368 protein-coding genes, 3 tRNA genes, 1 other RNA gene and 3 pseudogenes (1 of these 375 only partly in view) are annotated in these 439,178 nt (G+C 71.6%); 142 read left to right on the forward strand and 233 right to left on the reverse strand.

The features are described from left to right. The 9 genes from C8K30_RS14415 to glnA all read right to left on the reverse strand — a co-directional run. On the reverse strand, positions 1 to 196 hold the beginning of the coding sequence (locus C8K30_RS14415) for a cation-translocating P-type ATPase (protein ID WP_108493614.1). The gene continues 2,576 nt to the left of window position 1, outside the view; the window shows 196 of its 2,772 coding nt (coding positions 1–196); its start codon is at positions 194 to 196; its stop codon lies off the left edge, out of view. A 154-nt stretch (positions 197 to 350) separates the two neighbouring features. Beyond that, positions 351 to 2,198, reverse strand: coding sequence for a translation factor GTPase family protein (locus C8K30_RS14420; RefSeq protein WP_108493615.1), 1,848 nt, complete (start codon positions 2,196 to 2,198; stop codon positions 351 to 353). Positions 2,199 to 2,316: 118 nt separating this feature from the next. Continuing rightward, positions 2,317 to 3,237 (reverse strand): OmpA family protein, encoded by a 921-nt coding sequence (locus C8K30_RS14425; protein ID WP_132236678.1) that lies wholly within the window; start codon positions 3,235 to 3,237, stop codon positions 2,317 to 2,319. 5 nt (positions 3,238 to 3,242) lie between these two features. Continuing rightward, entirely contained in the window at positions 3,243 to 5,771 is a 2,529-nt protein-coding gene (locus tag C8K30_RS14430; RefSeq protein WP_108493617.1) for an Hsp70 family protein, read from the reverse strand. Then, positions 5,764 to 6,390, reverse strand: a complete 627-nt coding sequence (locus tag C8K30_RS14435; protein WP_108493618.1) for a hypothetical protein — start codon at positions 6,388 to 6,390, stop codon at positions 5,764 to 5,766. The genes C8K30_RS14430 and C8K30_RS14435 overlap by 8 nt, the downstream gene beginning before the upstream one ends. A 61-nt stretch (positions 6,391 to 6,451) precedes the next feature. Next, positions 6,452 to 7,732, reverse strand: a complete 1,281-nt coding sequence (locus tag C8K30_RS14440; protein ID WP_108493619.1) for a hypothetical protein — start codon at positions 7,730 to 7,732, stop codon at positions 6,452 to 6,454. Continuing rightward, on the reverse strand, positions 7,729 to 8,622 hold the full coding sequence (locus C8K30_RS14445) for a serine/threonine-protein kinase (RefSeq protein ID WP_108493620.1): 894 nt from the start codon (positions 8,620 to 8,622) through the stop codon (positions 7,729 to 7,731). Before C8K30_RS14445 ends, C8K30_RS14440 begins: the two co-directional genes overlap by 4 nt. Before the next feature lie 93 nt (positions 8,623 to 8,715). After that, the gene (locus C8K30_RS14450; protein WP_108493621.1) at positions 8,716 to 12,246 is read right to left on the reverse strand and encodes a bifunctional [glutamine synthetase] adenylyltransferase/[glutamine synthetase]-adenylyl-L-tyrosine phosphorylase; all 3,531 of its coding nucleotides are present in this window, start codon (positions 12,244 to 12,246) and stop codon (positions 8,716 to 8,718) included. Positions 12,247 to 12,328: 82 nt separating this feature from the next. Continuing rightward, positions 12,329 to 13,663, reverse strand: coding sequence for a type I glutamate--ammonia ligase (glnA, locus tag C8K30_RS14455; RefSeq protein WP_108493622.1), 1,335 nt, complete (start codon positions 13,661 to 13,663; stop codon positions 12,329 to 12,331). A 104-nt stretch (positions 13,664 to 13,767) separates the two neighbouring features. Here glnA and panB point away from each other — a divergent pair, with 104 nt between their 5' ends. After that, positions 13,768 to 14,598, forward strand: a complete 831-nt coding sequence (gene panB, locus C8K30_RS14460; RefSeq protein WP_108493623.1) for a 3-methyl-2-oxobutanoate hydroxymethyltransferase — start codon at positions 13,768 to 13,770, stop codon at positions 14,596 to 14,598. A gap of 55 nt (positions 14,599 to 14,653) precedes the next feature. Here the strand turns inward: panB and C8K30_RS14465 are convergent, their stop codons facing one another. Continuing rightward, positions 14,654 to 14,839 carry a hypothetical protein gene (locus C8K30_RS14465; RefSeq protein WP_108493624.1) on the reverse strand — a complete coding sequence of 62 codons (186 nt, stop codon included), beginning with the start codon at positions 14,837 to 14,839 and terminating at the stop codon, positions 14,654 to 14,656. Positions 14,840 to 14,853: 14 nt separating this feature from the next. On the opposite strand from C8K30_RS14465, the gene ppgK reads away from it, so the two are divergent. After that, positions 14,854 to 15,600 carry a polyphosphate--glucose phosphotransferase gene (gene ppgK, locus C8K30_RS14470; RefSeq protein WP_108493625.1) on the forward strand — a complete coding sequence of 249 codons (747 nt, stop codon included), beginning with the start codon at positions 14,854 to 14,856 and terminating at the stop codon, positions 15,598 to 15,600. A gap of 48 nt (positions 15,601 to 15,648) precedes the next feature. Here the strand turns inward: ppgK and C8K30_RS14475 are convergent, their stop codons facing one another. After that, the gene (locus tag C8K30_RS14475; RefSeq protein ID WP_108493626.1) at positions 15,649 to 16,017 is read right to left on the reverse strand and encodes an STAS domain-containing protein; all 369 of its coding nucleotides are present in this window, start codon (positions 16,015 to 16,017) and stop codon (positions 15,649 to 15,651) included. Positions 16,018 to 16,285: 268 nt separating this feature from the next. Beyond that, on the reverse strand, positions 16,286 to 16,642 hold the full coding sequence (locus C8K30_RS14480; protein WP_108493627.1) for a DUF3467 domain-containing protein: 357 nt from the start codon (positions 16,640 to 16,642) through the stop codon (positions 16,286 to 16,288). A gap of 203 nt (positions 16,643 to 16,845) precedes the next feature. Here C8K30_RS14480 and C8K30_RS14485 point away from each other — a divergent pair, with 203 nt between their 5' ends. After that, on the forward strand, positions 16,846 to 19,131 hold the full coding sequence (locus C8K30_RS14485) for an AAA family ATPase (protein ID WP_108493628.1): 2,286 nt from the start codon (positions 16,846 to 16,848) through the stop codon (positions 19,129 to 19,131). Here the strand turns inward: C8K30_RS14485 and C8K30_RS14490 are convergent. The 3 genes from C8K30_RS14490 to C8K30_RS14500 form a co-directional block, all read right to left on the reverse strand. Then, positions 19,061 to 19,465, reverse strand: a complete 405-nt coding sequence (locus C8K30_RS14490) for a PPOX class F420-dependent oxidoreductase (RefSeq protein WP_108493629.1) — start codon at positions 19,463 to 19,465, stop codon at positions 19,061 to 19,063. The genes C8K30_RS14485 and C8K30_RS14490 overlap by 71 nt on opposite strands. A 75-nt stretch (positions 19,466 to 19,540) precedes the next feature. Further along, positions 19,541 to 20,284, reverse strand: coding sequence for a class I SAM-dependent methyltransferase (locus C8K30_RS14495; RefSeq protein ID WP_108493630.1), 744 nt, complete (start codon positions 20,282 to 20,284; stop codon positions 19,541 to 19,543). A 50-nt stretch (positions 20,285 to 20,334) separates the two neighbouring features. Continuing rightward, positions 20,335 to 20,997, reverse strand: coding sequence for a histidine phosphatase family protein (locus C8K30_RS14500; RefSeq protein ID WP_108493631.1), 663 nt, complete (start codon positions 20,995 to 20,997; stop codon positions 20,335 to 20,337). Between the two features lie 133 nt (positions 20,998 to 21,130). Here C8K30_RS14500 and C8K30_RS14505 point away from each other — a divergent pair, with 133 nt between their 5' ends. The 4 genes from C8K30_RS14505 (at position 21,131) to C8K30_RS14520 (ending at position 25,236) form a co-directional block, all read left to right on the forward strand. Beyond that, positions 21,131 to 22,165 (forward strand): metalloregulator ArsR/SmtB family transcription factor, encoded by a 1,035-nt coding sequence (locus C8K30_RS14505; protein WP_108493934.1) that lies wholly within the window; start codon positions 21,131 to 21,133, stop codon positions 22,163 to 22,165. 74 nt (positions 22,166 to 22,239) lie between these two features. Continuing rightward, positions 22,240 to 22,665 carry an arsenate reductase ArsC gene (locus C8K30_RS14510; RefSeq protein WP_108493632.1) on the forward strand — a complete coding sequence of 142 codons (426 nt, stop codon included), beginning with the start codon at positions 22,240 to 22,242 and terminating at the stop codon, positions 22,663 to 22,665. Further along, on the forward strand, positions 22,662 to 23,438 hold the full coding sequence (locus tag C8K30_RS14515; RefSeq protein WP_108493633.1) for an MIP/aquaporin family protein: 777 nt from the start codon (positions 22,662 to 22,664) through the stop codon (positions 23,436 to 23,438). The genes C8K30_RS14510 and C8K30_RS14515 overlap by 4 nt, the downstream gene beginning before the upstream one ends. Positions 23,439 to 23,553: 115 nt before the next feature. Then, a complete protein-coding gene (locus tag C8K30_RS14520; RefSeq protein WP_108493935.1) occupies positions 23,554 to 25,236 on the forward strand; it encodes an FAD-dependent oxidoreductase in 1,683 nt (560 codons plus the stop codon). 66 nt (positions 25,237 to 25,302) lie between these two features. On the opposite strand, the gene C8K30_RS14525 is transcribed toward C8K30_RS14520, so the two are convergent. Further along, complete coding sequence (locus tag C8K30_RS14525; RefSeq protein ID WP_108493634.1) at positions 25,303 to 26,775, reverse strand: NAD(P)-binding domain-containing protein; 1,473 nt, start codon at positions 26,773 to 26,775, stop codon at positions 25,303 to 25,305. Between the two features lie 258 nt (positions 26,776 to 27,033). On the opposite strand from C8K30_RS14525, the gene C8K30_RS14530 reads away from it, so the two are divergent. Next, a complete protein-coding gene (locus tag C8K30_RS14530) occupies positions 27,034 to 28,293 on the forward strand; it encodes an ATP-binding protein (protein WP_158281014.1) in 1,260 nt (419 codons plus the stop codon). A gap of 79 nt (positions 28,294 to 28,372) precedes the next feature. On the opposite strand, the gene C8K30_RS14535 is transcribed toward C8K30_RS14530, so the two are convergent. Together C8K30_RS14535 and C8K30_RS14540 are read right to left on the reverse strand one after the other, a co-directional pair. After that, entirely contained in the window at positions 28,373 to 28,777 is a 405-nt protein-coding gene (locus C8K30_RS14535; protein WP_108493636.1) for a PPOX class F420-dependent oxidoreductase, read from the reverse strand. Then, complete coding sequence (locus C8K30_RS14540; RefSeq protein ID WP_108493637.1) at positions 28,777 to 29,634, reverse strand: LLM class flavin-dependent oxidoreductase; 858 nt, start codon at positions 29,632 to 29,634, stop codon at positions 28,777 to 28,779. The genes C8K30_RS14535 and C8K30_RS14540 overlap by 1 nt, the downstream gene beginning before the upstream one ends. Before the next feature lie 74 nt (positions 29,635 to 29,708). On the opposite strand from C8K30_RS14540, the gene C8K30_RS14545 reads away from it, so the two are divergent. The 5 genes from C8K30_RS14545 (at position 29,709) to C8K30_RS14570 (ending at position 36,772) form a co-directional block, all read left to right on the forward strand. After that, positions 29,709 to 30,167 carry a MarR family winged helix-turn-helix transcriptional regulator gene (locus tag C8K30_RS14545; protein WP_158281015.1) on the forward strand — a complete coding sequence of 153 codons (459 nt, stop codon included), beginning with the start codon at positions 29,709 to 29,711 and terminating at the stop codon, positions 30,165 to 30,167. A gap of 223 nt (positions 30,168 to 30,390) precedes the next feature. Next, positions 30,391 to 31,224 (forward strand): IclR family transcriptional regulator, encoded by an 834-nt coding sequence (locus C8K30_RS14550; protein ID WP_108493639.1) that lies wholly within the window; start codon positions 30,391 to 30,393, stop codon positions 31,222 to 31,224. A 57-nt stretch (positions 31,225 to 31,281) separates the two neighbouring features. Next, positions 31,282 to 32,580, forward strand: a complete 1,299-nt coding sequence (locus C8K30_RS14555) for a glucarate dehydratase family protein (protein WP_199230495.1) — start codon at positions 31,282 to 31,284, stop codon at positions 32,578 to 32,580. A gap of 100 nt (positions 32,581 to 32,680) precedes the next feature. Continuing rightward, the gene (locus C8K30_RS14560; RefSeq protein WP_108493640.1) at positions 32,681 to 34,057 is read left to right on the forward strand and encodes a glutamate decarboxylase; all 1,377 of its coding nucleotides are present in this window, start codon (positions 32,681 to 32,683) and stop codon (positions 34,055 to 34,057) included. Between the two features lie 363 nt (positions 34,058 to 34,420). Further along, entirely contained in the window at positions 34,421 to 36,772 is a 2,352-nt protein-coding gene (locus C8K30_RS14570) for a pectinesterase family protein (protein ID WP_108493641.1), read from the forward strand. Positions 36,773 to 36,860: 88 nt separating this feature from the next. Here C8K30_RS14570 and C8K30_RS14575 read toward each other — a convergent pair whose 3' ends face one another. After that, positions 36,861 to 38,255, reverse strand: coding sequence for an MDR family MFS transporter (locus tag C8K30_RS14575; RefSeq protein WP_108493642.1), 1,395 nt, complete (start codon positions 38,253 to 38,255; stop codon positions 36,861 to 36,863). A 142-nt stretch (positions 38,256 to 38,397) separates the two neighbouring features. Between C8K30_RS14575 and C8K30_RS14580 the strand changes: the two genes are divergently transcribed. Beyond that, positions 38,398 to 38,964: a TetR/AcrR family transcriptional regulator gene (locus tag C8K30_RS14580; RefSeq protein WP_146197480.1), complete on the forward strand. Its 567-nt coding sequence runs from the start codon at positions 38,398 to 38,400 to the stop codon at positions 38,962 to 38,964. Here C8K30_RS14580 and C8K30_RS14585 read toward each other — a convergent pair. After that, complete coding sequence (locus C8K30_RS14585; protein WP_108493644.1) at positions 38,955 to 39,539, reverse strand: HD family hydrolase; 585 nt, start codon at positions 39,537 to 39,539, stop codon at positions 38,955 to 38,957. The genes C8K30_RS14580 and C8K30_RS14585 overlap by 10 nt on opposite strands. A 489-nt stretch (positions 39,540 to 40,028) precedes the next feature. Here C8K30_RS14585 and C8K30_RS14595 point away from each other — a divergent pair, with 489 nt between their 5' ends. Next, complete coding sequence (locus C8K30_RS14595; protein WP_108493645.1) at positions 40,029 to 40,370, forward strand: YciI family protein; 342 nt, start codon at positions 40,029 to 40,031, stop codon at positions 40,368 to 40,370. Positions 40,371 to 40,459: 89 nt separating this feature from the next. Here the strand turns inward: C8K30_RS14595 and C8K30_RS14600 are convergent, their stop codons facing one another. After that, positions 40,460 to 41,470 carry a winged helix-turn-helix domain-containing protein gene (locus tag C8K30_RS14600; RefSeq protein WP_108493646.1) on the reverse strand — a complete coding sequence of 337 codons (1,011 nt, stop codon included), beginning with the start codon at positions 41,468 to 41,470 and terminating at the stop codon, positions 40,460 to 40,462. A gap of 372 nt (positions 41,471 to 41,842) precedes the next feature. Between C8K30_RS14600 and C8K30_RS14605 the strand changes: the two genes are divergently transcribed. Then, the gene (locus C8K30_RS14605; protein WP_233257181.1) at positions 41,843 to 42,271 is read left to right on the forward strand and encodes a ribonuclease domain-containing protein; all 429 of its coding nucleotides are present in this window, start codon (positions 41,843 to 41,845) and stop codon (positions 42,269 to 42,271) included. Between the two features lie 86 nt (positions 42,272 to 42,357). Then, positions 42,358 to 42,768 carry a barstar family protein gene (locus C8K30_RS14610; RefSeq protein WP_108493647.1) on the forward strand — a complete coding sequence of 137 codons (411 nt, stop codon included), beginning with the start codon at positions 42,358 to 42,360 and terminating at the stop codon, positions 42,766 to 42,768. 18 nt (positions 42,769 to 42,786) lie between these two features. Here C8K30_RS14610 and C8K30_RS14615 read toward each other — a convergent pair whose 3' ends face one another. Then, positions 42,787 to 43,368, reverse strand: a complete 582-nt coding sequence (locus C8K30_RS14615; protein ID WP_199230496.1) for a hypothetical protein — start codon at positions 43,366 to 43,368, stop codon at positions 42,787 to 42,789. A gap of 27 nt (positions 43,369 to 43,395) precedes the next feature. Here C8K30_RS14615 and C8K30_RS14620 point away from each other — a divergent pair, with 27 nt between their 5' ends. Continuing rightward, positions 43,396 to 43,797, forward strand: a complete 402-nt coding sequence (locus C8K30_RS14620) for a helix-turn-helix domain-containing protein (protein WP_233257182.1) — start codon at positions 43,396 to 43,398, stop codon at positions 43,795 to 43,797. A 35-nt stretch (positions 43,798 to 43,832) separates the two neighbouring features. Here C8K30_RS14620 and C8K30_RS14625 read toward each other — a convergent pair whose 3' ends face one another. The 4 genes from C8K30_RS14625 to C8K30_RS14640 form a co-directional block, all read right to left on the reverse strand. Beyond that, the gene (locus C8K30_RS14625) at positions 43,833 to 44,516 is read right to left on the reverse strand and encodes a hypothetical protein (RefSeq protein ID WP_146197481.1); all 684 of its coding nucleotides are present in this window, start codon (positions 44,514 to 44,516) and stop codon (positions 43,833 to 43,835) included. A 78-nt stretch (positions 44,517 to 44,594) separates the two neighbouring features. Then, positions 44,595 to 45,539, reverse strand: a complete 945-nt coding sequence (locus C8K30_RS14630; RefSeq protein ID WP_108493650.1) for an SDR family oxidoreductase — start codon at positions 45,537 to 45,539, stop codon at positions 44,595 to 44,597. A 52-nt stretch (positions 45,540 to 45,591) separates the two neighbouring features. Beyond that, positions 45,592 to 46,215: an NADPH-dependent F420 reductase gene (locus C8K30_RS14635; protein WP_108493651.1), complete on the reverse strand. Its 624-nt coding sequence runs from the start codon at positions 46,213 to 46,215 to the stop codon at positions 45,592 to 45,594. Positions 46,216 to 46,379: 164 nt separating this feature from the next. Beyond that, positions 46,380 to 46,802 (reverse strand): SDR family NAD(P)-dependent oxidoreductase, encoded by a 423-nt coding sequence (locus C8K30_RS14640; RefSeq protein ID WP_108493939.1) that lies wholly within the window; start codon positions 46,800 to 46,802, stop codon positions 46,380 to 46,382. A 206-nt stretch (positions 46,803 to 47,008) separates the two neighbouring features. On the opposite strand from C8K30_RS14640, the gene C8K30_RS14645 reads away from it, so the two are divergent. Then, on the forward strand, positions 47,009 to 47,920 hold the full coding sequence (locus C8K30_RS14645; protein ID WP_108493652.1) for a LysR family transcriptional regulator: 912 nt from the start codon (positions 47,009 to 47,011) through the stop codon (positions 47,918 to 47,920). A 72-nt stretch (positions 47,921 to 47,992) separates the two neighbouring features. On the opposite strand, the gene C8K30_RS14650 is transcribed toward C8K30_RS14645, so the two are convergent. The 4 genes from C8K30_RS14650 to C8K30_RS14665 all read right to left on the reverse strand — a co-directional run bounded on the left by C8K30_RS14650 (position 47,993) and on the right by C8K30_RS14665 (position 53,268). Continuing rightward, positions 47,993 to 48,781 (reverse strand): MBL fold metallo-hydrolase, encoded by a 789-nt coding sequence (locus C8K30_RS14650; protein WP_108493653.1) that lies wholly within the window; start codon positions 48,779 to 48,781, stop codon positions 47,993 to 47,995. 2 nt (positions 48,782 to 48,783) lie between these two features. Beyond that, on the reverse strand, positions 48,784 to 49,605 hold the full coding sequence (locus tag C8K30_RS14655) for an alpha/beta hydrolase (protein ID WP_108493654.1): 822 nt from the start codon (positions 49,603 to 49,605) through the stop codon (positions 48,784 to 48,786). A 20-nt stretch (positions 49,606 to 49,625) separates the two neighbouring features. Then, on the reverse strand, positions 49,626 to 50,450 hold the full coding sequence (locus C8K30_RS14660) for an alpha/beta fold hydrolase (RefSeq protein WP_108493655.1): 825 nt from the start codon (positions 50,448 to 50,450) through the stop codon (positions 49,626 to 49,628). A 79-nt stretch (positions 50,451 to 50,529) separates the two neighbouring features. After that, positions 50,530 to 53,268 (reverse strand): LuxR family transcriptional regulator, encoded by a 2,739-nt coding sequence (locus tag C8K30_RS14665; protein ID WP_108493656.1) that lies wholly within the window; start codon positions 53,266 to 53,268, stop codon positions 50,530 to 50,532. Between the two features lie 189 nt (positions 53,269 to 53,457). Between C8K30_RS14665 and C8K30_RS14670 the strand changes: the two genes are divergently transcribed. Next, on the forward strand, positions 53,458 to 54,297 hold the full coding sequence (locus tag C8K30_RS14670; RefSeq protein WP_108493940.1) for an alpha/beta fold hydrolase: 840 nt from the start codon (positions 53,458 to 53,460) through the stop codon (positions 54,295 to 54,297). A gap of 263 nt (positions 54,298 to 54,560) precedes the next feature. Continuing rightward, positions 54,561 to 55,505 (forward strand): helix-turn-helix domain-containing protein, encoded by a 945-nt coding sequence (locus C8K30_RS14675; RefSeq protein WP_146197482.1) that lies wholly within the window; start codon positions 54,561 to 54,563, stop codon positions 55,503 to 55,505. Positions 55,506 to 55,582: 77 nt separating this feature from the next. On the opposite strand, the gene C8K30_RS14680 is transcribed toward C8K30_RS14675, so the two are convergent. From C8K30_RS14680 to C8K30_RS14700, 4 genes and pseudogenes are all read right to left on the reverse strand, one after another. Continuing rightward, complete coding sequence (locus C8K30_RS14680; protein WP_108493658.1) at positions 55,583 to 56,188, reverse strand: NADPH-dependent F420 reductase; 606 nt, start codon at positions 56,186 to 56,188, stop codon at positions 55,583 to 55,585. A 137-nt stretch (positions 56,189 to 56,325) separates the two neighbouring features. Next, positions 56,326 to 57,114 (reverse strand): alpha/beta hydrolase, encoded by a 789-nt coding sequence (locus C8K30_RS14685; protein ID WP_108493659.1) that lies wholly within the window; start codon positions 57,112 to 57,114, stop codon positions 56,326 to 56,328. Between the two features lie 90 nt (positions 57,115 to 57,204). Continuing rightward, a complete protein-coding gene (locus tag C8K30_RS14690; protein WP_146197483.1) occupies positions 57,205 to 59,364 on the reverse strand; it encodes a LuxR family transcriptional regulator in 2,160 nt (719 codons plus the stop codon). A gap of 164 nt (positions 59,365 to 59,528) precedes the next feature. Further along, positions 59,529 to 60,068, reverse strand: a pseudogene (locus C8K30_RS14700) (aldo/keto reductase); the annotation flags it as partial. 26 nt (positions 60,069 to 60,094) lie between these two features. Between C8K30_RS14700 and C8K30_RS14705 the strand changes: the two are divergent. Continuing rightward, positions 60,095 to 60,493 carry a hypothetical protein gene (locus C8K30_RS14705; protein ID WP_233257210.1) on the forward strand — a complete coding sequence of 133 codons (399 nt, stop codon included), beginning with the start codon at positions 60,095 to 60,097 and terminating at the stop codon, positions 60,491 to 60,493. Positions 60,494 to 60,619: 126 nt separating this feature from the next. On the opposite strand, the gene C8K30_RS14710 is transcribed toward C8K30_RS14705, so the two are convergent. Next, on the reverse strand, positions 60,620 to 61,192 hold the full coding sequence (locus C8K30_RS14710; protein WP_199230497.1) for a GNAT family N-acetyltransferase: 573 nt from the start codon (positions 61,190 to 61,192) through the stop codon (positions 60,620 to 60,622). 239 nt (positions 61,193 to 61,431) lie between these two features. Between C8K30_RS14710 and C8K30_RS14715 the strand changes: the two genes are divergently transcribed. Next, complete coding sequence (locus tag C8K30_RS14715) at positions 61,432 to 61,995, forward strand: dihydrofolate reductase family protein (RefSeq protein WP_108493664.1); 564 nt, start codon at positions 61,432 to 61,434, stop codon at positions 61,993 to 61,995. A 209-nt stretch (positions 61,996 to 62,204) separates the two neighbouring features. On the opposite strand, the gene C8K30_RS14720 is transcribed toward C8K30_RS14715, so the two are convergent. Next, a complete protein-coding gene (locus tag C8K30_RS14720) occupies positions 62,205 to 63,026 on the reverse strand; it encodes a BTAD domain-containing putative transcriptional regulator (RefSeq protein ID WP_108493665.1) in 822 nt (273 codons plus the stop codon). Between the two features lie 588 nt (positions 63,027 to 63,614). Between C8K30_RS14720 and C8K30_RS14725 the strand changes: the two genes are divergently transcribed. The 7 genes from C8K30_RS14725 (at position 63,615) to C8K30_RS14755 (ending at position 77,320) form a co-directional block, all read left to right on the forward strand. After that, positions 63,615 to 65,258, forward strand: a complete 1,644-nt coding sequence (locus C8K30_RS14725; protein WP_146197484.1) for a hypothetical protein — start codon at positions 63,615 to 63,617, stop codon at positions 65,256 to 65,258. Positions 65,259 to 65,793: 535 nt separating this feature from the next. Continuing rightward, entirely contained in the window at positions 65,794 to 66,882 is a 1,089-nt protein-coding gene (locus C8K30_RS14730) for a S1 family peptidase (protein WP_158281017.1), read from the forward strand. Positions 66,883 to 66,951: 69 nt separating this feature from the next. Next, positions 66,952 to 69,174: a trypsin-like serine protease gene (locus C8K30_RS14735; RefSeq protein ID WP_108493668.1), complete on the forward strand. Its 2,223-nt coding sequence runs from the start codon at positions 66,952 to 66,954 to the stop codon at positions 69,172 to 69,174. A gap of 77 nt (positions 69,175 to 69,251) precedes the next feature. Next, positions 69,252 to 69,794, forward strand: a complete 543-nt coding sequence (locus C8K30_RS14740) for a hypothetical protein (protein WP_108493669.1) — start codon at positions 69,252 to 69,254, stop codon at positions 69,792 to 69,794. Positions 69,795 to 69,817: 23 nt separating this feature from the next. Further along, on the forward strand, positions 69,818 to 73,243 hold the full coding sequence (locus tag C8K30_RS14745) for an ALF repeat-containing protein (RefSeq protein WP_108493670.1): 3,426 nt from the start codon (positions 69,818 to 69,820) through the stop codon (positions 73,241 to 73,243). A gap of 365 nt (positions 73,244 to 73,608) precedes the next feature. Further along, positions 73,609 to 74,313 carry a sigma factor-like helix-turn-helix DNA-binding protein gene (locus C8K30_RS14750; RefSeq protein ID WP_108493671.1) on the forward strand — a complete coding sequence of 235 codons (705 nt, stop codon included), beginning with the start codon at positions 73,609 to 73,611 and terminating at the stop codon, positions 74,311 to 74,313. A 136-nt stretch (positions 74,314 to 74,449) separates the two neighbouring features. Continuing rightward, the gene (locus tag C8K30_RS14755; RefSeq protein WP_108493672.1) at positions 74,450 to 77,320 is read left to right on the forward strand and encodes a BTAD domain-containing putative transcriptional regulator; all 2,871 of its coding nucleotides are present in this window, start codon (positions 74,450 to 74,452) and stop codon (positions 77,318 to 77,320) included. Between the two features lie 16 nt (positions 77,321 to 77,336). Here C8K30_RS14755 and C8K30_RS14760 read toward each other — a convergent pair whose 3' ends face one another. From C8K30_RS14760 to C8K30_RS14775, 4 genes are read right to left on the reverse strand one after another with little or no spacing between them, the layout of a single operon-like run. Next, the gene (locus C8K30_RS14760) at positions 77,337 to 77,819 is read right to left on the reverse strand and encodes a S26 family signal peptidase (protein ID WP_199230498.1); all 483 of its coding nucleotides are present in this window, start codon (positions 77,817 to 77,819) and stop codon (positions 77,337 to 77,339) included. Continuing rightward, a complete protein-coding gene (locus C8K30_RS14765) occupies positions 77,816 to 79,735 on the reverse strand; it encodes an ABC transporter ATP-binding protein (RefSeq protein ID WP_108493673.1) in 1,920 nt (639 codons plus the stop codon). Before C8K30_RS14765 ends, C8K30_RS14760 begins: the two co-directional genes overlap by 4 nt. After that, a complete protein-coding gene (locus C8K30_RS14770) occupies positions 79,732 to 80,292 on the reverse strand; it encodes a hypothetical protein (RefSeq protein WP_108493674.1) in 561 nt (186 codons plus the stop codon). Before C8K30_RS14770 ends, C8K30_RS14765 begins: the two co-directional genes overlap by 4 nt. Positions 80,293 to 80,334: 42 nt before the next feature. Next, positions 80,335 to 80,919: a MauE/DoxX family redox-associated membrane protein gene (locus tag C8K30_RS14775; RefSeq protein ID WP_108493675.1), complete on the reverse strand. Its 585-nt coding sequence runs from the start codon at positions 80,917 to 80,919 to the stop codon at positions 80,335 to 80,337. Positions 80,920 to 81,392: 473 nt separating this feature from the next. On the opposite strand from C8K30_RS14775, the pseudogene C8K30_RS14785 reads away from it, so the two are divergent. Further along, positions 81,393 to 81,515 (forward strand): annotated as a pseudogene (locus C8K30_RS14785) (NAD(P)-binding protein); the annotation flags it as partial. A gap of 598 nt (positions 81,516 to 82,113) precedes the next feature. Here C8K30_RS14785 and C8K30_RS14795 read toward each other — a convergent pair. Next, positions 82,114 to 82,515: a squamosa promoter-binding protein 15 gene (locus C8K30_RS14795; RefSeq protein WP_108493677.1), complete on the reverse strand. Its 402-nt coding sequence runs from the start codon at positions 82,513 to 82,515 to the stop codon at positions 82,114 to 82,116. A 240-nt stretch (positions 82,516 to 82,755) separates the two neighbouring features. On the opposite strand from C8K30_RS14795, the gene C8K30_RS14800 reads away from it, so the two are divergent. Both C8K30_RS14800 and C8K30_RS14805 read left to right on the forward strand, forming a co-directional pair. Next, on the forward strand, positions 82,756 to 83,247 hold the full coding sequence (locus tag C8K30_RS14800; RefSeq protein WP_108493678.1) for a hypothetical protein: 492 nt from the start codon (positions 82,756 to 82,758) through the stop codon (positions 83,245 to 83,247). An 8-nt stretch (positions 83,248 to 83,255) separates the two neighbouring features. Next, a complete protein-coding gene (locus C8K30_RS14805) occupies positions 83,256 to 83,534 on the forward strand; it encodes a hypothetical protein (RefSeq protein WP_108493679.1) in 279 nt (92 codons plus the stop codon). Positions 83,535 to 83,744: 210 nt separating this feature from the next. On the opposite strand, the gene C8K30_RS14810 is transcribed toward C8K30_RS14805, so the two are convergent. From C8K30_RS14810 to C8K30_RS14825, 4 genes are all read right to left on the reverse strand, one after another. Then, complete coding sequence (locus tag C8K30_RS14810; RefSeq protein WP_108493680.1) at positions 83,745 to 85,343, reverse strand: helix-turn-helix domain-containing protein; 1,599 nt, start codon at positions 85,341 to 85,343, stop codon at positions 83,745 to 83,747. A 114-nt stretch (positions 85,344 to 85,457) separates the two neighbouring features. Next, positions 85,458 to 85,958 carry a DUF4160 domain-containing protein gene (locus C8K30_RS14815; RefSeq protein WP_108493681.1) on the reverse strand — a complete coding sequence of 167 codons (501 nt, stop codon included), beginning with the start codon at positions 85,956 to 85,958 and terminating at the stop codon, positions 85,458 to 85,460. A gap of 334 nt (positions 85,959 to 86,292) precedes the next feature. Continuing rightward, positions 86,293 to 86,847, reverse strand: a complete 555-nt coding sequence (locus C8K30_RS14820; protein ID WP_108493682.1) for a GNAT family N-acetyltransferase — start codon at positions 86,845 to 86,847, stop codon at positions 86,293 to 86,295. Further along, positions 86,837 to 88,105 carry a helix-turn-helix transcriptional regulator gene (locus tag C8K30_RS14825; RefSeq protein WP_199230499.1) on the reverse strand — a complete coding sequence of 423 codons (1,269 nt, stop codon included), beginning with the start codon at positions 88,103 to 88,105 and terminating at the stop codon, positions 86,837 to 86,839. The genes C8K30_RS14820 and C8K30_RS14825 overlap by 11 nt, the downstream gene beginning before the upstream one ends. Before the next feature lie 178 nt (positions 88,106 to 88,283). Between C8K30_RS14825 and C8K30_RS14830 the strand changes: the two genes are divergently transcribed. Both C8K30_RS14830 and C8K30_RS14835 read left to right on the forward strand, forming a co-directional pair. Further along, positions 88,284 to 88,571 carry a hypothetical protein gene (locus C8K30_RS14830; protein WP_108493684.1) on the forward strand — a complete coding sequence of 96 codons (288 nt, stop codon included), beginning with the start codon at positions 88,284 to 88,286 and terminating at the stop codon, positions 88,569 to 88,571. After that, positions 88,568 to 89,689 carry an HAD family hydrolase gene (locus C8K30_RS14835; protein ID WP_108493685.1) on the forward strand — a complete coding sequence of 374 codons (1,122 nt, stop codon included), beginning with the start codon at positions 88,568 to 88,570 and terminating at the stop codon, positions 89,687 to 89,689. The genes C8K30_RS14830 and C8K30_RS14835 overlap by 4 nt, the downstream gene beginning before the upstream one ends. A 160-nt stretch (positions 89,690 to 89,849) precedes the next feature. Here the strand turns inward: C8K30_RS14835 and C8K30_RS30340 are convergent, their stop codons facing one another. The 3 genes from C8K30_RS30340 to C8K30_RS14845 form a co-directional block, all read right to left on the reverse strand. Next, positions 89,850 to 92,072 carry a hypothetical protein gene (locus C8K30_RS30340; protein ID WP_146197485.1) on the reverse strand — a complete coding sequence of 741 codons (2,223 nt, stop codon included), beginning with the start codon at positions 92,070 to 92,072 and terminating at the stop codon, positions 89,850 to 89,852. 229 nt (positions 92,073 to 92,301) lie between these two features. Further along, entirely contained in the window at positions 92,302 to 95,913 is a 3,612-nt protein-coding gene (gene mobF, locus C8K30_RS14840) for a MobF family relaxase (RefSeq protein WP_199230500.1), read from the reverse strand. Between the two features lie 468 nt (positions 95,914 to 96,381). Continuing rightward, positions 96,382 to 96,570: an AlpA family transcriptional regulator gene (locus C8K30_RS14845; RefSeq protein ID WP_108493942.1), complete on the reverse strand. Its 189-nt coding sequence runs from the start codon at positions 96,568 to 96,570 to the stop codon at positions 96,382 to 96,384. A gap of 197 nt (positions 96,571 to 96,767) precedes the next feature. On the opposite strand from C8K30_RS14845, the gene C8K30_RS14850 reads away from it, so the two are divergent. The 3 genes from C8K30_RS14850 (at position 96,768) to C8K30_RS14860 (ending at position 99,615) form a co-directional block, all read left to right on the forward strand. Beyond that, the gene (locus tag C8K30_RS14850; protein WP_108493687.1) at positions 96,768 to 97,259 is read left to right on the forward strand and encodes a helix-turn-helix domain-containing protein; all 492 of its coding nucleotides are present in this window, start codon (positions 96,768 to 96,770) and stop codon (positions 97,257 to 97,259) included. Position 97,260: 1 nt separating this feature from the next. Beyond that, positions 97,261 to 98,436 (forward strand): site-specific integrase, encoded by a 1,176-nt coding sequence (locus C8K30_RS14855; RefSeq protein WP_108493688.1) that lies wholly within the window; start codon positions 97,261 to 97,263, stop codon positions 98,434 to 98,436. A 105-nt stretch (positions 98,437 to 98,541) separates the two neighbouring features. Continuing rightward, a complete protein-coding gene (locus tag C8K30_RS14860) occupies positions 98,542 to 99,615 on the forward strand; it encodes a DUF3644 domain-containing protein (RefSeq protein WP_146197486.1) in 1,074 nt (357 codons plus the stop codon). Positions 99,616 to 100,068: 453 nt separating this feature from the next. Here C8K30_RS14860 and C8K30_RS14865 read toward each other — a convergent pair whose 3' ends face one another. Both C8K30_RS14865 and rnpB read right to left on the reverse strand, forming a co-directional pair. After that, positions 100,069 to 100,893, reverse strand: coding sequence for a hypothetical protein (locus C8K30_RS14865; protein WP_108493690.1), 825 nt, complete (start codon positions 100,891 to 100,893; stop codon positions 100,069 to 100,071). Positions 100,894 to 101,174: 281 nt separating this feature from the next. Continuing rightward, an RNA gene (rnpB, locus tag C8K30_RS14870) (RNase P RNA component class A) lies at positions 101,175 to 101,573 on the reverse strand. Between the two features lie 77 nt (positions 101,574 to 101,650). Between rnpB and C8K30_RS14875 the strand changes: the two genes are divergently transcribed. Further along, complete coding sequence (locus C8K30_RS14875; RefSeq protein WP_108493691.1) at positions 101,651 to 102,493, forward strand: YaaA family protein; 843 nt, start codon at positions 101,651 to 101,653, stop codon at positions 102,491 to 102,493. A 186-nt stretch (positions 102,494 to 102,679) separates the two neighbouring features. Next, complete coding sequence (locus tag C8K30_RS14880; protein WP_233257183.1) at positions 102,680 to 103,984, forward strand: sugar MFS transporter; 1,305 nt, start codon at positions 102,680 to 102,682, stop codon at positions 103,982 to 103,984. A gap of 139 nt (positions 103,985 to 104,123) precedes the next feature. Here C8K30_RS14880 and C8K30_RS14885 read toward each other — a convergent pair whose 3' ends face one another. The 3 genes from C8K30_RS14885 to C8K30_RS14895 form a co-directional block, all read right to left on the reverse strand. After that, the gene (locus C8K30_RS14885) at positions 104,124 to 104,876 is read right to left on the reverse strand and encodes a histidine phosphatase family protein (protein WP_108493693.1); all 753 of its coding nucleotides are present in this window, start codon (positions 104,874 to 104,876) and stop codon (positions 104,124 to 104,126) included. Further along, complete coding sequence (locus C8K30_RS14890; protein WP_108493694.1) at positions 104,873 to 105,634, reverse strand: zinc ribbon domain-containing protein; 762 nt, start codon at positions 105,632 to 105,634, stop codon at positions 104,873 to 104,875. The genes C8K30_RS14885 and C8K30_RS14890 overlap by 4 nt, the downstream gene beginning before the upstream one ends. A gap of 161 nt (positions 105,635 to 105,795) precedes the next feature. After that, a complete protein-coding gene (locus tag C8K30_RS14895) occupies positions 105,796 to 106,728 on the reverse strand; it encodes a Nif3-like dinuclear metal center hexameric protein (protein WP_233257184.1) in 933 nt (310 codons plus the stop codon). Between the two features lie 403 nt (positions 106,729 to 107,131). On the opposite strand from C8K30_RS14895, the pseudogene C8K30_RS14900 reads away from it, so the two are divergent. Next, positions 107,132 to 107,596 (forward strand): annotated as a pseudogene (locus C8K30_RS14900) (S-ribosylhomocysteine lyase); the annotation flags it as partial. A gap of 119 nt (positions 107,597 to 107,715) precedes the next feature. Further along, entirely contained in the window at positions 107,716 to 108,483 is a 768-nt protein-coding gene (locus C8K30_RS14905; protein WP_233257185.1) for a 5'-methylthioadenosine/S-adenosylhomocysteine nucleosidase, read from the forward strand. 55 nt (positions 108,484 to 108,538) lie between these two features. On the opposite strand, the gene C8K30_RS14910 is transcribed toward C8K30_RS14905, so the two are convergent. After that, positions 108,539 to 109,444 carry a LysR family transcriptional regulator gene (locus C8K30_RS14910; RefSeq protein ID WP_108493696.1) on the reverse strand — a complete coding sequence of 302 codons (906 nt, stop codon included), beginning with the start codon at positions 109,442 to 109,444 and terminating at the stop codon, positions 108,539 to 108,541. Positions 109,445 to 109,646: 202 nt separating this feature from the next. Here C8K30_RS14910 and C8K30_RS14915 point away from each other — a divergent pair, with 202 nt between their 5' ends. Beyond that, positions 109,647 to 110,951: an aspartate aminotransferase family protein gene (locus C8K30_RS14915; RefSeq protein ID WP_108493697.1), complete on the forward strand. Its 1,305-nt coding sequence runs from the start codon at positions 109,647 to 109,649 to the stop codon at positions 110,949 to 110,951. Between the two features lie 106 nt (positions 110,952 to 111,057). On the opposite strand, the gene C8K30_RS14920 is transcribed toward C8K30_RS14915, so the two are convergent. After that, positions 111,058 to 113,190 carry a bifunctional 3'-5' exonuclease/DNA polymerase gene (locus C8K30_RS14920; protein ID WP_108493698.1) on the reverse strand — a complete coding sequence of 711 codons (2,133 nt, stop codon included), beginning with the start codon at positions 113,188 to 113,190 and terminating at the stop codon, positions 111,058 to 111,060. A gap of 219 nt (positions 113,191 to 113,409) precedes the next feature. Between C8K30_RS14920 and C8K30_RS14925 the strand changes: the two genes are divergently transcribed. Beyond that, positions 113,410 to 115,158, forward strand: a complete 1,749-nt coding sequence (locus C8K30_RS14925; RefSeq protein WP_108493699.1) for an HNH endonuclease signature motif containing protein — start codon at positions 113,410 to 113,412, stop codon at positions 115,156 to 115,158. A gap of 148 nt (positions 115,159 to 115,306) precedes the next feature. Here the strand turns inward: C8K30_RS14925 and C8K30_RS30345 are convergent, their stop codons facing one another. The 12 genes from C8K30_RS30345 to C8K30_RS14990 all read right to left on the reverse strand — a co-directional run bounded on the left by C8K30_RS30345 (position 115,307) and on the right by C8K30_RS14990 (position 144,663). Further along, positions 115,307 to 117,433, reverse strand: coding sequence for a hypothetical protein (locus tag C8K30_RS30345; RefSeq protein WP_146197487.1), 2,127 nt, complete (start codon positions 117,431 to 117,433; stop codon positions 115,307 to 115,309). After that, a complete protein-coding gene (locus C8K30_RS14940) occupies positions 117,430 to 118,698 on the reverse strand; it encodes a VWA domain-containing protein (RefSeq protein ID WP_233257186.1) in 1,269 nt (422 codons plus the stop codon). The genes C8K30_RS30345 and C8K30_RS14940 overlap by 4 nt, the downstream gene beginning before the upstream one ends. Beyond that, entirely contained in the window at positions 118,695 to 121,946 is a 3,252-nt protein-coding gene (locus C8K30_RS14945) for a DUF5682 family protein (protein ID WP_146197488.1), read from the reverse strand. Before C8K30_RS14945 ends, C8K30_RS14940 begins: the two co-directional genes overlap by 4 nt. Before the next feature lie 14 nt (positions 121,947 to 121,960). Continuing rightward, positions 121,961 to 123,148: an AAA family ATPase gene (locus C8K30_RS14950; RefSeq protein ID WP_233257187.1), complete on the reverse strand. Its 1,188-nt coding sequence runs from the start codon at positions 123,146 to 123,148 to the stop codon at positions 121,961 to 121,963. Positions 123,149 to 123,210: 62 nt separating this feature from the next. After that, positions 123,211 to 125,160, reverse strand: coding sequence for a hypothetical protein (locus tag C8K30_RS14955; protein ID WP_108493703.1), 1,950 nt, complete (start codon positions 125,158 to 125,160; stop codon positions 123,211 to 123,213). Between the two features lies 1 nt (position 125,161). Beyond that, entirely contained in the window at positions 125,162 to 129,010 is a 3,849-nt protein-coding gene (locus C8K30_RS14960) for a DUF4132 domain-containing protein (RefSeq protein ID WP_146197489.1), read from the reverse strand. A 167-nt stretch (positions 129,011 to 129,177) separates the two neighbouring features. Beyond that, positions 129,178 to 132,054 (reverse strand): DUF4132 domain-containing protein, encoded by a 2,877-nt coding sequence (locus C8K30_RS14965; RefSeq protein WP_108493705.1) that lies wholly within the window; start codon positions 132,052 to 132,054, stop codon positions 129,178 to 129,180. Positions 132,055 to 132,185: 131 nt separating this feature from the next. Further along, entirely contained in the window at positions 132,186 to 136,061 is a 3,876-nt protein-coding gene (locus C8K30_RS14970) for a DUF4132 domain-containing protein (RefSeq protein ID WP_146197490.1), read from the reverse strand. A gap of 216 nt (positions 136,062 to 136,277) precedes the next feature. After that, positions 136,278 to 140,168: a DUF4132 domain-containing protein gene (locus tag C8K30_RS14975; protein WP_146197491.1), complete on the reverse strand. Its 3,891-nt coding sequence runs from the start codon at positions 140,166 to 140,168 to the stop codon at positions 136,278 to 136,280. 154 nt (positions 140,169 to 140,322) lie between these two features. Then, on the reverse strand, positions 140,323 to 141,951 hold the full coding sequence (locus C8K30_RS14980; protein WP_146197492.1) for a serine/threonine-protein kinase: 1,629 nt from the start codon (positions 141,949 to 141,951) through the stop codon (positions 140,323 to 140,325). 57 nt (positions 141,952 to 142,008) lie between these two features. Continuing rightward, positions 142,009 to 143,412 (reverse strand): aspartate--tRNA(Asn) ligase, encoded by a 1,404-nt coding sequence (gene aspS, locus C8K30_RS14985; protein WP_108493709.1) that lies wholly within the window; start codon positions 143,410 to 143,412, stop codon positions 142,009 to 142,011. A gap of 363 nt (positions 143,413 to 143,775) precedes the next feature. Continuing rightward, positions 143,776 to 144,663 carry an alpha/beta fold hydrolase gene (locus C8K30_RS14990; RefSeq protein ID WP_108493710.1) on the reverse strand — a complete coding sequence of 296 codons (888 nt, stop codon included), beginning with the start codon at positions 144,661 to 144,663 and terminating at the stop codon, positions 143,776 to 143,778. A gap of 80 nt (positions 144,664 to 144,743) precedes the next feature. Between C8K30_RS14990 and C8K30_RS14995 the strand changes: the two genes are divergently transcribed. Beyond that, complete coding sequence (locus C8K30_RS14995) at positions 144,744 to 145,013, forward strand: type II toxin-antitoxin system Phd/YefM family antitoxin (protein WP_108493711.1); 270 nt, start codon at positions 144,744 to 144,746, stop codon at positions 145,011 to 145,013. After that, complete coding sequence (locus C8K30_RS15000; protein WP_108493712.1) at positions 145,010 to 145,402, forward strand: PIN domain-containing protein; 393 nt, start codon at positions 145,010 to 145,012, stop codon at positions 145,400 to 145,402. Before C8K30_RS14995 ends, C8K30_RS15000 begins: the two co-directional genes overlap by 4 nt. Positions 145,403 to 145,527: 125 nt before the next feature. Here the strand turns inward: C8K30_RS15000 and C8K30_RS15005 are convergent, their stop codons facing one another. From C8K30_RS15005 to C8K30_RS15030, 6 genes are all read right to left on the reverse strand, one after another. Beyond that, positions 145,528 to 147,222: an ABC transporter substrate-binding protein gene (locus C8K30_RS15005; protein ID WP_199230502.1), complete on the reverse strand. Its 1,695-nt coding sequence runs from the start codon at positions 147,220 to 147,222 to the stop codon at positions 145,528 to 145,530. 55 nt (positions 147,223 to 147,277) lie between these two features. Then, the gene (locus C8K30_RS15010) at positions 147,278 to 148,498 is read right to left on the reverse strand and encodes a M20 family metallopeptidase (RefSeq protein WP_108493713.1); all 1,221 of its coding nucleotides are present in this window, start codon (positions 148,496 to 148,498) and stop codon (positions 147,278 to 147,280) included. 93 nt (positions 148,499 to 148,591) lie between these two features. Further along, positions 148,592 to 149,524: an oligopeptide ABC transporter permease gene (gene opp4C, locus C8K30_RS15015; RefSeq protein WP_108493714.1), complete on the reverse strand. Its 933-nt coding sequence runs from the start codon at positions 149,522 to 149,524 to the stop codon at positions 148,592 to 148,594. After that, positions 149,521 to 150,474, reverse strand: a complete 954-nt coding sequence (locus C8K30_RS15020) for an ABC transporter permease (protein ID WP_108493715.1) — start codon at positions 150,472 to 150,474, stop codon at positions 149,521 to 149,523. The genes opp4C and C8K30_RS15020 overlap by 4 nt, the downstream gene beginning before the upstream one ends. Beyond that, positions 150,471 to 151,556 (reverse strand): ABC transporter ATP-binding protein, encoded by a 1,086-nt coding sequence (locus C8K30_RS15025; RefSeq protein ID WP_233257188.1) that lies wholly within the window; start codon positions 151,554 to 151,556, stop codon positions 150,471 to 150,473. Before C8K30_RS15025 ends, C8K30_RS15020 begins: the two co-directional genes overlap by 4 nt. Further along, positions 151,553 to 152,569: an ABC transporter ATP-binding protein gene (locus C8K30_RS15030; RefSeq protein ID WP_108493949.1), complete on the reverse strand. Its 1,017-nt coding sequence runs from the start codon at positions 152,567 to 152,569 to the stop codon at positions 151,553 to 151,555. Before C8K30_RS15030 ends, C8K30_RS15025 begins: the two co-directional genes overlap by 4 nt. Positions 152,570 to 152,825: 256 nt before the next feature. Between C8K30_RS15030 and C8K30_RS15035 the strand changes: the two genes are divergently transcribed. After that, positions 152,826 to 153,482 carry a heme oxygenase (biliverdin-producing) gene (locus C8K30_RS15035; protein WP_108493716.1) on the forward strand — a complete coding sequence of 219 codons (657 nt, stop codon included), beginning with the start codon at positions 152,826 to 152,828 and terminating at the stop codon, positions 153,480 to 153,482. 84 nt (positions 153,483 to 153,566) lie between these two features. Here C8K30_RS15035 and C8K30_RS15040 read toward each other — a convergent pair whose 3' ends face one another. The 3 genes from C8K30_RS15040 to C8K30_RS15050 form a co-directional block, all read right to left on the reverse strand. Beyond that, positions 153,567 to 156,683 carry a glycoside hydrolase family 38 C-terminal domain-containing protein gene (locus C8K30_RS15040; protein WP_108493717.1) on the reverse strand — a complete coding sequence of 1,039 codons (3,117 nt, stop codon included), beginning with the start codon at positions 156,681 to 156,683 and terminating at the stop codon, positions 153,567 to 153,569. Between the two features lie 62 nt (positions 156,684 to 156,745). Continuing rightward, on the reverse strand, positions 156,746 to 158,086 hold the full coding sequence (locus C8K30_RS15045) for a 6-phospho-beta-glucosidase (RefSeq protein WP_108493718.1): 1,341 nt from the start codon (positions 158,084 to 158,086) through the stop codon (positions 156,746 to 156,748). Then, positions 158,083 to 158,829 carry a DeoR/GlpR family DNA-binding transcription regulator gene (locus tag C8K30_RS15050; protein WP_108493719.1) on the reverse strand — a complete coding sequence of 249 codons (747 nt, stop codon included), beginning with the start codon at positions 158,827 to 158,829 and terminating at the stop codon, positions 158,083 to 158,085. Before C8K30_RS15050 ends, C8K30_RS15045 begins: the two co-directional genes overlap by 4 nt. Before the next feature lie 214 nt (positions 158,830 to 159,043). On the opposite strand from C8K30_RS15050, the gene C8K30_RS15055 reads away from it, so the two are divergent. From C8K30_RS15055 to C8K30_RS15080, 6 genes are all read left to right on the forward strand, one after another. After that, positions 159,044 to 159,988, forward strand: a complete 945-nt coding sequence (locus tag C8K30_RS15055) for a carbohydrate kinase family protein (protein WP_233257189.1) — start codon at positions 159,044 to 159,046, stop codon at positions 159,986 to 159,988. A gap of 105 nt (positions 159,989 to 160,093) precedes the next feature. Beyond that, complete coding sequence (locus C8K30_RS15060; protein WP_108493721.1) at positions 160,094 to 161,365, forward strand: ABC transporter substrate-binding protein; 1,272 nt, start codon at positions 160,094 to 160,096, stop codon at positions 161,363 to 161,365. Further along, positions 161,362 to 162,321, forward strand: a complete 960-nt coding sequence (locus C8K30_RS15065; RefSeq protein WP_108493722.1) for a carbohydrate ABC transporter permease — start codon at positions 161,362 to 161,364, stop codon at positions 162,319 to 162,321. The genes C8K30_RS15060 and C8K30_RS15065 overlap by 4 nt, the downstream gene beginning before the upstream one ends. After that, positions 162,321 to 163,208, forward strand: coding sequence for a carbohydrate ABC transporter permease (locus C8K30_RS15070; protein WP_108493723.1), 888 nt, complete (start codon positions 162,321 to 162,323; stop codon positions 163,206 to 163,208). Before C8K30_RS15065 ends, C8K30_RS15070 begins: the two co-directional genes overlap by 1 nt. Continuing rightward, positions 163,205 to 164,587: an alpha-L-fucosidase gene (locus C8K30_RS15075; protein WP_158281018.1), complete on the forward strand. Its 1,383-nt coding sequence runs from the start codon at positions 163,205 to 163,207 to the stop codon at positions 164,585 to 164,587. Before C8K30_RS15070 ends, C8K30_RS15075 begins: the two co-directional genes overlap by 4 nt. Before the next feature lie 149 nt (positions 164,588 to 164,736). Next, positions 164,737 to 165,126, forward strand: coding sequence for a DUF6223 family protein (locus C8K30_RS15080; RefSeq protein WP_108493724.1), 390 nt, complete (start codon positions 164,737 to 164,739; stop codon positions 165,124 to 165,126). A 70-nt stretch (positions 165,127 to 165,196) separates the two neighbouring features. On the opposite strand, the gene C8K30_RS15085 is transcribed toward C8K30_RS15080, so the two are convergent. The 3 genes from C8K30_RS15085 to C8K30_RS15095 are packed head-to-tail and all read right to left on the reverse strand — an operon-like array spanning position 165,197 to position 168,259. Beyond that, positions 165,197 to 165,859 (reverse strand): response regulator transcription factor, encoded by a 663-nt coding sequence (locus tag C8K30_RS15085; RefSeq protein WP_108493725.1) that lies wholly within the window; start codon positions 165,857 to 165,859, stop codon positions 165,197 to 165,199. Then, positions 165,856 to 167,091 carry a sensor histidine kinase gene (locus C8K30_RS15090; RefSeq protein ID WP_108493726.1) on the reverse strand — a complete coding sequence of 412 codons (1,236 nt, stop codon included), beginning with the start codon at positions 167,089 to 167,091 and terminating at the stop codon, positions 165,856 to 165,858. Before C8K30_RS15090 ends, C8K30_RS15085 begins: the two co-directional genes overlap by 4 nt. Before the next feature lie 55 nt (positions 167,092 to 167,146). Beyond that, complete coding sequence (locus tag C8K30_RS15095; RefSeq protein ID WP_146197493.1) at positions 167,147 to 168,259, reverse strand: WD40 repeat domain-containing protein; 1,113 nt, start codon at positions 168,257 to 168,259, stop codon at positions 167,147 to 167,149. 115 nt (positions 168,260 to 168,374) lie between these two features. Here C8K30_RS15095 and C8K30_RS15100 point away from each other — a divergent pair, with 115 nt between their 5' ends. After that, positions 168,375 to 170,111: an L-aspartate oxidase gene (locus C8K30_RS15100; RefSeq protein WP_108493728.1), complete on the forward strand. Its 1,737-nt coding sequence runs from the start codon at positions 168,375 to 168,377 to the stop codon at positions 170,109 to 170,111. A 91-nt stretch (positions 170,112 to 170,202) separates the two neighbouring features. Here the strand turns inward: C8K30_RS15100 and C8K30_RS15105 are convergent, their stop codons facing one another. Next, complete coding sequence (locus tag C8K30_RS15105; protein ID WP_108493729.1) at positions 170,203 to 170,907, reverse strand: cytochrome b/b6 domain-containing protein; 705 nt, start codon at positions 170,905 to 170,907, stop codon at positions 170,203 to 170,205. Further along, positions 170,907 to 171,389: a hypothetical protein gene (locus C8K30_RS30980; RefSeq protein WP_199230503.1), complete on the reverse strand. Its 483-nt coding sequence runs from the start codon at positions 171,387 to 171,389 to the stop codon at positions 170,907 to 170,909. Before C8K30_RS30980 ends, C8K30_RS15105 begins: the two co-directional genes overlap by 1 nt. Before the next feature lie 188 nt (positions 171,390 to 171,577). Between C8K30_RS30980 and C8K30_RS15115 the strand changes: the two genes are divergently transcribed. The 3 genes from C8K30_RS15115 (at position 171,578) to C8K30_RS15125 (ending at position 173,793) form a co-directional block, all read left to right on the forward strand. Next, positions 171,578 to 172,141 (forward strand): RNA polymerase sigma factor, encoded by a 564-nt coding sequence (locus tag C8K30_RS15115; RefSeq protein WP_199230504.1) that lies wholly within the window; start codon positions 171,578 to 171,580, stop codon positions 172,139 to 172,141. After that, positions 172,138 to 173,058, forward strand: coding sequence for a zf-HC2 domain-containing protein (locus C8K30_RS15120; RefSeq protein WP_108493730.1), 921 nt, complete (start codon positions 172,138 to 172,140; stop codon positions 173,056 to 173,058). Before C8K30_RS15115 ends, C8K30_RS15120 begins: the two co-directional genes overlap by 4 nt. 222 nt (positions 173,059 to 173,280) lie before the next feature. After that, the gene (locus C8K30_RS15125; RefSeq protein WP_108493731.1) at positions 173,281 to 173,793 is read left to right on the forward strand and encodes a hypothetical protein; all 513 of its coding nucleotides are present in this window, start codon (positions 173,281 to 173,283) and stop codon (positions 173,791 to 173,793) included. A 59-nt stretch (positions 173,794 to 173,852) separates the two neighbouring features. Here C8K30_RS15125 and C8K30_RS15130 read toward each other — a convergent pair whose 3' ends face one another. The 9 genes from C8K30_RS15130 to C8K30_RS15170 form a co-directional block, all read right to left on the reverse strand. After that, the gene (locus C8K30_RS15130; RefSeq protein ID WP_108493732.1) at positions 173,853 to 174,500 is read right to left on the reverse strand and encodes a GntR family transcriptional regulator; all 648 of its coding nucleotides are present in this window, start codon (positions 174,498 to 174,500) and stop codon (positions 173,853 to 173,855) included. A gap of 148 nt (positions 174,501 to 174,648) precedes the next feature. Next, on the reverse strand, positions 174,649 to 175,746 hold the full coding sequence (locus C8K30_RS15135) for an ABC transporter substrate-binding protein (RefSeq protein ID WP_233257190.1): 1,098 nt from the start codon (positions 175,744 to 175,746) through the stop codon (positions 174,649 to 174,651). Between the two features lie 49 nt (positions 175,747 to 175,795). Next, positions 175,796 to 176,659, reverse strand: a complete 864-nt coding sequence (locus tag C8K30_RS15140) for an ABC transporter permease (RefSeq protein WP_108493733.1) — start codon at positions 176,657 to 176,659, stop codon at positions 175,796 to 175,798. Further along, positions 176,656 to 177,477, reverse strand: coding sequence for an ABC transporter ATP-binding protein (locus C8K30_RS15145; RefSeq protein ID WP_108493734.1), 822 nt, complete (start codon positions 177,475 to 177,477; stop codon positions 176,656 to 176,658). The genes C8K30_RS15140 and C8K30_RS15145 overlap by 4 nt, the downstream gene beginning before the upstream one ends. After that, the gene (locus C8K30_RS15150) at positions 177,474 to 178,103 is read right to left on the reverse strand and encodes a 4-carboxy-4-hydroxy-2-oxoadipate aldolase/oxaloacetate decarboxylase (RefSeq protein ID WP_108493735.1); all 630 of its coding nucleotides are present in this window, start codon (positions 178,101 to 178,103) and stop codon (positions 177,474 to 177,476) included. Before C8K30_RS15150 ends, C8K30_RS15145 begins: the two co-directional genes overlap by 4 nt. Then, entirely contained in the window at positions 178,100 to 178,816 is a 717-nt protein-coding gene (locus C8K30_RS15155) for a PIG-L deacetylase family protein (protein WP_108493736.1), read from the reverse strand. Before C8K30_RS15155 ends, C8K30_RS15150 begins: the two co-directional genes overlap by 4 nt. Beyond that, complete coding sequence (locus C8K30_RS15160) at positions 178,813 to 179,826, reverse strand: DUF6282 family protein (protein WP_233257191.1); 1,014 nt, start codon at positions 179,824 to 179,826, stop codon at positions 178,813 to 178,815. Before C8K30_RS15160 ends, C8K30_RS15155 begins: the two co-directional genes overlap by 4 nt. After that, the gene (locus tag C8K30_RS15165) at positions 179,823 to 180,752 is read right to left on the reverse strand and encodes an NAD(P)-dependent oxidoreductase (RefSeq protein ID WP_108493737.1); all 930 of its coding nucleotides are present in this window, start codon (positions 180,750 to 180,752) and stop codon (positions 179,823 to 179,825) included. The genes C8K30_RS15160 and C8K30_RS15165 overlap by 4 nt, the downstream gene beginning before the upstream one ends. A gap of 236 nt (positions 180,753 to 180,988) precedes the next feature. Beyond that, complete coding sequence (locus tag C8K30_RS15170; protein WP_108493738.1) at positions 180,989 to 181,999, reverse strand: LacI family DNA-binding transcriptional regulator; 1,011 nt, start codon at positions 181,997 to 181,999, stop codon at positions 180,989 to 180,991. 200 nt (positions 182,000 to 182,199) lie between these two features. Between C8K30_RS15170 and C8K30_RS15175 the strand changes: the two genes are divergently transcribed. Genes C8K30_RS15175 through C8K30_RS15195 form a run of 5 tightly spaced genes read left to right on the forward strand, consistent with a single transcriptional unit; the run spans position 182,200 to position 188,004 of the window. Next, positions 182,200 to 183,450: an extracellular solute-binding protein gene (locus C8K30_RS15175; protein WP_108493739.1), complete on the forward strand. Its 1,251-nt coding sequence runs from the start codon at positions 182,200 to 182,202 to the stop codon at positions 183,448 to 183,450. A gap of 7 nt (positions 183,451 to 183,457) precedes the next feature. After that, positions 183,458 to 184,651 (forward strand): carbohydrate ABC transporter permease, encoded by a 1,194-nt coding sequence (locus C8K30_RS15180; RefSeq protein WP_233257192.1) that lies wholly within the window; start codon positions 183,458 to 183,460, stop codon positions 184,649 to 184,651. Further along, complete coding sequence (locus tag C8K30_RS15185) at positions 184,648 to 185,502, forward strand: carbohydrate ABC transporter permease (RefSeq protein ID WP_108493740.1); 855 nt, start codon at positions 184,648 to 184,650, stop codon at positions 185,500 to 185,502. Before C8K30_RS15180 ends, C8K30_RS15185 begins: the two co-directional genes overlap by 4 nt. Further along, complete coding sequence (locus tag C8K30_RS15190; protein ID WP_108493741.1) at positions 185,499 to 187,658, forward strand: glycogen debranching N-terminal domain-containing protein; 2,160 nt, start codon at positions 185,499 to 185,501, stop codon at positions 187,656 to 187,658. Before C8K30_RS15185 ends, C8K30_RS15190 begins: the two co-directional genes overlap by 4 nt. 43 nt (positions 187,659 to 187,701) lie before the next feature. Then, the gene (locus C8K30_RS15195; protein ID WP_108493742.1) at positions 187,702 to 188,004 is read left to right on the forward strand and encodes a UBP-type zinc finger domain-containing protein; all 303 of its coding nucleotides are present in this window, start codon (positions 187,702 to 187,704) and stop codon (positions 188,002 to 188,004) included. Between the two features lie 194 nt (positions 188,005 to 188,198). Here the strand turns inward: C8K30_RS15195 and C8K30_RS15200 are convergent, their stop codons facing one another. After that, positions 188,199 to 190,844: a glycoside hydrolase family 31 protein gene (locus tag C8K30_RS15200; protein ID WP_108493743.1), complete on the reverse strand. Its 2,646-nt coding sequence runs from the start codon at positions 190,842 to 190,844 to the stop codon at positions 188,199 to 188,201. A 143-nt stretch (positions 190,845 to 190,987) separates the two neighbouring features. Beyond that, positions 190,988 to 191,482, reverse strand: a complete 495-nt coding sequence (locus C8K30_RS15205) for a MarR family winged helix-turn-helix transcriptional regulator (RefSeq protein ID WP_108493744.1) — start codon at positions 191,480 to 191,482, stop codon at positions 190,988 to 190,990. 112 nt (positions 191,483 to 191,594) lie between these two features. On the opposite strand from C8K30_RS15205, the gene C8K30_RS15210 reads away from it, so the two are divergent. From C8K30_RS15210 to C8K30_RS15225, 4 genes are all read left to right on the forward strand, one after another. Then, on the forward strand, positions 191,595 to 192,032 hold the full coding sequence (locus C8K30_RS15210) for a DUF6069 family protein (protein ID WP_108493745.1): 438 nt from the start codon (positions 191,595 to 191,597) through the stop codon (positions 192,030 to 192,032). A gap of 103 nt (positions 192,033 to 192,135) precedes the next feature. Next, positions 192,136 to 192,759 carry a VOC family protein gene (locus C8K30_RS15215; RefSeq protein ID WP_108493954.1) on the forward strand — a complete coding sequence of 208 codons (624 nt, stop codon included), beginning with the start codon at positions 192,136 to 192,138 and terminating at the stop codon, positions 192,757 to 192,759. A gap of 217 nt (positions 192,760 to 192,976) precedes the next feature. Continuing rightward, complete coding sequence (gene ilvD, locus C8K30_RS15220; RefSeq protein WP_108493746.1) at positions 192,977 to 194,683, forward strand: dihydroxy-acid dehydratase; 1,707 nt, start codon at positions 192,977 to 192,979, stop codon at positions 194,681 to 194,683. 152 nt (positions 194,684 to 194,835) lie between these two features. Continuing rightward, positions 194,836 to 195,702 carry a cation-transporting ATPase gene (locus tag C8K30_RS15225; RefSeq protein WP_108493747.1) on the forward strand — a complete coding sequence of 289 codons (867 nt, stop codon included), beginning with the start codon at positions 194,836 to 194,838 and terminating at the stop codon, positions 195,700 to 195,702. A gap of 321 nt (positions 195,703 to 196,023) precedes the next feature. Here C8K30_RS15225 and C8K30_RS15230 read toward each other — a convergent pair. From C8K30_RS15230 to C8K30_RS15240, 3 genes are all read right to left on the reverse strand, one after another. After that, positions 196,024 to 196,097: transfer RNA gene (locus tag C8K30_RS15230), tRNA-Val, on the reverse strand. 101 nt (positions 196,098 to 196,198) lie between these two features. Then, positions 196,199 to 196,693, reverse strand: a complete 495-nt coding sequence (locus C8K30_RS15235) for a peroxiredoxin (protein WP_165919629.1) — start codon at positions 196,691 to 196,693, stop codon at positions 196,199 to 196,201. 22 nt (positions 196,694 to 196,715) lie between these two features. Then, a complete protein-coding gene (locus tag C8K30_RS15240; RefSeq protein ID WP_108493748.1) occupies positions 196,716 to 197,123 on the reverse strand; it encodes a DUF3052 domain-containing protein in 408 nt (135 codons plus the stop codon). A 439-nt stretch (positions 197,124 to 197,562) separates the two neighbouring features. Here C8K30_RS15240 and aceE point away from each other — a divergent pair, with 439 nt between their 5' ends. Then, a complete protein-coding gene (gene aceE / locus C8K30_RS15245) occupies positions 197,563 to 200,328 on the forward strand; it encodes a pyruvate dehydrogenase (acetyl-transferring), homodimeric type (protein WP_108493749.1) in 2,766 nt (921 codons plus the stop codon). A 93-nt stretch (positions 200,329 to 200,421) separates the two neighbouring features. Here the strand turns inward: aceE and C8K30_RS15250 are convergent, their stop codons facing one another. Beyond that, entirely contained in the window at positions 200,422 to 201,102 is a 681-nt protein-coding gene (locus C8K30_RS15250; protein ID WP_108493750.1) for a hypothetical protein, read from the reverse strand. A 348-nt stretch (positions 201,103 to 201,450) separates the two neighbouring features. Between C8K30_RS15250 and C8K30_RS15255 the strand changes: the two genes are divergently transcribed. The 7 genes from C8K30_RS15255 (at position 201,451) to C8K30_RS15285 (ending at position 207,917) form a co-directional block, all read left to right on the forward strand. Further along, entirely contained in the window at positions 201,451 to 202,584 is a 1,134-nt protein-coding gene (locus tag C8K30_RS15255; protein ID WP_233257212.1) for a CdaR family transcriptional regulator, read from the forward strand. A gap of 130 nt (positions 202,585 to 202,714) precedes the next feature. Further along, positions 202,715 to 203,701, forward strand: a complete 987-nt coding sequence (locus C8K30_RS15260) for an ACP S-malonyltransferase (protein ID WP_108493752.1) — start codon at positions 202,715 to 202,717, stop codon at positions 203,699 to 203,701. Continuing rightward, positions 203,698 to 204,699 carry a beta-ketoacyl-ACP synthase III gene (locus C8K30_RS15265; protein WP_108493753.1) on the forward strand — a complete coding sequence of 334 codons (1,002 nt, stop codon included), beginning with the start codon at positions 203,698 to 203,700 and terminating at the stop codon, positions 204,697 to 204,699. Before C8K30_RS15260 ends, C8K30_RS15265 begins: the two co-directional genes overlap by 4 nt. Before the next feature lie 145 nt (positions 204,700 to 204,844). Further along, on the forward strand, positions 204,845 to 205,093 hold the full coding sequence (locus C8K30_RS15270) for an acyl carrier protein (protein WP_108493754.1): 249 nt from the start codon (positions 204,845 to 204,847) through the stop codon (positions 205,091 to 205,093). 129 nt (positions 205,094 to 205,222) lie between these two features. Next, on the forward strand, positions 205,223 to 206,467 hold the full coding sequence (gene fabF, locus C8K30_RS15275) for a beta-ketoacyl-ACP synthase II (protein ID WP_108493755.1): 1,245 nt from the start codon (positions 205,223 to 205,225) through the stop codon (positions 206,465 to 206,467). A 189-nt stretch (positions 206,468 to 206,656) separates the two neighbouring features. Next, positions 206,657 to 207,142: a peptide deformylase gene (gene def, locus C8K30_RS15280; RefSeq protein WP_108493756.1), complete on the forward strand. Its 486-nt coding sequence runs from the start codon at positions 206,657 to 206,659 to the stop codon at positions 207,140 to 207,142. Positions 207,143 to 207,419: 277 nt separating this feature from the next. Then, on the forward strand, positions 207,420 to 207,917 hold the full coding sequence (locus C8K30_RS15285) for a DUF3145 domain-containing protein (protein ID WP_108493757.1): 498 nt from the start codon (positions 207,420 to 207,422) through the stop codon (positions 207,915 to 207,917). 74 nt (positions 207,918 to 207,991) lie between these two features. Here the strand turns inward: C8K30_RS15285 and C8K30_RS15290 are convergent, their stop codons facing one another. The 4 genes from C8K30_RS15290 to C8K30_RS15305 form a co-directional block, all read right to left on the reverse strand. Further along, the gene (locus C8K30_RS15290; protein WP_108493758.1) at positions 207,992 to 208,912 is read right to left on the reverse strand and encodes an HTTM domain-containing protein; all 921 of its coding nucleotides are present in this window, start codon (positions 208,910 to 208,912) and stop codon (positions 207,992 to 207,994) included. Beyond that, positions 208,909 to 209,883: a DUF5819 family protein gene (locus C8K30_RS15295; protein ID WP_146197494.1), complete on the reverse strand. Its 975-nt coding sequence runs from the start codon at positions 209,881 to 209,883 to the stop codon at positions 208,909 to 208,911. The genes C8K30_RS15290 and C8K30_RS15295 overlap by 4 nt, the downstream gene beginning before the upstream one ends. An 88-nt stretch (positions 209,884 to 209,971) precedes the next feature. Continuing rightward, positions 209,972 to 210,565 carry a potassium channel family protein gene (locus C8K30_RS15300; protein WP_108493760.1) on the reverse strand — a complete coding sequence of 198 codons (594 nt, stop codon included), beginning with the start codon at positions 210,563 to 210,565 and terminating at the stop codon, positions 209,972 to 209,974. A gap of 195 nt (positions 210,566 to 210,760) precedes the next feature. Then, a complete protein-coding gene (locus C8K30_RS15305; RefSeq protein ID WP_108493761.1) occupies positions 210,761 to 212,359 on the reverse strand; it encodes an MFS transporter in 1,599 nt (532 codons plus the stop codon). 252 nt (positions 212,360 to 212,611) lie between these two features. Between C8K30_RS15305 and C8K30_RS15310 the strand changes: the two genes are divergently transcribed. Then, positions 212,612 to 212,688 (forward strand) — tRNA-Ile (locus C8K30_RS15310). Positions 212,689 to 212,926: 238 nt separating this feature from the next. Here the strand turns inward: C8K30_RS15310 and C8K30_RS15315 are convergent. Next, the gene (locus tag C8K30_RS15315; protein ID WP_108493956.1) at positions 212,927 to 215,602 is read right to left on the reverse strand and encodes a polysaccharide lyase family 1 protein; all 2,676 of its coding nucleotides are present in this window, start codon (positions 215,600 to 215,602) and stop codon (positions 212,927 to 212,929) included. Positions 215,603 to 215,810: 208 nt separating this feature from the next. Next, on the reverse strand, positions 215,811 to 216,968 hold the full coding sequence (locus tag C8K30_RS15320) for a M15 family metallopeptidase (protein ID WP_146197495.1): 1,158 nt from the start codon (positions 216,966 to 216,968) through the stop codon (positions 215,811 to 215,813). A 149-nt stretch (positions 216,969 to 217,117) separates the two neighbouring features. On the opposite strand from C8K30_RS15320, the gene C8K30_RS15325 reads away from it, so the two are divergent. Then, complete coding sequence (locus C8K30_RS15325; protein ID WP_108493763.1) at positions 217,118 to 217,687, forward strand: hypothetical protein; 570 nt, start codon at positions 217,118 to 217,120, stop codon at positions 217,685 to 217,687. Positions 217,688 to 217,709: 22 nt separating this feature from the next. On the opposite strand, the gene C8K30_RS15330 is transcribed toward C8K30_RS15325, so the two are convergent. Continuing rightward, positions 217,710 to 218,693, reverse strand: a complete 984-nt coding sequence (locus C8K30_RS15330) for a BadF/BadG/BcrA/BcrD ATPase family protein (protein ID WP_158281019.1) — start codon at positions 218,691 to 218,693, stop codon at positions 217,710 to 217,712. A gap of 390 nt (positions 218,694 to 219,083) precedes the next feature. On the opposite strand from C8K30_RS15330, the gene C8K30_RS15335 reads away from it, so the two are divergent. Next, positions 219,084 to 220,070: an aldo/keto reductase gene (locus C8K30_RS15335; protein WP_108493765.1), complete on the forward strand. Its 987-nt coding sequence runs from the start codon at positions 219,084 to 219,086 to the stop codon at positions 220,068 to 220,070. 54 nt (positions 220,071 to 220,124) lie between these two features. Here C8K30_RS15335 and C8K30_RS15340 read toward each other — a convergent pair whose 3' ends face one another. After that, complete coding sequence (locus C8K30_RS15340; RefSeq protein WP_158281020.1) at positions 220,125 to 220,790, reverse strand: GAP family protein; 666 nt, start codon at positions 220,788 to 220,790, stop codon at positions 220,125 to 220,127. A gap of 196 nt (positions 220,791 to 220,986) precedes the next feature. On the opposite strand from C8K30_RS15340, the gene C8K30_RS15345 reads away from it, so the two are divergent. Then, a tRNA-Asn gene (locus C8K30_RS15345) sits at positions 220,987 to 221,059 on the forward strand. A gap of 115 nt (positions 221,060 to 221,174) precedes the next feature. Here C8K30_RS15345 and C8K30_RS15350 read toward each other — a convergent pair. Together C8K30_RS15350 and C8K30_RS30350 are read right to left on the reverse strand one after the other, a co-directional pair. Further along, positions 221,175 to 222,122 carry an ATP-grasp domain-containing protein gene (locus C8K30_RS15350; RefSeq protein WP_108493767.1) on the reverse strand — a complete coding sequence of 316 codons (948 nt, stop codon included), beginning with the start codon at positions 222,120 to 222,122 and terminating at the stop codon, positions 221,175 to 221,177. An 82-nt stretch (positions 222,123 to 222,204) separates the two neighbouring features. Next, entirely contained in the window at positions 222,205 to 222,876 is a 672-nt protein-coding gene (locus C8K30_RS30350; protein ID WP_146197496.1) for a TetR/AcrR family transcriptional regulator, read from the reverse strand. Here C8K30_RS30350 and C8K30_RS15355 point away from each other — a divergent pair. Continuing rightward, positions 222,850 to 224,061: a serine hydrolase domain-containing protein gene (locus C8K30_RS15355; protein WP_158281022.1), complete on the forward strand. Its 1,212-nt coding sequence runs from the start codon at positions 222,850 to 222,852 to the stop codon at positions 224,059 to 224,061. The two genes, C8K30_RS30350 and C8K30_RS15355, sit on opposite strands and share 27 nt — an antisense overlap. 160 nt (positions 224,062 to 224,221) lie before the next feature. On the opposite strand, the gene C8K30_RS15360 is transcribed toward C8K30_RS15355, so the two are convergent. The 4 genes from C8K30_RS15360 to C8K30_RS15375 all read right to left on the reverse strand — a co-directional run bounded on the left by C8K30_RS15360 (position 224,222) and on the right by C8K30_RS15375 (position 228,130). Then, positions 224,222 to 224,764 carry a DapH/DapD/GlmU-related protein gene (locus C8K30_RS15360; protein WP_108493769.1) on the reverse strand — a complete coding sequence of 181 codons (543 nt, stop codon included), beginning with the start codon at positions 224,762 to 224,764 and terminating at the stop codon, positions 224,222 to 224,224. After that, positions 224,754 to 225,740, reverse strand: coding sequence for a LysR family transcriptional regulator (locus C8K30_RS15365; protein WP_108493770.1), 987 nt, complete (start codon positions 225,738 to 225,740; stop codon positions 224,754 to 224,756). The genes C8K30_RS15360 and C8K30_RS15365 overlap by 11 nt, the downstream gene beginning before the upstream one ends. 141 nt (positions 225,741 to 225,881) lie before the next feature. After that, the gene (locus C8K30_RS15370) at positions 225,882 to 227,018 is read right to left on the reverse strand and encodes a hypothetical protein (RefSeq protein ID WP_108493771.1); all 1,137 of its coding nucleotides are present in this window, start codon (positions 227,016 to 227,018) and stop codon (positions 225,882 to 225,884) included. Positions 227,019 to 227,233: 215 nt separating this feature from the next. Further along, a complete protein-coding gene (locus tag C8K30_RS15375; RefSeq protein ID WP_369940130.1) occupies positions 227,234 to 228,130 on the reverse strand; it encodes an alpha/beta fold hydrolase in 897 nt (298 codons plus the stop codon). Between the two features lie 83 nt (positions 228,131 to 228,213). Between C8K30_RS15375 and C8K30_RS15380 the strand changes: the two genes are divergently transcribed. From C8K30_RS15380 to C8K30_RS15390, 3 genes are all read left to right on the forward strand, one after another. After that, positions 228,214 to 228,669 (forward strand): DUF6153 family protein, encoded by a 456-nt coding sequence (locus C8K30_RS15380; protein WP_108493773.1) that lies wholly within the window; start codon positions 228,214 to 228,216, stop codon positions 228,667 to 228,669. Positions 228,670 to 228,769: 100 nt separating this feature from the next. Next, positions 228,770 to 229,339, forward strand: coding sequence for a DUF305 domain-containing protein (locus C8K30_RS15385; RefSeq protein ID WP_108493774.1), 570 nt, complete (start codon positions 228,770 to 228,772; stop codon positions 229,337 to 229,339). A gap of 60 nt (positions 229,340 to 229,399) precedes the next feature. Next, on the forward strand, positions 229,400 to 230,878 hold the full coding sequence (locus C8K30_RS15390) for a CopD family protein (RefSeq protein ID WP_108493775.1): 1,479 nt from the start codon (positions 229,400 to 229,402) through the stop codon (positions 230,876 to 230,878). Positions 230,879 to 230,890: 12 nt separating this feature from the next. On the opposite strand, the gene C8K30_RS15395 is transcribed toward C8K30_RS15390, so the two are convergent. The 3 genes from C8K30_RS15395 to C8K30_RS15405 form a co-directional block, all read right to left on the reverse strand. Then, entirely contained in the window at positions 230,891 to 231,847 is a 957-nt protein-coding gene (locus C8K30_RS15395) for a DUF1177 domain-containing protein (RefSeq protein ID WP_108493776.1), read from the reverse strand. 74 nt (positions 231,848 to 231,921) lie between these two features. After that, positions 231,922 to 232,635, reverse strand: a complete 714-nt coding sequence (locus C8K30_RS15400; RefSeq protein WP_108493777.1) for an AroM family protein — start codon at positions 232,633 to 232,635, stop codon at positions 231,922 to 231,924. Further along, entirely contained in the window at positions 232,632 to 234,275 is a 1,644-nt protein-coding gene (locus C8K30_RS15405; protein ID WP_108493778.1) for an OPT/YSL family transporter, read from the reverse strand. The genes C8K30_RS15400 and C8K30_RS15405 overlap by 4 nt, the downstream gene beginning before the upstream one ends. 174 nt (positions 234,276 to 234,449) lie before the next feature. Between C8K30_RS15405 and C8K30_RS15410 the strand changes: the two genes are divergently transcribed. The 8 genes from C8K30_RS15410 (at position 234,450) to C8K30_RS15440 (ending at position 240,068) form a co-directional block, all read left to right on the forward strand. Beyond that, complete coding sequence (locus C8K30_RS15410; RefSeq protein ID WP_108493779.1) at positions 234,450 to 235,313, forward strand: IclR family transcriptional regulator; 864 nt, start codon at positions 234,450 to 234,452, stop codon at positions 235,311 to 235,313. A 61-nt stretch (positions 235,314 to 235,374) separates the two neighbouring features. Continuing rightward, positions 235,375 to 236,205 carry a dipeptidase PepE gene (pepE, locus tag C8K30_RS15415; RefSeq protein WP_108493780.1) on the forward strand — a complete coding sequence of 277 codons (831 nt, stop codon included), beginning with the start codon at positions 235,375 to 235,377 and terminating at the stop codon, positions 236,203 to 236,205. A 51-nt stretch (positions 236,206 to 236,256) separates the two neighbouring features. Next, complete coding sequence (locus tag C8K30_RS30715) at positions 236,257 to 236,529, forward strand: hypothetical protein (protein ID WP_158281023.1); 273 nt, start codon at positions 236,257 to 236,259, stop codon at positions 236,527 to 236,529. Continuing rightward, entirely contained in the window at positions 236,526 to 236,912 is a 387-nt protein-coding gene (locus C8K30_RS30720) for a PIN domain-containing protein (protein WP_158281024.1), read from the forward strand. Before C8K30_RS30715 ends, C8K30_RS30720 begins: the two co-directional genes overlap by 4 nt. A gap of 29 nt (positions 236,913 to 236,941) precedes the next feature. Then, complete coding sequence (locus C8K30_RS15425) at positions 236,942 to 237,592, forward strand: DUF1345 domain-containing protein (protein ID WP_233257194.1); 651 nt, start codon at positions 236,942 to 236,944, stop codon at positions 237,590 to 237,592. A 220-nt stretch (positions 237,593 to 237,812) separates the two neighbouring features. Then, positions 237,813 to 238,190 (forward strand): SHOCT domain-containing protein, encoded by a 378-nt coding sequence (locus C8K30_RS15430; protein ID WP_108493783.1) that lies wholly within the window; start codon positions 237,813 to 237,815, stop codon positions 238,188 to 238,190. A 44-nt stretch (positions 238,191 to 238,234) separates the two neighbouring features. After that, positions 238,235 to 239,608, forward strand: a complete 1,374-nt coding sequence (locus tag C8K30_RS15435) for a hypothetical protein (protein ID WP_108493784.1) — start codon at positions 238,235 to 238,237, stop codon at positions 239,606 to 239,608. A gap of 61 nt (positions 239,609 to 239,669) precedes the next feature. Then, positions 239,670 to 240,068: a hypothetical protein gene (locus C8K30_RS15440; RefSeq protein WP_108493785.1), complete on the forward strand. Its 399-nt coding sequence runs from the start codon at positions 239,670 to 239,672 to the stop codon at positions 240,066 to 240,068. 45 nt (positions 240,069 to 240,113) lie between these two features. Here C8K30_RS15440 and C8K30_RS15445 read toward each other — a convergent pair whose 3' ends face one another. The 5 genes from C8K30_RS15445 to C8K30_RS15465 form a co-directional block, all read right to left on the reverse strand. Further along, positions 240,114 to 241,259 (reverse strand): NAD(P)-binding domain-containing protein, encoded by a 1,146-nt coding sequence (locus C8K30_RS15445; RefSeq protein WP_199230505.1) that lies wholly within the window; start codon positions 241,257 to 241,259, stop codon positions 240,114 to 240,116. A gap of 158 nt (positions 241,260 to 241,417) precedes the next feature. After that, complete coding sequence (locus C8K30_RS15450; protein WP_108493786.1) at positions 241,418 to 242,752, reverse strand: sugar ABC transporter substrate-binding protein; 1,335 nt, start codon at positions 242,750 to 242,752, stop codon at positions 241,418 to 241,420. A gap of 37 nt (positions 242,753 to 242,789) precedes the next feature. Further along, the gene (locus tag C8K30_RS15455) at positions 242,790 to 243,695 is read right to left on the reverse strand and encodes a carbohydrate ABC transporter permease (protein ID WP_233257195.1); all 906 of its coding nucleotides are present in this window, start codon (positions 243,693 to 243,695) and stop codon (positions 242,790 to 242,792) included. A gap of 11 nt (positions 243,696 to 243,706) precedes the next feature. Continuing rightward, positions 243,707 to 244,660: a carbohydrate ABC transporter permease gene (locus C8K30_RS15460; RefSeq protein ID WP_369940141.1), complete on the reverse strand. Its 954-nt coding sequence runs from the start codon at positions 244,658 to 244,660 to the stop codon at positions 243,707 to 243,709. Next, the gene (locus tag C8K30_RS15465) at positions 244,660 to 247,380 is read right to left on the reverse strand and encodes a hypothetical protein (protein ID WP_108493787.1); all 2,721 of its coding nucleotides are present in this window, start codon (positions 247,378 to 247,380) and stop codon (positions 244,660 to 244,662) included. Before C8K30_RS15465 ends, C8K30_RS15460 begins: the two co-directional genes overlap by 1 nt. A 100-nt stretch (positions 247,381 to 247,480) precedes the next feature. On the opposite strand from C8K30_RS15465, the gene C8K30_RS15470 reads away from it, so the two are divergent. After that, entirely contained in the window at positions 247,481 to 248,692 is a 1,212-nt protein-coding gene (locus C8K30_RS15470; protein ID WP_108493788.1) for an ROK family protein, read from the forward strand. A gap of 49 nt (positions 248,693 to 248,741) precedes the next feature. Here C8K30_RS15470 and C8K30_RS15475 read toward each other — a convergent pair whose 3' ends face one another. Next, a complete protein-coding gene (locus tag C8K30_RS15475) occupies positions 248,742 to 249,620 on the reverse strand; it encodes a helix-turn-helix domain-containing GNAT family N-acetyltransferase (protein ID WP_108493789.1) in 879 nt (292 codons plus the stop codon). Between the two features lie 126 nt (positions 249,621 to 249,746). Between C8K30_RS15475 and C8K30_RS15480 the strand changes: the two genes are divergently transcribed. Then, the gene (locus C8K30_RS15480; protein ID WP_108493790.1) at positions 249,747 to 250,313 is read left to right on the forward strand and encodes a GNAT family N-acetyltransferase; all 567 of its coding nucleotides are present in this window, start codon (positions 249,747 to 249,749) and stop codon (positions 250,311 to 250,313) included. A gap of 35 nt (positions 250,314 to 250,348) precedes the next feature. Here the strand turns inward: C8K30_RS15480 and C8K30_RS15485 are convergent, their stop codons facing one another. From C8K30_RS15485 to C8K30_RS15540, 12 genes are all read right to left on the reverse strand, one after another. Next, complete coding sequence (locus C8K30_RS15485; protein ID WP_108493791.1) at positions 250,349 to 251,128, reverse strand: DUF899 family protein; 780 nt, start codon at positions 251,126 to 251,128, stop codon at positions 250,349 to 250,351. An 89-nt stretch (positions 251,129 to 251,217) separates the two neighbouring features. After that, on the reverse strand, positions 251,218 to 252,396 hold the full coding sequence (locus C8K30_RS15490; RefSeq protein ID WP_108493792.1) for a hypothetical protein: 1,179 nt from the start codon (positions 252,394 to 252,396) through the stop codon (positions 251,218 to 251,220). A 237-nt stretch (positions 252,397 to 252,633) separates the two neighbouring features. After that, positions 252,634 to 253,509, reverse strand: a complete 876-nt coding sequence (locus tag C8K30_RS15495) for a CoA ester lyase (protein WP_108493793.1) — start codon at positions 253,507 to 253,509, stop codon at positions 252,634 to 252,636. Further along, on the reverse strand, positions 253,506 to 254,714 hold the full coding sequence (locus tag C8K30_RS15500; RefSeq protein ID WP_108493794.1) for a CaiB/BaiF CoA-transferase family protein: 1,209 nt from the start codon (positions 254,712 to 254,714) through the stop codon (positions 253,506 to 253,508). Before C8K30_RS15500 ends, C8K30_RS15495 begins: the two co-directional genes overlap by 4 nt. Beyond that, positions 254,711 to 256,849: an SUMF1/EgtB/PvdO family nonheme iron enzyme gene (locus C8K30_RS15505; protein ID WP_108493795.1), complete on the reverse strand. Its 2,139-nt coding sequence runs from the start codon at positions 256,847 to 256,849 to the stop codon at positions 254,711 to 254,713. The genes C8K30_RS15500 and C8K30_RS15505 overlap by 4 nt, the downstream gene beginning before the upstream one ends. 9 nt (positions 256,850 to 256,858) lie before the next feature. Continuing rightward, entirely contained in the window at positions 256,859 to 257,911 is a 1,053-nt protein-coding gene (locus C8K30_RS15510) for a ribokinase (protein ID WP_108493796.1), read from the reverse strand. Next, positions 257,908 to 259,308, reverse strand: coding sequence for an ADP-ribosylglycohydrolase family protein (locus C8K30_RS15515; RefSeq protein ID WP_108493797.1), 1,401 nt, complete (start codon positions 259,306 to 259,308; stop codon positions 257,908 to 257,910). Before C8K30_RS15515 ends, C8K30_RS15510 begins: the two co-directional genes overlap by 4 nt. Continuing rightward, positions 259,305 to 260,507 carry an ADP-ribosylglycohydrolase family protein gene (locus tag C8K30_RS15520; RefSeq protein ID WP_108493798.1) on the reverse strand — a complete coding sequence of 401 codons (1,203 nt, stop codon included), beginning with the start codon at positions 260,505 to 260,507 and terminating at the stop codon, positions 259,305 to 259,307. Before C8K30_RS15520 ends, C8K30_RS15515 begins: the two co-directional genes overlap by 4 nt. Before the next feature lie 70 nt (positions 260,508 to 260,577). Continuing rightward, on the reverse strand, positions 260,578 to 261,852 hold the full coding sequence (locus C8K30_RS15525; protein ID WP_233257196.1) for an ABC transporter substrate-binding protein: 1,275 nt from the start codon (positions 261,850 to 261,852) through the stop codon (positions 260,578 to 260,580). 47 nt (positions 261,853 to 261,899) lie between these two features. Further along, positions 261,900 to 262,739, reverse strand: coding sequence for a carbohydrate ABC transporter permease (locus tag C8K30_RS15530; protein WP_108493800.1), 840 nt, complete (start codon positions 262,737 to 262,739; stop codon positions 261,900 to 261,902). 4 nt (positions 262,740 to 262,743) lie between these two features. Then, positions 262,744 to 263,724: a carbohydrate ABC transporter permease gene (locus tag C8K30_RS15535; protein ID WP_108493801.1), complete on the reverse strand. Its 981-nt coding sequence runs from the start codon at positions 263,722 to 263,724 to the stop codon at positions 262,744 to 262,746. Further along, positions 263,721 to 264,824, reverse strand: coding sequence for a LacI family DNA-binding transcriptional regulator (locus C8K30_RS15540; protein WP_233257197.1), 1,104 nt, complete (start codon positions 264,822 to 264,824; stop codon positions 263,721 to 263,723). Before C8K30_RS15540 ends, C8K30_RS15535 begins: the two co-directional genes overlap by 4 nt. A 737-nt stretch (positions 264,825 to 265,561) precedes the next feature. On the opposite strand from C8K30_RS15540, the gene C8K30_RS15545 reads away from it, so the two are divergent. Both C8K30_RS15545 and C8K30_RS15550 read left to right on the forward strand, forming a co-directional pair. Continuing rightward, entirely contained in the window at positions 265,562 to 266,533 is a 972-nt protein-coding gene (locus tag C8K30_RS15545) for an NAD(P)-dependent alcohol dehydrogenase (protein ID WP_108493802.1), read from the forward strand. A gap of 3 nt (positions 266,534 to 266,536) precedes the next feature. Continuing rightward, positions 266,537 to 267,298 carry a glycoside hydrolase family 16 protein gene (locus C8K30_RS15550; RefSeq protein ID WP_108493803.1) on the forward strand — a complete coding sequence of 254 codons (762 nt, stop codon included), beginning with the start codon at positions 266,537 to 266,539 and terminating at the stop codon, positions 267,296 to 267,298. Between the two features lie 26 nt (positions 267,299 to 267,324). Here C8K30_RS15550 and C8K30_RS15555 read toward each other — a convergent pair whose 3' ends face one another. The 3 genes from C8K30_RS15555 to C8K30_RS15565 all read right to left on the reverse strand — a co-directional run bounded on the left by C8K30_RS15555 (position 267,325) and on the right by C8K30_RS15565 (position 269,337). Then, positions 267,325 to 268,086, reverse strand: a complete 762-nt coding sequence (locus tag C8K30_RS15555; protein WP_108493804.1) for a class I SAM-dependent methyltransferase — start codon at positions 268,084 to 268,086, stop codon at positions 267,325 to 267,327. Between the two features lie 23 nt (positions 268,087 to 268,109). Next, positions 268,110 to 268,457 (reverse strand): LysR substrate-binding domain-containing protein, encoded by a 348-nt coding sequence (locus C8K30_RS31265; RefSeq protein ID WP_233257198.1) that lies wholly within the window; start codon positions 268,455 to 268,457, stop codon positions 268,110 to 268,112. Positions 268,458 to 268,584: 127 nt separating this feature from the next. Then, positions 268,585 to 269,337, reverse strand: a complete 753-nt coding sequence (locus C8K30_RS15565) for an NADPH-dependent F420 reductase (RefSeq protein ID WP_255415722.1) — start codon at positions 269,335 to 269,337, stop codon at positions 268,585 to 268,587. On the opposite strand from C8K30_RS15565, the gene C8K30_RS15570 reads away from it, so the two are divergent. After that, positions 269,311 to 269,964 (forward strand): TetR/AcrR family transcriptional regulator, encoded by a 654-nt coding sequence (locus C8K30_RS15570; protein WP_108493806.1) that lies wholly within the window; start codon positions 269,311 to 269,313, stop codon positions 269,962 to 269,964. The two genes, C8K30_RS15565 and C8K30_RS15570, sit on opposite strands and share 27 nt — an antisense overlap. On the opposite strand, the gene C8K30_RS15575 is transcribed toward C8K30_RS15570, so the two are convergent. From C8K30_RS15575 to C8K30_RS15605, 7 genes are all read right to left on the reverse strand, one after another. Further along, entirely contained in the window at positions 269,965 to 271,086 is a 1,122-nt protein-coding gene (locus C8K30_RS15575; RefSeq protein WP_108493807.1) for a Gfo/Idh/MocA family protein, read from the reverse strand. It abuts the gene before it with no gap. After that, the gene (locus C8K30_RS15580; RefSeq protein ID WP_199230506.1) at positions 271,083 to 271,820 is read right to left on the reverse strand and encodes a sugar phosphate isomerase/epimerase; all 738 of its coding nucleotides are present in this window, start codon (positions 271,818 to 271,820) and stop codon (positions 271,083 to 271,085) included. The genes C8K30_RS15575 and C8K30_RS15580 overlap by 4 nt, the downstream gene beginning before the upstream one ends. A 74-nt stretch (positions 271,821 to 271,894) precedes the next feature. After that, entirely contained in the window at positions 271,895 to 273,115 is a 1,221-nt protein-coding gene (locus C8K30_RS15585) for an ADP-dependent glucokinase/phosphofructokinase (RefSeq protein ID WP_108493809.1), read from the reverse strand. Positions 273,116 to 273,142: 27 nt separating this feature from the next. Next, the gene (locus tag C8K30_RS15590) at positions 273,143 to 274,006 is read right to left on the reverse strand and encodes a ketose-bisphosphate aldolase (protein WP_108493810.1); all 864 of its coding nucleotides are present in this window, start codon (positions 274,004 to 274,006) and stop codon (positions 273,143 to 273,145) included. 42 nt (positions 274,007 to 274,048) lie between these two features. Next, positions 274,049 to 274,951 (reverse strand): carbohydrate ABC transporter permease, encoded by a 903-nt coding sequence (locus C8K30_RS15595; RefSeq protein WP_108493811.1) that lies wholly within the window; start codon positions 274,949 to 274,951, stop codon positions 274,049 to 274,051. 1 nt (position 274,952) lies between these two features. Further along, the gene (locus tag C8K30_RS15600; RefSeq protein ID WP_108493812.1) at positions 274,953 to 275,873 is read right to left on the reverse strand and encodes a carbohydrate ABC transporter permease; all 921 of its coding nucleotides are present in this window, start codon (positions 275,871 to 275,873) and stop codon (positions 274,953 to 274,955) included. A gap of 71 nt (positions 275,874 to 275,944) precedes the next feature. Further along, positions 275,945 to 277,234, reverse strand: coding sequence for a sugar ABC transporter substrate-binding protein (locus C8K30_RS15605; RefSeq protein WP_108493813.1), 1,290 nt, complete (start codon positions 277,232 to 277,234; stop codon positions 275,945 to 275,947). A 221-nt stretch (positions 277,235 to 277,455) separates the two neighbouring features. Between C8K30_RS15605 and C8K30_RS15610 the strand changes: the two genes are divergently transcribed. From C8K30_RS15610 to C8K30_RS15620, 3 genes are all read left to right on the forward strand, one after another. Beyond that, positions 277,456 to 278,268 carry a DeoR/GlpR family DNA-binding transcription regulator gene (locus C8K30_RS15610; protein ID WP_108493814.1) on the forward strand — a complete coding sequence of 271 codons (813 nt, stop codon included), beginning with the start codon at positions 277,456 to 277,458 and terminating at the stop codon, positions 278,266 to 278,268. 21 nt (positions 278,269 to 278,289) lie between these two features. Further along, positions 278,290 to 279,129, forward strand: a complete 840-nt coding sequence (locus C8K30_RS15615) for an EamA family transporter (protein WP_146197498.1) — start codon at positions 278,290 to 278,292, stop codon at positions 279,127 to 279,129. A gap of 187 nt (positions 279,130 to 279,316) precedes the next feature. Then, complete coding sequence (locus tag C8K30_RS15620; protein WP_233257199.1) at positions 279,317 to 281,170, forward strand: HNH endonuclease signature motif containing protein; 1,854 nt, start codon at positions 279,317 to 279,319, stop codon at positions 281,168 to 281,170. A gap of 6 nt (positions 281,171 to 281,176) precedes the next feature. On the opposite strand, the gene C8K30_RS15625 is transcribed toward C8K30_RS15620, so the two are convergent. The 6 genes from C8K30_RS15625 to C8K30_RS15650 all read right to left on the reverse strand — a co-directional run bounded on the left by C8K30_RS15625 (position 281,177) and on the right by C8K30_RS15650 (position 290,997). Then, positions 281,177 to 282,016: a hypothetical protein gene (locus C8K30_RS15625; RefSeq protein ID WP_108493816.1), complete on the reverse strand. Its 840-nt coding sequence runs from the start codon at positions 282,014 to 282,016 to the stop codon at positions 281,177 to 281,179. A gap of 10 nt (positions 282,017 to 282,026) precedes the next feature. Next, positions 282,027 to 284,309 carry an alpha-galactosidase gene (locus C8K30_RS15630; protein ID WP_158281025.1) on the reverse strand — a complete coding sequence of 761 codons (2,283 nt, stop codon included), beginning with the start codon at positions 284,307 to 284,309 and terminating at the stop codon, positions 282,027 to 282,029. Next, positions 284,306 to 285,184 (reverse strand): carbohydrate ABC transporter permease, encoded by an 879-nt coding sequence (locus C8K30_RS15635; RefSeq protein ID WP_108493818.1) that lies wholly within the window; start codon positions 285,182 to 285,184, stop codon positions 284,306 to 284,308. The genes C8K30_RS15630 and C8K30_RS15635 overlap by 4 nt, the downstream gene beginning before the upstream one ends. A gap of 1 nt (position 285,185) precedes the next feature. Next, complete coding sequence (locus C8K30_RS15640) at positions 285,186 to 286,088, reverse strand: carbohydrate ABC transporter permease (protein WP_108493819.1); 903 nt, start codon at positions 286,086 to 286,088, stop codon at positions 285,186 to 285,188. After that, positions 286,085 to 287,392 (reverse strand): ABC transporter substrate-binding protein, encoded by a 1,308-nt coding sequence (locus tag C8K30_RS15645; protein ID WP_233257200.1) that lies wholly within the window; start codon positions 287,390 to 287,392, stop codon positions 286,085 to 286,087. The genes C8K30_RS15640 and C8K30_RS15645 overlap by 4 nt, the downstream gene beginning before the upstream one ends. A 128-nt stretch (positions 287,393 to 287,520) precedes the next feature. Then, a complete protein-coding gene (locus C8K30_RS15650) occupies positions 287,521 to 290,997 on the reverse strand; it encodes a DUF5107 domain-containing protein (protein ID WP_108493820.1) in 3,477 nt (1,158 codons plus the stop codon). A 132-nt stretch (positions 290,998 to 291,129) separates the two neighbouring features. Here C8K30_RS15650 and C8K30_RS15655 point away from each other — a divergent pair, with 132 nt between their 5' ends. Together C8K30_RS15655 and C8K30_RS15660 are read left to right on the forward strand one after the other, a co-directional pair. Further along, the gene (locus tag C8K30_RS15655; protein ID WP_233257201.1) at positions 291,130 to 292,017 is read left to right on the forward strand and encodes an AraC family transcriptional regulator; all 888 of its coding nucleotides are present in this window, start codon (positions 291,130 to 291,132) and stop codon (positions 292,015 to 292,017) included. A 127-nt stretch (positions 292,018 to 292,144) separates the two neighbouring features. Next, entirely contained in the window at positions 292,145 to 294,250 is a 2,106-nt protein-coding gene (locus C8K30_RS15660) for an NPCBM/NEW2 domain-containing protein (protein WP_108493821.1), read from the forward strand. 337 nt (positions 294,251 to 294,587) lie between these two features. On the opposite strand, the gene C8K30_RS15665 is transcribed toward C8K30_RS15660, so the two are convergent. Then, positions 294,588 to 295,493, reverse strand: coding sequence for a LysR family transcriptional regulator (locus C8K30_RS15665; protein ID WP_233257202.1), 906 nt, complete (start codon positions 295,491 to 295,493; stop codon positions 294,588 to 294,590). A 102-nt stretch (positions 295,494 to 295,595) separates the two neighbouring features. Here C8K30_RS15665 and C8K30_RS15670 point away from each other — a divergent pair, with 102 nt between their 5' ends. Beyond that, complete coding sequence (locus C8K30_RS15670; protein WP_108493823.1) at positions 295,596 to 296,462, forward strand: aldo/keto reductase; 867 nt, start codon at positions 295,596 to 295,598, stop codon at positions 296,460 to 296,462. Between the two features lie 39 nt (positions 296,463 to 296,501). Continuing rightward, positions 296,502 to 297,434, forward strand: a complete 933-nt coding sequence (locus C8K30_RS15675; protein ID WP_108493824.1) for an aldo/keto reductase family oxidoreductase — start codon at positions 296,502 to 296,504, stop codon at positions 297,432 to 297,434. 58 nt (positions 297,435 to 297,492) lie between these two features. Here C8K30_RS15675 and C8K30_RS15680 read toward each other — a convergent pair whose 3' ends face one another. The 3 genes from C8K30_RS15680 to C8K30_RS15690 form a co-directional block, all read right to left on the reverse strand. Further along, on the reverse strand, positions 297,493 to 297,840 hold the full coding sequence (locus tag C8K30_RS15680; RefSeq protein WP_108493825.1) for an MmcQ/YjbR family DNA-binding protein: 348 nt from the start codon (positions 297,838 to 297,840) through the stop codon (positions 297,493 to 297,495). 207 nt (positions 297,841 to 298,047) lie between these two features. Then, positions 298,048 to 298,743, reverse strand: coding sequence for a lytic polysaccharide monooxygenase (locus C8K30_RS15685; RefSeq protein ID WP_199230507.1), 696 nt, complete (start codon positions 298,741 to 298,743; stop codon positions 298,048 to 298,050). Positions 298,744 to 298,839: 96 nt separating this feature from the next. Next, positions 298,840 to 300,261 (reverse strand): FAD-binding oxidoreductase, encoded by a 1,422-nt coding sequence (locus C8K30_RS15690; RefSeq protein ID WP_108493826.1) that lies wholly within the window; start codon positions 300,259 to 300,261, stop codon positions 298,840 to 298,842. A 102-nt stretch (positions 300,262 to 300,363) separates the two neighbouring features. Between C8K30_RS15690 and C8K30_RS15695 the strand changes: the two genes are divergently transcribed. Both C8K30_RS15695 and C8K30_RS15700 read left to right on the forward strand, forming a co-directional pair. Continuing rightward, positions 300,364 to 300,915, forward strand: a complete 552-nt coding sequence (locus C8K30_RS15695; RefSeq protein WP_108493827.1) for a MarR family winged helix-turn-helix transcriptional regulator — start codon at positions 300,364 to 300,366, stop codon at positions 300,913 to 300,915. An 89-nt stretch (positions 300,916 to 301,004) separates the two neighbouring features. Further along, positions 301,005 to 302,441: an MDR family MFS transporter gene (locus tag C8K30_RS15700; RefSeq protein ID WP_108493828.1), complete on the forward strand. Its 1,437-nt coding sequence runs from the start codon at positions 301,005 to 301,007 to the stop codon at positions 302,439 to 302,441. Here the strand turns inward: C8K30_RS15700 and C8K30_RS15705 are convergent. Next, positions 302,422 to 302,850 (reverse strand): MerR family transcriptional regulator, encoded by a 429-nt coding sequence (locus tag C8K30_RS15705; protein WP_108493829.1) that lies wholly within the window; start codon positions 302,848 to 302,850, stop codon positions 302,422 to 302,424. The genes C8K30_RS15700 and C8K30_RS15705 overlap by 20 nt on opposite strands. A gap of 62 nt (positions 302,851 to 302,912) precedes the next feature. Here C8K30_RS15705 and C8K30_RS15710 point away from each other — a divergent pair, with 62 nt between their 5' ends. After that, positions 302,913 to 303,860 carry an NAD(P)/FAD-dependent oxidoreductase gene (locus tag C8K30_RS15710; RefSeq protein WP_108493830.1) on the forward strand — a complete coding sequence of 316 codons (948 nt, stop codon included), beginning with the start codon at positions 302,913 to 302,915 and terminating at the stop codon, positions 303,858 to 303,860. A gap of 7 nt (positions 303,861 to 303,867) precedes the next feature. On the opposite strand, the gene C8K30_RS15715 is transcribed toward C8K30_RS15710, so the two are convergent. Continuing rightward, positions 303,868 to 304,359 (reverse strand): DUF4188 domain-containing protein, encoded by a 492-nt coding sequence (locus C8K30_RS15715; RefSeq protein WP_108493831.1) that lies wholly within the window; start codon positions 304,357 to 304,359, stop codon positions 303,868 to 303,870. Between the two features lie 79 nt (positions 304,360 to 304,438). On the opposite strand from C8K30_RS15715, the gene C8K30_RS15720 reads away from it, so the two are divergent. Next, positions 304,439 to 305,080, forward strand: a complete 642-nt coding sequence (locus C8K30_RS15720; RefSeq protein ID WP_108493832.1) for a MerR family transcriptional regulator — start codon at positions 304,439 to 304,441, stop codon at positions 305,078 to 305,080. Between the two features lie 4 nt (positions 305,081 to 305,084). Here the strand turns inward: C8K30_RS15720 and dnaG are convergent, their stop codons facing one another. Next, complete coding sequence (dnaG, locus tag C8K30_RS15725; RefSeq protein ID WP_108493833.1) at positions 305,085 to 307,046, reverse strand: DNA primase; 1,962 nt, start codon at positions 307,044 to 307,046, stop codon at positions 305,085 to 305,087. 148 nt (positions 307,047 to 307,194) lie between these two features. Beyond that, the gene (locus C8K30_RS15730) at positions 307,195 to 308,079 is read right to left on the reverse strand and encodes a helix-turn-helix domain-containing protein (protein ID WP_158281026.1); all 885 of its coding nucleotides are present in this window, start codon (positions 308,077 to 308,079) and stop codon (positions 307,195 to 307,197) included. 43 nt (positions 308,080 to 308,122) lie between these two features. Between C8K30_RS15730 and C8K30_RS15735 the strand changes: the two genes are divergently transcribed. The 3 genes from C8K30_RS15735 (at position 308,123) to C8K30_RS15745 (ending at position 310,337) form a co-directional block, all read left to right on the forward strand. Next, complete coding sequence (locus C8K30_RS15735; protein WP_158281027.1) at positions 308,123 to 308,575, forward strand: VOC family protein; 453 nt, start codon at positions 308,123 to 308,125, stop codon at positions 308,573 to 308,575. Between the two features lie 152 nt (positions 308,576 to 308,727). Next, entirely contained in the window at positions 308,728 to 308,895 is a 168-nt protein-coding gene (locus C8K30_RS15740; protein ID WP_108493835.1) for a DUF4236 domain-containing protein, read from the forward strand. Between the two features lie 146 nt (positions 308,896 to 309,041). Continuing rightward, entirely contained in the window at positions 309,042 to 310,337 is a 1,296-nt protein-coding gene (locus C8K30_RS15745) for a deoxyguanosinetriphosphate triphosphohydrolase (RefSeq protein ID WP_108493836.1), read from the forward strand. Here the strand turns inward: C8K30_RS15745 and C8K30_RS15750 are convergent. From C8K30_RS15750 to C8K30_RS15760, 3 genes are read right to left on the reverse strand one after another with little or no spacing between them, the layout of a single operon-like run. Then, the gene (locus C8K30_RS15750) at positions 310,327 to 311,241 is read right to left on the reverse strand and encodes a sugar ABC transporter permease (RefSeq protein ID WP_108493837.1); all 915 of its coding nucleotides are present in this window, start codon (positions 311,239 to 311,241) and stop codon (positions 310,327 to 310,329) included. The two genes, C8K30_RS15745 and C8K30_RS15750, sit on opposite strands and share 11 nt — an antisense overlap. Next, positions 311,241 to 312,809 carry an ABC transporter permease subunit gene (locus C8K30_RS15755; protein WP_108493838.1) on the reverse strand — a complete coding sequence of 523 codons (1,569 nt, stop codon included), beginning with the start codon at positions 312,807 to 312,809 and terminating at the stop codon, positions 311,241 to 311,243. The genes C8K30_RS15750 and C8K30_RS15755 overlap by 1 nt, the downstream gene beginning before the upstream one ends. Further along, entirely contained in the window at positions 312,809 to 314,029 is a 1,221-nt protein-coding gene (locus C8K30_RS15760) for a maltose ABC transporter substrate-binding protein (protein ID WP_108493966.1), read from the reverse strand. Before C8K30_RS15760 ends, C8K30_RS15755 begins: the two co-directional genes overlap by 1 nt. Positions 314,030 to 314,232: 203 nt before the next feature. Between C8K30_RS15760 and C8K30_RS15765 the strand changes: the two genes are divergently transcribed. After that, entirely contained in the window at positions 314,233 to 315,261 is a 1,029-nt protein-coding gene (locus tag C8K30_RS15765; protein WP_233257203.1) for a LacI family DNA-binding transcriptional regulator, read from the forward strand. Positions 315,262 to 315,352: 91 nt separating this feature from the next. Beyond that, a complete protein-coding gene (locus C8K30_RS15770) occupies positions 315,353 to 317,137 on the forward strand; it encodes a glycoside hydrolase family 13 protein (protein WP_108493840.1) in 1,785 nt (594 codons plus the stop codon). A 109-nt stretch (positions 317,138 to 317,246) separates the two neighbouring features. On the opposite strand, the gene C8K30_RS15775 is transcribed toward C8K30_RS15770, so the two are convergent. The 6 genes from C8K30_RS15775 to C8K30_RS15800 all read right to left on the reverse strand — a co-directional run bounded on the left by C8K30_RS15775 (position 317,247) and on the right by C8K30_RS15800 (position 323,266). Further along, positions 317,247 to 317,657, reverse strand: a complete 411-nt coding sequence (locus tag C8K30_RS15775; protein ID WP_108493841.1) for a hypothetical protein — start codon at positions 317,655 to 317,657, stop codon at positions 317,247 to 317,249. Further along, a complete protein-coding gene (locus C8K30_RS15780; RefSeq protein WP_199230508.1) occupies positions 317,657 to 318,097 on the reverse strand; it encodes a hypothetical protein in 441 nt (146 codons plus the stop codon). Before C8K30_RS15780 ends, C8K30_RS15775 begins: the two co-directional genes overlap by 1 nt. Next, a complete protein-coding gene (locus C8K30_RS15785) occupies positions 318,097 to 319,683 on the reverse strand; it encodes a hypothetical protein (protein ID WP_108493842.1) in 1,587 nt (528 codons plus the stop codon). The genes C8K30_RS15780 and C8K30_RS15785 overlap by 1 nt, the downstream gene beginning before the upstream one ends. Then, complete coding sequence (locus tag C8K30_RS15790) at positions 319,680 to 320,360, reverse strand: hypothetical protein (RefSeq protein ID WP_108493843.1); 681 nt, start codon at positions 320,358 to 320,360, stop codon at positions 319,680 to 319,682. The genes C8K30_RS15785 and C8K30_RS15790 overlap by 4 nt, the downstream gene beginning before the upstream one ends. Positions 320,361 to 320,554: 194 nt before the next feature. Continuing rightward, a complete protein-coding gene (locus C8K30_RS15795) occupies positions 320,555 to 321,817 on the reverse strand; it encodes an arginine deiminase (RefSeq protein WP_108493844.1) in 1,263 nt (420 codons plus the stop codon). Positions 321,818 to 321,829: 12 nt separating this feature from the next. Further along, positions 321,830 to 323,266: a basic amino acid/polyamine antiporter gene (locus C8K30_RS15800; RefSeq protein ID WP_108493845.1), complete on the reverse strand. Its 1,437-nt coding sequence runs from the start codon at positions 323,264 to 323,266 to the stop codon at positions 321,830 to 321,832. A gap of 185 nt (positions 323,267 to 323,451) precedes the next feature. Here C8K30_RS15800 and dusB point away from each other — a divergent pair, with 185 nt between their 5' ends. After that, positions 323,452 to 324,681, forward strand: coding sequence for a tRNA dihydrouridine synthase DusB (dusB, locus tag C8K30_RS15805; RefSeq protein ID WP_369940172.1), 1,230 nt, complete (start codon positions 323,452 to 323,454; stop codon positions 324,679 to 324,681). 13 nt (positions 324,682 to 324,694) lie between these two features. On the opposite strand, the gene C8K30_RS15810 is transcribed toward dusB, so the two are convergent. After that, positions 324,695 to 325,897, reverse strand: coding sequence for a hypothetical protein (locus tag C8K30_RS15810; RefSeq protein WP_108493846.1), 1,203 nt, complete (start codon positions 325,895 to 325,897; stop codon positions 324,695 to 324,697). A gap of 349 nt (positions 325,898 to 326,246) precedes the next feature. Here C8K30_RS15810 and C8K30_RS15815 point away from each other — a divergent pair, with 349 nt between their 5' ends. Continuing rightward, positions 326,247 to 328,073 (forward strand): serine/threonine-protein kinase, encoded by a 1,827-nt coding sequence (locus C8K30_RS15815; protein WP_108493847.1) that lies wholly within the window; start codon positions 326,247 to 326,249, stop codon positions 328,071 to 328,073. 295 nt (positions 328,074 to 328,368) lie between these two features. Further along, positions 328,369 to 329,457 carry a helix-turn-helix domain-containing protein gene (locus C8K30_RS15820; protein ID WP_146197499.1) on the forward strand — a complete coding sequence of 363 codons (1,089 nt, stop codon included), beginning with the start codon at positions 328,369 to 328,371 and terminating at the stop codon, positions 329,455 to 329,457. 142 nt (positions 329,458 to 329,599) lie between these two features. Here the strand turns inward: C8K30_RS15820 and C8K30_RS15825 are convergent, their stop codons facing one another. The 7 genes from C8K30_RS15825 to C8K30_RS15855 form a co-directional block, all read right to left on the reverse strand. Further along, positions 329,600 to 331,135: an aldehyde dehydrogenase family protein gene (locus tag C8K30_RS15825; protein WP_108493849.1), complete on the reverse strand. Its 1,536-nt coding sequence runs from the start codon at positions 331,133 to 331,135 to the stop codon at positions 329,600 to 329,602. Further along, complete coding sequence (locus C8K30_RS15830) at positions 331,132 to 332,550, reverse strand: VOC family protein (RefSeq protein WP_108493850.1); 1,419 nt, start codon at positions 332,548 to 332,550, stop codon at positions 331,132 to 331,134. Before C8K30_RS15830 ends, C8K30_RS15825 begins: the two co-directional genes overlap by 4 nt. 15 nt (positions 332,551 to 332,565) lie before the next feature. Then, on the reverse strand, positions 332,566 to 333,798 hold the full coding sequence (locus tag C8K30_RS15835) for an FAD-binding oxidoreductase (protein WP_108493851.1): 1,233 nt from the start codon (positions 333,796 to 333,798) through the stop codon (positions 332,566 to 332,568). 208 nt (positions 333,799 to 334,006) lie between these two features. Then, a complete protein-coding gene (locus C8K30_RS15840; RefSeq protein WP_108493852.1) occupies positions 334,007 to 334,405 on the reverse strand; it encodes a Fur family transcriptional regulator in 399 nt (132 codons plus the stop codon). Beyond that, positions 334,405 to 335,340 carry a metal ABC transporter permease gene (locus C8K30_RS15845; protein ID WP_108493969.1) on the reverse strand — a complete coding sequence of 312 codons (936 nt, stop codon included), beginning with the start codon at positions 335,338 to 335,340 and terminating at the stop codon, positions 334,405 to 334,407. Before C8K30_RS15845 ends, C8K30_RS15840 begins: the two co-directional genes overlap by 1 nt. A gap of 2 nt (positions 335,341 to 335,342) precedes the next feature. Next, a complete protein-coding gene (locus C8K30_RS15850; RefSeq protein WP_199230510.1) occupies positions 335,343 to 336,179 on the reverse strand; it encodes a metal ABC transporter ATP-binding protein in 837 nt (278 codons plus the stop codon). Between the two features lie 11 nt (positions 336,180 to 336,190). Further along, complete coding sequence (locus C8K30_RS15855) at positions 336,191 to 337,144, reverse strand: metal ABC transporter solute-binding protein, Zn/Mn family (RefSeq protein ID WP_108493853.1); 954 nt, start codon at positions 337,142 to 337,144, stop codon at positions 336,191 to 336,193. Between the two features lie 146 nt (positions 337,145 to 337,290). On the opposite strand from C8K30_RS15855, the gene C8K30_RS15860 reads away from it, so the two are divergent. Next, positions 337,291 to 338,703, forward strand: a complete 1,413-nt coding sequence (locus C8K30_RS15860) for a glycine--tRNA ligase (RefSeq protein WP_199230511.1) — start codon at positions 337,291 to 337,293, stop codon at positions 338,701 to 338,703. Positions 338,704 to 338,745: 42 nt separating this feature from the next. On the opposite strand, the gene C8K30_RS15865 is transcribed toward C8K30_RS15860, so the two are convergent. Then, on the reverse strand, positions 338,746 to 339,468 hold the full coding sequence (locus tag C8K30_RS15865) for a helix-turn-helix transcriptional regulator (RefSeq protein WP_158281028.1): 723 nt from the start codon (positions 339,466 to 339,468) through the stop codon (positions 338,746 to 338,748). Between the two features lie 383 nt (positions 339,469 to 339,851). Between C8K30_RS15865 and C8K30_RS15870 the strand changes: the two genes are divergently transcribed. The 5 genes from C8K30_RS15870 (at position 339,852) to C8K30_RS15890 (ending at position 344,529) form a co-directional block, all read left to right on the forward strand. After that, on the forward strand, positions 339,852 to 340,391 hold the full coding sequence (locus C8K30_RS15870) for a hypothetical protein (RefSeq protein ID WP_108493855.1): 540 nt from the start codon (positions 339,852 to 339,854) through the stop codon (positions 340,389 to 340,391). Positions 340,392 to 340,476: 85 nt separating this feature from the next. Further along, positions 340,477 to 341,523 carry an iron ABC transporter permease gene (locus C8K30_RS15875; protein WP_233257204.1) on the forward strand — a complete coding sequence of 349 codons (1,047 nt, stop codon included), beginning with the start codon at positions 340,477 to 340,479 and terminating at the stop codon, positions 341,521 to 341,523. Further along, complete coding sequence (locus tag C8K30_RS15880; RefSeq protein ID WP_108493857.1) at positions 341,523 to 342,563, forward strand: iron chelate uptake ABC transporter family permease subunit; 1,041 nt, start codon at positions 341,523 to 341,525, stop codon at positions 342,561 to 342,563. The genes C8K30_RS15875 and C8K30_RS15880 overlap by 1 nt, the downstream gene beginning before the upstream one ends. Then, positions 342,560 to 343,354, forward strand: coding sequence for an ABC transporter ATP-binding protein (locus tag C8K30_RS15885; protein WP_108493858.1), 795 nt, complete (start codon positions 342,560 to 342,562; stop codon positions 343,352 to 343,354). The genes C8K30_RS15880 and C8K30_RS15885 overlap by 4 nt, the downstream gene beginning before the upstream one ends. A 125-nt stretch (positions 343,355 to 343,479) precedes the next feature. Further along, complete coding sequence (locus C8K30_RS15890) at positions 343,480 to 344,529, forward strand: iron-siderophore ABC transporter substrate-binding protein (protein WP_108493859.1); 1,050 nt, start codon at positions 343,480 to 343,482, stop codon at positions 344,527 to 344,529. Positions 344,530 to 344,652: 123 nt separating this feature from the next. Here C8K30_RS15890 and C8K30_RS15895 read toward each other — a convergent pair whose 3' ends face one another. The 14 genes from C8K30_RS15895 to C8K30_RS15960 all read right to left on the reverse strand — a co-directional run bounded on the left by C8K30_RS15895 (position 344,653) and on the right by C8K30_RS15960 (position 357,373). Beyond that, positions 344,653 to 345,453, reverse strand: coding sequence for an isoprenyl transferase (locus C8K30_RS15895; protein WP_108493860.1), 801 nt, complete (start codon positions 345,451 to 345,453; stop codon positions 344,653 to 344,655). Next, positions 345,453 to 346,199 carry a DNA repair protein RecO gene (gene recO, locus C8K30_RS15900; RefSeq protein WP_108493861.1) on the reverse strand — a complete coding sequence of 249 codons (747 nt, stop codon included), beginning with the start codon at positions 346,197 to 346,199 and terminating at the stop codon, positions 345,453 to 345,455. The genes C8K30_RS15895 and recO overlap by 1 nt, the downstream gene beginning before the upstream one ends. Before the next feature lie 63 nt (positions 346,200 to 346,262). Then, positions 346,263 to 346,892 (reverse strand): hypothetical protein, encoded by a 630-nt coding sequence (locus tag C8K30_RS15905; RefSeq protein WP_108493862.1) that lies wholly within the window; start codon positions 346,890 to 346,892, stop codon positions 346,263 to 346,265. A 73-nt stretch (positions 346,893 to 346,965) separates the two neighbouring features. Beyond that, positions 346,966 to 347,721, reverse strand: coding sequence for a cytochrome d ubiquinol oxidase subunit II (locus C8K30_RS15910; RefSeq protein ID WP_108493863.1), 756 nt, complete (start codon positions 347,719 to 347,721; stop codon positions 346,966 to 346,968). Further along, a complete protein-coding gene (locus tag C8K30_RS15915; protein ID WP_158281029.1) occupies positions 347,718 to 349,100 on the reverse strand; it encodes a cytochrome ubiquinol oxidase subunit I in 1,383 nt (460 codons plus the stop codon). Before C8K30_RS15915 ends, C8K30_RS15910 begins: the two co-directional genes overlap by 4 nt. Positions 349,101 to 349,243: 143 nt before the next feature. Then, positions 349,244 to 349,858, reverse strand: coding sequence for an NTP transferase domain-containing protein (locus tag C8K30_RS15920; RefSeq protein WP_255415723.1), 615 nt, complete (start codon positions 349,856 to 349,858; stop codon positions 349,244 to 349,246). A gap of 84 nt (positions 349,859 to 349,942) precedes the next feature. Continuing rightward, the gene (locus C8K30_RS15925) at positions 349,943 to 350,788 is read right to left on the reverse strand and encodes an ABC transporter permease (protein WP_108493865.1); all 846 of its coding nucleotides are present in this window, start codon (positions 350,786 to 350,788) and stop codon (positions 349,943 to 349,945) included. Continuing rightward, positions 350,785 to 351,567, reverse strand: a complete 783-nt coding sequence (locus C8K30_RS15930) for an ABC transporter permease (protein ID WP_108493866.1) — start codon at positions 351,565 to 351,567, stop codon at positions 350,785 to 350,787. The genes C8K30_RS15925 and C8K30_RS15930 overlap by 4 nt, the downstream gene beginning before the upstream one ends. Next, positions 351,560 to 352,360: an ABC transporter ATP-binding protein gene (locus C8K30_RS15935; RefSeq protein ID WP_233257215.1), complete on the reverse strand. Its 801-nt coding sequence runs from the start codon at positions 352,358 to 352,360 to the stop codon at positions 351,560 to 351,562. Before C8K30_RS15935 ends, C8K30_RS15930 begins: the two co-directional genes overlap by 8 nt. Before the next feature lie 74 nt (positions 352,361 to 352,434). Then, positions 352,435 to 353,481 (reverse strand): ABC transporter substrate-binding protein, encoded by a 1,047-nt coding sequence (locus C8K30_RS15940; RefSeq protein WP_108493868.1) that lies wholly within the window; start codon positions 353,479 to 353,481, stop codon positions 352,435 to 352,437. A 194-nt stretch (positions 353,482 to 353,675) separates the two neighbouring features. Then, a complete protein-coding gene (locus tag C8K30_RS15945; protein WP_108493869.1) occupies positions 353,676 to 354,194 on the reverse strand; it encodes a nucleoside deaminase in 519 nt (172 codons plus the stop codon). Positions 354,195 to 354,388: 194 nt separating this feature from the next. Then, positions 354,389 to 355,360 (reverse strand): DUF2332 domain-containing protein, encoded by a 972-nt coding sequence (locus tag C8K30_RS15950; RefSeq protein WP_108493973.1) that lies wholly within the window; start codon positions 355,358 to 355,360, stop codon positions 354,389 to 354,391. 100 nt (positions 355,361 to 355,460) lie between these two features. Further along, the gene (locus tag C8K30_RS15955; RefSeq protein ID WP_108493870.1) at positions 355,461 to 356,123 is read right to left on the reverse strand and encodes a response regulator transcription factor; all 663 of its coding nucleotides are present in this window, start codon (positions 356,121 to 356,123) and stop codon (positions 355,461 to 355,463) included. Continuing rightward, positions 356,120 to 357,373 carry a histidine kinase gene (locus tag C8K30_RS15960; RefSeq protein ID WP_233257205.1) on the reverse strand — a complete coding sequence of 418 codons (1,254 nt, stop codon included), beginning with the start codon at positions 357,371 to 357,373 and terminating at the stop codon, positions 356,120 to 356,122. Before C8K30_RS15960 ends, C8K30_RS15955 begins: the two co-directional genes overlap by 4 nt. Positions 357,374 to 357,520: 147 nt before the next feature. On the opposite strand from C8K30_RS15960, the gene C8K30_RS15965 reads away from it, so the two are divergent. Then, entirely contained in the window at positions 357,521 to 358,633 is a 1,113-nt protein-coding gene (locus C8K30_RS15965; protein ID WP_199230512.1) for a pectin acetylesterase-family hydrolase, read from the forward strand. A 43-nt stretch (positions 358,634 to 358,676) separates the two neighbouring features. Here the strand turns inward: C8K30_RS15965 and C8K30_RS15970 are convergent, their stop codons facing one another. The 13 genes from C8K30_RS15970 to C8K30_RS16030 all read right to left on the reverse strand — a co-directional run bounded on the left by C8K30_RS15970 (position 358,677) and on the right by C8K30_RS16030 (position 373,518). Then, on the reverse strand, positions 358,677 to 361,568 hold the full coding sequence (locus C8K30_RS15970; RefSeq protein ID WP_108493872.1) for a molybdopterin-dependent oxidoreductase: 2,892 nt from the start codon (positions 361,566 to 361,568) through the stop codon (positions 358,677 to 358,679). A 181-nt stretch (positions 361,569 to 361,749) separates the two neighbouring features. Then, the gene (locus C8K30_RS15975) at positions 361,750 to 362,634 is read right to left on the reverse strand and encodes an FAD binding domain-containing protein (protein ID WP_108493873.1); all 885 of its coding nucleotides are present in this window, start codon (positions 362,632 to 362,634) and stop codon (positions 361,750 to 361,752) included. Positions 362,635 to 362,644: 10 nt separating this feature from the next. Then, on the reverse strand, positions 362,645 to 363,481 hold the full coding sequence (locus C8K30_RS15980) for a MurR/RpiR family transcriptional regulator (RefSeq protein ID WP_108493874.1): 837 nt from the start codon (positions 363,479 to 363,481) through the stop codon (positions 362,645 to 362,647). Beyond that, on the reverse strand, positions 363,478 to 364,821 hold the full coding sequence (locus C8K30_RS15985) for a Zn-dependent hydrolase (protein WP_108493875.1): 1,344 nt from the start codon (positions 364,819 to 364,821) through the stop codon (positions 363,478 to 363,480). Before C8K30_RS15985 ends, C8K30_RS15980 begins: the two co-directional genes overlap by 4 nt. Further along, entirely contained in the window at positions 364,818 to 366,110 is a 1,293-nt protein-coding gene (locus tag C8K30_RS15990; RefSeq protein ID WP_233257206.1) for an alanine--glyoxylate aminotransferase family protein, read from the reverse strand. Before C8K30_RS15990 ends, C8K30_RS15985 begins: the two co-directional genes overlap by 4 nt. Then, entirely contained in the window at positions 366,107 to 367,540 is a 1,434-nt protein-coding gene (gene allB / locus C8K30_RS15995; protein ID WP_199230513.1) for an allantoinase AllB, read from the reverse strand. Before allB ends, C8K30_RS15990 begins: the two co-directional genes overlap by 4 nt. Next, positions 367,537 to 368,475 carry a factor-independent urate hydroxylase gene (gene pucL, locus C8K30_RS16000; protein WP_108493876.1) on the reverse strand — a complete coding sequence of 313 codons (939 nt, stop codon included), beginning with the start codon at positions 368,473 to 368,475 and terminating at the stop codon, positions 367,537 to 367,539. The genes allB and pucL overlap by 4 nt, the downstream gene beginning before the upstream one ends. Further along, positions 368,476 to 368,769, reverse strand: coding sequence for a hydroxyisourate hydrolase (locus tag C8K30_RS16005; protein WP_108493877.1), 294 nt, complete (start codon positions 368,767 to 368,769; stop codon positions 368,476 to 368,478). After that, positions 368,766 to 369,308, reverse strand: a complete 543-nt coding sequence (gene uraD, locus C8K30_RS16010; RefSeq protein ID WP_108493878.1) for a 2-oxo-4-hydroxy-4-carboxy-5-ureidoimidazoline decarboxylase — start codon at positions 369,306 to 369,308, stop codon at positions 368,766 to 368,768. Before uraD ends, C8K30_RS16005 begins: the two co-directional genes overlap by 4 nt. A 139-nt stretch (positions 369,309 to 369,447) precedes the next feature. Continuing rightward, complete coding sequence (locus C8K30_RS16015; RefSeq protein WP_108493879.1) at positions 369,448 to 370,722, reverse strand: type II toxin-antitoxin system HipA family toxin; 1,275 nt, start codon at positions 370,720 to 370,722, stop codon at positions 369,448 to 369,450. Between the two features lies 1 nt (position 370,723). After that, entirely contained in the window at positions 370,724 to 370,966 is a 243-nt protein-coding gene (locus C8K30_RS16020) for a helix-turn-helix transcriptional regulator (RefSeq protein WP_108493880.1), read from the reverse strand. Positions 370,967 to 371,041: 75 nt separating this feature from the next. Further along, positions 371,042 to 372,187, reverse strand: a complete 1,146-nt coding sequence (locus C8K30_RS16025) for an amidase (protein WP_199230514.1) — start codon at positions 372,185 to 372,187, stop codon at positions 371,042 to 371,044. Positions 372,188 to 372,396: 209 nt separating this feature from the next. Beyond that, positions 372,397 to 373,518 (reverse strand): acetamidase/formamidase family protein, encoded by a 1,122-nt coding sequence (locus C8K30_RS16030; protein WP_108493976.1) that lies wholly within the window; start codon positions 373,516 to 373,518, stop codon positions 372,397 to 372,399. Positions 373,519 to 373,716: 198 nt separating this feature from the next. On the opposite strand from C8K30_RS16030, the gene C8K30_RS16035 reads away from it, so the two are divergent. After that, positions 373,717 to 374,904, forward strand: a complete 1,188-nt coding sequence (locus C8K30_RS16035; protein WP_108493882.1) for a Fic family protein — start codon at positions 373,717 to 373,719, stop codon at positions 374,902 to 374,904. Here the strand turns inward: C8K30_RS16035 and C8K30_RS16040 are convergent. After that, complete coding sequence (locus C8K30_RS16040; RefSeq protein WP_108493883.1) at positions 374,901 to 375,485, reverse strand: TetR/AcrR family transcriptional regulator; 585 nt, start codon at positions 375,483 to 375,485, stop codon at positions 374,901 to 374,903. The two genes, C8K30_RS16035 and C8K30_RS16040, sit on opposite strands and share 4 nt — an antisense overlap. Positions 375,486 to 375,584: 99 nt before the next feature. Between C8K30_RS16040 and C8K30_RS16045 the strand changes: the two genes are divergently transcribed. Genes C8K30_RS16045 through C8K30_RS16055 form a run of 3 tightly spaced genes read left to right on the forward strand, consistent with a single transcriptional unit; the run spans position 375,585 to position 377,802 of the window. Then, complete coding sequence (locus C8K30_RS16045) at positions 375,585 to 376,526, forward strand: DMT family transporter (RefSeq protein WP_108493884.1); 942 nt, start codon at positions 375,585 to 375,587, stop codon at positions 376,524 to 376,526. A gap of 29 nt (positions 376,527 to 376,555) precedes the next feature. Then, the gene (locus C8K30_RS16050; protein WP_108493885.1) at positions 376,556 to 377,077 is read left to right on the forward strand and encodes an SRPBCC family protein; all 522 of its coding nucleotides are present in this window, start codon (positions 376,556 to 376,558) and stop codon (positions 377,075 to 377,077) included. 53 nt (positions 377,078 to 377,130) lie between these two features. Continuing rightward, the gene (locus C8K30_RS16055) at positions 377,131 to 377,802 is read left to right on the forward strand and encodes an N-acetyltransferase (protein ID WP_108493886.1); all 672 of its coding nucleotides are present in this window, start codon (positions 377,131 to 377,133) and stop codon (positions 377,800 to 377,802) included. Here C8K30_RS16055 and C8K30_RS16060 read toward each other — a convergent pair. Both C8K30_RS16060 and C8K30_RS16065 read right to left on the reverse strand, forming a co-directional pair. Continuing rightward, complete coding sequence (locus C8K30_RS16060) at positions 377,759 to 378,544, reverse strand: DUF3626 domain-containing protein (RefSeq protein WP_108493887.1); 786 nt, start codon at positions 378,542 to 378,544, stop codon at positions 377,759 to 377,761. The genes C8K30_RS16055 and C8K30_RS16060 overlap by 44 nt on opposite strands. Positions 378,545 to 378,653: 109 nt before the next feature. Beyond that, positions 378,654 to 379,595 carry a hypothetical protein gene (locus C8K30_RS16065; protein ID WP_146197501.1) on the reverse strand — a complete coding sequence of 314 codons (942 nt, stop codon included), beginning with the start codon at positions 379,593 to 379,595 and terminating at the stop codon, positions 378,654 to 378,656. Between the two features lie 80 nt (positions 379,596 to 379,675). On the opposite strand from C8K30_RS16065, the gene C8K30_RS16070 reads away from it, so the two are divergent. After that, complete coding sequence (locus C8K30_RS16070; RefSeq protein ID WP_108493889.1) at positions 379,676 to 381,292, forward strand: serine/threonine-protein kinase; 1,617 nt, start codon at positions 379,676 to 379,678, stop codon at positions 381,290 to 381,292. Between the two features lie 170 nt (positions 381,293 to 381,462). On the opposite strand, the gene leuA is transcribed toward C8K30_RS16070, so the two are convergent. The 9 genes from leuA to C8K30_RS16115 form a co-directional block, all read right to left on the reverse strand. Then, entirely contained in the window at positions 381,463 to 383,184 is a 1,722-nt protein-coding gene (gene leuA / locus C8K30_RS16075; RefSeq protein WP_108493977.1) for a 2-isopropylmalate synthase, read from the reverse strand. A 353-nt stretch (positions 383,185 to 383,537) separates the two neighbouring features. Further along, positions 383,538 to 385,640 (reverse strand): hypothetical protein, encoded by a 2,103-nt coding sequence (locus C8K30_RS16080; protein WP_108493890.1) that lies wholly within the window; start codon positions 385,638 to 385,640, stop codon positions 383,538 to 383,540. 620 nt (positions 385,641 to 386,260) lie between these two features. After that, the gene (locus C8K30_RS16085; protein ID WP_108493891.1) at positions 386,261 to 387,901 is read right to left on the reverse strand and encodes a S9 family peptidase; all 1,641 of its coding nucleotides are present in this window, start codon (positions 387,899 to 387,901) and stop codon (positions 386,261 to 386,263) included. A 164-nt stretch (positions 387,902 to 388,065) separates the two neighbouring features. Continuing rightward, positions 388,066 to 389,331, reverse strand: a complete 1,266-nt coding sequence (locus tag C8K30_RS16090; protein ID WP_158281031.1) for a cytochrome P450 — start codon at positions 389,329 to 389,331, stop codon at positions 388,066 to 388,068. An 80-nt stretch (positions 389,332 to 389,411) separates the two neighbouring features. Beyond that, complete coding sequence (gene era, locus C8K30_RS16095; RefSeq protein ID WP_108493893.1) at positions 389,412 to 390,380, reverse strand: GTPase Era; 969 nt, start codon at positions 390,378 to 390,380, stop codon at positions 389,412 to 389,414. Beyond that, positions 390,377 to 391,771, reverse strand: a complete 1,395-nt coding sequence (locus C8K30_RS16100) for a hemolysin family protein (protein ID WP_108493894.1) — start codon at positions 391,769 to 391,771, stop codon at positions 390,377 to 390,379. The genes era and C8K30_RS16100 overlap by 4 nt, the downstream gene beginning before the upstream one ends. Further along, positions 391,768 to 392,220, reverse strand: coding sequence for an rRNA maturation RNase YbeY (gene ybeY / locus C8K30_RS16105; protein WP_108493895.1), 453 nt, complete (start codon positions 392,218 to 392,220; stop codon positions 391,768 to 391,770). The genes C8K30_RS16100 and ybeY overlap by 4 nt, the downstream gene beginning before the upstream one ends. After that, positions 392,217 to 393,272, reverse strand: coding sequence for a PhoH family protein (locus C8K30_RS16110; protein WP_108493896.1), 1,056 nt, complete (start codon positions 393,270 to 393,272; stop codon positions 392,217 to 392,219). Before C8K30_RS16110 ends, ybeY begins: the two co-directional genes overlap by 4 nt. A gap of 117 nt (positions 393,273 to 393,389) precedes the next feature. After that, on the reverse strand, positions 393,390 to 393,740 hold the full coding sequence (locus C8K30_RS16115) for a histidine triad nucleotide-binding protein (protein ID WP_108493897.1): 351 nt from the start codon (positions 393,738 to 393,740) through the stop codon (positions 393,390 to 393,392). 244 nt (positions 393,741 to 393,984) lie between these two features. Here C8K30_RS16115 and C8K30_RS16120 point away from each other — a divergent pair, with 244 nt between their 5' ends. Continuing rightward, the gene (locus C8K30_RS16120; protein ID WP_146197503.1) at positions 393,985 to 395,721 is read left to right on the forward strand and encodes a helix-hairpin-helix domain-containing protein; all 1,737 of its coding nucleotides are present in this window, start codon (positions 393,985 to 393,987) and stop codon (positions 395,719 to 395,721) included. Continuing rightward, the gene (locus C8K30_RS16125) at positions 395,718 to 396,557 is read left to right on the forward strand and encodes an OmpA family protein (protein WP_108493899.1); all 840 of its coding nucleotides are present in this window, start codon (positions 395,718 to 395,720) and stop codon (positions 396,555 to 396,557) included. Before C8K30_RS16120 ends, C8K30_RS16125 begins: the two co-directional genes overlap by 4 nt. A 74-nt stretch (positions 396,558 to 396,631) precedes the next feature. On the opposite strand, the gene C8K30_RS16130 is transcribed toward C8K30_RS16125, so the two are convergent. The 3 genes from C8K30_RS16130 to hrcA are packed head-to-tail and all read right to left on the reverse strand — an operon-like array spanning position 396,632 to position 399,601. Further along, positions 396,632 to 397,396, reverse strand: coding sequence for a 16S rRNA (uracil(1498)-N(3))-methyltransferase (locus tag C8K30_RS16130; protein WP_108493900.1), 765 nt, complete (start codon positions 397,394 to 397,396; stop codon positions 396,632 to 396,634). Positions 397,397 to 397,405: 9 nt separating this feature from the next. Beyond that, positions 397,406 to 398,527, reverse strand: a complete 1,122-nt coding sequence (gene dnaJ / locus C8K30_RS16135) for a molecular chaperone DnaJ (protein WP_108493901.1) — start codon at positions 398,525 to 398,527, stop codon at positions 397,406 to 397,408. Between the two features lie 54 nt (positions 398,528 to 398,581). Then, positions 398,582 to 399,601, reverse strand: a complete 1,020-nt coding sequence (hrcA, locus tag C8K30_RS16140) for a heat-inducible transcriptional repressor HrcA (RefSeq protein WP_108493902.1) — start codon at positions 399,599 to 399,601, stop codon at positions 398,582 to 398,584. Between the two features lie 390 nt (positions 399,602 to 399,991). Here hrcA and C8K30_RS16145 point away from each other — a divergent pair, with 390 nt between their 5' ends. The 4 genes from C8K30_RS16145 (at position 399,992) to C8K30_RS16160 (ending at position 404,743) form a co-directional block, all read left to right on the forward strand. Continuing rightward, positions 399,992 to 400,174: a hypothetical protein gene (locus C8K30_RS16145; RefSeq protein ID WP_108493903.1), complete on the forward strand. Its 183-nt coding sequence runs from the start codon at positions 399,992 to 399,994 to the stop codon at positions 400,172 to 400,174. Positions 400,175 to 400,253: 79 nt separating this feature from the next. Then, positions 400,254 to 403,223 carry an AAA family ATPase gene (locus C8K30_RS16150; protein WP_158281032.1) on the forward strand — a complete coding sequence of 990 codons (2,970 nt, stop codon included), beginning with the start codon at positions 400,254 to 400,256 and terminating at the stop codon, positions 403,221 to 403,223. A gap of 92 nt (positions 403,224 to 403,315) precedes the next feature. Next, a complete protein-coding gene (locus C8K30_RS16155; protein WP_108493905.1) occupies positions 403,316 to 404,179 on the forward strand; it encodes a DUF3097 domain-containing protein in 864 nt (287 codons plus the stop codon). Positions 404,180 to 404,203: 24 nt separating this feature from the next. Continuing rightward, a complete protein-coding gene (locus C8K30_RS16160; protein WP_108493906.1) occupies positions 404,204 to 404,743 on the forward strand; it encodes a DUF4870 domain-containing protein in 540 nt (179 codons plus the stop codon). 126 nt (positions 404,744 to 404,869) lie between these two features. Here C8K30_RS16160 and C8K30_RS16165 read toward each other — a convergent pair whose 3' ends face one another. The 6 genes from C8K30_RS16165 to C8K30_RS16190 form a co-directional block, all read right to left on the reverse strand. After that, complete coding sequence (locus C8K30_RS16165; protein ID WP_108493907.1) at positions 404,870 to 405,805, reverse strand: hypothetical protein; 936 nt, start codon at positions 405,803 to 405,805, stop codon at positions 404,870 to 404,872. 92 nt (positions 405,806 to 405,897) lie between these two features. Beyond that, positions 405,898 to 406,959, reverse strand: coding sequence for a hypothetical protein (locus tag C8K30_RS16170; RefSeq protein WP_108493908.1), 1,062 nt, complete (start codon positions 406,957 to 406,959; stop codon positions 405,898 to 405,900). Positions 406,960 to 407,088: 129 nt separating this feature from the next. Beyond that, positions 407,089 to 408,477, reverse strand: a complete 1,389-nt coding sequence (hemW, locus tag C8K30_RS16175) for a radical SAM family heme chaperone HemW (RefSeq protein WP_108493909.1) — start codon at positions 408,475 to 408,477, stop codon at positions 407,089 to 407,091. After that, on the reverse strand, positions 408,477 to 410,357 hold the full coding sequence (lepA, locus tag C8K30_RS16180) for a translation elongation factor 4 (RefSeq protein ID WP_108493910.1): 1,881 nt from the start codon (positions 410,355 to 410,357) through the stop codon (positions 408,477 to 408,479). Before lepA ends, hemW begins: the two co-directional genes overlap by 1 nt. Positions 410,358 to 410,503: 146 nt before the next feature. After that, complete coding sequence (locus tag C8K30_RS16185) at positions 410,504 to 411,535, reverse strand: CNNM domain-containing protein (RefSeq protein ID WP_108493911.1); 1,032 nt, start codon at positions 411,533 to 411,535, stop codon at positions 410,504 to 410,506. After that, positions 411,532 to 412,920 carry a hemolysin family protein gene (locus C8K30_RS16190; protein ID WP_108493978.1) on the reverse strand — a complete coding sequence of 463 codons (1,389 nt, stop codon included), beginning with the start codon at positions 412,918 to 412,920 and terminating at the stop codon, positions 411,532 to 411,534. Before C8K30_RS16190 ends, C8K30_RS16185 begins: the two co-directional genes overlap by 4 nt. 240 nt (positions 412,921 to 413,160) lie before the next feature. On the opposite strand from C8K30_RS16190, the gene C8K30_RS16195 reads away from it, so the two are divergent. Next, positions 413,161 to 413,901: a maleylpyruvate isomerase N-terminal domain-containing protein gene (locus tag C8K30_RS16195; protein ID WP_108493912.1), complete on the forward strand. Its 741-nt coding sequence runs from the start codon at positions 413,161 to 413,163 to the stop codon at positions 413,899 to 413,901. A 3-nt stretch (positions 413,902 to 413,904) separates the two neighbouring features. Here C8K30_RS16195 and C8K30_RS16200 read toward each other — a convergent pair whose 3' ends face one another. The 3 genes from C8K30_RS16200 to C8K30_RS16210 are packed head-to-tail and all read right to left on the reverse strand — an operon-like array spanning position 413,905 to position 417,325. After that, the gene (locus C8K30_RS16200; RefSeq protein WP_199230515.1) at positions 413,905 to 414,756 is read right to left on the reverse strand and encodes a transglutaminase family protein; all 852 of its coding nucleotides are present in this window, start codon (positions 414,754 to 414,756) and stop codon (positions 413,905 to 413,907) included. After that, the gene (locus C8K30_RS16205; protein ID WP_108493913.1) at positions 414,753 to 415,682 is read right to left on the reverse strand and encodes an alpha-E domain-containing protein; all 930 of its coding nucleotides are present in this window, start codon (positions 415,680 to 415,682) and stop codon (positions 414,753 to 414,755) included. Before C8K30_RS16205 ends, C8K30_RS16200 begins: the two co-directional genes overlap by 4 nt. Continuing rightward, positions 415,676 to 417,325, reverse strand: coding sequence for a circularly permuted type 2 ATP-grasp protein (locus C8K30_RS16210; RefSeq protein ID WP_108493914.1), 1,650 nt, complete (start codon positions 417,323 to 417,325; stop codon positions 415,676 to 415,678). Before C8K30_RS16210 ends, C8K30_RS16205 begins: the two co-directional genes overlap by 7 nt. Positions 417,326 to 417,516: 191 nt before the next feature. Between C8K30_RS16210 and C8K30_RS16215 the strand changes: the two genes are divergently transcribed. The 4 genes from C8K30_RS16215 (at position 417,517) to C8K30_RS16230 (ending at position 420,609) form a co-directional block, all read left to right on the forward strand. After that, entirely contained in the window at positions 417,517 to 418,404 is an 888-nt protein-coding gene (locus C8K30_RS16215; RefSeq protein WP_108493915.1) for a phosphotransferase, read from the forward strand. 283 nt (positions 418,405 to 418,687) lie between these two features. After that, positions 418,688 to 419,479: an alpha/beta fold hydrolase gene (locus C8K30_RS16220; RefSeq protein WP_108493916.1), complete on the forward strand. Its 792-nt coding sequence runs from the start codon at positions 418,688 to 418,690 to the stop codon at positions 419,477 to 419,479. Between the two features lie 42 nt (positions 419,480 to 419,521). After that, positions 419,522 to 419,953: a type II toxin-antitoxin system PemK/MazF family toxin gene (locus C8K30_RS16225; RefSeq protein ID WP_108493917.1), complete on the forward strand. Its 432-nt coding sequence runs from the start codon at positions 419,522 to 419,524 to the stop codon at positions 419,951 to 419,953. Positions 419,954 to 420,057: 104 nt separating this feature from the next. Further along, entirely contained in the window at positions 420,058 to 420,609 is a 552-nt protein-coding gene (locus C8K30_RS16230; protein WP_108493918.1) for a type II toxin-antitoxin system PemK/MazF family toxin, read from the forward strand. Between the two features lie 68 nt (positions 420,610 to 420,677). Here C8K30_RS16230 and C8K30_RS16235 read toward each other — a convergent pair whose 3' ends face one another. Further along, positions 420,678 to 421,799: a calcium:proton antiporter gene (locus tag C8K30_RS16235; RefSeq protein WP_108493919.1), complete on the reverse strand. Its 1,122-nt coding sequence runs from the start codon at positions 421,797 to 421,799 to the stop codon at positions 420,678 to 420,680. Positions 421,800 to 422,043: 244 nt separating this feature from the next. Between C8K30_RS16235 and rpsT the strand changes: the two genes are divergently transcribed. After that, positions 422,044 to 422,304: a 30S ribosomal protein S20 gene (rpsT, locus tag C8K30_RS16240; protein WP_108493920.1), complete on the forward strand. Its 261-nt coding sequence runs from the start codon at positions 422,044 to 422,046 to the stop codon at positions 422,302 to 422,304. Positions 422,305 to 422,377: 73 nt separating this feature from the next. Here rpsT and holA read toward each other — a convergent pair whose 3' ends face one another. The 6 genes from holA to C8K30_RS31270 form a co-directional block, all read right to left on the reverse strand. After that, a complete protein-coding gene (gene holA / locus C8K30_RS16245; protein ID WP_108493980.1) occupies positions 422,378 to 423,385 on the reverse strand; it encodes a DNA polymerase III subunit delta in 1,008 nt (335 codons plus the stop codon). 72 nt (positions 423,386 to 423,457) lie between these two features. Then, positions 423,458 to 424,282: a neocarzinostatin apoprotein domain-containing protein gene (locus C8K30_RS16250; protein ID WP_108493921.1), complete on the reverse strand. Its 825-nt coding sequence runs from the start codon at positions 424,280 to 424,282 to the stop codon at positions 423,458 to 423,460. Continuing rightward, complete coding sequence (locus tag C8K30_RS16255; protein ID WP_146197504.1) at positions 424,282 to 424,962, reverse strand: N-acetylmuramoyl-L-alanine amidase; 681 nt, start codon at positions 424,960 to 424,962, stop codon at positions 424,282 to 424,284. Before C8K30_RS16255 ends, C8K30_RS16250 begins: the two co-directional genes overlap by 1 nt. Before the next feature lie 14 nt (positions 424,963 to 424,976). Continuing rightward, positions 424,977 to 425,768 (reverse strand): hypothetical protein, encoded by a 792-nt coding sequence (locus C8K30_RS16260; RefSeq protein WP_108493923.1) that lies wholly within the window; start codon positions 425,766 to 425,768, stop codon positions 424,977 to 424,979. A 241-nt stretch (positions 425,769 to 426,009) separates the two neighbouring features. After that, positions 426,010 to 428,529 carry a ComEC/Rec2 family competence protein gene (locus tag C8K30_RS16265; protein WP_108493924.1) on the reverse strand — a complete coding sequence of 840 codons (2,520 nt, stop codon included), beginning with the start codon at positions 428,527 to 428,529 and terminating at the stop codon, positions 426,010 to 426,012. Then, complete coding sequence (locus C8K30_RS31270; protein WP_233257208.1) at positions 428,526 to 429,455, reverse strand: ComEA family DNA-binding protein; 930 nt, start codon at positions 429,453 to 429,455, stop codon at positions 428,526 to 428,528. The genes C8K30_RS16265 and C8K30_RS31270 overlap by 4 nt, the downstream gene beginning before the upstream one ends. Before the next feature lie 440 nt (positions 429,456 to 429,895). Between C8K30_RS31270 and C8K30_RS16275 the strand changes: the two genes are divergently transcribed. Then, positions 429,896 to 430,768, forward strand: coding sequence for an alpha/beta fold hydrolase (locus C8K30_RS16275; protein WP_108493925.1), 873 nt, complete (start codon positions 429,896 to 429,898; stop codon positions 430,766 to 430,768). A 143-nt stretch (positions 430,769 to 430,911) separates the two neighbouring features. On the opposite strand, the gene C8K30_RS16280 is transcribed toward C8K30_RS16275, so the two are convergent. Further along, the gene (locus C8K30_RS16280; RefSeq protein ID WP_233257209.1) at positions 430,912 to 431,793 is read right to left on the reverse strand and encodes a DegV family protein; all 882 of its coding nucleotides are present in this window, start codon (positions 431,791 to 431,793) and stop codon (positions 430,912 to 430,914) included. Positions 431,794 to 431,887: 94 nt separating this feature from the next. On the opposite strand from C8K30_RS16280, the gene C8K30_RS16285 reads away from it, so the two are divergent. Together C8K30_RS16285 and C8K30_RS16290 are read left to right on the forward strand one after the other, a co-directional pair. Continuing rightward, on the forward strand, positions 431,888 to 433,720 hold the full coding sequence (locus C8K30_RS16285) for a helicase HerA-like domain-containing protein (RefSeq protein ID WP_108493927.1): 1,833 nt from the start codon (positions 431,888 to 431,890) through the stop codon (positions 433,718 to 433,720). 53 nt (positions 433,721 to 433,773) lie between these two features. Beyond that, positions 433,774 to 434,475 (forward strand): DUF3800 domain-containing protein, encoded by a 702-nt coding sequence (locus C8K30_RS16290; protein WP_108493928.1) that lies wholly within the window; start codon positions 433,774 to 433,776, stop codon positions 434,473 to 434,475. A 126-nt stretch (positions 434,476 to 434,601) separates the two neighbouring features. Here the strand turns inward: C8K30_RS16290 and leuS are convergent, their stop codons facing one another. Beyond that, a complete protein-coding gene (leuS, locus tag C8K30_RS16295) occupies positions 434,602 to 437,559 on the reverse strand; it encodes a leucine--tRNA ligase (protein ID WP_108493982.1) in 2,958 nt (985 codons plus the stop codon). A gap of 126 nt (positions 437,560 to 437,685) precedes the next feature. On the opposite strand from leuS, the gene C8K30_RS16300 reads away from it, so the two are divergent. Then, the gene (locus C8K30_RS16300; RefSeq protein ID WP_108493929.1) at positions 437,686 to 439,017 is read left to right on the forward strand and encodes an alkaline phosphatase family protein; all 1,332 of its coding nucleotides are present in this window, start codon (positions 437,686 to 437,688) and stop codon (positions 439,015 to 439,017) included. Positions 439,018 to 439,178 lie beyond the last annotated feature (161 nt).

Genomic DNA, 439,178 nt, shown 5'->3' on the forward strand with positions numbered 1-439,178 from the left:
GGTACTGCCGCAGGAACGCCTGCAGCCCTGACTCCTTCTTCGCCGCGGTCAGGCGGTTCGGCCCGTACGCCTCCAGCCTGCGGGCCGCCTCGGCGACCGCGAGCCCCTGCGTCGCGTCGACGTGGAGCCGGTCGGCGACCTCGTACGCAGGCGTGGACGCCGGGTCCACCGCGATCCGCCCCACGGTCCGCGACATCGACGCCTCCAACGCTCCGCCGGGCGCGCCCGAAGCCGGGCGACGCCTCCTCCGCAAGGCACACGATGGTTGACCGGCGGCCCGGAGGCCTCCCCCGAAACGGGCGATCGTCGCGGCGAGCCGCTCGACGCCTCGCGTCCACAGGGCGCCAAAGTCACGACCGCGTCACCTCCCGCACCGGCTCGAACCGGTCGTGCTCCGTGCGGCACATGCCCTCACCGCGCGTCAGGCCAGGCAGGTCCCGCTGCAACGCGGCAACGGCTCCGGCCGGCATCTCGCCGCGCACGACGGCAATCCCCGCGGCCGTGGCGCGCGACTCGAACGGCACCCCGCCCAGCCGTCCCACCAGCGAGGCCACCGGTCCGACGGCGTCGTCCGGCACCTCGATCACGAACCGGTGCACCGGTTCGCACACCACCGTCCCCGCCCGCCGGAGAGCCGTCGCCAGCACGCGCGGTGTCAGCCCGCGGAAGTCGGCCCCGGTGCTGGACATCGCCTTGTTGAACTTCTGGTGCATGTGGCTCTGCCGCGGCGCGTAGCCCGAGTGGGTCATTGTCACGCGGGCGTCCGGGACCGGGAACCGCAACGGCCCGCGGGCCAGCTCCCGGCGGACGGTGTCCTCGGTGGCGTCGAAGAAGGCCGGCGGTATGGACCCGCGCTCGCATTCCAGGTCGAACGTCACGCCCGCCCCGACCGGGACGGGCTCCAGCCGCAGCCCGATCGTCGCCAGGAGCTCGTTGCCGTCCTGCTTCATCACCTCCAGCGCGTGCCCCGTGCCCGTGAGCCGCTCGGTGCGCGCCGTCCGGACCTCGCCGAACCGCGCGTCCACCCCGTACTCCCGCTGCAGGACGGCGGCCAGCACCTCGCGCTGGACCTCGCCGTACAGCGACACGGTGATCTCCTGCTCCCGCCGCCGCACCCGGATCAGCGGGTCCTGCTCGGCCAGCTCGGTGAGCGCTGCATACAGCCGCCCGCGGTCGCCGGGGGCGGCGCCCACCACGGTCTCGTACGACGGCGGCGGGAACTGGCTCACCCGCTCGTCCCCTGCCCGCGCCCGCCCGACGACGTCGCCGACGCGCGCCGTCGACAGCCCGTGCACGACGGCGATCTGGCCGGCCCGGGCGGTCGAGCGCGGCTCGAGCGTCCCACGGGAGGCGACGCCCAGACCGGTGATCCGCTCGGCCCGCCCGTGCCCCAGGTCGAGCCGGTCGCGCAGCCGCAGCGCGCCCGCCCGCATCCGGACGAACGCCCGCTTGCGGCCGGCCTCCCGGTCGATGGCGAAGACGACGCCGGACGCTTCGCCGCCGTCGGCGCTCCGGTCCGCGCCGCCGTCGGCGCTCCCGCCGGCGTCCACCACAGGCAGGTACGTCCCGAGTGCGGCCGCCAGCTCGGGCACGCCCACGCCCGTCACCGCCGACCCGAACAGCACGGCGTGGGCGCTCCCCCGCCGCGACTCGCCCGCAAGCCAGTCGCGCAGGCCGTCGTCCGGCAGTGGCTCCACCCGGGCGGCCGGGGTCCCCACGGCAAGCACCCGCTGGACGGGCAGCACGTCGGGGCTGAGGCGGCGCGCGACGGCGTCGACCACCGCCTCCGGGCGTGCCCCGCGCCGATCGATCTTGTTCACGAACACGATCACCGGCAGCCGCAGCCGCTGCAGGGCCCGCATGAGGACGAGGGTCTGCGCCTGCACGCCCTCGACGGCGGACAGCACGAGCACAGCGCCGTCGAGCACGGTGAGGCTGCGGTCCACCTCGGCGATGAAGTCCGGGTGGCCGGGCGTGTCCAGCACGTTGATCGTGACGTCCCCGGCGGGGAACGACGCCACCGACGCGCGGATGGTGATACCGCGCTCGCGCTCCAGCGCGAGCGTGTCGGTGGTGGTGTCGCCGCGGTCCACGCTGCCCGGGCGGTCGATCACGCCCGAGTGGTGCAGCAGGCGTTCGGTCAGGCTGGTCTTACCGGCATCGACATGGGCGACGATCCCGAGGTTGAGGTACGACAAGGGTTGTCACGTCCGTGGTTCGGTGGGTCAGGGCACGGGGCGTGACAGCTGTCATCGGAGTTCCAATCTCTCGGGTCGTCCCCACCATGCGCCGGGGGCCGCGATCAGATCAACGGATTTACGGCACCACCTCGAGCGTCACCGTCACGGTCTGGTTCCTGGTGCGGTTCGCCTCGTCCGTGTTGGGGTACGGCGGGTCGACGTCGCCCGCGCTGGCCACGTCCACCGCGCTCAGCGGGATCCCGCTGCCGGAGGAGACCACCTGCGCCGCCGCGAGCGCGCGCGCCAGGCCCACCTCGGCGTTGTTCGCATAGGGGCTGCCGGGCACGGGCGCGGTGTCGCTGGTGTGGCCCACCACCGTCACCGAGACGTCGGCGAGGCCGCCGAGCCGGCCGGCGAGGCCGGTCAGCGCGTCGTCGCCGCGTGCCGACGTCTCGGCGCCACCCGCCTGGAACACCGGGTCCCGGAACGTGAGCACCAGCGATCGCGCGCCGAGCGTGGTGGTCCACCGCGGGTCGGCGAGCGCCTCCCGGATCTGCCGGAGGCGGTCCTGCGCCGCCTGCTCCGGCGCCGCACTCGGCGTCGTGCTGCCTGGTTCGGCGGCGACCGCCGCGCGCAGCTCGCCCATCTCGTCGCGCAGCCGGGCGAGCTCCTGGGCCACCGCGGGGTCGGTGGTGTGCTCGTCCGCGGGTCGTGGGGCCAGGCTCCAGCCGGCCGCGGCCCCGCCTGCGGCGAGCAGGAGGCCGACGACGGCGGCGCCCGCGGCCGCACCTGCGCGCGGGCGCCGGCCGGCCCAGGTCGTCTGTATCCGGCGTCGTCCTTCGCGCGCCCCGCCGTGTTCGGGGTCGAGCTGCTCGACGCGGGCCCAGCACGCGTCGGCCCGGGCGAGGTCGCCGCGCTGGGCGTGGATGCGCGCGAGCAGGTCGAGGACCTCGACGTCGTCGCTGTCCTGGCCGCCGACCGTGTCGAGCAGCCGCCGCGCCGAGTCGTAGCGTCCGGCGCGGGCGTGCTGCGTGGCTTCGGCCACGGTGCTGTCCACGGCGCTCATCGTCGGCCGTCCCCGCGCTCCAGGCGCCCCAGGTTCCCCGAGCCGTACAGCTGCTCCGGATCCCCTTGGCCGACGAACCGGTACAGCTTGGCGTTGATCCTGTCGAGGCGGCTCAGGTCGCCGGCGGCGACCGCCATGCGCCCGTCGGCCAGGAGGCTCTGCACCTCGCGGCGCGGGTCGCCGTCGAGCTCGCTCTCCAGTCCGCTGAACCGGACCAGCGGGAGCTCCCCGCTGTCCTGGAGCACCCGGATCGCGATGGCCCTGACCTCGTCGGTCCGTCGTTCGATCACTGTCCGGTTGCCGTCCGCTATGGCATCTTCGAGGTCGGCCTGCGCCCTGCGGAGGTCGGCCGCGTGCGAGCCCCCGCCCGCGTGCTCGACGACCTCCTGCGCGATGCTCTGCGCGGCGCGGCCCTCCTCGACGACCTTGGGCAGCGCCAGCAGCTCGTCGACCTCGTCCAGCGCGGTGTCGGCGCCGAGCAGCCGCGCCTGGCAGGTCGCCACGGCGTCCTGGTCGGCCTCGGCCTGTCGCAGCTGCCGGTCGATCTCGTCGAACACACCGTCCGAGTCCAGCCGGTCGAGCCGGGCCGACGCCTCCGTGGCCCCCATCTGGTCGGCCTGGCCGCGCAGGTCGTGATAGCGGGCGTCGAGCGCCGCGCGGGTCGCCTTGAGCTCCTCGATGTCGGGCAGCACGGGGCGGGCGAGGTCGACGTCGATCGGGAACTCCGCGTCGAGGAAGGGGACGAACGCGTCGGCCCGGATCCGGAAGCTCGCGTCGACATGGAGCGTCACCTCCACCTCGCTGCCCGCGGGGAGGTCGCGCTCGACGTCGTGCGCGCGCAGGTCGAGCTGGCCCACCACCGTGTTGCGGTCGGCCCGCGGGTGTTCTCCGGACAGGATCGGGATGCGGATCAGTCCGTCGCCGGACAGCCTGTCCACGGCCTGCGTGGTCCGCAGGCCGTGGATCCGTCCGGTGCTCGGCAGCTCGGTGTTGCGCCGGACCAGGGGCTCCACCGTGTTGTCCACGAGGCCGATGCCGAGCGAGTGGCTCGCGGTCGGGGCGCCGCCCATCCCGCCGCTCTTGCGCTGGTACGTGAGGCCCGTCGTGGCCGTCTCGACCTCCGACCCGGCCGGGTCGCGCAGCGTCACGGTGATCGAGTGGGTGGTGAACGCGTCGGCGAGCAGCCGGACCGAGAACGACCCGTCCGCGCGGAGCGCGACGGCTCCGGTGCTCCAGACGGGGGCTGTGGTCGTGTTGCGGAGCTCGACCGTCCAGCCGGACCAGTCCCCGACGCCGTCGGCCTGGGCCCGGCCGCCGACCAGCGGGTCGGGGTCCAGGCCCGCCGGCGTGTACTCGAGGTTCAGCCGGATCCCGCCCAGGGCCTCCGGTGTTCCGTCCCCGACCCCTGGGGGAGTCCGCTGGGTCGCCGCGTAGACGGCCGCGCCGCGGGCCACGACGGTCATCGGGTCCAGGCTGTGGTCGAGCGGGATGCCGAGACCCTCGACCGGGTCGGTCAGCATCTCGCGCACCAGGGTGAGCTGGGACGAGCCGCCGACGAGCAGGACCCGCTCGAACGCCTCGGGCCCGATCCCGCTCTCGGACAGCGACTGCCGGCACAGCCGGATCGAGCTGGCCACCAGCGGCCGCGCGACGCTGTCGAGGTCGGCACGCGTCAGCTCGCAGAAGAACTCGACCGAGCGGCCGGTGTCGATCGTGACCTCCGCCTCGATGTCGACGGTCTCCTGCTGGGACAGCTCGACCTTCGCCTCCTCCGCCAGGTGCTTGAGCTGGGCGAGGGCGCCGCGGTACCGGGGGTCGTCCAGGGTGGCGTCGCCGAGGCCGGGCTCCTGGCGCAGGCGCGGGAAGAGGTGGTCCTCGACGAGCGCCCAGTCGATCCGCTTGCCACCCAGCGAGTTGTCGCCGGCGTGGTTGACGACGAGGAACTCACCGTCCTCGATCTTCACGACGGCGGCGTCGAACGTGCCGCCACCGAAGTCGTAGACCAGCCAGAACCCCCTGTCGGGCACGTCCGTGGCGTCTGCGGTGTACGCCCACACGGCCGCGGTGGGCTCCTGCAGGAGCGGTGCCTCGCGCAGCCCGGCGAGCTCGGCGGCCCTGCTGGTGGCCGCCGTCTGGTCCGCCGTGAACGCGGCCGGGACCGTGATGACCGCGGTCTCGATCTGCTCGCCCGTCCGGCGCTGCACGTCGCCGCGCAGCGACTTGAGCACCTCCGCCGACATCTCCTCCGGCGACATCGTCCGGCCCGAGTCCTCGAACAGCTTGTCCTGGTCGTGCCGGCCCATGCGCAGCTTGAACTCCGCGCACGAGTTGCCCGGGTCGGACACCACGCGGTCGTGCGCCACCTGACCCACGCGCACGTTCCCCGAGCGGTTCACGTACACGGCCGACGGCGTGAACTCCAGGTTGCGGTTGTTGCGGATCACCTCGGCACTCGCGCCCTTCGCCACGGCGACCGCGCTGTTGGTGGTGCCCAGGTCGATCCCGATGTCGATGGTGTCACGCATCGTCCTGTCCCCTCTGCTCGCTTGCTGCCTGCTCGCGTACTGCCTGCTCCGGCACCGCCACGATCACTTCCCCCTCCTGGATGACGCGCCCCGCGCGACGCACCGAGGGCCGAACCGTCTCGATGACCGTCTCCTCGGTCACGTCCGGGGCGTCCTGGTAGGCCAGGACACGCAGCTCCATCCCCACGTCGAACCGGATCCCGTCGTGGCCGTGCGCCTCGATCCCGGCGGTGGTGAGCCGGTCCGCGGCGGCGCTCAGGTAGCGGCTCGCCCAGCGCACCGCGCGCGGCGCGTCCCGTTCCGCGTCCGGACCGTCCACCTTGCGGCGGGCGCGCCAGATCTCCGTCACGAGGTCGGCGAGCACGGGATCCGGCAGATCGGCCGGTTCGGGCGGCCCGCCGTGCCCGGCCGTGCCGGGCCCGGCGGACCCGCCGGCCTCCTGGCTCGACGTCGACGGGTCCGGATCCGGGGCCGGTTCCAGCAGCGGTTCCGGATCGAGACGGCGCCCGACGCCGTCGGTCACGAGCGGCGCGATCCGGAACTCGGCCGGGAACCGGCGCTGCCGGGACCGGGCCCACAGGCTCGAGGCGCTCTCCCGGCGCCGTGCTGCGGCGTTCACTCATCCACTCCTTCACGTTCGTGTGTGTGCCGGCGCGCGGGGCCCCGGTCTGGCGCGGACCTCACAGGTCCTGGAAGAACTCGATGACCTGCGTGACGAGGCCCACCGCCATGAACCCCCCGAAGACGGCGCCGGCGAGGGCCCAGATCGGCCCGACACCGAGCACGCTGCCGAGAAGCCAGAAAGCGCCCACCGCGCCGGCCAGGAACACGACGAGGAGCACCACGCAGCCGGGCTCACCGCGCTGCGCGCCACGGCCGTCGAACCGGCCGCGGCCCCCGGCGGCGACGTACGCCGCGAGCTGCTCGAGATCGGCGATGTTCTTGTCCAGGAGCGTGGTGACCGACTCGGACACCGCCTTGGCGCGGGCCCGGCGGAGCAGCTCGAGGGCCGGTCGCGCGCGTACCGAACCCGGCCCCGACGCCGTCTCCATTGCCTCGTTGACGTACGCGATCACGCGGTTGTTGGCGGCGTGCGCCACCTCGTCCCGGCAGGCACCGGCCAGGTCGTCGTCGGCGCCCAGCACCGCCGTGATCGTCGTCAGCGCAGCCGCCGTCCCGTCGAGCAGCTCCTGGGCCGCCGAGAGCCCGGCGGCGGGGTCCGAGCCCTGCGCCGTCTCGCACGCCGCCCGGACCCGGCCGGTGAAGGGCTCGACGGCCGCACGGGCGACCTCACGCACCTGCCTCGCCTCGAACCCCGCTTCCTCGACCGCGTCCATGTGCAGCTCCGTGTCCGACGGAGCGACGGCGGCGGCCCGCACCGCCAGCCCGACGGACGCGCCGATGACGTGCTCCGGCAGCCGCTCCCGCAGTGCGCGCAGCACGGCGACGGAGAGGCGCGGGTCGTCGATCTCCGCCGCGCGCCGTCGTACCCACTCCCACGTGTCCTCGGCCGCGAACGCAAGCGACCAGAGGTTCGTGCTCACCTCCCAGTCCGTCCATGCCGTCTCGTCGGCCACACTCCCGTCGGAGGCAGTCGCCTCCAACGCGCGGCAGTGGGCGAAGACCGCTTGGTCGCGCAGGTACCCGCTGTCCGGGTTCGCCGCTTCCGGCCGCAGCCAGAACAGCTCGTGCACGAGCCGCGCGAGCGGGTCGCGCAGCGCCTCGAAGGCGGCACGCTGCGCGTCGGCGTCGTCCGACGGCGGCAGCGGCACGTCGCGGTCGGACGCCGGCGGCACGTGGTACGGGTTTCGCAGCTCCTCCTGGTGCCGGCGGATCTGCCGGGCCGACGCGTCGGCGGACAGGCCGGTGACCCGGAACGCGTTGTTCCGGTACAGGCCGTGCCCGTCGAGCTGGCGCAGCACGCGATCGATCTCGCGTGCGACGTCGGACGCAGTGCTCATCGTGGCGGCCTCACATTCGGGGCGTCGGTCGGTCCGGGGCGGTGCCGGGTCTGCCATGCGGTCAGCTCCTCGCCGAGCTCGGCCGCGTCGGCCGGCCGGCGCGGGAGGTCCGGTTCGAGGGCGCGCAGCACTATCCGCGCCAGCTCGTGGTCCACGTCATGGTTGAGGTCGTGCGGCGAGATCGGCGGCGCGCGGTGCAGGGCACCGAAGACCGTGACCGGCACGTCCGGGTAGGGCAGGACGTCGGTCAGCAGGAGGTAGCCAACGGTCCCGACGGCGTACACGTCGCCCGCCGGGGAAGCACCCTGTCCGTATCGCAGCGCCTCGGGCGCCATGAACGCGAGGGTGCCCTCGGAGCTGGTCAGGCCGGTCCGCGCGTCGACCCGCCGGGCGAGCCCGAAGTCGCCGACCCGGACCCGGAGCCGGCCCTGGTCGTACCCGACCAGGACGTTCCACGGCGTGATGTCGCGGTGCACGATCGGCGGGTCCTCCCGGTGGGCCACGGCGAGACCGGCGCAGAGCTGCACCAGGATCTCGACGACGTCGTCCACCCGCACGGAGCGGTCCGGGCGCGACCGCCGGTAGTCGTCCAGGTTCCCGGCCGCGACGTATTCCATGGTGAAAAACCCGCGGTCGCCGGCGGGCGTCTCGACGGTGCCCGCCTCGAAGACCCGCACGATGTTCGGGTGGCCCAGCTTCGAGAGCAGCACGGCCTCGCCGAGCATCCGCCGCGTCTGCGCGAGGGTGCCGACGCGCTTGAAGACCTTCATGGCCTGGCGGCCCAGGAACCGGTGGCGGACCCGGTACACCTCGGAGTAGGCGCCCTCGCCGAGGTAGCGCTCGACCTCGTACGTGTCGCCGATCCGACGACCGTCGGTGAGTAGGCGCACTAGCTCTCCCTCCCCCGAGCCGTGGTCACGATATCGTGCCCGACGTGCTTGGGGACCCCTCCCGAAGGGGCTGATCAAGGGCTATTTCTGGGCCTATTCCGCGCCGTAGAACACCCGCACCGTCACGGCTCGCGCGCGGCGCGCGACACGCAGGTACAGCTCCTCGAGCTCGGGGCCCGTGCCCACGTCCCCGAGCAGCCGCGCTATCCCGGTCAGGGCGTGGCTGTCGTGCGGCAGCATGTCCACGCCGGCGCCTGTCGTCCGCCCCGACCAGAGCACGATCGCCGACCGCAACCGCGACGCGAGCACCCACGCCTCCAGGAGCACCTCGGCGTCGTCGTCGGTCAGCAGCCCCGCCTCCCGAGCGGCCTTCAGCGCGGAGACCGTGCCGGTGGTCCGCAGGCCGGGCACCTCGAACGCGTGCTGCAGCTGCAGCAGCTGGACGGTCCACTCGACGTCGGACACGCCGCCGCGCCCGAGCTTCAGGTGCCGCGCCGGGTCCGCGCCGCGCGGCAGCCGTTCCGACTCCACGCGCGCCTTGATGCGCCGCACCTCGCGTAGGACGGCGGCGTCGGGCCCGCCCTCCGGGTAGCGAAGCGGATCGATGAGCGCCGTGAACCGCGCGCCCAGCGACCGGCCGCCCTCGGCGCCCGGCCCCAGGTCGAGCTCGCCGACGACGTCGGGCACGGCACCGGCACCGGCAACGGCACCGGCACCGGCACCGGCACCGGCACCGGCACCGGCACCAGCAACGCCTGCCCCGGCGCCGTCGGACAGCGAGGCCGCCACCGCGCCCTCGTCCGGGCCGCCCGCCGCGACCACGCTCAGCGTGCCCGACAGGGCCCGCGCCCGCAGGAGCGCCTGCGCCTCCCAGGGCGAGGACCAGCGGCCGTAGTACTTCACGTAGGACTCGAAGGACCGCACCAGGGGCCCGTTGCGGCCCTCGGGCCGCAGGTCGGCGTCCAGGGGCAGGCCCGGCTCGGGCCCGACGGCGGAGAGGATGCGCCGCATGTCCTTCGCCACGGTCAGCGCGTAGTCGTTGGCCTCCTTGTCCGGCGCGCCGCCCACCGCCTCGTACACGAACATTACGTCCGCGTCCGAGCCGTACCCCATCTCCTGGCCGCCGAGCCGGCCCATCGCGACGATGAGCAACCGCGCGGGCTCGTCCCCGCGCGCCACGTTCCGCTCGGCGCGCGCCTCGTGCTCCGCGATGCGCAGCCCGCCGGCCAGCACTACGTCGGCGGCGTCCGAGATCGCCTTCGCGGCGCCGACCGGCCCGAGAGCGCCCAGGACCTCGGCGACGCCGGTGCGGGCCAGCTCGCGCCGCCGCAGCGCGCGCAGCGCGACGGTGGCGCTGTCCACCTCCTGGGCCCGCCCGAGCAGCGCGTCCGCCTCCGAGGCCAGCCGCCGCACCCCGCGCGGCGCGAGCGACTCGGACTGGGCCAGCCAGCGCACGGACTCGGGCGACCGCCCGATCGCGTCCGCGAGGTAGCGCGACGACGACAGCACCTGGGCCAGGCGCGACGCCGCCTCGGCGGAGTCGCGCAGCAGCCGCAGGTACCAGTGGGTGGAGCCCAGCGTGTCCGACAGCTTCCGGAACGCGAGCAGCCCCTCGTCCGGGTCGGCGCCCTCGGCGAACCAGCCCAGCAGCACCGGGAGCAGCTGCCGCTGGATCGCCGCGCGCCGCGAGACGCCGTCGGTCAGGGCCTGGACGTGGCGCATCGCGCCGGCCGGGTCGCGGTAGCCGATCGCCGCGAACCGGGCCATGGCGGCCCGCGGCGCGAGCGAGGCCTCGCCCCTGGACAGCAGCGCCGTCGCCGGCAGGAGCGGCCGGTAGTAGACGGCCTCGTGCAGGTCGCGCACCTCGCGCCGCACGGACCGCCAGGTCTTGACGAGGTCGTCGGCGCTGCCGTAGCCCAGGCCGCGGGCCAGCCGCCGCAGCTCGGCCTCGGCGGTGGGCATGAGGTGGGTGCGGCGCAGCCGGAAGAGCTGGACCCGGTGCTCCAGGGCCCGCAGGAACCGGTAGCACTCCCCCATCCGGTCGGCATGATCGCGCCCGACGTAGCCGCCGCGCGACAGGGCCGCCAGCGCGTCGAGCGTGGTCCGCGACCTGATGTCCTCGTCCGCGCGCCCGTGCACGAGCTGCAGCAGCTGCACCGTGAACTCGACGTCGCGCAGGCCGCCCTTGCCGAGCTTGATCTGCCGGTCGGCCTCCGCCACGGGCACGTTGTCCTCGACGCGCTTGCGCATCACGCGCGCGTCCTCGACGAAGTTGGGCCGCTCGACGGCCCGCCACACCAGCGGCCCGACGGCGGCGGTGTACGCCTCCCCCAGCGCCAGGTCGCCCGCCACGGGACGCGCCTTGAGCAGCGCCTGGAACTCCCACGTCACGGCCCACCGCTCGTAGTACGCGACGTGGCTGGCCAGCGTCCGCACGAGCGGCCCCTGCTTGCCCTCCGGCCGCAGCGCCGCGTCGACCTGCCACAGCGCCGGCTCCGCCGACGCGCCCGAGCACACCTGGGCCAGCCGGCCCGCGAGCCGCGTGGCGACCCGCAGGGCGTGGTCCTCGTCGCACGCCGGGGCGCCGTCGGGCAGCAGACCCGGCTCGGCGACGTAGATCACGTCCACGTCCGAGATGTAGTTCAGCTCCCGGCCGCCGGTCTTGCCCATGCCGACCACGGCCAGCCGGACGCCGACGGCGTGGTCCTCCTCGTCGGCGCGCGCGACGGCCAGCGCACCCTCCAGCGCGGCGGCCGCCAGGTCCGCGAGCGCCGCCGCCACGGCGGGGAGCACGGCCGTCGGGTCGGGTGCGGTGACGTCGGTGGCGGCGATCCGCAGCAGCCGCGCCCGGTAGGCGCGCCGTAGCCGGTCGGTGTACGACGGCGGGGCGGCCCCGGTCTGCGCCGTCCCCTCACCTGCCCCGTGCCCTGCTCCGTGCCCTGCCCCGTGTGCCGGCCGGTCGCCCCCGTGCGGCCGGCCGGCCGGGTCGGCCTGCGGGTGGGTCCCCGCGACGGGCTCGGCGGCCTCCGGGTCGGCGTCGACCGCCCGCAGCAGCTCGGCGCGGACCGTCCCGGCCGGGACGCCCGTGCCCGGGGCGCTGTCCCGGATCAGGTCGAGCAGCGCGGGGTGCCGGACGAGCTCGTCGCCGAGCGCCGAGGACGCGCCCAGCACGCGCAGCAGCCGGTCGCACGCGGTCGGGCGGGGGGCGTCGGCGCCGCCGGGCACCGACTTGTCGGACGCCGCGGCGTCGGCCGACATGTCCCTGGCGCGCACGACCGGAGCGTCGACGTCGCCTCGGGACTCCGGGGTGCCCCGGTCGGGGACCACGAGGACCGGGCGCAGCCGGTCCGGGGCGGCCGCCGCGAGGCGGACGAGCTGGAGCAGCGCGAGGTCCGGATCGGCGACGGCGGCGAGCGAGCGCAGGAGCGCGACGTCGGAGGGGTCGAGCTCCACCGACCCGCCGTCGGGGCCGGCCGAGCGGCCCGCTCCCCCGCCGCCCTTCGGCCGGCTGTCCAGCACCGCCACCAGGTCGGGATCCCGCCACAGGGAGGCCGACCGGGTGAGGTCGGCGAACCCAGCCCGGATGAGATGGGTGGTCAGGGTCTCGGGTCGGCGGCTCTGCACCCCCCGACCCTACGACGCGGGCCCACTCCTGCCGAAGTAGAACTGTGGCGAGATGGAACTACTTCGGCGGGGTGGGTACTGGTCAGAGCTGCAGGAATCGCTTGAGCTCGAACGGCGTGACCTGGGCGCTGTACGCCTCCCACTCCTCGCGCTTGTTGCGCAGGAAGTAGTCGAAGACGTGCTCGCCGAGGGTCTCGGCCACGAGCTCGGACTTCTCCATGAACTGGATGGCCTCGTCGAGGTCGCGCGGCAGCGGCGCGATGCCCAGCGCGCGACGCTCGGCGGAGGTGAGCTCCCAGACGTCGTCCTCGGTGTGGTCCAGGAGGTCGTAGCCCTCCTCGATGCCCTTGAGGCCGGCCGCCAGGATCACGGCGAACGCCAGGTACGGGTTGGCGGCCGAGTCCAGCGCGCGGTACTCGATGCGCGCCGAGTTGCCCTTGCCGGGCTTGTACATCGGCACGCGGACCAGCGCGGACCGGTTGTTGTGGCCCCAGCTCACGTAGCTCGGGGCCTCCTGCCCGCCCCAGAGCCGCTTGTAGCTGTTGACGTACTGGTTGGTGACGGCGGTGATCTCGCCCGCGTGCACCATGAGGCCGGCGATGAACTGGCGCGCCGTCTTGGACAGCTCGAACTGGGCGCCGGGCTCGTAGAACGCGTTGCGGTCGTCCTCGAAGAGCGACACGTGCGTGTGCATGCCGGAGCCGGGCTGGTCGGCCAGCGGCTTGGGCATGAAGGACGCGAACACGCCCTGCTCGAGCGCCACCTCCTTGACGACCGTGCGGAACGTCATGAGGTTGTCGGCGGTGGTCAGCGCGTCGGCGTACCGCAGGTCGATCTCGTTCTGCCCCGGGCCGGCCTCGTGGTGGGAGAACTCCACCGAGATGCCCATCGACTCGAGCATCGTGATCGCGGCACGGCGGAAGTCGTGCGTCGACCCGCGGGCCAGGTGGTCGAAGTACCCGCCCTGGTCCACCGGCTCGAGCTTCGAGTCGGTCTTGGTCAGCTGGTTGAAGAGGTAGAACTCGACCTCGGGGTGCGTGTAGAACGTGAACCCGCGGTCGCTCGCCTTGGCGAGGGTGCGCTTGAGGACGTTGCGGGAGTCCGCCAGCGACGGCTGCCCGTCCGGCGTCAGGATGTCGCAGAACATGCGGCCCGTCCCGTGCCGCTCACCGCGCCACGGGAGCACCTGGAAGGTGGTCGGGTCGGGCTTGGCGACCATGTCGGCCTCGAAGACCCGGGTGAGCCCTTCGATGGCGCTGCCGTCGAAGCCGATGCCCTCGCTGAACGCCGACTCGAGCTCCGCGGGCGCCACAGCGACCGACTTCAGCACACCGAGCACGTCGGTGAACCAAAGCCGGATGAAGCGGATGTCGCGCTCCTCGACCGTGCGGAGCACGAACTCCTGCTGCCTGTCCATGGGGCCATCTTGCACTAAACCTGTTACAGGTGCGTGTACCGGGTGTGGACGACGGGTCTTAGGCTTACTTGCGGCACTGACGCCGCTCGAACCACAGGAGGATCATGTCCGCCCACACCTCGCCCACTCAGGGCCCCAAGAGGGTTCGCGTGCACCACCTGGCCGAGGCCAAGGCCCGGGGGGAGAAGCTCGCGATGCTCACGGCGTACGACGCCGTTACCGCCGCGATCTTCGACGCGGCCGGGATGGACATCCTGCTCGTGGGCGACTCCATCGGAAACGTCATGCACGGGCACACCAGCACCATTCCCGTGACGGTCGACGACATGATCCCCGCCGCGCGCGCCGTCGCCCGGGCCACGAAGCGCGCCTTCGTGGTGATCGACCTGCCGTTCGGCTCCTACGAGGCCGGGCCGCAGCAGGCGCTGGAGACCTCGGTGCGGATCTTCAAAGAGACGGGCGCCGACGCCGTCAAGCTCGAGGGCGGCATCCGTTCCGCACCGCAGATCCGGGCGCTGACCGACGCGGGCATCCCCGTCGTCGCGCACCTCGGGTACACGCCGCAGTCGGAGAACCTGCTGGGCGGGCCGCGGGTGCAGGGCCGCGGCGACGCCGCCGTCGAACGGCTCGCCGCGGACGCGAAGGCCATCGAGGAGGCGGGTGCGGTCGCCGTCGTCCTGGAGATGGTGCCCACGGACGTCGCCGCGCGGATCACCGAGATCCTGCGTATCCCGACCATCGGCATCGGCGCCGGGCCGCACTGCGACGGCCAGGTCCTGGTGTGGACGGACATGGCCGGGATGACCGACTGGTCGCCCCGCTTCGCCCGCCGCTACGCCGAGCTCGGCGCGGTGCTGCAGCAGGCCGCGGAGGACTACGTCGCCGAGGTCAAGGACGCGTCCTTCCCGGACGAGGCGCACTCGTTCGAGAAGTAGCCGGCGGGCGGTCGGACGTGCGGGTCACGCGAGCGGCCCGTGCGTCCGACCCGGCCTACTTGTTGCGCCAGTCGTCGTCGTCCTTCTCCCACGACTCGTTGCGCGACTTCGCGCTCGCCAGCGCCCGCTCGGCCTCGGCGCGCGTGCGGTACGGGCCCATCAGGTGCGTCCAGGACGAGCGGTGCCCCTCCTCGACCGCGCCGGTCTCCGTGTTGTACCAGTACTGCTCCTCAGTGGTCATGAGACGATCCTGACATGAGCGACCTGGCGTTCGGCATAGACATCGGAGGTTCGGGGATCAAGGGTGCACCCGTCGATCTCACGGCGGGCGAGTACGCCGAGAAGCGGACCCGCATCCCGACCCCCCAACCGTCCACCCCGCAGGCCGTGGCGGACGTGCTCGCGGAGCTCGTCGACGGTTATCACCTGCCCGACGACGTGCCGATCGGTGTCGCGTTCCCCGCCCCGATGCAGCGCGGCGTGGTGCGCTCCATGGCGAACCTGGACCAGTCCTGGACCGGCGTGGACCTGCCTGCGCTCGTGCACCGCGCGACCGGCAGGCACGTCGTCGCGGTGAACGACGCCGACGCGGCGGGCGTGGGCGAGGTCCGCTACGGCGCCGCGCGCGACGCCGACGGCGTGGTGCTCGTGGCGACGCTCGGCACGGGGATCGGGTCGGCGCTCGTGGTCGACGGCGTCCTGGTGCCGAACACGGAGCTGGGGCACCTCGAGATCGACGGGCACGACGCCGAGTCCCGCGCCGCCGACTCCGCGCGCGAGCGTGAGGACCTGTCCTGGGACGAATGGTCCGAGCGCCTGCAGCGCTACTTCGGCGTGGTCGAGGACCTGCTGTCCCCCGACCTCATCGTCGTGGGTGGTGGGGTGAGCAAGCACCACGAGAGGTACCTGCCGAACCTGCACCTGCGCGCACCGATCGTCCCGGCGCAGCTGCGGAACGCGGCCGGCATCATCGGCGCCGCGGCGCTGGCCGCCGGGCGCTGAACCACGCGCCCGGCCTGCGGGCCGGGCGTGGTCGCCGGCGGGGGCGGCTCAGGCCTCCCGCGCGACGGCGGGGTGGGCCGGGTGCGCGAACAGCGCGTCGACCCCGAGCATCTCGATGACGGTCCGGACCACCGCGGGCGGCTCCGGGAGGCTGACGGTCAGCCCGTCCTGCGTTCCGTATGTATACATCTGCATGAGAAAAGCAACGCCGGTCGAGTCCATGAACGTCACCTTGGACGTGTCGATCACTACCGCCTTAGCCCTCTCGAGGGCGTTGGCTATCGCAGCACTCGACTCACCGCGCAAAGAGACATCGATCTCTCCCCACATGCTCACGACACTCGTGCGGGACTGTTCTTCGAACATGATCCCGCCCGTGCGCCCCCTGTTGTCGAATTCCGTGTTGCTCACTTGCATCGCCCCTGTTCATTGCTCCCCGACACGGCCGCCGGAACGGGTCGCCCGACCCCCCGGGCAACTCTGGGAGATTGCAACGCCATCGTCGCGATCACGGGCAGCCTACATCCGTGAAGATCGCAAGTGGAACAGCCTCCGGGACTTACATTTCCCGGACCATCCTGGTATACACCATCATTTCTCCGGGCAAACCGGAGGATTATTACCGGTCAGATCGGACAAATAGACACCGAGTTGGACAATCGTCCAAGAAAAAGATTCACAAGATTCAATTCTCCGAGGACCGATTCGGGCCATCCGGCCCCTCTGCGGCCCTCGGATTGCGAACGGACGGCGCGCTTTCCTTCTCCCATGCATCGAGCTGCATAGTTAACGCCTTGGCGAGCTCGAAGACCTGCTGCGGAGGAATACGCACGCGGGACACTACCCGGCCCGGCACGGTAATGGAGGTAACTTCACCCGACTCCGGGTCGGAGACCGGGCTCGGCGGCTGCTTCACAGCGATGAAGTCCAGGATGAACGATGTCGGCGTGTGCCATACGGAGGCGAAGTCGGCCGGTACGCCGGTCTCCATCTCGTCGGGTACGTCGATCTGGAACTCCTGGGGCAGCTCGTCGGACGACACTGGGGCTCCTCGATTGGCCGGGCGGTTCACCGACCGTACCGTGGGGCAGGTTGACGCGACAGTGGAAACGGACTCGGAGGACAAATGGTCTTTTGAGTAGCGATGGTGTCGACAAAAACGTGCAGTCCGGTTCGTGCCCGCAGCACTAGACTCGCGCGTCTGGTCACCCGCACCTCCCCACGCAGACTCCTGGAGGGTCCCCCATGCCTGCCGACGTGTCCGAGCTCGCCCGCGAGCGGGAGTTCCTCGCCGAGGCCAGGTCGCAGCTCGGCCGGATGCGGGACCGGGTCGCCGCGCTCGACGGCAGCTACGCCGGCAACTGGGTGAGCGCGGAGGTCCTGGCGGCAACGCTCGCGCGCCGGATGGAACAGCTCACCGACGACCCGGAGATCCCGCTCTTCTTCGGCCGCATCGACCTCGCGGCCGAGCCAGGCGCCGAAATCGGCGCCGCGGCCCCCGGCGAGACCTTTCATATCGGGCGACGCCACGTCTCGGACCCCGACGGCGAGCCGATGGTGGTGGACTGGCGCGCCCCGGTGAGCACCCCGTTCTACCGCGCGACGCCGAAGGAGCCGATGGGCATCACGGCCCGGCGCCGGTACGGGTTCGCCCGCGGCCACCTGACCGCGTTCGAGGACGAGTCCCTGAACCGCGACGACCGGGCCGCCGCCGGCGCCGGCCTGGCCGGTGCCGGCCCGTCCGCGGACGCCGCCGACGGCACCGCCGCGCACTCGGAGATCCTCGAGGCCGAGATCGAACGTCCGCGCACCGGCCCGATGCGCGACATCGTCGCGACCATCCAGCCCGAGCAGGACGTCATCGTCCGGATGCCGCTCGAGCGGACGCTCGTCGTGCAGGGCGCACCCGGTACGGGGAAGACGGCGGTCGGGCTGCACCGCGCGGCGTACCTCCTGTACGCACACCGCGACCAGCTCACCCGCCGCGGCGTGCTCGTCGTCGGACCCAACAAGAGCTTCCTGCGCTACATCCGCGACGTGCTGCCCGCCCTCGGCGAGATCCACGCCACCCAGGCGACCATCGAGGAGATAGTCAGCAGCCACGCCCCGGTCCGCGCCACCGAGCCCGCCGACGTCGCGACCCTCAAGGGCGACGGCCGGATGGCCGCCGTGCTGCTGCGCGCCGTCTGGTCGCACATCGTCACGCCGCAGGACACGCTGGTCCTGCCGCGCGGCTCGTTCCGCTGGCGGGTGCCCGCGTACGAGGCGCGCGAGGCGATAGAGCAGATCAGGGCGCGCGACGTGCGGTACGCCCTGGGCGGAGCCCAGCTGCGGCACGCCCTCGCGCACCGGGTGCTCGTCCAGATCGAGGAGACCGGCGACGCGCTCGACGACAAGGCATGGGACGTCCTGGCCCGGACCAAGCCCGTCCGGGACTACGCGGCCGCGGTCTGGCCGGCGGTCGAACCGCGCAGGCTGCTCTTCCGCCTGTTCTCCGACCAGCGGTTCCTGGCCGAGTGCGCCGAGGGAATCCTGTCCGACGCCGAGCAGCTCCTCCTCGGCTGGGACCGCCCCCCGCGGACGCCGGGCTCGGCCCGCTGGACGACGGCGGACCTCGTGCTGCTCGACGAGATCGCAGACCTGCTGGACCGGACCGAGTCGGTGGCCCACATCGTCGTCGACGAGGCGCAGGACCTGTCGGCGATGATGCTGCGCTCCCTCGGCCGGCGCGCCGCCACCGGCTCGCTCACCGTGCTCGGTGACCTCGCGCAGGCCACCACGCCCTGGGCGTCGAGCGACTGGGCGGACGTCCTGGGCCATCTGGCCAAGCCCGAGGGGCACGTGGAGCAGCTGACGGCAGGATTCCGCGTGCCCGCCGACGTGATCGATCTCGCCGCCCGGCTCCTGCCCGCCATCGCGCCCGGCCTGCAGCCGCCGACGGCGGTGCGGCGCGCCCGCGGCCGGCTTCGGATCACCACCACACCCCTCGACGACGTCCTCGTGGCTGTCCCGGACCTCGAGGGATCGGTCGGCCTGATCGTGCCCGACGCCGCAGTGCCCCACGTTCGCACGACGCTCGCCGCCGTCGGCCTCATGTTCGCGGTGGTGGGCGAGCAGGACGACGACCGCCCGGGCCCGGGCGGCGCGACGGGCCCGGACGACGGCACGGGCACTGACGACGGCATGGACCTGGAAGACGCCTCAGAGTTCGACGCCCACCTGGACCTGGTGCCCGCGTCGCTCGCGAAGGGCCTCGAGTTCGACCACGTAGTACTGCACGACCCGGCCGCGATCGTCGCGGCCGAGCCGAACCGCGCCACGGGCCTGCGCCGCCTCTACGTCTGCCTCACCCGTGCGGTCACGTCCCTCGTCGTCCGGCACGACGACGACCTGCCGCCGGAGCTGGGCATCGATCGCCTGGCCGATAAGCCGGCCGAGGCCCGGAGCGTGCGAGGCCCAGTCAGGAGCGGCGACTCTGCCGACCCGGAGCCTCTGGGTCGACACCCCAGCTCGCGACCCAGGCGGGCGTGATGCGGATGACCTCCCGGCTCATGTACGACACCGGCGGGTCGACGTCCTCCAGCGCGACCGCGGTGCCACGGATCTCGAGGCCGCGCACGGTCCACGGATCCCGTGCGGCCAGGTCATCGACGACGAGGGCCACCTGGTCGTTGGCCTGGACGTTGCGGAACTTGCGGCTGGCCCCCATGGCGTGGCCGCCGATGATGATGTCGCCGGTCTCCTCGTCGAGGTAGACGCCGACGGGGTTGTTCTGGGGCGCGCCGTTCGGGTCCACGGTGGCGAGGCGCGCCAGGGGCTGGCTCTTGAGGTAGGCGCGCTCGAAGTCGGTCAGGGTGACGGTCATCCTCGCAGCGTAGGACGCCGCACCCGCTCCGGGTTAATCGAGCGGCCGTGCTTGGGCTGCTCGACGTCCGGCCCGTCAGGTTCGGCGCGCGAGCAGGCTGAACGCGTTGGGAACTCGTCCGTCCCAGACGGCGGCGGTGACACCGCCCGGGTACCAGAACGGCTCGGGATGCTCGTCGAGATGCTCGATCTCGAACCCCGCACGCCGACAGGCCATGACGATGGTCGAGAGCATGTGTTGGCGCTCCACCGCGCCGTTGGCGGGGAACGAGTCGTTGACGTGCGAGGACGCGAAGTAGCCGCGATCGGGGCGGACCCGGATCTCGTCTGCGTCCCAGGCCCACAGCGGCACGAGCGGGTGCGCCTCGTAGACGTAGAACCAACCGCCCGGCCGAAGGAGACGGTGCACCTCCGTGAAGAAGTCCCGCAGATCAGGGAGCCAGATGAGCGCGCCCTTCCCGGTGTAGACCAGATCGGCGCAGGCACCCTCCAGCCCGCTCTCGGGCATGGCCGCCCGCGTGTACCGGCACGGCATGCCGAGCTCGTCGGCCCGGCGCTGGGCACTGGAGACGGCCGCCTCGCTGTAGTCCAGCCCGTGCACTGAACGCGCCCCCAGGCGCACCAGCGCGATGTCGTCCAGGCCGTGGCCGCTCATCGGATGCACGACGTCGGCGCCGCCGACGAGCTCGGCGAGAACGTCCACCTCGGCCGGCAGGAGCTCGACGGTCCGTGCCTGCTCAAGATGCTCGGCGTACTCGTCCTCGTACTTACGCGATGCGATGGCCCAAGCGGCCCGTGTCTCGTCCCCTGCGACGTCCATCCCGCCAGCCTTTCAGCGGAACCGTCATCAGAACAGGCATTTTCGGTGTCTCAGCCCTCGACAGGTTCTCCGGTCGGGTCGTCGGCGGCGGGTGCGTCCAACCCGTGCCCGCCGACGGGGTCGGCAGTCCACGCGACCAGTCGCCAACCGCCGACCGGATCCCCTTCTATCTCCACCAGACCGGTGTTGGCCAGCGCGGTCCGCTCGACGTCGTTGACGTCCGCTCCCGCCACCCGTGCCGACACCCACGTGCGGATCGCAGCGCCATGAGAGACCGCTACGACGTTCTCCCGGCCTCGTGCGGCGATCTGCGCCACTGCCTCGTCGTACCGCCCGAGGAACGCGTGGCCGTCCGGCCCGCCGGGCATGGCGCGGCCGACGTCGCCACGCGCCCAGGCGAACACGGTGCCGAGGTAGCGCCGATGTGCCGCGTGGTCGCCGGCCATCTCGAGCTCACCCGCCTCGATCTCGCGCAGGCCGTCCACCGTCAGCGGTTCGATGCCGCGCTCCTGGGCCAGCGGCGCGGCCGTGAGCGACGTCCTCAGCAGGGGCGAGACCACTATCGCGTCGACCCGACGGCCGCTCAGCGCTCGGGGTACCGCAGCGGCCTGGCGTTCACCGAGCCGTGTCAGCCCGGGACCGGGGTTCGCAGTGTCGAGCAGCCCACGCACGTTCGAGGGTGTCTGTCCGTGGCGCAGGAGCAGAAGTCGCATGCACCGCATTCTCCCCGAAACGGCCCGCAACTATCCCGGGGACCGGCGGCGGCGCGGCTGGGCGGTGAGCTTGCGGTCTATATCGATAAGTGTCAACATAGAAACATATCGATACACCGATGGGAGGTCGATGATGACTGCTCTCACCCCGCAGAGCGCACCGAGCCCGGAGTCGCACGCCATCGGCGTGGACGTCGCGGTCACGGTGGCCGTGACGCTCAAGGCCCTGGCGGACCCGCTGCGGCTGCGCATGCTCTCCGCCATCGCCACGAGCTCCAGCGGCGAGGCCACGGCGGGCGAGCTCGCCACCCTCACCGACGTGTCCCAGCCCACGGTGTCCCACCACCTCAAGGTGCTCCGGGACGTCGGTCTGCTCATCGCGGACCGACGAGGCACCTGGGTCTGGTACCGCATCGAGCCCGCGTACCGCGGTGCCGTGGCGACCCTGCTGGACCGGTTCGCACCGGCCGCCGTCGACGTGTCTCGAAAGGCCGGGCTGACCGGTCTGTCCGACGTCGACTCGGCGCTCGACGAGTTGGCCGCCTCGCTCGCGGAACGCTTCCCCGGCACCCCCGGGCAGGAGTGCCTGCGCGTCGTGCGCGAGTCCTACGCCGCCCTGGCCCGGCGCGGCGGGTCCGCGATCTATCTGGTGGCGCTCACCGAGCACTTCGCCCGCCAGCGCATCATCGACGCCGAGAGGACCCACGCGGCCGAGACCGCGCAGGACACCCACAGCCCGCACGTACCGCAGGTGCTGTTCGTGTGCGTGGCCAACGCCGGACGGTCGCAGCTCGCCGCCGCCCTGATGCAGCATTACGCCGGTGACCGCGTGGTGGTGCGCTCTGCGGGCTCCGCGCCGGCCACGGAGATCCACGCGGGCGTGCGCGCGATCCTGGAGCAGATCGGCGATCCGGCCTCCGCGGACGCCGTCGACGACGTCACCCGTTTCTATCCCAAGCCGCTGACCGACGACGCGATCCGGGCAGCGGACGTCGTGGTCACCATGGGCTGCGGCGACACGTGCCCCGTGCTGCCCGGCAAGCGGTACGAGGACTGGGCGGTGGGCGATCCGGCTCTGGCCTCCCCCGCCGGCGTAGCCGCGATCCGCGACGAGCTGGACCAGCGGGTGCGCGCCCTGCTCGCCGACCTCGTCCCCCAGGCTGCCTGACCGGCGGACCTCCTGATCCACCGGCCGGCCGCTCTCTGCCCGACCGACACACCCGCACAGAACCGGAGAACCCTATGAGCACCGCTGAGTCCGCCAAGCCGTCCGCACTGTTCGTCTGCGTGCACAACGCGGGCCGTTCCCAGATGGCCGCCGGATTCCTCCGGGCACTGTCCGACGGCGCCGTCGAGGTGCGGTCCGCCGGGTCCATGCCCGCCGAGATGATCAACCCCACCGCGGTGGAGGCCATGCTGGAGAAGGGCATCGACATCCGCGCCGAGCGGCCCAAGGTGCTGACCAACGAGGCCGTGCAGGCCTCCGACGTCGTGATCACCATGGGCTGCGGCGACGCCTGCCCGATCTTCCCCGGCAAGCGGTACGAGGACTGGGAGCTGGACGACCCCGCCGGCCAGGGCATCGAGGCGGTGCGCCCCATCCGGGACGACATCGAGAAGCGCGTACGCGTCCTGCTGACCGAGCTCGGTGTGGGGTCCGTCGCGTGACGTCCCCCGATCCGTCCGCACTCGCCGCGCGGTCCGTCCCGGACGGCCCCGGCGCGACGGCCCGGCCGGCGCTGTGGCGTCGCGCGCTCGCCGAGGCGCTCGGCACGGGGCTGCTGGTCGCGATAGTGGTCGGGTCGGGTATCGCCGCGCAGAGCCTCTCCCCGGACGACACCGGCCTGCAGCTTCTTCAGAACAGCCTCGCCACGGCCCTGGGGCTCGCCGTGCTGATCGCCGTGCTCGGCCCGGTCAGCGGGGCGCACTTCAATCCGGTGGTGACGGTCGTCGACTGGTTCACCGGCCGATGGGACGGTTCCGGTGTGCGTGCCGCCGAAGGTGGCGTCTACGTCGTCGCGCAGATCGCGGGTGGCATCGGCGGCGCGCTGCTGGCGAACGCCATGTTCGGCGTCCCGGCGGGCCTGTCCGCGAACGAACGTGCGACCAGCCCGCACCTGTTGGCCGAGGTCGTCGCGACCGCCGGGCTCGTTCTCGTGATCCTCGGGCTGCTGCGGTCCGGACGGGCCGCCTGGATCCCCGCATCCGTCGGCGCCTACATCGGCGCGGCCTACTGGTTCACCTCGTCGACGTCGTTCGCCAACCCGGCAGTGACCGTCGGCCGGATGTTCAGCGACACGTTCGCCGGGATCACGCCCCAGTCCGTGCTGCCGTTCGTCGCGGCACAGGTCGTGGGCGGGGCACTGGGCGTGCTGATCGCCGCAACCCTGTATCCCCGGCTGCACCCGCGTGCGCTGGCCAGAGCGACGGATCGACCATGACAACGCGGACGCCGAGACCCCTTCGGCAACCACCCCTCAAGTGACAGTGCGGAGACTGGACTACATGACGAGCACCACCGGAACGGCGCAGCACGAGCCGCCGCGACCCGAACCCCTGAAGATCGTCGTTGTCGGGTCGGTAGCGGCGGGCACGTCGGCCGCCGCGAAGGCCCGGCGCAACACCGAGACCGCCCGCATCACCGTGTACGAACGCGACCACGACATCTCCTACTCGGGCTGCGGCCTGCCGTACTTCGCGGGCGGCGAGGTCAAGAGCATCGACGAGCTGACCCCGCGCAACGCCGCGTGGTTCAAGGATCGCTACGACGTCGACGTGCGCACCGGTCACGAGGTCACCGCCGTGGACGCCGCGACCCGGACCGTCACGGTACGCGACCTGGCCACCGAGACCACGTTCGAGGACACCTACGACGAGCTGATCCTGGCCACCGGAGTGCGCAGCGTGGTCCCGCCCCTGCCCGGCGTCGACCTGCCCGGGGTGTTCACGGTCCGCAGCCCGTCCGACGCGCGCGCGATCCGCGACTGGGTGGAGACGCGTCAGGTGCGCCGCGCCGTCGTGGTGGGCGCCGGGTACATCGGGCTGGAGATGACCGAGCAGCTCGCCGAGCGCGGCATCGAGGTGACCCTGGTCGAGGCTCTCGAGCACGCCATGCCCCGCATGGACGCGGACATGTCCGCGCGGGTGGACGCGGAGCTGCGCCGCAACGACGTCGACCTGCGCCTGGCCGCGCGCGTCGCCGCGGTCGAGGGGGACGACACCCGGGTGACCGGCGTGCGCGTCGGTTCGGCGGACGACGGCGACCCTGCTGCTGCTTACCTTGTCCCCGCCGACCTGGTGATCGTCGCGGTGGGCGTGCGCCCCAACCTGGAGCTCGCGCAGCGGGCCGGGGTCAGCATCGGTCCAACGGGTGCGATCGCCGTCGACCGGCAGGGACGCACCGACGTGCCGCACGTGTGGGCGGTGGGCGACGTCGCGCAGTCGTTCAACCTCATCACCGGCGAGCCCGCCTGGGTACCGCTCGGCTCCACCGCGAACAAGATGGGTCGCATCGCCGGGGACGCGATCACCGGCGGCACCCTGGAGCACCGCGGCATCCTGGGCACCTCGATCGTGCGGGTCTTCGGCCTGGCCGTGGCCCAGACCGGGCTCACCGAGGACCAGGCCCGGGCGGCCGGGTACGACGTCGAGGTGCTGCACAACATCAAGCCCGACCGGCCCGAGTACCTCGGCGGCAAGCCGCTGCTGATCAAGGCGGTCGCGGACCGCGCCTCGGGCAGGCTGCTGGGCGCGCAGGCGATCGGCGCTTCCGGCGCGGACAAGCGGATCGACGTGCTGGCCACGGCGATCACCTATGGGGCCGACGTCGCCGACCTCTTCCACCTGGACCTGGCCTACTCCCCCACCTACGCCACGACCAAGGACCCGGTGCACTACACGGGCATGGCGCTGGACAACGCGATCCGCGGGCGTGCGCCGCTGATCACGCCCGCGGAGCTGGAGCGAGAGCGGAGCGCCGGCGAGAAGGTCCAGGTGGTCGACGTGCGCTCGGCCGCGGACCGCGCCAAGGGCTTCGTGGACGGCTCCGTCCACATCCCCCTGGCGGAGCTGCGCAGCCGGTCCGGCGAGCTGGACCCGGCGGCGCTGACCGTGACGTACTGCAACAAGGGCGTCACCGGGAACGCCGGCCAGAACGTGCTGCGCAACCTCGGCTTCGAGCACGTGCACAACCTGTCCGGCGGCAACAAGAACTACCAGGCCTGGGCCGCGGCCCAGTAGCCGACCTGCCGGGACGGGGCTGCGTGAGCCGGCGCCGGCTCACGCAGCCCTACCATCGTCACGCGGTCATTCGTCGCCGGAGCGGCCGTGCTCGACGCCGGTCGCGAAGCCGACCTTCAGCGGCTCGGACGTCACAGGTCCGGCGGGTGCGCCGAGGCCGAGCGTCACCGCCTGCGGGCCCGACGGCGCCGCGCAGCAACCGCCGCCGGTCGCGCCGGCCAGGGCCAGGGCTTCCGGGGAGACCACGCCTTCGGAGTCGGCGGCGAATGCCAGGTCCGAGGAGCAGACGCCGGTCTGCGGCAGGTTCAGCTCGACGGCGTCGGCCGCGGCCCGGTCCCCGGCCAGCGCGGCGACCACCGACCGCACCTGCTCGTAGCCGGTGGCCAGCAGGAACGTCGGTGCCCGGCCGTAGGACTTCATGCCGACCAGGTAGAACCCGTCGTCGGGGTGCGCGAGGTCGGCCTCGCCGTGCGCGGGGACGGTGCCACAGGAGTGCTGGTTCGGGTCGATGAGCGGGGCGATGGCGCGCGGCGCTTCGACCACGGGGTCCAGGTCGAGGCGGACCTCGCGCAGCATGCTCAGGTCGGGCCGGAAGCCGGTCGCGTTGACTATCGTGTCCACTGCCAGCTCGAGCCCGCCGTCGATGCCGTCCTTGCGGGCCGTGCCCAGCACGCGCACCGTGCCCGACGCCCCAGGCTCCAGGCGCTCGATCGCCACCCGGGTGAGCAGCTCGAGGTGCCCGGCCTCGACGGCGTCGCGCAGGCGCGTGCCGAGCAGGCCGCGGGCGGGCAGCTCGTCGTCGACACCGCCGCCGTACAGGCGGCGCGCCGAACCCCCGCGGATGGCCCAGACGATCCGCGTGGCGGGCTCGTCCTTGGCCAGCTCGACCAGGCTGAGCAGGGTGTTCGCCGCGGAGTGGCCCATGCCCACCACAAGGGTGGCGCGTCCGGCGAAACGCCAACGGTCGGCGCCCAGCACGTCGGGCAGGGCGCCGGTCAGGTGCCCGGCCGCGCGCTCCTCGCCGATCGCGGGCAGGCCCGACAGGCCGAGCGGGTTGGGCGTGCCGAACGTCCCCGACGCGTCGATCACCGCGCGCGCCCGGGTCTCCCGGACCTCGCCGCCGATGGTGTACCGCACCAGGTACGGGCGCCGCTCGCGACCGATCGACCGTGACCGGTCGGCCCCGTCCCGGGCGACGTCGGTGACGCGCGCGCCGTACCGGACGTGGGCGCCCAGGGCGTCGGCCAGTGGCGCCAGGTAGCTCTCGACCAGGTCGCTGCCGGTCGGCAGGACCTCCGGGTCGGGCTCGGCCCACCCCGTCCCGGTGAGCAGGCGGCGGGCGGCGGCGTCGACGTCGTACTGCCACGGGGAGAACAGGCGCACGTGGCCCCAGGCGGCGACGGCCGCGGCGGGGCCGCGGCCGGCCTCCAGCACGAGCGGCTCCAGACCGCGCTCCAGCAGGTGCGCCGTGGCGGCAAGGCCGACCGGTCCGGCGCCGATGACGACGACGGGCAGGCTCTCGCGGGACGTCTCGGACATGGCCCACTCCTCAGATCGAAGTTTCTCGATGGATCAACAGGAGCAACGTATCCATAATCTTCGATGTGTGCAATCGGCGTGGGCGGGCTCGTGACCGCCCGTACCGCCGTCTGGACCCGGCACGTATCGTCGGCGTATCAAGAACCACATACGTGCTCGCAACACCACGCGGCCTTGACTGGATGCATGCACCACCCCGTGCCGGCCCGAACCGACCCCCCTGGCCCCTGCGGTGATCTCCCGGACCAGGGCTCTCGGGTGAGTCACCGGCTGGAGCTGGCCCGCCGGCGAGCCTTCGTCGGCCGGGACGAGCAGATCGCGGCCTTCCGCAAGGCGCTGAGCGACGACGTCGCCGCTCCGCTGCTGTTCCTGCACGGCGCGGGCGGCACCGGAAAGACCGCGCTGCTGCATCGCTTCGCCGACGAGGCGGCGCGGACCGGGCGCCACGTCGTCCGGCCGGGTCGCTTCGAGCCGGGGATCACGGCCGCCGAGCTGGTGGCAGCGCTCGCGCCGACGGTCGATGGTCGACACGAATCGGTAGTGATGATCGACGACTTCGACGACTGGCAGCCGCTGGAGCCCTGGCTGCGCGAGCGGCTGCTGCCCACGCTACCGCTGGGGGCGGCGGTGGTCCTGGCCGGCCGCACACCGCCTGGGCTGGACTGGACCGCCGACCCCGGCTGGCGGGAGCTGCTGCGCGTGCACGAGCTGCGCGGCCTGCCCGCAACCGACGCCGAGCTGCTGCTCGACCGCTGCTCGGTCCCCCGGGATAGTCACGCGCACCTGCTCGCACTGACCGCCTGCAATCCCCTCGCCCTGCGCGTCGCGATCGACGCGCTGTCCGACGGCGGGTCGGTGCAGGAGATCCCGCTCGCCGTGGCCCGCGCCGTCCTGCAGCGGGTCGTCGGGCCGCTACCCACACCCGCGCACCGGCGGGCACTCGAGCTGTGCGCCAGCACGGAGACGGTGACCGAGAGCAGCCTGGACGCCGTCGGGGACGCTGCCGAGCAGCTCCGATGGCTGCATTCGCTGCCCTATGTCGACTCGGGACCGAGCGGACTGCGGCTGCACCCGTTCGTGCGCGAGGCGGTCCTGGCCGAACGGCGCTGGCGCGACCCGACGTCGATCACCGCGCCGGCCGTGCTCCCCCGCGAGGGCTTCGACGATGCGGTGCGGGCCGCGCTGCGCTCGTGGCGACGTCCTGACCTGCTCGCCACCAACCCGCTCACCGCGAGCCGGCTGGTCACCCAGGGCACGGAGGCCGATCCCGTGGAAGGGCTGCGCGCCGCCCTGAAGACCGCGCTGGACCAGCTCGGTCAGGACGCGCGGCAGGGCAAGGGACATCGCGCGGTCCTGGCGACCTACCTCAGCGGCGCCCCGACCCAGGAGGCGGCCGCCGAGCGGCTCGGCCTCCCGTTCAGCACGTACCGGCGACACCTGGCCCAGGGCCTTACCGCGCTGCACAGCCTCCTGTGGTGGCAGGAGACTCGCAGCGGTAACCGTCCGCGCCGATCGTGACTCGTCCTTCGTGGATCATGCCGGCCAGGTGCGAGCGACCCGGGCAACGCCCGGGGGCTCTGGTGCACTGCGCCTGCGCTCAGCGCACGTCGCGCGCGTCGACCTTCAGGTCGTGCGCCTCGGTGTCCCGCTCGGTGATGCCGTAGCTGATGATCCGCTCGGGGTGGATCCGGATGAGGGGCGGACGCGAGCCCTCGGCGGGCAGCGCCTCCGCGCGCCCGCGGATCTCGATGCACCGCACGCGCCACGGCTGCACCGAGACGATGTCGTCGACGACGAATGCCGCGCGAGCGTTGTCTCCGACGTTGCGGAACTTGCGGCTCTGGTCCAAGCGGAAGCCGCCGATGTCGATGGTGCCGGTCTCGGCGTTGTAGCGGAACCCGACGGGGCTGTTCTGCAGGGTGCCGTCGGGCTTCTGGGTCGCGAGCCGGCCCAGCGGCTGGCTGCGCAGGTACTCCAGCTCTACCTCGGTGAATATCGGCATCAGGCGCGCTCCTTGGCGACGGCCTCGCGCACGGCGGGGGCGATCTCCTCGCCGACGACCGCCAGCCCGGCCTCGTCGTCGCCCGAGAAGATGAAGGTCGAGAAGCCGAGCTCGAGCGCGAGAGCGGTCACCTGCTCGACCCACTGCCCAGCGGCCTGCGGGGAGAGCGGCCCCGCGACGTTCGCGATGCGGATCACGGCGCGCGGATCGCGCCCCGCCGCCTGGGCGGCGTCGTCGATCCGGGCGTTGGCGTCGGCCACCTCCTGGGCGCTCAGGCGCCCGATCGAAGGCAGCCAGCCGTCCCCGAGCGCGCCGGTGAGCTCCAGCATGCGCGGCTTGTACGCCCCGAGCCAGATGCCGATGTCGTGGGCGGGAGACGGGCCCGGCTTGGCGCCCTTGGCCCGGTAGAACTCGCCCTCGACCCGCGCGGGTCCACGGCCCCATGCCGAGTGGATCACCTGGATCGCCTCCCGCAGCGCCTGGACCGCCTCGCCCGGTGACCGCCGTGGGCCGCCCAAGGCCTCGATGGCGTCCCAGAACGCGCCGGCCCCGAGCCCGAGCTCGAGCCGCCCGCCCGACAGCAGGTCCAGCGACGCCGCCGACCGAGCGAGGACGCCCGGCGGACGCAGCGGCAGGTTCGCCACGTTCGGCGCGATCGCCACGCGCTCGGTGCGCGCCGCGACGTAGGAGAGCAGCGTCCAGGTGTCCAGGAACGCCGGCTGGTACGGATGGTCCTGGAACGTCACGAGGTCAAGACCGACGCGCTCGGAGGCGACGGCCAGCTCGACGACGGCCTGCGGGTCGGCGTTCGTGGGTGTGATGAAAGAGCCGAACTTCAGCTCATGACGGTAGTCCATGGTCTCCTCCGGAAGTTCGTGACACGTACTACACTAGTACGTGTCACGAACCAATGTGCTCGAGGAGGTATTCCATGGCTGAGCCCTGGCTCGACATCACCGCGGCGCTCGTCCGCGCATCAGGCCTTGTCTCCGACATCTGCGCGAAGTCCGCGGCGGAGCACGGGGTGACGGCGCAGCAGGCCCAGCTCCTGTGCGTCCTGGAGCAGCACCCGGTCGCGATGGCCGAGCTCGGGGTGCTGATGCGGATCACCAAGTCCAGCACGACCGGTCTCGTCGACCGGGCGCAGGACGCGGGGCTCGTCGTGCGGGACACCGACGCCGACGACCGCCGTTCCCACCTGGTCAGTCTCACCGAGCGCGGTCGACAGCTCGGCGGCACGTACCGCGCCATGGTGACCGGGCGGATCGCCACCCTCATCGCCGACGTGCCGGACGCCGAGCGAGAGCTGCTGCGCGCCGTGCTCTCCCAGGTCGTGATCTCGAACCAGGCACGCGCGACGTGGCCCGCCGAACCGGAACGGGCGGCCTGACGCTCCACCGCACCGCTCAGACCCCGCACCGCCCGGACCTACGACCGCCGCTGGCTGAACAGCCAGTCGAGCTGGACGCCGTTCTGGTACAGCGGCACCCAGGCGAAGTGCGACCCACCCGGCGTCGGCCGGCGCACCCTCGGACGTCCGCATATGTGGATGAGTGTCTACGATCGTGTCCCACGGGCCTGACCACTCAGTTCCACGACACCGGGAGACAGCGATGCCCACCAGCGAGTCCGGCACCACGCCGCCGAACAGCGACCAGCCCAAGGGTGGCGTGCGGGAGGTGAAGTCCGCCGCCAGGACCGTGGAGATCCTCGAGTTTCTCGCGGCGCGGCAGAACCGGCCCGTGCGGCTGCGTGAGCTGAGCGAGGCGCTCGGAGTCCCGCGGAGCAGCCTCCACGCGCTCCTGCGGACCCTCGCTCAGCACGGCTGGGTGCGGTCCGACGCGACCGGGACGCTGCACGGCATCGGGATCCGGGCGCTGCTCGCGGGGACGAGCTATCTCGACACCGATCCCTACCTCCCGCTCGTCACCCCGATGCTCGACGGGCTGCGCGAGCAGCTGGACGAGACGTTTCACTTCGGCCGGGTCGACGGGAAGGACGTGGTCTACCTCGCGACGCGGGAGTCGAGCCAGTACCTCCGTCCGTACAGCCGCGTCGGACGCCGTCTACCCGCCTACTCGACGTCGCTCGGGAAGGCGATCCTCGCGGGCCTGCCCGCCGACGAACGGGACAGCCACCTCCCGCCGACGCTCGAGCCGCTGACGCCGCACACCCTCACCGAGCGGGCTGCCCTCGACGCCGATCTCGAAGCGACGAGGCAGCGCGGCTACGCCGTCGACAACGAGGAGAACACTGTCGGCCTGCGGTGCTTCGCGGTCGCGCTGCAGTACGACGACGAGCCCGCGACCGACGCGATCAGCGCCTCGATCCCCCTGGCCCGGCTCAGCCCCGAACGCGACGCCGAGATCGTGGCGGCCTTGCGCCAGGCCGGGGACCGGATCACGCGGCTGGCCGGTCCCGTCCGCAACTCGCTGACGTGGGGCTGATCGGCCAACCGACAGGCAGGTTGTCTACAAACGTAGACACATGACAGACTCGTAGACGTGATCAACGCACACGAGCGCCCGCGTCTCGAGGGCGGCAGCATCACCGCCGTTCACGTCACGCCCGTCGCCTTCAAGGACCCGCCCCTCCTCAACACCGTCGGTGTCCACGAGCCGTTCGCGCTGCGCACCGTCGTCGAGCTGGTCACGGAGAGCGGCACGTACGGCCTCGGCGAGTCGTACGGCGACCTGCCGCACCTCCGGCGGCTCGAACAGGCCGCGCGGGCACTGGTCGGCTGCGACGTGCTCGACCTGAACGGCATCTATCGCGCGGTGGTGGCGTCGCTCTCGACCGACGACGGCCGGGGCGGGCACGGCATGAGCGGGATGGTCACCGGGTCGGCCACGCCGGACCGGGTCTTCTCCCCGTTCGAGGTCGCCGCCCTCGATGCGCAGGGCAAGCTCATCGGCGTGCCGGTCTCGGACCTGCTCGGCGGAGCCGTGCGCGACCGGGTCAGCTACTCGACCTACCTCTTCTACAAGTGGGCCGGACACCCCGGGGCCGGCGAGGACACGTGGGGCGCGGCGCTCGATCCCGACGGCCTGGTCCGCCAGGCGCACCGCATAGTGGACGAGTACGGCTTCACCGCGATCAAGGTCAAGGGTGGCGTGTTCCACCCGGACGAGGAGATCGCGGCGATCAAGGCGCTGCGCGCGGAGTTTCCGGACCATCCCCTGCGGCTGGACCCGAACGGCGCCTGGACGCCCGCGACGTCCGTCCGCGTGGCGGAGGCGCTCGACGGCGACATCGAGTACCTGGAGGACCCGACCCCGGGCATCGAGGGGATGGCCGCCGTGGCACGGCAGGTCAGCATGCCCCTGGCGACCAACATGGCGGTCGTCGCGTTCGACCACCTTCCGCCCGCCGTCGCGCAGGACGCCGTGCAGGTGGTCCTCTCCGACCATCACTTCTGGGGCGGGCTGCGCCGGACCCAGACCCTCGGGTCGATCTGCGACGTCTGGGGACTCGGCCTGTCCATGCACTCCAACTCCCACCTCGGCATCAGCCTCGCCGCGATGACGCACCTTGCCGCGACCACCCCGAACCTCGACTACGCGTGCGACACCCACTGGCCGTGGAAGTCCCCGGACGAGGACGTCGTCGTCGACGGAGCCATCGGGTTCGCCGACGGTGGGGTCACGGTGCCGACCGCTCCGGGCCTCGGCGTCGAGCTCGACCGCGACCGCCTGGCCCGGCTCCACGAGCAGTACCTGGGCTGCGGGCTGCGCAACCGGGACGACACCGGCTACATGCGCCGGTCCGAGCCCGGCTTCGACCCGTCACCCGCCCGCTGGTGACCCCGATGCGCGCGCTTGTGACCGAGCCGGTCATGAGCCGGTTCGCCGAAAGGCGTCGCTCAGGTCGACGGCGCAAGCCGGTCGTGCTTGACTCGAAACCATGGCGACCACGCGCGAAGAGCGCAGCACGGCGCTGTTCGGGAACCGTTTCCTCACCGAGGAAGCGCCCTCCAAGACGTTCCCGGCCACAGGCATGAGCCCCACTGACACCATGCGGATGCTGGGTGAGGACCTGGCGCTCGAGGGCGACCCGATGCGCAACCTGGCAACCTTCGTCACCACCTGGATGGAGCCGGAGGCGCAGCGGATCATCGCCGAGAACCTGCACCGCAACTTCATCGACCACGCCGAGTACCCGATCTCCGCGGAGATCGAGCAGCGCTGCGTACGGATGCTCGCCGACCTGTTCCACGCCCCAGGCGAGACCACCGGGTGCCGTACCCAGGGGTCGTCCGAAGCGATCATGCTCGGTGCGCTCTCGCTGAAGTGGAAGTGGAAGGAGCGCCGGAAAGCCGCCGGGTTGTCGGTCGAGAAGCCCAACCTCGTCTTCGGCGGCGACGTGCACGTGGTCTGGGAGAAGTTCTGCCGCTACTTCGACGTCGAGCCCCGGATCATCCCGCTCGCGGAGGACAAGTACACGATCGGTCCCGACGACGTCGCCCCGCACGTCGACGAGAACACGATCGGCGTCGCCGTCGTCCTCGGCACCACGTTCACCGGGCACATGGACGACATCGTCGGGATCAACCGGCTGCTCCTGGGCGTGAAGAGCGACCGCGGGCTCGACATCCCGATCCACGTCGACGGCGCCAGCGGAGGCTTCGTCTGGCCTTTCCTGTACCCCGACTCGAAGTGGGACTTCCAGCTCGAGCAGGTCCGGTCCATCAACGTCTCGGGTCACAAGTACGGGCTGGTCTACCCCGGGATCGGCTGGCTCGTCTTCCGCCAGGAGTCCGACCTCGCGCAGGACCTCGTCTTCTACGAGAACTACCTCGGCAAGACCGACGCGACGTTCACGCTCAACTTCTCCACCGGCGCGGCAATGGTGCTCGCCCAGTACTACAACTTCGTCCGGCTCGGCCGCGAGGGCTACACCTACGTGATGACCCAGATGCAGCAGAACACCCGGGTGCTGGCGGCCAACCTGCGCGACACCGGCAGGTTCGAGGTGATCGGCGACGACGCCGAGCAGCTGCCGCTGGTCGCCTTCCGGCTCTCCGGTGATCACGCCGGCTACGACGAGTCCGACATCGCCTGGCAGCTCTCGGCCGAGCGCGGCTGGATGGTGCCGGCGTACACGCTCCCGCCCGACGCGCAGAACGTGAAGATCCTCCGCGCCCTGGTCAAGGAGACGATGAGCCGGGCCCAGGTCGACCGGCTGACCCAGGACATCGTGGACGCCTGCAAGACCCTCGACCTCAAGGGCGGGGTGCACCCCGCGGAGCGCAAGCAGGCCAAGACCGGTACCGGCTACTGACGGACGCGGGCTGTCAGCCGGTGGCGAAGAGGTCCTCCTCCGGTACTTCACCCACGGTAGAAGTCCTCGTCCTTCTCGCTCGGCACCAGTGGCGCGAGCTGTCGCAATTCCTCGCCGCGGATCGTCCACAGCAGGAAGAAGCCCTCTTCCTGGTCCAGCACGGACGGCGCTTGACCAACGGTTTCGTGAACGGGTCCTTGACCCTTGCCGCCAGCCCTCGCTAACTTGTCCGAAGTGTCCGATGTTAGCGCTCACTCACAGGGTCGTGCGTCGCGCCATCGCCTACGCATCTGAGGCGCGGCCTCGCAGAGGCAGCCTGCCGAGCGGGACACCCTGTTCGTTCGCCCGACGAAGGGACCGATCATGAAGAGCGCCCGCACAGCCGTCCGCGAGGGGGTCGCGGCCATCGCGATTCTCGCCACCCTCCTGCTCACCGCCTCGGCAGCGGTGATCGGCACCGCGTCGGTGGCGTCCGCGAGCGTCCCGACCGCCGGCGGCACGTACCAGCTCGTCGCCGGGCACAGCGGCCTGTGCCTCGACCTGCCGGGCGCTTCCGGGGACAACGGCGTCGGGCTGCAGCAGTGGGGCTGTACCGACGGTGCCGCGTGGCAGCAGCTCCGCCTCACGTCCGTGGGCCAGGACCGGTACCAGCTCGTGAGCGTCAGCAGCGGCAAGTGCCTCGACGTCGACGGCGGTTCCACCGCGACCGGGGCCCGGGTGCTGCAGTGGGACTGCGGGTCCGACAAGCCCTGGCAGCAGTGGACTCTCACCGCCGGGACAGACGGTGCCTACCGCGTCGCGAACGTGCGGAGCGGCCTGTGCCTCACGGTCCAGAACGCGTCTACCGCATCGGGTGCGGCGATCGTCCAGGGTGCGTGCACCACCGCGACCGACAAGCAGTGGACGTTCGACGACGGCGCCACCACGCCGGGCTCGTACACCGTGGCGGCCGACGGCACCGGGCAGTACCGCACAGTCCAGGCGGCCGTCGACGCCGTCGGGACGGGGAACGCGAGCCGGGTGACGATCACGATCAAGCCCGGCACGTACCGCGAGCGCGTCGTCGTCCCGACCGACAAGCCGTACGTCAGCCTGGTGGGCGGCGGTGACAGCTCCGACGACGTCGTGATCGTCAACAACATCAGCGCCGGGATGGCCGGCAGCCACCGCGGCAGCGCGACGCTCGTCGCCGAGGGCCATGACTTCTTCGCGGACAACCTGACCGTCTCGAACGACTTCGACGAGGCGAGCCAGCCGTCCGGGGGCCAGGCGCTCGCCGTCTACCTCAATGCGGACCGGGCCGTGCTCGACGACCTGCGCCTCCTCGGCGACCAGGACACCTTCCTGGTCAACAACGACGCCCGCGCGTACGTCACCGACTCGTACATCGAGGGCACCGTCGACTTCATCTACGGCGGCGGCATCGCCGTCTTCGAGCGCTGCAAGATCTACGAGAAGCGCTCGACCGGCGGCCCGATCACGGCGGCGAGCACCCCGGCGGAGCGGACGTACGGCTTCCTGTTCTACCGGTCGACCATCACCGGGGCCACCAACGGGACCACCCAGCTCGGCCGACCCTGGCGCCAGGGGGCGCAGGTCGTGTACCGGGAGTCGTCGCTGTCCGCGACCATCGCGACGGGCCAGCCCTGGATCGACATGTCCGACGCTCAGTGGGAGAACGCGCGCTACTTCGAGTACCGCAACACCGGCGCGGGCGCGACGGTGAACGGCAACCGTCCGCAGCTGACCGACGCCCAGGCCTTGGACTACACGCCGCGGCGCTACCTGGCCGGCTCGGACGGCTGGAACCCGGTCGGCTCGTCGTGGTCGGCCACGCCCGACGGCTTCGCCGCCACCGGGGGCGGCACCAACGGCGGCGCCGGAGGCCAGACGGTCACCGTCACGACCTACGCCGACCTGGAGCGTTACGCCACGGCGTCCGGACCGTACGTCATCCGGGTCGCGGCACCGATCACGGTGACCCCGTACGGCCGCGAGCTCCCCGTCGCGTCCGACAAGACGATCATCGGCGTCGGTACCCAGGGCCACATCGTCAACGGAGGCTTCTTCCTCGGCGAGGGCGTGCACGACGTGATCATCCGCAACCTCACGATCCGGGACACGCGCATGGCCGACGACGACCCCGATGACAAGACCTACGACTACGACGGCATCCAGATGGACACGGCCGACCACGTCTGGATCGACCACAACCGGATCTCCCGGATGAACGACGGCCTTGTCGACAGCCGAAAGGACACCTCCTACCTGACGGTCTCGTGGAACGTCCTGGAGGAGGGGAACAAGTCGTTCGGCATCGGCTGGACGACGAACGTCACCTCGCGCATGACGATCCACCACAACTGGATCCGCGCCACCAACCAGCGCAACCCCAGCATCGACAACGTCGCGTACGCGCACCTCTACAACAACTACCTGCAGGACATCACCAGCTACGGCAACCTCTCGCGCGGGGCGGCGAGGACCGTGATCGAGAACAGCTACTACGAGCGCGTGAACAACCCCTTCTACCGGGACACGACGGCGGCGGCGCTCACCCAGACCGGCAGCGTCCTCGTCGACACGACCGGCCGCGCCGAGACGGGCGGCACGACGTTCCGCCCCGCTGACCACTACGCCTACCAGCTCGACCCGGCGGCCGACGTGCCGGCGATCGTCCGGGCGGGCGCAGGGCCGCAGCCGACGATCGGCTGAGCCACACGGAGTGGTCACCTCGGCGTGCGGCGACCACTCCGTCGGCCTGCCGGCCTCGCGACTGGGACGGAGGCGCACCGGACAGCGGCTACAAGGCAGGTCCCTGGTGCTTCCTCCGGGGGATCAGCGCGCACGGCACGAGGGCTGCGATGGTCAGTACGACGCTCCAGGCGAATGCCGTGTGAAAGCCGACGAGGGCCGCGGTGGTCGCGGTGCCGGTGAGGATGGTGGCCAGGAGCGCTGTGCCCGCGGAGCCACCGAGCTGTTGGACGAGGCGAACTGTCGCGGAGCCGGCGGGAACCTGGTCGCGGGAGAGCCCGACGAAGGCGTGCGCGGTGATCGCGATGTTGACGGCGCTGAGGGCTCCGCCGCGGACGACGAGGGCGATGCCGAGCAGCACGTAGCTGGTGTGTGTGGTCGCGATCGCGAACGGGATCGTCGCCGCCGCGCAGAGGACGATTCCCACCATCGCGATGAGCCGGGCCCCGATCCGGTCCACGACGCTTCCCACCCACCTGGTCAGGAGCGATCCGAGGCCCTGGAGTGCGAGGATCGCACCCGCCGTCAGGGCGGTGAGGCCGCGCTCCTGCTGGAAGTAGAGCGGGATGAGGAACAGCGCACCGTACAGCGCGAGCCCGGTGAGGAAGAGCACGGCGTTGACGGCGCTGAACCCGCGATCGCCGAACAGGGATACGGGGATGGCGGCCGCAGCGCCCCGGACCAGGCTCCAGCCGACGAAAGCGCCGGTGAGGACGACGCCCACGACAAGCGGCATCCAGATACGGGCAGTGCTGTCCGTGCTGTGGGATGCCGCGTTGCTGAGGGCGTACAGGAGGGCGGTAGTGCCGCCGCTGAGCAGCAGCACGCCGGGTACGTCGAGGCGTTTGCGTGGTTGAGCCGGGTCGCCGGTGACGTAGCGCAGTGCGAGGAGGACCGCAGCGAGGCAGATGGGAACGTTGATCACGAATACCCATCGCCAGTCGCCTGCGTTCACGATGGCGCCGCCGACCAGCGGACCTGCGATCGGGGCGATCGTGCTGACCAGCATCACGATCGTGAGGACGCGTCCGGTCCTGTCCGGGCCCGCGGCGCGCACGAGGATCGTCTGCAGCAGCGGCAGCATAATGCCCGCCCCGACGCCCTGGACGACACGAAACGTCAGCAGGGCGCCGAAGCCCCAGGCGAGTGCGCACATGCCGGAGCCGATGAGGAACAGCGCCAGCCCAGTGATCCACGTCCGTCTGGTGCCGAACCGGTCCGACGCCCAGGTGGTCACCGGCACGGTCGCCGCCAGGGCCAGCAGGTAGCCCGTGGATACCCACTGGATGGCATCGGCGCCGACGCCGAACTCCGCGCCGATCGTGTGCAGCGCCACGTTGACCACTGTCGTGTCGACCAGCGGAGCGACCCCGCCGACGATCACGACCAGGGCGAGCCGGATCAGGGGCCGGCCCAGCGGCTCCAGCTTCGTACGGTCGGTCACGACAGCCTCCTAGATACGCGTGTATCTTATATCACTAAGATACACACGTATCCTTGGCCGGGTGGGCAAAGCCAAGAGGACGAATGAAGACCGGGATGCGGCTCCGCGTCGACGTCGACGCGGGGCCGAGCTCGACGATGTGTTGCTCGACGAGGCTTGGCGGCAACTACGCGCGCAGGGGTACGGGTCGTTCACGATCGACGCAGTCGCCCGGGCTGCCGAGACGAGTCGCGCGGTGCTCTACCGCCGCTGGCCGAACAAGGCCTCGCTCGTCCACGCGGCGATCCGCGCGCACACCGGAAGCGTCGTCGACGAGGCCCCCGACACCGGCGCGCTCGCCGATGACGTCCGCACCGTTCTCCGGACCCTCTCCGGGCGGATCGAGTCGCTTGGCGTCGACGTCATGATCGGCCTGCTCGGCGAGCTCGACGAGCTACCAGCTGATGTGACCGGAAGCGTGCCCCGGATCATCGACCAGACCGTCCAACGCGCCCGAGCCCGCGGGGAGATCGGAGCCGCGCCCATCCCCGGCGCCGTCCTCGACATGCCGACCAACCTGCTGCGCTACACCATGATCACCGAACATGCGGCTCCGTCCGACGAGGCCGTCGACAACATCGTCGATCAGCTCTTCATCCCGCTGGTCAGGCACTACGCTCCCAGCGGTCAGGCCGAACCCCCGGCGGGTTCCGCGGAGGGTCAGGGCTGAGCCTGGTCGTGCCAGGTCATGGTGCTGCCCGCCAGAGCGGCGTCGGCCACGCGCGCCGCGAACGACGTCGAGATGCCCGCGCGCGAGCTGTCGATCCACTTCTGGACGTGCTGGTAGCCGGCCGCCCGGTACTCCAGCGCCTGGAGGAGACATTCCAGCTTGTCGGCGTCCTTGGCGCACCGCGCCTCCAGCGTCTCGCGAGCCTCGTACTCGACCACGGCCGCACTGACCGTCCTGGCCGCCGCGGTCGGCAGGTGGGCGATCTGGTCCCGGGTGATCGTCTCGTTGTCCGCCTTGCCGAGGTAGGGGCGAGCCGAGTGCGGGATGTCGGTGATCCGGGTCTCCTGGGAGTCGTGCCACAGGCCCAGGTACGCCGCACGAGCCGGATCGCCACCCTCCTCGGCCGCGATGAGCGCGGCGAGCTGCGCCACCCGCAGGCTGTGCTCGGCGACGGACTCCGGGTCCCGGACGCCGGCCTGCCACCACCCGGCGCGACGGAGGCGCTTGAGCACACCCATTTCGTGAGCGAAGTTCGCGACGCTCGCCGCGTCCGGGTCGGTAGCGGGGTCGGTCATCCGGATGCCTCCAAGGTCATCGCCAGGTCCAGCGGCCAGTACACCTCGGACGACGCGCTGTGGCGAACCCGGGACCTGCAGGTCCCAGCCGGGGCGACGAGGTGGCTGATAACTTCGACGCCATGGAACGACCCACCGCTCGCGGGCGGGAGATCGTGCTCGAGACTGATCGACTTGCTCCGGCCCTGGCGGGTGTCCGAGGCTGGTGTCCAGCACGAGATGTGGACCGAGCGCGACCCTCGTGTCCCTCCGCATCGCCGGATCGATCCCGATGGTCGCCCCACCGTCGAAGATGTCGAGGGCTGGATCCGCAGCTGGTCGCGATCCGACTCCCTGGGATTGCCGGCGGCCCACGGGGACTCGCTGTTCATGACGAGGCAGCTGTGATCCACAGGTCACCGATGAGTTCGACCGGCACGCCGAGTCGGTCAGAGCACAGCGAACGTATCGCCCAGGTCGCCGGCTGATCGGCAGCAGAGGAGTCTTCCCATGACGAAGTACCTGATCTCGTTCCCCAGTGAGGCAATGGTGCTCCCCGAGGAGGACTTCGAGGCGGTGGTCGAGACCTCGCATGCCGTCATCGAGGAGGCCAAGGCTGCGGGCGTGTACGTCTTCGGCGGCGGGATCGACGAGGACGTGGACCCGGTGCTCGTGGCCGGTGACGGCACAGTCACCGAGGGCACGTACCCGGGTCACAAGGTGCCCAACGGCGGCTACACCGTTCTCGAGCTGCCCTCGCGGGAGGCGGCGCTCGAGTGGGCCGCGAAGATCGCCGTCGCCTGCCGCTGCTCGCAGGAGGTCCGGCAGTTCCAGTTCGACCCGGCCAGCTGACGAGGGCGGCAGTCGTCCTCATCCGTGACCTCGCATCGCGGTAGCCCGGTCGCCGCAGTCCGCGCGACCGGTTGGCTGACCGTCGAACGTCAGGCCGTCATCTTCCGACCGAGGTGCGTCGCGTGGTGCAGCATGACGCTGCCGTGCCGGGTGCTGGTCACGAGCCCGGCCGCGCGCAAGGCGGTGGCGTGGCGACTCGCGGTGCCCGCCGACACCCCGACCCGGCGGGCGAGCTCGGTGGTCGAGCACGGGTGGCGCAGGGCGAGCAGGGCGAGCGCGCGGCTGTGCCCCAGCAGCGCCGCGAGCCCTTCGGGCACGACGGGCCCCAGAGCGGCCACGTCCACCGCGTCGAGGCTCCTGCCGACGTGGCCTGGGCTTCCGGTCAGCGGGTAGACGAGGACGGGCGGCAGGTCGGGGTCGATCAGCGAGACCGGGTTGCGCTGGCAGAAGGACGACGGCACCAGCGTGATGCCCCGTCCGTTCAGGTACAGGTCGCGTTCGAGGGGATAGTCGGCGGTGAGCACCGGAGCGTCCCACCGGACGGCCGGCGACAACGTGCTGAGCAACCGGTCGACCCCGCCGTCCAGCAACGCGTGGCCCCGCTGGGCACGGTCGGCCAGGAACGACTCCCCCAGCTCCGCCCAGACCGGCCGCACCACCTCGCTGTGGTAGACGCGCATCGCGGCGTGCAGGTCACGGCGATGCTCGCGGTCGCCGTCGGCCAGCCGCCGGACCCACGACGGCGTCCGGCGGCCCCGGTACATCGCGTGCAGCTCCGACCGGACCCGGTGCTGCGGCGTCGCGCTGATCTGCTCGAGCGCGCCGCCGAACCCCTCGTGGCCGGACGCGCTCGGCGGCGTGAGGAAGTCCGGGAACGCACCGCGTTCCGGCACCAGCGTCGTCAGCAGCCGCAGTGCGCCGTGCAGCCGAGGCGTTGCGCGCATCCGGGTGCGGACGTGCCCCAGCCACGGCCGGTACCGCAGGCCGGACGGCACCTGGATCCGGTGCAGGCTGGTGACCAGCTCCCACATCGGGTCGGGCGCCTTCGCCACACGAGTACGGGCCAGGTCGTCAGCGGTGAAATGGACGCGAAGCGGCAAGAGAGTCTCCTGAGGCTCGTGACTGGTACGGAACGCCATGAGCGTCGATACCCAAGGTAGGTAGGCCCGGTTGCAGAAACCTTGTACGTCGCTTGCAGGAGACACCCCGGCGGCCGTCAGCATCACGAGCGAGGACGACCGGACGTTCCGCTGCGCAGTTCCTCATGCCAAGTCCGACGGGCGGCGCACGAGGAAGGTTGAGTCACGGAGTGAGTGAACTGGAACCCGCCGTGGCCGGATCACCCGGCGCGCATGCATTTCAGGGACAAAACGGACAGGTTAAATTCACCCGCACGTGGGCGCGTTTTCGGGTCCGCGTCGACCAGGCGGGCGAGAATCCCCCGGTAATCCCCAACCGAGAGGGAGATCATCGTGTCCGAGAAGGTGTCCGAGAAGAACCGCATCGTGTCCGGCCTGGTCAGTCTGCTCGTCGCACTGTCCGCCATGGTCGGCTTCGTCGCCGTCGACGTCTCCGTCGCACCCGCGTCCGAGGCGACCGTCTACAGCTCCTGCACGCACAGCGGCTGTGCGGAGGCGTACTCCTCCAGGTCGATCTGGAGCTCCAAGGGCTACCCGAGCTCGCGCGGCTGGTACAGCTGGCCGAACGGCCAGTGCAACTTCGCGGGCGGCACGCACTACAACAACGAGGGTCAGCTCCCGGCCGGTCACTCCTACCTCGAGTTCGACGTCACGCCGCGTGCCTGCGGCGCCGCACGGCAGTCCTACCGGCTCATCCTGGACCGGACCACCGGCGTGACCTACTTCTCGCCCAACCACTACGACGACTTCTACCGGATGTGACCCGGTCCCGTGCGCTGCGTCCGGCCCGGTCAGGGGCTGGACGCAGCGCACGGCCCGGCCCTGAGCGGGACGGAAAGCCTCGGACCATGACTCGTGACCTCCCCGTGCTCGTCGTCGACGGAACGCGGTTCAGCGACCTCGACGGCTTCGCCCGCGAGTTCTCCGGGCTGCTGAGCGGGTACACCTGGCGAGGAAACCTCGATGCTCTCAACGACGTGCTCCGCGGGGGGTACGGGACCCCCACGGACGGCTGGGTGCTGAGGTGGGTCGGCTCCGAGACGTCGCGGGCGGCACTCGGTTACCCGGAGACCGCCCGACGGCTGGAGCGGCTCCTGCCCGGCGTCGATCGGTCGAACCGCGCGGCCTTCGAGACCAGGCTCGACGATGCGCGCCGCGGTGAGGGCCCCACGTTGTTCGACGAGATCGTCGCCATCATCCGCGAGCACGGACCTGGTGGCCCGGAGTCGGCGGACGGGATCCTGCTGGAGCTGAGCTGAGGCTCGGGGCGGCGCCCGTCAGTCTCGGACCCGGTGGTCGACGGCAATCCAGTTCGTCTCCCACGTCGTCCCGCCGTCGGCCGAGAACGCCTGCTCGAACCTCGCCTCGTCCTGGCCGACGCGGGTGATGAGGAACCGCACCTTGATCGGACGGCCGCCGAGCTGGTCGTCGCCGTGGAACTCGCCGACGCCGTTGCGGAACCCGCCGTAGACCGCCGGTGTGAGCAGACCGTCGCGCATGTTGACGAAGGTCAGGCTCCACCGCTGCGCCTGCGGCTCGTACAGTCGCAGATTGAGCGCGTCGATACGGCCGTTCGGCCCCGACACCTCGAACTCGACGACGTTGGCCCGCCGATCCACCAGCGGACGCACGGTGCTGGTCCCGGTGAACTGGAGCCACTCGTCCGGGGAGTCCGAGAGCGGGTCGGCGAGGACCTGCACGGTGGAGCGCCAGGTGCCGATCTCCCAGTTGAAGTCCCGTTGGCCATCGGCGATCGTCGATGACGCGGGAGACGGTGCGGCGCCGCCCGATGCCGCCGTCACGAGGAGCAGCACGGCGGAAAGGCCTGCGGTCAGGATTCGTCGGTATGGAATGGTCATGGTCCGACTATCGAGCGGAGCACAACCATGAACAAGAAGGCACCTGCGGGTAACCCCTCTCGCCCCAATCCGCTGCCGGGCTGCCCGATGGCCGCGGCGTTCACGGCGATCGGCGGGAAATGGAAGCTCACGCTGCTCTACTGGCTCGCCCACGGCGAGTCCCACTTCGCCGGCCTCCGCCGCAGAGGTGCGCCCATCACGCCCAAGGTGCTGGCCGAACAGCTACGCGAGCTCGAGGCCGACGGACTCGTGGAACGTGTGGTGACCGGACCGGTTCCGGCGCGCGTCATCTACCGGCTCACTCCGTACGGGGCCACCGTCCTGCCCGTCGTCGAAGGAGTCAGGGTATGGGGTGAGGCCCACCTGCGGCGTACCGGCGGCGAGGCCGCACCGGACACTGCGATGGGCTGCGCCAGCACGATCGCGTAGGCCGTGCGCGCGGGTGACCGGTCCGCTGGGAGCCGTCACATGTAGGTCCAGTTCGGCAGCGTCGAGCCCTTCGGTAGCGGTGGTGCTCCCGGGCCGTAGACCCAGTTGACGTCGGCAGGTCCGGAGAGACTGCGCATCCGCCACGGCATCTCGTCCCCGTCGCGAAGGACAGGTTCCAGCCTGGCGAGCAGCGCCCTCATGAAGTCGTCCACGCCAAGGACAAAGGCCTCGACGGGTGCGACGACCGGATCCGCGCTCTGGCCGCCGACGAACGTCCCCGGCGGGGGCGACACCGGCACGAACCACCCGTTTGCCAGGCCGAGCACCATCACCCTGAAGTGCCGTCGTGTCGCCGGTCTGGTCGCGGAGGCGCCGAAGGTCCGATCGCTGAACCAGACGTCGGTCACCTCGCTGAGGTTGATCGTGACCTTGTCCCCTCGGCCGAGGTGCAGGTGGTCATCGGTCAGGCGAAAGTGTGCCCGGTCGATGAAGCGCGTGATCTTCGGATGCGCCCATCGGATCGCCAGACCCATGGCTGCGACCCAGACGACAACGCCGACCGCCGCGAACGCGGGTTGCGCGGAGGAGCCTCGGACCACAACCAGCAGCGGTGCCGACAGGAGAGCGCCGGCCATGCCACCAAGGATCCCGGCCGTGACATACATGAACCAGAACGAGGGCCAGCCGAACACGCCTGGCCGTACCCGTGCGACCGTCATGCGGACGAGCATGGCAGACAGAGGCTCATGAGCGTACGAGCCGGTCTGTACGACGGGCCCGGCAGGATTGCCCTGCCGTCAGCCGGCGGGGAAGTAGTGGCCGTTGTCCAGATCGGCGAGCAGGCTGGGCTGAGCAGGTTCCCAGCCGAGGGTCCGGCGGGTGATGAGGTTGGACGCCGGGTAGCTCCGCGTTACTACGTTCGCGAGGAACCCGAAGTGTCCCGGCAGCATCAGTTCGTCCAGCGGGACGCTCGCGGCGGGCAGGCCCAGCCGGCTGCCGATGGCCTCGGCGATCTCGCGGACCGGGATCCCCCCGTCCCCCACCGCATGCCAGTACTTGCCGGCCGGGCCCTTCTCCAGCGCCAGGCGGAACAAGGAGGCGACGTCGCGGGCGTGCGCGGCGTTCCACAGGTTCGCGCCGTCTCCGGGGTAGCCGGCGAAACCCTTCTCCTTCGCGAGCGCGATCAGCGTGGGAAGGAAACCGGCACGATCGGTCGTGCTGTGCGCGATATTGGCGATCCGCACGACCGAAGACCGCACTCCCCGCTCGGCGAGGCCGATCACGGCGCTCTCCACGACGTTCCGAGCCCGCAGGGTGCCCCTGTGCTCATCGCCGACGGGAAGGGCCGGGTCCTCCTCGGTGGCCGGCCGGCCCAGGCTCCCCCCGTTCCCGGGCGAGCCTATGCTCCCCGCCGCGACCAGCGGCTTTCCGGTTCCCGCGAGTGCCTCGCCGTACGCGAGCATGACCGGGAGCTCCGCGGCGGCCACGGCGTCGATCCCGCCGGACGGAAGCAGGTCCTGCCTGTGCGCGACGTGGATGACGCCGTCGGCGTCCGCCGCCGCCTCCTTGAGCCCGTCGAGGTCCTGGAGGTCGCCGCGGCGCACCTTCGCGCCGAGCGCGGACAGCGCCGCCGCGGCCGTGTCCGACCGGGCCAGGCCGGTGACCTCGTGCCCGGCGGTGACGAGCTCGGGGATGATGTACGAACCGGAATGGCCGGTCCCGCCAGTGACGAAGACGCGCAAGCTGCTGCTCCTTGTGAGTGATGTGGCGCTAGAAGTGGTGGTGCGGATGAGCTCAGCCGGGGAGGTCGACGCCGAGGGCGATGTCGAAGGTCCCCGCGCCGTGGCGGGCCAGACCCATCAGCAGCGGCCCGACCCCTTCCAGCCAGCGGGCCATCTCCAGGCCGCCGACATCGAGCGGACGCAGTCCGAGGCTCTCGACGAACGCCGACACGCCGGCCTTGGCCCGCGCGTCATCCCCGGCAAGGAACACGTCCAACGGACGCCCCTGGGCCAGGACGTGGCCGAAGACGGTGTTGAACGCCTTCACGACGTGCGCGCTCGCCGGGACCGCCTTGGCGATCTCCTGTGCACCGGAAGTGCCGTCAGGAGTGACCAGCCCGGTGGCGTCGGCGTCGAAGGTGTTGGAGATGTCGATGATGACCTTGCCGGCCAGCGCATCCCCGTACCGGGCGACGACCTGCACGGCGCTGGTGTACGGCACGGCGAGGACGACGATGTCGCCGGCGGGGACGGTGCCGAACGTCGCAGCCGCGGCCCCGCCGCCGAGCGCGGCGGCCAGGCCCTTGGCCTTGGCCGCGTCGCGGCCGATGACCTCGACGGAGTTGTCGCCCGCGACCGCGCGTTCGGCGATGGCGCGGGCCATGCCCCCCAGGCCGATGAAACTGATGCTGCTCATGGTGAATGCTCTCTTTCTCTGGTCTGAATTCTCTGGTGTGAATCGAACGGAATTCCGGGGCCCAGCCGGCAAATTCGCTGACACCGAGGGCAAATTCCCCGTGACCAATCCCGTTGCCGGCGAGGCCTAGCAGGGGTCTGCCGGCGGCATTCCCGGTGTGTGGTTCAGATGGCGGTGGTGCCGCCGTCGGCGACCAGCTCCAGGCCGTTGACATAGCTGGAGTCGGCGGAGGCGAGGAACAGGGCGACCGCGGCGATCTCTTCGGGGCGGCCCATCTCTCCGCGGGGAATGAGGGACTCGAATGCGGCCTTGGTCGCCTCGTCGAACAGTTCTTCCTGCTTGGCGGTGGCGACCTGGCCGGGGGTCAGGACGTTGACCCGGATCCTGCGGTCGCGCAGCTCGGCCGCGTCGCCCTGTACGGCGGTGACGTTGCGGCCGATCAGCTTGACGGCGTCGTCCAATGCTTCCTGCCGCCGGGCCTGGATGAAGACGTGCGCGCCTTCCTCGACGAACAGCTTGGCGCCGGCCAGCGCCATGCCGGTGGATCCACCGGTGATCACCGCTACCTTGCCATCGAGCTTTCCCACGATCACTCCGTTGAATTGATGGGTATTGCGATTGATAGATACCGCAATCAAACCCCGACGCCGAATTCTTGTACCGAACTCTTATACCGAGCTCTTGTGCCGAATTCGCTCGGGCCCCATGAACGATGCCATTGGCGTGAACTGGTGTCCAAGACCCTTTTCAGCCGTGGTGATACCTTGGGGGCATTGCCGGACCGGGAGGCTCCATGGATCTGGACCTGCGCAAGCTGCGCTACTTCGTCGCCGTCGCAGACAGGCTGCACTTCGGCCGCGCCGCCGATGATCTGCACATCGCGCAGCCGGTGCTCAGTCGGCAGATCCGCGCGCTCGAACAGGATCTCGGCGCCTCGCTGTTCACCAGGGACAGCCACGGCGTAGCGCTGACCGACGCGGGTCGACAGCTGCTGGACGACACCGGTCCACTGCTCGCCTCCGCGCACGCGGTCCGTCGCCGGGTGTCGGTGGCAGCCCGCGGCGGCCAGCGGCTGGTGGTCGGTTTTCGGGCCGGTATCCCGGTCATCCCGGCGGCGCGGGAATTCGAGACGAAGCATCCGGACGTGGTCGTGGACGTGCAGCGAATGGAATGGGACGACCAGGCCCAGATGCTGCTCGACGGCCGCGTCGACGTCGGCTATGTGCGGCTGCCCATCGACGAGACGGGCCTGCGCCTGACCCCGCTCTACACCGAGCCGCTCATGGTGGTGCTGCCCGCCGGTCACCGGTTGGCCGGCAAGGAGGAGGTCACCGAGGCCGACCTGGCCGGGGAGCCGCTGGTCTGGCACGCCGACGCGAGCACGCAACCCACCAGGCGCCCGCACCCCGACTCCGGGCTCCGGGTGCGCGGGGTGGAGGAGAAGCTTGAGCACGTCGCGGCCGGCCGTGGCATCTCGTTCGCGGGGCGGTCGGAGACCGTGTTCTACTCACGTCCGGACATCAGCTACGTGCCTGTCCCGGATCTGGCGCCCGAGCAGGTATATCTCGCGATGGCGGCGTCGCGCACCTCGCCGATGGCCGACGACTTCTTCGCCGCGGCGCTCGCGACGGCTGAGATCACCGCGGAATGCGGGAACTATGAGATGTGGCAGCTCGCGAACGACGCCGTCTCGAAGCGCGGTTGAGCAGTTCGACTGACAGCTTCGGGCGCCGTACCGCAGGTTTCGTTCGAGCTCGAAGTCGAATCTGGCGCGACACTAGACGATGAGGCCGAGCGGCTCGCCGAGCGTTGCCCACCGGAGCCTCTCGGCGACGTCCGGCGCACCCGTGAGCGCCGCGGCCAGGTCGTCGCGACCTTGGCGGAAGTGGGACCATCCTTCGTAGTGCACTGGCACTACCGAGGCGGGCCGGATCAGCCGGACGAGCTCGATGGCGTCCCCGGCGCCCATCGTGTAGGCGAGTGGTCCGGTGAGCGGGAACCCGACTCGTCCGAGGTGCAGAATCGCGCTGCCGACCTTCAGGCGTGCCGTGATGTTCCGGAGCCCGTCGTACAGGACTGTGTCACCCGAGATCCACAGCGAACCGTGCTCCTGCCCCTCCCAAGCCAGGTCGAAGCCGACGACGTCGCCCACGACCGGCCGGCTGCCGGGTGGGCCGTGCCTGGCGGGCGTCGCGGTGATCGTGATCGGCGGCCTGTCCGGCGCGTGCAGGAGGGTCGTATCCCACGGCCTGAGTCCACGGGCGTGGTGTCCCAGCCGTACCGCACCCGAGGCAGTGGTGATCACCGTGCCGGCGGTGGGCAGGAGGCTGCGGCCCGTGTCGTCGAGGTTGTCGGCGTGATGGTCGTGGGTGAGCAGCACGACGTCGACCGGCCCGATCTCAGCGGCCGGGATCGCCGGTCCGGTGGTCTTGCGGGACGACGTCCCCCAGCCGAACCGGTAGGTCCGGCCGGGGGCGTCGAAGGTCGGGTCGGTGAGGATGCGCCAGCCCTCCACCTCGAGGAGTGTGGTTGGCCCACCGATGTGGGTGAGGGTGAGGGCCGACATTCTCAGTAGCCCGTCGTCGCGGTCCAGGATGCGCGGGCCAGCGCCCAGTCGAGCGCGCGGTCGGCGACCTCCTCCCAGCCCGGGCCGGCGACCATGAGGTGCGGTCGCCCGTCGTACGTCTCGTGCTCGGTGATCGTTCCCGCGCCCTTGTAGTGCTTCGCGTTGGACGCCTGGACGGCCTCGGGCATGATGTGGTCCTTCGACCCGGACAGGAACAGCAGCGGTGGGCGGTCGGGGTTGGCGAAGTCGACCCAGGCTCCCTGGTGGCCGGGCTGGTAGTTCGCCAGCACGGAGTCGAACAGCACGCGGCCCGACGCCGGGATGTGGTACCGCTCGTAGAACGCGAGCGACTCCTCGTCCGTGTAGGTGTTGGTGAACGCGTACTTCCACTGCTGCGGGGTGAGGCCGACGGCGCGGTGGTGGTTCAGCGGGTTCTTGAGCGCGGGGAAGACCGAGTGGAGCTGGGTCCATGGCGTGATGCGGATCCCCTCGGTGGGTGCCGAGTTGAGCGCGACGCCGGCGCAGCCGTACCCGTGGTCCAGGAGCACCTGCATGAACGATCCGCCCGCCGAGTGGCCCATGAGGATCGGCTTGGTGTCCAGGGTGTCGAGGAAGGCTTCGAGGTGGCCGACGATCGACTCGATGGTGAGGTCTGCGATCGGCGTCGGGTCGGCCCGCAGGGCTTCTACCTCGACGTCGAAGCCCGGGTAGGCCGGGGTGTGGACCGTGTAGCCCTTGGCCTCGTAGCGGGTCTTCCAGTGTTCCCATGATCGGGGTGTGACCCAGAAGCCGTGGATCAGGACGATGGTGTCCGGGGTGCTCATCGTGGTTCCTCTCGGAGTGCTCAGGAGTTGATGAAGGTGAGGAGGTCGGCGTGGAGCCGGCCGCGGTCGGTATCGGGGAGCGCGTGGCCCGAGCCCTCGTAGACGGTCAGGCGGGCGCCGTCGATGAGGGCGGCCGAGCGCCTGCCGCCGACGTCGATCGGGACGATCTGGTCGTCGTCACCGTGGATGACCAGGGTCGGTACGTCGATCTTCGCCAGGTCGGGACGGAAGTCCGTGGCGGAGAACGCGGCGATGCACTCGTAGGCTCCTCGGTGACCGGAGGCCATGCCCTGCGCCCAGAACGCGTCGCGGAAGCCCTGCGGGACGTCGTGGGCGCGGTTGTGGCCGAAGAACGGCCCGTCGGCGAGGTCGCGGTAGAGCTGCGCACGGTTCGCGGTCTCGCCGGCCCGGATGGCGTCGAACACCTCGACGGGCAGGCCCTGCGGGTTGTCGTCCTGGCGAAGCATCAGCGGCGGTACGGCACCGACCAGCACCACGCGCGAGACCCGGGCGGTACCGTGCCGACCGACGTAGCGCACGATCTCCCCGCCCCCGGTCGAGTGGCCGACGAGGGTGGCTTCCCGCAGGTCCAGCGCTTCGATGAGGCATGCGAGGTCGTCGGCGTAGGTATCCATCTCGTTGCCGTTCCACGTCTGGCTCGAACGGCCGTGTCCCCGGCGGTCGTGGGCGACCGCTCGGTGCCCGTTCTCGGCAAGGAACAGTGCGGTGGCCTGCCAGGCGTCCGAGTTCAGCGGCCAGCCGTGGCTCAGCACGACGGGGCTGCCCTCGGTGCCCCAGTCCCGGTAGAAGATCTCGGCGCCGTCATCGGCGGTGACGAATGGCATGTGTGCCTCCTAGGCTCGTCGTCATCACCAGCGTCGTCCCGTACCCCTGGGGGACGGACCACGTGGACCACGTAGTCGTTCAGGAACCGCCGGCACCCAGCCGGTCCGCGAGCTGCCGGCGCGAGGAGATACCGAGCTTCTGGAACACCTTGCGCAGGTGGTAGTCCACGGTGTTGGCGCTGATGAACAGATTCGAGGCGATCTCGGCGTTGGTGTGCCCGGCGGCCGCCTTCTCCGCGATCGTCAGCTCCTGCACCGTGAGCAGCTGGCGTGGTGACGTCGGCGCCGTCTCCGCGCGCGATCCGGCCGCCTCGAGCTCGGCGGTGGCGCGCGGTACGAACATCTGGGCGTCGGCCTCCTCGAACAGCCGGATCGCCGCCCGGAGCTGCACGCCGGCATCCGCACGACGCCGCGAACGGCGCAGCCACTCGCCGTAGACGAGGTGGGCGCGGGCGCGGTCGGTCAGGGCGGCGGTCGGTTCGAGCGCGTCGAGAGCCGAGCAGAAGTGTTTCTCCGCCTCCGGACCCGATGTCGCCAGGCCGATCGCCCGATCAGCGACGCCTCGGCACCACGGTGAACCGTTCGCGGCCGCGCGTTCGCCGAGTGCAGCCGCGTACGACGACGCCTCGTCCGGATGTCCAGACCTGGCGGCAGCCTCGACGTAGTCGGCCCACTGAGTCGGTGTCACCTGCAGGAACGGCGAAGCGACCAGGGGCCGCAGCCGGTCGTAGGCCTCGTGGTAGCTCCCGCCGGCCAGGTCGCGCACGGCGACGGCCGCCTCGGTCAGCGCGCTGATGCCGCCCCGGCCGGCGGCCTCGGCGGCGACGGCGAGCGCGAGCACGTGGCCGCGGGGCGATCCGGTCCATGCCAGGACAACCGGATTGAGTGCGGGCGTGGTGTCGTAGCCCATGGCGAGGCGCACCTCGCGAAGCAGCTCCGCATAACGAGTCGCGAGCCGGACGGTGCCGCAGCTCAGCTCGTTCAGCGACATGATCTTGAGCAGCAGGTCCACGACCTGCAGTGCGCCCGCGTCCCGGGCTGCCCTCATCGCGCGCAGGAGAAGCTCGCGGCCGGAGTCGTCCCAGAGGAACGTGCTGAGCGCGGCGACCGAGATGCCGGAGTGCATCAGCTCGGCATCGGGCAGGGCCCGGATCGTGTCGAGCGCTGTCCGCGCGTGCGGGACGGCCTTGTCGTACGGGAGCCGGATCATCGCGCTCAGCCCCGCCAGCACGACGGACGCCGGGCCGTCGGCGACCGTGGTGCCCTGGTGGAGCCGGTGCCCGAGCTCGGTCGTGGTGATGCCCTCCATGAGCCGGTCGGCGTTCATGCACAGCTCGACCGCGCTGACCAGGGCGCGCTGCTCCAGGACCGCGTCGCGGCCGTGGAACAGGTCGGCAGCCTGCACGAGGTCCGCGCTCGCCCGCACGTAGTCCGGACCGCTGCCGGTGAAGGCGGCCAGGGAGGCACGCGCCATGGTCACGCGGCCCCGCGTCACCGGTTCCGCTGCGGCGAGGTCAACCGCGTCGAGGGCGTTCGCCGCGGCGTTTCCGGCGCCGACGGCGAGCGCGGCCTCCGCCGCGCTGACCTGCCGCGCGTCGCGGAGGGGACCCGGGCTCGTGAGCTCGGCGGCCCGGGCGAGCATCCGTGCTCGCGAGGCCAGACCACCGCGGCGAGCAGCCATGTCGGCAACACCCTCGAGCTGCGCGGCGACGGCATCGTCCGTGCCGATGGTCGAGCGGGACGCGTGCCACGCCTCCAGCTCGGTGATCTGGAGCGCGCCCGCCGCCTGGGCAAGCGTCCGGTGGGCCCGGCGCCGGGTGGCGCCGTCGACGGAGCCATAGATCGCCGAACCGACCAGGGGATGGCGGAACCGGACCACGTCTCCTATCTCGACCAGACCGGCCGCTTCGGCACGGTCGGGTGCGCCCGGGTCCAGGCCCCATGCGTCCGCGGCTGCCAGGACCAGACTGGTCTTCCGGGTCGAGTCCGCCGCCGCGAGGAGCAACCACGTGCGTGCGTGGTCATCGAGCTCGTCGACGCGGCCGGCGTAGTGACGCTCCAGGCGCTGGCCGACGGGGACGGGCGTGGCACTGAGGCCGAGGTCCGTCAGCTGCGCCGGGGACAGGCCGCGGGCGAGCTCGATCAGCGCCAGAGGGTTGCCCCCGGTCGCGTGCGCGACCTGGATCGCGACCACCGGGTCGATCGTCCCCCGTGCGGCGCGGGTGAACAGGTTCACCGCCGAGTCCGTGGCAAGGCCGGCCAGGGTGACGACGTCGACACCTCGCAGGCGGGTGACGAGGTCGCCCTCGTCCCTGCCGGCACACAGCAGGGTGAGCCGTTCCACCATGAGCCGCCGGGCGACGAACGCCAGCACGTCGAGGCTCTCGGCGTCCACGAGGTGCGCGTCGTCGACCAGGCACAGCGTAGGCCGGTCCGTCGCGGCCGCACCGAGCAGCTCGAGCGTCCCGAGGCCGACGAGGAAGCGGTCGGGCGGCGAGCCCACGGCCCGTCCGACCGCGATGTCCAGCGCGTCCCGGTGGTGCGGGGGCAGCTCCGCCATGAACTCGCGCAGCGACAACGTCAGCCGGTGCAGGCCGGCGTAGGGGATGGTGGCTTCCGACTCGTAGCCGTCGATCCGCAGCACCCTGGCATGTCCTGCCCGCGTCGCTGCTTCACCGAGCAGCGAGGTCTTGCCCATGCCCGGTTCACCGAGGATGACGAGCGCCCCGGAGCGGCCGTTGCGTGCGCCGCCGATGAGCGCTGCGAGACGGTTCAGCTCGTCGGCCCGTCCGAGCAGGCCCGACGACGTGGTGGTCATGCTTCAGCCTCCCTGTCGCGCCCCCCGCCTGAAGCATGCTCGCACGAACCGGCGCGCCCATGTTCTCGCTACCTGCACACCCGTTGCGTGTGTGTGCACGGCCCTGCGCGACTACGCGTCGCACGTGGTCCGCGCCCCGAGGGCCGCGACACACGATTGCGGTATCCGTCCGTCGAAGGAGCGATGCACATGTACTCGAAACCGATGTCCCGCCCTGTCCGCCTGTTGTTCACGATCCTCATGGTCCTGCTCGTCGGAGCGAGCCTGACCACCCCCGCGCTGTCGAGCGCCGCCCGCCCGGGGCCAGCGCCCACGAGCGGCGAGAAACCGACCATCGTCCTGGTCCATGGCGCGTTCGCCGACTCGTCCGGCTGGTCCGACGTCGCCGGGCAGCTGACTCGGCAGGGGTTCCCGGTCGTGGCGTTCTCCAACCCGCTGCGCGGCCCTTCGTCCGACGCCGAGTCCCTCCGGCTGTTCCTGTCGACCATCGAGGGTCCCGTCGTGCTCGTCGGCCATTCCTACGGTGGCGTCGTCATCACCAACGCGGCGACCGGTGACCCCGACGTCAAGGCGCTCGTCTACATCGCCGCCTACGCACCGGACGAGGGTGAGAGCGTCGCCGCGGCCAACGCCCTCGGCGGAGGCCACGCCGAGGTGACCGATCACCTCGTGGTCCGGCCCTATCCGGGCGCGCCCGAGGGTGATGGTGACGCCTACATCGACAACGCGTGGTTCCACCGGCTCTTCGCCCAGGACCTCCCGGCGTCGACCGCACGCTTCATGGCGCTGTCCCAACGTCCTGGTGCACTTTCGGCGCTCGTCCTGCCGTCCGCCGCGCCGGCCTGGCGGGAGATACCGAGCTGGTACATGGTGGCCAAGCGGGACCGGATCATCCCGCCCGAGGCCGAGCGGGCCATGGCAGCACGCGCAGGTGCCACAACCGTCGAGGTGGACAGCTCGCACGTGCCGATGATGAGCCGGCCCACCGCCGTGACCTCCCTGATCCTGCAGGCCGTCCGAGCCTCGTAGGACCAGCCGCACGAGGCGGCGCCCGATCAGCGCACGGAACACACCGCAGTGCTGCATCACACGGGCGCCGCCTCTATCACGACGCCGGCCTTGCGCTTCGGCGGCGAGCGCGCCATTGTCGTTCGTGGAGAAACCACAGCGCCGAACGGCAGGATTCTCCGCGTTCCAGGTCTTACTCTCCTGTGGTCCAGCATCGGTCACAGCACCAGGGCCCCAGCGGCGCTGAGCACTTCGCCACTTCAGCCAGATCCGTGAGGTGTTCCGTGCAAGTCGTCGACAGCGCAGTGGTGCCGCCCGAGGACCGGCTCGACATGGTCGTGGAGTCCATGGCCAGTGCGGCGCGAGCCACCGCCTTCACCCCCGAGGGCCCCGACAACCGCGTCCGACTCACGATGACCGCCTGGCAGCTCGGCGCCGTCGACGTCTTCGACGCCGAGTGCTCGGCGCACACGTTGCGTCGGGGTGCACGCGCGACGTCCGACGACGAGCCGCCGTCCCTGATCCTGACCCACGGACTACGTGGGGCCGGCGTGCACAGCCACCTGGGGCGCGACCTGCCCGTCGGACCGTCCCAGCTCTGGGCGACAGACCTCACCGCGCCCTACGTCCACCACATCGAGGACACCCACACCATCACGGCCAAGGTCGCGATCGCGACGCTCGGCATCCCGCACGACCTCGTGCGCGAGACTCTCGTGCACATCGGCGAGAGCCCGCTGGCGCCCCTGTTCGTCAGCCATCTGACGGAGACTCGACGAGTCGCCCACCTCCTCGACGGACCTGCCTCGGTCGCGCTGGGTACCTCAACCCTGTCACTCGCGCGCGCCCTGGTCGCCAGCATCACCGACGACAACCGCATCAGGCGTGAGGCATTCGAGGACTCCCTGCTGCTCCGGGTCCAGGCCTTCGTCCGACGCAATCTCGGCGACCCGGCTCTGGACGCCGCGTCGATCGCCGTCGCACACCATGTCTCCGTCAGGCACCTCTACAAGGTGTGCGCGCGGCCAGAGCTCCGGCTCGAACAGTGGATCATCCACGAACGCCTCGCCCGCGCGGCGGACGAGCTCGCCCGCACCTCCCCCGCGCGCGGCACCATCACGGCCGTCGCCCGCCGCTGGGGCTTCACCAGCTCCTCCCACTTCACCACACGATTCCGAGCGGCATACGGGGTCACGCCTCGGGAGTGGCAGGCGCTGCACCACCGATGACCGGCCGAGGCCTCCGTGCGACGAACGCGTCACGTTGCCCGTTGATCGCGCCGCCCCAGATCGACCCGATTGTGGACTCAGCCTTCGCGCAGGAGGTTGAGCGTGGGCAGCGGTCCGCCAGGGAACTGCTGGAGGCGTCCGCCGTCGGTCAGGGGCCCGAGGTCGATGGGTGCCCAGCCGGCCCGCTGAGCCAGGCGCGCGACCTCCGCGTTGGCGCTGTGGTGGTCGCCGGACAGGAAGATGACGCGGCGCTTGCCGTCGGGGCGTGGGTCGGCGCCCAGGACGGGCGGAGTGAGGGTGTTGAACGCCTTGACCAGTCGCCCACCCGGCACCAGGTCGGCCACGACCTCGCTGGAAGTCCGCCCGCCGAGGTCGGCGACCTTGAAGTCGGGCGGGCCCAGCGGGTTGGTCGTGTCGATGACGATGCGTCCGGCCCAGTCGGTGATGCCGGTCGACGCGACGGCTTCCTTGAGGCGGTGCCACGGTACGGCCAGGATCACGACGTCGGCCGCGGCCGACTCCTGAACCGTGGCGGGGACGAGTCCCTGGCCGAACCTGGTGGCGGTCGCGTGGAGGGTCTCCGGGCCGCGGCTGTTGCTGAGCAGCACGGTCTGGCCGCTCGCGGTGAAGCGGCGGGCGAGCGCGGTGCCGATGGCACCGGCGCCGATGATTCCGATGGTCATGGCCTACTCCTTGGTGCGTGCTGATCGTTCTGATCGTGCTGCGGTTCGGGGTGTGGTGCGGCCGACGCCAGGACCTCCACCTGATCGCGGAGCAGGCCCTGACAGGCTGGCCGTCCTGAGCCCCCGGCGCGCCGGGCTCAGACGCCCCTCTCCTTGATCCAAGCCAGGGTCGCGTCGGCGACCTCGGCCCAGCCGTGGTCGACGGTCAGCGAGTGCCCTCGGTCAGGGAACTCGATCAGGTCGGTCACGGCATCCTCGTTACGCGAGTACAGCTTGTGCGCGGTACGCGTCAGCGACGCCGGCGCGGTGTGGTCCATCCCGCCTGCGATCAGCAGCAGCGGCCCGCGGTCGGCGTGGAAGTCGATCGCTGCGGGCGAGCCGGGCAGCAGGTTCGCCGCGGCGTCCTCGAACAGCGGCCGCCCGGGCGAGGGGATGGTCCATCGCTCGTACAGGTCGGCGCACTCCTGTTCGGACAGCTCGTTGCCGAACCCGTAGCCGAACTCCTCCGGCGTCAGCGTCACCGAGCTGCGGAAGTTGGCCGGGTTGCGCAGCGCCACCGACGCCACCTTGAGGGTCGACGGCGGTAGCAGGATGTTGCCGCGGATCGGCGCGGAGTCGATCGCGACCGCCGCCGCGACCTGGCCACCGGCCAGCAGCCGCTGCACCACCAGGCCGCCGAACGAGTGGCCCACCGCGACGACCGGACCGTCGAGGCCGGCGATCAGGTCCGTGTAGTGACGCACCACGTCGTTGATGCCGAACCCACCCGCCCGGTCGGGGTTCGCGCGGGCCTCGGCCACCGTGGGTGAGTCACCAGGCCAGCCCGGCGCCTGGGCGGCGTAACCCGCGAAGGTGAAGTGCTCCACCCAGGGGTCCCAGGACGTGGCGTGCAACCACAGCCCGTGAACGAAGACGACAGTGCTCATGCGATCCTCCGAAGTCGATGTGCTCGTGCACAACAGCCTGAGCCCGGAGGTGACAGGAGGGCTTCTGTCAGATGACTACACCTCGGCTCGTCAGAGGTCGCGACGGGCCGGTGGGTCGACGATGTCCCGCAACTGCGTGCGACTGGTCACCCCGAGCTGCGGAAACACCCGGTACAGATGCATGCCAACCGTCCGCGGCGACAGGAACAGCCGCTCAGCGATCTCCCGGTTGGTCAGCCCCTGCGCGGCCAGCAGCACGATCTCCCGCTGCTGCGGGGTGAGCGAGGCAAGCGCCGGCGCCTCCTCGCGGGATCGGTGCGTTGGAGGCGGCGTGTCGGGGCGCACTCCAGCTGCCCTCAGCTCTGCGGAGGCGCGCAGCGCGAAGGGGGCGGCGCCGAGGCGCTCGAACGCGCTCTGGGCGTCCACCAGGTGCGGACGCGCCTCGATCACGCGGCGCTGCCGCCGCAGCCAGGCGCCGAAGTCAAGCTGGATACGCGCGTGCTCGTACGGCCACACGGGACCCTCGGGGTCGGACAACGCGAGCGCGAAGTGGATGTCGGCCTGCGCCTGGTCGCCGGGCGCGTCACCCGCGGCGGCCACCAGCGCCGCCGCGTGCTCCACCAGCGCGCGAAGGCGCACGGAGCCGTGCCCGGCCACCTGGCGGAAGGTGGCTGCGGCCTCCTGCCCTTCGGCGTAACGGCCGGTACGCACACAGGCGGTCACGAGATCGACCATCCCGTACAACGACAGATGGGGATGGACCGGGCGCCCGGAGTCGTCCAGGATCAGCCGCAGCACATCATGCGCGCGCTCATGGTCGCCGTCGGCCAGAGCAGTCAGACCCAGCGCCCGGCGCGTAGCCACCGCTACCGCGCGGCTCACGTCCGGGTCGAGCCCGGCCAGGGCCTGGGCCGCCAACGAACGAGCCTGGTCCGGATCGCCGCGCATCGCCGCGAGCATCGCCAGATCCGCCTCGGCCGTGCGCCGGATCATCTCCGCGCCGGTCTCGGCCCCGATCCGCAACGCGTCGCCGTACGCCGCGCCCGCCGCGTCCCACGCACCGCAGTCCCGCAGCGCGGTGCCCAGCGTGTTCGAGACCAACGCGTTCACGCCACCGAGCGAGGTATGTTCCTGACGGTCCAGGAAGGTCCGCAAGGCGGTCACGGCGTATCGCGTCTGGTCGACCGTCCACGCAGCCCCACCGAGCTGGTTCAGCGTCACCTGATCCAACCCGGCTGGGTGCCCTCGCGCGGCGAGCACCGCCTCGACCTGCTTCACCGAACCCACCGGGTCCAGAGCCGCGATCAGCCACGTTGCATGCGGCGGGCCGAACTCCTCGTCCAGGAGGGTCAAGCCGTGGTCGGGTGCGAACGCACTCGGCGCGGCCATCGCGGGCGCCAGGACCGGTGAGTCGGCTTCGTCCGCGCCGGGCTGCGGCCGGCTGCCGTTGAGCTGCCGGTCCATCACCTCAAGGGCCACGACCATCTGCTCGAAGTGTTCCGGGCGGCCCGAGTAGTAGGCCGCCACGGCCGCCGGGGCGAGCGCAGACCAGGCCAGATCACTGTTGCCGCCGTCAGCCGCACGCACCGCCACCGTGGTCAGCATGGTGATCGCCTCGGCGTGACGGTCGGTACGGGCCAGTGCCCAGCCCGAGGCCAGCGCCGCTTCCAGGGCATGCGCGGGGTCGTCGGTCAGGTCACCCGCCCGGGCACCGAGGCGGCCCACCCAGGTGCTGTCGCCCGCATAGATCGCGGCCCGCATCGCCAGCAGGTACCGCCGTGCGGCAACACCCGGGTCAGCCGTCAGCTCCGCGGAACGCTCCAACATCCGTGCAGCAGCCGCCCACCCGGTATGCACCCGCGCGGCATCAGCCCCGTCCTCCAACGCAGCGGCAACCTCTTCATCCGGCCCCAGCGTGGCGGCCGCGAGATGCCACGCACGTCGATCAGGGCGGGCCGCGAGCGCGTCCGCGAGGCTCAGGTGGGCACGCTGGCGATCCACGAACCGCGCAGCGTCGTACAGAGCCCGCGGCGTGCCCGGGTCGAGCCACAGCAATGGCTGAGGCCCTGCGCCGTCCAACCGGACCAGCCCTGAGTCCTCGGCCGGACCCCATTCGGTCAGGGCGTCGTGCGGTAGTGAGCCGAGAAACAGAGGCACATCCTCAGGCGCCGCGGCAGCGGCAGCAAGGAGCAAGTGCTGCGTCGCCTCGGACAGACCAGCAACGACAGCACACGGATCGAACGACGCCACGAGGCCATCTCACCGCCCGTGGGGCGGGACTGTCATCCCGCAGGTCGTAGTTCACCCTGGCCGGGCGTACCAGCCGGAGCCACAGAGCCGGGCGACACCCCGGCCGTCGCCCGAGGTGACCGGTCCCCTCCTGTATCTCCTGTCGGTGGATCGGGTTGAGTGCGTCAGGCTTCGGGGATCGGGAACGCGTGGTCCTCGAGGGTGATGAAGCCGGGCTGGGGGCCGCCGCGGACACCGGTGTCGAGGGCGTCGATGGCGGCAAGCTGGTCGGCGGTGAGCTCGAAGTCGAAGACGTCGAAGTTCTCCGCGATCCGGGTGGCCTTGATCGACTTCGGGATCGCCGAACGGCCCTCCTGGACGTGCCAGCGGAGCATCACCTGAGCCGGGGACTTGCCGTGCTCGCGGGCGATCTCCTGCAGGGTCTCGTTCTCGAGCACGCTCTTCTGTCCCGGCGTGTAGGTAGTGACCCCGCCGATCGGGGACCACGCCTGGGTCAGGATCCCGTGCTTCGCGTTCAGGGCCTGGACGTCCTTCTGCTGGAAGTAGGGGTGCAGCTCGATCTGGTTGACGGCAGGCACGACCGACGTCGCGGCGAGCAGCTGCTCGAGGTCCTCAGGCGTGAAGTTGCTGACCCCGATCGCGCGGACCTTGCCGTCGGCGAGGAGCCGCTCCAGCGCGCGGTAGGCGTCGATCGTGAGGTTGAACGCGTAACAGCGCCCGCTACCTGTTCCTGGACGAACGCTCCCAGAGGTTCTACCCGGACTGGGAGGCGACCGCCCGCGAGGCCGTGTCAGTTCTTCGCCTCCTGGCCGGTCAGGACCCCACGGACCGCGCGCTGACGGCCCTGGTCGGGGAGCTCGCCACCCGCAGCCCGGACTTCCGCACCTGGTGGGGCGGGCACACCGTCCGCACCCACAACACGGGGACCAAGCGGATCAACCATCCCGTCGTCGGTGAGATGACGCTTGCCTTCGAGACGCTCACGATCCCGTCCAACAGCGGGATCGTCGTCGCGACGTATCTGGCGGAACCGGGAACGCCCTCGGCGGACGCCCTGGACCTGCTCCGCAGCTGGACCGCCTCAGCCCCCGGCTCCACGAGGGACATGGCGACGCGGGAAGCTCCGTGACGTTCGCCGGCATACCTCGTGGGATGGACCGCCGGCCATGGCTCGCGGTCCACCCGCAGGACGGTTGGGCTGGAGGTCGCCGCGGACAAGCATGTCCGGCCGGAGGCGGCCCACCCGCATACAGCTCTAACCGGCTCGAGCGGGCATGGTCGACGGCCGCCACTCTCGCCTGATCAGTCCGAACACCCACGAGTCTGACACCTCGCCGTTCACGACGCAGTCCTCACGCAACGTCCCCTCCCGCACGAATCCGATCTTCTCCAGGACCCGAGCAGACGCCACGTTGCGCGTATCGGTCTCGGCCTGAACCCGATTCAGGTCGAGAGTGTCGAATGCCCACTGCAGCAAGGCGTGCGCGGCCTCCGTCGCGTAGCCGTTGCCCCACATCGCATCGCCGAGGACGTAGCCCAACGACGCGCTGCGGTAGTCCGGGTTCCATCCGGTCAGACCGCACCAGCCGACGAAGGCCCCGTCAGAAGCACGGTCGACAGCCACCCGCGCCCCGGTGCCTTCGTCCGCCATCTTCTGGCACATCGCGATGAAGCGCTCTGCGCGGGCCCGGTCGGTCCACGGCGAGGAGTCCCAGTAGCGCAGCACGTGGGCGCTGCTGTGCAGCGCGAAGAGGGGGTCCGCGTCCGCGTCGGTGAACGGGCGCAGCCGCAGGCGAGCGGTGTGCAGCACGGGGGTGGCCAGAGTCATGCGCACCATCTTGCGTCGTCGTGGAGCCTGCAGGACACCGAATACCCGAGCCCGGTCAGGGCGGCGTCTCTGGCACAAGTCCGCAACCGGGACGCCGGACATCGAGCTGGGCGCGGACTGCGCGGAGTCAACACCGAGCCTGGGCAGAAGGCCTACCTGTGCGCCCAGATCGCACCGATGAGTTTCCCGCACCGTGCCGGTCTCAGCACTGGAGACCGGCTGACGGAAGGCATGAAGCCATGCGGAAACTGCTCTACGGCATGAACCTGACCCTGGACGGCTACATCGCCGCGCCCGGCGACGACATCGGCTGGGGCGAGCCGAACGACGAGCTGTTCCAGTGGTGGCTCGAGGAGGAGCAGGCAATCGGGCTGTTCTTGTACGGGCGCAAGCTGTGGGAGACCATGAGTTCCCACTGGCCGACCGGCGACCAGCAGCCGGACGCCACCCTTGCGCAGATCGAGTTCGCGCGGAACTGGCGGGACACGCCGAAGGTGGTGTTCTCGTCGACGATCGACAAGGTCGACTGGAACGCTCGCCTGGTCGCCGGCGACGCGGTCCCGGAGATCACCCGGCTCAAGGCCGAGGACGGCGGGCCGATGAGGGTCGGTGGCGCGACGCTCGCAGCGGCGGCCATGCGGGCCGGGCTGATCGACGAGTACGCGATCGTCACCCATCCGGTCCTGGTGGGTGGCGGCACACCGTTCTTCACCGCGCTGGACAGCTGGGTGAACCTGAACCTGGTGGAAACGCGGACGTTTCCCGGTGGGGTGGTCCTGAACAGGTACGAGACGAGGCGCTGAGCGCGATTCTCTCGTGCGGGCTCTGCCGCACAGTCGGATCCGCTGTGCCTGACCGGCCAAGCCCGTCGACCGCGACACCTACACACTGCACCCCGTCTTCGGCGTGTCGCGTGCAGTGTGTAGGGGTGGACTGTTCAGGGCCGAGGGGTGCAGCGTCTGCTCCACAGGACGGGTTCTGTGAAACGTCGTGACCCCCGCGGTCACGCAGGTCACCGTGTCAAAGGCGGACGAGCCGGACCGCGAGGCGGGTTGCCGAGGCCGCGGCCTCTGGCGAGTTCGGGGCCTGTGGGTTCGTGCCGGGGGCGGATCGGGCTGTGGTACACGAGTGCGAAAAGTTCGGCAGAAGGGAGTATGCCGAGCTCGTGAGCGAGCAGGCGCCGGTACTCGTCGTACTCATGGATCGCGCCGGCCCGGTCACCGAGGTCCAGGCGTGCGCGGATGTTGACGGCGCGCATCGTCTCCGCCAGGGGTTCGATCTCGGTTGCCGCCCGGGCGACGTCGAGTGCTATCGCGAACTCACCGCATACAAGAGCTCGGGAGGCCAGGGCCTCAAGGGCACGCAGCCGGCGCTGATGGAGTCGCTCCCGCTCGTACAGAACCCAGTCGTCGTACCAGCCCGGTAGCAGTTCTTCGCACTCCAGCACGGTCAGGGTCGCACGGCGTAGGTGTCCGACCCGGTCGCCCACGTCGGTCACCCTCCGCAGGTTTCGGTCGAGTTCGTGGACATCGACGGTGGCCTTCGGGCTGATGCCGATGATCGTTCGCTGAACGATGAGCAGCCCAGGTGCTGTGCGCCTGGTTCGCAGGACGGCGGCGCGCAGACTGGCCAACGCGCGGTCCTCGGTGGTGTTCGGCCACAGGGTGCCGGCGAGCTGGACCCGCGGCCGGGGGCCTCGCAGCGCGAGCAGGGCCGTCAGTCGCTGCTCACGCCCGCCGAGCTCGATGTAGTGCCCGTCCCGGGTCAGGCTCCACCAACCGAGAAGCCGAAGTCGGATCGGCTCCGCGACCATCGTGCGAGCATGCGCAGACATGGGATCCCCATCGATCCGCTGTGGTGCCTCGACGAGCAGGCACTAATCAACTAGAAGCGCGGCGATCAGGGTGTGTCAAGGCGCTGGAGTGGAGATCACCCGCACGATCGGCTCAGCGACGTCCTCGGCATATTGTCCCGGCACTCGCAGGTCCGCGTGATGCATAACGAACTTGTCACGCTCCGGTCACGCTGGGTGGGCTGCAATGAGACCTTCGGCGTGAACTTCCAGAATTTGAGGTTGGTGGGACGGCCCGGCGAGTCGGGAGGTGATCAGCGGTGCACTGGCACGCCGATCCACAGGTCTTGACGTCCCACCGTCGACCGCCTGCTCTGCGCGCCCAACCCCGCGCACGCGCCTCACCCAGGCGCTGCCCGGCAAGGGGGTGAGCCCGTCGGCCCGAGCATCCGCCGTCGGCAGTGTGGCCGGGCCCACACGGCGACCATCGGGCAGCTTTCATGGCCGCCAGCGAGGAGGTTCGGGACCGCCCTTGGGCAGTCTCACTGGCCCTTGACAGGGGCCAGAGGAGGAAGACTGGAGAGAGGCAACCCAATGTTCCATCAATCCACGAAGCACAGAGGCAGCCGCTTGCGCAGGGCCGCCATCGCCGTCGTAGGTCTTGTCGGCCTAGCGACCTACGGCCTGGTCGCGATGCCAATGGCGAGTGCCGTGCACGACGTCGGCGTGCTACAGCTCGACGGGAACGCCGAGACGTCGGTCCAGTCGGACCCAGCCGCAAGCGACGACTGGGATCGTGTGTGTCACCAGGTCACCGTGACCGACGACACTGACAACAGCATCCCCGACCAATGTACGGACCCCAACCCCGGTGACACCACCGGAGCGACCGCGGTCTCGTTCGCCCAGGAGCTCAACCGCAACGCCACCATCTTTACCGGCGGCGGCTCGAAGGACCCCGAGGACATCAGCGCATGGGCCTGGAAGGACGGCGCGGGTGGCCTGCCGGACAAGGACAACCTCCTGCACGCCTTCGCGGCGCGCTACACCACGGGCGGCACCGACTACCTGTACTTCGGTTCCGACCGGTTCGACAACAGCGGTGACGCGGTGCAGGGCTTCTGGTTCCTCCAGGACGAGGTCGGTCTCGGCAGCACGAAGCTGGGCGGCGGCACCAGCTTCGACGGCGTCCACGAAGAGGGCGACCTGCTGGTGCTGAGCGACTTCAGCAACGGCGGTGACGTCGCAACCATCAACATCTACAGGTGGGTGGAATCCGGTGGCGACACCGGCACGCACCTCGACTTCCTCGACGGAGGAGAGAATGTGCGGTGCTCGCCCAGCCTCACGGGCGACGACTTCTGCGGCATCGTGAGCCCCGCGGGACTGACCCCGGCGCCGTGGACGTTCACCGACAAGAGTGGGAACACGGACTTCGCGAACGGTGAGCTCTTCGAGGCAGGAGTCAACCTGAATGCACTCGGGCTCGCCGGCGAGTGCTTCTCCACACTGGTCGCCGAGACCCGCTCGTCGACCTCGCCGACCGCCACGCTGAAGGACTTCGTCATCGGCGACTTCGACGTCTGCGCGCCTTCGATGACCACCGAGGCGTCCACGGCCGGTCCTGTCACACCAGGCACCCCGGTCCACGACACCGCGACGATCACGGTGACAGGGGCCGTGAACCCGGACGACCCGACCGGAGACGTGACGTTCTTCCTGTGCGGTCCGATCCCGACCGGTGCCTGTGACACCGGAGGCACCAACGTCGGCACTGGCACTCTCGACGGCGGCACCGACGCCACCGACGGCATCGCGGTCGCGACGTCGCCGAACGTGAACACGCAAGCCAGTCCGCTGGATCCGGGACGCTACTGCTTCCGGGCCGAGTGGCCGGGTGATGCGAACTACGACGGGACGTCCTTCACCAACGACACGGACGAGTGCTTCACGGTCAAGGACGTGTCTGCCGTCACCACTGCGCAGAACTGGCTGCCGAACGACTCGGCTACCGTCACCACGCAGGGCGGAACGCCGGTGAGCGGGACCGTCGAGTTCACGCTCTACCCCAGTGCTGACTGCACCGGCACCGCGCTCGCAACGTTCACCGACGGCAGCGCTCCGTTCACCACGAACAACACGACTGTCGTCACCACCGACACAACCATCTCGTGGCGAGTCACCTTCACCCCGAGCGATCCCGACGCCGTCGAGGGCTCAACGAGCCACTGTGAGACGTCCACGCTCACGATCAACAACGACATCGGCTCGTGACCCGGACATAGAAAGGAGCGGGTACTCAGCAGGCCCCGGCGCAAGCCGGGGCCTGCTTGCCGAAGACCTCAACATCCAGGTCATCGACACCACTACCCAATGTGTACCGGGAGCCCTCGATGAGAGCTCCGACGTAGGTCAGAGGGCACGCTGGTCCAGGCCATCATGGATGGCTACCTCGACCCTTGTCGATGCGTCTGCGCGGCCCACCGGGCTCCACATCCAGAAGGTCGGATCGCGCCAGGGCGGGTTCGCGCCCACAGGCTGTGGGCGCGACAGCATGCCCCGGAGCAAGGTCGAGCCGTCCGCTGCGATCCGGAGGAAGTCAGCCCGCTGACTATGAAGACCCGCCGCGGCAGAGCAGACGGGCCGGCGAGAGTCGGAGCCTGCCCCAACCGGTCCAGGCCCGTTCGTGCCACGCGATACAGACCGCGTAGAGACCGGGCATAGACGGGGTCGCGACACTCGCTCGTGTCCGGTGCGGCGATCATCGCCGCCCGTCGAATCGACACGCTCGACCTCTGAAGGGACCACCGTGAGACATGGGAGACATCGGCTGCTGCGTCCGGTCACGGTGCTGGTGTTGGCCGGCGTGCCACTGCTCGCTCCGACCGCGTCGGCCGTCATCGGCGGGGACGGCATCGAGAACCGCGGGTTCGCCACGCGCCTGGACATCGGCGAGGGTCAGCGCGCGTGCTCCGGTGCACTGGTGGACCTGGACTGGGTGCTGACCGCTGCCAGCTGCTCCGTGCCCGACCCCGAGGCGGGTCTACCCGCACCCAGCGGGACCCCGCCGGAGCTGGTGGCGGCCACGGTGGGCCGTCCGGACCTGATGTCGGACGCGGGTCACGAGCGGACCGTCGTGGAGCTGGTGCCGCACCCCGACCGCGACCTGATGCTGGCGCGCCTGGACGATGGTGTGACCGATGTTGCGCCGGTGCCGGTCGCGACGAGCGCACCGTCTGCGGGCGACGACCTCGAGGTACTGGGATTCGGCCGGACAGCGACGGAGTGGGCACCGCTGCACCTGCACACCGGCAGCTTCACCATCGACGCGGTCGTGGGCGCAGAAATGACCCTGACCGGCCGTGACGGTGCTGCGGTGTGCGCCGGCGACGCGGGCGGTCCCGCCCTGCGGCAGGCGGGCACGGGCGTCGAGGTGGTCGACGCCACGTTCGGGTACGCGCCGTCGGAAGAGCAGGTGGCGACCCACCTGGCCGCGGTCCACGACGGGACGCGCACGATCGACCAGGTCGAACCGTTCCTGCTGGCCCGCTCGAACTACTACGAGCTCGTCGGCGGCACGGACGCGGCCTACGTCACGGCGCTGTACGAGCACATGTTCCGGCGCACGCCGACCGAGAGCGACCTGGCCGTGTGGCTGGACCGGCTGCCCCGGATGGGCCTGCAGGGCGTCGTCGACACCCTCTGGGCGAACTCCCAGGCGGTGCGCGTCCGCGTGGTGGATACCTACGAGTACTACTTGGGCCAGGCACCGACCACCGACCAGGCCGACCGCTGGGTGACGCAGCTGCAGACCGAGCCGGTGCCCACGGAAGCGCCCCTGCGCCGGGCCGCCGTGGCGACCGCCCGGTACGCCGCCTATGCCAACGCCCGGTTCTGATCCTTCTGCCGGCTCGACGAGGAGCCGGCGGACGCCCCGAATCACCATCCCTCGATCCAAGGAGCGTGTATGAGACGCGAGACACTTCGGCGCGCCGTCGCCGCATCGGCCCTGGCGGCCATCATCCTGACGCCGCTGGGCGTCCCCGCCGCGCTCGCGGTGGTCGGTCCGGTCGAGACGGCGGAGGCTGACTTCGCTGTGCGCCTCGCTATCGGCACCGACGAGGCGACCAACCGCGCCTGCTCGGGCGCGCTGGTGGCCCCGGAGTGGGTACTGACGGCGGCCAGCTGCTTCGCCGACGACCCGGCCGCCGGGCACACCATCGCCGCGGGCGCGCCGCCGGCCGCCACCACGGCGACGATCGGACGTGGTGACCTGACCACGTCGGAGGGTCAGGAGCGCGGTGTCGTCACGCTGGTGCCGCACGAGTCGCGCGACCTGGTGCTGGCGCGCCTGGCCGGGCCGGTGACCACGGTGGCCCCGGTGGCGATCGGCACGAGCGTGCCGGCAGCAGGCGAGCAGCTCGCGGTCCCGGGCTACGGACGAACGGCGACCGAGTGGTCACCGCTGCAGCGGCACACGGCCACCTTGACGGCCGGTACGGCAGTCGGGGGTGACCTGCCGCTCACTGGCGTGGGCGAAGCGGCGGTGTGCGCGGGCGACACCGGCGCCCCGGTGCTGAGCGGCACAGGCTCCGGCACGGAGCTGGTCGCCGTGGCCACCAGATCGTGGCAGGGCGGCTGCTTCGGCGCCGACCCGGCCGAGACCCGCACGGATGCGGTCGCCTCGCGGGTCGACGATGTCAGGAGCTGGGTCGACGCCACGACGACGACCGCACACATCGTCGACTTCAACTGCGACGGAGTCCGTGACGTCGCCATCGCGGACCCCGACGCCACGGTCGCCGGCAGGGCTCGTGCGGGCCTGGTCCGCGTGATCTACGGCGGAGGCGCGGGGACCACGGAGATCACGCAGGAATCGCCGGGCGTCGAGGGCGGCCCGGAGGCCGGCGACCAGTTCGGCTTCAGCCTCGCGACCTACGACAAGGATCTCGACGGCTGCACGGATCTGGCGGTCGGCACGCCGGGCGAGGACCTGACCGATACGGCAGGTGCCGCGGTGGCGGACGCCGGCTGGGTCAGCGTGATCAATGGCCATCGCGATGGTGTGGCGGTGCACACGGGCGGCACCACCTACGTCCAGGGCCGGGGCGACGGCCTCCTCGGCACGGCCGGCCGGGAGGCCGGTGACCAGACCGGGTACGCGATCGCCGCCGGGCACACCGAGGACGGCACACCATTCCTCGTGATCGGTGCGCCCGGTGAGGATCTGGCCGGGCTCGCGGACGGCGGAGTCGTCTACTACGTCCAGGGCGACCGCCCCAGCACAGGTTTCAACCAGAACACGACGAACTTCGGTAGTGACGTCGAGGCGGGCGACCGGTACGGCAGCGTGCTCGCCGCCGACTCCCACCTCATCGCCGTCGGCGCTCCCGACGAGGCGGTCGGGAGCAGCGCCAAGTCAGGCCTGGTCCACCTGGTGACCCACACGATCGGCAGCGACGGCTACCCGGTCTACCGTTCCGGACTCCAGCAGGGCCTCGAGCGCATCCCTGACCCCGCTGAGGCAGGAGACGAGTTCGGCAGGGCGCTCGACCTCGTCGAGTACCGCCCTGCCGGTGCCGCCGGGCCGACCGACTCGATCCTGGCCGTCGGCGTGCCGGGCGAGTCGCAGACGAACGTGAGCACGGGCGTGGACCGGCCGGCCGCCGGCCGGGTCGCGGTGTTCCACGTCCCAGCCAGCGGGTCGTGGACCCAGATCAGCGACATCGGGCAGACCGACGCCGCCGTGCCGGGGGACGCGGAGGCGAACGACCGGATGGGGGCCGCCGTGGCTCTCACCAACACCGACCCGGACGCCGTGGGCACCGCTGGCACCGTGCACCTGGCGATCGGGATCCCGGGCGAGACGCGCAACGGGGTCACCCGGTCGGGTCTCATCCAGGTCTTCTCACCGCTCGGCACCCTTGCGGCCAGCGCGTTCGAGCTGGTCCCGGGCACGGGCGGGATCCCGGGTACCGCCGTCGCGGAGGAGCAGCTCGGTCGCTCCTTGGCGGCGACCAGCACCCACCTCTACGTCGGCGTGCCCGACGGGCCCAGCCCGTACGGGGTGGCGCACGCGGTGCCCTGGGCCAACGTCACCGGTGGTTCTGCAGGACCGGTCACGACTTACCAGCCCGGCGTCGGCGGTCTGCCCGCCGCAGGCGTGGCCTTCGGGTCGGCGATCCGCTGACGCCTTCCCTTTCAACCTGTCCAAGGAGACACCGGCTAGACCCGGTCCAAGAATTCTTGCCTCACTAGGAGAGAAACATGAACGTCGAGTTGATCCGTTCCGTACCGCGAGCGCTGGTCGGACTGCTGGCCGCCGGCGCAGTGGTGGCCGGAGCCCTGTTCGTCCTGTCGGAGCCCGCCGGCGCGAACCAGGCCGGAGTCGCCGCCGACGAGCTGCCGCCATCGGCCGTGGAGGACTTCAACTATCCGGCCGCGGTCCAGGCGGAGGTGGCGCAGTACGGGATCGAGCTGATCCGTGGTGACGGACACATCGTCTACCTGGGTAACTGCACCGGGCGCACCGATGCGAACCTCCGGCTCCAGGGCCGGAACTTTCCCGACTACGACGGCGACGGCGCGAGCGACTACATGTGCTTCCGGGTCGACGGCCCGGCCGGCTACCTCAAGGTCAGCATCCCTGCGACAAACGGCATCCGTACGGGCGACTTCGACGCGGAGGTCACGATGACGTTGGACGGCGAGACCCACACCTACACCGCGCCGCCGGGTGGCTGGACTCCGATCGGTGAGACCGCCGAGCACGACGGTCTCGACTACACGCTCGTCGAGATCCGAATCTGATCGACAAACGGAAAGGAGCAGTCATGCCTTCTGCACACTGGACCAGACGTCAGGTACTGACCACCATGGCCGGGGCGGCCTTCTTCCCCCTGGTCCCCGCCGGACCGGCCTGCGCGACCGCAGCGGCCGCCGTGACAGGCGTCTCCGACGTCCCCGAGGGGGCCGGTCTGCCGGACACGGATCGCGGCCGCGTCGTCTGGGCGTACAAGACCGGTGGCCGGGCCGTCCGGGACGCCGCGGCGTCCGTCCTCGCCGGTAGCGACGCCGACGTCGCGACTTTCCTCTCCACGGGCCTGGCCGCCGCGACCGCGGAGGACAACCGCGCGGCGCTCCTCGACTCCGTACCGTTCTCCGGCCGGTCGGTCCGGTCGGCGGTCAGCACGGCGCTGGACGGTGGCGACGCCGCGGTCGCGGCCTTCCTGTCCGGCGGCTTCGGCGGCGCCGTCCAGGAGGACTACCGGGCCGAGGCACTGGCGGTGTACAGCACCGGTGGCACCGCGGTGCGCCGTGTCGCCCAGGCGGCCCTGGACGACGGCAGCACCGCCGCCTTGCGGGCGTTCATCGAGGACGGTCAGCACGGCGCGCAGGAGGAGGACGATCGGGCCGAGGTACTCAGCATCCTGAGCACCGCAACACCGAAGGTCGCCGAGTACGCGCAGCGGGCCCTCGACGACAACGACCCGGACGCGATCACCTGGTTCCTGATCACCGGCCAGTACATCGCACGGGCGCGAGACGAGGAAGCCGCGACCATCGAGCAACTCGTCAACATCGTGGAGAACGAGAGCAGGCGTGCCGCCCGCAGCTCCGACGACGCCGTGCTCCAGTCGGAGCGAGCCGTGGACGCCGCGGCCAGGACCAAGGAGGCCGCGCTCGAGGCGAAGGCCGAGGCGGAGGCGGCGGGTGACGACGTCGCGCGCGCGGCGCGTGCGGCGAAGCGGGCCGCACGCGCGGCCAACGGTGCGGCGAAGGCCGCCACTACCGCGATCGACGCGTCCCGCGTGGCGCAGTCGGCGGCGCACCGTGCGACGCGTGCCGCACAGGCGGCGGCGTCCGCGGCGGGAGCGGCGAGCCGCGCCGCCGCACGCGCCTACAACACCTCGATTGCGGCATCCAAGGACGCTGCGAACGCCGGTGCCGCACGCCAGGCGGCGGAGGCGGCCCGCGACGCCGCGGTCCTCGCGGACTCGGCCGCGGGCGCGGCAGACGCGGCAGCGACGGCGTCGTGGAACGCGTCCGCCGCGGGTAACGCAGCGGCGTCCGCGGCAGTCAACGCAGCGGCGTCCGCGGCAGCGGCGGCCTCGGCGGCCGACGCGGCGGGTGTCGCGCAGAGCGAGGCCGCCGAGGCACGTCGCCAGGCTGCCAAGGCTGACGCGGCGGCATCCCGCGCCACGAGTGCGGCAAGGATCTCGACCGAGCTCGCCCAGAGGTCCGCACAGGCGGCTGAGGCAGCGCGGGATGCCGCCCGGGGCGCTGCCGGGCACGCGAGAAGTGCGGCGGCCGCGGCCGACGAGGCCGCGGACCATGCCGGCGAGGCGATCGAGTACGCCAAGCGGTCGAACGCCTCTGCGACGGCGGCTCGTGCGGCGGCCGAGGCCGCACAGGCCGCGCTCGACCAGGCCGTGACGGTGGCCGCGGATGCCCGGCAGGCCGAGCTCGACCGGCTGGCAGACGAGATGGCGCAGGCTGTCGAGTGGGCTCACGCCGACGCGGAGGAGGAGGCGAGGCGGATCGCCCGTGCCGGCCAGGACCTCACCCAGGTGGCCTCGCAGTCCGCGGAGCTGCAAGCCTTGCTCGCCCAGGCGGAGGCATCCCACCAGCAGGGAGACACCGTGACCGCGCTCGACGCCGGCAGGCGGGCGGCGGTCCAGCTGCTCGACTCAGCGAGCACCTGGACCAGGACGGCCGCCGAGCGCATGCTTGCGGGCTCCGACGAGGACGCGCTCGTGTGGATCGACACCGACCGGGTCAGCGCCCTGCGTCTCGACGACCGGGAGACCGCGAAGGCGATCTCCGCCGCGTCGTCTGCGGCGGTCACCAGGGCGGCCGCGGCGGTGCTTGCCGGTGACAGCGAGGACGCGGTGCGTGCGTTCGTCCGGGGCGGAGCGGCCGTCGCGGGCGTGGAGGACAACCGGGCGAGCGTCTTGGAGATCCTCGCCCAGGACCCCGGCCGTGCCGTGCGGGCCGCCGCCGAGGCCGCGCTGGACGACGGCCGGCCTGCCGTGCTGCAGAGCTTCCTGAAGAACGGGCTCTTCGTGGCGCTCAAGGAGGACGAGCGAGTCGAGATCCTGGAGCTGCTGGACACCGGCGGCCCCTACACCCAGGGGGCCGCCCAGATCGCGCTCGACGGGACGACGGTCATGCGGCACACGCTGGTGACGTCCGGGAAGCTACACATGGCGCAGCTCGACCAGGACCGCGAGGCGCACCGCTCCGCGATCGACGCCTTGCTCGCGCGTGCCGCGGTGAGCGTCGAGGAGTCCTGGGCCGATGCAGCGCGGGCGTCGGATGCGGCGGCGACCGCGAACGGCGCCGCGGACGAGGCGAAGATGTGGCGCGAACGGGCGGTCTCCTGGGCGGCGCAGGCCGAGATGTCCGCCGACGAGGCGCGGTCGCACGCCGCTGCGGCCGAGGAGTCGGCGGACGCGGCCAGGCAGTCCGCCGCGTCGGCACGCCAGGCGGCCGCCGTGGCACAGGACGCGCGACGGACCGCGAACTACGCGGTGCGGCAGGCGATGATATCGGCGAGCTCGGCCGCCGTGTCCGCGTACGACGCGCAGCGTTCAGCCTCCAGCGCCAGGGCTGCTGCACTCGCGGCGGGCGAGGACGCCGCCGCGGCGGCGACCGCCGCCCAACAGGCCGCGATCGTCGCGTACGTGCGCAAGCAGCAGGAGGACGCGGCGAAGACCGAGGATGAGGCGCAGCGGAAGCAGGGGCACGAGGACCTCGTGACCGATCCCCGCGACGATTTCCAGGACCTCACCTCGGGCGACGCCGTCGTCTACTGCTACGAGGGTCGTGACCCGGACGCGCCCGACTGGTCGGGGACGGAGATCGACTGGGCACAGATCTGGAGCCACTCCGCCACGATGACGAGCACCGTGAAGACGGCCGTCGACGGCAGTATCTTCGCCAAGATCGAGCGGACCGATGAGTACGCGATGCTCGCTTCCGAGACATTCGGCGCGTTCATCCTGCTGGAGTCCGGCTTGGCCTCGTCCGCGTACCGGCGGCAGTACGGCAAGCACAGCAAGCAGTACCAGGACGCCCGCGCGGCCTTCGTGGCAGAGTCGGCCTACTACACCAAGGGAAAGATCATCGAGAAGCTGATCAAGAAGACGGTTCCCGACGTCGGACAGGCCGTGGTCGACCGGACCCTGCGGAAGCTCAAGCTCGGTGACGCCATCGGCTCGGGGGCCAGCGCCTTCCAGGGCTACCTGACCTGGTAAGTCCCGAGCCCCGCGCGGCTCACGCGTCACCGCCCGCCGGCTCAAAGAGGCAACACCGAGGCTGGATCCGCGGACCACTGCGGATCCAGCCTCGTCACTCGCGGGCCCCGCAGTTTCGGAGCGCCGGACCGCCCGTCCGGATAAGGTCGGACCGCCCCCGCGGGCGCCGGACCCCACAGGTCCGTAGCGCGCCCGCCCTGGGCAGGTCTTTCGTCGGCGGGTGTCTTTCTGGGGTGATCACGTTGAATGTCAAGGCTGCGGCACGATCTAGCACAGGGACGCAGGAATTCCCCAACATCGATTTCTCCGCGTACCCCGACGCGGGCAGCCTCTCCTGGCAAAAGACGCAGCGAGTGTTCGATGCCATGACGCGCCTCCAGCTGGAACGGTCCAGGGTCGCGGACGCCCTGGCGCACCACCGCCGGGTCGCGGCGCGCGTCTTCGGCCGGGGCACGCGGGAGATCAACGAGAACATGGCGCGGGCCGCGGGAACCTGGCGGACGCTCGAGTCGGTGCGCCACTCCGGCACGGTCCAGCAGCTCACGACGAGCCTGCCGAACAACGCGTACTTCGTGGAGGCCGGCCTGCAGATGGTCAGCGTGTGGAACTACTCGGGCGTGGACCCCGACGCTCGGCTGATGCTGTCCGGCGAGGACCCCGCGGTGTACTTCTTCGGGTTCGCCCCAGTACAGATGAAGATCACCGACGGAACCAGCGTGCTGCTGGACGGCCCCACCATCCAGGGCAAGGTGACGGTGATGGAGGTGCGGGACACCGCGTGCCTCTCGGCGGCACGTTCCTACTGGGACGCCGTGATCGCCACCACGTACCCGTGCGAGGCGGAGACGGCGGCACTGGTCGACCTGTCACCGAGGCAGCGCCGCATCGTCACCCTGATGCTCACCAGCTCGTCCGACGATCAGATCGCACGGAAGCTCGGCGTGAGCGTCCGGACGGTGCGGGCCGACATCGCCGCGGTCCTCGACCTCCTGGACGCGCCCACGAGGTTCGTCGCCGGGCTGCGGCTCCGCGAGCGCCTCGGCATGGCCGTCGCAGGGCAGACGACATAGACGAACGAGCGACGGGTGCGGTTGCCCCGTAGGGGGTGCAGGTTGCTGCAGCTCGCTCCCCCGCTCGTGTGGCACGCTCCGAGCCCGTGCCGACGCAGGGACGGTGGAGACGCAGCGACGTCGAAGGGAGCCCCGGATGCGTGTCAGAGTCCTCGGTCCGGTCGAGGTGTCCGACGGCCAGGGATGGTCACCGGTTGCGGCTGCCCGCTGCCGTGCGGTGCTCGGTTCGCTCGTCGCGCACGGACCGCGCAGCGTTCCGGTCGAGAGCATCGTGCAGGACGTGTGGGGTGATGCTCCGCCCAGGTCCGCCGTCGCGCAGACCTACGGATACGTGCACCGGCTCCGTCAGATGCTCGGGGACCGCGACGGCACGGCCTTGCGGCGGTCCGACGCCGGCTACCTCCTGGTCGAGCAGAAGGCGGGCGTCGATGCCCGGAATTTCGAGGCCGCCGTCACCGACGGGTTGAGGACGTTCGAGGACGGCGGCTTCGAGCAGTCCGCCGAGGTCTTCGAGCGGGCCCTCGGCTGGTGGCGGGGTGACCCGTTCGGCGGCGCGCCCTCGGGCGGCACCGCCGTCGAGCTGACCCATCGACTGACGAACCTGAGGACGACCGCCGTCGAGCATGGTTTTCAGGCGCGGATCAACCTGGGCCGGCACCGGGCGGTGGTCGAGGAGATCGAGGCGCAGATCGCCGAGTCCCCTTTCCGGGAGCCCTTGTGGCGGCAGCTTCTCGTGGCCCTGTACCGCAGCGGACGGGCCGCCGAGGCCCTTCAGCAGTACGACCGCCTGCGTCGCACCTTCACGGAGGAGCTCGGTACGGATCCCAGCCCGGCCACCCGGACGATCCACCAGCAGATCCTCGACGAGACGCTGCCGATGACCGAGACGTCCTCCAGGACCTCGGCGACGGTCCCGGTCGGGGCGGAGCTCGCCGCCCCCGCGGAGGCCTCGCGGCCCGTGCGTCAGCTCCCTCCGGAGGTGCCGGACTTCTGCGGGCGTACGGGCGAGACCGAGGCCGCGGTCCGCGCAGTCGCGTCGCACGACCGGGCCGGCTCGCCTGTCGTCCTGGTGCTGCACGGTGCGCCCGGGGCTGGTAAGTCGAGCCTCGCCCTGCACGTGGCGCGTCTGGTCCAGGACGAGTACCCCGATGCGCAGTTCCATCTCGGCCTGGCCGGGACGACCAGCAACCCCCGCGGTCCGGACGAGCTGCTGGCGGCGATGCTGCGCGCCCTCGGCGGCTTCGGACACCCGTTGCCCACCAGCCTCGACGACTGTGCCGCGCTGCTGCGCTCACAGCTCGCCGAGCGGCGCACGCTCGTCGTGCTCGACGACGCGGCATCCGCCGAGCAGGTCGTCCCTCTCCTGCCGCCGAACGGCCGCTCGGCGGTCATCGTGACGAGTCGCGGCATGCTCGCGGACCTGCCCGGCGCCCGACATCTCCACGTCGACGTGCTCACCGCCGACGACGCGGAGGTGTTGCTGGCGCGGATCGTGGGCTATGAACGGGTGGCGCGCGAGCCGTCCGAGGCCCAGGCCATCGTGCGGCAGTGCGGTCTCCTGCCGTTGCCGATCCGCATCGCGGGGGCCAAGCTCCTGAGCCGCCCGGCATGGCCGCTGAGCCGGCTGCGCGAGCGGCTGCAGGACGAGAGCCGGCGGTTGAGCGAGCTGAGCATCGGCGGCCTCGACCTCCGCGCGAGCCTGGACCTCTCGCTGCGTTCCCTCTCGGCGGACGCCGCCCTCGCCTTCGCTCTCTTCGGCCTCCTCGGTCCGGGCGACCTGCCGGGCTGGGTCATGGGCGCGCTCATGGACACCGACGCCTGGGAGCCCGTGGCCGAGGAGCTCCTGGACGCCGCGCTTCTCCAGCAGGTCCGCCTCGACGGCATCGGGCAGCCCCGGTACCAGATGCACGACCTGTTGCGGGTCTACGCGCGACAGCAGGCGAGCGACCACGGGGCCGACACCTGCCGGCAAGCGGTACGACGGACCGTGGGAAGCTGGACCCTCCTGGTCGACAGGCTGCGCCGGAACCGACCGCACAGCCTCTTCGACCCCTTGGACGCACCCCGGTCCGTCGCCCCCGAGGCGCTCCCGCCCTGGCTCCCCTACGACGAGGAGAATCCCCCGTCCCACGCCACGGGGGCCGCATGGATGGCCATCGAACGCCAGTCGCTGCTGGACGCGGTGCAGCTCGCGTGCACGCACGACCTGACAGGTGACGCCGGGCGCCTGGCACTCCTGCTGGGCCCCCTGTACGACCAGCACGCGCTGTACGAGGACTGGGGGACGAGCCACCAGACCGTGCTCGACCGCCCGGACGTCGACGATCTCGCGGCCGCAGCCCTGCGACGCGGCCTCGGCCAGGTCCACATCTACACCGGCGAGTTCGAGGCCGCCGCCGGGTTCCTCCAGGACGCACGCCGCACCTACCAGAGGCACGGACACGACCTCGGGGCCGCGCTGGCACTCGCCAGCCTCGCGAGCGTCCACCGCTGCCGGGGAGAGCACGGCGCCGCCGAGGCGGCGCTCCGCGAGTCCCTCGGCGTCGTCGCGGCCTCCGGGGACGCACCGAAGGAGGCGCTGTTCCGCGGTGCGCTGGGCCGGATCCTCACGACCCAGGGCAGGCTCTCCGAGGCCCGTTCGTGGCTCGCCGATGCCGCGGCCCTGGCCCACGGCATCGGGGACGCCCACCGGGAGGCCGTCGTCCTGCGCGACCTCGGCACCCTGGAGCTGGCCGACGGGCAGCCCGCCGTCGCCCTGCGCACGCTCGAACAGGCCACGCAGATCTTCTGGGACCTGAGCGACGAACGCTGCGCGGCCAAGACCCTGCTGGAGACCGCCCCGGTGCTCGTCGCCCTGTCCGAGCGGGAACGAGCAGTCGCCTCCCTTGCGGAAGCCACCGCGTACTTCCGCCGCCACGGCCTGCACGACGACGAGCGGCGCTCCCGGCAGCTGCTGGCGGAGGTCGACGGAACGGGGGCTGTCACGGGCCCCCGCACGGCTCGGTGATCCCCGCCGCGAACGGTCACGACATCCGTCGCGTGACCCGGCCCAGCACCTGATGCTCCGGACAGGGTCCCCACCTCCGGGAGTCGGACCCGCGCGGGTTGTCGCTCAGGAGCACGACGTGCCCGGCGGGCACCGTCTCTCCCCCACCGCCCCGCGCCGCCTGGCCGACGACGCTCGGCCACGGGTCCCCGCCCGTCGCGGCGACTCGCTTCACCAGCCATCTCCGGCCGACCGGCGCGCCGCGGTCCCGTCCGTCCGACGCCGCCGGCCATCCGTGCGTCACGTCAGGCCTGCGCACGACGACGACGTCACCTCGGGCCGGGGCACTGCTCTGCCTCCGGACCAGAACGCGGTCACCCGGCGCGTACGCCGGCGCCATGCTCTCGCCGTCGACGACGACCACGACGTAGCGTCGGCGCACGTGGTGGAGCAGCGCCAGGAGGAACGCCGTCATGCCGAGCGTCCCGGCAGCCACCGCTACTCCCGTCAACGCCGTCACGCGGGAGCCCCTTCGACCGCGGGCACCGTGTCCTGGTACCCGGTCGCCTGCAGGGTGAAGAGCCGGGCGTACTCACCGTCGAGCCGCATCAGCTCGTCGTGCGTGCCGCGTTCGGCCGCCACGCCGTCGGCCAGCACGACGATCTCCTGCGCGTCCCGGACCGCGCCGAGGCGGTGCGAGACGAGCAGGGTCGCGGTGCCGGACCGCAGGGTGCCGAGCAGGTCGCGGACCTCGCTCTCGGCCTGTGGGTCCAGGCCCGACGTCGGCTCGTCGAGGACCAGCAGGTCACGGCCGGCGCGCATGAGCGAACGCGCCAGAGCCAGCCGCTGCCACTGCCCACCCGACAGCGTCGTGCCCGGCCGGGACTCGTTCTCGTCACCTGCCTCGTCGTCGGACGGGAACGTGCGCGACAGCATCGTGTCGTAGCCGTGCCGCAGCCCGTCGACGACCGGCGCCGCCCCGGCCGCGACGGCAGCGGCGCGGACCTTGGCGTCGTCGTCCAGATCGTCGAGCGACCCGAGCGCGATGTTCTCCCTGACCGACAGCTCGTACTGGACGAAGTCCTGGAAGACGGCACTGACCCGCGAGCGCAGCGCGGCGACGTCGAGGTCCCTGATGTTGACGCCGTCCCACAGGATCACGCCGCGCACCGGGTCGTACATCCGGGTGAGGAGCTTGACGACGGTGCTCTTGCCCGCGCCGTTGAGCCCGACCAGGGCGACCGAGCCGCGGGCCGGGACCGTTAGCGAGACGCCGCGGAGCACCCAGGGGCCGTCGTCGGCGTACCGGAACCAGACGTCGTCCAGCCGGATCTCGTGCTCCAGGGGGCGCACCGGTCGAGGGTTCCCCGCCGGTAGGCGAAGATCCTCAGGGGTCGCGAGCACGTCGTCGTAGTGCCGCATGAGCAGCAGCACGTGATGGACGCGCGCGAGGCACATGACCAGCATGGCGGCCGAGCCCTGGACACCGGCGGCGGCCCCGGCAAAGGCGGAGACGTCACCGACCGTGAAGTCGCCGCGCAGGGCGCCGAGCACCACCCAGACCAGGCCTCCGCCGGTGACCAGGGTCCCGGCCAGGGTCAGCGGTGCGTGGGCCAGCAGGGTCTTGCGGTCGAGGCGTTCCTCGGCGGCGTTGATGGCGCGGAGCTCGCGGTCCATGCGTCCCGCCAGGAACCTTCCGGCGCCGAAGAGGCGCACCTCCGCGGCCACTACCGGATGGATCATGAGGTCCTGGTAGAAGGCCAGCCGCCGCGACCGGGGGCTGATCCGCCACAGGACGCCGGCGTGCTCCCGGTTCAGCAGCAGCTGCACGACCAGGCCGGGGACGGCGGCCGCGACCACCAGCACGGAGATCAGCGGGCTGATCAGGACGAGGACACCGAGGGTGCTCACGATCGTCAGCACGCTGCGGACCGAGCCGAACAGGGACCCGATCACCTCGTCAGGTGCGTCGGCGGCGGACGTCTGCGCCATACGGAGCTGGTCGCGGAACGCCGGGTCCTCGAAGTGGCGCAGGCCGCCGAGGCGGGTGACGGCTGCGAACAGCCGCCCGGTGACCAGAAGCGTGGCCGCACGCCGGGTCCGGCTGCCGACGTACTGGATCGCGTGGCTCAGGAGCGCGCCCGCCAGCGTCATGGCCGCCAGCGCGAGCACGATGGTCACGGGCCTCTCGCGCAGGAGCTGCGGCACGCCGTCGGCGCCGGAACCGAGCTGCAGGACGTCCAGCAGCCACTTGGTGGCGAGCAGGACGCCCGCCGGCAGCAGCGCGTCGACCACGGTCAGGAGCACGTGCACGGTGAGCGAACCGGGCGCGGCCTGCCAGCACAGGGCGACGGTCCGGCCGGTCCGCCTCAGGCCGTCGCCCAGGGCGCGGGCCGCCGTGGTCAGGGAGCGGGAGGTGCCGCCGCCGTGGGTCATGCCGGCGCGAGGACGGTGTCGAGGTCGCTGACCTCGACACCCGAGCGCAGTACCTGCCCGGAGGCGTTGACCAGCACGAACGCCGGGTATCCGCCGGCCTCGAACGGCAGGTCGACCTCGCCGCGCTCGTGCACGACGACGGTCACCGTTTCGCCCAGGACGCCCAGGTACTCGTCGCGCTTCTGGTCGCTCCCGTACTGCTCGTGGACCACGAACGCGATCACCTGGTGCGGGGTGAACCCCTCGCGGCGCACGAGATCGACGAGCGGCTGCAGCTCCTTGGCGCACGTGCCGCAGCTGGTGTCGAAGAAGGCGTACACGGCCGTGTCGCCGTACCGGTCCTCGTACGACACGACGGAGCCTGTCGTCGTCGTCACCGAGAAGGGCCGGACCGGGGACCCGGCCCTGACCTCGTCCAGGTCCGGGAAGGTCGGCGTGCCGTGGGCATGCCCGGTCTCCGCACCGTTGCGGATGCGACGCACGAGGGCGAGCGTGAGCACGATGTTGAACACGGCCAGGATGCCGAGGAGTACGACGGCGGTGGTCAGGACTGCCACGGGGGTCTCCGTTCTCGCGAGGTGCGGGTCAGCGGACAGGGTTCAGACGGCGCGGGAGCGGGCGCCGGACCGGACCAGCGTGCGGGGAGCGAACAGGTCGACGACGTCATCGAAGAAGTAGGTCAGCGCCGTGACCGCGACGGCGCCGAGGACCGCGAACGCTGCGTGGCCGGGCCTCGACGGCATGCTGTCGACGGCCGTCACCAGACCCGATGTCATCGCGCCGGACACCGCCAGGCCGGTCAGCACGAGGTTGCGGGCCACGTGTGCCCAGCCGAGCTGTGTGGTGCTCGCGCCGAAGCATGAGCACGTGATCGTGCGGCCGGTGACGGCGGAGTGCAAGGCGAGCCCGGTGAAGCCCACGAACAGGAGCGCGGCGGCGACCAGTGCGGGCATGACGACCGCCGGGACGACCGTACCGAGCAGCAGCGTGACTCCCACCAAGACCTCGGTCGCAACGTGGAGTCGCGCCATCGCCACGGCATGCAGGCGCCGGAACGGCTCCGGCGCTCTGCCGAGCAGCTCTGCCCAGGTGTTCCGGTTGGCGTCGCCACGCAGCTTGGCGACGCCGGACGTGAGCAGGACGCCGGCCACGGCCAGCTGGACGAACAGAACCAGGGTGAGCACATCAACTCCACGGGTGGCGGGCGGCGGCGGGATGCCGGCGCCGGCAGGGGTGTCCGGCGCCGGCGGTCACGATCAGCAGCAGCCGTTGTCCGCCCAAGCGGTGCAGCTGGGCGGGCAGGATCCCGTGTAGCAGGCGCGCCGCTGACGGTTACCCGTCGTCTGCGGCTCGGCACGACACCTGGTGCTCGACTCACACCGGTACTGGTAGTTGGTGATGCAGACGGCCTCAGCCGTCTGCGCCGGGGCGACCTTCTGGAGGATCGCGTCGCCGAACTGCGTGAACAGTCTGCCCATCCCACTCCTACTTTCTCCGTGATTGCTGACGACGCGGTGCGGACCTGTCCAAGGCCACCAGGAACAACCCACCGGCAGTTCCAGCGGTCGGCGCAGAGTCAGGTCGGCGTCGTCCAGCGACGGATGTCGTCGCACGAGAAGAGTGGTCGGCCGCGCTATGGCGAACCTATGGTCGACCTATACGCAGGCACGACACGTCCCGCGAGAACCTGCCAGTCGTCATCGGCGCTGGCCCGGTCGGTCTCGCCGCGGCTGCCCACCTGCTGGAGCGCGGCCTGGAGCCGCTGGTGCTGGAGGCCGGCCATGGTCTTGACCGACGTTCAACGACGTTGTGGTGTTGAGCCAGCGCTTCGACACCGGGTTTGGCTTCGACAAGATCGCCTCTCCGGCCGGTCGGCCGGCCCGAGGCCGCGTGCCGCCAGCTCGCGGTGCACTCACGTCGCCGCATGGACCAGGGACGGCCTCGGTTCGGCGTCGACCGGAAGGCAGGCGAGGAGATGGCCGGCGGTTCCTCGACGCCTTCCGCGACGTCGACGTCGACGGGCTGGCCGAGCTGCTCGCCGCCGACGTCCATCTGGTCGCAGACAGCGGCGGCAAGGCGCCGCAGTGGAGCACGAACTTCCTCGGTCGAAAGAGCGTTAAGAGCGGACGAGCCGGTCTGTACGCCGGGTTCTCCCGGAGGGTGTACCGGTATGTCTCGCGGTGTCCGCCGAGTTGGTTGGGCACCGCGAGATCGTTGGAACTTCGCGGTTCTGCCGGGTCCGGGGCGCGTTGGTGGAGGTGGCGTCGGATGGGCTCAGACAGCGGTCATGTGTACCCGATGTGTACCGAGCTGCTCTCCAATCGGACCGCCTGCAGGCTCGCCGCCGTCCGAGTGTGAACGGCCTTGTGCTTGGCTCTTCACTCCCGATAGAAGACCTCGTCGTCCTCGCTCGGTACGAGGGGAGCGAACTGCCGAAGCTCGGCGCCGCGGATCATCCACAGCCGGAAGAAGCCCTCTTCCTGGTCCATCACGAACAGTTGCGCCGCGTTCGGCTCGCGCCACGGCGTCTCGAAGAATCGCTGCCGGAGAGCATCGAGGTCAGCATGGTTCAGGGCACCCGCCCACACCTCGCACTCGGGAGCCTTCCACCCTCCCCATTGGCTGTCCTCCGCGCTGGTGAGCAACCTCAGGTACCCCACTCCGCCACGCTCAGGACTCGACCGGCGGGGAGCTTCCGTCCGTAGCCACTCGCTCAGCGCCTCCGCGTTCTCGTTGTCGTCCATGTCGACCGAGATCATGACGTTCGCCACCCAGCTCATAGCGATCGTTCTACCGGAACGGACAGCACGTCACCAATGAGCGGTGCTCAGCGCCTACAGGACGGTTGCCTATCGCGTCTTCGTTGACTCAACGAGACCTACGGCATCTCCCGGTCAAGCAGCGATGGCAGTCCCCCTGCCAGTTTGACGCGATCGACCCAGGCAGCGACCTAGGCTCGGTGCTCGCATCGTCGATATGACGTGCGGGGTGCCGGCGGGGGCGAATTAGGAGGCGCGACTGTGATCGAGATCGATATCCCGATGGATCTCATGACTGTGGACGCAGACGGTGTCGGGCAAGGGTGGGTGACTCGCTCCCACTACAGCATCCGCGAGGGCGAGCTGCTGGTTGCTGGCCGGCCGGAAGCATGGTCCTGGGTCCGTGCGAAGGCTGTCGACGGACGTCACGTGACGTTCTTGCTTGTCTCCGAGGCCGAGGCAGCGAAGGGCGCTCGCGTCACTACGGATGTCATTCGTGCAGAGTGGCCGTGGCCCAGGTTCGAATGGCTCAGGGTTGAGGAGCACACGCTCGTCCAGGCCGATCGAGGAACCTTCATGTGGGTCGATCATGTCCAGTTCACTCTCGACTCGACGCTGGATGATCGAGCCCTTCTCACAGCCCTGATGTCGTCGAGCCTGTACGCGCACGGTACGCCTGGCCATACGCGGATGGTGCCGAGGTTGACTTCGATGGGCGCCCTGTCCACGGGCCCTGGCTCACCGAGACGTTGACCTCCGAGATGTTCACGCCGGTCGCGGCGGACGACGCGCGGCAAACGATCGACACGTGGCTGGACGACGAAATGATCGAACCACCGCAGTCCGTCCGCACCCACGCACGAGTCGCGCGGCTGTTGTCGCAGGCGTTCGACTGCGGGACGGTCTACCGCCTCGATGTCCCTAACAACGAAGAGCACCGGTCGAATTGGGTCGGTGTCGGTGCGACCGGGTTCCGCGAGTTCGTGGTGATCGACCGCGAGCACGAAGTGATTCACATGGTCGTCGCCTCCGACGACTGACGCCCTGTCACACTTCCAAAACGGGCACCGGCGCTAGCTTGTAGATCGCAGTTCACGCATCTGACACGGGTGTGGCGAGAGCGACGGCGGCCGGGATCGTTGGGCTCCAACGATCCAGGCCGATGGTCATTTGGGGATTGGACGGGCCCGCGCGGACCGTACCGACCGAATCGAACCGCTTTCGAGTCGGGTGAGTACAGCAGGTGGCGGTCAGGGTGTCGTGTTCTCTGCCACGAAGCGCTCAACAGGTGGAAACGCAGCCGCCTTCCAGTGCCCCCAATTGATCTGCATTGCCTGCCTGCTTGCAACGTCGTCAAGGTCCCGAATCGCGCCCGCCCATTCGCTCTCCGACGCGCCAGGCGAGAGCAGGTTCCGCATCTCAAGGTCGTTCACTAGCTCGATGACGATCGGGACTGTGCGCTGTTGATAGAACGCAGCGAATCCCGGCATCGTCTGGTGGATATCGCTGCTGGAGTCGGCCATATATGCAAGCACACACCAAAGGTAGTCGAACCGACAGATGGAATCGAGAATTCGGTCCTGGTCCGATGGCTCGAACTCGGACGACAGCACCTCAGGCGCGTTACGCACGTCAGCGGAAAGCGCAGCGACCCGGGACGCAGTCTGCCGCGCGAACCGGACAAGGCCTCCTGGCAAAACATTTCCGTTCGAGGTGTACCCGAGAACCTCAGCACGCGCGGCCATCGTCACGGCGTGGCGCATCCATGACATGTATTCCGGCTCGCCGTGCTCTTCTGGCACTGGACAAAACTTCGCGGGTAGCGCGAGACGACGGACGACGGACCACGCATCCTCACGAACGGCCACGCCACCGAGCGCCGCAACTCCAGCACCGATAGTGCGCCAAACCATTGCGCCACCGCGTTCACCAGCACGCTCGTTGATCGGCATCCGATACAAGTACGTCAAGCCGTCAATCACCGCGTCGACGAGGTCGTCACTCTCCTCACGGATACCGAACGCCCCGATAACGAGGAGGCGGTCGACGACCGAAGAGACATCTTCGATCTCCCACGGTGTCTTGACGTCCCATGCGGCGGAGCGCACCCGCCGTCGCAAGAGCCGGCGAAGTTCTCCATACTGCGAAGGACGTACCGCGCCCACCGCTTCTGTGAAGATGTCAAGGTCTTGATCGAAGTCAACCGCAACTGGCAGATCGGCGACGCTGCCTGCATCCGTGTCACCAGCTGCGGCTAGAAGCCGGCGAAGGACGTCATTTAGAGGACCACGCGCTTCGGTCCGCACCGAATCATTGTTGCGCGAGAGCACCTCGCTCCAGTCGGCGTGCTCTGCGGGCACACAGCGTGTGCCCTTACGGACATACACCTGCCCTCGTCGGAACTTCACTCCAGCTTTTGGATTGCCGGGTTGCAGTTCGCCATCCTTCAAGAAGATCACGGGCAAGCGGTCCGCGCTCGGCGCAACGTAGATGATAGAGATGGGGCGTCCTTCGACCTCGTGGTTCTTGACCGTCAGCGCTGGCAGGCCCGAGACATAGCTGCGGACAATCTGTGCAATGTCTGCCTCGTCGAACTGAGCAACGTCAATAATTGGCTCGTCGTGTGACGTTGAGCCGTTTCCGTCTACCCCAACGACGATGTAGCCACCGAGCTTGGTGTTGCTGAACGCAGCAACAGCCATCACCAGGTCGAGGCGATGCTTAACCCCTGCCTTCGACAGGTCCCAGTATTTCTTGTAGTCAAGATGCTGGTTCTCGTGCCCCAGCACCAAGAGTTCGTCTAGCTTCTCGGCGCCCACCTGTCCATCGACTGCAAACTGCTCCGCCATCCTGCGATCTTTGCATAACTGCCTACCCCCTCGACCAGTTTCATCCGCAGGAACCGCAGCGCCACCATCACCTCACCCTCACGACGAGACGAGACCATGCTCGTGACGCTGGTCCTAGACGTCCGATGCGTTCGTCGGAGCAACGACAACATCACCATGAGCCTTTTCCCACCAGCGACCGAACTGGACCTGGTTTTCGATCAACGCTGCCTTCATACTCTTGAGTTGCTTGCTCGCGATGCCGCGAGGTGCTTCGTCAAGGAGTTCGCCGGTGTTGAGGCTGAAACGTAGGTCGATCGTCGTTCCAAAGGGGCGCACGTGAACATGAGGCGGGTCGTGGTCGTTGGAGTACACGATGAACTTGCCGATCCTCTCCACCCGAAGGCTGTCGGCGACAAGCGAGGTCATGAAGCCTTCGTCGTCGTAGCCAGAGGGGCCGACTTCCCCGAAGTCACGGACGGCGATGTTGTGTAAGCGAGCCTCTACATGTGCGCGTTTCAGCCAGCCGCCCTCCACCGCCTCCTCCCAGTCACCGCGCGTGTAGACCTGCTCTTCATCTGGTCCGGAGGAAGCGCCAGGGTCTGGTTCAAAGGGAGTACCCCCATCGTCGCTCATTTCACAATCATCGCGGAGCGTCGCAGGGGTCGCTCATCGTTAGGGCTGACGCTGTTGGCGCCGAGCGCCCAGCGTCCGTTCTTGCGGACCGTGCGCCCACCACCAGCCAGAATCAGACACTGACCTGCATGTTCACCGGTAGTTCGTGGATCGCAGTCCGGGCCACCGGCACGTTCTGGTGAGAGCGACAACGGCCGGGAACGTTGGAATTCCAAGGTTCCCGGCCGTTGGTCGTGTTGGGGCCCGCTGGGCTGGTGCGGACTTCTTGCGGACTGCAAATTGCACTCGGAGCTAGGCCAGCTCCTCCAGCCGTAGTGCACGCGACCGGAAGCGCTCAGTCGACGGGCGCCGGTTCGCGGGTGGTGCGGAGCATCGCTGTCAGGACAGGCCCGTCGGATGCGGGCTGTTGTGTGCTGATCTCGTAGTAGCCCCATCGTTCGTAGAGCGCTTTCACCTTGCCGTTCCCGGCCAGTGGGTTGACCAGGAGGGAGACTTGTTCCTCGGGGCGGTTGGCCAGGAGTTCGTTGTGGATGCGCCTTGCGGTTCCGGTGCCGCGCCAGGGCACTTTGAGCATGATCTCCTTCAGGGCCACGGTCGACTTGTCGGTGCAGCCCTCGGGCAGAGGTGTGGTCATCCGTCGCCACCAGCGGTCATCGGGTTGGAGGGTGTTGACGTAGGCATATCCCACTGGCTCGTCTCCGTCGAACCCGATGACGGTCTCCCAACCGGGTTCGGCGCCGTGCCGGGCGAGCCGTTCCCCGTACCGTTCCACCGAGTAGTGAGGCTGGTGGAGCTGGTCGGCGCGTACTTCGGCGTAGATCTCGATCAGGGTGCTCCAGACACTGTCCAGGTCGGAAGCGTGGCGCAGCTCGATGCCGTCACTGATCATGTGGAGTCCTTCGGCCGTCGTGGATGTACTGGTCCCAGATGGTGGTGTGCGGGCTAGGGCCTGCGGTGAGGTGCAGGGCGTTGCCGAAGTCCTGCAGCATGCCGGTCACGCGGGGGTGCTGACCGGTGGGACCGGCCGGGATGGACATGGCAGTAGCTACGGCCGGTTCCAGGTCGCCTTGGCCGAGCTGGGCGCGGGCGAGGCGAGCGGTAGTGATGGCGCGGGTGCGTCGCATCTCCGGGCGAAGCAACGCCAGGCTTCGGTGCGCGCGGGCTTCGGCGCTCTCGTAGTCGCCCAGGGCCAAGTGCGCGGCCACGGCGAGGTTCTCCAGTTCCGCCTGGTCGTAGAACGCGGTGATCCATACCGGCCGCTGTTCGTCCGGGTCGGCCTGCAGCAGGGCTTTCTGGGCGTGCCCCACGGCCTGGCGGACTGCTCCGGCGTCGCCCGTCAAGCCATGGATGGCCGCGTGCCGCGCATGGCCGAGAGAAGCGAACAGCGGGTCGCGGCGCGCGACGGGCAGGCGGCGCGCGACGTCGTTGGCGGCCAGCGCGTCGACGGGCCTGGCCATGTGTCGGTACAGGCTGCCGGCGTGGGACCAGATACGGAATTGGATGGTGGAGTCCCCGGAGAAGGCCGCGAGGCTGGCTGCTCGGTCGAAGTGGCGTTGCGCGGTATCGAAGCGGCGACCGTCGATCGCGGCCCACATCGCGCTGGAGGTGAAGGACGCGGCACAGCCGTAAAGGGCAGCTCGCACGCGCTGGCTCGCCGTGCCCCTCGCCTGGAGCGCAAGGGCTTCCCCAGCCAGTGCGGCTGCCTGCACCTCGATGGTGAGCTTTCCGCCGTACCGATGGTCATCAGCGATCACGAGCGCGAACTTGGCCAGAAGCCGCTGCACGTCACTGAGGCCGACGCGCTGTCGAGGCCCTAAGGACGGGCCAGCGGCCGTCGAGGGGATCGTTCTGACGGTGTCCCTGACCGGGCGGTGCACCCCACTCTGCGGCGGCGTCGTCGGGGTGCGATCCCCTTGGGTCGTGAAGCCCAGCTCCGTCACGTGGCAGTTGAACAGCGCCTCCAGAGCAGCGCGCTGACGATGGTGAGGCCATCGAGTTTTTCCGGTCAGCCAGTTGCGGACCGTTCGGTCGCTGACGGTTCCTTCGTATCCGGCCGCACGCAGGTCGGCGTTCACGGCTTCAGCCAGTTCTGCCTGGGTGAAGCCCGATTCCGCCATGCGCGTCTTGAGGATCTGGTTGCCTCCCACTCGTTCACGGTAGCCACACGACGGCATCGAGAAGAAGCGATCACCCCGGAAATTTCCGGTTGCCGCCGAAGAGTGCCCCAGCGCTTTTTCCTCACCCATTCACGGTTACGGGTCTTTCACTGGATCCCAGCCTTCCCCGGCTGCCGAGTCCACCATCCCTAGACACAAGGGCCAGCCCATGACCACGACCCGCTTGGCCGACCAACTCACGTTCGCCATGGATGTCGCCGCCGAGGCGATCCGCGCCGTGGGACCGGAACACATCGAGATCGTTACGTTGACCCGAGGCCGCATCTGCGTACAGCCCGTGGACCTGAACGAGGGCGAGCAGATCGCGCGCATCTTGGGGTGCGACCTTCCGTTGGATCATCGGATGTTCGTGCCCGGGCACACCCTCTGGACCGGTGTGGTAGACGGCCTGGAGGTCCAGGTCCGGTCGGTCCTGCGTCAGGTGGTGGCGCGATGAGCTCCCTGACCGTCACGTGCACACGAACCCTCGTCGCCCTGGACATCGACGGCACCCTCCTGGACGGTGAGAGCAGGATCCCGCCCGGAACGGTCGGGATGCTGGACCTGGTCCGCGCCGCCGGACACAGAATCGTCCTCGCCTCGGGACGATCACTCACGGGTCTGCTTCCGATCGCGGTACGGCTCGGGCTGACCGACGGGTGGGCGGTGTGTTCCAACGGTGCCCTGACCGTGCGCCTGGACCGGGTCGCTCCGTCGGGGTACGACGTCGTGGACGCCCGGACGTTCAACCCAGGCCTTGTGATCAGCCGCGCTGTGAACCTGGTCCCGGGTGTACGGGTCGCCGTGGAGGAGGTCGGGTGGGGGTGGCGGACGAACCGTCCGTTCGCACCTGACGAACTGAACGGGCAGCAAAAGCCCGCGACGCTGGACCACCTGACGTCCGAGCCAGCGACGCGGATTGTGCTCGCCGCACCGGGCATCCGCCGCTTCGCCGACGCGCTGGCCGCTACCGGGGTCACGGTTGCTCCGATGGGTCCCGACTGGGCCGACATCACAGCCCTGGACGTCAACAAGGCCGCCGCCCTCGACGACGTGCGCAAACACCTGCGCATCCCCGCCGAGAACACTGTGGCTGTTGGAGACGGCATCAACGATCTGACGATGCTGGCCTGGGCCGCACGCTCAGTCGCGATGGGGCACGCACCTGCGGTCGTGCGTAGCGCCGCCGACGAGACCACCGGCACCATCGACCAAGCCGGGGTGCTGCCGGTGCTGCGCTCCCTCATCCCGGACATCGACGGATCACTCTCGTCGCTGGCCGCACAGATCGCCACCGCCGAGGCCAGCGCACCAGGCCCAGTGGCCCTACGTGTGTGGCACGGCACCGGACCGGACCTGTCCCGGTGCGAAGCGTGGACCCTCCAGAACGGCCACTGGATCAAGCATGCTCCGATCCCGTCCGGCGTCGGCACCACGATGCGCGCCATCGAGGCCGCTGCCATCGAAGCAAGGCTGCCGTTTCCACGCGGGGACGAGGGCAGACGCCGCGCCCAGTGGCGCAGCGTCATTGGAAACGGCCCGGCCGGGTTTGAACTCCCGCTCGGCGACCGGTAGCAATCTCGGCCGCCAGACCTCACGGCTGCCCCTGCTCCCGCCCAACCGTGTGTACCGCTTCCAGAAGGCAGAGTCTAGGCCGGGGCTCCCCAGTGGGAGCCCCGACCGCCTTCCTCCGCCGCACCGTGAACGCTGGTCGGCTTGCCGCCGGCAGCAAACGCTAACGAGGTCCGGACCTCGTCGCAGATTCGGTCCCGCCCGCATACGAGCGACGAAAGTCACTCTTTAGCGTATCGGAAAGCTTTGCGATCTCCACTGATCGGCGAGCGGGCTCTAATCGCTCCGCCTCTTTTACGCGGCCCATCAGCCCGTGGAAGTCATCAGAGCTTATTCGTCGGCCTAACTGAACACCAAGTAAGCTGGGAAATAGACCAGCCATCGAATCGCGGATCGCCTGAGTCTTCGGTGAAAGTGCCACGTAGTTGAGCAGAAAGTCCGGCCGCATCATATACCGCGCCCCACGGTCCCGGACGACATCACGCGTATATTGCAGAATTCTCGTCTCACTGGTAAGCCACCATGTTGACCAGCCGAACTCTGACGTACCTGACGACTCTCTCCTGCGTCGGCGACGCCCATAGACGGCGAGCGCAATCAATGCGTCATTGTGCGCTAGACGCTCCGTCTTCTTGTGCTCAGCAAGCTTTGAGGTCAGGTCTAGGACCGCATCCGGATCTACAAGTGTCTCCAGGTCGTCCGTCGACTCGTAATCGAGACCGAACGAGTTCTGCAGATATCTACGAATGTCATTCATGCCCACAACACCATGCAGCGTCTCTGGTGTGCAGAAGTGATTGAGGTACTCCGGCCAGTTCTTGGGCCGCAGCGATTCGGGATCTCCAGTGAACTTCGCATATAGATATGAACGCAGGATGAGATGCGGGACTTCGCGAACTAGTTCGAAGCCCATCGACTCTTCATGGCCGTTGATATGGTTTCTGTGCTCGAAGTCGCACGCGCGAAGATGGCTCACGACTTCTTCGAGCGCTGGCTCCGTCAGGATCAGCTTCGCGCCAAGCTCGGAAGCGATCGTGAGCATATTGTTCGTCGCCCGATCGGCTTCCGGGAGGAATTTTTCACTTAATGCCAGCAGGAGCTGGTCGGCGCCGACATAGAGCCGAAGATCTGAGGCCATCTCCTGAAAGAACTTTACGAGACGTGGCTCCGTATTAAGCGTGAATAGCAGTGCGTAAGTCTGAGAGAGTTTCCGAAGATACTCACGCTCATCCGCCACCGAGTCGTAGAATACGCCACGGAGCGCCCTGAATGCGCCATCACCAACATTTTCGCGTTTGCTGTGAGTAACTTTGGTGTCCTCGAGGGCAAAACTGAGAGAATCCACCACGGTCGGATACTGGGACCCGGCGCCTTCCTGCAGATACCGAGAGAACTCCAGCCCTTCGCGCTCGAATATGTTCTGGATTGCTCGAAGTGCCACCCGTGCTGCAAGTTCAGAGTCGACACAGACATCGTCGTCTCCTTTGGCGCGCATCTCAAGGCTCTCCAGCACCCGGAGGCGCAGGGTTTCGTCTGCGGCGTTCTCATCTTCAATCTTCTGGCGGGTCTCCCACGGCAGACAGAATGTCCCCGCCTTCCTGTACCACTTGACAGCACGGCCTAATGGGTAATCCTTCTTACCCATGTGCTGCAGCCTCCGGACGATACGAGGCGCCACGATTGACTGAACGCTTGGCACGGTGCCGACGATCTTCTCCATGACCTCTTCGGCAGTGCGAACGATACCTTTATCCGGGTCGGTCCCTTCAAGCGCCCAGAGGGCGAGCGCATCTGTCACGGAGTCAACCAGGCTTTCGTTGCCCCGACGCCTTTCGACTTCTTGCGCAAGATAGACATAGACGGCAGGGCTCTTCACGTGCTGCGTCGATGGAATCCTTCGAGAAGCCCCAATGCTCTTTAGGAAATCGGTATAGTGCTCAAGATGGTGCCTGAAGGCAGCGCGCGTTGCGACATCATCGTTGATGTGAGAGGTCACGTAGGAGCCATCCCGAATTGCCACGGTCACACCTAGTTCGGCAGCAAGGCGGCGTTCCTCACGATCCGAATAGCGAACGATATGCGGCGTCACGAACGTCAGCGAGCTCGGACTCCTGCCAAAGTCGCGAAGACGAGCCACCGTTCGCCGAATCTTAGAGGAGTAGTCTTTCTCGATGCTGGCCTGAAAGTAATGTTCGACCTGCGACCCATCTTCGTATATCGTGCCATCTCTTGCATCCGCCCCGCCGTCCTTGACTCCACCTAGCGGAATGAAAGTTGCGCCAACAAGGCTCGCATAGAATGAGTTTGAGAATCGTTCGAATGGCGCGCCCTCGACCCTTTCCAGGGCTACCCTGACAAGGTCTGCGTGGATCGGTTCGTCACTCACATTCACTCCTTGCGGTTGGTATGTTAGTAACTCGATCTTCCGCAGCGCTCAGGAACGCAGCAGATTTGGCGCGTGAAGCTGCGCTCACACAAGCTGCCCTGCTCGCGGGGGAATTTCGACCGTAGCAGGGGATGTGCCGGATTATCTGGTGAATCGGACCAGGGTGGCGGGTGACTTCATCGCCTCCGCCCCCTGACATCTCGTGTGGCGCAAGACCTTGGCCGCCCGATCACCCGATGCCTGGGCCGACAGTTCGGTCAGTTCGGGCATGCGCGGAGCTGTCTTGGCTCGTGGCACGCCGGAGAACCACGGCACGGACAAGGCGAGCGTCCTCGCGCTGGGCGAGTGTCGTGGGTGGTTCGCGGAATAGATCTTCTCCTGTGACACCGTAGAGGTCCCGGTAGGCGGCCACGACGGTCACGACGTAATGCCAGTCAAGTTCATCGGGTCCGTGGGGGCGTCGTGGCAGGTGCCGGGTCCAGGGTTCGTGGTCACGGAGGGCCTGTCGAGCCAGGGTGCGGGCGCGGTGTTCGATGAGTTCGGCGCGCCGGTCGAGGGCTTCGCGAACGTCTTCCGGGAAGTGCCCCTGGGCTTGTGGAACCAGCCCGGCGATCCGGTTGCGTCCGTTGGCTGTGCGGGTGGCGGTGTGGGTGAGTCGGTCGTACAGGACGGCGGCGATGTCTTCGGCGTCGTACAGGCTCCGGGTGGCTGCGAGCCGGGGCAGTAGCCGGGTCACGTCGTGCCCGTCGGCCTCTGCCCGGCGCAGTTCGGCGCACAGTGGCCCGAACGCGTCGGACGTCACGACCTGAGCGATGTCACGTCGGGCGTAGCCTTCCCCGGCCAGGGTGTGCGCAACCAGTTGGGTCCAGCGAGGTCGCTGGGCGTGGGTTGCGATGGTGTCGTACTCCGCGGCGAGCTGGGCGATCGATCCCCAGCGGTGTTCCTCGTCGGTCCGTGCCTGGTGTGCGGAGGGTTCGGCGCCGACCCGGTGCAGAATGCCTGCCAGGACGGCGCGTGCCGCGTCGAGGTCGGGCTGGTCGGGGTCGATGTTCGCGCCGATGGCGTGTTCGTGGTTGTGGTTCCGGTCGGGCTGGTCGATGGGCACGAACACGGTGTTCGTTGCCCGGCCTCTCGTGAGGGCGACGTACAGGTTCTCCCGGCTCATGCTCGGGCTCGCGACGGTGTATGCGGTGTCGACGGTGAGGCCTTGGGCGCGGTGTGCGGTGATCGCATAGCCGAGGTCGACGTGCTCGGCCACGTACGCGGCGGGCAGCCGGACCATCTGACCACTGAGCTGCTGGCGGTCGACGTTCCGGGCATCGGTGTGCGCGTCGGGATCGATGCGCTGAGCAGTGACCGACCCGTCGTGGTGGACATCGGTGATCTGCCAGCGGTCGCCGTTGCGGACCCATCCGGCGTGTCCGTGGCGCAGGGTGCGGTCGTTGCGCCGGGTGAGGATCAGGTCTCCGGCTGACGCGCGGGTCTGCCCGGCCAGGCGGACCGTGCTGCCGTCTGAGACCTGTCCCGCCAGGACGCGTTCGGCGCGGGCGCGGCGGTTGAGGTCGTTCATCGTGGCGGTGTCCGGCACGACCAGCACCGACGACAAGCCCGTCTCGGTGTCGGCCTTCCACGCCGCGTAAGCGGCGTCGGTCATGTCCTCGGTGGTGCCCGCCTGGATGCGTCCGTGGTCCTGGTAGGTGGTCAGGATGGCGGGGTCTCCGTCGCGCAGACGCAGCGAGGCGCGCTTCTCCCAGTCGGCGTGGAAGCGGTGCACCTCGATCAGCGTCGGGACGTCGCCGGTCGTGCAGGCCCGCTCACTGGTCAGGAGCGTCAGGGCTCCACCGGTCTCCACGGCGGGGAGCTGGGCGGGGTCGCCGACCAAGAGCACCTTGGCGCCGGCCTCGACGGCGGCACGGGTGAGGCGGTCCAGGGTGTGCGTGCCAGCGAGAGATGCCTCGTCCACGATCACCAACTGGCCCGGCTCGAATGAAGCACGGCCGTGCCGCTGTCGGGTGAGCCACATCGCGGTGTTTTCGCACGCGATCCCGAGCCCCGTCGCCAGGACATCCGTCGCCGCCGCGGAGGGCGCCAGACCGACGACGGTCCCAGGCCCGTGCTGCCCTTCCCACAAGGTGCGCAGCGCGCGCAGAGTCGTGGTCTTCCCAGTCCCGGCCGGGCCCACCAGCAGGTCCAGGCGGCGCCCCGAACCAGCCACCATGGCGATGGCTTCGGCCTGTGACGCGGCGAGCGCACCGTCCCGCACACCGTGGTTCAGGATGGCCCGCAGCAGGTCGACGCCCAGGCGCGGCGCAGTGCGGTCCTCCATGAGCCCGAGGAGCCGCTCTTCAGCGTCGAGGACGGCCTGGGAGGTGAACACGACGGAGTGCTTGGGGCGCAGTGTGCTGGATCCGTCCGCGCGCTGCATCGCCCGGGGTGTCGGTGTCAGCTCTGGTGGGGTCAGGGTGACCGAGCCGCCCTCGGCTTGGGCGACGATCCGGGCCACGACCTCAATGCGGTCTTGGTGGGTGGCCATGCGCCAGTGCATGGTCTGGCGTTCGGCTTCGGCCCACAGGTTCCAGTGCTTCCACGTGGCCCGCTTGTCCCCCACCACGCCCAGCACTACCGAGGCTGCCATGTCCACCACGTCCTGGGGGACGTCACCGGCCGCGAACACCTGGGCCGGTTCGGCCAGGGCAGCGGACAGCAGTCCCTGCGCCCACTCGGTCGGGTCCTGCCCGAGGATGCGCCCGGCCCGCTCCCGCCACTGCGCAGTCAGGTCGGCCAAGGACTCGATGATTTTGGGCGGGCGGGTCTCCAAGGTGGCCTGTTCCCGCAGCCGGTTGATCGTGCCCGGCGACGGGGTACGCCCGTGCTTCTCCCGGTACTCGTCGATGAGCTGGTCGGCGCAGTGCTCGATCTCGGCCGACCGGTTGGAGAACTCCTCGATCAGCTCGTCACTGACACCGACGATCTCCATCCGCGGGTTGCGGTCCTTGCCCCGGACACGCCTCTCCCACTTGATGCCCAGGGCGCCGGTGAGGCGGTCGGCCAGGACGGCGTTGTAGTGCTCGCTGAACGCGACGTTCGCGTTGAACAACGCCCTCGAGTCCAGGGTGCGCCACTTGCCATCGACCACGGCCCGGACCTTGTTCGCGATCACCAGGTGCGTGTGCAGCTGCGGGTCGTGCGCACGCGAGTCCCAGTGGTCGTACCCGGTGGCGATCACCCCGGAGGCGTCGGCCTGCATGATCGACCCGTCCCCGGCATCGGTACCCATCCTCGTCGCGGCGATGTGCTCCTCGATGAACTTGATCGTCTCGGCCATCGCAGCCCGGTGCGCGCCGAGGATGATCGTTTGCGTGTTCCGGTCCGATAGGGCCCACAGCACCGAGACCGACTTCGTGGGCGAGAACGTCAGATCGAACCCGGCGACCGCTGTCCGCTTCCCGGCCAGTGTCTCGTCTCGCACGATGTGGTCGACGGCGGCTTGCCGGTCCTCGGGGCTCAGGTTCGGGTCCAGGGCGGCGGTCCGGTTCTCGATCCGCTCACGCAGCGGCACGATCTTCGGGTAGGCCCTGCCCAGGGGCTCGGTCGTGACCGGGTCCCGGCCCGCTTCCAGGAGCCGCTGGAGCTGGGTGGTCGTCACACGCTCCCCGGGAACCAGTACACCGCCGCCGAGGTCCGCGACGCCGCTTCCGAGCCAGTACCCGGGTGGGGTGCCCACGGCCGTGTAGTACGCGGTGACTGGGTCCAGGCCGAGGCCGTCGCGGAGGTTCGGGGCGTCGCAGTCACCGTTGGCCACGGAACCGGTCAGGTACTCGGTGCCGTTGCCCACGCTCATCGGAACGATGCTCACCGCCATGACCGATCACCGCCCTTGGGGTGTGCGGGCGAGGTGTGCGGGCCGCCCGCCAACGGTGCCGAAGCGCACCAACGCCAACGGTTCCGTCGCTCCTCAACTGCCTGAGGTGTGCTGCGTTGCCAGGCGGCCAACCCCGCGTACGTCGTCGCCCGCCTGCGACTTGCCAGCCGCGTGCCGTAGTCCGTACCGCTGCCGTCGCTCGGTACACGCGCTGCATGTGTCCGGCTCGCTGCAACGTGCGTCTGCTTAGTCGCGTGAACCAGGTAGGAGGGAACGGCGGGGCCCCGCCCCGATCCCCGGGCGATGGACCGCTCCGCGGAGCTGGCAGGCGACTCGGGGCGCATCGCCGGAGCGGGCCGGTGCGGGCCGGTGGCGTTGCCGCCAACGACAACGGGGCCCGGACACCGAAGTGTCCGAGCCCCGTTCATCCGCCCGCCCCGAGAGGAGTCAGGCCGCTGTGTGCTTGGCACCAGCCGCCTCCTGCGCAGCCAGCCAGGCCATCACCTTCGAGCGCCGGTAGACCACCCGGCGCTGACCGAGCCGAAACGAGTCCGGGCCCTTCCCGATGTACCGCCACCACCGCAGCGTGTTCTCCGGCACGCCCAGCAGGTCAGAGACCTCCCGGGTGCGCAGCATCGGATCGTCCTTCTGCGCAGCCGTATCCGTTCCGGCGTCCGTCGTGACAGCCACAAGCACCACCCTCTTTCGACGATGTCCGGCACGGGATGACCTGGTGTCATCACGGTTGCGCACCGCCTCCGTAGCACACCAATTTAGCACCCACCAATCTGACGTTCCGAGACAGTGCGCACCACAGCAGTTACCCTGGAGGCATGGACGAAGACGAAGTCATTGGCGCCAACCTGCGCCGGTACCGAACGGACCGAGGCATCACCCAGGCGAAGTTCGCCATGGCACTCATGAGCCACGGCGTCGACGGCATGTACCCACAGACCATCCAGAAGATCGAACGCGGCCAGCGACCACTGCGCTTCTTCGAAGGGCTCGTCGCCGCACGCGTCCTCGACGTCAAGCCCGAAGCGCTCTACGACCTCGACCCCGAAGCCGACGTCGACCGCGACGCCGCCAAGCTCGCACGCAACATCACCTACGCGGCTGACGCCTACGAAGCCGCCTGGGACGGCCTCAACGACATCTGCGAAGAGGCCGAAGAATTCCTCCGCGACGCATCCGACCTGAACGCCGCAAGCCGACGCTGGATCGAGAACGCCCTCAACGCGGCACGCCCCGACCGCAAGACGAATAGCGCCGGCGTCGGACCGTCCGACCCTGGCCCCGAACCTCCCGCACCCGAGGAGAACTGACATGGCGACTGCATGGGTCGAAGATCGCTGGCTCGACAACGACGGCGAGAAGACCAAGGACTACGGGCGCGGGAAGCGGTGGCGCGTCCGCTATCGCGACCCGGGCAAGCGCCTTCGCGCCGAGTCATATAAGCGCAAGATCAACGCCGAGCGCCGCCGCGACGAGTTGTCGGCCGAGATTCTGACGGGCCGCTTCGTCGACCCGGACGCCGGCAAGATCACGTTCAAGGAGTACGCCGAGCACTGGCGCACGCTCCAGGTCCATCGCGGCAACACAGAGGATCAGGTCGACGTGGTCCTTGAGATCCGAGCGTGCCCACGGCTGGGACACCTGCCGCTCGCCTCGATCGACTCCGAGGACATCCAGTCATGGGTCAAGTGGCTCTCGACCGCAGCGATCGCTCTGGCAGGGGGCAAGAGCAAGGGATATGCCCCGGCGACCGTTGGGGTGACCCATCGGATCGTGTCCGGCATCTTCAAGTCCGCCGTCGACACGAACCGGATCACGTCGAATCCGTGCGCGGGCACGCGCCTACCGAAGAAGACGCCCATGCGCGTCAAGCCGATCCCGACCGAGTCGCTGTGGGCGCTCATCGATGCTTTCCCGGAGCGATTCCGAGGCCTCATCTTGTTCACCGCGTGCACCGGACTTCGACAGGGTGAGGCGTTCGGCCTGACCGTGGATCGGCTCGACTTCGACAACAAGGTCATGCACGTTGACCGACAGATCACCGGATCGGTTGCGGGCAAGCCGACGTTCGGGCCGCTCAAGACCGAGGCGAGCTATCGAGAGGTGCCGCTGTCGACGTCCACGATCAAGGCCCTGAAGGAGTACATGCGGAAGTACCCACCAGGACCCGACGGCCTCGTCTTCACCAACACCGAGAACGGCGCGCTGCGCCGCTCGGCGTTCTGGGACACGTGGCGACGCGCGCTCAAGGCGGCCGAGGTCTCCGGCTTCACCTTCCACGATCTGCGCCACTACTACGCGAGCCTGCTCATCCGCCACGGCGCTTCCGTCAAGGCGGTTCAGGCGCGACTGGGCCACAAGCACGCCAGCGAGACCCTGGACACCTACTCGCACCTGTGGCCCGACGAGGAGGAGCAGACGCGTACCGCGATCGACCTCGTCATGAGCACCCGTCCAACGAAGGCCGCAGCGTCGAAAGCCGCGTAAGCGGCGTCGCGTGTTGGAGGGCGATTCAGTTACGAATGCGCGCACAGGAATTCCTCGCGTGCGGGCCGCTCGCCTCGTTAGACTCCTCACCCAGGGGTGAGGATTGTGAAGAAGGAAGCAAAGTTGCTCAAGGAGAAGTCGCTGAGTTCGCTCACCCTCTCCATCGAGCTGTTCAATCGCCCATCCAACGTAGGGCGGACCGATTCCGTTCTGATGCTCCTCGATCACACCTTCGAGATGCTGCTCAAGGCGGCTCTCTTGCACAGCGGAGCACGTATCCGCGAGCCGGGAGAGAAGAACACGATCGGCTTCGACGCGTGCGTTCGTCGCGCCCTGTCGGGCTTGACCAAGCCGATCCTCACAGATGAGCAGGCGCTGGTGCTGCAAGCGATCAATGGTTTGCGTGATGCGGCGCAGCACCATCTGCTCGACATCAGCGAAGGCCACCTCTACCTGCAGGCTCAAGCAGGGGTCACCCTTTACCGCGATCTACTGCGCGACGTGTTCGGAGAGACGCTCAGCGAGCTCCTGCCTGATCGCGTCCTGCCCGTCGCAACTCGGGTTCCGCTGGACCCGATCAACTTGTTCCTCGAAGAACTAGCGGAGATCGAACGACTGCTCGCGCCCGGCCGCCGGCGACACGCAGAGGCAACTGCGAAACTGCGCGCGCTGGCGATTATCGACGGGGCGATGCGGGGAGAGAAATTGCAGCCGTCCGAGCAGCAGCTCGGTAAGTTAACCGCGTCCATCGCGGGCGGGAGCACCAAGCTGGATGTGCTGTTCCCGGGGATCGCGGCCATCACGTTCACGACCGAACTGGACGGTCCGACCGTGAACCTGCGGATCGTCAAGCGCGAGGGGATCCCGGTCACCATCGTCAAAGAGGGCTCCGCGGACTCCAGCGTCGTGTCCGTCAGGCGCGTCAACGAACTTGACTTCTACAATCTGCGGTTCAAGGACCTGCACACCAAGCTCGGCATCACAACGAACCAGCTCACCGCGATGATCGTTCTGCTCGGCGTCAAGGCAAATCCCGACTGCGCGAAGAAGATCATCACCACCTGGTGCTACTCCCAGACCGCCCTCACCCTGCTCCGGGAAGCACTAGTGCAGCGCCCTGCCGACCAGTGGTGGGCCGAGTACCGCGCGAGACATTCGGTCAGGTCGAGCGCGGCCTGAGGCGGGGGCCGTGGGCGGACGTCGACCACAACGGAGAACCCGTCAACGCGTCGCGTACCGCGCCCGGTCCGCCCGCTGGCCTGGGCACAGCCGGTCTGCCTTGTCCGCAGCGGACCGTTCCGACAGTCGTGTCCTGAGGGGGAACGAACCGTTGTCACGAGGGCTATGCCCGAAGCAGCCCAGCGTCGCGAGCCCGGAGCGCGGTGCACTACCAGATTGAGTCCCTGCGACCCAGAGGGCCGCTCTCCGACCTGCCTTGGTTACGGCTATCCCCTTCGGGTGCTGGTCCGCCCTGCACCGGAGGTCGATGCCGTCCTCGATTCTTCGCTCGCTCTCATCTTCGCGAGCAACCGCCCTCTGGTGGGTGTCACCAGCCTGCGCGGGCAAAGCTGACTGCCACCCTAGTAGGACCGGCCGAACACGCGGTCGGCAGTCGAAGCACCGGCAAGCGTGTCACGCAGTCAGAGTCCTGAGGCGGGTCTCAAGACCCCGCGCAAGTTCGCCGAGCCCCTCGGCGTTCGGGTGGTAGGTGAGGGTCCGGATGGACCGGAGGTCGAAGGGCACATCGCTCAGGGACTGGGCAATCGGGACCACGTCGCGGCCGATCGTGTGCGCGATCCCAGTCTCATAGAACACGTTCGGGTTCTTTCCCGACAAGTCGGAGACGACGACGCGAGATCGCCAGATCAGGCTGAGGACGTCGTCCATGATGTGGTGGTTCTCCCAGATGTCATCGGCCCGATGGCATCGGAGACCAGCTCGTTCGACGGCTTCCTTGATCGCCTCGTACACCGCACCGAATCCCGCGAACGGCATCATCACGGCGACCAGATCCTTCTCCCGCGGCAAGTGAACCGGGAACTTAAACACCTGTGGCGCGAGCTGCTCGGCGGCACCGCCGCCGAGTAACACACCGTAGAGGTCGACGTCCTTCACCGCCCAGTGCGTACGCGTGAACTCCCATGTGTCGATCTGGAGATCCTGCGCGAGAGAAACCACACGGTCGGTGCTGAGCGCAGGGAACCCCGGGTTCTCGACGAAGGTGAACCGATAGTCGGCGCCGGTACGTTGCAGGCTTGTGATGCGGCCGATCCGCGCAACCTGCTGTGAACTGGAGTCCCCAGTCTCCGGCATCACCAGTGTCGGCAGGTTCACGAGTCGTGAGGGGTCCACGGCCCCGGCGGGTTGCACATACTCCCTGACGATCTGATCCGTGTGCTCGAACACTCGACCGCCAAACGCGAGGCCGTCCCCGAACCCGATCAGCAGGTTGTACATGCTCCTCCATTTGCAGATCGGACGCGCCGTAGGACACCGCGTCCTGCCTGCTTACGTTAGTTGACCCCGACGTCCGAATGCCACCAGCGTGCGTGCTCAGCGCGCACGACAGCGGCGGTGCCTGCCTGTGTGACTGCTATCTCTCGTACCTCGCCGCCGATAGATCGCTCGCGAACGGCAAACGATCGGCCGCCTGACCCACGCGGTACACAGCCATGTGTACCCAATGTGTACCGGTGCACCTCTAGCCAGTGCTCCGATGCAGGTCAGAGCGTTAAAAGCGGACGAGCCAGCCTGTACGCCGGGTTCTGTTCCCGCGCGCGGTTACCCCCGCGCGGGCGACGGTCATCCATCTAGGCCCTGCGTTGCCGCAGGGCTCGAGCGGTCTACCCGACTGTGCCTCTCCGAAGAGAGTCGGGCGGGCAGCCCTCAAACACAGTCTGTCTGACCTTGCTCCAGGTGGGGTTTACCTAGCCGCTGCCGTCACCGGCAGCGCTGGTGGTCTCTTACACCACCGTTTCACCCTTACCCCCGGCCTTGCGGCCGTGGGCGGTCTGTTTTCTGTGGCACTGTCCCGCGGGTCACCCCGGGTGGCTGTTAACCACCACCTTGCCCTGTGGAGCCCGGACGTTCCTCGGCGGGCGCCCGAAGGCACCCAACGCGACCGCCCGACCGACTCGTCCGCAGGTAGAAGAGTACCTGCCGCCAAGTGTTCACACCGCCCGTCAAACGTCCCGGCGCAACTTAGGCTAGGCGAGTGCTCCTGCTCCTTCCGCCCTCCGAGGGCAAGACGCCCGCGCCCGACGGTGCCGCTCCCCTCGACCTGAACGCCCTCGCCCACCCGGAGCTCACCGCACATCGCGAGCAGGTCCTCGCCGACCTGGCGAGGGTCAGCGCACAGCCCGGCGCGACGTCGGCTCTGGGAGTGAGCGACGGGCTCGCCGACGAGGTGGCGCGGAACATCGCACTCCGCAGTGCGCCCGCGGCCCGCGCGGCAGAGGTCTACACGGGTGTCCTGTACGGCGCGGCCGGCCTCGCCACCCTGCCCGAGGGCGCCGCGCGGCGCGCCCAGGAGAGCGTCCTCACCTTCTCGGGCCTGTGGGGCGTGGTCGCCCCCGGTGATCGCATCCCCGCCTATCGGCTCGGCATGGGCGTCGGCCTGCCCGACGTCGGCCGGCTCGCCACGTTCTGGAAGCGCGCCCTCGCCGAGGTGCTCGACGCCCGAGCCGCGGGCGACGTCGTCGTCGACTGCCGGTCCGCGACCTACGTCGCGGCGTGGCGGCCGACGACGACGGACTCCGGCGCCGGTCGAAGCGCGGGCGCCGAGTGGGTGGAGGTGCGGGTGCTGCGCGAGACCGACGGGAAGCGGACAGTGGTGTCGCACAACGCCAAGCACACGCGGGGCGTGCTGGCCGGGCACCTGCTGCGCCGCCAGGCCGAGGCCCGGACCAGCGAGGACGTCCTCAAGGCCGCACAGGAGCTGGTGGGTTCGGTGATGCTCACCGAGATCGGCTCGGGCAAGGACCAGACCCTGATCGAGGCGAACCTGCTGGACGGCAAGGCCCGCGGCCCGCGGACGCTGGAGCTGGTCCTCGCATAGGGCGCGCCGCGTGGAGCGTGAGCCTCGCCCTCCTGCGAGGCGGCTCCGTGCGGGGCGACTCCGTTCGAGCCCTCCGTGCGAGCCGCTCTGCGGGGGCCGCTCCGTGCGCGCCCCAGGATGACGCCCGTGTAACGGCTGGGCCACAGCTCTGGCGCCAACGCCTACCGACCGGTTGGATGACCGGTCATGAGGACAACCAGCCTGACAGGCGCCAGGATCGCGGTGGCCGCGGCGTTCTTCGCGCAGGGCTTCGTCTTCATCAGCCTGACCACCCGCCTGCCGCGGTTCCTGGAGCGGTGGGGGCTCGACGAGGTCACCCTGTCGCTGCTGCTGCTCATGATGGTGCTGCTCGCGGGCGTGGGCTCCCTTGTCGCCGAGCGCGCCGCGCGGCGCTTCGGCAGCGCGTCGATGCTCCGGCTCGGCCTCGGGCTGATGGTGGTCGCCGTCCCTGCGATCACGCTGGCCCCGGCGATCGGCGTCTTCGTGGGCGGGGTGGCCGTCTACGGGATCGCGCTCGGCCTCGTCGACGCCACCAGCAACATGCAGGCCGTCCACCTCGAGCACCGGTACGGCCGGCCCATCCTGCCGTCGTCGCACGGCTACTGGACCACCGGCGGCATCCTCGCCACCATCCTCGTACTCACGACGGGGCACCTCTCCCCCGAGATCGGCGCGTTTGTCGTCGTCGTCCCGCTGGTCGTCGCGTTCGCGCCGTTCCTTCCGCACGCCGCGGCCCAGCCGGACCTCGCGCCCGGGGTGGTGTCGGCCGGCGGAGTCTCGATCCCGCGCCCGGTCGTGAACCCGAACGCGAGCCCGGCGGACGCCGCGCCGACCGCGGGCACCCGGGTCTCGGACGCACCGATCCCGTGGCGGCCCATCTGGCTCGTGGGCGCGGGGCTCGTCATCTTCTACATGGTCGACACCACCGCGTCGGCCTGGGGACCCGTGTACCTGGCGCGCTCGTTCGACGCACCCGGCAACCTGGTCGCGCTCGCGACCTTCCCCTACCTGGTGACCTCGATAGTGGTGCGCCTGGCGGGCGGGCACCTCGTGACCCGGTTCGGTGTGACGCCGCTGCTCCGGATCGGGGCCGTCGTGGCCTGCGGGGCACTGCTGCTGGTGACGCTCGCGCCCACCTGGCAGGTCGCGGTGGCGGGCTTCACGCTGCTCGGCGCCTCCGTCGCGCTGGTGGCCCCGCTCAGCTTCTCGGCGGCGGGGCGCATCGCCGCGGGCTCGACGCCGGATCCGGCGGCCGAGCCCGACCGGGCCCGCACCGATGCCGTTATCGCGCGCTTCAACCAGTTCAACTACGTGGGCGCGCTGCTCGGGTCGGTGCTCACCGGGTTGATCGGGGCGGACAACCTCCGGCTCGGGTTCGCTCTGCCCGCCGTCCTGGTGCTGGCCCTGGTGCCGCTCGCACCGGCGTTCGCCCGGGGAACGCTGCGACGTCGGGGAAACCAGCCGGCTACCGGCCCGGTGACCGGACAGTAGGGGGCGACAACGGGCAGCGCCTGGCCGGAGAAAGAGTTGCTCCTCGGGTTGTGTTGCCGAGAGTAGACAACGTCTACGCACAGCAACACGATCCGCCAGCGAAGTATCGTCCCGGCCGGCGCGCGGTCGCCGCAGCCGCTCAGCCGTCGGTCGGGACGCCGACGGCGGTGACCTCGGTGGTGCCGTCCTCCCAGAGGCGCAGCACCGACAGCGACGCGGGCGGGATGCGCAGCCGCGCCCAGTACGAGGCGGGCGCCCCCAGCGACTGCCCGACGGCGGTGCGGATCTGCGCCGCGTGCCCCACCGCCACCACTGTGCGGTCCACGCCGCCGGCCAGCAGGTCGGCGAGGCCGTCCCACACCCGGGCGCCGAGCTGCGCGTAGGACTCGCCGCCCGGCGGCACGAAGGTGCCCGTCGAGTGCCACTGCGCCAGCTCCCCCGGCCAGCCCTGCTCGATCTCCGGCGCGGTCAGCCCCTCCCAGTCCCCGAACCGGCACTCGGCGAACCGGTCGTCGGTGGAGACGTGCAGCCCGAGCCGCCGTCCGACGGCGGCCGCCGTCTCCAGGGTGCGGACCGTCGGGGAGGCGACGAGCGCCGTCGGGCGGGGCAGGTCCGGCCAGAGGCCGCCGTTGCGCATGCCGCCCGAGGAACCCGCTCCCGCCCGCGACGCCCGCCCGACGCGGAACACGGCGTCCGCGGCCTGGGCCGCCTGGATCCGGCCGCGCGCGTTCAGCGACGGGCCCGGGACGTCCGAACCCGAGTACCCGCCGGCCTCCGTCAGCGGCGTCACGCCGTGCCGCACGAGCACCACGGTGAGCGGGAGGGCGCCGTCGAACCGGGTGACCGCCACCGGCGGGCGCCGGTGCGTGTCGAACCCGGGCGCCTCGCTCATCCGGCGGCAGCTCCGGTCGTCGCGCCGGTCGCGACGCGGACCAGGATGCGGCCGCACTCCTCGCACCGCACCACCGCGTCCGGCGCCGCGCTCTTGATCGTCGCCAGGTCGGCCGGCGGGAGGTCCATGCGGCAGCCCTCGCAGCGGTTGCCGTTCAGCACGGCCGCGCCCGTACCGCCGAGCTGCGCGCGGATCTTCTCGTACAGCGTGACCAGAGCGGCGTCGAGGCCCTCGACCGCCGTCGCGCGGCTGGCCGTGAGCGCCGCGACCTGCGCGTCGAGGTCGGCCCAGCCCGCGTCGCGCTCGGCCTCGACCCTCGTCTTCTCCGCGACGAGCTCGTCGTTGGCGGCCTCGACCTTGGTCAGCACGTCCTCGTGCGCCTCGAGCCGTTCCATGACGTCGAGCTCGATCTCTTCCAGGGCCGCCTGGCGCGTGGCGAGCGAGCCGAGCTCATCGGTGAGCGCGACGGCGTCCTTCGCGCTCACGCCGCCCGAGTCCAGCCGCTGCTGGTCGCGCGTGGCGCGGTTGCGGACCTGCTCGACGTCGCTCTCCGCCTTGATGAGCTCACGCTTCAGGTCGGCCACCCGGGTGCGCGACTCGACGAGCGAGGCGCGCAGGTCGGCGATCCGGCCGTCCAGCTCGGTCAGCGTCGCGAGCGCGGGCAGGCTCCTGCGCTGGTGGGCGAGCTGCTGAGCGCGGGTGTCGAGTGCCTGGACCTCCAGCAGCCTGCGCTGGTCTTCGGGCGGTGCAGTAGCCACGGAGGCGTCCTTTCGGTCGGGTTCATCTGGCGGTGGTCCAACGCTACCTCGCGCCCGCCGACGCCGGATCCACTCGGGCAGCCGGCTCAGCCCGACGGGGCGGTTCGGACGCCCCGGTCACCCGAGTGGCCCGAGGGTCTGGCGCGCGCGGCCGGCGGCGCTCAGCGCGAGGGGACCTGGCCCGTCCAGGGGTCGGTCACGAGATCGCTGACGCGAGCCTCGATCGTACGTCCGTCCGCCGCGAGCGCCGCGGAGAGGTCCTCGACGGCGTAGCCCAGCCACGGCCATTCGCTCGCGTAGTGGGCGGTGTCCACGAGGAACGGGGTGCCCGCCGGTCCGGGGGCGCCGGCCGCGCGGGCCTCGAACTCGGCCCGTTCGCGCAGCTCGGAGGCCGGGTGGTGGCGCAGGTCCGAGGTGACGTAGACGTCGGCGGCGGCCGCGCGGACGGCGTCGAAGTAGCCGTCGCCGGATCCGCCGAGGACGGCGGCGGTGGTCACGACGGCGTCCGGGTCGCCGGAGAAGCGGATGCCCTGGGCGGTGGCGGGCAGCGCCGCCGCGACCCGGCGGGCGAAGCCGGCGAGCGTGGTCGGTTCGGCCAGGCGTCCGACGCGGCCGATGCCGCGTCCGGCTCCGTGGTCGGTTCCGTGGTCGGTTCCGTGGTCCGGGCCGGTGCCGTCCGTCGGGGCGGCGGCGCTCACCTCGAGCGGTCGCCGGTCGGTGATGCCGACCAGGTCCGCGAGGGCGTCCGCGACGCCGCGCGGCGCGGCGTCGGCGTTGGTGTGCGCGACGTGCAGGGCGCAGCCGCCGGTCAGCAGCCGGTGCACCACCGACCCCTTGAAGGTCGTGGCGGCCACCGAGCTCACGCCGCGCAGGAACAGGGGGTGGTGGGTGACGAGCAGGTCGGCGCCCCACTCCAGGGCCTGGTCGACGACGGCGGCCACCGGGTCCACCGCGAACAGCACCTTGCGCACCGGCGCGGCGGGGTCGCCGGCCACCAGTCCGACGGCGTCCCACCCCTCCGCCGTCGACGGCGGGTAGAGGCCGTCAAGAGCGCCGACGACCTGGGCCAGTGTCGGGGTTTCGTTGCTGCTCACGCCTCGCAGCGTAGTACGCGACGCCGGTTGCGGTGGGGTTGTCCGGTTCCCTCGCACGGGTCGATCCGGACCTTGCTAACGTCCAGAAATCGTGGACACCGAGCCGCTCTACGACATCCTTGCCCACCTCGCCGAGACCCCCGCATGAACCGCAGGACACACCTGCTCGCCGCGCTCCGTGAGCGCGTGGACATCCGGGACCTCGTCCCTTCCCCAGCCGACTACGACCTGCACCCCCGCACCCTGCGTGCCGACCTCCTGGCGGGTATCACCGTAGCTCCTGGAGGCGGCAGGCCTGAACCGGATGCTGCGGCACGAGAGCCACGTGTTCACCGAGCTGCCGGCGGCGGTCGAGCATGCTCGGTCGCACGTCCTGCAGCCGCTGACGACATAGGCTCGTGCCATGACCGAGTCAGCCCCTCGCATGAACGTCGAGTCGTTCAACCTGGACCACCGCGCCGTCGCCGCCCCGTACGTGCGCCTCGCGGACCGTAAGCAGCTCTCGGGCGGGGACGTGATCGTCAAGTACGACGTGCGATTCACGCAGCCCAACACCGCGCACCTGGAGATGCCGACGGTGCACTCCCTGGAGCACCTGTTCGCGGAGCACTCGCGCAACCACTCGGACGCCGTCCTGGACTTCTCCCCCATGGGCTGCCAGACGGGCTTCTACCTGATGTTGCAGGGCGAGCCCGCCTACGACGACGTCCTCGACCTCGTCGAGGCGACGATGCGCGACATCGTGGCGGCCACCGAGGTACCCGCCGCGAACGAGGTGCAGTGCGGCTGGGGCGCGAACCACTCGCTGGCCGGCGCCCAGGAGGCGGCGTCCGTGTTCCTGTCGGCGCGCGGCGTGTGGTCGCAGGTGTTCGGTGACGGGGCTCCCGGCGAGGCATCCGCCCGCGACGCCGCCGCCCGGGATGCGGCGGCGCGCGAAGCGGCCGCCCAGGACGCCGGGATCCCCGGCGCGGCCGGCGACACCGACCGGTGAGCGCCGAGACGCCCGTCGCCGTCGTGCTGGTCGCGATGGACGACGAGGCCGCGCCGTTTCTCTCCCTCGCGTCCGAGGTGGGCGAGCCGGAACGGCTGGGTCTGGCCGAGCATCGCCGCGTCACGCTGGCCGGTCGGCCGGTCATGCTGGTGCGTTCCGGGATCGGCTTCGTCAACGCGACGTCCGCGGGCACGAGCGCGATCCTGCGTCACGGCGCGGACGTGCCGCTGATCAGCGCGGGCAGCGCCGGCGGGCTCGCGAAGGACGTCGCCGTTGGCGACGTCGTGCTGGGCTCCCGACTCGTGAACGCCGACGCCGACGCCCGCGCCTTCGGATACGTGCTCGGCCAGGTCCCGGGAATGCCCGAGGCGTACGACGCCGCCCCCGGGCTCGCCGACGCCGTCCGGCGGGCGGTCGCCGGAGCCGGAGCCGGAGCCGGAGCCGGAGCCGGAGCCGGAGCCGGAGCCGGAGCGATCGTCGAAGCCCAGGTGCTGCGCGAGGGCACCATCGGGTCCGGGGAGAAGTTCGCGACCGCCGACCTGGCCCTGCGGCTCCGCGCGGACTTTCCCGACATGCTCGCCATCGACATGGAGTCGGCGGCGCTTGCCCAGCTGTGCCACAACTTCGGCGTCGACTTCGTGTCGGTACGGGCCGTCTCGGACCTGTGCGCGCCCGACGGCACCGAGTTCCTCACCCACGTGGACGACGCCGCGCAGCGCTCGGCGCGGGTGGTCACCGCGGCGATCGGGCTGCTGGCTGGCTGACGGCGGCGGGCTCCCGGCGTCGCCGTCGGGCAGGCGCGGCCGGGGGCGACGTGGCCTACGCGGCTGGATGCGCGCCCGCGCTGATGCGCAGCTGCTTCACCGCGCACGCGACGAGGGCGGCCCGACGACGGTCCTGGCCGGCGTGCACGACGATGCGCCGCGAGACGGCGGGCTGAACCAGGGGCAGGGCAACGATCCCCTCGAAGAGCTCCGGCACGGCCAGGCGCGGCAGGACCGTGACGCCGATGCCCGCGGCGACGAGGCTGAGCGCCGCGCGATGGTCATCGAGCCGCGCGGCGTAGCGCGGGGTGAACCCGGCGGCGGTGCACGCTCCCAGGACTATCCGCCCGATCAGGCTGTCGTAGATGTCGTGGTCGATCCAGGGCTGGTCCGCGAGGTCGCGGAGCCTGACCTCCGCGTCACCGGCCAACGGGTGGGCGACGGGGAGCACGGCGAGCAGGTCCTCGACCGTGAGCTCGTGCCGCTGATAGCCGTCGAGCCGCAGTCCGGTGCTGTCGGCGGGCTCGGTCCGGATGTCGAGGTCGGGCTGTCGTCGTCCGCGACCGTCGACGGGCTCGTTCAGGCTGATCTCGACGGTGAGATTGGGCTGGAGGTCGTGGACGGCGCGCACGACCGCGGGCATCCACCGCTCGGCGGCGGAGGCGAAGCAGGCGACGGCCAGGTGCTGCCCCTGGCCGCCGCGCAGATCGGTCACCACCCGTTCGAGACGGCCGAAGTCGGCCAGGAGCGACTGTGCCTGGTCGGCCAGGTGCCGCGCGGCGTCGGTCGCGACGATGCCCCGACCTTGCTTCTCGAACAGGACCAGGCCCGTCTCGCGCGCCAGAGCGGACATGTGCTGGCTGATCGTCGCGGGCGAGTAGCTGAGGTTATGCGCGGCACGGTTGATCGAGCCGGCCGCCAGGACCGCGCGCAGGATCTCGAGTCGTCGAGGGTTGAGCATGACGCGACCGTACGGCCAACCGTACGTATGCGGCGAACGGTCAATGGGTTTTGTTTGCTTGTCCTGACCTTTTGGGCAGCCGAGGATGGGACCCAGCGGGCCTGCCGTCGGGGCAGCCACCGCGAGCTGGAGACCGGGCACGCAGAGACCCAGCCCGCAGAGGCGGGGCACGCAGCGACTGGCCACGCAGAGAGGGATGCCGATGGATGCGAAGTTCTGGGACGAGGCGGACCGCCTCCTGATCCGCTACGGGCCGAGCTTCACCCCGCGGGTCATCGAACGCGCCGCCGGCGCGTACGTCTACGACACCGAGGGCACACCGATCCTCGACTTCACCTCGGGCCAGATGAGCTCGATCCTCGGGCACGCCCATCCGGACATCGTGTCCGCGGTCTCGACCGCGGTCGGTTCTCTGGACCACCTGTTCAGCGGCATGCTCAGCGCTCCGGTCCTGGGGCTCGCGGGCCGGCTCGCCGCGACCCTGCCTCCCACGCTGAACAAGACCATGCTGCTCAGCACCGGTGCCGAGTCGAATGAGGCGGCCATCAAGATGGCCAAGCTCGCCACCGGCCGCTACGAGATCGTCTCGTTCGACCGTTCGTGGCACGGCATGACCCAGGGCGCGGCGTCCGCGACCTTCTCGGCGGCGCGGCGCGGATACGGACCGCTGGTGCCGGGCAACCTCGCGCTGCCCACCCCGAACGCCTACCGGTCGCCGTTCCGGGCTCCCGACGGGTCCTACGACTGGGAGGCCGAGCTCGCCTACGGCTTCGCGCTCGTGGACCAGCAGTCCGCCGGGAGCCTTGCCGCGTGCCTCGTCGAGCCGATCCTGTCGTCGGGCGGGATCTTCGAGCTGCCGCCGGGGTACCTCGGCCGCCTCAAGGAGATGTGCGAGGAGCGCGGCATGCTGCTCATCCTCGACGAGGCGCAGACCGGGCTGGGCCGCACCGGGACCATGTATGCGTTCGAGCGCGACGGCGTCGCGCCGGACATCCTGACGCTTTCGAAGACTCTCGGCGCCGGACTGCCGGTGGCAGCCGTGGTCACGACCGCCGACATCGAGCAGGCCTGCTACGACCGCGGGTTCCTCTTCTACACGACGCACGTCTCCGACCCGCTGGCCGCCGCCGTCGGGCTCACCGTCCTGGACGTCATCGAGCGGGAGCACCTCGTCGAGCGCGCCGCGCGCCTGGGCGAGCAGCTCACCGGCCGGCTGCTGGGCCTTCGGGACCGGTACGACGTCGTCGGTGACGTGCGCGGTCGCGGCCTGCTCCAGGGCATCGAGCTCGTGCTCGACAAGGCGAGCAAGGCCCCAGCCGATGCGCTGGGCAGCGCCGTCACCTCGGCCTGCCTCGAGCGCGGCCTGCACATGAACATCGTCCAGCTGCCGGGGATGGGCGGCATCTTCCGCATCGCCCCGCCCCTGACTATCAGCGAGGACGACCTGCACGCCGGGCTGGACCTCCTGGAGGCTTCGCTCAAGGCGGTCCTCGACGGGCGCGGATGATCTGCGGGCGGCCGGCTTGCCTGGTCTGAGAGAGTTGCCGGCTCGGCGGACGGCCACCTCGGCGAGCGGCTGGCCCGCTTGCGGATCTGGCGGCCGGCTCGCCGGCTCAGCCCTTCGCGTCCGCGTAGCTCTCCGTCACGGCGACGCTGAGCGGGAAGTCGACCGGGAAGTCGCCGAACAGGAGCCGGCCGGCCTCTTCGGCTGCTGCCCGCACCTCCTGAGCGACGACGTCGGCAAACACCGCCGGGGCGTGCACCACCACCTCGTCGTGCAGGAAGAACACCAGGTGCGGGCGGCGGTCGAACGGGGCCGGTGCGAGCCCGGGCACGGCGGTGCCGGTTGAGGCGCCGTCGGATGAACCGCCGTCCGCCGAACCGCCGTCGGCTGAACCAGTGGTGGCCGATCCCTCGCTGGTCGGGCCTGTCGAGATCTCCCCTAGCGCCCACAGCCGACGGCGGATGGACGCGATCCAGCACAGCGCCCACTCGGCGGCGGTGCCCTGGACCACGAAGTTGCGGGTGAAGCGGCCCCAGGAGCGCGTCTGGCTGCGGGCACGGGACTGGGCGTCGGCCCCTGCGTCCTCGTCGAACGCGGACCCCTGCACGGCAGCCCACGACTCCCCCGGCAGGGGCGAGCTGCGACCGAGCCGGGTCGTGACCACCTCGCCGCGCTCCCCGGCCCGTGCCGCACGCTCGACCAGGTCGATGGCCTGCGGGAACGCACGGGCGAGCCGCGGCAGCACCTGCGCACTGACGCCCGTGGTGCCCCCGTACATGGCGCCGAGCATGCCCACCTTCGCGTGCTCGCGGGAGTCGACGGCGCCCGCCGCGACGATCCCCGCGTACATGTCGGTGCTCTCGCCGTCCTTGCTGCGGCCGGCCGCGGCCATGCGCTCGTCGCGAGCCAGGGCGGCCAGCACGCGCGGCTCGAGCTGGGCGGCGTCGGCCACGACGAAGGTCCAGCCCGGGTCGGCGACGACCGCGCGCCGGACGTTGTGCGGCAGCTGCAGCGCGCCGCCTCCCGTGCTCGCCCAGCGGCCGGTGACCACGCCGCCCACCACGTACTCCATGCGGAACCGGCCGTCGGGCGCCCAGGTGTCGAGCCAGTTCCAGCCGTTCGCGGTATAGAGGCGGTAGAGGCTCTTGTACTCCAGGAGCGGGGCTATCACCGGGTGGTCGAGCTTCTCCAGCTCCCACTTGCGCAGGCTGCGAGCGCCTACGCCCGCGTACTCCATGGCGCGCAGCAGGTCCGGATGTGAGTCGGGGTTGAGCGTGGGCGGGGCGTCGAGGGCGTCCCGGATCTGGTTGACGAGGGCTTCCAGCTTCGCCGGACGTGCACCCGGCCGGGGCCGGGGACCGAGCGCCTCGGTGAGGATCTCGTCGTGGATGTCGCCGCGCCACGGGAGTCCGGCGTGGTGCATCTCGGCGGCCGCGAGCGCGCCCGCCGACTCGGCCGCGAGCAGGAGCCTGAGGCGGCCGGGGTCGGTGCTGTCCTTGATCGCGAGCAGCTGGGCGGCCAGCTCGGCGACGGGGTCGAGGGGCGCTCCAGGGTCGGGGGGCGCGGCGGCTCCGCGTTCGCTGCCCGCGCCTCCGCCGGGTGCGTCGTGGTTCCCCCGGGTGGATTCGGCACGGCTTCCTCGGGTGGCCTCAGCGCGGTCCCCTCGGCCGGGCTCAGCCCGGTCTCGTTGGCCGGGCTCAGCCCGGTCTCCTCGGCCGAGCTCGGCACGGTCCCTTCGGGCGGGCTCGGCACGGTCTCGTTGGCCGGGCTCGGCACGGTCCCTTCGGGCGGGCTCGGCACGGTCCCTTCGGGCTGGGTCGGAGCGGGTCGCCGGAGCGGTGATCTCCCCGAGCTCGAAGAGCGGCTCTGAGCCAGGGTGCCGTTCGGGGCGGACCAGCGCGGCCGCCGTCGGGCCGCCCGGGGGTGGGACCGGAGCGAGCCGGTCCCATGCCGTGGGTCCCGCCTCTGCGAGCGCTGTGCGCGCCGCCAGCGCCGATGTGCGCAGGACGGCGTGCGCGAGCCGCAGGTCGTGTGCACGGTCGACCCGGACGCCGTCGGCGAGGAGGGCCGGGTACCAGTTGTTGGTGTCGTCCCAGGTCCAGCGGACGAGGGACGACTCATCGGCCGCCGCCTGAGCCAGTCCGGACGGCTCGACGACGTGCGGTTCCCCCGTGGGCGCACCGGAGTCGGACACCGACCGTAGGCCGATGCCCGAGCCCTCCTGCGAGACCACCGTGTGCATGGGCCCAGTCTGCCGTGACCCTCTGACACTCGGCTCGGGACGGTGCGGGGCGGTTGGTTGCCCGGCCATGAGCAGTCGGGTCGCGCTCCCTGCCCATCATCCAGAGGTAAGTTATCCACAGATTTGAAGTCTGTCCTTCAATGGCCACATGTGTTCGATAGATTGCCTCCATCGCCGACACGGAGTCGGCGTACCGAGTCCGATTGAGGGGTGAGCCCGATGGTGCTGGCACAGCCGAACGAGACCGCGCCCACGAGCGCTCGCCCGTTCGAGGAGATCGTCACGGACATCGCAGCGCTCGCGTCCGAGCTGATCGACGCGGCTGGACCCACTGCGCTGGACGCCTCGGCTCTTGGTGGCGCGTCCGGGATCGCGTCCCGCCTCACCGCCGCGTCGCCGCTGCTGCGCACGGTGTGCACGCAGCTGGACGTGCTCCGGATGACGTGGCTGAGCCGCATCGACGCCGACGGCATGTGGGCACTCGACGGATCGCGAACCTTCCGGACGTGGCTCGCCCGCCGGGAGAAGGTCACCGCGCGCACCGCAGGCCGCGAGGTCCTGACCGGCGAGCGCCTCCTGGAGCACCTCCCGGCCACGCTCGCCGCGGTCCTGGAAGGACGGATCGGCATGGACCAGATGCGCGTGCTGGTCGACGTCGGTCCGACGTCGGAGGAGCGATGCAAGGCCCTCGTCTCGCCGGTCGACGCGACGGACACCGACGGCGCGTCCGACGGCACTACACCGGACGGGCCGGATGGCCCGGACGACGGCGGCTCTGTGCACGACCCGGCTGACTCTGCTGGCAGCTCCGTCGACGAGTCGGCCGACGGCCCGGCCGAGGCGCAGACCGGCGAGGAGGTCCTGCTGGACCTGGCCGATCAGCACGGCCCCCTCGTGTTCCGCCGGTTCGTGGACCGGTTCGCGCACGTGGCCGACCCGGAGTCCGACGAGCGCGGCTACAAGCAGGCGTCAGAGCGTGAGCACCTCGATGTGGCCAAAACCTTCGGGGGCTACCACGTCGACGGTTTCCTTACCGACGAGCACGGCGAAGCCCTGCGTGCCGCGATGGACTCGGTGATGGGCGCGCCGACGCCGGGCGATGACCGCACTCCCACTCAGCGTCGCGCACGGGCACTCGCCGACCTCGCCCGAACTGTGCTCGACAACGGGTACACGGGAGCCGGCGCCGCCGTGCGACCGCACGTCACCGTGACCGTGTCCTGGACCGAGCTCACGCGCCTGACCACTCGGTTCGGCGCGGCCACCAGCAACGGTCGCCGTGTCCACGACGGCGCGGGCAACGACGCAGGCAGCAACGCCGGCCGCGACCACGGTGGCCGCGACGGAGGCAGCGACCACGGCGGCCACGACCACGGCGGCCGCAACCAGGGCGGCCGCAACCAGGGCGGCCGCGACGGAGGGCCCGGTCGCAGAGGAAAGGGCGACGGCGTCAGCGGCAACGGCAACGGCATTGGCGGCGACAGCCTCTTCGACGCACCGACAAGTCTGGCCGACATCACCGCGGCACCTGCCCGATTCGGGATCTCCGCGTCGTTGGTACCGACAACCGTGCTGAAGCGTCTGCTCTGCGACTCCGCCGTGACGCGCGTGGTCTTCGGGCCGGACGGGCAAGTGCTCGACGTCGGCCGAGCGCAACGCACGGTCACCGGGCAGATGCGTCGCGCCGTGATCGCCCGTGACAAGCATTGCGTCTATCCCGACTGCACCCAGCCGCCCGCGCGCTGCGAGGTCCACCACGCTGAACGCCACTGGGCCGACGGCGGAGACACCAGCGTGCACAACGCAGCCCTGCTGTGCTGGCACCACCACGACCTGGTCGACACCACTGGCATCACCATGCGCTGGACCGGTAACCCGGACGGCGCGCGCCACTCCGGATGGACGTTCATCAACCGGCATGGCCGCGAGATCACCCCGGCAGGCACGCCGGCCTTTGAGGGCCGGTGAGGTGCGCACCCAAGGGGTGGTGTGCCGGAGCTGGGCATGCCCCATCCCAGCACCGCTCCCTCGCCGGCAGGTGCGGCTCCGGCAGTCTCGCGGTGCGCCCACGCGGTCAAACGACCGCGGGGAACTGACCCAGACATGGTCGGCCGGGTCAGCCGGCCACGTCCGCCACCGCTCTGGCCCGGCCCACCACGAAGGCAGCATGCAGCACCGCCTGCGGAGTCAGGTCGCCGGCCAGCAGCCCGCCCGCCGTCCGCTCCAGCGTCGCGAGCCCGAGATCCCGAGCCAGGGCGCGCGCCTGTTCGACGTCGGACCGCTGGCGCGCCGTCAGCGCGGGCCGACCCGTCGCCGCCGCACCCACCAGGACGTCGCCCAGCAGGAGCGTCACGCGGCGCACCGGGGACGGTGGCGCAGCCACCTGCTGCACGGTCCTCGCCGACGACGCCTGTGCCTTCAACTTGCGGATCCGTCGACGCCAGAAGTCCCAGTGGCTGCTCTCGAGCGTCCACGCCGGGGTGATCGTGGGGCTGACCAGCCTGATCGCGCTGCCCTTGTTCCGGCTCGAGTCCCGCACGAACAGGCCGACCGGCTCGTCGCGATCCTCGCGGCGCTCGATCGTCACCGCCACCAGCTTCGACCTGACCGACAGCAGCGTCTCGACCGCCTGCTCGCCTGCCACCGGCAGGCGCAGCATGCGCGTCTCGCCCTCCGACGTGACCACGGCGAGCGTCATCTCCTGGCGCACCTCGTCGATCCCGACCTCGCCGACGTCGCGGACCATTACCAGCCGCACGTTCGCCGGGCGGCGTCCGAACCCGACGACGTCTCGCGGCATCACCCCGGCGCCCGTGCGCTCGGCGATCACCCGCAGTTCGTCCAGGTTGAAACCGTCACCGTCGGACCTGGGACCGTCGGATCCGGCACCGCCAGACACGGCACCGCCAGACACCGCACCGTCCAGCCGGCGAATCACCGGGTTCCCGCCCGCACCCAGGGTGCCGTCAGGCTTGGTCCGCACACCGCTCAGCGCGAACGCGCCCTCGCACAGGCTGCTCAGCGACCTGCCCCACAGCAGCGGGCTGGTCCAGCTGCGCTGGAACCTTGGGTCCGTACCCGACGAGCGGCCCGTCACGACCTGCCGCACGTGGCCCGCTCCCGCTTCGGAGCTGGAGTCCGCCTCGGCGTCCCAGCCCAGATAGGCCAGCCCGCGCGACCCGCTCTGCGAGGTCCACCACCGGGCACCGAGCGGCACCCACCGCGCGAGGTCCATCTCGTCGTCGTCCCCGCGACCCTTGCCGGTCAGCCTGCGGCTCACCTTGGCACCACGATCGCTGTCTGCGTCAGCTGCACTCACCGCGCCGCCCACGCCCACCACGCCGCCCGCACCCACCGCGTCGCCCGCACCCACTGCGTCGCCCGCACCAGCCACGCTGCCCAGCGACAGGGCCGAGCCCGGCGCAGCGTCCGCCGTCGCGCCCGCGTCCAGGGCGCGTTGCAGGACTTCGCACATCGCCCAGACCTCGGCGAACGCGTCGAGCAGGTCGGCCTCGGTGACGGCGTCGTCCCGCCCGGCGAGGCCCGCGACGAGGCCGCCGGCCACACGCAGGAGCCCGTCGAACCGCACGCGACCGACCTGTTCGAACGCGACCTGCTCGAAGCCGGCCAGCCGCACGCGACCGGCCAACGCGCTGAGCGACTCGGCGTCGTCCGGACCGAGGTGGGACAGGCCGCCCGACATGAGCCGGCCCACGACGTCGCGCACCTCCGCGAGCGCCTCCCGCCGACGCCGCTGCACCGCCTCGGACGGACCACGGGCCGCTCTCGCCCTGGGCCCGTTCGCACCCGCGGGTTTCCCGGACACCTCGCCTGCCGTGCCTGCTCCGCCCGCCGCACCAGTTGCGCCAGCCCCGCCAGCCTCGCCGGGTCCTCCTTGCGCACCTGTTGCACCTACCTTCGGCAGCGACTGCGCGACTACAGGGGCCGCGCTCGGGGGTGGTGCGTCGGGCGCAACCTCGACGGCCCACAGGCAGGCGGTCAGGACGTGCTGGCACACCCCCGCCGTCGGGCAGTCGCAGGAGACGGCCGCCGGGCCGCGGGCGTCCACGCGCACCGACGCCCCGGACACGTCGAGCACCGCACCCTTCGCGTCGTGGGACACCTCGGTCACCGTGTCCTTGCGGGCGCGGCGCAGCAGGCCGGGATTGCCGAGCGCCTTGAGCGCGTCGTCGTCCAGGCCCGCGTACGCGGTGGCCCAGGCGAGAATCCTCCGGTCGCTCACGAGAGCACCTCCCCCAGCCACTCGGCGAACCGCTCGGGCGTGAGCGCGGCAACCTCCATGCCGCACTCGGCGAGGTGCCGCGCGGTGCCCTGGTCGTAGATGGGCTCCGCCGCCTCGTCCAGGGCGGCGAGCCCGAGCATCGTGACGCCCGACGACGCCATCCGCCGCACCGTCGCCAGCAGGTTGGACACCGACCCGCCCTCGTAGAAGTCGCTGACGAGCGCCACCACGGTCCGCGACGGGTTGCGTACCTGCTGCTCCGCGTGGCGCATGGCCCGCGCGATGTCGGTGCCGCCACCGAGCTGCGCGGTCATCAGCACGGTGACCGGGTCGTCGGCGAGGTGCGACATGTCCACCACCGAGGTATCGAACAGGTAGAGCTGCACGTTGATGCCGGGCAGGCCCGACAAGATCCCCGCGCAGACGGCGGAGTACAGCAGCGACGGCGCCATCGACCCCGACTGGTCCACGAGCAGGACGACGTCCCAGGTCAGGGTTCGCCTCGCCCGGGCCGAGAAGCGGACGTCCTGCACCGTCATGCGGCCCTCGGCGTCGACCCGACCGAGGTTGGCGCGCAGCGTGCGCTTCCAGTCGAAGTTCCGCGCGACCCGGTGCATCGACCGGCGTGACCGGTCGATCCGGCCGTTGACCGCCGTCGCGAACCGGGGGCGCAGCCGCTTCACGATGTCCTCGACGACCCGCTGGATGACGCGGCGCAGGCCGGCCGCGGCGCGATCGCTCATGGCGCCCCGCACCTGCAGCATCGCGACGGCGAGCTCGCGCGAGGGCTCGAGGGTCTCGAGCGCGGCATCGTCCTGCAACAGCTCGGTGAGGCCGTACCGGCTCACGGCGTCGACCTGCATGCGCTCGAAGGTCTCGCGCGGGAACAGGCTGCCGGCCTCGTTGAGCCAGCCGAGTGCCGTTACGTCCACGCCGTGCGGCTGGGACGCGCCGAGGCCGGCGCCCCCACCGGCCCGCGCCCCGCCCTCGCCCGTGCCTCGGCCGACGCGGTGCCCCCGCGCCGTGTACTCGCGGTCGTACAGGTACCGCAGCGACCGCTCCAGGCCCTGGTCCTGCTGCCCCACCGACAGCTGGTCGGCCGCGTACCGGCCCAGCACCAGCCGCCAGCGTCGGGCGGCTTCCTCGTCCGAGACCGACGTCGCAGGGCCGGGTATCCCGGGATCGGACGCGCCGGGGCCAGACGCGCCGAACGTACCCGCGCCGGACGTCCCAGAACCGGACGTCCCGGGGTCGATCGCGCTCATGCTCCTCCTCCTGTCGCCGCGGCTCCGGCCGACACGGTGTCGCCAGCCGACACGGTGTCGCCAGCCGACACGGCTCGTGCCGTCGCGCCTGCACCCGGACCGCCGCCCCAATGGGCCAGCCCGTCCCGTTCCAGCACTGCGGCCAGCTCGTGGTCGAGAGCCAGGCCCGTTGCGAGGTCCTCCTCCGAGAGCGCGACCCGCACGTCCACCTGGTCCACGCGCGCCCCGGTCCGCTCGGCCACCCGTTGCGCCAGACGGTGCGTCTCGGTGGGCCGCAGCCACGTGAAGGCCCGCCGCAGGTCCGGCAGCAACGCCAGGAACGCGTCGCTGTCGAGCGCGCGCAGGGCGTCGTCGACGGCGTCGAACAGCTCCGGCGTGTGCAGGATCAGGTCCGGAGCGGCGCGCATCACGCCGCCGAGGAACCGCACCGCCGTGGCCGGGTCCGCACCCGCGGTGAGGGCGCCGCTCACCCGGGTGACCAGGACGCCGTCGGGCACCTCGCCGTCGGTGAAGCCCAGCGCGAGCAGTGCGCCCGCCACGGCGGGCGCCGTGCCCTCCTCCTCCCGGAGGCGCGCAAGCTCGCGCACGACGGCGATGCGGTTCGCTGCGCGGACGCCGTCCACGCCGACGCCGCTCTCCTCGACGCGGCTTGCCTCGACGCCGCTTGCCTCGACACGGTCTGCCCGCGCACCGTTCGCGCCGACGTCCTGTGTCCCGGCGCCATCTGCCCCGGCGCCATCTTTCCCGGCCCCACTTGTCCCTGCCCCATCTGTCCCGACGCCGCTTGTCCCGGCGGCGCCCGCCGCTGCCGTGTCTCGCAGCAGCGCGCGCAGGTCGATCAGGGTGCTGATGGCCGCGTCTTCGTCCTCGGCGCGCACCTTGCCGAGGTCGCTGACCAGGTAGGCGGCCGTGGCGAGCGCCTGGCTCACCAGGTCTAGCAGCTCGCCCGCGTGCTCCTCGGCGCCGAGCTCGACCCGCGCCTGCCAGAGCCCGAGCAGCCGACGCGCACCCGACACCACGGAGTCGAGGTCTCTGTCGGTGTCCAGGGTGGCACGCAGCAGGGAGACGATCCGGGGCAGGTGCGCACCCATCCCGATCACCAGCGTCTGCGCCACGAGCCGGGCAAGAGCGTCGACCGACGCGGCTCCCGCTCCCGGTCCTACGCCTGCTCCTGATCCAGCGCCGGCAACGGCCGCAGCGCCGGTCCCGGTGCCCGACAGCAGGTTCTCCGCCTCTTCCAGCCGCGCGACCGCCACCGCCTCCAGCGTCGCACCGAGGTGCACCATCTCCACCAGGCGCGCCTCCACGAGGGGCGTCCAGCAGTACTGCCACTCCTCCGTGATCAGTCCGAGCCCGCGGCCCGCCACGTGGTCCGGGCCCGAGACCAGCTGCCCGAAGCCAGCCCCCACGAAGTCGAGCAGCGCAAGCACCTGGCGCTTAGCCCGGTGGGCCGGCGTCCGCCGCGCGTCCAGGCGTGCCGTGCGCGGCACGGAGTCGTCGACGACGAGCCGCACCGCCCGCACCCGCTCCCGGACGTCCCGCACGAGCGGCGGTGAGGCGCTGCCCGGCGGCACGTCACCGAGGGACCGGCCGCCGAACACCTCCGCGATCGCCAGTCCCAGCGGCCGCTCGGGCTCGCCCGGCCCGCCGACGCCGCCGTCGTCCTGCACGTAGCACGACCGCATCGCGTCGAGCAGGTCCGTGCGGCCCGGGAAGGCACGCTCGCGCAGGTCCGCGAGCCGGCTCGCGGACTCGGCCGCGGCGCTGACCTGCGGCAGGCTCACCGTGTGGCCGCGCTCGGCCGCGCCCCGCGCGACGTCGACCAGGACCTCCGTGGCGAGAGCGCGTGCGCCGATGGGACCGGCCGATTCGGATCCCGACGCCGTGTCCGATCCCGACGCCCTATCGGATGCCGACGCCCTATCGGATGCCGAGGTCGAGGCCGACCCCGGCGCCGTGCCGGATCCCGCACAAGGATCCCTGGGCGAACCCGTGCCGGAGCCGTCGAACCCCAGCTCCCGCTGGTGCGCGGCGTGCAGGCGCTCGTAGTAGCCCGGCGAGGGCATGCCTGCGCCGAACCCGCGCAGCCCGTCGAGCCGCTCATGGTCGTAGCGCACCAGCCAGGCCTCGCCCTGCGCCGTCGGGCCGAATCCGCCCTCGGGCTGCCGGTCGCGGACCACCACGCCCTCCGGCGCGCCCGACAGCGCCTCCACCAGGGCGAGCGTGTGGAAGGCCCCGGTGACCACGAGCACCGGGCCGCCAGGTGTGTCCGGCCGGTCAGAGGCTGGCCGGCCAGAGCCCGGCCGATCGGAACCCAGCCGGTCGACGGTCTCGGCGACCCGGGCCGCCATCCGCGCCTCGCGGTCCAGGGAGCCCTCGGCGGCGAGCACGTTCTCCTCGTAGTCGAGGCGCGCGAGCGCGGCCCAGGCGAAGACGTCGTCGAACATGGTGCGCCAGTCCGCCAGCTCGGCGCTCCCCCGCGACTCGAACAGGTGGTCCCAGACCTCGTCGTGGTCGCGGCAGCCGAGCCGCCGCGCGAGCGCCGCGACCGCTTCCGAGTGCGCCAGGTACCGCTCGGACATGAGGGTCCGCGCGAACGGATCGGGCCGCGCGCTGTCGCTCGACCCGGTGTCGCTCGACCCCGTGTCGCTCGGCTCGTCCTCAGACACCGCGCGCTCCGCGGCCGACCGCTCCCCGAAGGGCCGGTCGATGAACGCGAGCTCCGCGCCGACGTCGTGTCCCGCACGCAGCGCCACCCACTCCGGCGAGAAGGACGCGAGCGGGTAGAAACCGGCGCCCTCCCCGCCTTCGCTCTCACCCGCGCGGGCACCGGCAGCGCCGCCGGAACCCCTGCCGCTGCGACCCCCACCGCCGGAACCCCCACCGCCAGAGTCCCCGGTGCCAGAACCGCCGAGGCTGAGCACCGCGATCGGCGGCCGCGTCGCCTCGTGCAGCAGGTCGGGGACGAGCCGGGTGAACTCCTCCGGCCCCTCGATGAGGACGGCCGCAGGACGCAGCTCCTCGATCGCCGCGCGCACCGCCACCGCGCACGCGGGGCTGTGATGCCGCACGGGCGCGAAGTAGATGCCGCGCTCGGCCTGCAGCCGCCCGACGGCGCCCGCAGCCGTGCGCAGGCGCTCGGGCGCCAGCTCCCAGACGGCACGAGCGCGACGGCCCGCAGCACCGACGCCCACCTCGACTGCTGGCCCGCCGCTCACCGCCACAGCGGTTCCGCCGCTAACCGACACGGCAACTCCGCCGCTCACCGCCACAACGGCTCCGCCGCCTTGAAGAACGCCTTCCAGCGCTCGTCAGTGCGGGCGCGCTCGCGCACGACGTTGTCGACGTAGTGCCGCAGCCGGCGGGCGTCCTCCTCGTCGCCCTTGAGCGCCACACCCGCGACCTGCCGCGCCACCTCGGCCGCGGTCACCGTGCCGTCGCCGAGATAGCGGGCCTCCAGAGACGCCGCGACCGCGACGTTGACGGCCTCGGCCGTGGACATGACCGTCTCGGGCCGCTTCACGGGCGCACCCTCGCGCGTGCTGCCCGTCCGCAGGTCCTGGAACACGGTGACCAGCACCTCGAGCACGTCGCGCGGCACCTCGGGTCGGTCGCCGTCGGGCCCCAGCTCGGCCTCCAGCTGGCGCTGCACCAGCTCGATCTCGAACGCGCGGTCGCGCACCGGGGCCACGGTCTCGAAGCTGAACCGGCGCTTGAGGGCCGCGGACATCTCGTGCACGCCGCGGTCCTTCAGGTTCGCCGTCGCGATCACGGTGAAGCCGGGCCGGGCCGCCACCCGGGCGTCGGGCCCGAGCTCGGGGACCATGAGCTGCTTCTCCGACAGGATCGACACGAGCGTGTCCTGGATCTCCGGGGCGCAGCGCGTGATCTCCTCGAAACGCACGACCCGGCCCTCCCGCATGCCCGTGCAGACCGGCGAGGGCACGAGCGACCGCTCGCTCGGGCCCTCGGACACCAGGAGCGCGTAGTTCCACGAGTACCGCACGTGGTCCTCCGTGGTCCCCGCCGTGCCCTGCACCGTCAGTGTCGACGTCCCCGACACCGCCGCCGACAGCAGCTCCGACAGCATCGACTTCGCCGTGCCGGGCTCACCCACGAGCATCAGGCCCTGCCGTCCCATCAGGGAGACGACGGCGCGATCCACCAGCGGGTCGTCGCCGTAGAACTTGCGGCTCACCCCGAGCTCCTCGGAGCCGACGACGAACGCCCGCACCGCCCGCGGGCTCAGCCGCCAGCCCGGCGGACGCTCGTGCCCGCGCTCGATGTCCCAGGTGTCGAGCGTCGCCAGCTCGCCGGCGTAGCGGATCTCGGCGGGCGGGCGGATCTCGGCTCCGGAGTCGGTGCCCGAACCCGTGCCTGAACCGGTTCCGGTATCGAGAGCGGTGCCGGCCGTCCGGCCCGCAGAGGTGCTGGTGTCCGTGGTGGTCATGACGTCCTTCGGTGCATGCGTTCGGGTGACGGGCGGTGTGCTGTGGGTCAAGGTATCGGGGGTCACTGACGTTGAAGTGGAGCGAGCCGCTGCAAGGCTTCCTGCGCGGCCTCGCGGGCCTTCTTGCCGCCGGTCAGGGCCACCTCACCCAGCGGGCCCCGAGCCGCGACCGGTACCGCGGGAAACTCCCTGAGGATCGCCAGGGCACGCTCGAACGCGTACATCGACTTGTAGTCCGTCTCGCGCGGAGCCAGGTGCGGCAGCAGAAGGTCGACACGCTCCGCGAAGTAGGGCCACACCTTGTCGGCCAGGCGCGAGGCGTCGGTCGTGTATTGGAACACGGCGTCCTCGATGGTCTTCTCCGGGTCCGCCACCCCGCCCTGAACCAGTACGTCGTGTGCGGCCCTGAGGTCCCCGTGCTCGGCGGCGATCTCGTCCAGCCACTTCAGCCACTCCCAGCTGCTGAGCCGGCCCCCGTTGAGTGCGGTCGACAGCCGGAGCCGATGCACCGGCGCAGTGGGCGGCAGCTCCCCGAGGTGGAACTGCAACCACGAGCCCGCGTGGTACCGGCCCCCGACAAGCCTTCCGTCGCTCTGCTCACCGTTGGTCGGGTCACCGTTCATCAGCGCGACCACTGCAAGCAGGTCCTCGTCGGTGGTCCGGCGAAGCGACGACCGGTGCTCGGACTCTTGTTCCTGCTCTCGGTAGAGGTCCAGCAGTCCTCGCGCCCGCGCCACGAAGTCGGCACCGAGCACGAACTCGCGCGGCGGCTCATACGCCGGCAGCTCGATCACGGCGTCCTGCACCGCGTCCTGCACGGCGTCCTGCACCGCGTCCTGCACGGCGAGGTCCCCGGCCAGCTCCAGCGTCTGGCGCAGCAGCCGCACCCGGGCCGACTGGCCCCGTTTGTCGGCCAGCGCTTCGAGCGCCCCACGGAGAACGCGCTGCCCGCCGGGGAGCGTCGCGAGCCGCCGTACGACCTCACCGAGCCGGGACGGCGCCGCCGTGGTCACCAACGGCGTGAGCAGCCGGACCTCTTCGGCGTCGGGCAGCGCCCCGAGCAGTCTGCGCGCCTCGGTCCGCACCCCCTTGGCCGGGTCGACGGCGAGCGCAGCGACCACCTCGCCGTGCGCCGTCGGGTTCCGCTGCGCGGCCTCGATGAACACCTGCTTGCCCGACGACGTGATCGTGCCCACCACACCCGGCACCGCGTCAGCGTGCTCTGCCAGGAAGGCGTCCATCGCATCGGTGGCGGCCAGCTCCGCGCGACGGTGCTGAATCCACGCGACGCTCGTGGCGTCCCGCTGCAGCACCGCCCGGAGGACGGCGGCCGCGCACTCGCCTTCCGGCACCCCGCCGGCATGAGCGACCTCGCTGAGGAAGTGCGGGGTCCAGCGCTCGCGCAGCATCGTGACGCTCCGAGCGTCGACGTCCCGGTAGCTGAGGTACTCGGTGTTCGCCACCATGTTCATCAGCGGAGCAAGCCGGCCGGACGCGCCCTCAGCGACGTCCGCCGGCCCCGCAGACAGGGACCCGACGGCCACGGATCCCGCGAGCGCCGAGCCCACAGACACAGAGCCCGCCGACGCCGAGCCCGCAAGCACCGAGCCCGCAGACACAGAGCCCGCAAGCACCGAGCCCGCAGACGCCGAGCTCGCGGACACAGAGCTCGCAGGTACCGGCTCCGCAGTGGCGGCGGCAAGCACCCGCCCGAGCCGCGCGACCGCAGCGGCGGGGGCCGTCGCGCAGACGGTCGCGAGCGCCAGCAGCCCCGCATCGGTCCGGTGCTGCCGATGCGTCAGCGACCGTATGTCGACCGTCTGCGACTGGGCCAGGACGGTCAGCACCTCCGGCGTCGTGCCGTCCCGCACGTACCCGACCGCCTGGTCGAACGTGTCCGGTCCCCAGGCTGTCAGCGGCTCCAGCGCGTCCGCGTACGCAGCCGCCAGCCCCGCCTGTTCCAGCCCCGCCTGTTCCAGCCCTGACTCGTGTTCTGGCTCTGTCGTGGCCATCTCAGTACCTCGTCTTCTTCGCCCACTCGGAGTCGAACGCCCCTGCACGCGCCACCGTCGCGTACTCCTGGTACGACACCGCGACGAGCGCGGCCGGCAGGTCCTCGATCTTCCGGCCGTCGTTCCAGCCCTCAGCGCTCTGGAACGTGAGCTCCGTGACCGCCGCGGGGATGTTCTCCTCGGGCAGGGACGCGCCGGTGAACCAGATGTGGGCAGTGACCCCGAGGCCCGGGTACTCCTTGGTGTAGGCGTCGAACCAGCCGCCGTCCTCGGCCGCGGCCCGCTGGTACCCGAGCTTGGTCGCCCGGCCGCGGATCGAGAACGAGTCGGACAGCCAGCCCTGGTGGTCCGCGATCTCCCTCGCCCCCGGCTCCAGCTCAGGCAGGACGACGGCGTCGGCGCCGAGCCCCTGGTCGAACAGCGGCTTCACCTCGTAGTCCGCGAGATGCCCGCGCCACGCCGCCACCTCCTGCGCGTCCGCCGCCAGGGCAGCCGGCCGCGCACTCGACAGGGCAGCCGATCGAGCCGCCGGCAGGGTGACAGCGTGTGCGACCGAGACCGTCGCGTCCTCGGGCAGCACGACGTCGGTGTCGTCGACGCCGATCAGCGCTCCGCCGTCGCCGGGACGGAAGGCAACGACCTGCGGGCCGGCCAAGGCGCCGTCGGGCAGCGTCGCCACCCAGACCAGGCGCGCCGCGAGGCGCGACATCAGCGGGTGACCCAGCACGAACTCGCGCCACTCGTCGGCGCCCCAGGTGCGCTCCGAGCACATGGCCTCCGCGAACCGCTGCGTCTGCAGCGCGATCACCGCCTTGAGCTCCTTGCGGCTCGCGGCCAGCTGCTTCTTCGCGTCGGCGTACGCGTCGTCGTCGTCCGACACCCGCTTGGGCGGCAGGGCCTTGACGACCTTGCCCTCGGGGCTGCGCAGCTCCAGCGTGAACTTCTCCGTGATGCGCCCCGTGAACAAGCGGTCGTCGGACGCCACGCCGTCGGACGCCACATCGTCGGACGCCGCGCCGTCGGACGAGCCGAGGTCGAGGCGCAGGATGCCGTCGTCGTCGAACCCGGCGGTCTGGACGGTGCGGTCCGCGAGCTGGTCGGCGTCCCAGCCGCGCCGGTCGGCGAGGTCCTTGGCAAGGGCGGTGGCGACCTCCTGGACGGTGTACATCCGGAACCGGCGGGAGACCGCGAGCAGCAGCTGCACCGCCGCTCGGTCGCCGTTCGCGGCCAGCGCCCGCACCAGTGCCTCGGCCTGGGCGCGCCGGGTCTTGTTGGCCTTGAAGTAGTGCTGCGCGGCCTCAGCCAGATCGCTGCCCGGCATCCCTACGGTCAGTGCGAGCAGCCCCTTCTCCTTCACGGCCGAGCCGAGGTACTCCGCCTGGTGACGCTGGTACAGGACCCGGTAGTGGTCCTCGACCGACATCGCCGCCAGGGCCTCGTAGTACCCCGGGTACTGCTGCACCATCCGCTGGTACTCGTCGTACCGGTGCTGCGCCCCGCTCTCCGCATGCGCTTTCGACTGCTCGACCGGCGGGTGGATCGTGTCCTGCGCGATCCAGGCGCTCAGCACGAACGACCCGAGCTCGGCCCGGGACGCCTCGTCCAGCCGGGACAGGTACAGGGCGAACAGGCCGTCCCCGCTCGGTTCCTTCAGCTTGCAGGCCAGGACCACCCACCAGCGCAGCACCTCAGACGGCACGAGACTCTCCGGCCCGGCCGCGCCGTCGGCCCAGCGCAGCTGCGGCAGCCGGCCGAAGGGGAACCAGTCCAGGTTCGCCGGGACCGGCTTCTTGAGCCCCTTGGTCGCCTCGGCGAGCAGCACCTCGGGTGCCAGGTCCGCCGAGATGTCGTCGCCCAGCGCCTTCAGCGCGGACAGCAGCGCGGCCCGCCCCGCCTCCTGGCGCTCCTTCTTCAGCGCCGCGCGCAGCGCGGGCACCGCCGCCGCGTCACCGATCCGCGTGAGCCACGCCGCTGCCGAGATACGGATGCCCGCCTTGCCGTCGGCGAGGCCCTGCTCGGCCAGGCCGCGCACGCCGAGGTTGGTGGACAGCACGTCCTGCGCGGTCTGCCGGTACTTCTTGTCCTCGCCGAGGGCGAGGCTCGACAGCTGCGGCAGCGCGGCGGAGGGCGCCACCGGGAACGCCGCCACTATCTTGAGCGCGCGCGAGAAGGCTTCGGAGTCGTCGTCACTCTCGCGCGGCGTCAGGTGCGGCACGAGGAGGTCGATGCGCTCCGCGTAATAGGGCCACATCAGGTCGACCTGGCCCCGCTCGCCGTACCAGACGTCCCGGAAGACGAACTGGTCCACAGCGGAGCCCGGGTCGTCCACCCCGAACTGGACGAAGAGCTCCTCCACCGCCCGCAGGTCGCGCAGGTCAGGCAGGAACTCCCCGGCCAGCGGCGCCACGTCGCGCCGCCCGCGTGCGAACCACAGCCGCAACCGGTGCGCGGGCGCCGTGGCGGGCAGGAAGCTCCGGTGCCACAGGCACCACTGCGCCGCCGCCTCCGACGGCCGCCCCTCCTCGCCGTCGGCGAGCACACCGGCACGGTACGTCTCCCCGTTCATCAGGCGGACCACCGCACGCAGGTCCTCCTCGGTGAGCGCGGGCACGTTGGCCAGGCGGTTCTTCGCCTCGTCGATGACCCAGGGCTGGTGTCCGTCCGCCACCACCTCGCGGACCTTCTCGGCGGCCTTCTCCCGTTCCCGGCCCAGGAGCTCAAGAGCGCCGGCCACGTAGTCGTCACCGAGCACGAACTCCTTCGGCAGCTCGAACGGCGGCACCTGGATCACGGTCTCGGTCCCCGACTCACCCACCAGGGCTTCGGCCCGATCGAGCGTCTTCTGCAGCGCCTTCACCCGCGCGGCCTGACCGCGAGCATCCCCCACTGCGGCGAGCGCAGCCCGGATGGCGTCCAGCCCGCCCGGCACCCGGGCGAGCTGTCCCAGCGCCTCGCCGAGCCGGCTGGGTACGGCGGTGCTCAGGTGTGGCGCGAGCAGGCGAAGCTGCTCGTCGTACTCCAGCGTCGCCAGCAGCGTCGTCGCCTCGGCCCGCACGTTCTTGGCCGGGTCGACGGCGAGCGACGCGACCAGCTCGGCGTGCGGCGCCAGGTTCCGCTTGACGGCCCCGAGGAGCGCCGCCTTACCCGGTGCGGCGAGCGTCTCCGCGACCTCCGGCAGCACGTTCGCGTGCTCCGCGAGGAACGCAGCCATCGCCTCGGAGGTCACCAGCTCCGTGAGCCGTTCCAGGTCCGAGGCCGACCCGACGGCGTCCCTGTGCAGCAGCGCGGTCAGGACCGCGGGCACGACCTCGGCCTTGGCCACCCCGCCCTCACGCGCAACCTTCGTCAGGAACTCCGGGGTCCAGCGCGCGAACAGCTCCTGGCGCACCGCGCGAGAATTCTCTTCCCGGCTGCTCGCGACGTCGTTGACGAGCGCGGTCAGCCACTCGGGTGCCCCTGCTGCGACCCGCTCCACCTCGCCGACGGTGGCGAGCACGCGCCCCAGCCGTGCGACGACGGCGGCCGGCGCCGTGGTGTGCACCTTCATCCGCGCCCGCACACCGTTGTGGATGGTCCAGCCCGGACGCGCGGTCCTGACCCGGTCCACCAGGCTCCTGCCGACCCGGTGATACGCGAAGCTCACGACGCTCGGCTCGGCCATCAGCCCGTTCACGTCGTGGGTCGGCGCCGCGTCCAGGGCCGTCAGCACCTCCGGCGCCGTCCCGCTCCGCACGTACCCGAGCGCCTGCTCGAACATGTCCGGCCGGATCGCCTTCAGCGGCGCCAACGCGTCCTGATATGCCGTGGACAGCTTGTCGTCCTGGTCTGCCCCTGCTGCTGCGCCCTGCACCTGCTGCACCGTATTGCCTCTTCGTCTCGTCCCAGGTCAGAGTCGCCCCTGACGGCTCGACCACGCCGCTTCTCGCGGCGCGGCATCAACGTAGCGGGGGCCACTGACAGTGACCGCGACACCCGCCCACCACCTCAGTACTGGCTCAGTACTGGCTCAGTACTGGCTCAGTACTGGCTCTTCTTCTCCCAGTCCGGGTCGAACTGCCCCGCTCGCGCCACGGCCACGTAGTCCTGGTACGACACCGCCAGGAGGACCGCGGGCAGGTCCGCGAGCGGGACCGACCCCGGCCGCCCCGCCCGCCGGAACGTGAGCTCGGTGACGGCTGCCGTGACCTTCTCCCTGGGCATGTACGGCGAGCCCGTGAACCCGATCTCGACGACGACGCCCAGGCTCGCGTACTCCTTGACGTACGAGTGGACCCACAGGTCGTCCACGTCCTCCGTGTACCCGAGCTTGGTCGCCCGCCCGCGGATCGCGAACGAGTCCGACAGCCACCCCTCGTGGTCCGCGATCCCGGTCGCGCCCGCCTCGATCCCGGGCACGACGACGTCGGACGCCAGGCCCTGGTCGAAGAGCCCGCTGACCGAGTAGTCGGCCAGGTGCTCACGCCACGCCTGAGCCTCCGTTCGAGCGTCTGGCCCAGCGCCCGCCAGCAGGACGGCGTGCGCGACGGCGATCTCGGCACCCTCGGGCAGCACGACGTCGCCGTCGTCGACGCCGATCAGCGCCCCGCCGTCGCCCGGCCGGAAGGCGACAGCGCTTGATCCCGAGAGGGCGCCCGGAGTCGCGGTGAGGCCGGCCGAGCCGCCGTCGGGCAGTGTCGCCACCCACAGCAGGCGCGCCGCGAGGCGCGACATCAGCGGATGTCCCAGCACGAACTCGCGCCACTCCTCCACGGGCCACCGGCGGCCCGTCGCCATGGCCTCGGCGAACCGCTGGGTCTGCAGCGTGATCACCGCCTTGAGCTCCTTGCGGCTCGCGGCCAGCTGCTTCTTCGCCTCGGCGTAGGCCTCGGCGTCGTCCCGCTCCCGCTGGGCCGGGAGCGCCTTGACGACCTTGCCCGCCGGGTCGCGCAGCTCCAGCGTGAACTTCTCCGTGACCCGCCCCGTGAACACCCGGTCCTCGTCGGACGACGCCCCGCCGCCGGACGAGCCGAGGTCCAGGCGCAGCACGCCGTCGTCGTCGAACCCAGCGGTCGGCACCGCGCGGTCGGCGAGCTGGTCGGCGGTCCAGCCGCGCCGTTCGGCCACCTCCTGCACCAGGTCCGCGGCGACCTGCTGGACGGCGACGGGCTTGAACCGCCGGGCCACCGACAGCAACACCTGCACCGCGGCCCGGTCCCCGTTCGCGGCCAGCGCCCGGACCAGGGACTCCGCCTGGGCCCGCCGCCCCTTGTGCGCCGTGAAGTAGTGCCGCGCCGCCGCGGCGAGGTCACTGCCCGGCATGCCAACGGTGAGGGCGAGCAGGCCCTTGTCCTTGGTCGCCGAACCGAGGTACTGGGCCTGGTGCCGTCGGTACAGCCGGTTGTAGTGCTCCTCGACCGACGCCGCGAAGAGCCCCGGCGCTTTCCGCTCGTACCAGTCGGGGTTCTCCTGGAGGTGGTCGTACTCGAGCTGCGCGTTGGCGTCCGCGTACGCCTTCGACTCGGCCGGCTCGGGGTGCCGCGTGTCCTGCGCGACCCACGCGCTCAGCACGAACGACCCGAGCTCGGCCCGGGACGCCGGGTCCAGCAGCGACACGTACCGGGCGAGCAGGCCCTCACCGCTGGGGTCCTTCAGCTTGTGGGCCAGCACCACCCACCAGCGCAGCACCTCCGGCGGCACCGCACGCTGCCCGACGGCGTCCGGCTCGCCGGCGCCGTCGGCCCACCACGCCTGCGGGAGCTGGTCCAGCGGGAACCATTCCAGGGCCGCCGGCACCGGGCGCTTGAGTCCCCTGGCCGCCTCCGCCAGCAGGATCTCCGGCGCGAGGTGGGCCGAGAGGTCGTCGCCCAGCGACTCCAGGGCGGAGAGCAGCGCGGCCCGCGCCGGCTCGCCGCGCTCCTTCTTCAGCGCCGCGCGCAGGGCAGGTATCGCCGCCGGATCACCGATCCGCGCCAGCCAGGCCACCGCCGACAGCCGGATCTCCGCTCGGTTCTCCCCCAGGCCGTGCTCGGCCAGGCGCCGCGCGCCGGGGTGGGAGTCCAGCGTTCTCTGCGCCACGTACCGGTCCACCTTTCCGCCGGTGATCGCGAGCTGCGCCAGCGGCGCGAGCGCAGCGGCCGGCATCACCGGAAAGGCCCGCAGGATCGCCGCGGCACGATGGAAGAACCGATCCGCCTGGGGAAAGGCGTCCTTCGGCCGGTTCAGGCGCGGTACGAGAAGGTGGACGCGCTCCGCGTAGAACGGCCAGACCGCGGCCGCGGGCCAGGCGGCCTCGTCGTCCTGGAGCCCGAAGACGAACTCGTCGACGGCCTGCTCGGGGCCCTCCCCGCCGCACCGGGCGAGGACCTCCTCCAGGACCCGCAGGTCGTCGAACCCGCGAGCGGACTCCGGCCACCGGGCGAGCAGCGTCACCGCCTCGGCGGTCCCGGCCGCCGAGAGGTACAGCCGCGCCCGATGCGTAAGTGCCGTGGTCGGCAGTGACTCGATGTTCTGCCGGCACCAGCTGACCACGCCCCAGGGCAGCAGCCCGTCCCCGCCGCCTACCTGGACACCGACGTCGCCGTTCATCAGGCGGACCGCTGCGCCTAGCTCGGAGTCCGTGATCGAGGACAGCCGGGTCAGATCCTGCTGGGCCCGCTCGGCCAGCCAGGACTCGAAGTCGCCGTTCGCCTCCAGCCTGCTCACCCTCGCGGCGGCCTTGTCCCGCTGCTTGTCCAGCAGCGCGCGGGCACCGGCCACGAAGTCGTCGCCGAGCACGAACTCCGAAGCAGGCTGGAACGGCGGCGCCTCGATCACCACGTCCTCGGCGAGCAGCAGCTCGGCCCGGTCCAGCGTCTGGCGGACGACCTTCGCCCGCGCTGCCTGGTGACCCGCTACGTCCTGCGTCCCCTGCGTCATCTCGTCTGCTCCCCCTGCGTGCTGCGTTGTCTCGTCGCTGCGTTGTCTCGTCGCTGCGTTGTCTCTGTGTGGCTCTGTGCCGTCTCTGGGCTGTACCTGTGCTGCCTCGTCGTCGGCCGGCACCAGCCGACTCAGTACCGGCTCTTCTTCTCCCAGTCGGGGTCGAGCTGCCCCGCCGCGGCCACGGTCGCGTAGTCCTGGTAGGACACCGCCACCAGCACGGCCGGCAGGTCCGCGACCGGAACCGGCGCCGACCTTCCGGCGCGCCGGAAGGTGAGGTTGGTGACCGCCGCGGGGATGTTCTCCTCGGGCAGGGTCGAGCCCGTGAACCCGATCTCGACGACGACGCCGAGGCTCGGGTACTCCTTGACGTAGGCCTCGAACCACCCGTTGTCGGTGGAATCAGTTCGCCTGAAGCCCCGCTTGCCCGCCCGGCCGCGGATCGCGAACGAGTCGGACAGCCACCCCCTGTGGTCCGCGATCTCGGTCGCGCCCGCCGCGAGCTCCGGCGGCACGACGGCGTCCGCCCCGAGACCCTGGTCGAACAGCAGCGTGATCTCGTAGTCGGCCAGGTGCCCGCGCCACTCCGGTGCGTCGGGCAGCAGCACGGCGTGCGCGACGGCGACCTCGGCCCCCTCGGGCAGGGCGACGTCCTTGTCGTCGACGCCGATCAGCGCGCCGCCGTCGCCGGGCCGGAAGGCGACCCGGCCGGCGTCGGGGAGCGTGGCCACCCACACCAGGCGCGCCGCGAGCCGCGACATCAGCGGGTGACCCAGCACGAACTCGCGCCACTCGTCCGCGCCCCACGTACGGCCGGAACACATGCCCTCCACGAGCCGCTGCGTCTGCGCCGCGATCACGGTCTTCAGCTCCTTGCGGCTCGCCGCAAGCTGCTTCTTGGCCTCGCCGTAGGCGTCACCGTCCGAGGAGCGCTTGGCCGGCAGCGCCTTGACGACCTTGCCCTCCGGATTGCGCAGCTCCAGCGTGAACTTCTCCGTGACCCGCCCCGTGAACACCCGGTCCTCCTCGGGCGACGCCGCGCCGTCGGACGAGCCGAGATCGAGGCGCAGCACGCCGTCGTCGTCGAACCCGGCCGTGGGCACCGTGCGGTCGGCGAGCTGGTCGGCGGTCCAGCCGCGCTGGTCGGCGAGGTCCTGCGCGAGCCCGGCCGCGACCTCCTGGACGCTGCGCTGCTTGAACCGGCGCGACACCGACAGCAGCACCTGCACCGCTGCCTGCTCCCCGTTCGCGGCCAGCGCGCGCACGAGCGCCTCGGCCTGCGCGCGGCGGCCCTTGTTGGTCGCGAAGTAGTGCTGGGCGGTCCGGGCGAGGTCGCGGCCCGGCATGCCGACCGTGAGGGCGAGCAGGCCCTTCTCCTTCACCGCCGAGGTGAGGTACTGCGCCTGGTGCTCCCGGTACAGCGCGTTGTAGTGCTCCTCGACCGACATGTCCACCAGGGCCTGGTAGTCCCCGTAATAGCCCGGGTACTGCTGCACCATCCGCTGGTAGGTGTCGTACCGGTCCTGTGCGCGGGAGTCCGCGTGTGCCCTCGACTCCTCGGCCGAGGGGTGGATCGTGTCCCGCGCGATCCACGCGCTCAGCACGAACGATCCGAGCTCGCTCCGCGACGCCGGATCCAGCATCGAGAGGTACCGGGCGAACAGGCCCTCGCCGCTCGGGTCCTTCAGCTTGAAGGCCAGGACCACCCACCAGCGCAGCACCTCCGGCGGCACGTCACGCTGTCCGACGGCGTCCTGGTCCCCCGCACCGTCGACGCCGCCCGCACCGCCCACACTGTCCGCACCACCGACACTGTCCGCACCACCGACACTGTCCGCACCACCGACACTGTCCGCACCACCGACGCCGTCCGCCCACCGCACCTGGGGCAGCTGGCCCAGCGGGAACCAACGCTCGAGCTCGTACGGAACCTGCCCCGCGAGGCCCTTGGTGGCCTCGGCGAGCAGCACCTCCGGCGCGACGTCGGCCGAGATGTCGTCACCCAGCGCCTCGAGCGCCGACAGCAGCGCGGCCCGCACCGCCTCCGAGCGCTCCTTGGTCAGCAGCGCGCGCAACGCCGGCGCCGCCGCCGGGTCGCCGATCCGGGCCAGCCAGGTCGCCGCCGACGCTCGGATCTCGGCCTTCTTCTCACCCAGCCCTTGCTCGGCCAGGCGCCGCGCACCCGGGTGGGACCCCAGGATCTCCTGCGCCGCCGCCCGGCGTACCTTTCCCCCGCTCAGGGCGAGCTCTCCCAGGCGCGGGAGGACGGCGGTCGGTGCCACCGGGAACTCCCGCAGGATGCCCAGCACATGATCGAAGGCGACGTCCCACCTGGTGTCGTCGTCGGCCGGGGTCAGACGGGCCACGAGCAGGTCGGGGTGCTCCGCGAAGTAGGGCCAGACGTCCGACGCCGCCGGCCAGCCGAGCTCCTGGTTCTGCTCGAAGACGAGGTCGTCGACCAGCGGCTCGGAGTCGGCCACCCCGCACCGGGCGAACGCCTCCTCCAGGGCCCTCAGGTCGCCGAGCTCGGGTGCCGCCGTGTCCAGCCACCAGGTCGCCTGCTTCGGGTTGCCGTGGTAGGCGAGCAGCAGCCGCATCCGGGCCACCAGCGTCGTCGCCGGCAGCCGCACGGCCTGCCGCACGAGCCAGCTCGCCGAGGCCTGGGTCGGTCGCCCGTCCTGTCCGTCCGCCCGCACGCCGACCCGGTACGTGTCGTCGTTCATCAGCCGAACGGCGGCCCGCAGGTCCGTGTCCGTGATCGTCCGCAGATACACCAGCTCGTCGTTCGCGTTGCGGACCTGCCAGTCGGCAGCGGCCGTCTGCACCCGCTCGGCGGCCATCTCGATCAGGTTGTCGAGGAGCGCGCGGGCAGCGGCGACGAAGTCGTCGCCGACCATCCGATCAGGCTCGGGCTCGAACGGAGGGACCTTCACCTGCACCTCGTTGGCACCGTCCTCGGCAAGCAGCGCCTCCGCCCGCTCGAGCGTCTGGCGCAGCGACCGCGCCCGGACCGTCTGCCCCCGGACACCGTCCACTGCCTCGTGCGCCTCGCGAACCGCGTCCAGCCCGCCCGGAAGCAAGGAGATGCGGGCCAGGAGCCCGCCGACCCGGTCGAGCGGGGCGGTGGTCAGGTGCGGCGCGAGCAGCCGCGCCTCCTCCGCACCGTCGAGGCTCGCCAGGTGGTCACGCGCGGCGGACCGCACCTGCTCCCGGGCATCGACGGCGAGCACCGCGACCAGCTCGCCGTGCTGCGGCAGGTCACGCTCCGCGCGCTCGACGAACTTCCTCGTCCCCCAGGTGCTGAGGGACTCCAGCACCTGAGGAAGCACGTCCGCGTACGCCACGAGTGCCGCGCGCAAAGTGTCGGTCCTGGAGGAGACCTGCTCCAGGAGGATGCGCACCACCAGCGGCGCGGCCTCGCGATCGGGAATGCCGCCCTCGCGAGCGAGGTCGACAAGGAGCTCGGCCGTCCAGCGCTCGCCGGCATCCCAGGAGGTCAGCCCGTCGTACATCAGCAGGCAGAGCCATTGGGGCGCGTCCTCGGGCGGCACCTGCTCGCCGACCACCGCAGTGAGCAGCCGGCCCAGTCGCACGACGGCGGCCACCGGCGCCGTCTCGTAGATCGTCCTGCGCGCCGCTATGCCGGCCCGCACGTCCCAGCCGGGGTGCACGGCCGTGACCTGGTCGACCAGGTTCCTGCCCACCTTGGCCTCGAACGGCCGATCGGCAGGCTTGTTCATCAGCCGGTCTACGTCCCGGGTCCTGACCTTGCCCAGCGTGGCCGGCAGTTCAGGCGTCGTACCGTCCCGCACGAACCCGACCGCCTGCTCGAACAGCTCCTCGCTGCGGATCTTCAGCGGGGCCAGGGCGTCGACGTACGCCGACTCCAGCGCGTCTGCCACTCCCGCTCGCGCTTCAGCCTCTGCTCCCAGCTTCGTACCCGGCATGTCCTGCGTGTCCTGCGTGTCCTGCGTGTCCTGCACCATCTCGTCTGCTCGCCTCTTCACATCGTCATCTCGTATGGCGGTGTCGCGCTCTCGTGTCGCGCTCTCGTGTCGCGTTCTCGTGTCGCGCTCGCGCGGAGCGCCGCCGTCGCACCGTGGTCGGCGGTCACACTGCCGTCAGCCGTCGCAGCGTCGTCGGCCCTCGCACTCGTCGGCCGCGCCGTCGTCCGCCAGACGTCCCTCGTCTGCCGGCGCCGTCGTCCGCCGTCGCCCGCCGGCTCAGTACTGGCTCTTCTTCTCCCAGTCCGCGTCGAAGTCCCCGCCGTCGGCCACGGCCACGTAGTCCCGGTAGGACACCGCGAGCAGCACCCTCGGTACGTCCTTGATCGCGAGCCGGCCCCGTTGGCCCCACGTGCCGGTCCGGCGGAACACGAGCTCCCGCATGGCGGCCGTGATGTTCTCCTCGGGCAGGAACGCGCCGGTGAACTCCATCTCGACGGTGATGCCGAGCGTCGGGTACTCCTTGCAGTACGCGCTGAACCAGCCGGCGTCCTCGGCCTGCGACCGCGTGTACCCGAGCTTCGTGGCCCGGCCGCGGATCGTGAACGAGTCGCTGAGCCAGCCCTTGCGGGTCTCGATCGCGGTGGCGGCGTCGGCCACCTCCGGCAGCACACTCGCCTGCGCCCCCGGCTCCTCGGCGCCCAGCCCCTGGTCGAACAGCGGCGTGACCTCGTAGTCGGCGAGGTGACCGCGCCAGGCCGGCGCGCCCGACTCGGCGTCGTCCCCGAGGGTGGCGGCGTGCACCAGCGAGACCCGCGCGTCGTCCGGGAGGGTGACGTCCTCGTCGTCGACGCCGATCAGCGCGCCGCCGTCGCCGGGACGGAAGGTCACGGCCGGGCCGCCCTCGCCGGGCAGGTCGGCGGCCCACACGAGGCGCGCTGCGAGGCGCGACATCAGCGGGTGCCCGAGCACGAACTCGCGCCAGTCCGCGACGCTCCAGGTCCGGCCCGTGACCATGGCCTCGGCGAAGCGCTGGGTCTGCAGCGTCACGACGGCCTTCAGCTCGGCGCGCGACTCCTTGAGCTGCCGCTTCGCCTCGGCGTACACCTCGTCGTCGTCAGACGCGCGCTTGGCCGGCAGGGCCTTGACGACCTTGCCCGCCGCGTTGCGCAGCTCCAGCGTGAACGTTTCGGTGATGCGTCCGGTGACCACCCGGTCGCCCGCGCCGCCGACGGTGCGCGTCGTGGCGGACGTCGGGGCCGACGTCGAGGCCGACGTCGTAGCGGGCGAGCCGAGCTCCAGCCGCAGGATGCCGTCGTCGTCGAACCCGGCGGTCTGGACCGTGCGGTCGGCGAGCTGGTCCGCGTCCCAGCCGTTGCGGTCCGCGATGTCCTGCGCGAGCGCGGACGCGGTCTCCTGGACGCTGCGCTGCTTGAAGCGGCGCGACACGGCGAGCAGCTGCTGCACCGCTGCCCGGTCCCCGTTCGCGGCGAGCGCCCGGACCAGGTACTCGGCCTGCGCCCGGCGGCCCTTGTGTGCCGCGAAGTAGTGCTGGGCGGTCGAGGCGAGCTCGGCCCCGGGCATCCCGACCGTCAGCGCGAGGAGCCCCTTCTCCTGTGTGGCCGACCCGAGGTAGGTGGCCTGGTCCTGCTGGTAGAGCCGCTTCCAGAAGTCCTCGACGGTCTGCCCGGCCTGGCCGGCGTAGTACTCGGGGTACTTCTTGATCGAGGCCTGCATGCTGGTCCAGTGGGCCTGCGCGTACTGGTCGGCATAGTCCCGGGACCGTTCGACGGCGGGATGGCGGGTGTCCTGCGCCACCCAGGCACGCAGCACGAACGAGCCGAGCGCGGCCCGGGAGGCCGGGTCAAGGAGCCCGATGTACCGGGCGATCAGGCCCTCGCCGCTGGGGTCCTTCAGCTTGGTGGCCAGCACGGCCCACCAGCGGACGACGTCCCGCGGCACGACGGCGCCCCGCTCACCGTCGGCGTCGGCGTCGGCGTCGCCAGCGGCCCAGCGCACCTCGGGCAGCTGGTCGAACGGGAACCAGTCGAGGCTCGCCGGCAGCTTGCTCTTGAGGCCCTTGGCGGCCTCGGCCTGCAGGGTCTCGGGGGCGAGCTCGGCCGAGATGTCGTCGCCCAGCGCTTCCAGGGCCGCGAGCAGCGCGGCCCGTGCGGCCTCCCGGCGCTCCTTCTTCAGGGCGGCACGCAGGGCGGGCACCGCAGCCTGGTCGCCGATGCGCGCGAGCCATGCGGCGGCCGACGAACGCACCTCGGCCTTGGGGTCCGCGAGCGCCTGCTCGGCCAGGGACCGTGCCCCGACATGCGCCTCCAGCACCTCCTGGGCGGCGAGGCGGTGGGTCTTGCCGGTCCCGAGGGCGAGCACCGTCAGCTGGGGCAGCACGGCCGGCGGCACGACGGGGAACTCCCGCAGGAGCCGCAGCGCGGTGCCTGCCCCGTGGCGCCACTTCTCCTCCCTGCCGAGGTAGCGCTCCAGGACGTCCAGGCGCTCGGCGAAGTAGGGCCAGGTGACCGACGGCGACAGCGAGCTGGCTCCCCACCAGGTGTGGAACACCAGGCTGCAGATCTGCTCGTCGACGTTCGGGATCCCGACACGCACCATCACGTCACGTACCTGGCGCAGGTCGGTGACCTGGTCGAGCTGGGTCCGCAGGTTCCACAGGAAGTTGTGCCGGAGGTCGGCGTCCCGCAGCGCGAACACCCGGATCGCCAGCGCGAGCCCGGTGTCGGCGAACGACGTGTGCATTCCCTCGGAGAGCCACTGGAAGAGGACGCCGTACCGACGGCGCGTCCGGGCCGTGATGGGGGCGGTCTCCGTCACGAGGGCCGGGACTGCTGCCAGGTCGTCGTCGGTGATGGACAGGAGGTCCTTCAGGGTGCGCTGCGCGCGATCGGCCCAGTACTTGTTGGCGTTGCCGCCGCGCTTCGCGCGCTCTGCCTGCTCCCGTGCCCCGGCGATCTGCTCGTCGAGCCGCTTGCGGGCGTCCGCTGCCCAGCCGGGCTCCACGACCGGGTCGGGCAGCGGCTCGTACCCCGGTATCTCGATGGCGACGTCCGCCGCAGGACCCATGGCGGGATCCTCCAGCGCGCGGGACCGCTCGACGGTCTGCTCGAGGAGCCGCACCCGTGCGCTCTGCCCGGCCGCGACCTTCCCGTTCTCGTCCCGGAGCGCGGCCAGCGTCTCGTCCAGCACGCCGATCCCGCCCGCCAGGCCGACCAGCCGCGTCACGGCCTCGCCCAGCCGCCCGGTCGGGACCTTGGCGAGGTGCGGCGTCAGCAGCGCGACCTGCGTGGCGTCGTCGAGCGCGGCGAGGTGGTGCAGGGCCATCGCCCGCACGCCCTTCGCCTGGTCGACGGCGAGCGTCGCCACGATCTCGACCAGGCCGGCCTCGCTCGTGGGCTTCCCGATGCGGTCCAGCACCTCCTGCTTGCCGCGGGCGCCGAGCCCGGTGGTGACGGCCGCGAGCGTGCTCACGTGCTGGGACACGTACTCGTTGAACGCCGGGCGCTTGGCCAGGGCCTCGCGCGGGTCCGTGTACCAGGACCGCTCGTTGGCCCCGCGGTACAGGATGGTCGTGAGCACGGTGCGCGCGGCGTCGGCGTCGGGCACACCGCCCTCGATCGCGACCTGCGCCAGGAACGCCGGCGTCAGCCGGTCGGCGACGCCGTTCGCGGGCCGCCCGGTGTGGCGCCCGTTCGACGTCGTCCTCCGGGCGCCGTCGTAGACGAGGACGAAGAACCATTCCGGCACCTCGGCGGCCTCGGCGGGGAGCTCGGCAGCGTCGCCGGCCTGCGCCAGCAGCCGCCCCAGCCGGGCGAGGGTCGCGACGTCGGCCGTCGCGTAGGCACGGCCGCGCGCCGCGAGGCCGGACTGCAGGCTCCACCCCTTGTGCACCGCCGTGACCTGCTTGGCCAGGTCGGGCGACACCCACTGCTCGTAGAGCCGGCCCGGGGAGCCGAGCAGGATGTCGACGTCGTGGGTCCGGGACGCCTGCAGGCTGGTGAGCACCTCCGGCGTCGTGCCCTGCAGCACGTACCCGACCGCGTCCTCGTAGAGGCCGGCGCCCAGCAGCTTCAGCGGCGCCAGCGCTTCCCGCACCGCCCGCGGTGCCACGTCGCCGCCCTTGACCCGGTCCACCAGTTCCTGCAGCATCTCGTCCCTCACCTGGCCGTAGGTCACGAGGGCACAGCTCGCCCCTGTGACGCGCCGCGATCAGCAGCGCGCGCCACAAGTTAGCGGTGACCACTGACACACGGAACGGGTACTGGTGCCCAGGGTCCGAAGTCAGGGTCCGGGGCAAGCGAGCTCAGCTTCCGGTCAGGGCATCCGGAACGGGGTCATGGGTCGATACATCGTGCAGGGCAGGCGCCACCAGCAGGCTGGCCACGATGACGAGGATGCCAGCGGTCATGGTGGCGCCGGGAATGTAGCGGGCAGGGTCGTCCCCGTACACCTGCACGACCAACATGTACCCGAGCCCAGTGCCGAACACGATCGCGGCGAATCCTGTCGCCCGATGGACGGCAGTCACCCGGCCGAGCAGCTCGATCGAGACGATCCGCCGCCGCGTCAGACGAGCCAGCTGGTGGAACGCCCCGAACGGCACGAAGGCTGCGATCAGAGGGACTGCGGCCAACGCCCCGGGCAGGCCGGCCACGACCAGCACACCCGCACTGACGAACAATCCGCCCGTGAACAGCGCGGTCCCGGTCAGGGCCGCGGGCAAGCCGTGCCGCCGTGCGAGCGGAGGTGCCAGCAGCCAGGCGCCGAGCCCTCCGCCCACCGCGAGCGCGCCGGCCAGCGCCACGGCTATCCAGATCGGCATTCCGTCCCCCGATGAGTAGATGACGAGGCCCACGAGCGCCCCGAGCGCCCAGTTCATTGCCGCCAGCAGCCAGGCCAGCGCGGGCAGCGCGCGGCTGCGCCGGGCAGAGCCCGGTCCCTCTCCTGGGCGCGGCTCGGGTACCTGGACGCCCTCGTCGCTCCCAGCGCCGCTGTCCCGCGGTGGCTCCGCCGGCAGCACCTTGGTGGGCCTGCCGAGCTTCTCGGTCGGCCTGCCCGAGACTCCGATACCCGGGACTCCGAGCCGTTCGGTCGCTGCCTCATCCACGGTGCGTCCTTCGGCGGCGGCGAGCAGGTGCTCCCGTGCCGTCTCGGCCGACATACGCACGTCCGGGTCCCGCTCCATCAGGCCGGCGATGACGGTGGCGAGCGGCCCTGCCCCGTCCGCGGGCTCGGGGTCGCGGGTCAGGACAGCGGCGATCATCGCGGGCAGGTCGTCATGGTCGTACGCGTGTCGGCCCTGGACCGCGAAGTAGAGCGTCGCGCCGAGCGACCACAGGTCCGCCGCGGCGCCGGGCGTGGCGCCGGAGAGCCGCTCCGGTGCGACGTAGCCGAGCGTGCCGGTGACCAGGCCGGTGCCGGTGAGGGTGCGAGTGGCCCCGGCAACGGAGGCGATGCCGAAGTCGGTCAGCATCCAGTTGCCACCGCCGTCGCGCATGACGTTCTGGGGCTTGACGTCCCGATGCAGCACGCCCCCCGCGTGCGCGGCGACCAGCGCGTCGAGCAGCCGCAGGCCCAGCTCGGCCGCGCCACGCGAGCTCAACGGCCCGTCAGCACGCACCGCCAGGTCGAGCGACCTGCCCGGCAGCAGGCGCATCACGATCCACGGCAGGCCGCCCTCGTCGACCACGTCGTGGATCGTGACGATGCCCGGGTGATCCAGCCCGGCGGCGGCCCGTGCCTCCCGCATCGCCCGTGCCCGCAGCGCGTCGCGTTCCTCCGGGCTCAACCCGTGCGGGACTCGCAGCTCCTTCACGGCCACATCGCGATGCAGCACCGTGTCGTACGCCTTCCAGACCGTACCCATCCCGCCGACGCCGATGGGCGGCTCGCTCAAGACATACCGGTCCCCAGCCAGTGTGCGCTCGCTCACGCACCAGAGGGTAGCGGGCTCGGCTCAGAACCGTCGGCGGGATGGCACGGCGCGGCGCTACGGCGTCAGGCGGTGCAGGTCCCTCGGGAACGGCGTCACCTCGCGGACGTTGGCCGCCCCCACGAGGCGCGCCACCCACCGCTCCAGCCCGATCGCGAACCCGCCGTGCGGCGGCATCCCGTGCCGGAACGCCTCCAGGTACGACGCGTACGACGCCGGGTCCTCGCCCCGCGCCTCGATCGCCGCCACGTAGTCGGCGTACCGGTGCAGGCGCTGCCCGCCGGTGACCAGCTCGAGGCCGCGGAACAGCAGGTCGAAGCTGTTGCTCCACCGCTCGCCGCCCGTGATCGAGCCCGATCCGGAGCCCGGCGCCGAACCCAGCCCGGAGCCCGGCTCCGGATGTGTGTAGAAGGGCCGCTTGGCCATGGGGTAGCCCTCGATCGCGACGAAGTCCGACCCGTGCTCGGCCAGCGCCCACTCCCCCAGCGCCCGCTCGTGCTCGGGTGCCAGGTCGGGCTCGTCGGAGGGTGCGCCGACCAGCTCCAGGGCGTCGGCGAAGTGCAGCACCGGGATCTCGCGCGGCACGTCGGGCACCTCGATGCCGAGCCGCTCGGCGGCTCCCGAGCCGCGGACGGCGTCCGCCATCCCGGCGACCACCTCGCGCAGCACCGCCAGCACGTCGTGGTGGTCGCGCACGAACCCGAGCTCGACGTCGAGCGAGCGGTACTCCGCGAGGTGCCGCACCGTGTCGTGCGGCTCGGCCCGGAACACCGGCCCCACCTCGTAGACCCGCTCGAAGACGCCGACCAGCTGCTGCTTGTAGAACTGCGGCGACTGCGCGAGGTAGGCGGGCCGGCCGAAGTAGTCGACGGGGAACACGTTCGCCCCCGACTCGGTAGCCGTGCCCACCAGCTTGGGCGTGCAGACCTCGGTGAAGCCCGCCGCGTCCAGCGTCGCGCGGAAGCCGCGCAGGCTCGCCGCCGCGACCTCCCAGCGTGCCTTCTGCGCGGGGTGCCGCCAGGCGACGGCGGCGTGGTCGAGCACCGTGGGCAGCGCGGCCGTCAGGGCCGGCCGCCACAGCTCGACGGGCGGCGTCTCGGCGTCTTCGGTGAGCGGTGTGATCACGGGCCCGGTGACCTCGACACCGCCGGGCGCCTGCGGGTTCGCGGTGACCGTGCCGGTCACTTCGACGGTGGTCTCCTCGGGCGGTACCCGCACCGGTGTCGCTCCGGCCGGCGCCTCCTGCCCGACGCCGGAGCGCACCACCACCTGGGCGAGGCCGGTGCGGTCGCGCAGCACCAGGAACGTCACGGTCGCCAGCTCGCGACGGCGGTGCACCCAGCCCTGCAGGCGCACGACCGACCCCGCTGGGACGGCGGACAGGTCGCGCGCGAGGGTGCGGGCCGGGGTACCGGCGAGGGCGTTCCCGATCGCGCTCGGGGTAGCGCTCGTGCTCGGCATAGCGCTCGGGGTCGTGCTCGGGGATGGCAAAGGTGGTCTCATCAGTCCTCCAGAGAGCGAAAGCCCTGGAGGAGCGGGCGGGGGCCAAATCGCGGTGCCACCACTCCTTTGCCGGGAGACCCGGCCTCTCGTCGGTACGCCGCACGCGCGGGCAGGACGCTTACCCGGTCAACCGGGCCGAGGTTCGTCACGCCTCACGTCTGCCACGGCAAACGCTACGCCCGCCGCCGAGCCAGCCGCCACCCCATTCCCGACATCCCCACGTCTCGCAGAAGTGCGCTTCTACCCAGCGATCGCGCCCGAAGCTCGCGTGAGTTCTGGGCCCGGTCGCTGGCCAGAAGCACACTTGGAATCCGCTGCGTGCTACTGCCGATGGCCGGCGTCGAGCCAGTGGCGCACGGCCTGGCCGACGGCGGCGGCGTCCTCCAGGGGGACGAGGTGGCCCCGCCCCGGGAACGCGACGACCTCCGGCTCGCCCGGGAGCGCCGCGCCCAGCCGCGCGGCCTGCTCGAACGGGATCCACGGGTCGTTCGTGGCCCAGCCGACGCGGACCGGGCAGCGTACCTCGCCGAGCCGGGCCACGATCGGCCTGGTGTGGTCGGGCGAGAGCTGGGCGATCTGCCGGTAGAACGCGGCCTGCCCGACCTGGTCGAGCCAGGGCTCGGCGAGCGCCTCGACGACGTCGGCGGGCAGGCCGTGGTTCGCGGCGCCGGCGATGTACTCCCTGACCAGGGCGGCGTGCAAGGGCCCGGGCACCGCCGCGAAGACTGACTCGTTCTCGGCCACGAGGCGGAAGAACGGCGACCCCCAGGGGTCCAGCATCACGATGTCGAGCAGGAACAGGCTCGCGAAGTCGGCGTCCTCCAGGAGGTGGGCGCCCAGCGCCACGACTCCCCCGATGTCGTGCGCCACGACGTGGGGCCGGTCCAGCGACCAGTGCCGCAGCAGCGCCGCGAACCGCTCGCACTGGGCGACAAGGTCGACCGCGCGCCCCGCCTCCTTCGGCGAGGCGCCGTACCCCGGCATGTCCCACAGGAACACGCGGTAGTCCCGGCTCAGCGCACGCGCCACCGGCGCCCACACGTGCACCGACCACGGGGTGCCATGACACAGCACGACGTCGGCGACCGGCGCCCGGTCCGTCGGCTCGAGCACATAGGTGGCGACGCGCGCGCCGCCGTCGTCGATGTCGAGGTCGACGAAGACGGGTTCGGGCAGGACCGGCTCTCTGGCAGGAAGTGAAGCAGGCATGCGGAGACGGTAGGGCGTAAGACTGGCTAGGTCCACGGGCGAGTGTAGACGCGCGTCTACACTCGTCTTACGATAGAGCCATGAGAACCGTTGGCACCCGCGAGCTGAAGCAGAACCCACACACGGTGATCCAGCACGTCCTGGACACCGGCGACGAGTACGAGATCACGAACTACGGCCGCCCGACCGGCGTGCGAATCGTTCCCGACCACCCTTCTCCCCGCCGCTGGGTTCCGGGAGGCAACCTCGCGGACATCCCGCCGATGAGCCCGCGCAACGCCGCCGACTGGCGCGCGGACGTCGAGAGCGCAATGGCCGATGAGGTCACCGACCCCTGGGAGCGAGCGTGATCCTGCTCGACACGAACATCCTCATCGACCTTGACCTGTACGAGTTCGACTCAGACGAGGAATACGGCGCCAGCATCCTGTCCAGAGCCGATCTCGAGTTCGGCATCCACGCGGCCAAGAACCCGCATGACGCCGCCGAGCGCACCCGTCGGATCAACCACCTCGACCAGCGGTTCGCCTGGGTCGAACTCGACATCGAGTCGACTCGTTCCTACGGCATCGTTGCGGCTGGCGCACGAGCCAGTGGCGCAAAGATCCGCAGCAAGGATGCCCTCATCGCCGCCCAGGCACATCGGCACGGCGCCGCAGTGATGACTGCCAACATCGACGACTTCAAGCCGTTTGACCACCTTGTCGAGGTCGTCGCTCCCGTTCGCCGGAGGCCTTGACGATTACCCCGGGGCTCAGGACTCGAGCCCAACCGGAGTGTTCGGCGTTCCGCATGACGCCGCGCCGCGTCGTTCGATGTTCGCAAGACATCGAACGACGCGGCACGCTGCCCCAGCCAGGCCGATTACATCTCGCCGAACGACCACTGCGGCAGGTCGGCGAGCGAGCCGCGCCAGAACGGCTTCGCCCCGCCCACGGTCACCTCGTTGCTCACGACGGATGCCACGTTGTCGGAGTAGAGCCCGAGCTGCGGCAGGTCCTCCTGCCAGATGGCCTGGAGCTCGTCGTAGATCTCCGCGCGGGCATCCGTGTCCGGCTCGCTCTTGCCCTTGGCCAGGAGCGCGTCCGCCCGCTCGCTGGAGTATCCCGTGTAGTTGCTGGAGCCCTGCGAGCCGTACATGAACGTCACGTCGGGGTCGATGTTGAACGTGTTGCCGATCAGGAGCATGTCGTAGTCGCCCTCCCCCGCCATGGTCAGCAGGGTCGGGAAGTCCACGTTCGTCTGCTCGACCTTGAAGCCGACCGCCTTGAGGTTCTCCAGGATGATGTCCGCGGACTGCTCCCGGATCGCGTTGCCCGTCGGGACGACGAAGCGGAGCGTGGTCTCCTCGTCGAAGTCGGTGTCCTCGAGGAGCTCGCGCGACAGGTCGGGGTCGTAGGCGAGCGTCTTCTGGTCGGTGTCGAGGTACGGGCTCTGGCTCGTGTACGGGCCGTCGACGATCTGCCCTTCGCCCTGCAGCAGCTGGTCGACTATCTGCTCGCGGTTGATGGCGTGGGCCATCGCGCTGCGCACCTCGACGTCGGGCACGGTCTCGGTGTTGAACTCGATGAACTGCACGCCGAGGGTCTCGTAGACGTTGGTGGTGACGTTGTCCAGGCCCTTGACGGTGGCCAGGTCCTGGACCGGGATGTTGCCGATCCCGCCGCCGGAGTTCATGTGGATCGCCCCGGTCTGCAGGTCGCCCACCAGGTTCGCCGCAGGCATGATGCGGACCGCGACGCTCGGGATCTTCGGCGTCCCCTCGTAGTAGTCGTCGCGGGCCGCGAACTCGATGGACACGTCCTTGGTGTAGTTCAGATACGTGTACGGGCCCGAGGTGACGTCCGGGAGCTGGGCGAAGTCGCTCTCCCCGAAGTCGGCGGGCGCGATGTCCTTCAGGTGGTGCGCCGGGAGGATGAACAGGCGGGTGCCGATGATCTCGCTGATGTAGTTCGGGTCCACCGGCTGCGCGGTCTTCAGCTCGACGGTCTGCTCGTCGACGACGGTCACGCCGGGGATCTCGGTCTCCCCCTCGGGCAGCTTGCCCGTGACGGGGTCGACGCCGTCGAGCGACGAGATGCTGGTGCCCAGCGCCGTGATGGACTCCGGGTTGGCGATGAGGTTCAGCGTGAACGCGACGTCGTCCGCCGTGACGGGCTCGCCGTCGGACCAGGTAGCGGAGGGGTCGAGGTTGACCGTGTAGGTCTGGTTGTCCTCGGTGTCGATCGAGGTGGCCAGCTCCGGGGTGAACTCGAGCGGTTTCGGCTGGTCGAGCAGGGAGTCGAGGACGAACTCGTTGGCCCACTGGCCGGCGACGTCCGTCTGGTTGATCGGGTTGAAGCTGGCGACCGGGTTGATGTTCCCGATGATCAGGGTCTCCCCGGCGGCCCCGCCACCTGCCGCGGTCCCGCCGTCGTCCGCCTGCCCCTCGGAGAAGCCGCCGCCGCACGCGGCCAGCGCGAGCACAGTCCCGGTCGCGAGAACGCCGGTGAGCACGGGCCTGAGCGCAGTCGCGGGCGCGAGCCTCCCGGCCCCGGCCCGGATCGTCGAACGTGTCACGTCGTACCTTCTTTCGTGGTCCTGGTTTCCTGGTGTCCCCGTCACGGGGCCGAGGTCAGACGGCGACGGCCTCCGCCGTCGGCGGGACGGACAGCTTCGCCATGGTCGCGACGGCCAGCTCGGCGAGCGCCGCGGCCTGCTCGCCGAGCACGGAGTCGTCGAACCGGACCTTGGCCGAGTGGTTCGACGGCGCGCCCTCGGCGGGCACGTCGTCCGGGCGGGCGCCGAGGAAGATGAAGCAGCCGGGTACGCGTTCGAGCACGTAGGAGAAGTCCTCGGAGCCCATGATCGGGTCGGGCCGCTCGGCCACGCGGTCCGCGCCGTACAGGCCGGCGAGCACCCCCTTGGCGTGGTCCCACATCTCGGGGTCGTTGACGGTCACGGGGTAGAGCTGCTGGAAGTCGGCGTCGGCGGTGCAGCCGTGCGCGGCGGCGATGTTCTGGACGAGCTGCGGGAGCTCGACCGATACCTGTTCGAACGTCTCCCGCGAGAGGGTGCGCACGGACGCGTCGATCTCGGCTGTGGACGGGATGACGTTGAACGCGGTCCCGGCGTGCAGCCGGCCGACGGTGACGACCACCGGGTCGAACACGCTGTGCCGTCGCGTCACGTACGACTGCAGCGCGCCCACGATCTCGGCGGCGACCGGTACCGGGTCGACCGACATCCACGGGGACGAGCCGTGGCCGCCCTTGCCGTGGACGGTCACGCGCAGGATGTTCGCGCCGGCCATGGAGGTGCCGGGCTTGGTGAAGAAGAGGCCCTTGTCCTCCAGGCCGGTGACGTGGATGCCGAACGCGGCGTCGACGGGCGTGCCGGCCGCTTCCAGGACGCCCTCCTCGATCATGGGCAGCGCGCCGCCCGGGCCTTCCTCGGCGGGCTGGAACATGAAGACGACGTTGCCCGCCAGCTCGGCCTTCCGGGCGCTGAGCAGCCGGGCGGCGCCGACCAGGCCGGCCACGTGGAGGTCGTGCCCGCAGGCGTGCATGGTGCCGGTGGTCGAGGCGAACGGCTCGCCCGAGTCCTCCAGAACGGGCAGGCCGTCCATGTCACCGCGCAGCAGCACCGTCGGCCCATGGAGGTCCCCCCGGAGCACGGCGACGACGGAGCTGAGGCCCGCACCGGTGGTGATCTCCAGCGGCAGCCCGTCCAGCGCCTCCAGGACGGCCGCCTGCGTCTGCGGCAGGTCCCGCCCGCGCTCGGGGTGCTGATGGATCCGCCGTCGCAGAGCGACCAGGTCGTCATGAATCAGTGCCGCGTCGGCGACGAAGCCCACGTTGTCTCCCTCGGTCTCGATGTGCCGTGTCGTTACTTGTCCAGCGATGTGTGTCCGGCGATGTGTGTCCAGTGATGGGACCTAGCGTGGGGCCTAGCGATGGGACTTGGTCTCCCTGGACTCCAGCGCGTCGCGCAGCCCGTCCCCGACGAAGTTGATGGCGAGCACGGTCACGAAGATCGCGATACCGGGCGGCAGCCACAGCCACGGCTGGCTGGTCATGACGGTGATCGACTGGGCGTCGCTGAGCATGTTTCCCCAGGAGGCGGCGGGTGGCCGCACGCCCAGACCGAGGAAGCTCAGGCCGGACTCGAGGATGATCGCGTTCGCGATCCCGAACGTGGCGTTGACGATGATCGGCGAGAGCGCGTTCGGGAGGATGTGCTGGAAGAGGATCTTCGGCGTGCTGTAGCCGAGCGCGATGCCCGCCTTGACGTAGTCCTGGTTCTTGATCGACAGCACCGAGCCGCGCACCAGCCGGGAGATCACCGGCCAGCCGAGGACGCCGATCGCGAGCGTGATGTTCATCAGGCTCGGCCCGATGACGGCCACCAGGATGAGGATGACCATGAAGTACGGGAACGACATGAACACGTCGACGACGCGCATCAGCACCGAGTCGACCACCTTGCCGTAGTACCCGGCCGCCAGGCCGACGCAGACGCCGATGATCACGTACACCGAGACCGCGCCCACGCTCACCGTGATCGAGACGCGGGCCCCGTAGATGAGCCGGCTGAGCACGTCGCGCCCCACCGGGTCGGTCCCGAGCAGGTGCGCGGACGACGGCGCGGCCTGGAACTGGTCGAAGATCTGGTTCGGGTCGTGCGGCGCGAGCAGCGGGGCGAGGACCGCGACGAGGATCATCGCCAGGAAGGCGAACAGCCCGATACCGGCCAGGCGGTGCCTGAAGAACCGGCGGACCACGGTCCGCAGGTAGGACTCCTCCTTGCCCAGGCTCGCGACGACGGCGCGGGCGGCCGCTGTCTGGGTCGACGGGCTCGTCAGGGTCGTGGGTTCGCTCATGTGTACTCGATCCGCGGGTCGACGACGGCGTAGACGATGTCGGCGAGGAGGTTCGCCGCGAAGACCGCGAGCGCCGCGATGAGGTTCACGCCCATCAGCACGGAGTAGTCGCGGGACGAGATCGACTGGATGGTCAGCATGCCAAGGCCGGGCCACTGGAAGATCTGCTCGGTGACGATCGCGCCCCCGAGGAGGCCGGCGAGGTCGACGCTGAGCACGGTGACGAGCGGGATCAGGGCGTTGCGCAGGGCGTGCTTGTGCGTGACCACCCCGGGCGGGAGCCCCTTGGCGTGTGCGGTGCGGACGTAGTCCTCGGAGAGGGCGTCCACCATCGAGGACCGCACGTACCGGACCATGTTCCCGGAGATGGCGGTCGCCAGGACGGCGACCGGGAGGATCAGGTGCTGGATCCGGTCCCAGAGCCCGCCGCCGTCGCCGCCGATAGTGGCCATGTTCCCGGTCGGGAGCCAGCCGAGCTGGAGGGCGAAGACGTAGATGAGGCCCAGGCCGAGGAAGAAGTGCGGGATCGAGACGCCGAAGAAGGCGCCGCCGACCACCGTGTAGTCGGCCCAGGTGCCCTTCCTCTTGGCGGCGAGGATGCCCACCGGGATCGCTATCGCGTACGCCACCACGAGGGCCGCGCCCATGAGGAGGAGGGTGGGGCCGATCCGCGATCCGATGACCTCGGCGACCGGGGTGCGGGAGACGTAGGACAGGCCCAGGTCGCCGCGGACGAGCTGACCGAGCCAGTTGAGGTACTGGACCATGATCGGCTGGTCCAGGCCGAGCGCGGCCTCGACGCGTTCCTTGTAGTCGGGTGACGCGTTGGGGTCGAGGTAGAGGTCGGCCGGGCTGCCGGGTGCGAGCTGGACGATGAAGAAGTTCAGGACGGTCACGCCCAGGAGGACCGGGATCGAGATCAGGATCCGCCTGATGATGTAGGTGGTCACGCGGGCACCCCCGGGTTCTTCGTCGTCTCCGGGTTGCCCGACGCCGCCGTCGGGCGGCCGGCGTCGAGCGGGAAGTGGCACGCGAAGGCGTGGCTGCCGCCGCCGAGCCGGGGTTCCTCGGTCCGGCACTTGTCCTGCGCGAACGGGCACCGGGTGTGGAAGACGCAGCCCGAGGGCGGCTTGGCCGCGTTCGGCACGTCGCCCTCGACGACTGTCCGTTCCTTGTCCCGCAGGTGCGGGTTGGGTGCCGGGTAGGCGTCCAGCAGGATCTCCGTGTACGGGTGGCGCGGGTTCGCGAACAGCTCCGCCGTCGTCGCGACCTCCATGACCTTGCCCAGGTACATGACGACTATCCGGTCGCTGATGTAGCGCACGGCGCCGAGGCCGTGGGAGATGAAGATGTAGGTGAGACCGAGCTCCGCCTGCAGGTCCCGCAGGAGGTTGAGCACCTGGGCCTGGATGGAGACGTCGAGCGCGGAGACCGGTTCGTCGAGGACCAGCAGGGTCGGGTCGAGCATGAGCGCCCGGGCGATGCCGACGCGCTGCCGCTGCCCGCCGGAGAGCTCGTGCGGGTACCGGCCCTTGAACTGGGCCGACAGGCCCACCCGGTCGAGCATCTCCGTGACGCGCTCGCCCGCCTCCTTGCGCGATGCGCGGCCGTGGGCGACGAGCGGCTCGGCGAGGAGGTCCCCGATCCGCTTCTGCGGGTTGAGCGAGGAGTACGGGTCCTGGAACACCATCTGCAGGTTCAGGCGCACGCGCCGCAGCTCGCGGGTGTTCAGGCCCGCCAGGTCCCGCCCGCCGAAGACCACCGCGCCCGCGGTCGGGTTCTCCAGCCGGATGATCGCCCGGCCCGTGGTCGACTTGCCGCAGCCGGACTCCCCCACGATGCCGAGGGTCTCGCCGGGGAACACCTCGAAGCTGACCCCGTCGACGGCGCGCACGGCGCCGGTCTGCCGAGAGACGATCCCGCCCCGGATCGGGTAGTGGAGCTTGAGGTCCTGCACACTCAGCAGCGGCTCGCCGTCGGGCACCCCGGCGCGCGCACGCGCCTTGCGGGTGGTCGCCTCGATCACGCTCACGAGGCCACCCCCGCCGTCGTGCCGCGGACGGCGGCGTGCTCGCCCTCGTAGAGGAAGCACCGGACGAGGTGCTTGCGCTTCGTGCTCGTCTCCAGCAGGTCGGGCCGCTCCGCACGGCACCGGTCCATGACCGACGGGCAGCGGTCCTGGAAGCGGCAGCCGTCCGGCATGTTCGACGGCGAGGGCACGGAGCCCGGGATCGATTCGAGGCGGGCGTCGTCGTCGGCGCCGAGGTGCGGGATCGACTTCATCAGGCCGACGGTGTACGGGTGCCTGGGGTGGTCGAACAGCTCGAAGACGTCGGCCTCCTCGACCACCTGGCCCGCGTACATCACCGCCACCTTGTCGGCCATCTCGGCGACGACGCCGAGGTCGTGCGTGATGAGGATCGTCGCGGTCCGCGAGGCCTCGGCGAGCTTCTTCATGAGGGTCAGGATCTGGGCCTGGATCGTCACGTCCAGGGCGGTGGTGGGCTCGTCGGCCACCAGGAGGACGGGCGAGCAGCTGAGCGCCATGGCGATCATGACGCGCTGGCGCATGCCGCCCGACAACCGGTGCGGGTAGTCCTTCACGATCTGCCCGGCGCGAGGCACGCCCACCAGCTCCAGGAGCTCGACGGCGCGCTCCGCGGCCTCCCGGCGGGAGATCCCGAGGTGCAGCAGCATGCCCTCGGTCAGCTGGTCGCCGATGGTCAGCACCGGGTTCAGCGACGTCATCGGCTCCTGGAAGATCATGGCGAGCGAGTTGCCGCGGTTCTCGCGCATCTCCTCCTCGGACAGATCGAGCAGGTTCCGGTCCTCGAAGACGATCTCGCCGTCCGCCACGCGGCCGTTGCGGGGCAGGAGCCCCATGATCGACAGCGCCGTGACGGACTTCCCGCTGCCGGACTCACCGACGAGGCAGATGGTCTCGCCGCGGTCGAGGTCGAAGCTCACCTCGTCGACCACGACGACGGCGCCCGAGTCGGACCTGAACTCGGTCTTTATTCCTCTGACCTGCAGCAACGCTCCCAAGCTGCCCACTCCCTGATCGGCGACGTGCTGGAGTCAAACAGCGCGGTGTTTCACCCGCTCTTGAGTGTCGTTTCGGGCCGGTTCCGGAATTGCCCCCTTTGTGACTTGCCGATTTCGTCACGGATGGCAAAAGGCCCGGCGCCACGGGCTACCCGCACACCCCCATCGGAAGTTAGGCTGCCCTTACTCTCGCTGCTATGATCGGCAACGTGCTGACACTTTGTCAGCACGTCAGCACCGCGCCGGAGGAGACCCCGTGAGCCTGCCCGTCGAGCACGAAGTCCCCGTCCCCCTGTCCGCCCTGCTGCGTCAGAGCACACGCGCCGAGCACGACGCCGCCAACTCCGAGCGGTTCATCGAGGAGCTCATGGCCGGCGCGCTGAACCGGGCCGCGTACGCCGACCTGTCGGCCCAGCTCCTCGTGGTCTACGAGGCGCTGGAGGAGGCGAGCGCCGCACTGCACGCCGACCAGCGCGGCGTCGGCCTCGTCTTCGAGGAGCTCACGCGGGTCCCGGCCATCGAGCGGGACCTGGCCTTCCTGTACGGGCAGTCGTGGCGCGAGGAGATCCGGATCCTGCCCGCGACGCGGGAGTACGCGGACCGCGTGCGCGAGATCGGCGGCAGCCTGCCGCACTACGCCGCGCACTCGTACACGCGGTACCTGGGCGATCTGTCGGGCGGCCAGATCGTGAAGCGCATGATGAAGCAGCACTACGACCTGGACGACGAAGGGCTGGCCTTCTACACGTTCCCCGACATCCCGAAGGTCAAGGTGTTCAAGGACGCGTACCGCAACGAGCTCGACCAGCTCGACCTGACCGAGGACGAGGTGACCGCCGCCCTCGCGGAGACGCACCACGCGTTCCACCTGAACCGCGCGGTGTTCACGGAGCTGGCCGCCATCCACTGCTGACCCCGGTTGGTCGTGGGCGTGATCTTTGCGCCTGAAACGGGCACAAAGTCGCAACGATCAAGCCCACAACCAACCCGGGCCTCGTCAGGAGTTCCGGACGCCTCGGGTGATCCGCAGCGTCACGATCTGGAAGGGGCGCAGGCCCAGGGTGATCGAGCGGCCGACGACGTCGAGCGACCGCGCGCGGGGCATGCTCCCCGATAGCGGCTCCTCGGTGAGGCTGACCTCGGCGACGCCCGCGACGTCGAACCCCGCCGACAGCGTCGCCGTGGCGCGCCGTCCGAGCGCCTCGTAGACGCGCACGACGACGTCGCCCGAGCGGTCGTCGGCGAGCTTGACCGCCTCGATCCGCACGCCGGGGTCCGAGCTCGACACGACGCTCCACGGCCCGGCCGATCGTGCGATGTGTTGCGCGGTGGAGGGCGCGGCCGTGCCGGCCGCGAGGCGCAGCGGCAGGTTCATCTCGTAGCCCGCCGCCACCGCGTCAGCGACCGACGCGCCCGGCACCACCGCGTAGGCGAACAGGTGGTGCCCCTGGTCCTGGTGCGGGTCGGGCGACCTCGCGGCCCGCACGAGGCTCAGGCGGACCTCGGTCTCGACCTGGCCGTCGTCGCCGACCCGCCGGGTGATGTCGTGGCCGTACGTCCCGGCGTTGACGACGCCGATGCCGTAGCCCGGCTCCTCGACGTGCACCCACCGGTGCGCCACGACCTCGAACCGGGCGTCCTCCCAGGACGTGTTCGTGTGCGTCGGACGGCGCAGGTGCCCGAACTGGATCTCCGCCGAGTGGTGCTGCGCGTGCACGACGAAGGGCAGCGACGCCTTGAGCAGCTTCTCGCCCTCGTGCCAGTCCAGCTCCGCCTCGAGGTGCACGCGGGCGTCGTCGGCCTGCAGGGAGACCCGCTGGGTCACGCGGGACGCGCCGAAGGTGCGCACGACCTCGACCCGCGCGCGCAGGGGACCGTCCTCGACGAGCTCGATGGACTCGACCTCGACGAGGTCGCGGACGGTGTGCCGGTAGTGCGCGTCGATGTCCCAGGCGTCCCACGCGTTCGGCAGGTCCTGGTGGAGCTGGAGCAGGTTGGCCGCGCGGCCGGCGGGCACGAGCTCGCGATCGGCGCGCCGGTCCACGATCGACGTCACGAGACCTCGCGCGTCGATGCGCACCCGCACCAGGTCGTTGCGCAGGACGATGTGCTCGCCGTCGCGCTCGGCCGTCACGGGGTGCGCGGGATCGAGCGGCTCGAAGGAGGCGAGACCGTGGCCCGGCACGCTCACCAGGCCGGCGGGGTCCCCGTGCTCGTCGAGCACGAGCTCGACGCGGGAGTGGTCGGCCGCGTTGACGACCGCGCCGTCCGCCTCGAGGTGCTTGAGCGCGTGCCCGAGCAGCTCGTCGAGCCGAGCGAGGCTCTGGCCGTACTCCTCCTCGTTCTCCCGGTGCACCCAGGCGATCGACGAGCCCGGCAGGATGTCGTGGAACTGCTGCACGAGGGTGGTCTGCCACAGGCGGTCGAACGCGTCGTACGGGTAGTCGGCGCCCCGCAACGCCGCCGCCGTCCACCAGAGCTCGGCCTCGCGCAGCCGGTGCTCGACGAGGCGGTTGCCGCGCTTCTCCCGGGCGTGGGACGTGAACGTGCCGCGGTGCAGCTCGAGGTAGAGCTCCCCGACCCATACGGGCGCGTCCGGGTACTCGGCCCTGGCGCGGGCGAAGAACTCGTCCGGGCTCTCGATCCGCACCCGCGGCGAGCCCTCGAGGTTCGCGACGCGGCGCTGCCGCTCCATCATCTCGCGGATCGGCCCGCCGCCGCCGTCGCCGTAGCCGAACGGCACGAGCGACGTCGTCGCCCTGCCCTTCTCGCGGAACTCGCGGACCGCGTGGTGGAGCTCCTCGCCCTCGAGCGTCGAGTTGTACGTGTCGGCGGGCGGGAAGTGGGTGAAGACGCGGCTGCCGTCGATCCCCTCCCACCAGAAGGTGTGGTGCGGGAACGTGTTCGTCTGGTTCCAGGAGATCTTCTGCGTGAGGAACCACTCGACGCCCGCCAGCCTCGCGACCTGGGGGAAGGCGGCGGTGTAGCCGAAGGAGTCGGGCATCCAGATGCCCTTGGTGGTGACGCCGAGCTCGCGCTCGAAGAAGCGCAGGCCCTGCGTCAGCTGACGGACCATTGCCTCGCCGCCCGGGAGGTTGCCGTCGGGCTCGATCCACTGCGAGCCGACGACGAACCACTGGCCGCGGTCGACGGCGGCCTTGATCCCCCGCCAGGTGTCCGGGTACCGCTCCTTGATCCAGGCGTACTGCTGCGCGGACGAGGCAGCGAACCGGAAGTCCGGGTACCGCTCGGCCAGCGCGAGCACGTTGGCGAACGTCCGGCCGACCTTGCGCTTGGTCTCGCGGATCGGCCACAGCCACGCGGTGTCGATGTGCGCGTGCCCGACGGCGCCGAGCACGTGGGCGGACGCGTTCGCGGGCCGCGCGAGCACATCGGCGAGCAGGGCCCGGGCCGCGGTGGCCGTGCCGGCGATGTCGTCGAGCAGCAGCACGTCGAGCGCCCGTTCGAGGGCGCGCAGCACCTCGTGCCTGCGCGGCTCGGTCTCCGGCAGCTCCTTGAGCAGCTGGTAGAGCACCTCGACGTCGAAGCGCAGCGCCCACACCTCGGGCTCGAACACCGCGAGCTCGGCGGTGGCGAAGGTGTAGGCGGGGTCCGCCGGGGCCGTCGACTTCTCCCCGTAGGCCGTCGGCACGAAGTCGTTCTTGAGGATGTCCGGGTTGGCGGCGGCCTCCATGAAGAAGTGCACGCGCTCGCCGCCCGCGGCGACGTCCGCGATCGGGACGTACATGTTCCGCGGGTGGATGCCCTTGACCGGGACGCCGTCGGGCGTGAAGACCAGGCCCTCGGCCTGGTTGCCCGGCCAGTCGCCCTGGAACCCGGGGTCGACGACCAGCTCGACGGTGCGTCCCGCCCACTCGGCGGGCACGGTCCCGGTGACCTGGAACCACCAGGTCGACCAGGGTCGCCCCCACGGGCGGCCGACGGCGAAGTCCGTGTAGGTCGCGTTCAGCGCCTCGCCGACCGGCACCGGCTCGTCGGGCACCTCCCAGGCGGAGAGGGTGACGGGCGTCCGGGCCGAGTAGCACGCCGGGGTGATCCGCTCGGTGAGCACGCGGTGGATGCGCTCCTCGACGAGCTTCTGGTTCTGGTGCACGGCGTCCGCCTCCGGGTCGGTCGAAGAATCAGTCGAGGGTCAGTCGAGGGTCAGTCGAGGGGTCAGTCGAGGTAGGCGAGCTCGGGGAACGTCGCCCGGGCGCTGTCGAGCAGGGCGTCCGCCACCCGGACCGAGTCGACGAGCGGGTGGTGGGCCAGAGCGCGCAGCGCCGCCGCGCGTGAGCCGCCGATCCCGGCCTCGATCGTCTCGCGCTCGACGTACTTGACCGTCGTCACCAGCCCGCGGCCGAAGTCCGGCACCTGGGCGCCGGGGATCGGGTGCGCGCCGGCGGCGTCGACGATGCACGGCACCTCGACGACGGCGGTGTCGTCCAGCCAGGGGATCGTGCCGGCGTTGGGGACGTTGAGGATGAGGCGCGAGTGCTCGTCGTACGCGATCCCGCGCATCAGCGCGAGCGCCACGTTCTCGTAGCCCCCGGAGACCAGGTCGTCCGCGTTGCGCTCCCCCATGCCGACGGAGTCACGGCTGGTCGCCATGTACGTGGCCTCGCGGTCGAGCCGCGCGGCCTCCCAGACGGCGAGCGGGTCCGGCGCGCCGTGGGCGTCGGACCAGAAGGCGGTCTGCTGCTCGAGGAGGTACTTGGCCCGCGTGTGGGAGGCGAGCTGGTCGGAGTGGAGCACCTCGCGGCGGTAGGAGTAGTAGTGCAGGTACTCGTTCGGCAGCACGCCAAGGGTCTGGATCCAGTCGGCGCCGAAGAGCCGGCCCTCCTCGAACGCCTCGATCTGCCGCGGCCGGGCGAGCAGCTCGGGCAGGCGGTCGACGCCGTCGACCCGGAGGCTGGTCACCCAGCCCAGATGGTTGAGCCCGGCGTAGTCGACCTCGACGTTCGGGCCGGCAGGCAGTCCCAGCGCGGACAGCGCGCGGCGGGCCAGCCCGATCGGCGAGTCGCAGATGCCGATGACCCTGTTCCCGAGCACCTGTGCCATGGCCTCGGTGACCAGGCCTGCGGGGTTGGTGAAGTTGATGACCCAGGCGTCGGGCGCCACCCGTTTGACGAGCTCGGCGAGGCGCATGACCGTCGGCAGCGTGCGCAGGGCGTAGGAGATACCGCCGAAGCCCACCGTCTCCTGCCCGATCACACCGTGCGCCAGGCCGATGAGCTCGTCGTGCGCCCGGCCCTCGAAGCCCCCCACGCGGATGGCGGAGAACACGAAGTCGGCCCCCCGCAGGCCCTCGGCCAGGTCCGTGTGGGTGGTCACGGTCGGGGCGTCGGGCACACCCTGGGCCTGGGTGGCCAGGATGCGGGTCATCGTCCGCAGTCGGGCCTCGTCGGTGTCGACCAGCGCCACGGACGTCACCCGCCCGGGCTCGCGGTCGCGCAGCAGCGCGGCGTGGACGAGCGGTGTGCGGAACCCGCCGCCGCCGATGATGGTCAGTCTCATGCGACGACCACCTCCACCTGCTGAGCGGCGAGGGCGCTCGAGACCTGCTCGGGCACGTCCGCGTCAGTGATGAACCGGGCGACGTTGGGCGCGAGCTTGACCCGGCCGAGGCCGGTGCCGGGGAACTTGCTGTGGTCGGCGAGCACGGTGATCTCGCCCGAGACCTCGGCGATCGCCTGCTTGATCGGCACCTGGGCCATGGTGGTGTCGCGCAGGTCGCCCGTGTCCGAGACCCCGCTGACGCCCAGGAAGGCGTGGTCCGCACGGATCATCCGCAGGCACTCGGTCGTCAGCGGGCCCGAGACCGACTGGTACACCGGGTCGTAGTCCCCCGGCAGCATCACGAGGTGGACGGTGCGGCTGTCCCGCAGCGCCTCGTAGATCGCGAGGCTCGCGGTGATGACGGTGACGTGCCGGCCGTGCAGCATCCGGGCGAGCTGCAACGTCGTCGTCCCGATGTCGAGGACAACCGACTCGCCGTCCTCGATCAGGTCGGCCGCGCGCGCGGCGATGCGTCGTTTCGCCTCGCGGTTGACCGGCTCGACGCTCGCGAACGGGGCGTCCTCCTCGGCGAGGACGGCGCCGCCGTGGGCGCGCCGGATCGTTCCCGCCCGGTCGAGCTGCTGCAGGTCACGGCGGATGGTCGCCACGCTCGACCCCGTCACGGAGGCGAGCTCGCTCACCGTCGCCGCACCCGTCTGTCGCAGGTGATCCAGGATGACGCGCTCACGCAGATCTCTCACGCGAAGCACGCTACCACGCCCGCTCAATTTCGCTCATTTACTCAATCGTAACAATCAAAAGCGTGCAATCTCGCGCAGGCGCATGCTAATCCTTACGGACTCCCTTGCCTCACCGAGGAGGACCATGGCTACCGAACGCGGCGCGCAGGACGCGCCCTTGGGATCCGCTCGGGCGAGCCTCCGACCGGAGGCACGTTCCCCGAGGAGCACTCAGGTGGACACCCTCGTGGTGGGCCAGCTCTTCCTCGACGTCGTCTTCGCCGGCCTGGACGGAAGCCCGCGCCCCGGTGAGGAGACGTGGACCGCCGACTTCGGCTGGGGACCGGGCGGGATCGCCAACATGGCAGTCGTCTCCGCACGGCTCGGGGCGTCGACGGCGATCAGCGCCGTCGTGGGTGACGACCCGCTCAGCGCGTTGTGCGCGGACCATCTCGAGCGCGAAGGCATCGACGTCTCCGGGCTCCGCACCGCGGCCGGATGGACCCTGCCGGTCACGGCCTCCCTGGGTTTCGACGGCGACCGCGCCCTCGTCACCGGCGGCACACCCGCGCCGCGGGGTCTCGCCGAGATCCTGGATCCGGACGTCCGCCCCCGCGTCGCCGTCGTCCACGTCGACAACACGACGCACGACGTCGTCCGCCCGCTCGTCGACCGCGGCACACGAGTGTTCGCCGACCTGGGCTGGGACGCCAGCGGCGCCTGGGACACCACGGTCCTCGACGGGCTCGACGGCTGCTACGCCTTCGTCCCGAACGACGCCGAGGCCATGGCGTTCACACGGACCGAGAGCCCCGAGCGGGCCCTGGAGGCACTGGCCGCGCACGTGCCGCTCAGCGTGGTCACCGTCGGCGCCCGCGGCGTCCTCGCCCTGGACGCCGAGTCCGGCGAACGGGTCCACATCGAGGCGGTCCCGGTCGACGCCGTCGACGTCACGGGCGCGGGCGACGTGTTCGTCGGCGCGCTGGCGGTGGCGTCGCTCACGGACTGGACGCTGCGCGAGCGCGTCGACTTCGCGGCGCTCGCCGCGGCGATCACGGTCTCCCGTCCGGGCGGCGCCGCGACCGCCCCCACCCGGGCCGGCCTCGTCCGCTGGCTCGACGAGCACCCCGCCGCCGCCGACCCGGCGCGGTTCGCCTTCGTCCGTGACGCCGGCCCCTGAACGGCGTCGCCGCCCCGCTCCTCCGACCTCCACCGAACAGCTCCACCCACAGCTCGACCGAACAGCTCGACCGAACAGCTCGACCGAACATGGAGAAGAATCGAAATGCGACTCAACACCTCACGGGGCCGTCCCCTCGTCGCCGCGTTCGCGGCGATCGCGGCCCTGTCCCTCGGCCTGACGGCATGCACGAGCGACCCGGGCGGAGAGGCCGACTCCGACGGATCCCTGACGATGTGGATCTGGCCGGGTGGCCTCAGCGACACCGTCGTCGAGACTGTCACGGCCGACAACCCCGGCCTCGAGACGTCCGTCATCGGCGACGACTTCAAGCAGAAGCTGCTCACCGGCTTCACCGCCGGCGCGGACATCCCCGACATCACCGGCGTCAAGGGCGAGGACATGCCCTTCTTCCTCCAGGAGCCGGACCTGTTCACCGACCTGAACACGCTCGACATCGACGACGTCGTCGGCGACTTCCCGGAGTGGAAGCTCGCCGAGGCCACTACCGAGGACGGAAAGCTGCTCGGCCTGCCGATCGACATCGGCCCGGCCGGCCTGTTCTACCGCGAGGACATCCTGAAGAACGCAGACCTGCCGACCGACCCGGACGAGGTCGGGGCGGCCACCGCGACCTACGAGGACTACTTCGCCTTCGGCGAGGAGCTCCAGAAGGCCGACCCGGAGGCGCACCTCGAGGTCTCGGCCGGCGGCCTCTTCGGCAAGATCATGGGCCAGAGCGAGACCAAGTTCGTGAGCCCCGACGGCGACTTCCTCGGCGAGAGCGACGCCGTGCGCAACGCCTGGGACCTCTCCATCGAGGCGTGGGACCGCGGCCTGGTGGCCGGGATCGAGGACGGCAGCCCCGACTGGGCGTCCGCCGTCAACGCCGGCGTCCTGCCGACCCTGAGCGGCGCGGCCTGGTACGCAGGCGACATCAAGAACAACGCCGCCGACACCGCCGGCAAGTGGCGGGTCACGCAGATGCCCGGGGGACCCGCGAACATCGGTGGCTCGTTCCTGACGATCCCGGCCGCGACCGAGGACAAGGAGGCGGCGCTCAAGGTCATCAAGGAGCTCCTGAGCCCCGAGAACGAGGCAGTCATGTACACCGAGACCGGCAACTTCCCGGCCCGCATCACGGCCCTGGACGAGCCCGGCCTGCACGACGGCGACGACTTCTTCGGCGGCCAGGACACCGTGTCCGTGTTCGTCGAGGCCTCGGAGAACATGCCGACCGTCTACAACAGCCCGCTCGACAACCAGGTCGCCGCCCCCTACTACACGGAGCTGGGGAACGTGCAGACGGGCAAGGACCCTGAGCAGGCCTGGGCCGACGCGGTAGCGGCGGCCAAGGAGGCTCTGGAGTCCGCGTGACACTCACAGCCTCTACGGTGCCGGCGGAGGCGCGCAGCTCGGCGCGCCCCCGCTGGCGTCGCGCCCTGCGCGCCTGGCCCGCGTACGCCGCGATCGCGCCGTTCTTCATCCTGTTCCTGTGCTTCGGCCTGTATCCGACGGCGTACTCGCTCGTCCTGTCGTTCCAGAAGTGGAACGGGCTCGGCGCTCCCGAGTGGGTCGGTCTCGACAACTACGTGCAGCTCGTCTCCGACGAGACGTTCTTGCTCTCGGTCCGCAACACCTTCGTCATCTTCGCGCTCTCGACGATCCCGATGATGATCATCGCGCTCGTCGTCGCCGCCATGCTCAACAACGCCGTGCGCTACAGCACGACGCTGCGGATCGCGTACTTCGTACCGAACATCACGTCGGTGGTGGCGATGGCGATCCTCTTCGGGGCGATCTTCGGCGAGTCGTTCGGGCTCGCGAACGCGCTCCTCAACGCAGTGGGCCTCGCGGACGTCAAGTGGTTGTCCTCACCGTTCGGCATCCAGCTCACCATCTCGATCCTCATCACGTACCAGTGGACCGGGTACAACGCGATCATCTTCCTCGCGGGCATGCAGTCCATCGACAGCGAGATCTACGAGGCGGCCAGGGTCGACGGCGCCGGCCCGGTGCGGAGCTTCTTCTCCATCACGCTCCCCCTGCTGCGGCCGACGATGATCTTCGTCCTCATCGTCTCGACCATCACGGGGCTGCAGAGCTTCACCGAGGCACAGGTGCTCACCGGCGGCCCCAGCACGACCAACCCGAACAGCGGAGGCACCGGGCAGGGCGGCCTCACGATGGTCCTGTACTTCTACCAACAGGCATTCAGCCACAACAAGTTCGGCTACGGCGCCTCGATCGCGTGGGGGATCTTCCTCATCGTTCTCGTCTTCGTGATCATCAGCTGGCGCTACAGCGTGAAGAGAGAGGACCCCACGCGCTGATGAGCATCCTCGCCTCGCCACGACCCCAGACACCGCGCCGGGCCCCGCGCCCCGCGCCGTCCGCCGGGAACCGCCGACGCCGCCGACTCGGGCTGTACCTGATGCTCACGTCCGGCGCGCTCCTGTCGGTCTTTCCCCTCTACTGGCTCGTGGTCATCGCGAGCAACACGACGAGCGACATCTACAAGTCGCCGCCCAAGCTCCTGCCCGGCAGCCACCTGTTCGAGAACATCGAAGCGGTCTTCGACAAGATCGACTTCGTGGCTCCGCTGGCCAACACCCTGTTCGTCTCGCTCGCAGTGACCTTCCTGGTGCTCTTCTTCGACTCGCTGGCGGCGTTCGCCTTCGCGAAGTTCGAGTTCCCCGGCCGCGACGCGCTGTTCACGGCAGTCCTCGTGACGTTCATGCTGCCGATGCAGCTCGCGATCGTCCCGCAGTTCATCACGATGGTGAACCTCGGCTGGGTCGGGCACCTGCAGGCGCTCATCGTCCCCGCGGCGGCCAACGCGTTCGGGATCTTCTGGCTGCGCCAGTACATCAAGTCCGCCGTACCCGACGAGCTGATGGACGCGTGCGTGCTCGACGGCGGAGGGTTCATGCGCCAGTACGTGACCGTGTGCCTGCCGCTCATCCGCCCGGGGCTGGGCTTCCTCGGGCTGTTCACCTTCATCTCGACGTGGAACGACTACCTGTGGCCCCTGACGATCCTGACGGATCCGCACCGGATCACGCTCCAGGTGGCGCTGGCACAGCTCCAGTCGGCGTTCGGCCAGGACTACGGGATGATCATGGCCGGCGCGCTGCTGGCGACCGTGCCCCTCCTGGTGGTCTTCCTGTTCGGCGCACGGCAGTTCATCGGCGACATCGCGAAGGGCGCAATCAGATGACCACCTCGACGCACGACGGCGCCCCCAGCGAGGACCCACTGCGCGAGGACTTGCTGCGCGAGGAACTACTGCGCGAGGATCCACTGCGCGCCGAGGCCGTCCGGCGGATGCGCGAGCGCCGCTTCGGGATGTTCATCCACTGGGGCCTGTACTCGGCAGCGGCCCGCAACGAGTGGATGCGGCACCGCGAACGGACGCCCGACGCCGAGTACGAGCGGTACCTGGCGCACTTCGAGCCGGACCTGTTCGACCCCGTGGAGTGGGCCGACCTCGCCGCGGCAGCCGGCATGAAGTACGTGGTGGTGACCACGAAGCACCACGAGGGCTTCTGCCTGTGGGACACGGAGCACACCGACTTCTCCGTCGCCTCGACGCCGTGGCGGCGCGACCTGATCGGCCCGATCGCCGAGTCCTTCCGTGCGCGCGGCCTCGGCGTCGGCATGTACCACTCGCTCATCGACTGGCACCACCCGCAGTTCCCGATCGACGGCCTGCATCCCCTGCGCGACGACGACGCCGCGCGGGCGGAGGTGCGCGACATGGCCGAGTACCGCCAGTACCTGCACGCCCAGGTCGCCGAGCTGCTGACCGGGTACGGCCCGGTCGAGCAGCTGTTCTTCGACTTCTCCTACCCCGAGCACGTACACGAGGGCACGCTGGTCTGGGGCGGCAAGGGCGCGCGGGACTGGGGCAGCGAGGAGCTGCTCGCGACCGTCCGGAGGCTGCAGCCGGGCATCCTGGTCAACGACCGGCTCGGCATCCCGGGCGACTACGTCACGCCCGAGCAGTACCAGCCGGAGGAGCCGCCGACCGTCGACGGCGCCCCGGCGCTGTGGGAGGCATGCCAGACGATCAACGGCAGCTGGGGGTACGACCGCGACAACGCCACTGCCAAGTCGCCGGACCTGCTGCTGCGGATGCTCGTCGACACGGTCGCCAAGGACGGCAACCTCCTGCTCAACGTCGGGCCGACCGCTCGGGGCGAGCTGGACCCGGTGGCCGTGGACACGCTGCGCGCCATCGGGCAGTGGATGTCGCGCCACGGCCGGGCGATCCACGGCGCCGGACCCGCCGCGTACACCCCGCCGCCCGACTGCCGCTACACCCAGCGCGGGAACCGCCTGTACCTGCACCTGTTCGCCTGGCCGTTCGAGGCGGTGCACCTGCCGGGGCTCGCCGGACGGGTGGAGTACGCCCAGCTCCTGCACGACGCGTCGGAGATCCCGATGGAGGTGCTGCCGTCGGACGCCGAGTCGCACATGACCAGCGCAGCCGGCACCGGCGACAACACCCTGACCCTGTGGCTGCCGGTCCGGCGGCCCGACGTCGCGATCCCCGTCATCGAGCTGTTCCTGCGGGAGGACCTGCCGGGGGACTGACCCGGGCCGGACGCAACCCCGGTGGTACTCCGCCCCGCGCTCGTACGACTGACGTGGGTGCCCCTGTCGCAACCCCAGCGGGACGACCGGCGACCACGCCGGTGCCTATGGTGCGACCTGTACCCGTCACGCGAGCGAAGGGATCCACCATGTCCGTCCAGCACCTCCTTGCCACCGCCGCAGTCCCAGCAGCCGCGCAGGTCGCGGCCCAGCAGGCCGTGAGCTCCTACGCCCTGACCTCCGGGCGTCTCTGGGGCTTCGTGGCCATCGCGCTCGCGCTGATCGGCATCGCCGTCGGCGGGCTTGCGCTGGCCCGCCCTGCCAGCCGGATCGGCACGGACGCCGGGCAGCTCGGGGCCGCGCTGGCCCTGGCCGCGGGGATGCTCGGCGCCGTCATCGGTGTGCTGGTCGTGGCCACCTCCGGCGGGCAGCTCGGCACCGGCGGCGGGCTGGCCGGGGGCGTCGTCGCCATCGCGCTCGGGCTGGCCGGCATCGCCGTCGGCGGGCTTGCGCTGGCCCGCTCCCGCCGCACGAGCTGAGCGGGGCGCCGGCGCCCGCGCGAAGCCCGGCTGTCAGAGCAGAGGTAGCTGCCCTGACCGCGCGTCCCGATCAGGAGCCTGCGAGCCAGCCGGGGACGGTCAGCCCGGACTCGTAGGCGAGGATCACCAGCTGGGACCGGTCCCGGACCTGAGCCTTGGTCATGATGCGGCTGACGTGCGTCTTCGCGGTGGCCGGGCTCAGTACCAGCCGCGCCGCGATCTCGGTGTTCGACAGGCCCGCCGCGACCAGGGCCATCACCTCGCGTTCCCGGTCGGTGAGCCCGCTCAGCCGTGGGCCGGGGTCCGGGTGGCGGGCCCGGGCCGCGAACTCGGCGATCAGCCGCCGGGTGATCGCTGGCGCGATCAGTGCGTCGCCGCGGGCCACCACCCGCAAGGCGTGGATCAGCTCCGCCGGCTCGCTGTCCTTGACCAGGAAGCCGCTCGCACCGTCGCGCAGCGCGCCGTAGACGTACTCGTCGAGGTCGAACGTGGTCAGGATGATCACGCGGGCATCGGTGCTCGCGGCGATCTCCCGGGTGGCGACCAGGCCGTCCACGCCGGGCATCCGGATGTCCATGAGGACGACGTCGGGGCGCAGCTGCCGGGCGAGCCGGGTCGCCTCGCCGCCGTCGGCCGCCTCGCCAATCACCTCGATGCCGACCTCGCCGTCCAGGATCGACCAGAACCCGGCGCGCACCAGGGCCTGGTCGTCGGCGAGCAGCACCCGGATCACGCTGGGCCTCCCGGCGACGCGGGGCGCCCGGCAGCACTCGAAGCGGTGTCCGAGACGGGGCCCGAGGCCGGCCGCGCGGCACGGTCCGAGGCGGCGCCCAGGACAGAATGCGAGACGGTGCCGGCCCCCACCGGCAGGCGTGCCAGCACCCGAAAGCCGCCGTCGGGCCGCGGGCCCGTAGTGAGCGAGCCGCCCAGCGCCCGCGCCCGTTCGTCCATGCCGAGGATCCCGTTCCCGCGCGGGCCCAGCGTACCGGTGCCGTCGTCCTCGACCTCCACCAGCACGTCATCGCCCTCGGACCGGACCCGGACCACCGCGACGGCCGCCCCGGCGTGCCGGGTCACGTTGGTGAGCGCCTCCTGGACTATCCGGTACGCGGCCAGGTCGACCTCCGGCGGGAGCGGCCGGGCCTCGGTGAGCTCCGTGCGGACCTCCAGCCCCGCGGCCCCGGCCGTCGTGACCAAGTCGGGGAGTCGGTCCAGGCCGGGCAGCGGCGCGGTCGGCGCCTCGCCGTCCTGCCGCAGCACGCCCAGCGTCGTGCGCAGCTCCCGCAGCGTCTCCTTGCTCGCCTGCTTGATGGCGGTGAGCGCCTGCTCCGACCGAGCCGGGTCCGGACGGTGCAGCGCGGCGCTGGCCTGGACGTTGATCAGCGAGAGGTGGTGACCGAGCACGTCGTGCACCTCGCGGGCGATGCGCAGCCGCTCCTCGGTGGCCCGGCGCCAGGCCTCCTCCTCCGCCCGCTGCTCGGCGGCGAGCACCCGGGCCTGTGCCTCGGCGAGATATGCCCGCCGGTTGCGGGTCACGCCGACGATGACCGCGACGAGCCAGCCGGCGTGCAGCAGCGTCGCGCCGTTGGAGGTCTCGCGGTCGTAGCCGTCAGCAATCGCGAAGGTGACCACCGAGGCGAGCCCGAGCCCGATTGCAACCGCAAGGTACCCCTCGTCGACCACCGTGTAGAGCGCCACGACGAACACCAGCATGATCGGGCCGGGTTGCTGCAGCAGCGCCCCGTACCCGCTGACGGCGACCAGCGCCACCACTCCGACGGACACCGGGTAGCGGTGGCGCAGGTACAGCGCGGCGGAGGAGATCAGGACGAGCAGCAGCGCCGCCCGTTCGGCGTCGGTGTCGATCCCGCCCGACTGCACCACCAGGCCCAGAACGGCGACCAGGCCGACGCCGAGCGCCAGGCCCGCTTCCGCCGTCCGGCCACGCCATCGCCACCTCGACATGGGCCGAGCCTACGTCCCGCCGGATACCGGACGACGTCCTACGCCCCGTCATGGGCTACCGAACGGCACGCTCCAGGTCCCACAGCCGGACGGCGCCGCTGTCATCGGCGGTAACGGCCACGCTGGTCCCGGCGACCTGGGTGACCACCTGCAGATGCTGCCCGACGATCGGGTCCCCGATCTGTTCGCCGCGGGCCAGGTCCCACACGCGGGTGGTGCCATCGCCCAGGCCACCGTCATAGCTTCCGGTCACGGCGATGGATCGGCCGCCGACGGTCGCCGTGCCCAGTGTCTCGATGCGATCGGTGTGACCGGCCAGGGGCGACCCGAACGGCTCCTGAGTCGCGAGGTCCCACACATGCAGCATGGTGTCGTCGCCGCCGGCCACTACAACCGCTCGGTCATCTACCTTGGTTATCGCGAAGGCTCTGGCCGCCGCGCCGATACCGGTCAGCGGCTCTCCGATCTGCTCACCAGTCAGAATGTCCCACACCTGAAGGAAGTCGTCGTGCCCTCCGGTGACAGCGATCGGTCGGCCATCGACGGAAGCAGCGCCCATTCCGCCGTTGTAGCTGCCTTGAAGTTCCGCGAACCGTTCACCGCTGGACACGTCCCACGCGAGCAGCTTGCCCGTCTCACAGCTGCTGATCGAGAGCAGGCCCCGCTCATACGGCACGGTGGTGAGCGAGCAGACCGCCAGGACGTGCCCGATCATGACCTTGCCGACCCTCCCGCCTGTACGTAGGTCCCACGCCCGTACGATCCCGCCGCTGGTATCGGAGTCGTCCCCGAGGGAGAAGTCGTACCGGGCGCCACCCGTCACGACGACGGGCTGCCCGTCGAGGTGCGCCACCGTCGCACGCTCGGCGATGTTGTACGGGTCCACCTCGACCCGGTCCGGCGGGAACTCGTCGTCCTCGTCCTCCTCGTCCCAGTAGCCGTTCTCGACATACCAGGCGTCGTCAGGGCCGGCAGCGTCGAGGTCCAGGTGTCGGCTGACGCACTCGCCCCCGCGGAGATCACAGATCCACAGCACTGCTTCATTCCTGTCGACGCTGACCGTGACGGGAACACCGTCCAGCTCGATCACAGGCGTCGGGGAATACGGGGTCCGGGTCGAGCCATGGATGTGGCCGGTGTAGTCGCGCAGCATTCGCTCATCGGTCATGCGGCGGACCCTACTCAGCACCACTGACAACGAGGCCGATGACCCATATCACCTGATGAGAATGCTCACAACGGCGACCCGTCACGAATCGCGCTCGCACGTTGTCAGATTGAGTATGAACACCACCGAACGACGCATCTCCACAACAGCGCTCGTCATCGGCACGGGCGGGTCCGGCCTGCGCGCCGCGATCGAGCTCGCCGAACAGGGGGTGGACGTACTGGCCCTGGGCAAGCGGCCGCGCATGGACGCCCACACCTCGCTCGCCGCCGGCGGGATCAACGCCGCCCTCGGCACCATGGACGCGGAGGACAGCTGGCAGCAGCACGCCGCGGACACCATCAAGGAGAGCTACTTCCTGGCCAACCCGCACACGGCCGAGATCGTCGCGCAGGGTGCCGCGCAGGGTATCGCCGACCTCGAGCGGTACGGCATGGCCTTCGCCCGGGAGGACGACGGGCGCATCTCCCAGCGGTTCTTCGGCGCGCACACCTACCGCCGCACCGCGTTCGCCGGCGACTACACCGGCCTGGAGATCCAGCGGTCCCTCGTGAACCGGGCGACGCAGCTCGACATCCCGATCCTCGACTCGGTCTACGTCACCCGGATCCTGACCCACGACGGCGCGGTGTTCGGCGCCTACGGGTTCGACCTCACCGACGGCACGCCGTACCTGATCCACGCCGACGCCGTGATCCTCGCCGCGGGCGGCCACAACCGCATCTGGCGGCGCACGTCGTCCCGCCGCGACGAGAACACCGGCGACTCGTTCCGCCTCGCCGTCGAGGCCGGCGCGCGCCTGCGCGACCCGGAGCTGGTCCAGTTCCACCCGTCGGGCATCCTGGAGCCCGAGAACGCCGCGGGCACGCTGATCTCCGAGGCGGCGCGCGGCGAGGGCGGCATCCTGCGCAACGCCCTGGGCGAGCGGTTCATGCAGAACTACGACCCCGAGCGCATGGAGCTCTCGACCCGCGACCGCGTGGCGCTCGCCGCGTACACCGAGATCAAGGAGGGCCGCGGCACCGCGAAGGGCGGCGTCTGGCTCGACGTCTCGCACCTGCCGCGCGAGACGATCATGACGCGCCTGCCGCGCGTCTACCAGACGATGCTCGAGCTGCAGATGCTCGACATCACGGCCGAGCCCATCGAGATCGCCCCCACCGCACACTACTCCATGGGCGGCGTGTGGGTGCGGCCCGAGGACCACAGCACCGAGGTCGACGGCCTGTACGCGATCGGCGAGGCGTCCAGCGGCCTGCACGGTGCCAACCGCCTGGGCGGCAACTCGCTGATCGAGCTGCTGGTGTTCGGCCGCATCGTCGGCCGCGCCGCGGCGGCCTACTCGGCCGGCCTGGAGGCGCAGCGCCGCTCGCACGACGCCGAGGCCTACGCCCGCGCCGAGGTGGCCGACCTGCTCACTGCCGACGGGCACGAGAACGTGCGGGCCCTGCAGCGGGCGATCCGCAACACGATGACCGAGCACGCGGGCGTCGTCCGGGACGAGGAGGGCCTGGTCACGGGCCTGCGCGAGCTGGACGAGATCGAGGCGCGCACCAAGGAGATCGGCATCCACCCGGACATCGCCGGGTTCCAGGACCTCGCGCACGCTTTCGACCTCAAGGCGTCCCTCATCGCGGCCCGCGCCACCCTGGAGGCCGCCCGCGAGCGCCGCGAGACCCGCGGCTGCCACAACCGGAGCGACTACCCGGACCTGGACCCGGCGCTCCAGGTGAACCTGGTCTGGTCCCCGAGGACCGGCATCGTCCGCGAGGAGATCCCGGAGGTCCCGACCGAGATCGCGACCCTGATCGCGGCCCAGGAGGTCTCGACGGAGGGCAAGCTGGTCGAGTAACCCTCCCCCGGCCCGGTGAGTGCTGGGTATTCGCCCTTTTCGTGTGCCAGAAGGGCGAATACCCAGCACTCAACGAGTTGGGGCGGGCGGGTCAGCGGCGGTGGCGGGGGTTGTGGGCGTGGCCTGTGGCGCGTTCGGTCCAGGCCGGCCAGACGCGGTGGGCGTCGCGCTCGTGGAGCTTGCCGCCCAGGTGCATCGCCCGCCACACCCCGCGGTACCCGGGCAGGATCCCGGAGGCGATGATCACGTGCCCGACGACGACGGGGGTCACCACGTAGGTCGACCACCTGTGCACCAGGGAGAACCAGACGAACGCCGGGCCTCCGCTGACCAGCACCAGCCCCACCCCCGACACGACGAGGGCGACCAGCGTCGCGACGAGCACCAGGTTCGCGATGCGCTGGCCCGGGTCGAACCGGCCCTCGTGCCGCCCGAACCGTCCGGTGAAGATCGCGGCCGGCCAGCGCCGGAACCACGCGCCGTCGCCGCGGTGGAACCGGACGGACTCGCGCCAGAAGGTGCGCCATCCCCGCGCGCCGGCGACGACGGCCAGCACGGTCAGCCCCGCGAGGACCCAGCCGGTGACTGTGTGCAGGTCGGCGTCCGACACCCCCGTGGCGCGCGCGACGACGCTCGGGCTGCCCTCGTGCCCCAGCAGGAGCCACCACCCGGTGGCCAGCAGCACTATGACGGTCACGTACACGCCGGCGTGGAGCCAGCGGGCCGGGCGCGGGTTCCTCTCGACCGTGCCGGCCCGAGCGCCGTCGGGCTGGACGTCACCCGGTTCAGTACCCATCAGTACCCATCGTCGGTGTCGCCGCCCGTGTCGCTCCCCGCGCCACCGGCCCCGACGGTCACGGTGACCTCGGTCTCCACCCCGGCGGGCGAGTGGTCGGCGTTGCGCAGCGACGCGTTGATCACGTGCTCGCCCTCGGGCAGGTCGGTGACCTCAGCGCTCTCCCCCTCGACCACCATGTACTCCTCATCGTCGCCGTCGAAGAACACGTGGACGTGGTGTGCGCCCGACTCGGTCGGGCCGAGCTCCTCGCTGGAGGTCAGATCGACGGTGAACGGCACCTCGACCGTGCTGCCGTCCGTCGGCGACGTGATCTCGAGGGTCATACCGCCAGCCCCCGCGTCGCCGCCGTCATCACCGCCACCGCCGTAGCCGCCGCCTCCTCCGCCGCCACCACCGCAACCCGCCGCGAGCAGGACGGTCAGCGCCGCCCCGGCGAGGAGTCTCGCACCTCGTAGCCTGGTCCCTCGTAGTCTGGACATGGTTCCTCCTCGTTCTGGTCGTCCTCGTCGACGTCCGTCACAGGTCCTTACGTGGCTGGGCGCCCGGACGGATCTCTCGCAACGCTGCGAGATCCGGCCGAAGCGAGACCAGCCGGCGCGAGATCCGGCCGAGGCGAGATCCGGCCGAGGCGAGATCCAAGAGGCGTGCTCAGCACGTAAGGAAGGACATGACGGCATCGGACGAGGCGCTCCTCGCCGGGATGGCCGCGGACGATCCGGACGCGGCGGCCGTCTTCGTGCGCCGGCACCAGGCGCGGGTGTACGGGCTCGCGCTCTTCGTGGTCGGCATCCCGGCCGTGGCGGAGGAGGTGGCGCAGGAGACGTTCGTGCGCGCGTGGCGGCACGCCGACGCCTACGACCCGCGGCGCGGCCGCGCGACGACGTGGCTCCTCGCGATCGCCCGGCACGCCGCGATCGACGTGCTCCGCGTGCGGCGCGACATCCCCGTAGACCCGGTGGTCATGGTGGAGACGATCGCCGTGGAGCAGGTCGCCGATCCCGACCTGCTCGCGGACCGGGTCGCGACTGGCACCACGGTGAACGCCGCGCTCGCCCAGGTGCCGCGGGAGCAGGCGACGGCGGTGGTGCTCGCGGCGGTCTTCGGGCTCAGCGGGGCCGAGATCGCCGAGCGGACCGGCGTGCCGCTGGGGACCGCCAAGACGCGCATCCGGCTGGGGCTGCGGCACCTGCGCGACGAGCTGACGAGCAGGCGGGAGGTGGAAACGCCATGACGGAGACCGAACGGTGCGCCGAGCTGCGCGACGCGCTCACCGAGGTGGCGCTGGGCGTTGCCGACGGCACTACCCGGGGCGCGGTGATGGCGCACCTCGCGACGTGCGACCGCTGCCGGGAGGAGCTCTCGTCCCTGGCCGCAACGGCCGACGAGCTGCTCCTTCTCGTCCCGGAGCGGGAACCCTCGGCGGACTTCGAGGGCCGCGTGCTCGCACAGCTCACGCCCGACCGGGACGCGCGCTCACCGGCCGGGCCGGAACACCAGGCCGGGCAGGAAGACCCGGCCGGGCCGGTCCACCCGCAGAAGGTCCGGCGGCACCGGGCACGACGCGCGGTCCTCGCCGCCGCGATGGGGGTCAGCCTGCTCGGCGTCGGCGGCGCGGGCGTGTGGATCGCCATGGCACCCGACCGCGACCTGGCCGCTTCCTACCGCACGACGCTCGACACGGCTCACGGCCGCTACCTCGCGGCCGCGGACCTCATCACGGACACCGGGGACGCCGGCTCGACCGAGGACTCGGCGCGGTCCGTCGGCACCGTCTTCCTCTACGAGGGCGACCCCTCCTGGGCGTACGTGGTGGTCCGCGACGCCGGACCGGCGGCAAGCTACGACGTGGTCGTCACGGTCGACGCCGGAGCCGCCCCTGGCGGAGCAGCCCCCGACCGGGCGGCCCCCTACGGCGCCGACCCCGGCGGGGCGGACCCCGGCGGGGCGGACCCGAGCGGGACGGGCTCCGGAGCAGTCACCGTCGACGGCACTCGCGAGGTCGCGCTCGGGTCGTGCGTGGTGGTGGCAGGCAAGTGCTCGGCGGGCGGTCTGCTCGACGTCGCAGTGCACGACGTCGTGTCCGTACGGCTGACGGACCCGGGCGGCGCGACATGGGCGACCGGGACACCCCGCGCAACCTGGCCGTGACCGCCGGTGGGCAACCGCCAGCGCGTTACCGCCAGCGCGTTACCGCCAGCGCGTTACCGCCGGAGCGCAACCGTCGACGCGTGACCGTCAGTGCGTAACCGTCAGTGCGTAACCGTCGACGTCAGCCCAGTGGGCTGAACCTTCCGGTCCGGACGCAAGCGCGCGCACCCAGACGACACATACGTGACGGACCCCCAGCGTTGCCATCCCCGAGGAGCTCCCATGACGTGGCCCCGTCCCGCCGTCCCCGCCGTCCTGCTGGCCTTGCTCCTCGCCGGCTGCGCCGAGAGCGCAACCGGTGCACCGCCGACGTCCGTCCCCTCGCCCACGGCGACCACCACGCACGGCAACAAGTGGCCCGACGACGCCGACATGGACCAGCCGCCCCCGTTCGAGGTGCGGTACGACGACGAGGCGCTGGTCCTGTACCCCTACACGTTCTGCTACGACAACGGGTGCGCGGACGGGTTCGACGAGGACCCGCCCTCGATCGGCTCGCCGGCGCGGATCTACGTGCATGTGGCCGTCGCCGGCTTCTCCGAGCTCGCGGTCAGCCAGGTCGCGGGTGACTACGACGATCCCGATCTGACGGTCGAGGCCGACGCCGAACCGCTCGGCAACGGCTGGTGGCTGGTGACTCCCCGCGGCCCCGCCGACACGTATCTCGTGGAGCTGTTCGCCTCTGGCGACGGGGCCGGGGACATGGTCGCGGACGTGCGCTGGGAGACGCCGTAGGCCGTGCCACTCCCGCGACCTGGCGCCGCAGCACAACCGCCGGCCGCAGCACCACCACATCACAGCACCGCTGCCGCCGCCTCGGTCGCGGCCCGGTTCGTCTCCCGCATCGCGTCGAGCACGCTGTCGATGTGGGCGGCCATGGCGGCCTCGGCGGCGGAGCGGTCCCGTGCGCAGATCGCCTCGACGATCGCTACATGCTCCTTGACGGACTTCGCGGGCCGGCCCGGCTTCATCGCCAGCCGGTACTGATGCCGCACGAGCTGGCCGCGGAGCCGGACGATCAGCGTCCGCGCCGTCCGCTGGCCGCTGATCTCGTGGATGCGGGCGTGCAGCTGCCGGTTCAGCATCGCGTACTCGCCGACGTCGCCGCTGGTGGCGGCGTCGACCATCTGCGTGGCGACGCCGCGCAGCTCGGCGATCTCGTCGTCGGTGATGCGCTCCGCCGCTTTCCTCGCGCACAGCGACTCGAGAGCCCTGCGCACCTCGGTGATCTCGATGGCCTCGTCGAACGGGATGACGCGCACGCGGGCGCCGCGGTTCTGCACCCGTTCGACGAGCCCCTCCCCCTCGAGCCGGCCGAACGCGTCGCGCACGGCGGCCCGGGAGGCCCCGAACCGCTCGACGAGCTCGGACTCGATGAGCCGCTGTCCAGGCACCAGCTCACCCTCGAGGATGAGCGTCCTGATGTCCGCGTCCACAGCCATGTTCGAAGGTCTCCGTCCAGCAGTCGGGTCCGGCCTCGGGTTCTCCGGGGATTCTTTCAGCATCTTGTCGGGCGGCCCGCCTGGTCGGGCGGCCCGCCTGGTCGGGCGGCCCGCCTGGTCGGGCGGCCCGCCTGGTCGGGCGGCCCGCCTACTTCTCCTGGAGAGCCGACTCGATCCACGCGGAGGGCACCAGGTCGGCGTACGACGGCGGCTCGGGGATCAGCCCGCTCTCCTGGTGGAAGGCCGCGGACGTCTCGTACCCGCTCTCGGTGGGCACCGGCGACTCCGGGATCTCCTCCTGCAGCACCGGGGCCAGCAGCGCGACGGTGTCGGGGTTCATGGTCGACTGGTACTTCTGCAGCAGCTCGGCGGCGGCCGCGTCGTCGGTGCTGATGAGTTCCTCGGCACGCGCGATGCCGCGCACGAACGCCGCCGTCGCGTCCGGCTTGTGGTCCATCACCTCCTGGGTGGTGAAGAGGGCGCCGTGCACGGCGTCCGCCAGCTCGGGTACGTCGCCGCGGGCGGGCGAGATGAAGATGCGGCCGACGCCGGTGGCCTCGGCCTGCTCGCCGACCGGCTGGAAGAACGACAGCGCGTCGACCCGTCCGGCCTTGAGCGCGCCGACGGCGGCCGACGGGTCGGCGCCCAGGTTGACGAGCGTGACGTCGGTGGCCGTGTCGAGGTCCTGCTGCGCCAGCAGGTAGGAGACCAGTGCCTCGGTGCCGCTGCCCGGGCCGGTGATGCCGATGGCCTTGCCCTCGAGCGCGCCGACCTTCTCGTCGAGCGGCGCGTCGTCGAGCGACTCCGGAATGCCCTCCCCTGCGATGATGTCGACGTAGTACTCGTTGACCAGCGATCCGATCACGCGGGCGCCGTCGTTGATCTGGTAGAGGTTGTAGGCGTCGGTCATGACTCCGCCGGCGATGTCGATGCTGTCCGACTCGAGGGCCGCGGCGAGCTTGGCGCCGGTGCCGAGGCGCGGCCGCTCGGCCAGGGTGAGTCCCTCGTCCTCGAAGAAGCCCTGGTCCTCGGCGACGAAGATCGGGAAGAAGGCCACCGAGTCGCTGATCTGCCCCACGTCGAGGGTCATGGCGTCGGCGCCGGTGGCGGGCTCGGTGGCCCCGCGGTTGGCGCAGCCGGCGGCTGCCACCAGGCCGATCGCCAGCAGGGCGGCCAGCCGGGCCGTGCGGGTCGGAAGGGATCGGGTCGGAAGGGGTCGGGTCAGGCGTACACGTGTCGGGTTCACGAAGCTCCTCCTTGAGCTGGGTAAGACATGCCGAGAAATACACGAACGGTCAGGCGTCGAGCGGCTTCCACCGGCTGGTGCGGGCGTCGATGAGCCCCACCAGGCCGTTGAGGACCATGGCGATCGCGGACAGGACCAGCAGCGTCGCGAACACGCCGTCGGTGTCGAACTTCGCCGAGGAGTCGCTGATCAGGAAGCCGAGGCCCCGGTTGGACGCGACCAGCTCGCCGATGACGGCGCCGATGAGGGCGTACGGGATCGACACCCGCAGGCCGGTGAGCAGGCCCGTCATCGACGCGGGCAGCACCACCTTGAGCGCGATGTCCCGGCGGCTGCCGTTCATCAGCCGCACGGCGTCGATCAGGGCGGGATCGACCTGGTGCACCCCGGCGGCGGTGTTGATGAAGACCAGGAAGAACACCGACACCGCCGCGAGCAGCACCTTCATGTCCGTGCCGATGCCGAACCAGACGATGAACAGCGGGGCCAGCGCCACCTTGGGGATCGCGTACAGCGCCATGACGTACGGGTCGAGGATCGTCCAGACGACCCGGATCGGCGCGATCAGGTAGGCGAGGACGGCGCCCGCTCCGGCGCCGAGCACAAACCCGAGCACGATCTCCTGGATGGTGATCCAGGTGTTGGTCCACAGCGTGCCGTCCGCTACCCAGTCGGCGAGCCGGTCCCAGATGCCCAGCGGCGAGCTGACGTACTGCGGGTCGAGCACCGGTCCGGACAGCACCTGCCAGACGGCGACCAGCGCCACGAGGAGGGCGGTGCGCCACGCCCAGACCGTCGTCGTGCGGCCGTGCTTGTCCCGGAACCCGCGGGCGGCCTGCACCTGGAGCGGGCCACCGGCTCCGGCTTCGGTGCCGGCCCCGGCCCCGGCCACAGCCCCGGTCGTCGCGGTCATCGTGCGCCCTCCTTCAGTGCGGCGGACAGGCTCTTGTGCAGGGCGACGAACCGGGGATCGACCCGGACCTCGTCCGGGTCGCGCGGCCGGGCCAGGTCGACCTCGACGTCGAGCAGCACCGACCCGACCGGGCCGAGCACCACCACGCGGTCGGCGAGCAGCAGCGCCTCCTCGATGTCGTGGGTGACGAAGACGACGGTGCGCCCGGTCCCCTGCCACAGCCGCAGCAGCTCGCCCTGCAGCTCGGTGCGGAGCTGGGCGTCGAGCGCGCCGAACGGCTCGTCGAGCAGGAGGGTCTCCGGGTCCGCGGCGAGCATGCGGGCGAGGCTCGCCCGACGGCGCATCCCGCCCGACAGCTCGCGGGGAAAGTGGTGCTCGAAGCCCCCCAGGCCGACCAGCTCGATCAGCCGCTGCGCCTCCTGGCGCCGGGACCTCTTGTCCTGGCCGCGCAGCTCGCGCGGCATCTCGACGTTGCGGGTGACGTCCCGCCACGGCATGAGCGTGTCGTGCTGGGTCAGGTAGCCGATCTCCGTGCTGGGGCCGGTCAGCGCGCTGCCCCGGTAGAGGATCTGGCCCGACGTCGGCCGGGTGAGGCCGGCCATCAGGTTCAGCAGCGTCGACTTGCCGCAGCCGCTGCGGCCCAGGAGCACGAGGAACTGCCCGGGCCGGACCGTGATGCTGAACTCGCGCAGCGCAACCAGGTCCTGGTCGCCCTTGGGGAAGTGCTTGGCGAGGTCGCGGACCTCGAGGACACCGTCGGCCTCGGTCCCGGCCGTGGCCGGGCCAGGAGCGGGAGTAGGGGCGGTCGTCGCGCTCATCGGAGGTCCCTCTCTTTCTCGCGCAGTCCGTGGATGTCGTAGCTGAGCTCGCCTGCGCGCAGGCGCTCGCGCATGCCCGCCTCGCGGGCAAGCCGCGCGCGGGTGGCCTCGAGAACGTCCGGCAGGTCCGTCCGGGGCACGACGACGGCGCCGTCCCGGTCGAGCACGACGACGTCGCCGTCCCGGATCGTCTGGCCGCCCACCTCGACGGGGACGTCGAGCTCGCCGGGGTCGGCGCGGAACGCACCGCGCACCCGCACCCACCGGGTCCACACGGGCAGGCCCAGCTCGCGCACGTCGTCGACGTCGCGCACCGCGGCGTCGACCAGCATGGCCGCTGCGCCGTGCACCTGGGCCTGGGTGAGGAGCAGGTCCCCCACGAGGCCGACGGGGCGCGGCTCGGGCATGGCGAGGACGAGCACCTCACCTGGCCGGAGCACTGACATCGCCCTGTGCACCGCGAAGTTGTCGTCCTGGGCGCAGGCCACGACCCGGGCGGGTCCCGCGGCGCGGGTGCCGGGCACGAGCTGCTGGAGCTCGACGTCGACCAGGCCGCGCCGGCCCGCTGCCTCGTACACGGTGGCGACCCCGGCCTCGGCGAGCTCCCGGTACACCGTGGCGTTCACAGCGCACCCACCACGTTCGGGACCAGGCGCTGGAACGCCTCGGCCTGGCGGATCGTCTTGTCGCCGGTCACCTTGCGGGCGTGGTTGCCGCGATGCCCGGCGCGCTCGGTGTAGTACTCGCGCAGGTAGCTCTGCGCGGCCATCGCGGACATGGCCTCGACCTTCCGGTCCATGACGGACGTTATGTCGACGAAGACGGTCGGCACGAACCCGCACAGCTCCGGCTGGTGCGGCTCGAACACCAGGAGCTCGGTGGGCGGGACCGTCTTGAAGCCCGACTCGACCCCGGCGCCCGAGGTCAGCAGCCGCGCCTGGGTCGCCGCGGTGAACGCCACCGGGTGGTCGGGGTTGAACGGGTCCTTGTCGGGGTGGGTGAGGATCACGTGCGGCGCGAGCTCGCGCATCAGCACGGCCAGGCGGTCGACGGCGTCGGGCCCGACGCGCAGCGGGTAGTCGCCGAGGTCGAACGCGACCAGCTCGGCGCCGACGGCCGCGGCGGCGGCCTCGGCCTCCTTGTGCCGCACCGCCTTGACGTTCTCCTCGGTCTGCCCTTCCTCTTTCCAGAGCTCGCCGGACTCGCCGCGCTCGCCGTAGGAGAGGGCGACGACGACGGACTCCCCGCCGGCGGCCGTGTTCTTGGCGATCGCTCCGGAGGCGCGCCAGACGAAGTCGGCGCTGTGCGCGCCCACGACCAGGAGCCGGCGGCCGCTCATGCGCGCACCCGGCCGGCGTCGACCGAGATCTCAGCCGGCGCGTCGACCACCGCGAGCCGCCGGGAGTTGACCACGGTCATGGTGTGGACCTCGTCCTCGGAGAAGCCGTTGGCCAGGAAGCCGTCGGCGAGCAGCGCCAGGCCGTCCTCGACGGGCGGGTTGAAGGGCTGCCCCAGGTCGCTCGACAGGACCGAGTGCTCGGGCCCGACCCGCCGGACGTGTTCGTAGAACTGCTCCCACGTGACCTTGCCGCTGTGCGGGGTCGTGAAGCACCGCTCCATGAGGGCGCCGTACTCGGCCAGCTCGCGCTGCGCGTCGACGGGCACCCGCTGCGAGGTGAACTCGGGGTGCGTCACCACTATGCGGCGCACGCCCGCCTCGGCCGCCGCGCGAACCACCTGGAGGATCTCCGCGCCGGACAGGTGGCCGGTCGCGAGCACCAGGTCGTGCTCGGCGATGAGGTCGAGCACGTCGCGCAGGGCCTGCACCGGGCCGTTGTCGTCGACGACCGGGATGGCGGGCGCCATGATGCCGCGCGCGGCGAGGTCGTCCTGGATCTGGGCCCACATCGGCGGGACGGCGCCGGCGGGCGCCTGGGCGCGGCTCTCGCGCTGGTTGGTGCAGTCGACGGTGGGCAGCCACACGACGCGGGCGCCCTGGCGGGCAGCGATCTCGACGGCCACGGGGTTGAGCCCGCCGACCGAGGCGTTGAGCGTGATGGCACCGAGGACGTCGGCGCCGGGAACGACCTTGCGCACGTTCTCGGCGCGCTCCGCCGTCGGCACGTAGTGGGACTTGAGCACAAATCCCGCCAGGCCGACGTCGACGAAGCGCTGGGCGAGCTCGATGTCGCCGACGCGCCGCTGCATCACGTCGGGGGCGACGTGCACGTGCGTGTCGTATGCGCCTCGGACGAGCTCGCGGGCTCGGGTCGACGGGACGGGGTGCACCGGGTGTTCTGTCGTGCGGCTTTCGGCCGGGTCGCCGCCGGTCGGGTGGCTGTCAGTCATGCGGTCCGCTCCTTTGCGTGAGTAGTTCTTGCGTGGGTGGCGTCGTTGCGGCTGGCGTCGTTGCGGCTGGCGTCGTTGCGGCTGGCATCGGCGCGGCTGGCATCGGCGCGGCTGGCATCGACGCGGCTGGCATCGACGCGGCTGGCATCGACGCTGCCGACAGCGGCGAGCTCGGCCAGGAGGTCGTGGCTCGCGCGGGCGATGCGGGGCTCGACGCCGAGGTCGACAAGCAGCGCGGCGGCCGCGGCCATCTCGTGCGACCGGCGCACGGCGTGCTCGACCGACCCGGTGACGAGCCGCTCGACCGTCGTGCTGTCCGCGCGGGCGAGCTCGTCGGCGATGTTGTCGCGCAGCCAGGGCTCCAGCCCGGCAGCGCGCGCGGCCGCGAGGGCCTCGACGACGGCGGCCGCGAGGCCCTTGAAGAAGACGCTGCGCAGCAGCTTGCGCGTGGCGGCTTCCCCGGGTTCGCCGTCGACGATCTCGGCCCCGGCGCCGAGCGGCGTGAGAATCTCGGCGAGGCGCCGGGCTCCCGGGCCGCTGGCGAGCATGGGCGTGCGCAGACCCTTGCCCGGCACGGGGGTCAGGAGGGCGACGTCGGCGAAGACCGAGGTCTCGGACGCCTCGGCGAGCGCGGCGGTGAGGTCGCGCTTGAGGCCCGCGCTCCCGGTGTTGAGGTCGGCCCAGACCGCCTGGCGTGCGGCCGGGGCGCCGTTGCGGAGCGCGGTCGTCGCGTCGGCGGCGCTGTTGACGCTCAGGACGACGTCGGCGCCGGTGACGGCCTCAGCCTCGCTGCGATGCTCCTGGACACCCGCCGGCGCGGGCCTGACCGGGTCGTAGCCCTGGACCACCGCGCCGGCCTCGACGAGGTCGCTCGCGATCTCCGAGCCGGCTTCGCCCAGCCCGAGCACTGCCACACGTACGGACATCCTTGGCCGCCTCCTCAGGTGTCGACAACAATGTCAACAATTCGGTCGACACCGAGTATGACCGGACGGTGGCGCCCACGCAAGACCCGCCCGCGAACAGCCCAAGACCAAGGACTGACCTACGTTCAGCAGGCTGTAGGGAGCCATAACCCCGGGCGCAACGGCTCCCTACAGCCTGCTGAACCGACGTCAGGAGCAGTGGTCCGCGTCAGCGGACCACCAGGCGGGAGCCCGCGTCAGCGGACGACGAGGCGGGGCTCGACCAGCACGTAGGCGCCCTCTTCTTCCGGGTCGCGCCGGAGGACGACGCTTCCCGTGGGCCCCATCAGCAGGTCCAGCACCCCGGCGGCGACCTGCTCGGGGAGCTGCTCGACGCTGCTGATGCCCAGCGCCTCGGCGGCGGGAGTGTTGTCGAACCCGACGACCGGCAGCTCCGGCCGCCCGAGTGCGGTGGCGGCCAGGTGCGCACCGATCGCGAGCGCGTCGCTCACGCAGACGATCGCGTCCAGGGCCGGGTCGGCCGCGAGCGCCGCACCGACCAGAGCCCGGGCCAGGCCGACGCTCTCCTCGGTGTGCCACCGGGGGCCGGAGGCGCCGGCGTGGGACATCGCCTCGTGCCAGCCGCGGGCGCGGTCGTCCCCGGTCCCCGATCCTTCCGGCCAGCCGAGGAAGGCGATCCTCGGGCCCGCGTGTTCGAGCAGGTGCCGCGTGGCGGCACGGGTCCCGGCGGCGCCGTCGACGTCGGCCCAGGAGTGTGCGGGCACGTCCACGTCGTCGGCCCGCCAGGGGCGGCCGAACGAGACGAAGGGCACGTCGCGTGCCTGCAGCCAGGTCGTGCGGGTGTCCTCGTGGGACGTGCCCGTCAGCACGATGGCGTCGATCTCGCCGCCGTCGACGAGGTCGCCCATGCGGTCGATCTCCTCGGCGGGCGTGCGTGCCGCGTAGAGCAGCACACGCATGCCGCGCTCGCTGGCGCGCTCGGTGAGGGCGTGCACGAACCGGTCGAGCACGACCCCGGAGACGCCGCCCGCGTAGGGGTCGAGGCGCACCCCGATGGTGGAGCTGCGCCGGGTGCGCAGCTGGCGCGCGGCGGCGTGGGGGCGGTAGCCGAGCTCGGCGATCGCGCGCTGGACGCGTTCGCGGGTGGGGCCGCGCACGATGCCCGGGGAGTTCAGCACGTTCGAGACGGTCTGGCGGGAGACGCCGGCGGCGCGGGCGACGTCCTCCACCGTGGGGGCCTTCGCCATGGTGACCCCCCTCCCGCCTGCTGTCGTGAATGTCCGAACGGTCATCCTAAGGCGGCGCGGCCAGACCTTGACACCGCGCCCGGGCTCTCCCTAGCCTCCCTACTGGGGAAATTTGATCGTTCAAACCCATCATCGGTCGAGGATCGATCGAGCACCACCCGTTACCTCAGAACTGCCTGCCTCATCAAAGGAGAAGAGACATGACACGGCCCAGCTCGCGGAAGCTCGTCGGCGCGGGGGCCCTCCTCGTCGCCGGCGCGCTCGCGCTCACCGCCTGCGGCGGTTCCGGCTTCGACGAGCCCGCCGAGGAGGAGGCCGGCGGGCTCACGAGCTCCGACGACGCGCTCTCGGTGCTCATCGGCTCGTCCGGCGACGCCGAGACCGATGCGGTCACCGACGCCGTCGCCGCCTGGTCGGAGGAGTCCGGCGTGACGGCCGAGGTCCAGGTCGCCAGCGACCTGCCCCAACAGCTCTCGCAGGGTTTCGCCGCCGGCACCCCGGCGGACCTGTTCTACCTCGCCCCCGAGGCGATCGCCGGCTACGCCGACAACGGGTCGCTCCAGCCGTACGGCGACCTCCTGGCGAACAAGGACGACTTCTACCCCTCGCTCGTGGAGAACTTCACCGTCGACGGCACGTTCTACTGCGCGCCGAAGGACTTCTCGACGCTCGGACTCGTCATCAACACCCAGCTCTGGGCGGACGCGGGCCTGACCGACGCCGACATCCCGACCACCTGGGACGAGCTGGCGACGGTGGCCAAGACCCTCACCACGGACGACCAGGTGGGCCTCTCCTTCGGCGCGGAGTACCAGCGCGTCGGCGCCTTCATGGCCCAGGCCGGCGGCGGCCTGGTGGTCGACGGCGAGCCCGTCGCCGACAGCGAGGGCAGCGTGGAGGGCCTCGACTACGTGCAGACCCACCTGAAGGACGGCACGTTCGCGTACTCGTCCGACCTCGGCGCGGGCTGGGGCGGCGAGGCCCTCGGCAAGGAGCTGGCGGCGATGGTTGTCGAGGGCAACTGGATCACCGGTGCCATGAGCGCGGACTTCCCCGACGTCGAGTACACGGTCGCCCAGCTGCCGGCCGGGCCGGCCGGCCAGGGCACCCTGCAGTTCACGAACTGCTGGGGCATGGCCGCCGACAGCCCCAACCAGGAGGCCGCGCTGGACCTCGTCGAGTACCTCACGAGCACCGAGCAGCAGCTCGCCTTCTCGGAGGCGTTCGGACCCATGCCGTCGATCCAGTCGGCCGCGGCCGACTGGATGAGCGCGAACCCCGACCTCGGCGCGTTCCTGGACGGGGCGGCCTACGCACAGTTCCCGCCGAACTGGGCCGGTGCCGCCGACGTCATCACCGACCTCAACGCCCAGCTGGAGTCGCTCGAGACCGGCAACCCCCAGGAGATCCTCGAAACGGCGCAGTCGAACCTCGAAGCGATCGCCGAGTAGGACGCGGATGTCCGTTCTCGCGTCGCCGCGTGACGCCATGCCCCGCCGTGCCGGGTCCCCCCGCGGGATCCGGCACGGCGAGGCCCTGGCCGGCTGGCTCTTCACGCTCCCCGTGCTGCTGATCCTGGGCGTGTTCCTGCTCGTCCCCGTCCTGATGGCCCTGTGGGTCAGCTTCTCGGACTGGTCGGGACGCGGCAGCCCCCTGTCGTCCGGCGTCGGCTTCGTGGGGCTGGACAACTACGCGGCGGTCACCACCGGCGGCGGGCTCGCAGAGCGCGACTTCGGCATCGCCATGCGCAACAACGCCTGGTACGTGCTGCTGGTCGTCCCGCTGCAGACGGGCCTGGCCCTGTTCCTCGCGGTGCTCGTGAACCGCGCGGTGCTCCGGGGCCGCGGCGTGTTCCGCACGGCGTTCTACTTCCCGTCGGTCACGAGCTCCGTGGCGATCACGGTGCTGTGGCTGTTCCTGTTCTCGACGTCGGGCGTCGTCAACGCGATCCTCGCGCGGGTCGGCATCGCCGGGCCCAACTGGTTCAACGACCCGAGCGGCGTGCTGCACAACCTGCTGGGCGCGCTCGGCGTCCGGTCCGGTCCGGAGGCCCTGACGCAGCACGGCTTCCTCGGCGTCTCGTGGTGGGACTGGCTGGCCGGTCCCTCGGTGGCGATGTCGGCGTTCGTGGTCATGGCGATCTTCACGACGAGCGGCACGTTCATGCTGCTGTTCATCGCTGGCCTGCAGAACATCGGCCCCGACATCGACGAAGCGGCCATGATGGACGGCGCCAACGCCTGGCAGAGGTTCTGGCGCATCACGCTCCCCCAGCTGCGGCCGACGCTGTTCACGGTCCTCACGCTCGGCCTCATCGGCTGCTGGCAGGTCTTCGACCAGATCTACACCGGCACGCAGGGCGGGCCAGGCAAGACCACCCTGACGCCCGCCTACCTCAGCTACCGGTCGGCGTTCCTGTCCCAGGACTGGGGCCAGGGCGCGGCGATCGCGTTCATCCTGTTCGTCATCATCGTGCTCCTCACGATCCTGCAGCGCTGGATCCTGCGCGAGCGCCCGGACGTCCGGCGTCGGCCACGACGCGGCCCGCGGAAACTGACCGGCGGGAACGGGCCCGGCGTCGTCGAAGCCGGTGCGGGTGGGCCAGCTGGCGGGCCGGCGAGCGAACCCAGCGCAAAGGAGGACGCGCGATGAACCGCACCGCACGCCGGCTGCCGCGCAGAACGCTCGCCTGGCAGGTCGCCCTCTACGGGCTGCTGATCCTCCTGGCGCTCGTCTACGTGTACCCGTTCCTGGTCCAGCTGGCGACGTCCCTCAAGACGGAGGCGGACGCCGCTGCCGACCCCGTCTCGCTGGTCCCGAACCCCCTGACCTGGGCCGCCTACGGGCGCCTGTTCCTGCGGTCGGACTTCCCCGTGTGGTTCGCCAACTCCGCCGTCGTGACCGTGCTCGTGACCACCGGGCGCGTGTTCTTCGACTCGCTGGCGGGCTACGCGCTGGCCAGGCTGCGCTTCCGCGGGCGCGGCGTCGTCTACGCGGCGCTCGTCGCGGTCATGGCCGTGCCGACCGTCGTGCTGCTCATCCCGAAGTTCCTCGTCATCAACCAGCTCGGCATCTACGACTCGTACGCGGGCATGGTCCTGCCGCTGCTCGTCGACGCGGCGGGCGTGTTCATCATGAAGAACTTCTTCGAGTCGATCCCCGCATCGGTCGAGGAGCAGGCGCGCATCGACGGCGCCGGCACGTTCCGGATCTTCTGGTCCGTGGTGCTGCCCATGGCCCGGCCCGCGCTCGTCACCATCGTGATCCTGTCGTTCCAGGGGTCGTGGAACGAGCTGAGCCACTTCATCGTCGCCGCCCAGTCCCCCGAGCTGACGACCCTCACCAAGGGCGTCGCGTCGCTCGCGAGCGGCCAGCTCAGCCAGGGCAGCCAGTACCCGATCAAGCTCGCCGCCGCGGCGATCATGACCATCCCCGTGGCGGTCGTGTTCTTCGTGTTCCAGCGGCGCATCATGAACACCAGCGAAGGAGCCGTCAAAGAGTGACCCCCTCCACCGAGCGCACCCCGCAGCAGCCGCTACAGCCACTGCAGCCCCTGCTCAGCGACGCCGTCATCGCCCTGCGCGCCCCGACCCAGGTATGGTCCGGCCGCGACGGCGACCTCGGCGGCGCACCGATCGACGGCGTTTACCACGGCGACGTCCGGCACGTGCGCGGGCTGACGCTGGAGTGCGCCGAGTCGGCAGTCGAGTACATCTCCGTCGCCCCGGAGGGCGCCTCGCACGTCGTGTTCGGCGGCCTCCTGCGCGGGGCCGACGACGACCAGCCCGATCCCAAGGTCCGGCTGGTCCGCGACCGCCGGGTGTCCGACGGCTCGCTGGCCGAGACCTGGACGGTGAGCTCACACCTCCCCGAGGCGACCCGGGTGACCCTCCGCCTGCGGCTGCGCCCCGACTTCGCGGTGATGCACGACGTCAAGGCGGGCCTCGCGGGCACCGGCAGCGACTCCACCACCGGGACCGGCGACGGCCCGGGGGACGGCTTCGTCAACGACGACGGCCTCGTCAACGACGACGGCGACGGCCTCGTCGACGACGACACCCACGTCAACGGCCTCGTCAACGACGACGGTGACGGCGACGGCCAGGGCGACCTCGACGTCACCGTGGCCCCCGGCTCGGCGACGGCCCGCTCCGGAACCCGCTCGTTCACCCTGACGGCCGCCGGTGCGACGGTGACCACCGGCGCGACCGGCGAGATCGAGGCGACCTGGCCGCTCGACGTCCCCGCCCGCGGCCAAGCAGAGGCCGCCTGGTCGCTCGCCCTGCACGACGACTCCTTGGTCGTGCGGGGCGCGGACGGCACGTGGCCCGGCAGCTCGCCCGGCACGTGGCCCGGCAGCCCGTCCGGCGCCGACCCAGCAGACGTCCCGCCCGGCGCCGACCCCCGCCTCGGCCGCTGGCTCGACACCGCGCTCGACGACCTCGACGCCCTGCGGCTCGCCCTCCCCGACCACCCGGCCGACGAGTTCTTCGCCGCCGGCGCGCCGTGGTTCTTCACGCTGTTCGGCCGCGACGCCCTCTGGGCGGCCCGGCTCGCACTCCCGCTCGACACCCGGATCGCCGCCTCCACCCTGCGCGTCCTGGCGCGGCTGCAGGGCACCACCAACGACGTCGCGACCGCCCAGGAGCCCGGCAAGATCCTGCACGAGCTGCGCGCGACGCCGCTCGAGATCCCCGGCGAGGGCGTCGTCCTGCCCCCGCTGTACTACGGCAGCGTCGACTCCACCCCGCTGTGGGTGTGCCTCCTCGCCGACGCGTGGCACGCCGGCATGCCCGACGACGACGTCGCCGCCCTCCTGCCCGCCCTGCGCCGCGCCCTGACCTGGCTCCTGGAGCACGGCGACAGCGACGGCGACGGGTTCATCGACTACATCGACCGCTCCGGGCGCGGGCTGGCGAACCAGGGCTGGAAGGACTCCGGCGACTCCATCCAGTGGCGCGACGGAACCCTCGCCGAAGGGCCGATCGCGCTCTGCGAGGTCCAGGGGTACGCCTACGAGGCGGCGCTCGCGGGCGCGGACCTCCTCGAGGCGTTCGACCCAGCGCCGTCGGGCCCCCTGCACTCGGCCGCGCTCCGCGCCTGGGCCGCGGACCTGCGTACCCGGTTCGCGCAGGCGTACTGGGTCGAGACCCCCGAGGGGCGGTACCCGGCGGTCGCGCTGGACCGGGACAAGCGCCCGGTCGACACGCTCACGAGCAACATCGGGCACCTGCTCGGCACCGGCATCCTCGACGCGACGGAGGAGGGACACGTCGCCGACCTCCTGCTCGGGCCCACGATGTCCACCGGGTTCGGCATCCGCACGATGTCCGCCGGCGCGGCGGGGTACTGGCCGCTGTCGTACCACGGCGGCAGCGTCTGGACCCACGACACCGCCATCGCGGTGCACGGCATGCACCGGGCCGGGCTCGCCGAGCACGCCCGGCAGGCGGTGGACGGCCTGCTCGCCGCGGCGGAGGGCTTCGCCTACCGGGTCCCCGAGCTGCACTCGGGAGATCCCGCCACACGCGCCGGCGTTCCAACGCCCTATCCAGCCGCCTGCCGGCCGCAGGCGTGGTCGGCGGCGGCGGCGATCACGTGCCTGGCCGTGTCCCGGGTGGACCTCGACGCCCGCACGAGCCGCCTCCCGGCGACCTAGAATCTGCCGGAGGCAGGGCGCCGGACGACGGGAGACCAAGACCATGAGCGAGACCACGAGCAACGGATGCACGCACCTGGACCAGGTCGCCGTGCTCGAGCCCGAGAACCGCGAGAGCTGCCCGGAGTGCATCGCCGTCGGCGGCCGGTGGGTGCACCTGCGCAGCTGCCTCGTGTGCGGGCAGGTCGGCTGTTGCGACGACTCCCCGGCCCGGCACGCGACGGCGCACTACCGGGCCACGGGCCATCCGCTGATCCGGTCGGTCGAGCCCGGCGAGGGCTGGGGCTGGTGCTACGAGGACGAGGTAACGCTCCGGACCGCCGAGGTCCAGGCCGCGGCCCGCTGACGGTGGGCCTCCGGATCCTGTAAACAGTTCGAGCAACGCCTCCCCGTTCGGCTGCTGACAGTTGCCCCAGCCGATTCGGCAGTTGGCATCGAGATCGGCTCAGGCCTGGACCGATCTCGATGCCAACTGCCGCCGTCACTGCAAACTGCCGAGGTCGCAAGGGTGCTGGGGTCGAGACCTCGCCCGACGCAGGGTCAGCGCGCCTCCGGGTCGACCGCGGCGAGCTGCTCGATCAGCGCCGACCGCACAGCCTCCGGCAGGTCGACGGCAGTGAGCTCCGCCAGCCTCTCGGCCACGCTCCGCTCGCTGCTGACAACGTCCCACGCCTCGAGCTTCTCCGGGTTGCCCATCTGCGCGGCCTCCAGGATCTCGCGCGCGGCCTCCCGCCGGTCCGAGCCGACCGGCAGCGGCCCGCCCTCGATCCGCACGACGGTCTCCCCTGCAGCGGACGCCGCTGTCGGCACAGACCCAGCCGTGGGTGCGGACGCGCTCACGCTCCACCGCCCGTCGACGCCGCTCACCTCCGCGGGCACTCCGTTCACCGTCACCGGGCCGCCCGGCAGCGCGGCGAGGAACGTCACCGTCCACTGCCGGTTCGCGGGCAGCACGGTGGTGTTCCCCGTCGCGGCTCCGATCCGGAACTCGCCACGTTCCCGGTCCCACGACAGCATGGTCCGCGCCGCCGGCCCCGCGCCCTGGCCGATCGCGCCGCCTGCTGCCACGCCGTCACCGGCCACGCCGTCACCAGCCACGCCATCGCCAGCCACCCCGTCACCGGCCACCCCGTCACCAGCCACGCCATCACCAGCCAGACCATCGCCAGCCAGACCATCGCCAGCCCGACCATCGCCAGCCGCACTGCCGCCGGTCGCCCCATCGGCGGTCGGATCGACGCCGGTCGCGCCGTCCTCCGCATCCTCGGCAAGCACCAGCTCACCCGACACCGCCGGCGCCACCAGCACCTCGAACGCCGTCGGGTTCCGGGTGGCGTCGAGGTCGGGTCCGGCGTCGAGCGGGAGGATCCCGCCCGCGCGGAGCAGGACCGGGACGGACGCGTCCGTCCGGTGCATCTCCACGGTGCGGCCGCCCTGGTAGACGGCGTTGGTGAAGATGTCGGTCCACAGGCCGTCGGGCAGCCATACCCGCACGCTCCCCCGCAGCGACTCGGCATCCCGGGGCGACGTGATCGGTGCGACCACGAGCTCGCTGCCGAAGGCGTACTGGTTGCGTACGCCGTACGCCTCCGTGCGTCGCGGCTCCAGGTGGTACATCGGCCGGACGAGCGGCACCCCCGCGGCGGCCCGGTGGTTCATCGTGTGCAGGTAGGGCACCATCCGATGCCGGAAGCGCAGCGCGTCCTCCATCGCCGCGCGGTGCTCCGGCGGAAAGACCCACGGCTCCTTGCGGATGAACGGGTTGTTCGCGGAGTGGAGCCGCATGATCGGCGAGAAGACGCCGAACTGCACCCACCGGGTGGCAAGCTCGTCGTCGCGCACGCCGCGCGTGTGGCCGCCGATGTCGTGGCTCCACCAGCCGTAGCCGATGTTGGCCGCCGTGGCGGTGAACTCGGGCTGGAACGCCAGCGACGCCCACGAGACGACGGCGTCGCCGGAGAACCCGACCGCGTACCGGTGGCTCCCGGGCCCGGCATACCGGGAGAACGTCATGCCCGGCCCGCCGTCCCGGGCGGCGTCGAGGTGGTGGTAGTGGTTCAGCACCCACAGCGGGTCCACGCCGGGCAGGCCCGAGCTGCGGCCCTGCTGCCAGTCGATCCACCAGAAGTCGACGCCCTGGGCCTCCAGCGGGTGGTGCAGCTCCCGGAAGTAGGCCCGGACGAAGGCCGGATCGATCGGGTCGAATCCGATGGGCTGCTCGCTGCCCGGGTCCACGCCCATGGCGCGGGCCATCGCGGGGTAGGCGTCCTCGAAGGCGCGGACGCCGTCGGCCGGGTGCAGGTTCAGGGTGGTGCGCAGCCCGCGCGCGTGCAGCGCGCTCAGGAAGCCCGCCGGGTCCGGGAAGAGCGAGGGCTCCCACGAGTAGCCGGTCCAGCCGTTGCCGAACTGCGCGGGCACGGACTCGACCCGGTGCCAGTCCATGTCGATCACTGCCACGGAGAACGGGATGCGCTCCTCCTTGAAGCGGTCCATGAGCGCCAGGTAGGACTCGTCGCTGTACGGGTGGTAGCGGCTCCACCAGTTGCCGAGCGCCCAGCGCGGCAGCCGCATCGGGTGCCCGGAGACCTGGTACAGGTCGCGGACGGCGTCGGCGTAGTCGCGGCCGTGGGCGAACACGTACAGGTCCCGCCGGCCGGGGTTGCGCACGCCGAGCCACCCGTCGTCCTCGAACAGGAACGACGTCGAGTCGTCGACGACGCCGATCCCGCCGGGCGCCACGACGCCCGGCTCCAGCTCCGTCCGGCCGTCGACGTCGTCGAGCGTCCTTGCCGTGCCCCCGAGGTCCCGGGCCGGCTCGCCGTACCGCCAGCGCCCGGAGTCGTTCCCCAGGATCTCCACCACGAGCCCGCTCGGGGAGAGCTCCGCGCCGTCGTAGCGCAGCCGGGCGCGCTCCGTGGTGAGCACCACCCCCGCGCCGACCCGCTCGACGGCGTAGTCGACCGGTGGCAGGTCACGCCGGATCGCGAACGTGGAGGCGCGGTCCTCGAACCCGCCGTCCGCCGAACGCTCGATCCGGAAGACGCCGTCGGAAAGGACGGTGATCCGCCAGCCGGCGCCGTGCACCTGCTGGTCGGTCCGTGCGCGCGGCGCCGCCTCCGCCAGGGGCCGGACGACGGGCAGGCTGGAGACAGGGCTGGACCTACGGCGATCGACGATCTCTGACATGGCTCTCCTTCGGCGATGAGCGACGGCGACATGGAGCCGTTCCATGATGCAAGGAAGGCGGAGAGCCCGACGGCCGCGTTCCGTCAAACCTGTGCCCGGCCCCGCGGCCGGGCACCTCGTGGCGGGGACGGACCACGCGGCCATCAGCGAGCGGTCGCGCTCCGGGTCTTCTGCGGCCGCGATTCGCCGCACGCGGGATGGGGCCCCGCGTCGTCGCCGACACGGGCCAGCAAGCCGGACAGGAGGTCGCGGAGCTGCACACGCTCCTCGGCACCGAGAGCGAAGAAGGCCTCGGCGTGGGCGTACCCCCGGGAGCGCAGCAGGTTGCGCTTGCGCTTCCCCTCGGGGGTGAGGACCACCTGCTTCACCCGGCGGTCCGCCGGGTCGGACTGCCGGACGACGAGGCCGCGGCGTTCCAGCCCGTCCACGATGCCGGTCACGTTCGACGGCTCGCACGAGAGCGAGTCGGCGATGGCCCGCATCGGCATCGGCTCGACGAGGTTGACCAGCAGCAGCGCCTGAGCGTGCGGCAGCCCGTTCTCCGCCCCCGCCGCGTTGAAGTCGGCGCCGAGGTGCCCGGCCGCACCGAAGACGAGGCGGATCAGCTCCTCGACGATCGGATCGGCTTGCGCGTTCATGGGCCCACCCTACCTCCTGCTTCAGGACCTGAATTGTTCAGGTGGTCAAGCATCTGCTACGTTCCGGAGAAGCTTCAGCACCTGAACAATCCACACCTCGAAGGAGATCGTCATGACCGATCAGCAGAACATGACCCGCGCCCCGGGACGGCTCCGCTCCCGCGCACTTGCGGTGGTCGCCTCGGTCGCGGCCGCCGTCGTCGTCTGGGTGGTCGGCGAGCCGCTGCTCGGCAACGACCTGGTCGTCGAGCAGCCCGGTCAGGCTCCGCTCGACCTCGGCCTGGCCGCGTTCATCACCATCACGCTCGGCGCCTCCCTCGCGGGCTGGGCCGTGCTCGCCCTCCTGGAGCGGATCACGCAGTACGGCCCGCGCATCTGGGCGGGGCTCGCGATCGCCGTCATCGTGGTGTCGTACCTGCCGTTCCTGTCGGCCGAGATGTCGACGGGGTCAGCTGTGGTGCTCGGCCTCGTTCACCTGGCCGTCGGCGCCGTCCTGATCCCCCTGCTCCTGCGGACCACGCGCGCGAGCAACGCGGGCAACGAGCCCTGAGGACCCCGCGCAGAGGGCGACGCGCCGGAGCTACGGGCCGCTGCGATCGAGTCGGTCAGGAATCGAGAAGCGCGCCGTGCCGCGCGAACCTAGCGTGATGGCCATGGCAAACATCGACTCCGTCACCCTCGAGGTGGCCGGCCTCAGCACCGCACGTACCTTCTACGACGCCGCCTTCGACCTGGGCGACCGGCTCCACCTCCGCGCCACCGACGCACCCACCAGCGGGTTCCGCGGCTTCCACCTGTCCCTCATCTCCTCCCAGCCGGGCGACGTCAACGCCCTGTTCGACGCCGCGGTCGCGGCGGGGGCCACAGTTCTCAAGCCCGTGTCCAAGTCCATGTGGGGCCACGGCGGCGTGGTCCGGGCACCCGACGGCGCCATCTGGAAGCTCGCGACGTCCGCCAAGAAGGACTCCGCTCCCGTCTCCCGGAAGGTCGACGAGATCGTGCTCCTGATCGGGGCGGACGACGTGTCGGCGAGCAAGAAGTTCTACGTCGCGCACGGGCTGACCGTGGGCAAGAGCTTCGGGTCGTACGTCGACTTCAAGATGGGGTCCAGCCCGATCGGGTTCGGCCTCTACAAGCGTGCCGCGCTGGCCAAGGACGGCGGGGTGCCGCCGGAGGGAACGGGCTCGCACCGGATCGCGGTGAACAGCGACCTCGGGGAGTTCACGGACCCGGACGGGTTCGCCTGGGAGCCGGCCCTGGTGAGCCGCCAGGGCTGACCCGGCCGCCCATGAGGTCAGGCTTGCGGCTTACCGGCCAGTCTGCCTGGCCGTCTCTCGGTCCCTGCATGCCAGGGACACGCAGGCCAGGCACAATGCAGGGTGCACCGGGGTGCGTGCTGACCGCTGCGGCCCGAGTCGGTCTCGGCTCGCCGGAGGACCGCGCCCCGGTCACCACGTCGCAGTGTGCGGTCGTGGCCGGACCAAGGAGGATCCCATGATCAGCGCCGAGAACCCGGTCGACGTCAAGCCCCGCTCCCGCCAGGTGACCGATGGCCTGGAGGCCACCGCGTCCCGCGGGATGCTCCGCGCCGTCGGGCTGGGCGACGACGACTTCGCCAAGCCCCAGATCGGCGTCGCGAGCTCGTGGAACGAGATCACGCCCTGCAACCTCTCCCTCGAGAGGCTGGCGAAGGCGACCAAGGAGGGGGTGCACGCCGCGGGCGGCTATCCGCTGGAGTTCGGCACCATCTCCGTCTCGGACGGCATCTCCATGGGCCACGAGGGCATGCACTTCTCGCTCGTGTCCCGCGACGTCATCGCCGACTCGGTCGAGACGGTCATGCAGGCCGAGCGGCTGGACGGATCGGTGCTGCTGGCCGGGTGCGACAAGTCGCTGCCGGGCATGCTGATGGCGGCCGCGCGCCTGGACCTCTCCAGCGTGTTCCTCTACGCCGGCTCGATCATGCCGGGCTGGGTCAAGCTCGAGGACGGCACGGAGAAGCAGGTGACGATCATCGACGCCTTCGAGGCCGTCGGGGCGTGCGCGCGCGGGCTCATGAGCCAGGAGGACGTCGGCCGGATCGAGCGGGCGATCTGCCCGGGCGAGGGAGCGTGCGGCGGCATGTACACCGCCAACACGATGGCGTCGGCGGCCGAGGCGCTCGGCATGTCGCTGCCCGGTTCCGCAGCGCCGCCGTCGGCCGACCGCCGGCGCGACACGTGGGCGCACCGGTCGGGCGAGGCCGTGGTGAACCTGCTGCGCCAGGGCATCACCGCGCGCGACATCATGACCAAGGAGGCGTTCGAGAACGCGATAGCCGTCGTCATGGCGTTCGGCGGGTCCACGAACGCGGTGCTGCACCTGCTCGCCATCGCCTACGAGGCCGAGGTCGATCTCACGCTCGACGACTTCTCCCGCGTCGCCGACCGCGTGCCGCACCTGGGCAACCTCAAGCCCTTCGGGCAGTACGTGATGAACGACGTCGACCGGATCGGCGGCGTGCCGGTGGTGATGAAGGCGCTGCTGGACGCCGGGCTGCTGCACGGCGACGTCATGACCGTCACGGGCCGCACCATGGCGGAGAACCTCGCCGAGATCAGCCCGCCGGACCCCGACGGCAAGATCCTGCGCGCCATGGGCAACCCGATCCACAAGACCGGTGGCATCACCATCCTGAACGGGTCGCTCGCACCCGAGGGCGCCGTCGTGAAGTCGGCGGGTTTCGACTCCGACGTGTTCGAGGGGACCGCGCGCGTGTTCGAGCGGGAGCGGTCCGCGCTCGACGCCCTGGAGGACGGGACGATCCAGGCCGGCGACGTCGTGGTCATCCGCTACGAGGGCCCCAAGGGCGGGCCCGGCATGCGCGAGATGCTCGCCATCACCGGCGCCATCAAGGGCGCCGGCCTCGGCAAGGACGTCCTGCTCGTCACGGACGGCCGGTTCTCCGGCGGAACCACCGGCCTGTGCGTGGGCCACATCGCACCCGAGGCCGTCGACGCCGGGCCGATCGCGTTCGTGCGCGACGGCGACCGCATCCGGCTCGACGTGGCGGCCAAGACCCTCGACGTCCTCGTGGAGCCGGCCCAGCTGGAGGCGCGCAAGGAGGGCTGGGCGCCGCTCCCCCACCCGTACAAGCGCGGCGTGCTCGCCAAGTACTCGAAGCTGGTCCAGTCGGCGTCGAAGGGTGCGGTGCTGGAGTAGGTCGCCGCACTTCACGGCCGACGGCGCCCAGTGGCGCAACCACGAACGGGGGCCCTGCCCAGCCACTGGGTGAAACTCTCATCCCCCTCTCACACACTTCTCATGCTGGCCTGGAAGTGTGGTCCGCCAGACCGACGGAAGGAACGGACCGCATGTCCAAGCTCTCCAACATGATCGGCCTCGCCAAGAAGGTGCTCGACTCCCAGACCGGGCAGCAGCAACAGCAGGGGGCGCCGCAGGGCGGTGCAACGGGTCAGAAGTCCTGGCAGTCCACGCTCCAGGACGTGGCAGCCGCGGTGAGCGGGCGCAACCAGGCTCCGCAGGCGCCAGGCCAGACAACCCCCTACCAGGGCCGGCCGAGCGCACCTGCCTCGACCGACGCCGACCGCCAGGCCATCGCCCGCTATGACTACCTCATGCGCACCGCCGAACCGCACCAGATCGAGCAGATCCACGCCGAGTCCTTCGCCCGGCTGACGCCGGTGCAGCGCGAGGCAGTGCTGCGCCGCATGCAGACCGAGCTTCCGGCGCACGAGCAGCCTCGCTCGGCCGACGTCGCCGATCTGTCCCGGGCAGCGGCACGGACCGAGGCCCGCCAACCGGGCTCCATGCGTTCGGTGCTCGCGAAGGTCGGCACGGGCGGAGCCGTCGCGGGAGTCGCCGTGGGAGCGGTGGGCATCCTGGGCGCGGTCGCGGCCGGTGCTGCAGTGAGCAGCCTGGCCGGCCCGCTCCTGGAGAACGCAGCCAACCTCGGGGTCGACTTCGACGCGCTCGCGTCGAGCGTCGACGTCGAAGGGCTCACGTCGTCGGTCAGCGAGCTCGGCGCCGGCGCTCTGGACGAGGCCGCCGCAGGCGTCGGGGACCTCGGCACCGGCGCCCTCGATGAGGCTACCGCGGGGGTCGAAGACCTCGCCGGCTCGGCCGACGGTGCCGTGTCCGGGCTCGGGGACCAGGTCTCCGGGGCAGGCCAGTCGCTGTCGGACCTTGCCGAGGGATTCGACCCGCGCAACTTCTTCTGAGCCGCGCTGCCTGACCGAGGCTGACGTGCGACCGTCGTCCTCGGTCAGGCCCGACGTTGACCTGACGCGGTGCAGCAGCGCCGGGCCGAGATGTACCGGAACACGGTAGGCAAAGCACAATGACCGCCATGACCAGCGCGATCGACGGTGGGCCTTGGAACAGCCCGGCCGAGGCATGGATCGACCTCTACCCGGCAGGCTGACTCCCGGCGAGCTGCCTGACCAGCGCCGACGACACCCCAGGCGCCCGGCCGCAGTCGGCCCCGTCACAACGCAATGAGTCGGGACATCAATGAACGGTGTCCCGACTCATCACCAAGGTGGGCCCAGAGGGACTCGAACCCCCGACATCCACGGTGTAAGCGTGGCGCTCTAACCAACTGAGCTATGAGCCCTAGCAGCGGACCACAATACCTGGCCCAGACCCGAAATCAGGTCTGGTTTTCCGACCCGGCCTGCATCAGACCTGCCTGCGCCTGCGTCAGGCCTGCCCGCATCAGATCTCCGCGACCGCCAGGCGGTACTCCTCCAGGTCGCGCGCCTGGCCACGTGGATTGACCACGCACCAGCGGATGATCCCGTCGGCGTCGATCAGGAACGTCCCGCGCAGCGCGATCCCCGAGCCCTCGTCGAACACCCCGTAGGAGCGCGCAACCTCACCGTGCGGCCAGAAGTCGGACAGCAGGTCGAACTGGTAGCCCTCGGCGGCCTGCCAGGCCTTGAGCGTGAAGACCGCGTCGGTCGACAGCACCAGCAGCCGCACGCCCGCGGTCTCGAAGTCCTCGATGTTGTCCCGCAGCTCGCACAGCTCGCTAGTGCACGTGCCCGAGAAGGCGAACGGGACAAAGACCACGAGCACCGGCGCGCCCCGCAGGTCCGAGAGCGTGGTCGGGGTGCCGTGCGTGTCGGGGAGAGTGAAGTCGGGTGCGGGGTCACCCGGCTTCAGCGACACGACGGAAACGGTCGGCGCGGCGGCGGCAGACTCGGTCATGGTTTCTGTCTTGTCCGGCCGATCACTTACCGCGGCCCCGGTAGGCGAGCCGAGTCGCCGACCAGTCCTCGGCGATGGCGAAGGTGCTGGTGGTCTGCAGGCCCGCCGTGGTCGCGGCCTCCTGGATGTCGCCGTGGCCCACTTCGCCGTCGCGCCCGGGCTTGGGCGTGAAGATCCAGATGATGCCGCCGTCGTCCAGGACGGTCAGCACGTCGACGAGTGCGTCGGTGAGGTCGCCGTCGCCCTCCCGCCACCAGAGGATGACGCCGTCGGTCACGTCGCCGAAGTCCTCGTCCTCCAGCTCGCTGCCGATGATCTTTTCGATGTCGGCCCGGAGTGCTTCGTCGACGTCGTCGCCCCAGCCGAACTCCTGCACCACCTGGCCGGCCTCGAAACCGAGGCGCCCCGCGCCCTGGGTGTCCGTGCTCACTTGGTTGATCGTCCCTCTCTCTGTCCGGCACTGGCAGCCGGGTCGTGTGCTTCTACTGTCGGCCCACCATCGGGCCCTCCGTCGCCAAAGGTAGTGCACGCACCCCGGCCATGCCTCGCAACCAGGACGTGTGGTGCCTTTTTGATGATTCGATGAGACCTCGGCAACGCCCCGGTCATGCACTCAGTCTCAATATTGCGATACCCGGTATCAATACCGGTGCGAACCGACACAGACGTAACGCAGATCACGCACTCTTGACCGCCCTATGGTGTGGGCGGAGGCTGTGAGGGGACAGAATAGATAGGACCACCTGTGCGTGGGCGTGCACAGCCGCAACCCCAGCTGTGGTGACGCTACTGCCGACGCGACGGGTCCTGACGAGGCGGCGAGGAGCGCGAACCGCGACCGCGCCGCGCGACACCGAGAGAGGTTGCTGGTGGCTTCGTTTGACGAGACCGGACCGCTGATCAACGGTCTGCTCAGCGCCGTACCTGACATCGACCCGGCCGAGACCGAGGAATGGGTCGAGTCCTTCGACGGGCTGATCGACGACAAGGGCGGACCCCGCGCCCGGTACGTCATGCTCAACCTGCTGCGGCGGGCCCGGGAACGGAATGTGAGCATCCCAGCGTCGATGGCGACGCCCTACGTGAACACCATCGGGGTGCACGAGGAGCCGTACTTCCCCGGTGACGAGGCCATGGAGCGTCGCTACCGCTCGTGGATCCGCTGGAACGCGGCAGTCATGGTGACGCGCGCCCAGCGCGAGGGCCTCGGCGTCGGCGGCCACATCTCCTCGTACGCCTCCGTCGCGACGCTCTACGAGGTGGGCCTGAACCACTTCTTCCGCGGCAAGGACCACCCGGGCGGCGGCGACCAGATCTACTTCCAGGGCCACGCCTCCCCCGGCGTCTACGCCCGCGGGTACCTCGAGGGCCGCCTGACCGCGGACCAGCTCGACGGGTTCCGCCAGGAGAAGTCGCACGCGGGCGGCGGCCTGCCGTCGTACCCGCACCCGCGCCTCATGCAGGACTTCTGGGAGTTCCCGACCGTCAGCATGGGCCTCGGCCCGGCGTCGGCGATCTACCAGGCCTGGACCAACAAGTACCTGCACAACCGCGGGATCAAGGACACCAGCCAGCAGGACGTCTGGGCGTTCCTGGGCGACGGCGAGATGGACGAGCCGGAGAGCCGCGGCATGATCCAGCACGCCGCGCAGCAGCAGCTGGACAACCTGACGTTCGTCGTGAACTGCAACCTGCAGCGCCTCGACGGCCCGGTGCGCGGCAACGGCAAGATCGTCCAGGAGCTGGAGGCCCAGTTCAAGGGCGCCGGCTGGAACGTCATCAAGGTCGTCTGGGGCCGCGAGTGGGACGCCCTGCTCAACGCCGACAAGGACCGCGCGCTGGTCAACCTCATGAACGTCACCCCCGACGGTGACTACCAGACGTACCGCGCGGAGTCCGGCGCGTTCATCCGCGAGCACTTCTTCGGGCGCGACCCGCGCACGAAGGCGCTCGTCGAGAACATGACCGACGAAGACATCTGGAACATGAAGCGCGGCGGGCACGACTACCGCAAGCTCTACGCGGCGTACTCCGCTGCGCGGGCGCACACGGGCCCGCCGACCATCATCCTGGCGCACACCGTCAAGGGCTACGGCCTGGGTGCCGGCTTCGCCGGCCGCAACGCTACGCACCAGATGAAGAAGCTCAAGGGCGACGACCTCAAGACGCTGCGCGACTCCCTGCGCATTCCGATCTCGGACGCCGAGCTCGAGGCCAACCCGTACCTGCCGCCGTACTACCACCCGGGCCCCGACGCGCCGGAGATCCAGTACATGCTGGAGCGCCGCCGTCAGCTCGGCGGGTTCGTACCGGAGCGCCGCACCGCGGCGAGGACCGTCCTCCCGCTGCCGGAGGACAAGTCGTACGAGCTGCTGAAGAAGGGCTCCGGCACGCAGGAGATCGCCACGACCATGGCGTTCGTGCGGCTGCTCAAGGACCTCTTCAAGGCCAAGGACTTCGGCAACCGCATAGTGCCGATCATCCCGGACGAGGCCCGCACGTTCGGCCTCGACTCGATCTTCCCGAGCGCCAAGATCTTCAACACGCTCGGCCAGAACTACCTCGCCGTGGACCGCGAGCTCATGCTGAGCTACAAGGAGTCCGAGCAGGGCCAGATCATGCACACCGGCATCAACGAGGCCGGTTCCGCTGCCGCGTTCCAGGCGGTGGGCACGTCGTACGCGACGCACGGCGAGCCGATGATCCCGGTCTACATCTTCTACTCGATGTTCGGCTTCCAGCGCACGGGCGACCAGTTCTGGGCGGCCGGCGACCAGATGACGCGCGGCTTCATCATCGGCGCCACCGCGGGCCGCACCACGCTGACCGGCGAGGGCCTGCAGCACGCGGACGGACACTCGCCGCTCATCGCAGGCACCAACACCGCGATCGTGCAGTACGACCCGGCCTACGGGTACGAGATCCGGCACATCGTGCGCGACGGCATCGAGCGCATGTACGGGCCCGCCGAGAACGGCCGCACCCCGGACGGCCGCGAGCAGGACGTCATGTACTACCTCACGGTGTACAACGAGCCGATGGTCCAGCCGGTCGAGCCGGAGGACGTCGACGTCGAGGGCATCAAGCGCGGCATCCACCGCATCTCGGTCTCGGACGCCGACGGCCCCAAGGCCCAGCTCCTCGCCTCCGGCGTCGGCGTGCCGTGGGCGCTCGAGGCGCAGCAGCTCCTCAAGGAGGACTGGGGCGTCTCGGCCGACGTCTGGTCCGTGACGAGCTGGAACGAGCTGCGCCGCGACGCCCTCGCCGCCGAGCACGACGCGCTGGTCGACCCGTCGGCGCCGCTGCGCACCCCGTACGTCACGGAGAAGCTGTCCGGCGCCCAGGGGCCGTTCGTCGCCACCAGCGACTACGACCACCTGGTGCCCGACCAGATTCGCGCGTGGGTGCCCGGCGACTACGCGGTGCTCGGCGCGGACGGCTTCGGCTTCTCCGACACCCGGGCCGCCGCACGGCGCTACTTCCTCATCGACGGCCCGTCGATGGTGGTCCGGACGCTGCAGGTCCTCGCCCGCCGTGGCGAGGTCCCGGCCGACGTCGTCTCGAAGGCCGTCGAGAAGTACAGCCTGCTCGACGTCACCGCCGGCACGTCCGGCAACGCGGGCGGCGAGAGCTGACCCTTTCGCCGAGATAGAACCCTGGCGAAACAGAACTGCAGCGCACCGGCGATCGGTGCGCTGCAGTTCTGTCTCGCCAGGGTTCTATCTCGGTTAGGACTGCTCGGTCGCCGCTATCGCCTTCGCCAGCTCTTCCCGCAGCGGCTTGACCGCCTTCGTGTCGGGGTGCATCTCCAGGGCCCGCAGGTGCTGCTTGGCCTCGAACACCCGGTCGGCCTCGAGCGCGGCCAGCACCAGGTGCTTGCCGACGATCGGCGAGTGCTCCCGCACCCGCCAGTGCCCGACCCCCAGGCCCAAGGCCTCCACGGGCATCCCCGCGTCGCGCAGGATGGCGAGCCCCTCGGCCAGGGCGTTGCCATCGGGGTCCCGCTCGGCCGCGGTGGTGAGCCGCCGGACGGCGCCCTCCGGGTCGTCGGCCAGCGACAGCCGGCCCAGCTCGATCAGCGGGTACCAGCCCCGCGGGTGCCCGGCGAGCTCCTCGGCGAGGGCCCAGACAGCGAGGTCGGCGTCCTGCTGCTTCGACTCGGGGATCTCGTCGGAGTCCCGGAGCGGGTCCTCCAGCGTCGGGTCCTCGGCGGCCCGACGGCGGACTATCTCCGCCAGGGCGCCGAACGCCTCCTCGTTGTTCGGATCGTCGGTCAGCTGAGCGCGCAGCGCGTCCTCGTGTCCCGCGTCCCCTCGTCGGGGCGCCGACGGCGACGGACGGCGAGCACCGACCGTGGACGCAGACAGGGGCCGACGGATGAGGCGGCGGAGCCGTTGCATCAGGGCCATACCTCGACCCTACAGTTTTCCGCCAAGCCGCACTGGGCTGAGGCTGTCGCGAAAGTCCGTTTGTGGACTCCCCACAACTCGGGCTCGTATGCTGCCGGAGTGCCAGCAACGCGACGGGCCGCTCGAGCCAGCGCCCACGAGACCGACCGGGGGGCCGGGCAAGCAACCGACCACAGCAAGAGCCAGGACACCGGTCGGGCGGCGGGCCCCGCCGCTGGCATGAGCAAGGACACGGGCAAGAGCACCGGCAAGAGCGCCACCAAGGCCACGACCAGCAAGGACAGCTCCCCGCCCGAGAAGAACCCCGAGGCGACACCCGATCCGGCCGCGGAGCCCGTCGGCTTCCCCATGAACCTCCAGCGGGTCCGCGAGGCCAGCGGCCTCCTGACCGCCGCCGCGATGCGCCGCCTCGACGAGGACCTCAACTGGTACCGCGAGCTGCCCGCGGAGGACCGCTCGTACGTGGGCCTCGTCGCCCAGGCCGGCATCAACGCGTTCACCTCCTGGTTCACCGACCCCGACCGGCCGCCGCACGGCGTCAGCGAGATCTTCGCCGCGGCGCCCACCGAGCTGACCCGCTCCATCTCGCTGCAGCACACCCTGCAGCTCGTGCGCGTGGTGGTCGACGTCGTCGAGACGCACTCCGACCGGATCGCCGCCCCCGGCGGCGAGCGCGACCTGCGCGAGGCGGTGCTGCGCTACTCCCGCGAGGTCGCGTTCTCCGCGGCCGAGGTCTATGCCCGCGCCGCCGAGTGGCGCGGCGCGTGGGACGCGCGGCTCGAAGCTCTGGTCGTCGACGCCCTCGTCCGCGGCGACGGCGACGACTCCCTCCGCTCGCGCATCTCGGCGCTGGGCTGGAGCGGCCGCGGCAACGCGCTCGTCGTCGTGGGGCTCGCGACCGAGGAGCTCGACGAGATCCGCACCGCCGAGATCCGCCGGGTCGCCCGGCGTGCGGCGGGCGACGCCCTCGTCGGGATCCACGGTGACCGCCTCGTGCTCGTGCTCGGCGGCGAGGGCGACCTCGTGGCCGCCGCCACGTCGCTCCTGTCCCGCTTCGGCACCGGTCCGGTGGTCATCGGCACCCAGGTGCCGAGCCTGACCGACGCCGCCCGGTCGGCCCGGTCCGCGCTCGCCGGCCTCACGGCGGCCCCGGCGTGGCCGCAGGCGCCCCGCCCGGTCATGGCGGACGACCTCCTGCCCGAACGCGTCCTGACCGGCGACTACACGGCCCGCGCCACGCTGATCGCCCAGGCGTTCACCCCGCTGCAGGACGCCGGTGGCGCCGTGCTGGAGACCCTCTCGGCGTACCTCGGCACCGGCCGCTCCCTGGAGGCCGCAGCGCGCCATCTGTACGTTCACCCCAACACGGTGCGCTACCGCCTCCGCAAGGTCTCGGAGATCACCGGCTGGGACCCGCTCGACGCCCGCGAGTCGTTCGTGCTGCAGGTGGCGCTGGCGCTGGGCCAGCTCGGCCGGGGCTGAGCCGGCCGGCCAGCGGAGTCACTAGCTCTTGCCCGAGGTCAGCGCCTTGTAGGTTCCCGACAATGGCCCTCTGTCAGGTTGGTACAGGTCGCGACGTCCGGGAAGCAGCCCGGGTTGGCAGAGTGGACGCGTGCTCGCCGTCGTCTGCCCTGGACAGGGCTCTCAGACCCCCGGGATGCTCAGCGACTGGCTCGAGCTGCCCGGTACCGAACAACGCCTCGCAGCAGCATCCGAGGCCTCGAACCTGGACCTGGTGGCGCACGGCACGACGTCGGACGCGGACACGATCCGCGACACCGCCGTGGCCCAGCCGCTGATCGTCACCACCTCGCTGCTCGCGTTCCGCATCCTGCTGGACGGGCGTGCGGCCGCGGACGTCGTGGACGTCACCGCAGGCCACTCCGTCGGCGAGCTGTCGGCAGCCGCTGTGGCGGGCGCCCTGTCCGACGACGGCGCGGCCGGCCTGGTCGCACGCCGCGCCCGGGCGATGGCCACCGCCGCTGCGGCAGCGCCGTCGGGCATGAGCGCCGTCGTGGGCGGCGACCCCGACGAGGTGCTCGCCGCGATCGAGGCCGCGGGCCTGTGGCCCGCGAACGTGAACGGCGCCGGCCAGACGGTCGCCGCCGGCGCGCTGGAGAACCTCGCCAAGCTGGCCGAGAACCCGCCGACCCGCGCCCGCGTGATCCCCCTGCAGGTCGCCGGCGCGTTCCACACCCCGTACATGGACGCGGCGCGCGCGGAGTTCGAGCCGGTGGCCCTCGGCTGGGACGCCACCGACCCGACGCTGCCCTTCCTCGCCGACCTGGACGGGACCGCCTACACCGGCGGCGCCCACGGTCACGGGACCGGCGCCGACGTGCTGCGCAACATCGCGGGCCAGGTCACGGCCCCGGTGCGCTGGGACCTGATCATGACGAACCTCGCCGAGCGCGGCGTCACCGGCCTGCTGGAGCTCGCCCCCGGCGGCGTCCTGACCGGCCTCGCGAAGCGCGGCCTCAAGGGCGTCGAGACGGTGGCGGTCAAGTCGCCCGCCGACCTCGACGCGGCCCGCGAGCTGATCGCGGCACACAGCAACGCCCTTTCCAGCGGCACGAGCGCGACCGGAGCAGCCCAGTGACCACCCTGCAGCAGGCCCAGCCCACGCAGTTCTCGCGGATCCTCGCGATCGGCGCGGAGCGCGGCGAGCTCGTCGTCACGAACGACGACATCGCGGGCCCCATCGACTCCTCGGACGAGTGGATCCGCCAGCGCACCGGCATCATCACGCGCCGTCGGGCCGCCGACGGCACGGACGTGCTCGACCTGGCCGAGGCCGCCGCGAACAAGGCGCTCGACGCCGCGGGCCTCGCCGGCGCGGACATCGACGCGGTGATCATCTCGACGATCACGCACATGCACATGACGCCGTCGGCCGCCGCGATCCTGGCCGACCGCATCGGCGCGACGCCCGCGGCCGCCTACGACGTGTCGGCGGCCTGCGCCGGCTACGCGTACGGCATCGGCCAGGCGGACGCCCTGGTCCGGGCCGGGCTGGCCCGGCACGTGCTGGTGATCGGCGCCGAGAAGCTCAGCGAGATCATCGACCCGACCGACCGCTCCATCTCCTTCCTGCTGGGCGACGGCGCGGGCGCCGCGATCGTCGGCCCCTCGGACACGCCGGGCATCGGCCCGACGGTGTGGGGCTCGGACGGCTCCAAGGCCACCGCGATCCGCCAGACACACTCGTGGACCGAGCTGCGCGAGGACCCCTCGCTGGGCTGGCCCACGCTGCGCCAGGACGGCCCCACGGTGTTCAAGTGGGCGAGCTTCCAGATGGCGCCCATCGCCGAGAAGGCGATGGCCGAGGCGGGCGTGACGGCCGAGGACATCAAGGTCTTCATCCCGCACCAGGCCAACATGCGGATCATCGACCAGATGAAGAAGCAGCTCGGTCTGCCGGATACCGTGGTGATAGCGCGCGACATCGCCGAGACGGGCAACACGTCCGCCGCGTCGATCCCACTGGCCGCCGAGCGGCTCCTGTCCGATGGACAGGCCAAGTCCGGCGACCTCGCCCTCCAGATCGGGTTCGGCGCAGGCCTCGTCTACGCCGCGCAGGTAGTGGTGCTCCCGTAGCCGGGTGGGCCGGGCGGGCAGGGCAGGAGAGGGTCGCCAGCCGTGGTCCGTCGTGCATTTCGGTCTCCGGATGCGCCAAGATCTGACCAGCAAGACACCGGTGCCCGATGGCGCCGGTGACCGATACGAAAGATAAGGAAGTCCCATGGCCAACACGGACCAGGAGATCCTCGAGGGCCTCGCCGAGATCGTCGCCGAGGAGACGGGCCTCGACACGGCCGACGTCCTGCTGGAGAAGTCCTTCACGGACGACCTCGACATCGACTCCCTGTCGATGATGACCATCGTCACGCACGCCGAGGACAAGTTCGGGGTTCGCATCCCGGACGAGGAGGTCAAGAACCTCGCAACCGTCGGCGACGCCGTGAGCTTCATCAAGGGCGCTCAGGCCTGAGCCGCCCCCGACGGCGGGCGCGTGGCCCAGCTCGATCCACGGGCCCGCGCCGCCGTCGGGCACACGCTGCCAACAGGCAGCACTATTAGCACCTGCCCCCTTCGTCCCATCACTCTCGGGAGCATCACCATGACCTCCACACGCGAAGTCGTCGTCACCGGCCTCGGCGCCACCACCCCGCTGGGCGGGGACGTGGCGTCCACGTGGGAGGCCGCGCTCGCAGGCGCGTCCGGAGCGCGCACCCTCGAGAACGACTGGGCGGAGAAGTACGGCCTGCCCGTGACCTTCGCCGCCACCATCAAGGTGGACCCGGCCGAGGTCCTCTCCCGCCCCGAGACCAAGCGGATGGACCCGTCCGCGCAGTACGCGATAGTCGCGGCGCGCGAGGCCTGGGCCGACGCAGGCAGCCCCGAGGTCGACGGCGACCGGCTCGGCGCCGTGGTGTCGTCGGGCATTGGCGGGATCCAGACCATCCTGGACGGCTGGGACACGCTCCGGGAGCGCGGCGCGCGGCGCATGCTGCCCATGACCGTCCCGATGCTGATGCCGAACTCGCCGTCCGCCTACGTGTCCCTCGAGTTCGGCGCTCGCGCCGGCACGCACGCCCTCGTGTCGGCGTGCGCCTCCGGCGCCGAGGCCGTCGGCTACGCCGTCGAGATGATCCGCTCCGGCCGGGCCGACGTCGTCGTCGCCGGCGGCACCGAGGCCGCCATCCACCCCATGCCGCTCGGCGCATTCGCTGCGTCCCGAACGCTGTCGCTGCGCAACGACGACCCGCAGGCCGCCTCCCGCCCGTACGACGTCGACCGCGACGGCTTCGTCCTCGGCGAGGGTGCGGCGGTCCTGGTGCTGGAGAGCGCCGAGCACGCCGCGGCCCGCGGCGCCCGCGTCTACGCGAAGGTCGGCGGCGTCGGCCTGTCGTCGGACGCGTACCACATCACCTCCCCCGACCCCGAGGGCACGGGCCAGGTGGCCGCCATGCGGTTCGCGATCGAGGACGCCGGGGTGACCGCCGCCGACATCGTGCACGTCAACGCGCACGCCACGTCCACCAAGGTGGGCGACCTCACCGAGACGCGCTCGATCCGGACCCTCCTGGGGGCCGACGCCGACCACGTGCTGCTCTCGGCGACCAAGTCGATGACGGGCCACCTGCTGGGCGGCGCCGGCGCCATCGAGTCGCTGTTCGCGGTCAAGGCGGTCGCCGAGCGCCTCGCCCCGCCCACGATCAACGTGGACAACCCGGACCCCGAGCTGCAGGTGCCGCTCGTGCGCAACGAGCCCGCGAAGCTGCCGGGCGGCGACGTCGCGGCGATCAACAACTCGTTCGGCTTCGGCGGACACAACGTCGCCCTGGTGATCCAGAACGCCTGATCCCGGCCACCGCCGTCGGGCGGACGCACGTGTCGTCAGACGCTCAGGTCACCGCGGGTGACCTGAGCGTCTGACCCGTTTACCGCCGCGGTCGCCGGTCGAGCCGGTCGGGGCCCATGGCCGGGCCAGTACCACTGCGTGGGCCTGTCGTGCCCACGCCCCCTCCTTCTGACATGGGAGAATGTCCGCATGGCAATGCGTGAGATCCGTGTAGTTCCCGACCCCGTGCTGCGCACCCCGTGCGACACCGTGACGACGATCGACGACCGCGTCCGCGGCCTGGTCGCGGACCTGGTCGAGACGGTCGACGACGAGGGGCGCGCCGGGCTGGCCGCCAACCAGATCGGCGTCTCCCTGCGGGCCTTCTCGTGGAACATCGAAGGCGACATCGGCTACGTGATAAACCCGCGCATCGTCGAGCTGGGCGAGGAGCAGCAGGACGGCGGCGAGGGCTGCCTGTCCGTGCCGGGACTCTGGTACCCGACCGTGCGCGCGAACTACGCGAGGGTCGAGGGCATCAACCTCGAAGGCGAGCCGATCACCGTGGAGGGCACCGGGATCATGGCCCGCTGCCTCCAGCACGAGTGCGATCACCTCGACGGCATGGTCTACCTCGACCGGCTCCAGAAGGAGACGCGGCGCGCGGCGATGCGGGAGCTTCGCGCGCGCCTGTGAGGCCCGATGTGCGTTTTTCGTACATAGCGTGCATGTGGGATGAATCTTCAGAAGATCTCCGGCAGCACTAGTGGCCGTATGCCCTTTTAGGCAAGAATGTGCCGAACGAACTCGTCGTACGAAGTGATTCTTTCGACGGCATGCGGGCCGTTTCGCCTCGCATGTCGCCGATGAATCGGGCAGGATGTGGTCCGAAGCACCGCTGTGCAGCCGACCACAGCGTCACCGCCCGGGTGAGGACGTAGGGGAAGACGTACCTCGACCCAGGGAGGAAGACATGGCCGGTGTCATCACGCGGGGTGTGCTCTTTGTGCATTCCGCGCCTCGTGCCCTGTGCCCCCACATCGAGTGGGCCGCGGGGAACGTTCTAGGCGTGCGCGTTTCCATGGACTGGACCGCACAGCCCGCAGGGCGCGGTCTGTACCGCGCCGAGTACTCGTGGCAGGGTCCGCAGGGCACCGGCGCCAAGCTGGCGTCGGCCCTGCGCGGGTGGTCGCACCTGCGTTACGAGGTCACCGAGGACGCGAGCAACGGGGCCGACGGCGCCCGCTGGTCGCACACCCCCGACCTCGGCATCTTCCACGCCATGACGGACGTGCACGGCAACGTCGTGGTCCAGGAGGACCGGGTCCGCGCCGCCCTGGAGCTCGCCGACCCGCGCGCCATGCGGGACGCGCTCGACCTTGCCCTGGGCGCCGCCTGGGACGACGAGCTGGAGCCGTTCCGCTACGCCGGCCTCGGCGCCCCGGTCCGCTGGCTCCACCAGGTCGGCTGACCCTCCTCGGACAGACGGGTTGACCACAGCGCTTGCTGCCAAGAAGGGCCCCGGCCTGGCAGCAGCCGCTGTGGTCAACCCGTCCGTTCCGGCGGTTGGTGGCGCCAGCGGGCGATCGTCGCGTCGCGGAGGAAGACGCAGTCGCCCGCCATCATGAACAGCGAGAAGAACGGCAGCCCCATGATCACGGCGATGCCCGCGTGCATGGCCAGCGCCCCGGCCACGCCCGCCACCCGCAGGTGTCGCTGCAGCAGGAGGAGCGGGAACGCGAGCTGAAGAGCGAGCGTCCCCCACGTCACCGCGGCGACCAGCCACCCGCTGCCCGCTACGAGGTCCGCCAGCGGCGGCCACGGCCGGAACTGCGGCAGCATCAGCGGGTAGTACACGGCCGTTCCCTCGCGCCACTCGGTTCCGTGCAGCTTGAACAGCCCGGACAGCACGTACGCCAGGCAGATCTGCGCACCCACCGCCAGCACGGCGGCGTTGTGGAGCAGGTTGCGCACCTGCGTCCGCGCGGGCCGCGGGCGGGCCGACGCCGTCAGGGCCGACGCCGGAAGGCCCGCCCCGCTCCCCCGGCGTCGGGCATCGAGGGACCAGCGGGCCGACGTGTCCGCGAAGCACAGGTAGACCAGCAGGATCCGCGAGATGTTGTCGCCCTGGTCGGCGACCAGGGGGTTGATCGCGGTCAGGCCCGTCCAGCCGAGCACCAGCAGCGGCACCGTCCACCGGGCCCGCCAGCCCACCGTGACCAGCACGGCCACCAGGAGCAGCGCGACGCAGCCCGCCGTGAGCAGCGGGCCGCTGGCGAGCGCGTGCCCGCCGAGCGGCGTCGTCCAGCGGGCCCCGGTGCCCCACAGGGCCTGGCGAGCCGAGAAGTTCACCGCGACGTACCCGCCGATGCCCAGGCCGAACACGATGCGCATCAGCGCGACGCCGTAGGTCGCGTGGGCGGATGCGATCATCCAGCGCACACCGACGTCGAGCAGGCGGGTCACCGGGCGCCCTCGCCGGGCCGGGCGTCGCTCCGGACGGCGTCGTCCCGCAGCGCGTCGTCGCGCACAGCGTCGTTCTGCAGCGCGTCGTTCTGCAGCGCGTCCCAGGTGGCGCGGAAGGCGGCGGCGTCCTGGCCGCGCACGACGACGGGCGGGCGGGCCCCGAGGGTGAGCTCCGTCGGCTCGGGACGCTCGGCGGTCCCGTGCGGCGCCAGGGCGTGGCGCACGATGCTCACCTGCACGTACACGGGATCCTGACCGGTCGACGCCGTTCCCGGCGCGCCCTCCCGCACCTCGGCCGGGGAGGCCAGCAGCACCTGCGTCGCGTAGGCGGCAAGGGCCCGGTCCATGCCGAGGTACTGGTCGACGGCGTCCGGCGCGGCCCCGGTGTCGAGGAGCGCGGCGCGCAGGCCGGGCCAGGGATCGGCGTCCGCGGCATGCTGGCCGTCTGGGGGCGGGGCCAGGACCATGACCCGGGCGTCGTCGGGCAGCGCCAGGTAGGCGGCCCGGGCGTCGGACGCCAGACGGCGGGACGGGCGCTCGGTCGCCGCCGGGAGCAGGTGCCCGGTCAGCGCGCGGACCTCGACCGCCGTCGTGTCGATCCAGGGACCGGGTACGACGGCGCCGTCGGGCCCGCGCGCGTAGCCGCCCCGCACGCGCAGGGCGTACTCCACGTGCAGGGGCGAGGGCGCGAAGATCGACCAGTTCTGGGCGAAGACCGGGGTCATATAGGTCTCCAGGGCGCGGTGGGCGCCGGAGGGCGTTTGGGTGCCGCCCTCGTCCTCCGGCCGGCCCAGCACGTAGCCCGGCGCCGTCCACACGAACGTGGCCACGAAGTGCGCGAGCAGGAGCACCCAGACCGCGACGACGAGGCCGCGTACGCGCCTGGAGACAGCCAGGGCCTCGCTCGACGGCTCTTCCGGCGGGTCCATCGGACGGGGGCGGGTGTCCCCGCCACCCGGTGCGCTGCTCACCGCGCACAGGGTGCCAGAAGCAACCACCCTGGTACAGCCCGCCCTGATCCGGACGGGCCTGTTCCAAGCCGTGCCCGAGCCGGTTCCCCTAGTACCCGGCCACACCTCGGCTCTTCTTGACCGCGCCGAGGATCACCTGAAGCCCCAGTCCAAGGAGGATGAGGTCCAGCAGGATCTGCCCGGTGACGAGCAGCCTGACCGCCTCCGACCGAGGCACGATGTCTCCGAAGCCGACAGTGGCGAACGTGCTGACGGTGAAGTACAGGGCATCGGATCGGGTGAGCGGCTCGCTGAACGTCGTCGGCGCCTGGGAGCTGAGCATGAAGTAGGTGGACGCGAACAGGAGCACGAAGAGCGGGACGATCGTCGCCAGCGCTTGGATCGCTCGTATGCCCGGATACCTCGACCGGACAATTGCACGAACCTCCCAGAACGTCGCCGCCGCGAGCACCACGAGGCCGAGGACGAGTCCGAACGCCAGGGACGCGGCCGAGTCCGTGTCGAGGGGCAGCACGTAGTAGAGCACCAGCAGGAGCAGCGAGGTCACGCCGGCACGCAGCAGGCCGAGCATGATCATCGTCCGGCGTCGCCGGGTGCTCTGGGAGCCCGGTGCGGCATCGCTGCTTCTGGCCTCGGCGTCCCCGTCGTCCCGCTGCGGATCGCGTGCCTGCACGTCGGCCACCTCCAGAGTGTGGACAGGTCCACTCTGATCCTCGCGCCCCGCGACGGCCACCGCGATCTCGTGAGAGACCGGGTGAGCCGTCGCGGATTCTCAGCCCTTGACGCAGAGCACCGTCCGGAGCCGGGCCACGACCACGACGAGGTCGGACTGGGCGCCAGGACATTTTGGCGCCGGGCCGGGACGTGGCGCGCGGGATCAGCCGAGCTCTGTCCCGTCGAGCGAGGACGACGGCTTGTGGTCGGGCAGCCGCACCATGCGGAAGGAGGTCCCGAGTCCGACGAGGCCGGCGAGCAGCGGTACCAGCAGGGCCACCTGCAACGAGCGGTTGCGGGCCTCGTTGTTGATGGCCAGCACCTCGGCCTCGACCTCCGGCGGCTGGCCCGTGATCTGCTCTGCGAGCTGGGTGTTGCTCATGACCTCGGCCTCGGTCTCGAGAGCGGTGGCGATCTGCTGCTGCTCGGCCGCGGGGACGACCGAGCTGTCCTCGGTCAGCTGGTTGAAACTGAACGCGAGGACGGCGAGCAGGATGCCTCCGGACATGGCGAGGCCAAAGGAGAGGCCGAAGGACCCGGCGGCCGAGTTGACGCCGGCGGCCTCGCTGACCCGTTCCTCCTCGACGGGGGCGAGCGTGAAGTTGTTGAGCTGCGAGACCAGCAGGCCGAGCCCGCAGCCCGCGATCGCGAGCGGCAGCACGAGGTACCAGCCGCTGTCGACGCGGGGGACGAACGGGATGATGATCGCGATCCCGAGGCTGGCCAGCAGGAACCCGACGCGGATGATCGCGGCCGGACGTCGGCGTCCGCTCCTCCGACCCGCCACGATCGCCGCGGCAAACATCGTCAGCGAGAGCGGGGTCAGGGCCAGGCCCGCCTGGAGCGCGTTGTACTCGAGGGTCATCTGCAGGAACAGCGGCAGGGCGATCATGGCCCCGCCGAGAGTGATCTGCTGGAGCATCTGACCCGTTACCCCGGTGGTGAAGGTGGGATGACGGAACAGGCCGGGGTCGAGCAGGGGGACCCTGTGCTCGCGGACCCGTCGCACGAGCCACCGGGCCAGCGCTACCAGCGCCACGAACCCGACCACCATGAGCAGCCCGACGAACTCGCCGCCCTCCTGCCAGACCAGGATCCCGAGCACCACGCCGCCCATGCCGAAGACGGACAGGATCGCGCCGACGACGTCGACCTGGCGGGAGCCGGTGTAGGGGACGTCGTGCACCAGCCTGATCTGGCTCAGGACGACGGCGATGATGAGCGCCTCCAGCCCGAACCCGACCCGCCACGACAGGTAGGTGGTGACGAACCCGCCCAGCAGCGGGCCGATCGCGGCGGCGATGGCGGCCGCCGCGCCGACCATTGCATACGCCTGCTTCTGGGCGGCCCCGGTGAAGTTGCCGTGGATCAGCGACTGCATCGCCGGCAGGAGCAACGAGGCCCCGAGACCGCCGACGAGGGCCCAGAAGATGACGATCGCCGTGAGGCTCTGCGCGAGCGTCATGGCCACCGCCCCGGTCGCGTACGCCAGCAACCCGAGCACGTAGGCGCGCTTGCGCCCGATCAGGTCGCCCACCTTGCTGTTGATCAGGATGAACGCCGCCGAGACGAGCGCCTCGAGCGCGATGGCGGACTGCACGCCGCTGGCCGTGGTGTCCAGATCCGTGACGACAGCGGAGATGGACACGTTCATCAACGAGGTGTCGACGACGAGCACGAACATCGCCGCCGCGAGCAGCAGCATCAGCCGTCGGTTCTTCGCGCCACCAGGTTCGGTGCCTTCGCCCGGTCCGATACTCATGTCGCCGCCTCGGCTCACGGTGCGCGGTCCGGCCCGCTTCGAGCCAGACACCCGGCATGGTCCGCATACCGACGCACAGGGCGGGTCGGTGGCCTTCGGTGCCGCCCCGTCGCTCAGGATCGAGACTACCGAGGCCGACGGCAAGGGGCGCGCCAGGGCATTTCGAGGCCTTCCTGGGGACGTGCCCGCGTGAGCCTCGCCGGCACCAGCCGCCCGAAGCAGTAGGATCCTTTTCGCGGCATCGTGCCGCGGGCCCCGTTAGCTCAGCTGGTCAGAGCAGGAGACTCATAATCTCTCGGTCACAGGTTCAAGTCCTGTACGGGGCACCATTTGGCCTGGGAGGTCATCACCAGGGGGTGATCTTTGCAAGTTCGACGGCAATATCACCCGGTTTCACCAAGGCACCGCGCATCCTCCCGCCATAACCTGATGACATGCCCTCGCTGGGGCGGGGGTAGCCCAAACGGTCAGGGGCTCGCAGGTCCCGCGTATGCGGGGACGGCGAAGCGCCCCGGCGCTATCCTCACGGTTTCGCCAGGGCGCTTCGTCGATCCTGGGCCGTCCCGGCTACAGGTTCACGGGACTCCCGCCGATCGTCACCGCCAGGCGGCCGTCGGAGGCAAAGGACCAGGCCAGGGACCCTGAGTACTGCGCGCACCGGGACCCGTTGGAGCCGGACCACCACTGGTTGCCGCCGGCGTCGTTGCCGATGATCCGGTCGTTCGACCCGCTGTTGCAGGAGGTGTTGTTGCGGAAGGTCGAGGAGCCGGCGTCGAAGTTGTAGTTACGCTCCTCGTTGCCGATGCTCAGGTTGTTCTCGATGGTCATCGACCCGGGGTTGCTGTTGTAGGTGAACCCGTGCTTGCCGTTGTCGAAGGCGATGCTCCGCTTCACGGTGTGGTTGACCCCGATGTCCTCGCCGCCGAGCTTGTAGCCGTTGCGGTCACCGTTCCCGGCCTGGGAGCCGTCGGACAGGGTCCCGTTCCCGTACGAGAGCGAGTCCTCGATGGTGACGGTCCCGATCGGGCCGGTGTCGGGCTTGGTGTACAGGTCCCAGCCGTCGTCGATGTTGTTGTGGGACACGGCGTACCGGAACACGTTCCCCGGGCCCACCGTGAGCTTCGGCGCGAACCCGTCGGCGTCCTCGCCGTCGGAGTCGGCGTTGTCGTGCGACTCCGAGGACACGATGAGGTTGTTCGAGGGCCACTCGCTGCTGGGCGCCCCCGCGGTATACCGGGAGAGCTGGAGCCCGGAGTCGTTGTTGAACCGGGTCACGACCCGCTCGATGACGTTGTTGTCCCCGCCGAGAAGGATCCCGTTGTCGCCCGCGTTCTGCACGACTATGCCGCGCAGGTGCCACCAGTCGCCGCCGATGGCGAGCCCGCGGTTGGCCGGGTCCTCGCTCTGTGCCGAGAAGTTCAGCACCGGCGTCTCACCGGCGTAGGCGAACAGCTCCGTACGGTTGCCCGAGGTGCCGCTGTTGCCCGGCGCGATGTCGACCGTCTGCGAGAGGTTGTAGGTGCCCCCGCGCAGGTAGATGGTGCCGCCGGCGTCGATCCGGTCGATCGCCGCGGTCAGCGTCGTCGGGCTCGCCACGGTCCCCGCGGCCCCGTCGGTGCCGCCCGGCGCCGCATACAGCACGGCCTCGGTCGGCTCGGCGGTCCCGCCGTCGTCCCCCGGTTCGGTGGTTCCACCACCGCTCGACGACGCGGCGGCGTAGGTCTCGAACTCGGCGATCCGCGGCGTCGCCGACGAGCTGGTGATCTCGAAGTTGAGCTTGCTCAGCGAGGTGGTCGCGAACGAGATGACGCCGGCGCCGCTACCGGTGGCCAGGACGGCGCCGGTGTCGTTGTTCACCACGCGCCACGACCCGATGTTGCCGACGGCGCCGGAGGCCTCACGGATGTTGATCCTCGACACCGTGGTCGCGGATCCCCACTTGACCGAGACACGTCCCGTCGAGCTTGCGGGTGACCAGTAGGTGCTCATGCTGCCGTCGAGCACGTTGCCGAAGCTTGTCCCGCTGGCCTTGCTGGAGCCGTCGGCGCCCGCGCCGATGCTCAGGTTCGCGCCGGTCGGCGGGTCGGTCGGATCCGTCGGGTCCGTCGGCGTCGGGTCGGGGTCCGGGTCGGTCGGCGAGCAGCTGCCGTCCGACACCTGGTTGCCCTTGTTCGCACCCGCCGTCTCGCTGACGACCGCCGGCACACAGCTCGCCCCGTCCAGCGGGTACGCGTACGGGATGCTCACCGAGGTGTTCGACGTCGGGTTGGGGCCGGCGGGGTTGTTGTCGTCGCCGGGGCTGGACCACGTCACGTTGTCGAAGACGTTGCCGGCGACCTGCCAGTAGCCGGCCTGGTCGGTGTAGAACGTGCCGAGCACGTCCTTGGAGTCCTCGAAGTAGTTGTTGTCCACCTTGGCCTTGGCCCCGGCCCGCGAGTTGATCCCGGACTCGACCAGGCCCACGTAGTGGTTGTTGTAGATGTGCGCGATGCCGCCGCGCAGCAGGGGCGCGCGGGAGTTGAGGTTCTGGTACAGGTTGTGGTGGAACGTCACGAAGCCGTTCGAGAGGTCGCTCTCGCTGGACCCGATGAGGCCGCCGCGTTCGGAGTTGCGCAGGATGCTGTACGACAGGGTCACGTACTTGGTGTCGTCCTTCATGTCGAAGAGGCCGTCGTAGCCCTCCGCCTCCCCGCCCGAGGCCTCCAGCGTGAGGTGGTCGGCCCACACGTTCCTGACGCCGCTCTCCATGCCGATCGCGTCGCCGCCGTTAGAGATCGGCGAGCCCGACTTCTTGACGTTCCGGACCGTCACGTTCTGGATGATGATGTTGCTGGCCTCGCGGATGTGGATGCCGAGCTGGTCGAAGACGGCCCCGCTGCCGACGCCGACGAGCGTGACGTTGCTGATCTGCTTGAGCTCGATGACGCCGTCGGCCGTGTTGCAGCTGGGGCCCGACACCTTGCTGGTGTTGCCGTGGTTGATGGTCCCGGTGACCTCGATGATGATCGGGGTGCTGCTGCTGGCGCGGTTGCACAGTGCGGTGTGGATCGCGGTTCCCGTGGTGGCCCGGACCGTCTGCCCGCCGGCGCCGCCGGTGGTCCCACCGTTCTGGGTGGCGAAGCCCGTGGCCGGACCGGTGGCGGCCGCCGCGTCCGGAGCGGACTGGGTGGTCACCCCGATCGTGACCGCGAGGGTCACCGCAGCCACCGCCGAGAGGATCTGGACAGCTCTTGGTCGTCTCATCGTCATTGCCTCACGTTCGTCGTTGAATGCGGGACATTGCTGTGGTGCGCACACCGGATCGATGCGGGATCACCTGAGGCGCCCGCCCCGACGCTGGGGCGAGAGAACCCGGGTGAGAAACACACCCACGGGGAACCGGTTTCCCAGATCCTAGTAACCGGTTTCTCAGATGGCAACCCTTGGGCCCTGCGGCCTGAATGACAGTCCCTCAGGAGGTCTCGCGGGCGAGCACCGACTGCCAGTGCCACGGCTCCGGAACGCGCCCGTCCGGCTCGGCGAACGCCGGGTGCACCCAGCCGTAGGACCCGGCGTTGGCCTTGAGCCAGTTGTACTGCGGGGTGCCGAACGTCTGCACGCCGCCGCCGATGTCGACCGCGAGCCCGAGACCGTGGTTGGAGCAGCCGGGCGGGGCGGCGATCGGCGACGACGGGTCGTAGAGGGCCGCCTGCTCGGCCAGCGTGCGGTAGGACGAGTTGATCGTCAGGTGCTTGCCGAACGCCTTGCTGTACGCGGCGTCGAGCGCGATCAGCCCGTCCAGCACGTCGGTCCGTACGAAGTTCGTGGGCGACCACGGGATCGGGGAAAGGTCGGAGCTCGGCACGACGCCGCTGTCGGGGTCCCACACATGGTCGGGCTCGGGGCAGGTGGCCGCGTCCTGCGCGGCGACCATGGCCTGCGTCGCCATGGTGACGACAGAGCGGTTCCTGCTGAGGTCGAGCGCCGCCTTCTCCAGCTCGGCCAGGTCCGCGCCGCCGAGGCTGCTGCTGGCGGCGGCGTCGGCAGTGGTCACGGCTTCCAGGGCGGCCTGCAGCCCGGCCTGGACTACCTCGTACTCACCCTCGCCCTGGTCGAACCCCTCGCCCTGGGTGGCCTCGTAGACCTTCTCGCCGCGGCTCTTGGCGTCCGCCAGGGTCCGGCGCGCCGCGGTGACCTCGGCGCGGGCCTGATCGACCATCGAGGCCCGGACAGCGTCCGACGCCGTCACCAGGGACGCCCGGGCGTCAGCCGTCCCGGTGGTGGTGAGCTGCGTGGTGAGCCGCGTGAGGACCGGCCCGCCCAGCAGGGCATCGGCCTCTTCGATCCGCGCGGACAGGTCGGTGCGGGTCGCCGGTTCGGCGACCTTCCCCGCAGAGGACACCAGCAGCTCCCTGGCCGAGGCGGTCTGCCCGGCGAGCTCCTCGGCGTCCGACACGACGTACCAGGCGACCCCGCCGCAGGCCATCGCGAGGGCGACCACGAGCGTCGTGACGACGAACACCCGGATGCCGCGCCGCCGGCGGCTCTTCGCCTCGCGCCGGTCTCTTGCCGTCTCGCCGACCATCGTGCCCGGAGGATCGGCTGGAGGCGCGGGGCTCGTCAAGGTCACGAAGCCAGAACCTACGGCACCCGACGCATACCCGCAGACCGGCCGGCGGGTGAATTGGGCCCGTGGCGGAAGCGGACACGTCTGACCGCGAGGCGCCGCGCCCACACCTCGACGTCCGTTCCTCCGGTGTGCGGCACTACGGTGGGCCCATGGGGTTCCGATCGTGGTTCGGGCGCCGCCCGCAGAAGGCGGTCCGCCGCACCGTCCGCTCGCATCGCACCGACTCGGTGCTGGCACAGGCCCCGCTGGTCACGTCGGCGGGCGAGGCGTGGGTTTTCGCCACGCGCGCCGAGCTCCTGCTGATCTCGGCGCCCGAGGCCGCGAGCGCCCAGGGCGACGCGGAGTCGCGGGGTGCGCCGTCGGTCGTCGTGCACCGGGAGTGGGCCGACGTCGACCGGGCCACCTACGACACGGAGTCCAACGTCATCCGGGTGCACTGGGTCGACGGCGACGAGCCGACGCCGCTGACGCTCGACGGCCGGCGTTCAGTGCTGCCGCAGGTGCTGCGCGAGCGGGTGCAGTGGTCGGTGGTCCTGGCGGAGCCGGTCAAGCTGCCTGGCGGGCGTTCCGCCCGCGTAGCGGTCCGACGCCGGGCGGACGGGGAGCTGTTCTCCCAGGTGATCGGCGGGCGCGAGGTGGACCTGACCGACCCGGGCACGGCGGAGGCGATCGACGCCGCCGAGGCTCGCGTGCGAAACGCGGCGGGGCTGCCCGCCTGAGCCTGAGCGCAGGGACCGTCGGTCAGCCGGCCGCGGCCGGACCTGGCCCTGCGGGCGACGCACCAGCGCGCACGGGGGCCGCGTCTCCGTCGAGCAGCTCGTCGAGCGCTATCACGCCGGGATCCTGCGTCCCCATCCGGACCGAGAGGAACGGGCGGTTCGACGGCACGCCTTCGGGCGTCTCGAGGAGCCTCCGGGCCAGCACGAGAGCGCCGTCCAGCGGCTCTCCCACGGTCGGAACCATCTCGACGTCGGGGCGGACCTCGGTCACGTGAGACATGACCAGGGCTCGCAGCTCGGGGACCTTGGCCATCAGGTTTCCGGTCGTCGCCACGCGGGCTTCGACGCCCGGGTGGCCGAGCACTGCGCACAGGGTGTCCGCCAGCCCTCTCGCGGCCGTCGCGCGGATCGCGACGCTCACGGGATCACCGGCCTCTGCCGCGGCCAGCACGTCCTTGGCGAACTCGGCCAGCAGGCTGAGCGCGTCCGGACGACTGTCGAGGGCGACTCCGTGCCGTTGCCGGCCGAAGTGCCGCTCGGCGGCCCGCAGCAGGACCTGCGAGGCGCCGTCCTGACGTCCGTCACGAGCCTTGTTCGCGGCCGTGAGCCCCTCGCGGCCGATCCACCCTCCGCTGCCCTGGTCCCCGACCAGGTATCCGAGCCCGTCCGCGAGGTACCAGCGGGCATACTCGTCGACGGCGACGCCGACCGCGCCGGTGCCCACCACCAGCACGGCACCCCCGCGCCCGCCCAGGGCTCCCAGGTGTGCTGTCACGGCGTCGGTCGACACGGCGGTCCGTTCGGTTCCCAGGCCGCGCGCGAGAACGTCGTGCAATGAGTACGGGTCGAGACGGCCGGCCCGGTCCATGGCCATCATCCCGCGGAGCCCGACGGCGGCCGCACTGATCCGCGGCGCTCCGGCTCCGCCGTGCGCGGCGTCGAGCTGACGCACCAGGTCCTGGCAGAGCCCGCGGATGACGGTGGGCGCGTCGCTCAGCCCGTCCACGACACGTAGCGGTGGGCCTTCCACCCGAACGTCGGGTCGGCCGGGCCCAGGACTGGCAACAGCGCGCGAACCAGTACCCCCGAGGTCCAGGCCTACCACCCAGGTGTCCTCCGGTGGAGGGTCCGTCACGCGCCGCGTGTCTGCTGCTGGCCGCACCCCAAGATGGTGGCACAACACCTGGGCGATAAGCGGGTCGTGCACGAAATATCCTCGTACTAACGGCGATTCCGCGTGTCGCCGCGGCATGTCGCCGGGGCCGGTGCCGCCCGACGACGGTGCGTGGCGGCCGACCATCGCTCAGTGCCGCGGGACCGCCGGTGATCGCAGGACCTCCTCGGCGCCCCGGGGCTAGCGTGTGGGGCACCACCCACCGCGAAGGAGACTGTCACTATGCACACTCGTACGCTCGGCCAGGGCCTGGAAGTCTCCGCCGTCGGGCTCGGTGCCATGGGCATGTCCCAGGGCTACGGCCCCAACCCCGGCCCGCGCGAGGACATGATCGGCGTGCTGCGGGACGCCGCGGACCGCGGGGTCACCCTCTTCGACACCGCCGAGGTCTACGGCCCGTACGTCAACGAGGAGCTGGTCGGCGAGGCCCTCGAGCCGCTGCGCGACCAGGTAGTGATCGCGACGAAGTTCGGCTGGCGCATCGAGGGCGGTGCCTCGGTCGGCCTGGACAGCCGGCCCGAGCACATCCGCGAGGTCGCCGACGCGTCCCTGCGGAGCCTGCGCACCGACGTGATCGACCTGTTCTACCAGCACCGCGTGGACCCGGACGTGCCGATCGAGGACGTGGCGGGCGCCGTCGGCGAGCTGGTGCAGGCCGGCAAGGTGCGCCACTTCGGGCTGTCGGAGGCGAGCCCCGCCACGATCCGGCGGGCGCACGCGGTGCACCCGGTCACGGCCGTGCAGAGCGAGTACTCGCTGTGGACCCGCGACCCCGAGCCGGAGGTCCTGCCCACGCTCGCTGAGCTGGGCATCGGGTTCGTCCCGTTCAGCCCGCTCGGCCGGGGCTTCCTCACCGGGTCGGTCGACGCGTCGACGTCGTTCACCGCCGACGACATGCGGGCCTCCATCCCCCGCTTCACCGACGAGAACCGGACGGCCAACCAGGTGCTCGTGGACCACGTGCGGGCACTCGCGCAGGCAAAGGGCGCGACGCCGGGCCAGGTGGCGCTCGCGTGGCTGCTCGCCCAGCAGCCGTGGATCGTGCCGATCCCCGGCACGCGACGCATCGAGCGCGTCGAGGAGAACGCCGGCGCCACGCAGGTGGCGCTGTCCGCCGACGACGTCGCCGACCTGAACGGGCTGGCCGCGCGGGTCGGCGTCCAGGGCGACCGCTACAACGAGGCCGGTCTGGGGATGGTGGGGCGCTGAGCTCTGGTTCTGGGGCTGAGCTCTGGTTCGGGGGCGCTGAGGGATGCCGAGCGATCAGAGGTCGTTCAGGCTCTCACCGACGAGGATCGCACCGATCACCAGCAGGACGAGCGCGACCAGCACCGTGCTGTTCCGCCCGAGCCACACGCGCGTCTGGTCCAGGGGCCCGGTCACCCGGTCCTCGGCGAACCAGAAGGCGACGACGACGGCGATGGTCGCAAGGCATGCGATCACCGCATAGCCAGCGGCAGCGGCGACCGTGGCGCCGGCACCGAGATCGGCGGCCGCGATCGTCAGCCCGGCGCCGGCGCCGAAGGCCAGCTCCTTCACGTTGACCGTCGAGAGCACCACGCCGATCCGCGCGGCCTGCAGTACGGATGCGTTCCCCATCGTGGCCATCCAGGCGGGCTGGTCGCTGCTCTCGTTCCTGTCCGGCCGACGGACGATCTGTACGACCGCCCAGACCATGAGCACGGCGCCCAGGACGATGCGCAGCAGCAGACCGATCGGTGACGTCCCGTTCGACTCGGGCAGGAGGTCCGCCAGGAGCGCCACGATCGTCGCGACGCCCGCGACGGTGACGACCCGGGCCGCCACCAGGGCCGTGCCGGCCGCTTTGCCGGCGGGCGCACCCAGCACCAGAAAGACGGCGATGAGCGGGACCGGGCTGAGCGCGACGCCGACGGCGTACGGGAGCAGATCACCGACGACGTCGACCATGTGGGTGATCATCGCAGCCGGGACCCGACACCACCCGGTGGGCGAAAGATCGGCGTCGGCGGGCTCCCTGACCGGCGTCGCGCGGGTGTGATCGACTTCGCTGCGACGCGGGTCGAATATGGGTCAGGACAACCCGCCTGAACCTGTTAGAGTTTTCACCGGTCGCCCACCCGGTGCACGGGACGGGCGAACGCGATCCCGCGTAGCTCAGCTGGCAGAGCATCCGACTGTTAATCGGACGGTCGTTGGTTCAAGTCCAACCGCGGGAGCCGCAAACACTGCAGGCCAGTACCTCTTGGTACTGGCCTGCAGTGCTATGTCTGGGAGCCAGCAGTCCGAACTGACTTGTGTTCAGCAGGCGCTGGGCGTCCATTGCCGGAGGGATCACGGCACTCTCGAGCCTGCTGAATCGAGGTCAGGAGTGACTAGGTCGGCGGCGGCCAACGCCCGCATGAGCGGGGCAGGGTCCTGGGTGGCAGGGAGGTCACTGACCTGGCCGTCGCCGACCTCGATCACCCGCCAGACTCCGTCGGACCGCAGTGCGAGGTCCGTGGTCACGAACGGGGCGCCCAGGGTGTGCACGCTCGTGCCGACGGCGTCGCGCACCTCGGTCGGCACCTCGACCGTGGTCCCGGAGGGCGCGTCGGGGTGCGGGGTGATCAAGACCGCCGATCCCTCGACCCACCAGATGCGCGCCTCCAGGGTCCGCCCTGCGTCGTCGGGCACGAACGATTCGAAGGCACGCACAACGATCCCGCCGGTCAGGTCGTCGCCTTGCAGCTCGACCATTCTTGCGATCACGCGGGTGGCGGCCGCCGTGTCGGCCAGGTCGGGCACGAAGCACGCCTCGTGCCACTCGTGCTTGCGGGACTTCACGTAGTCCTTCACCACGCCGGGACCGCCGTCACACAGCGGTTTGATGAGCGGGCCGACATCCGCGCTCGTCGGCGTCCGGCCGGCCGCCCAGGGCGACCAGACACTCGCCGGGGTCAGGTCCGCGAATCTGCCGTACCAGCCGGGCAACTCGTGTGCGGCGCGGTAGGCGGTGGGGCCGGTCAGCAGCCGAACTCCCCGAGCGCTCAGCTCGGTGGCGAGCCGCGAGTACGCGTCGGAGGGCAGCATCCAGCCGCGGTACCAGGCAGTCTGTCCGCCGTCGGACGGCGGAACCCGACGCACCGCCGCCCGGACGTCGCCGGCGAGGATCGCGTCATGGTCCACGACCGCCACGTCCACGCCCGCCTGCCGTGCGGCGTCGGCCTCGCGCATGAAGTGCTGGTCAGGGACTCGTGGGGCTAGCGGGTCGGATGGAACCAGGAGCAAGGGCGAGGCCATGCGTGGACCGTACCGGCTGGCGAGAGCGAGCGACCACGACGGTCCCAGCGGAGCGGCGAGGCGGCGCGGTGGTCCGTGACCCTCAGTCCATGCCCGCTGACCGGAGCGATCGAATCGCTGCCAGTGAGACGTCCCGCAGCGTCACCGGGACCTTGGCGTCGTGCCAGTGGTCGGCCGCGGCCTCCAGCGTGGCGAGGGCCGCCAGGGCGTGGACGCGCGCGTGCAACCGGTCGTCGCGCTGCGCGGCGGGAAGCGCGTCGATGAGCTGCTCGGCACGAGCCCGGGCCCGGATGTGTGCGGCGCCGGCGATCGCGGGTACCTCGTTGGCGAGTCGGATACGGGTTCGGGCATCTCGCTCCGCCTCCTTGGCGGACGTCGTCGGCAGGTGCTCGAGAACGTGCTCGAGGGCTGCGGGGATGTCGAGGCCGGTCCGGATCTCCTTGATGATCGCGCTCGTGAGCTCGTCCTCCAGCGGGTCATGGAGGACGAGGTTCTCCTTGGTGACGAAGTACCGGTAGACGGTCGCCACCGAGACCTCGGCCGCGGTCGCAACCTCCTCCATGGTCACCTCGTCGAATCCGTGCCGATCGAAGAGCTCCAGGGCCGCTGTCTGGATGCGTCGTTCCGTCTGGCTGCGTTTTCGAGCTCGCAGCCCAGCTGGCTGTGCCGCGCCACCATCATGTTCCCCTGCCTTCACACCGCAGATGATACCGGCTATCTTTTGATAGTGACTTTCAAATTGGTACACGGCCACTGTGAGCCCGGCTACGGCCCGGTCGCGGACCTCCTCACCCGCTTCATCGACTCGGGGCGAGAGGTCGGCGCATCACTCGGCGTCTACCGCGCGGGACATCCGGTCGTGGAGATCTGGGGTGGCCACGTCGATCGCGTGCGCACTCGTCCCTGGGAACGGGACACCATGACGCCCATCGCGTCCACCAGCAAGGCGCTCGCCACCTCAGCCGTGCTGCTCCTCGCCGACCGGGGCGTCATCGACCTGGAACGGCCCGTCGCCGACTACTGGCCGGAGTTCGGACAACAGGGCAAGGCCGAGATCCCGGTGCACCTGGTGCTGGCCCACCGCTCGGGCCTGGCGGCCCTGGACACGTCGGTCAGCAATGACGACGCCGCCGCTCTCGACGAGGTGCTCCACCGGCTCGAGCGGCAGGGGCTCTGGTGGGGTCCGGGCACGCGGCACGGCTACCACGCCGTCACCTACGGGTACATCTTGAGCGGGCTGGTGCGGGCCGTGACCGGGCGCACTGTAGGGCGCTTCTTCGCCGACGAGATCGCGACTCCCTACGGCCTCGATCTGCACCTCGGCCTCCCCGTCGACCAGCATCACCGGGTCGCCCCGATGGTCGGTCCCTCGCAGAGCCAGGCGTTCCGGTCTCTGCTCAACCCGACGTGGCTCCCGTACGCACTGGGCGTTCTCGACCGCCGATCCGCTTCCTACCACGCCACGTTCGGCGGCAGTGCCGCGGGTTTCGACGACCACGACGAGCTCACCCGGTACGAGGTCGAGGACGCGTCCGCCGGCGGGGTGGGCAGCGGGCTTGCCCTCGCCCGCCTCTTCGCTGCCCTCATCGGACCGGTGGACGGGCACCGGATCATCTCCGCCGGGCTCATGAACTCCGCCCGACAGCCGCAGGCGAGCGGGCGTGACGAGGTGTTACGCATGCGGACCGACTGGGGTCTCGGGTTCCAGCTCCCGGGCGGTCCCATGTGGCCGAGCGTCGGGGTTCCCGGCCTGTTCGGGCACACGGGAGCGAGCGGATCCCTCGCGTTCGCCGATCCCGAGCACGAGCTGAGCTTCGGCTACACCCCTAACTACTGGGGCGAGCTGAGCAGGGTCGGCAGACAGTCTCAGTTCCGGTCCACCGAGCTCACCGAAGCCGTGTACGCGGCCGCCGGCATCAGCCGCTGGGCGGCGCGCTGAGCGGCCCGGCGCGTCGGGGGCGGCCCGAACTGACTTGGGTTCAGCAGGCGCGAGACGTCCATTAGCCCCGGTTTCATGGACTCATTGAGCCTGCTGAACCAGACTCAGGAGCGGCAGCCCTTGTGGCGGGCTTGCGGAGCACTCGATCTGGGAGGTCCCGTCACCATCGTCGTCGTACGGCGGCCTTTGTGCCGGTCACCAGGCTCGCCGCGGGCACGTCGTCGGCCACTACCGCTCCCGCGGCGATCACCGCGTCCCGGCCGATGCTGACGCCCGGCAGGATCGTGGCACCAGCGCCGATCCACACGTTCTCCGCCACGTCGATGGGCGCGCCGCTCAGCCACTCCCGGCGCTCCCCGGGATCGACCGGGTGACCCATGGTGATGAACGTGGCCCTCGGTCCGACCATCACACGCTCGCCGAGCCGGATGCCCGCGTAGTCCAGGAACGTGCAGTTCTGGTTGATGAACACGCGCTCCGCCAGGTCCAGGCGCAGGCCGTGGTCCGTGTAGAAGGGCGGATAGATAGTGGTCCTCGCGGGCAGCGGCCGGCCGAGGATCCGTTCGAACAGCTCGGCCTTGCCCGCCTCGTCCTCGAAGGGCAGGGCGTTCAGGCGGGAGGTGAGCTCGGTGGCTCGCAGAACCCTCTCGGACATGGCCTGGAACTCGGCGCTGCGGATGCGCATCAGACGGTCATCGGGCATGCCTGGTTCCCTTTCGAGCGTGAGCGATGTCGCCGTCGACCCGTCGTGGGGTCGTGGCCCAGGACGGAAGCCAGACAGGCTCCGGAAGCCTCGGCAGGCTCTCGAAGTGGGCGATGATCCCGCGGAGTCCCGGGTGTGGATTCGTTCTGGGGAGGATGAGCGAGAGCGGGTAGGCAAGTGTCGGATTGACGATCGGGATGCGGCGCAGGTCGTAGCTCGTCGGCCAGAGGTACCGGTCGCGCGCCCCGACCAGGGTGGCCACGTCCGCCGAGTCCGCGAGGGTGTCCAGGAGTACCTCGTCACCGAAATGCGGGCCCGCCGCGTCGACACGCAGGTCGAAGTCCGTGACGAGCTGGTCGTAGAAATCTCCCCACTCGCTGCGGGGCGCAATACCAGGCACCCAGATCCGGTGCTTGCGCAGCTGGACCGGCGTCAGGGCTCGCGCCGAGGCGAGCGGATGTCTCGGGCCGACGAGGAGCTCCAGCGGGGAGTCGAACGCATGGATCATCTGCACCTCGCGCGGAAGCGTTGCCGGGTCGGTGACGGTGCGGAACGAGGCGTCGATGTCGCCCGCCTCGACGGCGGCGACCGCCACGCGCGGGTCGTCGACCCTGAGGGTCACTACGTCGAGGTTGGTCTCGGGATGCGAGCGCCAGTAGTCGTGCAGCACGACGGCCTGCGCGCTGCGCAGGCCGAGCACGTCGATCCGAAGGGCCCGGGAGCCCGGCCTGACGGCGGTGACGGCGCGCTCTACGCCCGTGACGATGCTCCGGGCGTGCGGGAGGAACGCCTGGCCGTCGAGCGTCAGCTCGACCCCTCGGGCCGTACGGGTGAACAGGCGGACGTCCAGCTCGCGTTCCAGGCCGGCGATCCGCTTGGAGACCGCCTGCTGGGTCACGCCCAGCTCGTCGGCCGCGTGCTGCAGCTGTCCGAGCTCGGCCGCCCGCACGAACGATCGCAGCGCTTCCGTATCCACCGATTCAGCGTATCCACGCACAACCGACGGTTGTGGCTCGCCCGGAGCCGGTTGTTTGCTCGCGCTCCAGTGCGTCTGAGCTGACCCAGGTGGCCATACATTCGGTTGTCGCAACAGGCCCGGAGCCGGCCCGCCGCACGCTCAGGGCCCGGGTACCCAGTCCTCGTCGTCCAGGACCCACGCCGCGCCGTCCGGTTCCTGCCGGACGGCGTCGGCGAACCAGTAGGTCTCGTCGGGATTCCACCCGGCGATGACGCCGGCGGTGTCGTCGTCGACCGGGATGGCCGTGCCCGCGGCGGCGAGGTACGCGGCGGCGGTGAGGTGGACGGCGTCGTGGTCGACGGCGATCTTCGTCCAGTCGGGGATCACCCAGCGGCCCGCGCGGCCGGTGGTGCGGTACCAGTCGTGCCGCTTCTGGGCGGTCACGTCCAGCGGGTACGCGCGGCACAGCGCGGCCCACGTGGCGGCACCGTCGATCTCGCACACGCGCACATCCGCGGGAACCTGCACCCGCCGGGCGACAGCGCGCTCCCACCCCAAACCGTCCTCGACCAGCCAGAGGCCGGCGGGCCCGGGGCGGCCGAGGCTCCGCGTGGTGCGGGTCAGGTCCGACGGCGGGGTGGACCACCACGAACCGCTCCAGGAGGCCGTCGGGTCGGTGGGGGCGTGCTTCAGCGCCTGCCGCTCGTCCTTCACGACGTCGGCGCGCCACTGCGCCAGCCGCTCCCCCGCCCCCGGCCCGGCGCCCGTCATCGCACCGGCCGACGCCGTCGCGTCCGCATCCCAGGTGATCGTGTGCTGATCCGCGCGGGCCACGGGTTCGCTCCACCAGCCGACGGCGGCCCCGAACCCGGCCACGTGCACGGACCCCGCGACGTGCACCGCTACACGACCCAGCGCGGCACGCACGACGGGCGTGGCGGCGAGCAGGTCCTCGCCGTCGGGCTCCTGCCAGTACCGAGCGTTGGCCACCGCATCCGCGAGCGCACGAAGCACGAGGCCCTGCTCGACGTCGGCGAGGTGGACCCGGCCCAGCAGGGACGCCACGGACTCCGGCGTCGCGGCGGTGAGCTCCGCCTCCTGCGCGCCAGGACCGAACGAGACGATCGACTGGCCCCGCCCGGGGTCGAGGTCGTAGGCGGCCCGCATCGTGGCCGACGCGAGCGGCACCCCCGCCTCGTCGCAGTCCGCGAGGAGCGCCTCGGACCCGAGCGCGAGCTCCAGCAGGAACCGCCGCCCGCGCCAGCCGCCCAGCAACGCCTCTGGCGTGATCGTCATCCTCGGCTCCTCCTCATCGGCGCTCTCGCACCGTAACGACCACGTGCAGAGGACGCCGTTCCACGCCCCGCCGTTCGTGCCGCAGCCGATGACGACGATGGGCCCGGGGAAACAGCTGCTCCGCGGGGTACGTTGCTGGCAGTAGACAACGTCTACTGAGCGCAACACACTCCGCCCGCGAAGTCGTTCTCCGGCCCGCCGCTCCGGGTGCAGGATCACGCCGCGATCAGTTGTCGGGTCTGTTCCGCGACCGTCTTCCAGCACGCGGGCGGCAGGTCGTGGCCGACGCCGTCGAGCAGCACCAGCTTGGCGCCCCGGATCTCGCGCGCCACGGCACGAGCCGCCGACGTCCGGACGAGGGGGTCGTCCTCACCTTGCAGCACGAGCGTCGGCGTCCGGACCTCGTGCAGCCGCGGGCCCCGCCATCGCGCGTGGAGCTGGCGACCGATCCCGGCCATGTCCCTCGGCCCGCTCTCCAGCCCGCGTTCGATCCGTTCCCGGGCCGCCGATTCGTCGCACGGGTTCGCCGGCGACGCCATCCTTTTCGCAATGGCCAGGGACGCGGCGACGTCGCCGTCGCGACCCGCCGGATAGCGCTTCGTCACGTTGCGCGCGACCAGACCGAACCGCAGGTGGCGGAGCGCGCGGTAGCCGACCGCGTCGCTCGGCGGGGCATCGCATGAGACCAACCCGAGCACCCGGTCCGGGTGGCGCAGCGCCACCCGTTGCGCGACGACGCCGCCCAGCGAGTGCCCGAACACCACTGCACGGTCCCAGCCGACGGCGTCGAGCACGGCGACGGCGTCGTCGGCCAGGTCCTCGGCCGTGTACTTCCGGTTGCCGGATTCGAGCAGCATGCGCCAGTACTCGCGCCGCACGGTCTCGCCGAGCCGGGTCGATGCCCCTGCGTCGCGCTGGTCGTAGCGGACGACGTCGAAACCCTCGTCCGCGAACGCCCGGCACAGCCCGTCCGGCCACCAGAACCGCGAGATCGCGAGGCCCATCATGAGCAGGAGCGGGGTGCCTCCGCGCTCCCCGAACCGGTCGTAGGCAAGCTCGATGTCGCCGTTGCGCGCGCGGGTCGTCGGCGACCAGGTATCGGTGTCGGTCACCTCAGCCATTGTCGTGCAACTGAACGCGTCCCGCCCGGACAGCCATTTTCGACAGGCACCGGCAGTGCGATAACCTCCGTGACGTGCCCGTGATCTCGCTCCTCCGCTCGGCTGTCGCCGAGCCCGGGCGACGCCTGAACGGCGCTCTGGTGATCCTCACGGTGATCATCGGTGTGGTCACCATGCACTCGATGAGCGGGTCCCCGACCTTGCACCAGCACCGGCCGCACGGGGCCTCCGTCGTCGCCGCGCTGAGCGCCTCCGTCGACGGCATGCCGCCGACGGTGACGCAGGCCGACCACGTCAAGCAGGACCCGGCCGAGCCCGCGGGCAGCTGCTGCGAGGGGTGCGGCGGGCACGACGCCGCCATGGCGATGTGCCTCATGATCCTCGTCGCGCTGCTGGCCCTCGTCGTACCCGTACGACGGCTCCTGTGGCGGGCCCTGCTCGCGCTGTCGGTGCCCCTGGCGCAGGTGGTGACCGACCTGCGGGCGGTCACCGCTCCCTCCTTGCACGAGCTCTGCATCTCCCGGACGTAGACCCGGCCTCGACGCCCACCGCGTCGACCGGACAACGCGACCGCGCCCCAGCGCGATCACGTCGATGAGTGCTACCCCGAGACGAGCTAGAGGAAGAACCATGAAGCGCACCCTTATGTCCGCCATCGCCCTGGCCGGAGCCCTTGCCCTCGCGGGCTGCTCCGGCTCGGAGCCCGCGCAGGACACCGCCGCCGTGTCCGGCGACCAGGCGGAGCACAACGACGCGGACGTCATGTTCGCGCAGATGATGATCCCGCACCACGAGCAGGCGATCGAGATGTCGGACGTCGTCCTGGCCAAGCCCGACGCCGACCCCGCGGTCACCGACCTCGCCACCCAGATCAAGGCGGCGCAGGCCCCCGAGATCGAGGAGCTCGGCGGGTGGCTCGACGCCTGGGGCGCCGAGCGCAGCTCGGAGCACGGCGGCCACGCCGGGATGGACGGCATGATGTCCGACGACGACATGCAGGCACTCGGCGACGCGGCGGGCCCCGAGGCGAGCCGCCTGTTCCTCGAGCAGATGATCGCGCACCACCAGGGCGCCGTCGAGATGGCCGAGGAGGAGATCGAGTCGGGCCAGGACCCGGCAGCGGTCGAGCTGGCTCAGACGATCGTCGACACGCAGACCGCCGAGATCGAGACGATGGAAAACCTGCTCGCCTCGATGTGACCGGTGGGTGGTGCGCCGGCGCCGAGCCGGCGCACCACCCGTCCTCGAAGGAGTCTGCACATGCGCCGAACCTCTCTTGGCGTGCGCTCCGGCGCGGTCGGGACCCGGCTGGTCGTGGGAGTGCTCGCGGCGCTGGTGCTCGCGCTGTGGTGCGCGCCGCCCGCGTCCGCACACACCCGGCTCGAGTCGACGGCGCCCGCCGCCGGCTCGACGTCCGACAGCCCGGTCGACGAGGTGGCGCTGCGGTTCACGCTCCCGGTGACCTCGCTCGGCGACGGCATCGTCGTCGACGGGCCGGCGGGGACGGTGGCGGCCGACGTCGCCTCGGCCGAGGGCGGCCTCGTCCTCGTGGCGACGCCCGCCGAACCGCTGGCCGCCGGCGACTACACGGTGAGCTGGACCGCCGCCGCCCAGGACGGTCACCCGCTGGAGGGCTCCTTCGGCTTCACCGTCGGCGGGACGGGCCCCGCCCCGAGCGAACCCGCCGAGCCCGGCGGGAGCACCGGCGCGCCGTCGGCCGATCCCGACGACGAAGCGTCGGAGGGCACAGAGGGCGGGCATACCGACGGCCCGCACGGCGCCCACGACATGGGCAACATGGACGGGATGGACCACGACGCCGTGGCCATGGACAGCCCCGCGAGCAACGTCGCGGAGGCCGTCGCACGGCTGGGCAGCGCGGCCGCCCTCTGGGGCTGGCTGGTCGCCGCGGGCGGCCTGGTGTTCGCGGGCCTCGTGCTCCGGGGAGAGGACCGGGAGGACGTCCCGGTCGTCCTCCGGGCCGTCCGCTGGACGGGCCTGCTGATCCTGGCCGGCCTCGCCGTCCACGTCTCGGCCGGGTCCGTGCACATGGCGCACGGCGACATCGCCGCCGCGGTCTCGCCCTCCTCGATCGCGGGCTCGCTCACCGCCACCACCCGCTGGGCCCTGGGCCTGCAGGCCGTTGGCGCGGCGGCGATCGCGGTGGGCGCCCGGCACACCCTGCCGGGCTCGTGGTCCGCGGTCCTCGGGAGCGTGCTCGTCGGCGCGGGGCACGTGCTCGGCGGCCACAGCAACACCGCCGAGCCGCGGTGGTTGGTCATCACCGCCGACGTCGCGCACCTCGCGGCCGCGGCCACGTGGGTGGGCGGCGTCGTCGCGACGGGGATCCTGCTGCACAGCCGCCGCCGGGACGGACGCTCCCTCGACGCCGCCCTGATCGGCGCCCGGTTCTCCGTCGTCGCGGCCGTGTCCGTCGCGGTGGTCGGCGCCGCCGGCATAGTGCTGGCGGTCGAGATCCTCGACCGTCCGGCGCAGCTCTGGGAGAGCGCCTGGGGGCTCTTCCTGCTCGCCAAGCTCGGCGTCGTCGCGGTGGTCGGGGTGATCGGGACGTACAACCACTTCCGCGTCGTGCCGCGGCTCGAGTCCAGGCGTTTCCGGCAGCGCAGCGCCCGCAAGGCGGGCAACCTGCTGCGGCGCAGCGCCGTGCGCGAGACGTCGCTGATGGTCGTGATCGTGCTGATCACGGCCTGGCTGGTCGCCGCGTCCGTCGAGGACTGAACGCGAGGTCGCCTACCTGGAGACCGGCGACAGGCGGCCCACCGTGCGGAGCACCGACATGCTGCCGTACAGCTCCTGCAGCCGCGCGACGTCGTCGGCGTCGGCGAAGGACGCGATGCCCCGCCCGAAGTCCTTGGCGGTCTCGATCGCGAAGCGGACGGCGGCCTCGACGTCGTGCAGGTCGGTCGCGCCCGTGGCCGACCCGGCCACCGCGGTCTCGGTGACGATCGCGAGGCCCACGACGGGCACCGCCGTCGCCGTGGCGGGCTGGACTATCGAGTTCACGTGGAACAGCCCGTTCCCGTAGGGCGTGATGTCCTGCATGGTGATCGGCATGACGGCGGGGGCGCGCCCGGTCGTGCGGCCGGCGACGTCGAGCAGGGTCTCCGAGACGCGCACGATCCAGCCGTCGACGATCGTCGGCGTGATCGCTATGCCCTTGTGGTTGCAGACCCGGTTGCCCTTCGTCGTGTCGATGGACAGGATCGCGTCCATGTCGGCGAGCACCTCGTGCTGGTTGCTCGTCTCCTGGTCGACGGCCGAGCTCATGAACGGCACGGGGTCGTGCGGCTGGGTGGGCGCGTCGGGGTCGATGTGGGTCGCGACGACGACGTCGCCCGGCAGGTGCTCGCCGCGGGCCCGCATCGCGATGAGCTTTGCGGCGATCGTGATCGCTGCGAGCGCGCCGTCGCCGTCGCTCACGAACCCGATCTGCTCGGGGCGGGCGCCGAGGCCGCCGAGGCGGCCCAGCACGCCGAGCGTGGGCGCGGGGCCGCCGGCGCGCTTGCCGTCGGACCCGGGGATCGTGATGCGCACGAAGTCGGTGGTTCCGCCCGGCCCGTCCACGACCTCCACCTCGATGCTGTCCGACGGCGCACCGAGGCCCTCGAGGTAGTCCGCGACCGCGGCGCCGCGGACGGCCGGGTCGTCGAGCAGGTCGAACACGGAGATGAGATGGCTCCAGGACATGGGTTTGCCTCCAGTGGTGTTGCGGTAAGGGTCCCGAGGGCGTCGGGAGGGTATTTCGGGCGGGGTCGGGAGGGTCAGCGGGGCCTGGCGCCGAGCACCTCGGCGGCGAGCCGGGCGGCCACCGACCGGGCGACGACGACGGGCAGCCCGCTCGCGTCGGCCACGGCGTCGCGCATCGCGGCCGTGTAGCCGAAGCAGTCCAGCGCGATCACCTCGGCGCCGTCGTCGGCCAGCCTCGATGCCGCTGTGCGCAGCGCGGCCTCGTCGCCGGTGTACGGCGAGCTCGCCGCCACCGTGATCCGCGTGCCCGCGCCGAGCACACGGGAGAACTTGGTGGTCGTGTCGTCGGCCTGCTCCGCGAGCGGGGCGAGCACGCCCACCGTGCCGCCGTCGCCGGCGAACGCCGCCACCGCGTGCGCGATGATCCGGTCCGGCACGAACAGCGGCTTGGTGTGCGCGAGCGCCGGGAACGGCCCGGTGCAGGCGAGGAGCACGGCGTCGACGTCGCGCTCCAGCTCGGCGACGACCGCCGGGAGCCGCCGCAGAACCGACGCCTCGCCGATGATGGCGGCGCGCCCGTCGCGCAGGCGGGTCGTCAGTGCGTGGTCCCCCGGCTCGGGGGCGAAGGAGGCGATCTCCTCGTCCGTGCGGCCGTCCAGCACACCACGTTCGACGAGCGTGATCCCCGGTAGCAGCGGGGCGAGCTCGGGCGTCAGGTCGACGCGGGGGGTCTGCCCGATCGTGACGACGCCGAGCCTGGTGCGGGCGGCGGTCCGGGTGCCGGTCATCGCCAGAGCATCCTGCCGACCGAGTACAGGGAGTCGCCCGCGATCAGGCCCGCCCCGACGAGCGCGGTCTCCCGCTCCCCCTCCTCGCCGCGCAGCCGGCGCCAGACCAGGCGCGCCGCGAGGGCGACGAGGACGAGCCAGCCGGCGTTCGGCGTGGCGACGAGCAGACCGGTGGCCAGCAGCACGCCGAGCTGGCGGCTGGGACCGCCGACAAGCTGCACGAGTGCCCCCGGCACTGCCCAGATCAGCAGGTTGACGAGCACCGACGGATCGGAGATGCCTGCCTTGATGGTGTCCACGTAGACCACCGCCGTCGGCGGCACCTGGCCGCTCTCGAACAGCGACGGCCACACGAGCGCCACGATGCCGATGGCGACGACAAAGCCGAGGATCGAGGCCCGCAGCTGCTCGCGGCGCCCGTCCAGCTCGAACGCCGTGTACGGGCGGCGGTCGCGGCGCAGCAGCCAGCCCGCCTTGAAGTCGTAGCCCATGTCGGCGAACGCGGGTCCGGTGGAGGCGCAGTAGCCGACGAGCAGGGCGAGCGGGACCGTGGGGAACTGCAGCAGCAGACCCAGGATCAGGAAGATGAGCGTGACGGCGAAGGCCGGGAACCAGCCGGCGTGCATGGCGGCCAGCCCCACGATGAGCTCGTGCACGATGGCGGCGACGGCGGCGAAGAGCGCGAACCCGAGGATCCCCCACCAGGTCAGCTCGACCCACAGGCCGCCGGCCACGGCCAGCACGACAGCGCCGACCACGAACAGCACGAAGCCGGACCCGAGCGCCCTGCGCAGCGTGCGCTCGGTGACGGTCGGCACGAGCGCCGGGTCGTCCTTCGCGGCCTCCTCCAGCGCCGCTGCCTTCTCGAGCGCGCGCTTGGACGGGCGGCCGAACAGCATGACGCCGATCTGGACGAGCGCCACGAGGCCCGCGCCGATCATGACGCCGTGCGGCACGTAGAACGCGTTGAGGTCCAGTCCGGTCAGTGCGGGCACGTACTGCGCGACGAGCAGGCCGATCGCGAACATCAGCAGCGCCCAGACGTTGCCGATCATCGCGATGCCGGCGGCCGACATCGGCAGCCCGAGGAACGACGCACCGAACCCGACGATGCCGCCGCCCACGAGCAGGGCGGCCTGCTTGCCGCCGCGGTCGCCCGCACGGATCGTCTCGGCCGCCGCGACACCCGGCGGCCAGGCCGCGTCGGCGGGCAGGAAGCGCGAGCCGTAGGCGCGGTAGAGCACGAAGACGTCGATCGCCAGCCCGAGGCTCGCGCCGAGCAGCATCGGCCAGACCAGGTCGCTGCGCCCGAACAGGTACGGGATCGCGATCGGCGTCAGCAGCGAGTTGGCCGCGGCGAACGTCGCACCCGAGATCGCCGACTGCACGAGGTTCTGCCGGTTGGTGTCGCGCATCCGGTGCAGGCCGGCGAACCCGATGCGTCCGATCAGCATCGCGACGACGGCGCCGATCACGCTCGTGTTCGGGGAGACCCCGAGCGTCGTGATCATGTGGATCCCGATCACCGCGCCGACGACGCTCATCGCGAGGGTGATGATCGCCGTGCGCGGCTCGAACGCCCGCGGATGGCGTTCCGTCGCCGCGGCCTGCGCGGGATCGCTGACGGGTGAGGCTGCCATGGCGTGGGCTCCTTCGAGGGGGCTGCGGGCGGCGCGCTGTGGCCGCCCGGTCGAGAACGTTGAGCAGCACCGTGCGCCACCATCGTCGGCGCAGACAACCTGATCCCACTATCTGGGAGTTACATTCATATTTCGGACTGCCCGCTAGGATGCCGCCGACCGACAGGAGCGACCGTGCCCCAACCCGCGACACCCGAGCCCGCGACACCCGAACGCGCGCCCGAGAGCAGCTCACCGCTGCAGACCGTCGACCGCGCCCTCCAGGTGCTGCTCTCGTACAGCGAGACCCGCACTGAATGGGGCGTCTTCGAGCTGGCCGAGGAGTTCGGCATCACGAAGTCGACGAGCCAGCGCCTGCTCGCCGCGCTCGCGGCGCAGGGCTTCCTCGCCGCCGACCCGTACACACGCCGCTACCGCCTCGGCCCGGCGATGTGGCGCATGGCGGCGCTGTGGGAACGCGGCGGCGGGCTCGCGCGCCTCGCCGAGCAGGTCCTCGCCGAGCTCGCCGCCGCCACCGGCCGGACGGCGTCCTTCACGATCCCCGACGGCTTCCACGTGCGCTGCATCGCCGCCGTCGACGGCGAGAACGGACCCGTGCGCTCGCATCCCCTCGTCGGCGACCTCTACCCCGCCCACGCGGGCGCGACGTCGCGCGCCTACTTCGCGTTCCTCGACCCGCTCGCGCGGCGGAACATGCTCAGCGGGCGGCCGTTCGCGCGGTACACGGAGCTCACCGAGGTCGACGAGTCCGGCCTGGACAAGCTCTTCGACCAGGCGTACCGCACCGGCTGGGCCTACTCCGAGGGCGAGTACGACTCGACGACGCGCGCCATCGCGGCGCCCGTCCTGATCGGCTCGAACCCGGTCGGCTCGATCTCCGTCGTCGAACCCAAGGTGTTCGAGTACGAGGACGACCTGCGCGACCATGCCCCCGCCATGCTCGACGCCGCGGAGACGCTCGCCCACCTGCTCCACCGGCCGCCGACTCCCGCGCAACGCGACTGGCGGCGCGGGCGGTCGCGCCAGGTGCGGCCTTGAGCTCAGCACCCCTGCACCCTGTACCCCCGAAACCCGCTCCCGACCGCCGAAGGTAGGCACCATGCGACTGCTGCTCCTGTCGAACTCCACCAACCACGCCACCGGCTACCTCGAGCACGCGCTCGACACCGTGCTCGGCTTCCTCGACGGCGCCGCCCTCACGTTCGTCCCGTACGCGCTGGCCGACCACGACGCCTACACGGCGAAGGTCGCCGAAGCACTGACGCCCCACGGCACGCGGGTGACGGGGCTGCACACGGCCGCCGACCCGCTGGCCGCGATCGCGGAGGCCGAGGCAGTGTTCGTCGGCGGCGGGAACACCTTCCGGCTGCTCGACACGCTGCAGCGCCTGGGCCTGGTCGCCCCGCTCGCGGCGCGGGTCCGCGAGGGGCTGCCGTACATGGGCGCGAGCGCGGGCACCAACATCGCCGGCCTGAGCATCCGCACCACGAACGACATGCCGATCACGCAGCCGGCGTCGTTCGAGGCACTGGCCCTGGTGCCGTTCCAGCTCAACCCGCACTTCATCGACGCGGACCCCACGAGCACGCACCGCGGCGAGACGCGCGAGCAGCGGCTCACCGAGTTCCTCGAGGTCAACGACGTCCCCGTGCTCGGCCTCCGCGAGGGCACGTGGCTCTCCGTCGAGGACGGCACGGCGGTTGTTGGTGGAGCCGCCGTGAGCAGCACGGCGCCGGGACCGGCCGTCGTGTTCGCCCGCGGCGCCGCACCCCGGGAGGTGAGCGGCGACGTCAGCGACCTGCTCGCGACGACGCCGCGCTTCGACGTCACCGCAATGTCTCAGGCCGGCCCGACCATGTCGCTGGAGGCATTCCGTGCCGACCAGGAAGCGGCCGTCGACTACGGGGTCTCCGACCCCTATGAGCGCTGAGTACCCGCGCAGGTGCTTCACCTGGTGACTCACCGCTGGTAGCCTGGGAACATGCCCACGAAGAAGCCCCGTCTGCAGGTCACCGTGACCGCCGAGGTGCAGGAGTATCTCGACCGCGCGCACACCATGTGGCCCGAAGAGACGAACACCTCGACCCTGGTCACCCGGCTGATGGCCGAGGGCTACGCGCGGGTGACCACCGACGCCGAGATGACCCTGCGCCGACGCCAACGCGCCCGCCGAAAGCTCGCCTCCACCCACCCGTGGCCTGGCCCGCCGGCCGAGGAGCACCTTGCCTCCGTGCGCGAGGGCTGGGCGGAGTGACCGTAGCCGACGCGAACGTCCTGATCGCGCTCTTGAACCTGAGCGACATCCATCACAGGCGAGCCGTACAGCTCACCGACACCGACGCCGAGATCCACGTCCACCCGCTGACCATGGCCGAGGTCCTCGCCGGATATCCCGATCCGAGCGAGCGTCTGGCCACCTTCGACGCACTGACCGAGGCGGGGTTCGCCGATCCGGACATCCCCTACGACGAGGAAGTCAACCTCCTGGCCTCCGTCCGCGTCGATGACCGGCTCAAGATGCCCGACGCCTGCGTCCTCGCGACCGCGATCTGGCGGCGCGAACCACTCATCACCTTCGACAACAAGGTCGCGGCCGCCGCACGCAAGAAGAAGCTCGACGTCCACACCCACGAGTAGTTGTAGCAAGGTCCTGGTTGACTGGGCGCATGATTCGGATGCGGCAGGTGAGCCGGGTGCTGGACGGCCCGCACGGGGTGCGGATCGGCGCAGCCCTGCTGGTGGGCGGGCTGCTCGGCTGGCTGCTGTCGTGGAACTCCGTGGCGGCCGCCGTGCTGGGCGGCTGGGCCGGCGCCGGGCTCGTGTTCGTGGCCTGGACCGCGCTGGTGATCGTCCCGATGGACGCCGAGGCGACCAGTGAGCACGCGGTGCGCGAGGAGCCGACCCGCAGCGTCGCGAACCTGATCGTGCTGCTCGCCGCCCTGGCCAGCCTGGCAGGCGTCGCGGTAACGCTGGTGGGCGGTGTGCTGGGCAACGGCAACATCACGATGGGCGCCGTCCTGGCCGCCGTCCTCGTCTCCTGGGCCTGCGTGCACACCGTGTTCGCGCTGCACTACGCCCGGGCGTACTACACGACCCCGGCCGGCGGGATCGACTTCCACCAGACCGAGCCGCCCCGGTACACCGACTTCACCTATCTGGCCGTCACTGTCGGGATGAGCTTCGCCGTCTCCGACACCGACCTGGGCTCCTCGGGCATGCGCCGCATCGCCCAGGTCCACGCGCTGCTCGCCTACCTGTTCGGGACGGTTGTCGTGGCGCTGCTGATCAACCTCGTGGCGGGGCTCGCAAACACCTGAGGCGCGGAAATACGAGATGCGGGTGCCGAGCAGAACAAAAACCAGCTCGTAGCACCGGGTGAAGAATCAAGAATGCGAAGGCTTTCGTTCCTATTGTGTGGACACAGCATCTCGCCCGACGCGCGCCGATCGACCTGCGCGGTTACCTTGAGGAAACGGCTCGAACTCACCAACAGCGTTGTTCGAGCCCATCCGAAGACCCTTGAGAACGGGGCGTGTCATGGACTTCTGGGATTTCTTCTGGCTGATGGTCTACAGCTTCTTCTTCGTTGCGTACCTCATGGTGCTGTTCCAGATCGTTGCGGATCTCTTTCGCGACCGTGAGCTCTCGGGCTGGTGGAAGGCCCTGTGGATCATCTTCCTCATCTTCCTGCCGGTCCTCACCGCGCTCGTGTACCTCATCGCACGCGGCCGCGGGATGGCGCAGCGGCACCTCGAAGGGGCCGTCAGGGCACAGCAGGATGCGGAGAGCTACATCCGTCAGGTCGCGGCACCGTCCGCACCTGCCGACCAGATCGCGAGCGCCAAGGCCCTCCTCGACGCAGGCACCATCGCGCCGGCGGAGTTCGAGAGGCTGAAGGCCAAGGCGCTCGCCTGACAGTTCTGCCGACGCCCGACAGGGGGCAGAGAGGCGGAAACAGCGTGAACGAGTCCGCCGGAGAACTGCACGGCACCGACCCGCCCGACGCGGCAGCCCGTCTTGCCGCGTTGGAGCGGGAGAACGAGGAGCTCCGTCGCCGGCTCGCCGCGGTACCCAGCGGCGAGCCGGCTCGCTCCGCGGCCGACCACCCGCGGCGCAATCGTCCGCGGAGCGCGGCCGCCGTCGTCCTGATCCTACTTGGCGCCCTGCTGGCGCCCGCGGGCGTCGTTGCCGCCTGGGCCGAGCGCACCCTGACCGACACGGACCGCTACGTCGCCACGGTCGGCCCCCTGGCGGACGACCCGGTGGTGCAGTCCGCGCTCGCGGGCCGGCTGACCACCGCCGTGATGACGCAGATCGACGTGGGAGCACTGCTCGACGACGTCGCGGCAGGGCTCGAGGAGCGAGACATCGCCCCGCGGGTCGCGGGGGCACTCACCAGGCTGGAGGCGCCGCTGACCAGCGGCGTCGAGTCGTTCGTCCGCAACGCCGCGAACCGCGTGGTGGAGAGCGACGAGTTCGAGTCCGCGTGGACCCAGGCCAACCGGGTCGCGCACGAGCAGCTCGTCGCCGTCATGCAGGGATCCGGGGGCGACGTCGTCCAGGTGGGCCAGGACGGTCAGCTCACCATCCAGCTCTCGGGGATGATCGACCTGCTCAAGGAGCGGCTCGTCGACCGGGGGCTCACGCTGGCCGCCAACCTGCCCACGATCAACGCGACGTTCACGATCATGGAGTCCTCCCAGCTCGTCCAGATCCAGAACCGGTACGCCCAGCTCGTCGCCCTCGGGACGTGGCTCCCGTGGATCGTCCTGATCCTGCTGGGCGCCGGCGTGGTCGTGGCGATGCACCACCTGCGAGCTCTCGTCGTCGCGGGGCTCGCGCTCGCCGCGGCGATGGTCGTCCTGGCCGTCGGCCTCGCGATCGCGCGCGGCCTGTATCTGGACGCGCTCAGCGGGGTGGTGCTGCGGCTCGACGCCGCCGAGGTCCTCTTCGACCAGCTCGTCTCCTTCCTGCGGGCCACGCTGCGCACCGTCGGGGTGCTCGGTCTGGTCGTCGCGCTGGCCGCCTACCTGGGCGGGTCGAGCGCATCGGCACGCAGCCTGCGCGCCGGGATCTCCGGCGGCCTCGGCCGGGCTCGCAGGTGGGCCGAGGGCCGGGGCGTGTCCACCGGCACCGCCGGTACCTGGCTCGGCGGGCACCGCGGCTTCGCCCGCACGGCCGTCATCGCCCTCGCAGCCCTGCTGCTCCTGCTCGCCTCGAGCCCGACGCCGGCCCTGATCGTCGGCGTCGCCGCCGGTGCAGGCGTGCTCATCATCCTGATCGAGCTGCTGTCCCGGCCGGCGTCCGCGACCCAGGGCGAGTCTGAGACCTGACGCCGCGGGACGCCGGGACAGCTCATTGACTGATCGTTCAATCAATGAGTAGATTCGGGTCGTGACCAACAGGACCGTGCCCCCTCGCGCGGAGCGCGCCATCTTCATCGTGCACGGCGCGGTGACGCTCGCGGCGGCAGTCGCGCTCGCCGTCTTCCCCGCCGCGATTCCCGCGACCGTTGGCATAACGATGGACCCGAGCGACTACCTGCTGTCGTACTTCCTGGCTGCGGCGGAGCTGGGCGTCGGGGTGCTCTCGATCGGGGCCGCCCGGCTCGCGGACCCGGCCGCGATCCGGCTCATCGCTGCCGCGTTCGCGGTGTTCCACGGCGCGACGGCGGTCCTCGAGGTGCTCTACCTCGCGACGGCGGGCGTCAGCGTGGTGCTCGTCGCGAACGTCGTCGTCCGGCTCGTCGCCGCTGCGGTGTTCGCCGTCGTCTGGCGGTCTCGCCGCTCATGACCGGCCGGGCCCGGCGCGAACACCGCAGCGCCTCGGCAGCTTCCGTCAGGTCGGGGTCCGCGCGTCCGAACGCGCCGCACTCGCCATCGACGGCGCAGGTGCCGAGAGCCGCCGCACCACCGCGCCCACGGCCGCCCGGCCCGCCCGGTTGGCGCCGACCGTCGACTGCGACGGCCCGAACCCGATGAGGTGGACCCGCGGCTCGGCAGCCACCTCGGTGCCGTGCATGGCGATGCCGCCCAGCTCGTTGCGCAGCCGCAGCGGGGCCAGGTGGGTCAGGTCGGCCCGGAAGCCGGTGGCCCACAGGATGGCGTCGACGGGCGTGAACGAGCCGTCCGCCTCCCGCACGCCCATCGGCTCGATCGCGGTGAACATCGGCCGCCGCTCCAACGCGCCGCGAGCCTTCGCCGCGAGCGCGTACGGCGTCCAGATGAGCCCCGTGTAGGACACGACGCTGCGGCTGGGCCGACCCGCCTCGACGTCGGCCATGACCTTGGCGATGGTCTCGCGCCCGGCCTCCTCCGGCCGGAACTCGCCGTCCCGGAAGACCGGCTCGCGCCGGGTGTACCAGCGGGTGGTCGCCACGCGGGAGATCTCCTCCAGGAGCTGGAGCCCCGAGATCCCGCCGCCGACGATCGCCACCCGCTGGCCGGCGAAGTCCTCCGCCCGGACGTAGTCGCGCGTGTGGAGCTGACGGCCGCGGAAGGTCTCCTGCCCCGGGTACCGCGGCAGCACCGGGTTGGTCCACGTGCCGGTCGCGTTGATGACCGCGCGGGTGGTCCAGGAACCGCGGTCGCTCGTCACGACGAGGTCGCCGTCCGGGTCGTCGTCGGCGCAGCGCACCGCGACGACCCGGGCCGGGCGCAGGATCGGGAGCGCGAACGTCCGCTCGAAGCCCGCGAAGTATCGCGGGACGGCGGCGCGGCTGGGCTCCGTCTCGTCGACGGCGGGCTGGGCCAGGCCCGGGAGGTCGAAGATCCCGTTGACGGTGGCCATCCGCAGGGACTCCCAGCGGTGCTGCCAGGCGCCGCCCGGCGCCGGGTTCGCGTCCAGGACGACGAAGGTGCGCTCCGCGTCCGGCTGGTCAACAGCACTCACGAATCCCCGGCGCTGCAGGTGGTACGCCGCCGACAGGCCCGCCTGCCCGGCCCCGATCACGACCACCGTCGCCCGGTGCAGTTCCTCGCTCACACGGTGGACAACACCGTGGCCGCGCAGATGTTTCCGGGTGTGACGGGTGTCCTGATCGAGGCGCCGACACGTGAGTCCCGTTGTCGTGGGCGTGATCGTCGCGACCACGTGCCTGTTTCAGGCGCAACGAGCGCGCCCACGACAAAGGGACTGCTGGACTAGTCGAACAGGGCGTTGACCTGCTCGTTCGCCTCGGTAAGCGACGCGACGTCGGCCTTGCCGCCGAGCACGTCGTCCATCGCGGCGGTCATGATCGCGTGGACGTCGGAGCCGTGCTCGGTCACCGGGAAGAGGAACGTCGTGCCGTCGTCGACCTGGGTGGTGAACGGGGTGACGTCGATCCCCTTCTTCGCGAAGGCCTCCGTGGCGAGCTCGGCCGAGCTGGTGATGGACGGGAAGACGACGCCGGCCGCACCGACGATGTCCTGGCAGTCCGTCGAGCCGAGGAACTTGACCCACTGCGCCGCGCCCTCAGGGTTGTCGGTGCCCGCCCAGATCGAGTCGGCCAGGCCGTTGAACATGCTCGCGCGCTCGCCGCTCGGACCGGTCGGCGTGGGCGCCAGCCCGACGTCGACCCCGTCGTAGCCGAAGTAGGTGGAGAGCATCCAGTCGCCGTTGATGTTCATGGCGGACTTGCCGGCGCCGAAGTTGTCGTTCACCGACGCGCCGATGGTCGTCTCGAGCGGCGGCATGTAGCCCTTCTCGACCAGCGAGTACCACCAGGCGATCGTCTCCTGGAACTTCGGGTCGTCGTAGTTGTAGCGGGTTCCCCACGGGTTCTTGTCGGTGTGGGTCCAGCCGGTCGTGGCCGTGTACATGCTCCACTCGGTCTGGCCGTTCTCGTATCCCGCGCCGGGGATGCCCAGCCCGTACACCGCGACGTCGTCCTTGTCGAAGCCCGGCTCGTCACCGCGGGTGCCGTTCGCGTCCACGGTCAGGCGCGCGATGACCTCCTCGTAGCTGCCTCCGTCCTCCGGGTTCCAGTCCAGGTTCTGCATGTCCTTGTCGGTGAGTCCCGCGTCGGCGACCATCTGCTCGTTGAAGAAGACCGCGACGGTGTCCCAGTCCTTCGGCAGGCCGTACCGCTTGCCGTCCTGCGCGATCCACAGGTCGGCCAGGCCCTCGGCGTACTGGTCGAGGTCGACGTCCTGCACGTGGTCGTCCAGGGGCAGCAGCTGCCCGTTCGCGACGAACTCCGGGTACTTGGACACGTGGTCGGTGAACACGTCCGGGCCGGTGTCGGAGGAGAAGGCGGTGGTCAGCGCGGACCAGTAGTCGTCCCACCCGCGCTGCGTGATCTTCACTGTGAGGTCCGGGTTGGCCTCGTGGAAGGCGTCGGCGCACTGCTGGTACGCGGGCTGCTGGTTGGCGTCCCACAGCCAGTAGTCGATCTGGCCCTCCGCCTCGGCGGCGCCCGCGCCGCCCGAGCAGGCGGCCAGGGACAGGGACGCGAGGGCGGCGGCACTGACACCCGCCAGCGTCTTTCTCTTCATGTCGTACGTTCCTCTCGGTGTGGGTGCAGGGGCCCGGCTACTTGATGCCGGAGAACCCGATGGAGTTGATGACCCGCCGGCCGAAGACGGCGTAGAGGATCACGATGGGGAGGGCGGCCACGAGGGATGCGGCCATGAGCCCGGCCCAGTCGGGCGCGCCCTGCGGCGTCTGCGACCGGAAGATCCCCAGCGCCACGGTGAGCACCTTCGACTCCTCCGTCTGGCCCACCAGGAGCGGCCAGAAGTAGTCGTTCCAGGAGCTGATGAACGTGAGGATGCCGAGCGTGGTGACCGGCGCCGCCGAGATCGGCAGGATGATCCGGAAGAAGATGCGCCAGGGCCTGGCGCCGTCGATCATCGCCGCCTCGTCGATCTCCCGGGGAATGCCGAGGAAGAACTGGCGCATGAAGAAGATCGCGAACGGGGTCATGAAGAGGCTGGGCAGCATGATCCCGGGCAGCGTGTTCAGCAGACCCACCGACTTGACGGTCAGGAAGTTCGGCAGCGCCGTGAAGATCGGCGGCACCAGGAGCGCCCCGAGGAAGACGGCGAACCACGCGTCGCGGCCGGGCCAGCGCAGGCGGGAGAAGGCGTAGGCGGCCATCGAGCAGAACAGGACCTGGCCGACCGTCACCGCTGTGGAGACGATCAGGGAGTTGCGCAGGTAGAGCCAGAAGCTCAGCGACGCGCCCGACCCGCCCTCCGCCAGGGCCTCCTCCGGCGTGGCCAGGCCGAACACCCGCTCGAACGGGCCCAGCGTGAAGTCCGCCGGCAGCAGCGAGAAGGACTGCGCGGCGAGCGCCTGGTTGTCCGACAGCGCGGTCCGCAGCATCCAGTAGAACGGCAGGACCGTGGCCAGGATGAAGCTCCACAGGACGATCCAGGCGATCACCCGTCCCCAGGTGATCCGCGCCAGGCGCTGCGCAAGGCTCTGAGCTCCCATCGGGACTCCCATCAGGAAAGGTCGGACTCGCCGGCGCGCAGCAGACGCATCTGCGCGAACGCCGCCCCGGCGAGGATGAGGAAGAGGACCACCGACATCGCCGACGCGTAGCCGAAGTGCCCGCGGGCGAACGCCTGCTCGTAGATGTAGAGCTGCAGCACCCGCGACGCGTTGCCCGGCCCGCCCGACGTCGTCACGGCAACGGTGTCGAAGACCTGGAAGGCCCCGGTGACGGTGATGACCAGCACGAGCGCCAGGACCGGGCGCAGCAGCGGCAGGGTGATCCGCCAGAAGGTGCGCCACTCCCCCGCGCCGTCGACGGCCGCCGCCTCGTACACGCTGCGCGGGATCATCTGCAGGCCCGCGAACACGAGGAGCGCGGTGTACCCCAGGTGCCGCCAGGTGTTGATCGCGGCGATGGTCGGGATGGTCCACGCCTCGTCCCCGAAGAAGGCCACCTTGGGCAGCCCGACGGCGTCGATCACCGCGTTGACGATGCCGATGTTGTAGTCGAGCATCCAGTACCACAGCAGGGCCACGACGACGTTCGCGATGAGGTACGGGAGCAGCAGGCTGCCGCGGACGAGCACCGACTTCGTGAGCCGGTGCATGAGCACGGCCAGGCCCACCGCGAGGACCGTCTGGAACCCGATGTTCAGCACGACGTACAGGAGCGTCACGCGGACCGCGTTCCAGAACACCTCGTCCTGGGCCAGGTCGACGTAGTTCTGCAGGCCGACGAAGACGGGGCTGCCCAGGATGTTGTACTCGGTAAGCGAGAGGTAGATGCCGCGCAGGGTCGGGTAGAGGTAGAAGACCGCGAACCCGATCGCCGCCGGGGCGAGCATCCCGAGGGCCGGCCAGAGCTGGGTGGTGGGGCGGCGCTTGGTCCCGCCGGTCCGGCGTCCGCCGTCGGGGGCCAGGGCCGACGCCGGACCCGCCAGCTCCACCGCTGCCGTGCTCATCAGCGCTCCCGTCCCTCGGTGATCGCGTAGACGCGCGCGTCCTCCGCCGGCACGGCCGTCCGCAGCCGGCCCGTGGCGTGGCTCCCGGCGCCCGTCCACAGCTCGGTGACGTCGTACCGGCCTTCGCCCAGGCCGAGCTCGCGCAGCGGCAGGTCGGCGGTGCGGGCCGACGGCCCGTAGTTGAACGCGGCCACGTAGGTGGTCCCGCCGTCCCGCAGCACGAACGTGTCGGCGGCGGTGAAGGCGTCGGGGCCGGCCTGGACCGGCGCGAACGACCTGCCGAGCTCGGCGAGATGGTTGATGTCCGGGTTCTGCAGCAGGTCGCGCGCCCGCTGCTTGATGACCGGGTGGCCGGTGGCGGTGAGGTCCTCGCTGACCTGGTAGATCCCCGTGATGACGGCGGACGTGACGCGCGCCCGGTTCTGCCCCTCGGGCCAGATGCTCGGGTAGGGGTCGTCGAGCAGGTAGGCGTTCGCGTCGCCGTCGTACTCGTAGTTGCCGAACTGGATGTGGTCGCCGTCGTTGAACGCGTAGACCTCGTCGAGCCACCACCCGTACGTCAGCGAGTTGAGCAGGTACTCGGTGCTCTTCTGGTAGCGGTCCGGCTCGGTGGGGTGCCAGTTGTTCAGCGCGCCGTGCACGTCGCACGAGATCCGGCGCGCGTGGGCGAACTCCGAGGCGAACAGCGGCGAGATTGCCAGGTCGATGAACATGTCGTCGCCGACGTGGTCCACGACCTGCGCCATGCCCTGGCGGAACGCCTCCTGGCCGGTGTGCACGTCAGCGTCGAACCAGCCGTCGGCCTCGACGTAGCCGTGGGTGAGGAAGTCCAGCTTGACGTAGCGCACCCCGAGCTCGCGGAACTTGCTCAGGGCGATCCGCGCGCGGTTCTGCACGCCGGGGTTGGTCGGGTCGAGCGCCCAGGCGCCGTCGATGTTCACCGGGACGCCGTTCACCTTGAGCGCCATCTCGCGGAACGTCTGGTTCTCGCAGGTCGGGCAGAGCTTGGTGCCGCCGACCTGCTCGTCGAGGCCCTCCTTCCAGAAGTTGGCGAACGGCTGGAAGTACAGGGCAGGCTCCTGGCCCCGCGCCCTGACGTCCGCGACGTACTGCTCGAGCTCCGCCCACGACGTGTCCGGGTTCTCGAACGAGTACTCGGGAGCGAGCATCTTGTCCCAGTACGAGTCCACGCCGACGTACGGCCCCTTCGCCGACCGCGTGTTGCGGAACGCGGGTGTCTCCTCGGCGAGGAACTCGGAGACCTCGTCCATGACGGCGGCGTCGCCGCCACGCGCGCCCAGCCCGCCCCAGCTGTTGAACCCGAACGGCGTCCCCTCGGACCACGTGCGGGACTCCGCGGCCTCGGCCGCGGCGCGCCCGAACGTCTCCATCCCCTCGCGCCAGTCCGGGTAGAGGCCGACGAACATGCGCGGCGAGCTCACCGTGGTCCCGCTGACGTCGCCGTGCGGCTTGAGCTCGCGGTTGAACTGGTACTTGTTCATGCCGTCGCCGTAGTCGTAGCTCCAGTCGGTCAGGCCGGCGGCGGCCTGCAACCGGTCGAGGCCGCCGCGGGCGTTGCCGTCCGCGACCACGCCCGACTTCCAGGTGTCCCGGTCCAGCGAGCCGACGACGAGGCCGCGGCGCGAGGTGTCGTCGATGAACGCGGTCACCTCGAAGCTGCGCCGCGCGGGCGTCACGTCCTCGATCGCCGGTGTCTCGTAACGGACCCAGTGGTCGTTGTCGAACGGGACGAGCACCATCCGGTAGTCGCCGTCGCGCCCGAGGTCGACCGAGCCGCGCCGGTCGGTCATGACGGGCACCATCATCGACGTCGTGACCGGGCCGTCCGTGCCCGTCACGTCGAGCCGCACCGAGAACGAGCGGTCGCCGTCGAGCACGAAGACCTGCCGGAGCGTGGGCAGACCGGGCTTGGCGCAGGTGACCGTCGTGCGGCCGGTGAGCCGGCAGGCGCCGTCGTACTGTTTGGTCGTGACGAGCTCGTCGCCGATGCGGACGCCGCTGTAGAAGCCGGTGACGGCCTCCTGCCGCCCCCAGCGCGCGTCCGCGGTGCCGCTCCTGAGCGAGTACTCGATCGTGACGTCGCCGCCGCGGAGCACCGCGCGCTTGCCGCCCGGGACGACCGGGGTCGGGTCCACGGGAACGGGGTCCGACGCCGCCGGGTCGGTGAGCGCGTAGTCCTTCGCGGTCGCGCCGGCGACCTCGATCAGGTCGAGGTCCGGGCCGAGCGACCCGTCCGGGGCGCTGAAGGTCAGCCGGTTCTCGCCCGCCTGCAGCGGCAGGGAGACCGAGGTGGTGCCGACTCGGTCCCAGCCGCCGGTGGAGGCGGTCGGCACGCCGACGGTGTCGCCGCCGTCGGGCGTGACGGTGAGGGCCCGGGTGTCGTCGCCGCTGAGGTAGTGCAGCGTGACGTCGTACGTGCCGGCCTCCGGCGCGACGACGCCGGGCACCAGCACCGTGGCGGACGGGCTGATGCTGCCGACCTTGCCCTCGCCCGAGCACGAGGAGCAGCCGCCGCGGCTCGCGCCGTCCAGCACCACCTGCGGCGCCTCGGCCTCGATCGCGGCGCCGTCGACGGACTGAGCCGGAGCGGCGGCGACGGGCGCCACTCCGGCCGTGGCCACGACGGCGAGCGCGAGACCGATCGCGAGCCACGAGCGGGCGGGTCGGCGGTTCTGGTCGTGATCGGGCTTGACTGACATGGGCCCCTCCGGCGTCTTTGCTGGGTAGTTGCTGGGTGCGGGGACACTCAACCGCCTTTCTTTGTCGCTGTCAATTAAGTCGCCCGGCTAGAGTCGTCGCATGCCCGCGAGACCACCGGCGCCAGCGCTCAGCCCTGCGGGAACGCGCGTCTTCCAGCAGCTCGTCATGACCGGCGACGCGTCGCGCACGGCCCTGGCGCGCGACACCGGGCTGACCCCGGGCGCCATCACCCGCGCGGTGCGCCCGCTGCTGGAGGTGGGGCTGCTGCACGAGACCGGCGACCGGGCGCCCGCGGAGGGCACCCTGGGGCGGCCCGCCACGGTCGTGACCGTGCAGGCGGAGGCGCACCTGGTGATCGGCGTGAAGGTCACCGCCGACGAGCTGTTCGGGGTGCTCTGCGACCTGCGGTGCCGGGTGCTGGACGAGGTCACCGTGCCGGTCCGCGACCATCGCCCGGAGGCGATCGTCGAGCAGATCACGGACCTGGTGGCCGGTCTGCGGGCCGGGCACCCCGAGGTCGGCAGCATCGGCCTGGCGGTTTCCGGCGACGTCGACGCGGCCTCGGGTCACGTTGCCTACTCACCGTTCCTGACCTGGCGGGACGTGCCGCTCGGCGAGCAGGTCGCCGAGCGCACGGGGCTCGCGACGACCGTCGAGAACGACGTCCGCGCGCTCCTGACCGGCGAGCGCTGGTACGGGGTCGGTCGCGGGCTGTCGTCGCTGGCACTGGTCACGGTCGGCACCGGCATCGGGTGCGCGCTGCTGGTCAACGGGCAGGTGGTGCACGGCAGCTTCGGCGTGGCCGGCGAGGTGGGGCACGTGCTCGTCGACCCCGACGGCCCGCTGTGCCACTGCGGCAACCGGGGCTGCGTCGAAGCCATCGCGGGGACGGCCGGGATCCTGGAGCGCATGGCGCAGGCCGGGTTCGGCGGGCTGGGCATCGGCGACGTCGCGGACCTCGCACGCTCCGGCCAGCCCGACGCCGTGCGGGTGCTCGCCGACGCCGGCCGCGCCGTCGGCACCGGGATCGCCACCATCGCCAACCTGCTGGGCGCCCAGCACATCGTCATCACCGGCGAGGCCATCGGCAGCAGCCCCGCGCCGGACGACCGCGGCGAGGGCCGGCCGGCCGGCGACGAGCGGGACTACGACGTCATGGACCCGCATGTCCGCCGCGCGTTCGAGCAGCGGGCCTTCGGTTCGGCCGCGAGCGCCGCCATCGAGCTGCGTCCGCTGCGGTTCGTGGACTGGGCGCGCGGGGCGGCGGCGTGCGCGGTCGAGGACTTCGTCACGCACTACGGCCGGTCGTGAGCTCGAACGTCATCAACGGACGGCCCGGAGCCGGCGAGGACGCGCCCACTCAGCCCAGAGCCTTCTCGAAGAACGCGTCCGCGTACGGGTTGTCCTGGCTGTACGGCTCGATCTCCCGGTAGCCGGCCCGCCCGTACATAGCGACCGCCTCGGCGAGCACCCGGTTGGTGTCCAGCACGGCACGGGCGCAGCCGAGCCGGCGCGCCTCGTCCTCCAGACGCCGCAGGAGCCGCGCGCCCAGGCCCGCGCCCCGCCAGGCCGACGCCACCCACATCCGCTTGATCTCGCCGGTCGACTCGTCGATCCGGCGCACTCCGCCGCAGGCGACCGAGACGCCGTCGCTGGTCGCCACCACGAACGCGCCTTCCGGCGCGCGGAACCTGTCCGCGCCCCGGTCCGGCGGATCGGGCACGAACCCGCCGGGGAAGCGCCGGTCGAGCTCGGCGTAGTACTCCCTCAGCGCCGTGGTGGCCGCGCCGCTCACCGGGTCCACCACCCGCAGGTGCACGGTCGCCGCGCGGATCAACAGGTCGGCGGTGCCGAGCGCCTCGTCCAGGCGGGCGCGCTGCCGCTCGGTGAGCGGCTCGAGCAGCCCGCGCGCCTTGCGCTCGGAGCGGTCGTCCAGCTCGCGGTACGCGTTCTGCCCGACGGCGGTGAGCGCCACCGTCCGACGACGCCGGTCGGCCGGGTCGGGGCGCACCTCGATGAGCCCGTCGTCGGCCAGCCGGGCCAGGAGCCTGGTCAGGTAGCCCGAGTCGAGGTCCAGCCGCTCACGCAGCTCCCGCACGGCGGCGCCGTCGGGCCCCACCTCGAAGAGGAGGCGCGACGCGCCGAGCGGGCGCCCCGTCCCGAGGAACGACTCCTCCAGGACGCCGATGCGCTGGGTGTAGCTGCGGTTGAAGCGGCGGATGGTGTCGACGGTGCTCATATCTCTGACTTTAGTCAGAGATCGCCGAGACCAACAGGCGCTGCGAAGCCCGGGTAGTTCCGGACGCGGATCGTCCGGAACCGGTCCTACGGTGGAGCGGTAGAACGGATCGCAGAGGAGAACCCGATGCCGTACACCAGCAGACCGCTCGACGCCTCGACGTGGGATGCCTTCGCCGAGCTGATGGAGCGCAACAACGGAGTCTTCGGCGGATGCTGGTGCATCGGCTTCCATCCCGAGGGCGGTCAGCGCGGGCTCGACCATCGCGCGGCGAAGGAGGACCGCGTACGGACCGGCCGCGCCCACGCCGCCCTGGTCTTCGACGACGACGGCGGGGCGCAGGGCTGGTGCCAGTACGGCAGCCCGGTCGAGCTCACCCGCATCAAGCACCGGGTCCAGTACGAGAAGGACGCGCCGCCCGTGCCGGACTGGCGCATCACGTGCTTCTACGTCGACACCAAGCACCGGGGCCAGGGCGTCGCGCGGGTAGGTCTCGAGGGCGCGCTCGACCAGATCGCCCGGGCCGGCGGCGGTCTCGTCGAGGCGATCCCCGAGGTGACGACCGGCCGCACGGCACACGGACGATTCCTGTACAGCGCGACCGTCGAGCTCTTCGAGCAGCTCGGCTTCAGCCGCGTCCGTCAGGTCGGCAAGCATGCGTGGATCGTCGGCCGGACCGTGGACCCGGCCTGACCGGAGCCGCACGCCCACGGAACGGGGGCCGGTCCTCAGTGGTGGTGTTCGTGGCCGTTGCCGGGCACTACCGGGGTGGCCCCGGGACGGGTCCACTGCGGCGTGGGCCGGCGGGTCGGTCCCCAGGTGCCGTTCCCGGCGGCGTCGGTCGCCCAGTACCAGCAGGAGGCCTGGCCCTCGGGCCATCCGTCCGGCATGTCCTCCCAGGCCTCGCCTCGGCCGTAGGGCGTCATGTCGAGCAGGCCGAACACTCCGGAGGCCGGCTCGTTGCCCCGGCCCGTGGTCCGGTAGGTGAGGAACACGCGGTCGCCGTCGCGCAGGAAGCAGGCGATGTGACCCATGTCGACGCCGATCGGCGCCTCCAGGTCGCGCACCGAGTACCAGGGCTCGGTGTAGCCCATGAACCGGAGGTACGGGGCGACCTCCGCCCAGGGGCCCTCGGTCAGCATCGCGAACGAGACGCCGCGCGCCGCCAGGTAGGGAGCCGACTGTTGGATGTGCCACGTGTTGATGGTGCAGCCGGGGCACTGGCCTTCGATCGGGTCGCCGTCGTGCCACATGTGCTGGTAGACCACGAGCTCGGCGCGGCCCTGGAACAGGTCGATGAACGGCACCGGGCCGTCGGCGCCGGTGACCTGGACCGTGCCGTCGAGCTCCACCATCGGCAGCCGACGGCGGGCGGCGGCGAGCGCGTCACCCTCACGGGTGTGCGCCTTCTCCCTGGCCAGGAACTCCTCGCGGGCGGCCTGCCAGGCGTCCCAGTCGACGACGGACGGGCGGCCGGTCTGGCTGGTCGTGGTGGGCGTCTCGGTCACGGTGTCCTCCAGGGTCTCGGGCCGGGCGCGGTGATAGCGCCCGCACGTACCGACGACGGACGGTGCTCGTACTCATCGATGCCGAGCCATCAGCCGAGCGGGAGCCAGGACGCGAGGTCCAACGCCGCGAAGACCTCACGCAGGGGTGCCACGAGCAGCCCCAGCACGATCGCCGCGGCGATGCTCACCGCGAGGCGCGGGGACCGTGCCCCGCGCAGGTGGGTCACGGCGATCATGGACGCCACCACGAGGCCGGGGAGCGCCCCGACGACGATCGCAGGCACGGTCCCGAGGGCCACCTCCAGCGCGGGTGAACCCGTAAGTGCGATCGCGGACGCGGACACGGCTAGGCACAGATCGATCAGGTGCCCGACGACGGGCGGCGCACCGGCCACCTCCGCGAGGTACATGCGGAACATGAAGCAGGTGATCAGGAAGACGACGCTCGCGATCGCGAGGTCGACAGCGATCAGCCCTCCGACTGACGGGTCGGGCGCGGCCTCCGCGAAGATCCAGGCCGTCGGCAGGGCGATCATCGCGGCGAGCAGCACAAGGGCTCCGATGCCGGCCGTGAGGGCCCGTGCGGCGCGCGCTCCGTCCGAACCGCTGCTTGCCGACGAGTCGGGCACGGACGCGGTCGGCGCGGCGACAGCTCGTCGACGGACGGCGCGCTGCGTGGCCCAGGCCAGGGCCGGTGCCACGAGAATCAGCACCGAGAAGAAGACAGCAGCGGCCGTCCCGAGCGCCTCGGCATCGCCGCCGGTCACGACGAACGGCACCACCGAAAGGAGGAACAGGACTGCGAAGATCGCCGTCCCGCTGAGCGCCGACGTGAACGGCTCCGCGAGCTCGCGAGGACGAACTCCGGCGAGGCCGCCCAGCACGAGCCAGCTCACCCCGAGCACCAGGGCCTGCGTAAGGATCGCTGCGGGCGCGATGCTGCCGACGAAGTCACCTATCAGGTGCTCGGCCTGCTCCGACGGCGCAAGGGACTGACCGTCCGGGAACAGGCCGTACGCGAGGACCAGGAGCAGGAGCGACACGAATGTGCTGAGCCGCCCCGCGTCACGCCACGCACGCTCGCGGACCTGCGTGCGTACCCAGTCGACGGCGCCGTCGAGCACCCCGACGACCGACCGCACCACACGGAAGAGGACCACCACGGCGAGGACGATGAGGACGACCCAGAGGATCGACGGCGGCACGTCCAACCCGAGCCCGCTCAGCAGCGCGGAGACGTCGCTGAGGACCGCGTCCCACCAGGCCATCCGCCCAGGCTAGGGGCGGCCCCCGGGCCGGAACAGAGGCTCGAGCGGTTCAGGCGGGTGAAGTCACAGCAGATCGAGGGGGATGGCCTCAACCCTTCGGCTGATGCTGCGGGCGAGGGCGGGAGAGATGCCGCCGGCGAGTGGTGTTGCTGTGCGTAGACGTTGTCTACGCAGAGCAACACACTCCGCTGAGTACGTGTCTCCCCCAGGGCTCCAACAACGGTGCAGCGCCGCCCTTCAGCGGGCCAGCCGCAATACCCAGCGCGCCCGCTCAACCATCGCGACGTCGAGAAACGTCCCGTCCTCCAGCGCCACGGCACCGACGCCCTCGGTCGCGGCGTCGCCCACCCGCTCAAGCACCTCTCGCGCAGCCGCGAGTTCTCCGTCGCCAGGCAGGAACGCGGCCCGGATCGTGTCGAGCTGCCCCGGGTGGATCGCCGTCCGGCCGCAGAAGCCGAGCGCGCGGCCCGTGCGGCATGACGCCGCGAGCCCGTCCAGGTCGCGCACGTTTGTGTACGCCGACATGTGCGGCGGCGGCAGTTTCGCCGCCCGGGCCGCGACGACGACGCGGCTCCTCGCCCAGGTGAGCCCGTCGTCGGCGTCGACCCGCAGGTCCGAGCGTAGGTCCGCCTCCCCCAGCCCGATGGACGCGACCTGCGGCGACGCCGTCGCCAGCTCGAAGGCACGCTCGACGCCGAGCGCCGACTCGACCAGCAGGTGCAGCGCCCGGCCGGGCAGGGCCGCTGCGAGCGCCCGGACCTCGTCGGCCGACTCGACCTTGGGAATGCGCGCGCCGACTCCGGGCGGCAGGGCCGCGACCATCGCGACGTCGTCGACGTGCCACGGCGTGCCGCGGTGGTTGATCCGCACCTGGACGGCCGTGGCGGCCCGGTCAGCAGCCGGGCCACCGGAAGACCCGGCACCCCGGCCACCGGCCGCGCCGTCGGGCAAGCCCGCGAGCAGCCGCGCCGCGCTCTCCCGCGCCTCCCCCTTGCGCGACGGCGCGACGGCGTCCTCCAGGTCGACGAGCACCGAGTCGGCCGGCGAGGCCAGCGCCTTGGTGACCCGGTCGGGGCGGTCGGCCGGGACGTACAGCAGGGTCAGCGGCGTCATACCGCCCCCTCCTCCCGCAGCTCCGCGACCCGCTCGGCACTGAACCCCAGCTCACCCAGCACGAGATCCGTGTCCGCGCCGTGCGGCCGGCCGGTGAACTGGATGACGCCGTCGTGCTCCGAGAGCCGGAACAGCGGCCCCTGCATCAGCATCGGCCCCAGCTCGGGGTCGTCGATCTCGTGGATCGTCCCGAGCGCCTGGAACTGGGGGTCCTCGACGATGTCCCGCGCGTCGTACACGGGGGCGACGGCGGCCTGGGCCTCCTCGAACGCCGCCACCACCTCGTCGCGTGTCCGCAGCGCGATCCACCCGCCCACGGCCTCGTCCAGCTCCTCGGCGTGTCGAGCCCGGTCGACGCCGCGGGCGAACCACGGCTCGTCCACGAGCTCCGGACGCCCGACCAGCCGCACCACGCGCTCCGCGATCGACTGCGCCGACGTCGACACCGCCACCCAGTGCCCGTCGCTCGTGCGGTAGGTGTTGCGGGGCGCGTTGTTGCTGGACCGGTTACCGGTCCGAGCCTGCACGGTCCCCAGCTGGTCCCAGCGCGTGATCTGCGGCCCGAGCATCGCGAGGATCGGCTCGACGATCGCGGTGTCCACTACCTGCCCGTGGCCGGTCCGGTCGCGCACCGAGAGCGCCGTCATGATGGCGAACGCGGTGGCCAGCGACGCGACGCCGTCGGCCAGGCCGAAGGGGGGCAGGGTGGGCGGGCCGTCGGGCTCGCCGGTCATCGCCGCGAAGCCGCTCATCGCCTCGGCGAGCGTGCCGAACCCCGGGCGCGCGCGGTACGGGCCGGTCTGGCCGAACCCGGAGATCCGCGCGAGCACGAGGCGCGGGTTGCGGGCCGACAGCTCCGCGTAGCCCAGGCCCCAGCGTTCGAGCGTCCCGGGCCGGAAGTTCTCGATCACCACGTCGGCCTGCTCCGCCAGGGCGAGGAACACCTCGCGGCCACCGGGCGAGCCCAGGTTCGCGGTGACCGTGCGCTTGTTGCGGCCCAGGGTCTTCCACCAGAGGTTGACGCCGTCCTTCGCGGCGCCGTGCGTGCGCGACGGGTCGGGCCTGGCCGGGTGCTCCACCTTGATGACGGAGGCCCCGAGGTCACCCAGGTGCATCGCCGCCATCGGCCCGGCGAACAGCGTGGACGCGTCCACGACGCGCAGGCCGGCCAGGGCGCCGTCGGCGGGATCGCGGGACACGCTCATGCGGTTGCCTCCCCTCGAACGTCCGACGCCGGATCCGCCGGCAGGTCCCACGCACAACGGAACCCGACGGTGGCGCTCCGCGCGAGCCCGAGCCCCGGGAGCAACAGCTTCACCGAGTAGTCGGGCGCGTGCCGCCCGCCCTCGACGTACCAGTCGGAGCCCTCGGCCCGGTAGTCGCTGCCGCCCTTGAGCATGACGAACCGGGTGCGGCCGTCGCTGTGCTCGCTCTCGGTCCAGTTCCACACCGCGGGCTCGACCCGGCGCAGGCCGCCGGTCTCCCCCGCGAGCTGCCACTCGTCCTCGGTCGGCAGCCGGCCGCCGCGCCACGCGCAGTACGCGCGGGCGTCGTCGAGGTCGACGAACGTCACCGGGTGCCCGTCGGTGCCCGCGGCGGACGGGCCGCCGTCGGCCCAGTGCGCCAGGAACCGGTGCGGCTCGGCGGGCGCGTAGTCCGTAGCGGCGAGGAACTCGGCGAACTGCGCGTTCGTCACCTCGGTCGCGGCGACCGCGACCGGCGCGGCCAGCGCGCCGTCGCGCTGCAGCGTCCGCGCGTCGTGCAGGCGTGGCGGAAGCGGCTTCCACTCGTCCACGTAGGGCGCGCCCTGGTACATCCCGGCCTCCCGCGCGCGGTAGCGCACGGTCAGCACGTAGGGACCTTCCGGCACGACGACGGCGTCCGCATCCGGCGTGCCCGACGGCGTCCGCGAGCTGTCAGACGCGTCGGTCGCTCCGGTGACCCGTGGCTCCGACCCGACGGGGCGCCCGACGCGGCGCGCGAGCGCGTGCGGGAACCGGGCGTCGGCGTCGTGCGGCGCTGCCGCCAGGGCGTCGAGGAGGCCGGGCAGCCACTCGGGCTCCGCGGCGTCCGCGCCCACGTGCAGCAGCGCGGCGATCCCCCGCCCGGGTACGACGACGTCCGGCCCGCCCGACGGGTCAGACGCACGGATCCCTCCGGTGACCTCTGCGCACGGCGCGTCAGTGAGCGCGACGAGGCGCCCCGCCGCCCGCTCGGGAGCGTCCACAGCCAGCACCGGCCCGGCGTAGTCGGCGTCGCCCCGGTTCACCAGCGTCCAGAGCGTGACGCCGTCCAGCTCCCACCGGGAGGCGTACACCCCTGCGGCGTCGGCCTCGGGCGCGAGCTCCGCGAGCGGCGTCCACTCGCCGTCCAGCAGCAGGTCGCCGGCGGCGCGCTGGACGGTCACCAGGCGGCGAACCGTCGCGGCGTCGCGCCGGGACCAGCCGACCCACACCCCGAACACGACCTCCCACACCATGACGCCCACACCGTTGAGCCACGCGGACTGCAGCTCCGCCGAGTGGTCCCGGTGCCAGCGCCGCACGTGGTGCTGCATGTGCCGCCGCTCGTACCAGTGCGCGCGCAGCACGCCGGGCACCGGCGAGTCGGCGAAGAACTGCGCCCACGACGAGGAGTGGTCCTCGATGCGCTCGACCGCCAGCTTCGACTCGCCCTCCAGGACGATCCCGGGCCGCGCCGCCTCCAGCCGCGCGACCAGCTCGGGCTCGGCCTTCTTCAGGGTGTCGAGGAAGACGCCGTCCGCCCCGAGCTCGGCGACCACCGCGGCCAGCTCGGTGAGGTCGTCGGCGCCGCGCCGCGTGCCGACGTCCCACGGGTTGTAGTCGACGAACACGTGCAGGCCCGCCTCGTGGAACGTCCGCACCAGGCCGGCGAGGCCTGGCACGTCGCGGTAGAAGTCCCACTGGTTCCGGTCGTCCAGCCCGATCACCGGGTAGGCGTGCCACAGGACGACGGCGTCGAGCCCGCCGAACCGCTCGCGGGCGTCGCCGAGGAACCGCTCCGGCGTGAAGCGTCCATCGGAGAACGAGTAGAGCAGCTCGTCCCACAGCCACACCTGCGCCACGGTGCTGCACCGCGCCGCCCAGGCGGCCTCGGGCCGGGTGTACGCGGCGCCGGAGTAGCCGTGGTGCTTCTTGGCGTCGGAACGCCAGGCCCGCAGGGTCTCGCGCCAGGCCGGCCGGTCCGCCGGGTCCGCGGGCCCGGAGAAGATCTTGGCCTCGTCCAGGGCTGCGCTCCGCTCGGCGCTCAGCGGCCCGACGCCGACCTCGGTCGGCCGGTCGATCGGCCGCGGGACGAGGGGGTCGAACGTGTAGCTCATGATGCCTCTCTAGTTCTTTTCGACGAGCAGGCGCTCGGCCAGCGCGACGACGTCGGCGGCGTCAGGCACGGCGTCCTGCGCCCCGAACCGGGTAACGGCGAGCGCCCCGGCCGCCCCGGCCACCTGCGCGGCCTCGACCAGCCCGCACTCGACGGGGCGGGCGAGGGCGGCCGCCAGGACGCCGCAGTAGGTGTCGCCCGCGCCCGTGGTGTCCACCGCGGTGACCTGGGCGGCGGGCACGCGGACGGACGGGACGTCACGCTCGGCGACCAGGCTCCCCTGCCCGCCGAGCGTGACGACGACGGCGGGCACCCGAGCCAGCAGCTCGGCCGCGAGTTCCTCGGGGGTCGCGGAGCCTGTCGCATCGGGCCCACCGGCCGCACCCGCGCCGGAGTCTCCCGAAGCTGACCCGCCCGCCCCCACCGTCGGACCACCGACCAGGTCAGCGGCCTCGTGCTCGTTGACGACGAGCACGTCGACCTCCTCCCAGAGCTCGTCGGGCAGCGGGCGCGACGGCGCGGCGTTGAGCACGAACAGCGCGCCCTCCCGGCGCGCCCGGGCGGCCGCCACGACGGTGTCGAGCGGGATCTCCAGCTGCGCCAGCACGACGTCGGCGTCCGCGATCCGTTGCGCCTGCGCCGCGCCCACCCGCACGCGCGAGTTCGCCCCGGGCGCCACGACTATCGTGTTCTCGCCGTCGGGCGACACGGTGATCAGCGCGGTTCCGGTCGGGGCCGCGACGCGCTCGACGATGTCGGTCCGCACGCCCGCCCCCGCGAGCGAGGCGAGCAGCAGCTCGCCCGGCTCGTCCCGGCCGAGCGCCCCGACGAACGTGGTGTCCGCTCCCCCGGCGCGCGCCGCGGCGACCGCCTGGTTGGCGCCCTTGCCGCCGGGCGTGCGGCGGAGGTCGCCGCCGAGAATCGTCTCGCCGCCCGCGGGGTGCCGGGGCACGTCGACGACGAGGTCGACGTTCGCCGAACCGACGACGACCACCCGGCCGCCGTCGGCCGAGCCAACGCCCGGGCGGTCGGCGCCCCCGGAGCTCAGGTCCCCCACGCTCATGCCCCGCCCCCGACGGTTGAGGCCGGCGCGGCCAGCGCGACGGTGCGCGCCACGAGGTCGTCGATGCGCTGCTCCCCGCCCGGCAGTGAGGTCGCGATCCGCCCGTCGAGGGGCACGGTCCACCGCTCCCCGATCCCGTCGAGGCCGCGCAGGGCGCCCACGACCCCGCCCACGGTCGCGGCCGCCGAGTCGGTGTCCCACCCGGCGGTGACGGCGATCGAGACGGAAGGCCCGAACTCGCCCCGGCCCGCGGTGAGCGCGAACGCGATGACCGCCGCGTTGTTCAGCACGTGCACCCAGTGCAGGTGCCCGTACTCGGCGTGGATGCGGTCCAGCCCGGCCCGCACGCCCGCCTCGCTCCCGTCACGCTCCGCTCCCAGCGAGCGGCCGAGCCGCACGGCGTCGGCCAGCCGGCTGCCCGGCGGCACGACGGCGTCCGCTGCGTCGAGCACCTGCTCCACGCCGTCGGCCACCATCGCCGCCGCGGCGAGCGCCGCCGCCCAGGCCGCCCCGTACACCCCGTTGCGGGTGTGGCTGAGCCGGGCATCTGCCCAGGCCAGCCGCGCAGCCGTCCGGACGTCGCCGGGCGAGACCCAGCCGAGCAGGTCGGTGCGGATGAGCGCCCCGATCCACTCGCGGAAGGGGTTGTGGTGCGTCGCGGTCTCGGGCACGGGGCGCGCGTCGAGGATGTTGCGGTACGCGGCGCGCTCGGCCGTGAAGGTGCGGCCGGCGGGCAGGTCGTCGAGCCAGAGCTGCGCGACGTCGTCGGTGGTGAACCCGCGACCGTGCCGTTCCAGGAGCGCGAGGGCGAGGATCGGGTAGTTCAGGTCGTCGTCCTCGGGCATCCCGTCGATGTTCTCCTCCAGCGACGTCGGCGCCGACCGGCGGTTCCAGGGCCAGCGCGCCGCGACGTCGTCGGGCAGGCCGGCGGCCGTGAAGTACCGGTCGAGCGGCCAGCGGCCGGTCGACCGGAGGATCTCCTCGATGCCCGCCCGGGGGATCTTCTCCACGGGTTTCCCGAGCAGGCAGCCGGCCGCACGGCCGGTCCAGGCGCCGAGCACGCGGTCGGCGTACGCGGCCTCGGGGCTGCCGGGTCCGGACGGCCGCCGCGGCAGCGCGGGCACGGGCGGCAGCAGCGACTCGAAAGCCGCCCACTCGTCAGGCTCCTCGGGGGCCGACGGCGCGGGCCGGGCTGCCAGCTCGTCCAGCAGCTCGCGCGCCAGGGCCCGGAGCTCGGGCGACGCCGGCACCGGCCCCGCCCCGGACACCGCCGGCGTCGGGTCACCGCCCGCCGCGACCCAGCGGTCGCGGAGATCGGTGACGTCCTTGCCCTCGGCCGCCGACTGCACGAGCTCGTGCGTCAGCAGGTCCTCCGGCTGGGCCCAGGTCAGCCTCACGCGGGCTCACCCGCCGTCGCCACGTCGGCAGGGGCGACGGCGTCGAGCGCCACCAGCCGGGTCAGGGCCCGCTCCCGGTCCGCCCGCAGGATGTCGGCCGCGGCGGAGGCCATGAGCCGGCCGGTCTCCCGGACGTCCATCTTGCTCGCGGACTCGACCTCGTCGAGCCACTCGGCGGGCACGACGCCGCTCCCGCCCAGCCCCGCGCTGATCGCGCCGGCCATGACGGCTATCGAGTCGGCGTCGCGACCGTAGTTCACCGCGGCCAGCACGGCCCCGCGGTAGTCGCCGCGGTGGGCGAGCAGGAGCCCGAGGGCGACCGGCAGCTCCTCGATCGACTTGGTGCGCGAGGGGCGGCGCGCGTCCATCGACATCTGCCGGTACTCCGGCCCGACCGAGTCGTACGGGGCAACGGCCTCCCGGACGAGGCGCGCGAGCTCGCGCTCCTCGTCGTCGGTCGCCGGCCTCCCTCCGGCACCCGAGCCGGTCCACCCGGCGACCGCGTCCACCACCGCGTGGAGCGCCGCGGCGGTCCCGTCGTGCGCGACGTCGAACGCCGCCACCACGACGTCGTCGAGCGTGGCGCCCGGGGCGACCGACGCCGCCACCATCGCCGCGAAGACGCCGGCCGCCTCACGCCCGTAGCTGGACTGGTGGGCGCCCGTGAGGTCGATCGCCTCGGCGTAGGCGCCCCGCGGGTCGCCCGCGTTCGCGAGCCCGATGGGCGCCGCGTACATGGCGGCCCCGCAGTTGACGACGTTGCCCACACCAGCCTCGCGCGGGTCCACGTGCCCGTAGTGCAGCCGGGCCACCAGCCACTTCTCGGCGAGGAACACGCGCTGGAGCAGCAGCACCGTCGACTCGAGCTCGGGAATCCAGCGGGGCTCGCCGATCATGAGCGGCACCAGGTCCTCGGCCATCGCGTACGCGTCGAGGTGCTCGCGCCGCTTCGCATAGACCTCCACCAGTGCCCTGGTCATGAGGGTGTCGTCGGTGATGTGCCCGTCGCCCTTGTGGTATGGCGCAATGGGGCGCGCGTCCTGCCAGTTCGGGTACCAGGGCCCGACGATGCCGCGCACGCGGCCCCCGTGCCGCTCCTCGATCTGCTCGGGTGTCCAGCCCTCGGTGGCGCCACCAAGGGCGTCTCCCACGGCAGCACCGGTGATCACAGCCACCGACCGTTCCTCTAACCAGCTCACGGCTACGCTCCTTCGTCGTTCCTCGCCCGCCGCGCGTCGCGGCACGTCCCCCGCTCGTCCCCGGTGATCGTTACTGCGTGATCTCCTCCCAGCCGCTCGTGAGCTGCTCGGCGAGCTCCGCCTCGTCGGTCTCCTGCGCGAGGTAGCGCTGGTAGGCCGGCGTCGCCACCGTGTCCTTCCACTGCGCGTAGGAGTCGGCGAACAGGTACGGGGCCGAGACAAAGTTCTGGCCCCCGGCCAGGATCGTGCTCCAGCCGTTCTCGTCGCCGAGCTTGTCGGTCATGGCCTCCTGCGCCGACGTCGTCGCCGGGATCAGGGCGTCCGCCTCGTTGAGCGCGGCGAGGTTCTCCGTCTGGGTGAAGAACTCGATGAACTCGGCGGACTCCTCGACGTGCTCGGAGTCGATGTTGACCGACAGCGTCTGCGGGTTGGCCGCCTGCTGCGGGCCCTCGGGGCCGGCCAGCGGCGGCAGGGCCACCCAGTCGAAGCCCTCCGGCGCGTCCTTGGTGATGTTCGCGGCCTGGTAGGAGCCCTGCACGGTCATCGCCGTCTGCCCGGCGTAGAACGACGCGATGGCCTCGGACCCCGACTGCGTCATGGTGACCGGGAGGATCGACTTGTCCTCGTACGCCATGGCGTGCACTTGCTCCGGCAGGGCCATCTCGCCGTCGCCGATCGTCAGGGTGGCGTCCTCGCCGGTGCCCTCGATGTAGGTGCCGCCGAACCCGGGGGCCAGCGACATGAACGTTGCGGTCGGGCTCGCCAGGCCCCAGCCGAGGCCGTAGACGTCGCCCTTCGTGGTCGCCTTCGCGATCTCGCGCAGCTCGTCCCAGGTCATGGTGTCGCCGGTCGGGATCTCGACGCCGGAGTCCTCCAGGAGCTTCCGGTTGGCGAAGACCACGTACGACTGCAGCTCGGTCGGGTACGCGATCACCTGGTCGTCGACGGTCACGGAGTCGAGGATGCCCTCGGGGATGTCCGCGCGGCGCTCGTCCGACATGAGGTCGGTGAGGTCCGCGAGGTAGCCGTCCCGGGCGAACGAGACGATGCTCGCGGCCTCGTAGTGGATGATGTCGGGCGCGGCGCCGCCGTTGAACTGGGTGATGAGCTTGTCGTAGACGCCGTCCCAGCCGGCGGGGACGATCTCGACCTGGACGTCGGGGTTCTCCTCGTTCCAGTCCGCGACTATCGACTCCGTCGCCGCGATGGCGGCCGGCTGGTCGGACAGCGCCTGGAACTTCAGCGTCACCGGGCCGTCGTCGCCCGCGTCACCGCTGCCGCAGGACGCGAGCAGCAGGGTGGTGATCGTGAGGCATGCGGCGATGGACACTCCACGAGTCTTCATGGGTCTGCCTTTCGGATAGGTTCTTGCGGGGTGGTTCGGGTGGGCGGTCATCCCTTGACCGCCCCGGCCATGAGGCCGCCGGTGAGCTTCTTCTGCATGATCGAGAAGAAGACGATGCTGGGTATCGCGGCGAGCACGGAGCCCGCCGCAAGGGGGCCGAGCGCGACCTTTCCCTCGCCGCCGATGAACGTCGACAGGGTGATCGGCAGGGTGTAGTTCTCGGGCGACTGCAGCAGGACCAACGCGAAGAAGAACTCGTTCCAGGAGGACACGAAGCTGAACATCGCCGTCGCGACGACGCCGGGGGCGAGCAGCGGGAAGACGATCCGGCGCAGCACCACCAGGCGGTTGCCGCCGTCCATCGCCCCGGCCTCCTCGAGGTCCACGGGGATCGCGGCCACGTAGCCCTGCAGCATCCACAGCGCGAACGGCAGCGTGTACGTGGTGTGCACGAGGGTGAGCCCCACGAGACTGTCCGTCAGCCCGATCGTCCGCAGCACGAGGAACAGCGGCAGGATCACGAGCACCACGGGGAACACCTGGCTCACCAGGATCCAGCCGACGCCGGCCGCGCGGATCGCCCCCTTGAGCCGCGCCAGCACGTAGGACGCGGGCAGCGCGACGAGGATGACGAGCGCTGTGGACGCCAGCGCCACGATCGCGCTGTTCCCCGCGGAGCTCACGAGGCCCTGGCGGGCGAGCGCGTCGGCGTAGTTCTCCCAGTGCCACTCCTGCGGCAGCAGGCTCACCACGAGCGAGTTGAGCTCGGCGGACGACTTCACCGACGCCGAGATCAGCCACAGCAGCGGGAACCCGAGGAACACTATGTAACAGGCCAGCGCCACGTACTGGGCGAGGCGGACCAGCTGCTGGGCTAAGACGCGCATCAGCTCAGCCCTCCTTCTTTTTCGTCTCGACGCGGTCGTCGCGCAGCTGCGACCGCAGGTAGACCGCGAGGAGGAGGACGACCACGACGACGAGCACGACGCCCATCGCCGCCGCGTACCCGATGTTGCGGTTCTTGAACGCCTCCAGGTAGGTGAACAGCATCGGCAGCATGGTGCGGCCGCCGGGCCCGCCCTCGGTCAGCACGTAGACCAGGGAGAACGAGTTGAAGTTCCAGATGAAGTTCAGCGACGTGATCGACGTGAGGATCGGCCGCAGGCTCGGCAGCGTGACCGCCCAGAACCGGCGCCAGGCGCCGGCGCCGTCCATCGCTGCGGCCTCGTGCAGCTCGGCCGGGATCTGCTGCAGCCCGGCGAGCAGCGTCACCGTGGTCTGCGGCATGCCCACCCAGACGCCGACGACGATGACGGCGGGCAGGGCGGTCGAGAAGTCGGCGAGCCAGTTGATGTCGTCCGGCAGGCCCAGCGAGCCGAGGAACGCGTTGAGCGGCCCCGCGTTCGGCGAGTAGATCATCTTCCACATGATCGCCACGACGACGGGCGGCATCGCCCACGGGATCAGCGCCAGCACTCGGGTGAGCCCCTGCAGCCGCAGCCCGGAGTTGAGCAGCTGCGCCAGGCCCAGCGCGGCGACGAGCTGCAGGAGCGTCACCGCGACGGCCCAGATCATGCCGATGCGGAACGAGTCCCAGAAGAACGAGTTGCCGGCCAGCCGCACGAAGTTGTCGACGCCGACGAACTGGTAGTCGGGGCGCCGCACGAGCTCCGCATCGGTGAACGCCAGGAGCACGCCCATGAGCAGCGGCGCGACGGACAGCACGAGGATCGGCAGCAGCGACGGCATCACCAGCGCGGCCGCCTCCCGGCGTCGGGCACGGTCCAGGCCGCTCGGGGCACGACGGCGGTCCGAGCGGCCGCCCTGGCGGGGTACCGGCGTCGGCGGCCGGGACGAGGTGGCGACGGTCATCGTGCGCTCTTCTCCTTCGAAGCGGGCGGGCCGGCGACGTCTTCGGCGCCGGGCAGATCAGCGGGCGTGGCAGCGGGCGGGTCCGCAGGCAGGGTGGACTCGCGCACGACGAGGTGCGGCCCGATGGCGATCTGCTGGGCGGGCTCGACGACGTCGCCCACCCGGTCCAGGACGAGCCGGGCCGCCGCGCGGCCGCGCTCGGCTGACCCGAGGGACACGCTGGTCAGGCTCGGCTGGAAGACGCGGCCGATCTCGGTGTCGTCCATGCCGGTGATCGCGAGCGCGCCGGGCACGGACAGCCCCAGCTCCCCGGCGGCCCGGATGACGCCGATGGCGAGCAGGTCGTTGGCGGCGACGACGGCGTCGAACGGGCCCGCCGCCGGGGTGCGGGACAGCAGGCGGCGCGCGGCGGCGAGCCCCGCCGCGACGGTGAAGTCGTCGGCCTGCTCGGTCTCCGCGTGGTCCCCGGCGAACGCGGGCCCGCTCGTGGCGGCGTCGAAGCCGCGCTGCCGGGCAGCGCCCGGCGTGGTGTCCAGCGGTCCGTTGACAAAGCCGATGCGGCGTCGGCCGATCTCCACGAGGTGGGCGACTGCCTGGCCGAGGCCCGCGGCCGAGTCCGTGGAGACGGAGTCGATGCCCTGCTTCTCGAGCGAGCGCCCGATGACGACGACGGGGACCGGCGCCTGCTGGATCGCCTTCACGAGCTCGTCGTCGGTGCGCAGCGGGCTGACGATCAGGCCGTCCACGAAGCCGCTGCCGAGGCTCCGGACCAGGTCGATCGTGGAGGCCACGGTGTGGCCGGTGGACATGACGACCACCCGGTAACCGTGGGGCGCGAGGACCTCGTGGATGGCGGTGAGCATCTCGACGTAGACCGGGTTGCCGATGTCGGCGACGGCGAACGCGACCTGGAAGGTCCGCTTCATCCGCAGCGACCGGCCGATCGCGTCCGGGCTGTAGCCGAGCTCGGCGGCCGCGGCGCGGACGCGGTCGACCATCGCCCGACTCGCTCCCGTGCCGTGCAGCGCCCGTGAGGTCGACGCGAGCGACACCCCGGCGCGCTCCGCCACCTGCATCAGGGTGGCGCGTGATGACGACACTGTCACTCCACTTCGTCGTGAGGTTCTGCTGGCGGTTCCGGTTCGGACTGGAAACGTTTCCAATTCGCGAGTGCGTACAGACTGGAAACGTTTCCTGTGATGGCGGCCAGTGTGGCACCGAGCCAAACAAGACGTCAAGCGGCCGAGTGACAGGCCATCGCGAACCGCAACCTACGGGTCCAGCCAGTCGCCGAGCCGTCGCGAACCGCAACCTACGGGTCCAGCCAGTCGCCGAGCCGCAACGAACTGACCAATCAGCGCCCAAGTGGACCATCAAGCTTCGGCTCGACAGCGCGCCAGACGGCTGGCTTGCGGGTCGGCGTCAAGGGGGTGGAGGTGGAGCTTGCGGGTCGGCGTCACGCCGTCGGCAGCAGGAGCGCGTAGCCGGCGAAGCCGAACAGCGACCTCCACACCAGCCCCCGCACCCCGGGCACCCGCGTGATCGGCAGATCTTGGTTCGGTGCGGTCGACATCCCGTCAGGCGCCGTCGCCGGTGGTCTCGTCGCGCAGGTCACTCATGAACTCACCCTGGGCGGCCGGGGCGCGGCCCCGAAACGCGGCGGCCCGGCCCGCTCAGGACACCATCGAGGACACGAAACGCTTGTCGCCCCTGCCCCGGCCGTGTAGACCTGGCACCACACCGGCCCGACGTGTCAGCCGTGCAGCCCACCCGCGGCGACCTGCACGTCTGGCAGCGGAAGGCCCACCGAGCACGGACGCATTGACGGGAGATCGGGATGCGGGCAGTCGTCTACGACGAGTACGGGCCGCCGGAGGTGCTGCGGGTCGAGGAGGTGCCGGCGCCGTCCCCTGGCCGGAACCAGGTGCTGGTCGAGGTCATCGCGACGTCGATCAACCTGTCCGACTGGGAGGGCCTGCACGGGACGCCGTTCTACGCGCGGTTCGGCGGGCTCCGCAGGCCGAGCCGACGGGTGCTGGGCTCGGACATCGCGGGCCGGGTCGCGGCAGTCGGCCCCGAGGTCACCCGGTTCCGGCCCGGCGACGCGGTGTACGGCGACAACCTCGCCCTGATGGGCGGCTTCGCCCAGTACGCCGTGGCGGCCGAGTCGGTGCTCGCGCACAAGCCGGCGGCGCTGACGTTCGCCGAGGCGTCGACCCTGCCGCAGGCGGCCCCGATCGCACTCCAGGGGACGGCGAGCGCGGGCCCCGGCCGGCGGGTCCTGATCAACGGCGCGGGCGGCGGTTCGGGATCGTTCGCGATCCAGCTCGCCAAGCTCGCCGGGGCCCACGTGACCGGCGTGGACAACGCGGGCAAGCTCGACTACATGCGGTCCCTCGGCGCCGACGACGTGCTCGACTACCGCAGCGAGGACTACACCCGGACCGGCCCGTACGACCTGGTGCTCGACCTCGTCGCCCACCGGTCGGTGTTCGCCTACCGCCGCGCGCTGGCGCCCGGCGGCCGGTTCCTGTGCGTCGGCGGGCCCGTGCGGACGCTGCTGGAGATCCTGACCGTCGGCACGGTCGCGGGCCTGCTGTCCGGGCGCCGGATCCAGGTCATGGCCGTGCGCCTGGGCCCGAAGCACTTCGAGCCGCTGGCCCGGCAGTGCCTGGCCGGCGAGATCGACATCCACATCGACCGCACGTTCCCGCTCGACGAGGTGCCCGAGGCCCTGGCCTTCCACGGCGAGGGCCACGCCCTCGGCAAGGTGGTCGTCGACGTCGCGGGCCGCGCGCACGAGGCCTGAGCAGTGCGCGACGGCGAGCTCCACGACACGTTCGAGGGTCCCGCGCTCGACCCCGAGCGTTGGGTGGCCCACTACCTGCCGCACTGGACGACGCCGGAGCGGTCCGCAGCCCGGTACGACGTCGGCGCCGACGGCCTGCGGCTGCGGATCGACCACGACCAGCCCGCGTGGCGGCCCGAGGACGGCGAGATGCGGGTCTCGAACCTCCAGACCGGTAGCTGGGCCGGCCCGGTCGGCGGCACGCGAGGCCAGCACCGGCACCGGCCGGACGGGCTGGTCGTCCGGACCGCGACGCCGGCGCGGCGGCTGTGGACGCCGTCGTCCGGCGAGGTGGAGGTGGTCGTGAGCGCCTCGCCCGACCCCACCTGCATGGTGGGGGTGTGGCTCGTCGGGTTCGAGGAGAGCTCGCCGCGGGACTCCGGCGAGATCTGCCTGGCAGAGCTCTTCGGCGACCGGGTGGGCCCGGAGGGTTCGACGGTCCGGCTCGGCATCAAGGCCCACCACGACCCGCGGCTGGAGACCGACCTGGCCGACGTCGGGCTTCCGATCGATGCCACCACCCCGCACGCCTACGCGGCCGAGTGGGACGCCACCGGCGTCCGGCTGTTCGTGGACGGCGAGCCGGTCTGGGCGTCGGCCCAGGTCCTGGCCTACCCCCTGCTGCTCATGATCGACCTGTTCGAGTTCCCCGCCGGCCCGCGGGTCCCGGGCAGCTACCCCAAGACCGCGGCGGTCCGCTCGGCAAGAGGAACCGCCGGTTCGTAGTCAGCGCTCCAGGTCAGCGCTCCAGATCAGAGCTCCGGCCGGCGCGCCACCGCCCAGCGAAAGGCGTTCATGAGCCGGTAGCTGCCGTCCGGCGTGCGGAAGGAGGCCGCCGCCTCGACCACGACGGGCGCGAGGTCGGCGACGGTCGAGGCATCCTCCCCGAAGAGGATCCCGCGCACCAGATCGGTGTCGTTGCGGGCGGTCCACGGCACGGGCACGACGCCGCCGTCGAGCACCTCCCAGCCGGCGCCGCGCAGGACCTCGGCGAGCCCGCCCTCGAGGCGCAGCGGGCCGTCCTCGGGCGGCTCGTCGTCGTCGGCCGCGGCGAGCGCGCTGTTGATCGCGTCCAGGTCGTTCCGCGCGCGTTCGGCCCACCCGGCCAGGCCGACGACGCCGCCCGGCGCCAGCACGCGGCCGGCCTCGGCCAGCGCGTCCGCCTGGTCCTCGGCGAACTGGAACGCGTTCACGGCGAGCAGCGCGTCGAAGGCGCCGTCGTCGAACGGGAGCCGCTCGAAGTCGCCGGGCCGCACGTCGACGCCGACGGCGCGCGCCCGCGCGAGCTCGACCATCCGGGGCGCGGGGTCGACACCGCTGGGCCGGGCGCCCAGCTCCTGCAGGTGTTCGAGCAGCTCGCCGGTGCCGCAGCCGACGTCGAGCACCCGCGTCCCGGGGCCGATCCCCGCGGTGCGCAGCAGCGGCTCCCACGCGGGCCGAGCGAAGTCGCCCCAGTACCGTCCCCAGTCGTCGGCGACGGCGGACCAGGGGTCGTCCGGGCTGGTCGTCGGCATGCCACGAGATTAACGGAACGCGGTCAGCCAAGCTCCCGCGCCACCTGGCGCAGCACCGCCACCACCGCGTCAACGCTCGCGGGACGCTGGGGCCGCTGGGGCCGCTCGGGCCGCGTGATCGCGACCGCCGCGCGGCCGAGCCAGGCCGGGTCGTCCACGCCGACGGTCACGACGTCGGCGGGGAGAGCGGGGGCGGCGATCTCGGGCAGAGTGGTGATGCCGAGCCCAGCGGCGACCAGGCCGAGCCGGGCGTGCCACTCGCGCGCTGCGTGCGCAACCTTCGGTTCGAGGAGGGTGGGCCACGCCCCGAACTGCGGTTCGCCGCGCAGGCCCTTGCCGACTACCCACTCCTCGTCAGCCAGCTCGGCCACCGGGACCCGCCGCTGGCCGCCGTCGAGCAGATCTACGCCGAACGCCTGCGCACGTGGCGCGAATGGGAGCCCGTCGCGCTGGAGGCGTTCGGGACATAGCCCCGAACGCCTCCAGCCTCCGTGCGGCTCAGATGACGCGCTGCGCCAGTGCCAAGTTGGCGCGGAGCTCCTCGGCGTTCTGCCGGACCACATAGGCGGGCCGGTCGCGCTCGACGCGCCAGGACTCGCTGAGCGGACCCGCGCTGACGGTGTCGAAGCCGGCCGCGTCGTAGAACGCTGTGACGAACTCGACGGCCTCCGGGTAGTCGCTCGCGGTCGCCAGAGCCCGGCGGTTCGCCGTCCCGGCCGGGGAGCCGTCGGTCGTGATGGTGGCGGCGACGATGTGGTTGAACGCCTTGACCACCTGCGAGGTGGGCAGGTGCTTCTGCAGCAGGCCGGAGGTGGTCTCCTCGCCGCGGTCGAGCGCCTCGATGTGACCGTCACGCTCCCAGTAGTAGTTGTTCGCGTCGAGCACGATCTTTCCCGCCAGCGGGTCGACCGGGACGTCGCGGTAGGCCTTCAGCGGCACGGCCACGACCGCGACGTCGGCTGCCGCGGCGGCCTCCTCGGCCGTCGCCGCCCGGGCCTTGGGCCCCAGCTCCTCGATCAGGTCCGCGAGGGTCTCGGGACCGCGCGAGTTGGCGATCACCACCTCGTTGCCCTGGGCGAGCGCCACGCGCGCGACCTGACGACCGATGTTTCCTGCTCCGATGATCCCGAAGGTAGTCATATGCTCGCCAACCTCGCATATGGGCACCGCATTCCGTGTCCTGCCCCACACTCCGCGCTCGACGTCGCTTCGTACGATGCACCCATGGCCAACGGCGATGCGGGATCCCACGAGCGGTCGTACCGGAAGGGCCCGGAGCGACGCGCGCAGATCCTGCTGCGCGCCATGGAGCTGTTCGCCGAGCGCGGTGCGGGCGCCTCGCTGCGCGCCATCGGCGAGGCGATCGGCGTCTCGCACGCCGCGCTGCGCTACTACTTCGCCAACCGCGACGAGCTGCTCGTCGAGGTCTACCGGGCACACGAGGCCAAGGTGCACGAGGTCCAGGCGCGCGAGCGGTCCACGCCCGAGGAGGTGTCGGCGGTGGTGATGATGGAGCAGAGCGCGGAGCGGAACCGCTCGATCCCGGGACTCGTGGAGCTGTACGCGACGCTGACCACGGATGCGCTGCAGGGGCAGCAGCACCCGGCGACGCGCGAGTTCGTCCAGGCGCGGTTCCGGCGGGTGCGCGCCGACCTGGCGGAGCGGGTCCGGGCCGGACAGCGCTCGGGTGCGATAGCGGCCGACGTCGACCCCGACGACGCCGCCGCGCTGGTCGCCGCCGCCTCGGACGGCCTGCAGCTCCAGTGGCTGCTCCAGCCCGACGCCGTCGACGTCCGCCGGTCCCTGGAGCTGCTGGAACGGCTCCTGCCCGGTGCCGGATCACCCGGCACCGGGCAGGAAGCCTCCGTCGGGCCATGACTACCCGGCGGTCGAGACGGCCGGGTCCCAGCCCTCCGGCAGCGGTGCGACCGGCCCGACGGCCGACGCGATCTCCACCGGCTGCCCGGCCGCGGCGGCGTCCCGCACACCGAGCAGGATGTCCAGGACGTGCGCTGCCACCGCGCCCGAAGCGCGCTCGGTGCCGCCGTCGCGGATCGAGCGCACCAGGTCGACGACGCCGGCGCCGCGCCCGGACTCGGCACCCTTGGCGGGGAGCGCCGTCGGCTCGTCCTGCCCGTACCGCCACAGGGCCGAGTCGCCGTCGAACGTGTTCGGGTCCGGCAGGACGATGGTGCCGTCGGTGCCGTTGACCTCCACGAACCCGTTTCGGGGCAGGGCATGCTGGAACGAGAACGTCGACTGCGCCGAGCGTCCCTCGCCGAACTCGATCAGCGCGGCGTGGTGCGTCGGCACCTGCACGTCGAACACCTCGCCGGCCCGGGGGCCGCTCCCGATCGTGCGGGTCTGGCGGGAGGTGGAGGCCACCGCCTGGACCCGGGTCGCGGCGCCGAAGACGTGCACGAGCGTGGTCACGTAGTAGGGACCCATGTCGAACAGCGGGCCCCCGCCGAGCGCGAACAGGAAGTCGGGGCTCGGGTGCCACGACTCCGGTCCGGGCACGTGGAACATCGTGGTCGCGGTCAGGGGCTCCCCGATGTCGCCGCGCGCGATCGCCCGCAGCGCGGTCTGGATGCCCGCGCCCAGCACCGTGTCCGGCGCGCAGGCGACCCGCAGGCCGCGCGCCTCGGCGTCCGCCAGCAGCGCGGCCGCCGCGTCCCGGTCCAGCGCGAGGGGCTTCTCGCTCCACACGTGCTTCCCGGCGGCCAGGATGCGGTGCCCGACGTCGGTGTGCACGGCCGGGACGGTGAGGTTCACGACCACCTCGACGTCCTCGCGGGCCAGCAGCTCGTCCACGCTGCCCGAGGCGGGCACGCCGTACGCCTCCGCCTGGGCGGCGGCGCGCGGCAGGTCGAGGTCGGCGACGAACCGGACCTCGACGTCGGCGAACCGGGTCAGGTTCTCCAGGTACTGGGTCGAGATGTTGCCCGCGCCGATGATGCCGACACCCGCTGCCCGCGACCGGTTCGTGGCGGCCGTCATCGGTCGTTCTCCTTCAGCCAGGCCAGCGACTGCGCGATCCCGTCGAACACGTCCCCGGCGTACGCGTCGAACTCGATGACGCGGGTCGCCTGCGGCGCGGCGGCCAGGACGGCGCCCACGCCCGCCTCCCCGGAGCCGGCCGGCTGCTGCTTGCTCACGTCGCCGTCGAGCGTGCCGTCCTTGACGTGGATCAGGCGCACGCGGTCACCGAGCGTGGCGAGCAGCGCCGGGGTATCGGCGCCGCCGACCCCCGTCCAGTAGGTGTCGACCTCAAGCACCACCTCCGGCGCCAGATACCCGACGAACACCTCCAGCGCGTGCCTGCCCTCGATCCGGGTGCTCAGCTCCCAGCTGTGGTTGTGATAGCCGAACTCCAGGCCGCGCTCGGCGGCCAGGGTCGCGAGATGGTTCACGCGCTCGGCGAGCTCGGCCACCTGCTCCGCCGTCTGCCAGTGCTCGGCCGGGATGTACGGGTCGATCACGGTGGCGATCCCCAGCGTGGCCGCCGCGTCGAAGATCGCCTCGGGACCGTCCGAGGTGATCACGGGCGCGTGGCCCGACGGCGCGGTCACGCCCGCCGCCGCGAACGCCCGCTGGTACTCCTCGGTGCGCTCGTGAAAGGCGTACGGCTCCACCTGTTCGAGCCCGATCTCGGCCAGGCGCGCGACGGCGCCGTCCAGGTCTTCAGCAACCGCGTCTCGGACCGAGTACAGCTGCACGGATGTCGTTGGCATGGGAACCCCTTCGTTCGACCTGACGTCTCCTCGGCCACTCCGTCGCGGCCGCGTCCGATCGTACTCAAGAATTCTTACAGTGGAAGGTTTTTGCCGGGCTGGGATTCCCCGCCCGCGGCCAGGACCGCGATGAAGCCGCCGACGAAGGAGTCGCCGAGCCCGATGGTGGTCGGCGTCGGCGTCGTCAGGGCGAGAGCGGGCCGGCAGGCGAGCCGGGCACCGAACCGCCGCTCGAGCTCGCGCGCGAAGGCGATGCCGCGCTCGGGGGGATCCATCGCGGCGGTGCGGGCGTAGTCCTGGGCCGTCTGGCCATCGCCCACGAGATAGCGCGTGCTCGCCATCAGGATGCCGCCACGGACCGCTTCGGCGAGCTCCTGGCCGCGCTCGCCCAGGGCCAGTGCCCAGTGCTTCGTGTGGATGACGAGGCAGGGTGCCGGGATCAGTGCCGCGATGTCGCGCAGGGCCTGCTCGACGGCATCGGCGTCGAGGAGATCGAACCGGCGGCCGAGGTAGGCGAACAGCTCGTCCTCGTTGAGCGAGTACACGTCCACGGCGGAGGCCATCACCTCGCGTACGCGGAGGCTGAACGCCGGCTCGTGATAGCCGGCGTCCTCGAAGATCGAGACCCCGCCGGCCGGGACCGTGCCGAGAAGTCGCTCGATGTGGCGGAGGCGGTCCTCGAGCAGGTCAGGGTCCTGGATCGTGTTGAACCCCGACACCAGGAACACCCTGGCATCCGGCACAATCGTGTCGAGCTCGTCGCTCAGCACGAGCTCGCGGTTGGGCCTGTCGTTGACGTAGATCAGGCGGTTCGGGTGCTCGGTGACGACCTTCGTGTCGCCCACGCGGATCGCCGCGCCCGCCGGGTACTGGACGATCAGGTGCGCATCTGTCGAGTCCGCGTCGGCGCTGCACACGTACGAGACGCCGTCGGGCAGCAGCCGGCGCACGTGGTCGTCGATGCTGACCAGGTGCACGAGCGAGTCGACGCCGAGCGAGCGCATGGCGATCGCCGCCCGCACGCACGTGCCGCCCAAGGTCACCCGGGTGTCGAACCGGGCGGCGAAGGCGTCGAGGATCTCGGACCTCGTGACGAAGCGTTCCCCGCCGACGCCGTCCTTCAGGTACCCGAGAATCGAGACGACGAGGCTGCGCTCGTCGACCACGGGGATCGTGGCATCCAGCTCGGATGCCACGATCCCGTGGTGTGCGGCGAGCGACGCGAGCACCTCGGCGTCCCAGGCGAGCTCGTAGTCGACGGTCCCGCCGAGTCCCAGCACGATCGAGGCGCTCATGTACGGCTTTCTCAGTATCAGTAGCGGTCAGTAGAGGGTGGCCTGGCCCGCGGCGTCGAAGAGGTGGATCTTCTGGGCGGCGGTGACCTTCAGGGCGGCGATCGGCTCAGGCTGGATCGCGTTGGGCTCACGCAGCTTGCGGTCGGTCCCGAGGACCTCGCGCATCCGCTCGTGATAGGCCACCTTGATGTCGCTCGAGATGTTGATCTTGTTGACGCCGAGCTTGACGGCCTGGCCGATCTCCTCGTCCGGGTTCGCCGAACCGCCGTGCAGCACCAGGGGGATGCCGACCACGCCCTTGATCTCGCGCAGCAGGTCGAGCTTGAGCTCGGGGCTCTTCTCGGCCGGGTAGAGGCCGTGCGACGTGCCGATCGCGACGGCGAGGCTGTCGACGCCGGTCTCCTGCACGAAGCGCAGGGCGTCGGCCGGGTCGGTGTAGGTGATCTCGGCGGCGCCGGCCTCGCCGTAGCTGTCGTTGGCGCCGATCGTGCCGAGCTCGCCCTCCACCGAGACACCCACGACGTGGGCGGCGTCGACGACCTTCTTGGTGAGCGCCACGTTCTCCTCGAACGGCAGCAGCGAGGCGTCGATCATCACCGACGTGAAGCCGGCCTGGATCGCGACGAGCATCTGCTCGTAGGTGCCGCCGTGGTCCCAATGGATGACGACGGGCACCGACGAGCGGTGCGCACGCGAGCGGATGGCCTGGATCAGGTCCGTCGTCACGTGGCTCACCTCGTCGGGATGGATCGCGATGATGACGGGAGCCTGGAGCTCCTCGCTGATGTCCATGATTCCGGTGAACATGGCCCAGTCGCTGATGTTGAACGCCGGGACCGCGAAGTTGTTCGCGTTGGCGACGTCGAGCAGGGCTTTACCGTTGATGAGCACTCTCTTTTTCTCCGATGTCTTGAGGGTGGGTCGGTGAGCCGGTCAGCTCTTCACTGATCCGGAGGTAAGGCCGCTGATGAAGTAGCGCTGGAAGAAGAGGAAGAGGACGAGCACGGGGACCGACCCGAGGATGCTCATCGCCATGATCTCGTTCCACTCGTACGAGTGCTGGCCCATGAGCAGCTGGATGCCGATGGGGACCGTGCGCATGTCCTGCGTGCGGGTCAGCGTGAGCGCGAAGAGGTACTCGTTCCACGCGATCATGAACGTGTAGACGCCGACGGAGACGATCCCGGGCACCGAGACCGGCACGAGCACGCGCCAGAGGGCCGTCAACGATCCCGCGCCGTCCATGCGGACGGCCTCGTCGAGCTCCTTGGGAATCGTGTTGAGGTAGCCGGTCAGCATGATGATCGCGTACGGGAGCGTGAACACCATGTACGTGAGGATCAGGCCGGGGTACGTGTTGTACAGGCCGAGCGCGACCACTATGCCGAAGTACGGGATCAGCAGCGTGATCGGCGGGACCGCCTGCACGCTGACGATCACCATGTTGATCGGCCTCTTGCCGGGAAAGTCGAACCTGCTGAACGCGTAGGCCGCGTGGATCGCCACCAGCAGCGTGAGCGTGGTGACCGAGAACGACACCACGTAGCTGTTGACGAAGAACTGCACCTTCTCGGGATCGCTGAAGATCGCGGTGTAGGCGTCGAACGAGAAGTTGTCGGTGATCAGCCGGGGCGGGAACTCGAAGATCTCGGTGTTCGACTTGAACGAGCTCGCGAGCATCCACAGCACGGGTGCCGCGGCGAAGATCGCCCCGAGGACGAGGCCGATGACCACTCCGACCCGCTGGCGCGATCGCCGGCGCTCGATCTTGGACCTGGGCCGGGGTGCGGTGCGTACGGAGCCGTCGGCCGGGGTGCTGGTCCTGGTCTTGGGCATGTCAGTCCTCCGCCCTCTGGTGCCGCACGTAGAAGAACGCGAGCACCATCGACATGAGCAGCACCAGCACGGCGCTCGTGGAGGCGAGCGCGAACTCGTAGCGGCTGAACGCGAGCTTGTAGGTGTACGTGCTGAGCATCTCGGTCACGTTGACGGGTCCGCCGCCGGTAGTCATCCAGATCAGCGCGAACTGCTGCGAGGTCCAGATGAGATCGAGCAGCGTCAGGCTGATGATGATCGGCCTGAGCTGGGGGATCGTCACGCTCCAGAACCGCTGCCAGCCGTTGGCTCCGTCCACCGTCGCCGCCTCGTGCAGCTGGGCCGGGACGCCCTGGAGGCCCGCGAGGAGGCTCACCATGAAGAACGGGTAGCCGGCCCAGATGTTGATGAACGTGACAGTGCCGAGCGCGAGGGCCGGCGAGGCGAGCCATTCGACGTCGGTGTCCAGCAGGAAGTTGACGACGCCGTTGGGGGCGAGCAGCATCCGCCACAGCACCGCGATCACTGCCGCGGTGAAGAGCCACGGAAGGATGTACAGGGCGCGGAAGATCGCGCGGGAGACGGTGCCGATCAGCGGGCTGTTGAGCAGCATCGCGAAGCCGAGGCCGATCACGAGGTGCGCGACGACGCTGCTGATCGTGAAGAAGAGGGTGTTGCGGATCGCGGTCAGGAACACGCCGTCGGTCAGGACCGTGACGAAGTTGTCGACGCCGACGAACTCCGGTTCCTTGGTCAGGATCACGTTGTCCATGAACGAGTAGCCGACGACGAGGACGACCGGGATGACCATCAGCACGAACATCAGGACCAGGGTCGGTGCCAGGAAGCCGAACGGTTCGGCGGTCTTGCGGAACGGCCTCCGCTTGCGCGGTGGCTGAGGGGTCGCTGCCGGCGGGGCGGGCGCGACGATCACGTCTTGCATAGCTCGCTGCTCCTCCTGTGGGGTGCCGTGCCGCGGTCGGGACCGCGGCACGGCACAAAATCGCTGGGGACCTAGAACTCGGCTTCCCACGCAGCCTGGGTCTTTTCCAGCATCTCCTCCACCGTCTGTCCGCCGTCCAGGAGGACCTGGAGCTGCTCGCCGAAGAGGCGCATGAGCTGCTCGGCGACGGGCAGGCCCGTGAACTCGTTCGCGGGGTAGCCCGCCTGGTAGATCTCGAACGCCTCGGCGAAGAGCTCGTCGTCGGCCACGAAGTCCGGCGTCGACTTCGTGTTGCCCGGGAACGCGCCCGCGATCGAGGACAGCTCCGCGTTGGTCTCCTGGCTCATCAGGAACTCGACCAGCTTGAAGGCCTCCTCCGGGTGCTCCGAGCTCTCGGCCACGCCGATGCCCCAGGACGCGTAGGGGATCCCGCGCTCGCCCTCGTAGCCGTCCTCGGCGGGGACCGCCGAGATCGAGAACTCGAGGTCGGGGTTGGCCTCGCGGATGAGGTTGATGTGCGCGAGCGAGTCGATCATCATGCCGACGCGACCGTTCGTGAACTCCTCGACCTTGTCCTGCTCCTTCATCGTGAAGGAGCCGGGGGCGATGACGCCGTCGTCCCACATGCCCTGCACGTACTCGACCGCGGACGTGACGTCGTCGTTCGTGACGTCGGGCCCGCCGTCGGCGAGCATCGTGCCGCCCGATGCCCAGGCCCACGACATGACGTCGTTCTGGATGCCGTTGGGGGTCTCGAGCGAGAGCGGGAGGATCCAGCCGCTCGTGTTGTCGCCCAGGTCAGTGACCGCCGCGGCGGCATCCGCGAACTCCGTGCGGTTCGTCGGCGGTGCGTCCACGCCGGCGTCCGCCAGGAGGGCGTCGTTCGTGAACATGGGGTAGACGAAGTTGACGACGGGGATCATGTAGGTGGAGCCGTCGACCTGGATCTGGCTGGCCAGCTCGCTGTCGTCGTACCCCACATCGCCCATGAGGGCGGTCAGGTCCGTGATGACGCCCTGCGACGCGAAGTCGCTGACCCAGGCCCCGTCGAGGCCGACGACGTCGGGCATCGTGCCCGAGGCGGCGCCCGCGAAGAGCTGCTCCTTGGTCGCGGCGTAGGGGCCGCTGATCAGCTCGACCTTGATGCCGGGGTTCTGCTTCTCGAACTCGTCCATCAGGGCCTGGAACTCACCGTCGGGCAGCTCGGGCTCCCACCACTGGGCGAACTCGATGGTCACGTCGCCGCCCGAGTCGCCGCTTCCGCCTGCGCCGCATCCAGCGGTGGCGAGCAGTCCGAGCGTGGCGGCGGTGACACCGGCAACCAGGACGATGCGTCGCCTGCCTTGAGCTTCGTTGCTCATTTCACTCCTCATTCCGATCTCTGCTGTTCTGCGCTGTTCTTTGCGCGTTACTGCAACTTTTGAGACAGTAGCCGCAGCACGCGAGGAGGTCAAGCATCGATGCGCATCCTTGATATTGCGGGGTTCCGGTGGCCGACGGCGGCCAACCCTGCCGCTCTCGCCGTGCCGTTTCATGCGGTCGAAGTCGCGCGGAGGTGCCGTCCTATGCTAGAAATTTCCGCATGACCATCGGCGACGACGCGGGAGAACGGGCACGCCAGCTGCCCGCGGGGCGGCGCGCCGCCCTCGCCGACTACGTCGGTCGGCACGGCCAGGTCACCGTCGCGCAGCTCGCCGAGCGTTTCGACGTATCGATCGACACCGTGCGCCGCGACCTCGACCAGCTCGACATCGAGGGGCAGCTGATCCGCACGCACGGCGGTGCGGTGAGCGTGTCGTCCACGGCGCCGAAGGACAGCGGTCTCGACGTCCGGCTGCGCATGCAGGTCGAGGAGAAGGAGGCGATCGCACGGCGCGCTGTCGAGATCGTCTCGGACGGGTCGGTGGTGATGCTCAACGGCGGCACCACCAATCTGGCGGTCGCCCGCAACCTGCGCGGCCACCGCGACCTGACGATCGCCACGAACAACCTCCGGGTTCCCGCGGAGATCCCGCCGAAGGCGTACCGCGACCTCTACGTGTTCGGCGGCTCCGTACGCTCAATCACCCAGACGACGACCGGTCCCGTGAGCTTCCAGGTCGACGGGAACGGCGAGCAGATCGCCGTGCAGGCCGATCTCGCCCTGATCGCCGTGGGCGCCGTGTCGACCACGGGGTACTCGACCAGCAACCTCGGCGACGCCGCGATGATGGCGGCCATGATGGACCACGCGAGCAAGGTCGCCGTCCTCGCCGACTCGACCAAGCTCGGACGCCGGCTGTTCGCCAAGGTCGCGGACCTCGCCCGCGCCGACTACTTCATCTGCGAGACCCGGCCGCCGGACGACATCGCCGCAGCGCTCGAGGCCGGCGAGGTGGAGATTCTCACGCCCTGACGGTCCAGTAGCGTGCGCGCCATGCTCTTCGTCCTCGCCGCGACCGTCCTGCAGGGCACGGTGGCGGCGCTCCTGGGAGAGTCCGGCTCGCTCGGCGAGAATCTCTGGTACACGCTCGTCGCGTTTCTCCTGGCTGCCGGCCTCGCAAATCTTCGCCTCGCGACGACGCCGGGCACCCGCTCGGTGCCGCTGCGCGAGGCGGTCCCGATCAACCTGCTCACTGCGCTCGTCTTCCTGAGCTTCTACGTGTCGCTGGCCTTCGTGCCGGGCTCGGTGACCACGGGGATCGAGACCGCGCTGGGCCCGCTTGCCGCCTGGGTGCTGACCCGGCGCAAGGGCAACCTCTGGCTCGCTCTTGCCGTGCTCGGCGCGGGAGTCGCTTTCTGCCTGGTGCGCAGTGCGTCCGGGACCACGCTCGTAGACCTCGCCGTCGGCGGAGCACTGGCCGCCGTCGCCGGCGTGGGGGCGGCCGGGATCGCCACGGAGTCGGTGCGACTCTCGGGGCTCGGGCACAGCCCGAGCGCCATCCTCGCGAGCCGCTACCACCTGACGTACCTGCTCGCTGCCGTGGGCGTGGCCTGGCACTGGGCAGGCAACGGTGCGCCGACGCTCGACTGGCCCCATCTGATCGTGCTGTCGCTGGTCGGCGTGGTCGCGCCGCTGTGGCTGCTGCAGATCGGGCTCACGCGCACGAGTCCGGTCGCCGCGATGGCGATCATGTCCACGCTGCCCGTGATCAGCTACGTCACCGAGGTCATCCAGGGCTCGGTCCAGGTCACGTGGTCGCTCCTGCTGGCGGCGGCCGTGGTGGTGCTTGCGTTCTTCGCGAACCGATCGGCATCCCGCCCCACAGCTCACTGATCAGCGCGCGCTCATCGCGCCGAGGGGCCCTCGGCAGCCTGGCCGGCGCCCCCGCGCCCAGGCTCTTACGCGGATGGCAGAAGAACGGGCGGGTGTCGGTGGCCGGCCGTAGAGTCGAACAAACGTCCGTAGCAATGGCGAGCATGACTAGCCTTGATCCAAGATACCCGGTGAGGAGTGTGCTGACATGCGTGAAGCTCTGTCCGACGACGTCATGCCCGACCGTGCGCCGGTCGACGAGGCGATCCCGTTCGGGGAGTGGGAAGCACCCGCCGGACCGGACTGGTCGCCGGAGGTGCCTGCTTGGCTGGACTCGATGCCGGAGGTGCCTGTCTGGCTGGATTCGATGCCGGACTGGCCGCCGGAGGTCGTGCCGGTCGTGCTGTGGCCGGTCGAGACACTGCGGCAGGCCCTGTCGGGTATGCCGGGCGCCCAGCTGGCGCGAGTGGTCGCGGAGGCAGTCGGCATCGGCCCGGGCACGGGCGCGACCCCGGACGGGGACCTCCTGCAGGATCTTCCAGACGACGCACTCGGCGACCTGATGGTCGCGTCGGGGCGGTTGCAGTCCTGGGCCGCCGGTCTGCAGGCGAGGATCGTGGCCGAGCGCGCCGCCCGCGAGAGCCACCCACTGGCGCATAACTCGCTGGTCGGGCAGGTCACCAGCGAGCTGGTGGTGACCGAGCCGGAAGCCACCGAGGTCGTGGTCCGGGCCGAGTCCGGTGCCCAGCACCCGAGCGTGATCACGGCCCTGATCGCGGGCCGGATCGATGTGCGTAAGGCGCACACCCTGCTGCGGTCCGCGTCCCAGCTGACCCTGGCCGAGCGGGCCGAGGCAATCGCAAAGTACCTGCCCCAGGCCCCCCGCCACACGTGGCGGTGGTTGCAGGCCCGGATGCTCGCGTTCGCCAAGGACCGCCACGGCGCCGGAGAAACCGCGAAAGCCGAGGCACAGCGACGCTCGGTACAGCTGGACCGGGCCGAGAACGACATGGGCTGGCTGACAGCCTACCTCCCCGCCACCGACGCCGCAGCAGTATGGGGCGTCGTAGACGACATGGCCCACCAGCTACGACACGTCACGGGCGAGGACCGCACCCTGAGCCAGCTGCGCGCCGACTCCCTGACCGGCATCATCACCGGCCGCCTCCTACCCGCCGACCGCTTCACCCACAAGGCCGACGTCGGCAGAGAGAGCGACACCAGCCGGGAGGGCGACGTCGGCAGGGAGAGCGACACCGCAGCGGCCACCGGCACTGACCAGGACGTGCCGGTGTGCACGTGTGGTGGCCGGGCGCCGGTCCAGGAGGTGGTGGTGCGCGAGGTCGTGCAGGTCGTGCGGATCGCCCCGACCCGGCCCGTCGTACGAGTCACCGTCCCGGCCAGCGTGCTCCTCGGCCTGGACGACACACCCGGGAACCTGGACGGGTACGGACCCATCCCCGCCGACACCGCCCGCCTGATCGCCACCGACGCGACCTGGCAACGCCTGCTCACCGACCCCATCACCGGGGTACTGACCGACTACTCCACCACCACCTACCAACCCGGCAAGGTGCTCCGCGCAGCAATCGAAGCAAGAGACGAGACCTGCACGTTCGGATCGTGCGACACCCCAGCGAACCGGTGCGACCTGGACCACATCGAACCCTTCGACCACCACCGGGCCGACACCGGCGACACAGGCACAGGTACAAGTACGGGTACAGGTACGGGCGAGCGCGGGCAGACCAGCGCCCTCAACCTGCATCCGCTGTGCCGTAAGCATCACCTGCTCAAGACCCACGCCGGCTGGGGCATCATCCGCGACCCCCACACCGGGATCACGACCTGGACCACCCCCACCGGACGAACCCACACCCGACCACCCACCGTCCTGGACACCCACATCGACCTCGACCAGATCGACCCCGACACCAGCCACCACCTCACCCTGCAAGCCCTCACCGGCCAACGCCTACCCCGGCAGTACGCCACCACCGAACCAGGCGCCATACCAACCGAACCCACCAACCCGACCAGCCCCGACAACCCACCCTTCTGAGAAGACTCACCGCGATGCTCGGGCCTCCAGCCACCAGCCGATCCGGCCCGCGTCGTCCAGGTGGGCAAGCTGCTCCAGGGTGGCGCGGTCGAGGTTCGACTCCGCGCCGAGCAGCGGCTCGACGCCGATCGAGCGATACGGCGCATCCTTCGGCCAGCCGCCGAGGTTGCGCCACACCACGAACGCCACCGGGGCCGCGTAGCCCGGCTCGACGCCCCACCGGAGGGAGAGCCTGTCGACGCCGTCCACGATGTCGACCCGGTCGGTCGCCACGACGGCGCAGCGGGCGGTCCCGTCGTCGGGGCCCAGGACGTCGAAGGGCACTCCCCTGCCGTCGGGCCAGGTGGACGACGCCGTCGCGCCCCGCTCCGGCCATTCGACCACCAGCACGTCCGGTCGCCCGGGCACCTCCAGGCGCGCACCCGGCCCGACGTCGAGCAGCAGGTGCACCGCGTGCAGCACGCTCGCGCCAGGCGGGCCGTCGATCGCGTAGCTCGCGCGCACGACGCCGTCGTCCGCGGTCAGGTGACGGCGGAGGGCGAGGTCGCCCGTCGTGACCCGGGCGGCGCCATCGCCGTCGGCGGCCCATGGCCGCGACCACACCTCACCGTGGTCGCTCGGGCCGTTGAGCGTCGGGAAGCACTCCTCGCCGCCGCCCGCGTCGACGAACGAGTCGCCCGGGACGACGGCGGCCCGCTCGGCGTCGGGGATCCGCGGATTGCGCCAGAGCCACTCGCGCTCGGGCGTGGCGAGCGAGGTCCAGCGCCCGCCGAGCGCCAGGTCGGTCCGTACGGTCAACGGCCGGGCTACGCCCACGCCGGGCTCGGTCACACTCGGTTCGGTCACCCCCGCATCCTCACACCAGGTCCAGGATCACGACATCGCAGTCCCGCCAGGTCCATCCGACGGCGAGGCCCTCGCTGCCGAGCTCCTTGCCGGTGAGCGTGCCGGTGAGCGTGCCGATGACCGCGTCGTCCCCGCCGCGCACGCGGTACCGGGCCTCCGGGTCCAGGTCGCCGAGGCGCACCGTGAAGTCACCGCCCGCGAGACCGTCGGCGGAGGGCCGCCGCCACGCCAGCACCACCACCGTGTCCGCGCCCGTGTACTGCACCGCGCATGCCACGTCCGCGGGCGTCCCGTGGCGCCGCACCCTGCCGGTGTGCACCACGGGCCGGATCGACCGGTACAGCTCGACGAGCGACGCCGCGCGCTCCCGCGTCGCCGCGTCCCACGCCAGCAGGTCGGCGCCGATGCCGAGCACCCCGGCCATCGCGACCACGAACCGGAACTCGAGGCTCGCCGGCTCGTTCGCCCGGTCACGATCGAGCTGGTCGGGCAGGTCGGTGACCCAGGAGCTCATGGTCCACGCGGGCAGCACGCCCAGGAACCCGTGCTGGATCGCCAGGCGGTCGCGCGGCCCGGTCTCGTCACTGGGCCAGACGACGTCGGTCCGCGCGAGCACCGCGTGGTCGATCCGACCGCCGCCGCCCGCGCACGCCTCCACCGTGACCTGCGGGAACTCGGCGCGCAGGGCGTCGAGGACCCGGTAGTAGGCCTGCGTGTGCAGCCAGGACCAGTCGTCGCCACCGAGCACGCTCTGCCCGCCGTCGGCGATCGAGCGGTTCATGTCCCACTTGAGGTAGGTGATGTCGGTGTCGCCCAGCAGCCGGCGCAGCGTGCCGAGCACCCACTCCTCGACCTCCGGCAGGCCCAGGTTCAGGACGTACTGGTTGCGCAGCGTCTCCAGCGGACGGCCGGCCACCTGGTGCGCCCAGTCGGGGTGCGCGCGGTAGAGGTCGCTGTCGGGGCTCACGGCCTCCGGCTCGACCCACAGCCCGAACCGCATGCCGAGCTTGCGGACGCCGTCGGCGAGCGGGCCGAGCCCGCCCGGGATCCGGTTCAGGTCCACCTCCCAGTCGCCCAGCGCCGCCCGGTCGCTCGTGCGCCCGCGGAACCAGCCGTCGTCGACGACGAAGACCTCGGCGCCCACCTGGGCGGCGACCTCCGCGAGCCGGAGCTGGTGCTCCACGCGGACGTCGAACGTCGTGGCGAACCACGAGTTGTAGACGACCGGGCGGTGCTCGGGGCCGCGCGTCCGGGCAAGAGTCGCCTGGTAGGTGTGCCAGGCCTGCGCCAGGTCGTCGGCGTCGCCCTCGACGCGCACCCCGGCCAGGGTTGGGGTGGTCAGGCCGGCGCCGGGCTGGAGGGTGAGGATGCCCGACTCGTCGTCGGGGCCGGCAGAGATCCGGACGTGGTTCGCGAACGGGACGGCGTCCAGGGCCATGCGCCACGAGCCGCTCCAGGCGAGCGCGACGCCGTACCGGGCGCCGGGCCCACCCCCGGCCACACCCGAGCCGGCAGTGCTGGACCCGCCCGGGTCGGCAGTGCTGGACCCGCCCGGGTCGGCGGCGCTGGACCCGCTCGTGCCAACCCCAGTCGGCCCGCCCCCGGCGCCGCCCCGCGGCACTACGGCGACGAACGGGGAGTACGTGTGCGACGTGATGCCCTGCCTGCTGCCGATGCTCAGCGTGCCCGCGCCGAGCTCGGCGTCGAACGGCGTGAACTCCCGCGACCAAGCGCCACCCAGCAGCCCGATCGACCTTCGCGGCTCCGCCGACGGCCCGGCATCTGCACCTGCACCTGCACCGACGCCAGCGGCGGCGCCCTCGCCCGCACCGACGGGCACCATGAACGCCCCGCCCCAAGCCCGCAGCAGCTCGATCGGGTGCGCGGAGTCGTTGCGCAGGTCCGCCCACTTCTCCACGACGTCGTGGCCCGGATGGGTCCGGATGTGCAGGCGCACGCTCAGGCCGAGCACGTCGTCGGCCAGCGGGCAGGCGAGGTGCGTCGCGCCGTCGTCGTCCCGCGTGAGCGTGACCTCCCCCGAAAGGGCGAGGCGCGCGCCCCGCAGGCCGTCCGCGCGGCGGACCACCAGCTCGGCGCCGTGCACGCTGCGCGTGCCGAGCGCCGTCGCCTCCAGCGGCAGCAGGTCCAGGTCCGCCTCGAACGACGACGTCGCCGCCACCGGCTCCGCCGCCTCCTCGGCGGCGGGCCCCCAGCCGACGGCAACCAGCCCGGCCCCGCGCGGCGCCAGGCCCACGACGTACCGGCCTGACCGGGTCGGGAGTATCCAGGTCACTTGTTGGCTCCCACGAGAAGTCCGGACACGAACTGCTTCTGGAACATGAAGAACACGATCGCCGTCGGGACGGCCGCTATCAACGAGCCTGCCGCAACCACGTTCCACGCGCTCGCGTACCCGCCCTGCAGGTTGAGCAGGGCGGCGGTGATCGGGAACTTCGACTCGGTGCGCAGCACCGTCATCGCCCAGATCAGGTCGTTGAAGATCCACGTGGTGGCCAGCGCCGCGAGCGCCGCCAGCGACGGCCGCGACAGGGGCAGCACTATGCGCCAGAAGATGCCGCCGGGGCCGGCGCCGTCGAGCCGTGCGGCCTCGAAGACCTCGGTGGGCAGGCTGCGCATGAAGCCGTGCAGCACGAACGTGTAGAAGCCGATGCCGAACCCGACCTGGACCACGACGAGGGCGGTGCGGGTGTCGGCGATGCCGATGGCCTCGGTGATGGACGCGACCGGGACGAGCAGGATCTGCGGGGGCAGGAGGTTCCCGGCGAGCATGGTGAGCAGGATGGTGCGGCGGCCGGGGATGGCGAACCGGCTGAGCGCGTACGCGGCGACGGACGACAGCGCCAGGGACGCGAAGACCGCGAAGGCGGTGACCACCACGGAGTTCCCGAGGGCCAGGAGCACCCCGCCCTCGGTCAGTGCGGTGGCGAAGCCCTCGGTGCTGAACGACGCCGGGAAGGCGCCGAGGCCGCGGCCGGCGATGTCGTCGTAGGAGCGGACGGCGACGAACAGGACGAACACGATGGGGCTGAGCCACAGGAGCGTGACCGGGATCATCGTGACGTGCAGCCACGGGGAGCGGGCGGGGCGGGGCCGGCGCCGGGCGCCGGTCCCGGTGCCGACCGCGACGGGTGTGGCGAGTGCTGACATGTCAGTCCTCCGTCCGGGCCTGGCGGGCGAGGTAGGTGATGATGAAGCCGATCGCCAGGGCGAAGATGACCACGGCGATGGCCGAGGCGTAGCCGAGGTTCCCCGTGGTGAACGCCTGCTGGAACATGTAGGTGCTCAGGAGCTGGGTCTCGTTGTAGGGGCCGCCCCGGGTCATGGCCCAGACGATGTCGAAGGTGCGCAGCGAGTCGATGACGGTGACGGCGAAGACGACGGTGTTCACGCCGCGCAGCTGCGGCATGACGATGCGCCAGAACCGCTGCCACGCGCTCGCGCCGTCGACGGCGGCGGCCTCCTCGAGCGTGGGGTCGGTGCCCTTCAGGCCGGCCAGGTACAGCACCATGATGTAGCCGACCTGGCGCCAGACGGCGGCGATGAGCACGGCGCCGAGCGCGACGGCGGGGTCGGCGAGCCACTGGCGTTCCAGGGACTCGAGGCCGAGCAGGCCGAGCGTGCCGTTGATCGGCCCGTCGGGCGCGTACATGACGCGCCAGAACAGGCCGCTGACGGCGAGCGAGACGACCATGGGCAGGTAGATGGCGCTGCGGTACAGGCCCACGAGGGGGCCCGGCTTGTTCAGGGTGACCGCGAGGACGAGCCCGCCCACCACCGACAGGCCGCCGAACCCGAACACCCAGATCACGTTGTTCCGCAGGGCGGTGAGGAAGATCGGGTCGGCGGCCAGGTCGCGGAAGTTCTGCAGGCCGATGGGCTCGGCCGGCGTGATCCCGTCCCACCGGGTCAGGGAGAGCGAGAACGAGTTGGCCGCGGGCCAGAACACCCAGAACAGCTCGATCGCGAACGGGACCAGCAGGAACACCCAGACGAGCAGCGGGACGCGCGCGAGCCCGGAGCGGCGGCGGGGCGCAGACGTCTGCGCGCTCACGACGCGAAGACCCCCTCGGCTGCCGTCTGCCACTCGTCGAGGATGCTCTTCATGGAGTCGGGCACGGCGAGGAACTTGGTCAGCGCGGTGTCGGCGGTGGCCTGCAGGGCGTCGGAGGAGTCGCGGTTGAAGAACTGCGTGATCTCCTCGGTGTTGTTCAGCAGCTCGATGCCCTTCTGCACCAGCGGGCTGAGGCCCGAGGTGTCGACGTCGGGCGACGTGGGCAGGTTCGCCGAGCCGGACTGCTCGATGTACTGCTGCTGCGACTGAGTGGAGGCGAGGTAGGACAGCAGGTCGAGGGCGCCCTGGTGGTTGTCGCTGTTGGCTGCCGCGAAGTAGCCGTCGGTGGGTGCCTCCTCGGCGATGGGCACCGAGTCGTTGATCACCGGGACCGAGAAGAAGTCGAGGTCGTCGCGCTGGTCCTCGGGGAAGTAGGACGTGACGAACGCGCCGACGAGGTACATGGCCGACTTGTCCTGGGCGACGGGCGTGGCCGCGTCCTGCGCGGTGTAGGACGCCGCGTTCTTGTCGAAGTACGGGATGAGCCGCTTGTACTCCTCCATGACGGCGACGACCTCCGGGTCGTTGAACGCGTGCTCGCCGGCCAGCAGCTCCCGGTGGTACTGCGCACCGTTGACGCGCAGGTTCAGGTAGTCGAACCAGCCCGAGGCCATCCACGGCGTCGACGACAGCCCGTTGGTCAGCGGGGCGATGCCCTGGCCGCTGAGGTTCTCGCACAGGGCGTGGAACTCGTCCCACGACGTCGGGGCCTCGACGCCCCACTTCTCGAAGGCCGACTTCTTGTAGAAGACGCTCCACCAGTAGTAGCTGGTGGGCACGAAGATCTGCTTGCCCGCGGCGTCGGTCGACAGGCCGCGCAGCGCGTCCGAGTACCCGGCGCACACGCCGTCGCCCTGCCACAGGGGGGACACGTCGAGCAGCAGCCCCTCGTCGGCGTAGGACCGCGCGACGGACCCGGCGTACCAGCTGAGCACCTCGGGTGCGTCGCCGGACCGCAGGTAGTTGGTGAGCTGCGCCCGGAACTGCTCGGTCGCCACCGAGTTCAGCGTGACCTCGTCGCCCTGGTACGCCTTGACGAGGGCCTCGAGCGCGGCCTTGGGCTCCGCGTCCTGGACCGAGTTCTGCAGGGTGACCGCGCCGGTGGTGGCCGCGCCGCCGCCACCGCCGCCCGTCGTCGTCCCCACGCACGCGGCCAGCAGGCTGGCCGCACCCAGTGTCATGCCGCCCGCGATCAGCTCGCGGCGGGTCAGTGCTCGCTCGGAAATCGTGGTTCGCTTGGACATCTCTGTTCCTCCTCCGTGCGCCATCGTTGGCGCACCTGGTGCATCTCAGATCACGGGTGCGGGTAGGTCCACGCCCGTCAGGTTCGCCGCTCGCGCTCGCTGCGGCACGACGTCGGCAAGCAGGCTGCTCATGCGGTGAGCTCCTTCGAGTCGGCCTCGGCGGCGGGGTCCGCGGGCCGGTCGGGTCCGTGCAGCAGCGCCGCACCCTGCCGGGCCACGGCGTGGCGCAGGTCGGCCGCGTGCCGCGACGCCGCGAGCTCCGGCCGCCGCAGGAGCGTCTCGGCCGAGGCGGTGTCGCCGGCCAGGAGCGCGAGCTGGGCGTCCAGGACGAGTACGCGCCGGTCGCGCACGCGCAGCGGGTCCTCCTCGAACAGGAGGAGGTCGGGCAGGGACGTCGCGAAGTAGTCCACGCGCGGGACCTCGGCGGCGTACCGGTCGCGGAAGGCGCGCAGCGACGCCGTCAGCTCGTCCGCGGCGGGGCCCTGCCCGGTGCGGCGCAGGGCGAGGACCGTCCAGAGGGTCTGCTCGCTGTGCTCCTGCGTGCTCATCTCGACGAAGTCGCCGCGCTGCGCCGCTGCGCTGCGCCAGGCGTCGGCGGCTGCCGCGCCGTCCGTGTCCCCGTCCCCGTCCGCGGCCGCAGCGAGCGCGTCCCCGAGGAGCAGGTGCAGGTGCGCGGTGCTGGCCAGCGGGTGCCGCGCCTCGCCGAGGCTGCGCGGCGGCGCGAGGGCCGCCCGCAGGTGCCCGACGGCGTCCCGCGACCGGCCGTCCGCGAGCGCGTCCAGGGCCTGGTGGGTGTGCGCGCGGTCCCAGGCCAGCAGCGCCTGGCCCTCGCCGCCCTCCCACGGGTGGAGCCAGCGTCCCCCGAGGATCGCCAGCGCCTCGGCCGCCTGCCCCCGCGTCACCATCAGGTGCAGCGTCTCGACGGTGAGATCGTCCCGTTCGAGGTGGGCGGAGCCGCCGTCGAGCAGTGCGGCGAGGCGGTCCGCGGGGCTGGTGCCCGTCAGGGCGGCGAGCTGGTCGCGCTCGTACAGCAGCCGGGCGTCGCCCGGGGCGACGGCGCACGCGCGGTCGTAGGCGTCGCGCGCCGCCGTCAGGTCGCGCTCGTGGTTGACGGCGGCCAGGCCGATGTTGCGCCAGGCCACGGCGTCGGACGGGTCGAGCGCGACGGCGGACCGCCACAGCGAGAGGGCGTCCGCCCGGCGTCCGGCGGCGTAGGTCCAGTGGCCCAGCAGCGAGCGGGCGCGGGCGTCGCCCGGTTCGGCGTCGGCCGCCTCCCGCAGCACCGCAGCGTCCGCGAGCCGGCCGGGGAAGCACCAGGTGGCGTCCACCGTGCGGGCCCGCGCCCGCTCGGTGGCCGCCTCGTCCGGGCGGTCGGCGAGCCGCAGCACGTGCGCGCGGTGGTAGGCGAGCAGCGGCCCGGCGGCGGTCTGCCCCGCCGGACGCTGCCGCTCCCGGCCCTCGGCCTCCGCCAGGCACGCGAGCGCGGCGTCGTGCTCCCCCACCCCCGCGAGCTCGATCGCCACGTCGAGGAGGGTCTGGGCGTCACCGCTCGCGGGCTGCCCGTCCAGGTGCCGCAGCCAGGCGTCGAGCGGGTCGAGCGCACGGGCGGCGGCCAGCACCTCCGCTGCGGCGTCGTGCTGCCGCAGCCGCCCGTGACAGATCACGCTCAGGGCGAGCGCCTGCAGGTGCTCGGGCTCGGTCCGGCGCACGTCGGCGAGCCGCACCAGGGCGCCCGCGTGCCGGCCGGCGCGCGCGTCGAGGCGCGCCATGCGGTAGCCGGCGGGGGCCCGCCAGGCCCTCGACCAGGCGGCCTGCGCGTAGGCCGCGTAGGCGCCGACGTCGTCGCCGAGCTCCTCGCGCACCAGGCCGAGCAGGTAGACCGCGGTGGTGTCGCGCGGGCTGCGGTGCAGCCGGGTCAGGCGGGCCACCGCCTGCTCGAGATGTTCCCTGGCCTGCGCCGGGCCGCCCGCGGCGTAGGCGTGCCGCGCGAGGCCGACCAGGCTGTCGACGTGTCCCGGGTCCCGGCGCAGCGCCTCGCGCCAGTAGGGCTCGGGCGCGCGCGTCGCGTGCCGGTACAGCTCCAGGTGCGCCGCGATCAGCGCCAGCTCCTCGACGGTGCCGACCTGCTCGGGGGCGGGCGGCTCCTCGGCGGGGGCCGGCTCCTCGCGGGTCGCGCCTGTCCCCGACGGCTCGTCCCACGCCACCAGGACGCGCCCATCGTGGGTCACGGTCACCGTGAGGGGCCCGGTCCCGGCGGGCAGGTCGTGCGTCAGGAGCGCCGGGTGGCTCGGGTCGACGTCGACGACGTCGATCGCGAGCATCCGCCCGCCGTCCGACAGCGTCACCTCGACGCCGTCCAGCGGCCGCGGTACGACGACGCCCAGCGTCGCCGTCGTGCCCCCGTCGTCGGAGCCGGAACGCTCCAGCCGGACCGCGGCGTCGAGCGTGGCCCGGTCCACCGGGCCGACGTCGCGGAACGGGTACCAGAACTGGGAGAAGACCTTGGTCTCGCCCGGGGCGAGGTAGGCGAAGTCGGGCTGGTTGTCCGTGAACACGCCGGCCATCAGCTCGACGTAGTGCGAGCCGTCGTCGGCCAGGTTGGCGTCCCACGCGTGACCGAACGGGGCGTTGCCCCAGGTCCACTGCTTCTTGCCGGGCGAGAGCGCGCGGTCCGCGACGTGCACGAACCCGAGGCCTCCCGCGTGGTCGTACCCGCCGAAGAACTCGTCGTCGCTGGCGAGGACCATGTACGACGTCGGCACCGGGATGTTGCGGTACCAGTCGAGGCGGTCGCCGGTGAGCTCCACGCCGCCCGCCGCCGTGCCGAGCTCGCCCGCACGCGCCGGGTAGTCGACGCCGTAGTAGGGCCGGTCCGCGTGCGGGAACGCCGTGATCGCGCGCCGGGCGTGGTCGGCCACGAACCGCACGTCGTGCGGGAAGAAGGACTGGTAGTCGTCGTCCACCTTGGCCGCCACGTTGGCCCACCACAGGAACGACTGCGGCAGCTCGCTGCGGTTGTAGAGCCGCACCGTCAGCTCCAGCACGGCGCTGTCGGGGCGCAACCGAACCCCGTGCATGCCCTTCATCCTCGTGAACGGGTCGTGGTCCGAGCACCAGACGACGACGGCGCCGTCCGGCTCCTCCTCGATCTCGACGTCCACCGGCAGGTAGGTCGCCGGGCGGTGGTGCTGCGGCCAGTTGAGCTCGACGCCACCCGCCACCCACGGGCCCGCCAGCCCGACGAGCGCGGGCTTGATCACGGGGTTGGTCCAGAAGAAGTCCCGGCCGCTCGCGCGTTCGCGGGCCACGTGGATGCGCCCGCCCAGCTCCGGAAGCACCACTATGCGCAGCCACTCGTTCTCCAGGTGCACCGCATGCCATTCCCGCTGGTGGGGCTCGTCGGCGATCTGGTGGTGGAACGGGAGCGGGTACACGCTGCCGGACGACCCCTGGTAGACCCGCCGGTCCAGGTATGCCGGGAACCGGTCGGGGGGCAGAGGCTCGTACGTGGTCAGGGTGAGCGGCGCCGCCCAGGCGGCAGCGGCCCGGCCGGCCAGGTCGTCGGGCCGGTCGGGAAGGTCGAGCGTGGACTCCTCGTCGAGCATGTGACCGACGCTACGAACCCGTGGGTGCCCCCGGGAAGCGACGTATCGATGCACTTGCCTGGACGATCCGACGATTCTCGCCGTCGCGGCCGCCGGCTGACACGGCCGGGCGCGTGGCGCTACCCTCCAGGGGTGCGAATCCGTGACGGCTTCCCGGGACAGCGCCTGCGGGTGCTGCCGAGCACGGTGGTCCGCGCGGCGTCGACGGCGGGCCCCACCTCGCGTCTGCTGGTCACCGACGCGGGCTATTTCCCGCACGCCGCGAACCACGGGCGCGTGCGCAGGAACGGCGCCGTCGGGACCATCGTCATCGTGTCCTCGGCCGGGCGCGGCTGGTGCCGCACCCCGGGCGGTCTGCACCGCATCGGGGCCGTCCAGGCCCTGGTCATCCCCGCCGGCGTCCCCCACGAGTACTGGGCGGACGACGACGACCCATGGACGATCTGGTGGATGCACGCCCGGGGGCCCGACGTCGGCGAGTTCGAGCGCGACCTGGCCGGGCACGCCGGGCCCGACGACGTTGCGGTGGTCGAGGTGCACGACCTGATCCGCGTGGTCGCCGACCTCGAACGTGTCGTCGACGCGCTCGAGACGGACGAGACCTACCCCAGCCTGCTGCGCTGCGCGGGCGCCGCCTGGTCGGTGCTCGCCCAGATCGGGGCCGACGCCGCCGCCGGGAGCCCGGTCCGCGGCGAGCCGGTCCGCGCCGCGCAGGAGTACCTGCGCACGCACCTGGACACCGTCGTCGAGGTGGCGGCGCTCGCCCGCCGGTTCGGCCTGAGCACCTCGCACTTCTCCGCCCGCTTCCGGGCGGCGACCGGCGGCGGCGTGGTCGAGTACGTCAAGCGGCTGCGGATGGCTCGGGCGTGCGAGCTGCTCATCACCACCGAGCTGCCCGTCGCCGACATCGCCCGCTCCGTCGGCTACCCCGACCCCTTCTACTTCTCGCGCCAGTTCCGCAGCGTGCATTCCTGCAGCCCGACGGACTTCCGCCGCGGTATCCACGACCGGGAGCGCTGACGCCGGCGTCGGATCGTCCAGGTGGGTACGTCGTCTTCTGCATTCCGTCCTACCCCGGCGCGCGCTTTGCTGGGCAGGTCCCTCCTTCGGCACCCGGCCGGACCGACGACGACGTCAGGAGACCTGGATGTTCACCGTACGCACGTGGGCGGCGAGGACGTGTGCCGCCCTCATCTCGACGACCTTGATCACGACGACCCTGGTCACGGCGGCCGCGGCGGTGCCGGTGACGGCGGACACCGCCGCACGCGCCGCCGAGACACGCACCGCGGCACAGAGCCCGAGCCCCACGCCCTACCAGGGCTGGAACACCTACTACGGCCTCGGCGGGGACTTCAACGCCGACGAGGTGCTGGACGTGGCCGACTTCCTGGTCTCGTCCGGCCTGGCGGAGGCCGGCTACGACATCGTGTGGCTCGACGGCGGCTGGCAGGCCGACGTGCCGCGCGGCGACGACGGCCGCCTGCAGGGTGACCCGGCGCGGTTCCCCGACGGCATGGCGGCGCTGGCCGACGCGATCCACGACCGTGGGCTGCGCGCCGGCATCTACACCGACGCCGGGCCGTACATCCCCGGGACGTGCGGCCTGGGCAGCGGCGGCCACTACCAGACCGACGCCGACACCTTCGCCGAGTGGGGGTACGACGCCGTCAAGGTCGACTTCCTGTGCGGCATCACGGCGGACCTGGACCCGCAGGAGGCGTTCACCGCGTTCGCCGAGGCGCTGCGCAACAACAGCTCCGGGCGGTCCATGATCTTCAACCTGTGCAACCCCGTCACCTCGCCGGACTGGGGCGACTACCCCGAGGAGCAGCAGTCCACCTGGTCCTGGACGTACGCGCCGGACATCGCCGAGTCCTGGCGCACCTACACCGACGTCGGCTTCGTCGGCCAGATCCAGTTCAAGGACGTGCTGCGCAACTTCGACGCGAACGCGCGGCACCCGGAGGTGGCCGGGCCCGGGCGCTTCAGCGACCCGGACTACCTGGGCCCGGAGCTCGGCATGACCACCGAGGAGTTCCGCACGCAGATGTCGCTGTGGACCGTGGCTGCTGCGCCGCTGGTCATCTCCAGCGACCCGCGCACCCTGAGCCAGGACTCGATGGACATCCTGCTCGACGAGGACGTCCTGGCGATCGACCAGGACCGGCTCGGCATCCAGGGCACCCGGGTCGGCGCGGCCGGGACCACGGAGACGTGGGCCAAGCCGCTGGCGGACGGCTCGGTCGCCGTCGCGCTGCTGAACCGCGGCGACCGGCCCGCCGAGATCTCGACCACCGCGCTTGACCTGGGCCTGCGGGGACGATCGTTCTCCGTGCTGGACACCTGGACGGACAGCCGCACGCAGTCCGCGGGCACGATCCGCGCCGCAGTTCCTGCGCACGGCGCCGCGCTGCTGCGGGTCGCGCCGAGCCGGGCCGACGGCGTCCCGCGCCTGGTCGCCGCGCCGCCCACCTTCACGGCTGTCGGGGCTGACGACGTCGCGCCCACTACGGACCTGCTGGCCGCGGCCGGTGACCGGCTGGCGACCGAGGTGACGCTGCACAACGACGGCAGCACTTCCGTGCGCCGGCCGTCGGTCGAGCTGACGGCACCCGAGGGCTGGACGGTCAGTCCGGCCGGCCCGGCGCCGCTCGTGGTGCGGCCGGGCAGCTCGGCCACCGTCGCGTTCACCGTGGACGTGCCGGCGAACGCGGGCACGGGCGGCTACGACGTCGCGGCGACCGCCTCGTCCGGCGGTGGGCCAGCCAGCACGACGCCACCGTCGCGCGTGAGGATCGCGCCCGCGGCACCCGGCGGGACCGCCGTCGTGCTGTCGCGGCACCCGTGGGTGAGCGCGAGCAGCGGCTGGATGGAGCCCACCGTTGACCAGAGCGTGGGCGGCGGGTCGCCGCTGACCGTCGCGGGCACCGTGCACCCGACCGGGATCGGCGTCGCGAGCCCGGCCCAGGTCAGGTACTACCTCGGCGGGGCGTGCACGCGGCTCACCGGCGGCGTCGGGATCGACGACGTCGTGGGCAACGTCGGGCCCGAGGGCGGCACGGCGACGTTCGACATCGTCGGCGACGGCGAGACGCTCTGGTCGAGCGGCACCGTGACACGCGGTGCGGAGGTGCCGTTCGACGTCTCCGTCGCGGGTGTGCGCGACCTGTCCCTGCGGGTAGGCGACGCCGGCGACGGCGGCTACAACGACAGGGCCGACTGGCTCTCCCTCGCCGTGGACTGCGCCTGACCAGTCGAACGTAGGGATGGTCGAACGTAGGGATGGTCGCTCTATCGTGGCCCATAGAGCGACTACCCCTACGGTCGGCGACCTTCTCATCTAGATTCCAGCCGCGGGCCTTCTCCTCGCGGAAGTTCATGTTTCGGCCGACGGAGGTGCGGCCAGACGGTCCAGGATCTGGGCCCACATGCCCGATACTCCCTGGGCACGTGAGGTCGGGGCCGACTACACGGAGTAGTCATCTACCGGTCAGGCGGACTATCGCGAGGTCGGCAGATTGCTTCGAGATCGGTCCAGTGATGAGCCGATCTCGATGCCAAGTGCCGACTTCAAGGCGCAGACCGCCTCAGCCGACCGGCGCCGGAGAGCATGCCGGGGCATCGTCCAGAAGCTCCACCAGGTGGGGGGCCGGCGAGTCCGCGCGGTCCGACGAGCCGGTGACCACCGAGACCACCCAGTCCGGGGCGCCGTCCGGCAGGACCGGGACAGCGACCAGCCGGGCGGCCTGGGGCTTGGCCGCGACGTGCCGGGGCACGAGCGCGACGCCGAGGCCGCGGTCGACGAGGTCGAGCAGCGTGTGCACGTCGTTGACGGTGAACCGCACCCGCCGGCGCACGCCCCGCGCGCCGAAGGCGTCGTCGTTCAGCTTGCGGACCGCCCAGGACGGGTGGAAGTCGATGAAGCTCTCGCCGCCCAGGTCGGCCCGGTCCACGGCCGCGCGGGACGCGAACGAGTGCTCGGGCGGGCAGAGCAGGACCACCGGCTCCTGGCCCAGTACCGTGCGCGGCAGCACGCTGACGTGGTCGGTAGTGGCGACGAACGCGGCGTCGAGGTCGCCGTCGCGCACCCCGGCCAGGAGCTCGTGCGAGCCCGCCTGGGTGAACGCGATCTCCACCCGCGGGTAGCGCCGGTGGAAGCGTTCCAGCAGCGTGGCCACGTCGACGACGCCGAGGCACTGCTCGGCGCCCACCCGCAGCGTCCCCGCGAGCTCGCGCGAGACCTGGACCACCGCGTCGCGTGCTTCCGTCGCGGAGGAGAGCATGGTGCGGGCGAAGGGCAGCAGCGCCAGGCCCGCCTCGGTCGGCTCGACCCTGCGCGTGGTCCGGGTGAACAGCTTGGTGCCCAGCTCGACCTCGAGGTTGCGGATGGCAGCGGACAGTCCGGACTGGGAGACGCCGGTGACCTCGGCGGCCCGGGTGAACTGGCGCTCGTCCGCGAGGGCGACGAGGTACTCCATCTGACGCAGTTCCATTTATCAGTACCAGTTCTAGGAATGATGATCGACAGTTGTTGGACTTCTAGGTTATCGCTTCCTAGTCTCGGATCCGAACCCGTTGCGACACGAGGAGAATCCATGCAGCACCGCAAGATCGGCGACCGGGCAGTCTCCGCGATCGGCCTCGGCGGCATGCCGATGTCCATCGAGGGACGGCCCGACGCCGCCCGCTCGATCGCCACGATCCACGCCGCCCTCGACGCCGGCGTCACGCTGATCGACACCGCGGACGCCTACCACCTGCACGCGGACGACGTCGGCCACAACGAGGAGCTCATCGCCGAGGCCCTGCGTTCCTACGGCGGCGACACCTCCGGCGTCCTCGTCGCCACCAAGGGCGGCCACCTGCGCCCCGGCGACGGGTCCTGGACCCAGGACGGTCGGCCCGAGTACCTCAAGGAGGCCGTGAAGGCGTCGGCGAAGCGGCTCGGGGTCGACGCCATCGGCCTCTACCAGTTCCACCGCCCCGACCCGAACGTGCCCTACGGCGACTCGGTGGGCGCGATCCGCGACCTGCTCGACGACGGCGTCATCGAGCTGGCCGGCATCTCCAACGCGAACCCGGACCAGATCCGCGAGGCGAACCAGATCCTGGGCGGGCGCCTGGTGTCCGTGCAGAACCAGTTCTCGCCGCGCTTCCGTTCGTCGCTGCCCGAGCTGGAGCTGTGCGCCGAGCTCGGCATCGCGTTCCTGCCCTGGAGCCCGCTGGGTGGCATCTCGCTGGCCCGCTCCGGCGAGCTCGGCGCGGCGTACTCGGCGTTCCAGGAGGTCGCGGACGCGCACGGTGTCTCGCCGTTCCGCGTGACGCTCGCGTGGGAGCTGGCGCTCGCGCCCGTCGTCGTGCCGATCCCCGGGGCGTCGCGGCCCGAGAGCATCCGCGACTCCGCGCAGGCCGCGGACCTGACGCTCACCGCCGACGAGGTCGCCCGGCTCTCCGCGGCCTGAGCGACTGACCTTTTCCAACCACCACAGGAGAGAATCCCCGTGAAGACCTTCACCCTGCCCGGGACCGAGCTCACCGTCCCGAACGTCGTCCTGGGCCTCATGCGTATCCAGGAGAAGACGGACGAGGAGGTGCGCACCCTCGTCAAGACCGCTCGCGACGCGGGCATCTCGTTCTTCGACCACGCCGACGTCTACGGTTCGGCACTGCACGGCTGCGAGACGCGGTTCGCGGAGGCGATGCAGCTGACGTCGTCCGAGCGCGCGGAGATCGTGCTCCAGACCAAGGCCGGCATCGTGCGCGAGGGGCCGTACTTCGACTACTCGTACGAGCACCTCGTCGAGTCGGTCGAGGGCTCGCTGGCCGCGCTCGGCACCGACTACATCGACATCCTGCTGCTGCACCGCCCGGACGCCCTCGTGGAGCCCGACGAGGTGGCGCGCGCGTTCGACGACCTGTCGGCTGCGGGCAAGGTGCGCGCGTTCGGCGTCTCGAACCACACGCCGGGCCAGATCGAGCTGCTGCGCAAGTCGGTGTCGCAGCCGCTGGTGGCCAACCAGCTCCAGCTCTCGGTGACGCACGCGCCGCTCGTGGCGCAGGGCGTGGCCGCGAACATGCAGGGGCTGGACCAGTCGATCAGCCGCGACTCCGGCACGCTCGACTACTGCCGCCTGCACGACATCACCGTGCAGGCCTGGTCGCCGTTCCAGGCCGGGTTCTTCAACGGGGTGTTCCTCGGCTCGGCGGACTACCCCGAGCTGAACGCCGTGATCGACCGGCTCGCCAAGAAGTACGACGTGCCGGCCATCGCGATCGCCACCGCCTGGATCACGCGCCACCCGGCGCAGATGCAGGTGGTGCTCGGCACCACCAACCCGGAGCGGGTGGCTGGCGCTGCCCTGGGCTCGGACATCCCGCTCACGCGCGCCGAGTGGTACGAGATGTTCCGCACGGCGGGCTACTCGGTCCCGTAACGCGGGATCCCGGCACGACGGCGTCAGGGCCCTGCTCTGCCGCCGTCGTGCCCGCGCCTCACCCTTCGGGGCGCAGGCGTTTCGGGAGTCCCGCCACGACGGCGGTGTACGAGATATCGACCAGCTCCTCCAGCTCGTCGTCGGGCACGACGCCGTCGTCGTGCCGCACCGTGATCCAGCCGTGCCTGCCGATGTACGCCATGGTCGAGACGTGGTCCGGGTAGCGGTCGTACCACTCGCGCGCCTCGTCGGTGGACCGGGCGACCTTCACCCCGAGCGTCTCCGAGCCGACGAACGCGAAGATCTTCCCGCCGACCTTCAGGACGCCGCCGCCCTCGCCCCAGGGGTCGGTCTCCTCGGCGCCCGGCAGGGCGAGGCACAGGTCGAGCAGTTCGGCCGACTTCATTACGACCACGATATCCGGCCTGCCCGTGGTGGCGGCGGCCCTGCCGGCGGAGCGACCCACAGGGTGACTGTAGGTCTGCGGAGTGTGTTGCTCTGCGTAGACATCGTCTACGCAGAGCAACACACTCCGCAGTTGTAGTCACTCCCCGGACCGACACGCCGGTGGCACGCATCGGTCGGACACGCCGGCCGGGCTCCTCGCGACCGATCAGCCGAAGACGACGTCGGCGCAGTTGTAGAACGCCTCCGGGCTGTCCGACCGCGTCCAGATCGAGTAGATGATGTGGTAGCCGGACTTGTTCGGCAGGGTGGCGTCCCAGTAGTACTCGTCGCCCTGCGGTCCACCCGAGCGCAGGGGCGGGTTGGCCACCTCGTTGAACGGCGCCGGCTCAAGGTCGTCCCAGGCGAGCGGCTGGCTCGGGTCCCAGCTGTCCTTGGTGATGTACTGCGACCACGTGCCCGGGTGCCTGGCCCAGGCGTTGTACTGGAACGTGATGGTCTGGCCGGCGGTGAGCGTCGTCGTCGGCCACTGCGTGCCCGGCTCGCGGAACGCGGAGAACGACTCCTGCGGGCCGCACAGGTTCCCGTCCGGGATGACCTCCTGGTGGTTCCCGTCCGCATTGCTGAGCAGGTTCCCGAACCAGTTGTAGAACGGGTAGTTGCCGTTGACGGCCAGCGCGTTCTGGCACATCGGGTTCTGCGGGTTCAGGTCGCCGCCCTGGCCGTTCTCGATGCCGTCCACGTAGCACGCGTAGGTGCGGGTGGCGGGGTAGGTGAGGCCGCCGTGCGCGTAGGCCGCGGGCGGGTTCGGTTGGACGACGACGATCGCCGCCGCCACGAGCAGGCCGAGCGCGGCGACCAGCGCCGTCGCCCGGACCCGGCCGAGCTTCTTGTAGAGGGTCACGTCCAGCTCCTTCGTCGGTGCTCCGTGAGATCAAGTGGCTCGATCCTCGGAGACCGACGAAGGCCGGACAATCGCCCGTAACGATTAAGCGCTACCTCAGGGCGTCACGTTGTGGTTCGACGCGAACAGGTTGGTCGGGTCGTACGCCCGCTTCACCTCGCGCAGCCGGGCCAGCGTCGCCTCGGGATAGGCGTTGCGGACGTCCTGCTCCGTGGCGTTCGTCATGAAGTTCACGTACCCCCGGCCCGCGACGCCGAGCGTGTCCGACGCCGACGTCACCCACTCGCGCAGCGCCGGAACGCCGTCGGGACCCATCGCCATGCCCTGCACGGTGACCATCCAGGCGGCGTCGCGGTGCGCGAAGGCCGACGACGCGCCGTCGACACCGGCGATCGCGCCGCCCATGGGCCGCATGTTCACCACGGCGGGCCCGTGCGACGCGCCGGACACCGCCTCGATGGCGGCCGCGGCCCACGCCTCGTCGGGCGCCCAGACGCCCTCGCCGAGGAACCCGGGCCGCGCCTCGGCGAAGACCCCGCCGTCCGGGCCACCGCCCGCGAACATCTCCGGATAGGGGATCTCGCGCACCCCGTCGAACACCGTGCCGGGCGCACGCAGGGCCGCGAACACTGCCTCCGCCCCGGACGCCGGACCGGCGAAGCACACCAGCGCCATGACGAGCGGCTTGCCGTGCAGCTCCGCCGGCAGCATGGGCAGCGGCGGGGCGACCATCACGTTGAGCATGCCCGCCAGCTCGGCGGGCGCCTCGGCCAGGGTCGCCAGGACCGTGGCGAGCGTGCCCGGCTCGGCGGCCCACGCGAGCATGCCGCCCGTGACCACCGGCAGCTCGCGCAGCCGCAGGTCCAGCCGGGTCACGACGCCGAAGTTCCCGCCGCCGCCCCGCAGCGCCCAGTAGAGGTCGGGGTGCTCGTCTGCGTTGGCCTGCACCACGCGGCCGTCCGCGAGGACCACCTCGGCGCCCAGCAGGTTGTCGAGGGTGAGGCCGTCGCGACGGCTGAGGTAGCCGATGCCGCCGCCGAGCGCGAGGCCAGTGATACCGACGGTCCCGGTGTCGCCGAACCCGGTGGCCAGGCCGCGCTCGCCCGCCGCCGTGCTGTAGGCGCCGGCGAGCACGCCGCCCTGCGCGTGCCCGACGCCGGCGTCCGCGTCGATCTCGATGCCGTCCATGAGGCGCATGTCCAGGACGAGCCCGCCGTCGGCCAGGCCGTGCCGGGCGAAGCTGTGGCCGCCGCTGCGCACCGCGAGCGGCAGGCCCGTGTCACGGGCGACGGCGACGACTGCCGCGACCTCGTCGGTGGTGCGCACGCGCGCGATCGCGACCGGGGCCCGCTCCGGACCGCCCATGAACACGGCGGCGGTCTCGGCGAACCCGGCGGCGGACGGGATGAGCAGGCGGTCGCCGAGCGCGGCCACGAGCGGGGCCAGGGCGCTGTCGAGCGCCTCGGGCGAGAGCAGTGCTGTGGTGCTGGTGGTGCCATTCGAGCCGTGCGTTGACATCTCGAGCCTCCGAGTCGCTGCTGGAACCTTCGATCACCAACGTTAGACATCTAAGTATTAGCCGTCAACGCATTTCGGAGATGGCCGAACTAGGCTGCGCGCATGCAACCGAACGGGCACCCCGGCGAACCTGGCGGCACGGACCCCGGAAAGGGGCCGAGCGCGTCCGGGTCAGGCCAGTCCGGACCGGTCCCCGTCGCGGTCGCGATGTGGCAATCCGTGCAGCGCGTCATGCGCGCGTTCGACGCCCTGCTGTCCGAGCAGGGCGGCAGCTGGCAGGTCTGGCACATCCTGCTCGCCCTGCACCAGGGCACGCCGGCCAACCAGCGCGAGCTCGCCAATGCCGTCGGCATCCGGGAGGCCACCCTCACGCACCACCTGCGCGGCATGGAGGACCGGGGGCTGGTGGTCCGCACCCGCGAGGAGTCGAACCGCAGGGTGCAGCGGATCGAGGTCACCGAAGCGGGCGAGACGCTCTACCGCAAGCTCAAGTCCGCGGCGATCACCTTCGACCGGACGCTGCGGGACGCCATCGGCGACGACGAGGCCGACGTCGATGCGTTCTTCGGCACGCTCTGCCGCCTCGCCGACTCGGTGCCCGACGGCGGGCGCGACGTCGCGCCGGAGGGCTGGCCCGGCAACCGCCGGGCCTAGCACCGGGACGCGCCGGAACCGTGCCCGGGAATAGACGCTGCCCCAGGCAACTTTATATGTGTCGTGCAGCACACCACGGAGCCTCAGGCATGACCGCCACGTCCACCAGCGCCACAGAGACCCGGCTCGGGCTGCGCGGCGACCGCGGTCCGATCCTCGGCGCGCTGATGCTGTCGACCTCGCTCGTGGCCCTCGACGTCACGATCCTCGCGACCGCCTCGACCACCATCGCGCGCGAGCTCGGCGCGTTCGAGCAGGTCCCGTGGCTCTTCTCGGCGTACACGCTCGCGCAGGCCGTGACCGTCCCCCTGTACGGGCGCCTGGCCGACGTGTTCGGGCGCAAGCGCGTGATGATGGTCGGGATCGGGCTGTTCCTGCTCGGCTCGGTGCTGTGCGCGGTCGCCTGGAGCATGCCCGCGCTCATCTGGTTCCGGGTCCTGCAGGGCCTGGGCGCCGGCGCGATCCTGCCGATGTCCATGACGATCGCCAGCGACATCTACACGCTCGCCGAGCGCGCCAAGATCCAGGGGTACCTCGCGAGCGTGTGGGCCGCGTCCTCCGTGCTCGGCCCGACCCTCGGCGGTGTGTTCAGCCAGTTCGTGAGCTGGCGCTGGATCTTCTGGGTCAACGTGCCGATCGCTCTCGTGGCGGGGGCCGTCCTCTGGCGCCAGTTCCAGGAGAAGGAGCGCGCGGGCGAGCGCCAGCCCATCGACTACCTCGGTGCCGTCCTGCTCACCGGGGGCAGCACGCTCCTGGTCCTGGGGCTGCTCGAGGGCGGGCACGCCTGGGGCTGGGCAACGCCGCAGTCGATCGGGATCTTCGCCGCCGCTGTGGTGCTGCTCGCGGCGTTCGTCGTGTCCGCCCGCAGGAGCGCGCACCCGATCTTCGACCTGGGGCTGCTGCGCCGCCGCGTGGTCGGCGCCTCGACGGCGGCCGGGCTCGGCGTCGGCGTCATCACTCTCGGTCTGTCCACGTACGTGCCGATCTACGCGCAAGGTGTGCTCGGCGTCGGGCCGCTCGTCGCCGGGTTCGCGCTCGCGTCGCTCCTGGTCGGCTGGCCGCTCGCGGCGACCCTCTCGGGCCGGGTCTACCTCGCGATCGGGTTCCGGTGGACCGCCGTCATCGGCGCGGTGATCGTGCTGGTTGGCGCCCTGCTCACCCTCGGCGCCGGCTCCCCGGTGTGGCACATCTCCGTGGCGGTGTTCGTGATCGGGCTCGGCATGGGTCTCGTGGCCGTGCCGACCCTGCTGGCCGCGCAGCACAGCGTGGACTGGGGCGAACGCGGTGCCGTGACCGCCACCAACATGTTCTCCCGGTCGATCGGGCAGGCCGTCGGCGTCGCCGTGCTGGGGGCCGTGGTGAACGCGGTGACCACCGTCGGCGCGGACGGCGCGCCCGAGGGCCCCGGCCTGGCCCACGCCATGCACCTGGTCTTCTGGTGCGTCACCGGCGTCGCCGCGCTGATGATCGGGACCGTGCTGCTGCTCCCCCGCGACAACCCGAGGGTCACGCAGTCCGCTCAGTGACGAAGGCGCCAAGGGCGCCGTCGAGCACGTCCTGCACGTGCGCCCGGAAGCGCGGGCAGGTGGCGATGTCGTGCGCCCGGCACTGCAGCGCGTGCAGCGTCATCTCGCGCGACGCCGCCATCTCGGCCATCCGCCGGTCCAGGTCAGCGATATGCGCCTCCAGCACCTGGTGCCGGTCGTAGGCCTCGGCGTCGAGCATGACGCGCACCTGCTCCAGGCTCATCCCGGCGGCTTTGCTGCGCACGATGACGCCCACCCGTACGACGTCGTCACGCCCGTAGCGCCTGCGCCCGGCCGGATCGCGGGCCGGGCGCAGCAGGTTCTCGTCCTCCCAGTAGCGCAGGACATGGGTCTCCAGCCCGAATCGCCGGGCCGTCTCGCCGACCGACCAGGTCTCGCTTGACTTCATGTCAACATGAAGTCACATCCTGGGGTGGTACCGCAAGACGTCCCGGGAAACGGAGCCCTGCCATGCCCGCACCTGACCTCTCGACCAGCCCCTACGACGCCGTGGTGGTCGGCGGCGGCCCCGCCGGCCTGCAGGCCGCGCTCACGCTCGGCCGCATGCACCGGCGCGTGGTCCTGCTCGACTCCGGCGAATACCGCAACGCGTCCGCCGAGCACATGCACAACTTCGTGACGCACGACGGCACGCCGCCCGCCGAGTTCCGCGCCGCGGCCCGGGCGGAGCTGGCCGCGTACGCGACGGTGACCGTCCGCGAGACGGGGGCGACCGCCGTCGTGCCGGACGGCGACGGGTTCCGGGTGGAGCTGGGCGGGGAGCCGCTCGCGACCCGCACCGTCGTGCTCGCGACCGGGATGCGGGACACCCTCCCCGCGATCCCCGGGCTGGAACCGCTGTTCGGCACCGTCGCCGCCGTCTGCCCGTACTGCCACGGGCACGAGCTGAGCGGCAAGCGCGTGGCCGTGCTCGGCAGCGGCCCGCATGTGGCCCGGGTGGTGTTCCTGCTGGAGCGCATCGCGAGCCACCTCACCGTCCTGGCCGACGGCGGCGAGTTCGACCCGGGCGCCCGCGCGCAGCTCGACGACGCCGGGGTCGCCGTCCGGCCCGAGGCCGTCAAGGAGCTGCGGCCCAGCGCCGGGGGCGCGACGGTGTCGTTCACGGACGGTCCGGACGAGGAGGTGGGCGGCGTGTTCGTGTCGGCCGAGTTCGCCCAGCGCGCCCCGTTCGCGGAGCAGCTCGGCCTGGACCTGCTGCCGTCCGGCGCCGTGGAGATCGACGCGATGGGCCGCACGAGCGTGCCCGGCGTGTTCGCCGCGGGCGACATGGCGCACACGTCGGCGATGCCGATGCCGCTGGCGTCGGTGCTCATGGCGGCGTCGTCCGGCCTGTTGGCCGCCGTGTCCCTGGACGCGGAGCTGCTGAGCCGCGACCACCCGGCCCCGACGCCGGCCTGAGGACCGCTCAGCCCGCCGGGCGGACCGCGCCGCGGATCCGCTCACGGGCGGTGCGGCCGCGGCGGGTCGCCGGGATGCTGCCGGTGGCGCGGGCGAGACCGAACGGGGCCCGCGCGTCCGCGTAGAGGCTCTCGTGCCCGCCGGCGGCCACGGCGAACGTCTCGTGCCACACGTTGACCGCGCCCGGGACCTTCCTGGCGCGCCGGTAGAAGGCGAGCCAGGCGGGCCGATGGGCGCGCTCGTCGGCGTTCGCGTACCGGTAGATGTCCTCCACGCTGCGCCAGTACTGGATCGTCGTGACACCACGCAGGTCCGCGTCGAGAACCGTCCGGGCGTGGAGAAAACCGGAGGACGGGTCGTTCCACAGCTCGCGCAGCATCGGCCCCATCGCAGCGAACGCGGGCAGCCAGGCGTCGGGGCGCCAGGGCCGGTTGACCCGGGCGCCGATCAGGAAGACGGCGAGGTCGCCGTCGTGCTCGTGCGTCGTCAGCTCTGTCATGGCAGGCCCTTCAGTTGGATAGTTTGACTCTCCATTATTGGATAGTGATAGTCTCCAATGTCAAGACCTGGGGAGGAACATGCGGATCTCGATGCTGGCCGAGCGGACCGGCCTGCCCGTCGCAACCTTGAAGTACTACCTTCGCGAGGGCCTGGTGCCCCCGGGCATCGCGACGGCCCGCACGCAGGCGCTCTACGACGAGGCGCACGTCGCGCGCGTGCTGCTCGTCCGCGCGCTCACCGAGTCCGCCTCGCTCAGCCTCGCCGCCGTGCGGCAGGTCCTGGCTGTCCTGGACGACCCGCCCGCCTCACGGCACGATCTGCTCGGCGCCGCACAGCACGCGCTGCTCACCGACGAGGAGCGCAGCGCCGGTACGCCGGGCGCGCCGGCGGCCGACCCCTGGCTGAGCCGCGCCGCCGCCGTCGTCGCGGCGCGCGGCTGGTACTGCGACACGGACGACCCGCTCGTCAGGCGCCTCGCCGAGGGGCTCCGCGCCGCCGACGCCGCCGACGTCACCATCTCCGACGAGCACCTCGACGCGTACGCGCGGGCCAGCGAGACGATCGCCGACGCGGACGTCGCCTCCGTGCCTGCCGACGCGGCCGGGGCGATGCGCCAGGTGGTGGTCGGGACGCTGCTCACCGACCCGTTGATCCTGACGTTGCGGCGCATCGCACAGCAGCAGGCGAGCGACACGGCGGCAGCCCGCCCCACGTCGTGAGCGCCTACGCGCTCTCGCGGAGTGCCCGGCGTTCGCTCTGGATTGCCAGGAGAGCCCTGTGCGCCGCGTCATAGCCGACCGTGTCGGACGGGTCAGTCCGTTGCAGCCGACTGCGAGCGTCGGCAATGCGGCGGGACAGCTCCAGGTCAGTCACCCTGCGCACCATACCTTCGACGAACGCACCGATGGCTTCCTCCCGGTCCTCCGGGAGGGTTACCACCGACAGTTGCGTGACCAGTCCCGACACCGTCTCAGGCGCCTGCTCCAGCACCGCCGCAACCCATTGAGCCGTCGAGATCTGTCGCCCAGTCGCTGCTCCGCCGGCCGCTCTGATCGCGGAGTGCACGGCGCGCCAAGCAGGTACGGAGAACGCGTCGTTGCCCAGGGTGTCGAATGACGCCGGCACGTGTTGTGGGTACTGCAGTACAGCCGCGAGGGCCATGTGCTCGTCACGGGCGACGAGGTCTGTGAGATCGGGTGTCGGTACCTGCGGCATGCCGGCCGATGCCAGGCGGTCGCCCCCGGGCCCGCGCCCCTCGGACGGCATGCGGTCGGCGGACGAGCGATCGCCGTCGGCCTGGCCGGGTGCGCGCCGCAGCGACGGTGTCGACGCCACGCGGGCGACCTCACGTCGCACCTCGTCGACCTCCGCGCCGATCCACCGGGCGACCTCGCGCATGTAGCCGTCCCGCTGACTGCGGTCCCGGATGCGCACGATCTCTGGTGCTGCAGCCCGCACGGCTGACACGCGGCCCTCCACGGTGTTCAGGTCGAACTGGTCGATCTTGGCCTGGATCACAAAGGCGAACAGGGGTTTGCGGCCGTCGACCAGCGCACGCACCGCCTCCGGGCCCTTTGCCATGCGCAGGTCGCACGGGTCCATGCCGTCGTCGGCGACGGCCACGAACGTCGCTGCGTAGAACCGCTGGTCCTCGCCGTACGCACGCTCCGCGGCCTTCTGCCCGGCCGCGTCGCCGTCGAACGTGAAGATGATCTCGCCGCCCACCGTCCCGCCGGACGCGAGCTGCATGCCGCCCCCCGCCGTCGTGTCGCCGAGCAGGCGCCGCACCACCTTGGCGTGGTCGGCGCCGAAGGCCGTGCCGCACGTGGCCACCGCCGTCGTCACGCCGGAGAGGTGCGCGGCCATGACGTCCGTGTACCCCTCGACCACCACCACCTTCTTGTCCTTGGCGATCGCCCGCTTGGCGAGGTCGATCCCGTACAGCACGTGCGACTTCTTGTAGAGGCTGGTCTCGGGGGTGTTGAGGTACTTGGGCCCCTGGTCGTCCTCGAACAGGCGGCGCGCACCGAACCCGATCACGGCCCCCGTCACGTCCCGGATGGGCCACATGACGCGGCCGCGGAACCGGTCATAGATGCCGCGGCGGCCCTCCGACATCAGGCCGCTCGCAATGAGCTCCCCCTGCGTGAAGCCCCGGCCCTGGAGGTGGCGCTGCAGCGCGTCCCAGCCCTGGGGGGCGAACCCGACGCCGAACAGCTCGGCGTCGGACCGGTCGAAGCTGCGCTCGGCGAGGAACGCGCGCGCGGCCGTCGCGCCGGGCGCCATGAGCTGCTCGGCGTAGAACTCCGCGGCCACGCGGTGGGCCTCCAGCAGGCGCTGCCGCTTGCCCGGCTCGTCGCGCGGACGGGCGGCCCCGCCCTCCTCGTAACGCAGCTGCACGCCGGTCTTGCCCGCGAGGTACTCGATGGCCTCCGTGAAGCTCAGCCCGTCCATCTTCATGACGAACTCGATGACGTCGCCGCCCTCGCCGCAGCCGAAGCAGTGGTACCGCCCGACGCTGGGCCGCACGTTGAAGCTGGGGCTGCGCTCGTCGTGGAAGGGGCACAGCCCCACCAGCGCGCCCACCCCGGCGGGCTTGAGGGTCACGTGCGCCGAGACGATCTCGTCGATCCGCGCGCGCTCGCGGACCAGGTCCACGTCCTCGCGTCTGATCAGCCCGGCCACGGTCCGAAGTCTATGCGCGCGCCCGGCACGAAGGCGCCGCCGTCCACAGCACCAGGGTCATGTGGTGGTGGGCGCGATCGTTGCGCCCGAACCGGACGCGATGTGGCAACGATCGCTCCCACAACAAATGCGTCCGGCGTTCGGGGGCTCAGCGTCCGGACAGCGCGAGCGCCGCCGCGCAGCTCCGGGCGTACTCGCCCGGCGCGACGCCGACCGCGCGCACGAAGTCCCCGGTGAAGTGCGCCTGGTCGTAGTAGCCGACTGCGGCCGCGAGCCCCGCCAGGTCCAGCGCCGGGTCGCGGCCCAGCATCTCGGCGGCGAGGTGCACCCGATGCCGCTGGAGCACCCACTTGGGGCTGACGCCCACCCAGTCCGCGAACAGGCGCTGCAGCGAGCGCGGCGTGGTGCCGAGCCGGTCAGCGAGGGCCGCGACGGTGGTGCCCGGCACGGCGTCGGCGATCACGTCGAACGCCTCGCGGAGTGCGGCCAGGGCGGCGGTGGACCGCGGCGTCCGGGCCCGTTCGGCCGCGGCCCGGAGGAGGGGGGTGATGGTCTCGACGGCGGCCTCCGGCCGGCCGGCCAGCGCTTGGGCGAGCGCCTCGCCGCCGGTGCGCGCCGCCGTCGGGCCGAGGAACGTGGCGGGTTCGACGGCGCCGCGCTCCCCCGCGTCCGCGAGCCCCAGCAGGGCGCGGTAGCCGCCCGGGCGCAGCTTGGTGCCGACCACGCCGCCGCGGCCGGCGAGCGTGCGCTGGTCGGAGGGCCCGGCGGGCATGGCGTAGGCGAGGAAGCCCGCGTCCTCCGCGACGACCTGTCCCACCGGATGCGGCACGACGGTCTGGGTGAACGTCACGCCGGGCGGCAGGTCCCAGGTGATCACCCAGTGCCAGTCCACGAGGTCGGCGAGGTCCGGGGCGGGTTCGACGCGGGCGAGCGCGAACCGGTCGCGCGCACGTGCGGGGTTGACGATGCCGAGCGTGGGCCCGGACTCGAGCGCGTGGGTCACCGAGGTACCGCCGTCGAACACCTGTCGCATTCTTCCAAGACTGGCACAGCCAGGCCGCGACAGCATCGATGACATGAAGAACTCAGCCCTGCACCCCAACATCTCCGTGGCCGACGCCCGCGCGGCCATCACCTTCTACGAGGCGGCGCTCGGCGCCGAGCCGCTCGACGTCATCACCGCCGGGGACGCCGTGATCCACTCCGACCTGGTCCTGCGGTCCGCAGCGGGCGAGTCCACGTTCACCGTCGCCGGCGCGTTCCCGCCGGACTCCGTCGCGCCCGAGCCCGGCGCGCCAACGCATGCGAGCTTCACGATCCCGGTCGAGGACACCGACGCCGCGTACGCCCGGGCGCTCGGCGCCGGCGCGACGAGCCTGGCCGAGCCGGCCGACTGGTTCGAGGGGTTTCGGCAGGCCGCGGTGCGGTGCCCGTTCGGCCACCGCTGGTACTTCGTCACGGTGGACGACGCCGTCACGCCCGCCGACGTCCAGCGCGCGAGCGACGCCTGGGCGGCTGCCCGCGACTGACCGGCCGAGGCCCCGGAATTGACCATGCGGTTGCTGCCAGATCGCGGCCTGATCTGGCAACAACTGCATGATCAATCCCGGAGCATTGTTTTGGTTTGCCGGGCTCACGCAGTTCGGTACGCTTTGCCCCGACTCAGGGAGGAAAGTGCACTATGCCTATTCGGTTTCGCAAGCGGTGGGGGCTTGGCCCGGTGAAGTTCAACTTCACGCAGCGCGGCCTGTCGTCGTGGAGCTTCAAGGTCGGCCCGTGGTCCTGGAACTCCAAGACCAAGAAGCACAGCGTGGACCTGCCGGGCGCCTTCAGCTGGCGACAGAGCTGATCCACCGGCGCTGACCCCGGACCGGGCCGTCGGCGTCCTCCCCGCACCAGCAGGCGATTCTGCCCGCTCCGGCTCCGGAGTGGTCAGGGTCGCCTGTTCGTGCTGGGAGCGGCCGGATTCCGGGGATGTCGGCCACCGTGGCTAGAGTGGCCGACGTGGAGCAAGCCCTTGGGAAGAGCATCCCGCCGTCGTACAGCGCGCAGGACGTCGAGCGCTGGGTGACCGAACCGCCCAAGTCGCAGGCCCGGACCCCCTTCGAGCGCGACCGCGGCCGCGTTGTGCACTCCTCGGCGCTGCGCCGGCTCGGCGCCAAGACCCAGGTGCTCGGCGCGGGGCACGACGACTTCGTCCGCACCCGCCTCACGCACTCCCTCGAGGTGGCCCAGGTGGGCCGCGGCATGGGCCGCTCGCTGGGCTGCGACCCCGACGTGGTCGACACCGCCTGCCTCACCCACGACCTCGGGCACCCGCCCTTCGGGCACAACGGCGAGACGGCGCTGGCCGAGATCGCCGAGCCGATCGGCGGCTTCGAGGGCAACGCGCAGACCCTGCGCCTGCTGACCCGGCTCGAGCCCAAGGTCCTCGCCGACGACGACACCCCCGCCGGTCTCAACCTGACCCGCGCCAGCCTCGACGCGAGCGTCAAGTACCCGTGGGCCTACGGTGCGGGCCCGGCCCGGCCCGACGGTACGGCGAGCCGGAAGTTCGGCGTCTACGCCGACGACCTCCCCGTCTTCACGTGGCTCCGCAAGGACGCGCCCGACGGCGTCAAGTGCCTCGAGGCCCAGGTCATGGACCTCGCCGACGACATCAGCTACTCGGTGCACGACGTCGAGGACGGCGTGGTGGCGAGCCGGATCGACCTGGACCTCATGGCGCACGCCGAGGAACGCGCGCGCGTGGCCGAGTACGTGCGGTCCTGGTACGGCGAGTGGTACACGGCGGACGCCATCGACGCGGCGATCGGGCGCCTGCAGGAGCACCTGCGCGGCACGGGGCACCTGATGCGGGCGTTCGACGGGTCGCGCCGGTCCCTGGCCTCGCTCAAGGACATGACGAGCCAGCTCATCGGCCGGTTCATCGGCTCGGCGATCGCCGCCACCCGCGCCGAGTTCGGCGAGGGCGACCTCACGCGGTACGCCGCGCGGCTCGTGGTACCCGCCGACACCGAGCACGAGATCCTCGCGCTCAAGGGCATCGCCGTCACCTATGTCATGGCGCCGCGCGGCCAGGAGCCCCGCTACCTGCGGGAGCGGGAGATGCTGACCGACCTCGTGCGCGTGCTCGCCGACCGCGGCCCCGACGAGCTGGAGAAGCCCTTTGCCGCGGACTGGCGTGCGGCGCCCGACGACGCCGCACGCCTGCGGGTGGTGGTCGACCAGGTCGCGTCACTGACGGACCTGTCGGCTATCGCGCTGCACCGCCGGCTGGTCACCCCTTGACGGAGCCCGCCGTCAGACCGCCGACTATGTACTTCTGCAGGAACAGGAACAGCGCGAGCACCGGCACCGCCGATATGACGGCGCCCGCCGTGAACAGGCCCCAGTTGGCGTCCTGCAGCGACGACACCCAGCCGTAGAGCCCCACGGCGAGCGTCCAGTTCTCCTCCGACTGCAGCAGCACGCGCGCGATGATGAACTCACCGAACGTGCTGATGAAGCTGAGCAGGCCCACCACGGCGAGGATCGGCGCGGTCAGGCGCAGCACGATGGTCCAGTAGATCTGGGCGTGCGAGGCGCCGTCGATCTTCGCGGCCTCGTCGATCTCGCGCGGCACGGTGTTGAAGAACCCGTACATGAGGAACGTGTTCACGCCGAGCGCCCCGCCCAGGTACACGCAGATCAGCGAGAGCTTGGAGTCCAGGCCGAGCCCCGGCACCACGTTCCCGAGCGAGATGAGCAGCAGGAAGATCGCCACGAAGGCGAGCATCTGCGGGAACATCTGGATCACGAGCAGGGCGGTGAGCCCTACGCGGCGTCCGCTGAACCGGAACCGCGAGAAGGCGTACGCGGCCGCCGCCCCCATGAGCACGGTCCCCACGCCGGTCGCGACCGCCACCACCAGGGTGTTCCCCATCCAGGTCCAGAACTTCGTTCCGCCGAGCGCCACGTAGTTGGCGCCCGACACCGACGCGAACAGGTCGTTGGAACCGGTGAGCGTGCCGCCGTCGGACAGCGAGGCCGACACGACGTAGACCAGCGGGAAGCCCGCGTAGAGGACGGCGAGGACGCCGACCAGGTGGCGCCAGCCGATGTCGGAGAACCAGCGGGCGGCCGACGGGCGGCGGGTCACCGCCGGCCTGCGGGGCGGTGCCGCCGAGCGGGCCGGGGGAATCGTCGTGGTCATCAGGCGATCTCCTCGAGCGATCGGGTGCGCCGGAACGCGAGGGCGGAGATGGTCGCGACCACCACGAAGATGACTATCGACAGGGCGCTGGCCAGGCCGTAGTCCTTGGCGGCGGTCCCGTCGAGCCCGGAGACCGAGTAGACCATCGAGATGAGGATGTCGGTGTGCCCGAGCGGCACCGAGGCGTCGTCGAACCGCGGGCCGCCGCCCGTGAGCATGTAGATCAGCGTGAAGTTGTTGAAGTTGAACGCGAAGCTGGAGATGAGCAGCGGCGCCGTCGCGACCAGGAGCAGCGGCAGGGTGATGGACCGCCAGGTGCGCCACCGGCCCGCGCCGTCGATCTTCGCGGCCTCCAGCACGTCCGTCGGCAGGGACTGCAGCGCGCCCGTGCAGATCAGGAACATGTACGGGAAGCCGAGCCACAGGTTCACGCCGAGCACCGCCAGCTTGGCGAGCACCGGGTCGGTGAGCCACGGGATCTGCGCCCCGCCGAGCAGCACCTCGTTGACGAACCCGTACGACCGGTTGAGCAGGCCCGACCACAGCAGCGCCGCGAGGAACCCGGGGATCGCGTACGGCAGGATCACGAGCGTCCGGTAGACGCGACGGCCGCGCAGGCGCGTGTCGTTGAACGCGATCGCCAGGAACAGGCCGAGGAGGAACGTGGAGGCCACGGAGATCACGGCGAACGCGAACGTCCAGACCAGGATCTTGCCGAAGGGGCCGGCGTACCGGTCGTCGCCGAACGCGGTGACAAAGTTGTCCAGCCCCACCAGCACCCGCCAGCCCACCGGCAGGGTGGTGCCGTCGGCGGCCTCGAACTGGCCGTCGTCGTTGGGCGAATAGGTCACCCCGGTCGTCGTGTCGGTCATGGTGTCCGACGCCGGGTCGTACTCCAGCGTGGACGTGAAGACGTAGCCGGTGCGGGCGTCCTGGGTGCGGATCGAGCCCTCGTTCGGGTCGCTGGAGACGGGGACGCGCAGCTCCGTGACCTCCTGCTGCCGCTCCAGGACCGCGGCGTACTCGAGCACGTCGTAGCCGGGCAGGGCGGTGACACGGCCCGCCTCGACGGTCGCGCCGTCCACGGTCTCCAGCGGCTGGTCGGCCGTGCCGGCCTCCACCACGCCGTCGGGCGAGATGATGGCGAAGCCGAGCGTGTCGCCGTCGGCCACTACCGTCAGGGGCGACGACGGCGAGCCCTCCACCCGGCGCTCGTTCTGCACCAGGAGGGCCTCGATCGCCTGCTCCTTGGTGGAGTTGTGCCCGTCGCCGTAGTTGGTGAACGCGACGTAGCCCGTGTAGGCCACGACGTACACCTGGTAGACGAGCAAGAAGGCGAGGCCCGGCAGGATGTACTTCAGCGGCAGGGCGCGCTTGGAGAAGTACGCCCAGTTCGCCACGAGCAGCAGCGCCACCATCGCGGCGAGGATGCCCCACGACCCGGCGCCCCACGCGGCCAGGACGGCGTAGACGCCGAGGGCGTCGACCAGCGCGATCAGTACGAGCTTGACGAGAAACCCGGGGCTCCAGCCGGTCCGGCCGGAGCCCCGGGTCGCAGGCAACGACATCAGCCGATCTCGCCCTGGATGTCGGCGACCATCTTGTCCCAGGCCTTGGCCGGGTCGGACTTGCCGGAGACGATCCCGGCCTCGGTCACGCCCCAGTAGGCCCACACGGCGCCCATCTCGGGCAGCGACGGCATCGGCACGGCGTCGGCGCCGACCTCACGGAAGCCAGCGGTGATCGGGTCCTCCGACGCGGTGTCAGCGGCCTCGATGAGGGCCGGCGGGCGGTCGCCCGCCTCGTACAGGGCGAGCTGCGCCTCGGGGGTGGCCATGTAGTTGACCAGGAAGTCGTTGGCGAGCAGCGCGTTCTCGCTCTGCGCGCTCACGTAGAAGCCGGCCACGCCCACGAACGGCTGGGCGGGCTCGCCGCCGGCGCTCGGGACCGGGTCGATCGCCAGGTCGAGGTCCGCGAACTGCTCAAGCATCCACGGGCCGCCCACGATGAACGGCGACTCGCCCTTGGCGAAGGCCGCCACCGCGATGTCGTAGGTGACATCCGTGCTCAGGTTGCCCGCCTCGCCCTGCTCCGCCAACCACTCGGCAAACGCCGTACCGCCCTCGCCGCCGAGCGCGAGCTCCGGCTTGTACGAGCCGTCCTCGTTCTGCTCGAAGACCGGGGCGCCGAACGACGTCTGCAGCGGGTAGAACGTGTAGGGGTCACCCTCGGTAGAGGTCTGGATCAGCAGCGGGTACTTGGTGCCGGCTTCCTTGCCGGCCGCGATCGCGTCGTCCCAGGTGGCGGGAGCCTCCGAAGCGAGCTCCGTGTTGCGGATCAGCGCGATGTTCTCCACGGCGTAGGGCAGGCCGTAGACCTGGCCGTCCTGCGTGAAGGCCGCCACGGAGACCGGCTCGAAGGCGTCGGCCGTGTCGCCGAGCTCGATCGGGGCCACGACGCCGTTGGTCGTGAGCTCACCCAGCCAGTCGTGCGCGCCGACGGTGATGTCGGGGCCCTTGCCCGTGGGGACCTGGGCCAGGAAGTCGGGGCGGATGTCCTCGAAGTTCTTCAGGACCACCTCCACCTTCGCGCCCGTGGCCTCCTCGAAGCCGGCGGCCGCGTCCTCGACGGCGGCCTGGCGGGTCTCGTCGACCCAGACGGTGAGGGTGCTGCCCTCGCCGTTCGGTGCGGCCGATTCCTCGCCCGCTGGTTCCTCCGCGCCGCTCGAGCAGGCGGCGAGCGCCAGCGTCGCGGTCAGCGCAGCGGCGGTCAGGATGCTCCGTCGCATCGTCACTCCCGATGGTTCGCGGCCCGACGTCGGGCCTGGATTGATGCCCGAACCGTAAGGCCGCTCCGGTCGATCTTGCAAGCAGTTGCGATAAAGTTTCAGCATCGCTTGCAAGCCGTCGTGGACGACGGCGGCGACAGCGGGTGCCAAAAACCAGCACTCGCTCACGACGAGGAGGTCGCGTGTCACCTAGGCTGCCAGGCGTGCGCACCCGACTGACCGACCTCGCCGAGCAGGCAGGCGTTTCCACCGCGACAGTGTCGCGCGTGCTCAACGGCAAGCCCGGCGTGGCCGGCGAGACCCGCCAGGCGGTGCTAGCCGCCCTGGACGTGCTCGGCTACGAGCGCCCCTCCGCGCTGCGCGCGCGGCCGGCCGGCCTGATCGGCCTCGTGGTCCCCGAGCTGTCCAACCCGGTGTTCCCGGCGTTCGCGCAGGCCATCGAGTCGCAGCTCGCCTCGCGCGGGTACACGCCGCTGCTGTGCACCCAGTCCCCGGGCGGCACCACGGAGGACGAGTACGTCGAGACCCTGATCGACCACGCCGTGGACGGCATAGTCTTCGTGTCCGGCAAGCACGCCGACACCCGGGCCTCGACCGAGCGCTACCAGCGGCTGCGCGGCCGCGGCCTGCCGATCGTGCTGATCAACGGCTACGCGGCGGGCATCGACGCGCCGTTCGTCTCCCCCGACGACGCCGCCAGCGTCGAGCTCTCGGTGCGGCACCTGGTGTCCCTGGGCCACCGCCGCATCGGCATGGCGATCGGCCCCGACCGGTTCGTGCCGGCCAGGCGCAAGATCGAGTCGTTCGTCGCGCAGCTCGTGCGGCACGGGCTCGCGGCCTCCGAGAAGGAGGCGCGCGAGCACGTCAGCCTCACCCTCTACACGCTGGAGGGCGGCCAGGCGGCGGCCGGCGACCTGTTCGACACCGGGCACACCGCCGTCGTCTGCGGGTCCGACCTGATGGCGCTCGGCGCCATCCGTGCCGCCCACGCACGCGGCCTCTCAGTGCCGGACGACGTGAGCGTCGTCGGCTACGACGACTCGCCCCTTGTCGCGTTCACCGACCCCCCGCTGACGACGGTGCGCCAGCCCGTCGCCGACATGGCGCACGCCGCCGTCAGCGCCCTGCTCACGGAGATCCACGGCGAGCGAGCGCCCCGTTCGGAGCTGCTGTTCACCCCGGAGCTGGTGGTCCGCGGCTCGACCGGCGCCGCGCCGCACGCCGCTGTCTGACGCAGCACACTGTCCGATCGGGCGCGATTCCTCCCGTACGCTTGCAGCAAGCGTTACAGCCCCCATTTCCCGATCTCGGAGGACGCGACACGTGACAAGTACTGCCCCGCTCACCACCGGCGACCTCACCGCCGGTGCACCCGTCCACTCCCTCGCCGGCAGCGGCGAGTGGTGGCGCGATGCGGTGATCTACCAGGTCTACCCCCGCTCGTTCGCGGACGGGAACGGCGACGGGATCGGCGACCTGCCGGGCGTCACCGCCAAGCTGGACCACCTGAAGCAGCTGGGGGTCGACGCCGTCTGGCTGAGCCCGTTCTACCGCTCCCCCCAGAAGGACGCGGGCTACGACGTCGCCGACTACCGCGACATCGACCCGCTGTTCGGCACCCTCGCGGACTTCGACGAGATGCTCGCCGGCGCGCACGAGCGCGGCCTCAAGATCATCGTCGACCTCGTGCCCAACCACTCCTCCGACCAGCACGTCTGGTTCCAGGAGGCGCTGACCGCCGCCCCCGGCTCGGCCGCCCGCGAGCGGTACATGTTCCGCGACGGGCGCGGCCCGGCAGGCTCCGATGTGCCGAACAACTGGCAGTCCATCTTCGGCGGCCCCGCCTGGACGCGGCTGGCGCCCAGCGAGGACGACGGTCCGCTCGGCCCGCAGTGGTACCTCCACCTGTTCGACTCGACGCAGCCGGACCTGAACTGGGAGAACCCCGAGGTCCGCGAGGAGTTCGAGGCGGTGCTGCGGTTCTGGCTCGACCGGGGCGTGGACGGGTTCCGCGTCGACGTCGCGCACGGCATGATCAAGGCGCCCGGCCTGCCCGACTGGGAGGGCCAGGTAGCGATGGTCGAGGGCACCGTCGAGGAGAGCACCGACAAGGCCACCGACCCGGGCGCCCCCGAGGACGGCTCCACGGGCGCCGGCCACCACGGCCCGATGTTCGACCAGGACGGCGTGCACGAGATCTACCGCGCCTGGCACCGCGTCCTGGCGGAGTACGACGGCGACCGCTGCCTGGTGGCCGAGGCCTGGGTGGAGCCGCTGAGCCGCCTGGCCCGCTACGTACGCCCCGACGAGATGAACCAGGCGTTCAACTTCTCGTTCCTCACCGCACCGTGGGACGCGGCCCGGCTGCGCACCGTCGTCGGCGCGTCGCTCAGCACCATGGACGCCGTCGGCGCCCCGACCACCTGGGTGCTGTCCAACCACGACGTCGTCCGGCACGTCTCCCGCCTCGGCCTCGCCGACATCGGCAGCGGCCCGCTGAACGGCATCGGCGCGAACGACCCGCAGCCCGACCTGGAGCTCGGCACGCGCCGGGCCCGGGCCGCGACCCTGCTCATGCTCGGCCTGCCCGGCTCGGCGTACATGTACCAGGGTGAGGAGCTCGGACTGCCCGACCACACCACCCTGCCTGACGACGTGCGCGAGGACCCGTCCTTCTTCCGCACGGGCGGCGCCGAGCCCGGCCGCGACGGCTGCCGCGTGCCGCTGCCGTGGGTCGGCGGAGCACCGGGCAACGGGTTCGGCGCCACGGGCAAGACCTGGCTGCCGCAGCCCGACGTCTACGCCGAACTCGCGGCCGACAAGCAGTACGGCGTCGAGGGCTCGACGTACGAGATGTACCGGACGGCGCTGGAGCTGCGCCGGGCCGAGAAGATCGGTGCGGGTGTGCTCTCGTGGGTCGACGCCCTGACCGACAGCCCGGACGTCGTCGCCTTCCGGGTGGCGGGCGTCGTGGTGCTCGCCAACCTGGGTGCGGCACCGCTCCCGCTGCCCGCCGGGACCGACGTGCTGGTCGCGTCGGGCGACCTCGCGACCTCGGCCGACGCCGTCGCGGTGCCCGCGGACACCACCGTCTGGCTGCGCGCCTGACGCCAGGTCCGGCGAAGTTCGGCGAAGAAGTAGAGCGCCTGTCCGGCGTCCGACCTGGGTCTACGGGTCGGACGCCGGACAGGCGCTCTGCTTCGTGGACGGAACTCGGTCAGCCGGGCGTGATGCCGTAGTGCTCGCGCGCGTCGCCGACGGTCGGCGGGCCGTTGAACCCGAGCTCGTTCGCGCCGACCTTGATCGACCCGTCCTCGTTCACGTACTCCTGGGGTGTCCCCCACCCGGCCTCGAGGTCGGGCGACGCGGCGAGGGACTGCAGCACGGCGTCCATCACCGCGACGGCCTCCTCCTTCGTCGTCGCCTCGATCACCACGTCGGCACGCTCCCAGCCGCCGCCGAAGTTGTTGCTGCACTCCCACTCCGCGGAGGCGACACCTGCGACGGACACCGTCGCCGCGGTGAGCGCCTCCTCGCAGTCGGCCGTGGCGGACGAACAGGCCGAGACGGACAGCAGCAACGCCCCCGCCATCGCGGCCGGCAACCACCGCGCTCGCTCACGTCGCATCACTTGGTCAGTCCCTCTCCGTAGTGTTCGCGCACCTCGCGGATCGTCGGAACCCCCGAGAACCCGACGGCCAGTGCTCCCACGACGACCGACCCGTCCTCGTTCCGGTACTCCTGCGGCGTCGACCAGCGGGGTTCGAGGCCGGGCTCGGCGGCGAACGCCCGCAGCAGGGCATCCATGATCCGGATCGCCTCGTCGCGGGACGAGGCCCGCAGGACCACCTTGCCTCGCTCCCAGCCACCACCGAACATGTCGCTGCAGTCGAACTCGGCCGACACCACACCGTCGACCGCGAGTGCCGTCTCGGCGAACAGGTCCTCGCAGTCCGTGTTCCTCGACCGCCCCATGCCGAGCACCGCCGCCAGCGTGCCGCCGACCGGTCCGGCCTGTGCCAGCCGCTGCCGGAGCCGGCGCCTACGGCGTTCCCAGCCCTTGCCCATCAGTTCTTCCGGCCGACGTGGACGTCCACGGCGGACACCGAGCCCGGATCGTCCGTCAGGAAGCCGCTGTCGCGGAGCGACTGCTGGTAGGCGAGGTATCCAGGATCCGTGCTGTTGGCCATGGAGTTGGGGTAGTTCTCGCTGTGGTCGTGGTTGCCCGCCGCGTCCCACGCGGACCCGGGGTCGTCGAACGTGACGCTCGTGTGGTTGGGGCCCTCGTTCTGCCCGCCGGGCAGGAACGGGAACCGCGAGTCCCCCAGGTCGAGACGAGGAACGGCGTCGTGCTGGTGCTGCATCTCCAGCACGCTCACCGAGGGGTCGATGTGGGCGCTGTCGATGGGCGACCCGTAGGTCATCGCGTTGGTGACGTTGTACTTGTCCACGAACGCCGAGTCGGACGTCAGGTCGGCCACGGTCATGCCGCCCTGCGAGTGGCCGACCATCATGACCTCGGCGCCGGGCGGGATGTTCGCGTTCTCCATCGCGAGGACGACGGCGTCGCTCATGGTCGAGCGCCCGCCGCCCGCGGTCACGAGGTTGCCGGTGACGTCCATCGGGTTGTCGCCCGCGGACGGGTTCCATGCCTCGGTCCCCGGGACGCTCACGATGACCTTGGGCCCGTCCGGACCCTCGATGGTGGTGATCCGGATGTTGCCGTCGGCGGCCTTGTACGAGTCGGTCACGCCAAGAGCGAGCTCCGAGACGCTCGTCGGGGTCCGCGGCGCCGTGACCTCGGACGGCTCGCCCGCGTACGGGTCGCCGTCGTCGAAGACCTTGGGGTCGAACATCCCCAGGGAGCCGGCGGTGAGGCCGACGCCGACCGCTGCGCCCCCGAGCCGGATGGTGGAGGCGAGCACCTCCGTGGTCCGTGGCCACTCGCCGTCCAGGATCGCCCCGCCGGTCGCGTCCCAGAGCTGCATGCCGGAGTCGCCCAGGTTCTGGAACGAGCCGCCGATCGCGCTCGCGCGATCGCCGAGCCAGCCCAGCGCGTCGGAGCCCTTGTCGCCGATCCAGCCGAGCGCGTCCGAGCCCTTGTCGCCGATCCAGCTGACGGCGTCGCCGCCGGCGTCCCAGAGGTCCCCGGCCCTGTCCCCTATCCAGCCGGCCGCGTCGCCGGCCTTGTCGCCGACCCAGCCGGCCGCGTCCCCGGCCTTGTCGCCCACCCAGTCGACGGCGTCGCCGCCGGCGTCCCAGAGGTCGCCGGCCTTGTCCCCCAGCCAGTCGAGCGGGCCGCCGCCGTCGTCGTCGCCACCACCGCCGGCGTTCGCCGACCCCTGCGTCGAGACCCCGGCGAACGGGGATCCTCCGCCGTCGTACGTGTTCGACGTCTGGTCCTGGGCGTCGGCGTTCGCCTTGGCCCGCTGCGCGAAGGTGGTCAGCGACTCCGCGATGCTCCCGAGCATGGGTGCGTGCTGCGTCTCCCACTCACCACGAAGCTGGTCGACGTTGGGGCCCCAGCCGTCGAAGGACCAGACGGCGTTGCCGGTGGTCTGCTTGACCGACTCCAGCTCCGAGGCGCTGTTCTCCAGCGCCCTGGCGAGCTCCCGGACCTTCTCCGGGTCCTGCCCGACCATCCCCTCGCTCATCGGTTCGCCTCGTTGTCGGCGTCACCGGCGGCGCCGGCCTCCGGCGTGGTCGCGTCCACCGCGCCCACCAGGGCCCACTGCAGCTCCGCCGCGACCGATCCGGCCGGCCGCTCGACGGGCGCGAGCTCGCCGTCGTCGGTCCGCACGTCCAGCAGCTTCCCGTCCACCACGGACCAGAGCCGCGGCCACACGACCGCGGGCGCCTCCGCGTTGCGCCACGCCTCGACCGTGACCTGCAGGTTCGCCTGCTCGCCGTCGAGCAGGCGGATCAGCTCGGCCCGGTCCCCCGCCGGACTGGACGACGGCGACGTCCCCTCGCCGCCGCCCGGTACCGCCGACGCCGGCGCCCGCAGCGCCTCGAACGGCGGCAGCGCGGCGGTCAGCGCAGGCCACAGCTCGTCGACATTGGCGAACCGGAGCTCGGCCCCCGGCGCGAGGAACGTCTCGCCGTCGCGCTCTGCGATCACCTGGATGACCAGGAGCACCCGCTCCCCGACCATGGTCAGCCGGGTCACCGTGCCGCTGGAGCCGGACGTCGAGATGAGAGTCGCGCGAACGGGCGCGCCGAGGTGTTCGGCGAGCGCCGTACCGACGGCGGTCGCGCCGCCGCCGTCCCGCGCCTCGGCCGTCACCGCGGCCCACTGCTTCGCGTCCAGCTCCAGGATCCGGCCGGCCATGCGCACTCCCTTTCCCAACACCGATCAAAAAATCTGCGGCATACCGCAGCCGAACCGTAATACCTACGGGCGGAGTCAGTCCACGAATGGACTACCCATGGCCAAAGACCAGGTCAGGCCGTATCTTGCCCGGTCACGGCCGGCCGGGCGAGCCGGTTCGCCCGGTGCGTTGTCGCTGCGGGTGGCCGACGCCGTCAGACGGCGGGGTCCCGGATGATCGGACAGGTCATGCAGTGCCCGCCGCCGCGCCCACGCCCCAGCTCCGCGCCGACGATCTCGATCACCTCGATGCCGGCCTTGCGCAGCAGGTCGTTGGTGGTGGTGTTGCGGTCGTAGGTGAACACCACGCCGGGCTCGACGGCGACGGCGTTGTTGCCGCTGTCCCACTGCTGACGCTCGGACTCGTAGACGTCGCCGCCGGTCTCGATGACCTGCAGCGAGCCGAGGCCGGTCTCGCGCGCGACGACCTCCAGGAACGTCGACCCGCCCTCGTCCGTGACCGACAGGCCGCGGCCGTCGCCCGGCCGCAGCACGAACGGGTGGATCGCCCCCACGATGCGCGGGTAGACGGTCACCGTGTCGACGTCGGCGAACGTCATGACGGTGTCGAGGTGCATGGCCGCACGCAGCTTCGGCATCCCGGCCACGATCACCCGCTCCGCCGCGCCCCGCTCGAACAGGGCTTCGGAGGCCTGCGTGATCGCCTGGCGCGAGGTGCGCTCGCTCATGCCCATCAGCACCGTGCCGTCACCCACGGGCATGATGTCGCCGCCCTCGAACGTCGCCTGCCGGTGGTCGGTCTCCGGGTCGCCCCACCAGACCGTCGACCCGACGAAGTCCGGGTGGAACTCGTAGACGGCCTTCATCAGCAGCGTCTCGTCGTGCCGCGCCGGCCAGTACAGCGGGTTGAGCGTCACCCCGCCGTACAGCCAGCACGTCGTGTCGCGGGTGAACAGGGTGTTGGGCACCGGCGCGATCAGGTACTCGCGAGCGTCCAGCGCGAACTCGGCCAGCGACCGGTACCCGGCCGGGAGGTCTGGCACGTCGTTGGTGGCCAGCCCGCCGATCAGGTGCTCGGCGAGCTGCTCCGGCTCCAGGCCCTCGAGGAACTCGCGGGTCGCGTCGACCAGGCCGGACCCGACGATCTCCGGGACGATCTTGCGGTCCAGCAGCCAGTCCCGCGCCCCGGGGACGCGCATCGTCGCGGCGAGGACGTCGTGCAGCTCGACGACGTCGACGCCACGGGAGCGCAGGTCGGCGACGAACCCGGCGTGGTGCTCGATCGCCTTGTCCACCCACAGCACGTCGTCGAAGAGCAGGTCGTCCGAGTTGGTGGGCGTGAGCCGCCGATGGGCGAGCCCGGGCCGGCAGACGAGCACCTTACGAAGGCGTCCGACCTCGGAGTGCACCCCGTAGGCCGCCGAAGGCAGTGGCGTGTCGCCGCTCTGGTTCGTCATGGTGTCCCTTCCTCAGATGGAGATCGCGCCCGTGGCGAGCGCGACCACGCCGATCACCGCGCCGACCACCGACACGACGAAGATCACCAGCTCGCCCCTGCTGAACACCCGTCTGCCCTGCTCGCGCCGGGTCATCACGAAGAGGACCGTCGCCGGGGCGTAGATCACGAACGACAGCAGCACGAAGGTCAGCCCGGCCGCGAACAGCAGGAACGCCGTGTAGAGCACGGCTATCACCGCGATGACGAGGTCGCGCACCGTGTGGCTCCCCTCGGCGGGACCACCGCGACCCGTCGCCAGCTTGAGCGCATAGCCCGCGGCGAGCAGGAAGGGGATGAGGGAGAGCGCGCTCGTCAGGTCGAGCGCGAACGTGAACGCGTCGTCGGACAGGAGCGTGACGAAGAGCATCAGCTGGATGAGGATCGTCGTCATCAGGAGCGCGGGCCGGGGCACGTCGTTCGCGTCCGCCCGCGCGAGGAACCGCGGCATGTCGCGGTCCTTGGCGGCGACGTACAGCACCTCGGAGGACATGAGGGTCCAGGCCAGGTAGGCGCCCAGGACGGACACGATCAGGCCGACGCTCACGAACACGGCGCCCCAGCCGCCCACCGCGGCCTCCAGCACACCGGCCATCGACGGCTGGCGCAGCTGCGCGAGCTCCTCCATCGGGAGGATGCCGTAGGACACGATGGTGACCGAGGCGAAGATCGCGAGCACCATCAGGAAGCCGAGGACCGTCGCCCGGCCGACGTCCTCCCTGCGCCGCGCGTGACGCGAGTAGACGCTCGCGCCCTCTACGCCGAGAAAGACGAAGACCGTGGCGAGCATGGTGCCGCGCACCTGGTCGAACAGCGGTCCGGTGATCCCGTAGCCCTCGAAGTTGTCCATGAGCACCTGCGGGTCCAGCAGGAAGACCGCGATCAGCACGAACGCGATGATCGGCAGGACCTTGGCGACGGTGACTATGCGGTTGATCGTCGTCGCCTCTTTCACACCGCGACGTACGAGCAGGAAGAACAGCCACACGCACGCCGAGGAGGCGACGAACGCGACCAGGGTGTCGCCCTCACCGAGGACGGGCAGGATCGCGCCCACCGTCGACATGATGAGGATCCAGTAGGTGACGTTGCCGACGCACGCGCTCGCCCAGTACCCGAACGCCGAGAAGAAGCCGAGGTACTCACCGAATCCGGCCTTGGCGTAGGCGTAGACGCCCGAGTCGAGGTCGGGCTTGCGGATCGCGAGCCGCTGGAACACGAAGGCGAGCATGAGCATGCCGGTTCCTGCGACCAGCCAGGAGATCAGTGCGCCCAGCACCCCGGTCTCGCCGGCGAACCGGCTCGGGAGCGAGAACACCCCGGCGCCGACCATCGAGCCGACGACCATCGCGGTGAGCGTGGCGACGCTGATCTTCGCGGTGCGTTCCTGCGTGCTGCTGTCGGCCTGCATCAGGACCCCCCAAGCGTTCGAGCGCGTCCCGGTTACCCGGTTCCATGTGTCCGTCGCCTCGCGCCCCTTGAGGCTCCGCCAATCAATTACGACACGGGTGTCGAATGTCGGCAAAAGATGCACTTGCACCGTGAGAGCGGCCACAGCGCCCCGGCACTCGCGCGCGCCGATGGAACAATGGGTCCGTGACTTCCGTCCTCGACACGACCGCTCAGGCGCCCACGGCATCCGGCCGGGCGTCGGGCGCTCCCCTGCTCAAGCCCCTGCAGATCGGGCCCATCACCGTGGGCACGCCGGTCGTGCTCGCGCCCATGGCGGGGGTGACCAACCGCGCCTTCCGCACGCTGTGCCGGGAGGCGGGACAGTCGACCGGGTTCGACCCGGGCCTGTACGTCGCGGAGATGGTCACCAGCCGCGCGCTCGTGGAGCGCAACGTCGAGGCGCTGCGGATCGTCACGTTCGGCGCGGACGAGACGCCGCGCTCCGCGCAGGTGTACGGCGTGGACCCGGCCACCGTGGGCGCGGCCGTGAAGATCATCGCGGGCGAGGACCGGGCCGACCACGTCGACCTCAACTTCGGCTGCCCCGTCCCCAAGGTGACGCGCAAGGGCGGCGGCGCCGCGCTGCCGTGGAAGCGCCAGCTCTTCACGGACATCGTCAAGGCGGCGGTCGAGGCGGCCGAGCCGCACGGCGTGCCCGTCACGGTCAAGATGCGCAAGGGCATCGACGACGACCACCTGACGTACCTGGAGGCGGGCCGGATCGCGGAGTCGCTCGGCGCCGCCGCCGTCGCGCTGCACGCCCGCACCGCCGCGCAGCACTACTCCGGGCAGGCCGAGTGGGAGGCGATCGCGCGCCTCAAGGAGGCCGTGCGGACGGTCCCGGTGCTCGGCAACGGCGACATCTGGTCCGCGGAGGACGCCCTGCGCATGGTCGAGCAGACGGGGGCCGACGGCGTCGTCGTCGGCCGGGGCTGCCAGGGCCGCCCCTGGCTGTTCGCCGACCTGGCCGCCGCGTTCAACGGCTCCGACCTGCGGGTGCGGCCCGGGCTGCGCGAGGTCGCCGACACGGTCTACCGGCACGGCGAGCTCATGATCGAGTACTTCGACGGCGACGAGGGCAAGGCCATGCGCGACCTGCGCAAGCACATGGCCTGGTACCTCAAGGGCTACGCCGTCGGGGGCGAGATGCGGCACTCCCTCGCGCTCATCAACACGCTGGCCGAGCTGCGCGAGCGGCTCGACACCCTGGACCTGGACGCCCCCTACCCCGGGGACGACGCCGAGGGACCCCGCGGCCGTGCGGGCTCGCCCAAGACGCCGCACCTGCCGTACGGCTGGCTCGACTCCCGGGATCTGTCCGAGGAGTTCGAGGCCAAGCTGCGCGAGGCCGAGCTGAGCGTCAGCGGCGGCTGAGCCTCCCCGCTGGTCACAGCTCCTCGGGCGGCAGGACCCGCGACATGATCGACGACGCCATGACGAGCCCCGGCTCGTCCCGGCCCGCCGCCGGCTCGCGGTCCCGCAGGAGCGCCGCACCGTCCTGCTCCCAGGCGAACCCGGGCCGGCCGGACGCGGCCCGGTACAGCGCGTCCAGGTGGTCCGGGTGCCGCTCCGCGAGCAGGGCCAGCACCCACGAGGGGACGTCCGGGTCGGCCAGCACCTGCGCGAGCCGCTGGGGCTTCCACGGTTCGAGCGGCGCGGTGTGCACCTCGCGGAGCTGCCCGTACCAGTCGAGCAGGCGCAGCCCCTTGACGGGATGGTGCACCAGGGCGAACGCCGCGTCGTCGGGGTCGGCGGCGTCGTCGGGCAGCCAGCGCTCGTCCCGGAGCGAGGGAAACAGCGCGAACTCCTCCGCCGGGGCCCCGATCCGGTCCTTGAACCGCAGGTAGCAGTCCATGACGTGCGACGCGGTGCCCTCCACCAGCACGTCCCCGAAGAGGTCGCGGAACGCGCCATGGTGGTCGGCGACGAGCTCGCGGGCCCGGGCCAGCCTGCGCGGGTTGCGGTAGGCCGGGCACGGCGACGACGTCAGCAGCCCCACGACGCCGCGGACGACGCCGACTATGGCGCTCGGCGAGAAGACCGACGGGGTACCGGCGAAGATCCAGGCCGCCCCGACGGGCAGCACCCGCCCGGACAGCGGCAGGCCCGGGACCAGCGCGACCGAACGGATCTCGGAGCGCCCCGTGAAGACCCGGTAGTCCAGGTCGTCCTCCAGGTTGTGCAGCACCGCGTGCTCGTCCACCAGGTCGGTCACGATGAAGTAGCCCAGCACGCCGCCGTCGCGCCACTGCTCGAGGAGCGCGCGCTCGGCGTCGTCGACGGTGAGGCCGGCCGGCTCGGCATCCAGGACCCTGGCGACCAGAGAACCGCCCTTCTCGCGCGACCCCACGTGCACCAGCATGTCGACGGCGCAGTCGCGCGTCATGGCGGCGCGCAGCTCGGGATCGACGTCGTCGGGCGCGAGCGACTCCGAGCGCACGTACGCGACCTGTCGCCGGACCGCGTCGGCGTTGCCGGGCCGCAGCACGTGCTCGACCAGGCGATGTGCCAGCCGGGTCGCGAGGTCGAGGCGTTGGCGAACGGTCAGCCGGCCGAGCGGGCCGACGGCGGGGCCCGCACCGGGGCTCATGGGAACGAGGGCAACCGAAGATGTCGATGTCGAGGTCATGGCTTCCATGTTCCGCCATGAATCGCTATTGAGAAGCCTCAAGCCATTGAATCTGTGGATAACTAGGAATACGCGAGAGCCGGGCGCCGGCACACCGGGAGAGACTCCGCGGGCGAGCTGTGTTGCTCTGCGTAGACATCGTCTACGCAGAGCAACACAGTCCGAAAAACAACAGTCCCCACCGGAGGCCCTGCTCGCGCGGCGGTGCGATCGCGCTCCGACCAGTTCCGATACGCTCGTGCCGCCGTCCGGCAAGCGCGCCGATCGACCGGCCCTTCCGAGCGAGCACACCCGACCCTAGGAGTTCCCAGTGCTGTCCGATGTGGCGCGACGTGTCCGTGCACCTGAGATCGCGCCACCTACCGCCGGCGACCCACCCGAGCTCGGCGGCTACGAGATCCGCGGCCGGCTGGGCCAGGGCGGCATGGGCGTGGTGTACCTCGGAGTCACCCGGAGCGGCCGCCTGCTCGCCATCAAGGTCATCCACCCGGAACGCACCGACGAGCGCGAGTTCCGGGCCCGCTTCCGTCGCGAGGTGTCGGCCGCGACGAAGGTGCGCAGCCGCCGCATGGCGGCCGTCGTCGACTTCGACGTCGACGCGCCCAGGCCCTGGCTGGCCACCGAGTACGTGCCCGGACCCACCCTTGCGCAGGCCATCGCCGAGCTGGGGAGCCTGCCCGAGCCGGCGGTCCGCGAGCTCGTCGCCGGTCTTGCCGAGGCCCTCGACGCGATCCATCGCGAAGGGCTCGTCCACCGCGACGTCAAGCCCGCCAACGTGCTGCTCGGCCCCGACGGGCCGGTCCTGATCGACATGGGCATCGTCGCCGACTCGGACGCCACGTCGTTGACCACCACGGGCTTGCAGCCGGGGACGCCCCAGTTCATGTCGCCCGAGCAGGCCCGGGGTGAGGCCGTCACCACCGCCTCCGACATGTGGTCGCTCGGCGCCGTCACCCACCTCGCGGCGGCCGGGACCCCGCCGTTCGGGACGGGCAACCTCGCGACGGTCACCTACCGGATCGTGCACGAGACGCCCGACCTGAGCGCCCTCCCGCCCGGCCTGCGTCACCTCGTCGGCGCCTGCCTGGCCAAGGACCCCGCCGCGCGTCCGACGGCGTCGGCGGTGCTCACCTCGCCCGCCGACCCGCCGTACGTCGAGCCGGTGCACACCGGTCTGGCGGGCTCCGGTGTGCCTCTGGACACGGTGCTGGGCGCGGAATCGTCGTCCGCCGCCACGACCGCGCCGGACCGTCCGACGGCACCAGCACCGTCGGACCGGGTACGTCGCAGGGTCCTGACCGGCCTCGTCGCGGCAGGTCTGGTGCTGGCGGGCGGCGGCGGCGCGGCGGCGCTCGTGCACTTCCTGGGTCCCGACGACTCGCCGGTGGTCACCGATCCCGAGGCCGAGGGGTCGACGTCGGCCGAGCCGTCCGGCGACCCCAGCCCCAGCCCGTCCTCGAAGGAGCCGAAGGAGAAGCCGTCGGCAACACCCAAGAGCTCTCCGGTCGCCACGCCCGTCGACGAGCAGGCCGACGCGCCCGCCGATGAGCAGGACGCGGCCCCGGCCCGGTTCCAGCCGGGCGCCGTGGCGATCCCGGCGCAGGTCCAGGTGGGCCAGGAGCTCATCGCGGAGGCGACCGGCTGGACGCCGCAGCCGGCCACCACCGCGTGCCTGTGGAGCATCGGCGGCGAGGAGCGGGACAACCTCGGGTCGTGCACCTACACCGTCGCGCTCGACGACGTCGGCAAGACCGTCCAGGTCAGGCTCACCGGCGCCCGGTCGGGATACGCCGAGGCGAGCTTGGTCTCCAACGCCACCGGCACGGTGCCGCAGCCGTCGGTGCCGCAGCCGAGCTGCACGATCACGCTGGACGACGGCCAGGAGCACCTCGGCTGGATGGCCCACTGCGAGGTCGACCAGGACCCGAACGTCACCTACACATGGGCGTGGGTCGACGTCGAGACCGGCGAGACCATCACGTGGGCGGAGTACGGACCCGGTCCCCGCATCTGGCTCCGCGGGAGCTACAAAGGTCACCGCGTGCGAGTGACGGTGACGGCGGAGCGGGCAGGCTACCGTTCGGCCGAATTCGCCACCACCTTCACCCTGCCTGACGAGCCGGCCCCGATCGAGTGACCGGACGCCGCGAGCGGGCGATATTTCGCCGAGTTTTGACCTCTATCTCGTGCGTAAAGAGCACAAAGTGCCCAACGTGGTCCAAGATCAGCCTTACACCTTTGACTATGGCCGGGCTCCGATCACACGCCCCCGCTGTCCCAGCCCCACCCCACCTGTATCGACCGAGAGGGATAAACCCATCATGGCATCGGAGAAACGCCGTCGACGCGTTCCTGCGGTCATCGCTGACATACGCAGAAACCCAGGGTTCTTCCTGGGGGCCTTCGGCCTCTCGGCCTGGGCCTACATCGGCATGTCACACACCATCGCCGCTTATGAGGGGCCTCGACTCGGCTACGCGCTAGGCGTCGCCTACGAGGCACTGGTGATCGGCCTGGCCTGGGAGGGACGGCGCCGAGCCGACCGAGCTCTCGAGAGCGGCCGTCCGCCTGCCGGTCACGGACGCTGGCTCGGCGGCGCGATCATCGTCGGGGTCCTGTCCGGCGCGCTCGCCGCCTGGCACGGCTGGCTGCTCGGTGAGGGCATCTTCGCCGCCTCTCGCGCCGTCGCACCCGTCCTGGCAGCGGTAGCGGTACACCTGTTCTTCCAGTCGGCGTCGAGTGCGCGCGACCTCGACAGGCTGGCCCAGATCGAGACCGACCGCGAGACGGCCGTGCTCGACATGCTCGACGCGGTGCGGCTGGCGCAGATCGCCCCCGAGGACGAGCGTGACGCACGCATCGCGGACGTGAACGCCGCGGTGACCCGGGTCCACCGCCACGTGCCCGCTGCCGTCACCGCGGAGGTGACGCGCCCACATCTCGAGTCGGAGCGCACGATTCGCGACGTCGTCCAGGAGGCCGCCGCGCTGGCCGGCGAGTGGATGCCGGATCAGACCGAGCTCGAGCGAACCGCGGCCGACCGCGCGCTGACCCGCGTGAACCTGCCCGAGCTCGTCCTTCCCTCCGGCGTTCAGCTCGGCCTGGCCGTGACCGACGGGGGCGAACACGACCGGTCCGCGCACGACGAGCCTGCTCTGCCCGGCAGACCCGAGCCGGCCGCCGCGCCCGAGCAGGTCTGGTCCGAGCCCGCCCTGACCGGAGAAACCGAGCGCGTGCAGCTGGAACGCAAGTACGCGCCCGTGAAGCCGGCAGCGGACTGGGAGAAGCTCTCCGACAGCGTGCCGACACCCGTGGTCACGAGCCCGGCGCCGTCGCTCACCACCCACCAGATCAGCCAGATCCGCGTGCTCCGGTGGGAGCAGAACCTCTCGCTCGAAGAGGTCGCGGAGCGGGTAGGGGTCTCCGTCAGCGACGTGAACAACTATGCCCCGAGCACCGACGTCCCGACCACCGCGACCGGCTCCATCCTGGCGGTCCCGGCGGCTCTGTCGCGACCCTGACCGCCCGGCGGGCAGGATGACGGTGACGGCGCACCCGCCGGACGCCGTCCGCCGACGCCGTCCGCCGACGCCGTAGCAGCGCGGCCCGGCTCCACGCATCGTGACGCGTGGAGCCGGGCCGCGCACGTCGTCGCGGCGCGGATCAGCCGAAGTTGACGCCCTGCGCCAGCGGGAGCTCCGTCGAGTAGTTCACCGTGTTCGTGGCGCGGCGCATGTACTGCTTCCAGGCGTCCGAGCCGGACTCGCGCCCGCCGCCCGTCGACTTCTCGCCGCCGAACGCGCCGCCGATCTCCGCACCGGACGTGCCGATGTTGACGTTCACGATGCCGCAGTCCGAGCCCACCTCGGACATGAACGTCTCGGCCTCGCGCACGTCCAGCGTGAAGATCGCCGACGACAGGCCCTGGGGCACGTCGTTGTGCAGGGCGATCGCCTCGGACAGCTCCGAGTAGGTCAGCACGTACAGGATCGGGGCGAACGTCTCGCGCTTGACGACGTCGGCCTGCCTCGTCATCCGCACGATCGCGGGGTGCACGTACGCCGCGTCCTCGGCGCCGGGCACGGTCACCGCGGTGCCGCCCACCACGAGCCTGCCGCCCGCGGCCACCGCCTCGTCGATCGCGGCGAGCATGCGGTCGCGCGCGCCCGCGTCGACCAGCGGGCCGACCAGGGTGCCCTCGGCACGCGGGTCGCCGACCGGCAGGCCGCCGTAGACCTTGGCGAGCCGCGCGACGACCTCGTCCGCCACCGACTCGTGCACGATCAGGCGACGCAGCGAGGTGCAGCGCTGCCCCGCCGTACCGGCGGCCGCGAACACGGCGCCGCGCACCGCGAGGTCGAGGTCCGCCGACGGCGCGACGATCGCACCGTTGTTGCCGCCCAGCTCCAGCAGGTACCGGCCGCCGCGGCCCGCGACGACGGGCGCGACCTGCTGGCCCATCCGCTCCGAGCCGGTCGCGGAGACGAGCGCCACCCGCGGGTCGGCAACGAGGGCCTCGCCGGCCTCGCGGTCCCCGAGGAGCAGCTGCGAGACGCCCGCCGGGAACCCGGCCTCGGCCAGCGCCCGGTCGAGCAGCGCCGAGGCGCCGACGGCGGACAGCAGCGTCTTCTCGCTCGGCTTCCACACCACGGTGTCGCCGCAGACCAGCGCCACCGCCGTGTTCCAGGACCACACCGCTACCGGGAAGTTGAACGCGCTGATCACGCCCACGACGCCCATCGGGTGCCACGTCTCCATGAGCCGGTGGCCCGGGCGCTCGGACGGCATGGTGCGGCCACCGACCTGCCGCGACAGCCCGACGGCGTAGTCGCAGATGTCGATCATCTCCTGGACCTCACCCAGGGCCTCGCTCGTGATCTTGCCCGCCTCGATGGTGACGAGCTCTGCCAGGTCGGCCTTGTGCTCGGTAAGCAGCTCGCCCAGGCGCTTGATGACCTGGCCGCGCACGGGGGCGGGTACCGAGCGCCACGTCGTGAAGGCCTCGGTGGCCTGCCCGACGATCGCTGCCGCCTCCGCCGCACCGTCTCGCCGGAGCTCCAGCAGCGGCTGCCCGGACAGGGGCGACACGACGGGCAGGCCCGTCCCGGTGGGCACCGTGGCGCCCAGGCGCTCCAGGGCGGCGAGGGCGACGTCGCGCAGCTCGGTCGTCAGCGGGCTGTGGGTGGTGGTGCTGGTCATCGCGGTGCTCCCGTTGTGCGGTTTGGTGTGGTGAGGGTGGCCGGGTCGACGCCGAGGGTCTCGGCGGCGCCGGCGAGCGACCTGGCCACCTGGTCGGCGTACAGGTCGAAGGGATCGTTCAGCTCCCGGCCGAGCGCGCCCGCCATCCAGTCGGCGTCCCGGTCCGTGCCCTCCTGGCTGGCATCCTTGGCGCCGTCCGAGGTGAGGTTCGACTGGAAGATCCCGGCCGCCGAACGCGGCAGGAAGTCCTCGTAGACGACGGGCTCCCGGCGGACGAAGGGCGCGCCGCCCGGCTCGGCCGCCAGCTCGTAGGTGAACCAGCCCAGCCCCTGGTCGGCGAGCGCCGCCTCGGTAGTGGGGAAGGTCTTCTGCCAGACGGCGCGGGCGAGCTGCTGGCGCTGCGCCTCGGTGAAGCCGGGGTCGGCGGCGCGGGCCGCGGCGGCGGCCTCGTCGATCTCGATCACCGCCGCGTCGTACGCGGCACGGCCGGTGCGGGTCAGCGCGATGCCGCGCGCCTCGACCTCGCCGAACCGCACGCGCAGGGAGTCGCTGATGATCTCCCCGTCGGCCGTGCGGAAGGTGCGCGGCTCGGCGAGCGCGCGGAACGACGTCTGGCGCAGCAGGACGTCGGGGCCCTCCCAGCGCGGCGGGCCCTGGATCGCGTCGATCATCGTGATGCCGCGCGCCTCCATGCGGGCGTACAGGTCGTCGATGTCGAGCACGCGGGGCGTGAGGTGGTTGATGTGCGTGGAGGCGATGCCGCCGATGTCGGCCGCGACTGCGCTGACCGCCTCCAGCTCGCGGTACCAGGCCTGGTCCACGGGCTCGCGGGACAGCTCGAACGCCTCGGTCGCCAGGAGCAGGAACTCCGCGGCCTGGTCCTCGGGCAGGCCGCCCTCGGCCTCCGCGCGGTCGGCAAGGGCGAGCAGGTCCGGGCCGAACAGCGCGCGGGCGCCGAGGAAGCTCTCCAGGCGCTGCTCCAGGTCCGCGGTGAAGAACCGGCGGTCGGCGGTGACGAGCATCGACGTGAAGACCCGGAACGGGTTACGGGCCAGCTCGTCCCGCTCGATCGGGCGGAACGCCGTCGAGATCACGGGGACGGAGCTGGACGATGCGTCGCGCAGGTCGTAGAACCCGACCGGGCGCATGCCCATCGCGCCGAAGATGCGGGCGACCTGCGCCATCTCGGTGGGCGTGCCCACGCGGATGGCGCCGTGCCGCTCCGCGGTGACGCGCGCGATGGAGCCGAGCCGTTCGGCGTCCGCTCCGTGCTGGGTCACGAAGTCGGCGTTGACGTCGTGCGACACGTCCAGCAGCGTCGTGTAGGCGGGCACCTCCTTGCCGTACATGTCCGAGAGGCTGCGCGCGAACGCGGCCCTCAGCTGCCAGGGCTCGAGGAACGTGGGTGCGGACATCGGTCTCTCCTGTCCTCAGATGATGTTCGCCTCAGGGCCTCGTCGCCCTGGGCTCGTGGTGGTCTGGCCAGTGATGGGCAGGGTGGGGCCGGCAGTGGCGAACCGGTCCGCGCTGAACCCGGACACGTCGGTGCGGGGCGTGCGGCCGGCATACAGGTCGCGCACCGCCTCGCCGACGGCGGGGGCCTGCAGGAACCCGTGACCGGAGAAGCCGGCGGCGTACAGCACGCGGCCGGGCACCCCGGTGGCCTCGCCGATGAGGGCGTTGTGGTCGGGCGTCATCTCGTAGAGCCCGGCCCAGCCGCGCGTCACGGGCACGTCGACCAGCTCGGGCGCGCACGCCCCGATCGCCCCGCGCAGCAGCGGCAGCCAGCCCGGGTCGTAGGTGCGCTCGAACGCGACGGGGGTCGCGGGGTCGGCGATGCCGAGCAGCAGGCAGCCGGGCTCGGCGTTGTGGAAGTAGAACGTGCTGCCGTAGTCGATGGTGAACGGGATCCGCGGCGGCGCCGTCTCCAGCCGCGGGGTGAACCCGATCTGCCGCCGGTACGGGTCGACGGGCAGGTCGAGCCCGGCCTTGGCCGCCACGTCCCGGGTCCACGCCCCGGCGCACAGCACGACGGCGTCGGTGCGCACCCGGCCGTGGTTCGTCCAGACGGCGACGACGTCGTCGCCCCTCGCCTCGACGTCGGTGACCGTGACGTGCGTGCGGATCGTCGCGCCGTGCCACTCCGCGCCGGCGGCATAACCCTCGACGACGGCCTTCGGGTGGGCGAACCCGTCGCGCGCGGCGTAGGCGGCCCCGGCGTACCGGTCGGCGTCGACGTACGGGTTGAGCCGGCGGACGGCGTCGTGGCCGAGCATGCGGCTGGCGACGCCGCGCTCGTTCTGCATGGCCACCGACTCCTCGAACAGCGCGACGTCGTCGGCACCCGGCAGGAGGAACAGGTAGCCCGGCTGCTGCAGCCCGATGTCCGCGCCAGGGCGGTTCGCGAAGTCCTCGTAGAGCTCCAGGCTGCGGTTGCCGAGGTCGACGTTCGCGGGGTCGGAGAACTGCGCGCGCACTCCCCCGATGGGCTTGCCCGAGCTGCCGGAGGCGAGCTCGTCGGCCTCCAGGAGCAGCACGTCCACGCCGTCCTCGGCGAGGTGGAACGCCACCGACGCGCCCAGTGCGCCGCCGCCGACCACCACCACCTCAGCGCGCGCGGGCAGTGGTCCCCGACGGTCCGCGGGGTGCCGTGCTGAGGTCATGCACGCATCCTGCCACGGGCTACGGCCGCGATTGGCCCGCACCGGAATTGTTCCTGCAGAATCGCTCGATCTCCAGGGAAACAGTTACCGATCGGGGTGTGTTGCGCTGCGTAGACATTGTCTACTCGCCGCAACACATCTCGGGGACGTGATCTCTACCCCAGCCGTTCGGCCGCACCGCCGACGGCGGCCGGGACCCACCGCCGACTCACCGCGCGGACGATGCGCGGCAGTCCGCGCAGGTGCCCCACAGCTCGACCGTGTGCTCGATGTCGTCGAAGCCCTGGGCGGCGGCGACCTTGGAGGCCCAGGCCTCGACCGTGGGGCCGTCGATCTCGACGGTCCGGCCGCAGGCCCGGCAGACCAGGTGGTGATGGTGCTCGCGGCGCGCGCACCGGCGGTACAGGCTCTCGCCGTCCTCGGCGCGCAGCACGTCCACCTCGCTCGCCTCCGCGAGCGCCTGCAGCGCCCGGTAGACGGTGGCGAGGCCCACGGACTCGCCGCGGGCGCGCAGGGTCTCGTGCAGTTGCTGGGCGGAGCGGAAGTCGGCGAGCTCGTCCAGCGCCTCGACGACGGCGGTCCGCTGGCGGGTCATGCGTGCGGCCATCAGCGGCACTCCTTTGCGGCGGCGACCGCGCGTTCGGCGGCGTCGGCGGGCAGGTCGACGTCGTCGGGCAGGTCGGGATGCGGGTCGTACGCGGGGCGCCGTCGGGTCAGGAGGGGCGCCAGCAGGGAGACCACCGCGTACACCGCGATGGCGAGCACCACGATAGTGGCGCCGGGCGAGACGTTGTACCAGTAGGTGATGGTCAGGCCGGAGAGGCAGACCACGACGCCGACGACGCACGCGGTGAGCATGGTGCGCCCGAAGGCGTGCGTGACCTGCTGGGCGATCGCGACGGGCACGATCATGAGCGCGCTGACCAGCAGGAGACCGACAACCCGCATGGCGACGGTGACGGTGAGGGCCGACACGACGGCGACGACGACGTTCAGCGCCCAGACCGGCAGGCCGGAGGCGATGGCGAACTCCTCGTCGTGGCTCACGGAGAACAGCGCGTGCCGCAGGCCGACGCCGATGGCCAGGACCACTACGGAGAGCACGACGGTGAGCCAGAGGTCGGCGTCGGACACGGTGGAGATCGAGCCGAACAGGTACTGCATGAGGTTCCCGGAGGAGCCGCCGGCGATCCCGATGAGCAGGACGCCGCCCGCGATGCCGCCGTAGAACATGATGGCGAGCGCGAGGTCGCCGGAGGTGCGGCCGCGGCGTCGGACCACCTCGATGAGGACGGAGCCGACCACCGCGGCGACCACGGCGCCGGGGACGGCGAGGGCGTCGTTCGGCGTCAGCCCCATGCCCGCGCCGACGAGCCAGCCCAGCGCCACGCCGGTCAGGGCGACGTGCCCGATGCCGTCGCCGAGCAGGGAGAGCTTGCGCTGCACCAGGTAGGTGCCGACGACGGGCGCGGTCACGCCCACGAGGAGCGCGGCCAGGAGGGCGCGCTGCATGAACGGGTCGGTCAGCATGAGCATGAGCATGATCATGGGCGCACCTCCAGGTCGAGGGCCCTGGACTCGGCGGTGTCCAGCAGCACGCGATTGCCGTTGTCGCCGGTGTGCGGGTGCTGGTGCTGGTGTCCCGCACGGTCGTGGTCGTGCCGGGCCGGCGGCGGGGCGCCGTCGTGCACCACCTTGCCGTGCCGCAGCACGACGGCGCGCGAGACGAGCGGGGCGAGCTCGCCGAGCTCGTGCAGCACGACGAGCACCGTCAGGCCGCCGTCGACCAGCCGCCTCATGGTGGTGGCGAACGCCTCCTGGCTGGCGACGTCCACGCCCGCGACGGGCTCGTCCAGGACGAGAAGGTCCGGCTCGCGGACCAGGGCGCGCGCGATGAGCACGCGCTGCTGCTGCCCGCCCGACAGGAGGTGCACCGGATCGTGCACGCGGTCGGCGAGGCCCACCTGCTCGAGGGCCGCCTCGACCTGGTCGCGCCAGCCGCGCGGCAGCCGCAGGCGGCGTCCGTGCAGCAGGCCGGAGGCGACGACCTCCTGCGCGGTCGACGGGATGCCGCCGCCCGCGCCCGCGCGCTGGGGCACGTAGCCGATGCGGCCCCAGTCGACGGTGGCGCCGCGCCGCCCGGCCCGGAGGGGTTCGCCGAGCAGGCGCACCGTCCCCTCGGACGGCGTGTTGATACCGACCAGGGACCGCACGAGGGTGGACTTGCCGGAGCCGTTCGCGCCGAGCAGCGCGACGACCTCACCCTGCTCGACGATCAGGTCGATGCCGCGCAGGATGTGGCTCGCGCCAGCACGGAAGTGCAGGCCGCGGGCCTCGATGACGGGTTCGCTCGTCTCGGTCACCTGCTCAGTGTCCGTCATTTCAGTGTCCGTCATTCGCAGACCAGGCCCTTCTCCAGCGCGGCCAGGTTGGCCTGCATCACCGTGACGTAGTCGTCGCCGGCGGCCGTCGCCTCCTCGGACAGCCCCTCCAGCGGGTCGAGCACCGCGGTGTCGACGCCCAGGTCGGAGGCGAGGGTCTCGGTGACCTTGGGGCTCACGAGGGTCTCCGAGAACAGGGTGGTGATGCCGCGCTCCGCCACCAGGTCGCCGATCTCGCGCAGGCGGGCCGGGGAGGGCTCGACCTCGGGGTCGAGCTCGGAGATGCCCACCTGCTCCAGGGCGTACCGGTCGGCGAGGTAGCCGAAGGCCGCGTGGCTCGTCACCAGGGTCGCGCCCTGGCAGGCGGCGAGACCGTCCGCGAACTCCTGGTCCAGCTCGTCGAGGCGCTGGCCCAGGCGCAGGGCGCCCGCCGCGTACTCGTCCGCGTGCTCCGGGTCCACCGCGGTCAGCTCGTCCGCCACGGCCTGCCCGACGGCGGCGAGCCGGCTCGGGTCCAGCCAGAAGTGCGGGTCGGTGGCGCCGTGGTCGTCGCCTTCCTCGGCGTGCTCCTCCTCGGTCTCCTCCGCATGCTCCACGAGCCCGGCGGCGTCCGCGGCGTCGACCACGTGCTCGGGGGCGCGGGACTCGACGCCCTCGTCGACGGCGTTCTGGAAGCCCGACAGGTAGACCACCAGGTCGGCGGTGCCGATCTCGCGGACCTGCGCCGGGGAGAGCTCGAGGTCGTGCGGCTCGGCGGCCGGCGGAGTGAGGTTCTCGACCGTGACCAGGTCGCCGCCGATCTGCTGCGCCACGTACTGGAGCGGGTAGAACGACGCGAGCACGGTGACGCCGTCGGACGCTTCGGCAGTGCCGCCCGGCCCCTGAGCCGAGCAGCCCGCGAGGGTCGCCGTTGCGGCGAGGACGAGGCTGGTCAGGGCGGCGCCGGAGGCACGAGGCGAAGTCATGAGAACGATTCTCACGCTTGTTGAGAACCGTTGTCAAAGATCGGGGCACGAGAGGTGCGTCACCGGCTTATTCGCGCGGGCCGCAACCTGCCCGGACGGTAGGCTGGGCGGACATTGTTTCCGCCTGTTCCCCTGGAGAGACCCTCGTGTCCGACAAGTCAGTGCGCTCTGCGCAGACCGCCAAGCTCGACGCCGTCGTCTCGCTCGCGAAGCGACGAGGTTTCGTCTTCCCGTCGGGCGAGATCTACGGCGGAACGCGTTCTGCGTGGGACTACGGCCCTCTCGGTGTGGAGCTCAAGGAGAACATCAAGCGGCAGTGGTGGCGTGCGATGGTCACGAGCCGGGACGACATCGTCGGCCTCGACTCGTCGGTCATCCTGCCGCGCCAGGTATGGGTCGCCTCCGGCCACGTCGGCGTGTTCACCGACCCGCTCACCGAGTGCCTCTCGTGCCACAAGCGCTACCGCGTGGACCAGATGCAGGAGGCGCACGCGGAGAAGAAGGGCCTCGACGACCCCGACGCCGTGCCGCTGACCGACCTGGTCTGCGTCAACTGCGGCACCCGCGGCCAGTGGACCGAGCCCCGCGACTTCAACATGATGCTGAAGACGTACCTCGGCCCGGTCGAGGACGAGTCCGGCCTGCACTACCTGCGTCCCGAGACGGCGCAGGGCATCTTCGTGAACTTCGCGAACGTCGCGGCCGCGGCCCGCAAGAAGCCGCCGTTCGGCATCGGCCAGATCGGCAAGTCGTTCCGCAACGAGATCACGCCGGGCAACTTCATCTTCCGCACGCGCGAGTTCGAGCAGATGGAGATGGAGTTCTTCGTCAAGCCGGGCGAGGACGAGGAATGGCACCAGTACTGGATCGACTACCGCACGAACTGGTACACGGACCTCGGCATCTCGGCCGACAACCTGCGCCACTACGAGCACCCCAAGGACAAGCTGTCGCACTACTCGACCCGCACCGTGGACATCGAGTACCGCTTCGGCTTCCAGGGCAGCGAGTGGGGTGAGCTCGAGGGCATCGCCAACCGGACGGACTTCGACCTGAAGACCCACACGGAGAGCTCGGGCAAGGACCTGGAGTACCGGGACCCGGTGACGAACGAGAAGTACTTCCCGTACGTCATCGAGCCCGCCGCGGGCCTGACCCGGTCGCTCATGGCGTTCCTCGTCGAGGCGTACGCCGAGGACGAGGCGCCGAACACCAAGGGCGGCGTCGACAAGCGCACCGTGCTGCGCCTCGACCCGCGGCTGGCCCCGGTCAAGGCCGCGGTGCTGCCGCTGTCCAAGACGGCGGACCTGCTCCCGACGTCGGAGAAGCTGGCGGCCGAGCTCCGCAAGTACTGGAACGTCGACTACGACGTGACGCAGGCCATCGGCAAGCGCTACCGCCGGCAGGACGAGATCGGCACGCCGTTCTGCATCACCGTCGACTTCGACACCCTCGACGACCAGGCCGTCACCATCCGGCACCGCGACACCATGCAGCAGGAGCGCGTGGCGCTGGACAAGGTCGTCAGCTACCTGGCCGGCCACCTCTTCGGGGCCTGAGGGTCTCGCCGGGGTCGGGCCTCGACAGGCGCTCGACCGCCTTCAGCCGCGCGCGTCCTGCGCCTGCTCCCGCAGCAGCCGCAGGACGCGCGCGGCATGCCTGTCCGTGGTGTCGATCTCGTGGAGCGGCTGGACACGAAGCGGCGCGTGCTCACCGACGACGAGGACCGCACGCCTGGCATCCTCCGCCGGCACGAACCGCACGCTGAAGGTACGGAGCCAGAACTCGAGCGAGAAGCGTCCGTCCTCGCCGAGCTCGACGAGTCGCGCAACGCCTTCGGCCGAGGTGACACCCTCCATCGGATATGCCCGCCCCCTCGGCGTCACCGCGGCTGCTCCGGTGCGGACAAGGCCGGCGAGCCAGGACACGGCCTCGGGACCGTCGGGCAGTGCCAGCTCGATGGGCTCGGCCAAGGAGATCGGCGCTCCGAGCACCGCCGCGGCGGCGAGCCCTTCGAACCGGTACTCCAGGTCCACCAGCCCTTCCATGAGCGACACGGTCATGCTCAGTCCGTCCGCGGCACTCGTGTCGCCGGTGTGGGCGGCGACGGCACGGCGAACGTCGTCGTCGAGCGGCTCCAGCTCGATCTTCATCTGTTTGCCCGCGGCGGCCATGATGGTCGACAGCATCTCCCACGACGGCGAGCGCGCTCCCGTCTCGATGGCCGCGACGGCACCCCGCGAGACACCGGCCCGTGCGGCCAGGCCCGCCTGCGTCAGCTCAGCAGCGCACCGAGCGTCCTTAACGAGACGGGCGACGTTCACTTGCATTCCTTCGGTTTCCACGCCCTCATCCTGCCCGGCGTGACGCGACGACGTCGGGCAGATCGGCCCGGCCTGTGGACAACTCCCGTTCGGATCAGCGGGACGAACGCCGTCGGGGCGACCATCCGAAATCGGGATGTGTTGCTCTGCGTAGACGATGTCTACTGTGAGCAACGCACCTCGCAGAGGTAGTACTTCCCTCCGAGGTCGCCTCGCCACGAGCAGTCCAGCTGCTGGCCGCTCCAACACGCAGCATGTGTCCTGCCCATGTTCACCCGGGTGAGGACCGGGCGGATCGGATCAGATTGTGCAGCTCAGAGGCTCTGGCACTCGAAGCGTGCCCCAGCCAGGGGCACCCCGAGTCCTCGAAAAGGCTGGACTCTATGATCCGTCGAACCATCGTCGCCCTCGTGAGCGTGCTCGCTCTCGCCCTCACGGCGTCGGCCCCCGCGAACGCCGCGGCCCGCTACGACACGAACGTCACCACCAACGCCAGGCCCGAGCCGGTCGCCAAGGACCGCACGATCACCGTCGCGGGCACCCTCAAGTACAAGAAGGACGGGCGGTGGCGCGCGACGCCCACGACGAAGGTCCTGACCGTGGTCTTCGACCCCTCCGGCACGGCCGGCCCGCGCAGGGTCGCGACGATCCGAACGGCCCGCGACGGCAGCTACAGCCACCAGTTCACCGCTACCCGCTCTGGCAAGTGGACCGTGAAGTTCGCGGGCAACGACTTCCTCCAGCCCGACAGCGCGGCCGACGCCGTCTGCGTCTACAGCTCCGGTCGCTGGCAGTGCCCCGTCTCGCCCACCAACCCCGACCTCGACTGCTCCGACGTCGGCCGGACCGTGTGGGTGGGCAACAACGACTATCACCGCCTCGACGCGGACAACGACGGCTGGGGCTGCGACTCCTACTCCTGACCCGCAGCGCGCACAGGCGCGCGCGCGGACAGGCCCGCACCAACCGGCGTACCGACCATCCCACGCATTGTGGAACACTTAGGCAATGCTTACCTCACCTGCGGCTGCGCCCGCGGGACGCCGTGAGGGTGCGGAAGCCGTAGGTCGCCGCGCCCGGCGTCGGACGCTCGCGTTGGTCACGGCGCTCGCCGCCCTCCTGCTCGTCGTCCTCGCGAGCCTCGCGCTCGGCGTCCGCGACATCGCCCCCGCCGAGGTCTGGCGGGCCCTGACGGCGCCGGTCGCCGGGTTCATGGACCACGACGTGGTCCTGGACCAGCGCCTGCCCCGCACCATCGTGGGCCTGGCGGCCGGGGTCGCGCTCGGGATCGCGGGCACCCTGATCCAGGGTGTCACGCGCAACCCGATTGCCGACCCCGGCCTGCTGGGCCTGAACTCGGGCGCGTCGCTCGCGGTGGTCTGCGCGGTCTGGCTGCTGGGTATCACCTCACCCATCGGCTACGTATGGTTCGCCTTCGTGGGCGCCGCTGCGGCGGCAGCGATCGTGTTCTCCGTGGGCCGCGGCCAGCCCGTGCGGCTCGCGCTCGTCGGTGCCGCCGTGACCGCGCTCATCACGCCGCTCATCACCCTGGTCCTGCTGCGCGACCAGCAGGCGTTCAACCTGTACCGGTTCTGGTCGGTCGGCTCCCTGACGGGCCGCAGCCTGGACACCGTGGCGTGGCTCTGGCCGTTCATCGTGGTCGGCATCATCCTCGCCGCCGTCCTCGCGAACCGGCTCAACATCCTGGCCCTCGGCGACGACGTCGCCAGCGCGCTGGGCCAGCGGGTCAGCACCACGCGCACCCTCGCGGCGATCGCGATAGTGCTGCTGGCGGGCACCGCTACGTCGCTCGCCGGGCCGATCGCGCTGGTCGGGCTCGTCGTACCGCACGCGGCCCGCCGCCTCGTGGGCACGGACTACCGCTGGATCATGGCGATCGGCGCGCTCCTCGGCCCGGTGATGCTGCTCGCGGCCGACGTCCTGGGGCGGCTCATCCTGCCCCGGTCGGAGCTCGAGGCGGGCGTCGTCGCGGCGCTCCTGGGCGCACCGGTGCTGATCGCCGTGGCCCGCAGCAGGAACGTGGTGGGGGCCTGATGACCGCCGTCAGCACGACCAGCGTCACCGCCATAGCGGGCCTGCGCGCCGTCCGGCGCCGCCGTCAGGTCCTCGTCGTGACCGGAATGGTCGTCGTGGTGCTCGCCGCCGGAACCGGTGCCCTCCTGGTCGGCGCGGCCGGCCTGACCCCGGGCCAGGCAATCCTCGGCGCCCTGGGCATCGGCGACAAGGGCGACGTCTTCATCATCCAGCTGCTGCGCCTGCCCCGCATCGAGGCGGCAGTCGTGGTCGGCGCCGCGTTCGGCCTGGCGGGCGCCCTGTTCCAGTCGACCCTGCGCAACCCGCTCGCCTCCCCCGACATCCTCGGCATCTCCAGCGGCGCGAGCCTCGGCGCCGTGATCGGCCTGCTCGCCCTCGGGCTGAGCGGCGTGGCGCTGTCCGGCCTGGCCTTCGCGGGCGCCGGCGTCGTCGCGCTCGCGATCTGGCTGCTGGCGTGGCGCAAGGGCCTGCACTCGATCCGGTTCGTGCTGGTCGGCGTCGGGTTCGCGTACCTGTGCTCGTCCCTGGTCGCCTGGTCCATGGCCCGCGTCGAGGAGAACGAAGCGGCGGCGGTCCTCGTCTGGACCGTCGGCTCCGTGTCCGACATCCGGGGCGAGCAGCTCGCATTCGTCGCCGCCGGGACGCTCGCGCTCTGCGCGGCGGTCGCGGTCGTCTCCCGGAACCAGGGGCCGCTCGCGCTCGGCGACGACAACGCGCGCGCCCTGGGCGTGCACGTGGACGCCGCCCGGATCGGCTCGCTGCTGCTCGCCGTCGCGCTCGTCGCGCTCGCCACCAGCGCGGCGGGCCCGATCGCGTTCGTCGCCCTGGTCGCCCCGGCCATAGCCCGCCGCCTGGTGAACGACGGCGGCGCGGCCCTCGCCGCGTCCGCCGCGACCGGCGCGGCCCTGACCCTGGTGGCGGACGTCGTCGGGCAGCACGGGCTGCTCGGCGTCGCCGCCCCCGTCGGCATCGTCACGGGGCTCGTGGGCGCCCCCTACCTGCTGTGGCTGCTCGCCACGAACGAGAAGAGGAGCCGATGACCAACCTCCGCGCCGAGGGCGTCAGCCTGGGCTACGACGGCCTGCGCGTCATCGAGGGCCTCGACCTGACGCTGCCCGACGGCAAGATCACCGCCGTCGTCGGGCCGAACGCCTGCGGCAAGTCCACGCTGCTGCGCGGGCTCGCCCGCCTGCACCCGCTCGACGGCGGCCGCGTCACGCTCGACGGCGCCGACATCACCCAGATGCCCCGCAGGGAGCTGGCCCGCAAGGTCGGCATGCTGCCGCAGTCGTCCATCGCGCCGGACGGCGTGCGGGTCGCCGAGCTGGTCAGCCGCGGCCGGTACCCGCACCAGGGCTGGTTCGGCCGCCACTCGTCCGACGACGACGCAGTGGTCACCACCGCCTTGGAGTCCACCGGCGTCGCGGAGCTCGCTGACCGGCCCGTCGCCGAGCTGTCGGGCGGGCAGCGCCAGCGCGTGTGGATCGCCATGGTGCTGGCGCAGCAGACCGACATAGTGCTGCTCGACGAGCCGACGACGTTCCTCGACGTGCGCCACCAGCTCGACCTGCTGGACCTGCTCACGGAGCTGAACCGGGACCGCGGGACCACCGTCGCGATGGTGCTGCACGAGCTCAACCTCGCCGCCCGGTACGCCGACCACCTGGTCGTGATGTCGGCGGGGCGGATCGTCGCCGAGGGGGCGCCGTCGGACGTGCTCACGCGCGAGGTGGTCGACGAGGCGTTCGGGCTGCAGGCCCAGGTGGTGCCCGACCCGGTCGCCGGCTCGCCGCTCGTGGTGCCGGTTGGCCGGTACCACTCGGGCGCCTGACGAGTGTTTTACCTCACTCATAGCCTGGCCAATTCCGCAACATCGTCGTGACCTAATGCAGTTAGGGTTACCTCATCTCGACCGGCGCCCGCCGGTCGTTCGACTGAACAACCCCGGGAGATACCGTGCGCCCTCGCCGTTCCCTCGTGGCGGCCGTCGGCCTTGTCGCCGCGTCCGCCCTCGCCCTCGCGGGCTGTGCGTCCGAAGCCCCGGCCGCCGACGACGCGACGCCGTCGGCCGCAGCCTCCGGCGCGACCGACGAGTTCCCCCTGACCATCGAGCACGCCCTCGGCGAGACCACCATCGACGAGGCGCCCGAGCGCGTCGCCACCTGGGGCTGGGGCTCGACCGAGGCCGCGATCGCGGCGGGAGTCTTCCCGGTCGCCGTCGCCGAGCAGACCTGGACGGTCGGCGAGGGCAACCTGCTGCCGTGGGTCGAGGAGGCCTACGACGAGGCAGGCGTGGAGCACCCGACCGTGCTGACCGACGCCGAAGCCGGCGCGACGGTGCCCTACGAGGAGTTCGCGGCCGCCGACCCCGACGTCATCATCGCCACCTACTCGGGCATCACGCAGGAGCAGTACGACCTGCTCAGCGAGATCGCCCCGACCGTCGCCTACCCGGAGACGCCGTGGCAGACGCCGTGGGACGAGATCATCACCGCCACGGACGACGCCCTGGGCCGCAGCGCCGCGGGCGAGGCCAAGGTCGAGGAGATCAACGCGTACCTGGCCGAGCAGGCCGAGGCGCACCCCGAGTTCGCGGGCAAGACCGTCGCCGCGATCGTCGACTCGGCGGCCGAGGGCCTCGTCTACGTCTACCGGGCCGGTGACCCGCGCGCCGGGTTCCTCGAGGGCCTCGGCTTCGAGACCGCCCCGGCCGTCGAGGAGCTCGCGCCGGACGACGGCCAGTTCTTCTACACGCTGTCGTACGAGGAGCTCGACAAGCTCGACTCGGACCTCGTCGTCGCCTACACGTACACCGAGGAGGAGGCCGAGGCGCTGCCGGACAAGAAGGAGCTGCAGGCCCTGCCCGCCGTCAAGGACGGAATGGTGGTGCAGCAGGTCGGCACCATCGCGGTCTCCGCGGTCTCGCCGCCGACGGCGCTCTCGGTGGAGTACCCCGAGGGCATGCCCAAGCTGATCGACTCCCTGGCGGCGACGCTGGGCGAGTAACGCCCGCGGGGCAAGCCTACGAGTTCGGGGTCGGTTGCTCTGAGTAGACATCATCTACTCAGAGCAACCGACCCCGAACTCGTACTGTCACCCTCGAGGCGGTCCGCTGGTCGGACCGCCGCTCTACGCCCCGGCCTGCGGAGTGTCGAGGGCTCCGCCGTAGCGGCGGTCGCGCTTCGCGTACTCCTCGACGGCGTGCCAGAGGTGACGGCGGTCGACGTCGGGCCACGGCTCGTCGAGGAACACCATCTCGGCGTATGCCGCCTGCCACAGCATGAAGTTCGACGTGCGCTGCTCGCCGGACGAGCGCAGGAACAGGTCGACGTCGGGCAGGTCGGGCAGGTAGAGGTACTTCTGCACGGTCTTCTCGCTGATCCGCTTCGGGTCCAGGTTCCCGGCCGCCACGTCGCGCGCCATGGCCGCAGCGGCGTCGGCCAGCTCGGCCCGGCTGCCGTAGTTGACGCACATCGTCAGGGTGCAGCGGTCGTTGTCCTTGGTGCGCTCCTCGGCCTCCAGCAGCACGTCGATCACGGACTTCCACAGCTTCGGACGGCGTCCGGCCCACCGGATCCGCACGCCCCACGACGCCATGACGTCGCACTGGCGCCGCATCACGTCCTGCGTGAAGTTCATCAGGAAGCGCACCTCCTCGGGCGAGCGCTTCCAGTTCTCGGTGCTGAACGCGTACGCCGAGACGTACTCGACGCCGACGTCGACGGCCCCGGCGACGACGTCGAGCAGCGAGTGCTCGCCCGCCCGGTGCCCCTCGATCCGGGGCAGGCCCCGGGAGTTGGCCCACCGGCCGTTGCCGTCCATGACGACGGCGACGTGGCGCGGCAAGAACTCCTTGGGGATCCGGGGAGCACGCTCACCGGACGGGTGCGGGAACGGCTCCACCAGCTGCCTTGTCGCGGTCCGGGCCATCAGCGCTCCACCATCTTCAACGATCGCAACGTTCTCTCCAGGTAGTACTGGCCGTAGGCGGCGACGATGCCGCTCGCCTCCTTGCGGTGCCGCGCGTCGGACGCGTCGGCGGTCACCCAGTCGCCCGCGAGCAGCGAGGACAGCAGGGCGAAGGTCTCTGGCGCGGGCGCGGTGGAGCCCGGCGGCCGGCAGCGCGGGCAGACGGCGCCGCCCTGCGCGACGTTGAACGAGTGGTGCGGCCCGGGCTCGCCGCAGCGGGCGCAGTCCTCGAACGACGGCGCCCAGCCCGCAACCGCGAGGGCGCGCAGCAGGTACGAGTCGAGCACCAGGCCGGCGTCGTGGTGCCGCTCCGACAGGGCCCGCAGGCCGCCGGCGAGCAGCCAGTACTGCTGCACCGAGGGCTCGTGCTCCTGCGCGACCAGCCGGTCGGCGGCCTCCAGCATCACGGTGCCCGCCGTGTACAGGCCGTAGTCCTCGCAGATGGTGCGCGCGTACGCGCCGATGGTCTCGACCTGCGTCACGGTGTCGAGCCCCATGCCGGGCCGCGGGCTGCGGCCGGTGTGGAACTGCACGTCGACGGCCATGAACGGCTCCAGCCGCGCCCCGAACCGGGACGACGTGCGCCGCACGCCCTTGCCCACCCCGCGCACCTTGCCGTGCTCGCGCGTCAGGAACGTGACGATGCGGTCCGCCTCGCCCAGCTTGTGGGTGCGCAGCACTATCGCGTCGTCTCGGTACAGGGGCACACAGCCATTCTGCCCCCAGTCACCGACACTCCGGCACAGGCGCGGGTCGAGCCGGTCGAGACCTCAGCGCTCGACGAACCGCGTACCGTCCGGCGTCAGCTCCGGCTCCCACACGAACCGGTGGATCACGTGCTTCTCGAGGATGCCGCGCACGATCAGGGCGACGGTGCCCCAGATCGCGAAGAGCAGGAGCGTCTGCAGAAAGTTGTTGCCGATCTTGTCGAACCCGGTGAGGGCCAGCGTGGGGATCAGGAACAGCAGGCCGATGAACGCGGGCAACAGGTGCACGCCGATCCACTGCATCACGGACAGCAGCTCGATCCGGCGCTCGGCGACGACGCCGTGGTAGTCCAGGACGTTGACCACGTGGTCCGCGCGCCACTTGGCGACGTGCCGGGCGACCGTCCACTGCGCGTCCCTGGCATCGAGGGCCGAGCTGCCCGTCGGCAGCCAGATGCCGAGGATCTGGTGGATCTCCGCGGGTGTCAGGTAGCCCTTGTCGAGGATCGTCAGGCTGTGCACGGGCGGCTGCCGGGTGTTCGTCGGCAGCACGAGGGCGGCCAGGAACAGCACCACGCCGCCGGTCCCGAGCAGCCCCACGAGCGCATCCGGGACCCACGGCAGGAGCAGGGTGGCGGTGGCGAACGCCAGCGCGCCGAGGAGCGCGCAGACGATGCGGTTCTTCATGGTCATGGTGGGTAGGACTTTACCGGCATCTCGTCGTGCGCTGGCGCAGTTTGTCCGTTTCGAGATCTAAGTTACGACGTCAGAAGAAGAGCGTGTCCCGCCGGCCGAGCGGCCGGGACACGAGCCACCATGCAACGGCCTGCAGCACGAGGACCAGCGGCAGCACCACTATCGCGACGATCCCGAGCGCGGCCATGGTCGCGCCGGAGACCGCGCCGTCGACGAGCCGCGGCCACGCGGCGATCGCCGTCCCCACCACGGGTGAGGCGACCATCACCGAGGTGACGGCGACGGGCAGCGCTCCCGTACGGCGCAGGCGCCATGCGACGACGGCGTGCCCGTGCAGACGCGTCACCACCACCGCCACGATGCCGAGGGCCAGCGCGACCAGACCGCTCCCCCAGGCCACGCCGAGCAGCGCGCCCCAGCTTCCGGCGAGCATGATGCTCGCCACGACGAGCACCACGTCCCACACGTCTCGCCAGACGCGCCCGGGACGGCGGCTGCGCAACCAGATCCCGGCGTCGCGCAGCGCCCACGACCCGATGAGCGTGACCGCCACGGGGTACCCGGCGGTCAGCAGGTCCGCCTCGGCGTGCGGGAACACGCCGACCAGCACCCCGAGCGCCGCCACGAGCCACACCTCCCCGGGCAGCAGCAGCGGCCCGACGGCGGCCAGCACCACGCGGCGCTCCGCCGGTTCCCGCCGTCGGTCCTTCCCGTCCGGGTCACGCTCCTGCAGCAGCGTGGCGCCCGCGCCCTGGACGGCGCCGTCGAGCACCACCCAACCGACCAGCAGGACGGTCAGGAGCACTGCCCAGGCCGCGGCGTTCATCGGGCCGCCTCCGGCTCGGGCCCGTCGTCCTGCACGTCGACCGCGCCCGGGGCACCCGAGGCACCCGAGCCCGGCCCACCGAAGCGGACCAGCACGTCGGGGCCGGCGCCGTCGTCGCGCAGGACGTCGCTCGCCTCCGCCCCGAGCACCAGGCGGTTGGTGCCGGCGCGGGCGAGCCGGCCCAGCACCCACCAGTCGAGGATCGCGAGCGTCACCATGAGCCCGACGAGCAGCACGAGCGAGACCAGCACGACCTGGCCGGACTGGTCGGAGGTCACGTCGTCGACGCGCACCACACCCTGGATGACCCAGGGCTGCCGGGCGAGCTCACGCGACAGCCAGCCCAGGATCGCGACGCCGAACGGCACCGGGACGGCCAGCACGGCCAGCCAGTACACCAGCACACGCAGCCTCCGGGGCATGCGGAAGACCGCGTTGCCGATCAGGAGCAGCAGGAGCGGGAGCGCACCCAGGAACATCAGGTAGGCGAGGATCTCCATGAAGCCCATGGCCGTCAGGGACAGCGTCTCCATGACGGACCCGTCGGCGTCGTCGGCGAACATGCCGGCATCCACCTGCAGGATGTAGGCGTACTGCGAGTACCCGAACCCGATCGCCAGGAGCACACCGAGCGAGCCGGTCACCACCCCGGTGCGGAGGGAGCGGCGCCACAGGTCCTCGTCGTGGTCCGCCGGCCGGCGACCGCCCCATCCGGCGCGGGCCGTCCCGGGGAGGCCGCCCTGTGCCAGGTGCCAGGCGCTCACGCCGACCAGCACGAAGCCGCCCGCTGCGAGGCACGCCCCCACGACGTGCAGGCCGGACAGCAGCGCGGCGGGGTTGGTGATCAGCGCGCCGGCGTCGGTGATGCGTGCGACCTGCGCGTCGGGCGGCCCCTCCAGGACGTACCCCATGGGGTTGCGCAGGAACCCGTTGGCCACCATCACGGCGAACGCCGACACGTACCCGGTGACGACCACGGCCCAGAAGATGCCCGCGTGCAGCGCGCGCGGGAACAGGTGCCAGCCGAACACCCACAGGCCCAGCAGGGTGGACTCCAGGAAGAACGCGGCAAGGGTCTCCACGACCAGCGGGGCCCCGAAGACCTCGCCCGCGACGTCGAGCAGGCCCGGGAAGTGCAGGCCGAACTGCAGCTCGAGCACGATGCCTGCAGCGATGCCGAGCGCGTAGTTCACCAGGTAGAGCTGGCCCCAGAAGCGGGTGGCGTTCTCGAAGACGAGCGCTCGGTCGTCCTTCGCGCGCACCCAGCGCGTGTTGAAGATCGCGACGACGGGGCCGAGACCGAGCGTGAGCAGCACAAAGACGAAGTGCACTGCGGCCAGCAGCGCGAACTGCAGGCGGGCGAGCTCGGTGGCCTCCACGCTCCCGAGACTACGTAGCGGAACCGGTCGCGGCGACACGTTTCGGGCAGGACCGGGGAAAGGTCAGGGATGACCCCGACCAGATGGTCGGGTTGGCCCTACCCTCGACCCGGCCCGCTCGGCCCGGCCCGCGCCCCCGCTGGTCAGGCCCAGTAGTCGATGTCGTCCCCGCCGCCCAGGTCCGTGCAGTCCACCGCGAGCGCGTCGTGGGCGCGCAGGTACTGCCCTGCGCCCTCGTCCCCACGCACCGCGCCGGCCAGCGGCTTCCAGTGCGCGCGGCCCAGCAGCACGGGGTGTCCGGGCCTGCCGCGGTAGGTCGCTCGGGCGAGCGCGAGGCGCGCGGCGTCCGGCTCCTGGAACGACTCCAGGACCCGGCGGACGGCGCCGGCCCGCAGGCCGGGCAGGTCCACGAGGGAGACGACGGCGACGTCGGCCCCCGTCTCCTCGGCGGTCGCGAGGCCGGTGCGCAGCGATGCCGCGATCCCGCTCTCCCACTCGGCCGCGACCACGGGGGTGGCGCCGGCGGGCGCCAGGCCTTCGGCCTCGTCGGCCCGCGCACCGAGCACGACGACGACCTCGCCGCACCCGCCGTCGACCAGCGCCCGGCAGGCGAGCTCGAGCCATGGCACGCCGCCGTCGGCCCGGGCCAGCGCCTTGGGCATCCCGAACCGGGTGCCTGCGCCGGCCGCGAGCACTATCCCGACGGCGCGCGCGCCGCTGGGCTCGTCGAGAACGGGGTCGTGTTCATCGTGGCGCACGACAGGAACATAGCGCGGCGGGGCCGAGAACGGGGCCAGGTCCTGGGCACGCCAGGTACCTCGCCCCGTTCTCGACGTGCCGGGTCAGCGGCGGCCGTACCTCGCCAGGACGAAGGACTCGACGATCTGCGCCACCAGGTACAGCGCGAGCGACGCGAGCGTCACCACCAGCACGCACGCCCAGACCAGGTTGTTCTCCGACTGGCCCACGGCGTTGACCACCATGCTGCCGATCCCCTGACCGGTGATCAGCCACTCCGCGAGCAGCGCGCCCGTGATGGCGCCCGGCACGGAGATCCGGACCGACGCGAACAGCGCGGGCAGCGCCGACGGGAACGCCACCTTGACCAGCAGGGCCAGGGGGCCGCCGCCGTACACGTGCACGACGTCGGACATCTGCGCGGACACCGAGCGCAGCCCCTGCACGATGTTCACGAGCGCGGGGAACAGCACCACGATCCCGGAGACCACGGCGACCCGGACCAGCTCGTCGGAGAACAGCAGCCGGATGATCGGCGTGAGCGCGATGAGCGGCACCGCGCGCAGGATCAGCGCGACCGGCATGACGGCGGTCTCGACCGGCTTGGACAGTACGATCAGGGCCGCCGCGACCGTCGCGGCGAGCATGCCTGCAGCGAACCCGATGGCGGCGTCGCCCAGCGTGACGCCGAGCGCGGTGACGATCTGCGCGCGGGTCTGCGCGGCGTCGTCGTCGGCGAAGAGGAACTCGTAGACCTCCGCGGGACCCTTCGCGACGAACGTGTTGTCGACCAGCGCCACCGAGACGACCCACACCACCGTGAGGATCGCCAGCATGAGCAGGGCGGTCCCCACCGCCCGGCCGAGGCCGGTCGCCAGGGCGCGGCCGGTGCCGCCGCCCGTCGGGCCGGTCGGCACCGGACCCGTCGAGATCCCAGAGAGCTCGCTCATCCTCGTCCCCCTCCGGTCGACCACGGCACCGCTACCCGGCCCAGCAGGCCGAACGCGGCGTACCCGATGCCCGCGACCAGCGCGCAGGCGAACATGATGCCCCAGGCCCGCTCGACCATGAGGCCCTGGCCCGCGGCGATGAGCGCGGGCCCGACGCCGCGGTCCACCCCGCCGATGTACTCACCGAGGATCGCGCCGAGGAACGCGGCCGGGGCCGCGATCTTGAGGGCGCTGACGATCTCCGGCAGCGCGGACACGAGCTGCACCGTGACGAGCTGCTTCCAGCGGCCGCCGCCGTAGACGCGCACGACGTCGAGCGCCGCGCGGTCCGCGGACCGGAAGCCGAGCACGGCCCCGACGACGGTGGTGAAGAAGACCGACAGGGCCGCCAGCACCACCGCCGTGGGCGACGGCTCGCCCGAGTCCGGCGGGCCCAGCACGATGTACAGGATCGGCAGGATCGCGATGGTCGGCACGCAGTAGCTGATGACCGCGATCTGCGAGATCACGGGTTCGAGCCGCGGCGTGAGCAGCACGAGGGCAGCGAGCACGAGCGCCAGGCCGTTGCCCCACGCGAACCCGATCAGCGCCTCGACGACGGTGCCGCCGAAGTTGGTCGCGTAGAACGCCCAGCCGTCGGCGGCATACTGGCGCAGCACGCCGGGCGGCGTCGGCATGGACGAGCCGTCGAAGACGGTGACCGCGAGCAGCCACCACAGCGCGACCAGGCCGGCCAGGCCCGCCGCGCCGCCCAGCCAGGTGCGGGCGCGGTCAGGCATCGCCGGCTGCGCTCTCTGCACTGTCGGCCGCGCCGCCCGCCGCGCCGTCCGCCTCGAACAGGAGCTCGGAGGCCCGGTCGTGCAGGGCGTGGAACTCCGGGCTGCGCATCATCTCGGGCAGGCGCGGGCGCGGCAGGTCCACCTCGATGACCTCCTTGATCCGGCCGGGGCGCGGGCTCATGACCGCCACCTGGTCCGAGAGGAAGATGGCCTCCGAGATGCCGTGCGTGACCATCAGGGTGGTGGCCGGCTTCTCGGTCCAGATCCGCAGCAGCTCCAGGTTCAGGCGCTGGCGGGTCATGTCGTCCAGCGCGCCGAACGGCTCGTCGAGCAGCAGCACCGACGGCTTGACCACCAGGGCGCGCGCGATGGACACACGCTGCCGCATGCCGCCGGAGAGCTGGCTCGGCTTTGCCTTCTCGAAGCCGCTCAGGCCCACGAGCCGGATGAGCTCCGCCACCAGGTCGCGGTCCACGGGCTCGCCCGAGACCTCGAACGGGAGCCGCAGGTTGGACTCGACCGAGCGCCACGGCAGCAGGGCGGAGTCCTGGAACGCGATCCCGAGCTCGTGGCCCGCGCGCAGCTGCTTCGGGTCCTTGCCGTCCACCTTCGCGGTGCCCGACGTCGCCGCCTCCAGGCCCGCGAGGATCCGCAGGATCGTGGACTTGCCGCAGCCGCTCGGGCCCAGCAGGGACAGGAAGCTGCCCTGGTCGGTGTGCAGGGTGACGTCGTCGAGCGCGGTCACCGTCTTGCGGCCCGAGCCGAACGTCTTGGACAGGTTCGCGATGTGCAGGCCGGTGCCGGCCCCGCCCTCCTGGGCGAGGCCGACGCCGGTGGTGACATCCGTGACGGACTGGTCGGTCACGATCAGCCCTTGAGCTCGGGCTTCTCTGCGAGCAGCTCTTCCAGGAGCGACAGGTCGAAGACGTCCTCCTGGGCGGCGTCGATGCCGGCCGCCTCGAACGTCTCCATGTTCTGCGCGAGGAGCTCGTCGCTGATCGTGAAGAGGCCGTTCTCCGCGGTCTCGTCGGTGTTGACCAGCTCCTCGCACTGGACGGTGTTCTGCTCGACCTCCTTGTCCAGGTCGAGGTCCTGGTCCGCGCCGTACTCCTCGACGGCCAGGCGTGCGCCCTCCTCCAGGTCGGTGCAGGCCTCGGTCCAGCCCTTGATCTCGGCCTCGAGGAACGCCTTGACCGCCTCGGGGCGCTCGGCGATGGTCTCGTCGGTGGCGATGATCGACTCGGCGACGAACGGCAGGCCGTTGTCGGCGAACAGGAGGTTGGTGACCTCCTCGCCCTGCGCCTCGACGATGATCGACTCGTTGGTCACGTACGCGAGGAACCCGTCGACCTCACCGTTGACCAGCGGCTGCGGGTCGTACTGCACCGGCACGATCTCGACGTCGTCCTCGGTGAGGCCGTTGGCCGCCAGGAGCGCGGAGAACAGCAGGCCGTTGCCGCCGTCCTGCACGCCGATCTTCTTGCCCTTCAGGTCGTCGATCGTCTCGATGTTCGCGCCGTCCTTGAGGGACAGGATCGTGAACGGGTTCTTCTGGAACGTGGTGCCGACGATCTTGATGGGCGCGTCCTCGTTCGCGACGACCTGGCCCACGGTGACGGCGTTGGTCAGGCCGAAGTCGGCCTTGCCGGAGGCGACCAGGTTCTCCGTCGCGCCGGGGCCCGCGTTGAGCGTGACGTCACCGAAGCCGGCGTCCGCGTAGTAGCCCTTGCTGTCTGCCATGAACTCGCCGGCGAACTCCGCGTTCTTGATCCAGGACAGCTGGACCGTGAGGTCGCCGAGGCCCTCCCCCTCAGCAGGGGCGTCGTCGCCGGAGCCACAGGCCGCGAGAGCGAGCGAGGCAGCGGCCGCGACGGCCGTCAGGCGCAGAGCGCGCCCAGGACGGGAAAGCATCATGAGTGATTCTCCTGTTGTGCTGGGTGGGGTGAGCCGAAACCCGCGTTTCTATCCCGCAGGACGTTAGGGACCTGCCGTTTCACGCCCCGCGTCGGCCGGTTACACCGCCGTAAAACGTACCGGACGCAACCGGATCGTTATCCGGCCACACCCGCGTGATTCCGGGCTTTTCGGCCGGGCGCGGCGTGTGCGGGTCAGTACGGGATACGTGCGGTGTGCTTGCGCCAGACCTCGAAGGGCTCACCGGCGCGCGCGATCCGGTGCTCGACGACGGGGTTCGGCCACGTCGACCGGTCGCGCTCCAGCAGCTCGTAGAACTCGCGGTCGTCGAAGCCGGCCCGTTCGGCGTCGTGCCGGTCCGCGGCGAACACGACGCGGTCCACGCGGGCCCACAGCGCCGCCGACAGGCACAGCGGGCACGGCTCGCACGAGGCATACAGCGTGGCCCCGGCCAGCGAGAACGTGTTCAGGGCCTGGCAGGCGGCGCGGATCGCCACCACCTCGGCGTGCGCCGTGGGATCGAGGTCCCGGGTCACGCGGTTTCCGGCGCCCGCCACCTCGACACCCTCGCGCACGACGACCGCCCCGAAGGGGCCACCGCCGTCGGCCACGTTCTGGGAGGCGATCTCGACGGCGCGGGCGAGCCAGGCGTCGTCCTCGGGGCTGACGGAGGCTCCGGGCGGTGTGTCGGACGTCTCGAAATGGCCGGTCATCCTCCGATGCTCGCACCACCTCGTTTCAACGGCGTTCCCAGCAGGTCACCTGGTTGAAACGTCCGTTTCGCCACCGGACCGCCGATGGCGCCGGCGTCGAACGTAGGCTTGGTCGCTCCAAGAGGGCTCATAAGGCGACCACACCTACGTTCGGCACGAGCCCGCTGGCCGGATCGCAACGTCGGGCCTGAGTTCTACAGCAGTCGCAGTGAGCGGCCGTGCGGGTCGGTGAGGGCTAGCGGCTCGCCATCTCGGGCCAGGATGAACTGGGGCGAGAGGCCCTCGGGGAGCCGCGCGGCGACGTCGGGCAGGACTGTCCAGCCCTCGTTGCTGAGCCAGACGACGCCGCGCGTCCGCCGCAGGTCGCCCATCGTGGCCGTGAACGCCGCCAGCTCGGGGGGCGTGAGGTAGTAGAGCACAGCGGAGTTCTGCACCACGACGGTGGCCTCGGCCGGCGCGGCGGCGACCAGGTCGGCGAGGCCCGCCAAGAGGTCGCCCGTGACCAGGCGCGGCGGTTCGGCCGCCACCACCCGCGCGGCCGCACGCAGGGTCTCCACGCGGTCGGTGTGCTCGGGCCAGACGAGCGCCTCCAGCCAGGCGAGGTCGCCCGGGTCGCGCACGTCCAGCGGGTTGAGGTCGATGCCGGCGCGCCACACGACGTCAGGCATCCTCGTGGGAACCGGGCCCTCGATGGCGCAGGGCAGCAGCACCTCGCTCGGGCCGTCGGCCGGGTCGAGCCTGGTGCGGCCGCCGTCGGGAGACGCGTACTCGTACGAGTACCGGTCGGGGTACAGGCACAGCCCCGCCGAGGCGCCCACCTCGACCAGCGCGATGGGACCGTCGATCGTCGCGAGGGTCGGCAGGAGCGTCGCGCAGCGCCGGGGTTCGTTGGTCTGGGTGGCGCGGGCGCGCATCTCCCGCTCGACGTCGGGCCAAGCGGCAAGCAGCCAGGGCCGCAGCCCGGCCCAGCCGCCCGACGGCGCCCCCGCCAGCCGCGCCGCCGCGAACAGCAGGTTCGGCTGCCGCTTGGGCGCCGGCAGCGTGTCGAGCAGGGCGCACACCTGAGGGTCGGCCGCGACGCCCAGCGCCCAGTCCTGGTACGTGGGGGAGTCCCCGTTGAGCGCCTGGCTCCCGGCGAACTGGGCGTAGACGGCGGCGGTGTCCATGCCGGTCACGGTATCGGCCGCAGCCCCGGGCACCGGCGCCAGGTGCCGACCCACCAGGAAAGTGCCGACCTCGTTGGCGACGGCCCGCCAGGATGGATCGTCAGGCGCCGGCGCGGACCAGGCCGCACTCGTAGGAGAAGATCACTGCCTGCACTCGGTCCCGGAGGCCGAGCTTGGTGAGGATGTGGCTGACGTGGCCTTTCACGGTCCCCTCCGTGACGAAGAGCCGGCCGGCGATCTCGGCGTTGGACAGGCCTTGGGCGATCAGCTCGAGCACCTCGCGTTCTCGCTCGGTCAGGACGCGGAGCTCGGCCTCGGTGCGGGGCAGCGGGTCGCCGGACGCACCGATGTGGCGTTCGATCAGCCGCCGGGTGATCGGTGGCGCGACGATGGCGTCGCCCCTCGCCACCACGCGGATCGCGGACAGCAGATCGGCGGCGAGCGTCTCCTTCAGCAGGAATCCGCTGGCACCGGCCCGCAGCGCTGAGTACACGTACTCGTCGAGGTCGAAGGTCGTGAGGATCAGGATGCGCGGCCCGTCCGGAAGCAGAGCGCGGATGCGGCGGGTGGCCTCCAGCCCGTCGATCTCGGGCATCCGGATGTCCATCAGGATGACGTCGGGCGTCGTCTCGACCGCCAGGGCGGTGGCCGGCGCGCCGTCGTCGGCCTCCCCGACGACGGCGATGTCCTCGGCGTTCTCGAGGATCATCCGCAGGCCGGCGCGGAGCAGGGCCTGGTCGTCGACCAGGAGCACACGGATCATGCGGTCTCTCCCCGATCGAGGGGGATGCGGGCCCGCACGACATAACCGCCCTCCGGCCGCGGGCCGGCGGTTACCTCGCCGCCCAGCAGCGCAGCGCGTTCCCGCATGCCCCTCAGCCCGTTGCCGGTCCCGCCGACGGTCGACTCGCCGGCGCCGTCGTCGCTGGCTTCGAGCCTCAGCTCGTCGCTCCCGTAAGCCACCGTCACCTGGGCGCGAGCTCCCGGCCCTGCATGCTTCATGGTGTTCGTAAGCGCCTCCTGAACGATCCGGTACGACGAGACGCCCACGCTGGTGGGCAGCGGCCGCGGCGACCCGTTGATGTGCAGCTCGACCGGGGTCCCTGCCTGCCGTACCTGGTCGACGAGGCGGGGCAGCTGTGCCAGGCCTGGCACCGGCCGCGCGGGACCGTCGATCTGCCCCGGCGCGGACAGCACGTGTCGGATGTCGGCGAGCGAGGCGCGGCCGGTCGCCACGATGGTGTCCAGCGCGGCGAGGGTGTCGGTGGGCCGCTTGTCGAACGCCGCGGCGCCGCCCTGCGCCTGCATCACGATGACGGCCAGGCCGTGTGCCACCACGTCGTGCAGCTCGCGGGTGATCCTGGCCCGCTCGGCGGCCACCGCCAGCGCGGCCTGCTGGTCGCGCTCGCGCTCCAGGTCTCGTGCCCTCGCCGCGCGCTCACCGAGGTAGGCGCGGCGGCTCTGGACGCCCCACCCGATCGCCCAGGCGACGACCAGCAGGGAGCCGAGGACGAGGATCCCGCCCCAGTCCGTCGGCCCGAACGCCGGAGCAGAGGGGTCCGGTGTGCGCATCTGCCCGCCGACGCCGAACGGCCCCGTGTACAGCCAGCCGTCGGTCCTGCCGTCGAGCGCCACGTACACCGACCACGCCGTCACGACGGCCAGGGCGGCACCGAGCACTGCGAGCGACACCGTGCGCCGCCGCTGAGCAGCGATCGTGTAGAGGATGATCGGAACGGCCAGGTCGGCGGCCACGGGTACCGCTGCCAGCGCCATCTGCACCAGGGTGGCGAGCGACGCCACCGCGAGCGCCGGGATCGGCCACCTGCGGCGCACCGCGACGGCGGCGATGCAGGCCCCGATCAGGGCCCACCGGGCCGGCGGCTCCCGCAGCCAGGCCACTTCGGCGAGCGAGCCGCTGATCACCGGGGCCGCGGCGGCGCCTTTCCCCGCCCACGTGCCGGCCAGCAGCAGGGCGGCGAGGCCGGCGTCCTGGAGGCTCGGTCTGCGCAAGGCACTCCATGGGGCCGCCCCGTGAGTCTTCATACCAGCAGCACCTTAGGCCTCGGCGCCGCCGCCCGATACCCGTCGGAAGTAAGGGTTCGGACCATGACCGCCGGCAGGTGCGCGGCCGGTCCGGCGCCGTGCAGCCTGTGCCGCATGACGAACAGCTCCCGCGGTGTCGGCCCCCGGCCTCGCCACCACCGCGTCATGAAGGCTCCGCTCCTGCTGGCTGCTCTGGCCATCACGCTGGCCGGCTGCAGCGCACCCTGGATCAGCGCTCACACGGCATTGGAGTGGACCCGGGTCGAGCCGGCAGGCGACTGCCAGTGCGCTGACGGCAGCGAGTTCGCCTTCTGGGAACGGCGGGCCGATCCGAACAAGGTCGTGTTCTTCATGAACGGCGGCGACGTCTGCTGGGACGCGAAGGGCTGTGCGTTCACCGGCGACCACGGCCAGAACGAGTCATCAGGCTACGACTGGAGCATCCAGGGCACGGAACCGGAGAACCGGAGCGGAATGTTCGACACCACCCGGTCGGACAACCCGTTCGCCGACTACTCGTTCGTCTACGTGAGCTCCTGCACGGGTGATGCGCACCTGGGCAACGCCTCCCACGAGTACTCGTCGGAGCTGACCGTCGAGCACCGCGGCCTTGTCAACGGCACGGCGGCGCTCGACTACCTCGCCGAGCAGTATCCCGACGCCGAACAGGTAGTCGTGATCGGCAAGACGGCGGGATCGGTCGCTGCCCCCGTCTACGGCGGTCTCGCCGCCGACCGGCTCCCCGACGCCGAGGTCACGGTGCTCGGGGGCCAGTCCGGCGCCTGGCCCGACGACTCTGACTTCAACGCCAAGATCCTCGACGAGACGTGGGGTGCCTATGACGCCGCGCCCGACTGGGCGGTCGACGGGCTCACCGCCCGCGACTGGGGCGTCCCCCGGTTCTGGACCCAGGCCGGTCTGCACGATCCCGACCTCACCCTGGCCCGGTTCGACTTCGCCTACGACCCGCGCGCGGCGGTGGAGCTGACCCCGTGGATGGACGGGAACCCGCCGGACCTCCTTGCCGAGATCGACGGCAACGAGGCGGCGATCGAGGCCGCCGGGGTGCCGCTGCACAGCTACACCGCACCCGGGGCCGACCACCAGATCTTCGAGGACAAGTTCTATGACGTCACGGTGAACGGCGTCCGGTTCGTCGACTGGCTCGACGAGCTGGTCACTGACGAACCGCCCGCTGACGTCCATTGCGACCAGTGCGGTCCGTGAACACGGCCCTCGACGGGGCGACCACCGGTGCCGGCCGCGCAGGTCAGGAATCGGTGGGGCGCAGCAGCTCCCACAGCCGGTCCCGCTGGATCGGCAGGTCTCGCGGACGCGCTCCCGTAGCGTCCGCTATCGCGTTCGCCAGTGCCGGGGCCACCGGGTTGTAGGGGGCCTCGCTCATCGACTTCGCGCCGCGGGGCCCGAGGCGGTCGACGGTATCGGCGAACAGCACCTCCGTGACCGGGACGTCCGCCAGCTGCGGCACCCGGTAGTGCCGCAGCGTGCGCGTCACGACGACGCCGTCGCGCACCACCATCCGCTCGGTCAGCGCCGAGCCGAGCGCCTGCCCGATCCCGCCGTCGATCTGCCCCCGCAGCTGCTCCGGGTTGATCACGACTCCGGCGTCGGCGGCGTGCACCGACTGCAGGATCCGCACCTCGCCGGTCTCGCGGTGCACCGCCACCCGGAACCCGTGGACGTTGAACGCGACCGAGCGCGGCGAGCCGTCGTGGGTCGCCTCGGCGGAGAGGCCGGCGATGTCCGCCTGGCCCGCCCCGTCCAGCTTCTCCCGCAGCGCCGCCGCCGCCCGCTCGACCGCGAGGCCCGCCACGACCGAGCCGGCCGACCCGAACGCGCCCGTGTCGTACCCGGCGGTCGCCGTGTCCGAGGGCCGCACCCGCACCCGCGCGGTCGGCACCCCGAGCTCCGTGGCCGCGATCTGCGCGTGCACAGTGGTGGTGCCGTTGCCGAACTCGGCGGTCCCGACGTCGACCACGAAGTCGCCGTCGTCGGCCACCGAGACCTTGGCGTGCGTGAAGTGCCCGCGCGGCGGGATGGTCGCGATCATCGCGAGCGCGACCCCGCGCCCCTCGACCCAGCCGTCCGCCGCCGACGGGGCGGCGGCGCCGCGCCCCGAGGCCAGCGCCCCCTCGACCAGGTCGAGGCACTGGTCCAGCCCGTAGGACCCGTACTCCAGGTCCCCGTCCACGGGTTGCCCGACGACGAACGGGTCGCCCGGCCGGATCACGTTCCGCCGCCGCATCTCGACCGGGTCGATGCCGAGCCGCGCGGCCAGCTCGTCGATCGCGCCCTCGATGGCGAACTGCACCTGCCCCAGCCCGTACCCGCGGAACGCCCCGGACGGCACGTTGTTCGTGTAGACGGACTCGGCGTCGACGCGCTTGTTCGGGGCGCGGTAGACGGCCATGGACTCGTGCACGCCGTGGAACAGGACGCCGGGCGCGTGGTTGCCGTAGGCGCCGGTGTCGGCCAGGACGTCGATGGCGAGCGCCGTCAGGCTCCCGTTCGCGTCGGCCCCTGCGCGGACCGTGACCCGCATCGGGTGCCTGCACGGCACCGTCGTGAACTGCTGCTCGCGGGTGAGCTCCCACTGCACGGGCCGGCCGGTGCGCAGGGTCGCGAGCGCGACGACGTCCTCCACGAGCAGCTCCTGCTTGCCGCCGAACCCGCCGCCGACGCGCCCGGCGACCACGCGGACCCGGCCGGTGGGCAGGTCCAGGAGCCGGGCCAGCTCGTCGCGCACGAGGAACGGCACCTGGGTGGAGGTGCGCACGTGCAGGACGTCGCTCCCCGGGTCGCCGTCGGGCCCCGGCTCGACCCACGCCCGCGCGCCGTGCGTCTCCAGCGCCACGTGGTTGACGCGGTCGGTGGTCCAGGTGCCGGTCACGGAGGCGGCCGACGCCGCTAGGGCCGCCTCGACGCCGTCCTGTCCCGGCTCGGCGTACTCCTCGTGGATGCGCACGACGACGTTCCGGCTCGCCTCAGCGACGCGGTGCTCGGCCGGCGTCTTGCCGGGGTGGAGCAGGGGCGCGCCCGGCTGCCGGGCTGCCTCCGGGTCGAAGACGGCGGGCAGCGTCTCGTACTCGACCTCCAGCAGGGCGAGCGCCTCGCGTGCCTGCCGGGGCGTCTCGGCGACGGCTATGGCCACCCGCTGGCCGACGAACCGCAGGACGGGGTCGAGGATGCGGGTGTCGTCGGGGTCGTCGAGGCGGTTCTCGTGCCGGGCGGTCGAGTAGAGCGTGCCGGGGACGTCGTGGTGGGTGAGCACCAGGTGCACGCCGGTCGCGCTGCGGGCCGCCGTCGTGTTGATGCGGGTGATCCGGGCGTGCGGGTGCGGGCTGCCGAGGACGGCTACGTGCAGCAGTCCCGGCGGCTCGGGCTCGTCCAGGGTGTACGCCTCGCGGCCGCTCACGACCCGTGCCGCGGCCGGCGCGACGACGGCGCGCCCGAACGCCTCCCCCGGCTCCGCGACCTCGGTGTTCACGCGTCCGGCCAAGGCGTCCCTGATCGACCGGTACCCGGTACAGCGGCAGAGGTTGCCCTTGAGCTGCTCGGCGGTGCCGAGCGGTTCGGCAGTCCCGTGCGGATCGGCAGTCCCGTGCGGATCGGCAGTCCCGTGCGGATCGGCAGTCCCGTGCGGATCGGCAGTCCCGTGCGGATCGGCAGTCCCGTGCGGTTCGGCGACGCCGTGCGGTTCGGCGACGCCGTGCGGTTCGGCGACGCCGTGCGTGTGGGAAGCCGCGCCGCCGCCGTCGGGCCCGCCCGTCGCGAGCGCGCTCAGCGCGCCCGTGCCCGCGACCGTGCAGACCATGCCCGCCGTGCAGAACCCGCACTGGAACCCGGCGGCCTCGACGAACGCCTGCTGCACGGGGTGCAGGTGGTCGGCGTCCGCGGCGGGGTCGCCGCCCGGGCCGAACCGGCCCAGGCCCGACGCCGTGACCACCTCGGCGTCGACGGCCCGGTGCGCGGGGATCAGGCAGGACTGCACGGGTGCGCCGTCGAGCAGCACCGTGCACGCGCCGCAGTCGCCCGCGTCGCAGCCCTTCTTCACGGCGGTAGCGCCCTGCTCGCGCAGGTAGGTGCGCAGGCACTGGCCCGGGCGGGGCTCTGCCGCGACATCTGCGCCGTCGATCCTCATGCTTCCGTCCTCTTGCTGTGGTCCCGAGAGATTGCGCGTACGTGTTCTGGGGGTGGTCGGTCGGGAGGGGCAGGTCTCGGGGAGAGACCACCTGCTCGAAGTGTGTTGCTGTGCGTAGACAACATCTACTCGCAGCAACACACCCCCAGGGATACCTGTTTCTCCCGGAGGCTCCGGCTCTTCATACGCCCCCGCCCAGCTCGTCCAGCACCTCGTGCGCCAGCCGCCGCGTCATCGCTGCGCGCCACGCGGGGGTGCCGTGCGTGTCCTCGAACCAGCCGGCGTCCGCTCCGACGGCGTCCGCTCCGACGGCGCCGATCCCGTCGATCAGCCGGTCCAGCTCACCGTGCTCCCCGGGCGCCACCTCGACCACCACGGGCGCGGGCACCGAGGCGGTCAGCACCAGCAGCACCCGCGACGACACACCGCCGCCCGCCGACGTACGCCCCGTCACCATGGCCGCCGTCCGTCCGTTCGGGGTCAGCGCCGCACGACGGAACGCCGTCCGCTGCCCGAGCGCCGCCGCGGGCACCCGTACTTCCCGGAGCAACTCGCTCGGGGCCAGGCCCACGAGGCCCGCGCCCGTGACCAGGGCCGACACCGGCACCTCCCGCGAGCCGCCGACCGGCGTCCACACGACCGCCACCGCGTCCAGCGCCGCGAACAGCCCGGCCATCGACCCGGCCGGCAGCCCCAGCGCCAGGTTCCCGCCCACCGTCGCCGTCCGGGCCACCTTCGGCGAGAGCGTCAGCGCCGAGACACACTCCCGCACGATCCCGAGCGCGCGGTACGGCCCCTGCGCGCCGGGCGCACCCGGCGACCCGCCGAGCGAGCCCGGCCCGGAGACCAGCTCCTCCAGCGTGCACGTCCCGGCGACCCGCAGCCCGGACCCGTCCACGGACCACGGCTCCCAGCCCATCCCTGTGAGGTCCACCAGGCCGGTCACCCCGGCGGGCACCGGCTCCGAGTACAGGAACGTGCCCCCGCCCAGGAATGCCTCGCCCGGCCGCAGCACACAGTCGTCGCGCGTCCGCGCTATCCGCACGGTGTTGATGTCCAGGTCCATGGAGCTCCGTTCATCCCTCGTCGATCTCGCGCAGCAGCGCATACCGGGCATCTATCGCCTCGACGCGCGAGCCGGCGCCGTCGAGCACCTCGTGCACCCGGTCCGACAGCACGGCCACCACGCTGACCGGGGCCACCATCGAGTCGAACGCGCCCTCCGTGGTGATCGGGCACTCGATCCACCAGGTCACGCTGCTGGCGAGGTGCCGAAGGCTCGAGTCGGCGAGCAGGAGCACGCGGACGCCGTCGGCCAGCAGGGACTCGACCATCTCGGCCACCTTGAACGCGTGCCGACGGATCGAGACCACCACGACCACGTCCTCCGGGCCGAGGCCCACGAGGTCGTCGGCGAGCGACTGGCCGGGGCCCGGCGCGAGGTGCACGCGCCCGCGCACCTGGATCAGGTTGCGCCGGAGCTGGGTGGCCGGCCCGAGCGACCCCCGGCGTCCGACGACCACCACGTCGCGTGCCGTCGCGAGCGCGTCGGCGATCTGGTCGAGCGTGGCGTCGTCGAGCGCCGCGTAGACCTTCTCCAGGTTCTTGACCTCCTGCTCCAGCCGCTCGCGCAGGCCGGGCGAGGGGTCCACCGCGATCGGCAGGCCGCGGCCGCGCTGGGTGCGCAGGTCCTCGCGCAGCCCCTCGAAGTCCTCGTAGCCGAGCTTGCGGAACAGGCGGCTCATCGTCGCCTTCGAGACCCCGGCAAGGGCCGCGAGCTCAGTGGCGCGGTAGGTCCCGAGATCGCCGAGGTGGTCGAGCAGGGCGTCCGCGGCGCGCCGCTCCTGCGGCGACAGGTCGCGGTAGCCGGCGGCTATGCGGTCCTCGAGCGGCTTGGCCGCGAGCGACTTCATCGGACCTCCCCGAGGGTCTCGACAGGCTCGACCGGCGCCGCCGGCTCGACCAGCGCGGAAGGCTCCGCCGGCCCGGCCGGCCGATGCTCGCGGGCGAGCGCCAGCACCGCCGCCGTGAACGCGTCGAGAGCCACGCCCACGTCCTCGGGTTCCACGTGCTCGTCCGGGTGGTGGCTGATCCCGTCGCGGCAGCGTACGAACAGCATGCCGACGTCGGTCACGGCATCCATCGCCATGCCGTCGTGACCGGCGGGGCTCCACAGCCCGAGCACGTCGCCGGGCGCCGCACCGGTCGCCTCCCCGATCCCGTCCGCCACGGCGGCCTTCAGCCGGTCGGCGCAGGCGGTCGACGGCGCCCGGTGGGTCTCGGCGAACTCGAACGCCACGCCACGCTCGGCCGCGATGCCGCGCCCGGCGGCCGCGATCTGCTCCCACAGCGCGTCGCGGCCGGCGTCGGTCCGGCCGCGCAGGTCGAGCGTCAGCTCGGCGCGACCCGGGATCACGTTGACGGCCCCGGGCTGCACGTGGATGTCGCCGACGGTGGCGAGGCAGTCGGCAGCGATGGCCAGCTCCTCGATCCGGGTGACGAGGTGTGATGCGGCGACGAGCGCGTCCCGCCGTCGGGCGAAGGGGGTGCCGCCCGCGTGCCGGGCCTCGCCGGTGACGGTGAGCACGAACCGCCGCGCCCCGGCGATAGTGGTGACGTACCCGAGCGGCAGGTTCCGGGCCTCCAGCACCGGCCCCTGCTCGATGTGCGCCTCCAGGTAGCCGACCAGGTCGGCGGGGTCCCGGGCGGCGTCGCCCACCCGGTCCGGGGCCAGCCCGAACCGCGCGAACGCCTCACGCAGGGTGACGCCGTCGGCGTCGGCCTGGTCCCACCAGGCCGGGTCCCACTGGCCCGACGCCGCGCAGCTGCCCAGCAGCGCCTTGCCGAAACGGGTGCCCTCCTCGTCGGAGAACCCCACGACCTCCAGCGCGAACGGCAGGGCCACCTCCCGCAGCCGGTGCGCGACGGCGATCGCGAGCACCACGCCCAGCATCCCGTCGTACCGCCCGGCGTCGGGCACGGTGTCCAGGTGGGACCCGAGCACGAGCGTGGGCTCGCCCGGGGTGGCCGGCCGCTGGGGGGCGCCGTCGGCGGAGCGACGGCCCCAGATGTTGCCTGCGGCGTCGGTCTCGGTGTCGAGGCCGGCGTCGAGCATCCAGGCCCGGACCGCGGTGTTGGCCGCGGAGTGCTCGGGCGACAGGTAGACGCGCTCCAGCGCGTCGGGCCGCGACGAGTGGCGCGTCAGGTCCGCGCACCGGGCCATGACCCAGGCGGCGGTGCCGATGTCGGTCACAGACGTGCCTCCTTCTCGACGACGGTGTCGGGGATGGTGTCGTGCGGGCTGCCGGGCGCCATGCCGTCGTGAGCCACGCCGTCGTACGCGGCGAGCGCGGCCGCGACGCCGCCGCCCGGCGGGGCGTCGAACCCGGCCCGGCGCAGCTCGTGCTCCAGGCCCGCCAGGGTGGTGAGCACGGCGTCCCGGCGGGCGTTGAAGCCCATGGTGCCGATGCGCCAGACCACGCCGTGCAGCGGGCCGAAGGAGGTGCCGATCTCGATGCCGAAGTCGTCCAGCAGCGCGCCGCGGACGGCGTCGCCGTCCACGCCGTCGGGGATGCGCACGGCGACCACGTTGTGCATCTTGTGGCCGAAGTCGCCGAAGACCTCCAGGCCCAGCCCGCGCACACCGGCCAGCATCGCCCCGCCGTGCTGGACGTGCCGGTCCACGGCCGTGGCCATGCCCTCGACCGTCAGGAGGCGGGCGCACTCGCGCGCCGCGTACAGCATGGACGTGGCCTCGGTGTGGTGGTTCAGGCGGCGCGGGCCCCAGTACTCCATGATCTGCGCGAGGTCGAGGTAGTTGGACTGGATCGGGGCGCCGTGCGGCGCGACGTCGTCGGCCGTGCGGATCCCCGCCTCGACGTGCCTGCGCCGGTTGATCGCCGCCGCCGCAGCGGGCGACAGCGTGACGGGCGCGCTGCCCGACGGACCGCCCAGGCACTTCTGCAGCCCGGCCGTCGCCACGTCGATGCCCCACTCGTCGGTGTGAAACGGGTTGCCGCCGAGCGTGGCGGTGGCGTCGACGTACAGCAGGGCGTCGTGCTCGTGGGCGATCCGGCCGAGGTCGGCGAGCGGCTGGGCCATGGTCGTGGACGTGTCCCCGTGCACGACGGCGACCAGGCGCGGCCGGACGCGACGCACGGCGTCCTCGATCTGCCCCGGATCGAAGACCGTGCCCCACTCCGTCTCGATCGTGTGCACCTCGGCGCCCGCACGCGCGCCGATCTCCGCGAGCAGGTGCCCGAACCGGCCGAACACCGGGACCAGCACCCGGTCGCCCGGCTCCAGGAGGGACACCAGCGCCGCCTCGATGCCGGCCCGCGAGGTGCCGTCGACGAGGAACGTCTGCTCGTTCGCGGTGTCCCAGACCGTGCGCCACAGCGCCATGGCCTCGGTCATCGTGTCGGTCATGAACGGGTCGAACTGGCCCACCAGCGGCGCAGCCATGGCCCGCAGGACACGCGGGTCGGCGTCGACGGGCCCGGGCCCCATCAGCAGCCGTGCGGGCGGATGGATCTGCATCATGCACTCCTCCTGAGCAACGTCCCGAGGCCAGTCGAGTGCTGGGTCTTCGTCCCGTCGGAGGGGTCGGAAGGCACGAACGTCCCGGACTCGACGACGGCGCCCTGGACCGTGAGGCCGTCGTATGCGCTGATCTTGTTCTTGTGGGCCATCTTGATGGCGTCGAAGGTGGTGGTCGCCTCCGGGTCGTAGACGACCAGGTCGGCGGCGGCGCCCTCGGCGATCACGCCCTTCGGACGCGTCCCCCGGTCCAGGCCCACGAGCGCTGCGGTGTTCGCCGAGGTCCAGCGGGAGACGTCGGCGAGGGGGACGCCCCGGCGTCTGGCGGCGTCAGCCAGGGTGACGAAGCCGGCCTGGAGGCCGGAGATGCCACCCCAGGCGGCCTGCAGGTCACCGTCGCCGCGAGTCTTCTCCTCGGCCGTGGCGGGCGAGTGGTCGCTCACCACGCAGTCGAGGATCCCCGCGCGCAGGCCCTCCCAGAGGGCGTCCTGGTTGCCGTGGTCACGGATGGGCGGGCAGCACTTGAAAGCGGCGTCGCCGTCGGGGATGTGCTCGGCGTCGAAGACCAGGTAGTGGTGGCAGGTCTCGGCGGTGACGGGCAGCCCCTCGGCCTTGGCCTCGGCCAGGAGGTCGAGCGCCCGCGCCGAGGAGACGTGCAGCACGTGGGTGCGCGTACCCGTCTCGCGGACGACGTCGAGCAGCCCGGCGATCGCCGTCGTCTCGGCCTCGTCGGGGCGGGACAGGAGGAAGTCCGCGTACGCCCGGCTGGCCGGGTGCGGGGCCGCCGCGAGCGCCGCCGGATCCTCGGCGTGGACGATCATCAGCCCGCTGAACCGCGCTATCCGGTCCATCGCTTCGAGGAGCTCGTCCGGCCCGAGCGGCGGGAACTCGGGCACGCCCGAGTCGGCGAGGAAGCACTTGAAGCCGAACACGCCGGCGTCCCAGAGGGGCTCCAGGTCCTTGGTGTTGCCGGGGACGGCGCCGCCCCAGAAGCCGACGTCGCAGTGCAGCTCGCCCCGGGCGCGGACGGCCTCGGCCTCGGCCCGCTTGGTCTCCAGCGCCTCCACCGTGGTGGTCGGCGGGAGCGAGTTGAGCGGCATGTCCACGATCGTCGTGACCCCGCCGAGCGCCGCCGCGCGGGTCGCGGAGGCGAACCCCTCCCACGCGGTGCGGCCGGGCTCGTTGACGTGCACGTGCGTGTCGACGACGCCGGGCAGCACCACCCGGTCGCCCAGCCGGAGGATCTCCGGGGCGTCCTCGGGGGCCGCGCCCAGCACCTCGCCGCCCAGCAGGTCGCCGGCCGGCTTGAGGACGGCGTCCGGGTCGGACGTGCCCCACCACACCTGGTCGATCCGGTCGCCCTCGACGCGCACGACCGCCGGCCGCAGCTCGCCCTCGATCAGGACCCGCTCCGACGCGAGGACCAGACTCATACAAATCCCCCGATCGTGGCCCAGACGGGGTGCTCGCCGACGCTGGTGGACCGCTGGACCGCGGTTTCGATCAGCCCGTAGGGCCGGTCGGCGGCGAAGAACACCTCGCCGGGGTTGTCCAGGCCGAACGGCTCCAGGTCGACGAGGAAGTGGTGGTTGTTGGGGCAGGACAGCCGGATCTCGGCGATGTCGGGATACGCCTCCAGCACGGCCTTGCCCATCGCGTACACGGTCTGCTGCAGGGCCAGGGAGTGCAGCTCGGCGAAGGTCTTCAGCAGGATGGAGCGCACCGCCGCGAACCGCTCGTCGTACTCCGCCGGGCCGGCCGCCTCCGCGAACGAGGGCTCGTAGCGCCACCAGGCGGTGACGTCGGTCGCGAGGATCCGGTCGTCCACCTCGGGCAGCGTCGTGTACTGGTCGCGCGGGAACCCGGAGAACTCCGAGCCCGTGGACTTGAGCACCGTGACGTCGCGCAGCCCCGCCAGCACGGTCAGGCCGGAGTCGTCGGCGTGCACGAGCGCCGTGCGCCGCTCGGCCGCACCGCGCACGAAGGCGTGGTCGTGGCCCTGGCCGGCGGCGGCGCCGGGCCCTGAGCCCGTCGCGGGGCCGGCCGCGATGCGCTCCCAGCCGTACTGCTCAGCGAGCCAGCGCCCGCCGGTGACCTGCGGCTCCTTCAGGAAGTGCCGCGCCAGCCGCGCCAGGAACGTCTCCGGCGAGCCGACGCCGTCCCGCGCGAACGCGTTCACCGTGTTCTTCTGCGTGTCGGTGGCGATGACGCCCGCGTTGTCCCCGGACTCGTGCGTGGCCAGGAAGTCCCCGCGCAGCTGCGAGGTGACGTTCAGGTCGGTGATGCTGTGCCGTGCGGTGTCGCGGTCGACGCGCACCAGCCGCACCTCGGCCTTTCCGTACTGGTTGGGACCCAGGACTATCGACATTCAGCTCCCCCGGTAGGTGGTGTAGGCGAACGGGCTCAGCAGCAGGGCGACGTGCGTGTGGTCGGGCCCGAGGACGACGTCGAGCACCACCTGCCCGAAGAACGTCTCCCGGTCCTGCGCCCCGAACCAGTCGCCGACGGCGAAGGTCAGGACGTGGCGGCCGGGCGTGACCTCGCCCCAGGCGATGCGCCCGTCGGCGTCGGTCACGGCCTTGCGGGTGCCGAGGGTGACCGTCAGGCCGGCGGCGGGCACGCCGCGGGCGGCGTCGAGCACGTGGGTGGAGGCGGTGCTCATGGCGCCACCTCGGCGGACTGCGTGTCAGGCTCGACGGCGGCGTCCGGGATGGTCTCCTCGACGAGCGTCTCCAGCCGTAGCAGCGCGATCTGGCGCAGCTGCTCGGCGGTGACCAGGGCCTCGGTCGCGGGGTCGTTGGCAAGGCGCTCGGTCAGGTTCGCGAGGATCTCCTCCGCGGTCCGGCCGGCGGCCCGGACCAGGAAGATCCTGCCGAACCGGGCCTCGTAGGCCACGTTCCCCTCGGCGATCCGGAGGGCCGTCGCCTCGGCCGCCGTCGGCTGCTCGGTGCGGGACAGGCGCGCCTCCGTGCTGTCGCCGGACGCCCGCTCGCCGATCCGCGGATGCTGCGCGAGCGCGGCGTCGACGTCAGCCGCGTCCCAGTCGGCGGCGGCGCGCATCGCCCGCAGCAGCAGAGCGTCGCGGCACGCGTACGGGCGGCCGGCCACCACGTCGTCGACCCAGGAGCCGATGTCGGCGCACGGGCGGACTGTTTCCGCGGCGTCGGCGGCGGGCAAGGAGTTGAACGTCGCGAGGTCCATGGAGACAAACTTAGTTTCAAACTGTCCCCCGCGGTGAGACAGGCGTTTCAGATGGGTAAAACTTTGCCCGGATGCGCTGCAGCGGAGTTGGGCCGGACACTCGGCCTGCGACCGGTGATCCTTCCGACGGGTAGAACCTCTACGAAGCGGGCAGTTGGGGTCGACGGGCGGCCAGCTCGCTCAGGAGTCGCTCCCTAAGGGTCGCGACATACCCCTCGTAGTCGTCGATGTCTTCCAGCGCGCTCTCGATCGCGTCAGGCACCAGCGTCGCAAGCTCTGCGACACGCGCCACCGTGTGATCCACGTCGAGACCGGCGGCGTCGGCGAACCGGCTCCAGGCATCGCGCCCGATCTCGTCGAGCTCGAACGACCCTCCGACACTCATCGACACCACGCGCCGCCCTCCCGTCGGCGGGTCGTAGGCGAACCCGGAGGCGACGTCGTAGATCGGCGCCAGGTCCACTGAATCACCGTCCAGCAGCACCGCATAGTTCCGGGCATGCGCGTCCGGAGCCCCGATGACGGTGTTGTAGATCAGCCCATTAACGAACCGTTCGACGTTGCGACGAGCAGCACCAGCGGTCTCGGACACCTCCCGCAGCATCCGGATGATGTCGAGCGCGGACGGGCCACCTTCGGACTCGTACTTCTCGTTGTCGCCGAGCGCCTGGCAGAGGTCTTCCTGATGCAGACGGACCACCTGGTCGCCGTCGATACGAGCACGATCGAATCGGCTGACCACGATCGCATCCTGCGACCTGAAGGACGTGTACTCGGTGTGCGCCGCATCAACGCCCACGATGCGCGCCGTACGCATGCTGGCGTGCTCGTCCAGGGCCTGTGCCTTCATCTTGCGGATGCCGGGCTTGATGATGTGCGTCGTTGCCTCGGCACCCTGCGCCACATACCACCGATCATCCTGGCGACGCAGCGCGAACTTCTGTTGAGTGCCACCCAACGACCAGTGCTCTCCGGGCATGGTCCAGGAGGCATTCTCGTCCGTGTCCATCTCGTCCAACCGGATCTCGATGTCACCGACACTGCATTCCTGCAGGCTCCCCTCACGGCCGATCGTGGCCTCGATCTCATCCTCCGCGCAGAACTGCACGGCCCCAGCGCAGTCCTTGCCGACGACCGAGAGCAGGGCAAGCTCGTCCCTGGTGTCGATTCGGTACCGGCGGCCGATGGCGGCCAGAGCGGAGTCGCTCTCGGGAAGCAGACCTCGGAGGAATGTCCCGACGGGAGCCCCTGCGTGGGATGCAATGTCGTGAGGTAGGGACAGAGACAAGGGGGTGGCGCCCACTCGCCGCGCGTCATCGAGGTAGGTAAGACGTAGCGCGCCAGCCCTCGTCCGCGTGAGCTCTGCGACATGGCGACCGCCGAGGATGACCGCGAGCTGCTTCACGGCAACCATCTCAGGCCTCCTCCCGGTCGTCACGGACAGCGAGGCTCGCGTCGAGCTCGTCGAGCACTCGCATCAGACGTCCAACCTCGAACCCCTCGGTACGCCCTTGTTCAAGGTTGATGATCCACTGGCGAGAAACGGCTGCAGCCTCGGCCAGTTCGGCCTGCGAGAGACCCCGGTCCAGGCGCAGCCTTCTGACAGCCGCACCCAGCCGGGTCAGCGATCGTGCGTTGAGCACCCTGTCCGTTGTCATCCATGTCAAGGTATCGTGACACCGCAGCCATGTCAAGGTATCATGACATGGCTGCAGTGTCACGATACCTTGACATCACCACAAGCCAGTTCCCGACTCCCCGGCCAGCTGCAGCAGCGCCCGGTCCGAGCCCGCCGGTCCCACGAGGCACGCGCCCGCCGGGAGGCCCGACGCCGTCGCGACCGGAACCGACACCGCCGGCAGCCCGCCGATCCCCGCTATGCAGGTCAGCAGCATCGTGGCCTCGCGGGCCGCCTCGGCCTCCTCGGGGCGGGGCGCGACGGTCGCCGCCGACGGCAGCACCAGCACACGGTCCCCGAGGCGATCCCGGATCTCCGCCCTGGCGCGAACGACAGCGGCCCGCGCCGCCTCGGCGTCAGACGTATCAATCGAGCGCGCCCGCTCGAACCGCCCGCGCACCGCGGGCCCGAGCGTGTCCATTCGCGTCGCCAGCCACGCCCCGTGCACCACCCAGGCTTCGGCGGCCTGGAGCGTCTGGAACGCCGCGAGCCAGGCGGGCTCGGGCGCCCAGTCGACCCGCTTGGCCCCGGCACCCCGGGCAAGCTGCCCGACGGCGTCGCGCACCTCGGGCGCGGCCAGGGCCAGCAGGGCGTCGCTCGTCACGAGCTCCCCGGACAGGGTTCCGCCGTCGGCCGGCAGCAGGACATCACCTACGCGGGCCAGCGTGGCGGCATCGCGGGCGAGCCAGCCGACCGTGTCGAACGACGGCGCGAGCGGCAGCAGCCCACCGGCCGGCACGACGCCGTGCGTCGGGCGGATGCCCCACAACCCCTGGTAGGAGGCGGGCACACGCACCGACCCGCCGGTGTCGGTCCCGAGCGCGATGCTCGCCTGGCCCGAGGCCACGGCAGTAGCGGGGCCCGACGTCGAACCGCCGCTGATCCGCCCGGGCGCACGCGGGTTGGGCGGTGTGCCGTAGTGAGCGTTCGCGCCGGTCAGCGAGTACGCGAACTCCTCGGTCTGCGCGATACCCGCCAGCGCGGCCCCGGCCGCCAGCAGCCGCGCGACGGCGACAGCATGCGCCTCCGCGACGGGCGCCGCCGCGAGCCACGCCGGGTTGCCGGCCCCGACCCGCTGCCCGGCGATCGCGAACAGGTCCTTGACCGCGACGGTCTCGCCGTCGAGCACGCCGGAGCCGGTCGGGGCCGTCAACGGGCCGGGTTCGGGCCGGACACGCCACACGCTGAGGTCGGAAGCCATGGGCACATGCTGCCAGGCCCCGGGGCAGGGTGATGTTGCCATCCCGCGTAGGTGAGATCGGTCGGTTGCCATGAGATCGGTCGGTTGATCGACCGATCTCATGGCAACGGACCCGACGTCGCTGAGTTCGGTCAAACGTCGGACCGAAGTCGATGAATTCGGTCCAACGCCCGACCGCAGTCGCCGCGGACCGTCCTGTCCTGCCGCCTCTACCGCAGGAAGTCCGCCTTGCGGATCCTCGCGTGCACGCCCTTGACCACGTCCACGACCTGGGAGATGTCGAAGTCCGTCGCGGCCGACAGGTACGCGTAGGCGTGCGCCGGCGACATCCCGTACCGCACCCCCAGCAGCGCGATCGCCGCGCGCACGCAGTTCTGCACGGCGACGTCGAGGTCGCGGTCCAGCCCGGTCGGGACGAGGAACTCAGTGGTCTCGGCGAGCGGCCCGGCCAGCTCCCCGAACGTCGCGACGGCGTCGGACGCCGGGATCAGGTCGAAGCCCAGCCGCACCCGCAGCGAGGCCTCGAAGGCGGTGAGCGCCACCTCGCCGTCACCCTGCGCGAAGTGCGGGTCGCCCACGTAGGCGAGCGCCCCCGCGACCTGCACCGGCAGGTACAGCGTGGCGCCGGCGCCCAGCAGGTTGATGTCGATGTTGCCGCCGAACGGCCCCGGTGGCACCGAGTGCGGCCGCTCGTCCCCGGCCGCGGCGACGCCCATGATGCCGAGGAACGGGTGCAGGTCGAAGCCCACGGTCCGGTCCGACCCCTCGAAGAGGGGCAGGCTGCCCCGCCCCGCGCCGGCGGCCCACGAGTCCACCTCGGCGAACACGCTCACGACGTCCGCGTCGCCCGCCGGGTACTCGCCCGGCAGGGCGCCGCGGCCGTGCCGGTTGGAGATCACGCCGTACGGCACCCGGGGCTCCGTCGACAGCACCCGGATCGCGAGGAGGTCACCCGGCCGCGCGCCGCGGACCTCGATCGGCCCGGTCACGACGTGGCCCCCGTGCGCGCCGGGGACGTCCGGCAGCCCGGGCGTGCGGGCACCCAGGCGGGAGCGGCGGGCGGTGGTGAGCTCGACGGCATCGGCCAGGACGGCGCCCTCGGCGACGCCGCGTTCGGCGAAGTACGCGAGGGGGTCGCCACCCTGGTCCTCGAGGATGCCCTCGTGGGACAGGGTGTCGACCACCACCTCCTGCCCCGGGTCCACCGCCAGCACCGCGCTGTCCGCCGCACAGGGCAGGCGGCCCCAATAAGCGGTCTCGACCGAGGTGGGCAGGTAAGCCGCCCCGCCGGGGACGTTGATGCCGGCCTGGAGAATGGTCTGCTGGTGCACGAGGCCAAGGTACCCACTTGAGCCCGACCAGCCCGACATGAGGTTCGCGGCCGACGAGTCGCTTCCGTCGTCACGACGGGCTGCGCAACGGTGGCTCCGGTGCGGCCGTCCGAGTCTGGCGACATCCCGACATCTATGTCAGAATAGTCTCGCCAAAAATGTCTGATTGTCTCAGGCAAGGTGACACAAGGAGACGCAATGCCACCAGCGATCTACACGACTCCGGAGCCCGACGCCACAGATACCGAGGTCATCGCGGAGATCCGCACCATGCGTGAGAGCCTCGCCGATGTGCTCCGCGTTCCGCGACGCTGGACGGGTAACCTCCGGCGAACTACCCAAGCACGCGCGATCAAGGGCTCCAACTCGATCGAGGGTTACAACGTCACCGACCAGGATGCCGTCGCCGCCGTCGATGACGAGGAGCCGCTGACAGCCGACGACCGGACTTGGGCGGAGATCCTCGGGTACCGCCGCGTCATGACCTACGTCCTGAGCATTGCCTCGCAAACCGGCTTCACACCCAGCTCACAGATGCTCGGGATGCTCCACTTCATGTTGCTCGAGCACGACCTCGACAAGAGCCCCGGCCAATTCCGGACCGGGCCGATCTATGTCCGAGACAGCGGCAACGGCGAGACCGTCTACGAAGCACCGGATGCTGACCTCGTCCCCGAGCTCGTCGATGCTCTCATCGAGTCGGTACGACGAGACTCCGCACGGACTTCCGAGAACGCCACCCTTCTGGACCCGATGGTCCGCGCCGCAATGGCACACCTCAACCTGGTGATGATCCACCCGTTCCGCGACGGGAACGGGCGGATGTCGCGCGCACTCCAGACGATGGTCCTGGCGCAGGACCGGGTGCTCGAGCCGACCTTTTCGAGCGTCGAGGAGTGGCTTGGCAATAACACCGACGACTACTACCGAGTGCTCGCAGCCACGGGCCAAGGCTCCTGGCACCCCGAGAACGACGCGAGCCTGTGGGTGAAGTTCAACCTGCGCGCACACCACATGCAGGCCCAGACGCTGCGCAGGCGCTTCCGCACCGCCGAAGAGACATGGCTGCGCCTCGACGATCTCGTCAGACAGCACAAGCTGCCCGACCGCGCGTCCGATCCTCTGTTCGACGCCACGCTCGGAAGCCGCGTGACGCGCGCGGGTTACATGAAGCGTTCCGGCCTCGAAGAACGGACGGCAAGCCGGGACCTGGTCAGGCTCGCTGAGCTCGGGCTGCTGCAGCCGCACGGAAAGACCCGCGCCCGCCATTACCTCGCCGGGCCGGAGATCGATGTGCTCCGCAGCCAGGTGCAGCGCGACCGTGGACGACTCGACGATCCGTACCCAGATCTACCCGGCGAGCTCCGCAAGCTCACTGCGAGCTAGCCCGGCAGCAGTGCCCGCGCCGCCGCTCGGGCGGTGCCGAACGCATCCGGCTGCGCGCCGGTCGTGTGTGCCACCATCGCCCCCTCGTAGAGCAGGTGGATCTGCGCGCCGACAGCCTCGGGGTCCGGGTGCCCGGCGTCGCGCAGCAGCTGCCGGAACACCTCCAGCATGTACCGCTTGTCGGCCAGGACGACGGCGTTGCCCGGGTGCTCGGTGCCGCCGATCTCGGCGTGCGCGTTCACGAACGCGCACCCGCGCACGTTGGCGTCGGCCCACTCCTCGGCGATCTCGAGCGCCGCGACGACCTGCTCGACACCCGGCCCGGACCCCGCGGCACCACGCGCCGCGAGCCGCTCGGTGAACCACGCCGCCCAGCGCTCATGCCGGCGGGTCAGGTAGGCCGCCACGAGCGCGTCCTTGGACCCGAACCGGTCGTAGAGGGTCTTCTTGGTGACCCCGGCCTGGTCGGCGATCAGGTCGACGCCGACGCCGCGGATGCCGCGCTCGTAGAACAGCTCGCTCGCCGTGGCGAGGACCTTCTCGCCGGCCGGGGTGTGTGGGTTGGGGCTGCGTCGCGGCATCGGGATCTCTCCGTCCGGGTCTGTTCTCGGCGCTACGTCTCGGGCGCTCAGCCTCGGGTGCACTGCGAGTATACCGACCTGTATGGTTGCCTGCCGGGCATGAGCTTCCTCCGGCGCCTCGCCCCAGTCCTGCTCGTGGTCATGTGGAGCTCCGGCTTCGTGGGCGCCACTTTCGCCGCGCCGGTCGCCCCCGCCTCCACCACGCTCCTGTGGCGCTACGTCGTCGCCGCGCCGCTGATGGTCGTGGCTGTGATCGCGCTCGGCCGCCGGTACGGGCCGCGCTACCTGCGGCGCGAGGCGGTCCTGGGCGCCCTTGGCCAGGCCGGATACCTGTACGGCGTGTTCCGCGCCGTCGAGGAGGGGCTGCCCGCGGGGACCGCAGCCCTGCTCGCCTCGCTGCAGCCGGCCCTGGTCGCCGTCGTCATGTCCGGGTTCGGCCGTGGGGGCGGACGCCGCCAGGCGGTCGGCCTCGCCGTCGGGTTCGCGGGTGTGGCGCTCGCCGTCGGGCCCGACGCCCTCACCGGCGGCGCGGGCGCCGACGGCGCGCTCTGGGCGGTGCTGGGCATGCTGTCGCTCTCGGCCGCGGCCGTGCTGGGCGACCTGTGGCCACCGCCCGCGGACGAGAAGCACGACGTGCTGGACTCCCTCGCCGTGCAGGGTGTGGTCGCGCTCGGGTTCTTCGCGATGCTGGCGTTCGCGAGCGGTCAGACGGCTCCGCCCGCGGACCCGACGTTCTGGCTGGCGGTCGCCTGGCTGGTGGGCCTGGCGTTCCTCGGCGGCTACGGCATGTACCTGTACGTGCAGCGCACCCGGGGGCCGGTGGCGGTGAGCACGTGGCTCTACCTCACCCCGGCGGTCTCCGCCGCGTGGGACTGGGCCATGTTCGGCCAGGAGCTGCCGCTGCTGACGGTGGCGGGGTTCGCGATCAGCCTCGCGGGCGTGCTGCTCACCCGCCCCACCGGCCACCCGCGTGCGCCGTCCCGCACCCTGGCGGGCGCGGAACCTGTCGACGTCGACCAGCGGGCCGGGGACAGGTCATGACAGATTGGAAGCCTCGACGAGGAGGCAGCATGAGCACCGACCCGCAGGCTACCGGCCGCAAGGAACAGCGCCAGGACGGCACCTACGTCGTCCTGACCCGCACGTTCCGCGCCCCGATCCAGGACGTCTGGGCCGCGATCACCGAACCCGACCGCCTCGCTCGCTGGATCGGACGCTGGACGGGCGACCCGGCACAGGGGACGGTGCGCTTCCAGATGCTCTACGAGGGTGAGGGCGGGGAGCCGGGCGAGTACGCGATCGACTCGTGCCGCGCCCCGGTCCGCCTCGAGCTCACGTCCCACGTGGCGTTCGACCCGAGCGCGCCGGAGACCTGGCACCTGCGGCTCGACCTGGCCGAGGCGGACGGCGGCACCACGCTCACCTTCGCCCAGTCGATGGACGACCCAGCCGTGGCCGAGAGCGTGGGACCCGGCTGGGAGTACTACCTCGACCGGCTCGTCGCCGCCGAGACCGGCGCGGACCCGGCGGAGATCAGCTTCGACGACTACTACCCCGCGCTGGCCGGGCACTACCGCGCTCTGTACGCCTGACCGGCGACGCCCGAACGCCCCGACACGTCGGTCGGCTCGGTACGCTCCGAGCCGTGAGGATCACCGACTTCCGGCCGCGGCAGAGCAAGGAGGCCGCCGAGGTAGCGGCGGACGCGTTCGCCGACGACCCGCTGTGGACGTACACCGTGCCGGACGCCGGACAGCGTCGCCTGCCGCACCTGATCCTGCTCCGGACGGGGCTGCGTATCCTGCGGCCGCCGCAGGCCGCTCGGGTGGCGATGCACGACGAGCGGATCATCGGGCTCGCGACCTGGACCACCGCGGGCTCCGAGGATCCTTACGACCCGTTCGATCCCACCCACGAGGTCGATCCGCGCTTGACTCGCGCCACCCGGTCGCTCGTGCGCCGTGCCGGGAGCGACTGGCCCCGGCTGTCCGCGCTGTACGCCACGCTCGCCCAGTCGTATCCGAACGACCCTGGCTGGTTCCTCGGGACACTCGTCGTGCATCCCGACCACAGGGGCACCGGCGTCGGCAGCGCGCTCCTGCGCGACGGCCTCGCCCGGGCAGACGCCGACTGCCAGCCGGTCTCGCTGCAGACGAGCACCGCCGGGAACGTCGAGTTCTACCGGCGGCACGGGTTCGAGGTCACCCGCACCTTCGCCGAGCTGTACCCCGGCTCCCCGTCCCTGTGGAACATGCGCCGACCGGCACCTGACGTCACGCCTGCCCCCACCGCGCCAGGTGGTGCCACACCTTCTTGAGGTCCTGCGGGTGGTGCTCCCCCGCACGCACGGCCTCGCCGACCACTCGGGCGTCCAGCCACCCGTCCGTCGTGTGCCTGACGGCGACGGCCCGCGCGACGTCTACGATCTCCGGCCCGCGGAATTCAGGCCGTGTGGCCAGCTCGTCCACGTGCAGCCGGAACCCGTGGTGCCACTCGACGTCGATACCGATCCCCCGGGCGGCGTCCGCCACGGCGGTGCCGCGGTAGCAGGGGTCCAGAACGAGCGCCTCGACATCGCCGGGCAGGTCGAGCACACCGTGCACCTGGGCCTCGACGTAGTCGTCCAGCAGGTCGTGGACGCCGGCCGCGGAGTCGGCGTCGGCCAGGGCGACCAGCGGTGCCGGGTCGCCCATCGCGATGTGCTCGGGCTCGAAGACGGAGTCCGGGTAGCAAAAGGTGGTGCGCCCCAGGACGTGCGGGCGTAGCCGCAGGTGGGCGGACCCGAACCGGACGGCGCCGCCCGCTGCCCGGCGCCGGTGGTTCAGCGCCCCGTAGCGCGGGCGCTCGTGCGGCTCGGCGTCGTCGTACCGGCCGTCGAACATGCGCCGCTCCCAGCGCCACCGGTCGCCGCCGCGGTGCGCGGTGAGGCCGCCGTTGCTGGTGCCGGTCTCGAACTGGGACCGCCAGACCCGGTCGTGCGCGAGGCGCTCGATCAGGGTCTCGCTGCCGTCGGCGACGAGCCGGTCCGGGTGGAAGTTGATGGTGACCAGCCAGTCCATGCCCGGAGGCTACCTGGGCGAGGAGCCGGGCAAGACGGAGACGATCCACCTGGAGCCCGAGGGCGACTAGCGCGGCGACCGCGCTCGCGCCCCCGGGCACCGGGACAGGTCAGCCCTGAACCTCGAGCATCCTGCGCCGAGCGCGGATCATCGCGGCCCCCGCGGCCGTGAGCGCGAGTCCGGCTCCCACCGCTACACCGACCTGGCCGCCGGTCTGCGCGAGCGCGCCCGGCAGGTCCCCGATCGGCGTGACGGGAACGAGCCCGCCGAGGTCGAAGCCGCCGCCCGGGTTGACCACCGGGATCGTGCCGTCGTCGGAACCGTCTCCCGAGCCACCGTCGCCCGAGCCACCGTCACCGGAACCGCCGTCACCCGGGTCGCTGCCACCCGGGCCACCGGGGCCGCCGGGGCCGCCGGACGACGGGCTCTCGAGCAGGTCGTCCACGACGCCGTCCGGGCCGGCGACCGCGCCGATAGTGCCCGGGATATCGCCGTTTCCGACGTTCTCGCCGATGGAACCCACGTCGTCGATCAGCTCTGCGGGGAGGTTGTCGGTCAGTCCTCGCTCGGGCCCGTCCGCGCCCAGGACGTCGTCCACAGCGCCGTTCTCGCCGGCCACCGCGTTGACCACACCGGAGACACCGCCCACCACGTCCTCGACGGGGCCCGGGTCGGCGGCGACGGGCGCGGCCGGCTCGTCGGCCCCGCTGCCCGTGACGCCCTGCACGACGTCGTCGACCGCGCCGTCCTTGCCGGCCACGGAGTCGACGGCGCCCGTGACACCCTTCACCGTGTCATCGAGGGCGCCGTCCTTCTTGGTGACCTGCCCGACGGTGTCCGTCACCTGGTCCAGCGTGCTGTCGACAGCGCCGCCGTCCCCGAGGACCGCGTCGACGGTGCCCGAGAGGACGCCGCCCAGACCGCTGGTCGACTGCTCGGTGCTCGATGCGCTGCTCTCCTCGGCCGCCGACGCCGACATCGCGCCCGCGACGAGCAGCCCGCCCGCGACCAGCGCGGACGGAAGCGCGCGGCGCACAAACTTCCTCTTCATGTCTCCCCCTGTACCTGTATCTAGCCAGCGAACGCGAATCACCATGACGGATATGTCGGGTGAATTCAAGGATATCCGGTATGTTTTCCACCATGATCTTGCCAGGCCCAGGGGCAGCCCCGCAGATCCAGCCGCTCGAGCCGACCGACCCGCAGGAGCTAGGTGGTTATCAGCTTCTCGGCCGGATCGGGGCCGGCGGCATGGGAGTCGTCTACCTCGCAGAAACCCGCACCGGCCGGAAGCTTGCCCTCAAGGCAATCCTGCAGGAATACGTTCAGGACCCGGAGTTCCGCACCCGGTTCCGGGCAGAGGTCGCCACGGCGATGAAAGTGCGCGGCCGATTCCTCGCCACGGTGATCGATGCCGATCCGGACGGGGCCCAGCCGTGGCTGGCCGTCGAGTACGTGGAGGGGCCGTCCCTCTCCGCCGTCGTACGCGCCCAGGGTCCGCTGCCCGAGCCCGACGTGCGCCGCATGGTGGCCGGCGTGGCAGAGGCCCTGCGGTCCGTGCACCAGGCAGGCATCGTGCACCGGGACCTCAAGCCGTCCAACATCCTGCTCGGCCACGAGGGCCCGTTCGTCATCGACTTCGGGATCGCCAAGGCGCTCGACTCGACGTCGCTGACCCGCACCGGCCTGAAGGTCGGCACGCCCGCGTTCATGGCGCCCGAGCAGGTACGCGGGAGCATCTCCACGCCCGCGGCGGACGTCTGGGCGCTCGGCGCCGTCGCCCTCTATGCCGCGACCGGGCAGCGTGCGTTCGGCGAGGGCGACACGACCGTCGTGTACTACCGCGTGGTCCACGAGGAACCGGACCTCAGCACGTGCCCTGCCTGGCTGCTCCCGCTCGTGCAGGCCTGCCTGGCCAAGAATCCCGAGGCCCGGCCGAGCCTGCAGGAGGTGCTGGACTTCCTGAACGAGGTCCCCGTCGGGTTCCGGAGCGCCAAGACGAAGATCGTCCCGGGGCCCGACGTCCCCGTCGCCATCGTCGAGGACGACGACGACGTCACCGCGCTGAGGGACGAGACAGTGCTACGGGTGGCGAAGCAGGAGACCCCGCCGACGCCCGAGCCGGAGCCGGCGGCGCCCCGCCGCAGCCTGCTGTCCCGGCCCGTCACCTGGATCGTCGCGGCAGCGGGGGTCCTGATCGTCGGCGGCGTCGCCACGGCGCTCGCGCTGGGCATGCCGGACGGCGGCGCCGACGCCGGCCCGTCGGCCTCGGCGTCTCCGTCCGCCTCTGCATCGCCGTCCGCGTCCGCCTCGCCGGCGGCGGTCATCGACGAGTGCCTGGTGGGCACGTGGCAGCTGGACAGCTGGACCTCGACGCAGGACATCTCCAGCCTCGACGAGACCGTGAAGTTCACCGGCTTCGACGGACGAGTGACGGAGTTCAGCGCCGACGGGACCCAGCTGGTCGACTACGACGACGCCGAGCCCATCCGCGCCGGGTCCTCCGTCGGGGAGATCACCCAGACCTGGCGCGGCACGGCGTCGTACATCGTCTCGACCAGTGACGACGGCGTCCTCACGACCGAGGGATCGGACTTCAGAGATATATCGGTCACCATCGAAGTCGGCGAGGAGAGCGGCCCTTACAACCCCAACGGCCGGACCCAGCCGCTGGAGTACACCTGCGACGACACGACCTACACGGAGCAGGCCGACGGCTTCGAGGCCACCTACACCCGGATCGACTGACACACCGTCGAAGTGGGGCGGGCCCTGGGACCACGACCCGCCCGACCGCAATGGGTGACCCTACGGATTCGGGGTGGGTTGCGCTGCGTTGACATTGTCTACGCAGCGCAACCCACCCCGAATCCGTAGGGTCACCTCGGGCCCTGGCCCGACCCGGGCCGGTGCTCCGGTCAGCCGGCGGCGCGCTCCGCGCGGTTCACCGCGGACACGATCGCCTTGAGCGAGGACAGCGTGATCGACGGGTCCACGCCGACGCCCCACAGGACGTCGTCGCCCACCGCGCACTCCACGTAGGCCGCCGCGCTGGCGTCGCCGCCCTCGGACAGGGCGTGCTCGGCGTAGTCCAGCACGCGTACCTCGACGCCTACCTGCGCTATCGCGTTCACGAACGCGTCGATCGGCCCGTTGCCGACGCCGGTCAGCGTGTGCTCGACGCCCCGGTCCAGCACGTCCACCTCGAGGGTGTCCTGCTCGCCCTCCGCCGAGACGGCGCGGGTGCCGCGCAGCTGCAGCCGCCCCCACGGCTTGAGGCCCGACGGCGCCCCCTCCTCGACCGGCAGGTACTCGTCGGTGAAGATGCGCCAGATGTCCTCGCCCGTCACCTCGGTGCCCTGGGTCTCGGTCACCTCCTGCACGGCGTGCGAGAACTCGATCTGCAGGCGGCGGGGCAGGTCCAGGTTGTGCTCGCTCTTGAGCAGGTAGGACACGCCCCCCTTGCCGGACTGCGAGTTGACCCGGATGACCGCCTCGTAGGAGCGTCCGACGTCGCGCGGGTCGATCGGCAGGTACGGCACGCCCCAGTCCAGGTCGTCGACGCCGACGCCGGCCGCTTCCGCACGCCCCGCCATGTGCTCGAAGCCCTTCTTGATGGCGTCCTGGTGCGAGCCCGAGAACGCCGTGAACACCAGGTCGCCCACGTAGGGGTGGCGCTCGTGGACGGGCATCTGGTTGCAGTGCTCGACCGTGCGGCGGATCTCGTCGATGTCGTGGAAGTCGATCTGCGGGTCGATACCCTGCGAGAACAGGTTCAGGCCGAGGGTCACCAGGTCGACGTTGCCGGTGCGCTCGCCGTTGCCGAACAGACAGCCCTCGATGCGGTCGGCGCCGGCCAGGTAGCCGAGCTCGGCGGCCGCGACGGCGGTGCCCCGGTCGTTGTGCGGGTGCAGCGACAGGATGACGTTCTCGCGGTGGGCCAGGTGGCGGCTCATCCACTCGATGGAGTCGGCGTAGACGTTGGGCGTGGCCATCTCGACGGTGGCGGGCAGGTTGATGATGACCTTGCGCTCCGGCGTCGGCTCGAAGACCTCGATGACCTCGTTGCAGATGCGCGCCGCGAACTCGAGCTCGGTGCCCGTGTACGACTCGGGCGAGTACTCGTAGTAGATCCGCGTGCCCGGGAGCGTCTCCTCGAGCTTGCGGCACAGCTTGGCGCCGTCCAGCGCGATGTCGACGATGCCGTCCTCGTCGGACCGGAACACGACCTCGCGCTGCAGCACGGACGTCGAGTTGTACAGGTGCACGATCGCCTGCTTGGCGCCCGTCAGGGACTCGTACGTGCGCTCGATCAGGTGGGCGCGGGCCTGGGTGAGGACCTGGATCACCACGTCGTCGGGGATCCGGTTCTCCTCGATGAGCTTGCGCACGAAGTCGTAGTCGGTCTGGCTGGCCGACGGGAAGCCGACCTCGATCTCCTTGTAGCCCATCGATACCAGGAGCTCGAACATGCGCAGCTTGCGCTCGGCGTTCATCGGCTCGATGAGGGCCTGGTTGCCGTCGCGCAGGTCGACGGCGCACCAGCGCGGTGCCTGCTCGATGCGCTTGGTGGGCCAGGTCCGGTCGGGGAGATCCAGGCGGATCTGCTCGTGGAACGGCCGGTACTTCTGGATCGGCATGCCCGACGTCTGCTGCGGGTTGTCCTCGATGATCCCGCCTGCTGCGCCGTGCACGGCTGTGTCGTGAACTCCGCCGGGGGTGGTGGCGGTGGTGCTGTTCTCCATGATCTTTCCTTCGCTCGGTGAGGTTGGCCGGCACACCAAGCCTCCGCGACGAGGGACCGACCTGTCTAGGCCTCGTCGCGGCAGCGAAGGAGAAGGATCACCGTCATGCGCACGCCGCCACTGTACTCCCGGTCCTGGTCCGCAACGCCAATCGAGCCCACGATCCGGACCGCGGCCGGTGGCGCCGTCGAGATCTGGTGGTGGTGGCGTCGAGATCTCGACGCCACCACCAATTCTCACCGGCAGGCTCAGCGGCGGTTGCGGAGCGCCGCGTCGACCTGGGGTTCGCCCAGGGCGCCCAGCCAGTCGAGCAGCGCCGGGTACGTCGACGGGTTCGCCGCGACCTGAGGGCGCAGGTGGGGCGCCTCCTGCACGATCTTCGCCAGGTCCGCCAGCGGCGTGGCCGGGTCGAGCGCCACCGCTGCGGTCCACCTGCCGCCCACGGGCGGCAGCACGGCGGTGTGTCCCGACTCGGAGCCGTAGTCCGACGCCGGAGCGCCCTGCCCCTGTCCGACGACCACCCGACGCGTCACCTGCTCCTGACCGTCGCCACCCGCGGCCGGGCCACCCGACGCCGGCTGGCCGTTCCCCACCGGCCGGATGCGCGCCGTCGGCTGCGCGGACGCCACCGGCGTCGCACCCGAGCGGACCGGGGGCATCGTCGCCGTCTCGCCCATCGAGGAACCGGCGGGCGCACCCGCGGCCGGCATGTCCTCGACCGTGCGCATCGCGCCGAGCGGGACCTCGCCCGACACCGGCTCGGCAGCCTGCACCGGGACCACCCCGCGCTGGGCGGCGGCCGCGCCGGCGACGGTCCGCACCGCGCCCGTCGAGGTCACCCGGCGCGGCTCCGCGGGCCGGCGCAGCTCGGGCGCGCTCCGCACGGGCTCCTCCGGGAGCGTCACCGGCGTCGCCTTGTCGCCCTTGGGCCGCGGCGGGGACCACACGTAGGCCTGGCTGCGGTCGACCTCGGACTCGCCGCCGATGCCTGCGGTCTGGAAGTGCTCGCGCACGGCCTTGGGCACCATCAGCGCGCACGCCGCGACGATCGGCAGCGCGAGGGCCATGAGCAGGTCACCGAGGTTCACGCCCAGGCTCGCGCCGGACGTCGCGATGACCACCACGAGGCCGAGCACGCCCGCCACGCACGCGGCGCCGACGGCGGGCACGTGCCCCGTGCTCGGGTCCCGCTTCAGGGAGCGACGCGCGAACCAGGCGATGACGGCGACGACGACGCCGAGCACGAGCCGCAGCACCAGCGTCACGCCCGCGCCGGACCCGATGAAGCCGGGGTCGATGAGCTGCACGAGGGCCGCGAGCGCGCTGCACACCGCGAGCAGCACCATGACGTCGAACGCGCGGATCGCCACCCGCACCCAGACGCCGGCGGCGCGCTCGGTGCTGACCTCGACGTCGGCGGCCGGGTCGCGGCGCACCGCGGGCGAGCCCGCTATCGCGGCGGCGAGCGGGAGCAGCACCAGGCCGAACCGGCTCGGGTCGGTGACTCCGGGGCGCATGGACTCCAGGCCGGTCAGCGAGCTGCCGGAGGTGAAGATGAAGAGCACCGCCAGCACGAGGCCGACGGCGACGAGGACGAGCCGCGAGGGCCGGTCGTGCCGCACGGTGCCGCCCACCAGGAGCCACGCCAGGCCGACCGCCAGCACGAGCCACACGGGCGCCAGGAGCCGATCGCCGAGCGTCGCGTCCGCGGCGAACTCGGCGAGCAGCGTTGCGACGACGGCGCCCAGGGCGATCAGCACCCCGACGCCGGCGAGGCCGAGCCGCCAGCCACGGACCACTGCGCCGTCCTGCTCGACAGGCCCGAGCTCGCTGTCCCGCGGGGTCGCGGCGAGCGCCGCGCCGGCGAGCGCGAGGCCCAGGCCGGTACCGACGCCCGCGCCGCTGTTCAGGTCGATCACGAGGTGGATCAGACCGATCGCGGCGAGCGGGAGCCCGGCGATCAGGCGCGCGCGCCGGGTCGAGTGCACGGTCCACGTGACGGGCAGCACGGCGAAGCGCGCGAGGTAGGGCAGGGACAGCGAGGCGAGCGACAGCGCGACGGCCAGGACCACCTCGACCCGGTCCGCGGAGCGGGCGGCGAGGTTCCACGGGAGCGCGAGCGACACGAGCAGGGCGAGCGCCGCGATGGCGTCCCGCACGTAGTCCGCGACGGCGATGTTCGCGAAGGGTCTGACCCCGTCGGAGTCCTCGGACGTGGCGGCGGGCGCGCTCTCCGACGAGATCGTGCCGAGGTACTCGTGGTCGAGACTCTCGGTCGGCGCGCCGTTCGCGTCCTGCGCGACGTCGTCCGAAGTTCGCTCGTCACGCTCGGAAGCGTGCTGGTCCATCATCCGTTCACTCCTCGATAACGCCGCTGGTCGAGACTGGGGAAAGTGTGGCTGGCGGCGCTGGGGTCCACGACGTTTCTACCCGCTGGGACGCGGCCCTGTCAGGCCGAACCGCGGCGAGTCCGGTCACACCTGCATTTCTGCGCACGTCCATCACATTCGACGGGTGCGGAAGAACCGCTGTCGGCGGCAGCCGGCAGCACTTCGAGGTCACAGGAGAACACAGTGGACCCATCCGCCGCACCGGCACCCCGAACCTGCGACGTGTGGCTGGTTCCGGTCCGACGCCGGGAAGCCTGGACGCGCCTGCTGACCGTACCGGATCGGGAGCAGCTCGTGGGTCTGGACGAGACGGCGACCAGGGTCCACCTGACGTCGCGCGCCGCCCAGCGGCTGATCCTGTCCCGCTACCTCGGTGTCGCTCCCGAGGAGGTCACGGTGCAGCGGTCGTGCGACCGCTGCGGCGACCCGCGTCACCGACCGGGACCTGTCGCCCCTCACCCCGGTCGCTGCCGCCAAGGCGGCACGCTACTGAGGCTGGTTCACCAGGCCAGAACCGGCCGCCATCGGGGCGAAAGCGGCCGCCTATGACCTGCTGAATCTCAGTCAGCGGCGGGGCGCCGTCAGATGCCTAGCTGGTAGGCGCCCCAGTACGCCAAGGTGATCAGCAGGGCCGTCGCGCCGAGCACTGTTGCCCAGAAGCCCGTCGAGATCACGGCGGTGGCGGCGCGGTGGCGGTGGGTGTCCAGATCCCGCGGCTCGACGGGCTCGACGGGCAGCGCCGGCGGTTCGTCCGCCTGCCTCAGGACCACCCCCCCGGACCGCACGACCCGTCCCCGCAGGTCCCGGACCCGGTTCAGCAGCAGCGCCGCCGCGACGACGGCCACGATGCCGATGAGCCGCACGGCTATCCACCCGCCCTGCACCACCAGGGCGTTCTTCTCGTAGTCCAGGGCGAGCCGGGCGACGGCCGCGATGTACACGGCGAGCCCGGCGGTCGTCACCACCGCACCGACCGCCAGCCCGGTCAGGGGCGCGCGCAGGCCCGGGGCGAGGTGCACGCCCGGGCGACCCGTACGACGTCGGACAAGGTGGCCCGTCAGGACCGCGCCGCCCACGAGCAGCGGGCCCACCAGCAGCAGCCCGGCGGCGGTGACGACCACCCCGACCAGCCAGTCGCCGTCCCCGTACCAGAGCGGCTGCGGCACGGGCGCCGCGAGGTAGAGCTGTTCGGGCTGGGCCCCGGCAACCTGCGGCGCGGCGGACGCCGTCGCGGGCAGCCCGAGCACCCAGTCGGCGACGTCGGACGCGAAGTCCGGGTGCAGGACCAGGCCCCCGGGCGTCTCGACGTTGATGCCGTGGTTCGCGCGCTCGTAGAACCGCACGGTCACGTCGTCGGCGTCGGCCATGAGCTCTCGCGTGCCCTGTTCGAGCGGCATCGAGGCATCGTTGGTGCCGAAGACGGCGAGGATCGGGTCGTCCTGCTCCTTGAGCCACGGCCGGACGTCGAAGTCCGCGTACTCGAACCCGCCGCCCGGCACCTTCATCCCCACAGCGCGCGGGATCGCGCGGAACACCCCGGCCGGAACGTCCGTGTTCCGCAGGTAGTTGTCGACGGCGTACGCGGCCTGCTGGCGGGGCGGAACCACCGGGGCGGAGACCAGGATCTGGAACGCGAGCCGCGGGTCGTCCACCATCATCATTGGCGACACCCACGCGCCCTCCGACTCCGAGTACAGCCCGATGGCGTCCGGGTCGACGCCCGGGACGTCGCGGAGGTAGCTCACCGAGTGGGCGTAGTCGCGCGCCATGGCCTCGTAGTCGCGGTGCCGGGTGGAGTAGTTGTCCAGCCGCTTGTCGGGCACGAGCGTGGTGATCCCGGCGCTCGCCAGCGCGGTGGCGGCCAGCGTGAAGGCGTCGGTGGCCTTGCCCGTGCCCGCGCCGTGGATGAAGACGATCCCCGGGCGGTCCTCGGCGCCGTCGGCCCTGCCCTCGTCCGGTCCGTCGCCGGCCTCGATCGGCTGCCGGAGCAGCCCGCCCACCTCCAGGCCGTCGGCGAGCGGAATCGTCACGGCGGTCTCGCGCACCTCGAAGTCGCCGGGATCGCCGGCGCCGGCCACGGCGCCCCCGATCGCCGTCGACGCCGTGGCGGGGTGCAGGTGCGTGGTCACTGGCTGCGGCTCCCAGTCCGGGCCCGCGACCGCGCCCGTTACGGCCAGCGCGACCAGGATCGCGGCGGAGGTGGCGACCGTCCTGAAGAACACCTTCGGATGCTACGCCCGGCGCGGGCCACCTTCACTCGGGCGGGCGGGACGCCGGCATCTCGTCGGTGTCCCAGGTCAGCGCGCCCGACCGCAGGTCGGCCACCACCTGGCGCACCCTCTTCAGCTCCGCGCGTGATGGCCACGACTCCGGGAACGGGGACGTGTCACATCTCGGTGCCCGCGGACCGCGCCCGCCGGTACCGGACCGGCAGCGCCTGCGGGTGCCGCACCCAGGGCGACGGGATCCACGCCACGTCGTGGTCCTCGACCGCGAGCTCCAGGTCCAGCTCGGTCAGGAGCCGGCCGATCGCGACGCGCGCGATGATCCGCGCCTGCCGCGACGCGGGGCAGCGGTGCGGTCCCACGCCCCAGGCGAGGTGCGCCCGGTTGCCGACCTCGTCCCACACGTCACCGGTGTGCACCCGAGGGTCCTGGTTCGCCGCGGCCACGGCCATGACCAGGGCGTCGCCCTTGCGGACGAGCTTCCCGTCCAGCTGCAGGTCCCCCATGGCGTACCGGGGCAGCGGCGTGTTCGCGGCGGGTGCCTCCCGCCAGAGGACCTCGTCGAGCGCGTCGTCCAGCGCGACCCGGCCGCCGGTCCAGCGCGCGGCGAACCGCTTGTCCGTGAGCAGGAGCCGCAGGGTCAGCGCGATCCACGCGGTCAGGAACTCGCTGGCGGCGATGAGCGGCACCGCCATCGAGTCGGCGACCTCGCCGTCGTCGTGGAAGCTCGGGTGCCGCACGAAGGTTGCGGTCAGGTCGTTGCCACCCTTGGCGCGGCGGGCCTCGACGTGCGCCATCAGGCTGTGGCCCATGCGGGTGCGCGCCTCGACGGCCTCGACCGTGTGGTGCATGATGCGCGCCGAGTCGGCCATCATCTGCTCCGCGACCTCGTCGTCGAATCCGAAGAGCGAGGTCACGGCGAGGAAGCCCACCTTCTTGGCCCACTCGGGCACGAGATCCACCTCGCCGCTGGTTCCGAGGCTGTTGATCAGCCGCATGCTGACCTCCTCGACCTGGGCCACCACGGTTCGCTCGGAGAGCGCCGCCAGCCCGTCGTCCAGGGGTTCCCGGAGCCGACGGCGCTTCTCGCCGTCGTGGTGGTACGAGGAGCTGCGCGGCTCCCGCGGCGAGATCCCGAGCAGGGCCGAGCGCTCCGAGAGCAGACCGTCGTAGTGCCAGCGCCAGTTGCGCGGGTCCCGGGAGAACTGCGCCTCGTTCCGCATGACCTCGGAGATCTCCGCGTGCCCCATCACCAGCCAGGCGGGCACGCCCGGCTCCATGTCCACGGGCGCCACGACGCCCCATCTCCCCCGTAACACGTTGTAGATCTCCTGCGAGTCCGCGCCACCTGTGGTCGCCGACAGGGGGGTGAGCCCTGTCAGGCCGGTGAGCTCTACCGGGGAGGTTCGAGCGGCCACTGTCTCCATCGCCCAATCACAACACAGTGTCCGGATTGCCCGTAATCCTGAGTGCGATATCTCGAACTGCGTTTCAGCAGGTAGGGGGCCTAGAAGCCGAGCCGGCGCAGCTGCTTCGGGTCGCGCTGCCAGTCCTTGGCGACCTTCACGTGCAGGTCGAGATAGATCCGCTGGCCGAGCAGCTTCTCGATGCCCTGGCGCGCCTCGGTGCCCACGGACCGCAGCCGCGACCCGCCGCGCCCGATGACTATCGCCTTCTGGGAGTCGCGCTCCACGAACAGGTTGACGCGCACGTCCAGGAGGGCCGGCTTGCCCTTCTCCGGGTCGCCCGACCCCGCCCGCTCGACGATCTCCTCGACGACCACCGCGAGGGAGTGCGGCAGCTCGTCACGCACGCCCTCCAGGGCGGCCTCGCGCACCAGCTCGGCCACCATGACGGCCTCGGGCTCGTCGGTCAGCTCGCCGTCCGGGTACAGGTCGGGGCCCTCGGGCAGGTGCGAGACGAGGACCGCCTCGAGCTCCTCGACCTGGAAGCCGTCCTTCGCGGACACAGGCACGATGTCGTCCCACTCGCGGTCCACGGTCTTCGCCAGCTGGTCCACGGAGACGAGGTGCTCCATGAGGGCCTCACGCGGCACGAGGTCGGCCTTCGTCACGACGGCGACGACAGGCACGCGCCGGCGCCCCGTCATCAGCTCGGCGAGCTGCGCCGCGATGTAGCGGTCGCCGGGGCCGACCTTCTGGTCCGCGGGCAGGCAGAACGCGATGACGTCCACCTCGGACAGCGTGTCCCGCACCAGGTCGTTGAGCCGCTCCCCCAGCAGGGTGCGCGGCCGGTGCAGGCCAGGAGTGTCCACGAGCACGAGCTGGGCGTCCGGGCGGTGCACGATCCCGCGGATCGTGTGCCGGGTGGTCTGCGGCCGCGCCGACATGATCGCGACCTTCTGCCCCACCAGCGCATTGGTCAGGGTGGACTTGCCGGCGTTGGGGCGCCCCACCAGGCAGGCGAACCCGCTCCGGTGTGCGGCGGTCTGTTGCCCTGCGGGCTGCTCGCTCAAGAGGTCACTTCCTTCTGGTCACGCTTCTGATCACGGTGGTCGTGCTGGTCGAGACCACCGTTGCTGTCGTCCGGCTCGCCTACCGGCTCCGTGCGGTGCACGAGGATCGTCGAGATCTGCTTGCGCCGGCCCTCGACCCGTTCCGCCTGCAGGTGCACGCCGCCGACCTCGACGGACGCCCCGGCCAGCGGCACCTTGCCCAGGGCCTTGGCGAGCAGGCCACCGGCGGTGTCCACGTCGTCGTCGTCCAGGCGCAGGTCGAACAGGTCGCCGAGCTCGTCCACCGGCAGGCGGGCCGGCACGCGGAGCACGCCGCCGCCGAGGTCCTCGACCTCCTGGACGGGCACCGTGTCGTGCTCGTCGGTGAGCTCACCGACCACCTCCTCCAGGAGGTCCTCGATGGTCACCAGGCCCGCGACGCCGCCGTACTCGTCGACGACGAGCGCGATGTGGCTGGCCGAGGCCTGCATCTCGCGCAGCAGGTCGTCGATCGGCTTCGACTCGGGCACGAACACCGCGTCGCGTGCCACGTCCGACGCGGGGCGCTGCGACGGCTCCCGGACGCCGCTCTCGCCGTCGTCGACGGGCCAGTGCACCGCGGCCACGACGTCCTTGAGGTAGGCGACGCCGACGACGTCGTCCACCGACTCGCCGACCACCGGCACCCGCGAGAAGCCGGAGCGCAGGAACAGCCGCAGCACCCTGTCGAGCGAGGTGTTCGCGCTGACGGTCACCATGTCGGTGCGGGGCACCATGACCTCGCGCGTGATGGTGCCGCCCAACTCGATCACCGACCGGATGAGCTCCCGGTCGGACTCCTCGAAGGCGCTGCTCTCCCCCACCCGGTCCGCGATGTCGCGCAGCTCGGCCTCGGTGGGCGGCGACGGGTCGTAGCGCGGCACCGAGAACCGCGTCAGCCACGCGACCGCGCGCGAGACGCCGGTCAGCGGCCCCACCAGCGCGAGCAGCACCGCTACCGGCCTGCGGAAACCGAGCGCACGCGGCGAGACCCGTACGAAGATGACGCCGACGACGACGCCCACCACGAGCGCGATGAGCATGACCGGCAGCTCGCCGGGCAGCCCCTGGCCGGGCATGGCCTGCTGCACCAGCAGCGTCCCGGCCGCGATGGCCACCACCTCCGACATCACGCGCACGAGCGCGAAGGAGGCGACGATCGCCGTCGGGTCGACGACGAGCGCCTGGGCGCGCCGGATCCGCGCGGCACGCTCCGGGTCGGGCGACTGCCCCAGCTCCGCCTCGGCGAGCGCCTCCGTGAGGGACGCGCGCGTGACGCGCAGGAGCGCGGCCTCGCCGGCCGAGAGCATGCCCGCCAGCCCGAGGCCGACCAGCACGATGAGGGTCAGGAACAGGACGAGCACGCCGGTCACCGGGTCGCGAGGAAGGTCAGGAGGAGCTTGCGCTGGAGCGTGAACATCTCCTTCTCCTCCTCCGGCTCCGCGTGGTCGTAACCGAGCAGGTGCAGGATCCCGTGCGTGGTCAGGAGCAGCAGCTCCTCGGTCGTGGAGTGCCCGGCGGCCTTGGCCTGGGTGACCGCGACCTCCGGGCACAGCACGATGTCGCCGAGCGTCCCGGCCGGGGTGACGTCGCCGTCGCGCCCCGGGCGGAGCTCGTCCATCGGGAAGGAGAGGACGTCGGTGGGGCCGGGCTCGTCCATCCACTGCACGTGCAGGTCCGTCATGACGGTGGTGTCGACGAAGATGATCGACAGCTCCGACTGCGGGTGCACGCGCATGGCGTCGAGGACGTACCGGCCGAGCGCGGCGAACTCCGCCTCGTCGACCTCGAACCCGGACTCGTTGTTGACCTCGATGCTCACCGGCGCTGCCTCTTGTTGCTTCCCTGACGGTGGTCCTGCGGCTGGCGCCCGGGACGGCGGTCGTCCGTGAGCACGTCCCAGCGCGCGTACGCGTCGATGATGTCGCTCACCAGCCGGTGCCGCACGACGTCGGACGACGTGAGGCGGCAGAACTCGACGTCGTCCACGCCCAGCAGGATGTCCTCGACCACGCGCAGGCCCGAGGTGGTGCCACCGGGCAGGTCGACCTGGGTGGCGTCGCCGGTGATCACCATCTTGGAGCCGAAGCCCAGGCGGGTCAGGAACATCTTCATCTGCTCGGTCGAGGTGTTCTGCGCCTCGTCCAGGACGATGAAGGAGTCGTTCAGCGACCTGCCGCGCATGTACGCCAGGGGCGCCACCTCGATGGTGCCCGCCTCGATCAGCTTGGGCACCTGCTCGGGGTCGACCATGTCGTGCAGAGCGTCGTACAGCGGGCGCAGGTAGGGGTCGATCTTCTCGGACAGCGTGCCGGGCAGGAACCCGAGGCGCTCCCCGGCCTCGACGGCGGGGCGCGTCAGGATGATCCGGTTGACCTGCTTGGCCTGCAGCGCCTGCACGGCCTTCGCCATGGCGAGGTAGGTCTTGCCGGTACCGGCCGGGCCGATGCCGAACGTGATGGTGTTCGTGTCGATCGCGTCGACGTAGGCCTTCTGCCCGACCGTCTTGGGCCGGATGGTGCGGCCCCGGCTGGACAGGATGTTGAACGTGAGGACCTCGGCGGGGCGCGAGGCGGACGCGTCGCTCAGCATCGCCACCGAGCGCTTCACCACCTCGGGGGTGAGCTGCGTGCCCGCCTCGACGACCTGGATCAGCTCGTCGAGCAGCTGGGTGACCAGGGCCACGTCGCCCGCCGGTCCGTTCACTGCGATCTCGTTGCCACGAGCATGGACGTCGACGCCGGGGAAGCCCTCCTCGACGGCCCGCAGCACCGAGTCCCGGCTCCCCAGGAGCGCGACCGTCGGGATGTGGGCCGGGACGACGATCTTGTGCTCGATCCGGGTCTGGGACTGTGTACTGGGCGTAGTTGTCATGAGCCGGCCCCGCGGGGCCGATCCGCTCCTTCGTGCGGTAGGGATGACGACAGTCCTCATCCTATCGACCCGCCCGCGCTGCGCCACGGTCTTTCCACAGGGTCTTGCGCCCGCGCGTCAGGCGAAACCTGGCAGCTCCCCGCCCGCGAGCAGGTGCGCGTGCACGTGGAACACGGTCTGCCCGGCCTTAGGCCCGGTGTTGAAGATCAGGCGGTACTGACCGTCCGCGAGCTCGCTCGCCACGCCGTCCGCCAGCGCGATCAAGGCGGCCAGGCCCTTGGGGTCCGACGCCGCGAACGCGGGCACGTCCGGATAGTGCTCCCTCGGCACCACGAGCACGTGCACGGGCGCCTTGGGCGCGATGTCCCGGAACGCGATCGCCGTGTCCGACGACGCCACGACGTCCGCCGGGATGTCCCCCGCGGTGATCTTGCAGAAGAGGCAGTCAGGGCTGTCGGTACTCGTCATGTCGGCAGGCTACCGGCGGCCGCCCGTACGCGACTCCCGTAGGCGGCTCGCGCGCACCGAACGGGACTTCGACATGTTTTTCCATACCGTTACATGGTTCGAAATGCCTGGGTGAATGGGATGTGGGAGAGTTTGCCGCGTTCGATGGAGATTGGGGTACTGCGACACCATTCCGTCGTCGCCCGCCTCGCAGGTCTCGTCGGGTCGCCCTCACACCACACACAGCAGTCACCTGGAGGTTCGCGTGGGTTGGTTCATCGCCCAATCGCTCGCATTCATCATCATCGCGGCCCTGATCGGCCTCGCGATCGGCATCTGGATCGGCTGGATCACCTGGGGCCGGCGCGCCAAGGGCAAGCACTCGGCGGAGAAGGCCGACGCCGCGGCCCGGTCGGCCGCCGCCAAGTCGGGTTCGGACGCTGATTCGAAGGCTGATTCGGACGCCGCGACGGAGACCGGGGCCGAGGCTGACGACGCTGCCGAGGCGGGCAAGCCCGCGGCCGACGCCGAGCCCGCTCCCGTCCTCGCGTCTGCTGCTGCCGCCACGGACGAGACGGCGGCCGCCGAGCCGGCCGCCGACAGCGCATCGGACTCCGACAGCGACGCTGAGACCGCCGTCGTCGACCCCGAGAAGGAGGGCGCGGCGAACGAGGCCGAGCCCGCGGGGTCCGACGTCGTCGCCGAGGCCGAGGCCGTCGCGCGCAAGGCCGCCGAGGAGAACGCCGCTGCCCAGGCTGCCGCGAAGACCGACGCGCCGCAGGCCGCCGAAACGCCGGACAACCTGCGGGTCATCGAGGGCATCGGCCCGAAGATCGAGAAGGCCCTCAAGGCCGCCGGCTACGCGACCTACGCCAAGATCGCGGGCGCGAGCGAGGACGAGCTGCGCGAGGCCGTCGCGAGCCAGGGCATCAAGTTCGCCCCGTCGGCCAGCAGCTGGGCCGACCAGGCGCAGTACCTGGTGGACAGCGACGCGGACGGCCTGGAGGAGTACCAGGACTACCTCGTCGGCGGCCAGGAGCGACGCGCCAAGTTCAACGAGAACGTGGACTACGCCGACGTCGACGAGATCGAGGGCGCCGAGGCCAAGGCCGAGGCGATCGCCGAGGACGAGGCGGAGGCCGCGACGGCCGAGCCCGAGGCCGCCCCTGAGCCGGAGCCCGAGCCCGAGCCGCAGGAGCTGCAGCGCATCGAGGGCATCGGCCCGAAGATCGAGACGGCACTCAAGGCCGCCGGCTACACCACCTACGCGAAGGTGGCGGGCGCGAGCGAGGACGAGCTGCGCGAGGCGCTCGCCGCAGCCGGCATCACGTTCGCCCCGGCCGCCACGAGCTGGTCCGACCAGGCGCAGTACCTGGTCGACGGCGACGAGGACGGCCTGCGCGAGTACCAGGACTACCTCATCGGCGGCCAGGACCGCGCCTCGAAGTTCAAGGAGGACGTCGACTACGCCGACGTCGACGAGATCGAGGGCGCCGAGGCCAAGGCCGAGGCGATCGCCGAGGACGAGGCGGAGGCAGCGGCGGCTGAGGCCGAGGCCGCCCCTGAGCCGGAGGCGTCGGCCGAGCCCGAGCCCGAGCCCGAGCCGCAGGATCTGCAGCGCATCGAGGGCATCGGCCCGAAGATCGAGTCCGCCCTCGGCGCCGCCGGCTACGCGACCTACGCCAAGATCGCCGGCGCAACGGAGACCGAGCTCCGCGAGGCGCTCGCCGCGGGCGGGATCACGTTCGCCCCGTCCGCCGTGAGCTGGGCCGAGCAGGCGCAGTTCCTCGCGGACGGCGACGAGGACGGCCTGCAGGAGTTCCAGGACTACCTGATCGGCGGCCAGGACCGGCGCGCCAAGTTCAACGAGGACGTCGACTACGCCGACGTCGACGAGATCGAGGGCGCGGAGGCCAAGGCCGAGGCGATCGCCGCGGACGAGGCGGAGACGGCGGCGGCCGAGGGTGACTCCGAGCCCACCCAGTCCGAGGTGAAGGCATGAGCCTGAGGGCGGTTCTCCTCCCGGTGATCGCCCTGATCCTCGGGCTGGGCGTGCTCGCGGGCGTCCAGAACACGGGGTTCCGTGAACAGGTCGAGTCGACGCTGACCGAGCGCGCGCAGGGAGCCCTCTCGGCTGCGGGGCTCGACGACGTGGACGTCGAGCTCACGGGTCGCGACGCCGATGTGACCGCCCCGACCGACACGGACGCGCTCGCGGCCGCCGAGGTGGTCGGCGGCCTCCCCGGCGTCCGGACCGCGGCGGCGTACGGCCCGGACGGTCCGGTCTCGGCCGACGCGGCCGCGGACGGCTCCGACGACTCTGCCGACGCCGAAGCGAGCGCCACCCCGGAGGCGTCGCCCTCCGCGGACGACGCCTCGCCCGAGGCGACCGAGCCGGCATCGGACGACGAGCCGTCCGACGACGGGTCCTCGGACGACCAGGGGGACGACTCCGAGAAGGACGAGCCGACGCGCGAGGAGCGGGAGGCGGCGCAGGAGGACCTGGTCGAGATCCCGAACATAACGTTCGTCACGGACAGCGCGAAGCTGACCAAGGACGGCCGCGCGGTGGTGCGCGATGCGGCCGAGGTGCTCATGGAGCACCCGGAGGTCGAGGTCCGCATCGAGGGGCACACCGACTCGGTCGGCACCGAGGAGGAGAACCAGCGGCTCAGCGAGCGCCGTGCCGAGAAGGTGCTCGACGAGCTGGTGGAGCTGGGCGTCGACCGCGACCGGCTGACGTCGAAGGGCTACGGCGAGTCCGACCCGCTGGTGGTCCCGAAGACCTTCGCGGACCTGGAGAAGAACCGCCGCGTCGAGTTCGACGTCACGAACTGACCCCTTCGTTGAGTGCGGGATCTTCGCCCTTTCAAAGGCTTTGAAAGGGCGAAGATCCCGCACTCAACGAAGGATTACCAGCGGCCCAGGCGGTCGCTCAGGAGGGCTATCGCCACCGGGCCCGCCGTCGACGTGCGCAGGACGTGCGGGCCCAGCCTTGCGGTGACCGCGCCCGCCCCGGTGAGCAGGGCGACCTCACCCTCGGAGATCCCGCCCTCGGGTCCGACGACGACGAGCAGCTCGCCGGCGTCGGGCAGGGGCACCGTCGCGAGGGCGACCGTCGCCTCCTCGTGCAGCACCGCCACCGTGCCGCCCGCCGCGACGACGTCGCGGGCCCGGGCAGCCAGCTGCTTGGTGGTCAGCGGCACCTCGACGTCGGGGATCCGCGCCCGCCGGGCCTGCTTCGTCGCGGCCCGGACGGTACTGACCCAGCGCGCCCGCGACTTCGCCGCCCGCTCCCCGCGCCAGACGACCACGGACCGCTCGGCCTGCCACGGGATGATCGCGTCCGCACCGATCTCGGTGGCGGCCTCGATCGCCATCTCGTCGCGGTCGCCCTTGGCGAGGGCCTGGACGAGCGTCACGACGACGTCGGGCACCGGTTCGACGTCGGCCTGCTCGACGCGCAGGTGCACCTCAGCGCCGTGCACCGCCTCGACCACCGTGCGCAGGCGCACCCCGGCGCCGTCGACGACGTCGATCCGCTCCCCCGGGCCGCGCCGCTGGACCACGCCGGCGTGCCGGCCCTCCGCGCCGTCGAGCACGTACACGGAGCCTGGGGCGTACCCCGACAGCGGATGGGCGGTGGACGCCTCCGCGAGAAAGACCGGCGCGCTCATGGGTGGGGGTCAGCGCCCGCTGAGCTTGTCGCGCAGGCGCGAGAAGACGCCGCCCTGGACCGACGCGAGCCGCGACTCGGGCCGCTCCTCGCCGCGCAGGACCGAGAGCTGCTGCAGCAGCGCGGTCTGCTCCTCGTCGAGGCCCATGGGTACCTGGACCTCGATGTGCACGTTGAGGTCGCCGCGGCCGGCCGAGTGCAGGTGCCCCACGCCCAGGCCCTTGAGGGTCATCACCTGGCCGGGCTGCGTGCCCGGGCGCAGGTCGATCTCCTGGAGGCCGTCCAGCGTGTCGAGCTCGAGCACGGTGCCGAGCGCGGCCGCCGTCATCGGCACCTGGAGCGTGCAGTGCAGCTCGTCGCCGCGGCGGACGAACGTGTCGTGCGCGCGCTCGCGGATCTCGACGTACAGGTCGCCGGCGGGGCCGCCGCCGGGGCCGACCTCGCCCTGCGCGGAGAGCTTGATGCGCGTGCCGGTGTCGACGCCCGCGGGCACGTTCACCGAGATGGTGCGGCGCGAGCGCACCCGGCCCTCGCCGGAGCAGTCGGTGCACGGCTCGGGGATCACGGTGCCGAAGCCGCCGCAGGCGGAGCACGGCTGGTTCGTCATGACCTGGCCGAGGAACGAGCGGGCGACCCGCTGCACGGAGCCGCGGCCCTGGCAGACGTCGCAGGTGCGCGCGTGGGTGCCCGGCCGGGCGCCGTCGCCGCCGCAGGTGTTGCAGACCACCGCTGTGTCGACCTGGATCTCGCGCTTGGCGCCGAAGACCGCCTCGGACAGCTCGAGGTCGAGCCGCACCAGGGCGTCGTTGCCGCGCCGGGCGCGCGGGACCGGCCCGGTCGGCTGCCCGCCGCCGAAGAAGGTCTCGAAGATGTCCTGGAACCCGAAGCCGGCGCCGAACCCGCCGCCCGCGCCACCACCGGGCGAGGTGGGGTCCACGCCCATGTCGTACTGCTGGCGCTTGTCGGGGTTGGACAGCACCTCGTACGCGCGCGCGACGTCCTTGAACCGGTCCTCGCCCGCCTCGCCGGCCACGTCGGGGTGCAGCTCACGGGCCAGCTTGCGGTATGCCTTCTTGATCTGCTCGGGCGTGGCGTCACGCGGAACACCGAGGATCTCGTAGTAGTCGGTCACAGGTCTCTCTTCGCGGGAGGTTTGTGGGGAAATAGTTGAGGAGGGAGGAGCAGGTCAGCCGGGCAGCACTCGCGACAGGTAGCGCGCGACGGCGCGCACCGCGGCGATGGTGCCCGGATAGTCCATACGGGTGGGCCCGATCGAGCTCAGGATCGCGACGGTGTCGCCGTCGGACGAGCCGTAGCCGGACGTGACGACGGAGGTCTCCGCCAGGCCCGCCATCCGGTTCTCGTGGCCGATGCTCACGGCCACCCCGGCATCGTCGGTCATGTCGGTGAGGAGACCGAGCAGGACCACCTGCTCCTCGAGCGCCTCGAGCACGGGCCGAAGGCCCTGCTCGAACCGCATGCTTGCCCGCGCCAGGTTCGCCTGGCCGGTCAGTACGATCCGCTCCTCGCTCTCCTCGCCGAGCGCGGTCGTGACGACCTCGGCCACGGCTGTCGCCAGCGGCTTGTGCTCGTCCGGCATCGCCTCGGTGACCCGGGCGAACGCGTCACCGATGTCGATGAGCCGCCGGCCGGCGGCCGCGGAGTTGAGGCGGGCGCGCAGCTCGCCGAGCGTTCCGTCGTCCAGGTCGACCGGCACGTCGAGGAAGCGCTGCTCCACCCGTCCCGTGTCCGTGATGACGACGACGAGGAGCCGCCCCTCGACCGTGGGCACGAGCTCGAGGTGCCGCAGCCCGGACCGGCGCAGCGACGGGTACTGCACGACGGCGACCTGGCCCGTCAGCTGGGCGATGAGCCGCCCGGCGCGCGCCACGACGTCGTCCAGGTCGACCGCCTCGGACAGGAAGGTCTCGATGGCCCGCTTCTGCGGGAGGGTCAGCGGCCGCACCTCGGCGAGCTGGTCCACGAACAGGCGATAGCCCTTGTCCGTGGGGATCCGGCCGGCCGACGTGTGCGGCTGGGCGATGAGCCCGGCCTCTTCCAGGGCCGCCATGTCGTTGCGCACCGTGGCCGGGGAGACGCCGAGCTGGTGCCGCTCCGTGAGTATGCGCGATCCGACGGGCTCGCGTGTCCGGACATAGTCCTCCACGATCGCCCGCAAGACATCGAGTCTGCGTTCCTCGCTCACCGCGCTCACCTCCGTCCCAGGTAGAACGTCCGGGACGTGCACCCGGGTTCCGGCCCGCTCACCAGCACTGCATACCAGCACTCTCGCCAACCGAGTGCCAATCCTACGCGGCACACACAACCAGCCAGGTCGCCGACCCGCCGTCCGCCCGTCTGGCAGGGTCCCACACCCTGCCAGACGTGCAGGTCACCCCGGGTGACCTGCATGTCTTACCCGTTCGCGAGGGGCTTACCCGCCGCACATAGGGCGATGCCTTAGAGAACCCCGGGCGGCTCAGCGAACCCGTACCCAAAGATGCGACGACCGCCCGATCCGCGCGAGGTACCTCACAGACGAACCTGGAATCACTGCCGGCGAGAGGGCCGGCGGCCACGACCAGGAGGCACCACGATGTTTGGTTTTTCGGACTACGCCGAGTACCGCAGGAACGAGCAGGACCTCAACCGCCGGACGGAGCAGGCCCGGGTGGCGCGCGAGCAGAAGGACACGGCCCGCCGCCAGGCGGCGGCACAGCGCTCCACCGAGCGTGCAGGCCGTACCAAGGCGGCCGACGCCGTCCCGCGCGTCGCCTGAACCGGTCGGGTGAACGCGACCGTGACCAGCAACGACAATGAGCGGAACCACCACAGGACCGGCATGGGACGATGAGCCCATGCCGGTCCCCCGCGCCCGCCTGGTGGGCCGAGCCCACGAGCTCGGCGAGCTGAAGGCCGCTCTCGACGACGTCCGCTCGGGCGCGAGCCGCACGGTCGTGATCGCGGGCGAGGCCGGGATCGGCAAGACCCGCCTGCTCGACGAGCTCACCGCACACACCGACGGCGTCACAGTTGTGGCCGGGCAGTGCGCGGACGAAGGCTCCGGGCCGGTCCCCTACGCGGCCCTGGCCGGACTGCTCAACGGGATCGTCCAAGCGATCGGCCCCGAGGCCGCCGTCGCGGCGGCCGGGCCCTCGGCCGGCGCCCTGTCCGCCGTAGCACCCCAGCTCGTCCCACCGGCGTCCGACGCCGGAGCGGACCGCCTCCCCGAGGTCCTCACCGACCTGCTCGCCGGGCTCGCGGCCGAGCGACCCGTCCTCGTCGTCATGGAGGACCTGCACTGGTCCGACGACGTCACCCGCGCGGTCGCCCTGCGCCTCGCCCGCACCGCGCCCCCGAACCTGCTCCTGCTGCTCACCTACCGCAGCGACGACGTCGGACGCGCGCACCCGCTGCGCACCGTCATGGCCGAGCTCGACCGGGCCAGGCTCACCACCCGCCTCGACCTGACCCGCCTCGGCGAGACGGAGGTCCGGCAGATGGCGCAGGACCTGCTCGGCGGCGCCCCCGGCCACGAAGACAGCCACGAAGTCGGCCATGAAGACGTCCCCGGCGGCGGCAGCGACCGCGATACCGGCCTCGACCCGGAGGCGCTCGCCGACCTCGCGGACCGAAGCGGGGGCGTCCCGTTCTACGTCGAGGAGCTGGTCGGGTTCCTCGGTACCGACCTGCCCGGCTCCCTGCGCGACATCCTCCTGCTGCGCTACTGGAACCTCAGCCGCGAGGCCCAGGCGCTGTGCCGGGTGGTGGCGGTCGCGGGCCCGCGCGTGTGGTACGACGTGCTCGACGACGTCCTGGCGGACCCCGCGACGGGCTCGGGGCAGCGGGCGGGCGCGGGTGTCGGCCCCGATCCCGAGGAGACGGCGCGCGAGGCGGTCGACGCGCAGGTGCTGGTGGCGACCGACGTCGGGTACGCGTTCCGGCACGCGCTGGCCCAGGAGGCCGTGTACGCCGAGCTGCTGCCCGGCGAGCGCCGTCGCCTCCACGCCGCGTACGCGCGGGCGCTGGAGCGGGCCCTCGTCCAGCGCGCCCGGTCGGTCGCGAAGCTGTCCCGCATCGCCGACCACTGGTGGCGCGCGGGGATGCTCGACAAGGCGCTGGCGGCGGCCGTCGTCGGGCACCGGGCCGCCGCGGACGAGGCGGCGTCGTCGGCTGCCGTCGCGCTGGGTGAGCGGGCACTGGAGCTCTGGGAGCAGGTGCCCGACGCCGAGGCCGTGGCCGGCCTGCCGCACCACGAGCTGCTGCGGACGGTCGCCGAGTCGCTGCGCGGGTCCACCCGCACCGGCCGCGCGCTGGCTGTGGCGCACGAGGCGCTCGCCGAGTGGCCCGACGACGATCCGGTCGGCCTCGCCCGCATGCTCTCCGACACCGCGCTCATCGCGGGCCACGCCGGCTCTGGCGAGGGACCGGAGCTCATCGAGCGCGCCCTCGCGCTCGTCGAGCCGGGCCGGGACGACGCCGTCCGCGGCCAGGTCCTGCTGCTGCGAGCCCGGCACGCGATGCTCGACGGCCGGTCGCGGGAGGGGATCGAGACCGCCACTGCCGCCTATGACGCCGGGGTCGCGATCGGCAGCGCCGAGCTCATGTCCGTCGCGCTGAACCTGCGGGGCGTGAGCCGCATGCAGCTCGGCGACCTCGACGGGTTCGCGGAGATCGAGCGTGGGCGCGAGGTGGCGGGCGACGCCTGGCAGGGTCTGAGCCGGTACTACATCAACGGGTCGGACGCCCTGCTCACGATAGGCGACTGGGCCGGCGCCGCGAAGATCGCGCAGGACGGCGTGGCGGCGGCTCGCCGGTACGGCGCGTCCGAGGGCTCCCGGATCATGATCGAGGGAAACATCGTCGAGGCCCGGATCGGGCAGGGCGACTGGGCCGAGGCCGCCGAGTGGTACGAACGGACCGTCCCCCTGGTGCACGACAGCGTCTACGCCGTGTACCTCGGCGAGCGCCGGACCTGGCTCGCGATGTGGCGCGGGGACGTGGAGCAGGCGCAGGCCGAGGCGCGGCGCAGGGCCGCCACCTGGGAGCGGTTCGGGCGCCTGGAGGCGCAGATCCGGTCGCGCGTCGCCGTGACCCGGGCGGAGCTGGCGCTGCTGCGCGACGAACCGGCGGAAGCCCTGGAGTGCGTCTCGGCGGTGATCTCGCCGGACGACCCCCACATCCCGCTGTACGACCTGCCGCGGCTCGCCGTGGGCGCACAGGCGATCGCCCGGCTCCGCGCGGGCGGCCGCTCCGTCGACGACGCCCCGTACCGCGCGGCCCTGGCCCGGTGCGCCCACTGGCGGACGTTCCCCGTGTGGTCGGCGGCGTTCGAGGCGGAGCTCGGCACCGGCCCGTGGACGACGGTCGCGGAGCTGCCCGGGCCTGCGCACCTGCGCCCGTACGCGCTGTACCGCGAGGGCGCGCGGCTGCTCGAGGCCGGCGACCGGGCGGGGGCGCGGACGGCGCTCGGGTCGGCCGTCGCGGAGGCGGAGAAGCTCGGGGCGGGGCTGATCGTCCGGTGGGCGCAGGACCTGACCGACCGGGCGGGCCTGCTCGACCGCGCGGGGTCGGCCGGACGGGCGGCGTCGGCCGGGCATGCGGGACACGCCGGCCCGGCCGACGTACCGCCGTCGGGCAGCGGGCCGGACGCGCTCACTGCGCGCGAGCAGCAGGTGCTCGCGCTGGTGGCCGAGGGCCTGACCAACGGGCAGATCGCCGAGCGGCTGTTCATCTCGGCCAAGACGGCGTCGGTGCACGTGTCGGCGATCCTGCGCAAGCTGGGCGTGGCGACCCGCACGGAGGCGGCCCTGCGCGCCGTCCGCTGACCCATCCGTCGAGTGCGACCTTCGCCCGGTCGTGACACTCCGGACGGGCGGACATCCAGCACTCGACGGGGCGGCCAATCTAGGCTCGCGGCGTGTTCGACGAACGGTACGGTCCCGATGTGCTGTCCCCCGCGTTTCCCGGCGCGCAGCGTGGGCGACGGCCGACGTCGTTGCCCACGCCCGCCGAGCAGGGCCTCGTGGTCGAGGAGGTCGAGACCGGCTGGGTCGGCGCCGTGGTCCGCGTCGAGAAGTCGGGCGGCATGCACGTGGTGGTCCTGGAGGACCGCCGCGGCCGCACCCGCACCTTCCCGCTCGGCCCCGGTTTCTGGGTGGAGGGCAAGCCGGTCGTGCTCACCGCGCCAGTCCTGAACCGGGCCCCCGCCCAGCCCACCCGCACGGCCTCCGGGTCCGTGGCGGTGCACGGCGCCCGGGCGCGCGTGGCGCGCGGCAGCCGCATCTGGGTGGAGGGCAGGCACGACGCCGAGCTCGTGGAGAAGGTCTGGGGCGACGACCTGCGCGTCGAGGGCGTGGTGGTCGAGATGCTCGACGGCGTGGACCACCTCGCCGAACGCCTCGCCGAGTTCGGGCCCGACGCCGAGCGACGCGTCGGCGTGCTGGTCGACCACCTGGTCCCCGGGTCGAAGGAGCAGCGGCTCACCGACGAGGCGCTGCGCCACGTACCGCAGGGCACCGTGCTGGTGCTGGGCCACCCCTACGTCGACGTGTGGCAGGCGGTGCGCGCCGAGCGGCTCGGCCTGGACCGCTGGCCCGTGATCGACCGGGGCACGGAGTGGAAGCTCGGCATCCTGCGTTCCCTGGGCTGGCCTGCCGAGACACAGGCCGACGTCGCCCGCGGCTGGCAGCGCATCCTCGGCCGGGTGCGCGACTTCCGGGACCTCGACCCGGCCCTGCTCGGCCGGGTCGAAGAACTTATCGATTTCGTGACCACGTCGTGAGGTGCAGCCTCTACGGTTGAGCCCATGTCCGAGAACCCGCAGGAGCCGCAGTCTCCTCAGCAGCCTGGTCCGCCGCCTCAGCAGCCGCAGCCGGGTCCGTCCGATGCTCCGGCCGAGCCCGGTCCGGCGCCCTACCAGGGCCAGCAGCCCTATCCGGGCCAGCCTCAGCCGGGCCAGCCCTATCCCGGTCAGCCCGGCCCCGCCTATGGCCCGGGCGGGCAGTACCAGCCCCAGCCGCTCAACCCGTCGGACGAGCGCATGTGGTCGGTCTTCGCCCAGATCGGCCCGTTCCTGCTGGGGTTCATCGCGCCGCTGGTGATCTGGCTGGTGCTCAAGGACCGCAGCCGGTTCGTGGACCAGGAGGCCAAGGAGTCGCTGAACTTCCAGATCACCTTGGTCATCGCGCTGATCGCCGCCGCGATCATCACCGCGGTCACGTTCGGCATCGGCGGGATCGTGTACCTGGCGTTCATCGCCGCGATCGTGTTCATGATCCTGGCGGCCGTCGCGAACGGTAAGGGCGCGCCCTACCGCTACCCGGTGAACATCCGCTTCGTGAAGTAGGCCGGCACCGCCGTCGTCGGCCCGACCGCCGTCGGGCAACAAGATGACCATGCACCTGCTGCCAGATCCGGGATTCCGGCCGGCAGCAGGTGCATGGTCATTTCTTGGCCGACGGCGGCCGGGGCGTCAGGCCGCGACCGGACCGGCCGCTGCCGGGCCGATCGGGAGCGCGGCGACCGGACCGCCGGTGAGGCGGCGGAACGCGAAGGCCAGCGCGACGAGCGACAGCGGGATCGTGATGAACAGGCCGAGCCCGCACAGGATCGCGCCCACGATGTTGATGCCCAGGAGCGCGAGCTCCAGCAGGAACACCGCGCCGAAGTTCTGGCCCACCAGGCGGAACGACGAGGTGAAGGCCTCCCACGCGTTCATCCCCTTGTCCACCACGTTGTGGTAGGTGAACGGCGCGAAGATCGCCAGGGCGATGAGGCCAAGGCCGCACGTGAAAATACCGACGATGCCAGCGGCCAACAGCAGGAGCGCCGTGAGGATGATCATCCCGTAGGAGTTGACCTTGAACAGCGTGCCCCAGGTCGCCTTCTCGCCGGAGACCTCACGCAGCGCAGCATTGATCCCGAGCGCCCCGAGCACCGAGCTGAGCAGGGAGCCCACCAGCCCGAGCAGCGAGCTGCCGAAGTTCACCCCGACTGCCGCCCCGGTACTGATGTCGCCGCGCATCGCGGCCTCGTTGATCTCCTGGTAGTCGCCGATCGAGCCCGCGTTGAAGATGGCGCCCACGGCGAACGTGAGCAGCACGAACAGGACCCAGAACAGCCAGTTCCCGGTGAACCTGTTCCACCCGTAGCTCAGCGCCTCGCCGACGCCGAACGGGCCGGACGGCTGCGTCCCGTAGGGCCCGCCCGGACCGCCGTAAGCGGGCGGCTGGGCCGCGGTGCCATAACCGGGCGGCTGGGTCGCGCCGCCATAGGGAGGCGGCGTGGGTCCGCCCGGCGGCGGCTGGGTAGGTCCACCCGGCGGCGGCGTGGGACCGGCCGGGTTCTGTGGTGGTGTCGGCCCGCCCGCGTTCGGCCCGTACGGGCTCTGCGGAGTGTTCTCGCTCATGTGATCCCCTTTTCACTGGTCAGTGATCCGAGGCCACCTTCACTCTTTCTCCGCATGCCCGCATGTGGAACTACCGAGTTGTTACTCGCGGGTCAGGCCTGGACGGAGTCGCCGGTCCACCGCTGGACGAGATATGCCCCCACCAGGAGCATCGCCGGAGCCACGACGACGAGCCCGATCCCGCACGTGAAGATCGACGCGACGGCCAGGCCGGCGAAGATCCCGAAGACCGCGAGCGTGGTCCCGAGGTGGGTGAGCACCAGCCCGATGCCGCCCGCGACGGCCTTGCCGAAACCGACGCCCTTGAGCAGCAGGAAGGGCACCGGGAGCAGGAGCAGCGTGCAGACGACCTGCACCAGCAGGCCCACCATGGGCACCACCGTGCTCACGAACCCGAGCGCACCGACGATCACCGAGTACGCCACGAGGCCGCCGAACCCGTGCAGCATGAAGAAGTCGCGGAAGGCTGCCTTGCGGGTCCGTGTCGCCGCGAGCGCGCCGGCGTACAGGAGGGCCTGCAGCAGGAAGGAGACCGCCGTGCCTGCGGCGCCGAGCGCCCTGGCCTCCAGCGTCTGCCCCGCGGCCTGCGCGGCGTCGACGGCCGCCGGGTCGGCGGCGTTCATCAGCCCGTCCATGGTGGACGGGCTGAACAGGAGGATGACGGCGATCTGCGCGATGCCGAGCAGCAGGCTCATCAGCACCCAGGTGCCCCAGCTGGCGCCGAACGCGCCCCAGGCCCAGCGCCACGCGTTGCCGACCGTCGGCGGCTCGGCGTCGGGCTGCCGCTCCGCGCCGGGCGCGGCCGGGTACTCCGGGAACTGGTGCTGGTAGCCGGGCTGCTGGTAGCCGCCCTGCTGCTGCGGGACCTGCGTGCGGCTCTGGGACTGGCCCCACACGCCGGGCTGCGGGTCCCGCTGCTCCGGCTGCTGCTGGGGCTGGTAGTCAGGCCGCCCGTACGGGTTGGCGGGGCGGCCGTAGGGGTCGCGCGGGCCGTACGGGTCGTACGGCTGCGGGTCCTGACCGTACGGGTCGCGCGCCGGCTGCTGCTGTCCGCGAGGGTCGGCGTCCTGCGCCCGCCGGGGATCCTGTCCGGCGTAGGGGTGCTGCCCACGGTCTGGATCCTGCGGAGCCCAGCCGCCGTAGGTGTTGCTCATTCGCGTGCCCCTCGTCAGGCGCACTTACGTCGCCTCGAAACGGTGTTGATCGGCACAAGATATCGACGATTTCGCCTACTGCGCAAACAAACCATTCGGAACTCTAGCCCAGATAACGGGCACCGGATATCAGGCGGTCAGGTCGCGTACGACGGCGTCCGCCAGCAGGCGTCCGCGGCGGGTCAGCACCGCGCGCGCGGGCTCCTCGCGGGCGCTGCGCCCTTCGCCGGCGCCGTCCCCTCCGCCGACGCCGAGCGCGGCCCGGCCGTCGAGCAGCCCGCGCGCCACGAGGCCCGCGACCGCGGTGCGGCCCGACGGCGAGAGCACGCCGAGATCGAGCCCGTCCCGCAGCCGCACGCCGAGCATCACGCGCTCCAGGTGAGCCTCCTCGCGGGTGAGCAGCTCGCGCCCGGCGCCCGGGCTGTGCCCGGCCTCCAGCCGCGTGGCGTAGGCGCGGGGATGCTTCACGTTCCACCAGCGGACGCCGGCGGGCGTCTCCCCGACGTCAGGGTCTGCGGCAGCGTCGGTCGCAGCGGCGGGCGCGGACACATAGCTGTGCGCGCCCGGCCCCACGCCCCACCAGTCGTCGCCGCGCCAGTAGCCGACGTTGTGCCGGCACTCGTGCCCCGCACGGGACCAGTTCGACACCTCGTACCAGCGCAGGCCCGCCTCGGTGAGCAGGTCGTCGGCCAGCTCGTACTTCGCGGCCTGGTCGTCCTCGTCGGGCAGCGCCACCTCGCCGCGGCGCACCTGGGCGGCCATCTTGGTTCCGGCCTCCACCACCAGCGCGTACGCGGACACGTGGTCGACGCCGGTGGCCAGCGCCGTCTCGACGCTGGTGCGCCAGTCCTCCAGGGACTCGCCGGGCGTGCCGTAGATGAGGTCCAGGGACACGTCCAGCCCGGCGTCCCGGGCCCACCGCACGACGTCGGGGATGCGCAGCGGGTCGTGGGTGCGCTCGAGCGTCGCCAGCACGTGCGGCACCGCGGACTGCATGCCGAACGAGACGCGCGTGAACCCGGCGTCGGCCAGGACCCGCAGCGACTCGGGCGTGACGGAGTCCGGGTTGGCCTCGGTGGTGACCTCGGCGCCGTCGGCCAGGCCCCAGGCGTCCCTGATCCCGCCTAGCACCCGGGCGAGGTCCTCCGCGGGCAGCATCGTCGGGGTGCCGCCCCCGAAGAAGACCGTCGAGACCGCGGCGGGCGACCGGCCGGCGTCGGCCAGCACCTTCGCCGCGAGATCGACCTCCAGGAGGGACGTGGTCGCGTAGGCGGCCTGGTTCGCACCGCCGCCGAGCTCGGCGGCGGTGTACGTGTTGAAGTCGCAGTACCCGCAGCGCACCGTGCAGAACGGGACGTGCACGTAGACGCCGAACGGGCGGTCCGCCGGTCGAGCAGGTCGAGACCCGGAGGAGGTCTCGACCGGCTCGACCAGCGATGAACCGGCCGGCGAGGGCCGCACCCAGGCGGGCAGCCCGCCGTCGTCGGGCACGGGAATGCCGGAAGGGAGAGCGGGCACTACTTCTTCTTGTCCTTGGGGCCGTCCGAGTCGGAGGAGAGCGCGGCGATGAACGCCTCCTTCGGCACCTCGACGGAGCCGATGTTCTTCATGCGCTTCTTGCCCTCCTTCTGCTTCTCCAGCAGCTTGCGCTTCCGGCTGATGTCGCCGCCGTAGCACTTGGCGAGCACGTCCTTGCGCATGGCGCGGATGGTCTCGCGGGCGATCACGCGCGCGCCGATGGCGGCCTGGATCGGCACCTCGAACTGCTGGCGCGGGATGAGCTCCTTGAGCTTGGCGGTCATCATGACGCCGTACGAGTACGCCTTGTCGCGGTGCGCGATCGAGCTGAACGCGTCGACGTGCTCGCCCTGGAGCAGGATGTCGACCTTCACGAGGTCGGCGACCTGGTCGCCGCTCGTGTCGTAGTCGAGGGACGCGTACCCCCGGGTCTTGGACTTGAGCTGGTCGAAGAAGTCGAAGACGATCTCGCCGAGCGGCAGGTGGTACCGCAGCTCGACGCGGTCCGCGGAGAGGTAGTCCATGCCCTGCAGGTCGCCGCGCTTGGACTGCGAGAGCTCCATGACCGCGCCCACAAACTCGCTCGGGGTGAGGATCGTGGCCTTGACGACGGGCTCGCGGACCTCCTTGATCTTGCCCCCGGGGAACTCCGACGGGTTGGTCACCTCGACCTTCGTGTTGTCCTCCATCGTCACCTCGTAGATGACGTTCGGGGCCGTGGAGATGAGCTCGAGGTTGAACTCGCGCTCCAGCCGCTCGCGCACGATCTCGAGGTGCAGCAGGCCGAGGAAGCCCACCCGGAAGCCGAAGCCGAGGGCCACCGACGTCTCGGGCTCGTAGTTGAGCGCGGCGTCGCTGAGCTTGAGCTTGTCCAGGGCGTCGCGCAGGATCGGGTAGTCGGAGCCGTCGATCGGGTACAGACCCGAGAAGACCATGGGCTTGGGGTCGCTGTAGCCGTCGAGCGCCACGGTTGCGGGCTTGGCCGCGTTGGTCACGGTGTCGCCGACCTTGGACTGGCGCACGTCCTTCACGCCCGTGATCAGGTAGCCGACCTCGCCGACGCCGAGGCCCTTGGCCGGGTGCGGCTCGGGCGAGCTGACCCCGATCTCGAGGAGCTCGTGGGTGGCCTTCGTCGACATCATCGCGATCTTCTCGCGCGGGTTCAGGTCGCCGTCGATCACCCGCACGTAGGTCACCACACCGCGGTAGGTGTCGTAGACGGAGTCGAAGATCATGGCGCGGGCCGGGGCGTCCGGGTCACCGGTCGGGGCCGGCACGCGCTGCACGATGCGGTCGAGCAGGTCCTCGACGCCCACGCCCGTCTTGCCGGAGACCTTGAGGACGTCCTCCGGGTCGGAGCCCACGAGGTTCGCGAGCTCCTCGGCGTACTTCTCCGGCTGCGCCGCCGGCAGGTCGATCTTGTTCAGGACCGGGATGATCTCGAGCTCGTTCTCCATGGCCAGGTACAGGTTGGCCAGGGTCTGCGCCTCGATGCCCTGCGCTGCGTCGACCAGCAGCACTGCACCCTCGCACGCGGCCAGCGACCGGGACACCTCGTAGGTGAAGTCGACGTGGCCGGGGGTGTCGATCATGTTCAGGGCGTGGGGCGTCAGCACGCCGGCGTCGTCCGCCAGGGCCCACGGCATCCGCACCGCCTGCGACTTGATGGTGATGCCGCGCTCGCGCTCGATGTCCATCCGGTCCAGGTACTGCGCGCGCATGTCGCGGGAGCTCACCACGCCGGTGAGCTGGAGCATGCGGTCGGCGAGCGTGGACTTGCCGTGGTCGATGTGCGCGATGATGCAGAAGTTGCGGATCAGCTCGGGCGCGGTGGCATTCGGCTGGATGCGCGCCGTGAGCGCAGGACCGGGGATGGGCAAAGCGTTCTCGCTCCGTCGTCAGGGTGGAAGGACCAGCCCCCATTCTCCCACGTCCGACACGAGCACCCTCCTGCTCGCTGAGTGCTGGATATTCGCCCTGCGCGGCCGCGTGAACGGGCGAATATCCAGCACTCAACGGGTCAGGGTCAGGCGGGGCGGGGGGCGACCGTGCGGGGGAAGAGGCTACGGAGGACGTCGGCGAGGGTCACCACGCCGTAGTGCGCAGCGGAGCCGTATGGCCTGGGGACGACGGCGAGGTGGTTGCCCGTCTCCCGCATGCTCGTCAGGGCGCTGTGCAGCGGCACGTCGGCGGCCAGCTCGAAGACGGGCCGGGTGACGTCGGTGACGGCCGCGTCGTCGGCCAACAGGAGCGTGTCGCGCACGTGCACGACGCCGTCCGGCCGACCGCCGTCGCCCTGCACGATGATCCGCAGGTGGCCCGAGGCCCGGGACGCCTCCTGCACCTCGGCGGCCGTCGCATGGTGCCCGACGGCGGCCGGGGCCGCGTGGTCGGCGAGCAGGTCCTCGACCGTCAGGCGGCGCAGGTCCAGCGCGCCGGAGAGCTGGGCGGAGTAGGCGACGTCGAGCGCACCGACGCTGGCGGAGTGCTCCACGAGGTGCCGCAGGTCGTCGGGGCCCTGCCCGGTCGCCACCTGGTCCGCCGGCTCGACGCCCACGCGCCGCAGGCACCAGTTCGCCGCGCCGTTGAGCGCCAGGAGTGCCGGCCGGGTCAGGGCCATGAACGCCCGCATCGGCAGTGCCAGCATCGTCGCGCTGGCCTCGGGGTGGGCGATCGCCCAGGACTTGGGCGCCATCTCCCCCACGACCAGGTGCAAGAAGGTGACGAAAACCAGGGCCAGCACGAAGCCCGCGACGTCGGCGGCCCAGAACGGCGCGCCCCACGTCTCGAACACGGGCGTCAGCCAGTGGTGCACGGCCGGCTTGGTGATGGCGCCCAGCGCCAGGGTGCAGACCGTGATGCCCAGCTGGGAACCGGCCAGCAGCACCGTGAGCTCGCTGGCGCTGCGCAGCGCGGCCCTGGCGGAGCGGCTCGTGGCCGCGGCGTCCTCCAGGCGGTGTCGCTTGGCCGCGAGCAGCGCGAACTCCACGGCCACGAAGAACGCGCTCAGCGCGATGATGACTACGGTCGCGGCGAGGACCACCCAGGGGTTGCTCATCGGGTCTCCTTGCTCTTGATCTCGGCGTGTGCTGATGCGGTCTCCGCCTCGACGACGGTGACCCGGACGTGGGACGGCACGTGCCGCTCCACGTCGAGCACCTCGATCCGGAGCACCTCGTCCGGCGGCGGCTCCGGCGCGACGAGGCCTGCCGGGTCGATGGGCAGCGGGACGTCGACGACGTCGCCCGCCGCAGGCAGGGAGCCGTGCACGGCGATCGCCAGTCCCGCGATCGTCTCGTGGTCGCCGTCCGGCAGGTCGCGCTCGACGGCACGCTCCACCTCGTCCAGGTGGACGTCGCCCGCCATGACCCACACCCCGTCCGACGCCGCGGTGACGGGGTCGATCTCGTCGTCGTGCTCGTCGGTGATCTCGCCGACCAGCTCCTCGGCGAGGTCTTCGGCGGTGAGCACTCCGGCGAACCCGCCGTACTCGTCGACGACGCACGCCATCTGGTTGTGCGTGACCGACAGCTCCCGCAGGGCGTCCGGCAGCGCCATCGTCGTGGGCAGCACGAGCGCGGGGCGCAGCAGGTCCGCGACGGACGCCGTCCCGGGGGTTGCCGACAGCAGGTCGGCGAGATGCACGACGCCGACCACCTCGCCGTCGTCGTCCACCACCGGGTAACGGGAGTGGCCGCCGGCCATCAGCTCGCGCAGCTGCGCGAGCGTGTCCCCGGCGTGCACCACGCCGACGCGGGCGCGCGGGATCATGGCGTGCTCGACGTCCTGCCGCGGGAAGTCGAGGATGCGGTCCAGCAGCACCGACAGGTCCCCGGGCAGGTCACCGCTGGCACGCGAGTCGGCCACGATGTGCTCGAGGTCGCGGGCGGTCGCCGAGTGCTCGACGTCGTGCACGGGCTCGATGCGCAGCAGCCGCAGCAGCGCGTTGGACGCGGCGTCGAACACCTTGATCAGCCAGCCGAAGACCGCGAGGTAAGCCGTCGTCGAGCGGGCGAGCCACAGTGCCACCGGCTCCGGACGCGCGATCGCGAGGTTCTTCGGGACGAGCTCGCCGAACAGCATCTGCACGAGCGTCGAGAACAGGAGCGCGAGGACCGTGCCCACCGCGACGCCCGTGCCCACCGGCACCCCGACGCCGCCGAGGGCCTCGCCCAGCGCCTCGCCGACGAGCGGTTCGGCGACGTAGCCGACGAGCAGGCCCGTGACGGTGATGCCGAGCTGTGCCCCCGACAGCATGAAGCTGGTTCGGCGGGTCACGCCGAGCGCGCGTCGCGCCCCGGCGTCGCCGGCCTCGGCGCGGGTCGCGAGCCGCGCCCGGTCGACCGCCATGTACGCGAACTCCTGCGCGACGAAGTAGCCCGTCACGGCGGTGATCGCCAGGATCACCAGCACCCCCAGCAGGAGGGAGACCACCCAGCTCAACGCCACCACCTCCGCTCGGTGGTGCGGAGACGTGCCTGCGGGCCGGGACTATGACTGTCGGGGTCCATGATCCTTCGCTGGTGGTGCTGTTCGGTCTCGGGCCGAAGATCTCCGGCCGGGTGCGCGGGGCGCACCGCGTGGAGAACGACGGGCGTGATCCTACGGTTCCACATCGCACGTGAGCCGTACTGCTTTGCGCGACCTGCTGCGGTGTGGGTGGCGCGCGGTACGTTTCGGCACATGACCCTCGACCACCTGTCGCTGCTGGCCCGGCTCCAAGCCGGCTTCCTCGCCGCGGTACCCCGCGCAGACCCTGACGCGCGAGTTCCCGCCTGCGGCGACTGGACGGTCCGCGAGCTGGTCGAGCACCTCGCCGGCGTCCACTACTGGGCCGCCGGGCAGGCGCGGGCGAAGCGGGGTGCGCCCCTCGGGGACGGGCCGTTCGACCTCGAGGCGCACTACGCCGCCCAGGCCGCGACCCTGCGTCAGGCCCTGGCCGAGCTCGACCCCGACGCGACCGGCCGGGTGCTCACCCATCCCAAGCCGATGGGCCCCGGCCCGGTGCGGTTCTGGCACCGCCGACAGACCCACGAGACGCTGGTGCACCTGCACGACCTGCGGGCCGCGATCGCCGGCACGGGCTCGATCGGCCTGGCCGAGGCCGAGCCCGAGGTGTGGGCCGACACCGTCGACGAGGTGGTCACCGTGCTCCAGCCCCGCCAGGCAGGGCTGGGCCGCATGGCGCCGCTGCGCCTCCAGGTCGCCCTCGTGGCGACCGACGTCGACGGCTCGCCCACCTGGGTGCTCGGCGCCCCGGGCGAGCGCGCGGACGAGGTGACGCCCGACGTCGTCGTCTCCGGGCCCGCCGAGGGTCTCGCGCTGACGCTGTGGCGCCGCCTCACGCCCGCCGAGGCGGGGCTCACCGTGCAGGGTGACCACGCCGACCTCGAGGCGGCGCTGGCGGAGCCGATCGTGCCGTAGCCGCTACCCGAGGCGCGTGATCTCCACCGTCACCGCCAGCGTCGACGAACCGGCGCCGGCATAGACACCCTTGAACGGCGGCACGTCGCCGTACTCGCGCCCGCGCCCGACCACGACGTGGTCGCCGCCCACGAACACCCGGTTCGTGGGGTCGTAGCCGACCCACTCGCCGGTCCACCACTCGACCCAGGCGTGCGACTCGCCGCGCACCTGCTCGCCGACCCCGGCGTCCGGCTCGGGATGCACGTACCCGGACACGTAACGCGCGGGGATGCCGACCGAGCGCAGCGCGCCGAGCGCGAGGTGCGCCATGTCCTGGCACACGCCCTTGCGCGCCTCCCACGCCTCGACCGCGGGCGTGTGCACGGTGGTCACGCCGGGCACGTACTCGAGCCGCTCCCGCACCGCGAGGCAGATCGCCTCGGCCGCCCGGTCCGGGTCCAGCCCGCCGGCCGCCTCCAGCGCGAGCGCCCCGAGGTCCGACGGCGGCATGGTCACCGGCGACTCCGCGAGGAACGCCGCCTGCTTGTCCAGCACCGGCTCGCTCGCCAGGTCCTCCCACCCGGGCACGTCCCCGGCGGGGCGGCCGCCCGCCGAGTACCCGGAGGCCTCCACCAGCGCCTCCGCGACGATCTTGAGCTGGCTGTGCGGACGCAGGATCTCGAACGCCGTCACGCTCGTGCCCCAGTAGTCGGTGTGGTCCGCGGACCAGGTGGTGGGCGACATCACCAGGGACGCCGAGCGCACCGTCTGGCGCGCGTCCTGGATCGGCCGCATGCGCGCCTGGTTGTACGAGTCCGTGGCCGGCGACGCGTAGTCGAACCGGGTCGTGTGGACCACCCTCAGCAGCGTCACAGCGCCTCCTCCACCCAGGCCGTCGTGGCCACCGCCGGAAAGTACCGGTGCTTGATCGCGCCGCTCGCCCGCGTGCACGCCACCTGCACGCGCTCCATGGCGTCCGGCAGGTCCGCGAGCAGGTCGCCGAGCCGGGCGAACTCCAGCTCGGAGCGCATGATCCCCAGGGCCCGGCGGGCGTCGTCGGAGACCGCGTGCCTGCCCTCCACCGGCTCCAGCTCGCGCAGCGCCCGCTCCGCGGCGTGCAGCGCGTAGACGATCGACCGCGGGAACAGCCGGTCGAGGATGAGGAAGCCCGCGGCGTCGGCGTCGGACGCCCGGCCGCGGTACGCCCGCAGGTACGCCTCGTACCCACCGCAGGACCGCAGCAGCGTGTTCCAGCCGGGCCCACCCGTCCCGAGCCGGGCCTGGGTCGTGATGAGGCGCGCGGTCATGTCGGCCCGCTCGATCGCCTGGCCCAGCACCATGAAGTGCCACGTCGAGTCGCGCGGCGTCGCCGACTCCATCAGCCCCGCGACGACGGCCGCCCGCTCCCGCACCCACGAGAAGAACTCGTGCGGCCCCCGGCGCGCATGCGACGGGAGCGTGTTGCGCGTCGTGTTCAGGCACTCCCACAGGTCGGTCGAGACGATCTCGCGAGCGCGGCGCGCGTTCTCCCGCGCCGCGAGCAGCGACCCGGCGATCGACGACGGGTTCTCCCGGTCGTGCGCCAGCAGCCGCAGCACGGTGTCGCGGTTCACCTCGCCGTCGTCGGGCCCCGCCGGATGGTCCATGATCGCGAGCAGGGACCGGCAGGCCGTGGCCTCGTCCGCCCACGGGTCCTCCGACAGCATCTGCACGTGCACGTCGAGGATCCGCGCCGTGTCGTCGGCCCGCTCGACGTACCGGCCGATCCAGAACAGCGACTCCGCGATCCGGCTCAGCATGCGGCACCTCCGGTGGTCGAACCTGTCGAGACCCTGGTTTCGACAGGCTCAGCCCGCGGCGCCGTCGAGACCTGCTGCTGCTGTTGCTGCTGCTGGTTCGCAGCCGCGTCGTCCGGGTTGGTCGCCCGGGGCACGCCGGCCGGCGGCTCCTGCGGCCGGGCGCTCGCGGGCCGCCGTTCTACGGGAGCCGGAGCCGCCGGACGGGCCTCGGCGCCCGCCTCCAGCACCCAGGTGTCCTTGGACCCGCCGCCCTGGGACGAGTTCACGACGAGCTGCCCCTCCGGGAGCGCGACCCGGGTGAGGCCGCCGGGCAGCACCCAGACGTCCGAGCCGTCGTTCACGGCGAAGGGGCGCAGATCCAGATGGCGCGGCCGGAAGGCGCCGTCGACGAACGTCGGCCCTGTCGAGAGCTGCACCACGGGCTGCGCGATCCAGCCGCGCGGGTCCTCGATGATCCGCTTCCGCACCGCATCGATCTCGGCGCGCGTGGCCTTGGGCCCCACCACTATGCCCTTGCCGCCCGAGCCGTCGACGGGCTTCACGACGAGCTCGTCGATGCGGTCGAGCACCTCGGCACGGGCTTCGGGATCCTCGAGGCGCCAGGTGTCGACGTTCGCGAGCACGGGCTCCTCGGCCAGGTAGTAGCGGATCAGGTCGGGTACGTAGGTGTAGACGAGCTTGTCGTCTGCGACGCCGTTGCCGATCGCGTTCGCGAGCGTGACGTTCCCGAGCCGCGCGGCCCCCACCAGGCCGGGCACGCCGAGCATGGAGTCACCGCGGAACTCGACGGGGTCGATCCACTCGTCGTCGACCCGCCGGTAGATGACGTCGACGCGGCGCGAGCCCTCCGTGGTCCGCATGTAGACCCGGCCGCCCTTGGTGTACAGGTCGCGCCCCTCGACCAGCTCCACGCCCAGGAGCCGGGCCAGGAGGCTGTGCTCGAAGTACGCGGAGTTGTAGACGCCCGGCGTGAGCACCACGACGGTGGGGTCGGGGACGCCGTCGGGCGCGCTCGCCACGAGGGCGGCCAGCAGCCGCTGCGGGTAGTCGACGACGGGCTGCACCCGCAGCCGGCTGAACAGCTCGGGGAACGTGCGGACCATGGCCCGGCGGTTGCTCACCACGTAGCTCACGCCCGACGGGACCCGGACGTTGTCCTCCAGGACGCGGTACTGGCCCGCCTCGTCGCGCACCAGGTCGATGCCGCTCACGTGGCAGCGCACGCCGCCGGCCGGGCGGATGCTCGCGGCGACCCGCTGGAAGTCGGAGCTCGACTGGATGAGGCGCTGCGGCACGACGCCGTCCTTGACCGCCTGCTGCGCGCCGTAGACGTCGTCGAGGAACGCCTCCAGGGCCCGGACCCGCTGCTGGACGCCGAGCGCGATGTCCGTCCAGTCATCCTTCTCGATGACGCGGGGCACCACGTCCAGGGGGAACGGACGCTCCTCCCCCGCGAAGTCGAAGGTCACGCCCTGCGCCAGGTACGAGCGCGCGAGGGCGTCCGCCCGCGACGCCACCTCGTCGGCCGTCAGGCGGGTGAGCCTGCCGTGCACCTGCTCGTAGCAGGACCGCAGCACGCCGTCGCGGTCCAGCATCTCGTCGAAGGCCTGCTGGAGGGGGTATCCATCGAACAGGTCTGTCATGTCCGAACTGTAGGTCGATGGTTAAGACGTACCGGTTCCGGGCGTGTTTCAGGTCGGTGTCGGTCCGCGGTCCGCGGTTCGACGCCGGAGCCGGGCGGCCCCGGCTCGACGCGGCAGCTCGGCGCGCCGGCCGGGCGCGTCGCTCGAAAAGCGCTGGCCCGCCGGTCCGTGCCGGTGCCACGGTTCTCGGCATGAGCCTGCACGACGACGAGATCGTCTCCACCCCTGATCTCGTCCGCCGCCTGGTCGCGGACCAGTTCCCGCACTGGGCGCACCTCCCCGTGACGCCCGGCCCGGCGGGCGGCACGGACCATCACCTGTTCCGGCTCGGCGACGAGCTGCTGGTCCGCATGCCCAAGATCGCCTGGGCCCAGGACCAGGCGACCAACGACGCGCGCTGGCTCCCGCTCCTGGCGCCGCACCTGCCGCTCCGGCTCCCGGTGCCCGAGGCGGTGGGCGAGCCCGGCGCGGGCTTCCCGTTCCGCTGGTCGGTGACGCCCTGGCTCGACGGCGCGTCACCCGCCGTCGGCGAGCTCGGACCCGGCGCCGCCCGGCAGCTCGGCGAGTTCGTCGTGGCGCTCCGCGCGGTGAGCACGGCGGGCGGCCCGGTCAAGGACGGCACGTCCCGCGGCGTCCCGCTCGCCCGGCTCGACGACGACGTCCGCGCCGCCATCGCCGCGTCCGGTACCCGCATCGACGGCCGCGCCGTGACGAAGGCGTGGGACCAGGCGCTGGGCGCACGCCCGGCGTCGGACCGCTGCTGGATCCACGGTGACCTGCTGCCCGGCAACCTGCTGGCCGACGGCGGGAACATGACCGCCGTCATCGACTGGGGCGGTGTGGGCATCGGCGACCCGGCCGCCGACCTGATCCCCGCCTGGACCCAGTTCGCCGGCGCGGAACGCGCGGCCTTCCGCGCGGCGGCCGCCGACGGGCTCACCGATCCCGACGACGCCTGGGAGCGCGGGCGCGGCTGGGTGCTGGTCCAGGCGGTGATCGGGCTGCCGTACTACTGGGACCGCTGGCCGGAGTTCGCCCGGGCATGCCAGAACCGGATAGCCACGGTCCTGACGGACTGACCCCGCGGCCCAGATCGGCCCCTTGCTGAACTCCCCGAGCGAGGTCGGTCCCTTGCTGGACTCCCCGAACGAGATCGGTCCCTTGCTGAACTCCCCGAACGAGATCGGTCCCTTGCTGAACTCCCCGAACGAGATCGGTCGTTTGCATCGAGATCGGTCCATTAATTGACCGATCTCGAAGCAAACGACCGACCTCAGACTGATCGCCCAGCAAAGGACCGATCTTGAGGCCTGCTGGGCGCTGAACCGATGAGTCCGGGGCGCCGTCGTCGTCCTATAGGGCATGACTCACTACGCCACCACCAGCCAGGGCGACCGTGTCGCCTACGACCTGTACGGAGGCTCCGGCCCCGCGCTCGTGTTCGTCGCCGGCGCCGGGCCGTACCGTGCAGTCGACCCGATCACCACGCCCACGGCGCGGCTCGTCGCCGACGCCGGGCTGACCGCCGTCGTGTTCGACCGGCTCGGGCGTGGGGAGAGCCCCGCCGACGGTCGGCTCGACCTGGAGCGCGAGCTCGCGGCGGTCGCCGCGATGATCGACGTAGCGGGCGGGTCCGCCGTGCTGTGCGGCCACTCCTCCGGGTGCTCCATCTCGCTCGCGGCGGCCGACGCCGGGTTACCCGTCGACGGCCTCGCCCTCTGGGAGGCACCCCTGGGCGAGCCCGCCGACAAGACCCGGACCTGGGCCGACGAGATCCTGCGACACCTCGACGCCGAGGACTACGTGGGAGCCACCGAGAAGTACATGGAGGACATGCCGCCGGAGTGGCTGGCGGGCATGAAGTCCGCGCCGGACTGGCCGGAGAGCGCGAAGTCGTCGCGAAGCCAGCGCGCCGACGCGCAGTCGCTCGCGTGGGCGCAGCAGGCGCTGGAGGACGGCACCCTCGACATCACCGTCCCGGTGCTCGCCATGTACGGGACGGCGACCTTCCCCGAGATGCCCGTGGCGGCGGCGAGCATCGTGGCGTCGGTCGAGCAGGGCGCGGAGAAGGAGCTGCCGGGCGCGATGCACAGCTGGGAGCCGGAGCCGATGGCCGCGGAGCTCGCGGCGTTCGCGCGGGCATGCGCCGGTTAAGGGTCGGATGTGCACTTCACCCGTTCCGGTACGGTTTCGGGCGTGACCTTCGCATCAGACAACAGCTACCCCGGCGACTTCGACGGTGAAGTCCACCCGATCTACAACCCCGAGCTGGACGGTGACCCGGATCCCGGCGAGGTGGTCTGGACCTGGGTCCCGTACGAGGAGGACCACAGCCAGGGCAAGGACCGCCCCGTGCTGCTCGTGGGCAAGGACGGTCCCTGGCTGCTCGGACTCCAGCTCACCAGCCAGGACCACGACCGCGACGCGCTGCAGGAGGCACGGGCCGGCCGCATCTGGATGGACGTCGGCACCGGGCGCTGGGACAGCTCGGGCCGCGACTCGGAGGTCCGCATCAACCGCGTCATCCGCATCGACCCCGACGACGTGCGCCGCGAGGGCGACATCCTGGCGGAGGACGTCTTCAACGACGTCGTGAAGTACATGGACCGGGCGCTCGACCTCACCTGATCCGGCCCTGATCGGGCCTGATCCGGGCTTGATCCGCCCTGGTCGGCACCGCCCGGCGTCGGCCCGCTCTGCTTGCGGGACGACGCCGGGCTACCCTGCCGTCCGTGACTCAGAACCCGTGGATCAAGCTGCTCGGCGACGTCGTCGAGGCCGTCGCGCGCGCCGCCTTCGACCAGGACGACCGCCCGAGCGGCGACCGGCCCGCATCCGGGCCCAAGCCGCGGGCGCCCCGCCCGGCGTCGGGCCGCGACCTCCCCGAGACCGACGGCTACCCCGGCGACTTCGAGGGACGCGTCAAGCCCGTCTACCGCCCCGAGCTGGACGGCGAGCCCGACCCCGGTGAGGTCGTGTGGTCGTGGGTCCCCTATGAAGAAGATCACAGCCAGGGCAAGGACCGGCCGGTGCTGATCGTGGGCAACGACGGCCCCTGGCTCCTCGCGCTGCAGCTCACCAGCCAGGACCATGACCGCGACGCCGAGCAGGAGGCCCGCGCCGGCCGCACCTGGATGGACATCGGCACCGGCTCCTGGGACAGCTCCGGCCGCCCCTCCGAGGTGCGCCTCAACCGCGTGATCCGCATCCACCCGGACGCCGTGCGCCGCGAGGGCGCCATCCTGGACCGGGCGGTCTTCGACGACGTCGTGGCCGCGCTCTGACGCTCCGCCCGACGTGTCAGGCCCTCGGATCACTCGGGTGACCTGGGGTCTGACGCGTTCGACCGGGGCTAGGGCTGGACCGAGACCACCAGGAACGCGGCCAGCAGCACCAGGTGCACCACGCCGTGCAGCGTGTTGGCCCGGCCGGGCGCGATGCTCAGCATCGCCACCACCACCGAGACCGCGAGCAGCACGATCTGCGTCGGGTCGAGGCCGAGCGTGAGCGGCCCGCCCATCCAGATCATCGCGACGGCGATGGTCGGGATGGTCAGGCCGATCGACGCCATCGCGGAGCCGTAGGCGAGGTTCAGGCTGGTCTGCACGCGGTCGCGCAGGGCGTTGCGGACCGCGGCGATCGACTCGGGCGCGAGCACGAGGAACGCGATCACCACACCGACGACGCCGTAGGGCAGGCCGGCCGCCTCCACCCCGTGCTCGATGGTCGGGGAGAGCATCTTGGCCAGGAAGACCACGGAGACCAGCGAGACCAGGAGCAGCGCGACGCTGAACCAGGCCTCCCTGACGGGGGGCGGGTCGGCGTGGTCGTCGCCGTCCTCGTCGAGGAGGCCCGTGACCCGGCCGTACTCGTCGCTGGAGACGGGCAGGAAGAAGTCGCGGTGCCGCACCGTCTGCGTGAACACGAACGCCCCGTAGAGCAGCGCCGACGCCACGGCCGCGAAGCCCAGCTGGAAGGCCGTGTAGGCGCCGCCGTCCGCCGAGGTCGTGAAGCGGGGCAGGACCAGGGTGACCGTGGCCAGCGCGACCACCGTGGCCAGCGCCGACCCGGTGCCCGAGGCGTTGAAGCTCACCAGGTGGTGCTTGCTGGCCCCCACGAGCAGGGAGAGCCCGACGATCCCGTTGAACGTGATCATCACGGCGGCGAAGACCGTGTCGCGGGCGTACGTGCTCGCCGCGTCGCCGCCGCTGCTCATCAGCATCAGGATCAGCCCCACCTCGATAACGGTCACCGCCACCGCGAGGATGAGGGAGCCGAACGGCTCGCCGACCTTGTGCGCCACCACCTCCGCGTGGTGGACCGCCGCGAGCACCGCGCCGACCAGCGCCGCGCCGATCGCAGCCAGGATCGCCGGATGGTCGTGGTTGCTCCACGTGACCACGAGGAGCACCAGGGCAAGGATCGGGACCACCATGGTCCACTGGAAGCGGCCTCTCAGCGTCCTGGTCCTCATGGGTCGGATTCTAAGGTGCCTCATCAGAACGTTTCGGGGCCGACGGCGGCCGTAGCCGGTGTCACACCCAGCCCGCTCCACGAGGCGCCCGGGCCTCTGGTAATCTTGGAGGTCGCGTGTCCGCCCAGGTCGGCGGGCACAGTCGCAGCTCCTCTCCACGGGTCCCCACCCCAGTCCCGGAACTGCGACCGCCCTCTACGACCTATCCGCTCGCCATAAGGCGAACACACCAGGAAGTCCACTCGTGGCAAACATCAAGTCCCAGATGAAGCGCATCAAGACGAACGAGAAGGCTCGTCTGCGCAACAAGTCCGTCAAGTCGGAGCTGAAGACCCAGGTGCGCAAGGTGCGCGAGGCCGTCGCAGCCGGCGACAAGGAGACCGCGACGGTCGCCCTTGCCACCGCGTCGCGCAAGCTCGACAAGGCTGTCGCCAAGGGCGTCATCCACGCGAACCAGGCCGCGAACCGCAAGTCGGCCATCGCGAAGTCGGTCGCGGCTCTCTGAGCCCACTTCGTCGGACGCCGTTCGCCCCTCGGGCGGACGGCGTCTTTCGTGTGCCCGGAGCCGTCCAGCGCCGTCAGGAGCGGCGGGAGCGCGCAATCGTCATGACCGCGCGCTCCACGGCGAACACCGGGTCCCTTGCCTCACCCTTCACGTCGGCATCGGCCTGCGCGACGGCGGAGATCGCCGTCGCCAAGCCCTCCGGCGTCCAGCTGCGCAGGTCCCGGCGGGCGCGGTCCACCTGCCAGGGCGCCATGCCCAGGTCCCGCGCCGAGAGCCCGCCGCCCCGCATCGAGGCGACCTTCGCCAGGTTCCGCAGGCGCAGCGCCAGGGCCGCGACGATCGGCACCGGATCCAGACCCGTGTCCAGCGCGTGCCGCAGGAGGGCGACGGCGCCACCGGCGTCGCCGTCCACCGCGGCGTCGGCCACCCGGAAGCCCGTGGCCTCGACTCGACCGCCGTAGTACCGGTCCACGGTGGTGGCCGTGATGGTGCCCGTCGTGTCGGCGATCAGCTGCGCGCAGGCCGACGCGAGCTCCCGCAGGTCGCTGCCGAGGGCGTCCACGAGGGCGCGCACGGCCTCGGCGTCGGCCCGCCGCCGTGCGGCCTTGAACTCCCCCACCACGAACGACGCCTTCTCCGCATCCTTCGTCACCGGTTCGCAGACCATGACCGGCGCGCCCGAGCCCGTGATGGTGTCGAGCATCTTCTTGCCGCGCTGCCCGCCGCCGTGCACCACGACGACGGTGGTCTCCTCGTCCGGCGTGCTGACGTACGCGATGAGGTCGGCCATCAGGTCCTCGGTGCCCGACTCCGTCGACCGGACCACCACCACCTTGGCCTCGCCGAACAGGGACGGGCTCGCCGCGACCATCAGCTGGCCCCTGCCGTACGTCGCCCCCTCCAGCTCGACCTTCTCGACCTCGGGGTCGCGCTCTCGCACGAGCCGCACGACGCCGTCCACCGCCCGCTCCGTCAGGAGCGGCTCGGCCCCGCGCACGAGCACGATCGGAGCCACCGTGGGCTCGTCCCAGCTACGGCCGGAGGGAGCGGTGGCGGTACGGCGCTTGGTCGCGGGAGGCACGGACACAGCCTGCCACGCACCACCGACAGTCACCCCCAGAGCGGCCCTCGGAACTACCCCAGAGCCAGGGAGCTACTCCCAGAGCAGGTCGGCCAGCGCCATCCGCCCGCCGTCGGTCCACGCGTTCGCGATCACGCACGCGCCCGCGTCGGCGCAGTCCACCGCACCCCCGCCGACGAGCTGGATCTCCCGCTTCACCGGGAGCCGCGTGACCACGGAGCCCGAGCGATCGGCGACCACCCGTTTCCCGTCGTCGTACAGGCAGTTGTCCCCGTCCACGCCGCCGCCCGCTGCCGTGGCGCACTGCACGATACGTACGGCCGCACCGGGCGCATAGCCCTTCCCCGTCACGGTGACGCGGCCGTCGTCGCCGTCGAGCTGTTGCTCGGACAGCTCGAGCGTCGGCGCGTCCGGCGGCTCCGCCCCGCCGGGCAGCGGGGCCGGTGCCGCCGCGAGCACCCGGTCCGACAGGTCCGCGACGGCCAGCGTGCACGGGTCGCCCGTGCAGTCCACCTCGGAGACAGCGCCGACGTTGACGAACGCCCTCGCCTGCCGCGTCGCCGAGATCCGGCCGTCCTCGTCCGCGACCACCTGTTCGCTGGTCGACATGTCGCAGTCGTCGAGGGCGCTCGCGCCCGCCGTCGTGCCGCCCGTGCACTGGACCAGGTACTGGTTGCCGCCCGAAAAGCCCGTGCCGCGCACCAGCCAGGCACTACCGGTGGCCCGGACGGTGATGGTCGGGTCGTCCTGACCTGCCGGGCCGTCCGACGCCGTCGGGCTCGCCTCGGGTGTGCTCGTCGCCCCGGTCTCCTGCGTCTCCGGGGCCCCCGGGGCCGCGGTGCACGCGGCCAGCAGGAGCACGACGGCGGCAACCGGCGCGAGCAGGCGCGCGCGCATCACGGGTAACCCAGGTAGACGTCGATGCTGAGCGCGATCCGCCAGGACCAGGCACCACGGTTCCGCATCCAGCTCACTCCTTTGTCCCACACGTGGTACTCCTGCTCGAGGTAACAGGCGACGGCGTTGGTCTGGTTGAGCTCGCCCAGGTCGGTGCGGTACTGGCGGGCGTCGTTGGTGCCCGGGCTGCTCGCGCCCACGCGGACGTTCATGATCTGCGCGCAGTTGCCGCCGGCCGCCGACACGTACATCACGTGCGTGCCGTACCGCTCCGCCGAGAACCCCGACTCGCACGACTCGCTGATCGCGTTGGAGTGGATGGGCAGGTGCAGGTCCGCGCCCAACCGGTTCGAGTTCGCGATGTTCGTCCTCGTCAGGCCGTTGCCGCGCACCACCTTGTAGCCCCGTTCCAGCAGGTTCATGTGGTCGGGGTCCTGCTGTGTCGCCGCGGAGACCGCCACCGCGTAGGAGTTCGCGTTCTCGCTGAACCCGTCGCAGCCGGTATTGGTGTGGCACACCGTGTCGCCGCGGTCGTGGCACGCCTGGGACAGGTAGACCACCTTGCCGTTCCAGCTGTCCGGCACGTACGTCACGTCGGCGGCCGCGGTCGGGGCCGCGGCAAGGAACCCGCCGGCGCCCAGGACGAGGACCGCGAGGACGGACACGAGCCTGCGAATCATCGCGCGCATCCCCGTCAACCCAGGTCGATCGGCAGGTCGGTCGAGGCGCACATGTCCCCGCCGGTCGCGTACGCGAAGGCGAGACAGTCTCCGTCGAGCGTGAACCTCACCGAGTTGATGGCCCCGTTGCTGTGCGCCGTGAACAAGAGCGCCTGCCAGACGTCGCCCGGGTACACCCCGGCGTCGGACAGCGCCTGCTCGAACCCGGCGGCGACGTCGACCGTCGCCTCGCCCTTGGCGATCCGCACCTTGGTGTGCGGCAGGTTCGCGCCGGGGAGGTAGGACGCCAGGACCTCGTCGACCGCCTTCGCCAGCGTGGTGCCGGACGAGCTGCCCTCGACCGTCCGCGCGGTGGCGTGGACGCCCGCGCTCGGGCCGCAGCCCAGGTAGGGCGTGGTGCCGCCGTCGTCGGAACGCGGCCCCTCGGGGACGTCCGGGCAGGTCTCGTCGGGCGACACCGGGTCGTCCGCCACCGCCTCGGCGTCGAGCTCGGCGCGCTCCTTGCCCGACTTCTTGTCCATCCCGCCCACGACGACGGTCCAGCCGTCCAGCACCTCCGCCGACTCGTCGAGCCACTTCCCTGCGGCCGCCGGGTCCTGCGCGACGTCGACCCGCACCGTCTGGTCGGCCTCGGAGACGTCGGTGACGAGCGACTCGCCCAGCAGCTCCTGCCGGAGCTCGAGCTGGGCGGTGGCCTGGTCCTTGCCTGCGGCGCTGAACGCAGCGGCCGGAACGAGCAGCGCGACCGCTGCGGTCACCGCGATGATCCGGCGATATCGCCGGGCGGTCAGTTTCAGATCGATCACGAAGCCCCCTGGTACGTGATGACGGAACTCCCTGTCATCACCCACGCTAAGGCCGCTGCCAGGATCCGCAACGTTTCGCAAAGTGTGGCACCCGCTGCGGACCTGCGCCGATACGGCCCGGCGCAGGGCCAGCGGCGCTTTGGGCCGCCGTGAGCCGGGCGCAGGACGTGCGGCGCCTGGGCCACTGCAACCCGGGCCGAGGGCGCGGCGCCCGGACCACCACGACCCAGGCGCAGGGCGGTCAGCAGCCGGCCAGGGACACCTCCCCTCCGCGCACCACGAGCGCCACCGTGCCGCACTCGTCGGTGCGCACCACGGCTGCGCCGACGCCCGCGTACAGGTCGAGGGCCTCGTCCGTCGGGTGGCCGTACTCGTTGCCCCGGCCCGACGAGACGAGTGCCACCGCCGGACGCAGTCGTTCCGCGAGCGCCCGCGACTGCACAGCGGACCCGTGGTGGGCCACCTTCACGACGTCGGCGCGGCCGACCAGCGGGACCAGCGCCGCCTGGCCCGCGTCCTCCAGGTCGCCGAGCAGCAGCACGTCCAGCCCGGCGGCCCGGACGGCGAGCACGACGCTCGAGTCGTTCGCCCCCTCGCCCGCGCCCGCCAGCAGCACCCGCCAGGCGAGGGTCCCTGCCGCGCCCTGGTCGCCGGTCCGCGCGGCCCGCACCGGCACGCCGGCTGCGGCGAGTGCCGCCTCGGTCGCCGCGGCGTTGGCCGCGGGCTCCGGCACCGGGGACACGAGCGCCGCCGTGACCTCGCGCCCGGCGAGGACCGGCCCGAGGCCACCCACGTGGTCCGCGTGGAAGTGGCTGAGCACGAGCAGGTCCACCCGCGCGACGCCGAGCCGGTCGAGGCAGCGGCCCGCAGCGGGCCCGTCCGGCCCCACGTCCACCACCACCGCCGACGCCGGCCCCGTCCGCAGCGCCAGCGCGTCCCCCTGCCCGACGTCGCACGCCGCCACCTGCCAGTCCGTCGGCACCCCTGAGCGGGCCGCCAGACGCGGGACCGCCACGGCGATGACCAGCGCCGCCGCCGAGGCCGCCGCCAGGAGCGCGACGAACCGCGTCCGGCTGAGCCTTCGCCGTCGTGCGGCGAGCGCCTCGCGGAGGCCGGAACGCACCGCCGCGCGCCACGACTCGGGCCAGCCCGGCCTCGGGGCGCGCCGCAGCACCGCCCACAGGGCTACCCCGGTGAGCGCGGCCAGCAGGAGCGCGCCCGCCGGCCCGCCCAGCCAGGGGGCGGTGGCACCAGGAAGAGCCGCGCACCAGTGGGCGACGGCGGCGATCCACCACGTCGCACCGCTCGCCACCCAGGCCACGAGCCCGGCGACAGCCGGGAGCCACGGCGCGAGGACCGCGGCGACCAGCCCGAGCACCGTGGCCGGGACCAGCGCCGGCCCCGCCAGCAGGTTCGCGAGCACGGACACCGTGGACACCGTGGGGTCGAGCAGCACCAGCACCGGCCCGCACGCGGCCTGTGCGGCGAGCGGGACCGCCAGGGCGAACGCGGCGGCGTCCCCGGCCCAGGGCGCGAGCCGCGCGGCCAGCGGCGCCGCGAGCAGCACCAGCCCCGCCGTCGCCGCGGCAGACAGCGCGAACCCGAAGGAGCGGGCCAGCCACGGGTCGACCACCAGCAGCCCGACGACCGATGCCGCGAGCGCCGGGACCGACTGCGACGGCCGGCCGATCGCTACGCCCGCCAGCCCGAACGCCGCCATGACCGCTGCCCGGAGCACGGCCGGTTCGGGCCGGACCAGCAGCACGAAGGCGAGCGACACGAGCGCGACGAGGAGCACCCTGGCCGGCCTCGGCAGCCGGGCCGTCGAGCAGAGCAGGGTCAGGGCGGCTACGACGACCGCGAAGTGGCCGCCCGAGACGGCGGTGATGTGGGACAGGCCGGAAGCTCTCATCTCCTCAGCCAGACCGTCCGGGAGACGCGAGGTGTCGCCGATCGCCGCGCCCGGCACAAGCCCGCGCGCCTGCGGGGACAGCGGGTCGGTCACGTCGAGGAGCGCCGCGCGGTGGGTATCGAGCACGCGGAGCGCCGACGGCGGTGCGCGGATCTCGGTAGTGGCATCGGCCGTCAGGCGCGCGGTCTCCGCCGCGCCAGGATCGGCCGGCCGCAGCGCGCCCGACACGGTCACCGTTGCCCCGTATCGGGGCGCGGCGCTCGACAGCACCTGTACGTGCCCTCGCGCCGCCGACTCGACGCCCCCGGCGTCCACCGCACGGGCGGCCAGTACCCAGCGATGCTTACTCGCGCCTGGGGTGCTCGGAACGCTTAGGGCGCTCGGAATGTTCGGAGTGCTCGGGGTGCTTGGGGCGCTCGGGGTGCTCGGGGTGCTCGGGGTGCTCGGGGCGAAGGAGAACAGCTCGGGCTGGGAGGCCACGACGCCGGTGAGCGTCGCGGTCACCCGCTGCTCGGCGAGGCCTGCGAGCGGGGCACGGCCGGCAAGCTGAACGTGTGCGGAGGCCGTGACCGCGAGGACGCACGCGGCAGCGAGAACGGTATGCGCGACTCCGGGCCCGACGGCGGGCTCGGTTGCGAGCGGCGCGGCGGGCAGTGGGCCAGGTTCGGCGGCAGGCGGCGCGCCGCGTCGCGACCAGGCCGCCACGACCACCATGGCCAGGTATGCGGCCGCAACGATCGCCGCGACCAGCCCTGTCGCCGAGCCGCTCCAGGCCGCACCCGGCCCCGTCAGCAGCCACGCCGCGACCCAGACGGCCAGGGCAGCGGGCACCATCCGCAGGTCGATCATGGCCCCACCCGCGCAGCGGCGCGGATCTCGTCCAGGGTGGCCGGGCCGATACCCGGTACGTCCTCCAGCTCGTCCACGCTCGCGAACGGCCCGTTCGTCTCGCGCCACTCGACGATCGCCTGCGCGATCGACGGCCCGACGCCGGGGAGCGCCTCCAGTGCTGCAGCGTCCGCGGTATTGATGTCGACGCCGCCCCCGCTTGCCCCGGGTCGACCGCCCGAAACGCCCTGCCCGCCCGCACCCGGCACCGACGCTCCCGGCACAGACGCTCCGGGCAGGGACTCCCCCGGCTTCGGCACATACAGCTGCTCACCGTCGACCACCGTTCGGGCCAGGTTCACGGCGGTCAGGTCGGCCTTGCGGGTCACACCCCCGGCGGCCTTGACGGCGTCGGCTACCCGGGCGCCGTCGGGCAGGGTGACCAGGCCTGGCCTGGCCACCTCCCCGACCACATGCACCAGCAGGCCGCCGCCTGACGCGGCTGCGCCCGCTGCCGCATCCGGACCGGCTGCACCCGACTGCTGGGCCGACCCGGCCGGACCCGGACCGCTCCCGGCGAACGGACTCGCCGATTCCCCTGCGGCTCCCTCGCCCGCAGATGCCTCGTCCGCGGGCCCCTCATCCGCACTCATCGAGGCGAGCGGCTCGACGCCGTCGCCGCGCATCGAGAGCGCCGCCACACCCACCCCGAGCAGGAGCACGGCCACGACGGCGACCACCGCCGTCGTGCCGGTCAGGGCCCACCGGCGGGCACCGTGCTCGCCCCGCGGGTCGACCGGGTGGCCGTGCGCGGCCGCGTACGCCGCCGCCACGCCCGTGGCGAACCGCCGGGCGCGCAGGCGCGCCACCAGCTCGTCGGCCCGGGCCGCGTCGCCGGCGTCGGCGCCGGCCGACTCGGTGGACGGGTGAGCGGCCCACCCGTCCACCGGGCGAACCTCCGGCTGAACGGACGAGCGAGCGTCCGGCCTTATCGGCGAGTGAGCTTCAGGCTCGGTCGGTGGACGAGCTTCAGGCTCGGCGAACGGCGGAGCTGCCGGGCCGCTCGGCCCGCGCACCGGGCCGAACGGCCAGGGGTCGGGGCGGCGCTGTTGTGCGGTCTCTGGCTGCATGACTCAGGACGCTATGCGCGCGCCGCGCCCCTCGACCGGGCCCTGTGGCCCGCCTGTGCACAGACCCGGAGAACAGTCCCCTGTGGTCGCGCTCGTACCCGCACCGGGCCACCACGAGGGTCTGCGCGTTCGAAGCACGAGTCTTGTCGAGGTCCACCGATGAGTTCTCCCCGGCGCCGTCGTCGGACCTGGCAGACCCGCGAGAACCCGAGCGGGACCCCCAGACCCGCACCACGCGAAACGGACCAGGAGCGATCATGACCGACAAGAAGACCCTCACCCTCGAAGTGCCGGGCGCCGTCCTCACCTACGACGTGCGCGAGGCCGCTGCCCCGACCGACGAACCGCCGCTGCTGCTGATCGGCCTGCCGATGGGCGCGGAGGGCTTCACCACGCTCGCGAGCCACTTCACCGACCGCACCGTGGTGACCTACGACCCGCGCGGCATCGAGCGCAGCACCAGGGAGCTGAACGGGGACCTGCCCGGCGTCCCGACCTTCGCCGATGACGTGCACCGTGTCATCAGGGCAGTCGGTGGCGGCCCCGTCGACCTGTTCGGCTCCAGCGGCGGCGCGGTCGTGGCGCTCGAGCTCGCCACGGCGCACCCGGAGGATGTGCGGAGCGTCATCGCGCACGAGCCGCCGCTGCCGACGGCGCTGCCGGACCGCGACGCCGTGATCGCCGCCATGACCGACATCCACGACACCTACCAGGCCAAGGGCTCCGGGCCCGCCATGGCAAAGTTCATCAACCTGGTCATGGTCACGGACGAGCTCACGGCGGACTACGCGAACCAGCCGGCCCCTGACCCGGCGCAGTTCGGCCTGCCGACCGAGGACGACGGCTCCCGCGACGACCTGCTGCTCGGCGTCAACATGCTGACCATCCCCTCGTACGTGCCGGCCTACGAGACCATCAGGACCGGCACACCCCGCGTCGTGATCGGCATCGGCGCGGACTCGGGCGGGGGTCTGGCCGCTCGGTCCGCCCAGGCGGCCGCGGCCCTGCTCGGCGCCGAGCCCGTCGAGTTCCCCGGCGGCCACGGCGGCTTCAGCGGCGGCGAGTACGGCCAGCCGGCCGACAAGCCGGTCGAGTTCGCGGCAAAGCTGCGCGAGGCCCTGGCCGGCTGAGGCACCGCCGCCCGGCTCAGGCCACCTCCGGCTGGTCGGCAAGATGTCAGGTGGTCAGCACCTCGGGGTGCTGACCACCTGATGTCTTGCCGACCACCGCAGCCCGGGCCGCGTGGCGTCCGCAACTCAGTACGTGCGGCGTCTCAGTGCGCGTGGTCGCCCAGGTCAGCGACGACGACGGCGAGCGTGCCCGGGCCCACGTGCACCCCGAGGACGGCACTCAGCGGCGTGACCTCGACGTCCGCCCGTGTCCGGGTGTGCAGGCGGCCGGCAAGCGCGAGCGCTCGGTCGTGCGCGCCGAAGTGGTGCACGGCGACGACCGGTCGCTTCGCCTCGGCGACGAAGCCCGCCGCCAGCTCCAGCAGCCGCTCGGCCCCTGCGGCGCGGGTGCGGACGCGCTGGTAGAGCTCGACGGCGCCGTCGGACAGCCGCAGGATCGGCTTGACGCCGAGGACCGTGCCGAGCGCGGCGGCCGGCCCGGACAGGCGTCCGCCGCGGCGCAGGTGCTCAAGGGTGTCGACCACGAACACGGCGTTCGCGGTCCCGGCGACCTCGATGGCCCGGGCGGCGACGTGGGCGGCGTCGGCCCCGGAGGCGGCGCACTCGGCCGCAGCGCGGGCGGCGAAGCCGAGGCCGGCGGCGCCCGTCCGCGAGTCGACGGCGCGCACCTGCAGGGGCGACCGCGCGGCGGCCGTGCCCGCCGAGCCGACGGTGCCGGAGAGCGCACCCGAGAGGTGCACCGACACGATGGAGCGGGCGCCCTCGTCACCCAGGCGACGGTAGACCGCGGCAAAGGCCTCGGGCGACGGCTGCGAGGTCGTCACCTGCTCGCCCTCGGCGACGAGCTCGGCCAGCCGCTCGGGCGTGATGTCCTCGCCCTCGGCGTAGGCGTCGTCCCCCACCAGGACACGCAGGGGCACCACGACCGGGCCGCCCGGCAGACCGGCGGGCAGGCAGGCGGTCGAGTCGGTGACGACCCGCACCTCCTGGGGTGCCGGGCGGGAAGGACGACGTCGGTTGCGCATGACCGCGCCACTCTATCCGCGCGAGGAACCGGACGACGAAACCGCGTCGGCGCCTCCCCGCGCGCGGCGCGAGCGCCCGCCTAGCATCCGAGACATGCCCGACGCATCGACCCCAGACCTTGCCGCTCTGCGCGAGGCCGCTGCGGCGGCCCAGAAGGCCCTCGAGGAGGCGGAACGGGCCGCCGTGCCGACGACGGCGCCGGCCCCGGCGTCCGAGGTCGAGCCCGTCCGGGACACTCCGGAGACGCCCGGCGCCACCGCCGTCGTCGCCCCGGATGCCCCATCCGCCCCAGCGGCACCGGCACCCGAGGCGACGAGCGACGACGCCCCAGCACCGCAGGGCTACGCCGCCAAGGTCGCCGCGGGCTACGCGGCGGAGGCCACGCTGCCGCTGGGCGCCCTCCTGGAGGGCGAGCCGGGCGGCGAAGCCACCCCGAACCCGCAGGTCCAGGTAGGTTTCGCGCTGTCGATGCTGAACCGGCACGGCCTCGTGGCCGGCGCGACGGGAACCGGCAAGACCAAGACGCTGCAGGGCATGGCCGAGGGGCTCTCGCTGGCCGGGGTGCCCGTGTTCCTGGCGGACGTCAAGGGCGACCTGTCCGGCCTGGCGCTCCCTGGCCCGGACAACCCGAAGGTCGCGGAGCGCGCGGCGAGCATCGGGCAGGACTGGACGCCCACCCAGTACCCGGTCGAGTTCTACTCGCTGGGCGGCATCGGCAAGGGCGTGCCGATCCGCACGACGATCACCGACTTCGGCCCGCTGCTGCTGTCCAAGGTGCTCGGCCTGAACGAGACGCAGGAGTCGAGCCTCACCCTGATCTTCCACTGGGCCGACAAGAAGGGCCTGGCGCTGCTCGACCTCAAGGACCTGCAGTCGGTGATCGCCTACCTGACCTCGGACGAGGGCAAGGGCGAGCTCAAAGGCATCGGCGGCGTCTCGGCGGCCACGGCAGGTGTCATCCTGCGCGAGATCGTGGGCCTGGAGGGGCAGGGGGCCGACGTGTTCTTCGGTGAGCCGGCGTTCTCGACGTCGGACCTCATCGCGGCCAAGGGCGACCTCGGCGTGCTGAGCGTGCTGGAGCTGCCCGCCGTCCAGGACCGGCCCCAGTTGTTCTCGACCTTCCTCATGTGGCTGCTCGCCGACCTCTTCCAGGAGCTGCCCGAGGTGGGCGACGTCGACAAGCCCAAGCTCGTCTTCTTCTTCGACGAGGCGCACCTGCTGTTCGCGGACGCCTCGAAGGACTTCCTGCAGCAGGTCGTCCAGACCGTCCGGCTGATCCGGTCCAAGGGCGTCGGCGTCTTTTTCGTGACCCAGTCGCCGAAGGACGTGCCCTCCGACGTCCTGGCCCAGCTCGGCAACCGGGTGCAGCACGCGCTGCGCGCCTTCACACCCGACGACGCCACCGCGCTCCGCGCCGCTGCCCGCACCTTCCCGAAGTCGCCCTACGACCTGGAGCGGCTGCTGCAGGAGCTCGGCACCGGCGAGGCAGTCGTCACAGTGCTCACCGAGAAGGGCGCGCCCTCGCCGGTCGCGTGGACCCGGGTGCGGGCGCCGCAGGCTTCGATGGAGCCGGCGGGTGATGCCGTGATCGACCAGATCGTAGCGGCGTCTCCCGGCCAGGCGAGGTACGGCACGGCGGTCGACGCCGAGTCAGCGTTCGAGCTGCTCCAGGCGAAGACCCAGGAGCAGGCGGCCGGGCAGGCCGCCGCCGACGGGTCAGCCACCGCGGCCGAGGACGAGCGGGAGCTCGCCAGGGAGCGGGCCCGCCTCGAGAGGGAGTCCGCCACCCGCGAGAAGGCGGAGGCGCGGCACAAGGAACAGGCCGCCCGCGACCGGAACCGCGTGGTGGGCTCGCTGGCCAGGACGGCGGGCACGGTAATAGTCCGCGAGCTGACCCGCTCACTGTTCGGCACCCGCCGCCGCTGACGAGACCGCAATCTCAGCGAGCGCAACCCATACGGGCCGTGTGAAACTCGGGCGTGCTCTTCGCTTACATAGACGAGACCTCGAACGCACGGTGCTACCGCGCGGTCGGCCTGATCGTTCGTGCGGCCGAAATACGCCCGTTCGCTGAACAACTCGACTCGGTCGTCGCGCGGGCAGCCGACTCATTCGAGGGAATCAGCGCTGACATCGAGCTCCACGGCCACGACCTGTTCGGCGCGACACAGGAATGGGCCCCTCTCAAGCCTGTCGTGCGAGCTCGCATCTCGATCTATCGACAAGCGCTCGACGTGACAGCGGAGTATGCAGAAGGCATCTGGGTTGAAGGGCTGGACCGGAAAGGGTTCCGAGACCGCTACGCCGACCAGCATGACGAACACATCGCGGTGCTCCTCCACCTCCTCGAGAAGCTGAACAAGTACGCCAACCGACACGGCGAAGACCTGGTGGTCATCGCCGACGAGCACCGGACAGCCAAGAGCGCCCAAGCCGCGTTGCGCCGAGCGCGCCGTGAACGCATCTGGGGATATCGAGGCAAGCCGCAGCGCATAGCCGACACGATCTATTTCGTCTCGTCAGCAGGGAGCCGGCTCGTCCAGGCGGCGGACCTCGTCGCATTCCTCTATCAGCGACTGGCTGATGGAGTTGATCGCGACGAGCGCGCGGTCACAGCGAACAAGAACCTCTGGTCGGCCCTGGAGAACGTCCCCGTGCATGACCGGCTCTGGGAGCCCTAGACGCACGACAGCCCCCGACTGTGCGGGGGCTGAAGGCAGGGCGCTCAGGATCTCTCCCTCTTGCGCTCTTTCACTATAGGCCTAGCGCCGTACGTGGTCCAATGCCACCTCACGACGGCTGATCTGCTACGCCGGGACTATGTTGACCAGGTTGGGGGCGCGGACGATCACCTTGCGGACGCCACGGCCGTCCAGGAACTTGACCACGTTCGGCTCGGCCAGGGCCGCCGCCTCCAGGTCGTCCGCGGAGATGTCCGGGGCGACCTCGAAGCGGGCGCGGACCTTGCCCTGCACCTGGACCACGCAGGTCACGGTGTCCTGGACGAGGTACTCGGCGTCGGCCGTCGGGAACGGCGCGTGCGCCAGCGAGGACTCGTGGCCGAGCCGGGACCACAGCTCCTCCGCGATGTGCGGCGCGATGGGCGCCGTCATCAGGACGAGCGGCTCAACGGCCGTGCGCGGCACGGCTGACAGCCCCGTGAGGTGGTTGTTCAGCGTGATGAGCTTGGCGATGGCGGTGTTCGGCCGCATGTTCTCCATCTCGACGCGGACGTCGGCGATGGTGCGGTGCACGGCGCGCAGCGTCGCGGTGTCGGGCTCATCGTCCGTCACCGTGAGCTCGCCGGTCTCCTCCGAGACGACGTTGCGCCACAGCCGCTGCAGGAACCGCTGCGACCCGACGACGGCGCGCGTCTCCCACGGGCGCGACAGGTCCAGCGGGCCCATCGACATCTCGTAGACGCGGAACGTGTCGGCGCCGTACTGCTCGTACATGTCGTCGGGTGTCACCACGTTCTTCAGCGACTTGCCCATCTTCCCGTACTCACGGTTGACGGGCTGGCCCTGCCAGGTGAACCCCGACTGCTCGTCGCCCTCTACCTCCTCGGCCGGCACGTACTGCCCGCGCGAGTCGGTGTATGCGTACGCCTGGATGTAGCCCTGGTTGAAGAGCTTGCCGAACGGCTCGATGCCCGTCACATGGCCCAGGTCGAACAGGACCTTGTGCCAGAACCGCGCGTACAGCAGGTGCAGCACCGCGTGCTCCACACCGCCCACGTAGAGGTCGACGCCGCCGGCCGGGCCGGACGTCGGGTTGTGCTGCGGCCCCAGCCAGTACTGCTCGAGCTCGGGGAGCGCCGCCGCCCCGGTCTCGGTGGGGTCGAGGTAGCGCAGGTAGTACCAGCACGACCCGGCCCAGTTGGGCATCGTGTTCGTGTCGCGGCGGTACTTCTTGGGCCCGTCGCCCAGGTCGAGGGTGACGTGCACCCAGTCGTCGTTGCGGCCCAGCGGCGCCTCCGGCTCGGAGTTCGCGTCCTCGGGGTCGAAGGTGCGCGGCGCGTAGTCCGGTACGTCCGGCAGGTCCACCGGGAGCATCGCGTCCGGGATCGCCACCGGCCGGTCGTTCTCGTCCCAGACCACCGGGAACGGCTCGCCCCAGTAGCGCTGGCGGCTGAACAGCCAGTCGTTTAGGCGGTAGGTGGTGGTGCCCTCGCCGATGTTCTTGCTCTCCAGCCAGGCGATGATCCTGGCCTTGGCCTCGACCACGCCCAGGCCGTCGAGCGAGATCTCGTCGTTCGAGGAGCGTACGGTGACGCCGTCGCCCGCGTACGCCCCGGTGTGGTCCTCCGGCAGGCCCTCGGCGGGCTCGACCGTGTAGATCACCGGCAGGTCGTAGGCCTCGGCGAACGCGAAGTCGCGCTCGTCGCCGCCCGGCACGGCCATGATGGCGCCGGTCCCGTAGCCCATGAGCACGTAGTCCGCGGTGAAGACCGGGACCTGCAGGCCGCTGACCGGGTTGACGGCCAGGTGGCCGGTGAACACGCCGGTCTTCTTGCCGGCGTCGGCCTGCCGCTCGACGGCGGTCTTGGCGGACGCCTCGCGGCGGTAGGCGGCGACGGCCTCGATCGGGGTGTCGTACCCGCCGGTCCACGCGGAGCGCGTGCCGTCGGGCCAGGCCGACGGGACCTCGTCCAGCAGCGGGTGCTCCGGGGCGACCACCATGAACGTGGCACCGAACAGCGTGTCGGGGCGGGTGGTGAAGACCTCCAGCGAGCCCGCCGCACCGGCCGGGTCGCCCTCGGCGGTCCCGACGACGTCGAACCGCACGTTGGCGCCCGTGGACCGGCCGATCCAGTTGCGCTGCATCGACTTGACCTTCTCCGGCCAGTCGATGAGCGCCAGATCGTCCGTGAGGCGGTCCGCGTAGGCGGTGATGCGCATCTTCCACTGCCGCAGGCTGCGCTGGAACACAGGGAAGTTGCCGCGCTCGGACCGGCCGTCGGAGGTGACCTCCTCGTTCGCGAGCACGGTACCCAGCCCCGGGCACCAGTTCACCGGAGAGGAGTCCACGTAGGCGAGGCGCTGCGCGTCGATGACGTCGCGCTGCTCGAGCTCGCTGAGCGCGGACCAGACTGCGCCGCCGGTGTTGTCGCCGTCGTGCCCGGGGACGGGGCGCGTGCCCGCGGCCAGCTCCGCGCGCAGCTCGGTGATGGGGCGAGCCCGGCCGCGGCCGTCCCCGGTACCCGTCGAGGGGCCGGGACGCTCGGCGTCGGCGTCGTACCAGGAGTCGAAGATCTGAAGGAAGATCCACTGCGTCCAGCGGACGTACTCCGGGTCGATGGTGGCGAACGTCCGGCGTGAGTCGTGGCCCAGGCCGAGTCGGCGCAGCTGACGCCGCATGTTGATGATGTTGGCCTCGGTGGTGGTGCGCGGGTGCTGGCCCGTCTGCACGGCGTACTGCTCGGCGGGCAGGCCGAACGCGTCGTAGCCCAGCGCGTGCAGCACGTTGTCGCCGCGCATGCGGCGGAACCGCCCGGTCACGTCCGTGGCGATGTAGCCCAGCGGGTGGCCCACGTGCAGGCCCGCACCCGAGGGGTACGGGAACATGTCCATGATGAAGTACGGGTCGCCCTTCGCCGGGCTCCCGCCCGGCCCCGTAAGTCGCCCCTCCGGGTTCGCCGCGTGGAACGTGCCCCGCTCCTCCCAGATGTCCTGCCAGCGCAGCTCGATCTGCTGCGCGAGGGTGGGGGTGTAGCGGAAACGGGGTTCGTCAGGAGACGTGGTGCGCTCGGGTGCGTCGGGCATGGTCACCCGCCCGAGTCTACCGATTGCGCGGGTGCCCGGCCTCGGTTGTCCACAGGCACCAAGGTTCATCCGACATTCGCCCGCGCCTCCCCCGAAGTTCTCTCCTCGAGTGCTCGAATTGCCCGCATGATGCCCTCGTTGCGAAAGTTCCTCGCCACCAGCATCGCCGCCGCCGCCGTGTGGACGGCCTCGACCGCTGACGCCGCTCCGCTGCCCCCGGTGACCGACGCCCGGCCGGTCACGACAGAGCCGACGACGCACCATCCGCGCGCCGATCACGTCGTCTTCCTCGCGCTCGACGGGTTCGACGTCGAGTACCTCGACCTGGTCCGCGACGGTGTCGCGGAGATGCCGAACCTGGGTCGCCTCCTGCGCCAGGGCAGCGTCACCACCTCGACCGGCGTGATGACCTCGATCACCAACCCGTCGTGGTCGTCAGTGGCGACCGGCGCCTGGCCGGAGACCCATCACAACACCGCGTACTGGTTCGACCCGGCGACCAACACTGCCCGCGGCCAGCAGCGCGACATCGCCGTGCCCACCATCGCGCAGTCGGTCCGGGAGCAGGGCGGCACAGTGTTCTCCGCGCAGTGGTTCATCCTGCAGAACTACGGCGTCACCTTCGGCGACCCCGACGGCCTGTACACGCAGCCCGGCGGCGACTGCGCCCGCCGCACCGACGACGCCGTCGCCGTGCTGCGCGGCGAGCCCGTCAGCTCGGGCGGGCAGCTGGTCACCGCGAACGGCATCCCCGAGCTCATGACGGTCTACTGCGACACGCTGGACGCGATCGGGCACGACGGCGGCGACGCCGACCCGCGCATCCCCGGCGCCCTGGAGGACATCGACCGGCAGATCGGGCGCATCGTCGCGGCCACGAAGGAAGCGGGCGTCCACCGCCGCACCGCGTTCGTCATCACGGGCGACCACGGCATGACGACCTTCGACAGGGGCTTCGGCGCAGAGGGACTCGCCGCGATCGAGGCGGCCGGGTTCACGCCACAGGTCCTCACCAGCGGCCAGTCGCCGGCGCCCGGCACCGACGTCGCGATAGTCGTCGGCGGCGTCGCGGACGTGCGGATCATCGGCGAGCGGGTGGGCGACCCGGCCGCCGTCGGGCGCCTGGAGCAGGCGCTGAAGGCGCTGCCGCAGGTGCGGAACGTCTTCGACAGGGCCGACCAGCGACGCATGCAGATGAGCCCGAACCACGGCGACCTGCTCGTGGAGCCCGAGCCGGGCTGGTCGTTCGGGTCCACGCCCGCCGACCCGGCCGGGCGGCACGGCGCGACCACCGAGCTGCACATCCCGCTGGTCCTGGCCGGCGCGGGTGTCCGGCCGGGCGTGCACCCGTACGACCCGCGGCACATCGACATCGCACCGACGATCTCGGCGCTGCTGGGCTACGCACCGCCGTCGGGCAGCGAGGGTCGTGTGCTGCACGAGGCCCTGCGCCGCTGAGCGACAACCGTGCCGCGGGGGTGACAGTACAAGGACGGGACGTGTTGCTGTGCGTTGACAATGTCTACTGTCAGTGTTTCGGGTGGCTGGTCTGGGACTGGCTGGTCAGGCTGGCGTCTGCCGCCTGGCGCGTGTGACTCAAATGTCTACTGGCCCTCACC

Source organism: Promicromonospora sp. AC04 (assembly GCF_003058225.1).
In the GTDB taxonomy this organism is placed as follows: domain Bacteria; phylum Actinomycetota; class Actinomycetes; order Actinomycetales; family Cellulomonadaceae; genus Promicromonospora.

Excerpts from the sequence above, each read along its gene's own strand:
- C8K30_RS15075 (WP_158281018.1), top strand. The coding sequence starts at position 163,205 with ATGACCACCTCGACGCACGACGGCGCCCCCAGCGAGGACCCACTGCGC.
- C8K30_RS16110 (WP_108493896.1), bottom strand. The coding sequence starts at position 393,272 with ATGACAACTACGCCCAGTACACAGTCCCAGACCCGGATCGAGCACAAG.
- C8K30_RS15145 (WP_108493734.1), bottom strand. The coding sequence starts at position 177,477 with ATGAGCGCGACGACCGCCCCTACTCCCGCTCCTGGCCCGGCCACGGCC.
- C8K30_RS14795 (WP_108493677.1), bottom strand. The coding sequence starts at position 82,515 with ATGAGCTGGGTGGCGAACGTCATGATCTCGGTCGACATGGACGACAAC.
- C8K30_RS15605 (WP_108493813.1), bottom strand. The coding sequence starts at position 277,234 with ATGAGCAACGAAGCTCAAGGCAGGCGACGCATCGTCCTGGTTGCCGGT.
- C8K30_RS14585 (WP_108493644.1), bottom strand. The coding sequence starts at position 39,539 with ATGACCGACCCCGCTACCGACCCGGACGCGGCGAGCGTCGCGAACTTC.
- C8K30_RS15955 (WP_108493870.1), bottom strand. The coding sequence starts at position 356,123 with ATGATCCGTGTGCTCCTGGTCGACGACCAGGCCCTGCTCCGCGCCGGC.
- C8K30_RS14720 (WP_108493665.1), bottom strand. The coding sequence starts at position 63,026 with ATGTCTGCGCATGCTCGCACGATGGTCGCGGAGCCGATCCGACTTCGG.
- C8K30_RS16150 (WP_158281032.1), top strand. The coding sequence starts at position 400,254 with ATGCCGGTCCCCCGCGCCCGCCTGGTGGGCCGAGCCCACGAGCTCGGC.
- C8K30_RS15905 (WP_108493862.1), bottom strand. The coding sequence starts at position 346,892 with ATGACCATGAAGAACCGCATCGTCTGCGCGCTCCTCGGCGCGCTGGCG.
- C8K30_RS15650 (WP_108493820.1), bottom strand. The coding sequence starts at position 290,997 with ATGCTCGACGAGGAGTCCACGCTCGACCTTCCCGACCGGCCCGACGAC.
- C8K30_RS14540 (WP_108493637.1), bottom strand. The coding sequence starts at position 29,634 with ATGGACTACCGTCATGAGCTGAAGTTCGGCTCTTTCATCACACCCACG.
- C8K30_RS14595 (WP_108493645.1), top strand. The coding sequence starts at position 40,029 with ATGACGAAGTACCTGATCTCGTTCCCCAGTGAGGCAATGGTGCTCCCC.
- C8K30_RS15495 (WP_108493793.1), bottom strand. The coding sequence starts at position 253,509 with ATGACGCCGCTGACCCTGCTGTACGTCCCGGCCGACCGCCCCGACCGG.
- C8K30_RS15645 (WP_233257200.1), bottom strand. The coding sequence starts at position 287,392 with ATGTCCAAGCGAACCACGATTTCCGAGCGAGCACTGACCCGCCGCGAG.
- C8K30_RS14855 (WP_108493688.1), top strand. The coding sequence starts at position 97,261 with ATGGCGACTGCATGGGTCGAAGATCGCTGGCTCGACAACGACGGCGAG.
- C8K30_RS16280 (WP_233257209.1), bottom strand. The coding sequence starts at position 431,793 with ATGCGCAACCGACGTCGTCCTTCCCGCCCGGCACCCCAGGAGGTGCGG.
- C8K30_RS14820 (WP_108493682.1), bottom strand. The coding sequence starts at position 86,847 with ATGATCAGTGACGGCATCGAGCTGCGCCACGCTTCCGACCTGGACAGT.
- C8K30_RS16160 (WP_108493906.1), top strand. The coding sequence starts at position 404,204 with ATGTCCGAGAACCCGCAGGAGCCGCAGTCTCCTCAGCAGCCTGGTCCG.
- C8K30_RS15170 (WP_108493738.1), bottom strand. The coding sequence starts at position 181,999 with ATGGCGAAGGCCCCCACGGTGGAGGACGTCGCCCGCGCCGCCGGCGTC.
- C8K30_RS15185 (WP_108493740.1), top strand. The coding sequence starts at position 184,648 with ATGAACCGCACCGCACGCCGGCTGCCGCGCAGAACGCTCGCCTGGCAG.
- C8K30_RS15430 (WP_108493783.1), top strand. The coding sequence starts at position 237,813 with ATGGACTTCTGGGATTTCTTCTGGCTGATGGTCTACAGCTTCTTCTTC.
- C8K30_RS16015 (WP_108493879.1), bottom strand. The coding sequence starts at position 370,722 with ATGGTTGCCGTGAAGCAGCTCGCGGTCATCCTCGGCGGTCGCCATGTC.
- C8K30_RS15965 (WP_199230512.1), top strand. The coding sequence starts at position 357,521 with ATGACGAACAGCTCCCGCGGTGTCGGCCCCCGGCCTCGCCACCACCGC.
- C8K30_RS15425 (WP_233257194.1), top strand. The coding sequence starts at position 236,942 with ATGATTCGGATGCGGCAGGTGAGCCGGGTGCTGGACGGCCCGCACGGG.
- C8K30_RS15700 (WP_108493828.1), top strand. The coding sequence starts at position 301,005 with ATGACCGCCACGTCCACCAGCGCCACAGAGACCCGGCTCGGGCTGCGC.
- C8K30_RS15585 (WP_108493809.1), bottom strand. The coding sequence starts at position 273,115 with ATGAGCGCCTCGATCGTGCTGGGACTCGGCGGGACCGTCGACTACGAG.
- C8K30_RS15720 (WP_108493832.1), top strand. The coding sequence starts at position 304,439 with ATGCGGATCTCGATGCTGGCCGAGCGGACCGGCCTGCCCGTCGCAACC.
- C8K30_RS16035 (WP_108493882.1), top strand. The coding sequence starts at position 373,717 with ATGCCACCAGCGATCTACACGACTCCGGAGCCCGACGCCACAGATACC.
- C8K30_RS15080 (WP_108493724.1), top strand. The coding sequence starts at position 164,737 with ATGTCCGTCCAGCACCTCCTTGCCACCGCCGCAGTCCCAGCAGCCGCG.
- C8K30_RS15740 (WP_108493835.1), top strand. The coding sequence starts at position 308,728 with ATGCCTATTCGGTTTCGCAAGCGGTGGGGGCTTGGCCCGGTGAAGTTC.
- C8K30_RS14830 (WP_108493684.1), top strand. The coding sequence starts at position 88,284 with ATGACCACGACCCGCTTGGCCGACCAACTCACGTTCGCCATGGATGTC.
- C8K30_RS14755 (WP_108493672.1), top strand. The coding sequence starts at position 74,450 with ATGCGTGTCAGAGTCCTCGGTCCGGTCGAGGTGTCCGACGGCCAGGGA.
- C8K30_RS15105 (WP_108493729.1), bottom strand. The coding sequence starts at position 170,907 with ATGGGTACTGAACCGGGTGACGTCCAGCCCGACGGCGCTCGGGCCGGC.
- C8K30_RS16045 (WP_108493884.1), top strand. The coding sequence starts at position 375,585 with ATGAGCTTCCTCCGGCGCCTCGCCCCAGTCCTGCTCGTGGTCATGTGG.
- C8K30_RS16020 (WP_108493880.1), bottom strand. The coding sequence starts at position 370,966 with ATGACAACGGACAGGGTGCTCAACGCACGATCGCTGACCCGGCTGGGT.
- C8K30_RS14570 (WP_108493641.1), top strand. The coding sequence starts at position 34,421 with ATGAAGAGCGCCCGCACAGCCGTCCGCGAGGGGGTCGCGGCCATCGCG.
- C8K30_RS15100 (WP_108493728.1), top strand. The coding sequence starts at position 168,375 with ATGAACACCACCGAACGACGCATCTCCACAACAGCGCTCGTCATCGGC.
- C8K30_RS14615 (WP_199230496.1), bottom strand. The coding sequence starts at position 43,368 with ATGACCATTCCATACCGACGAATCCTGACCGCAGGCCTTTCCGCCGTG.
- C8K30_RS15305 (WP_108493761.1), bottom strand. The coding sequence starts at position 212,359 with ATGAGTATCGGACCGGGCGAAGGCACCGAACCTGGTGGCGCGAAGAAC.
- C8K30_RS15665 (WP_233257202.1), bottom strand. The coding sequence starts at position 295,493 with ATGGAACTGCGTCAGATGGAGTACCTCGTCGCCCTCGCGGACGAGCGC.
- C8K30_RS15695 (WP_108493827.1), top strand. The coding sequence starts at position 300,364 with ATGCAACCGAACGGGCACCCCGGCGAACCTGGCGGCACGGACCCCGGA.
- C8K30_RS15950 (WP_108493973.1), bottom strand. The coding sequence starts at position 355,360 with ATGGACACCGCCGCCGTCTACGCCCAGTTCGCCGGGAGCCAGGCGCTC.
- C8K30_RS14845 (WP_108493942.1), bottom strand. The coding sequence starts at position 96,570 with ATGCTGCGCACCCGGGAGGTCTCTGACCTGCTGGGCGTGCCGGAGAAC.
- C8K30_RS15755 (WP_108493838.1), bottom strand. The coding sequence starts at position 312,809 with ATGTCGTTGCCTGCGACCCGGGGCTCCGGCCGGACCGGCTGGAGCCCC.
- C8K30_RS15885 (WP_108493858.1), top strand. The coding sequence starts at position 342,560 with ATGACCAACCTCCGCGCCGAGGGCGTCAGCCTGGGCTACGACGGCCTG.
- C8K30_RS15465 (WP_108493787.1), bottom strand. The coding sequence starts at position 247,380 with ATGTCAGTCAAGCCCGATCACGACCAGAACCGCCGACCCGCCCGCTCG.
- C8K30_RS15895 (WP_108493860.1), bottom strand. The coding sequence starts at position 345,453 with ATGGCCCGGACCGCGACAAGGCAGCTGGTGGAGCCGTTCCCGCACCCG.
- C8K30_RS16090 (WP_158281031.1), bottom strand. The coding sequence starts at position 389,331 with ATGGAGACAGTGGCCGCTCGAACCTCCCCGGTAGAGCTCACCGGCCTG.
- C8K30_RS15945 (WP_108493869.1), bottom strand. The coding sequence starts at position 354,194 with ATGACCGGCCATTTCGAGACGTCCGACACACCGCCCGGAGCCTCCGTC.
- C8K30_RS15195 (WP_108493742.1), top strand. The coding sequence starts at position 187,702 with ATGAGCGAGACCACGAGCAACGGATGCACGCACCTGGACCAGGTCGCC.
- C8K30_RS16170 (WP_108493908.1), bottom strand. The coding sequence starts at position 406,959 with ATGAGCAACACCTACGGCGGCTGGGCTCCGCAGGATCCAGACCGTGGG.
- C8K30_RS14485 (WP_108493628.1), top strand. The coding sequence starts at position 16,846 with ATGCCTGCCGACGTGTCCGAGCTCGCCCGCGAGCGGGAGTTCCTCGCC.
- C8K30_RS16025 (WP_199230514.1), bottom strand. The coding sequence starts at position 372,187 with ATGGCTTCCGACCTCAGCGTGTGGCGTGTCCGGCCCGAACCCGGCCCG.
- C8K30_RS15210 (WP_108493745.1), top strand. The coding sequence starts at position 191,595 with ATGACCGATCAGCAGAACATGACCCGCGCCCCGGGACGGCTCCGCTCC.
- C8K30_RS16130 (WP_108493900.1), bottom strand. The coding sequence starts at position 397,396 with ATGAGCGCGCCGGTCTTTCTCGCGGAGGCGTCCACCGCCCATCCGCTG.
- C8K30_RS14475 (WP_108493626.1), bottom strand. The coding sequence starts at position 16,017 with ATGCAAGTGAGCAACACGGAATTCGACAACAGGGGGCGCACGGGCGGG.
- C8K30_RS14805 (WP_108493679.1), top strand. The coding sequence starts at position 83,256 with ATGTTCACGCCGGTCGCGGCGGACGACGCGCGGCAAACGATCGACACG.
- C8K30_RS15715 (WP_108493831.1), bottom strand. The coding sequence starts at position 304,359 with ATGACAGAGCTGACGACGCACGAGCACGACGGCGACCTCGCCGTCTTC.
- C8K30_RS15095 (WP_146197493.1), bottom strand. The coding sequence starts at position 168,259 with ATGACCGATGAGCGAATGCTGCGCGACTACACCGGCCACATCCATGGC.
- C8K30_RS15480 (WP_108493790.1), top strand. The coding sequence starts at position 249,747 with ATGCCGTACACCAGCAGACCGCTCGACGCCTCGACGTGGGATGCCTTC.
- C8K30_RS15775 (WP_108493841.1), bottom strand. The coding sequence starts at position 317,657 with ATGCGACGTGAGCGAGCGCGGTGGTTGCCGGCCGCGATGGCGGGGGCG.
- C8K30_RS14490 (WP_108493629.1), bottom strand. The coding sequence starts at position 19,465 with ATGACCGTCACCCTGACCGACTTCGAGCGCGCCTACCTCAAGAGCCAG.
- C8K30_RS15800 (WP_108493845.1), bottom strand. The coding sequence starts at position 323,266 with ATGCAGGCCGACAGCAGCACGCAGGAACGCACCGCGAAGATCAGCGTC.
- C8K30_RS14510 (WP_108493632.1), top strand. The coding sequence starts at position 22,240 with ATGAGCACCGCTGAGTCCGCCAAGCCGTCCGCACTGTTCGTCTGCGTG.
- C8K30_RS14550 (WP_108493639.1), top strand. The coding sequence starts at position 30,391 with ATGCCCACCAGCGAGTCCGGCACCACGCCGCCGAACAGCGACCAGCCC.
- C8K30_RS14635 (WP_108493651.1), bottom strand. The coding sequence starts at position 46,215 with ATGAGCAGCATCAGTTTCATCGGCCTGGGGGGCATGGCCCGCGCCATC.
- C8K30_RS14545 (WP_158281015.1), top strand. The coding sequence starts at position 29,709 with ATGGCTGAGCCCTGGCTCGACATCACCGCGGCGCTCGTCCGCGCATCA.
- C8K30_RS16185 (WP_108493911.1), bottom strand. The coding sequence starts at position 411,535 with ATGAGCAACCCCTGGGTGGTCCTCGCCGCGACCGTAGTCATCATCGCG.
- C8K30_RS16065 (WP_146197501.1), bottom strand. The coding sequence starts at position 379,595 with ATGAAGAGGAAGTTTGTGCGCCGCGCGCTTCCGTCCGCGCTGGTCGCG.
- def (WP_108493756.1), top strand. The coding sequence starts at position 206,657 with ATGGCAATGCGTGAGATCCGTGTAGTTCCCGACCCCGTGCTGCGCACC.
- C8K30_RS14535 (WP_108493636.1), bottom strand. The coding sequence starts at position 28,777 with ATGCCGATATTCACCGAGGTAGAGCTGGAGTACCTGCGCAGCCAGCCG.
- C8K30_RS15215 (WP_108493954.1), top strand. The coding sequence starts at position 192,136 with ATGGCAAACATCGACTCCGTCACCCTCGAGGTGGCCGGCCTCAGCACC.
- C8K30_RS15535 (WP_108493801.1), bottom strand. The coding sequence starts at position 263,724 with ATGACCGTCGCCACCTCGTCCCGGCCGCCGACGCCGGTACCCCGCCAG.
- C8K30_RS15335 (WP_108493765.1), top strand. The coding sequence starts at position 219,084 with ATGCACACTCGTACGCTCGGCCAGGGCCTGGAAGTCTCCGCCGTCGGG.
- C8K30_RS14440 (WP_108493619.1), bottom strand. The coding sequence starts at position 7,732 with ATGAGCACTGCGTCCGACGTCGCACGCGAGATCGATCGCGTGCTGCGC.
- C8K30_RS15505 (WP_108493795.1), bottom strand. The coding sequence starts at position 256,849 with ATGAGCTACACGTTCGACCCCCTCGTCCCGCGGCCGATCGACCGGCCG.
- C8K30_RS15455 (WP_233257195.1), bottom strand. The coding sequence starts at position 243,695 with ATGGGAGCTCAGAGCCTTGCGCAGCGCCTGGCGCGGATCACCTGGGGA.
- C8K30_RS16050 (WP_108493885.1), top strand. The coding sequence starts at position 376,556 with ATGAGCACCGACCCGCAGGCTACCGGCCGCAAGGAACAGCGCCAGGAC.
- fabF (WP_108493755.1), top strand. The coding sequence starts at position 205,223 with ATGACCTCCACACGCGAAGTCGTCGTCACCGGCCTCGGCGCCACCACC.
- ppgK (WP_108493625.1), top strand. The coding sequence starts at position 14,854 with ATGAGCGACCTGGCGTTCGGCATAGACATCGGAGGTTCGGGGATCAAG.
- C8K30_RS15705 (WP_108493829.1), bottom strand. The coding sequence starts at position 302,850 with ATGAAGTCAAGCGAGACCTGGTCGGTCGGCGAGACGGCCCGGCGATTC.
- C8K30_RS15205 (WP_108493744.1), bottom strand. The coding sequence starts at position 191,482 with ATGAACGCGCAAGCCGATCCGATCGTCGAGGAGCTGATCCGCCTCGTC.
- C8K30_RS15930 (WP_108493866.1), bottom strand. The coding sequence starts at position 351,567 with ATGCCTGACCGCGCCCGCACCTGGCTGGGCGGCGCGGCGGGCCTGGCC.
- C8K30_RS14610 (WP_108493647.1), top strand. The coding sequence starts at position 42,358 with ATGACTCGTGACCTCCCCGTGCTCGTCGTCGACGGAACGCGGTTCAGC.
- C8K30_RS15850 (WP_199230510.1), bottom strand. The coding sequence starts at position 336,179 with ATGACGGACACTGAGCAGGTGACCGAGACGAGCGAACCCGTCATCGAG.
- C8K30_RS15845 (WP_108493969.1), bottom strand. The coding sequence starts at position 335,340 with ATGCTCATGCTCATGCTGACCGACCCGTTCATGCAGCGCGCCCTCCTG.
- C8K30_RS14990 (WP_108493710.1), bottom strand. The coding sequence starts at position 144,663 with ATGCCTGCTTCACTTCCTGCCAGAGAGCCGGTCCTGCCCGAACCCGTC.
- C8K30_RS15235 (WP_165919629.1), bottom strand. The coding sequence starts at position 196,693 with ATGACCGAGTCTGCCGCCGCCGCGCCGACCGTTTCCGTCGTGTCGCTG.
- C8K30_RS15070 (WP_108493723.1), top strand. The coding sequence starts at position 162,321 with ATGAGCATCCTCGCCTCGCCACGACCCCAGACACCGCGCCGGGCCCCG.
- C8K30_RS15735 (WP_158281027.1), top strand. The coding sequence starts at position 308,123 with ATGAAGAACTCAGCCCTGCACCCCAACATCTCCGTGGCCGACGCCCGC.
- C8K30_RS15225 (WP_108493747.1), top strand. The coding sequence starts at position 194,836 with ATGTCCAAGCTCTCCAACATGATCGGCCTCGCCAAGAAGGTGCTCGAC.
- C8K30_RS15855 (WP_108493853.1), bottom strand. The coding sequence starts at position 337,144 with ATGACTTCGCCTCGTGCCTCCGGCGCCGCCCTGACCAGCCTCGTCCTC.
- C8K30_RS15690 (WP_108493826.1), bottom strand. The coding sequence starts at position 300,261 with ATGTCAACGCACGGCTCGAATGGCACCACCAGCACCACAGCACTGCTC.
- C8K30_RS15570 (WP_108493806.1), top strand. The coding sequence starts at position 269,311 with ATGGCCAACGGCGATGCGGGATCCCACGAGCGGTCGTACCGGAAGGGC.
- C8K30_RS15730 (WP_158281026.1), bottom strand. The coding sequence starts at position 308,079 with ATGCGACAGGTGTTCGACGGCGGTACCTCGGTGACCCACGCGCTCGAG.
- C8K30_RS15130 (WP_108493732.1), bottom strand. The coding sequence starts at position 174,500 with ATGGCTGTGGACGCGGACATCAGGACGCTCATCCTCGAGGGTGAGCTG.
- C8K30_RS15910 (WP_108493863.1), bottom strand. The coding sequence starts at position 347,721 with ATGAACGCCGCGGCCTGGGCAGTGCTCCTGACCGTCCTGCTGGTCGGT.
- C8K30_RS14965 (WP_108493705.1), bottom strand. The coding sequence starts at position 132,054 with ATGACGCAGGGGACGCAGGACGTAGCGGGTCACCAGGCAGCGCGGGCG.
- C8K30_RS14660 (WP_108493655.1), bottom strand. The coding sequence starts at position 50,450 with ATGCCATTCGTCACCGCCGATGACGGCGCCGAGATCTTCTACCGGGAC.
- C8K30_RS15255 (WP_233257212.1), top strand. The coding sequence starts at position 201,451 with ATGAACCTCCAGCGGGTCCGCGAGGCCAGCGGCCTCCTGACCGCCGCC.
- C8K30_RS16060 (WP_108493887.1), bottom strand. The coding sequence starts at position 378,544 with ATGGACTGGCTGGTCACCATCAACTTCCACCCGGACCGGCTCGTCGCC.
- C8K30_RS16145 (WP_108493903.1), top strand. The coding sequence starts at position 399,992 with ATGTTTGGTTTTTCGGACTACGCCGAGTACCGCAGGAACGAGCAGGAC.
- ilvD (WP_108493746.1), top strand. The coding sequence starts at position 192,977 with ATGATCAGCGCCGAGAACCCGGTCGACGTCAAGCCCCGCTCCCGCCAG.
- C8K30_RS16205 (WP_108493913.1), bottom strand. The coding sequence starts at position 415,682 with ATGCTGAGCCGGATCGCGGAGTCGCTGTTCTGGATCGGCCGGTACGTC.
- C8K30_RS15595 (WP_108493811.1), bottom strand. The coding sequence starts at position 274,951 with ATGCCCAAGACCAGGACCAGCACCCCGGCCGACGGCTCCGTACGCACC.
- C8K30_RS16040 (WP_108493883.1), bottom strand. The coding sequence starts at position 375,485 with ATGCCGCGACGCAGCCCCAACCCACACACCCCGGCCGGCGAGAAGGTC.
- glnA (WP_108493622.1), bottom strand. The coding sequence starts at position 13,663 with ATGGACAGGCAGCAGGAGTTCGTGCTCCGCACGGTCGAGGAGCGCGAC.
- C8K30_RS14915 (WP_108493697.1), top strand. The coding sequence starts at position 109,647 with ATGGATGCGAAGTTCTGGGACGAGGCGGACCGCCTCCTGATCCGCTAC.
- C8K30_RS14710 (WP_199230497.1), bottom strand. The coding sequence starts at position 61,192 with ATGACTCTGGCCACCCCCGTGCTGCACACCGCTCGCCTGCGGCTGCGC.
- C8K30_RS15825 (WP_108493849.1), bottom strand. The coding sequence starts at position 331,135 with ATGACCAGCACCACCACCCACAGCCCGCTGACGACCGAGCTGCGCGAC.
- C8K30_RS15360 (WP_108493769.1), bottom strand. The coding sequence starts at position 224,764 with ATGCCCGATGACCGTCTGATGCGCATCCGCAGCGCCGAGTTCCAGGCC.
- uraD (WP_108493878.1), bottom strand. The coding sequence starts at position 369,308 with ATGGACCTCGCGACGTTCAACTCCTTGCCCGCCGCCGACGCCGCGGAA.
- C8K30_RS14620 (WP_233257182.1), top strand. The coding sequence starts at position 43,396 with ATGAACAAGAAGGCACCTGCGGGTAACCCCTCTCGCCCCAATCCGCTG.
- C8K30_RS16165 (WP_108493907.1), bottom strand. The coding sequence starts at position 405,805 with ATGAGCGAGAACACTCCGCAGAGCCCGTACGGGCCGAACGCGGGCGGG.
- C8K30_RS14885 (WP_108493693.1), bottom strand. The coding sequence starts at position 104,876 with ATGAGCGAGGCGCCCGGGTTCGACACGCACCGGCGCCCGCCGGTGGCG.
- pucL (WP_108493876.1), bottom strand. The coding sequence starts at position 368,475 with ATGTCGATAGTCCTGGGTCCCAACCAGTACGGAAAGGCCGAGGTGCGG.
- C8K30_RS14975 (WP_146197491.1), bottom strand. The coding sequence starts at position 140,168 with ATGCTGCAGGAACTGGTGGACCGGGTCAAGGGCGGCGACGTGGCACCG.
- C8K30_RS15620 (WP_233257199.1), top strand. The coding sequence starts at position 279,317 with ATGCGTGAAGCTCTGTCCGACGACGTCATGCCCGACCGTGCGCCGGTC.
- C8K30_RS14745 (WP_108493670.1), top strand. The coding sequence starts at position 69,818 with ATGCCTTCTGCACACTGGACCAGACGTCAGGTACTGACCACCATGGCC.
- C8K30_RS15980 (WP_108493874.1), bottom strand. The coding sequence starts at position 363,481 with ATGAAGTCGCTCGCGGCCAAGCCGCTCGAGGACCGCATAGCCGCCGGC.
- C8K30_RS15340 (WP_158281020.1), bottom strand. The coding sequence starts at position 220,790 with ATGGTCGACGTCGTCGGTGATCTGCTCCCGTACGCCGTCGGCGTCGCG.
- C8K30_RS15470 (WP_108493788.1), top strand. The coding sequence starts at position 247,481 with ATGCCCGCGAGACCACCGGCGCCAGCGCTCAGCCCTGCGGGAACGCGC.
- C8K30_RS15660 (WP_108493821.1), top strand. The coding sequence starts at position 292,145 with ATGTTCACCGTACGCACGTGGGCGGCGAGGACGTGTGCCGCCCTCATC.
- panB (WP_108493623.1), top strand. The coding sequence starts at position 13,768 with ATGTCCGCCCACACCTCGCCCACTCAGGGCCCCAAGAGGGTTCGCGTG.
- C8K30_RS14815 (WP_108493681.1), bottom strand. The coding sequence starts at position 85,958 with ATGAGCGACGATGGGGGTACTCCCTTTGAACCAGACCCTGGCGCTTCC.
- C8K30_RS15120 (WP_108493730.1), top strand. The coding sequence starts at position 172,138 with ATGACGGAGACCGAACGGTGCGCCGAGCTGCGCGACGCGCTCACCGAG.
- C8K30_RS15450 (WP_108493786.1), bottom strand. The coding sequence starts at position 242,752 with ATGAAGAGAAAGACGCTGGCGGGTGTCAGTGCCGCCGCCCTCGCGTCC.
- C8K30_RS14650 (WP_108493653.1), bottom strand. The coding sequence starts at position 48,781 with ATGTCGGCCCTCACCCTCACCCACATCGGTGGGCCAACCACACTCCTC.
- C8K30_RS14670 (WP_108493940.1), top strand. The coding sequence starts at position 53,458 with ATGTACTCGAAACCGATGTCCCGCCCTGTCCGCCTGTTGTTCACGATC.
- C8K30_RS14645 (WP_108493652.1), top strand. The coding sequence starts at position 47,009 with ATGGATCTGGACCTGCGCAAGCTGCGCTACTTCGTCGCCGTCGCAGAC.
- C8K30_RS15140 (WP_108493733.1), bottom strand. The coding sequence starts at position 176,659 with ATGACCGCGACGACCGGGGCTGTGGCCGGGGCCGGGGCCGGCACCGAA.
- C8K30_RS30980 (WP_199230503.1), bottom strand. The coding sequence starts at position 171,389 with ATGTCCAGACTACGAGGGACCAGGCTACGAGGTGCGAGACTCCTCGCC.
- C8K30_RS16265 (WP_108493924.1), bottom strand. The coding sequence starts at position 428,529 with ATGATCGACCTGCGGATGGTGCCCGCTGCCCTGGCCGTCTGGGTCGCG.
- C8K30_RS15575 (WP_108493807.1), bottom strand. The coding sequence starts at position 271,086 with ATGACGGCCGCCACGAACCGGTCGCGGGCAGCGGGTGTCGGCATCATC.
- C8K30_RS14495 (WP_108493630.1), bottom strand. The coding sequence starts at position 20,284 with ATGGACGTCGCAGGGGACGAGACACGGGCCGCTTGGGCCATCGCATCG.
- C8K30_RS15045 (WP_108493718.1), bottom strand. The coding sequence starts at position 158,086 with ATGAGACTGACCATCATCGGCGGCGGCGGGTTCCGCACACCGCTCGTC.
- C8K30_RS16080 (WP_108493890.1), bottom strand. The coding sequence starts at position 385,640 with ATGATGGACCAGCACGCTTCCGAGCGTGACGAGCGAACTTCGGACGAC.
- C8K30_RS15840 (WP_108493852.1), bottom strand. The coding sequence starts at position 334,405 with ATGGCCGCACGCATGACCCGCCAGCGGACCGCCGTCGTCGAGGCGCTG.
- C8K30_RS15400 (WP_108493777.1), bottom strand. The coding sequence starts at position 232,635 with ATGACCGGCACCCGGACCGCCGCCCGCACCAGGCTCGGCGTCGTCACG.
- C8K30_RS14685 (WP_108493659.1), bottom strand. The coding sequence starts at position 57,114 with ATGAGCACTGTCGTCTTCGTTCACGGGCTGTGGTTGCACGCCACGTCC.
- C8K30_RS16220 (WP_108493916.1), top strand. The coding sequence starts at position 418,688 with ATGACTCACTACGCCACCACCAGCCAGGGCGACCGTGTCGCCTACGAC.
- C8K30_RS16115 (WP_108493897.1), bottom strand. The coding sequence starts at position 393,740 with ATGACGAGTACCGACAGCCCTGACTGCCTCTTCTGCAAGATCACCGCG.
- C8K30_RS15160 (WP_233257191.1), bottom strand. The coding sequence starts at position 179,826 with ATGACTGACAGCCACCCGACCGGCGGCGACCCGGCCGAAAGCCGCACG.
- C8K30_RS15555 (WP_108493804.1), bottom strand. The coding sequence starts at position 268,086 with ATGCCGACGACCAGCCCGGACGACCCCTGGTCCGCCGTCGCCGACGAC.
- C8K30_RS15270 (WP_108493754.1), top strand. The coding sequence starts at position 204,845 with ATGGCCAACACGGACCAGGAGATCCTCGAGGGCCTCGCCGAGATCGTC.
- C8K30_RS14680 (WP_108493658.1), bottom strand. The coding sequence starts at position 56,188 with ATGACCATCGGAATCATCGGCGCCGGTGCCATCGGCACCGCGCTCGCC.
- C8K30_RS15680 (WP_108493825.1), bottom strand. The coding sequence starts at position 297,840 with ATGAAGTCGGCCGAACTGCTCGACCTGTGCCTCGCCCTGCCGGGCGCC.
- C8K30_RS15750 (WP_108493837.1), bottom strand. The coding sequence starts at position 311,241 with ATGACCACGACGATTCCCCCGGCCCGCTCGGCGGCACCGCCCCGCAGG.
- leuS (WP_108493982.1), bottom strand. The coding sequence starts at position 437,559 with ATGCCCGACGCACCCGAGCGCACCACGTCTCCTGACGAACCCCGTTTC.
- C8K30_RS14625 (WP_146197481.1), bottom strand. The coding sequence starts at position 44,516 with ATGACGGTCGCACGGGTACGGCCAGGCGTGTTCGGCTGGCCCTCGTTC.
- C8K30_RS15780 (WP_199230508.1), bottom strand. The coding sequence starts at position 318,097 with ATGGGCAAGGGCTGGGAACGCCGTAGGCGCCGGCTCCGGCAGCGGCTG.
- allB (WP_199230513.1), bottom strand. The coding sequence starts at position 367,540 with ATGAGTCTGGTCCTCGCGTCGGAGCGGGTCCTGATCGAGGGCGAGCTG.
- C8K30_RS15390 (WP_108493775.1), top strand. The coding sequence starts at position 229,400 with ATGCGCCGAACCTCTCTTGGCGTGCGCTCCGGCGCGGTCGGGACCCGG.
- C8K30_RS15385 (WP_108493774.1), top strand. The coding sequence starts at position 228,770 with ATGAAGCGCACCCTTATGTCCGCCATCGCCCTGGCCGGAGCCCTTGCC.
- opp4C (WP_108493714.1), bottom strand. The coding sequence starts at position 149,524 with ATGAGCGAACCCACGACCCTGACGAGCCCGTCGACCCAGACAGCGGCC.
- C8K30_RS15325 (WP_108493763.1), top strand. The coding sequence starts at position 217,118 with ATGGGGTTCCGATCGTGGTTCGGGCGCCGCCCGCAGAAGGCGGTCCGC.
- C8K30_RS16195 (WP_108493912.1), top strand. The coding sequence starts at position 413,161 with ATGACCCTCGACCACCTGTCGCTGCTGGCCCGGCTCCAAGCCGGCTTC.
- leuA (WP_108493977.1), bottom strand. The coding sequence starts at position 383,184 with ATGCCGATCCAGAAGTACCGGCCGTTCCACGAGCAGATCCGCCTGGAT.
- C8K30_RS15285 (WP_108493757.1), top strand. The coding sequence starts at position 207,420 with ATGGCCGGTGTCATCACGCGGGGTGTGCTCTTTGTGCATTCCGCGCCT.
- C8K30_RS15870 (WP_108493855.1), top strand. The coding sequence starts at position 339,852 with ATGATCCGTCGAACCATCGTCGCCCTCGTGAGCGTGCTCGCTCTCGCC.
- C8K30_RS15500 (WP_108493794.1), bottom strand. The coding sequence starts at position 254,714 with ATGAGCGTGTCCCGCGATCCCGCCGACGGCGCCCTGGCCGGCCTGCGC.
- C8K30_RS14950 (WP_233257187.1), bottom strand. The coding sequence starts at position 123,148 with ATGACCACCACGGACACCAGCACCTCTGCGGGCCGGACGGCCGGCACC.
- C8K30_RS15395 (WP_108493776.1), bottom strand. The coding sequence starts at position 231,847 with ATGTCCTGGAGCCATCTCATCTCCGTGTTCGACCTGCTCGACGACCCG.
- C8K30_RS14740 (WP_108493669.1), top strand. The coding sequence starts at position 69,252 with ATGAACGTCGAGTTGATCCGTTCCGTACCGCGAGCGCTGGTCGGACTG.
- C8K30_RS16250 (WP_108493921.1), bottom strand. The coding sequence starts at position 424,282 with ATGCGCGCGCGCCTGCTCGCGCCGGTTGCCGCCGTCGTGCTCCTGCTG.
- C8K30_RS14655 (WP_108493654.1), bottom strand. The coding sequence starts at position 49,605 with ATGAGCACCCCGGACACCATCGTCCTGATCCACGGCTTCTGGGTCACA.
- C8K30_RS14505 (WP_108493934.1), top strand. The coding sequence starts at position 21,131 with ATGACTGCTCTCACCCCGCAGAGCGCACCGAGCCCGGAGTCGCACGCC.
- C8K30_RS15610 (WP_108493814.1), top strand. The coding sequence starts at position 277,456 with ATGACCATCGGCGACGACGCGGGAGAACGGGCACGCCAGCTGCCCGCG.
- C8K30_RS14865 (WP_108493690.1), bottom strand. The coding sequence starts at position 100,893 with ATGTACAACCTGCTGATCGGGTTCGGGGACGGCCTCGCGTTTGGCGGT.
- C8K30_RS16005 (WP_108493877.1), bottom strand. The coding sequence starts at position 368,769 with ATGAGCACCGCCTCCACCCACGTGCTCGACGCCGCCCGCGGCGTGCCC.
- C8K30_RS15970 (WP_108493872.1), bottom strand. The coding sequence starts at position 361,568 with ATGAGGATCGACGGCGCAGATGTCGCGGCAGAGCCCCGCCCGGGCCAG.
- C8K30_RS14525 (WP_108493634.1), bottom strand. The coding sequence starts at position 26,775 with ATGTCCGAGACGTCCCGCGAGAGCCTGCCCGTCGTCGTCATCGGCGCC.
- C8K30_RS15200 (WP_108493743.1), bottom strand. The coding sequence starts at position 190,844 with ATGTCAGAGATCGTCGATCGCCGTAGGTCCAGCCCTGTCTCCAGCCTG.
- C8K30_RS15875 (WP_233257204.1), top strand. The coding sequence starts at position 340,477 with ATGCTTACCTCACCTGCGGCTGCGCCCGCGGGACGCCGTGAGGGTGCG.
- C8K30_RS14810 (WP_108493680.1), bottom strand. The coding sequence starts at position 85,343 with ATGGCGGAGCAGTTTGCAGTCGATGGACAGGTGGGCGCCGAGAAGCTA.
- C8K30_RS15530 (WP_108493800.1), bottom strand. The coding sequence starts at position 262,739 with ATGCGCGTCTTAGCCCAGCAGCTGGTCCGCCTCGCCCAGTACGTGGCG.
- C8K30_RS15460 (WP_369940141.1), bottom strand. The coding sequence starts at position 244,660 with ATGAGCACGGCAGCGGTGGAGCTGGCGGGTCCGGCGTCGGCCCTGGCC.
- C8K30_RS15525 (WP_233257196.1), bottom strand. The coding sequence starts at position 261,852 with ATGAAGACTCGTGGAGTGTCCATCGCCGCATGCCTCACGATCACCACC.
- C8K30_RS15615 (WP_146197498.1), top strand. The coding sequence starts at position 278,290 with ATGCTCTTCGTCCTCGCCGCGACCGTCCTGCAGGGCACGGTGGCGGCG.
- C8K30_RS15975 (WP_108493873.1), bottom strand. The coding sequence starts at position 362,634 with ATGGACCTGGACATCAACACCGTGCGGATAGCGCGGACGCGCGACGAC.
- C8K30_RS15600 (WP_108493812.1), bottom strand. The coding sequence starts at position 275,873 with ATGCAAGACGTGATCGTCGCGCCCGCCCCGCCGGCAGCGACCCCTCAG.
- C8K30_RS15175 (WP_108493739.1), top strand. The coding sequence starts at position 182,200 with ATGACACGGCCCAGCTCGCGGAAGCTCGTCGGCGCGGGGGCCCTCCTC.
- C8K30_RS15820 (WP_146197499.1), top strand. The coding sequence starts at position 328,369 with ATGTCACACACCATCGCCGCTTATGAGGGGCCTCGACTCGGCTACGCG.
- C8K30_RS14765 (WP_108493673.1), bottom strand. The coding sequence starts at position 79,735 with ATGACCCACGGCGGCGGCACCTCCCGCTCCCTGACCACGGCGGCCCGC.
- C8K30_RS14995 (WP_108493711.1), top strand. The coding sequence starts at position 144,744 with ATGAGAACCGTTGGCACCCGCGAGCTGAAGCAGAACCCACACACGGTG.
- C8K30_RS14665 (WP_108493656.1), bottom strand. The coding sequence starts at position 53,268 with ATGACCACCACGTCGTCGGGCCTGCTCGGACGGGCCGACGAGCTGAAC.
- C8K30_RS15475 (WP_108493789.1), bottom strand. The coding sequence starts at position 249,620 with ATGAGCACCGTCGACACCATCCGCCGCTTCAACCGCAGCTACACCCAG.
- C8K30_RS16215 (WP_108493915.1), top strand. The coding sequence starts at position 417,517 with ATGAGCCTGCACGACGACGAGATCGTCTCCACCCCTGATCTCGTCCGC.
- C8K30_RS16285 (WP_108493927.1), top strand. The coding sequence starts at position 431,888 with ATGCCCGACGCATCGACCCCAGACCTTGCCGCTCTGCGCGAGGCCGCT.
- C8K30_RS15990 (WP_233257206.1), bottom strand. The coding sequence starts at position 366,110 with ATGATGCAGATCCATCCGCCCGCACGGCTGCTGATGGGGCCCGGGCCC.
- pepE (WP_108493780.1), top strand. The coding sequence starts at position 235,375 with ATGCGACTGCTGCTCCTGTCGAACTCCACCAACCACGCCACCGGCTAC.
- C8K30_RS14560 (WP_108493640.1), top strand. The coding sequence starts at position 32,681 with ATGGCGACCACGCGCGAAGAGCGCAGCACGGCGCTGTTCGGGAACCGT.
- mobF (WP_199230500.1), bottom strand. The coding sequence starts at position 95,913 with ATGAGCGTGGGCAACGGCACCGAGTACCTGACCGGTTCCGTGGCCAAC.
- C8K30_RS14955 (WP_108493703.1), bottom strand. The coding sequence starts at position 125,160 with ATGGCCACGACAGAGCCAGAACACGAGTCAGGGCTGGAACAGGCGGGG.
- C8K30_RS30715 (WP_158281023.1), top strand. The coding sequence starts at position 236,257 with ATGCCCACGAAGAAGCCCCGTCTGCAGGTCACCGTGACCGCCGAGGTG.
- C8K30_RS16125 (WP_108493899.1), top strand. The coding sequence starts at position 395,718 with ATGAGCCTGAGGGCGGTTCTCCTCCCGGTGATCGCCCTGATCCTCGGG.
- C8K30_RS14920 (WP_108493698.1), bottom strand. The coding sequence starts at position 113,190 with ATGCACACGGTGGTCTCGCAGGAGGGCTCGGGCATCGGCCTACGGTCG.
- C8K30_RS14750 (WP_108493671.1), top strand. The coding sequence starts at position 73,609 with ATGACGCGCCTCCAGCTGGAACGGTCCAGGGTCGCGGACGCCCTGGCG.
- C8K30_RS15350 (WP_108493767.1), bottom strand. The coding sequence starts at position 222,122 with ATGGCCTCGCCCTTGCTCCTGGTTCCATCCGACCCGCTAGCCCCACGA.
- C8K30_RS14925 (WP_108493699.1), top strand. The coding sequence starts at position 113,410 with ATGGTGCTGGCACAGCCGAACGAGACCGCGCCCACGAGCGCTCGCCCG.
- C8K30_RS14500 (WP_108493631.1), bottom strand. The coding sequence starts at position 20,997 with ATGCGACTTCTGCTCCTGCGCCACGGACAGACACCCTCGAACGTGCGT.
- C8K30_RS16275 (WP_108493925.1), top strand. The coding sequence starts at position 429,896 with ATGACCGACAAGAAGACCCTCACCCTCGAAGTGCCGGGCGCCGTCCTC.
- C8K30_RS16300 (WP_108493929.1), top strand. The coding sequence starts at position 437,686 with ATGATGCCCTCGTTGCGAAAGTTCCTCGCCACCAGCATCGCCGCCGCC.
- C8K30_RS15490 (WP_108493792.1), bottom strand. The coding sequence starts at position 252,396 with ATGGCCTGGTGGGACGCGGTCCTCAGCGACGTCTCCGCGCTGCTGAGC.
- C8K30_RS15710 (WP_108493830.1), top strand. The coding sequence starts at position 302,913 with ATGCCCGCACCTGACCTCTCGACCAGCCCCTACGACGCCGTGGTGGTC.
- C8K30_RS15580 (WP_199230506.1), bottom strand. The coding sequence starts at position 271,820 with ATGCCAACGACATCCGTGCAGCTGTACTCGGTCCGAGACGCGGTTGCT.
- C8K30_RS15125 (WP_108493731.1), top strand. The coding sequence starts at position 173,281 with ATGACGTGGCCCCGTCCCGCCGTCCCCGCCGTCCTGCTGGCCTTGCTC.
- C8K30_RS15925 (WP_108493865.1), bottom strand. The coding sequence starts at position 350,788 with ATGAGCGAGCTCTCTGGGATCTCGACGGGTCCGGTGCCGACCGGCCCG.
- C8K30_RS15670 (WP_108493823.1), top strand. The coding sequence starts at position 295,596 with ATGCAGCACCGCAAGATCGGCGACCGGGCAGTCTCCGCGATCGGCCTC.
- C8K30_RS15835 (WP_108493851.1), bottom strand. The coding sequence starts at position 333,798 with ATGACCTCAGCACGGCACCCCGCGGACCGTCGGGGACCACTGCCCGCG.
- C8K30_RS15510 (WP_108493796.1), bottom strand. The coding sequence starts at position 257,911 with ATGAGCGTGGGGGACCTGAGCTCCGGGGGCGCCGACCGCCCGGGCGTT.
- C8K30_RS15405 (WP_108493778.1), bottom strand. The coding sequence starts at position 234,275 with ATGGCAGCCTCACCCGTCAGCGATCCCGCGCAGGCCGCGGCGACGGAA.
- C8K30_RS14715 (WP_108493664.1), top strand. The coding sequence starts at position 61,432 with ATGCGGAAACTGCTCTACGGCATGAACCTGACCCTGGACGGCTACATC.
- C8K30_RS15545 (WP_108493802.1), top strand. The coding sequence starts at position 265,562 with ATGCGGGCAGTCGTCTACGACGAGTACGGGCCGCCGGAGGTGCTGCGG.
- C8K30_RS15165 (WP_108493737.1), bottom strand. The coding sequence starts at position 180,752 with ATGTCCGTACGTGTGGCAGTGCTCGGGCTGGGCGAAGCCGGCTCGGAG.
- C8K30_RS15060 (WP_108493721.1), top strand. The coding sequence starts at position 160,094 with ATGCGACTCAACACCTCACGGGGCCGTCCCCTCGTCGCCGCGTTCGCG.
- C8K30_RS15795 (WP_108493844.1), bottom strand. The coding sequence starts at position 321,817 with ATGACGAACCAGAGCGGCGACACGCCACTGCCTTCGGCGGCCTACGGG.
- C8K30_RS15155 (WP_108493736.1), bottom strand. The coding sequence starts at position 178,816 with ATGAGCGGCCGCCGGCTCCTGGTCGTGGGCGCGCACAGCGCCGACTTC.
- C8K30_RS16255 (WP_146197504.1), bottom strand. The coding sequence starts at position 424,962 with ATGATTCGCAGGCTCGTGTCCGTCCTCGCGGTCCTCGTCCTGGGCGCC.
- C8K30_RS14940 (WP_233257186.1), bottom strand. The coding sequence starts at position 118,698 with ATGAGCGCGATCGACCCCGGGACGTCCGGTTCTGGGACGTCCGGCGCG.
- C8K30_RS16210 (WP_108493914.1), bottom strand. The coding sequence starts at position 417,325 with ATGACAGACCTGTTCGATGGATACCCCCTCCAGCAGGCCTTCGACGAG.
- C8K30_RS15880 (WP_108493857.1), top strand. The coding sequence starts at position 341,523 with ATGACCGCCGTCAGCACGACCAGCGTCACCGCCATAGCGGGCCTGCGC.
- C8K30_RS14735 (WP_108493668.1), top strand. The coding sequence starts at position 66,952 with ATGAGACGCGAGACACTTCGGCGCGCCGTCGCCGCATCGGCCCTGGCG.
- C8K30_RS15940 (WP_108493868.1), bottom strand. The coding sequence starts at position 353,481 with ATGATGCTTTCCCGTCCTGGGCGCGCTCTGCGCCTGACGGCCGTCGCG.
- C8K30_RS15250 (WP_108493750.1), bottom strand. The coding sequence starts at position 201,102 with ATGGCCCTGATGCAACGGCTCCGCCGCCTCATCCGTCGGCCCCTGTCT.
- C8K30_RS15760 (WP_108493966.1), bottom strand. The coding sequence starts at position 314,029 with ATGCGACGGAGCATCCTGACCGCCGCTGCGCTGACCGCGACGCTGGCG.
- C8K30_RS15180 (WP_233257192.1), top strand. The coding sequence starts at position 183,458 with ATGTCCGTTCTCGCGTCGCCGCGTGACGCCATGCCCCGCCGTGCCGGG.
- C8K30_RS15830 (WP_108493850.1), bottom strand. The coding sequence starts at position 332,550 with ATGTCCGCACCCACGTTCCTCGAGCCCTGGCAGCTGAGGGCCGCGTTC.
- C8K30_RS14835 (WP_108493685.1), top strand. The coding sequence starts at position 88,568 with ATGAGCTCCCTGACCGTCACGTGCACACGAACCCTCGTCGCCCTGGAC.
- C8K30_RS14910 (WP_108493696.1), bottom strand. The coding sequence starts at position 109,444 with ATGCTCAACCCTCGACGACTCGAGATCCTGCGCGCGGTCCTGGCGGCC.
- C8K30_RS14430 (WP_108493617.1), bottom strand. The coding sequence starts at position 5,771 with ATGCGTGACACCATCGACATCGGGATCGACCTGGGCACCACCAACAGC.
- C8K30_RS14850 (WP_108493687.1), top strand. The coding sequence starts at position 96,768 with ATGGACGAAGACGAAGTCATTGGCGCCAACCTGCGCCGGTACCGAACG.
- C8K30_RS16070 (WP_108493889.1), top strand. The coding sequence starts at position 379,676 with ATGTTTTCCACCATGATCTTGCCAGGCCCAGGGGCAGCCCCGCAGATC.
- C8K30_RS15370 (WP_108493771.1), bottom strand. The coding sequence starts at position 227,018 with ATGACGATCACGCCAGAGGCGTTGCTGGGCGGCTGGCGCGGGCGGCGG.
- C8K30_RS15790 (WP_108493843.1), bottom strand. The coding sequence starts at position 320,360 with ATGGCCGGCCGGATCCTGGAGCTGGACGCGAAGCAGTGGGCCGCGGTG.
- aspS (WP_108493709.1), bottom strand. The coding sequence starts at position 143,412 with ATGCCGAGCACGAGCGCTACCCCGAGCGCGATCGGGAACGCCCTCGCC.
- C8K30_RS15785 (WP_108493842.1), bottom strand. The coding sequence starts at position 319,683 with ATGAGCGAGGGGATGGTCGGGCAGGACCCGGAGAAGGTCCGGGAGCTC.
- C8K30_RS14880 (WP_233257183.1), top strand. The coding sequence starts at position 102,680 with ATGAGGACAACCAGCCTGACAGGCGCCAGGATCGCGGTGGCCGCGGCG.
- C8K30_RS15810 (WP_108493846.1), bottom strand. The coding sequence starts at position 325,897 with ATGAGCCCCGGTGCGGGCCCCGCCGTCGGCCCGCTCGGCCGGCTGACC.
- C8K30_RS16235 (WP_108493919.1), bottom strand. The coding sequence starts at position 421,799 with ATGAGGACCAGGACGCTGAGAGGCCGCTTCCAGTGGACCATGGTGGTC.
- C8K30_RS15090 (WP_108493726.1), bottom strand. The coding sequence starts at position 167,091 with ATGTCGAGGTGGCGATGGCGTGGCCGGACGGCGGAAGCGGGCCTGGCG.
- C8K30_RS15635 (WP_108493818.1), bottom strand. The coding sequence starts at position 285,184 with ATGTCAGCACTCGCCACACCCGTCGCGGTCGGCACCGGGACCGGCGCC.
- C8K30_RS15115 (WP_199230504.1), top strand. The coding sequence starts at position 171,578 with ATGACGGCATCGGACGAGGCGCTCCTCGCCGGGATGGCCGCGGACGAT.
- C8K30_RS15315 (WP_108493956.1), bottom strand. The coding sequence starts at position 215,602 with ATGAGACGACCAAGAGCTGTCCAGATCCTCTCGGCGGTGGCTGCGGTG.
- C8K30_RS14465 (WP_108493624.1), bottom strand. The coding sequence starts at position 14,839 with ATGACCACTGAGGAGCAGTACTGGTACAACACGGAGACCGGCGCGGTC.